The organism is Acidimicrobiales bacterium, from assembly GCA_041394185.1.
Classification (GTDB): Bacteria; Actinomycetota; Acidimicrobiia; order Acidimicrobiales; family Poriferisodalaceae; genus JAAETH01.
Window position 1 is genome coordinate 1 of record JAWKIQ010000004.1, and the last position, 461,373, is coordinate 461,373.

Here is a 461,373-nt window from a genome sequence, read left to right on the forward strand (position 1 = left end):
CATCACGCGGGCGGTAAACCCGCCGCGGGCGGCTTACCTGGACTATCCGCTCGGCCACACCGCTGGGCGGCCCCACCAGCCCCAGCTGAACAAGGCCATCATCCGCGGCGCCCTGCGAGCCTTCGAGCAGCTGAGCCGGCCGGGCACGATGGTGCACCTCTCACATCGATGGTCTGACGACGACCGCTGGAAAGACTGGGTCATGCGCCCTCGGCCACGCGACCAGGGGGGTACCGGCGAGATGGAAGACGACCGGGTGGAGCGCCACCCAGACCCGCAATACCAGTCGCAAGCCGACGAGGCCGCCGCCGCGCAAACGCACCAGGGGCAAGCCTGCCTGGTGTGCGCAGGTATCGACTACTAGGCCACGCGGGTGACCCTGCGGGTCAGCCCTCGTTCTGCTCGAGGCAGCCCTGCAGGATCTCGAGCACCTTCGCCGCCTCTTCGGGAGTGGCTTCCTGATCGCTGACCACACGATCCTCGCCGAACTCGTCGACCATGTCGTCGACGAAACACTCGGCCTGTGGTCGGGTGAGGTCGAACTGCTCCATCATGTCGTCGACCGATCCCTCGCGATCGAAGCGAGAGCACCCCGTCAGTGTTGCAACCGACAGAACCAAGGCGGCCAGCAACAGGGGTACTCGCTTCACGGATGACTCCAACTACGACACGACGCCCCGAGGGGCTACTTACAAAGCAGCCAATTTGGCAGCGCTTGCATTAGATCAGCGTAAGGGCTGGTTTGCGTTGCCGTGTTTCGCCAAAGCACACTTTGGTGGTCGAAGGGGTGTAAATGACACGAGGAATCCTGGCCTACGGCAGTTACGTGCCTTACAACCGGCTGCAGCGCTCGAAGATCTCATCGACGCTGGGCCAAGGGGGCGGCCGGGGCACCAGGTCGGTGGCCAGCTATGACGAGGACACCACGTCGATGGGTGTCGAGGCGGCACGCCAGGCGATGTCCTCGCCCGGCGCAGGCGACCCCGGAATGCTGACCTTCGCCACTACCGTTCCCGCATACCTGGACAAGACCAACGCCAACACCATCCACGCGGCGCTGGGCCTGGCCCCCACCGTGCTCACCAGCGACATGATCGGTGGGCCCCGTTCGGCCAGTGGCGCCGTCATCGGGGCCATCAGCTCCATGGCCTCCAGCCTGGTGGTTGCCTCAGACATCCGCACGGGCATGCCGGGCGGGGCCGACGAATCCAACGGTGGCGACGCAGCCGTGGCCCTGCTGATCGGCGACGACGACGATGGGCCACTGCTGGCCCAGTGCATCGGCGGTGGATTCTCGGCCGGTGAGTTCCTCGACAGATGGCGCAGCCCAGGCGACCGCTCGTCGAAGGTGTGGGAAGAACGATTTGGCGAGACCGCCTACTTGCCCCACGTCGAGACCGCTGTCGAGATGGCGCTGGGCGCCACGGGCACCAGCCCCGAGGCGGTCGACAAGGTGATCCTGACCGGAGTGCACCCCAGAGCAGTGCGCGCCTCATTGAAAGCGATCGCGGTGAACCCCGACAAGGTGGTCGACGACCTGTCGATGGAGGTCGGCTACACCGGGGCAGCACATGCCTGGCTGCTGCTGGCCAACGTGCTGGACACCGCCGAGCCCGGCGAGGTCATCATGGTCGTCGAACTGTCCGACGGGGCCACAGTCAGCCTCTTTCGAACGACCGAAGCCCTGGCCTCCGGTCGACCGTCGCGGTCGGTGAGGGCCCAGATCGACGCTGGAAACGACTCGCTCGAATACGCAGCATTCCTGACCTGGCGCGGGGAGATCGTCCGCGAACCGCCGCGCCGTCCCGACCCAGATCGTCCGGCCGGGCCACCGTCGAACCGCACCGCCGACTGGAAGTTCGCCTTTGTGGGAACCCAGTGCAACCAGTGCGGTGCCAGGCACCTGCCCCCAGCCCGGGTGTGCGTCAAGTGCCGCTCGGTCGACGACATGACCGAGGTCTCGCTCGCCGACTCGCAGGCCACCATCGCCACCTACACGGTCGATCGCCTCGCATATTCGCTGGCGCCGCCCGTGGTCGCAGCCGTGCTGGACTTCGACGGTGGGGGCCGCTTCACCAGCGAGATGACAGACGTCGACGCCGCCGATGTGAAGATCGGCAATCGGGTCGAGATGACGTTCCGCAGGCTCTATGTCGCCGACGGCGTGCACAATTACTTCTGGAAGGCTCGACCGGTCGTCTAACGCGACCCGATCGAACAAAGGGGGCCACCCATGGCATCAAACGGAATCAAGGACAAGGTCGCCATCGTCGGGATGGGGTGCACACCCTTCGGCGAGCGATGGGACAAGAGCGTCGACGATCTGCTGATCGACGCCTGCGAAGAAGCGTTCAACAACACCAACATCGACCGCAACGAAATCGACGCGTTCTGGCTGGGAACCATGGGCTCTGGCATCTCGGGCCTGACCCTGTCACGGCCGCTGAAGATCGACTACAAGCCGGTGACCCGCGTCGAGAACATGTGTGCCACGGGCTCCGAAGCGTTCCGCAACGCCTGCTACGCAGTGGCCTCGGGTGCATACGACACGGTCATGGCCGTCGGCGTTGAGAAGCTGAAAGACTCGGGCTTCTCGGGCCTGGTCGTGGCAGACATCGCCAACGACGGCACCAAAGCCCAGGTCACCGCGCCGGCCAGCTTCAGCTTCCTGGCGCCCGCCTACGCCAACAAGTACGGCGTCGACGACGGCACCATGAAAGAGGTGCTGTCGCGCATCGCGTGGAAGAACCACTACAACGGCGCCCGCAACCCCCGTGCCCAGTTCCAAAAGGAAGTGGGCATGGAGACCATCTGCAATGCGCCCCTCATCGCCGGTCAGCTGGGCATCTTCGACTGCTCTGGTGTGTCCGACGGTGCTGCGGCGGCCATCATCGTGCGCGCCGAAGACGCCTACAAGTACACCGACAAGCCCCTGTTCGTGAAGGCGCTGGCGTTCACCGCCGGCCCCGCAGCCGGCCCCATCGACCCCGACTACGACTACACGACGTTCAACGAGGTCGTTCGGTGCGCCGAAGACGCCTACCAGCAGGCCGGCGTCACCGACCCCCGCGGCGAGATCGCCATGGCCGAGGTACACGACTGCTTCACACCCACCGAGCTGGTGCTGATGGAAGACCTGGGGTTTGCCGAGCGGGGCACGGCCTGGAAGGAAGAACTCGCCGGCACCTTCGACCTCCACGGCGAGCTACCCGTGAACCCAGACGGCGGACTGAAGAGCTTCGGTCACCCCATCGGCGCGTCGGGCCTGCGCATGTTGTTCGAGACCTGGCTTCAGATGAGGGGCGAAGCACCCCCCGACCGTCAGATCGAGACCGACAAGAAACTGGCCCTCACCCACAACCTGGGCGGCGGCCCTGGCGCATGCGTAACCGTCGTGTGCATCGTGGGGCCTGAGAAGGGCTGACGGCCAGGCCCCGGTACGCGTCAACGATTACGCGGAGAAGGGCCGCCCGGTTTCCCGGACGGCCCTATCGCCGCACAGTTCACCCGGTGGGTGACCTGCTACCTCACCTGAGGGACGTCACGACCCGTTCTTGATCGTTCCGCAGTCGGTGAGGGGACCCTTGGTGCCGTCGTCGAACACGACCCGCACCTGGTAGCTGAGCGTGCCGTAGGTGTCGGCGCCAGTGTCCACGAACGACAGTGCCTTGGTCTGGTCGACCCACTCGCCATTTCGCCAGATGGCATAGCGCTTGGCATCATCGACCTGGTTCCACGACAGCATCGGAGCGCCGTTCTTGGTGCTCAGCTCGCAGCTGAAGGTCGGGGGCGTCGGCGGCTGGGGCGGTGGGGTCACCTCGCCACAGTCGACCTTGGGGCCCTTGGTTCCGTTGGTGAAGATCACACGCAGCTGGTAGCTGGCTTTCGCGTTGGCGGGTGCGTTGGTGTCGGTGAAGCTGGTGTCCTTCGTCTGGCCGATCCACTGGCCGTTGCGCCAGATGGCGTACTTGGCCGCACCGTCGACCTCGTTCCAGCTCAGCACCGGGGTGCCGTTGACCACGTCGAGGTCACAGACATCGACCGGGGGCTGAGGAGGCTCGGGGGCGGTCTTGGCGAAGTAGTTGACCGGGTCGGTGTCGCTGACGGGACGCTCGACCTCGACGAAGGTCTGACCGCAGGTCTTGTCGACCTTGCCGTTCTTGTACTTGTTGATCGTGTAGCTGGCGATCTGCCAGGCGGTGTCGACGCCTCGAACCGGTCCGTCCTTTTCGCCCCATCCACCCGGGAAGTCATCGGAGCACGAGATGTGCATCTCCATGCCGGTGGGGTTCTGGACGCTGGTGCCGCCCGCATTGGCGACGAACACCGTGTTCTTGGAGTTGGTGCCGCTGATGGTGACCCCGTTCACGAATGTGAACGAATAGCCATAACCCTTGTCGATGACGGGAGGATTGCCCACCGTCACCCGGGCCACTGCGGTGACATCGGCCGAGTTCTGGAACTGGCCGGCGTTGTCCACCTGGACCTGGCGGGGGCTGCACCACATGATCTCGTCAACAGCCAGCGTCGTCTTCGGACACTCGACATTGCCCAGAATCGAGTCGGTCACGTTTACGTTCTGCAGGGCGACCCCGCCGGTGTTCTGAACCCGGTAGGTGAACCGCGCCGGTGAGCCGATGGCGATTTGGGGTCCCTTGGGCTGGTCGGCATCGTCGCCGTTCACGTACTTCTCGATGTCGATCGCAGGCGGATCGGCCACCGGCTCTGGAACCGGGGGCGTGAACGCATCGCCGCAGGTCTTGTCGACCTTGTCGCCCTTCATCTTGGCGATGCTGTAGCTGGCGATCTGCCAGGCGGTGTCGACGCCTTGGACCGGACCGTCCTTTTCGCCCCATCCACCCGGGAAGTCGTCCGAGCACGACACGTGCACATCCATACCGGTGGGGTTGTCGACGCTCGACCCACCCGCTCCGGCCAAGAAGACCGTGTTGTCCGAGGCCGTACCGCTGATGGTCGTGCCGTTGACGAAGTTGAACGTGTATTGGATCGTCTTGTCGCCCTTCTTGGCCTGCGCCGGCTGGGCGACGGCTAAACCCGCTGCGATCACCACCGCAGTGAGCATCGTTGTCAGGAGTCGCTTCAAGACTCCCCTTGCTGTCTTGGACTTCATGGCTTCCTCGTTTCGTCCCTCATGACTGCGTGACGCATGGCCACGCTGTACAAGTGCGAAAGCGAGGTGCCCGAAATACGAAAGGCCGGAAGAAATCGAGTGATTTCCTCCGGCCCTACGTGGTGGCTCAGGTTCAGCGGGCGAACCGGTCGATGCTGGCCAGCAGGTCGATGACCCCCTTCTCGGGTTTGTTCTTGACCTTCTTGTCGAGTTTTCGACAGGTGTCCCTGATCGCCTTCTCGACGTCTTTGGGAGCGATACCGGGATCGAGGGCGATGATCAAAGCCGCCTGGCCGGTGACTATCGGCGCGGCCATCGAACTGCCGCTCCATGCCGCAACTCGGCCGTTGGGCAACACGCTGCCGACCCTGACACCCGGCGCGGCCACGTCGACCCACTTGCCGAAGTTGGCGAACCCGGCGAGGGCGTCGGCCTCGGGATCCCAGGCGGTCACGCCCAGCACGCCTCCTTCGGAAGCTGGGAACTGCTTCTTGTCGACGCCGTCGTTGCCGGCGGCAGCGATGACGACCACGCCCGCCTGCTCGGCGCGTTGCAGTGCCTGCTTGAAACGATCCGACTTGATCTTGGTTCCCCCGAAGCTGAGGTTGATGACGTCGGCGCCGGCGGCCACTGCGTCGTCGATCGCCTCGGCAACGGCGTAGAAGTTGCCTCGACCGTCGCCGTCGAGCACCCGATAGGCGAGGATCTTGGCTCCGGGTGCTACCTGGTTGACGATGCCCGCAACGTGGGTGCCGTGTCCGACGCTTTCGTCGATGTGGCCGTCGCCGTCGTCGTCGACACCGTTGCCCGTGTCGCGAGGGCTGGCGTCGTCGTCGACGAAGTCCCAGCCGTCGATCAACACGCCGGCCAGCCTAGGGTCGGCGGGGTCGACGCCGGTGTCGAGGATGGCAACGACCGTGCCCGAGCCGTCGGATATGCGGTGGGCCGATTCCAGGTTCAGCTGTTCGAGGCCATCGCCCAGGTGGGCCGCGTCACCCGCATCTGGCACACAGTCGAGCCTGTCGCCCTTGACGCCACCATGGAAGATCGGGCGCACCTGGTACAGGGCGCCGTCGGTGGCCTGGCCGTCGTTCCACGACGTCGCCTTGGTGCGGCCCAGCCACCTGCCGTCGGCCCACACGGCGTACTTCTTGGCCCCGTCTACCGCCATCCACTGGATCTGGGCCGAGGGACCGTCGAAGCGCACCCAGCACTCGGCGTCGGCGATCGCACCGGGGTGGTCGTCGTCCCACGCATGGAAACCATCGTCGTCGGCCTGGTCGAGTCGGTCGGCGTCGAGCCCCAACTCCTGAACCCACGCGTGAAACCCGTCGTCGTCGAGTTGGCCCATGTCCAGGGGCTCGGCCCACAGCACGCGGCCGTCTTTCTCGAGGTCCTTGGGGTTGGCTGCAGAAAAGACGGCAATCCCGCGGCTTTCGACCAGGACCTCCATCACCTGCAGGTCATGATCTCGACCGAACGCCTCGATTGCCGCGGTCGTGTGGACGTCGACTCGCACGACCACCGGCCCTGTGGCGTCTTTCTTTCCCTTCGCCATCGCTACCGAAGGCGTCAGACCCACCGCCAACGTGGCGGTTACCAGCAGTGCTACCAGCCGCTTCATGGTTGTTCCATTCGCTGATTGTGGGCTCCGATCAACGTCGGGTTAGCCCACTGGTGTACGTCGGGATGTGTTTGCCGCACAGCCCGGCGCGCCAGCGACAGAGCCAGCGCAGTCTCGTGACCCTCGGAGAGGTTCTGATGGAATGCCGACATCAACAGCGCGCTGCACGCGTCATCGGCCTCCCACATGTTGACCACCACCGCCGAAGCCCCAGCGGCCAACAGGGCATGGGGCAGCCCGATCAGTTCGCCTCGAGATCCGGGAGATGCCTGGGCGCCCGAGTGGCAGGCGCTCAGCACGACCAGCTGGCCGTCCAGGAACGCGTCGCCGAACTCGGCTGCGCTCAGCCACCGGTCGGCCAGCCTCAGGGACGAGAACCACGGGTTGTCGGCCCTGAACAAGCCGTGGCATGCCAGGTGGACCACATCGTGCTGGGCAACCGCGGCCAGCACGGCGTCGGCAGTGGCCGCATCGCCGACCAGCGAGGTGTGGTCTGGGCTGGTCGAAGCGATCGCACGCGCTTCGACTGAGGTCGCAGGAGCCATGGGATCGTCGGTGGCTACCACCAGGGTCTTGCGCAGCGGACGGGCTCGGGCCCGAAGAGTGTCGGCGGCTTCGAAGCCGGGCGACATCGAGATCGTGATCGCGTCCGACAGGGCAGCGAAGGGCACACCTGCAACCGAGGCGTCGGGAACGATCTGCATGTCGCTGGGCAGGCGTCCACCGAACAGCTCGACCAGCGGGTCGATGAGCATCTCGCTCAGCGAGGCCAACACCTCGGCGCCGATGGCCTGGTTGATTGGGCCGTGACGATCGGCGAGCTCGCTGTTCATGGCCCGGCGCCTGATGGCGCCCAATCGTTCTACCTCGCGCGCAATGTCGAGCACCCGTGCCAACCGAGCAGTGCGCACACCGGCTGCGCCGTCGACGAAAGCGAACAGATCGGCGCCAACGGTCTGCATGACCACCTGTGCCACCGCGGCGTTGCTTGCACTTCGGCGAGGCTTTGCCGTCGCCGGCCTGCTGAGTGGTGTTTCCAAGTGGCGGGCCCGACGAACCAGCGCTGCGGCTTCTGTCTGCGGGGCGGTCAACAGGCCCGAGTAGATGGCGTCCAGCTCGTGGCTGTGCATCGCTGTGACAGCGTCTATCCGTCCGTGGAGCCGGTCGGTGAGAGTCTGCGATCGATCGGTGCCGATGATCTCCAGAGCTCGATCGACCTCGCCGTTGTCGAGCAGGGTCGCCACCAGTTCCTCGACGACCTGCGCACGCGACGCCAGGAAGCCCACTCGGTGAAGTTCGAACGCCAGGTTCGAGCGCTGGGTGCTGGTTATCTCGTGTGCTGCTTCGAAATGCTCGAGTGCCGCCGCCAGGTCGCCGCCGGCGCGCGCCAGACGGCCCGCGCAGGTCCGGATTTGCCAGTCCAGAGCAGGCATGGCCAGCCCGGCAGCGACATCGCGGGCGCGGTCCAAAGCTGCGGCTGCCGACGTGGGGTCCAGCTCGCATTCGGCAGTGCGCACCAACGCCTCGGCGAGGTCGGCCGGGTGGGTGGTGTCCAGCAGCGCCAAGGCATGGCGTGCCGACGCCAGGGCCGTCACCCCTTCGCCGGCTCGGGACAAGGCCACCAGCGACCGCGCCTGACCGACCGGGTCTCCCAACTCGACGTATCCATCCGCAGCCTGCTGCAGATCGGGGGCCGCATCGCGGGGCCGCCCACCGGCCAGGCGGGTGATGCCACGGTTCAGCAGCGCTTGGATGCGCTCGGGGCTTCTGCTGTTGTCGGCGAACGACTCGATGACCGACGTCTGGGCCTCTTCGGCCTCGTCGAGCAGGCCGAGCGTGCAACAAGCCTCGGCCAGTTCGATCTGAAGTTGGGCCCAAGTCGGCGACTTCTGCAGGCCGGCGAGGGTGCGCTTGGCGAGATCGATCGTGGCACGCGCGGCCACGATGTGGCCTGACCTCAGCTCGGCTCGAGACAAGAAAGCCAGTGCCCGACCCTGCGAAAGCCGATCGTCAACCGCCTCGAAGTGTTCGGCGGCGGTCCTCAGAACCTGGGCCGCCTCGTCGACGCGGCCCAGCTCGAGCAGCTGCAGCCCCTGGTTGGCCCACGAGCGGGCGACGTCGTCCTTCAGGCCCAGTTCGGCATAGGCCGCCTCGGTGTCCAGGTGCGAGTGCAGCGCGGCAGCGTGTTCGCCCAAGTAGCCCAGGGCTACCGCCAAGTTCTCGCCCGCTGCTGCGCGCAACCATGTGGCCTCAGCGATGTCGTCGCCGAAGGTCTGCGGGTCGACAGCGTCGATCGTGGCCAACAGTTGACGGCCCACCGCGGCTGCCTGACGGTGCTGGCCAAGGTCGTCCAGCACGTTCATTCGGCCAAGGTCGCTTCGAAGGGCGCGCAACACCTGACCGCACGCCTGCCAGTTGTCTCTCGCCGCGTCGATGTGTCGCAGCGCGGCTCGTGGCTCGCCGGCGTTCACCAGCAGTCGCGCCTGCAGATAGTGGCGGCGCGCCTGGGTTGCCGGCTCTTGATCGCCGGTCATGTCAGAAATTGCTTCCAGCATGCTGAGAGCACTGTGAGGGTCTGACTGGGCCAGCGCTTCGGCCTGGGCCAATACGGTTTCGAGCTCGATCGCAGACGTGTCCATCGTCAGAGCTCCAGATCGATGCGCTTGGTGGAGGTGGGGGAGTTGCACACAAGGCGGTGGGTTCCGCGCGCCACCCCGTCGAAGCGGGCTCGGCCCATCGCGTCCAGCGTCTTCCAGGTGGCCGAGTCAATTCCCACAGCCACCCCGTCCAGGTCGGCGGCACCCGATGTGGGCACCACGGTCACTTCCAGATCGAAAGACTCGCGTGGTCGTGGGAACACGTCGACGACCACGTCGAAGGCCTCGGCGTCGAAGACAAGCGTCCAGCCGGTCGTGGGCTGGGTGGCGCCGCGAACGCCGGTCAACGCCGGCTGGCGCCGACTGTCGAAGTCGGCCTCCTGCACGATGTTGCCCGGCGTGGGGCCGTGGGCGGCGAACAGCGAGTCGAGCCTTTGAGTCAGCCCTGGCGGAGGAGGCATCAACGGGAGCCGTTCGCCTGCGTCGATCAGTTCTTCGATGAATGCCGGTTCGATACCCAGCAGGTCGAGTTCTGTTGCCAGCCGTTCGGCCTCGGCCATGTCGAATCGTCGCAAGAGCTGGGCGATCAGCTCGGGGCGTCTGTGGGTCATTGCGATGCCCCTGACTGCTGGTCGAACGTGTTTCTCAGCGCGGCCAGGCATCTAGCCCGCAGGGGTCCGATGCTTCCGACCGGGCGATCGAGGCGAGTTGCGACGGTGGCGTAGTCGGGCGTCGGCTGTTCCAGAAACAGGGCTCGTATGAGCGTGCGGCAGGGATCGTCGAGCTGTTCGACAGCGCGGTGTACGTCCAGACGGGTGGCCACGACCGCGATTTCGTCGGGGGCGATGTCGTGGTTCGACTCACTGGTGGTCAGAACCTCGAGGCGCCGACTGTTGCGGAACCTCCACGATGTTCGACGCGCTACCACCGCCAGCCAGGCGTCTATGCGGTCGACCTCGCGGAGCTGGTCGAGCTGGCGAAGCAGAGCCACGAACACCGACTGGGTGACGTCTGCTGCTTCCTCGGCCGACAGCCCTTCGCACCTGGCGATCGAGAACACCAGTCGCTCGTGCTTCGCGACCAGCTCACACCAAGCTTCCTCGTCGCCGGCACGGCAGGCGTCGACCAGCTGCTGAGTCGTCTTTTGTAGCGCTTCAGGCCGGTTGGGCATGGAGCAAGTGCACCACGCAGAGTGAACAATATCAAGAAAAAGTGCTCAACTGCCTACGGAGAGTGGCCGACGGCCCGGTTCCCTAGGGCTGCGATGTGGGGACGTCGGGTCGCTCGCAGCGGCCATTCAGCACCGCCACCGCGTCGTCTGGCAACTCGCCGGTCTGCTCGTACTGGTCGGTCAACTGTTCGATCGGCACGCTGAGGCCCTCGTTGGCCTCCTGGTCGATCAACACCAGGAACTGACACAGGCACTCGGCCGTGATTCCGCCGTCGGCGGTGCACCGGTCGGTATATCGGCTGGCCAGCGCCAGGGCGTCGCCTTCGAGAGCGGCGGCTGCATCGGTGGTGCTGGAAGCGACGGGCTCTGTCGACGAAGGTGACGTCGGCTCGGTCGTTGGCGTGGTCGAGGTGGTCGTGGCCGCGTTCTGGTCGTCGTCTCCTCCGGCCAACAGTCCGAAATACACGCCGGCGGCGATTGCGAGGGCCACCAACGCCGCACCGGCACCGATCAGCACCTTCTTCGGGCCGGCCGAGGCCAGCACGTCACCCAGGTCTTCTGGCTCGGCCTTGGCCGACTTGGACAATCTCAGAGGCCTGGGCGTGGGGCGGTTGGGGTCGTCGGGGGAGTCTGGCCTGATCGCCGGTCGCTGCTCGGCGACGCCAGATAGGGGAGCGGACGGCTCGGCCGGGAATGGCGGGATCGACTTTGGGGCGATGGTGGCCATTCGGTCGGGTTCGTCGACGGCAGCCTTGGCCTCGACTTCGGGTGCCTGAGCCGGAGACGAGTACGCCTCGACCTCGTCCTTCTTGGAGCCAGATGTGGGCTCCGAATCGATCTGTGTACCTGCGCGCATGTGGTCTCTGACCGCAGGCATGGACGTCGTGGGCGGACGCATAGCGGGCGGTTGGTCGCTGGGTCGGGCCAGGATCTCGGCGATCGGTCCCCAAGCCCGGAATCCGATACCCGTGTGATTCAGCCAGCGAAAACCGAACACCTTGTTGGCAGCGCGGGCGATGGCCTCGCCCAGCGCGCCACCGGAGCGGAACCGATCGGCCGGATCCTTCTCCAGGCACCGCATGACCACATCGGCGATCTCGGCCGGAACCTGGGGTGCGACCTCGCTGAGCGGTGGGGGAGGTTCGCTGACGTGCTTCAGCAGCATCGCCATGGGGTCGGGGGCGTCGGGAAACGGCAGCCGGCCGGACAATGCCTCGTACAGCAGAACGCCTGCGCTGTAGACGTCGGACTCGGGTGTGAGCTTGGTTCCCCTCGCCTGTTCCGGAGACATGTAGGCGGGCGTGCCGACGACCTCGCCGGCCGCCGTTCTGGCGCGTCCCAGGTCGAGCGCCTTGGCCACGCCGAAATCGCCAAGGCAAGGCGTCATGTCGTCGGTGAACAGCAGGTTCTCGGGTTTGACGTCGCGGTGAACGACCTCGCGCTCGTGGGCGGCCTCCAAAGCGGCGCACAGTCCCAGGGCAATCGCGCAGACCTCGTCGCTCATGAGGCCCTGGGCCGTGAACCGCTCCCACAGGGTTCCGCCGCCCAGACGGTCCATGACGATGAGCCAGAGCCCCTCGTGCTCGATCAGGTCGTAGACCTTCACGATGTGAGGATGATCGAGCATTGCGCCCAGTCGGGCCTCTTCGCGGAATCGGTCGCGCGTGACCTCGTCAACCCCGAACGCACGGGGCAGAACCTTCACCGCCACGTGGCGCTGAAGCGATGGGTGGTAGGCCCTGTAGACGATGCCCCAGCCGCCTCGTCCTATCTCCTCACCGAGTTCGTAGTTGGGCAAAGCTGCGGCGATCAGCTGCTGGTCCATTGGCGCCACTGTGCCACACGCTCCTCTTTCGCTGGCCCGGGTGCGGGGCCGGGGCCTCGTACACGACGGATCTGGCTTGCATCGGTTACACGATGCTGACGGCAGACTTGATGTTCGGTGTAACCATCGGCGGCTGGGTGCGTCTAGTCAAATGCGAGCCGACCGGAGAGGGGCCTCATGGAAACCGAACAGTCTGCGGCGTCTCGTCTGCTGGCCAAGCTCTCCCGGTTCGTAGCGACTCTCGACGATGACGAGCGCGAGATGCTGGCGGCGTTGCTGGCGCCAGGGGTGGCAAAGGTGTGGCAGGAAGAAGCCGAGGTCGAAGGCTTCGCCGTCGACTGGATGCCATCGTCCATGCCAGAGGCGCTCGAGGTCGCCGTCCGCGACAGGCATCTGCGAATCGAAGGACTCTAGAAGCGGCTCAGCCGCCCATTTGCCTTTGCATCTCCAGAGCGGTCTGCAGGCGGCGGCGGGCCCGATGCACCACGACCTTCGCGTTGTTGGGGCTGATGCCCAGGGCGGTTGCAACCTCGGCAGGCCCAAACCTCAGGTGCACGACCAGGTCCAGCGCGGTGGCGTCGCGGGGTGACAGGGTCGCCAGGGCCGCGTTCAACTGTCTTGCCGTGTCGGCCAGCTCGACATAGTCAAATGCTTCGGGCTCCAGGGCTTCGGGTTCGTTCTCGGGCTCGAGGGGTTCCCAACGGCGCCTGCTGCGGCTGCGCCCGAGATCGCGGGCGGTGTTGCGGGCGATCTGCAACAGCCATGGTCGAAACCTGGAGCTGTCCCTCAGCGACTCGAGGCTTCGCAGCGCCCTCAGGAAGGTCTCCTGAACACAGTCGAGCTGGGCTTCGGGCTCGTTGATCCAGTCGGCGATGGCAACCCTGGCAGCCCTGTGGTGAAGCTTGTACAGCTGGGCGAAGGCCTCTGAGTCGCCGCCCCTGGCGGCCTCGACCAGATCGGAGTCGTCGTCGAGGTTGTTGACCGAGCGCGTGTGTGCGGCGCTTGCCCCTGGCCTTGTTCCGGCCCTCGACCGCGTGCCTCCAGAGATGGGCAGAACCTAGCCGTTCGCGGTTGTGCACTCAAAGTGATGCTGTGTTCATTTTCGGTGGTTCAGAAATCGCCGCTGGACCTGTCACCGACCCAATCTCGTCATGGAGTATCGGTCGCGACCGTCGGCATTCGTAACTGGGATGTCTTGGGTGAAACCATCGGCGGCACACATCGTCTAGGACTGGCGGCGAGTGTGCGGTAGCAGGAGGCGAATATGGACGGTGGCTCAGGGCACCTCGTGAGGCTCGTGGATCATCGTGGCAACGCGACCGAGATCGAGCTCGTCGGGCGGGTAGAGGTGGGGCGTGAGGCCAGCGGCATCCAGGTCGACGACCCTGCGGTATCGCGCCGGCACCTCGAACTCGATGCCACTGGTCCGGTCCTCACGGTCACCGACCTCGGGTCGTCGTATGGCACCTACATCGACGGTAAACGCATCGAAGCACCCAGCGCCGCGCCCGTCGGCTCCGAGATCCAGATCGGCGACACCAGGCTGGTGGTACTCGCAGCGTCGTCGGCCCAATCGGCCACACTGCCTCCCGCTGCACCCGCCGCAGTCTCCCAGCCCGCCTCGCCGCTGCCCACCCATTATGCGTCGAAGGTCGACGACGGCATCGAGGTCAGGTACAGGCCCGGCAGCCACGGAGAGTCGCTCGCCGGCTCGTACCTGAAGGCGTGCCGCAAGGCGCGCCGCAACCTGGCGGGTATCGGGTCTGAATCGTGGGGCAACACGGTGGTGGTGTGGCTGGTAGACCCCTTCACCGACCCCGCCACCGGCGACACCGTGGTCGAGGGTTCGGTCATCGACGACTCTGCCAACGAGATCTGGATGGCGGTCAGCCCCGAAGCACCGCCCGAAGACCCCCACCGCCCGATGATCCTGTTGTTCGGGGCTGCACTGCCCGCCGGCGCCGACCTCGATCTGCTGCTGGAGGGGTTCGGCCTGCACCTGGCGGGCACCGAACAGGCGCCCGACGCTCTCGCCGGGCTGCAGATGCCGCCGCTCGAGCACGCGTCCGGCGATCTGCGCACAGCGATGGCTCTGTCCTGGGTGCGGTTCCTCTTGGCCCGCGAGAACGAGGAGACCTTTCGGCAACTGCTCGCCTCGCCGGCGGGCCAGGTCGAGTCCAGATTCCAGGAGCTGTACGGCACCACCAGCACCGCGCTCGAGATGCAGTGGCACTACGGCGCCATCGAAGAGCAGCACGACGTCAAGGCGGGTGAGTTCCTGCGCCTATCGCTGAAGTATCTGAAGCCCTACAAGGCCCGCCAGGCCGAGATCTTCGTCTACATGCTGTTGAGCCTTGCCTTCACGGCAGCCTTTCCATTCGTCAGCCGACGACTGTTCGACGATGCGCTCCCGTCCGGTGAGTTCGGCCAGGTGGCGACGCTGCTGGGGCTGCTGGGCGGAGCGTTCGTGGTTTCGCTGTTGGCCGGTCTGCGCCAGACCTATCAAAGCGCTTGGGTCAGCGGGGCGGTGGTGCGCGACATCCGGGCCCAGATGTTCGATCGCCTGCAGCGTCTGCCCGAGGCCTGGCACAGTCGCTATCAGCAAGGCGACGTGCTGTCTCGGATGTTCAACGACGTCGGTCAGGTAGAGAACGGTCTGACCACGGCGATCGGCACCGGCATCTTCCAGGGCCTGCAGCTCGTCGTCAGCGGCATCATCATGCTCACCGTCAACTTCTGGTTGGGTGTGCTGGTGTTGCTGGGCGCCCCCATCGTGGCCTTCGTATACAAGCGGATGGCCAAGGGCGCCCAGGCCAGAAGTGTTGCGGTCAGCGAAGCCTCCAGCGACCTTCTGGGCGTGGCTTCGGAGAACAACGCTGCTGGTCAGGTGGTTCGCATGTTCGGGCTGGCGGGTCGCGAGGGCGATCGCTTCGGGCGTGCCTCAGAGCGCCTGTTCGGTGCCGAGCGGCGCCTCAGCCTGTTCGGCGGGTTCTTCGGGCTGTCGGTGAACCTCATCGTCACCTTGCTGCGGCTGGCCGTGATGGGCATCGGTGCCTGGCTGATCATCGAGGGTCGATTCACCATCGGTGGCCTGGTTGCGTTCCTGGGGGTGATGGGCGATGTGCTTACACCCGTGACCTCGCTGACCACGCTCGGCCAGGGAATTCAGGCTTCGATGGGTTCGCTGGTGCGCATCAACGAGGTTCTCGACGCAACTCCCGAGGGAGCCGACGATTCGGGCAAGACCCAGCTGAAGCCGCTGGAACGCGACATCACGCTGACGGGTGTGGCGTTCTCGTATGGACCCGAGAAGCGGGTGCTGGACGGGGTCGATTGCACAATCGAGGCGGGCACCAAGGTGGCCTTCGTAGGGCCTTCGGGTTCGGGTAAGTCGACCGTTCTGCGTTTGCTGATGCGCCAGTGGGATCCAGAAGAAGGCGCCATCTTGTTCGACGGCACCGACATTCGCACCGCAACCCTCGCCTCGCTTCGCGACCAGATGGGGGTGGTGTTCCAGGACCCGTTCCTGTTCGACACCACCGTTCGCGAGAACATCGCCATGGGTCGGCCCGGCGCCACCGAGGCCGAGATCATCGCCGCAGCCGAAGCCGCCGAGATCGATTCGTTCATCGGCAACCTGCCTCGCGGCTACGACACCCTGGTGGGTCAGCGGGGCTCGAACCTGTCGGGCGGCCAGCGTCAGCGGGTCAGCATCGCCAGGGCCCTGGTGCGCAACCCCAGCATCTTGTTGCTCGACGAAGCCACGTCCGCGCTCGACCCCCAAACCGAGCGAGCCATCAACCAGACCCTCGACCGCGTCGCCCACAAACGCACTGTCATCAGCATCACCCACCGGCTCACGTCGGTCACCGGCTACGACAAGATCTTCGTCGTCGACAACGGGTCGATCGTCGAGTCCGGTAGCCACGAGCAGCTGGTCGCCATGGGCGGGTTGTACGCCCATCTGTGGTCCGAGCAGACGGGTGCACCGGTCGAGCGCGCGACGGCATTCGACGCGGTTTCCGCGCTGGCCAAGGTGTCGCTGTTCGCCGATCTGGGGCCTGAAGCGCTGGCGGGCGTGGCCGCTCGCCTGACCACCTTCGACCTGGCCGCGGGCGAGACGATCGCCGAGGGCGGCGGCCGTCTGCTGTTGATTGCAAGCGGCCACGGCGAGGCGCTCATCGAAGACGTCGCCGGCGAGCGGGTCGTCGACGCGATGCTGGGCCCCGGCGACAGCTTTGGCCTGAGGTCGATTCTCGGACATGCCAGCGGCGCCGTGCTGCGCGCTCGCGACCGCATGACCGTGATGGTGCTGGACGACCAGGCCATGTCGGCCCTGGCCCAGGTTTATCCCGAGGTTGGTCAACGGCTGGGCGGGCAGGGTCAGGCTCCCGTTCGCCCGACCGGCGGGCGCCGGTTGTCCAGGGCATCCATCGGCCCGCGCCATACGGCGGCGGTCAACGCGGTCGAGCCACGCCGAGCCGACGCCCCGTCCACCGCCGACCTGCGGCGCATGACGGGCACATTCGCGGGTCCCGTCGATCTGCAATCATGATCCGATGCGACCGGTTCTGGCATCCATAGTCCAGTCAGCCGTCGACGCCACCGGCGCCGAACGAGGCTGGCTGGTCACCATCGAGGGCGATACCGCCGTCGTCTCGGCCGCTGCGGGCGGCCCCGAGCCGGCCAGCAGGGTTGGCCAACCGGTGACACTTTCGGGCGCGGCGGGGTTGGCCCTGCAGGGCGGGCACGCGGTGGCGATCAACCCAGGCATCGGCGACACCAGCAACGTCGGCGCCGGCGGTCACGATTCGACCCCGTCCTCGATCCTGGCGGTTCCCTGCGGCGACGAAGAGGCCGTGGGCGTGCTCGAGGTGGTCGCCAAGGCCGGAGGCGCCCGCTTCAGCTTCGACGACGTCGAGTTGTGCACCCTGCTTGCGGGCATCGCAGGTGCCGCTCTCGACGACGACGGTGCGCGCACCGTGCCCAGTGCCGCTCAGCTGAGCAACGAGCTGAAGGCGCTCGAGTCTGCCGACCCGCAGCGCTATTCGCACGTCGCCGACGTGCTGGTCGCGTTGCTGGGGCTCTGATCATGACGTTGCGACCGGCGTGGAGCCGCGAATCTGCGGTGCTGAAGCTGCCTTTGGCGCCGATCGAACTGGGCGACATAGACCCCGAGTGGGGCTGGGGCGGTGCAGATGGCAGCGGGGCTCGTGTGGCGGTCATCGACAGCGGCATCGAGGCCGATCATCCGTTGCTGGAGGGGTGTGTAGACACCGACGCAGCGGTCGAGTTCACCGTCGACCCAGACGGCAACGTCGTACAGACCGACGGCCCTCACGACGACTCGTTCGGTCACGGCACCGCATGTGCGGGCATCATCCACAAGATCGCACCGGGTGCACGCATCACCAGCGTCAAGGTTCTGGGGCCGGGGCTTCGCGGCAAGGCCGCCGCTTTTGGTGCCGGGCTGTCGTGGGCGGTCGAGAACGGGTTCGACGTCATCAACCTGTCGCTGGGCACCCGCAAGCGAGACTGGGCGCTGGCGTTCCACGATCTGTGCGACCAGGCCTATTTCGGCGGGTCGTTCGTGGTGACGGCCGCCAACAACGTCGAGCGGCCCAGCTATCCGTCGCTGTTCGCGTCTGTCACCAGCGTGGCCTGCAACCTCAGCTCGGACCCCGACCGATTCCATTTCAACCCCGAGCCCCCGACCGAGTTCCTGGCGCCGGGCATCGACGTCGAGGTTCCGTGGCTGGGCGGGGGCACCACGGTCACCACCGGCAACTCGTTCGCCGCACCACACATCGCCGGGCGTGCTGCCCTGATCAAGTCGAAGCATCCCGAGCTGCGGCCGTTCCAGATCAAGACGGTCCTGTGGGCCACCGCCGCCAACGTCCGCGAGGCCGGCCGTCCAGAGGTGGCGGGCCGTCTCAGCCAGTTGATGAGCGGGGTCGTTCCCAGGGCTGCCACCAGATCGATGGTGGTGCGACCGGGCGTCTAGGCCCGGGGGCTGTCGATCAGCACGCTGTCGCCTCCGCGGCGTTTGGCGTCGTACATTGCCAGGTCGGCTTCGTGCAGCAGGTCTTCCAGCACGAACTCTCGTGCGTTGGATCCGTCGTGGATTGCAACGCCGACGCTGGATGTGACGGCGATGCCTTCCATCGTCGTGCGGACTGCGTTCCTGACCCTCTCGGCCACCTCCGACACGCGGTCGATGTCGCTGACGTCCAGCAACACGGCGATGAACTCGTCGCCGCCAAGCCGGGCCAGCAGGTCGTCGGTGCGCAGCGCCGAGCGCATCTTTGTGGCGGTTTCGCGAAGGATCCGGTCGCCGGCCTCGTGGCCCAGTTGGTCGTTCACCGCCTTGAAGCCGTCTAGGTCGACGAACAACACCGCGGCATGCCTCGACGCGCTCGATGCCAGCTTGCTGGCCAGGCCCTGGCGGTTCAACAGTCCGGTCAGAGAGTCGGTTTCGGCCAGGGTGCGTGCCATGTCGATCTCGAAGCGAGCCGCTGCCAGCTGCTGCTTTTTCGCATGACGCATGGCGACCAGCGCAGCGCTCAGCAGCGCAAGCAGCGACCCGATGACGACGATCATGGTTTCAGAAACGGCCGCCGACGAGCCGCCGTATCCCTGATCGGCGCCCACGGTCACCACCCATTCCAGGCCGGCCGCGGTCACCGTGTGCTGCAGTAGATGGTGACTGGCCATGGTGCCGTTGTCCGACTGAACGAACCTGCCGACCTCGCCCAGGTCGTCTCGGCCAGGCACGCTGAGGCTCATGTCCAGGGCTTGGGAGGTGGCGCCCACGGCCTGCTGCAACAACTCGCCCAGCCGGGTGGGCACAACTATGTAGGCCACCGTCTCGGCCCCGTCTCGCGACGGAACCGCCGCATAGATCAGGGCGTCGGTACCCACGATGTTCGACTCGTCGAGCGCCCCACCTTCAGCGATGATGCCCGTCAGCTGCTCGAGCATCGATGTGACTGTCTCGTTGTGGGCGAACACCACGCCCTGGTCGACATCGGGGAGTTCGATTCCCAGCATGCGCACAACCGTCGACAGTTCGAGCCCTTCGGGGCCCCGCTCGGAACCAGGAGCGGCGGGCGATCCGACCAACACCAGCTTGTCGCCTGCGGGCACCGGGCCCATCGTCCAGATCTTGAACTGGGGGTCGCCGTTGGCTCGGCGCCACTGCTCGAATTCGTCCGAGCTCTCGGCTGCCACGTTGGCGACTATCCCCGGCGGACTGAATGCGGGAAACCGCTCGTTGTCCCAGACCTGCTGGTTGTAGTCGACGATGACATCGGAGGGGGTGGGCCAGGTCAGTGAGATGAACTGCTCGAGATCGTCCACCCCAGCAAGGTGGCGGCCGATCTCGGCCTCGACCGCTGCCACCGCCTGCTCGGCGTCGGTCTGGAACCGGCTGGCAGCGTCGGCTTCGGCGCGATGCGAGACCATCGATGCCAGCGCAACGCTGACGGTTATGCCCAGTGCGACGATCGGGAAGGTGCGCCACAGCACGCGCCAACGCGCTCCTCGCCTCGTTGCCGCCTTGCCCATCGTCGCACCTCACCTGGTCCCGTCATGGACTTCGGACGACTAGGGCTTGGTCTTGAGATGTCTGATTGGCGGTCGGGCTGGCACTCGGTTCGGGCGATGCCCCAGCCGGCGGCGAAATTACGCACACCGGTCTTCAGCTTCTCTAGGCCGAGGAGCCCTTAGGGGTTCATCTTCGGGACCTCGGCGAGCTTGGCGAGGATCTCGAAGGTGGCGGGCCGGGTGCTGCTGACGATGTTCGAAAGGTTAGTTCGGGACTCGCCGATCTCGGCTGCGAGGTCAGTAACGCGCCACCTCTGGGTCTCCATCTCTCGGCGCAGAGTGGCGTGGCTAGCTCGCATGGTTCGGGAGAACACTGGAGGTCCCAGACCAACGCGACGATTCTGATGCCAAACGTGCGGGAGTTAGCAACGGTGTAACTGCAAGCGTCGGCGAGCTTGGTGTGTAGTTCTATTCCCTGACCTGGGGCAATGCTTGACGTTGCAGCATCTGTCGGCAACGGTTGCGTTCGTGGAAGATTCCGTGAAGCTGCGGAGATTGGCGGAAGCTGTCGAACGAAGGCGCCTGACCCTTGGGATGTCTCAGGAACAAGCGGCTGCTACCGGTGGCGTGAGCTCAAAGACCTGACGGATGGTCGAGACGCACGCGCAATCAGTGCGGAAGTCGACGCTTGTGGCTATCGACCGGGCGCTCGAGTGGCCGTTCGGCACGTCGCAGCGCATCCTCGAGGGCGACGAGCCGCCATCACCCGACGACGCCGGACCCGCGGCAGCGGTCGAACCGCCGGCGCTCGAGCTCGCAGCCCTGTCGGGGAAGATCGAGCAGCTCTCGGACGAAGATCGGAAGTATGTCGAGGACCTGGTGAACAGGCTCCTCGACCAGGGTTAGGAAGGAGCTGCCGCGGTGGGGAGCAACGAGGAGCTGCGCAAGACGGTACAGCTGGATGGCGGTCTTGAGTGGGGCAGTACCGCGGCTCAACCGCCTGAGGTGAAAGTCGTCGATTTTCGGGCGACCTTGCCGGGCATTCCTGAGCTTGTTGTGCGGTTCCAGGGAAACCAGGGCAGCGCAGAATTGCATATCGGGCATCGCTGTCAGCTGCTTCGGCTCACGGGTAAGGCTCCCGATCGAGTCACGATATCCGGCGGCGCAAAGGGTTCGGTCACCCTACTTGAGATGGTTGATCTAAGTGCGCGTAGCAACCCATCTGTCCATCTGAGCGTTGGCGGTCAGCTTGAGGTCGAATCGGCGACGGCCTTGCGGTCGAAGGTCAAAGTGAACCTTCATGTCCCGTCCCTCGTAGTTCAGGATTCGGAAGTCGAGCTCGTTTCCGTCGACGGGCCAACCCCGCCTCAAGTAGGTGTTGATGGGAAGAGCGTCTTGTCCGGTCATTCAACGGCAAGTGTGTTCGTCAATCCGTGCTCCAAGGTTGAGTGCTCCGCGACGCTTCGAGGCGAGATGTTGCTGGCAGCAGAGTCCACGGTCGTCTTGGCGGATGGCGCCAGCCTTGGAACTCTGAAAGCTGCCCCTGGTTCCGCCTACCCTCGAGTCATCGCGAGCGCTGTGGGCAACTCCAACGTCGGCCGGTCGGTGCGAGTTCTCGAGAATGTTCGCCTTTCCTCAGAGGGTCTGGGCCATGTGCACGTGGCCGAGAGGATTGAGTGAGTCGAGCTTGAGGTCCCGGGTCCAGTGAAGGTGGAACTCGGTCATGGCGCGGTCATGCGTTCGGTCTCGGGTCGGGTGAATCTCGGGTCGGCGCCGAACGCGACGGTTCAGGCCTTCGGGGCTGCTCCACTCGTGCTCGACGATCTTGGTGGCTCTGCCTGCCCCGGTGCGCGGATCTACGGGGTCAAGATCGATCCCCCGCTATCGTCGCGCGGGCTGCTCGACAGGCTGCGTGTCAGCGAAATGGACGTCTTTGAGCCAGCACTCGATGACCTCGTGAAATGGGTCGACGACGGCACGATCGACTTGAAGAACGTCGATCATCGCCAATGGACGCACGACCTTGCGCGACTCGTTCGGCGAACCACAGGAAGTGGCTCGCTGCGGACTGCTACCTCGTGGGCCTCGCATCGAGCACATCAATACGAGTGCACTGGACGGCTTGAGAAAGCCTTGGTCCTCGCTCACCGTTCGATGGGTTTCGGCCAGCGCGCCCGCCAGCCCGCTTCGGCTTGGGTGCTTTCCATGATCGCTGTCGCGTGCACATATCTGGCCTTCAGCGGGGACTACTCACTCGACATGTGCGACAGATCGGCGTGGGCGACCTTCGGTCGTCTGGTTGCCGAGACTCTCTTCCTTCCGACTGGGTGGGTTGGGATCGCTGGCCAGTCGACGAACACGGCTTTGCAGATTGAGGGTGTGTGGTTGAAGTTGGCTCGGCTGGTGGTTTCGGTGCCGTTTGCGTTTTTGGTGACGGCTCTCGTTCGGTTGGCTGGCGATCCGTTACGTTCGAGGTAGGGCCGAGTCTTGACCGACTCGCCAACACCGAATCCAACAATCGTTGTAAAATTTTTACGCTCGATGTAGTATCGCCTCATGGTGTCAAGGGAAGAACTTTCGCCGATCGGCGACCTCCTCGTTGATTGCTATCTGCGGACGCGTGACGAGTCGCTGAGATGGAGGTTCGAGTACGAACAGCCGCCTACGAACGATCTGCGTGGAGCGATGTTCCGGGCCCTCGTTCAGAAGAAGGTCCTAGACGACCCAGCTATGCGACTGGGTCAGGCGTACGCAGAATTCGGCAGAGTGCTGATTCAGCGCGCCGGCTCTCCAGACCTGTTGTTGCGCGCGAAGTCGACGGTTGCGATTGAGCGAGCTCTCAGGAACCCAGGTCGTTTGTTCGACCCCAACTCCTACCTTGAGAGTTCGACACTCATCGGAGCGTACGAGTTCAACCCGGAGGGTCTGGATCTGTACGTGGGAGATGCCCATCGACTTAGCGACCGGAAACGCCTCTACGTTGCCGGTGAGCTTGAGTTCGTCGGGACCTGGCAGTTCTTGGGTGATGACCCGACGCCCTTCGGCGGCGATGTCGCCGACGCTTTCGAAGAGCTTGGTGATGTGGACATCAACAGGGGTGAAGATCTGGGATGAACCGTCTTCGGGCGTACCGCCACTTGGAGGGTCTGAACCAAGAGGAGCTCGCTGAGATTCTTTCGGTTTCGACGCCGCTCGTCTCGAACATGGAGCGGGGAACCAGATCGGTAACCGTAGACCTGTCACCGATCGGCTACTCGGAGTCCCGCCTCAGACTTCCGTCGATGTCCAAGCCGCTGCATCGGCAGCGCGCCTCGACACCAGCGAAGGCCCGATACGAGGCCCATGAGCTGGTTCGCCTTGCCGGTGAAGTCTTCGGCGAACTGAGAGACGTAACACCTCGAACGCCGATCACGGCCATCGAGCGAGTGTCAGCGCCGAGCACCGTCGACGAGCTTGAGGAACTCGCCGTCGATACGCGGAGTCTGCTGCGGCACGAGGAGACCGGCCCGATTCACAAGCTCACTGCAGCGATCGAGAGGGCGGGTGTTTGCCTCGTGCCAATCGTCAGCGACGAGCGGATCTCGGGCTTGTCGTCTTGGGTCGACGGGGTGCCGGTGATCGGGGTCAACCCGAATCAACCCGGCGACCGATTCCGTTTGACGCTCGGCCACGAGCTAGCCCATCTGATGTTCCACACCAGGCCTACCGACCTGACCGAAAACGAAGCAAACCGGTTTGCTGCGGCGCTGCTCTTCCCTCTCGACGACTTCGAGGCAGCACTTCCTGATCGGCCAACGCTTCGAGACTTCGTCGAGCTCAAGTCGACGTGGGGGATCTCAGTTGCAGCGAGCGTTTACCGGGCTCACGAGATCGACCGGATCGATGACCAGCGTTACCGGGCCTTGCAGATCCAGATGTCAAAGTGGCGCAAGAATGAGCCGGCTCGATTCGACGCTACTCACGGAACCCTGTTCAACCGCCTTATCGAGGTCAACGGTGGCGTCAACGATGTCGCTCGGCGTCTCGGAGTCAACGCCAGCCATGTTCGACGGCTCACGAACTGGTCGCATTTGCGCGTCGTGTAACGCTGCTCGCTGCCACGCCCTTGGGTAAGACTGCGCCGCATGTCCAGGTGGAATCCGTGGCGGGCGTTGCGTGCTCGCGCGCATATCCGGTTTGCTCTCGATCATCTTCCGGGTGGTGCTGGCGGCGCGGTGTACGGCCGTTGGGTGATGACGCGGCGATCGTGATTGATCGTCGCACATCAACGAAGACCCACCGTGGTCGAACGGCGCGGCTAACGAAGTTCCTCGTGCGCCAACTGGACGAGCACCTCGTCGGCCACCCGGGCGGCCTGTTGTTCCGGGCCGAGCGCGGCGGGCCGCTCCGACATGTGACGTTCTACCGGCGCCAGTTCAAACCGGCTGTGCTCGAGGCGCGGTCGGTGCCTGACGGGTTGCGGTTCCACGATCTGCGGCACACGTGCGCGGCGATGCTGATCGCGTTGGGGGCGCATCCTCGGGCGGTGATGGAACGGCTCGGCCATAATTCGGTGACGGTGTCGCTCGATCGGTACGGGCATCTGTTCCATCCATCGATGACTCGCTCACCGATAGTCTCGACGAACTTCACCGTAGGAGCTCGTGAGCCTCGCGAGATCGAGCACAGCTGTCTCGACAATCTGCTCGCTGGTGCCTGAAGCGATCGTGCTGAGCCCGTTGCGCAGAGCGCTGAAGTCGTCATCGGACCGCTCGAAGAAGTCGATCGCTGCGGATGACAAAACTCGCCGGTCGAGGCTACGAGCCACAATCTGTTCGTGGTGCTGATCAAGAAGGCGGCGAACGACGAGCTTTGCAGCGTCTGAGCGAATCGCATTCGGGACAAAGTGTCTTGTCAGCGCTCCTTCAACAGCGAGAAGTATGAACAGGACAATTGTTGCCCCGCGGATAGGCATGTCGCCTCGAAGCAAGAGGGAGATTGCGACCGGTGCGGACCAGACGGCCAACGCGACTCTGAATGCGATGCCGGATTCGTAGGAGTCGCTGCGCTCCTCGATCGTGTCGACATTGAGCCCGAGGACTCGCGGCCATACGCCAAGATCCTCGCGCTCCTTCGGCCACTCTGTGCCGACTGCGAGCCTTGTCATGAAGTTGATGGGTATCTCGAACAGTCGGACGAGGAGCTGTCCGAAGAGCGCCGCAGTCGCGGCGACCAGAGCTAGTGTCGGACCGGACCCCAGCTGATCGATCCCGCTTGATAGCGTCAGCGGAACTCCACTGACTGGCTCGGCCTTTACTAGCCAGTCGCCCGCCCAAAGCCAGACGGTTATCACTACTGCAATTCCAGCGAGAGCGCGCGACTTAACCTCTTCGTGGTCACCTAGCAACCGCTCCACCGTTGGATCCCCCAGGGTCGGTCGCGGCCTGGCCGCGGTCTAGTGCTCAGCGTAATCCAGGCCAGCACCTGCGAACATGTGGTCTGACCTGGACTTTCGTTGGCGCCCCCGACAGGATTCGAACCTGCGACCTTGTCATTAGAAGTGACTTGCTCTATCCAGCTGAGCTACGGGGACGCAGCAATTGTAGTGATCGGCGCCGGGGCGAAGGTTCTCATTGAAGATGGCGATTCGAGAAGCACGCAGCCCGGTCCGAGAACCGGACCGGGCTGGTGGTGTGTCCCTGACGGCGGGCGGCATCCGTTGCAGGGACACGTACTGAGCTGGGCTGTCGAGCCCAGGTTTGGTCAGGCGCTGGCGCCTGACGCAGCGTCGGCCGGAGCTGCGCCGCCGGGCCCGAAGGCGCCCGGTCCGCCGCGGTGGCCGCCGGGGCCGCCGCGTTCGCCGCGGGCGGGCAGTTCGGCGTCGCCGTTGACGATGTCGGTGAGGCGCTGTTCCAGTTCGGCGGCGTCGAAGTTCTGGGCCCTGGGGCTGTCTGGGTTCTCGTCTGCCTTGGCTTGGGCGTCGGCGACGATCTGGTCGATGACGGTGTCGATGTCAACGCCTTGCTGGTCGGCCAGTTCGGCGATGGTGGCGCCTCCCTCGAGGGCCTCGCGGACCTCGGCTGGATCCATACCCAGCGCGTCTACCAGCGCTCGCAAGCCCTGGCCCGGCCCCCGGTGGCCCGGATGCTCGCGCACAGCGTCACCTGTGCCGGTGTCGTCGCCGGCGTCCTGGGCCCCGGCGACGGTGGTGCCGGCGAAGATCAGCCCGGGAAGAGCGATCGATGCGAGCAGTGCCTTCTTCTTGGTGGTGGTCTTCATTGCTGTCCCTTTCTGCGGGTCGACCGGTTTGTCGATGGGTTCATGGTCGAGGGCCAACATGAGTGATTCTTGAGATGAATATGAGAATCGCCTGAGAAACCTGAAATCATCGTGCGATGAGCAACCCACCACAGTTCGACACCATCGAGGTCGCAGCCGACGGGCGCCGCGGCTCGATCACCCTGAACCGTCCGCAGCACCTGAACCCGCTCTCCAGCCACACGCTTCGCGAGATCGCCGCTGCCGCTCTGTGGTTCAACACCCAGCCCGAGGTACGGGTGGTGGTGGTCACCGGCGCCGGACGGGCGTTCAGCGCCGGTGCCGACGTGTCGACCTTCGGCGGGTCCACCGCCGATGGGGTCGATCCGCGCGACGACGCAGACTCGGGCCGCATCATGGCCGAGGCCATGGAGGGCATGCGGGCGGTCAGCATCGCCCGCATCAACGGCGCATGCGTGGGCGGTGGCCTGGTGTTGGCCGCAGTATGCGACCTGCGCATCTGCGTCGACGACGCCTATCTGTCCATTCCCGAGATCGACCTGGGCATCCCGTTGGCCTGGGGAGGCATTCCGCGGCTGGTGCGCGAGATCGGGCCGGCGCTCACCAAGGAACTGGTCATGACCTGCCGGCCATTCTCAGCAGACGAGGCCAAGGCCGCAGGGTTCTTGAACCGTGTCGTCAGCCACGACGAACTGGACGACGTCGTCGAGGAGTTGGCATCCAGCCTGGCGGCCAAACCCCGCCACCCGGTGCTGTTGACCAAGGCCAGCGTCAACGCGGTCACCGAGGGCATGGTCGGCACCATGCGGCATTGGTCAGATGCCGACGGGCTGTTGATGGGCCTTCGCGACCCCGAAGGCAGGGCGTCGGCCCAGGCCTATCTCGAGAAGCTGCGGTCCAAGAACAAGTAGCTAGCTGGGCGACAGCCCCAGCTCCAGGGTGAACACGCCGGGCTCGTTCAGGCCCTGGGCCGTCACGAAGAACAGGGCGAAATCGGGTTCGCCGTCGGCGTCGGTTGGCGTGGCGAACCTCAGCCTGAAGCTGATGCGTTCGACGCCGTCGGCCAGCGCTTGTTCGACGGTGTCCAGCACATTGCAGCTGAGCTGCACGGCCGCGGGGTCGGCCTCGCAGGCAACCTCGTCGCCCAACGCAAGGCGCTCGTCTGGTGTCGGTGGGAACGATTCGTACTGCACCCGCACGGCGTTCAGCGGCCCCAGGTCTTCGAAGGGTGTTCCCTCGACTATCTGCATGGCGTGTGAGCGCAACTGGGCGCTGACCAGATCTGCACCGTCGAGCGACTGGACCTGGCTTAGGTCGAACGTGATGTAGATCTCGAGGCCCTCGCCCGGCGGCAGGTTGGGCGCCGATTCGTCGCCGACGATCAGTGTGGGTGCCGACGCCGTCGATTCGGTCAGGGTTGCACCCTCGAACACGCCGCCCTGGTTGGGCAGCACCACCCGATCTGCGGTGTCGAGCTGGGGTGCGGGGAACGGCGAGCGCACCTCGACCAGGTCGACGACGAAGATCAACGTTTCGTCCGGGCCGATCAGCTCGCCGGCGCCCGCCGGGCCATAGGCCAGGTCTGGGGGAATCACCAGCTCGCGCCGGCCACCCTCGCGCATCCCCTCGAACCCCAGGTGCCACCCCTGGATGACGCTGTCGTACCCCAGCACGAACTCGAATGGTTGGCCGCGGTCCCAAGATGCGTCGAACTGAACCCCGTCGGTGTAGCGGACTCCTACATATTGGGCGACGACCAGAGACCCAGCCTGGGCCTCGGCGCCATCGCCCAGGACGATGTCGTTGATGACCAGCTCGGCGGGCGCTGGTTCGGTGTGGACCGACACCACCGGCTTCGAGCCCAGGTCGACGTCGCCGATGATCGGTGCCGAAGAGGTAGTGGTGGTCACCACCGTTGTGGGGGGCACCGTCGTGGTGGTGGGCCCGGCCGACACGGTTGGGTCGGCGTCCTCGCCCGAACAGGCCGACGCCAGCAGCACCAGCGCCAGGGCCGCAGCGCCGCGGCCGATCAGAGTGCGTTTCATCCTGTGAGTACCTCGGCGGAAAGCGGACCCCCAAGGGTACGATTCATGCATGGCAACACAACGTTCAGCTGCAATTCTCGAGCGTCAGTCGTCCAACCCGATGTTGACGGGCAATGCCTTCAAAGAGCAGCTCGTCCAAGACCGACAGTCGGGCCCCATCACCGAGGGCACTTCCGTATCCGACACGTGGGCGGCGGTCGCTGCCACATTTGTCGTGTTCGCAGCCTCGTTCGGTGTGGGCTGGTGGCTTGCGGGCATCACCGCAGCCATGATCTTCGTCGGCATGATCGCCGGGCTCGGCATAGCGCTGTTCACGGTGTTCAAGCCCACCACCGCTGCCATCACCGCTCCGCTGTACGCGATTGCCGAAGGCCTGTTCGTCGGCGGTGTTTCGCGCTTCTATGAGGCCGAGTACAGCGGCATCGTGCTGCAGGCTGGTCTGTTGACCGCCGCCGTGTACTTCGGCATGTAGTTCATGTACGCGTCGGGCCGCCTGCGCCTCACGCCCAAGATGCAGAAGGTCATCATCACCGCCACGTTCGGCGTGTTCGCGGTGTACATGCTGAACCTGGTCATGCGGCTCTTCGGCGCCGAGGTGCCGTTCATCCACGACAGCGGCCCCGTGGGCATCGTCATCTCGCTGGTCATCGTCGGCATTGCGTCGCTGAACCTGCTGATCGACTTCGACTACATCGATCGGCTCAACCGCCAGCCCCACGAGCGTTGGCAAGACTGGTTCGCGGCCTTCGGCCTGCTGGTGACCGTGGTGTGGATCTACATCGAGATCCTGCGCCTGCTGTCCAAGCTTCGCGATTAGCCGAACGGGCCGGGCGGTCAGCCCGCCCGGCCTGCACACCTACAGGGTGAAGCGCATCCCGTTCACCAGCATCGCCGGCAGCCGGAACGACTCGGTCGAGCGGGCTCCGTAGCTGGAGGGGTCCAGCATCAACTCTGCGTCGCTGCCCAGCGCCTCGAGCTTGTCGCCCAACAGGGCAAACGCCGTGTCGTCGAAGCGCATCGGGGTAACCGGTGCCACGACCTCTCCGCCCTCGACCCAGAAGGTGGCGAAGCGGGTCATGCCCGTGAGGCGGCAGTTGCTGCGGTCGCTGAAATTCAGGTACCAGAGGTTCGGTACGTACAGGCCGGTGCCCAAGGCATCCATGGCGTCTGCGGTGTCGAGCGACCCAGGGTTCATGGCTATCGACGACGGTGCCTCGTAATCAGGCGCGCCGTTGGTGTCGACCTCGTATTCGCGCGCCGATCGAGGCGACACCAGGTGGTCTCGATATTGCCCTTCGACGATGAGCTGCACCTGGCTGGGCTTGGTGAAACCCTGCTCGCCGAAGTTGGGCGAGACCCCGTTGGCGACGTCCTCGATGATGGTGACAGCCGGCGACATCGTGCGGCCCTCGGTGGTCATCTTGATCAGGGGTGAGTCCATCGAACGGTGCGAACGCAGACCAAAGCCGCCCCACGACAGCATCGACATGATTTCGGATACTGCCGATGGGGCCAGGTAGGCGCGGTAATCGCCGGGCGCCAACTCGACCGGGGCGCGGCCCAAGGCCTCGAGTTGGCCGGTCTGCTGGGCGAGCTTGGCGGCGAACACGTCGGCCGACCAGTCGAAGCCCGCGTACTGCTGCTTGGTTGCCTTGTCGGCCCGCAGATAGACAGACCAGTCGAGGTTGAACGTGGTGCTCTCGAACCAGTTGCGCTGCCCCAGCGAACTGGCGAAGGCGCTGTACTGGCGACCCGCGGCCCAGATGCCCACCAGGTCGACGTCGGATGCGCTGGCCGTCACAAGGTCGACGATCTCTTTGCCGTCGGGAACACTGCCGGGGTTCGAGTGCGAGCTGGAGGCAGTGTCGGTTGCGTACATGAAGTACGGGTCGTCGGGCACCGTGGCCCTCTGGGCGCGCAGGGTGGCCACCGCACTGTCCAGCGCCGAGGTGTCGGTTTCGGCGTCGCCGCACAGCCCCAAAGTCATCGAGGTATGTCGCTGGCCCTCCGACAGGTCTATCGACGCGTACATCTGGCTGACAGAGCCGGCCTGGCGCACCTGCGAGTGGTTGAAGCGCACGAAGTCGCTTTCTTCACCCGACACCGAAACCAGCAACACCTCGCTGCTCGACAACTTCTGGGAAGCCTTGGAGACGAGCTGGTCCACGTAGTCGATGTTCACGACTCACCTCCGAAGACTTCGACGTCGGAGAACCGACAGGGGGGAGACGCGTGGCCCACCCATATGACCTGCGACGGTTCGCCCTTGCCGCAGTTGGGAACACCCATGACCTTGAACGTCGATGCGTCGCCGACACCGCTGAGACTGCGCCAAAACGTCGACGAAATGCCCCTGTAGCTGGGGTTGCGCACCACCGTGGTCAGCTGGCCGTCTTCGATCAGGGTTCCGCGCTCGCACGAGAACTGGAACTTGTTGCGGCTGTCGTCGATGGACCACGAGTTGTTCGTCTCGAGATAGATGCCCCGTTCGACGCTGCCGATCAGCTCGTCGAACGACGAGTCGCCCGGCTCGAGGTTGAGGTTGGCCATGCGGTCGATCGCCGGCCGGTTCCACGAGCAGGCCCGCGAGTTGGCCACGCCGTCCAGCCCGGCACGCTGCTGGCTGAGGCCACCGCCGAGGGGCCGTTCGAGGATGCCGTCGCGGATCAGGTGGGTGCGTTCGGCCGGGGTGCCGTCGTCGTCGAATTGATACGAGGCCAGCTCGCCACCAACCGTTGGATCGAACGTGACGTTCAGCAGCTCGGAGCCGTACTGGAAAGACCCGAACATGTCGACGGTGACGAAGCTCGTACCCGCAAAGTTGCGCTCGTCACCAAGAATGCGGTCGAGCTCGAGCGGGTGCCCGATCGACTCGTGGATCTGCAACACCATCTGGTCGGGGGCCAACACGACGTCTCTGACGTCGGTTGGGCAGTTGGGCGCCGACAGCAGCTCGAGGGCCTCCTCGACGATGCGCTGCGGTGCGTTGGCGAACCCGAACCGGTCCAGCACCTCGGCCCCGCCCTGGCCCATCAAGGAGAAGCCGCCCAGCGACCGAATCTGGGTTTGGCCGGCGTCGTGAGCCACCACCCGCATGTCTGGCATCAGCTGGTTCTGTGTCTGCTCGATGCGAGCGCCGGCGGTGTCGACGAACACGATCTCGATGATGCGGTCGGTGATCGACGTGTGAGCGTCGACGATGCGTTCGTCGTTGCGAAGCTGGCGGGTGGCATCGGCGACGATCTCGACCCGATCGGCCAGGCTCGACGCCTGCCACGGCTTGTCGACAGATGAGCGGTAGGTGCCGCTGGCGCCCGACGGGGCGGGTGTTGCGCCGGCGAAACGTCCGGCAGCGATGGCCGCCCAGCGCTTGGCGTTGTCGACCGCGGCCAGGATGGCGCTGTCGCTGGTGTCTGCGGTGGCTGCGTAGCCGCTGCCCCCGTTCATCCAAACCGTGACCATCACGCCCCGGTCATCGAACGAATGCACCGGCTCGACAACACCGTTTCGCACCATGACGCGTTCGTATCGCTCGGACATGGCACGTATCGAGCAATAGTCGACATCGGTGGGCAGCAGCGAGGCCAGCCGGTCCGTCAGCATCGGGTCTGTTGACATGGCTCAAGGCTAAGGGGTCGTGGCGGGCCTACGTAGACTGTCTGTGTGCAGCACGAGGTTCTCGAGGTCGAGGTCACCAGGGGTGGGCGAGTCGAATCGTTGCACCATGTTCACTGTGTGGTCGCCGATGCTTCGGGTGACGTGGTCGAGTCGTGGGGCGACGCCGACTTCGTGACCCTGCCGCGCAGCGCCGCCAAACCCATGCAGGCCGTTCCGCTGATCACCTCGGGTGCTGCCGACGAGCTTGGCCTCACCGACGTCGAGCTGGCCCTGGCGTGTTCCAGCCACAGCGGCGAGGTGGGCCACACCGATGCGGTCGAGGCGTGGTTGGGTGCGGTCGGCGCCGGCATCGAAGATCTCGAGTGTGGGCCCCACGCGCCCTACTACGGACCGGCCGCCGACGCCCTGGTTGCCGCCGGCCAGCCGTTCACCTCGCTTCACAACGACTGCTCGGGCAAGCACGCCGGGTTCATTCACACCGCGATCCATCTGGGCGAGCGGGTTCAGGGCTACATCGAACCAACACACCCTCAGCAGGTTCGCGTCACCAGGGCGCTGGCTGCCTTCACCGGGGTCGACCCCACCGTCAACGCGCCCGGCATAGACGGGTGCGGCATTCCCGTGTGGGCGTTCCCGCTGCGTGCGTTGGCGACGGGGTGGGCCCGAATGCAGGCAGGCGGGGTCGATCCAGCCTCTGACGCAGCCGCGTTGCGCCTGCTGGACGCAATGGTCAGCCAGCCGTGGTACGTGGCCGGAACGGACAGGCACTGCACCAAGGTGATGTTGTCTTATGGCCGCAGGGTCGCGGCCAAGACCGGCGCCGAGGGCGTGTTCTGCGCTGTCGACCGCGACACGGCGACCGGCGTGGCGGTAAAGGTGCTCGACGGTGCGAGCCGAGCCGCCGAGGTGGCCATCGATCACGTCCTTGCACGCGTAACCCAGCGCCAGGCGCCCAGACCGGCCGTCTTGAAGAACTGGGCCGGCGCCGAGGTCGGCGAAGTCCGCGTCAGGCCGCGCTGAACCCGTCGCTCAGATGGCGAGCGAGCGCTTGCCCGCCATGAACCGTTCGGCCATCACCATCAGAACGGTCCAGTAGCCGTCGCTGGGCACCAGGTGGTGCCGCTCGATGGTTCTGGTCTGGGGCCGGGCTTGCGGGTGGCCGGCGTCGAGCACCCCGTCGACCGTCAGCGTCGCCTGCTCGCCGTGCAGCAGGCCTAGCAGCCCCTCGATGGGGGCGTCGAACACACCCTCGACCTCCTCGGGCTGAACCCGATACTGCGACAGCGGCCTGTCGTCGCGAAGCAAGAACGCGTGAACCATCTCGCGGTTCAGACGCCCTTCTCCGCTGTCGTCGACCAGCCGCCTGACGCCCAGCTCTACCAGCGCCGAGACGTCGGGGCGCACTCCCAACTCCTCGTCCAGCTCGCGCAGGCCGTCTATCGGAGTTTCGCCCGCGGCCAGGTGACCGGCCGACGACACGTCGAGCAGCCCGGGAAATGCGGCCTTGTGTCGAGATCTGAGCTGCAGCACCGCGGTCGCAACGCCAGACCTGTCGGCCACGATCTGGCAGTGGAACACCGGGTGCCACAGGCCCTGCTGATGCACCTGGTCGCGAGGCAAAGAGCCCGTGCGGTTGCCCGCCTCGTCGTAGACGTCGAGGATCTCGACGCCCGCAGGCGTGTCGGTCATCTCGGCCGAGTCGTCAAACCGCGCCGACCAGTGGGGCGAGTTTGTCGAACGCTTCCTTGACCTCGTCGGGCGAGCCTTGGGGCAGGCCCAGAACGGCACGCTTGATGCCGAGCGCAGCCAGCTCCTCGAGATGTTCGACCGTCGGCTTGGCGAAGAACACGCCGAACTCGATCGAGTCTGGGTCGCGGCCGGCGTCTTCTGCGGCCTGGCGTATCTCGCCGACCTTGCCGGTGAAGTCGTGGCGGTTGCCGATGGGCATCCAGCCGTCGCAGTACTCGACGATGTCGCCGATGGTGCGAGGCCCGGCTGCGCCGCCCAGGATGATTGGCGGACCACCAGCCTGCTTGGGCTTGGGCCACGACCAAGACGGTTCGAAGCTGACCCAGGCTCCGTCGAACGAAGCCTCGTCCTCGGTCCAGAGCTGCTTCATCGCCAAGATGCGTTCGCGCATGATCTCGCGCCGGTCGGTGTACTTCACGCCGTGGTGGGCGAGCTCTTCTTTGTTCCAGCCGTAGCCGACACCCAAGAGCACCCGCCCGTTGGAGATGTAGTCGAGCGTCGCGACTTCCTTGGCCAGCCAGATCGGATCGCGCTGTGCCACCAGGGTTATGCCGGTTGCCAACTTCAGGTTCTCGGTGACAGCCGCAGCGGCAGCCAGCGCCACGAACTGGTGGTGAGAGCGCCAGTACTCCTGTGGCAGTGGCGGCGCACCCTCGCGACCGCCCCACGGCGTGCGCCGGCTGACAGGGATGTGGCTGTGTTCTGGAAACCAAAGGCTCTCGAACCCACGCTCCTCGGCGTGGCGCGCCAGATCGATCGGCTGCATGGTGAGGTCGGTCGGAAAGATCGAGACACCGATTTCCATTGCTGGTTCCCCCTGGGTGGACGTAACGCGTCGTTGGTCGCCGACGATAGCGACTCGTGGGCGTTCAGCCGGTTTTGGGGGTTCGTGCGGGCCCGCCGACCGCTATCGTGTCTGCGACCGGGATGTGGCGCAGCTTGGTAGCGCACCTGCTTTGGGAGCAGGGGGTCGGGAGTTCAAATCTCCCCATCCCGACGTATCGAAAACGTCCCCGCGGGGACGTTTTCGTCGTTTTCGCTTGCGTCCTTCCTGATCTGGAGGCCCGTTTGCGCCGGATTCCGGGGGAGAGTCGCCTCCAGATCTGAGGCGGGCGTCGTTATCGAGGGTTTGGGCAGGTCACCTGGGCGAAGGCCTGGTTGTCGGAGCCGATGAGGAGGACGTCGAAGCCTCGAATCCCGGGGTTCGATCGGCGTTCTCGCCGGCGTGCAGGTCGCCTGGAACTAGTTCGTGATCAGCACGGCGTGGTCGGGGGCGAACTCGATCATTGCGGGGCCGGTCAGCCCGTTGGCGCCCGGCGCAACAAAGGTGTCGACATATGCACCGGTGGTGCCGTCGTAGCGGAACACTCCGCCGCCACCATAGTTGGACACATACAGGAGTCCGTCTGGGCCAAACGCCAGACCTGACGGGTCGGTCAGCGCCGGCGACCCGCCGGCGGGAACGAAGGCATCGATGAAGGCTCCGGAAGACCCGTCGAACCGCAGTACCGCATCCGAGCCGAGCGAGGCGACGTAGAGGTTGCCGTCGGGGCCGAAGGCCATCTGCTCGGGCTTGTCGAGCCCGCCGGATCCGCTGGCGACGAAGGTGACCCCGGAAAGTGCATCTGCCGATGGGAAGCGTCTGACGAGATCGTCCGCGTAGCTGGCCACATAGGCATCGCCGTTGCCGTCGAACTCGATCGCATGGGGGTCGGTGGCGCTGGATGTGAAGTCGCCGATCCACGTCCCGGTGGTGTTGTACTGCTTGACCTCGTTGCTGCCGCCGCTTGCAACCCACAGGCTCCCGTCCGCAGCGATGGCGATGCCGCCCGGCTGGGACAGACCCCCCGAGCCTGCGGTTATGAACTCGCCCTGGGCGACATAGCCCGCGTCGAAATAGACCACGTTGTTCGAACCCTCGTTGCTGACGAGTGTGCGTCCCTGAGGTGCTGCCAGAGGCTGCACCGGCTTGTCGCCCGTCGGGAGGGCTTGGATGAAGTCGCCCGTGGTTCCGGCGAAGCGGAAGAGTTGGTCCTGGTCGTAGCCGGCGACCAGCAGATCGGCCTCGAACCATCGGCCGTCTTCGTCGGTTGCCGAGACGGCGATGGGCTGGAAGCCCTCCGTCTGGTAGGTGTGGCTGACCGCTCCGCCCATCCCCGAGTAGGTCGAAATGGTCCCGTCGCCCCAGTTGACGATCCATTGCGCGACCGAGTCATCGCCCGGGTCGCTTGCGGCGAGAGTGATCGAGTACGCCTGGCCAACGGTGCCGAAGCTGTCGCCCGACACGGTCAGCGTGGGTGCGGTGTTGTCGATGGTCAGTGACGCAGTCGACTCGAGCCCGCTGGCGGTCACGCTCACCGTGTAGACGCCGTCGTCGTCCAGGCCCAGCCCGGACAGGGTCGCCCAATCGACCGTGGGGTTCTGGCCCGACACGTCGGGGGTGTCGTCACCGTTCAGGTCCCACGACCACGAGGCTCCGGCAGAACCGCCCGAGGCGCTGAGAACCAGCGAGTCTCCCTCAGACATCAGGTACGGCCCGCCCGCGTCTGGCGGGAGGGCATTGTTGTCGCTGCCCGGGCTGGATGGGCGCCCGGCGACTACGCCGTTGCTGGTTGTGGCGACCCAGCCGGCGCACCGTCCGCTGGCTTCGTCAGAGCCGGTCGGCTCCCAGCAGGCGCTGTCGTCGCCGTCGACCCCATTGGGGGTCAGCGAAACCGAAGTGGTCCCTGGCGCCAACGAAGCCCGATGTGTGTCGTCCCACATGTCCAATCCCGCTGGCGGAAGGTCGATAGCCGAGCCGGTGCCGAACACGACGATGTCGACCAGGTGGTTGTCGGCCTCGAGCAGCCACACGTCGTCGCCCGTGGCGCTGAGCTTCGTGGATGTGGACCCGACCGTGTACTCGAGGACATCGTCCGAGTCGATCACCGGGCTGGCTGCCGTCAGGCGGTTCAGCCATATGACCGCGTACGAGCCCGGCGCCAGCGTCGATGGCTGACCGCGGCTGTCGGTGGCCGGGAAGGTCCAAGCCAGGTCGCCGTCGAAGCCACTTCGGTAGTCGTCGTCCCACAGTTTCCAACCGGTCAAGTCGATGCTGGCGCCGCTGGTGTTGTAGAGCTCGACGAATTCGTTGTTGTCGAGGATCTGGTGCGGCATCACCTCGTTGATGACGATCGAGCCGGCCAAGTTCGATTCTGCATACAGCCCCACGACCAGCTCGATCGTCACCGATCCCTGCATGGCGGGTTCGCCGTCGTCGGTGGCTGTGACCTCGACGTCGTAGGTGCCCTCGGCGCCGTCGGCCGGTGTGCCCGACAGAACGCCAGTAGGCGATACCACAACCCCGCTGGGAAGGCCCGACGCAGCGAAGGTGACGTTGTCGCCGTCGATGTCTTGCCATGTGAGGGTCAGCGGGGTCATCGGCGTCTGCTCGGCGCCGAAGACCTGGCCGGGGTCGTCGACTGTCGGAGCGTCGTTGCCGGCGAGCACCACCAGGGTCACGGTCGCCTCGTTGGAGGTCTGGCCGGCCGAGTCGTCGAACGTGTAGGTGAACCCGGTTGTTCCGTGCCAGTTGCTAGGAGGCAGGTACTAGAAAGTTCCGTCGCCGTTGTTGGTCAGGGTGCCTTGGGGAGGGGAGGCGACGACGACGATTGTCGACGGGTCGAATCCCCCGTCTTCGGGGTCGCTGTCGTTGTCGAGAACAGACCCGGTGGTCAGGGGCACGTCCTCGTCCGTGGTGAACGAGGGCCCCGAGTCGGAAGCCGCGGTGGGTACCTCGTCCACGTCGGTGACGGACACCGTTGCGTTCGTGGTGGTCGTCGCCGAGCCGTCCGAGGCGCTGATGGTGAGGGTGTAGCTGGGCTGGGCCTCGAAGTCGACCGAGCCCGCCACGACGATGCTGCTTCCGCCCGCAATGGCAAATACGCCACCGGTGTTGCCGCTGGCGATGGACACCACGACGTTGTCGCCATCGACATCGCTGGCCGACACGCTCGCCACCACGGTGCCCGGCGCGGCGTTCTCGGTGACGTTGGGCAATGCCGAAACCGTGACCGTCGGCGTGTCGTTGACAGGCGTGACCGTCACGCTCACCGTCGCCGACACGGGCGAGTTGACTCCGTCGCTGATCGAGTACGAGAACTGGTCGGTGCCGTTGAAGTTGGCCGACGGCGTGTAGACCACACGATTGTTGGTGACTGCAGTCGAGCCGTTCTGCGCCCCCGACGCAGCCGTGACCGTCAAGGTGTCGTCGTCTGCGTCTTCGTCGTTGGCGAGAACGTCGATGGTGATGTTGGAATCCTCGGCGGCCGTCGCGGTGTCGCCTGCCGCGCTGGGGCGCAGGTTGGGAGCGGTGGTGGTTGTCGCAGCTGTCGTGGTTGTGGTCGTCGGCGCCGCAGTGGTCGTAGTCGCTGGCCTGGTGGTGGTCGTGGTCGTTGGCGCCGTGGTGGTCGTGGTCGTTGGCGCCGTCGTGGTTGTCGTCGTGGTCGTGGTGGTTGTTGGCGGCTCGTCGGCGCGGGGCAGATTGGGGGCGACGATCTCGATGGTCACGACCGCCGTCGACCGTTCGCCTTCGGAATCGACGATGGTGTACTCGATCGAATCGGTACCCACGAAGCCGGGCTCTGGCTCATACACGATGCGCCCGTTGACCAGCCGCGCGGTGCCGTTGGCTGGGCGACCGACCGATTCGATGGCAACCTCGTCGCCGTCGGCGTCGAAGTCGTTTGCGACGACGTCCAGGGTCGTCGAGCGTTCGGCCTCGCCCCGTACCCGATCGGCGCTGGCCCGTGGGGCGTCGTTGACCGCTTCGATAGTCAGCTCGACCTGACCCGCCGAACACTGGCCCTCGGGCAGGCACGCCTCGACCCCGATCGCGTCGGTGCCGTAATAGTCGGGCTCGGGTGTGTATTCACCGCTGACCTGCCACAGGCCGTCTTCGCCGCGGGTCGGCGAAGCGACTGCGTTGAACGACCCGTGCTGTGGGGTTCCCCACACCAGCGAAGGTTCGCCGGTGGCGTCGATGTAGACGGTCAGCGCGGCCGACTCGTCCTCGGCGAGCGTGACCGCAGCCTGGTGGACCTCGACGATCACCGGTGCCGCGTCGGCCGCATCTATGGGCGCGGCGCTGGGTACCACGCCCGTGACCACAGATACAGCGACGCCGGTGGCCGCCGCAGCGGTGGAACCACCCGACACCAGACCCGTTGCCAGCGGTATGTGGGCCTCTGCCGTGCCGAAGAAGTTGGCCAGCCAGGCCAGCGGGCCGCCGACGGCCCTGACCCGCCCCAGGCTGAGGTTCAGGAAGGCTCGCACCATCGCCGGGTCGAACTGGGTTCCAGAGCACTCGGTCAGCTCGTGACGGGCTGCCTCGGCAGACAGGGGCTTCTTGTAGCTGCGGGCGCTGGTCATGACGTCGTACGCGTCGGCCACGGCAACGATTCGTCCGGCGAGGCTGATGTCCTGCCCGCCGATCTTGTAGGGGTATCCCTTGCCGTCGTAACGGCAGTGATGCTGGTCTGCGGCGTGCACCCAGTCGCCCAGCCAGCCCCGAAGCGGCTCCAGGAACCGCATCGAGTTGCCGGGGTGACCCTGCAGAATCGCCCACTCCTCATCGGTGGGCTTGCGATCTGCGTTCAGAATGTCGGAAGGAACCGTCAGCTTGCCGACGTCGTGCAGCAAGGCCGCCCACCGCAGCTTGTTCATGTCGTCGGCGGAGAGGCCGATCTCCTCGCCGATCAGCTCCGAATAGGCCCTGACACGTTCCGAGTGGCCTCTGGTCAGGCGGTCGTGCTGGTTCAGTTCCTTCAGCAGCTGCACCAGGTACTCGCCGTGCAGGGTCTCTGCTGTCTGCTCGCCCCTAGCCGCTGCTTCTTCTATCGAGCGCAGCATTGCTCTGGAGTTCGAGCTGCGAAGTGTGGCCTTCGAGCGAGATGGGGCCTGGTCGGGGAAGACCAGGGTGAGCTTCATGAGGGCGACCAGGGGAGCAAACCGGCGCAGGAACCTGGTCAGCGCGTGGACGATCAGGTTCGCCGCAACGAACATGACGGCTGTCCAGATCCAGCGGTTGATTCCCAGTCGGTACGGGGGGATCAGCCACCCGGCCAGATACACAAACGCGGCCGCGGCCACGATGGGCAGCAGGAAGATCGCCACGCGCAGAGCGCGCGCAACGTTTGGACGCGCCTTCCACTGCTCGACCTTTGCAGTGTGGCGTTCGGTTCCCTGTGTGGGCCCCTTGGACGACACACGTTCCCGATCGGCGAAACCGGCCTGGGTGCAAGGAAACCCGACGCTTTTTGAACGAATGTTCAATGGCCTGGATTCGTTAAGAACTCGGCAAGGAGTCTTGTCGAAGGGTTAACGATCGCCCGAAGCGGAACGATCACACCAGCAAGGGCATTTCCATGTCTCGAAACCGGCCTGATTGGGCCGGGCAGACAAGGAGAGACAGATGAGCTTGTTCAAGGCGTTCGCACTGGCGGTTGTGCTGGCCGTGGGTGCAGCTGCGTGCGGCGACTCGTCCGACGACGCGTCGACCACCACCGAGACCCCAACCAGCCTCGCCCCGGCCCAGGACTCGACGGCTGACGAGATGGCCGATGACATGGCCGATGAGATGTCTGATGACGAGATGGCCGATGACATGGCTGACGAGATGACGGCGACCACGTTCACCATCCACATCGAGAACGTGTCGGAAGGGGCCGATGTGCCGACTCCCTTCGCCCCGGTCGTGGCCTACGCGGGTCACGGGCCGAACCCGATCTTCGCAGTCGGTGAGACTCGCAAGGCGGCCGGGCTCGAGGCACTGGCCGAAGACGGCGACCCTGCATTGCTCGCCGAGACCATCGGCGGCGTTGTTGGTGCGGTGCCAGACAGCGGCACCGAGCCAGGCCCGGCCTTGCCCGGCGACGGCTATCGCCTGTCGATCGAAGGCCACGAGGGCGACTCACTGAGCCTGGCGTTCATGTTCGTACAGTCGAACGACTGGATCTTTGCCATCGATGCACTGTCGCTCTACGAGGACGGCATGCCCATGGATGGTGACATCACCGACTACGTGATGATCTACGACGCCGGCACCGAGGCAGATCAGCCCATCGGGGAAGGCGCCGATCAGGCACCCCGCCAGGCCGGCCCCAACACCGGCGATTCCGACCCTGACGAGACCGTGCGCCTCGTGGGACCCGCCACCGGCCTGGTCCAGGTGACCATCCACGCCGGAGACATGATGGAAGACATGTCAGAAGAGGGCTGAGACCCAAATCGGAACGATTTCGGAACTCCGCGGGTTTGGGTGGTGTCTGGACCCGCGGAGTCCGATGATCGTGATGGTGACGACGATGGCCGAGATTGAGACGATGACAGCGCACGTTCTGGTGGTCGACGACGAACCGACCGTTCGCGCGGTCGTGGCCGAGTACCTGAGGCGCGACGGTGCCAGGGTGACCGAAGTCGCCGACGGCCGAGAAGCCCTTGCGGTGCTGGGAGCCGACCGGCCCGATCTGGTGGTCCTCGACGTGATGCTTCCCGAGGTCGACGGGTTCACCGTGCTGGAGAAGATCCGCAGCACCGGCGACCTGCCCGTGATCATGTTGACCGCTCGCACAGCCGAGAGCGACCGGGTCGCCGGACTCGACCTGGGTGCAGACGACTATGTCGTCAAGCCGTTCTCGCCCAGGGAACTCGCCGCCAGGGTCAGGTCGGTCCTGCGCCGCGTGCGTTCCGACAGCGGGGGAGTGGTGCTCGATCTCGGACGCATCGTCATAGACGAACCGGCCAGAGAGGTCAGAATCGACGGCGCTGCGGTCGAAACAACCCCGCGCGAGTTCGAACTGTTGGCCTACATGGCCAAACACCCCGGCCGGGCCTTCTCCCGTGGAGAACTTCTCGAGTCGGTGTGGCAGTCGTCGCCCGACTGGCAAGACCCGTCGACGGTTACCGTGCACGTGCGTAGGTTGCGACGGATAGTCGAGCTGGACCCCGACTCGCCCAGACACCTCCTGACGGTTTGGGGTGTGGGGTACAGGTTCGATCCAGCCGGAGGTCAGTGATGAAATCGTCGAGCGTCAAGCGGCTGGTCCTGGCCGGGGCCCTCGCAGCAACCTCCACGGCTCTGGTGGCTGTGTTCGTCGCCGCCGAGGCGATGTGGTTGTCGGGCTCAGAACGCAACCTGATGCTGGTGGTGTTGGTCGCAGCCTTTGCGCTGGCCGTGTTGGTGGCGGTGCGTGTCAGCCGCCCCCTGGTAGATGATCTGGGTCAGCTGGCCGACGCCGCCAGGCGAGTCGCCACCGGTGACCTGTCGGCCCGATCGGGCGTCGATCGGCGCGACGAGGTCGGCGCCACAGCCCGATCGTTCGACGACATGGTGTCCAGGCTCGAGCTGGCAGAGCGGCGCCGCGAGGCCGAAGAGGCCGAGCGCCGGCTGCTGTTCGCCTCGGTGGGTCACGATCTTCGCACCCCGCTTGCGGCCATTCGTGCCGCCGTCGAGGCGCTGCAGGACGGCGTCGCTCCTGACCCGGCGCGCTATCTGTCGGCAATCGGCCGCGATGTCGAGCACCTGGGGCGCCTGACCGACGACCTGTTGCTGCTTGCTCAGATAGATGCCGGGCGATTCGAACCGGGCCGCGACCTGGTCGACCTGGCCGAGGTCGTCGACGAGTCGGCCGAGGCGCTGCTGCCCACCGCCGCCGCCCGCGGCGTCGCTCTTTCGGTGGTGGTCGATTTCGAGGACACCTCATCGGTGTTGATCAGGGGAACCTCCCACGACCTGGGCCGCGTTGTGCGCAACCTGCTGGACAACGCGATCCGTCACGCGGGCACACCCGGTTCGGTGACCGTGACCCTGTCTCGGTCGAACGACCCTCAGCGCCCTGTGGTCAGCGTGGTGGTCATGGACGACGGCCCCGGATTTCCAGACGCATTCATCGGTCGGGCCACCGAAGCCTTCTCCAGGGCCGACGACAGCCGCGACCGGGCCAGGGGAGGCGCCGGGCTGGGCCTGGCCATCGCCCGGGGTGTGACCGAGGCCCACGGCGGCACCATCAGCATCGGCAGCGGGCCAGGCGGACGGGTAGCCATCTCGCTTCCAACAGCGTGAGACCGGGCCCCTGGGCCACAACATCTGCACTATTGCGATCGCTTGCGTCAACTTGGCGCTACCATCGTGGCTCGCCGCGGGTGTAGCTCAATGGCTAGAGCCCCAGCCTTCCAAGCTGGTTATGCGGGTTCGATTCCCGTCACCCGCTCTGATTCCCCATCGGGGCCAGGGCATCCACAATCGATCCACCTTCTGACCACAGAAAGTGCAGATCGACCTGGTCGAGATAGGTGAGCCGACCACCCGCAGTAATAGTGCAGCTCATTTTTTGAATGATCGCTCAACTATGTAGCGGCCTCGTCGATTGATTCATTGGTCCGAGAGATCGGACCCAACGCATCAACTGCGATTGCCACACACACCGGATTCGGCCCTGCTTCGGCGGGGCCGAATCTGTTTTGTCGCTGCGGGCTCGCGCCCTTCGGGCCCTCGCCTCGCAGACTGGTCGGTCGCTCCTCGGCCCTGTTCTGTTGGTTCGACCCACGCCCTTCGGGCCCTCGCCTCGCAGACTGGTCTGTGCCCCTCAACACGGTCTTCGCCGCGTGATCGCGCCGAGTGGATAGACTCTCCCCCTTGTGAACATCCCTAGCGTGACCTCAAGAGTCGAGGACCTCGGCGACAACAAGGTCAAGATCAGTGTCGAAGTCGACGAGCAGACCTTCGAAGTAGCAGTTGACGCGGCCTTCAAGAAGATCGCCCGAGAAGTCCGTATCCCCGGATTCCGTCACGGACGTGTGCCCCGCAAGGTCCTCGAGGCCCGCATCGGTGTGGGCTATGCCCGAGCCGAAGCCATGGAAGAGGCCATGGGCGGCTACTACGCGGCCGCGGTCCGACAAGAGAAGGTCGACGTCGTCGGCCGTCCCGACATCGACATCACGGGCGGCGAAGAGTCGGGCCCACTCTCGTTCGATGCCACCGTCGAGACCCGCCCGGTGGTCGAGATATCGGGGCATGGTTCTCTGACGGTCGAGATCCCCTCGCCGCTGGTTCCCGAAGATGACATCCAGGAGCAGATCGATCGCATTCGTGCCCGGTCTGCCACCCTCGAGGACGTCGAGCGAGCTGCCACCAAGGGCGACTTCGTCACCATCGACATCGAGGGAACGGTCGACGGCGAGCCCCTGCCGGGTCTCAACGCCGAGGACTATTCCTATGAGGTCGGCAGCGGTGTCGTGGGCGACGAGCTCGACGACAACCTCGAAGGCGCCCAGGCCGGCGATGTCCTCGACTTCACCGCCGAGCACCCTGTGCAGGAAGACACCGTCATCGACTTCCACGTCGAGGTGAAGGTCGTCCAAGAGCGCGTCCTGCCCGAACTGACCGACGAGTGGGTCGACGAGAACACCGAGTGGGAGACCGTCGAGGAGATGACCTCGGCGCTGACCGAACGGCTCGAGAGCGCCGCGCTCACCCGCGCACAGCACGCTCTGCGCGAGAACGCAGCCGGCGCCGCTGGCGACCTGGTCGAGGGCGACATCTCCGAAACCCTCATCGAGGCCGAGATGTCAGAACAGCTCCAGCACCTCGGATACAGCCTCCAGGCCCAGGGTCTCAGCCTCGAGCACTGGCTGGCCTTCAACGGCAAGAGCCAGGAAGAGTTCTCCGACGATCTTCGTGAAGGCGCTGCCAAATCGGCTCGCGTCGATCTGGCACTGCGGGCGATCGCCACGGCCGAAGGCCTCGACCCCACCGACGATGATGTCGATGCCGAGATCGAGCGCATAGCGGCCCAGATCGGCGACAAGCCGGCCGTTGTCCGCCAGCGCCTCGACGAGGCCGACGGTCTCATGTCAGTGGTTGCAGACCTCAAGAAGCGGTCGGCCCTCGAGTGGTTGATCGAGCACGTCGCTATCGTCGACGAGGAGACCGGCGAGTCGATCGACAGATCACTCCTTGACGATCCCCAAGACGAGTCGACCGAACCTTCAGACGACACCTCCGACGAAGAGGGCGACGAGTCCAGCGAATGAGCCAGAAAGCCGAGTGAGAATGAGCTACATCATCCCCAGCGTCATCGAGCAGACCAACCGGGGCGAGCGCTCGTACGACCTCTACTCGAAGCTGCTGAAGGAGAACATCATCTTCCTCGGCACCCCGATCGACGACGGCGTTGCCAACGTCGTGTGCGCCCAGTTGATCCACCTCGAGTCCGAGAACCCCGACCGCGACGTCAACATCTACATCAACAGCCCCGGTGGCGACATCACCGCGTTGTTCGCGATCTACGACACGATGCAGTACATCAAGAACGACATCGCCACGATGTGCCTCGGCCAGGCTGCTTCCGCGGCTGCGGTGCTGCTGGCTGCCGGCACGCCGGGCAAGCGGCTCGCCCTGCCGCACGCTCGCATCCTGTTGCACCAGCCCTATGGCCAGGCGATGGGTCAGGCCACAGATGTCGAGCTGGCAGCCCGCGAGATCGAGCGCATGCGCAAGCTCCTCGAGGAGATCCTCGCCGAGCACACCGGTCAGCCGGTCGACCGCATCCACGGCGACACCGAGCGCGACTTCGTGATGGACGCCGCGCAGGCTCTCGAATATGGCGTCATCGACGAGGTCATCAGCCGCCGAGGCGTGGTCGACAACGACGGCCCCATCCGCGCCGCCTGACACGAACGCGACACACTCGGTCCAGCACCCGGTCGGCGAACGCGACATACTGGCCGATGCGGAGCTGACCAGTAACCACCATCGGAGGCAGGGACACCAACGTGGCGAAATTCGGAGAAGGCGGCGAGCTGCTCAAGTGCTCGTTCTGCGGCAAGTCGCAGAAGCAGGTCAAGAAGCTCATCGCGGGCCCTGGTGTCTACATCTGCGACGAGTGCATCGATCTGTGCAACGAGATCATCGAAGAGGAACTCTCCGAATCGACCGAGGTCAGCTTCGACGAGCTCCCCAAGCCGCGCGAGATCTTCGAGTTCCTGAACGAGTTCATCGTCGGTCAAGAACAGGCCAAGAAGGTTCTGTCGGTCGCCGTCTACAACCACTACAAGCGCATCCGCTTCGGCAACCAGTTGGGCGATGACGTCGAGCTGGCCAAGTCGAACATCCTGCTGGTCGGCCCCACGGGCTGCGGCAAGACCTACCTGGCGCAAACGCTTGCCCGCATGCTGAACGTTCCGTTCGCCATCGCCGACGCAACCGCCCTCACCGAGGCCGGCTATGTGGGCGAAGATGTCGAGAACATCTTGCTGAAGCTCATCCAGGCCGCCGACTACGACGTCAAGCGCGCCGAGATGGGCATCATCTACATCGATGAGATCGACAAGGTGGCCCGCAAGTCCGAGAACCCGTCGATAACCCGCGACGTGTCGGGCGAGGGTGTCCAGCAGGCCCTGCTGAAGATCCTCGAAGGAACCACGGCGTCGGTCCCGCCGCAGGGCGGTCGCAAGCACCCGCACCAGGAATTCATCCAGATCGACACCACCAACGTGTTGTTCATCTGTGGCGGCGCCTTCGACGGCCTCGAGAAGATCATCGCCAACAGGGTCGGGCGCAAGGGCATCGGGTTCGGTGCCGACGTTCGCGGCGCCAACGATTCGTCGCTGGCCGACCTGTTGCCTCAGGCCCTCCCCGAAGACTTGTTGAAGTTCGGCCTGATCCCCGAGTTCGTCGGTCGGCTTCCCGTAACGGGCATCGTGCGCGAACTCGACCGCGAAGCGTTGGTCGAGATTCTCGTCGAGCCCAAGAACGCGCTGGCCAAGCAGTACAAGAAGATCTTCGAGCTCGAGAACGTCGAACTCGAGTTCACCGCCGACGCTCTCGAAGCGGTTGCAGAGCAAGCCCTGCTGCGCAAGACGGGCGCCAGAGGCCTGCGAGCCATCCTCGAAGAGGTGCTGCTGGGCATCATGTACGAGCTGCCGGGTCGCGACGACGTCGAGCGCTGCATCGTCGACCGCAGCGTCGTGCTCGACAAGGTCAACCCCACACTGGTGCCTCGCCGCCAGCCCGAGTCGGGGCCGACCAGGCGCGCCGCGTCCTAGTTCGCCAGGCGACACGACCCACAACCCGTCTGGGGCACTAATGGACTACGCCGCCGCGCTCGAACACCTCGAGCAGCACTACAGCCTCGAGTTGAACCCGGCCACCCGCGCCACGGCTCCCGATCTGTCGCGCATGCGCGACCTGGTGCAGGCGATGGGCGACCCACACCTGGGTACCCCGACCATCCACGTGACGGGAACCAACGGCAAGGGCTCGACCATGCGGCTGATCACGTCGCTGCTGGTCAGCCACGGCCTGCATGTGGGCGGCTACACCTCGCCCCACCTCGAGCGCATCAACGAGCGCATCACCTCCAACGGAGATGCCCTGGGCGACGAGGCGTTCGCAGACGCCATCGCCGATGTTGCCGCCGCTGAAGTTGTTTGCCGTCATCGCTGGGATCGTGACGCCACGTTCTTCGAAGTGTTGGCGGCCGCGGCACTGGGCTGGATGGCCATGGCCCCGGTCGATGTGAGGGTCATCGAGGTCGGGATGGGCGGCCACTGGGATGCGACCAACGTCGTCGATGCCGACGTCGCCGTGGTCACCACGGTCGACTACGACCACATGGCGACCCTGGGCCCGACCTTGGCCGACATCGCCACCGAGAAGGCCGGCATCGTCAAGCCCGAATCCAGAGTCGTGGTCGGCGACCTGGACGACGACATCGCCGACATCATCTTCGGGCGGCCCCATCAAGGTGATGGCGTTCGCCTGGGGCACGGTCTCGTCGTCGAGCAGAATCGGCTGGCCGTCGGTGGCAGGATCATCACGGTCAGCACCCCCCGCGCCACCTACGACGATGTCTTCGTGGCCTTGCACGGCGAGCACCAGGCCCGCAACGCCGCCGTTGCTCTGGCGGCGGTCGAGGAGTTCTTCGAGCGGCCCATACCTCGTGCGATCGTCGACGAGGCCTTTGCCGAGGTCAAGGTTCCCGGGCGTTTCGAGGTCATGCGACGCCAGCCGTTGGTCGTTCTGGACGGTGCTCACAATCCCAGCGCCGCCACCGTTGCCGCTCGCACCTTGTACGACGACTTCGCCACCGACACCAAGCCGATCCTGGTCGCGGGGTTCAACGCTCCACGCAACCTCCAGGAGATGTTCGCGGCACTTCGCGCCGGCTCTGCTGCGGCCGTCGTCGCCACTGCCGCCGACTGGCCCAGGGCGTTTTCGGCCGACCGGGTCGCCGAGGAGGCGTCACAGGCCGGTGCCGAGAAGGTGGTTTGGGTGCCCCGGGTCGCCGACGCGGTCGACCGTGCCATCGAGTTGGCCGGATCGGACGGGATCGTCCTGGTGACGGGCTCGCTCTATGTGGTGGGTGAAGCCCGATCGCACCTCTCGCGCAGATAGAGTCTTGCCCTCCCCCGATACTGGTGCCACTCTAGGTGGTTGGCATGTGCGGTGAGTGGCATCGTTCGATGCCTTGAGATGACGCCTCCAACAAGCAGGCGCAAAGTCACGAACCCGGAGCCTTCCTTGTCTCAGCAGACCTTCGTCATGTGCAAGCCCGACGCCGTCGAACGCGGTCTCGTCGGTGAGATCATCGGCCGTTTCGAGGCCAAGGGCCTCACCCTGGCCCGTGCCGAGCTTCGCACCATCGACCGAGAGACCGCCACGCGCCACTATGCAGAACACGAGGGCAAGGGCTTCTTCGAAGATCTGCTGGCCTTCATCACCCGCGGACCCTCGATGCTGATGGTGCTCGAAGGGCCTGCCGACGCCGGCGACGACGTCTTCGCAATCGTGCGCAACATGATGGGCTCGACCAACCCGGCCACGGCAGCCCCTGGCACGATCCGTGGCGACTTCGGCCTGGTCGTCACCGAGAACCTCGTCCACGGCAGCGATTCCAACGAATCGGCCCAGCGCGAGATCGGCATTTTCTTCGGCTGATGACGGGCCAATTCCCGGCGGGGTACGAGCACCATCAAAGCGATAACCACGCCAGCGTCGACGCTGCCTTGAGCGGCCGTGTCCCAGCACCTAGGCTCCAACCGGCGGGTGCACCTCGGAGGGCACGCATGGCAGAGTCGATGTTCACGGGTTTCGTTGGGCGAGACATGGCTGTCGATTTGGGCACCGCCAACACGCTGGTCTATGTCAGAGGCCGCGGCATCGTCTTGAACGAACCCTCGGTTGTTGCGGTCAACGTCCTCGACGGCAGGCCCCTGGCCGTTGGCCTCGAGGCCAAGCGCATGATCGGCCGCACACCTGGCCACATCCAGGCAATTCGTCCTCTCAAGGACGGCGTCATCGCCGACTTCGACATCTGCGAGAAGATGCTGCGCTACTTCATCCAAAAGGTGCACAACCGGCGCTGGGCCAAACCTCGCATGGTCATCTGTGTGCCGTCGGGAATCACCGGCGTCGAGCAGCGCGCGGTGCAGGAAGCCGCCGAATACGCGGGGGCCAGGCGTCCCGCGTTCATCATCGAAGAACCCATGGCCGCAGCCATCGGGGTGGGCCTGCCTGTGCAGGAGCCCACGGGAAACATGATCGTCGACATCGGCGGCGGCACCACAGAGGTCGCTGTCATCAGCCTCGGTGGCATCGTGGCCAGCCAGTCGGCCCGCATCGGTGGCGACGAACTGGACGAAGCGATCATCCAGTTCGTCAAGAAGGAATACAACCTCGCGCTCGGCGAGCGCACCGCCGAAGAGATCAAGCTCCAGATCGGCTCCGCGCACCCCCTCGCCGAAGAGCTGTACGCCGAGATCAGGGGTCGAGACCTCATCAGCGGTCTGCCGAAGACCGTCGTGGTCAGCTCTCGCGAGATCGAAGAGGCCATGGCCGAGCCGGTGGCGGCGATCGTCGACGCGGTGAAGGTCACGCTCGACCAGACCCCGCCCGAGTTGGCCGCCGACATCATGGAGCAAGGCATCGTGCTCGCCGGTGGGGGAGCCCTGCTCAGGGGTCTGGATACACGCCTCCACGAAGAGACGGGTATGCCGATCATCATCGCCGAAGACCCGCTCAATGCGGTCGTTCGGGGCTCGGGTCAGTCGCTCGAGGAGTTCGAGACCCTGCGCGGTGTCTTGTTCTCCGCCTCGACTGACCGGTGACGTCTACCCTGAGTCGACGTGCTGCAGCAATCCCGTGAACCGCGTCGCCCGCGCAGCCGCACGCGGGTTCGGCTGTTGCTGCTGATCATCACCGCCTTGGCACTGATCACCCTCGACTACGGGGGCTCAGACGACAGTGCCGTGGGTACCGCACGAGATGGGGCGCTCGACGTGTTGGGCCCGATCCGCTCGGCTGTCGGCTGGGTGCTGTCGCCGTTCCAGAACGGGTGGCGGGGCATCACCGACTACGACGAACTCGAGGCCGAGAACGAACGCCTCCGGGCCCAGCTCGACGAGCTGCGCGGCGAAGACCTCGAGGTCGCCGAACTGCAGAGGCGTCTTCGTGCCTACGAACAGTTGCTCGACGTCCGCGACACCGAGTCGACCGCGGGTCGGGTGCTGGCTCGCGTCATCGATGCTCCGCTGTCCAACTTCGAACGCACCATAGAGATCGACGTCGGCAGCTCCGATGGGGTCGAGGTCGGAATGCCCGTCGAAGCCGGCTCGGGCTTGGTGGGCCGGGTGGTGCAGGTGGGCAACTCGCGGTCGCGCGTCGAGCTGCTGACCGACCCGGCCTTTGGTGCCGGCGTGCGTCTGGTGCGTTCTGGCGACGCCGGCGTAATCGAGGGCAACGGCCTCGGTGAGCTGCTGACCACCAAGTTCATCGACATAGAGACCGTGGTGATTCCCGGCGAAACGGTGGTTACGTCGGGCCTCGAGGGGTCGGCATTTCCGGCGGGCATCGTGGTGGGAACCGTGGTGGCCTCGCGGGCCGACCCAGTGACCGGCAGCCAGGAGGTCGACGTGGCACCCGCCGCCGACCTCGAGCGCCTCGACCTGGTGCAAGTGGTGCTGTACATACCGCCCGAGATAGACAACCGCGGCAACCCGCCCACCACCACCAGCACCTCGACGACCGTGGTGGTGACGATTCCTCGCAGCACCACCACTCAGGCCACAACTACCACCGCGGCACAACAGACGACCACCACGGCAACGACGACCACGACCACCACCATCGCCGAGTCGACCACCACCACGGCGACCACCACCCCTGCCAACACCGACCAGACGACCTCGTCGACCACCGCGGCCGACACCACATCGACAACCGCCCAACCCGCGTCGTCATCCACCACGGCTGCGGGCGCCACCAGCTCGACCGAGGGCTGAGCCGATGCTGGCAGGCTCGCGCCTGAGGCTGGCGCTGGTGCTGTTCGGCGGGCTGGTGCTGCAGACGGCGGTTGTGCCGCACTTCGCCGTCGCCGGCCGCATAGTCGACGTGATGCTGTTGCTGGCGGTGTGCGCCGGGATGCTGGCCGGCCCCGAGCGCGGTGCCACGGTGGGCTTCTTTGCCGGTGTAGGCACCGACCTGATCGTTCAGACCCCGTTTGGCATGTGGGCGCTGGCCGCCACGCTGACCGGCTATGGCGTCGGGGTGGTCTATGGCGGGTTCGTCGCTGGCGGCCGGCTGGTGCGCTGGGTCACCATCGCCGGGTCGCTGGCCATCGGCACCATCACCTTCGTGCTGATAGGTCGTCTGATCGGGCAAGAATTCCTGGGCGATGTCGCTTTGGTGCCCGTAGTGGCTACGGTTTCGCTGGGCGGAACCCTCCTGTCGCCGTGGGCCATGCGGGCCATGGCGTGGGGGCTGAACATGGACCGGCTCCCGTGGGACAGCGGGCGTCGCTGATAGCGCCGCCTCATGGCGGGGCGGCTGACGAACTGCGATGAACGACGAACCTACAAAGGCAGCGAATACGGGTCTTCGCCTGGCGTTCCTGGGCATCGTCGTAATAGGTCTGTTCTCGGCGCTGTTCGGTCGGATGTGGTTCTTGCAGGTGCTCGCCACCGAAGAGTTCCGCGTTCAGGCCGAGACCAACCAGGTCAGGCTGGTCACCGTGCCACCCACCCGAGGTCGCATCCTCGACCGCAACGGCGAGATCCTGGCCGACAACGTGTTCACCGGCGTGGTGAAGGTCGAGCCCAGCCAATACACCGACGATGATCGCGACTTCGTGGTAGCCGAGCTCGAGAAACTGACAGGAGTGCCGGCGACCGAGATCGTGGCCCGCATCGAAGACACATCCGAGGGGTTCTTTGCACCCAGGATCGTCGCCACGGGCATGAGCGAAGACATCCTCGAGATCATCACCGAACGGGCCCTGCCCGGCGTCACCGCCGACTGGGAAGCCGTTCGTGTCTACCCACAAAAGAGCATCGCGGCCCACGTGATCGGCTATGTCGGCGCCCAGCCAGACGGTTGGCTCGACGACCATGCTGACGAGCGCTATCTGCACAGCGACCGGGTTGGCAGGGCCGGCATCGAGCTGATCTACGAGGAGATTCTGCGCGGCACCGCCGGGGTGCGAAAGATCGAGGTCGACCGCCAGAACAACGTCGTGCGCGAGTTCGGTGAAGACCCGCCCGTCGACGGCGAAGACGTCGTGCTGACCATCGACATGGATCTGCAGCGAGCTGTCGAGTACTACCTAGACCAGGGCCTCAAAGAGGCCCAGGGCCGCAGCTCGGCCGACGATTCGCGCTACAACTACCCGGCCTATGCGGGCGCGGCCGTTGTGCTCGATGTGCGCAACGGCGATGTGTTGGCCATGGCTTCGTACCCAACCTATGACCCCAACTGGTTGGTTGGTGGTATCACCGATTCGGTCTACCGGGCGACGTTCAACGACCCGTTCATTCCCGGCCGGCTCAACAACCGCGCGATCCAAGGCCTGTATGCGCCCGGCTCGGTGTTCAAGCTGATCACCGCAATAGCGGCTACCAAGGTCGGTGCCATCAGCTCGCGCGACCTGTTCGTCGACACTGGCACATACACGGTTCCCGTTCCCGGCGGCAGCACCCACCAGAACGCGGGTGGTGCCAGCTATGGCCCGCTCGACCTGTCGCAGGCCATGACGGTGTCTTCTGACACCTACTTCTACTCGGCGGCCTACGAGACCTATGCGCTGGGCGGCGACGAGCGATGGATCATCCAGGATGTAGCGCGCGACTTCGGGTTCGGCAGCCCGACGGGTGTGCAGTTGCCTTTCGAACGCGGCGGTCGAGTACCCGATGCCGACATCAAACGAGCCCTCTTCGAGTCGGCTCCCGAGGTCTACCTGGCCGAAGACAACGCTGTCATCTGGGTGCCTGGCGACACCATCAACATGGCGATCGGTCAGGGCTTCTTGTCCGTCACGCCACTGCAGCTGGCCAATGCTTACGCGGCATTCGCCAACGGGGGCACGCTGTTTCAGCCCAACATCGTCGACAAGACGCTGTCGCGCGACCCGCTCACCGACGGCGAGGTGGTTCGCGAGTTCGACCCCAGGGTGTTCCACGAAGTCGACACCGTGGGGGCGCCGGTAGACATCATCCGCGAGGGTCTCGAAGGGGTCACCAGGGCCCGCAACACCATCTTCGGATACACCGAGGGCACAGCCTTCCGGGCCTTCTACGACGCGGGTTGGGACAGCCGGGCCTGGCCGGTCACGGGCAAGACGGGCACCGCCGAGAACGACGGAATCAACAAGACACTGGGCCGATCCAAGGAGGACACGGCGGTGTTCGTCGGCTACGGACCCAGCAACGACCCCCGCTATGCGGTGGTGGTGCTGATGGAGGAGGCCGGCTTCGGTGGCACCGCGGCCGCACCGGTCGCCGTCAACATCTTCGACGCCCTGCGACGCCTGGAACAGGACTGGGACGCACCCGAGGACCTTCCCCTGGAAACGGCCACACCGGCAGGCCCGCAGTGCGACGACATTCCCATCACCGTGCTGCGCGACCCCAGCATCGAGCTGAGGGTGCCAGAGGGGTGCCCATACGGCATCCCCACGCCGGTCGTGGGGGCGACTGAGCCCGAGGAAGGTGCGGCCCCGGCGCCTACTGGCGAAGCCGACGGTGCCGCGTCTGCGGCGCTGTCGGGCATCGTGCCGGTGGCCGGGCTGTTGGCGGCTTCGCGGAGGAGGCACCGTTGATCACCTCGCTTCCCGTCAGGCGCGACCTGCGCTCGCCCATTCGTTACGTCGACTGGTTGTTGCCCCTACTGTCGGTGGCCATCTCGGTGTTCGGCGTGTTCATGAACTACAGCGCAACCTGGCGCCTTCAGCAATTCAACGGAGACGACCCGTACCTGTACGCCCGTCGCCAGGCGATCTTCGTTGTGGTCGGTGTCATCGCCATGTTCGCCATAACGGCCGTCGACTACAGGGTGCTTCGCGAGTTTGCGCCCCAGATCTACCTGCTGACCCTGGTGGTGCTGGTTGCGGTGCTGTTCATGGGCAAGGAGGTCAACGGGGCAAAGGCCTGGTTCCAGCTTCCGGGTGGCATCCAGATCCAGCCCTCGGAATTCGGCAAGATCGCCGTCATCGCCGCCCTTGCCGCGTTTGCATCCACCAAGGCTCAGCACTTCGATCTTCACGCACTGCTGAACTCGCTGCTGATCATCGGTGTGCCCATGTCGTTGGTGTTCCTCGAGAACGACCTCGGAACGATGCTGGTGTACGTGTCGATCATGATGGGTGTGCTCTTTGTTGCGGGCACCCGCGTCCGCCACATCGTGGTCATGACGTTGCTAGGTGTGTTGGCGGCCACCGTGCTGTTCCAGTTCGACGATCTCACCGGAATCGAGCTGATCGGCCCGGCCCAGGAACAGCGACTCACCGCCTTCCTCGACCAGGAGAGCGACCTCGACGTCGCCAACTACAACCTCCAGCAGTCGCAGATCGCCATCGGTTCGGGCGGTTTGACCGGACGCGGATATCTGAACGGCATACAGACCAACCTCGATCTGGTGCCTGCCCAGGAAACCGACTTCATCTTCACTGCGGCGGGCGAGGAGTTGGGCTTCCTGTTCGGTTCGCTACCCCTTCTGGCCGCCTACCTGCTGCTGGTGTGGCGCATCCTGCGGGCGGCACAGTTGTCGGCCGACATGTTCGGAACCCTGCTGTGCGTGGGGGTCATGTCGATGCTGTTGTTCCAGGTGTTCCAGAACCTGGGGATGACGATGGGCATCATGCCCATCACCGGTATTCCATTGCCATTCATGAGCCATGGTGGGTCTTCGGTCATCACAGCGTTCATCGGCGTGGGTCTGGTCATCAACGTCAGGGCGCGCCGTTTCGCGGGCTGAACACCAAGCGCTGCGGTTGGCAGTGCCTAAAAAAGCGTTCAGTGCGGTTACCATGACGAAATCATGTCGTCATTGTGGCCGCGTCTCGAACCGTTGTTGATGCGCGTGCAGAAGCCTGCGCGCTACATCGGCTCCGAGGGCTTCATGACCGTGCCCCGCCATGCTCCCGGCAAGGTGTCCTGGCTGGTCGTCTACCCCGACACCTACGAGATCGGGCTGCCCAACCAGGGCATCCAGATCTTGGCCGAGATACTGAACGAACGCGACGACGCGGTCGCCGAGCGTTCGTACACGCCGTGGCCAGACATGGCCGCCGAACTCAGGGCTGCCAACATTCCGCTGTTCTCGCTCGAGACCCACCGCGCGGCCGGCGAGTTCGACGTCATCGGATTCAACCTCGCGGCCGAACTGGTCTACACCAACGTTCTCGAGACCCTCGATCTGGCCGGTGTGCCGATCCGCGCCGCGGCCCGAGCAGACGATGACCCCATCGTCGTCATCGGGGGCCACGCGGCGTTCAACCCCGAGCCCATGGCCGACTTCGTCGACGTGGTTGCACTGGGCGACGGCGAGGAGTTGGTTGGCGACATCACCGAGGTGGTTCGCCAGTGGAAGGCCGCCGGCAAGCCGCAGGGGTCGCGTCGGCAGTTGCTGCGCGAATTAGCTCAGATACAGGGCTGTTACATCCCGTCTCTGTACGACGTCACCTATGACGGCCACGACATCGTCGCCATCGAACCCAACGCTCCAGAAGCCCCCGAGCTGGTCCAGAAGCGCACCGTCGCCGACCTGGCCGATTGGCCCTATCCCAAGACGCCACTGGTTCCCCTGACCGAGGTCGTCCACGACCGCCTCAACGTCGAGATCTTCCGCGGGTGCACCAGGGGCTGTCGCTTCTGCCAGGCGGGCATGATCACCCGCCCGGTGCGCGAGCGGCCGGCCGACCAGGTTCGCACCATGGTGACCCAAGGCCTGTCTCGCACCGGCTACGACGAGGTCGCGCTGACATCTCTCAGCACCGCAGACTTCTCGGGCATCGAAGAGGTCGTCGACGCCATCGTCTCTGACCCCACCAGCTGCGGCCAGACCTCGATCTCGCTGCCCAGCCTCAGGGTCGACGCGTTCACCGTGGGCCTGGCGGCCCAGGTGTCCAACGCCAGACGCTCGGGCCTGACCTTCGCCCCCGAGGCCGGCACCTGGCGTATGCGCCAGATAATCAACAAACTGGTTCTCGACGAAGACCTCTACGGCGCTGTCGAGTCGGCATACAGCCAGGGTTGGCAGCGCATGAAGCTGTACTTCCTGACCGGCCTGCCCTCCGAGATGGACGAAGACACCCTGGGCATCTACGACCTGGCCGCCAACTGTGTAGAGCTTGGCCGCCAATACACCAACCGCGCTTCGGTGACGGTTTCGCTCGGCGGGTTCGTCCCCAAGGCCCACACGCCCTTCCAGTGGTTCGGGCAGAACTCGGTCGACGAGATGAGGCGCAAGATCGGCCTGCTGCGCGACGCCAGCCGCCGCAACGGCCGGGTCAACCTCAAGTGGCACGACGCCAAGGCATCGATGATCGAGGGCCTGGCGAGCCGCGGCGATCGCCGTCTGGGCGCGGTCATCGAGCGGGTTTGGCGCAACGGTGGCGTGTTCCAGGAGTGGGGCGAGTACTTCGACTACGACCTGTGGGTCGACAGCTGCGAGGCCGAGGGGGTATCGCTCGACCACGTCGTAACCCGGCATCGCCACGAAGACGAGATCTTGCCGTGGGAGCACATCCACGCCGGTCTGCACAAAGACTTCCTGTGGCAAGACTGGCAAGACGACCTGGCCGGCCACGGAATCCCCGACTGTAGGTGGACTCCCTGCTACGACTGTGGTGCATGCACCGAGTACGGAGTCGAACACGTCGTCGCTTCGCCGGTGCCGCCCGCCGGGGGCAGTCAGGGCACAGGCCAAGACCTTCCCGAGACCGGCTGGGTGCCGGTCAGCTTGTCGCGTGCCGAGGTTCGCACGTGACCACCAACAATTCGATTCTGCGTATCCGTTACTCGAAGCTGGGCAAGGTGCGATACACGAGCCATCGTGACACCGCCCGAATCTGGGAACGAACGCTTCGAAAGGTGGGGATGCCGGTCGCGTACAGCGAAGGCTTCTCCCCACGACCCAAGCTGGGCTTTGGCCTGGCGCTTCCTACCGGCTACGAATCCGCCGGTGAATACCTGGACATCACCGTCGCTGCGCCCGATGAACTCGATGGCGCCCTCGTCGGTGTGGGGTTGGCCGATGGCCGACGTTTCGACATCGAGTCGCTGTCCCAGTTGCTCTCGCAGGCACTGCCCGATGGGATCGACGTCCAGGCCGTTGAGGTGCTCGAGAACCGTGGCGAATCACTCCAGGAGCAGATCGTCATGTGCGGGTGGGAGTTCGAGATCTCCGATCTCGAACCCGAAGACGCCCGCGCCGCGGTGACCAGAGTCCTCGAATCGGTGTCGTTGCAGACGACACGAGAACACAAGGGTGCCGAACGCACCGAAGACATCAGGCCGTCAATTCACCGCCTGGAGGTCATCGGTCCGAGCGATTGGGGCACGTGGTTGCAGGCCGACTTGTCGGCCAAGCCACGTGTCGTTCGCCCCTCCGAACTCGTTCCGGTCCTGGCGCCGGGTTGCGAGCTGACGAGGGCCAAGCGCACCCACCAATGGAAAGAGCAGGCAGGTTCGCACCTGGAGCCACTGGCTCCGGTAGCGCCGCTCGCTCCGCACGCCATGGTGCGTGCGTCATGAGAAGGGAAACCAGGAGTGAACGACACTCCCGACACGGGACACGTCGTCGAGTCTCAGCCCGCATCAGGCGGGTCAGGGCCGACGATTCGTCGCCGTCGAATCGTCACACAGGACCAGAAGGAGTCATCGGCTGACACCGAGGCTCGGGCCGACAAACAGCCGCCCGAGCCCCAAGCGTCTCCAGACAACGAGGCAGCCCAGGCGGGCGACTCGGGCGAGGCTCCTCGCAAACGCACGCGCCGCATCTCGGGCGCGTCAAAACCACGAACCCCCAGGGGTGCTGGTGCAAAGCCTGCGCCCAACGCATCCGAGGCATCCGAGCCGGCGCCTCGAGACACCACAGACCAGGCACAACCGGGCGAGGATGCCAAAGAGGCTGCGGCCAAGCTTCCGCCGCTGCCCCCTGCTGCTACGCCCAAGCCGCGCATCGGCGACAGCAGGCCGGCACCCGCCGGTGCCGCCGATGGCGAGCAAGACCAGGCCAAGTCGGGCGAGGGATCGGGCCAGCGCCGTCGGCGTCGAGGGGGCCGGGGTCGCGGCCGTGGCAAGCCCTCGCAGGCAGCCGAGAACGGCCAGAAGCAGCCCCAGGGCGGCTCGTCAGGTCAACGTCAGGGCGGCCGCGGCGGTGCTTCGCGCAAGGACCTGGCACCGGTCGAGGCAACCCTCGTCGACGATGCGCCGGTCGAGCTGGACGAAGCCGAGCTGCAGCGCAGGCGCGGACGCGAGCGCAAGGGGCGCCCTGCGGGCCGTTATCAGATGGCGGTTCACGTCCACGGTGACGTCACCCACATCGCCGTCCTGGAAGGCCGCTCACTCATCGAGCACTACGTCAGCCGCCCGGCCGACGATGTTTCGCAGATCCACGGCAACATCTATCTGGGGCGAGTCCAGAACGTCCTGCCGGGTATGGAGGCCGCCTTCGTCGACATCGGCACACCCAAGAACGCGGTTCTCTACCGTGGCGATGTCACCTTCGACCAGGACGATCTCGACTCGGCCGGGCCATCACCGGCCAAGGGCCGCAAGTCGCGCAAGCGGCCCAAGGACGGCCCCCGAATCGAAGACCTGCTGAAGGCCAAGCAGGCGATCATCTGCCAGGTCACCAAGAACCCGATAGGGCACAAGGGCGCTCGCCTCACCACCGAGGTATCGTTGCCCGGCCGTTTTGTGGTGATGGTTCCCAACAGCGCCACCTACGGCATCTCCAAGCGCCTGCCCGACAAGGAGCGCAAGCGCCTGCGCTCGATCCTCGACCGCATCAAGCCCGAGGGCCACGGCCTGATCGTGCGAACAGCAGCCGAGGGTGTCACGGCCGAAGAGATCGAGCGCGATGTTGCCCGGCTGGCCCAGCAGTGGACCGAGATCGAGCGCCTGGCCGGTTCGGCCAAGGCCCCAGCCCTGTTGTTCCGCGAGCCCGACATGGCGGTGCGGGTCATCCGCGAAGAGTTCAGCAAGGAGTATCGCGGGGTCATCATCGATGACCGTGCCCTGTACGAGCAGGTCAAGGGATACATGGAGACGGTCACCCCTGCGTTGGCCGATCGCATCGAGTTCCACGATCCCAAGGTCGAGACCCTGCCATTGTTCGAGCGGTTCCACGTCGCCGAGCAGTTCAGGCGGGCGATCGATCGCAAGGTGTGGCTGCCCTCTGGTGGCTCGCTCATCATCGAACACACCGAGGCCCTCACGGTCATCGACGTCAACACCGGCAAGAACGTCGGTTCGTCGAACCTCGAGGAGACGGTGTTCTCGAACAACCTCGAGGCCGCCGAGGAGATCGCAAAGCAACTGAGGCTGCGAGACATCGGCGGAATCATCGTCATCGACTTCATCGACATGGAGGTCAAGAAGCATCGTGACGAGGTCATGCGGGTCTTCCGCGACGCCTTGGCGCGTGACAAGACCCGAACCCAGGCCTATGACATCACCGATCTGGGTCTGGTCGAGATGACCCGCAAGCGCATCGGCGAGGGCCTGCTCGAGTCCGTCACTTCGGCCTGCGAACAGTGCGAGGGCAGGGGCATCGTCTTCCAAGACAACGCCCTGCCCAAGTAGGTTTGGCGATAATGCAGAATTTCTTCGTGCGCGCCCGGCGACGGTGCCGTTAGAATGGTCGGCCGTATGTATGCAGTAATCTCAGCCGGCGGACGGCAAGAAAAGGTCGAGGTCGGCCAGACCGTTCGCGTCGACCTGCTGGGCGCTTCCGAGGGCGACGATGTCGCCTTCGATCTCGTCATGTTGGCCGACGGCGACACCGTCTTGGCGACCCCCGATGAACTCGTGGGCGCTTCGGTGACGGGTCGGGTGCTCGGCGAGGTCAAGGGCCCGAAGATCAACGGGTTCACCTACAAGAACAAGACCAACAACCGTCGTCGGTTCGGCCATCGCCAGCGCTACACCGACGTCGAGATCACCTCCATAACGAAGGGCTGATCCAATGTCGAAGACGAAGGGCGGCGGCTCCACACGCAACGGGCGCGACTCCAAGGCCAAGCGTCTTGGCGTCAAGGTGTTCGACGGCCAGACGGTGACTGCGGGCAGCATCATCGTTCGCCAGCGCGGCACCCGTATCCACGCGGGTGACAATGTCGGCCGCGGCAACGACGACACCCTCTTCGCCACCTCCGATGGCGTCGTCAAGTTCGGATCTCGTCGGGGCCGCAAGCTCGTCGACGTTCTTCCGGCCTGAACCCAGGCTTTCTGACAAACTCAGAAACGGGCCCGCCGACGCCAGCGGCGGGCTGTTTCGCGCTCTGAGCCCCGCGACTCCCAGCCTGGGGCTCGTATCCTCGTTCACATGTCCGAATTCGTCGACCAGTGCCAGCTTCACTCACGTGCAGGCGATGGTGGAGCGGGCTGTGTTTCGTTCCGTCGTGAGGCCCACACGCCCAAGGGAGGGCCAGACGGTGGCGATGGCGGCGACGGCGGCGACGTTTGGTTGGTAGCCGATCGCAACGTCTCTTCTCTGTTGGCGTTTCGCGACTTCCCATTTCGTCGTGCCGACAACGGTGTTCACGGTCAGGGCAAACGTATGCACGGCCGGCGGGGTGCAGACCTCGAGGTGCCGGTGCCCGAGGGCACCACGGTCAAGTCGTTCGACGGTGAGGTCTTGGCCGACCTGACTCAGCAGGGCGACCGTTGGCTGGCCGCCGAAGGTGGCAAGGGCGGGCGTGGCAATGCGCGGTTCTTGTCGAACCGGCGCCGGGCGCCGAGCTTTGCCGAGCAGGGCGAGGTGGGTCAGGAGACCTGGTACAACCTCGAGCTGCGTCTGCTGGCCGATGTGGCCCTGGTGGGTTTCCCCAATGCCGGCAAGAGCACGCTCATCTCCGTGATCTCGGCCGCGCGACCCAAGATCGCCGACTATCCGTTCACCACGCTGGTGCCCAATCTGGGCGTCGTGCGCAGGTCGGGTCGCGAGATGGTCGTGGCCGACATCCCCGGCCTCATCGAGGGCGCGGCCGAGGGCAGGGGATTGGGGCACCAGTTCCTTCGTCACGTCGAACGGGCCAGGGTTCTGTTGATAATGGTCGATCTGGCCCCCGTCGACGGTCGCTCGCCCGAAGATCAGGAGCTGGCTTTGCTGACCGAGTTGGGCGCCTACAAGCCCGAGCTGCTGGCCCGGCCTCGGCTGACCATCGGCACCAAGGCCGACATGGTGCCAAACCTGGACGAGATCGGGTTCGACGGTCCGGTCATTTCGGCGGTGACCCACGATGGGGTCGATCGTCTGGTCGAACGCCTGCTGACAATGGTCACGGAGGCCCGTCAGGCCGAGCCGACATCGGGTGAGGGGTTCGTGGTTCACCGCCCGGCTCCCGAGGGTGTAGAGGTCGTTCGCATCGACGATCAGACCCTCGAGGTCCTGGGGCGCGACGCAAGGCGAGCGGTTGCGCTTTCGGATCTGACCGACATCGACGCGCTTGCGTACGCCCAGAATCGCCTGGCGCAGTTGGGGGTCTATCGTTCGTTGGCGCGCGCTGGTGCCAAGGACGGCGACACCGTCATCATCGGCGACTTTGCATTCGACTACGAATCAGACGTCTGAGGTCACCTTGAGAGTCGTCGTCAAGATCGGGACATCCTCGGTCACCGCACAGGCGGGCGAGGTCGACACGCTGGCAATAGACAAGCTGTGCGGCGACATGGTCAACGCTCGCCGTTCGGGCCACGAGGTGGTGTTGGTGACCAGCGGTGCTGTCACCGCCGGGTTGCAGGTTCTGGGCTTGGACAGGCCTTCCGACATGCGGACGCTGCAGGCCGTGTCTGCGGTGGGCCAGATAGAGCTGATGCGCGTTTATCGCGAGACGTTGGCCCGTCATGGCGTGGTGGCCGGTCAGGCCCTGGTGGTTCCGCTCGATTTCATGGTGCGCCAGCAGTACGTACACACCAGGGGCACCATCGGGCGGCTGCTCGAGATGGGCGTGCTGCCGATAATCAACGAGAACGATGCCATCGCCGACGACGAGCTTCGTTATGGCGACAACGACCGAATCGCCGCACTGGTCGCGAACCTGATGGACGCTGATCTGCTGGTGCTGTTGACCGACGCTCCGGGGCTTCTGACCGCCGATCCGAGGATCTCCAGCGACGCTTCGCTGATCGAGGAGATCTCGACGATCGACCGCGAGCTCGAACGTCTTGCCGGTGGTGCCGGCGCCAGGGGCAGCGGTGGTATGTCGTCGAAGCTGGCTGCGGCCAAGATGGCCTCGTGGTCTGGGGTGCGCACGGTGATCGCTGCGGCAAAGCGGCCGGGTGTGGTCATCGACGCCATCGATGGGCGGCCCGGTGTGGGCACCACCGTGCTGGCCCACGAGAGGCGGCTGGCCGCCCGGAAGCTGTGGATAGCGTTCGCGGTGAATCCCGAGGGCGAGATCGTGGTCGACGCCGGGGCTCGCGAAGCGCTGGTGGCCAAGGGCACATCGCTGTTGCCAGCGGGTGTGCTCGAGGTCAGGGGAGAGTTCGGCCCCGATGCCGGGGTCGAGATTCTGGGGCCAGACGGCACGATGTTTGCCAAGGGTCTTGTCAGGGCCGATGCCAAGTCGTTGCGTTCGGTGGCTGGGTTGCGTACCAGGGACATGCCGGCGGGTCTGGTGAACGAAACCGTCCACCGAGATGACATGGTCGTGCTCGCCGGTTAGGCGAGCCGCCGTGGGTACTGGTCGTGCTCGCCGGTTAGTGGACGGGGTGTTTGGGCCTCGGGAACGGGTCTCCGAGCATCTCGCCGATGGCGATGAGGTCTTCCAGGCCGAGGTCTTCGAAGCGCACTCGCATCTCTGCAGGTCCGTCCGATGACACGAACAGTGATACGACGCGTCCGCTGACCGTGGCTTGTTCGGTGCGGATGGCAAGCCTTTGTCCCAGGGCGACGTCGCCCAGATCGGTCAGCAGCTTCGCTCCGCCAATTCCGATGTCGACGATTGTGCCTTTGGCGGTGGTTGCGCTGTCGACGGCGCACACACACGGCCATTGGCCGCTGGCGCGGGTGCGCACCCGCCGTTCTGGGCCGGTGCTCGGCAGTTCGACTACCAGCGATGGGGTGGTGGCCTGGCTGATCGACCGAAGGACCGCCCAAGCTGCGCAGGTGCCATCGCTGGTGTTCCAGCGCAGTAGTACCTGGTCGCCGGGCCCGAGATCTGTGCCGGCAAGAGAGTCGTCGCACGACAGACGCACTACGTCATCGAGCGATGCGACAGTGTTGCAGCGCAGCAGGCGTACGTCGGCTCCCCAGGCCACCTCGACTGTGAGCACCGTCCCAGGCGGGGGGGCGAGCATCAGATACCTCCGCCGTCTGCCAACATGTCCGACATGCCCTGTCCATCGGCAGCTACCAACCGTGTTTTGAGCATCGTGGCACTGGTTCTCGTCGCCCTCTTGTCGTCGTGCTCGAGCGACAGCGGCGACAGCACCGTCGCTTTCGACGACCAATCGACCTCCGAGCCGGCGCCGGCCCAGCCCGACGCCGACGCAGATTCCGCCGAGTCGACCGCTGTGGCCGATGACGATACGACCGCCGCCGCGGCTGAGGACACCGACCCCACCCAACCATCGACCACGGTCGAAGCAACGACATCGACCACACTTGCCCCGGCGCCCGAGCAACCCGACCTTCCGCAGGATTGTCTGGGGCTCGATGCGCCGCTGTTGTCGGTGCAAACGACCTTCTCGGCCGAGGAGCGGCTGTTTGGTATCGGGTTCGACGGGCAGCCGATGTGCCTGTTGTTCCTCGATTCGGGGTCGAGGGTCGTCGCCTGGAGCGCCCAGGCAGACAAGGTCGTGTTCAGCGACGGTCGCGTCGAGGCGCTCGACGCCGGCGTCGACGGCCAGGCCGCCGACGGCTTGGCGCGACAACACACCCAGTTCTCGCGCCCGACCGGGTTCAACCTGGTGTGGGTGGCCGATGGCGCCGTCGAGGTGTCGAATCTCGATGGGGGCTTCAGGCGGTCGCTGCCGATCGGATTTGCCGTGTCGGAGGTCGACTACCACCCCGACGGCAAGAATCTGCTGGTGGTGGGCGCCGACCCAGCTTTCGCCGGAGACTCGCTGTGGGTGACCAATATCGAGGGCGGGGAAGGTAGGCCCCTGCTGTATCCCCAGAACGGCGGTCGAATAGCCGAGGTGGCGCTGGGTTTCGACGGTGCCCAGATCTTGTTTGTCGTCGAGAGCCCCGAAGGTGCCACCACGCTGCACCGCTTCGATCTCGCCGGCGCGGCCAGGGAGGTGACCCTCGATGACGGGACGGTCGACGAGATCGTGCTCGACCCATCCGGTGGCTATGTCCCCGAACTGCTCCACGAGTCGGCGTCGCCCCTCACCGATCTGGTGGTCGGATCCGACGGCAAGCTGATGGCCTTCGCCGAAGGGACGTGCCAGGGCGGACGAGCCGTCGAGGTCATCGACCTGGCCGCCGGTGGCTACCCGTTGCCGGTGATGGCTGGGCGATCGGGCCGTCCGGTGGGCTTCATCTCGCCGTTCGAACTCCTGGTAGCCGTCGACCTGCCCGATTGCGGAGCCCAGTTCGATCTGTATGCCGTGGACGTCACTACGGGCGCGGAACGTCTGGTGCGAGCTCGTGTCGAGAGCGCGGCCGTGCGGCGGATAGATCCACCCCCCACCTTCGGTCTGAACAACGTATCGATCCTGACCTTTGCGGTGTAGGTGTTGGGGGCTGCCTAGGCGATCGCCGGCAGATCCTCTGGCAAGAGCTCGACCAGGTCGCGTTCGCTCGGATAGTCCATCTGGGCGACCCTCGACGCGTGTTCGATCATCATGTCTTCGAACAGCTGCCTGGCGGCTCGTCCGTTGCCGAACTGTCGATCTCGCGGTGTGCTGGCGAACCTGCGCCTGACCGTCTCCAGCACCATCCCCGATCCGTAGCCAGATGCCGCGGCCGTTCTGGCGAATATCGCCACCAGTTCCTCGTCGGTGTAGTCGGGGAACTCGATCACCCTGGCGATTCTCGATCTCAGCCCAGGGTTGCTGTCGAGCAGCGCGTTCAGCTCGTCGGGGTAGCCGGTCAAGATGATGACGACCCGGTCGCGGTGGTCTTCCATCCGTTTGACCAGGGCGTCGACGGCTTCAGCGCCGTACTCGTCGGTTCCGCGGACCAGCCCGTATGCCTCGTCTATCAAAAGCACCCCGTCGACGGCAGATGCGATCACCTCGTCGACCTTCGTAGCCGTCTGGCCCACATATCCGGCCACCAGGTCGGCCCGATCGACCTCGACGAGGTGGCCCTTCTCGAGCAGCCCCAACGCCCGGTAGATACGGCCGATCAGGCGCGCCACCGTGGTCTTGCCCGTTCCAGGATTGCCCACGAAGGCCAGGTGATGGGTCATCGCCGGCACCATCAAGCCTCGCTCGCGGCGCATCTGCATGATCGTCAGCAGGTCGCACAGCTGCCTCACCCGCTGCTTCACAGGTTCGAGCCCAATCAAGGAATCGAGCTCGGCGATCAGCTCGCGCAGGCTCTGCGGTTCCTCGGTGGTTCGCCCGGCATTGGTGCCATGGTCGTCGCTCAGTTGTGCCGGCACGCCCGCATCGTTGGCCGCCGTCGTCAGCACCTTGCGAAAGCCGTCGATCGCAGCCAACTCGACGTGAGATACGTGTGCGTCCAGCGATGCGATGGTGTGCATCAACTCGACCGCCCTGGTCAGGTAGGTGGCGGCGCGGCACCCATGGTCGGCTTGGTCTGACCCCACCAGGCGGTGGAACAGCGGTGACGGCTGCTGAAGGAAGGTCCTGGTCCGCGTGAAGAACTTCGAACGGCGCAGTTCGGCGGGAGTCTTGGTCTGCAGCCCGGGAATCTTGGGGGCGAACACCTCGACGAAGCGCAGCAGCTCCTCGTCGGTGAGCATGCCGTCGACGTCGATCATCGCCCTGCATATCTCGAACGCATCGCGGGTGGCGTCGACCTGCAGGTCGTCCAGGCTGGCGACGAACCCAACTATCGCCGACTCGAACGCGCTGGTGGTCGTCGAGGAAGTCATGGTTCTCGATCGGTCGAACCGGTTCGGAGATGAAGCGCGCGTTCGCATCTGGCAGGGGGCGTCAAATCCGATGGGGCCTGCCGCCGAGCCGATTAGTAGGCTGTCGGAATGGCCGAACCCTCGCCCATGCAACAGCTCGGAGCGCGCGCCAAGGCTGCGTCGCGTCAACTGGCCACGATCGGCTCGGCGACTAAGAACGACGCCCTCTTGGCCTGTGCCCAGCTTCTCGTCGAGCGCACCGACGATCTGTTGGCGGCCAATGCCCGGGATGTCGAGCGTGCAGAGGCCGAGGGAACCGCCCCCACCCTCATCGAGCGCCTGCGCCTCGACGAAAAGCGCGTCGCAGCCATGGCCGACGGGTTGCGCCAGGTCGCGTCGCTGGAAGACCCGGTCGGTTCGGTGCCGCGGGGCTGGGTGCGTCCCAACGGGCTGCGCATCGAGCAGGTCAGGGTGCCCCTGGGTGTCGTGGCGATCATCTACGAGAGCCGACCCAACGTCACCAGCGACGCTTTTGGTCTGTGCCTCAAGTCGGGCAATGTCGCATTCCTGCGCGGATCGGGCATGGCCATTTCTTCCAACACCGCCATCGCCGATGTCCTGCGGGAAGGGCTGGTCAAGGTCGGCCTGCCCGCCGATGCCCTGGTACTGGTCGAGGACGTCTCGCGCGAGGCCGCAGTCCAGTTCATGCAGCTCGACCAGTACGTCGACTGCCTCATCCCCCGGGGTGGCAGGTCGTTGATCCAGTCGATCCTCGACAACGCCACCGTGCCCTACATCATCGACGGAGACGGCAACTGCCACGTCTACGTCGACGCTGCGGCCGATTTGTCCATGGCCACCGACATTGTCGTCAACGCCAAGATGCAACGGCCATCGGTGTGCAACGCGGCCGAGTCCCTGGTGGTTCACTCTGCGGTTGCTGCCCAGTTCCTGCCAGCCGCGGTGTCGGCGCTGCAAGGCTGCGAGTTGGTCGGAGACGAGGCTTCGCGGGCCATCGTCGCCACCATCGGTGAGGCCACCGAGGAAGATTTCGCAACCGAGTTCCTCGACTACAAGATGTCGGTGAAGGTCGTCGATTCGCTCGACGAAGCCATCGAGCACATCAACCAGACCTCCAGCGGTCACAGCGAGGCCATCGTCACCAACGATCTGTCGGCCGCCGACCGTTTCGTCAACGAGGTCGACGCGGCAGCGTGTCTGGTCAACGCCTCGACACGGTTCGTCGACGGCGAAGAGTTCGGATTTGGTGCCGAAATCGGCATCTCCACCCAGAAGCTGCACGCCAGGGGTCCCATGGGGCTCGAGCAGCTGACCACCATCAAGTACGTCGTTCGTGGCCACGGCCATGTGCGAGGCTGATCTACCCGGCCATCCAGACCCAGTCCCCCATCAATATCAAGGAAGACCTTCCACATGACAGCTCCCGAGAACATCACGCGGTTTGCCGACGTCCCATCGGTTCGCGAGAAGCTGAAGGACGTCGAGTACCTCGCCGACGAGGGCATCGCCAGCGTGGTGTTCCTGGCCGACCGGCTCGACAAGCCGATTCTGGTCGAGGGTCCGGCCGGCACCGGCAAGACCCAGCTCGCCAAGTCGGTTGCCGAAATCCTGGGGGCCCGGCTGATCCGCCTGCAGTGCTACGAAGGAATCGACGAGGCCAAGGCCCTGTACGAGTGGAACTACAAGAAGCAGCTTCTTCGCATCCAGGCCGAGAGCGGCCAGGACCACAACTGGGAAGAGCTGCACGATGACCTGTTCAGCGACGAGTTCTTGCTGACCAGGCCGCTGCTCGAAGCGATCCGTGCCGACGACCCGGTTGTGCTGCTGATCGACGAGATCGACAGGGTCGAGGTCGAGACCGAGGCCCTGCTGCTCGAGATCCTGTCCGACTATCAGGTCTCGATCCCCGAGCTCGGCACCATGACCGCCAAGCAGATCCCGATGGTGTTCCTGACCTCCAACAACACCCGCGAGCTGTCAGAGGCCCTCAAGCGTCGGTGCCTGTTCCTGCACATCGATTACCCACAGATGGATCGCGAAAAGCAGATCGTGCTGACCAAGGTCGAGGGCATCAGCGAGAACCTGGCCGACCAGGTCGCCCGCATCGTGCGTTCGATCCGCCAGCTCGAGCTGAAGAAGTCGCCTTCTGTGTCGGAGACTCTCGACTGGGCTCGCACCCTGGTGTTGCTCGGCATCCAGAGCATCGACGCCGAACAGGCCAAGGAAACCCTGCACATCTTGCTGAAGTACCAGACCGACATCGAAAAGGCGTTCAAGGAACTGTCCGACTGAGTCTGGGTTCGGCCTTCGGCCGGGTACGCCTTTCGCCAGCCGGCGAAACGCTTACCTCGTAGGAGGACGGGTCCGAGGGAGAAACTCCATGCTAGATCTGCTATCGGGTTTCATCGTCGAGCTGAGACGTGCCGGGCTGCCGGTTTCGTTGACAGAGAACCTCGACGCGATGAACGCGGTCACCCACATTCCCATCGAAGACCGCGACGCGTTCAAGTATGCGCTCGCCGCGACGCTGGTCAAGAACGACAGCCACTGGCGGGCGTTCGAGACGGTGTTCGAGGTGTACTTCTCGCATCGCGGTCCGCAGTACAACGTCAACGAGGACCAGCTGGCCGAGGGCGACCTCGAACAGTGGCTCCAAGAGCAGCTGCAGCAGATGCAGGCCCAGCAACAAGACGGCGCCGGCGGTGGCGACATGTCGCCAGAAGAGCTGGCAGAGATGTTGTACAGGGCGATGATGCAAGGCGACGACGCCCTCATGCGTGCCATGGCCAGGGCCGCGGTGTCCAAATATGCGGGAATGGAACCGGGCCGACCGGTGGGCGGCACCTATTACCTGTATCGGACCCTGCGAAACCTCGACCTCGAGGGCATGCTCGACCGGCTCATGCAAGAGGCCGAGCAGCAGGCTCCTCAGGGCCTCACCGAGCTCGAGAAGCGACTCGAGCGAGAAGAGTTCCAGCATCGCATCGACGAGCTCAAGAAGGAGATCGAGGCCGAGATACGCCGACGCCTCGTGGCCGACCGTGGCGTCGAGGCGATGGCCAAGACGCTGCGCAAGCCGCTGCCAGAAGACGTCGACTTCATGCACGCCAGCCGTGACGAGATGGCGTCGATCCGCAAGGCCATTCAACCCCTGACCCGCAAGTTGGCAGCCAGGTTGGCCCGCAAGCGCAAGCACAAGCGGCGCGGTCCGCTGGACTTTCGCTCCACGGTTCGGGCCTCACTGTCATACGGCGGCGTTCCGGCCGAACCCAAGTTCAAGTATCCACGACCCAACAAACCAGAGCTGTTCGTCGTCGCCGACATCTCGGGCTCGGTTGCTGCTTTCGCACGGTTCACCTTGCACCTTGTCTATGCGTTGCAGGCCCAGTTCTCCAAGGTGCGCTCGTTCGTCTTCATCGACGGCATCGACGAGGTGACTCATCTGTTCCAGGGCGAAGAAGACATCACCCGGGCGGTTCATCGGGTCAACACCGAAGCCGACGTCATCTGGGTCGACGGGCACAGCGACTATGGCCACGCATTCCAGGTGTTCTGGGACAACTGGGGTCACGAGATCGGCCCCAAGAGCACCGTGCTGTTCCTCGGTGATGCGCGCAACAACTATCACGCCACCAACGCCTGGATCTTGAAAGAGGCGCGCAAGAAGGCTCGCAACGTCTTTTGGCTCAACCCCGAGCCCCGGTCCTATTGGGACACGGGCGATTCGGTCATCGGCGACTACGGCGCGCACTGTGATGGCGTGTTCGAGTGCCGCAATCTGCGTCAACTGGAGCGCTTCGTCGATCACCTGGCGTGACGCTCTGCGTTTGACCCCGAGCATTCTTACGATTCGGCGACGAATGCCGGGGGCGACGTGTGGCCGCTGGGCGCGGCGGGGCAGACTCTAGGCGTGGTGGGTCTGTCCCCGAGGTTGCGAACGCTGAGACCTGTCGCGCTGGCCGGCGCGGCACTCTTTGTGCTGGCCGGGTGCGAACTGGGCCAAAAGGTCGACGAGCGAATGCACCGCCCCGAAGTCGTCGATCGTTTCCTGGTCGCCGACGACGGCTCCGACACCACGGACGCCGCCAGCACAGATCCAGACACCACCACGACGACCCAGGTCGATGGTTCTGTGTCGGTCGATGGCTCGGCCGATGCCGACGACGGGCCGGCGCCCGCTCGCCCGACCACTTCGTCGGTGCCTGCGGGTGTCGAACTGCAGATCTCGGGCTGGTGGAAACTCGAGGAGGAACTGCCGGAAGGCACGCTCGACCTTCGGGCCGATATCGACGTCGACCTGTATCCCATCGACGACGAAGCCCTGGTCGACCTCGGACTGATCGACGAGGCCGACGCGGGCCGATTCAGGCTCACACGCTGGTATCGGGCCGCCGGCTCGGTTCGATTCGATCTGATCGAGAGCCAGTGCCGGCCGGCGCCACATGTAGATGACTGCAATCTCGTGCGGGCAACCGATGGTTCGATCGAGGGCATCGTGGCCGTCGACGGCGGTGTCGCCAGGCTGGGGCTCGAATGGCAGGGTCTGGGTGCGTACGGCTCTCAAAAGGCGCTGCCCGAGGTAACGGTCGAGATCACCGATTCGTCTGGGTTCCGCACCACTCGCAGCCTCACATCGATGGGCGATTCCATCGCCACCCGAGTTGTGGGAACACCCGTCGAGCTCATCATCGGCGACCCCGACAGGTTGTTGCGGGCGATCGGATTCTCGGCCGAGGGCGAGCTGCAGATCGGCTAGCGCGCTAATCCGGCCGGATGGAGGGCCGACGAACGATGAGTGAATCGTCGTCACCTGATCGCGGCCATGTTGTTGCTGGGCGCGTGTGCTCCGCCGGTGTCGGCGGCAGAGAGGTTCGACCGCTCGGAACCCGACGGCACAGTCCAGTCGGTGCCGACGAGGTCGGCGGTGCGCATCATCACCGATCCCTCCGAGCTGCCCAGCGGCGCCGCCAGGACCGATCTGGACATCGTGATGGTTCCGGACCCACAACAGCATCTGGGTGAAGACGACGAACCGCGGCTAGTGATGCGATGGCGCCAGGTTGCGGGTGACGACTGGTTCGACGCCGAGATGCACGCCGACGTCGAGTTGCGCCTCGTGCGGGTGGCGCCCGAGGACGGGACTGTGCCCGACGGCGAAGTCGAGCCCGGTGCGCCGGTCGAGTTCGTAATCGACGGACGCGTCAGGTTCGACCTGGCAGCCACCACTTGCGAGGCAACCGGGGCCCGTCAGGTGTGTAGAACGACCTCGGTGGTCGATGCCGCGATCGGCGGGTCGGCGGTGCTGGAGGGAGACAACCTTCGGATCGAAGCCGACTGGGGTCGCTTTGGCTTCGAGGCATCGCCAGGTGTGCCAGCGGCGACGTTTGGGCGCTGGGGAACCGACGCCCCTCACGGGTCGGACCCGTTCGCCGAGACCACGTCGATGGCGCTCGCCTATGGGCTCGAGATGTCTGGCCTGGTCGGCGGTGCGGTGACGCTGGAGGCCAAGAACGGCACGGAGCTGAACTTGGCTGCGTCGCTGGGCGTCGGCAATGGTGAGGGCCGCTTGGTGTTGGAGGGCTTCTGATAGCCCGACTGGGCTAAGCCGGGCCGCGTGAGTAGGTGAGCTCCTCGGCGGCACGAAATGCGAGGTCCAGCGACTGACGGCCGTTGAGACGCGGGTCGCACATGGTCTCGTAGCGCGACTCGAGGTCGGCCGTTTCCAGCGACTGGCTGCCGCCGAGACACTCGGTCACGTCGTCGCCGGTCAGCTCGATGTGGAGGCCGCCAGCCCAGGTGCCCGCCGCGCGATGGGCTTCGAAGAAGGCCTGCACCTCGCGCATGATGGCGTCGAAGTGGCGGGTCTTGGTGCCGGTTTCGGTGGAGAACGTGTTGCCGTGCATGGGGTCGCAGGCCCAGACCACGGGGTGGCCAGACTTCTTGACCGCCTCGAGCAGTGGTGGCAGGCGTTCGCCGAGCACGTCGGCACCCATGCGAGTGATCAGGGTCAACCGACCCTCGATGCGACCCGGGTTCAGGGCCTCGCACAGGGCCACCACCTCGTCGGGCTCCATGGTGGGCCCTACCTTGCAGCCGATCGGGTTGTGAACACCCGACAGGAACTTGATGTGGGCACCGTCGAGTTCGCGGGTGCGTTCACCGATCCACAACATGTGGGCCGAACAGTCGTACCAATCGCCAGTGATGGAGTCTTGGCGGGTGAGAGCCTGTTCGTATTCGAGAAGCAGCGCCTCGTGGCTGGTGTACAGGTTCACCTGGCGCATGGCAGCGTCGTCGAGGTCGATACCCGCCGACTGCATGAAGCGAAGGGCTCGATCGATCCCGTCGGCGATCTGTTCGTAGCGCCGGCCTGCTGGACTGTCGGCGACGAACTCCTGGTTCCAGCGGTGGACCTGGCGGAGGTCGGCGTAGCCACCCTTGGTGAATGCGCGCAACAGGTTGAGGGTCGAGGCCGACTGGTCGTAAGCCCTCAACAGGCGTGCTGGGTCGGGAATGCGAGCCTGTTCGTCGAAGTCGATGTCGTTGACGATGTGGCCGCGAAACGACGGCAACGAAACCCCGTCGCGGGTTTCGATGTCGGACGAGCGAGGTTTCGCGAACTGCCCTGCGATCCGGCCGACCTTCACCACCGGAACTCCGCCCGAATACTGCAGCACTGCGGCCATCTGCAGAATCACCTTGAGCTTGTCGCGAATGGCATCCGCGGTGCCCACGTCGAATGACTCGGCGCAGTCGCCGGCCTGAAGCAAGAAGGCCTCGCCCCGAGCGACCCTGGCCAACTCGTCGGTGAGGTAACGGGCCTCGCCGGCGAAGATCAGGGGTGGCCGCTTGGCTAGCTCAGAGGTCACCTGCCTGACAGCTTCGGCATCTGGCCACACAGGCTGCTGCTTGGCGGGACGGTCGGTCCAGCTTGATGGGGTCCAGGTCATCGTCATGGGACTCACATGGTGCTCTACGCGCAAGCGCCGCCGCCACTGAAATTCAGCAGACGACGGCGCTGGGCTGCGGGATGGGTCTGATCAGGCAGCGACGATGCGCTCGGCGTCCTGGCGCAGGTCGTTGACGGCACGCTTCACGAGCCTGCGGGCAGCTTCGGCGGTTACGCCGAGTTCCTCGCCGACCTCGCGGTAGCTGCGCTTCTCGCCGTCATTGAGCCCGAAGCGCTGCTCGACGGCACGGCGGGCCCGGGCGTCGAGGTTGTTCAGCAGGCCGACGACCAGGTCCTTTTCGGTGCGGTCGAGGATCTCGGCCTCGGGGCCGTCCTTGGCATCGGGAACCAGGTCCATCAGCGTCGAGTCGCCGTCGTCGCCAACCGTGCGGTCGAGCGAGGTCGGCGTCGAGATGCGCTGCAGCCAAGCGTGTTCGTCGTCGAGGGCTTCGGTGTCGCCCGAGTTGGCACGCAGGGCGGCCCGAAGGCTGGCCGAGCGGTCCGAAGGCAGGCGCACGAGGCTCGCCTTCTGGTCGAGGGCCCGGCCTATCGACTGGCGAATCCAGAAAGTCGCGTAGGTCGAGAACTTGAATCCCTTGCGCCAGTCGAACTTCTCGACGGCGTGCTCGAGCCCGAGGTTGCCTTCCTGGATCAGGTCCAGCAGTTCCATGGCCGGAGGCAGGGGGTAACGCCGGGCGATCGACACGACCAGGCGCAGGTTGGCCCGAATGAAACGGTCGCGGGCTGCCGCAGCGGTGCTCACATCCTTGCGGAGGCGGCGCTTGTCGGCGGCGCTGAGATCCTCGCCACTCTCGAGCCGTTCGCGGGCCTCGCGGCCGGCCTCGATCTGTTGCGCGAGCATGCGCTCGTCGTCGGCGGTGAGGAGGGCAACTGCGCCGATCTCGTTCAAATACTGTCCAACTGAATCGCTCATCGGATCCTTGACTTCTTGCTCACTGTCATCTGGGGGAGTTCGGTTGTTCGCCTAGTGGGCTGTAAGGCGAGCTTGTTATTTCGACTCCGTGCGTGGTTCAACGGTGCGCTAGCGCGAAAACTTCCCGTCAACACTGTGAAAGCTATCACACCACTGCCACTTCTTTGGTGTACCCGTTACTGGGCGGGTTCAAACCCGAGGCTGGACCGGCGCCGCTCGCAGTTGTGAGGCGATGGGCGCTCAAGCCGGCCGTCAATTGTCGCATGTTTTCTCCTGGAAATACAGGGGTTATTCGGCGATCGCGGCGGTCGACTTGAGACTCACCGGCGGCGTGAGGGAGTCGAAGCGGTGACCAACGATGGGGATATCTCGGGGCCTCCAGGCCTTTTTGATCAAGACGCCCACAGCGAGGGCGGATACCTGCGCGATGCTCAGGTTCGATTGCCTAGGCGCGGCAGCGCCGGGCGCCGCGCTGCGGGCCGGCCTTCGGTGCCGCTCGGCGCCACGCGGGTTACCAGCCGGGCGCGCTACACGTCCACAGCGAGACCTCAAAGGTCCACCCGGGGCATCGTCGCCCCACTGCTGATCCTGCTGGTGTCTTTGGGCGGGCTCGCCTATGTCGGGTATCACCAGTACCTGAGCTCGGAAGAAGGCTCCCAGGGTGCCGCCGCCCAAGCGGGTGAGGTTGTCGATGCGGGCACCAGTACCACTGCACTTCTGGTTCAAACCGACGGAGCCGGCGACAGCGTGGGGTTCACGATGATCTCGCTGCACGAATCGGGCGACGCCGTCGTGTTGTTCGCCCCCTCGACCCTGATGGTCGAGGTGCCTGGCATCGGGCTCGACACCTTGTCCGAAGCGACCCGAATCGGCGGTATCGAGTTGTCTTCGCTGGCGGTCGAGAACCTGCTGACGATCGGCTTCGACCACATCGTCGAGCTGACACCGGCCGATGTGACCGAGCTGGTGCGCTCCTTCGATCCGCTGCTGGTCGACAACCCGCGCCGTCTGGATCAGGCAACCGACCGCGATCGCATCGAGGTTCTGTATCCGGCCGGAGCCCTGCTGTTGGAAGCATCCGATGCCTCCGACTATCTGGCTCGCCGCGGAGTCGCCGAGACCGAACTGCAGCGCCTGGTGCGACACCAAGAGTTCTGGGTTTCGCTGCTGGAAGCCCGCTCTGCGGTGGTGGCCGACGAGCGCTCGTTCGGTACCGATTTCGACGACTTCCTCGACGAGTTGGCCGCCCGCCGCACCGAGGTCGAGTATCGGATACTCGACGTCGACCTCGTTGGCGGAGAAGGCGAGCTGTACAGCGTCGACCGTGCCAGTCTCGAGGACTCGATCGTCAGGCTCGACCCCAGCCGCGCAACCGGTTCGGCACGCACGAGGGTGCAGTTGCTGAACGGTGTCGGTCGGCCGGGGTTGTCTGCGCCTATCGCTCGGCTGATCAACCCGGCGTTCGCGTCGGTCGAGCTGGTCGACAACGCCGCTCGGTTCGATCATCGTGTTACCCAGGTCGTCTACTACCACGATGAACAGCGCGAGGCGGCGGTCGCCATCCGTGATGCCCTTGGGGTTGGCGAGGTCGTCAAACAGCTCGAGCCGATCGACGTCGTCGACATCACCATCGTGGTCGGTTCCGACCTGGCAGACCTGGTCGAGATCCAACCCGACGTGGCGCCGGTCGTCGACCAGGCCGGTACAAATGCCATCTCGGGACCATGATCGGCAACGCGGTGTTCGTGCCGATAGCGTTGTTCGAGTGCCCGACCCTGACGCCACGGATCTGACAGTCGAAGATCTTCCTGCGTTGGTCCGCGCCGCCATCGAGGGGGCGTCGGAGATCAAGGCCAACGACATCGTCGTTCTCGACGTCGGCGACATGTTGGGCGTGACCGATCACTTCGTCATCGCCAGCGCCCCGAACGTTCGTCAGGTTCGCCGCATCGCCGAAGAGGTCGAAGAGCAGGTGAAGAAGGCAGGCGGGGCCGGCCCGGTGCAGATCGAGGGCATGCGAGAAGGCATGTGGGTGCTGCTCGACTTCGGCGCCTTCGTGGTGCACGTCTTCCACGCCGACAGCCGCCGCTTTTATGACCTCGAACGGCTTTGGAGCGAGGCGCCCAGGCTGCGCTGGGTCGACGAGGAAGCGCTCAGCTAGAGCTGCGGGCGATCCAGTCCTCGATCAGCTTGCCCGCAATCGACATGCCACCTCGAGGGCACGGCGGCAGGTCGTCGTAGCTGTACCAACCGGCCTCGACGATCTCCTCCTCCTGAATCTGAAGCTCGCCGCCCGCATAACGTGCAGTGAACCCGATCATCAACGAGTGCGGGAACGGCCACGGCTGGCTTCCGAAGTAGCGGATCTGGTCGACATCGATGCCGACCTCTTCTTTGATCTCTCGTGCCACACACGTCTCGAGATCTTCGCCGGGTTCGACGAAACCGGCCAGGGTCGAAAAGAACCTGCCCGGAAACTGACGACCGTGTGCCAGCAGGGCTCGCCCGTCTTCGCGCTCGACCAGCACGATGACCGCCGGCGCCAACCTCGGGTATGCCAGTAGCCCGCAAGACGGGCACACGCGGGCCCTGTCCGAGGTGTGCAGTTCTGTTGCCTCACCGCAGCGGCCACAGAAGCGGTGGGTGCGATCCCATTGAACGATCTGTTCGGCCTTGCCCGCCAGGGCCCACTGGGTTTCGGGCACCCTCGAATAGAGGGTTCTCAGGTCGAGCAGTTCGTGCCAGTCGGGTGGTTCTTCCTCGTCGTCGAGGTCGACGGCCCACACCGGCCGCCCATCGAGCATTCCCAGGAAGTGTTGTGCCCGGTGGCGTTGGATGGCGGGCATCGGCCCGAACGGCAATGACTCGGCCCCGGCTTCCACCACCACACGGCTCGACCTGACGATTATCCAGTGCGCCTCAGATGGGTCGGCATCGTCTGGTGGGGTCACTCTTGGTTCGAAGGCCATGACGAATGACGCTACTCGCCTGGCGAGGGTGGTTGTAGTGTCGCCGCGCGTGGACGAGCAATCGAAGGCGGCCGACGTCTTGTCGCTCGAACAGATCGCCGACGGTCTGTTCGTGGGAACAAGCCCCGATTACGAGTGGGGCCGCATCTATGGCGGGTTGGTCGTGGCCCAAGCCCTGGTCGCAGCCGGCAACACGGTGCCAGAGGGCGTGCATCCACACTCGTTGCATGCCTACTTCATCCGCGGCGGCGATCCGGCGCAAAAGATCGTGTACGACGTAGAGCGGGTGCGCGACGGGCGCTCGTTCGTCACCAGGGCGGTGCATGCCAGGCAGGCCAACGGGAACATCTTGATGATGATCGCCTCGTTCCACCGAGACGAAGCCGGGTTCGAGCGGCAGAACACCGTGATGCCCCAAAGGCTGCCCGACCCCGACGAGCTCGAGAAGTCGGGATGGATGACCGAGATGGACACCCGCGAGCTTCCCGGTGACGGATCGGGCAGGTTCGCGATGTGGGGCCGTTGGAGCGGCGAGGAGCTGTCCAACCGCATGCAGCACGCCGCGGCGCTGGCGTTCATGTCCGATGCGATACCGATGGACTCCATCGTCGACGCCCATCCGGTCACCCCCGAACCAGGCGAGTGGGGCAACCATTTCATGTCGGCCAGCCTCGACCACGCCATCTGGTTTCGGGGTCCACTCCGGGCCGACCAGTGGCTTTTGTACGAATCGACCAGCCCGGGACTGCGCGGAAGCCGGGGCACCACGTTCGGAAATGTCTTCACCGCAGACGGTCAGCTGGTTGCATCGGTGGCCCAGGAGGGCCTTCTGCGCGAGATCGGAGGCAGCTAGCCGTGCCCGACGACCGCTACACCCACGGGCACCATGACGCCGTACTGCGATCGCATCGATGGCGCACCGCCGAGAACAGTGCCGCGTACCTGACGCCGTTGCTGGGGCCCGGAATGTCGCTCCTCGACGTCGGGTGCGGGCCCGGCAACCTCACCCTCGACCTGGCATCAGTGGTTGCCCCCGGCCCGGTGGTCGGGCTCGACCGTTCGGCCGACGTGCTCGCCGAGGCTTCGGCACGGTTGGGCGGTGACTCGACGGTCGAGTTTCGCACCGGCGACGTGTACGACCTTCCGTTCCCCGACGACAGCTTCGACGTCGTTCACGCACACCAGGTTCTGCAGCACCTGTCCGATCCGGTGGCGGCGCTGCGAGAGATGTACCGCGTCGCCCGCCCGGGCGGGTTGGTGGCGGCCCGCGACGCCGACTACGCGGCGATGACCTGGCACCCGTCCGACGCCCGACTCGACCGTTGGATGGAGATCTACCAGGCCGTCGCTCGCTCCAATGAAGCCGAGCCCAACGCCGGGCGACAGCTGCTGGCGTGGGCCCACGCCGCGGGTCTCGACGACGTAAGCGCTACGGCCAGCGTTTGGTGTTTCGCCGACAACGACTCGCGCCTGTGGTGGGGCGGTCTGTGGGCCGAGCGCAGCACATCGTCGGCGCTTGCAGCCCAGGCGATCGAGCTGGGCGTCGACGCAGCCGAGCTGGCCAGGATTGCCGGCGGTTTCGACGATTGGGCTGCCGACCGGGACGCGTGGTTCATCGTGCCGCACGGCGAGATCGTGGTACGCGTCACGTGACGTAGTGCCCTGCCCAGCGGCGGCCCGGCGCGGCCACCCTTTGATGGTGACCCGCGAACCCGCGGTGGCAACCGTCACCGTCAACCCCGCACTGGACGTAACGCTCACGGTCGATCGGCTCGTCGCCGACACCAAGCTGCCGGTGACCGCTCATCGTCGCGACCCCGGAGGCGGGGGGATCAATGTCTCGCGCATGCTCGCCCGGCTGGGGGTCGCTTCGAAGGCGGTGGTGCTGGCGGGCGGCCCGGTCGGCGACGAACTGCTGGCGGGCATCTCCGCCGACGACCCGACGCAACTGATTCAGGTCGCAGCCCTTCCCGCCAGTGACAACACGCGCGAGAACGTTTCGGTGATCGTCTCGTCGGCCTCGGACCAGTATCGGCTGGTGGTACCAGGGCCTCCGGTTGCCGATCCCGAGGCGCTCATCGACCTCGTCGTCGAGGCCGTCGGGCAGACGCGGTTCGTGGTGCTGTCGGGCGGTCTGGCGCCCGGCCTTGCACCCTCGTTCTATCGCCTGCTGGCCGGCCGACTCAGCGATCGAACGGTCGTGGTCGACGCCCTCGAACCAGCGACCGTGGCCCAGGCTTTTGCCGGTGGCGCCGAGGTGGTCAAGCCCAACGAGCACGAACTGGCCTCTCTGGTCGACACCGGTGCGGGCTCTGTCGTCGAGCTCGCTGCCGCGGCCCGCGCCGCGCTCGACCGAGGTCGGGTTGGCGTGGCCGTGGTGTCGCTTGGGCCGCGAGGGGCGCTGGTCGTTCCGCGCGTCGGGGGTGCTGTGTGGCTGGCTGCGCCGCCGGTGTGCGTGCGCAGCACCACAGGGGCCGGTGACTCGATGGTGGCGGGAATCGTTGCCGGTCTGGTCGCGGGCCAGTCGGTCGCGATGGCTGCCCGTCTGGGTGTTGCGGCAGGTGCTGCAACTGTCGAGATGGGCGGCACCCAACTGGGGGAGCGGGGCCGGATAGAGCAGTTGTTGTCGCTGATAGAGGAGACGACGATCGATGAATGACACCGCCACGCTCACCAAGGTGGCAGCGATTGCTGTCGGCAAGCCGACCTTCGATGTTCAGCTGGCGCAGGCCAACGTCCAGGCTGCCTTCGAGCTGCTTGGCGAAATGGTTCCCCAGCTTTCGGGACGCGCAGAGATGGTCACCGAGCCGCACGACGTCGAAGCCATCGTCGGGTCGTCAAGTCCTGTCGACGTGGCCGTGCTGATACAAGCGACCTTCACCGACGCACGATTCGCGGCGGCCCTCGCAGGCTGGGCGGGTCGAGTGATCGTGTGGAGCTTCCCCGAACAGCCCACGGGCGAGCGCCTGCGGTTGAACTCGTTGTGCGGTGCGATCTTGGCCGCCAACCAGCTGGCGATCGATCAGGTGCCCGCGTCGTTCGTCCACGGTGCCCCGGGCCCACAGGCACAAGCGCAGCTGGCCGCCGCTCTCGCCGGCGCTCCCGCCGACCGTCCCGCGATCAACTCTGCGCCGCGAGTGACCGAGGGCGAAGCCTCGGTTGCGGCCCGGCGTGTGGTCGCTGTGCTCAGGGCCGCCAGCGTTGGGGTGGTTGGCGACGGTCCCGACGGGTTCGGTCCGTGCGAGGTGGTCGAGCGGTTCGGCGATGTTGACCTTCGCGCCGACCGGCGACAGCTGGACGAGCTGTTCGCGGCCGCGGATGCCGTTTCGACCGACGAGCTCGAAGCTGCTCGCAACGTGGTTGCGGGTCGGCTCGATGGGCTCGACCAGATGCCTGCCGGCGAAACCGAACCCAGCTTGCGTCTATACGGCGCGCTGGGCGCCATGGTTGCGCAGCGCGGTTGGTCGGCGGTGGCGACGCGCTGCTGGCCCGAGTGTTTCACCGACAGGGGAGGGGCAATCTGCTCACCGTTGGGGATGCTGGCAGACGACGGCGTACCCGGCGCCTGCGAGGCCGACATGTTGGGCGCCACGACCATGTTGGCGCTGGGCCAGTTGGCGGGCACGCCAGCGGTGTTGCTCGACCTGGTGGCGGTCGACACTGATGCCGATTGGGCGGTGCTGTGGCACTGCGGGGTGGCGCCGACATCCACGGCCGACCCCGACCAGCCAGCCCTCGCCGGGCGTCACCCCAACCGCGAGCTGGCGCTGACACATCAGTTCTCGATGAGGCCCGGTCGCATCACGCTGGCCCGGTTCTCCAACAGCAGGGGAGTCGACAGGCTGGTGTACGCAACCGGTGAGGTGCTGGCGTCACCGCCGGCATTCAGGGGCACATCGGCAACGGTCCGGTTCGACCATGGGGCCGGAGATGTGCTGTCGACGGTGCTAGCTGAGGGGCTCGATCACCACCTGGCGCTGGTCTATGGCGAATTCGCCGACGAGCTCGAAGCGCTGGCTGCCGAGTTGGGTGTGGGTGTTGTCCGCCTCTAGTAGCTGCTAATCGACATGGGTTGCGGCGCCGGCCAAGGTCGCGTTGTACAGCAATATCAGCAGAAACGCCGTCACAGCCGACAGCGCCATGGTGGCGCCCGCAGCCGTGCCCGCATGGAAGCTGATCAGCAGCCCGGCCGTCACCGAAACGGCGCCGATGGCCACCGAGGTGACCATGATCACGGGCACTCGGTTCACCACCAGTGACGCGGCGGCGGGTGGCGCTATCAGGAACGAGAACACCAACAGGTTGCCGACGGCTTGGAACGAGGCGACGATCGAGATCGCCAGCAGCGCCAACAGCAGGGCGTGCGCCAGGCGGGGTTTCATTCCCAGAAGCCGGGCCAGGGTTTCGTCGAAGGTCAGCACCAGAAAGGCGCGGTAGAACACCACGACCACGATCACTGCCACCGCCGCAGCAATCGCCTGGCGGGTTATGTCGGGTCCGTCGACGGCGGTGATCGAGCCGAACAAGAAGCGGTTGAGGTCGCCCGTGTACGAGCCGCCGGCGCCCGACATGATTACCACCGCCAACGCCAGGAACCCTACGAATAGAACACCTATCGAGGTGTCGTCTGGCAGCGGCGACCGGGCGCTTATGGCTGCGATGCCGCCGACCATCACCAGAGCGGCCAGCAGTGCCCCCAGTGTGGTGTTGAACCCCAGAACGAACGCTATGGCGATGCCGGGCAGAACCCCGTGCGCCAGGGCGTCGCCCAAGAACGCCATACCTCGCAGCACAACCCAGGTTCCGACCACCGACGTGGTGACCACGGCCAGCAGGGCGGCCAGCAAGGTGTTTCGCATGAACGAGTGATCGATCAGCGGGTCGAGCCAGAACGCCTTGGCGCCGGTCACCGGGTTGGGCGACACCGGCAAAGCTGCCAACACGACCAGCAGGGCTAACAGCGAGCCCGCCAAGAGCAACCTTCGTGAGCCCGCATTCGACATCGCCACCAGACTACGGCCGAAGCCGTGGCCAGCCGACAGAGGGAGCGACCCGGCCCGCCCACCGTTGGACGGGCCGGGTCGGCGCCCTTACAGATTTGATCCAGGGGTTGTGAAGTCGGCGATGCCCGTGAGGTCGGTTGCGGTGCCATTGCTAGTGAAGTCGCTGCGAACGAGGCTCACCGTGCCCGAACCCGGCGACTCCTGCTCAGCCTGCAGACCCTTGTCGGCGTTGCTGGTCACCGCGCTCCGAACGATCCTTGCTCGCAGGTCGCCGTCCGATAGCTCCTCGACCTGGATGCCCTCATCGCGATTGCCTGTGATGGTCGAGCGGACGACGTTCAACGCGACGCTGCCGCCCTCCTCCTCGGTGACCTTGAGACCACGCCGTCGCCTGCCGACAGGGAGGTGCGGGAGATGCTGACGATGTTGTCGCCCTCGCCGAGTTCTTCGAATTCGGCGTTGTCCGCGGTTTCGGCCGAATCGATGGTCGAGTTGCGAATCTGGGCACGGATGTCTCCGCCGTCCTCCTCGGTGATCTTCACGCCCTCATCCAGGTTCGAGTTGGCAGTGACGTTGCGCGCATCGAGAATGGCCGAGCCCTCGCCGGCCTCGTCCAGGTCGATGCCCTCGTCGTTGTTGTCACTGAAGACCGAGTTGCGGATGAGCGCAACCATGTCGCCATCGTCTGCTTCGTCCATGTCGAACGCGTCGTCGAGGTCCTCGATCATCGATCCGGTGTCTCCGCCGCAGTAGGTGGCTTCAGAGCACAGGATCTCGGCGGTGGCCCCGTTGTCCACAAACGTCGACCCAGACACCTCGGCCCAGTTGGCCCCTTCACCGGTCTCGTCGAGTTCGACACCGTCAGCGAGGTTGCCGGCGAAGGTCGATCGTTCGATTTCGGCGCGAAGGTCGCCAGGTCCTCCCTGATCGACCCGCAGCCCGTCGAAGTCTTGAGGACAGCCGGTCGCCTGGGTGATGTCGAATCCGGCGACACGGCCACTGTTGGTGATGGTCGTGCGGTTGACTTCGATCTCGATCGTGGTGCCCGAGTCCACGGGATGAGGGTCGGTGCACAGCGGGTGAATGAAGTCGTCGGTGTTGTACCCGGTGGTCGACTGTCCATCGACCAGGATTCCGTGGAACTGCGAGTCAACCACCTCGACGTTTTCGAGTTCGATCTCGACCTCACCACCACCGGCGGGCAAGAAGACCGCCAGACCGTTGTTGAAGCTCGAGTTGAAGCTGAGCCGCTTGATCGAAAGGTCAGCGCCGCTTCGAGAAACGAACAGACCGCTGTCCCAGGTGTCGGTGTCGGGCGTGGCATCGGCGCCCGACAGGGTGCTGCCGCGGCCGTTGATACTCAAGTCCTGATCACCCGTATAGGTGATCTCGCTAGTCACCGCGACTGTGAAGGTGTCGGTGAAGACGATCCGGCCGACTCTCGGGTTTGAGTTCGCGTGTTCGACTGCGGCGGCGAACGAGCCCGGACCTGCGGGCGCGTCGTTTGTCACCAGGACGGTGTTCGAGCGTTCGTCGCGCTCGCTGTCTCGGTCGTCGTCGCGTTCGCGTCCCCCGGCCGATGCCGGCAACGCGGCCGAGGCGAGTGCCAGGGCAGCGACTCCGATCGACACAATCGAGCGAGCGGTTCTACGTTTCATTCTTCGAGCCAATCGTTAGCGTCTGATGGTTGGCTCGAACCTATGCAGGCAAGGTGAACACGAGTTGACCACTTCGTGGCTCTGCGGTGTCGTCTCCGAAGACGATGCGAGTCGCCCGAAGCAGCGGCTGGCCGTGTTCCGCCGCCGCCAACCCACTCAGCGTGGTTTCAGCCGCGACGGAAGGTGAGGAGACGCGTCCGCGGGCGCGGTTGATCGACTGACCTTCGGGGCTTGACGCTGTTGCCCTGCGGCCTTCAACTCATCGAGGAAGTCGGCATACCACCGCGGTGAGTTCCACTTCCGTTGCAGCGGCCAGCCGATGTCGACATCGCACAGATGGCTCCGGGCGAACGCCAGGTCGGTCTTGTACCAATCAACGGGCAGGATGCTCTCGAGGTCGATGAAGCACGGTGTGTTCCCCAGCAAGATGACGTTGTGGAACCGCAGGTCGTTCCAGTAAAAACCGGATCGCCGCGTCACCTCGCAGATCAGGTCCGCGTAGCTGGTCGCTCCGACCATCTGATCGAATTCGTAGGGTGTGAGCAGCCGGCCCGCCGTGATCGCATAGCCCCGAACCCGCTCATCGTCGTCGATTATCAGAAACCTCAGGCCAGGGGAGATGTCGCGGTACACGCCTGCATCGAGTGCATCCACCAGGAACCGGCCCTCACCGTTTACACAGAACGTGGGCTCGAAGACCTTCAAGTAGCTGTCGTCGGCCTTGTCGTAGTAGACCTCGCAGCCACGTGGACGCCAGGTTCCGTTTCTGCCGAATTCGTCGGTGTGGTGTCCGTTCGGCTCGACCACGAACCTCAGATGTACGTCGGCCTTCGCCAGTTCGAAGCGGCGCTTGTCGGCCAAGTCGAACTCGTGAATGGATCGGCGCCCTGTCGGTTCTGGATTCGGGAGGCGGTCGGATTGGATGATCTCGTTCAGGGCCCTGGCTCCGAACGCGTCCACGTCGAGGACCACTTCCTCGTCGAACCTGAAGCTAGTGGTCGCCTGCAGCGCGTAGTACGACCGCCGAGCCAGCCATGCTGGGGCGTTCTTTATCTTTCTGACTGTCCTCGGAACGCGGATTCCCACAAGTTCATCATCGGTAATTCGACCATCTTCTGTACCGAATCGTCGAGCTCTGCCTGACATCCATGTGCGTGAGTCAGGTCTAAGCCCTGCCGGCTTGACCAAGCGGCGCACTCAGGATCCAGCCGAGATCGCCCCGCGAGAGCGAGCCGATTGGAACTGACGCTGGGCCTCAGAGCGACGACGGCCGCCGTTCTCATTCGGCTGCCCGTGCTCGACGCAAGACGGGTGCGCTGCAACGCCCCCAACCGTGAACGAATCGTCTCGATCGTCGATCGAGAGCCCGCAGTACCTGCAACCCACCATGCCCATATGTTACCGAGGGACTGCCTCGGATGGTTGTGTGATCGCGAAAGCCCCACAGGGGTCGGCACTGGTTGTTCTTCTCGGCTTCTTCGAGTTCGGCGCCCGTAAGGCCTTCGCAGGGTGGGGCGGGATCACTATCCCACTCGGTGTGGTCTCATACGTTGCGGAAAGTGACCAAACGCGTCCACGGGCGCGTTTGGTTGACCTTGGGTGGCCTTGAGGTCACTCGCAGCGTCCGACGTGCGTTCCGCGGAACGCAAAAAGCGAAACGACCGGGGCGTGGGCCCTGGTCGATGACGTGCTACTTGCCCGGTGGGGAGTTCGGCGCTGCCGAACTCCGTAAGCGAACGAAGTGAGCGACGTGGAGCTGATGGGACTCGAACCCACGACCCCTTGCATGCCATGCAGCCCGTAACGTGTCCGACAGTGTTCGGGATCGTCCGCTCGTGTTCCGGCGAATCCGGATGTATCGGCGCATTTGCGCAGTTCAGCAAGGGTATTTGAGTCCAGTAAGTCCAGCCTGGTCCGTTCTCAAGCGCCGAACGACCCCGACCGAGCCTTGAACGAGGTCTGCATTTGGTGGCTGCGTTTCTGGCTGCGTCGCGGTCGTGTTTGCTGACCACTTAGTGCCGCGCCGGTTCCCCGCGTGTTCGATCGCCTACCCATCTTGAGCGCTGACTTCGCCGACGGTCAGGTGATCGGCAGATCACGGACACGAATCCGCTGCGGGCTCAGCGACACGATGGCGCCCGCCTCGAGGACGCCCTCGAGTCCGCCGAGGTTGTCGAGAAGGAGCCTTGCATGAACCTCGGGAGCTTGGTCGGCTGTGTCCCGCAGTAACACAACCGAGGGTGACGATGCTCGGCGCAGGGCCAACAGCATCGCGAAGTCCGTGTCGGCCGTGATCACAGTGAGTTGGTGAGCGACCGCGTAGTCGAAGATGCGTTCGTCGGGCGCGGTGAGCAGATCGTGGTCCGCGACGTGAGAGGCTTCGAACCCGACCTCCGTGAGAGAGGACGCGACCTTCGGTGAAAGGTTGGCGTCGAGCAGGTATCTCACGCGAAGCGTGCGACGGGCAGATCCCGCTCGGCGACGCGAGCCGCCCCGTACTCGAGCGCGGCAGTGATGTCCTCATCCTCGAGGTACGGATAGTCGTCGAGGACCTGCTGACGCGTCTGCCCCGCAGCGAGCTGCCCGAGAACCGTGGACACGGTCACCCTCAGCCCCCGTATGCATGGCAGGCCACCCATGACGTCAGGGTCGATGGTGATCCTGTCGAGATGCATAACGCCAATGTTACCCACGGGGCCTTCGCACTGGCTATCGATCCCGGTCGCGAAGCGATGCCCTCGCAGTCATGGTCCCGATGGCGGGCTCCACGTGGTGCGCCGCGTCTTCAGGGGCTTGGCTCCTGTCGATGTCCGACAATCAGGAACGGTGTCCTGCGAAACCCTATGTAGCTGCCTCCTGCGATGATCATCCCGTTGTAGTCGACCACCTCACTTGCCCAGACGTCGCTGATCCACGTGCCCGTGCGCCGCGACACGTCTACGTCGGAGATCCTCGTTGCGTTGTCCTCGTCCACGAGCCATACGATCAGCGAGTATTGATGGAAGATCTCGGGCGCGAGCGGAACCTCGGCAACCCCAGTAATCACGAAGAACCCGTCAGCGGTGAATGCTTCTTGGACCTGTTCCACCACACCGTCGGGCGATGGTGGTAGTTGCAGGCGCTGTGTTGTGTGATCGTCAGCCGTTACGTTCGCGTACGGGTGCTCGTGTGATCCCTACGATCGGGTGAGCGGACAAGCCCCGTCGGATGGCCGGTCTGCACGGTCGCGTCCGCGGCGTGCTCATCGATAATCCAGTGGAGGGCGTCAGAATCGTCGGAGAAGGGCCGGGGCACGATTGCGAGCCGGTCGCCAAATCGACGGATGTCTGCGAATGTGGCTGAGACATCGTTTCCGTCAAGTCCGCGTAGCGGCGAACCGTCCCACGTGCATGAGTCATCGGAGTGCAGGAGGTAGACCAGGCGGTCTTCGTCGCGTGCTACGACGAAGACCCGCTCACCCGACACAAACGCGTCCATGGCAGTCAGCCTCGGCATGCGCGTGAGTGGACACTCGATCCACTGCTCGGTGCCAGTTGGGAGTAGATGCATCGTCTCGTCGGATGTCAGCAACAGACCATCTTCGGTGCGAAGAGCCACGGCCACCCAGACATCCGGGGTCGCGACCTGCTCCCAGGTCCGCCCATCGCTCGACTCGAACACACGCTCGTAGTCCACTACAGCGGTGACGGCATGAGGCGAGGTGTCAATCCGGACGTACTCGCCAGCGCGAGAGCCAAGGTCGACAAGGAACCAGTTCTCAGCGACCGGTTCGTTACCCGGCCGACTTGCCGATGCGGCAGTAATCGACGCAAGAGCCCCGGTGGTTGGCTCGACCTGCCCGGCACCGTCAACCGAAGTCGGAGTCGACACCCCCTCCGAACTGGAACACCCAACGAAGCCCGAGGTAGCGGCAACCAGCGCAAGGGCGAACCGTCCCGCGTTCGCGAGTCGGGCAGCCGCTGACCTCCAAGACGCCAAGGTTTTCGGAGGCTCGGGTTCGGCCTTTGCTTCAGGCTTGCTCGATCGGTCGGCCCACACCCGACAACTGTACGCTCAGCTACACCGCGTAGCGGTTACGTCTTGCACGGCGCGGCACCGCGGCAGGGCCAACTCAGACCAGCGCAAATCGGGCCCAGATCCATCGACAGCGACGAGACGCTCTCTCGCGTTCTTCGTTCCTGCGATCATGCTCACCTACCCGCATGCCGTGGAAGCGGACAAAGAAACTCGTCGAAGGAATCGGCGATGAGGTGGACAGTTCGCGCGACAACGAACTCGATCACGGACCCTCCACGTGCTGGCCGTGCCAACAAGCGAAAAGCTACGTTCGAAATGGCTACGTCGGCAAAAACGAAAGAAACCCCAGAATCAGAATTGGTTCCTGACCTGGGGTTTTTCTTGTGGAGCTGATGGGACTCGAACCCCACGACCCCTTGCATGTCATGCAGCCCGTGGGACGTCCAACAGCGTTCGGGACCGTCCGCCCGTGTCCCATCTGGGCCGAACCTGTCGGGGCGTTGCCCAGGTCAGCAACGGGTTTGGAGTCCAGCGAGTCCGAGGCGGTCCGTTCTCGAGCGGCGAAGGGCGCAGATCGAGCCTAGATCGAGTTCCGCGTCAGGTGGCTACGTTTCCGGCTACGTCGCGGTCGTATCGGGCCAGAGATCGGACGCTGCGCCGAAGCCGAGCGTGAGTCCCGTGAAATGGTGTCGAAGGGCCGGTTTGCAGCTTACTTCGACGCTCATCGCGCGACGGCGACGAGGTTGCTGAAGCGTCACGGAGTGAGGTTCCAGTACGACCGAGTTGCCGAGGCGCAGATTTCTCAGTCTGTGCAGATGAGCCAGGGCGGTGTCCTACGAGCGCAGATCAGTCGGCGTCAGTGATTTGAAGCGGGCTGGTGGGTTGGCCTTGTTGAATGGCCTGTTTGATGTCGTCGGGCGTGACGTTGTCGGTGATGGCGAGTCGGATCTGGGTTCGGTCGGTGAGTTGTTCGGGGCCGATTTGTTGGATGGGTCCGATTGCTGTGTCGAGTCCTTGGTCGAGGTCGCCGAGGTAGAAGAGGAGGGGTTCTGTTGGGTTAATCCATGTGTTGATGACGGTTGGTGTGTCGGATTGGGCGATGGCTGGGGTGAAGCAGATGAGCCAGCCCAGTGATTGGCGGGGGCAGATGCCCCAGGTCTGGTCTGCCCATTGTTTGGGCATGGTGAGTTCGATCGTGACCGGCTTGAGCTTGTCCAGGACTTCTGGCGGTGTGCCGTCGAGTGGGTCAACGGTGCGGTTCTCAGGTGAGCGCTCTTCCCAGGTCTTGGGTCGTGACGCTTCGAGTTGTTCAGCGAAGAATTCCTGTTGGGCTGCTTCGATCGATTCGTCGCCTGAGACGAGCCCGATGGCGATGGTTGGACCATCAGAACCGACGGGATGGTCCCTGGAACGGAGCCAGTCGAGGAACTCGTCGAAACCCTTGGTCAGCGATTCGCCGCACTCACCGAGAAACAAGACCCGGCCATCAGGCCTCAACGACACAACAAAGTGATAGACGCCTTCCGGCTGCTGCGGCTCAAGACTGAGCACCGCCATGACTCTGGCGCCACTGACAATCTCGCCGATGACCAGGTCACCGTTCAGCTTTGGCCCAACAAGCCGTGTTGGTCCGCTTCGCCCCGGCTGGAGCTCGTCGCTGTAGGTGACGTCTTTGAGGATCAACAGTTCGCTCCCGTCCACAGTCAGGCCTTCGGTGTCACCCATTCCTTGGATGATCGCGGTCGTCCAGTCAGGGTGGCGCGGCGGGGCGAGGACCTGGACGTACGAGGGCGGCTCATCGGGGCAAGAGAGGAAAACCTCGGCTTCGGGTGCGAATCCGACCGGCGCGGGTGTCTCTGAGACGGTCTCTTGTGATGCCGGTTTTTCGGTTGCGTCTACTTCTGCCGTGTCGCCGCCGCACGCAGCACCTGCAACCGCAAGTCCGAGTGCCCAGGCCAGGGCTCGGAACGTCAAGTTGGTATTCATCGTTGCTTCCACCTTGTGCGGTTTGGTCTACGAGTGCCAGGCGTAGACGTCGTCCACTTTGACGTTTACGCGGCAGGCGTTGACTTACTCGTTGGTACAGTTGTTCATGCTCGAGTACAGGAGAAGACCGACGTCGATCGCGTCGTGGGCGGTGCTCGAGGTGACCGGGTTGATGCTGACGTAGTACCAGCTGTCGACTGTGATGGTCGCCGTTGCTGAACCGATGGTTCCCCACCAGCCGGCCTCGGTCACGTCGTTCATGTCGACGTTGCCGACTTAGCTGCAGTTCGTTCCGCTGCCAGGGCCGTAGTCGACGTTCTGGTAGACCACGGTGAGTGTCACCCTGCCCGTGTGAGATGAGTTCATCCGCTTGAAACTGGCCCTGGCGTCGAACGTACGGCCTCCGGCGTTCGCGACCCGAGTCACGGACTGGACTCGGCTCCCGCCAACGTCGTGTCTGAACCGCATGTGGAAAGACCCGACGAGGCTGTCGGTGACACCCAGGGAGGTGTGAACGGCAGCGCCGCCTGCTAAGTACTCCTCCCAGTAGTCGAGCTGGTTCTCGAAACTGGGGTTCGCGGTCACCCGATCGCTCGAAGTAGTGCTGTCGTGTCGGTCCGTCATGTGACCGGCATCATCGTTGCCGATCGCCCGGGTATCGGTGGCCCCCGAAGCAAGGCACGTGGCCATGGTGGGCGGAGCCTGAGACGAAATTCCGTCGTAGTTGTCGTCAAGGCCAGTGTGATCAAGCTCCAGAAGATGACCAGCCTCATGAGCAGCCACAGTCGGCACACGTCCGATGTCATTCACAACCAAGAATCGCTGCAAACGTAGATACAGCTCACCGCCAGCGCACCCAGCCTGACCATTAGCGTTGATGGAGCGCTGGTGCACGATCACTGTCCCAGGCCCAGGCGTAAAATCCACAACATCGGTCATGTCGACAAAGTTGACGAAGTTATTGCCGGAACGGTTCCGCAGCCCGTTCCACTCGGCTATCCCATCCATCGCCGCCTGAAATGGCTACGTCGGCAAAAACGAAATGAACCCCAGAATCAGAATTGGTTCCTGACCTGGGGTTTTTCTTGTGGAGCTGATGGGACTCGAACCCACGACCCCTTGCATGCCATGCAAGTGCTCTAGCCAGCTGAGCTACAGCCCCGAGATCGGTTCCGCCGTTTCCGGCGGAGTCACGAATCGTAGCAGAACCTCACGAGATTGCTACCCCATCATCGGGGATTGTCGGGGTCGCGCAGGAAGGCCTCGATCTCGAATGCCAACTCGTCGGCGTCGGGCACGGCCGAGTCTCTCGAGGCTTCCATCTGGTCGACGTGGGCCTCGAGCGCGGCGAGCATTTCGATGTGTTGGGGGTCGGCGGCGACCAGTTCGTCGATGTGTCGCTTGTTGGTGTCGCCGGCCCTCGCCAACAGCGACACGTCGAAGTCGACATCGACGAGGCCCGATAGGGCCGACACCAAGGCCCTGGCGCCTTCGGGATAGTCCATGGCGGCGACATAGTGGGGAACGGCTGCCCACAGCGTGGCCGCCGGCATCCTCCGGGCACCGGCCTCGACCTCGATGGCGGCGTGCACTCCGGCAGGCACCTCCATGCGAGTGTTGTTGTGTCCGATTGCCTCGATGAGGGCACGGTTTGTTGAAGTGCTGACCACATTGGTGGGGCGGGTGTGGGGGACCGGCGACGGAAACGCCCCGATACCGAGGATCTTGGTGACCCCGAACATGCGGGCGAGGTCGACCACCGCGGTGGCGAACTTGCGCCAGTGCCGGTCCGGTTCGGCCCCGCGCAGCACCAGGAAGTCGGCGTCGGCGAGGCGACCGTGGGCTATCTCGATGCGGGGCCAGACCAAGCCGTCGATGTGGCCGTCGTTCAGGTGCATCGTCGGACGCCGGCTGCGATAGTCGACCAGGGCGTCGTCGTCGAACTCGACGACGGTGGTCACGGGGGCCAACTGGCCCACGATCGAATCGGCAGCCAAAGCTGCGGCAGAACCGGCGTCGATCCAACCCTTGAGGTGCATCAACAGCACCGGGCTCTTCGCCTCGGGTTCGGCGACCAGTGAATACAGCGAGTCAGGCATCGGCCAACCACTGTACGTACTGGTGGGGTTGGGGTGTCGTGCAACGCATCAGGGCCGACTCACGATATACAGAACAGTTGGACCGAGCTTAGGAGCGTCCTATGACGATGATCGATGTCACCGACCAGACCTTTGAAGCCGAAGTGCTGCAAAAGTCCATGGAAGTGCCCGTCGTGGTCGACCTGTGGGCGCCCTGGTGTGGCCCGTGCCGCACATTGGGCCCGATCCTCGACAAGGTCATCGGCGAGACCGGTGGCAAGGTCATCGGAGTCAAGATCAACGTCGACGAGAACCCGGGTGTGTCGCAGGCGTTCCAGGTGCAGTCGATTCCCATGGTCGTTGCGTTCAAGGACGGCCAGGCCGTCGACGGGTTCCTGGGCGCCCAGGGCGAACCGGCTGTGCGCGACTTCATCGACAAGCTGGCGCCCACCGAGGACGAGCTCGAGATGCACGCCCTGATCGAAGCAGGCGACGAGGAATCGTTGCTGAAGGTCCTGGAGGTCGATCCTGGCAACGAGCAGGCCATCGTGAAGCTGGCCGACGCGTGGGTGAAGGACGGGCGCAACGAGGAAGCCCTCGACCTGCTCAGCCGCATTCCCGAAACCGCCGAAACCCGCCACATCGCGGCGATGGCCCGCACCGGCGTCGACGAGGCCCACGCCAACGTTCAGCGCCTGGCAGAACTGTTGCCGTCGGTCAAGGCCGACGACGCAGCTCGCCAGGAGTTCGTCGACCTGCTCGAGGTGATGGGCCCCGAGAACCCCGCCACGGCCGAGTGGCGAAAGAAGCTGTCGACCGCCCTGTTCTAGGCGTCGCTCTCGCTCATCGGAATCGCATCGGCGGCGCTAGGCTCGCCTGCACCTTCCCCCTGACGTAGTCCAACCGTCGGGAGTCCTCATGCCGGGCGAGATCAAGCCTGGTTCGGTGTTGGCCGCGGCGGCAGCCGTGGTTGTTGCTCTTCTGGTCCTCTGGCTTTGGCCATCTGATGCTGCGCGCCCCGAATCGAAGCTGCCAAGGGCGTCGACGACGCTGCCACAAGACCAGCCCTACATAACCCAACCCGAGGTGGTGGTACACCTCTCCGGAGCGGTCGCGAACCCGGGCGTATACCGCCTGGAACCGGGCCTGCGTCTCGTCGACCTCGTCGAGGCCGCCGGCGGTGCCGCAGACACCGCCGATCTCGACCGCCTGAACCTGGCCCAGGTACTCCACGACGGCGACCGGGTGCACGTGCCGGTGATCGGCGAGGCACCGGGGGCTGCTCCAAACCCTGCGCGATCCCAGGCCGAAGGCGGCGCTCCGGTCGACATCAACACCGCGACCGCCGCCGAGTTGGAAGCCCTTCCCGGCATCGGGCCCGCTCTGGCTGCAGCCATCGTCGACGAAAGACAGACTGGCGGACCCTTCGGTTCGGTCGACGATCTGGACCGGGTCAGCGGCATCGGGCCGGCCAAGATCGACGGCCTGCGAGACCACGCCCGTGTCTGAGCCCTTGCGCTTCGGGGCGTTGCGGCCCCTGCCCATCGCCGGTTTCACCGCCTCCGAGGCCGCAGCGGCCGCCGCCGGTGTGAGCGTGGGCGTGGCGTGGTCGACGCGGGTTCCGGTGGCGATGTTCGTCTGCGCGCTCGGCGTCGCGGCGTGGGCCGTCGCAGTCTTGATGGTGCCTTCGCCGAGGCGGCGCCGATTGCTGGCGACCAGCCTGCTGACCGTGGGGCTGTTCGTCTCGGCGGGCGACCTCTCGGCGAAGGCCATGCACGGCCTGAGTCCAGCCACAAAAGGCGAGTTCGACGGGCGCGTGCGACTGGTGTCCGACCCCGAACGCCGCGGCGCGGGCGTGTCGGCCGAAGTGCGATGGCAGGCCGGGCGCTACCAGGTGTGGGCGTTCGGTCGTGCGGCGAACGTTCTGCAGCAAGCCGCAGTGGGTGAAGAGGTAGGCATCCGCGGCTCGGTGGAGCCCCTCGACGGGCCATCGGGTTGGGCGCTGTCGCGCCATCTGGTCGGCCGGATAGACGCGACCGTGCTGTGGCGAACCGGCGACGAAATCGGCTGGTGGTGGCGTTCGACCAACGCTGTGCGCAGCCATTTGGCCCAGGGCGCATCGGGGCTGGGCCCGGTGGAACGTGCCCTGCTGCTCGGCTTCACGGTGGGCGACGACCGAGACCTGCCCGACGATGTGGTCGATGACTTCCGCGCCAGCGGCCTGTCGCACCTGACCGCTGTGTCTGGGCAGAACGTGGTGCTGGTGTTGGGGCTCGTGGCGCCCTTGCTGAAACGTGCGTCGCGCCACACCAGGTCGGTGGTTCTGCTTGCGGTGCTGGCCTGGTTCGGCCTGTTGACGAGGTGGGAACCATCGGTCGTCAGGGCTGTGGTCATGGCCGGCGTAGCTGTGGTCTCTCCGGTGCCGAATCGTCCCGGCAGCCGTTTCACCCTGCTGGCCCTGGTGGTCGGGGCGTTGTTGATGATCGATCCGCTGCTGGCGTGGTCGGTTGGGTTTCGCCTGTCGGTGGCAGCGACCCTGGGTTTGGTCCTGCTGGCCGGGCGGCTGGAGAAGGCGCTTCCCGGACCTGCGTCGGTGACCCAGCCCATTGCCGTTACAGCCGCGGCGCAGCTGGCCGTGGCGCCCGTGCAACTGGCGACGTTCGGTCCGGTGCCCATGGCAGCGCTTCCCGCCAACGTGGCGGCTGGTCCGGTGGCGGCGCCCCTGATGGTGTGGGGGTCGACCGCCGGCATGGTCGCCGGGTGGTTGCCGGTGCCCGCAGCCAATGCGTTGCACGTTCCAACCCGAATGATGGCGGGCTGGGTGGCGATGGTGGCTCGGCTGGGTGCCGATAGCGCAATGCCCCACATCGGTTGGCGTCAGCTGGTCGCCGCGCTGGTGGGTATTGGTGTGTTCTGGTTGTCGCGCCGAGTGTCGCACCGGCGAGGTAGGTTCGGCGCAGATGAAGTCGAAGCCGATCTACCTGCTGAACGGTGATGATCCGTCGCTGCTGTCCGAGTCGCTGACCAAGCTGGTCAACGAACTCGTAGGCGATGGTGATCGCACCCTGCTGGTCGACGAACTCGCCGGCGAGGAGTACACGGTTGAGCACGTCGTCGACGCAGCCCACACCATCGCGTTCTTGTCCGACAGGCGGATCGTGGTGGCTCGCGGATTCGAGAGGTTCTCCGCCGACGAGCTCGATCCGATGGTCAGATACCTGGGCGACCCGCTCGATACGTCGACCGTGGTTGTCGAATGGCGATCGGGCCGCATTCCCAAGCGCCTCACCGACGCCATCAAGTCCGCCGGCGGCGAGAAACGCTCGACGGCGGCACCAGCCCAGGCGCGGGCCCGGCAGGGGTGGCTCGACGAGCGCATGGCCAGCTCACCCGTGGCGCTCGAACCCAGGGCCAAGAAGCTCATAGCCGATCACCTCGGCGAAGACGTGGGCCGCCTCGGGGGCCTGTTGGCGACGCTCGAGTCGGCGTTTGGGCCTGGCGTGAAACTGGGCGTCGACGACGTGGCGCCGTTCTTGGGTGACGCCGGCTCGGTGCCGGTGTGGGACCTCACCGACGCGGTCGACAGGGGCGACATCGGTGGGTCGCTCGGCGTGCTGGCACGCATGCTCGATGCCGGCGGGATGCACCCGTTGCAGGTGATGGCCGTGCTGCACCGCCACTTCGAGCGGATGCTCATGCTCGACGGCAGTGGGGTGCGCGACGACAAGGCCGCCGCGGCACTGCTGGGCATGAAGGGTTCGACCTTCCCGGCCAAGAAGGCCTTGACGCAGACCCGACGGTTGGGGTCAGAACCCATCAGGTCGGCGATCGGCCTGTTGGCGCGCGCCGATCTGGATCTGAAGGGCAACTCCGCGCTCGAGGCGCGAACCGTGGTCGAGATCTTGACCGCTCGGCTGGCTCAGCTGGCGGCCCGGCGCTGACCGACGCCGGCAGGAGTGCTAGCCGGCCTGATTGACCTTGCGCGCCAGGCGGGCCTTGCGGCGAGCGGCCGTGTTCTTGTGCAGAACACCCTTGGACACCGCCATGTCGATGCGCTTTTGGGCCAGGCGGTAAGCGTCTTCGGCGCCTTCGCCGGCCTCGGCGGCGGTGACCACGTTCTTGGCGCGCGTCTTCAGCTCGCTGTTGACGGCCTTGTTGCGCTCGCGGCGGGTCTCGTTCTGGCGGTTGCGCTTGATCTGGCTCTTGATGTTGGCCACTGCGGTCTCTTCGTCTCGGAGTGCGGAGGTGGGCGCGCGGCTACGCGCACGGACCCGTCAAAGATAGCGGTTGCGAAAGCCTCAGGCAACGCCACCCTCACTTCGCCGCCCAGTCACTAGCATGGAGCTTCGCCCATGGAACTGTCGCGCATACGCAACTTCTCGATCATCGCCCACATCGACCACGGCAAGTCGACGCTCTCGGACCGCATCCTCGAGCTGACCCACGCCGTGGCCGACCGTGAGATGCGCGCCCAATACCTCGACACCATGGACATCGAGCGCGAGCGCGGCATCACCATCAAGGCCCAGAACGTCAGGGTCAACTGGAACGACCACGTATTGCACCTGATCGACACCCCCGGCCACGTCGACTTCGGGTACGAGGTCAGCCGCTCGCTGGCCGCGTGTGAGGGCGTGGTGCTGGTGGTCGACGCGGCCCAGGGCATCGAGGCCCAGACGCTGGCCAACTGCTACCAGGCCCTCGAACACGACCTCGAGATCGTCGCCTGCCTGAACAAGATCGATCTACCCGCCGCCGACCCCGACCTGTACGCCGGCGAGATCGAGCAGGTTCTGGGCATCCCCGCAGACGAGATCTTGCGCATCAGCGCCAAAACGGGCCAGGGTGTACCCGAGTTGCTCGATGCCATCGTCGAGCGAATCCCGCCGCCCGTGGGCGATGTCGACGCCCCGCTTCAGGCCCTGATCTTCGACAGCTACTTCGACCAGTACCGCGGTGTTGTGTCGTCGGTTCGGGTGATGAACGGCCAGATGCACTCGCGCGAGAAGGTGCGGTTCATGCAGGCTGGCGGGGTTCACGAAGCCGAGGAGATCGGCGTTCGGGTGCCCGCGCCGATGAAGGTCGACACCCTGGGCCCAGGCGAGGTCGGCTACCTGATCGCGGGTATCAAGGACGTCGGCGAGGCCAAGTCGGGCGAGACGGTGACAACGGCGTCGAAGGGCGCCGACAAACCACTGCCCGGCTATCTGGAACCCAAGCCGATGGTGTTCTGTGGTCTGTATCCGGTAGAGGGCGACGACTTCGCCGACCTGCGCGAGGCCCTCGAGAAGCTCAAGCTCAACGATGCGTCGATCACGTTCGAACCCGAGACCTCGGGCGCCCTCGGTTTCGGGTTTCGCACCGGCTTCCTCGGCCTGTTGCACATGGAGATCGTGCGCGAGCGGCTCGAGCGCGAGTTCGACCTGGCGCTGATCGCCACCGCACCCTCGGTCGAATACCGCATCACCACCAAGGGCGGCGACGTCATTGCGGTCGACAACCCCAGCGAACTGCCCGACATGTCCGACGTCGAAGTCATCTTAGAACCGATGCTGAAGATCAGCGTCTTGACGCCCACCGACTACACCGGCCAGGTCATGGAGCTGTGCCAGAGCCGTCGCGGCAACATGACCCGCATGGAGTACCTGTCGCCCGAGCGGGTCGAGCTGGCCTACGAGATTCCGCTGGCCGAGGTGGTCACCGACTTCTTCGACCAGCTGAAGAGCCGCACCCAGGGCTACGCGTCGCTCGACTACGAGCCGTCCGACTACCAGGCGGCCAAGCTGGTGAAGGTCGACATCTTGTTGAACGCCCAGCCGGTCGATGCTTTCAGCACCATCGTGCACACCGACAAGGCATACGACTATGGGCGGCGGATGGCCGAGAAGCTGCGCGAGCTGATTCCTCGCCAGCTGTTCGATGTGCCCATCCAGGCTGCCATCGGCGGCCGCATCATCGCCCGCGAGACGGTCAAGGCCAAGCGCAAGGACGTGCTGGCCAAGTGCTACGGCGGCGACATCACGCGCAAGCGCAAGCTCCTCGAGCGCCAGAAAGAGGGCAAGAAGCGCATGAAGTCGATCGGTCGTGTCGAGGTGCCTCAAGAAGCGTTCGTGTCGGCGCTGAAGCTCGACGACTAGCCAACAGCGCCTAACGAGCAGCGTTCAATCGCTCACCACTTGAGACCCAGCGAGCCGCCGAGTTTGGCAGAGTCGACCTTCCATCCGTCGCCGAGCTTGAGGGTCTCGCCCTCCTCGATCTTCCATCGCTGGGCGCCGCCGTCGGGTCGACCGCCCCAGCCCTTGCCGTCGAACGAGAACCCCGACACCTCGTCGTCGGCAGCAGCGGCCCGCTCGAGTATTCCGCCCAGCACCGCCTGTTCGGCCTCGGTCAGATCGAGGCTGTCGAGCTTTGCCGCCAGGCTCTCTACGTCTTCCTTGGTGAATTCGGTGCTCATGAGTCTCCGATCTGGGGGTTGGTTGCGTGCATGACGACCGTGCTGGTGGACGGTTACGCCTGCGGACGAGGCTTGTACGCTGTGACCACGAATCCGTCGACTGGTTGGCCACCTTCGTTGCGCAAGACGTCGGGCGACAACGCCACCAGGTCGAGCCCGGCTTTCGCGATCGAACCACGAAGGTGCTCGCGCGAATGGGCGAACCTGCCGTGGTGTTGCAGCGAGTAGGCGGCCTCAGGTGAGGGGTCGGCTTCGACGCTGAACACCAGCGTTCCTCCGCGCGCCAGCGCCAATGCCGCAGCACCGAGCACGGCCGTCAGATCTCCGAAGTAGATCAGCACGTCGGCCGACGCGATCACGTCGAATCGATCTGGGCCATCGCCGAGGTAACCGGTGAGCTCGTTTTGGATCAGCTCGTCATAACAACCCCGCTCGCGGGCGTGTTGCAACATGGCGCCCGACAGGTCGACCCCCGTGAGGGTCTGGGCGAAAGGCCGCAGGCCCGGGCCACACAGGCCTGTTCCGCATCCGGCGTCGAGCACGCGCAGGTCGGCCCGTGCATCCCCGACCGCCTCGCCAACAGCGTCGACCACGAGCTCTGGAGCGCGATAGCCCAGCCGGCCCAGCGACTGGTCGAACGAGGCTGCGTAGCCATCGAACAGAACGGTCACATAGTCGTCGTCGGCCCGCTCTGGTGTCGGCGCCGAGCCGCACGCTGCCAGCATGTGCCGCCCGATGGGGTCGTCTGGGTGCATTGCGACCCAGCGACTGACCACACCGATGGCCTCGTCTCGCTTGCCTGCGTGATGCAGCAGCCTGACCAGGATGTCGGCCTCACGAGGCGAGTACCCGCCCAGTTGGGCAGCGGTCGAGTAGGCGCTGAGCGCGTCGTCATGGCGTCCCAGGTCGGCGAGTACGTCGCCGAGGAAGTGATGCGCCGCGGTGTTGGCCGTGTCGAACGAGACCGCTTCGCGGTAGGTCTCCTCAGCTTCTGCGACTCGGCCCGAGTTGCGCAGGACGTGCCCGGCGGCCGTCATCAGGAGGCTCGTGCGCCTCGAATCTCGCGCCCGTGGGTTGTCGGCGGCTGTCACTGGGCTTCTCCTGTCCTTCGACCCTCGAGACGCCCCAACGCAGTCGCGGTTACGCGACCGAATCGGCCAGCGGCCAGGAGCGACATGGGTCACACCCACCTATGATCTGTGCATGAAGGAACTCGTCTATCCGCGCATCTTCTATCCGGCCATCGATAAGTACGGAGACAAGGAGGTGATGGTCTCGGGCGGGTATCGAGCCACGATGCGAGAACACGCAGATCGTGTTCTTCGCCTGTGCGATGTGCTCGCCAATCGCCTCGGTGTAGGCCCCACCGATCGGTTCGCCGTCATGGCGCTGAATGGTCACCAATACGAGGAGCTCTATCACGCGGCGTTCCTTGGCGCCGGCGTCATCAACCCGCTGAACCTGCGTCTTGCGGGCAAGGAACTCGACTACATCATCCGCGACTCTGGCACCGAGGTCATCTTCGTCGATGCGTTCTTCGCGGGTCTGATCGACCAGGCCATCACCCAATCGGGCGACAGCCCTTTGCGCCACGTTGTGCTGATCGGCGATGGCGACGTTCCTCACACGTCCAAGTACGAGGACCTGCTGTCCGACGCCACCCCCACGCGCCCCGAAGAGCCCGAGGAGGACTCGCCGGTGGTGTTGATGTACACGGGTGGCACGACCGGCCTGCCCAAGGGTGTGCTGCTGGACCAGCGTGCAGAGATGCTGAACGTGTATCACTCGGGTGTGGCCCTGGGCGGCATCGACGAGGATGCCGTGTATCTGATGCAGACGCCGATGTTCCACGCCGCATCGATGGTTGGCATCTTGGCCATAGCCCCGTTGGGGGGCCGCACGGTGTTCATCCCGCTGTTCGACCCGGCGGGGGTAATCGCCCTGACCCAGGCCGAGCAGATCACGCAGACGGTCATGGTGCCGACGATGATCGGCATGGTGCTGCAGCACCCCGACTATTCACCCGAGAAATTGGCCAGCTGGCAGAAGTTGACCTACGGGGCCTCGCCGATGCCCGCTGCCATCCTCGACCGCCTGCTCGCCGACCTTCCAGGAGTCGAGCTGACCCAGGGTTACGGCATGACCGAGGCATCTGCGGTGCTGACCTTCCTGAGCGGCAAAGACCACGTCGCCGGCAGCCCGCGCCTGCGCTCTGTGGGCCAGCCGGTCATCGGTGTCGAGCTGTCGATTCAGGACGAGGAGGGCAACGTGTTGCCCCAGGGCGAGATCGGCGAGGTCTGCGCCAAGGCCGGCAACTTCATGATCGAATACTGGAACAAGCCCGAAGCCACCGAGGAGGTGTTCCGCGGCGGCTGGTACCACACAGGCGACGCCGGCTATCTCGACGAGAACGGCTATCTGTTCCTGGTCGACAGGGTCAAGGACATGATCGTGTCGGGCGGCGAGAACGTCTATTCGGCCGAGGTCGAGTCGGCGATTTCGACCCACCCGGCCGTGGCCCAGGTTGCCGTCATCGGCATTCCTCACGAGCTGTGGGGCGAGCAGGTGCACGCCATCATCGTGCCCAACCCCGACACCGAGGTCACCGCCGAGGAGATCATCGCCTACGCCCGCGAGTCGATCGCCGGCTACAAGGTGCCCAAGAGCGTCGAGTTCCGCGCCGAGCCGCTGCCCCTGTCGGGTGCCATGAAGGTGCTCAAGCGCGAGCTGCGGGCGCCCTACTGGGAAGGTCACGACAAGGGCATCAACTGCGGGTGTTGGGTCCGGCTGCCACTGTGCGGCCGGACCCGCCGCCCGCGGCCCCGGCGGTTCGGGCCACGATCCTTCTATGATCACCGGGAGGGTAGGACAGTCATGGCAGCCGACGTTCACGATTCCGACGAGCTCGACGATCGCAAGGCCTCGGTGCTGCGCGCTGTGGTCGAGCAGTACATCGGCACCGCGCAACCCGTCGGTTCGGGCGCATTGGTGCGCGAAGCCGGGCTGGGGGTTTCGTCGGCCACCATTCGCAACGAGATGTCGGCGTTGGAGAACCTGGGGTTCCTCCACCAGCCCCACACCAGCGCCGGGCGGGTGCCCACAGAAAAGGGCTATCGCTACTTTGTCGACCAGATGGGCGGCGAGGGGTCTCTGGCCCCCACCGAGGTCCGCAAAGTACGCGACTTCTTCATGCTGGCCCAGGGTGCAATCGAAGACCGCCTGCGCAGCACGTCGAAGCTGCTTTCGTCGCTGACCCCCTATACCGGTGTGGTCGTAGGCCCCAGCCACGACCCGGCCACCATTCGGTCTGTACAGGTCGTGTTGCTTGCCCCTGGTCGGGCGCTGGTGGTTCTGGTCCTGTCCAGCGGCACGGTCGAACGTCACGACTTCGAGGTGGCCGAGACTGTCGACGACGCAGCGGCAGGGGCTGCCACCGTGGCGCTGTCCAAGCTGCTCATCGGCCAAACGCCGACCGCACGTCTCGACCGAATTCCAACGGGTCACGAGTCGACCGACGCCGTGGTCGACGCAGCCCTGATGGCCATCGGTGCGGTCTCAGACGGGTCGCAGGTGTTCGTGGGCAGCGCGGCCAACATGGCAGCCCAGTTCGAGGCCGTCGAGACGGTGCGCAGTGTTCTGACCATCCTCGAGCAGCAGCTCGTGGTGGTCACCATGATCAAGGACCTGCTCGATCGTGGCCTATCGGTTGCGATCGGGTCAGAGACCGGGCTGCCCTTCGCCGAGTGCTCGGTCGTGCTGGCACCGTTGGAGGTCGATGGTCAACGCGCCGGATCGGTTGGCGTCTTGGGTCCGACCCGTATGGACTATCCGCGGGCTCTGGCGGCGGTGAATGTGGTCAGCGAAACCCTTGGCGAGTCTCTGTCAGAGTCGTGAATCGCGGTTCGCGATCTGCCATTGGGTAGGGACTGGTTCGATTAGCTGTCACAATTGCTGGCGTGTCCGGTGACTACTACGAACTCCTCGGCGTATCGCGCAGCGCCACGTCCGAAGAGCTGAAGAAGGCGTACCGGAAGCTGGCCAGACAGCTGCACCCCGACGCCAACCCAGACGATCCAGAGGCCGAGGCCAAGTTCAAGGAGGTCTCGACCGCGTACGCGGTTCTGAGCGATCCTGACAAACGCGCCAACTACGACCGCTACGGTGAGGCTGGTGTAGGAGCGGGCTTCGACCCCTTCGGTGGCCAGGGATTCGGCAGCATCAACGACATCTTCGAGATGTTCTTCGGCGGTCAGAACCCCTTCGGTGGCGGCGCTGGTCGGGGTCGCCCCGCCGGCCCGCCGCGAGGCGCCGATCAAGAGGTCGTTGCGACGCTGACCTTCGAGCAAGCGGTGTTCGGCGCCGAGATGCCCATCTCTCTACGCACTGCCCTGCGCTGCGAGGTTTGTGATGGCTCAGGTGCGTCCGAGGGCAGTTCGGTCGCTACCTGTGGCACATGCAACGGCATGGGGCAGGTGCGCCAGGTTCGACAGTCGATCCTGGGCCAGATGGTCACCACCGGAATGTGCCCCGAATGCAACGGTCAGGGAACGGTGATACCCGACCCGTGCCGCGAATGTGGCGGCGAGGGGCGCATCATCAGCGACGAGGAACTAGAGGTGCGGGTGCCTGCGGGCGTCAACACCGGTTCGACCTTGCGCCTCACCGGCAGGGGAGCCGTAGGCCAGCGCGGTGGCCCACCGGGCGATCTCTACGTGCACGTCCAGGTTCAGGCGCACGAGCGCTTCGAACGCGACGGAGACCACCTGTTCTGCGAGGTCGACGTCTCCGTGGCACAAGCAATACTCGGCGCAGAGATCGAACTGGAGACCCTCGACGGTGTCGAGACCCTCGAGATCCGCCCCGGCACTCAGCCCGGCGAGGTCATCAGGCTGCGCGGGCTTGGCGTTCCGAGGCTGGAGGGCCGCGGTCGCGGCGACCTGCACGTGTCGCTTCGGGTGGTCGTGCCCACGAAGTTGCCTCACGAGCAGGAAGACCTGATCCGCAAACTGGCCGACCTGCGAAGCGAATCGGTCAAAGGCCCAGACGAGGGCTTCTTGTCGAAGATCAAGTCGGCGTTCCGGTAACACCACCAATGGCCAATCCGGGCGATCATCCCGACGGCTCGGGCGGACCTCACGTGTTCGTCGACGACGTCGAACAGCCGGTGCTGAGCGAGCAAGACCTTCATCATCTCGGCCGCGTGCGGCGCTTGCGCGAAGGCGATGCGATTACCGTCAGCGACGGATGCGGCCGGTGGCGTGCGGCGCGATTTGGCGCCGAACCGACGCCCGCTGGCGACGTGGTCACGGTCGCGAGACCGGCGCCCCTGATCACCATCGGCATCACCGCCGTGAAGGGTGACCGCACCTCCTGGGCCATCCAAAAGCTCACCGAGTTGGGCGTTGACCGCATAGCCATAATCGAGTCGTCACGCTCGGTGGTTCGGTGGCGCGAAGCCAAGGCCGACAAGGCCCTCGAGCGTCTCGATGCCGTCGCTCGAAGCGCTGCGTGTCAGTCGCGTCGGGTCTGGCTGCCAGAGGTGGTCGGGCCGATAGCTGCCGCAGAGGCTCTCGGATGGGCGGGTGCAGCCGTCGCTCAGAAGGGTGGAGAGGCTCCGTCCTCGATGAATCACACCCTGCTCATCGGACCCGAAGGAGGCTGGACCGAGGCCGAGTTGGAGGCTGCTGCCCACAGAGTGGATCTGGGTCCTGGCGTGCTTCGCGCCGAAACTGCAGCGGTGGCTGGTGCGACCCTCCTTTGCGGAATTCGTGGCCATTTGGTGCGCGGCCACGCAGAGTGAGCTAGGGTGCTGGTCGATTCATCAGCGGGCACATTGCCACTCGGCGCCAGAGCCGAGGGTTTGACGTAGGAAGTAACGACGATGTCAGACATCGATCTCACCTCTGAGAGCGAAGAAGACTCCGCCTATGGGAAGCGGGTCGGCGAGCGCTTGCGCGCCATCCGGCGCCAAAAGCGGATGTCGCTGCAAGATGTAGAGGCCGAATCGTCGCACGAGTTCAAGGCGTCGGTGCTAGGTGCCTACGAGCGGGGAGAGCGCGCCATCTCGGTTCCGCGCTTGCACCGCCTGGCTCGTTTCTACAACGTCCCGGTGTCGCAGCTGCTGCCGCGTTCCGACGACGACAACGACATCGAGGGCGTCGACAGTCGTGAAGACGCCAACGTCACCATCGATCTGACCCGTCTCGAGTCGATGCAAGGGCCCGACGCAGCGATGCTGACGCGTTACCTGTCGATGATTCAGATGCAGCGCCAAGACTTCAACGGTCGCATGCTGACGATCCGCCGGGACGATCTGCGGGCCATCGCCTGCATCCTCGATACCAGCGTCGATTCAGCCTCCACGCGGCTGTCCGACCTGGGTCTGCGCCTCGGCGGCTGAGGGCAACGCGCCTCGTGGGCGCTGGCATCTACATCCACGTTCCGTTCTGTGAGCGACGCTGCGACTATTGCGCGTTCGCGACCTGGACCGACCGCCACGAACTGACCGAGCGATACTTCGCGGCTCTCGTGACCGCGGCCCAAGCGGTCCCAGCCGATTTTGGACCCATAACCTCGGTCTTCGTCGGAGGCGGCACTCCCAACCTCGCTCCGCCCGAGCTGCTGATGGCTGTGATCGACGAGCTCGATCTTGCCCCCGGCGCCGAAGTCACCGTCGAGTGCAACCCTGACCTGGTCACGGTGGCACAGATGCAGACCTACGCAGCCCACGGTGTCGAGCGCATATCCATGGGCGTCCAGTCGATGGTGCCTCACGTGCTCCAGGCGCTTGGCCGCACCCACGATCCCGCCAACGTGCGCTCGGCCGTGGAGGCGGTCAGGGCTGCGGGCATCGCCCGCCTCAATCTCGACCTGATCTACGGCGCGGCGGGCGAGTCGCTCGAAGATTGGGGCCAGACGCTTCAGCGAGCGATCGCCCTGGAACCCGATCACGTCAGCGCCTACGGGCTGACAGTCGAGCCCGGCACCCCGCTGGCCGACGATCCGAGCCGACATCCAGACGACGACGATCAAGCCGACAAATATCGCATGGCAGATGCTGCGCTGACCGAGGCAGGCCTGGCCAACTACGAGATCTCGAACTGGGCGCGTCCAGGTCAAGAGTGTCGCCACAACCTGCTCTATTGGACCCAGGGCGACTATCTGGGCCTTGGCTGCGCCGCCCACTCACACGTCGGCGGTCGCCGTTTCTGGAGCGTTCGTACCCCCGAGCGATTCATTCGAGCCATCGAGCGGGGCGACGGCGTCGAGGCCGGCTCCGAAGTGCTCGACGGTGCCGAAAGAGCGGTCGAGGCTCTGCAGTTGGCGATCCGCCTCGCCGATGGTGTCGACGCCGAGGTGATTCCTCCCGAGGTCGAACACCTGGTGCAGGTGGGGGCTGACGGCCGAGCCAGGCTGACGTTGGAAGGGCGGCTCTTGGCCAACGAGGTCGCTGTTCGCCTGGAGCCCCGCCAGCGCAACTAGGTTCCCAGCCTCGGCGTTGTACGCACCAGCTCTAGTGCTTGCAGTCCGCGCCGTTCCCAGGCGTGCAGTCCCCAGGCGCTGTTTTGTTCGATGCCCCTCTCGATCGACTCGGCGGCGTCCGGTTCGCCAAGGGCGGCCTTGGCCAGGCCCAGGTGAACGTGAGCCGACCCGGCCAGCACCATGCCTGGGGCAGCGCAGCAGCGGTCGGCGTATTGAGACAAGTGCTCGACGGCGAGACGGGCCGACGTCGGGTCCGAGAGCGTCCACCCGAGACCCGCCAGTTGGGCGAGTTCGATGGTCCTGAACGACGAGCTGGGGAGGCTTTGGGCCGACGCGAGAGCGGCTGAGAGATGGTCTCGAGCCTTGTCGAGTCGACCGGCAGCGGCGAACACGTCTGCTCTGACCATGGACCACACATCCATGCTCTGTCGCGAAGCCGAGGCTTCGATTCCGCCTTCGACCAGTAGCTCCAACTCGGCCATGCGGTCGAGCGAGGAATGCGATGCGATCAGCACACCGCCGTATGCCTCCAGCGCGGCTGGGCCGTGCGCACCCTGCATCAACAGCAGAGACTCGCCGAGTAGCTGGTTGCCTAGTTCGGTGTTTCCGCGTGCCAGTTCGAGGCCGGCCCGATAGTGCGTTGCGTACCACTTGACAGCGACCCGCCCGCTGGCGGCGCCGAGTGTCTCGAGCTGGTCGATCATGTGCTCGGTCTCTTCGAAGCGGCCGAACTCGGCGAGGCAGTCGGCCTGATGGACCAGGCCCAGAGCCAGGGCGCGGTCGTCGCCATCGGCCGTTGCCGACTCGGTCATCTGCCTGGCGACGCTCAGCCGCTCACGGGCTCCGGCAGCGGTCATCGAAGCGACCAGCCGCACGCCCAGAGTCCACCTGAAGGTCTCTGCATCGGACTCTGCCTCGGCTCTTGCCGTCAGGGCCTTCGAGTCTTCGACGAGTGTCTCTTGTCGCCACTCGGCGATGAGAACTCGACTCTGGCATTTGATCTGGGCGGCCACGGCACGCGGGCTGGGGTCATCGAGGGAGGCCCCGGCCTTGACTATCGACAACTCGTCGTCGTCGAGATCCACGAAGACCAGCCCAAACCCCGCCATCGCCGCGGCAAGTTCTGCTTGCTCGATCGGATCGCCACCGTCGTTCATCGCCGCCCGAAAGTGCGATCGCGATTCGGCGACACGCCCGGCGCGAAAGTCGACGTCGCCGAGCATCTGATGCAGCTCAGAGCGCAGGTCCTGGTCTTGGGCCACATCCAGAGCCCTCGACCACCACATGGTGGCCTCGTCGTACGCGCCCGCGGCATGGGCGGCCTTGCCTGCCTCGGCCATCGTCGCGGCGGCTTCATCGTCAGACTTCAGCGGCCCGCAACCCCACAGGTGGCGTGCCACCGCTCTGGGGTTCGGGCTGGGTTGCGATCTCAGGTGTTGGAACAGCAACCTGTGCAACCGCGCCCTTTCGGCGGCGGTGACCGAGCGTTCAGCTGCTAGCCGCCAGGCGTCGTGGCCGTACTCGAGATGATGTCCATCGCTCGAGACCAGGCCGCTGAGGTTGGAGATATCGGTGACGGCCAAGATGTCGGTGGTTTCGAGGTTCAGGCACTCGGCCAGCAAACCCACTGGAGCAGAACCTCCGTGAATGGCCGCCAGCGCAAGCACCTCGAGTGTCTGCGCGCTCAGCGACCCGGGCAGGGTCAGATCGTGGGCGACGTCGATCCCGGCAAGCGATGCACCTTGGCGAAGCCTCATGAGGCAGCGATCGACCAGCAGCGGCAGGCCACCGCTGCGGCTCTCGACCTCGGCAACCATTCGCGCCGGTGGCCGTGACCCCAGCTCTCGGACGATCAGTGAGGTGATGTCGTCCCTGTTCAGCAGAGTCAGATCGTGAACGGCTCCGATCTGTGGAACTACACGCGTCGGCTCGAGGCGCCATCCCACCAGCACCGCAGGATCGGCGTCGCTTCGCTGGGTGGCGATGAACTCGAGCAGCTGCATGGCCGTGGTGTCGAAGAATTGGGCATCGTCGATGACGATGGCATCGGCCCCAGAGGCACGAAGTGCGTCTCTGACCGCCAAAGACTGGCGAAACGAACCGGCCTCCATGTCGTCGCCGACCAGGCGAAGCGCCGTCGTTATCGTCGAGTTCGAATTGGATCTCGCCGCCAGCTGGGTCAGCAGCTCGCGCCAAGGCCACAGGGCCGGCGTGTCGTCGTATCGCAGTCCTCGCGCTGTCGGAGCGTTCAGCTGAGCCAGCACTGTCGATTTGCCGATTCCCGATGGCCCGCAGATCACGCCCACGGCCCGTTTCTGGATGATCTCGCGGGCGAACTGTGTTGCGGCCGAACGCCCGATGAGCCTGTTGGAACGAGGAACCACCGGAAGCGGAGGCAACGAGTCCCAGATACGTCTCTTGACCGATGCGACGACGGCTTCGGGGACGCTCTGTTCCGTTGGTGGCGACCGCCGGACGGCCGTTCGGGGCGGGTCGAGTCTCGGGTCTTGTTGCAAGATCGCCAACTCGGTCTCGCGAAGTGCCGGCCCGGCATCGACTCCGAGGTCTTCCAGGAGCCGCAGCTTGGCCTGCTCGATGCATGCCAGCGCGTCGCGCTGACGTCCGGCCCGGTAGAGCACCACGGCCAGCTCGGCGCAGGTTTGCTCGCGATACGGATTGTCGTCGACGACTGTCTGTAGATCATCTATCGCCTGAGACCACCGGCTCAGCGAGCTGTTGGCCAGCGCCCGAAGCTCGAGCATCTGTGTGTGTAGCTCGCCGATTCTGGCCGCATCTGCGGCGAACGCAGGCAGCGCTTCGAGCCGGCCCAGCACCGGGGTTTCCCAGTGACCCAGACCCTCGTCCAGCACGGCTATCGCTTCTTCGCCCCCAGCAGTCGATAGCGGTCGTTCGGACGTGAGCTCTGTCGCCCTCGCAAGCGCCGAGGTCATATACCCGAGATCCGATGGCGGCGACGGTGTCAGCCGGTACCGGTCGGCGCTGCGTTCGACGTCGAGCGAGTAGCGCCGTAGCTCTCGTCTCAGCCTCGAAACATGAGGGTGAAGTGCGGTTCGATCCACATCGGAGTCCTGCGACCACATCGAGGAGATGAGGCTGTTGGCCGAACACCAGCCATCTTGACCCGGGGCCAGGGCCAGCCTCGCTATCAGCGCCTCCACCTTGGGTCCGCCGAGGCTGATCGTCGCTCCGGCAGAGCGCAGCTCGACCGCTCCGAGTAGCTTCAACCTCACCTCGGGTGGTTTCTGCATCGCCTCATGCTAGGTGTTTCGGCGGTCGAGGGTCACTCGGCGCCCACCGCAGGCTTTCTGCAAGCGTTCTGCAAGCGACGCTTGCGAGGCTTGTCTCATGACTGGATTGAAGCTTTCGATATCGCTGTTGGGAATGGTGCTGCTCGCCGGGGCTTGCAGCGCATCAGACGTTGCCGAAGAGGTGATCGAGAACCGAATCGAGGCCGAGACGGGTGGTGATGTCGAGTTCGATATCGACGACGATGCGCAGGTGCGCGTCAGCACAGACGATGGAGACCTCGAGATCAGCAGCACGGGAGATCGACCCGGCGGGTGGCCCGAGTACCTGAGCGAACCTGCAGGTTCGACGATCCTGACCTCGGTGTCGTTCGTCGACGAGACCTCCAACAACATGTCGATGACGATCGAGGCAAGCGCCGGCGTCGAGGAACTGGCCGAGCACTATCACTCCGCCCTGGCCGATTGGGACATGAGCGTCGATTCGAGGCTGGCCAGCGGAGAGGAGTTGTCGATCACGCGCCAGTATGAGAAGGGTGGGGCCGTGCTGACACTGTTCGTTTACCCGTCCGAGGGCGGCTCAGGCGCACAGATCACCTACACCGAAGAGGTCGACGATCAGGCCGCCGATTCCGGAGCCGGTGACGCGGCCGACTCGGGCACAGCGTCCTTCGATAGTGCAGAAAACGCCGCCCGGACGCTGGGTCTCGACGATGAGCAGGCGGCAGAGCTGGGCGATGCGATCGGCATGCTGTCGCCCGAGACGCGTTATCAGATCGTGTTCGATCAGCTCTCGCTCGATGGCGAAATCAAGGCCGACGGGAATCAGATCTCGCTGATACTCGACCTGCCCGAGGCCGAAGGCGACTTCTTGATGTGTGTCTACGCCGGCGCCGTGGCCGCCGAGGGCGAGCAGCTTCGGATCGTGTACAGCGACGCCGTCGTCGAGTGCTGATAGCGCCTGTGCTGATGTGGCCCGGCGCAAGCGCCGCGGCTGAATGACCGAAGCCGGGCCGCACCTCTCGGTGGCGGCCCGGCTCCTGTTCGTGTCCCCCAGATCTGCTACCGGGTGCACCCGGCGTGTTCGGCGAGCTTAGACCATCCGAATTCGACCTGTGACCAAGGGCACGGTCGGGTCGGTCAGAGCGCTGATGTGGCCTCGAAGCCCGTCACCAGGTCGGCGATGATGTCGTCGATGTGCTCGATGCCGACCGACAAGCGCACGAGGTTCGGCAAGACACCAGTGGCCTCTTGTTCCTCGGCGGTCAGCTGGCTGTGGGTGGTGCTGGCCGGATGTATGGCCAGGCTGCGCACATCGCCGATGTTGGCGACGTGGCTGTGCAACTCGAGGCTTTCCACGAACTTCTGGCCGGCCTTGGCACCGCCGGCGATGCCAAACGCCAGCACCGATCCGGGGCCCTTGGGCAGGTAGCGCTTGGCCCGTTCGTTCCACTTCGACGTCTCGAGGCCCGAGTACGACACCCACTCGACCTGGGGATGTTCGGCCAGGAAGCGGGCGACCTTGGCGGCGTTCTCGACGTGGCGCTCCATCCGCAGGTGCAGCGTCTCGACACCCTGAAGAAGCAAGAACGCGTTCATCGGCGAGATCGCCGGTCCGAGATCGCGCAGCATCTGGACGCGGGCCTTGATGATGAATGCGCCGGGCCCCAGAGCGGGCCAATAGGCAAGACCGTGGTAGCTGGGGTCGGGTTCGGTGAAGTTCGGGAACTTGTCGCCGGCGCCGAAGTCGAAGCTGCCGCCGTCGACGATGACGCCGCCGATGCTGTTGCCGTGGCCGCCGATGAACTTGGTGGCCGAGTGGATGACGATGTCGGCTCCGTGGGTGAGCGGGTTGCACAGGTACGGAGAAGCCACCGTGTTGTCGATGATCAGGGGCACGCCGACCTGCTTCGCGATGGTCGAAACACCCTCGAAGTCGAACACGTCGTTCTTGGGGTTGCCGATGGTCTCGCCGTAGAACGCCTTGGTGTTCGGCTGCACGGCCGCCTGCCACGCATCGAGGTCGTCGGGGTCTGCGACGAAGCTGACCTCGATGCCCATCTTCGGAAGTGTGTAGTTGAACAGGTTGTAGGTGCCGCCATACAGCGACGGGCTGGCGACGATGTGGTCGCCGACCTCGGCCAGGGTCAAGATCGCCAGCGTCTCGGCGGCCTGGCCCGACGCTACGGCAAGGCATCCTGGCAGGCCGACGGCGGTGCGCACGGCACCCTCCAGTGCAGCGATGCGCTCTTCGAGCACGTGCTGGGTGGGGTTCATGATGCGCGTGTAGATGTTGCCGATCTCGGCCAGCGCGAACAGGTTCTGGGCGTGTTCGGCGTTGTCGAACACATAGGACGTGGTCTGATAGATCGGAACGGCCCGGGCGCCGGTGGCGCTATCGGGCTGCTGTCCTGCGTGGACGGTGGCCGTCTCGAACTTCCAGTCGTTGCTCATGTCTGCTCCGGGTGGGGGGTCGGGCCCGCTTCAAGGGCGAGCCATACAATATAGGCTAAAAGTCTGGGTTGCTACCGAATCGGGGTCGGCCGCCGCCGATCTGCCAGACTGCGATCATGATCGAGCGCGAGATCGAAGTGGCAACCGGCGACGGTGAGATGAAGACCTTCATCTATCACCCCGAGCACGACGGACCGCACCCCGTTGTCCTTTACCTGATGGACGCACCCAGCATCAGGCCCGCCCTCAAAGACATGGCATCTCGACTGGCGACGGCGGGCTATTACGTGATGTTGCCCTACCTGTTCTACCGGGGCGGACCGTTTCGCGAGTTCGGTCAAAGCGATGAAGACATGCACGCCAGGCAGGAGATGATGGGCACGGTGAACCCCACCAACATCATCGGTGACGCCGAAGCGCTGCTGAAGATCGCCGAGGCCGATGTAGCCGCCAAGACCGATGGTCCCATCGGAGCGGTCGGTTTCTGCATGAGTGGGGGCCTGGTCATTTCACTGGCCCGCGCCATGGGCCAGCGTGTCGGCGCAGTTGCGTCGATCCACGGTGCCTGGTTGGTCCGCGACACCCCCGACTCGCCCCACCTCGGCCTCGAGCACGTCAGCGCCGAGGTCTACCTCGGCTGGGCCGACAACGACCCCACCGCTCCGGTCGAAGATCGCGACGTGCTGACGAACGCCCTCGACGAAGCCGGGGTCGAATACAACCTCGATTTCCTCAGCTATGCCGTTCACGGATATGCCCCGCCTGGTGGCGAGCGCTACAACCGGGCCGCCTCTGAGTTGCACTGGGAGCGGGTTCACTCGATGCTGCGCCGACGCGTCGGCTGACAACAGCCCGAAGAAGGTCCTCATGAAGGACCACTACCGCACAGTCGGGCCACGGCCTCTTGGTAGTGGTCGACGCTGAAGTTGTACGACCAGATGTTGTCCAGGTCGGGCGTGCGCTCCAGGCCCCTTTCGCACAGTGCGCGGGTTATCGCCGGCCACTGACCCGCTTCGAGGGCCTCGACCAGGGCCAGCCGCCCATCGGTGGACATCCCCAGCAGATAGTCGACGTCGAGGTCGGCGCCGCTCTGGGCTCGCTCGAGATTGCGTTCGACGACGATGGCCTCGGGGTTCACGATGTTCAGCACCAGCACGCCCGCAACGGCCGAACCCACCACAAAGGGAGCCAGCCAGCGCCTGCCACCAGCGCTTGCGGTCGCCGTCGCCGTGGCCAACAACACCGCGATCATCCAAGCAGCGAAGCCCATCACGTAGAGCCGCAGCATCGTCAGGCCGAACGCTTCTTCGTACAGGAACATGCGGCGCAGCGACACGATGACGAGGCCGATCGTCAGCGCCGCAATGACCCCGCTCAGGACAATGACGCGCCGGGGAGGGCGTCGATAATCTGCCGCCGTTCGAACTCGGGCAAAGGCCAGCACTGCGGCCACCACCACGGCCACCCACAACAGCTGGAAGAACCCTTGCCTGGCGTATTCGGCGAACGTCAGGCCGGTGCGCTCCAGCACCCACTGCCTGCCCTGCAGCACCGTGACCAACTGCGACAAGGTGAACAGGCCAAGCACCATCGACACAGTCGCCAGCAACAACGAGGCCGAGTCGTGCGAGGTGCGTATAGCCGTGGCCGCTCGCGCGGGTCGATCGTGATGATCCGAGGCCGTCGCCAGCCACAGGCCAACAAAGGTTGCAACCGACCAACCCAACAGATGAAGTCCCTGTGTGGTCACGTCCGGCATCGACAAGAACGACGCAAACACCGCGTCGCCCGAAGCCAACAGCACCAGCATCAACGCACCGGTGGCGGCGGCAAGCACGTAGTTTCCCAACCCCAGCGCGGCAGCCCTACCACCAGCCAGGGCGGCGGTGGCGCGGTGCACGATGCGCACGACCTTCACCAGTGCGGGCTGAATCGCCCTGAACGTTTTGGCCGAGCGCAAGGTCCACTCGTACCGGTCGTTGGCCAGAAGGCGACCCTGGCGGTCGATGGCCGGCCCAATCATCAGCAGCAGAGCTGCAGCCGCCAGATCGATGGTCAACAGCCACGGGCTGTACCGCACCGACAACCAAAGGGCCAGCGCGGTGATGGTCATCGGAACGACCAGGGTGGCTGGCCGGCGCAACGACGCCGAGCCGCTAGCGGCGCACCAACCCAGTGCGGCGACAGCACCCGAAGCGGCAAACCCGAACGCCGATGCGTGCATCGCCAGGTCGCCAACCACTCCTGCGACGGCAATCAACGCCAAGGTCGAGATCGTCTTCGAGTCGGGTGTTGGCACCGTGTCGGTGCGCGCGCGGTCAAGCGTGGTTGTCATGGGTGTCTCCGGGTTCGATCAGGTGATCGGCGGCTGTTGGGTCAGGTCGACAGGTCGATGGTGAATGCGGCACCACGGCCAGTGTCCTTGGCCTCGATGCGGCCGTGGTGGAGGTGAACGATTTCGCGCGCTATTGCCAGACCCAGCCCAGTGCCTGCGGTCGAAGGGCTGTTGCGCCGGAATGGGTCGAACACATCGGACGCGGTTCCGTTGAGGCCTGGGCCGTTGTCCTCGACCACCAGCACGGGGCCGGGGCCGACAGCGATCTTGACCTGGGGCGGTGTCAACGCGGTGCGGCCGTGCACCGCCGCGTTCTCGACGAGGTTGTCCACGGCCCTGCGCAGGTGACGTCGGTCGCCGGTGATCTCCTGCCTCGGCCCCGAAACCTCTATCTCAGCGTCGGGATGGCGCACCATCGCTTCATCTGCCGCGGCCCGCGCCAGGTCGAGCAGATCGAACTGTGACGGCCTCAGCTCGAGCACCCCGGCCTCCAGACGAGACAGATCCAGCAGATCGGCCGTCAGCGCCGACAGCCGGCGGCACTGGCGGTGCAGCTTTTCGAGCTCGTGGGCTGTGGGCTCGGTGACCCCATCTGCCATGTTCTCGACCGTGGCCAGAAGACCCGACACCGGGGTACGCAGCTCGTGGGCAGCGTCGGCCACGAAACGACGCCTGTGCCTTTCTGCCTCGGCCAACTGGTCGGCCATCGAGTTGAAGGTGCTGGCCAGGCGTCCGATCTCGTCAACGGTCGACACCGTGGCCCGAGCCGCCAGGTCGCCGCCGCCGAACCGGCGGGCCGCAGCATCGATGTTGCGCAGAGGAGACGTCAGGCCGCGGGCCAAGAACTGAACCATGATCAAGGACAGAGCCGCGGCCACAACCGGACGAACCCAGATCGGCCACCCGAGTCTGAGCCCCACGGTCGATGTGATTGCCGCAACGGCCACAGCAGCGACGATGACTATCGACAACTTCACCTTCAGGCTGGTGAGCGCGCCCAACGGCGACGACACGATGCTCTCGCCCTCAGATCCTGTCGCCCACCGAGAGGGCGTAGCCGATTCCGTGGATGGTGCGGATCAGATCGGCATCGAGCTTGCGTCGCAACGCTCGGATGTGTGAATCGATGGTGCGGGCCACCCCGGCGTCGCGATAACCCCATACCTGCTGCATCAGGTCGTCGCGGCTGCGCACGGCGCCTCGGGCCTTGGCCAGATCGACGAACAGGTCGAACTCGGTCACCGTCAGATGCACATCGCCGGTGGGGCCCCAAACCCGGCGCCGCATCACGTCGATCTCGAAAGTGCCGGCGCGCAAATGGTTCTCGTCGATGGCGGGGCGCGACGCCATGGTGCGCCTCAGCACAGCGGTGATACGAGCCGACAACTCCCTGGGCGAAAACGGCTTCACCACATAGTCGTCGGCGCCCACCCCCAGCCCGACCAGGATGTCGGTCTCGTCGTCTCGGGCGGTCAACATCACAACGGCCACGTCGTGATGAACACGGATCCGGCGGCACACCTCGATGCCATCTGCCCCCGGCAAGCCCAGATCGAGCACCACCAGATCGGGGGGAGCAACCAACGCCGTGGCGACCGCCACGTTGCCGTCATGCACTGTGTTGACCTCATGGCCGTCGGCGCGAAGACGTTGTGCCACGGCATCGGCGATGGCCAGGTCGTCGTCGACTACGAGAATTCGGCTGTTACCCACAAGGACACCGTAGGGAACCGGCCGTGCAGATGCCGGGCGCGAGATCTGGAGATTCTGTGCAGGCTGGGTCGCCGGCTCTGTGCAGGTCTGGTCGCCGGCTTCATGGCAGCTTCACAAAAGCGCGATCAAAGGCTTCATCGGACATCGAGAACATGACATCGAAGCCGAGCACTCGGCCCCGAAGAAGGGACAAGGTCATGAAGTTCGAAATCACCAACACCGTCAAGACCGGACGTGCGTTTCTGCTTGCTGCCGCACTCGCCGGATCTGGGCCGATCCTTGCCGCATGCGCCGGCGACTCGACCGATGCCGCCACCGAACCCGCAACGGCAGACCTGGTTCTCGCGGCCACGTCGCAGACCGTCGACCAGGCCGACATCGACAACCTGCTGTTCATGCGCCAGGAAGAGAAGCTCGCCGCCGACGTCTACAACGTGCTCTACGAACAATGGGGTCTGCGTCCCTTCGCCAACATCGAACAGGCAGAGCTGACACATCAGGCCGAGGTTTCTGCCGTGCTCGCTTCGCTGGGCATCGAAGACCCCATCGACGCGCTCGCGCCGGGCGAGTTCATCGACCCCGCCCTGCAGGACCTCTACCACGACTTGGTCGAGCGGGGCATGATCTCGGCCCAGGAAGCCTTGATGGTTGGCGCGTTGATCGAAGAGGTCGACATCGCCGATCTTCGTCAGCGGGCCTCTGAGGTTCCCGAAATCGATGCTCTCTATGCCCGCCTCGAAGCCGGATCGAACAACCACCTCCGGGCCTTCGTTCGCAGCCTCGAGGGGTTCGGCGTCGAATACGACGCCCAGGTACTCGAAACAGCTGACGTAGCCGCGATCGTGGCAGCCGATAACACGATGGGTCACGAGATGCAGGGCCAGGGCGTCCAGGGTCAGGGTGGCCACGGCCAGGGAGGCCTCGGCCAGGGCCAGGGAATGGGTCAGGGTCAGGGCGGCCAGGGAATGGGCCAGGGCCATGGCCGTGGGCGCAGCTAGCATCGCCCAGATGGCCGGCGGAGTCCCCTCGATCCTCGTGGTCGATGACGACCCCAAGATCCGCGACCTCGTGTCCTCGTATCTCGCTGCCGAGGGCTACGAGGTCGCCGGCGCGTCGGACGGGGCCCAGGCGATACAGCGGGTCAGAGCTCTCGAACCCGACCTGGTGGTGATGGACGTCGTGATGCCCGGCATCGACGGCATCGAGGCGCTGCGCCAGGTGCGCACCTTCTCCGACGTCTACGTCATCATGCTGACCGCTCGTTCGGAGGAGACCGACAAGCTGATCGGGCTGTCGGTGGGCGCCGATGACTATCTCACCAAGCCTTTCAGCCCTCGTGAGCTGGTGGCGCGGGTCAAAGCGGTGCTACGCCGCACACGATCTTCGGCCGCGGCCAGCGGTGCCGAGGAGACGCTCGTCTTTCCATCTCTGACCATCGATACCAGTCGACGTGATGTGGAGGTCGATGGTGAACCGGCAGAGCTGACAACCCTAGAGTTCGATCTGCTCAAGGCCATGGCTCTTCAGCCTCGTCGGGTCTTCTCGCGCCGCCAGCTGCTCGAGGCGGTGTGGGGGTGGGATTTCGTGGGCGACGATCGCGTTGTCGACGTGCACATCCGCAATCTGCGCAAGGCGCTGGGAGACAGCGCCACCGAGCCCCGGTTCATCGGCACCGTGCGCGGGGTGGGCTACCGGTTCGAGCTGGAGCCGTCGTGAGCGCCGCGACCGGGTCGCGGCGCAGTGTCGGCGGCGTGCTGATCTGGTCATATGTAGCGGTCATCGCCGTGGTGGCTGGTGTGGGCTTCGTCACCGTCAGATTCCTGACGCCACGGCTGTTCGAGCGCCGCCTCACAGGCATGGGTTTTGGGGCCGGCGGGCCCAGGCACAACCAGGATCCGTTCGCCGACCCGGCCATTTCGGACAGCCTCAACCGATCTCTGACCATCGCCGCCGGAGTCGCTGCGCTGGCGGGCGTGCTGCTTGCCGCCGGTGTCGCCTGGTGGGTGGTGCGTACCCTCTCGGCTCGGGTACATGCGATGCGCGATGCCACCCACCGGCTGGCGGCGGGCGATCACTCGGCCCGGGTTGCCGAACCGCCAGAAGCCGAGCTCGCCGATCTGGCTCTGTCGATCAACACTCTCGCTGAAACGCTCGAGGCCACCGAACAGAATCGGGCCCGGCTGATCTCGGACCTGGCTCACGAGCTGCGAAATCCCCTCACCACCATCGAGGGAACGATGGAGGCTCTGATCGACGGAGTCATGGAGCCAACACCGGAGACCTTTGCTTCGGTGATCGAGGAAGCCGACCGCCTGAGGCGCCTCACCGACGATCTCTCCCTGCTGGCCAAGGGGCAGGAGGGTGCCCTCCAGTTGTCGCAAGACCGGGTCGATGTGGGTGACGTGGTATCGGCTGTGGCAGATCGCCTGAGGTCGCAGTTCGAGTTGAAGGGCGTGACGTTGTCGGTGGATGTGCCGCCCGAGGCTGCGGTGGTGGGCGATGCCGACCGCCTTGCCCAGGTGTTCACCAACATCGTGGGCAACGCTTTGACCCACACACCTCAGGGCGGTTCGGTCGCGATCTGGGTTCGATCGGGCAGCGAGGTAGTGGTTCGGGTCACCGACAGCGGCTCGGGTATCCCTGCCGACCAGCTGGTCGCGGTGTTCGACCGGTACACCCGGCTCGACCACACCCGGCCGGGCACCGGCATTGGGCTGAACATTGCGCGCACCCTGGTCAACGCTCATGGCGGCACCATCGCTGCGCACTCGGACGGGCCCGGCGCCGGCACCACCTTCGAGGTCGTTCTGCCATCGGCCTGACCGGCCCGCAACTCCGACGCCCGATTCTGGGGTCACCTTCTGGATCTGGGGTCAGGTTCGGGTCGCCGGCGGGCCAAATTCGACCCCAGATTCCACGGCGGGGGTGTTGGGGTTTGGGACGAAGGGCCCGGGCGATGCGCCAGACGGTCGCCTAGCGTTTGGGGATGCGTACCGCCGACGACATCGACATCTCGAACCTCGTGTTCATGCGCCAGGAAGAGAAGCTCGCCGCCGATGTGTACCGGGCGCTGGGCGCAAAGTGGGACCATCCGGCGTTCTCGAACATCGAGGAGTCGGAGCTGTTTCACCAGGCCGAGGTAGTCGCCCAGCTGGCGCGCTTCGGGATCGAGGACCCGATCGCGCACCTGGGGCCTGGCGAGTTCGACGACCCGGCGATGGCCGAGATGTACCAGTCGTTCGTGGCCCGAGGGCTCGAGTCACTGGACGAGGCGATGAGGGTGGCCGGCCACATCGAGGAGCTCGACATCGCCGACCTGCGGGCCCGACGTTGTGGCGTGCCCGAGATCGACCAGCTCTATGACCTGCTCGAGTTGGGGTCGCACAACCATCTGCGGGCCTTTGTCATCAACCTGGCCTATATGGGGCACCCGTATAGACCGCAGGTGCTGACACCCCAGGAAGTGGTCGACATCCTCACCGCCGGTGCTAGCGGCTGCAACAGCCAGGCGTGCCACGGCGCTGCAGGTGCCGACCATCATGGCGGCGGACACTCGTGCGTGCCCACCGATGGCGGGTGTCACTAGCCCGGGTTATCGCTGCTCGGAATTGTGATGGTCATTCCGGGGTAGATCAGGTCGGGGTCGTCGGGGCGCGGCAGGCTGTCTCGGTTTGCGTCGATGATGCCCAACCAGTGCCTGGCGATGTCGTTCAGGTCAGAGCCCGAGGGTGCGGTGCGTTCGGCGATGCTCCATAGGTTGTCGCCCTCTTCGACCAGCCACGAGCCTTGTATACCCGGCCGCTGGGAAGAGGGTGTGCCGTCGCCCGGCGCCACATCGGCATCGCCGAGATCAGCGGGCGTAACCGGGTAGTCGTATCGGGGCCAGCCAACCTCGCCGACGTGGGTCAGGGTGGCAGTCGCCCGTGTGCCGATCTGGTCTGTTCCAGCGCTTGGTTCGGCCTGGGCGCCAGCCGTCACGGTGGCGCCCACGGTGAGCGTCGTAGCAAGCGCAACGCCCGCCACGGGTCGCATCGCTCGCCGCCCGACTTCGGGAAGTCTTTCGAAGAGCCTGGCCGCCGACGTTGCGGCGCCCACGGCGCGAAGTGCCAACCCGGTCACGGTGACCACGCTCAGCCACAGGGTCCAGGCCAACGCACCGAAGCGCACCAGGGTCGCGGCCATCTCGGTCGGGTCGGTTCGATCGAGCCAAGCTGCAACGTCGAAACCGGCCACCAGAGAACCGGGGGAGGGGCCTATGGGTATGGTCCAAAGCACTGCGGCGCTGCCGAGCAGCCCCACTACCCATGCGATGACCGCGAACGTCGACATGTGCGGAGCTGGTGTGCGTCGGTTCATCCTTGCTCCTGGGCGGTCAGCGGAGCCGTTGGCATCGAGTGCCTGGCACCGTCGGCGGTCTCGTAGTCGAGGGCGCCGCATGCGCTGGACCAGACCGACACCACTCCATCGATCTCGGTTGTGGCCTCGACCGTGACGCTTTGACCCCCCGAAGGCCACGCGTCGAACAGGAACACCCGCCCGGTCGAATCGACGAGGGCTGGGGTGGCGCTGCCGTCGCAGTTCCAGTCTCCGACGATCGCAAAGTCTTCTGGAGTGCCCAGTGTGAACCTCTGGGACCCAACGTCGATGCGACCGTTCGATGCGGTCCATCGCTCGGGGCATCCATCGCCGTCGATGTCGGCGAGGTTTGCGGCATCGGGTGGTGTCGGACAGGCTGGCTCGATCGCCATGACGAGCTCGGCGCCCTGTGGTGGGGGACCGTCAGTGGTGGGTGCCGGCATCGGCTGCGTGGTCGCGGCCGCATCGGCTGGTGGGCTGTCGGGTCTTGCGCCGTCGGGGACCAGATGTGCCGCTGCCAGGACAAGAAGGGCGCCGACGACCGCGGCCCCTGCCAGCACTGGCGTTCTGTGGACCTGCCACGCGGCCGAGATTCGGCCGGCAAGTGCGGTGGCCGTCTTGGCTAGATCGGTGGTGGGTTCTGCCGGATTGGAGGCGAGAGGTTCTGAGGGGGCGGTTTCGGCGTTGCTCAACTGATGAAGCCGGAGCGCCAACGAGCTTGCGGTCGCCTTCGTGACCTCGTGGGCATCGGCGACCTGAGCGATGTGGCGCAGGCTGTCGTTCAGTCGATCGCCCGGGTGCTCGGCTTCGGTTCGGTCGAGTTCGCGCTCTAGCAGCCGAGCTATCGCCGCAACGTCGAGTTGGGGTTCGAGCCCGTCGGGCCGGGCATCGGAGCGAACTGGGCTTGCGTTGCCGAACCCGCACAGGACCGCCCGGCCCTGCTGATCGACCAGAACATGCTCGGCGCCGAGGTTTCCGTGTACGAAGCCCGCGCTGTGAATCTCGCCCAAGGTCTGGCAGACCTGGCCGAACACCACCACCAGTTCGGAAGGCTCGAGAGCACGATGATGCAGAAGGTCGACCGCGTCGAGTTTGGCCAACTCGAGCGCAGTTCCCTCGGGGCCGTCTTTGAGGTTGAGCACCTCGACGGTTCCCGGATGGCGCAGCGTCTGAAGGACTTCGGCCTCAGACCGACGGCGCAGCGGATCGGAAGGTGGGGCCGGTTTGACGAACACGTCGGGCGCCTCGGGCTCGGGACTGGGCACGGCAGTCAGGTGGCCTGTGCTGCCGGAGGGGTGAGTGCCCCGACCTGCCGGATGTTCTCCCCTGGGATCGGTCGGTGTGCCTTTGAACATATTGAAACACTATGAAAAATACTAAAAGAGGTCAATGGTCTATCCGGGAGGAGACGCCGTGGCCATTGCCCTGGCCGAGACCGATCGGGTGCTTTCGCCTCCGGGCGTCCTCAGGAGCAATCGGACCTCGGCGGTCACAACCACCTCGACGGTCGTCGCGTCGACGCGGCTCACGGTTACCTCGACCGACCCCGGTATCAAGCCGCTGCGAGAGGCGCCTCTGGCGGCGTCGATGCGCCAGCCGACCGCCCCTGCCAGGTCGGCAACCAGCTGGTATTCGCCGGTGCGTCTGAAGTGTTGTTGGTCGAGGGCAAGGGTGGCGACGTCGTTGGCCACCTCCGATGCGAGGCTCGCAGCGCTGCGCTCGGCCATGTACGACACCGAAGCGTTCAGTGTCATGGCTCCCAGCGCCAGCACGATGACGATGCCAGCGGGAATCAGCAGCAGAGCGCTGCCCGTCTGGTCGGTCGTGCGCCGGGACGACCGCCCTTGATGGTGCGGCGTCACCTCGTCACCCACATCGGCCGCCGTCGAGTGCATCGCGGTAGGGGTCGACGATCTCGGTGTGCGAAGACGTCACCTCGAATCCGTTTCCCCAATCGACGAATCCCAGCCTCACCACCGGAACCGAGTAGGTCACCTCGAAAGTGACCGGTGCACAGCGATCGAGGACCAGCGGACCATTGGCCCGCACGGTTGCCCTGCCCGAGTCGCGCCCCGCGGCCGTCAAGACGTCGAGCGCCGCGGATCGTGCCCGCTGTTCGGCCGCGCCGGCATCTACCTGAGACTCGACAAATGTGCGGGTCGCTTCGCGTGCGGCCGACTCGGTTGCAGACTTCGCTTCGATGACTGCCCACAGCTGGCCGAAGAACAACACCCCGACCGCAAACACCAGCACCCCCAGTGGGAGCATCTCGATTCCGGCCAGCTGGCCGCGTTCGTCCGAGCGCCGTTGGGCCAGGCGGGTCGTCATCGTTGGGGCTCGATGGGACGTTCGACCCTGACACGGGTGGTTTCGGAGAGATCGTCGAGCCATGGCAGCCCCAGCGAAGGGCCAACCAGGGTGGGCGGGTTCGCTGTAACGGTCACCTGGACGACATCGTCGGTCGACCCTTCGAACGAAACCTGAACTCCGTCGGTGTTGGCGAGCAGCTGCTGCACATGTGCGGTTGCCCGCGCTCTTGCCGAGGGATCAGACGAAGATCCCGACTGAGCCACGATGCGCGCTGCGTCGTATGAGACGCCCTCAACGGACGACCCGAGATACATCGCGTACATGGTCTGTACGGCGGTGAACAGCATGATCAGGAACACCAACACCCCGAGTGTCACCGAGACGACGGCGGCACCACGCTGGTCTCGCAAACGCCGGCGACCGGAGATCGCCGGTCGCGCCGCGCTCACCCTCCGATCTCGGCAATCTTTGATCGTGTGGTCGCTTCGGCATCAGCCCAGATCGACTGGAAGCCAACCCACATCAGGGCCCCAAGAGCTGCGACGATCAGAACCGCGATGGCTGCCGAGATGACGCCTTCGCCGGCTTCGTCCCGGACGCGGTGGCGTCCGGTGGCGAGCGTGGCGCTGATGCAGCACCACACGTTCAGCACGGTGTTGTTGGCGGTGGTCATGGTGTGTCTCCTTCTGATTGTTTGTTGTCAGATCCCCGAGAACCCCGACAGGGCGCTCATGAACGGCACGGCCAGGAAGATCACTCCGGGCACCAGCGTCGCTACGGTCACCGGAATCCAGACCTGCTGGTTGCGGCGTTCGATGCGCTCGATCAGCTCGCGCTGCAATGCCCGACGCATGCTGCGCGACTCGCTCGATATCAAGGCGCCCAGATCGCTGGTGTCCTGGTGCAGGGTCAGCACCGAGACCAGCTGGTGAAGCGTGGGCACGTTGGCGACTCTGGCCCATTCCAGAAGCGCGAGGTTGGTGTCGAGTCCTTGGCGTATGCGGTTGGTGACGCGCCGCAGGTCCGTGGCGCAGACGCCGTTGCCTCGCGTCGCGATACGGCTCAGTGCGCCATTGATGGAATAGCCCGAGCTGAGCAGCATTCCGATCTGTTCTGCGACCACGGGCAGTTCGAGGAACAGCCGCCGCTGGTGCTGCTCGCTCTGGCGCGCCAAGCCCTGCTCGACGAGTAGGAACGCAAGCAGTGGGCCGCACAGCAGCCCAGCGAGGGCGACGGGGCCGGGCGGTCTGACAGCCAGCAGCACCAACACCGCCGCTGCCAGTCCGACGAGGCTCATGGTGAGCTGGCGGGTGCGAAACGAAGTCGTGTCGTGATGAGAGTGAACCCGCTCGAGGCGCAGCGCCAGTTCCTCCGACACGCCGAAGCCGCGCGACAGCCGCTCGCCCAACGTGTTGGCCAGCGGTGTGATGACCTCGTCGAGCGACCGCGAAGTGGCCAGCGGCCGCGACGACCTCGCCCCACCCGTTTCGAAGGGGCGCAGGCGTTCGGCCAGCGGGAGCCTTCTGAACCAACGCAGGTGGGACAACGCCATGGTGGTCCCAGCCCACAGGACCAATGTGGACAGCACCGCGAGCCGACTCACCTCTGCGCCTCCTGGTCGAGAGCGGTTCTGCGATCGGATCGATCTGCAAATACGCGCTGCTCGGGTGGGATGGCCATCACGCGTCCGGCCCAGAGCCAGCACGCAGCCATCATCGCCAGGCCGACGACGACGGCCAGCTGGCCGCTCGTGGTCCGGTAGGCCTCACGTCCGTCGCCGATCGTCAGGCCTACCAGGGCCATACCGATCGGCACGATGATCACGAACGCCCGCGCGAACCGGGCGCCGCTCTGCTTGGCGCGGGCATCCTTTCTGCCCTGAACGTCTGCGGTTCGGTCTTCGGCGAGGTCGGACAATCGTCGGTCGAGGTCGACGCCACCAACCTGGTGCGCCGTCAGCAGGGTCTCGCAGGCAGCGTCGGCTGTCGGGTCGGCGAGTTGGGCCTTCAGCACATCGAGCGCACGCTCGAAGTCGGTCGTCAGCAGCCATTCGCGATGGGATATGTCGAAGGCATCGGAGATCTCGCGAGGCGCGCGCCTGCCGACCTGGAAGAGCGCCTGGGGAATCGATGTGCCGGCCGAGCCGGTGAGGATGCGGATCTCCTCGATCATCCGGGGCCACGCCTCGCCCGCTGCCGCAATGCGGTTGATGCGTCGTTGCCGGTAGGCGACCAGTGGCCAGGTCGCAGCGAATGAACCACCGACTGCTGCGGCGAAGATCCCACCAAAGATCGCGTAGGTCACCAAGAACGTCAGGACGAACAGTGCAGCGCACACGGCTGCCACGTCCCTGATTCGCACTCCGGGAAGCCCAGCCTGCGCCAGCCATTGTTCCAGTCGCCGCGGCACGCCGGCGCGCCGCGTGCCCGGCCCGGTCAGCGTGCGGCGGCCGAACGCGAAACGTGTGTAGATCAGATGCACGCCGGTGGCGCCGGCGACCATGAAAAGGAACTCGATCATGTCGACCCCAGCCGCGTGTCGTCGAGCAGGTCGTTCAGGTCGTAGCCGTGGTCGGCGAGCTTGTGGCCCAGCCGGATCGGGCGGTCTCCGCTCCAGCGAGCCGGTTCGCCTCGCGTCGGCCTCGAGAACACATCGGTCGCTGTGAACTGCACACCGTCCATTCCCGCCACCAGATCTTCGACGGCGACGATTCCGGTCAGCTCAACGCCGTTCGCCGAGCGGTCGAGGTGAACCACGACGTCTATCGCCTCGCTGACCAGACTGTTCAGCGCCGACATGGGAAGTTCGTTCGACGTGTCGGCCAGCTGGCAGATGAAGCGCAGGCGGGTCAGAGCCTGTCGTGCCGAGCCGGCGTGGATGGTGGTGTATCCGGTGACTCCAGACGACAGGGTCAACAGCAGCGGAAGTGCTTCTCGATCGCGTACCTCGCCGACGATCGCGACGTCGGGTGCCATCCGCAGGAACCCTGCCACCAGACGCCGCAGGTCGACCGCGTCGCGCTCACTGCGGGCCGGCCTGGTCTGCATCGACGCAACGTTGGGCAACGGCACGTCGGCCTCGAACACCTCTTCTGCCACCACGACCCTGAGGCTGGGATCGAGTTCGGCGGCGCAGCACGACAGCAGCGTTGTCTTTCCCGTACCCGGCGAGCCCGCGAACAGAATCGAAGCCCGGCTGCGCACACATGCCCGAAGGAACCGCGCCACTGGCTCGGTCAGCGTGCCGGCGTCGACCAGTTCGTCGAGGCTGCGGTAGGCCACCCCGGTGAACTTGCGCACGTTGAACATCAGGTGCCCGCCGCGCGCCACGTCGGCGTGCACGATGTGCAGGCGAGCCCCGCTGTCGAGCTGAGCATCTTGAAGACCCTCGGTTGGGTCGAGCGTGCGGTGTGCTGCCGACGCGTCGTCGAGGATCTTCGTCAGAATTCGCCTGACGTGATCGTCGTCGTGAAAGACCTCGTCGTGATAGCCCGACGGACCGCTGTGACGTTTTACGAAGATGGCGTCTGGGGCGTTGACCATGATCTCCCACACGTCGGGGTCGTCCAGGAGCGGTTGCAGAGGCCCGTAGGCGGTGAGGTTGCGCACGACCCGCTCTGCCACCAGCGCCGGTTCGGCCAGGTCGAACTCGCGCTGACCGCGCTTGAAGTCGAGGTTCCACTGCCCGATCTGTTCGTCGACCAATCGGCTGAGGATCTCGGTTCCCTCGGCTGACGTCGGATCGACCTCGAGGGCCTTGGCCCTGTCTTGGACGCGCCGTTCGATCTCGGCGAGGGGGTTCACCTGCGCCATCACGATGCAGCCTCATCACGGCCCGAGCCCGTCGAGCCGGATGTGCCCAGCGAACCGATTGCGACCGGTTCGGGGGACACGCCCGACATCGGGCCTGATGGGTCGAGGGGCTCGACCTCGCTCAACGCCCGATCGACAGGTTGGGCGATGGCCCTGACCAGCGAGTGGGGCAGCAGGGTTCCGTTTCGGTGTACGTCGTCGAGGTTCTTGACCGTGCCGATGTGGATCGGGTCTCGAAGCGAGCTCTCGATGTCGACCAGCTCGGCCAGGGCTTGGGCGGCTTCGGCCCTGGTTCGTTTGGACTTGGGAGACCCGTTGAACACCGGCACGATGCGATCGGGTTCCACGCCAAGGCCGACGAGTGCGTCTATGACGCCGACAAGGCCGTGCACGCCTACCAGGTCCGGACGGCCGACCACCAACACCAGATCTGCTGCCAGCGCGGTGACCCGCGCCATGGTGTTGCGGTCTTCGATGTCGAGCGAGCCCGTCTCGAGCTCGCCCTCGAAGTCGGCGCTGATGTCGGCGACCACCCGGCGGTACGTTCGGTTCAGGCCGTCGAGGGCAGCTGCGAATGCTCGAGGGCGAACGGCCACCCAATCCTGGCGGCGCCGCAACCCGAGCAACAGGTCGTAGCGGCGGCCGGGAACCGAATAGGTCAGCCGCCGTATCTGCGCCGATGCCATGGCCGACGAGCGGTGCCCGTCGACCAACTCCTGGACACCGGGAACAATGTCGGTCGCGTCGTGCAGCATCGCCTGGTCGGCGTCGAGTGACAGGTCGGCCAGAACCGACTGGCCGGCGGTTGCCGCATCGGAGCCGAAGGCCTGAGCCAGCGCGATCGCCAACGTGGACACCCCGGAGCCACACCTTCCGGTTACGGCGATCGTGCGTCCTCTGAACGCAACCGGCCCCGCGTCGGCAAACACCTGCTGCGGGTCGGTCATGACCTCGCCGACCGCAACTGCGTGGGCCGAAAGCCGCTCGATCAGGTCCTGTCTGGAGAAGACCTCGTGCAGCCGGGCGTGTGCTCCGAGGGCGATCCAGTCGCGGTCGTCGCTGCCGACGACGATTGCTGCTGCGTCCGCTTCGGCGATAGCCGAGAAGAGATCTCGGTCGATGCCGAGAGCGGCCGAGTCGACAAGAACAGCTGAGTGCTTGCGTCCGCTGCGCAGCCGAGCCCTCACCTCTTCTACCGAGACACACTTGACGAACTCGATCGGCAGCGCTCCGGCCATGGCCCAGCCCGTTACTTCGCGGGGCCATACGGCTCGTACCGACGCCAGGCCGAGAACCAGGTAGCGCCCGGAGGTCATCGCCAAACGCTCGAGCGCACCAGGGTCAGCGTGCCGCGGTCGGCCGCCGACGTCAGAGCCAACACCTGGTCGGTGTTGTCCAGTGCAACCGTGACCACTTGGCGCGCCGTTGCAAGCCCCGAGTCGTTGCTGCGATTGACGCTGACGACGAGGACGTCAGCGTCGATCAACTCGGTCGACGCGCTGGGTCCGGTGCCGACGGTTGCGTAGACATCGATGCGCTCGCCCGCTCGCAGCGTGCCGTCCACCGCCCTGTCGGCTTCTATGCGAAAGCTCATCTCGTAGGGGGTCATCGCATCGGCGCCCTCGTCGAGGGGGCGGATGTCCGATGCTTGGATCAGCTCGCCGGCGCCGATCGCCTCGAGGGTCACGCTGCCCAACACGAGATCGTCGTCTGCTGTGGTGAACGCGACCGCGTCGAGCCCGGTTGGGAGATCCATACGCTGCCCGCCGACCAGGTCGGGGGACAGCACCGTGCCGGGGGCGATGGGTTCGCGTGCTACCAGGTACAGCGTGGTCGGGGCAGTGTTGGCCCGCTCGAAGGCCACGAACAACCCGAGTCCGCTGAGCGCCACCAACAGCCCGCCAACGGCAGCCCGGGTTCCGGGCCACGGTCGCCTTGGGCGGATTGCGCGCTGGGTGTGGTCTGGTCGTTCGGCGGCCTCTGCGGAAGCCCCCACCGGCGGAGCGACTGTAGTCATGCGTTCGGAAGCTATACAGAGTCACCAAGAGTGGTCAATAGTTCATCTGAAACTTTCTTCAAACGAGCTGAAAGGCATGGAACAGATCGAGAGACGCTACCCAGAGTGCTGTTTGTGTGTGTGAAAGGGCGAAAGGTTGGTTGCCGGTCGGCCGAAGAATGTCCCGGCAAGTCGAGCGCGGCCGGATGTGGCGGTACGTGGTGGCGCGCTTTCGAAATGTGGTGACAGATACCGAGAGGGACTAGCATGACCGCCGTGGCAGAAGACATCACCTGGCTCTCGACCGCAGCAGCGGCCCGCCGTTTGGGCATCACCCCGCGCACCCTCTACCGGTTCATCGACGAGGGTGATGTTCCGGCTTACCGATTCGGCCGGGTGATCAGGCTCAAGCAGTCAGACGTCGACACCTACATCGACTCGTGTCGCATCGAGCCCGGCTCGCTCGAGCACCTGTATCCCGAGGCGGCCGAGAAGGCCTGAGTTTCGTCGTTGAGTCCGCCGCAAATCGGCGGCCGACCTGTTTACTTTGCGTGTGCCAGAACCGACCTTCGGGTTCACTTTCGCCCGCGCAAACTCCGTAGTCGCCTGACATGCTCGTAGCGGTTCCGGTTCTGATTGCGGGTCTGGTCATGCTGGTGCAGGGCGCAGATCGCTTCGTCGAAAGCGCGGCCGCAATAGCGGTCAGGCACCGTCTGTCGCCCGTGTTGGTGGGCGCAGTGGTAATCGGCTTTGGTACCTCGGCGCCCGAGATGGTGGTGTCTGCCATTGCGTCGGCCCGCGGCGAAGTGGCCCTGGGCGTGGGCAACATCGTCGGCTCCAACGTCGCCAACGTGACGCTGGTCCTGGGGGTGGCCGCGCTGATAGCGCCCCTGGCGGTCGATCGCAGCATCCTGGTGCGCGAGGGACCCTTGGCCATCGCCGCCGTGGCCATGTCGGCGGCCTTCTTCTTCAACGGGGTTCTGGCGCGCTGGGAAGGCATCGCCTTTGTGGTGGCCATGGTGGTCGCTCTCGGTTTGATAATCCGTGGCGGCCTCGACGTCGAAGACCTGACGTTCGGCGACCAGGCCGACGAACGCTCGCAGCGCCGGCTGGTGTTCTTCACCGTCCTGGGTTTGGCGATGACCGTGGTCGGCGCCCAGGTGGTGGTGTGGGCTGCTACCGAAATCGCAGACGACTTCGGTCTGACCGGCGGTTTCGTCGGGTTCTCTCTGGTTGCATTGGGAACCTCGCTGCCCGAGCTGGGCACCACCGTCATCGCCTGCCGCAAGGGTCAGACCGGCCTGGTCGTCGGCAACCTGCTGGGCAGCAACATCTTCAACTCGTTGGCCGTGGGGGGCATCATGGGGCTGGTTGGGCCCGGGGTGATCACCGACGAGCTGTTGTCGGGGCGGGGTTCGGTGCTGATGGTGGTGGCCGTGGTGCTGGCGTATCTGTTCGCGTCGAACGGTCGGCGGCTCAACCGGGTCGAGGGGTTGGTGTTGGTGGCGCTGTATGTCGCCGCGCTGGTGCTGTTGGCCGGCGGCACAGAAGAGGTCGACGCCGCGCTGGCTCTGTAGCGGAGCCGTTCACGTCGAGGCCGACCGGTCGAGCAATGTGCGAAGGCCAGAGGTGAGCCCGTTGAGGTCGTTCTGCAGGCGCTGAACCTCGGCGACCAGGCGCAGGATGTCTTCTCGTCTGACGCTCGCGTTGCTGCCCGGCTGCAGCATCGCAACCGTCTGGCGAAGTTGGGCGATCTCGTGTTGTGCCATGCGATAGTTGGTCATCGGCGCATGATCGCGTCGAACACACGTTCGGTCAAGTGTGGACGTGGGAAACGCGGCCGGCGTCTGGGAGAATGATCGCCACCTACACGCCCTGGGGGACCCATGACCGACACCAAAAACGCCGAGGACACCCGCATTGCGTATCGGACCTGTCCGCTGTGCGAGGCCGGATGCGGTCTCGAGATCACCCTCGAGCGCGGTGATGATGGCGCCGAGACCGTCAAACGCATCAGGGGTGATCGCGACGACGTGTTCTCGCAGGGATTCATCTGCCCCAAGGGCTCGACGCTCGGGCATCTGCACGACGACCCCGACCGGCTCCGCAAGCCCGTGGTGAAGCGCGACGGGGTGTTTGTTGAGGTCGATTGGGACGACGCGTTCGCCGAGATCGATGCACGGATGATGCCGCTGCTGGCCGAGTACGGCCGCGATGCGTCTGCCATTTACATGGGCAACCCGTGCGCCCACTCGCTCGGGCCGATGCTGTACAACCGCGCGGTCATCGGGGCCCTGGGAACCCGCAACCGGTTCTCGGCATCGACCGTCGATCAGCGCCCCAAGGAGATCTCGGCCGCCATCATGTTCGGCTCGGTGAGTGTTCCGGTTCCGGACCTGAACCGCACCGACTACCTGATGATGCTCGGCGCCAACCCCTATGCGTCCAACGGGTCGCTGTGCACCGCGCCCGACTTTCCGGGGCGGCTCGAGCGCATTCAGGCACGCGGCGGCAAGGTCGTGGTGGTCGACCCCCGGCGCAGCGAGACAGCGGCAAGAGCCGACCGCCACGTGGCCATCCGGCCGGGCTCCGACGCCCACCTGCTGGCCGCAATGGCCAACCACATGATCAGCACCGGCCAGGCCGACGCCGGTGCCGTGGCCCAGCACTGCGCCGACCTCGACGAACTGCCGCAGTTGCTGGCCCCGTACACACCCGAGGTGGTTGCCACGATCTGTGGCATCAGCGCCGCCGACATCCGTTCCCTGGCCGACGATCTGTGTGCTGCCCCAACCGCAGCCGTGTACGGGCGTATCGGTACGGCCACCCAAGAGTTCGGCACCCTGGCCAGCTGGCTGGTGGACGTTGTCAACATCCTCAGCGGCAACCTCGACCGCGTCGGCGGCGCCATGTTCACCAAGGGTGCTGTCGGTCAGCCTTCCACCAAGGGTCAGCCCGGCTCGGGTCGGGGGTTCCGGATGGGCCGGGCGTTCTCGCGGGTCGGCAACCGACCAGAAGCATTCGGTGAGTTCCCTGTCACGGCGCTTCCCGAGGAGATCGAAACGCCAGGCGAGGGCCAGGTGCGAATGCTGGTGACCATCGGCGGCAACCCGGTGTCGTCGAATCCCAACTCGAACCGCCTCGACGCAGCCCTGGCCTCGCTCGAGTTCATGGTCTCGGTCGACATGTACATCAACGAGACCACGCGCCACGCCGACGTCATCTTGCCCCCGCCTTCACCGCTGCAGAAGAGCCACTACGACCTCGCCCTGCTGAACTTCGCGGTACACAACGTGGCCAACGCGTCCTTGCCGGTGCTCGATCTCGACGAGGGTCAGCCAGACGAGTGGGAGATCTTGTTGAGGCTGGCTGGCGTGTTCGCCGGCGAGGGCCCAGACGCCGACATCACCGCCATGGACGATGCGGCTGCGCTGGGTTTGCTGTCGTCGGTCACACGCGACCAGTGGTCGAGCGTGCACGGGCGCGACGTGGAAGAGCTGGTCGCCGAGTTGGGCGAGCGGCGCGGCCCGCTTCGTCTGCTGGACATCATGCTGCGCACCGGGCCCTACGGTGACGGATTCGGCGAAGACCCCGAAGGCATCGGGCTCGACACCCTCATCGACAACCCCCACGGCGTCGACCTGGGTCCGCTGGAGCCGGGTCGCATTCCCGACATCTTGCGCACCCCGTCGGGCAAGATCGAGCTGCTTCCACAGCAGATTCGAGACGATCTGCCTCGACTGGCTGCCTCGCTCGAGCGCGACTGGTCTCAGGCCATGGTGTTGGTCGGTCGGCGCCACGTGCGGTCGAACAACTCGTGGATGCACAACATCCGGGTGTTGATGAAGGGACGCAACCGCTGCACCCTGCAGATTCACCCCGACGACGCAGACCGGCTGGGCCTGGCCGACGGCTCGCCCGCCAGGGTCACCTCGCGGGTGGGTGAGGTGGTCGTCGACACCGAGGTCACCGACGGCATCAAGCCCGGCGTTGTGTCGATTCCTCACGGGTTCGGCCAGAACCTCCCCGGGGTCGAGATGCGGGTTGCCGCCGAATATCGCGGTGTCAACACCAACGTGTTGACCGACGAGCAGTTCTTTGACCAGATCAGCGGGAACATCGCCCTCAACGGTGTGCCCGTGACGGTCGTGCCCGCCTGACCCGGTTGCGCCTCAGGCGTTTGCCTTTGCTCGCGACAACGCCACCATGCGGTCGGTGATGTCGAAGCAGTCTTCGCAACCCCAGATGCGGTTGTAGATGATGCAGCCCAGGCATACGCCGGCGAAAGCCTCGAGGCTCGCAGCGCCGACCAACGCGGCGACCACCAGTTGGGCGGCACCGGGGTAACCGGCCACGAACAACACCGATGCAGTCGAAGCGAACGCCAGGCCGATGCCCTGGGCAAATCGCTTTGGCGCGCCCGGAACCATGCGGTGGCGACGGTCGAGGGCGGGGGTTGCGATGCGCGTGACCACCAACCCCAGTGGGCTGAACCGCGGCCCCGACAGCACGCGTGCCGCGAATCCATAGGCCAGGGGAACCAAGGCCCAGCCGCTGCCTGTGGCCAGGAAGGTGGCGCCCATAGCGACGACACCAGCGGCGACCAGCCGGGCCGACAGCTCGTTCACCTCCTGAGGAAAAGACACGATTCGACTCATGCAGCGAATGCTAACCAGATAAACCCGATCTGAATACTCATATTTAGGTACAAATCGTGGAATATGTCTGGATGTCGGAGGGTTCAGGTGCCGATCGATCCGGATGCTTCGACCAGGCTGGCTGCCAGCTCAGGAGCTGGTTGGGGCCGGCCCAGCAGGTAGCCCTGGGCGAAGTCGCAGCCCAACAACGCCAGGGCCTCGAGCTGCGCGGGTCGCTCTATGCCATGAGCAACCACGTGGAGCCCCAGCGATTTCGCCAGGTCGATGACGGTGGCCACCGCGTCCGGATCGTCGTCGACGTGATCCACCAGCTGGGCCGCCAGCTTCACCGTCTTGGCCGAGATCTGCTTCAGCACACTGAACGACGTGCCGCCGGTGCCGAAGCCGTCGATCGATGCCTGGAACCCCATTCGGGTGAGCGCCCGAAGCCTGCCGACGACCATTCCGGGCTGTTCGACGAGGGTGCGCTCGGAGATCTCGATCATCACCGAGCTGCGGTCGACGCCTGCCGCATCCGCCGCATGGGCCAGTCGCTCGGGCAGTGACTCGTCGGCCAGGGTCAGCGGCGACAGGTTCACCGCCACGAACCGGGCCCCGTCGGACGCGCCGCCGAGCAACCGCAGCTGGTCGTTGAGCACCTGGTCGAAGACCTTGCCGTCGACGACACCGATGACACCTTCGGCCTCTGCCTGTTCGATGAACGTGTGTTCGGGCGAGCGCGACGCCTCCGACCGCCATCGCGCCAACGCCTCGAAGCCTGCCACCGGTCCTACCGAGGTCGCCTGGTCATCGGACGTGCCCAGCGCGAAGATCGGCTGATAGACGACGCTGAGGGCGTTGTCGTCGGCGTCGAGCGCCCGGGCCAGCGAGGTGCGTACCGGCCCGCCGCCCATCTCGACCAGGTCGGATCCGAACACGGCCACGACGCCCTTGCCCCGTTCCTTGGCCTGGCGCATGGCCGAGTCGGCATGGGTCAACAGGTCGCCGGCGTCGGTATCGGAGTCGGAGCTCGAGATGCCGACACTCACCGCCACGCTGACGTTCTGGCCGGCGATGGTGATCGGCTGATGGACCTCTTCGACGATCCGGGTAGCCACCGCCACGGGATCGTTGGGCCCCACGAGCAACACACCGAACTCGTCGCCCTCGAAGCGTGCGGCGATGTCGTCTGGACCCAGGCATCGGCGAATCCTCACCGAGATGACCGACAAGATCGCGTCGCCCGCCGCGTGCCCCAGCGCATCGTTGACCACGGCAAAGTCGTCGAGGTCGATGCGCAAGGCGGCAACCGAGCCGTCGCCAGACATCGCGCTTCGCGTACGGTCGTCGAACACGTCCTGAGTCGGCAAGCCGGTCAAGGGGTCGCACGCGGCCTGCGTCTCGATCTGTTGCTTCACCAGTGCCGTCTGGATCCGGTGCCGGAAGCGGTCGAAGGTGGCAGCGGTATCGTTGCCGAACGCTCCGAAGCTGGAGATGCTGCCGGCCGCAACCATCAGCGCGATCGGTTCGCCGGCTTTTGTGATAGACCCGGCCAGAGCCGACACTGCGTTGGCGCCATGCAGGTTCACCAGGGTGCCGGTCTGCGACGCGCCCAAACGGTCTACGTCGCCGAGGCCTGTGCTCAGCCGACGCAGCACCACGGTGGTGGCACCGTCCAGCACCTCTTCCACCACGCCGCCGCCAATGCACCTGATGACACGCGAGCCCGAGCTCGAGTGGTCGAACAGCACCAGCTCGACCGACACCGCCCCCAGCTCTTGCTCGGCTCGGGTCATCAAGCTCAGCAACGGGTCTTGTCGAACCGCCACGGGCGACTGCCCGGGGACCTCGTTCAGGAACTTGATCTTGTCGTCGTTGGCGGCCTCGCGTGTCGCGAGCCAGCGGGCCAGGGCCGTGCCGATGACGGGTACCAGCAGGACCAACGCGGCCCAGGGGTCGACGCTGGCGATCACCGACGCGGCGACCGATGCCGACGACACCAGCGCTGCGGCAAACAAGCCCAGGCCTGCCCGCCCGGCCAGTAGGTTGGCCGAACGCCGGGTGCCGGCCGACCACCGGCCCACAGAGCCGACGACCTCGGCGGTGAGCTCTGCGGCCGAGGCCACTAGGGCGATCGCTGCCCAAGAGGCCGGGTTCGACACCGACCCCACGTCGATCAGCCATGAAGCGACAGCGACTGCGGCGGCGGCTCTGGCCAGGCGCTCGGCCACCCCCAGGGCGACCATCTCTGGGCGGAGCTTTCTCTCGGCGACCGCCGACACCAGACCGGCTGTCGCCGCAGCCATCGCAGCTGCCAGCGGACCCGAATACAGCGCTGCGATCACAACCGCGGCGCCCGAGAGGGTGAGGCAGGCACGCTCGCGCCTGAACCTGAAGCGCAGTGCGGCCGCCTCGGCGATCGCAGCAGCTGCGACCACCCAGACGGCTGCGATGAACACCCCATCGGCCGACGGCACGCCGGGGGCGATGGCCACGATGGCAACCGACCCAGCGCAAACCGCCGCGATCATCCCCCATGTCGCTGCTCTGTTCATTTCGTCATCCCGCTCGAAGCCACACCGTGAGGTTTCGGCATCGCCTCGGTATCGGCTTGAGGTCAATATTGCGGTTGTGTTACGGGCGTTGCCGACGTTGTCCTCTGTGTCGGCGGGCCGTGTTGCCGGAGACTGAGATTGATGTTCTCCGATCGAGTAGATGCAGGCGATCGCCTGGCGCGGCTCGTCAAGGGAAAGGTCGCGCCCGACTCGGTGGTTCTGGGGCTTCCCCGTGGTGGTGTACCCGTGGCCGCTCGAGTGTCAGCCGCGCTGGACCTCGACCTCGACGTGATCGTGGTTCGCAAGGTCGGCCTGGCCACCAACAGCGAGTTGGCCATGGGGGCCGTCGGCGAGGGCGGTGTGGTATGGGTCAACCACGAAGTGCTGGGTGCCTACGGCGTCGACGCGCGGTCATTTGAGTCTGCAGCCGAGCGCGAGCGCGCCGAGGTCGCACGCCGTGTCGAGGCGATCAGGCGCGTGAGGCCCCGCGTCGAACTGGCGGGCAGGACCGCGGTGATAGTCGACGACGGCCTGGCCACCGGGTCAACGGCCAGGGCGGCTTGCGGGGTGGCCCGAGCATCCGGCGCATCGATGGTGGTCCTGGCGGTTCCGGTGGCGCCCCGAGGGGCTCACACCGAGCTGCTCGGACCAGCTGACGAGGTCATAGTCGCCGAGACGCCAACGACCTTCTTCGGCGTAGGGCAGTTCTACGTGGATTTCTCGCCGACAACCGAGGCCGAGGTGTTCGAGCTCTTGAGCCGAACCGATACCTGAACGCCGTGATAGACGGGCCCGTCGCCGACATCGGTTCGGGCCTCGCCCATCACGTTGTTGACACCTTGGCGCCACCACCCCTTGTCGGTCGAAGCCAATCCCGGACGACTCGACGCATCGATGGCAACCACCGCATCGAAGGTGCCCGCGGCCGACTCGACCACGACGCGGTCGCCGTCAACCAGGCCATCACGAGCTGCATCCTCGCCGTTGAGGCGCAGCGGCGGGGTGCCCGTCTTCGACCGGGTCTTCTGGGTGCCGGCGAACGTCGAGTTGAGGTGCCAGTCGCTCGCAGCCGCTATCAGCTGGTATTCGCCGGCGCCGGTGGTCCACTGGGTAGGTTCGAACTCGGGAACCAGGCCCAAACCCTGGTTGGCCGCGGCCGTGCTGGCGAACTCGAAACGACCGGAAGGTGTGGGGAATCTCTGGCGGGTCGGAGCCCACGGTGTGGCGTAGGGCAGGCGGGCCCAGCCCGTGCTCCTGAGGCTCTGCGCATCGATCCCAGCCTCGGCGAAGGGTTGATGGTCGAGAAGCTCGTCCAGCAATTCGTCGTCCGACAGGTGCAGCACGGGTTCGTCGTAGCCCATCGCAGCCGCCAGACGCCTGCGGATCTCGCTGAATGGCAGGCACTGTCCCGGTGGTTCGACGGCCGGCAGGTTGAGGTTGGCGTAGAAGTGGGCGAACGAGTTGTTCAGCTCGAGCTGCTCGTGTTGCATCGCGGCGGGCAAGACGATGTCGGCATAGGCCACCGTCTCGGTGTCGAACACGTCGACAACGACAGTGAACAGGTCTTCGCGCGACAGCGCCTTGGCCACAGCGGCTGTATCGGGATTTGAAACCATCGGGTTTGCCGCCACCACGAACAGTGCTTCGACGGGCTGGGCCCTGTGTGGGTCGAGCTCTTCTGCCAGCAGGGTCATCGTCAGGGTGCGGGGACGCGTGCCCAGCTCGGTGTGGTGGTAGGCGGGGTTGAACTGGTAGTAACGCGACGTCGAATACACCAGTCCGCCGCCGGGCTGGTCGAAGGCCCCGATCACGGCCGGGATGCACGAGATGGCGCGGGCCGCCTGGCCGCCGCCATGGTGGCGCTGCATGCCCTGCCCGATCTTGATCGCCAGCGGAGCATTGGCGGCGATGGTGTCGATCAGCTCCTCGATCTGCGCGGCGCCGATGTCACAAACGTCGGCGGCGCGATCGGTTGTCCAGCCACGGATGCTTTCCGCGAACTGGTCGAATCCCGTCGTGCGGTGGCCGATGAAGTGCGGGTCGTGGGCTTCGCGCTCGATCAAGCCGTTGCACACCGCCAGCGCCAGGGCAGTGTCGGTGCCCGGCCTGATCGCGAGGTGCAGGTCGGCGCGTTTGGCGGTGCGCGTGGCCACAGGGTCGACTACCACCAACCTCGCGCCGTTGCGCCTTGCCGTTTCGACATAGGGCCACCAGTGCTGGTTGGCCACGAGGGTGATCGAACCCCAGATCACCACGGTTCGGGCGTCGACGACTTGCTCGGGGTCTAGTGACACCGAGATGCCCATGGTGAGCCTGAGGCCGGCGTGGCCCGCTGGTGAGCAGATCGAAAGGTGGTGTGCCGCAGCACCCATCCGGTTCCACAGTGCCTGGGTGCTGTTCGCGCCTTGCACATATCCCATCGAGCCGGTACCGTAGAAGGGCCAGATCGCGCCTCCGCCGCTGGTGTCTACGATGTCGCTGAACCGTTCGGCGATGGTGCCAATGGCTTCATCCCAACCGATGGGTTCGAACCGGGCCGCTCCTTTGGGCCCGATCCGCCTCAGCGGTTGAAGCAGTCGCGATGGGTCAGCGGCGTGCTCGAGCCATGGGTTCACCTTCTTACACAACCCACCCCTGGTGAACGGGTGGTCGGGGTTTCCGCGAACACGCACCGCCTTGCCGTCGTCGTCGATGGTGACCACCCACGAGCACCCGTCGGGGCAGTCGAGGGGGCACGCACCTGGAATATCTCGCATGATCGGCAACCTCCCGGCCAGTACCCTCACGGGCTGACACCGCCCTCGAAACACGGAGCTTCCGGTGCAGCTGTACGACACGATGACACGAACCAAGGCCGAGCTGCACACGCTCGTCCCCGGACGGGTCTCCATGTACGTCTGCGGACCCACCGTGTACGACCATCCACACCTGGGTCACGGACGCACGGCTCTCACCTACGACGTCCTGCGTCGCTACCTGCGCTGGACCGGTCACGAGGTGACGATGGTCGCCAACGTCACCGACATCGACGACAAGATCATCGGCAGAGCCGAGCGCGAAGGTCGCACCGAGGCCGAGGTCGCAACCGAGTTCCTCGACAGCTATGTCGCTCAGCTGGATCGGCTGGGGGTCGAGCACCCCGATCACCGACCCCAGGCCACCCAGTTCATCGACGGCATGATCGAGACCATCCGCGAGCTTGTCGATGCCGGCGCCGCATATGTGGTTGAAGGTCGCGGCGTGTACTTCGACGTCACGTCGGCAGTCGACTATGGCCGTCTGGCAGGTCGCAACCTCGAGCAGTTGCTCGAGGACGCAGGTCAGCGGGTGGAGGTCGACGAGGCCAAACGTTCGCCCCTCGACTTTGCGTTGTGGAAGGCGGCAAAGCCAGGCGAACCCAGCTGGGAAACGCCGTGGGGTCCGGGTCGGCCCGGCTGGCACACCGAGTGCGTGGCGATGTCGATGTCGATCCTGGGTGAATCATTCGATATCCACGGCGGGGGAGACGACCTGACCTTCCCACACCACCAGAACGAGCAGGCGCAGGCGTCGGCCTGCGGGCACGGGTTCGCGCGGTTCTGGGTGCACAGCGCCATGTTGAACGTCTCGGGCGAAAAGATGTCCAAGTCGCTGGGCAACTTCACGACCCTGGCCGAAGCGCTCGAAGCCTTTGGTCCGCGCGCCGTGCGCCTGGCTGTGTTGCAGACGCACTACCGCTCGACCATGGAGATGGGTCCAGAATCGCTTTCCCAAACGGCCGAGGCCGTCAAGCGCCTCGATGCGATGGTGCGCCGGGCGGTGGCAGCGGGGGTGACGCTGGCCTCGGCCAACCCGACGGTCGCCGCCGACGACGCCCAGCGTCTCGATGTCGACACCGTCGAGCGGTTCCGCTCGGCCATGGAAGACGACATGTCGACTCCGGCGGCGATGGATGCTGTGTTCGGTGCCGTGAGAGCGGCCAACTCGGCGCTGGACGAGGGGCGGCTCGACGACGCAGCACGGCTGGCCGGCACCGTTGTCTTGTTGTGCGCCGTCTTGGGTTTGGCTGTGGGCGAGGACGACCACGGCGATGATGACTCGAAGATCGACGACCTGGTGGCCCGGCGCCAGCAGGCCAGAGCCGACAGAGATTTCGCCGCAGCCGACGCGATCCGAGACGAGCTGACCTCGATGGGCGTGGTGGTGGAAGACACCGCCTCTGGCCCGATCTGGCATCGGGCCTGAGGCGAAGGGTGAGCGGGCGTCAGAGCCTGCGCATCACCGTGACGACCTTTCCGAACAGGTCGACCTCGTCTGAGCGGAAGACCATCGGCTTCATGGTGGGGTTGGCAGGCGTGAGGGTGACCTTGTTGCCATCCTTGGCGAACCGCTTGACCGTGGCCTCTTCACCCGGAATGCCGGCGACGACGATGTCGTTGCGGTAAGCGACCGACTGGCGACGCACGACCACATAGTCGCCGTCGAGGATCCCGTCGTCGATCATCGAGTCGCCCCTGACTCGAAGCATGAACAGTTCGCCCTCGCCCGTGATGTCGCCGGGCATGGGGACGAGCTCTTCGACGTTTTCCTGAGCCAGCACGTCGGTGCCGGCCGCGACCTCGCCCACGAGAGGCACGAGCCTGAAGGGGCGGCGTTCGGCGTGGGTGAACGAGCCGGCTTCGAAGGTGACCTCGAGGGCTCGCGGCTTGGAGGGATCGCGGCGAAGGTAGCCGAGTTCTTCGAGTTTGCGCAGGTGTGAGTGAACGGTCGAGGGTGAGGCCAGCCCGACCGCCTCGCCGATCTCGCGGACCGAGGGCGGATAGCCGCGCTCTCTCATGGCGTCGTCGATGAACTCGAGGATGCCGCGGTGACGATCTGTCAGATCGGGGTTGTTCATTGTGTGCTCCTGGCGCTCGTGCCTGCGACCCGGCGCCGAGTGTATCGATCAGGCGACGTCGAATCAAACATCTGTTCGACGAACGACAGTTCCGCGGCGGGTGTTGACAGCGAACGAATGTTCTGGTCACTTGGGTGCTCGAACAGAACGGGCGTTCGTGGAACGAGTGTTCCGGATCGGTCGATGGGCTTGCAGCTCGATCGGCCTGTCCGAAATGACTGTCCCACCCCCCGTGCACGATCTGACCGTACGCATCCACCGCAGTCCGAGGAGCTCGAATGGCCGCATTGCTCACCCACGATCCCATCGCCACCACGCCCCCGGGTGCACGCCCGCAGCTGCAGCTCGTGGTCGACAACGTTGGCAGGCGTGCCGTCGTGCCCGAGCCCCATGTGGTTCGCCGTCGCCAGCTCGTGGCCCTCGTCGTCGTCGCCGCGTTCGTCTGGTTGCTGGTAGCAGCGGCGACCACCACTGCGTCCTACCTGTTCGACGACGTACCTGCCGCGGCTGCGTCGTCGGGGCCGATCACCCACGTGGTCCAGCCGGGTGACACGGTGTGGTCGATCGCCCGCCAGCACTACCCGACGGGCGACATCAGGCCACTGGTTTCGCGGATGGTCGAGTCGTCTGGTCAGGTCTTGGTGCCGGGCCAGGTGGTGGTCGTCAATCCGTGATCGGTTCGGCGCGCAGGTAGTGCAGGAACAGATAGTGATCCTCGGTCAGCACCTGGCGCAGCTCCAGGTCGATCGGTTCGGCAAGGGCTGCACCGTGGACGATCCTCCTAGCGTCGCCGGCGACGACCATGGGTGCCAGCGACACACACATCTCGTCGATCAGGCCCTCTGCGGCGAGCTGGGCATTGAGGCTGGGCCCGCCCTCGGACAACACCACCCTGGCGCCCAGTTCGCCAAGCGCGGTCAGGGCGGCCGTCATGTCGACACGACCGGTGCCGGCGACTATGACGTCGGCCACCTCGGCCAGAGCATTGCGCCGATCGGCATCGGCGGCTTCGGAGGTGATGATTATCGGCCTCGAATCGCCTGCGCTGAACAGCCGGGCCGCCGGATCGACGCTCAACGAGTTCGACACAACCGCTATGCGGGCGACCGGCCACGCACCACACCCCAGCCGCCGGGCCCGCGTGCTGACCGACGTCGATGGCGGGCCGTAGTCCTCGGCTATCACAGTGCCGGCACCCGCCAGAATCACGTCCGGGATGGTTCTGATGGTGCCGAACACGTCCTTGTCGCCCGCACTGCCGAGGCCCCCGGACACTCCGTCCACTGTCACAGCTCCATCGGCCGACGCGATCATGTTGACCATCAACCAGGGCCGCCCGTCGTGGCGAACGCGCTCCATCCGGTAGGCGTCGTCGGTGTCGATCTCGATGGTCGGTGCCGGCAGGATCCGATGCATCAGGGGCCCTCCTCGGGGGTCGCCTCGACGCTATCAGCGGCTGTCGCGGCCGCTGTCGGCCGTGGATCACGCTCGGTGTTGATCCACAGGGGGTGTGGAGTCCTGTGGGTTGTAATCCACCGTTCACCTTCGCGTCATGTGAACAACCGGCGCTTCCTGTGGGTTTGCGCTGTCAAGCAAACTCGCAGGTCAGCGGCCGGTTTTTCCGATTCGGCGGCCAGTTGTCCACCAACCTGTGGACAAATCGGGTCATTTCGGCCCCGACACTGCCCGCGTTCTCCACCGGTTCGCGCCGAACCTGTGCACAACCGTCGCGGGGTTTGTCCACAGAATTTTCCCGTCTGTCCTCTAGGAGTCCACAGGCTCCGATCTCTAGCTTCTGAAGCCAGTGAGCAGCGGCCGGGACGGGCGGAACGAAGGGGTCGACTCGACTCGTTCGAGCAATCCCGGGACGTACGTCGTACTGGCGCCAGGCGCGGGTACGTTTGTCCATACCTGCCGGTCCCCGGCCGCGGCCACGGTCGTTTCTCGCACCGGCTGAACTCAATCGACGCAGCGCGCACAGCGCCATGAAGGGTCCAACAGACATGGCATTCGCCCAGAATCGTCAAGAACTCGGCTTTCGTCGCCACTTCACCATTGCGGGCATCTCGCCCTACGACGAGGTCAGCTGGGAGCTTCGAGACGCGCGCCTTACCGATTGGCGCACCGGCGAGACCTCATTCGAGCAGATCGACGTAGAGTTCCCGGCTGGTTGGTCGCTCAACGCGACCAACATCGTCGCCCAGAAGTATTTCCGTGGAACCATAGGCACCCCAGGTCGCGAGAGCAGCCTTCGCCAGGTCATCGACCGGGTTGCCGACACAATCACCGACTGGGGCGACGAAGACGGCTATTTCGCCGACGACGCCGAGCGCGACACATTCCGCGACGAGCTCAAATGGCTCTTGCTGCACCAGCGGGTCGCCTTCAACTCGCCTGTGTGGTTCAACATCGGAGTGGCCGGTGTGCCACAGCAGGCCTCTGCGTGTTTCATCCTCAGCGTCGACGACACGATGGAGGCGATCCTCAACTGGTACGTCGAAGAGGGCCGCATCTTCCAGGGCGGTTCGGGCTCGGGCGTCAACCTCAGCCGCATCCGCTCGTCAAAGGAGCTCATCAAGGGCGGCGGTGAGGCCTCGGGTCCTGTCAGCTTCATGCGCGGCGCCGATGCTTCGGCCGGCACAATCAAGTCGGGCGGCAAGACCCGGCGGGCCGCCAAGATGGTCGTTCTCGACGCCGATCACCCCGATATCGACGACTTCATCTGGTGCAAGGCACGCGAGGAGCGCAAGGCGCGCGTGCTCAAGGACGCGGGCTTCGACATGGACATCGACGGCGCCGACAGCGCGTCTGTCCAGTACCAGAACGCCAACAATTCGGTGCGCGTCACAGACGAGTTCATGATCGCTGTCGAGAATGACGACACGTGGGAGCTCACGGCACGAACCTCAGACGAGGTGATCGACACCGTCAGGGCCCGCGACATCTTCCGCTCCATCGCGGAGGCCGCCTGGGAGTGCGCCGATCCGGGCCTTCAGTACGACACCACGATCAACCGCTGGCACACCACCCCCAACGCCGGTCGCATCAATGCCAGCAACCCGTGCTCGGAATATGTGCATGTCGACAACTCGTCGTGCAACCTCGCCAGCCTGAACCTGCTGGCGTTCCTCGACGAGGTGGGCGACTTCGACGTGCCAGGGTTCCAGCAAGCCGTCGGTGTCACCTTCACTGCCATGGACATCCTGGTGGGTCATGCCGACTACCCGACCCAGGCCATCGGCGACAACTCGCGGCGGTTCCGTCAGCTGGGTCTGGGCTACACGAATCTCGGCGCCACGTTGATGGCACTGGGTCTGCCCTATGACTCCGACAAGGGGCGGGCCTTCGGTGCCGCTGTTACCGCCCTGATGGGCGGCGCTGCCTACGCCACGTCCGGTCTGATCGCCGCCCGCATGGGTGCATTCGATGCCTTTGCCGGCGACGCCGACAATGTCGTGAACGTGCTGCGTATGCACCGCGACGCGGTCAACGGCATCGACGAAGAGGCTGTCGACCTCGATCTGCTCGGGGCGGCACAAAAGGCCTGGGACGAGGCCGTCGAGCGGGTCGAAACCGTCGGTGTCCGCAACGCCCAAGCCACCGTGTTGGCACCCACCGGGACGATCTCGTTCATGATGGACTGCGACACCACCGGCATCGAGCCCGACCTCGGCCTGGTCAAGTACAAGAAGCTCGTAGGCGGCGGCACGATGTCCATCGTCAATCGCACCATCCCGCGGGCGCTTCGTCGTCTCGGCTACTCCGAGTCCCAGATCGCCGACATCGAGGAATACGTTCTCGAGAACTCCTCGATTCTCGGCGCACCCCATCTCGGCGAACAGCACCTTCCGGTGTTCGCCTGCTCGATGGGCGACAACGTCATCCATCACGGCGGCCACGTCAAGATGATGGCGGCGGTTCAGCCGTTCTTGTCGGGCGCCATTTCCAAGACCGTCAACCTCCCCGAAGAAGCGACGGTCGAAGACATCGAGCAGCTTCACCTCGACGCTTGGAAGCTGGGCCTCAAGGCGGTGGCGGTTTACCGCGACAACTGCAAGGTCGGCCAGCCGCTGTCGACCACCAAGGCCAAGAAGACCACCGAGGGGGTCGCCGTGGCCGAGGCCGTTTCGGTGGTGCCCGAACTGGCTCCGCGGGCACCAGAGCGCGAGCGTTTGCCGCGTCATCGCCGCAGCCGCACCTATTCGTTCCGCGTCGCCGACTGCCACGGCTACATGACCGTGGGCGAGTACGACGACGGTCGTCCTGGCGAGATCTTCCTGACCGTCGCCAAGCAGGGTTCGACCCTGGCCGGAATCATGGACGCCTTCGCCATATCGGTCAGCCATGGACTGCAGTACGGCGTTCCGCTTCGCTCGTACATAGAGGCCTATACCAACCTGCGTTTCGAGCCGGCGGGCATCACCGACGACCCCGACCTGCGCATCGCCACATCGCTGGTCGACTACATCTTCCGGCGTTTGGCACTGGAATACCTGCCCTTCGACGAGCGCAGCGAACTGGGAATCTTGACCACTGGCGAACGCACCGAGCCGACGTTGCCCGGTATGGAGACCGCGGCTGTGGCCAACGAGGTCGGCGCCGCGGTGGGCACCGGCATGGCTGTCGACCCCCGCGCGGTTGCGGCCGCGACGGCCCCCGAGGTGCCCTATCAGGCTGAGGCCGCCTCGTCGCCCGCGCGACGTGGAGGCGACGCACCGCTGTGCTTCACCTGTGGCGACGTGATGACTAGGGCCGGTTCGTGCTACACGTGCCGCTCGTGTGGCTCCACCAGCGGGTGCAGCTGATCGTCCGGCTTCATTTCGGCCACCCTCGGTGGTCGGCCGAACATATGACGTGCTTGTAGTTTGCGGCCCGACTAGATTGCCCGCTGCGCTGGCGGAAGGCGCTGAGGGAGATTCACGATGCAGCGAACGACACGCGCGCTTATCGGCGCAGCCGTCCTGCTCACGGTGTTGGTGGGGTTGGCGCCGGAGGTCGGCGCAGATGGTTTCATGACCCTTCACAAGACCGAGGCCGGCTGTGAGGTGGTCCACGACTATGGCGTGGGTCTGCAGGGCTCGGGCACGGGAACTATCGCAGTCGACGCGGGCCCGGGTCCGGTCGTGGCGGCGTTCGTCGAGTGGGCCGGGTACGACGATCCGACTCCCAACGACATCGCTCCTGGCGGGTCCAGGGCCGACAGCACACTGACGATCAACGGCGTCGAGGTCGTTGGTACCCAGCCGCCGGGTGAGGTCGGCTATGCGCCTTCGGGGCTGCCCCAGCCTTGGTACTCGTGGTACGCCGACGTTGGCCCCACCGGGCTCGGAATCATCACCAGTTCTGACGCCCAGACGGTCGATGTGAGCGGCTACGACACCAACGTGGGCCGCTACAACAACGGGCTCAGCCTGGTCATCGTCTACGACACGTCTCCGTGCCCGGTGCCCTCGTTCGTCGAGGTCCGCACCGGCATCGACTACTACTGGCGTGGGCTCCCCGACGGACAGGGCATCACCGCCCCGATCATCTACAACTTCGCACCGGCCGACTTCGAGCGTCAGGCCACCTTCTTCATCAACCACGCAGGTACCGACAGCCTTCAGACGGTGTGTCGAGGTGACGCGATCTGGATGTCTGCCGGTTCGGGTGACCACCCCGACTCGATAGTCGCCATCGACGCAGGCACCGGCGCGGCCTATGGAATCAACGGCGGCGTCGAAGCCCTCGACGATCCCTTCGGCGACGACCTGCCCTGTACGACCGAGATCAACCCGGCCCCAGACTTTCCCTACGAGGCTGGCCACCCCTACCCGGGCGGAGCCCAAGAGGCGCCGTTCAAGGTCCTGAACTTCCATCGAGACTTCCAGCCCGAGTGGACCTCCATGCGTTTCGACGTGTTGGTACCCGCCGGCGCGACCTGGTTCATGTTCCAGATGGAGTCCGAGGCCGATCAGGTAGGCGAGTCGGGGGCGTCGGTGGGTGGAGGTCCCTTCGTCCTGACCCCATCTGGTGATGTCGACGCAACACCGCGCATCGACGTTTCGCTCGTGAAGAACGTCTCGACCTCGGCGTCCGGGCCTTTCGGCGACGAGTTGGTCGTCGATGTCGGCGACACGGTGTTCTGGGAGATCATCGTGTCGGCTGCATCACAGGACGCCGACGGCAATGACCTCGACGATGTCACCGGCCTGGTCGTCGACGACGTGGCTCCGGGCGGCATCACCATCGTCGACGCGACAGGCGACGGCAGCTTCGACACCACCACCGGGGTGTGGACCATCGGCGATCTGGCGGCCGGCGACAGCGTCAGGTTGGTTCTGGAGAGCACGGTCGACGCGGTTGGCCGCCACATCAACCTGGCCGAGGTCGCCGACCATGTCGAAAGCGACATCGACTCGACGCCCGGCAATGGTCCGCAGCAACCGCCCGAGGACGACGACGACTCGGCCGCGGTGTCGGCGTCACTGATCGACGTCGAGCTCACCAAGCAGGTCGACGGAGTCGATGGGCCGGTCGACAGGGTTCCGGGAAACACCATCACCTACTCCCTGACGGTCGAGGCCAAGGCCTCGGGACCCAACGGTGAGGTGTTGTCCGACGTCACCGGTTTGACCGTTGCCGACACCTTGCCTGACGCCGTCACCTACGTTTCCAGCACAGGCGACGGAAGCTACGACCCGGCCACCGGAACGTGGACCATAGGTGACTTGGCGGCCGGATCCAGCGCCAGCATCGATCTGGTCGTGACGATCGATGCTGATGCGCCGGTCGAGTTCGACAACTTCGCCCAGGTCGACACACACGATCAGCCCGACATCGACTCGACTCCGGGCAATGGCCCACAGCAGCCGTCCGAAGACGACGAGGATGTCGTAACGGTCAAGCTGCCGTCGGTCAGTCCGACCACCGATGTCAACACCACCACAACAACCGTGTCCACGACCACCGCCCAGCCCGGTGGTGATGTGGGCGGAGACGACGAGTTGCCCAATACCGGTGCCGATTCGCTGCACCTCGGCTGGATGGGCCTGCTGGTTCTGGTGCTGGGCGTCGACCTCGTGATCTTGGCGACATCGATCGACAAGCTCGGACGTCGGCGGGTTCGCTGACGCGCTGGACAAGCCCGAATCACCGTGCTGTAGTTTGAGCCCTGACCGGGAGGGCTCGTGGCCAAACTGCGCTTCTACTTCGGAACCATGGGTGCTGGAAAGAGCACCATGGCGCTGCAGATCCATCACAACCTGAGTCAGGCCGCGCCCGGCTTGCTGCTGACCAAACACGACCGCGAGGGTGCCGCTGTCAGCTCGGCGCTGGGCGTGTCGGCGCGGGCCCACACCATCGGCGATCACGACGACGTGTGCGCCAAGATCGAGTCTGAGGCTCGGGCTTGCGGCGGTCTCGAGTTCGCCATCTGTGACGAAGCCCAGTTCTATTCGCGGCGCCAGATCGACCAACTGGTCGCGGTGGTGGACCGGCTGGGCATCGATGTCTATGCCTTTGGTCTGCTGACCGACTTTCGTGGCCAACTGTTCGAGGGCACCGCACGGTTGCTCGAGATGGCCGACGAGCGCAACGAACTGCAGGTCCAGTCACGGTGCTGGTGCGGAGAACTCGCCACCCACAACGCCCGCCTGGTCGATGGCACCCAGGTGTTCGAGGGCGATGTGGTGTTGGTGGACGACGGGCGCGAGGCCGCCGTCACCTACGAGCTCAAGTGCCGACGGCACTGGATGAGCGGCGAGAGCGCAGCCCGCCAGGCAATGGCCGAGGGGCTGCGGGCGGTTTAGTCCTGACCACCGGTGGGTCGAGGCCTCTGGGGCGCCGGGCAACAATCCGCCGGGCAGGTGTCTGGCCTGACCTGCAGCGGCCCCAGCTTGCGCACCGCGGCATCGGCCGAGATGCGCTCGGCTATCAGTTCGCGAATCATGGCCACGAAGTCGGGGTGCAGGCCAGGCGTTGCCGAGCGGACCATGGTGATCCCGAGCGACTCGGCCGCCTGGGCTGCCTGCGTGTCGAGGTCGAACATGACCTCCATGTGGTCGCTGATGAACCCGATGGGTACCACCACCACCCGCGAAACACCCTGCTGGGCCAGCGCCGCGAGGTGATCGCAGATATCGGGCTCCAGCCAAGGCACCTGCGGAGGGCCGCTGCGGCTCTGGAAGACGATGTCGTACGAGTCAACGGTGTCGTTCGGGGCTGAGCTCGGCGACAGCGACCGGACGACTAACTCGGCGGCGTCTGCCAGCTGTGCCTGATAGTCGCAGGTGGCAGCCATGGACACGGGTATCGAGTGGGCGACGAACACCAGCCTGGGCTCGGGCCCGTCGGCGAACGAGCGCAAAGCGGCCTCGACCCCCTCGGCCATGGGGCCTATGAACCCCGGGTGGTGCCAGAAGGCCCTGATCTTGTCGATCGAGAAGGCGGCGCCGTTGGCGTCGCATGCCCGCTGCATGTCTTCGCGGTATTGGCGGCAACCCGAGTAGGTGCTGTAGGCCGATGTCACGAACGCCAGCGGACGCTGGACGCCGTCGGCCACCATCTCGGCCACAGTGTCGGTGACGAACGGGTGCCAGTTGCGGTTGCCCCAGTAGATGGGAAGGTCGATCCCGTGGAGGTCGAGTTCGGACCTGACCGCCTGTATCAATGCCCGGTTCTGGTCGTTGATGGGGCTCTTGCCGCCGAACATCGCATATTGCTCGGCCACCTCTTCGAGGCGTTCGCGAGGCACACCGCGCCCGCGGGTGACGTTCTCGAGAAACTCGATGACGTCGTCTGGGCCCTCTGGGCCTCCAAAGGACATGAACAAGATGGCGTCGTAGGGCCGTTTCACGGCCAGCACGCTAGCGGCCCCCCGGCGACGTGCCCCCGGTATGATCGCCTGCGTGTCTGGGTCTGATGAGCTCGAACTCCGGGCGGCCGAGTTGGCAGCCACCGGCGGCCCGGTCTTCGACCTGGGTCCCGCCGCCGCCGACCTGGCGTCGCTGGTTCTGCACGAGTTCGACATGGCGGGTGTGCGGCACGTCGTTGCCGCAGACCAGCTGTTGGTGCATTACAACGACCGCGCCAGGGCCCGTTGGATGTTCGAAGAGTTGGTGGGGGCGGGCTACGAGGTCGAAGCGTCAGACGACACGCCTCGGGCCGAATGGGTTGACCCGTCCGAGCTCGAGGTCGTGTATTCGGCCGGCGACCTCGTACAGGGCGAGCTGATCAGGGCCCGCCTGAAGGCCGACGGGATCGACTCACGCCTGCGCTACGACCCCACTACGACGATGGGCAGGCACCTGGCCTACGACCGAACGGTCGACGTTCTGGTACACCGCTCCGAACGCCAGCGCGCCAGCGAGGTACTCGATGGGGTGGACACCGACGCCGGCAGCGTTCGAGCGTTCCGGTCGCGTGCGTGGGCCACCCCCATGAGACGGCTCGGCGCGTTGGCATTGCTGGCGACGGTGGCCGTTTGGTTCGCCGGCTTCGTGCTGCCGCTGGCCAGACTGGTGGGATTGTTCGAATGACCGCCCCGCCCGACCCTGCCCTACAACCCGAACAGCAGTGGGCGGTGGTGTTCACCGCGCCCGCAAGCGCCGGCGGGCACTCCCAGGCCATCGAGGTCGCCAAACGGCTCGAGGAGCTGGATCTCGACGTCAGGATGGTGCGCGAACGCGCCCAGGACGAGTCGGCCGACGTCGCGGCCGAGGAGTTGATCCATGTCGTCGTGCCACCCGAGCAGGCCGACCAGGCCAACGTAGAGGTGGGCCTGCATGTGGCGGTGACCCAGAGCCAGGCCGAGGCGGCCCCCAGCCACCTGTTCGAGGTGCTGGGCATCGACGGCGACGACCTGTCCATCGCCGAGGTGGCTGCCACCGGTGGTCCGGTGTACGACCTCGACGATTTCGACGACCTCGAGGATGTGCATGGGCTGTTGAGGGCCTTCGACAGCTCGGGTGTCCGATGGGCGTTGGATCGCCAGGGCAATCTGCTGGTTCACTACAACGACGAGGCCAAGGCCGATTCGATCATTGACACGATGTTCGGCGATGCGCCCGACGGAGCCATCGACATCGGCGCGCCGCAGGGTCACGATGGGGTTCTCGACGCCGAGGTCTACGACGTGCCCGGCGCCCCGGTCGTGGTCGATCCCGGTGTGCCGGACCCGCCCGTGACCACCCGACGATCCATCGGGTCGGTGGCCGACTTCGACGGCCGAGCCGCCGTCGACGACCTCACCGGGTCAGCCCCGGTGATCGAGACGAAGGGAACGCCTTGGTGGGCGGCCGCTGTCGTCGCGGTGGTGCTGCTGGCCTTGTTCATAGTTTTCGTGGTCTGATCGCTGGATGGATAACGATCGTATGTTCCGCCTGGTCGAGGAATACTCGGCCTTTGGCGACCACCGCACGGGCACCGCGCCCGACCTCGCCGCCTGCGGCTGGTTCTTCGAACAACTCGAGGCCATAGGAGCGACCTGCGAACGGCGCAACGTGGTGTTCGACCGCTTCGATGCGTCGGCCCGGCTGACCTCGGCCGCAGGAGAACCCATCGCGTGCGAACCGGTCTACTACTCGGCGCTGGGCAGTTTCGAGACCCGCGATTTCGCGGTCGCAGAAGTGACCTCGAACGCCGTGGGCAACCCGCACGCTCTGGATCAGGCGCTCGGTGGTGACCCGTCTGTACCCGTCGTGGTCGCCATAGACAGCCCGGCCGACATGGTGCGCATGCCCAACCGGCCCATCGCCGACTGCACCGGCCCTGCGGCGGTGGTGGTGCCCGCCGATCGCGCATCCGAGCTCGACGGAGCCGTGCTGGGCTTCGAGGCTCAGTTGGTGCCCGGCATCTGTGAAGCTTCGTCCGCGGTGCTCGGTCCGGCCGACGGCCGGCCGGTCGTGGTGACCACACCACTGTCGGGTTGGTATCAGTGCGCGGGCGAGCGCGGCACGGGTATTGCGGTTGCACTCGACCTCGTCGAGAGCCTGTCGGCCGACCACCGGGTCACGGTCGTCGCATGCTCGGGCCACGAACTGGCTCACACCGGCCTGGTCGTGTGGCTCGACGATGCCTCCGAACTTGGAACGGTGCCCGCCGGTCCGGTGATTCACCTGGGGGCGTCGGTGGCGTCGCTGGAACCCGATGGATCTGGCGGTCGAAGGTTTGCCCGTCGGCGCGCGGCCCACACCATCGAAGCCCTGCATCTGGACGATCTGGTCGAGCCCGCCGGCTTCGTCAGCACGTACGACCCGCGACCTTGGCTGGGCGAGGGTGGCACGTGGCGCAACTACACCCAATCGCCGGTGTTGTCGTTCGCCGGGCATAGCCACTGGTTTCACACCCCGGGCGATGTTCCGGCGAACTCGACCTCGGCCGAGGCCTTGGGCACCGCCTCGCGGGCCGTGCGCGACGCGGTGCATCGGTTCCTCGAGATGGTCGGCGAGGACTGAGTGTCGAGTCGCAAGATCATGGCCACAGCGCTGGTCACAGTGCTGGCGGTCGCAGCCGGTCTGGCGGGTTGCTCTTCTGATTCGCCCGAAACTGCGTCGACGTCGACCACCGACGCGGTGCCCCTGTCGCTGGACCCCGCCGCCGAGCCCGAAGAGATCGATGTGGTCATCGGCTCCGTCGAACTGAACCAGATGACCACCTTCGCTCCTGAGGGCTGGGTCTACGACGAACGATCCGACCTGTTCGAAGACAGCGCCAGCGAAGCCCGTTGGCAGGTAACCCGAGTTTGTCCCGAGCCGTGCACCGCTCGCAGCGACGCCCAGTGGATCAACGCGGCCGACGGTTTCATCTCCGAGCGGCTCGCGGCCGAGGACCTCGACCCAACCCGGTTGGACATCGACGATCTCGAGCCGGGACGGCGTTTCGTGGTGGCTTCTGACGACCAGCTTGTGGTGGCCGGCATGGCCCGCTGGGTCAGCGGCTCCAGCGAGATGATCTGGTGCTTGGTAACGGGTCCGCCCGGTGTTGCAACCGACTTGGTTCCGGTGCTGGAGTTCGCCTGTGACAACACCCAAGCGGCGCTCGAATAGGAGATCGAGGCGCGGCTAGGCCCAGCTGCGAGCGAAGTCTTCCACCCAGCGCCGCACCCGTTCGTCGTCGAGGCTGGCGTTGAACCCTCTGGGGTGACGCACCCTGAACCGGTGGTCGCCGTCGGATTCCAGCGGGCGGGGCCCATAGTCGGCCAGCAATTCGTCGAGGTGTATCAGGGCTGCGTGTCCGGCCGCGCGCGATAACTGTTCGTTGTGGTTGCGGCGGGTCATGTCGGTGCGGGCGTCCAGCAAGGGGTCGAGGACGCCTGCGGCCTTCACCCTCTGCCTGACGAAGTCGGGGGCGCTCGACAGGTTGCCGCCGGTCACGAAGGCACCGACACGGTTGGCCTCCAGACACACCAGCGCCAATTGCTCCTCGGATGCCTGGTTCACGTACACCCCCTGGTCGGGGTCTGCGCCGTCTGGCACACACCAGGTGCGCCACAGCGCCGAGGTCTGGTCTATTCGGATGAACCCGCCCTGAGCGTGATGCCTGATCGCCTCGTGGAAACTGTGGTGGGCGCGCCGCCGACTGCGCTGTGGGCGTGCCGCGGGGTGGCCCCAGTCGCTGCCGGCCGCAGTGCCGTCGGGTGGCTCGAACACCCTGGTGCGATTCATGTACAGCCTCTGGTCCGACCACACGTCGAACCCCATCGAGTGCACGCCCATGGTTATCTCGAGCTGAAGCCGTTGGCCCCTATCGCGCATGGTGTCGATGAGCGACTCGATCTGGGTGAACGCCAGCCACTGCCCGACCTGATGAGCGAGCTCGATGTCGGGGTCGACGGGGGCGCTCGACAGGTCGCCCTGGCGCCACGGTGCTGGCCACCTGCGCCAGTCGCGCGACATGGTTTCGCCCAGTGATCTGAAGCGGGCGTACTGCATGATGCGCGGATTCGACACCAGGAACCGGTCGAGCTGGGCGCGCAGTGCGGGGTGGTCGCGCACGACCCGCGAGTAGGCGATCAGCGAACTGCGGAACCGCTGGGCGACGTCGGGATAGTCGACCAGCCTGGGTGTGCGTTCGGGCGGGTCGACCACGACGTCGGCGATGGCCTCGGCGCCGGGTGCCAGGGCGAGGTCTATGTTCAGCATGTTCCAGCCCACGCGTGTGACGGGGGCGAAGGGAACGATCTCTTGAGGTGTGTCGAGGAACACGGGCAGCAACGGCAGCGTGGCGACGAACTCGCCACCCAGCTCGTGAACCGAATCGGCCAGTTGGCGAAGAGCGGTGAAGTTGCCGACTCCGTGATCGTCTGCCCCCCTGAGAGCGAAGGCCGAGGCGAAAACCCCCCAGAACCGTCGGGTCGGGGATGGCACTTGACGCGGAGTCGAGATCACCATGGTCAGGTGCTCGCGGCCCGAGATGCCGATGCTGAGCGTGTGAACGCCCATGGGTAGCGGCGCCTGGAAACACACCGTGCCGTCCGAGACGTCCGCGGCGAGCGAGTTGCCGACCTCGGTCACCAGGATGGCGCCCTGCAGCGCGGGGCCGACAGCGATCGGTTCGAACCTTCCGTCCCATGCGACGATCACCGGTTCGATCGCCGACTGTTGCAGCTCGTGAACCAGGGCGTCTGCGATGTCGGTGTCGGTGTTGAGCGGGTGGTCGAGCAGGTCTTCGAGAACGGCGCGGACTATGTCTTCTTCGGGGGCTGCAATTGCCGGGCAGCCGCCGCCCGGCGCGGTGCCGCCGATCTGTAGTCCCGACGCTGTCGCCAGTTTGCCGAGAGCGCTTGAGGGGTCTACCGGCGCCACGACCGAAACGGTAGGCGATGGCGGTGTTGCTACCCAATTGGGGGTCGGGCCCCGACGCGCTGTCACAGCCCATCGCTAGTGTGCCCGCCATGAAAGCGATCGAGGTCAGCGGGCTCGTGCGTAGGTTTGGCGAGTTCACCGCTGTGGGCGGGGTCAGCCTTGCCGTCGACAAGGGCGAGATCTACGGCTTCCTGGGCCCCAACGGCGCGGGCAAGTCGACCACCGTGCGCATGTTGTGCACCCTGTTGGCCATAACCGAGGGTCGGGCCAGTGTCGCCGGCTACGACGTCGCGTCCCAGGCCGACCAGGTCCGGCTGCGCATCGGTGTGGCTCTGCAAGAGTCGGCCATCGACGAGAAACAGACCGGGCGCGAGGTCATCGAGCTGTCGGCCCGCCTGTACGGCCTACGGGGTTCGGTTCTGCAGCGCCGGGTCGCCGAGGTCATCGACTTCGTCGACATCGGCGACGCCATGGACCGCTTCGTCAAGGAGTACTCGGGTGGCATGAAGCGGCGGTTGGACCTGGCCGCGTCGTTGGTGCACGACCCTCAGGTGCTGTTCCTCGACGAGCCCACCACCGGCCTCGACCCCGTCAGCCGTGCCCGGGTGTGGCAAGAGGTCGAGCGGCTTCGCAACGAGTTGGGCATGACGGTGTTCCTGACCACCCAGTACCTCGAGGAGGCAGACGCCCTCGCCGATCGGGTGGGCATCATCGACGGCGGGGTCCTGGTCGCCGAGGGAACCCCTGGCGCGCTCAAGCGGTCGGTGGGCAACGACCTGGTCACCGTCCACGTCGGCGACAGGGGAGAGCTGGCCAGCTCCACGGCCTCGGCCGTTCGCGGAGTCGAGTCGGTTCGCCTCGACGGCGAAACATTGACGGTCACCACCGCGGACGGCTCCAGCCTGGTCGGCCCGCTGGTAGTTGCGCTCAACGGCGCCCAGGTCGAGGTCGGCACCTTGTCGGTGCGCACGCCGACCCTCGACGACGTGTTCTTGGCCAAGACCGGCCACCACCTCGAGCCCGGCGAGGAGCCAGCCCGATGAACCCCAACACTGCGTCCGATACCGATTCGGCCACCCTCGCCAGGCCTTCGTCGTTCCTGTGGGACGTTGCCACGGTGGCTCGGCGAGCTGTTCGCTCGCTGGGCCGCGAACCCGAGTTCATCGTGCCTGCGCTGATCGTTCCGGTGTTCTTCTTCATCGTCAACGTAGGTGCCCTGCAAGATGTCGCCGAGCAGATTCCCGGCGTCGACTACAAGGCGTTCCAGCTGCCGGTGGCCATCGTGTTCGCGGTCACCGGTGTGTCGCGGGCCTCGACGCTGGTCGTCGACATCGAATCCGGCTACCTCGATCGGTTGTTGATAACACCGGTCAGGCGTTCGGCGTTGCTGTTGGGCCTCATGGTGGCCGACGTCGTGCTGGTCGCGGGCCTTGCCTTCGGAGTGACCTTGCTGGGGTTCGTCGCCGGCGTGAGCTTTGCCACCGGCATTGCCGGCTATCTGGTGTTCATGGTCATCGCATCGCTGTGGGGCCTGGCCTTCACCGGGTTCCCCTACACGGTCGCCCTGCGCACCGGCAACCCCGCTGCCGTCAACTCGTCGTTCATCCTGTTCTTCCCGTTCGCCTTCCTCACCACGTCGTTCGTGCCCCAGGAAGCGATGACAGGCTGGCTGGCCGCCATAGCCGACTACAACCCGGTGACATACCTGCTCGGCGGGCTTCGCAGCCTGCTCACCGACGGCTGGGACTGGAGCTCGATCGGGCAGGCCTTTGCCGCCACCGTCGGGCTGGGTCTGGTGACGTTCACGATGGCTTTCCGGGCGCTGGCCGCCCGAACCCGCACCGGCTGAACGCCCTCTAGCCTGTAGACCATGCAGACGTTCAGGGCGGCAACCGAACTCGAGACCGGCACCACCACGACGATCGAGCACGACACCGAGCATCACCTCGACGAGCCGGGCGACCACGACCGATTCGCCCACTACGTGCCCAAATCCGAGATAACCAAGGCCATGGTCACAGGCGAGCCGTGCACCGCGCTGTGCGGCAAGAAGTGGGTGCCATCGCGCGTCCCCGAGAACTATCCGGTCTGCCCCGACTGCAAGAAGATCTACGAGTTGCGGGCCAAGATGGGGCTCTAGCCAGTTGGCACCGATCTCAGGCAACACCCCGGGACTCGAACTGATCCGCGACCGCATCGGCGCCTCGGTCCGAAACGTGCTCAGCGGCGGACACAGTTCGTCACCAGACGAAGTCGACCTGGCCCCCTTCAGCGAGCCGCCAGGCGATCCGGGCCTGTTTGGCCCAGATTCGGTGGCCTGGCAGGTACACGCCGACCCGGCGATGCTGATCGGAGGCATCCGGTCGCTGCTGATGCAAACGACGCACCCGCTGGCCATGGCGGGAGTTGCCGAGCACTCGAACTATCGAAGCGACCCTTGGGGTCGGCTTCATCGCACCGCTCAATACGTCACCATCACCTCCTACGGCGGAACCGCCCAAGCCCAGCGTGCGATCCGCAACGTCAAGGCGATCCACAAGAGGGTCAAGGGCGTGGCCCCTGGCGGCAGGCCCTATTCGGCATCAGACCCCGATCTGGTGACCTGGGTGCACGTCACCGAGGTAGACAGCTTCTTGACCTCGGTGCAGCGGTTCGGCACCACACAGCTGTCGCCCGAGCAGGCCGATCGGTATGTCGACGAGATGGCCCAACTGGGGTTGGCCATGGGAGCCAAAGAGGTTCCCCGCTCGGTCGCAGACATCGCCGCCTACTACAAGTCGGTCGACTCGCAGCTCGAGGCCGGTCCTCAAGCCAGGTCTGCCATTCGGTTCTTGATGTGGCCGCCGGTGCCGTCGCGAATCCGCCCGGCCTATGCCGTGTTGGCGGCGGCCGCGGTGTCGACCATGCCCATGCGGCTGCGCAAGATGTTGTGGCTGCCCGAGACCCCTTCGATCGACAAGGCCTTGGTGGTGCCTGCGGGCGAGCTGTGCACAGCGGTGCTGGGTTGGGCGCTGGGCCCGAGCCCGGTGGTCGAGGCCGCATTGCGCCGCGCCGGGGCCACGGATGCCGCCGGCTGACCCACGGCGAGTTGTGAACGAACTCTGAAATCGGGGTTCTCGGGAAGTCGTGGTGGCTCTAGCGGGTTGTCTGGCGATGTCATGAGCGACTTCGAAACCGTCACGTTCTTCTCCTATCTGGTGGCTTTCGGCGCGGGAATCATCTCGTTCCTGTCTCCGTGCGTGCTGCCGATAGTTCCCGGGTACATCTCGATAGTCACGGGGCTGTCCGCGGCCGAGTTGCGCGAGGGCGGTCGAAAGCACACCCTGGCCATCAGCCGTGATACCGGCATGTTCGTCGGCGGCTTTACGGCCGTGTTCGTGTTGCTTGGCCTGTCGGCCAGCTCGGTTGGCAACTTCTTGTTCGACAACCAGGTGGTTCTGACGCGCCTGTCTGGCGCCCTGATGGTGCTGATGGCGCTGTTCATGGTGGGGTCGATCTTCTTGAAGGCTCCGTGGCTTTATCAGGAGGCCCGTTTCCACCCGCAGCTCGGCAAGTTCGGCCGGGGGGCTCCCGCCATCGCCGGAGCCGCGTTCGGATTCGGCTGGACACCGTGCATCGGGCCGGTGTTGGCTTCGATCCTCGGAGTGGCCGCGAGCTCGGGTCGCGCCACCCAGGGCGCAACCCTGCTGTTTGCCTATTCGATGGGTTTGGGAGTGCCGTTCCTGGCCACCGGCCTGGCGTTCGGCAAGCTGACCGGTGCCTTCGCCTGGGTCAAGCGCCACTTCACCTACATCGTCATCGGCTCTGCCGTGTTGCTGGGGGCATTCGGGGTGGTGTTGATGCTGAATCGCCTACCCTGGCTCACCGCCGAGCTGACCCGGCTGATGGACGCTGTCGGCCTCGACCGCCTCATCGAGCTGGGCTAGACACTCGTTGGTTGTGCGCCAAACGTTGGCGAGGAGAAACTGATGTCCGAAACACCGATCGACCTGTACTGGCGGCCCGGCTGTGGATTCTGCATGGCTCTCGAGCGGGGCCTGGGCAAGGTCGGCGACCTGCCGATCAGCCGCCACAACATCTGGGATGACCCCGAGGCCGCGGCCTTCGTCCGCCAGCACGCCAACGGCAACGAGACCGTGCCGACGGTGAGGGTTGGTTCGAAGGTGGTGGTGAACCCCACCGCCGCCGAGGTCATGCAGTTGTTGGCCCAGGAGCACCCCGAGGCTGTTCCCGAGGGCTACGAACCACCGCAGCCCGGCCCGGTCGGCCGAGCCGTCAATCGCCTTCTGGGAGGCTGACCTTGTAGATCACGGTCGCGTCGGCAACCCGTTTGCCGTCCGTGGTCTGAACAGCGGCCCGGCAGAACACCACACTTCTGCCTCGGCGCGTGACCCAGCCGATCGCCTCGACGTCTTGGTCGCGCACCGATCCGACGAACGACACGTGCATGTCTACGGTGACCATGGGTACCGGTTGGTCATAGGCCGCCGCCACCGCAGGCACCACCACTGTGTCCAGCAGAGCGCTCACCGTGCCGCCGTGAAGCACTCCGGGCAGGTTCAGATGTTCGGGGCGCAGCGGCATCACCAGCCGGCAATATCCGTTGCGAACCTCGGCGAGACTGATCGACAGGTGCTTCATCAGGTGGGTGCGCTCGGTATCGCCGAACCGCGACCAGCGCTGAAGCTGTTCCTCTGACAACTCGGCAAAGTGATCTGCAGGAGGAATGTCTGACCAGGCCATGGTCTGAGGACGATACCGTCCCACCTGTGAGCAAGACCGCACCAACAAGCGAGACCTTCCCGCGCCAGCACGCCCGCACCCGCCGCTTCACCCTCGGAGCACCGCGCAGCTTCGACGTCAGTTCCGACGGTCGCCGAGTGTTCTTCTGTCGTTCCAAGGGCGGCGACGACCCTCAGACCTGTCTGTGGGTGCTCGACGCAGCCACCGGTCAGCAGACCCTGCTGGTCGACCCGGGCTCGCTCGACATCGACGATTCGAACCTCACCGCAGCCGAACGCGCCAGGCGCGAGCGCCGCGAGCAGGCCGGGGAGTGGTGGCCTACACGCTCGATCAGGCGGGGCAGAAGGCCTCGTTCGTGCTGGGAGGCGTGCCCTTCGTCGCCGACGCGACCACCGGCGCTGTCGACGGGCTGGAGATAGAGGGCTCGGCCTTTGATGCCCGCATCTCACCCGACGGGTCGGTCGTGGCCTATGTCGACGGCCCGGCGCTGAGGGTGGTCGGCGCCGAGCGGAGCGACGCCCTGGTCGTGGGCGAAGACCAACCGACGGTGTCGTGGGGCAGCGCCGAGTTCGTAGCGGGCGAGGAGATGGGCCGCACCCGTGGGTTCTGGTGGGCGCCCGACAGCTTGCATCTGGTTGCGACGCGCGTCGACCTGGCGCCCGTCGACACCTGGCACCTCGCCGACCCGACCAACCCCGGCGTCGAACCGCGCTCCATGCCCTACCCGGCCGCCGGCACCGCCAACGCCGAGGTGACGCTGGCCGTATTCGATCTCGACGGAGGTCGGGTCGACGTCGACCTGACCCTGGCGGGCGACGGGTCGCCGTGGGAGTACCTGGCCGACGTGGTGTGGAATCAGCACGGTCTGTTCGCTGTGGTGCAGCCGCGCGACCAGCGCCGCACCGTGGTGTTGTCAATCGATCCCCAGACGGGTGCGGTGGCCACGGTCGCCGAGATCGAAGACCCGACGTGGGTCGAACTGGTCCCCGGGTCGCCTTCGTGGATCGCCGGAGCGATGGTCACCGTCGCAGAGGTCGACGACACCCGCCAGCTCGTGGTCGACGGCCAGGCGGTCAGCGGCACGGGCTTGTGGGTGCGCTCGGTCGTCGGCGAATTCCTGGGCGGCATCGTGTTCACCGCGTCTGCCGACCCCACCGAAGTGCACGTGTATCGGTGGACCCGGGCGGGCCTCGAGCAGCTCACGGTCGAACCCGGTGTCCACTCGGCGCATCTCGGCGGAGCCACGATGGTGGTCACCAGCCGCTCGCTCGAGCGGCCCGGCCTGAAGGTCGAGGTTCGGTCCGGTCCGGCGGTGTACGGCATCGCCGATCTGTCCGAGACCCCGGTGCTGAATCCTTCCGTCACGATTCTGCGCGCCGGAACCAGGCAGCTGGCGACAGCGGTGTTGTTCCCCAACGGTGTCGATCCGGCCGAAGCCGCTGCGCTGCCCGTGCTGCTCGATCCATACGGCGGGCCCCACGCCCAGAGGGTGCAACACAACCATGCCCTCTTCACGACCTCGCAGTGGTTCGCCGATCAGGGCTTCGTGGTTGTGGTGACCGACGGCAGGGGCACGCCGGGGCGCACCAGTTCGTTCGAACGCGCCGTGTGGGGCGACCTCGCGGCGCCGGTCCTGGAAGACCAGGTCGATGCGCTCCATGCCGTCGCCGAGCGATACCCGGGCGCACTCGATCTGCAACGTGTCGCCATCAGGGGATGGTCGTTTGGTGGTTACCTGGCGGCCCTTGCGGTGATGCGCAGGCCCGATGTGTTCCATGCCGCGGTCGCCGGAGCCCCTGTGACCGACTGGCGTCTGTACGACACCCACTACACCGAGCGCTACCTGGGCCACCCCGACGCCTATCCCGAGCACTATTCGGGCACCTCGCTGATGGCCGACGCCCACAAGCTGACCCGGCCGCTGATGCTGATACACGGCCTCGCAGACGACAACGTGGTGTCGGCCCACACGCTGCAGCTCAGCGGTCACCTGCTGGCGGCCGGCCGCCCGCACACGGTGTTGCCACTGTCTGGTGTGTCACACATGACGCCACAAGAGGTCGTCGCCGAGAACCTGCTGTTGTTGCAGCTCGAGTTCCTCAGAGAAGCACTGCGATGATCGCCGAGCTGGCGATCTGCACGGCCGGCTCGTTCGCACCACGCCACACCGTGACGAAGTCGAGGCCGACCGACCTCAGGGTGCCGCGATGTCTGCCCCTCGACCGCGTCACCACCGTCACCTCGGCGCGTTCGGCCATCTGATCGATCAGCAGCTCCTGCAGGGTCACGTCGAACGTAGGTCCGCGGTCGCTGGCCAGGTGAGGCTTGGCGGTACGTACCAACTCGATATCGTCGGTCGCCAGCAACACCAGGCCGTGTCCCTGGGGGTTCGCCAGCACCGCAACGTCGACTCCCACCCCACGAAGCCGGCCGTGATGTGTGCCCGACCCGGTGGTCTCGATGGCAACCACCTCTTCGCTTTCGGCCAGGTCGTGCAGGAGCCCGCGCAGGGTGGCGGCTTCGGCGGCCTGTTCTTCCAGCCAGCGCTGGCGCCTGCGGGCCATGGCGTCTGATCCGGCCCGCATCTCTGCGAGCCAGCGTTCCGGATCGTGGTCTGGCACGACAACCGAGGGTACGCCACACGACCCGGTTGGCCCGCCTGGGCAACATTTGAGTTCCCTGCCGATCTCGGTGGCACTAGCCTTTGATCAGTTCGCTCGCAACAGGAGTCGTGTGCCAAACCTCGTCAAGATAAGGGTTCCGGGTAACCATCTGATGACGCCGTTGCTCGGCCAGCACGACGAGCTTCTGCAGCTGGTCCGCGACGCTCATCCGCACGCGTCGATTCATGTTCGCGGCAACGAGATCAGCATCGAGGGCGAGGATGGTGACAGGGCCAGCAGCGTCTTCGAAGAGCTCGTGCTGCTGCTCGAGCAGGGCAACGGTGTCGACGAAGAGGTCGTCAGGCGCACCATCGACATGGTTCGCGCCGACGAACGTCCTTCGCAGGTGTTCGGCTCGACCATTCTTCGCGCCCCCAGCGGGCGCACGGTGCGCCCCAAGAGCGCCGGGCAGAAGGCCTACGCGGAAGCCATCCGGGCCAACATCATCACGTTCGGCATCGGCCCGGCGGGCACCGGCAAGACGTGGCTGGCGGTCGCCCTCGCTGTCGAGGCGCTGTTGGCCAAGCAGGTCAAGCGCATCGTGCTGACCCGGCCGGCGGTCGAGGCGGGCGAGCGTTTGGGCTTTCTCCCCGGTGACCTGATGGCCAAGGTCGACCCGTACCTGAGGCCCCTCTACGACGCCTTGCACGACATGTTCGACGCCGAAACCGCCGAGAAGTTGTTCGACCGCTCGACCGTAGAGGTCGCCCCGCTGGCCTTCATGCGCGGTCGCACGCTGAACGACAGCTTCATCATTCTCGACGAGGCCCAGAACACCACACCCGAGCAGATGAAGATGTTTCTCACCCGTGTCGGCTTCGGTTCCAAGGCCGTCGTCACCGGCGACGTCACCCAGACCGACGTCCCCGGGGGTCGCAGCGGCTTGCGCGACATCGACAAGATCCTGGGCGAAATCGACGGCATCGGGTTCTGTTATCTGTCGCGCCGCGACATCGTCAGGCACCGCATCGTGCAAGACATCGTCGATGCCTACGAACGAGACTCGACCCGATCGGCCCAACGGAGCGGCTCGTGACGGTCGAGCCACCGAGTTTCAGGTCTGGGCCCCAGCGTGCAGGGCGCCCTGGATCGCTCGAAGTGTTCGTTGCCGACGAGCAGTCTGAGGTCGACATACCGGTCGACCATTACGGGGCGCTCAGCCGATATGTGCTCGAAACCGAGGGCGTCACAGGCGATGTCGAGTTCGCACTGTTGTTCGTGGACGAGCCGGTGATGGCAGACCTGAACCAGACCCACATGGGCAAATCGGGCCCCACCGACGTGTTGGCGTTCCCCATCGACGACGATCTGGGTCAGGTGGGTCGATCGCCCGACGGCGGCAGCCGCCGCCCGGCTACCCGAGACCCGGTGGCCATGCCCGGCCCGCGGTTGTTGGGTGACGTGGTCGTGTGCCCAACCGTCGCATCGTCCAACGCCGCCGGCAACAAGGGGTCCTATCCCCACCACGACGGCTCGACCCGGGCCGAGATCGACCTGTTGGTGGTGCATGGCATCTTGCACGTTCTGGGTCACGATCACGCCGAGCCCGGCGAAGAGGCGGTCATGAAGGCGGCCGAGCGCAGGCTGCTTGACGGCTTCGCCCAGCGCTCCGGCGGTGATAGCCGATGAACCTGTTGTTGGTGTCGTTGGCCATCGCAGCCTTGCTGCTGATCGCGGGGGTCATGCGCCTGATCGAAGTCACCTTCACCCGTCTCAGCCGGGCGCGAGCCGCGGGCCTCGACGAGGTCGACGGTGCCGAGAATCGCCTTACGGTGCTGGTTGCCGACCGATCACGGGTGGTGGGACCCGCCGCATTGCTGCGACTGTCGTCTCAGGCGGGCATCGTGGCCATGCTGACCGTCGTGCTCACCGACCGCATGGGCCCCACCGGTGGTGTTGTAGCCGCGCTGGCGTTTGCGGGCATCGGGTTCGTGCTGGTCGAGTCGACCCCGCACCGGTGGGCCATCGACAACAACGACCGAGTGGCTCGCGCGCTCGCCAGGCCTGCCGCTGCCCTGGCCGCTTTCCCTCTGCTGGTGGTGTTGTGCCGACCGTTGCTGGCGGTGGTCAAGCTGCTGGTTCCCAAGTCGGCGCAGATCGACGACCCCGAGGTGGGCGAGGACGAACTGCTGGCGCTGACCGAAGCGGCGGCGGCCAGCGACGTCATCGACGACGACGAGGCCGAGATCATCGAGTCGATAATCGAGCTGGGCGACACGATCGCACGCGAGGTCATGGTTCCCCGCCCCGACATGGTCACGTTGCCGCACGGCTCCACCGTGCGCGACGCGGTTCGCCTGGTGCTCGACCACGGTTTCACCCGGGTGCCCGTGGCCGGCGAGGCCGTCGACGACATAGCAGGTGTCGTGCTCGCCAAAGACCTCATGCGGGTGCTGCTGTCGGGCCGCATCGACTCGCCTCTGCAAGCCGTCGGTGTGGTGCGTCCGATGAGGTTCGTTCCCGAGAGCAAGAGGGCCGGCGAGCTCATGCGAGAGATGCAGGCCGAACGTATGCACATGTGCATCGTGGTCGACGAATACGGCGGCATCGCCGGATTGATAACCCTCGAAGACATCATCGAAGAACTGGTCGGTGAGATCGTCGACGAATACGACGACGAGGTTCCGCTCATCGAAGAGTTGGGCGACGGCGCATACCGGGTCAGCGGCAGGGTTCACATCGACGACCTCGCCGACTTCATAGGCGACGACCTGCCAGACGGCGAATGGGACACCGTGGGTGGCCTGATGCTCGATCTGCTGGGTCGGGTGCCAGAGGAGGGCGACTCCGTCGCATCCAGCGGCCACGTGTTCACGGCCCTCAGGGTGGATCAGCGGCGCATCGACACGGTCGAGGTTCGCCCCGACCCTGCAACCCAGGTCGAGTCGGGCATGGGCGAGTTCGAGGCGGCGCCGTGAGATCAGGATTCGTGGCCCTGGTCGGCAGGCCCAACGCCGGCAAGTCGACCTTGCTCAACAAGATCCTGGGTCAAAAGGTCAGCATTGTCTCCAACAAACCCCAGACCACCCGCATTCGGGTGATGGGGGTTCTGCATCGCCCCGACGCCCAGCTGGTGTTCGTCGACACACCCGGCATACACAAGCCGGTCAGCGCTCTGGGCGAACACCTCAACCAGACCGCGGGTGGTGCCCTCGACGATGTCGACGCATCGGTGCTGGTGGTCGACGGTATGGCCCCGTTCGGCAAGGGCGACCGTTACGTCGCCGACAAGCTGCCCGATGGGTTCATCGTCGTCATCACCAAGGTCGACCGGGCGTCGCGCCAGCAGGTCGTCGATCAGCTGACGGCCACCTCGGGTTTGCCGGCATCCGAGTGGTTTCCGGTGTCGGGGCGCACGGGTGAAGGTGTTGACGCACTGGTCGAACATCTCGTCGGACGCATGCCAGAGGGCCCTCAGTACTTCCCCGAAGACATGGTCACCGACGTGCCCGAGGCCTTCCATGTCGCCGAACTGGTTCGCGAGCAGCTCATGCGCCGCTTCCGCGCCGAGCTTCCGTACTCGATCGCAACGCGGGTCGTCGAGTGGGATTGGCCCCACATCCGCTGCGAGATCCTGGTAGAGCGCGACAGTCAGAAGGGAATGGTCATCGGCAAGGGTGGCCAGGTGCTGAAAGAGGTCGGCATCGCCGTTCGCGAACAGCTGCCAGAGGGCGCATTCATCGAGCTGGCCGTGCGGGTCGAGAAAGACTGGCAGCGGCGTGCCGACATGGTCGGGCGCCTGCTGGACCCCAGCCAGGGCCTGTTCGACGACGACTTCTAGGCCGAGTGGCTCGAGTACTCGGGTGCGTTCAACACCCGAGGGGCGAGCAGCGCGACCATCACCGAGCACCACAGGGTCAGCTCGGGGCCGTGCAGCACACCCCATGCCGGGTCGAGCTCCCACACCCAGCCGGCCCACGACCAGGTGAGCCCGACGACCAGACCCGTGGCTATTGCAGGGCCCCGTTGGCGCACGATTGCCAGGGCCAGCAGATAGCCGCCGACGCTGGTGACGAACACCCAGGGGGCGAACCACACCGCCAACCCCATGGCGGGCGGCACGCCTGTGCCCCCTCTAAACCGGTTCCAAACCGGGGCTATGTGACCGAACACGGCTGCGGCACCAAACCACAGCGCGGTCGAGTCCCAAACCGCCAGCGCCTGGTTCGAGTGCAGAGCTATGGCCGACGAGCTCTCGAACACCCCGCGTCCCCCCGGTGCGATGGTTTGTATCCACCACTGCACGGCCACCGCTGCCAGCAGGGGAGTGGCCGCCTCGGCCAGCACGGCGGGTATCTCGTCGTCACGACCGTGGGCCCGCCTGGCGTTCAACACACGATCGAGGGTGAAGTCGCGCTTCAGCTGCATCCGTCTGTACAGGATCCGCCACGGAATGGTGCCCACCAGATAGCCCAGGCCCACCAGCGGCCCGGCCACCATCGCGACGGTGCGAACCGTCACCGCCCCGATCATCGGGGCTGATCCAACGAGCGCAGGAACTCGACCACATCCGACCGATGGCGGGTGCGTTTCATGGGCGGCAGTGCTTTGACAAGGTCCCACCGATAGCGGGCGGTGCCGAGCCGCTGGTCGAGAACCGCCACAACACCGCGGTCGTTGGCCGTGCGGATCAGGCGCCCGGCGCCCTGGGCCAGCATGGTGGCGGTGCGCGGCAGGTCGATGGTGCCAAAGGCCGCGGGGCCCGCCTTCTCGCGACGCGCCTCCAACAGCGGGTCGTCGGGTCGGGGGAACGGCAACCGGTCGATGGCCACCAGGCGCAGAGCGGCGCCAGGGATGTCGACGCCTTGCCAAAAGCCCATGGTGGCGCACAACACCGAGGTTTCGTCTGCCATGAACTCGCGCACCAGCGCGGGTTTGGGCAGGTCGCGTTGTGTCATCACGCGATACTCGACCTCGTCTGCAAGGCGGGCGGCGACGTGGTCCATCGCCTTCCAGCTGGTGAACAGCGCCAGCGTGCGGCCTCCGGCAGCCTCGATCAGGGTCACCAGTTCGTCGGAGATTGCGTCGAGCCAGTTCGGAGCCGTCGGCCGTGGCAGGTCCATCGCGCAATACAGCATGCTCTGGTGCTCGTAGTCGAAAGGGCTGCCCACATCGATGCGGTCGAAGCTGTCGGGCTCCAGCCCCAGCCGCGTGTCGAGCTCGTTGTCGAGGGTGGCGCTCGTCAGTATCACCGTGGGCGGTTTGGGAGGCTCGCGGTCGTCTTGTCGTTCTGGGGGCTCGGGGTTCCACAGGGTGGTGTCGAGGAACTCTGCGACGTCGATGGGGGCCAGGCGCAGGCTCGGGTTGTGGCCTGGCCCTTCGATCCAGGCCACGTGGGTCTTGGGGAGGTTGCGGATCATGTCGAGGTCGGCGACGAAGTGGCCTCCCTGAATCAGGATGCGTTCGCGCGCCGCCTTGTGTTGGTCGTCCTTGTTCGACCGAGCGGCCTGAATCACCTGGTTGGCCGTCTCGAACGCCACGTTGAGTTGGTTCATCAGGTCGTCGTCGATGCTGCGGAGCCGGTCGCCGACCCTGGTGCCCAGAAGGTCGGCCAGCTTGCCGCCCAGGTCTGCGAGCTTCCTGGACAGGTCGTCACCCACGACGGCTCGCGAGTTGCGGGCCAACGAGGCAAAGCGACCAGCGCCGAAGTCGAGGCCGGCGGCCGACGACAACACGTCCTCGAACTGGTGGGCCTCGTCGATCACGACCACATCGTGAGCGGGCAGGATGTAGCCGCCGCTTGCCAGGTTCAGGCCGTAGAGGTGCAGGTTCACCACGATGACGCTCGACGCGTGGGCGGCTTCGCGGGCTCGTTCGCTGAAGCAGTCGTCGCCCCGGGGGCACTTCGACTTGCCCGGGCACTCCATAGGGCCCACCGACACGGCGCTCCAGACGCGGGGCAGGGGCTCGAAGTCGAGTTCGGCGCGGTCGCCCGTCGTGGTCTCGTTCGACCATTTGACGATGCGTCTTATCTGCAGCCCGGAGCCGCCGGCGGCGCGTCCGTCGTCCAGTTCTAGCTGCTCGCCGTCGCGCTCCATCTCGTCGAGGCGCTGCTTGCACAGATAGTTCGAACGGCCCTTCAAAACCGACCACACCAGCGGTTCGTCCATGTGTTCGGACAAGAACGGCAGGTCCTTGCCCGCAAGCTGGTCTTGTAGGGCCTTGGTGGCGGTGGCCACCACGACCTTCTTGCCGCTGCGGATGGCCGGTACCAGGTACGCCAGCGATTTGCCGGTGCCGGTGCCTGCTTGTGCGATCAGATGGCGTTGCGACTCGATGGCTCGGGAAACGGCGACGGTCATGTTGCGCTGGCCGTCGCGAACCTCGCCTGCGGCCAGGTTGGAGACGACCAGTTCGAGCGCTTCGGCAGCGTCCGTTGTCAGCTCGTCGGTCATCTCCACCGTAGGCACGCTAGCCGCGCGACCGAACGCCCAAGCGTTGCGACCATCCCGTCGACGGCGCCGCGATCCGGTAGCGTCGCAGCTGATGGATCTCTCCGGTGTCGACCTAGACCGTGTGCCCCGCCACGTTGCCGCCGTCATGGATGGCAACGGCCGGTGGGCCACCCGTCAGGGTCTCAAACGAACCGACGGCCACGCTGCGGGCGAGCACGCCCTCTGGGACACCGTCTATGGCGCACTCGACCTGGGTGTCGAGTGGCTGACGGTGTACGCGTTCTCGACCGAGAACTGGAAGCGCAGCGCCGACGAGGTTCGTTTCCTCATGAACTTCAACCAGAAGCTGCTGATCGAACGGTCAGAAGAGCTGAACGATCTGGGCGTGCGTATCCGCTTTGCCGGGCGGCGCAACTGGCGGGTTCCCAAACGCCTCATCAAGCGCCAGGACGAGTCGATCGAGCTCACCAAGAACAACCGTCGCATGACCCTGACGATGGCGTTCAACTATGGCGGTCGGGCCGAGATCATCGACGCGATGAAGGCGATGATGGCCGACGGGGTGTCGCCAGACGATGTCAGCGAAAAGAAGCTGCGCCAGTACTTCTACGACCCCGAGATGCCCGACGTAGATCTGATGATCCGCACGTCGGGCGAGTTCCGCATCTCCAACTTCTTGCTGTGGGAGATCGCATACAGCGAGCTGGTCTTCACCGACACCCTGTGGCCCGACTTTCGGCGCGAGAACCTGCGCGACGCAATCATCGAGTTCCAGCGGCGCGAACGTCGCTTCGGCGGCGTCAACGAGGACTGACCGGGTCGGGCGGCATGGCGCTGTACCGCGACCGGGGCATCGTGCTTCGGACCTACAAGCTGGGCGAAGCCGACCGGATCGTGTCGATCATCACCGAAGAGCGCGGCAAGATCCGCGCCGTCGCCAAGGGTGTCCGCAAGACCAAGTCGCGTTTCGGGGGCCGGCTCGAGCCGACCGGCAACCTGGCGCTTCAGATGTACGAGGGCCGCGATCTCGACATCGTCACCCAGGCCGAATCGGTCGAGGCGTACCGCAACATCCGCGAAGACCTCGATCGCCTTTCCAAGGCGATCGTGTTGCTGGAGGCGGTCGACCATCTGTCGCACGAGCGCTCGCCGGCCCCGCACCTGTACCGCATGTTGGCCGGGGCCTTGCGCACGCTCGACGACCGCGATTCGCCCCTGCTGGTGCCCGCGTTCCTGTTGAAGCTGCTGGCCGCCGAGGGTATGGGGCCCGCTCTCGACCAGTGCGTCGTGGGCGGGGCTGCCGACGCCGATCTGGACCTGGTGGCCTTCGACATCGACCGCAACTCGGTGGTGTGTGTCGAGCACCGGCGTGGAGTGCCCGTCTCTTCAGAGGCCCTGGCCGTCATGCGCGCCGCACTGGGTGGCGGGTTGAAGGACGTGCTCGACGTGGTCGAAGGTCCGGTCACCCACGAGGTCGATTCGCTGGTGGCCCACATGTTCGAACATCATGTCGATCGTCGCCTCCGGTCGGCTCACGTGTTGGACCGTGCCTGACGCGGCTAGTTTCGAACCGTGAGCATCAAGGTCGAACTCGACAAGCTGGCCGACGAGATGGCATCTCGGTCCATCGGCTATCTCATCACCGTCGGACAAGACGGCCCCGCCCATCTCGGCGAGGCCGATTTCCGATGGGAAGGCGACACGCTGGTGGCGGGTGCCGGACGCACCACCAGGCGTCACGTCGCGGCGGGGCGTCCGGTGTCGATGATGTGGCCGCCAGCAGACCCAGACGGCTACACACTCATCGCTGATGGCACCGGTGTGATCGTCGGAGAAGACGACGAGGCCACGGTGCACATCACCCCGACATGGGCGGTGCTGCACCGCAGGGCCCGCCCCGATTCGCCGCCCAGCGTCACCGGTTGCGGCGACGATTGCGCACCGCTGGCATCAGACGCCGGCTAGCCAAATCGGGTCGGCGACCGGGCCTTGGCCTGTACGCTCGTCGGCCATGGTTGCAGCACCAGAACCCGAGCTATTCGACAAGATCGTCAATCTCTGCAAGCGGCGCGGCTTCGTCTACCCCAGCGCCGAGATCTACGGCGGCTTCCGGTCGACCTACGACTATGGGCCTCTCGGCGTGCTGATGCTTCGCAACGTCAAGGACGCTTGGTGGCGTTCGATGGTGCAGCTGCGCCACGACGTGGTGGGGCTGGACGCGGCCATCCTCAGCCCTCCGCAGGTGTGGGAGGCGTCGGGCCACCTCGCCAACTTCACCGATCCCCTGGTCGACTGCACCAACTGCAAGACCCGTCATCGCCAGGACAACCTCGACGACCCCAACACCTGCCCGTCGTGTGGCAAGTCGGGGACCTTCACCGAGGCCCGGGCCTTCAACCTGATGTTCAAGACCCACGCCGGCCCCGTCGAGGGCAAGGGCGCCGAGGTCTACCTGCGCCCCGAGACCGCGCAGGGCATGTTCATCAACTTCAAGAACATCATCAACACCACCCGCAAGCGGCCGCCGTTCGGCATCGCCCAGATCGGCAAGTCGTTCCGCAACGAGATCACCCCGGGCAACTTCGTGTTCCGAACCCGCGAGTTCGAACAGATGGAGCTCGAGTTCTTCGTGCCGCCTGACGAGTCGCAACAGTGGTACGAGTACTGGCTGGCCGAGCGCTTCAACTGGTACGTCGGCCTGGGCATCCCCGCCGACATGCTGCAGCTGAGGCCGCACGCCGACGACGAGCTGAGCCACTATTCGTCTGGCACGTCCGATGTCGAGTTCTTGTTCCCGTGGGGCTGGGGCGAGCTCGAGGGCATCGCAAACCGCGGCGACTATGACCTCACCCAGCACTCCGAGCACGCAGGCGAGAAGCTCGAGTACTTCGACCAGGCCACCAACGAGCGCTACACCCCCCACGTGATCGAGCCCGCTGCGGGGGCCACCCGGTCGATGATGGCGTTCCTGATGGCCGCCTACGACGAAGAGCAGGTCAACGACGACACTCGCACGGTTCTGCGTCTGCATCCGCGCCTCGCTCCCTACAAGGTCGCCGTGCTGCCCCTGTCGAAGAAGGACACCCTTCAGCCGCTCGCCCACGAGATCCTGGGCATGCTGCAGCCTCACTACATGACCGAGTACGACGAAACCCAGGCCATCGGTCGCCGTTATCGCCGCCAGGACGAGATCGGCACGCCCCTGTGTGTCACCGTCGATTTCGAGAGCCTCGAAGACGGCGCCGTCACGGTCCGCGACCGCGACACCATGGAACAAGACCGCGTTCCGGTCGCCGAGTTGCTCGATCACATCGCAGCCAAGCTGGGCTTTTGACATAGCCCCGGTGTCCGCGCCGCTGGCCGGGTTCTCAAGCCGCACCCCCGTGCGGTCGACCAGAGTTTCATGCGCTGGCGCCTTGAGTTTGTACCCCTGATCGTTGCTGCTGCCCTGTCGGCATGTGGCACGTCGTCTTCTACGGCGATCTCATCGACGTCTACTGCGGCGGCCGAGACCACGTCGACGACCAGCGCCGTCGCCAGTTCGACCACTGCTGCCCCGACCACTGCGGTTCCTGCGAGTGCGGCTCCGACCACAGGGGTTCCTGCCACTGCGGCGCCGGCGTCGTCGACCACCGCCGCCGTTCCGGTTGGTGCTGTCGACAGCTACATCGCCGCCACTTGGGGGTCGTCGGGGCCGTTCTACGACAACGGCGGCTCCGAGCCCGACGGCAGCGGCTGCTCGCCCGCTTCAGACGAGCTGCCCGACGGCATCTGGTATGTGCGCCTCGTGTCGCTAGAAGACCAGACCCTGGGCATCGATTTGATGTGTGTCTACTCCGACGAGGCGGCGTTCTCGCGGCCCGACTATGGCGGCGGCGATCGCCTCTATGTGAACGAGTCGACCAAGGTCAGGTTCGTGCCCCTCGGCGAGAATCCTTCGTTCTATTTCCTGACCGACTGGAACCTCCCCGATTCGCAGCAATACGTTCCCCTGACCGTGGTGGCCAACGCCATCAGCGACGGCCCCGCCGATGGGTGGCTGCTGGTCGAGGGAGGCCACGCAACCGAGTTCTGGCAACCCTGGGATTCCTAGCCCGGCTCGATCGAACGGGAGTTCGTAGCGGCTGATAGGTTCACGGCTGCCATGGCGATCAACCCCGACGACATCGAGAAGGTCAGGGAGGGTGCCGACATCGTCGGCGTCATAAGCCAGTTCGTCGCGCTCAAGAAGGCCGGCCACACCTGGAAGGGCCTGTGCCCGTTCCACAACGAAAAGACTCCCTCTTTCAGCGTCAACCCCGACCGTGGCTTCTATTACTGCTTCGGCTGCCAGGCCAGCGGCGATGTCATCACCTTCGTCCGAGAGATGGAAGGCCTCGACTTCCCGGGGGCCATGGAGTGGCTGGCGGCCAAGCAGAACATCAGTCTCCGCTATGAGGAGACCTCGGCAGACTCGGCCCGCCGCAGCCGGCGCAAGCATCTGACAGACATCGTCGACCGGGCGGTCGAGTTCTATCACCAACGTCTGCTTGCCTCGCCAGACGCCGGCCGGGCCAGGGCCTACCTGCGCAGCCGCGGCTACGACAAGGACGTCGTCGAGCGCTTCCAGTTGGGCTATTCACCAGACGACTGGGATGCGCTGGCCAAGCACCTGCGGGTGTCGGGCCGCGATCTCGAGGCCAGCGGCCTCGGTTTCACCAACAAGCGCCAGCGTCTGCAAGACTTCTTCCGCGATCGGGTCATGTTCCCAATCTTCGACACCAATGGGTCGCCGGTCGGCTTCGGCGGACGCCAGCTGCCCGAGGGGCAACCGCCCAAGTACAAGAACAGCGCCGAGACCGAGCTCTACAACAAGTCCAAGACGTTGTACGCCCTCAACTGGGCCAAGAAGGACGCAGTGGCGCGAAACGAGTTGATCGTCTGCGAGGGCTACACCGACGTCATCGGATACTTCAACGCCGGGCTGCCGCGGGCGGTTGCCACCTGTGGCACGGCGCTCACCGAAGAACACGTCAAGCTGATGCGCAAGTTCGCGTCGAAGGTCATCCTCAGCTTCGACGCCGACGGCGCGGGCCGGGCGGCGGCCGACAAGTTCTACGAGTGGGAGCGTCGATACGAGATCGAGGTCCACGTTGCGGCTCTGCCCGACGGAGCCGACCCCGGCGAACTCGCTCAGAGCCCCGACGGAGCCGCACAGCTGACCGCCGCCGTCGAGCAGGCGGTGCCGTTCCTGGCCTATCGAATCGATCGAGCGCTGTCGGCCGAGCGGCTCGACACCCCCGAGGGGCGGGCGCGGGGCGCCGAAAAGGCGATGGCCCTGGTTGCCGAGCACCCCAACGAGTTGCTGCGCGACCAGTACCTGATGGAGGTCGCGTCTCGCACCCGGGTAGAACCCGAACGCCTTCGAGCCATGCTGGGCCGCCCAAGACCGCGGCCGCAGGTTGTGCAAGAGCAACAGCCGGGCTGGTACGACGACGCTCCGCCCGCGTACGACGACGATCCGGCACTGGTTGGCACGGCGCCGGCCAGGGGAGCCAGGGGAGCGGCTGCTCAACAACGCCCTCAGCGCCCCGAGCGGGTCGAGCCCAAAGAGCGTGAGCTGCTGAGGTTGATGATCCACCGGCCCGTCGACGTGGCCGGGCGGGTGCACCCGGTGCTGTTCACGTCTCCGACGGCTCGCAGGGCCTTTGAGGTTCTCAGCGAGCCGGGGTGGGAAGGGCGCCTGCCCGACGAGGCTCCTGCCATCGGCGACCTGCTGCGGCGCCTGACCGTGGAGACCTTCGAGGGCGAGTCCGACCCCATCGAAGACCTCGGCTGGGTTGTGCGCGATGCTGCGCTTCGCGCCCGTCGAGATATCGCCGCCGAGGCTCGTGTCGACAAGGAATCATTGAGGCAACACCAACCATTGCTCCAATGGATCAGCGAACGCACCGAAGAACTACAACGATCCGATTCGCGGATTGCAGCCATCGATGCCTTGCTAGCTTGGCTGGTGTCCTACAGCGAGAGCCGAGGGGGGTGAGATGGGCGATCTGATCGACAGACGGCGAGCCCGTCGCGCCGCGCTCGGCGGCTCGGGTTCTCGCGACCCGGTCAAGCAGTATCTAGCCGAGATCGGCCAGGTGCCTCTGCTGAGCCGTGAGGAAGAGTTCGAGCTCTCCGAGCTGATCGAGAAGGGCACCATCGCGTCTCGCATCCTGGCCGAAATCGACGCGCCCGAGTCGTGCCCGCTCATCGACGAGGCCGAGATCGCCCGCCTGCGCGCTGACAAGGCCGCAGGCGACGAGGCGTTCGACACCATGTGCAGGGCGAACCTGCGCCTGGTGGTTTCGATCGCCAAGCGCTACAGCGGCCGGGGTATGGCCCTGCTGGACCTGGTTCAGGAGGGCAATCTGGGGCTCATGCGAGCGGTCGAGAAGTTCGACAGGCACAAGGGGTTCAAGTTCTCGACCTATGCGACGTGGTGGATCCGCCAGTCGATCACCCGCGCCATCGCCGACCAGTCGCGCACCATCCGAATTCCCGCTCACATGGTCGATCTGCTCAACAGAGTCACGCGCACCCAGCGAGAGCTGGTGCAGGGCCTGGGGCGCGAGCCAACCGTCGAGGAGGTTGCCGAGGCGGTCGAGATGGAGATCGACAAGGTCCGCGACCTGCTTCAGCTGGCTCAAGACCCGCTGTCACTCGACAGCCCCCGCGGCGACGAGGAAGACACCAGCCTGGGCGACTTCATCCGCGACGACCGCACGCCGCTGCCGGCCGACATCGCCACCCGCCACCTTCTGCAAAGCGAGGTGCGTCACGTGCTGAGCCAGCTGAACGAACGCGAGGCCGAGATCGTCGCAGATCGCTTCGGTCTCGACGGTCAAAAACCCCTCACGCTCGAAGAGGTGGGCAAGAAGTTTGGTGTCACCCGCGAGCGCGTGCGCCAGATCGAAGCCAAGACCCTGGCCAAGCTGCGACACCCCCAGAGATCTGCTCCGCTCAAGGAGTATCTGGAGAGCTGATCGTCTCAACGGCTGCTATATTCATCCTTCGTCATTCCGGGGTAGCTCAGTTGGCAGAGCAGCGGACTGTTAATCCGTTTGTCGTGGGTTCGAGCCCCACCCCCGGAGCCACCTAAAACCGCAGTTCAGGGGCAGTTTCTGATCCTCGTTTCTTGAATCCTAGGGCCGGGAATCCAACGGAGTATCCAACCAAATCCAACGTCGGACTGATGGGTGGGCAGGGTTCTCCTTTCCATGCCGCTACCGGGGACATCGGACGCGTCGCTGACGCGACAGAGGATGCGGAGGTCGTGCTGCGCGTGCGGGCCGGGAGTACGATTCGGTCTGGATTCGATTCATGCCCGGACCAGGGACCATCCGGCCCGTGCCGCCGCGACATGGGAATCCACTCGTGGGCTTCAGCTCGGGTTGCCCCTCGGTGGACGGCCCGACGCCGCCAGCCGCGGCGGTCCCGGCCTCGATGGCCGTCTCGATCGGAACACTGCTCGCAACCGTTGTTGTGGGCACGCACCCTGTCTGTGTTTGGCTCACCAGCCCGCCTCCCAGGCGTACCATCCACCGCCGAGACTCCAGAATTTCGGCGACTCGAAATCATCGTTCTCGAGGCTGTCGTCGGGTCCATGTGGGAGATAGGCAAAGCCGCCATCGTTTAGAAGCGTGCCACCGTTGCGTTCGTACAGGATGACGTTCGCTCCGGATCGGAAACCACCTGTGATTTCGTAGGTCCCAACTCGGTCCGGGAGTTCTAGTGGTGCCGCTGGCTCGAGGCCTTCCACGATCTCATCGAAATCCGAGCGGTTGAGTTCGAATCGGACTCGCAGGGGCACGTCGGATACAGCGAGCGTCGCTGAGGCGATGACCATGGCGGGAGCGATTCCCCAGCGCCATGCCTGTTGACGTGGGGTGTTCGCGCTCCAGATGATGAGCCACCCCAGCCACCCGACGCCCATTGGCAGCATGAGACCGATCCAGAATAACTCACCGCCGAAGACGGCCCCTGGGAGGGTGTATCTCCAGAGGACGTAGACGAGGGGGACCGCAAGCGCGAGATGAAATACCCAAGATGGCGGCTTCTCCCATGGGCTCTTGGCCGGCACGGTCGCGTCGTCAGCTGGGTGAGTCGGAGATTCGGCCGCCATCAACGCAATGTTCGGTCTTGTTCGCGAGCGGGTCAAGCGGCTGGGGTGGCAGCTGCGGCACGAATCTCGCCCTTCCGAAAGCCGGGTGTTCTCCAGTCGCGGGCGATGTGGGTGGCGTATGCCTCGTTGAGCCCGGGGAAGAAGATCGGTTGCCAGTGCAGACGCGGTGGAAAGCGCCGCAAGTTGCTGGCGGCGATCAGGCCTTGGTCCTTGCGTTAGCGCAAGGGAGATAGGTCGATCGCCGGCGTGATGCCGTTTCAGTCACCCACGCCTTCTAGTCCTTGCTGTCCGGGGGTTGAGGTTGCAGGTCCCTCAGTCGAGGGGTCTGGTGATGGACTCTGTGGTTCCTTCCAGAGAACACAGGAGTCACATCACCATGGCCACCCCGACCGACATCATCTTCGCTCGCCGCGTGCGTTTGTTGGAACTCGCCGACGAGTTCGGCAACGTCTCTGAGGCGTGCCGGACGATGGGGATCTCCCGGACCCGCTACTACCAGTGGAAGAGGATCGCCGACGCGTACGGGCTCGAGGCGTTGATGCCCAAACAGCGCCGCCGTCCCCAACAACCGAATGAGACACCGACCCATGTGGTCGCGGACTTGTTGGCGGTCGTGGTGGTCGAGCCCACCATCGGGTGCCGCCAGCTCGCAGACCGCCTCGACGAGCTGGGCTATGAGATCTCCAAGTCCACCGTCCAGCGGATCCTGGTGGCCCACGGACTCGGCCAACGCCACCAACGTGTTGCCCGAGCCGCAGCGGTCGCCACGTTGGCTGGGCTGATCACCGAACCCGTCACCGAGCAGGCCGCTGAGCCGTTCGGGTTCTGCCACTGGGCCGCCCAACCAGGCGATCTGGTTGCTGTGGACAGCTTCTACATCGGGAACCTCAAAGGCGTCGGCAAGGTCTACCAACTCACCGCTGTGGACACCTGCACCCGGTGGGCCATCGTGAAATTGATCATCGGACCGGTCACCGCAGCCCACACCATCGCCTTCATCGACCACCTCCGCAAGGTCATGCGCCGATTGGGCATCCCGCTACGGAACGTACTGAGCGATAACGGGCCCGAATACGTGGCCCGAGCCTTCCAGGACCACCTCGCCGAAGTAGGGATCGGCCATGTCCGGATCCCACCACGCTCACCCAACCACAACGCCGTCGTGGAACGCTTCCAAGGCACCATGCTCCAAGAATGCTGGCGCCCCGCCTTCCACCGCCGCCGATTCACCTCACTGCGCCAGCTCCAAGCCGAAGCCGACACCTGGCTCACCCGCTACAACACCCGCCGCCGCAACCACAGCCACTACATGGCCGGCCGACGCCCCATCGACATCCTCGACAACCACCGAACCAACCAGGCAGCATGACCACCAACCACAGAGCCCATCTGCCACCTCGAACCCCGGACCGGAAGTTCTAGTCCATCAGCGACAGGACCACGAGAACGATCAGCAGGGCCGGGGCCCCTATGACCAACGACCAAATGAGGCCCTTGGCATACAGAGCAGCCGGAGTCGGCGGGTCGCCGATGCCTTGGGCGGCGCTGCGGCGATCGCACCGAGCAGGCTCCGGTCGTCATCGTTCAGCGAGGGTCGGCCGACCTGGCGGCGTGGCGCGGTGAGTTGGTGGCGCAGCACCAGGATCTCGAGATTCTTGGAGGTCTCAGGCCGGGCGGTCTGAGGTGTCCGATTTGCCGCGCGGGATCAATCGGGGAAGTCGTCGAGCCAGATGTCGATGCCGTAGACGACGAGAGCGCCTGGCCGTGGATCAACCGGGTCCTCGGTGACGAACAGGTGGAACCCGGCGACGGTGCGCCCTTCGATCGTGAAGCGTTTCCCTGGACCGTGATCGACACCCACCTGATCCCAGACGGCTACGTCAGATAGCGCCTCGAGTACCGGTCTGAGGTCATGGCGGCGGAAGCCGTCGAGAAGATCGGGCGGAACCTGTGCTTCGATGTCGTCGACTGCCGGGTCGCCCAGCCGGATCGGCCTCACCGACGTCGCGTCGCCCGGTCTGCCGCTTCGTGGAGCTCTTCTGGGGTTCTCCGTCTTAGCGCCTCGGACGCGCCGGGCGGGAGCTGATCGTCAGGTCGGTAGAACCTTGGGCCCGTCTGAGGCTTGTCAGTTTCGGTCGTCGATTGCTCCATGGTGCGAGGTTACCCGAGCGGTGAGACACCATCACGGGGCCGCCGCCTTCATCCAACGGTTCATCCAACCAAATGAGCGGACTCGGCTGGACTGACCGGCACCTGCCGGACGTTCGCCCGGACACAACCGCACTACCTGGACTCGGGCGTAGTTTTCGGACCGTTGTCAAGTGTCTGTTAATCCGTTTGTCGTGGGTTCGAGCCCCACCCCCGGAGCCACGTAGATCCCCAGATTCAGGCCGTTTGTGGTTCTGGTCTGGGATAGAGCCCCGTTGGGTGGTGGGGTTTCGTAGGTCCGCCAGCCGGTGAGCCATCGGCGTGATCCTTGGTGTGTTCCTGCAAGAACTACCGAGGAGAACACACCGATGGCTCTCGATGAGTCTGCCCTGTCCGAACTTCTTGACGCGCTCGCTGACCGTGATCGCGGCGTGGACCTGGTCCGCGAGCTGGCCCAGTGGGTCGCCCAAGAACTGATCGAAGTCCAAGCCACCCAGGCGATCGGCGCCGGCCGTTACGAGCGTTCCGATGAGCGCGTGACCGAACGCAACGGCCACCGCCCACGCACGTTGACCACGAAGGCCGGCGACCTCGAGTTGGCGATCCCGAAGCTGCGCAAGGGCAGCTTCTTCCCGTCGATTCTCGAACCGCGACGCCGGATCGACCAGGCTCTCCACGCGGTCGTGATGGAGGCCTACGTGTCCGGTGTGTCGACCCGATCGGTCGACGCCCTGGTCGAGTCGATGGGTGCCTCCAGCGGGATCAAGAAGTCCGAGGTGTCACGGATCTGTGCCGGGCTGGACGAACGCGCCGGCGCGTTCCGGAACCGCACGCTCGGCCACACCGAGTTCCCATACGTCTACCTCGACGCGATCTACGTCCACGTCCGCGACGACTCCTTGGGCCAGGTCGTGTCCCGAGCGGTCGTGGTGGCGACCGGTGTCACCGCCGAGGGTGGCCGTGAGGTGCTCGGCGTCGATGTCGGCGACTCCGAGGCCGAGACGTTCTGGACGGCGTTCCTGCGCTCGCTCAAGGCCCGCGGGCTGTCCGGTGTGCGCCTCGTCATCTCCGACGCCCACGAGGGCCTGCGGGCCGCGATCCGCAAGACGTTGCAGGGCTCGAGCTGGCAGCGGTGCCGCGTTCACTACGTCCGCAACCTGTTGGCACCGGTGCCCAAAGCGCACCAGGAGATGGTCGCCGCCGCGTTCCGGTCGATCTTCGCGCTGACCACCCCCGACGACGTGGCCGCCCGCTGGGACGAAGTCGCCGAAACACTCGCGGAGCGGTTCCCAAGGCCGCTGCGCTGATGGACACCGCCAAGACCGACGTGTTGGCGTTCACCGCGTTCCCACGCGAGCACTGGCGACAGATCTGGTCGAACAACCCACTCGAGCGGCTCAACAAAGAGATCCGACGGCGCACCAACGTCGTGGGGATCTTCCCCAACGACCCGGCCGTGATCCGTCTCGTCGGCGCCGTGCTGTCCGACCAACACGACGAATGGGCCATCGCCCGCCGCTACTTCTCCGAAGCCTCGATGGCCAAGCTCTACGCCACGCGCGATACTGACCCCGCCGTCACCGCCGAGCTCCAGCCCGGCACCTGACGGCCACCAGGGATCGCGTCACGCGAACCCCACCACTCCGCGGGCTCATACTGGTCTGGGGTGTTTCGCGCCCGGGATCCAACGGTTCACCCAACAAGATCGAACGGCGGGTCGGCCGATGGGCGAAGTCCTTCTGTCCATGCCGTTACCAGTGACACGGCGAGGCTTTGAGCGCGACAAGCCCATGTTGAGGTTGTGATCCGGGCCGTGGATGCATCTCCGTCGGCCTTTGATTCATGCCCGAACCAGGGACCGCCCGATGAGCGCTGGCGCGACACGCAACGGCGTTTGGCGGAGGCTTGGTGACTCTCGCGGCCCCGCGCCGGGCAGGCGGTACTCCGTTTTCAGGTGGTGTTCAGCCGAGTTCAGCTGGGGTGAAGGGTGCGTTTGTCATGGTGCTGGTAGCCGCTCCGAGTGGGGTGGCGATTGGAACCCTTCAGAAAGGAAGAAGCGATGAATGTACGTAGGACGATCGTGACCTCGGCGGCGGCGCTGGGGGTGCTTGCTGGTTCTACCGGCATCGCAAGCGCGATGAGTTCGGGATCGGGCTCGGACCCGGCGCTACCAGCTGCCGAAGCTGACGAGATGCAAGGCTCGACAGTCGAGAACGACGGTATTCAGCACGAGTTCGAGGGCGAAGAAGTCGGCGAGAATGGCGACGGCGTCGCCGAAGCAAACGAAGCCGACGAGGCAGATGAGGCTGACGATGCCGAGGCAGATGAGGGTGACGATGCCGAGGACGATGAGGCTGACGACGCCGAGGTTGACGGTATCGATCACGAGTTCGAGGGCGAGGAAGTCGGCGAGAACGGGAACGGCATACCTGAGGCTGATGACGCCAACGAGGCTCCTGAGGTGGCGCCTTCGAACTGACGCGATTCGCATCCCATCCCTCTCCTGATGGCCGGGCGGGGCGCGACTGGGTCGAGCCCCGCCCGTGTCCCGGTTTCAGGCAGCCTTCAGGATTGATTGGTCAAGCTCGGAAGCAAGACCGAAGGATGTTGCGGTGCGAGTGCTGGTTGTCGAGGACGAGAAGAAGCTTGCGGCGACGCTCAAGCGGGGTCTGGAGATGGACGGCTTCGCTGTGGATGTGGCGCTCGACGGCGATGATGGTCTGTGGCTGGCGCGGGAGCAGGACTACGACGCGATCGTGCTCGACATCATGTTGCCGGGCATTAATGGCTTCAAGCTGTGTGGCATGTTGCGTGATGAGGGGAACTGGACGCCGATCCTGACCTTGACTGCGAAGGATGGTGAACTCGATGAGGCCGAGGCGCTCGATACTGGCGCTGATGACTTCCTGCGAAAGCCGTTCTCGCATCGGGTGTTGGTTTCGAGACTTCGGGCGCTGATGCGTCGAGGGGCGGGTGAACGGCCGGCACGTTTCGAGGTCGGCGACCTGACCGTCGATCCGAATCAGCGGCGTTGTTGGCGCGGCGATGTCGAGGTGGAGTTGACGGCCAGGGAGTTCAACGTGTTGGAGTATCTGGCCCGCAACGCGGGGTCGGTGGTGTCCAAGCAGGACATTCTGGATCACGTGTGGGACTACGACTTCGAGGGCGATCCGAACATCATCGAGGTGTATGTCCGGCACCTGCGCAAGAAGCTCGACCAACCGTTCGGGCGGGCGTCGTTGCAGACTTCGCGTGGAGCCGGGTATCGGCTGGTCGAGGACGGTTCGTGAGCCGTTGGTTCACCGTCCGGTCCCGTACGACGATGGCGGCGACGGTGTTGTTCGCGGTGGCGCTGGCTGCCAGTGGCATGGGATTGGTGAGCGTCCTGCGCAGCTCGATGATCGGCAGCGTCGACACTGCGTTGGAGCTGCGGGCGACTGATATCGGGTCGCTGTTGCAGGGTGGGGCTTCGTTTGGGGACGTTGCGATTGGCGACGAGGAGGATTCGTTCGTTCAGATCATCGCCGACGGCGCGGTGGTTGCATCGAGCGCGAACCTCGAGGGTGAGGAACCCTTTACCACAGGCGTGGCAGGGCGCGCTCGAACATTGGGTTCGAATCCGGTCGCTGACTCGAAATTCAGGGTTCTCACAACAGAGGTCGACGCAGCCGAAGGACGTGTACAGGTAGTCGTCGGGTCCACCCTCGAGGCCGTGGATCACACGGTCGCTAAGACCGCAGGAATCCTGGCTGTGGGTATACCGCTGTTGGTTGCGTTGGCCGGGGTGATGACTTGGGTGATGGTTGGCCGAGCGCTGCGTCCTGTCGAGGCGATCCGATCTGAAGTCTCCGAGATCGGGGCGACCGATCTACACCGCCGAGTGCCTCAGCCCGCTACCGGTGACGAGATCGGTCGGTTAGCGGTGACCATGAACGCCATGCTGGATCGAATCGAGTCGGGAGCGGTTCGCCAGCAACGTTTCGTTTCCGACGCTTCACATGAGCTGCGCACTCCGTTGGCGATCAGCCGCCACATGCTCGAGACGGCCCTGCGCGATCCGGAGTCGACCGACTGGTCGACTATTGCCGGCGATGTTCTGGACGAGGAGTTGCGGATGCAGCGGCTCGTCGATGACCTGTTGTGGCTGGCTCGACATGATCAACACCCGCACTTCCTCCAGCACGCACTGCTCGATCTCGACGAGGTGGTCATGCGCCAGGCCGTGCGGACGCCTGGACGTGTTGGGGTTGAACTGGACCTTTCCGCGGTCAGCGCGGGGCAGGTGAGGGGCAGCGAGGACGACCTGACCCGGGTGGTGCAGAATCTGTTGGACAATGCCCTCCGTCATGCGACGAGCCGGGTGGCGGTATCGCTGCACTCGGAGCCCTGCGGGCGGGTGGTGCTGGCTGTTGATGACGATGGTCCCGGCGTTCCACCGGAGATGCGCGACATGGTTTTCGAGCGCTTCTCCCGCGCCGACACCGCTCGCGGGCGCGATGACGGCGGCAGTGGCCTGGGTCTTGCGATCGCGCAGGAGATCATCGCCGATCACGACGGCGTTCTGGCCGTCGGCGCCAGCGGCATGGGTGGCGCCCGCTTCAGCGTCGAAATCCACGACGCCCGCGCTGACTGATCTCTGACCCACATCTGGTCACGGGTTGATTGCCACAGTGTCGAACTGGTTGTCGTTGTGGCCATGATGGCGAGTGCCCATGGGGCGTCGTTGGTGGCGAGTGTGTTCTCGAGCCAGGCGCGCTGGTCGGCGCGGGTGGAGTCGAGTGCCACGATGAGCACAGCGCCGAACCGGGCGACATACCAGCGGACCGGAACACCGATCGCTTCCGGCTTGGGCGTCGCCGTTGCCGTTCTGGATGTAGTGGCTTCCGATGACGGCCAGCAGTTGGATGTCGCCGTCGAGCACTTCGGCGAAGGGAGCGAACACTTCCGCTCGAGCTTGTCGGGATCGCCTCCGGGATTCACGCTGTCGCCCAGTAGTAGAAGGGTGGCGTAGTCGTCGGTCGATTCGAGGCGTCCATCGCGGCAGCCATCGCGGGTCGTCGGTCGGGAACGCCTTGACCGGGCTGGTCTAGGTGGGAGCACCGATCTGGTCGCGGAACCGGAAGCCGATCCACTGGCGAACGTGGGGCCGAGCAACAGCGGTCGTCGAGACCAGGACAACAAGAGCCAGCGCAATCCCCAGGGCCAGGTGGGTGGGTCGGCGGATTCTCACTGCAGCCGCGTCCGGCCATCTGTGGCAACCCGGCGGACCATGAACCAGCCCACGAATCCGGCTGCCCCAGTCAGCACGGCGAGGTTGCTCCAGTGGCTGACCGCCGATCCGAGCCCATAGAGGACGAGTGCGCCGGCGACACTTCCCAGCGTCGCTGCGATGAGGGTCGAAACGAATCCGACCTGGCCGATCCCAACCAGATTGCCGGCCGCGGGCAACACGGCTTCGCTCGGGATCGGTGGGAAGACATTCTCGGCCAGGATCACCAGTCCGACACCGATGGGGCCCAGCGCATCGATCAACGAGAGCATCCAGCCGGCCACGCCGGACAGTTCCGAGGCAGCCAACATTGTGGTTGCGTTGGGTAGCGATCCGCGATCCAGCCGCAACTGCTCCGATGGTCACGGCGTGTGTCAGTCGGCCGTCTCGGCGCCGCCGGCGTCCTTTTGCACCGTTGCGGTCTGGGGAGCGGCTCCGGTTGCGCTGACCTCGACCGTCACGTCGAGGCCGTTCGTGTCGGTGTAGTAAAGGCTGTAGCCGTTGGTCGGGAAGTGGTCGGTGGCGCCTGTGTCGTCGAAGTGGACGACCCTGGTCTGCCCGGCGGCGATGGTGAAGTCGGCTGGCAGCTTCAGGTAGTAGCTCTCGCTGATCCCGTCGGTGATGTCGTCATAGGTGTAGAAGACCTCGAATCCCGTCAGGTCGGCCGCGGATGTGTTCGTGAGGGTGATTTCGAGGTGGTCGGGGGCGTCCTTGCCGTCTGCGTCGACGTTGTTCTCGACGAGAACCTCGTCGATCGTCAGCGACAGCGCGGTGGCCGTGTTGGTGATGGGGTTCGAATCGACGGGCAGTACCTGACCTGTCGCTGCGGCGTTCGACTGAGTCGGGGCCGAGGCGCTGGCGGTCGTGGCCGTGGTTGCGGCTGTGGTTGTCGTCGAGCCGCCGCATGCGGCGAAAAGGCCTGCGCTGGCGGTCAAGGCGGTGGTTGCCAACAGGCCGGTGCCGAAGCGTCGACGAATGGTTCGCCGTGAGGTGTGTTCGTTGGTGGTCACTGGCTTGTTCCTTTGGTGGTTGTGGGTTGGTTTGTGAAAGTCCGGCGCACGCCGGTGACGATGACGGCTGCGGCCGCAATGAGCCAGACGATGTCGGCCCAGACGGTGCGCAGCAGTTGGCCGAGGCCGTATGGGCGGTAGCGATCCTTGACATCGGTCATGGCGAACGCGAAGCGCTCGAAGTGTTTGGAGAGCGAGAGGTTCTCGATGAAGGTGCGGGTTCGTTCGTAGCCGGTGAAGTGAGCGAGGATCGACACCTCGCCGTCATGTCCGAGGCCCAGGGCCGAGAACAGGCCGCCGGGTACCTGGTTGTCGGCGTCGAGGGTGTCGCCTATCTGGGGAAGGACGAGCACGACGACGAGCCAAACGCCGAGGGCGATCATGAGGCCGTTCGCCGCGACCTTCGATCTGGCGGTGGTGATTGCACCCAGTCCGTAGAAGGTGGTCATATAAAGCAGTGCCGCCAGGTAGGTGAGCAGTACTTGTACCCACTCGCCGGGGCTGATCCAGTCGTTGCCGATGGCGCCCACACACACGATGGCTGTGAGGGCGGTAGCGGCGACGAGCGTGGCGAACACGCCCAGCGCTCCGAGCAGGCTCCCGAGTGCGTGTTCGCTTCCGGTTATGGGCCGCGATCGAACAAGACCGAGTGTTCGCGCTGTTCGCTCTCTCGACACCGACAGGTACCCGAGCGCGATGGCGATGACAGCTCCGATGATCTCGAGGTACTCCATCGCTCCTCGCAACAGGGCGAGTGGGGCGAGGGGTGAAGGGGCGATGCGTCCGAGGCCGCTGGTGATTGCCGCGTCGCGGTAGGCGTTGTAGTCGGCGAGTTGGCTCGCGTAGTCGGCCGATCCGATGTACACCGACGCGATGGTGACGGCGACCATGATTGCCGAGAGGGTGACCAGCAGCTTGTTGCGGGCTGCGGCTCGATACTCGTGGGCGGCCACGGCAATGACTCGTGACCGGGAAGGTGAGCTATTCATTGGTGGCGCTCCTGGAGTAGTCGTGACGGCCGGCGAGTGCGATCAGGGCGACGGTGAGCAGGACCACAGCACCGGCGATCGGGGCGATGTGAAGAACCGTCTGCCAGGAGGTCTCGGCTGCGGCTGCGGTTGCGGTGTCGAGGATGTGGGTTGCGGCGTCTTTGTATTGTCCGGCGATCGAGAAGGGCCGGACGTGTGCAGTTGCCCGGAAGAACGCCTGGGAGGTACCGACCGGCTCGGTGATCGGGTTCAGTGACGAGGTCGGCCGCAAGCCCGAGGTGAACTGGGGCAGCACGAACGTGATGACCAGCCAGGCACCCATGGCCGACAACAGTCCGAGAGACCTGCGCCTGTTGAGCGCCACAGCGACCATGCCGACAAGTGCGAACACCAGCAGGTACAGCCATGACAGGGCGAAGAACCCGGCCAGTCGGACGAGGTCGCTGCCCGCGATTGCGTGGTTCACGATCAGGAGCGACACGGCGGTGATCAGAAGGCCGGCAGTCATGATCGCGGCGAGCACGCCGGCGATCGCGGCGATCTTGCCAGCCAGGTAGCTGTGCCGCGCGACGGGTCGTGAAAAGACCAGCCGGCCCACGCCGCCGGACTGATCGTCCGCGAAGGCGAGGTGGCCCACTACGAGGGCCAACAGCGCACCGATGAGCGGGATGTACACGACCATGTTCGACAGCAGCGACAGCGGCGGTTTCAGACCGAACGGGTTCGGAGGTGGAGGTTGTCCCTGGGAGTCGAGCAGGACCTTCGCCTGTTCGTACACTGAGACGATGGTGTGGTGGCTCGACCAGCCGAGCACGCCGGCCAACGCAGTCATGGCGCCCAGCACCCCGAGCATCGCCACGAAGGTGCCCTGCCTCGTGAGTGAGCGCACCTGATGTGTCGCGATTGTGGCGATCATGCCGGCTCTCCGACGGTGTTCTCGAAGCAGACGTAGATGTCTTCGAGCGAGGCCTCGTCGGGGAACCGTCGGATCGTTTCGGCGATCGAGTCCTTGTAGATCAGCTCGCCGTGGTTAAGCACTCCGATAGTGGTGCAGACCTTCGCTACCTCGGAGAGGAGGTGGGTGTTCATGAACACGGTCATGTCCAGATCGGCGTTCAGACGCTGGATCGTCTCGCGGAGCTGGCGCACACCTGCGGGGTCGAGGCCCGAGGTCGGCTCGTCGAGGAAGAGCACTTCGGGGCGGTGGGCGATCGCTTGAGCGATGCCGATGCGCTGGCGCATGCCGGTCGAGAAGGTCGACAAGCGCAGCGGGCCGAGCTCGGGGCACCCGAGATACTCGAGAGCCTCGGCTGCCGCCTGCTTCGGATCTTCGACGCCCGACAGGCGTGCGAAGAACTCGAGGTTCTCTGTTGCCGTGAGGTGGCCGTAGAGCCTTACCTCGGAAGGGAGGTATCCGATGCGTTCGGTGACCTCGCGGCGCTGTGTCGCGACGTCGAAACCGCACACCTTCGCCGAGCCCGACGTCGGCGTGATGAGGGTGGTGAGGATGTTCACCGTCGTGGTCTTCCCGGCACCGTTGTGGCCCAAGAAGCCGAACACCTCGCCCCGCTCGACCCGCAGGTCGACGTTGCGCAGCACCGGTTCGTTCTCGTAGGTGTGGCTCAGGTCCTCGATTTCGATTGCGGGCTCTGCCATGTTGTCTTCCTTTCATCCCGAGCCCGCGAGGGCTCACGGGATGAAGGTAAGGAGCGGCCGGTGAGCAGATCCCCAGATGACGGTTGGGTTATGCCAGATATCGCCGAGATCTAGCGCGACGACGTCGTGTCGGCCCGACGCAGGACGATCTCGACCGCACTTCCGGCTGTATCGGTCGGCAGGACAAGGCGCCCACCCATGGCCTCGACTAGGCGCCGGGCCAGCGGAAGCCCGAGACCGTGGGTCGAACCCGCCGTCTCGAGGTCGACCGACGCATCGAAACCATGTCCATCGTCTCGAACTGTGATTCGGATGGACTCGTTTACGGCTATCGCGTCTACCGCCACCGTCCCGGATCCGTGGACGAGGGCGTTATCCACCAGCACATCGAGGGCGTGGCGCAGCATGGCCGCGTTCGCCAGCGGTGTCGGAACAAACCGCGCATGCCCAACGGCCAGACCGCGCCCGAGCCGCCTTGTCCGTTTAGACCAGGCGGATTCGAGGTCACCCAGCACCACCGACACATCGACGGGTGCAACAGCTTCGGTGCTGCGTGCGATCGTCAACAGTTCGACCACGGTGGTCTCCATGCGGTCGATGTCGGCGAGGAGTTCGTCGAGGACGTCGTTGCGGCTGTCGCGAGGAAATGCGAGCTCGGTCTCGATCGCTGCGCGCATGCCGGCGAGCGGGGTCCGTAGCTGGTGCGACGCGTCGGAACTGAACGCACGCTCGCGTTCTACCAGGCTGCCCAGGTAACCAGCGGTCGCGTTCAACGCGGCGGCGGCTTCATCCAGCTCTGGTATAGCGCTGCTGGGCACCGAGATCGCAAAGTCGCCCTGACCCAGATCGCGTGCTGCGTCGCGCAAGCGCCCGACCGGTCGGCTCAATCTGCCGGCGAGGACCCACCCGATCGAAGCGCTAACCGCTACGACGCCGACTCCAAGGCCGAAGATCAGCAGCAGCATCTTCAAAGTTCGGTCATCGCTGAGGCTGGCCGGACGAGCCGCCCGGATCACTCCCACAACGTGCTCGTCCGCTGCGACGGGAACAGCGGCGACAAGTCGCCCGTCGACCTCGGCGTCGACCACGGCATTGGTGAGCGCGCCTCTGACGGCATCGTCCGCCAAGGCCGGCCCGACACCGGCCACCAGAACGCCGGCGGTGTCGTACAAGCCGAACTCGGTGCCCTGGTCGTCGACGGGTAGTTCGACCGGATCGTCGCTCGTCGCGAAGTCGAGCGACACATCCCGCGACGCGAGGACCGCAGCTCGCTCGAGGCTCACCGTGGCGTCCTCCTCGATGAATCGTTCGATGACGAAGCCCAGGGGTAACCCGAACCCGATGACTGCGAACGCGGACACCGAGACCATGGCAAAGAGGAGTCGGCGACGCATCAGACCTCGAAGCGGTAACCGACGCCACGCAGCGTCGTAACTCGACTGGGCTCGTCAGGATCGTCGATCTTGCGGCGCAACGAGGCGATGTGGAAATCGAGGGTCTTCGTCGACCCGAACCACTGCTCGTCCCAAACATCACTCATGAGCGTCTCTCGCGTCACAGCGGTACCGGCGTCGGCGATCAGCCGGGCGAGAAGGTCAAACTCCTTCGCTCTCAGCTCGATCTCGAGGCCACGCAAGAACACGCGGCGCGATTCGGTATCGAGGGTCAGGTCCCCGACACTGCCAGGGACGGGGCGTGCTTCGGTGCGGCGTAGTTGGGCTCGGATCCGCGCCGTCAACTCGGCCAGACGGAACGGCTTGGTGACGTAGTCGACGGCGCCGGCGTCGAGCCCGACCACGATGTCGAGCTCTTCGTCGCGGGCGGTCACCATGATGACATCGACCAGCGGGTCGATCCCGTGGATTCGACGACACACGTCGAGACCGTCGATGTCCGGCAGCCCCACATCGAGTAACACCAGATCGGGCTTGCGGTCTGACACTGCGTCGAGGGCGTCAACTCCGCAACGGACCCAGGTCGCGTCGTAACCCGAGCTCGACAACGCCCGGAGAAGTGTCGATCCGATGCGCTCGTCATCCTCGACGATCAGCAGATACTCACCCGACATGGACCCAAAGGTATGTGCGCGGTCGATAACGCGGAACCGGTCTTGCCGATTTCTGGTCCAGATCTTGCCATCCGCTCAAAGGAGCTCTCATGCTCTGTGCTGGGGTCCATGACCTCTCTCATCCAACGGCTCATCCAACGAACTGAACGGACTCTGCCGGATTCACAAGTTCTGGCTGGACGTTGCCCCGGACATAACGCCTGGTTGCTGGACTGGGGCGTAGTTTTTGGACGGTTGTCAAGTGTCTGTTAATCCGTTTGTCGTGGGTTCGAGCCCCACCCCCGGAGCCACCTAGATCCCCAGATTCAGGCCGTTTGCGGTTCTGGTCTGGGGTGTTTCGCGTCAGGGATCCAACGGTTCATCCAACCAAATCCAACGCGTCTTAGGTGGGTAGCGGTGAGTTCTGTGTTCACACTCGCAACCAGGGACGTCGGACGCGTTGCTGGCGCGACAGGGGATTCGGAGATTGTGATGCGCTGTGTGGGCGGTTGGCAGTCTGGTTTCGATTCATGTCGGGACCAGGGACCACCCGGCCTGCGCTAGCGCGACATGGGAATCTGCCCGGCTCACGGGCCGAGTTCGCCCTGGGCGCGCCGGTGTCCGTACGTCGGGTTCTCTTTGGCGAGTCGCGCGATGAGCTGACGCAGCTGCGCGTCGATCGGTGGTCGACCAGTGCGCGGTGTCGGCGGCAGTGTCCAGTGTCTGGTGATCCGTTGGTGGTGCCAGCGCAGCACTGTTTCTGGTGTGACGATCCAGCCGTGGCGAAGTCGGAGGGGGTAGCTGCGATAGCGCCGAGCAAGGTCCGGCCTTCGTCGTTGATCGCGGCCCGGTCGACCTGGCCGAGCAGCATGGTGAGCTGGTGGCGTAGGACGATGAGTTCGAGCGACCTGGTCAGACACCATGACCCTATTTCGGGCACCAACGGGTTCGTAGACTACGAAGATGGAACGCCCGCCTGCATCGTTGGAGCCCGACGAGTGGGCAGCGGGCTGCTCTCTTGAGTGGCCAGGCACATGGAATGCTCGAGACCTTGGCGGGATTCCGACCATCGCAGGCCGTTTGGCCGAACGGACGCTGATCAGATCTGACTCACTGCAACACGTCGATCGGTCCGGCTGGGACGTGGTGATGAGCCATGGGGTGCGGACGCTTGTCGATCTACGCAATCGCGATCAGGCAGTTTTGGAGCCACAGTTTCCGCCCGACGGAATCGAGACTCGGTCGGTGCCCTTGGAGCAGGACCTCGCTGGCGACCCCGAGTTCGACTCTTGGGCAAGACGGCAGTGGCTGGCGACACCTCTGTACTTCGAGCGGTTCGTCTCCCGGTGGCCTCAACGTTGTGCCGAGGCGGTGGAGGCAATTGTCGACGCCGAACCTGGCGGGGTTCTGGTGCACTGTGGACGGGGTACCGATCGCACAGGGCTGATCATCGCGCTCGTCCTCGAACTGGTCGGAGCCGACCGTCGCTTCATCGTCGAGGACTACCTGCTCAGCACCGTCCGGCTCCGTAGCGGCCGCGCCCGACGGCTCGGTCGTCGCGACGACGACGCCTTAATCCGATCGGTGTACCGGGACCAGAAGACAACGCCGTCAGAATCGTTGCTCGGATTCCTAGACCTGACCGCCGGTGGCGCGGTTGCGTCTGCGCTCGGAGGTGAAACGGTCGTTGAGCTCGGCCGGAGGCTCGTGGCAGCGTGATCGCACGAAACGAGCTGGGTCCACGTTCGGGACCGAGTAGGGCGCCGAGGTCGTGGTAGAAGTCGTCTGAAACGCGGACAACCCGTCGTGACGCCGACCGGCTTCAGCTGCGCTCTTATTGTGTGCTCGGATCCCGCCGTCCTGGGGCTGTTGGCACGTTGTTCAGCGCTTTGCTGGGTTCAGACAGCCATGTGTTGATCGACGGTTTCACGCATGCCGGCCGGTTCGGTGCCAACTGGCTAGGTATCAACGAAGTTCTGTTCACCGCACCTGTCAGAGGGGATATGACCGGTGCCCGGGTCCTCCAGTACGTCGGGCACTTCGGTGGGAGTGCAGCGTTCATTGCTGCGTTGTTGGTGGTGGCTAGTTCGGGACTGTTGAACGTTTGGTACGGCCAGCAGGCTGTGGCCGACGCACGAGCCTCCGATCTGAGCGGTCGTGAACGGTTCGTGTTCTGGGCGATGGTGGTGGCGTTCACTGCCCTGGCCGGTGTGTCGGCTGCGGTGACCGACCGGTCAGTGATATTCGTTCCGGTCACGACACTTGTGGTCGTGCTGCTGGTCGCAGGAGTCCTTCTGGGGCGCCCTGATCGAGAACCGAGCCCCTCCCTGCTGGGCAAGTTGAACCGCATCACGATCCGACAGACCCGAGGGTCAGCCACTCCCACCCCACCCACACTCACCGTTCAACCGTCCCGCCTATGGCCACAGCGCGCGGTCCGCGACCTTCTTGGGCTTCGTGGGTCATTCGGGGCCGTGGGTCTGTCCGACGCATATGTGCCGTTCTGAGCTAGCGGGCAGCGGGACGACCAGGGTCAGACGTGTCTCCAATTGTCCGATGAGGTCAGTCTCTGTCGGGCGTCGTCGTCAACGAAGTACCTCAGGAGGCCGCAATCGCCACAAACGACTGCACGCATCTTGGCCGAGGAGAACGCTCGGGGTGCCAGTTTGGGCAGCAGCTCCCCGCCGATCGTTGTCGTGTCGATGAGACGCTCGGATTCGAATACCTGGTCGGATCTGCAATGGGGGCACGGTGACATGCTGAGCTCCTTTTTGTCGAGGTCCTCCATGTCGACGTCGAGGGCAGAGGCCAGCGCTCGTTTCGATCGCAGCGAGGCGACGGCAGTCCCCTCGATCCTCTGAACCGTGCGGAGGTTGAGCCCCGAGGCCTCAGCGAGATCCGCTTGAGTCCAGCCTCGAGCCGTCCGCAGGTTCGCGACTTGTTCGGCGTCAACTCTCATCTGGTCCACTCTCGGCTTCGGCTTCGGCTTCGGCTTCGGCTTCGGCTTCGGCTTCGGCTTCGGCATCGGCATCGACACGATATTCAGCTTGAAGCACGGCAGATACCCATCACAACGGTGGTAGCACGACTTCTGCCCGCAAGCAGTACGACATTTCTACGACAGTTGAGAGGGGACACGGCGCTACATCGGCAAACCGCCCACAACCGGCATTGTCCGCCCCGGAGCCCAGGAGGCGGGGGACGCAAACGGTTGGTCACCTATCCGGCTCGAGATACCCCGAGCGCGGTCTGGGTTTCGCGAACGACGGTGATGATGAGGTAGTTGAGGAGCGCGACCGTATCGACGCGGAACTTACCGACGCGGTTTGGTCCGCTCGCTCGGAACGTCGTAGTTGGTCAGAGGTCGGGGTGACGCTGGGAGTTTCGAAGCTGGCCGTTCAACGCGAGTACGGACCGAAGGTGTCGGCCTAGAGGTAGGCGGCGCGAGGCTGATGCGGTCCGAGGGGGTCGGTGGAGTGGGTGGTCCTGCGAGCAGATCGCAGGGTGTTGAGGTGCTCAAGAATCGGACCACGCCAAGTCAAATTTTGTTCCACTGACGCCGGCGGCGACCAGTTCGTTCACGATCCATTCTCTGAGGAAGACGTCGCTGCGGAGCATATTTGTGAGCCTCAATGCACCTACCGCGTCGACGGCTTTGGCGTGGAACTCGTGCCGTCTGATCTGCATGAGCTTCCCAGGCGAGAAGCGTTTCACCTCGGACCGTACGGTGTCGAGGGCGTCTATCGCGATGTGAGTATTGAATAGAACGAGCTGATCTGAGATAGAGGTGACGGGTAGCAAGTCCCCGTGCGCCCTGAGCGAGTCACCTACTAGCTCAGCGAAAGTGGTGCGCAGTAGGAGACGTTGTTCCCGATCCACGGCATAGTCGCTCGCATAGGCTCCGGTCCTTCGAGCTCCGGAGCGGGTATCTCGGTCTCGAGCCTCACCCTGAGGGGTTCCCATGCGTGTCCACGCGGTTCTTCGCCAAGCCCCATGATGAGGTTCCATTTGTTGCGGTCGATCGGGTAGGCGTGTTCGCAGCCCTGTTGTGGGCTGGGTCTATAGATTCCCATTCCGGTCACGGCGTGTGATCTGTGGCCAACCAAACGATCGGACTCTCACGGACTCGCCAGAATATTCCGTGGAGTTCCCTCGCTGTGTGAGACACCGTTACTCGCGAGTGCGGCAGTCCCAAGAGATGATTTCGGCAGTCCTTGCTCCGGGCGGTCGAGAATCGCTGGTTATCCCACTAGATGGCTCGACATGACCTGTCTCGCCCGAAGTCGGCAGCGTTTCAGGTAAGGCTCATCACCTGTTCGTGGAGGACGTCGGGAGCGAGGTCGGCTCCGTTTGGCCACATGATCGTTCCGAGTTCGTCGTCCACTGCCACTGTCGCGAAGTAGGCGACATCGCGGAGTGGTTCGAACACTGGTCCAAGTGGACCTTCGAACTTGGTAGTGAGGTCGACGTCGCCTACGAGTCCGTCGGCGAAGGTCAGCCGAAGGCGGTATCCGCCGAGGTGTTCGACGGCACGGATCTCATAAGGTGCGCTCATGGGAGTGGTTCGATTGTATCGAGCGGTTCTTGGCGTTCGGCTCGTTCCCAGTCTTCCATCAGTTCGGCCCGGCGTAGCTCGGACCATTCGGCGACGAGTTGGCAGGCGCGTCGAGGGAGATCGCCGTTGATCACTTCTCCGGTGGCGATCGCCACCTGCGCCTGGTACTCGCCGTACTTGGCGTGGAAGTGTGGTGGAGGATGATCGTCGTAGTACATGGCGATGATGATCCCGTAGAACATGCTGATCCTCGGCACGAGCTCGACGTTATCTGTGTCGATCCTGCACAGACGTCCTGATGCTCGGATCCTCACGAACGGAGCAGACCCGACCCGACTTCCCCAATCCAACGGTTCATCCAACCAACTGAACGGACTCGGCTGGACTGGCCGGTTCTGGCTGGACGTTGCCCCGGACATAACGCCTGGTTGCTGGACTGGGGCGTAGTTTTCGGACGGTTGTCAAGTGTCTGTTAATCCGTTTGTCGTGGGTTCGAGCCCCACCCCCGGAGCCACCTAGATCCCCAGATTCAGGCCGTTTGTGGTTCTGGTCTGGGGCTTTTCGCGTGCGGGATCCAACCAGACCCAACGTCGGTCTCGCTCACCGGCCGGTCGCCGCCACCCGGGCGATCAAGACGACATTCGACGACACAAAGGCCTCGATGGGTTCGATCCGGGGAGCTTCGAAGCCGGCGGTGACCAGGAGATCACCGACCACACGCACCGAAGGTCGAATGGCATCTGGGAGATGCACCCCGAACAATGCTGCCCCAAGGGGCACGGCTCCACTTTCGTCGACGGTGAGCAGGTCGTGCAGTATCAGCAACCCTCCGGGTGCCAGCACCTGGCGGACTCGGTCGAGAAGCGCTGCCGCATCTTCGGGCGTTTCGCCTCGGATGATGTTCGACAGCAGAACGGCATCGTAGGAAGCTTTGGGAAGTGAAGTCCGGTAGTCGCCGGCGATGAAGGAAACCTCGGTGCCCGCAGCGTTGGCGAGTTCGACGACCGAAGCCTGTTCGAGGATGCTCGGGACACAACCGTCCCACCGAGCAGCGATCGCCTTCGAGTACTCACCCATCGATCCGCCGATGTCGAGAAGGGTGCATCCGCTCAGGTCGATACCGGCTCGATCGAGCGCGTCGACCAGGGCTATTGCCTGGCCCGCGTTCGCGATGGCTGACACGGCGTCGGCGAATCGGCTCGTTGGCCCGATGAACGGGTCGGTAACGCCTATGCCGCCCTCGGACCAACGCAAGAACAAGTCGTGTCTGGCGTCGTGCAACACCAGCGCGCAGAGGCTCGCGGGCGCATTCCATCGAAGGTATTCGTGGGCGATGGGCCGGTTGCGAATCGCGTGGTCGGAACCCAGGTCGATCAGCTTCAGACCGTCGAGTACGGCCAGGATCCGTTCGAGGTGTTGTGTGTCGACGCCGAGCCGACTTGCCAGTTCGTCGGCGGTGCCCGGCGTGTCGGCGATGATGTCGAAGAGGCGCGCCTGCACTGCGTGGCGCAACACAGCGCTCCATCGGTACGCCTGCGCCAAGCCGATGACTGCGTTGGCCGGCGACGAGCGGGCCTCGGGCACGATGTGGGCCAGGCCATTCGGCTGGGGCTCATGGACCTCGTAGACCTCGACATGGATGTCCACGTAGAAGCGCGACAGCCGGGTCTCGAGCTCTAGCGGGTCGTGCGCTGTTGCCATGAAGCGGTCGAGATCAGAGGCCGCCGCAAATGCGATCACGATCAGGATGCGGTCGTCGTCGGCGGCGTCGCATGCGACATAGGACCACAGGAATCCAGGCTGACGCTCCATGACCTCGTTCCAGCGCCGCTGCCCGTGCAGAAGCCGCTCGCGGCCGCCTGGCACGGCCCGCAACGCAATCTGTTTGATGATCATGAGGCTGGTCTAGCAGGCGCTCATGACATGAATGCTGCTGACTCACCGGAGGTCACACGAGCAGAAGATCAGAGGTCGACGACCCTGGGTGACTGTCCCATGGGGTCAGTAATGTCGAGCGGGTCGGCTGTGGCTCTGCCTGGCCGGCGGGTGTTCGATTGCCGCACCCTCGAACCGGCGGTCCTCCAGATGTTCACGATCTTCGAGGAACCGCTATGTCCGTTCTGCTTCATGCTCCGAGTCCGTCAGCCGTCGACGACTCGCACCGTTCGGTAGGCGACGAGTTGGTGGCGCTGGGGTGGCAAGTCCACGCCAATCAGCACCGGCTGGTCCACCTGGCCGCCCGTTTCGACGAAGAGCTCGAGTGGTTCTACCAGGGTGTCAAGAGCGCGGCCCAGTGGATTGCCGATCGCCTTGGGATCAGGTCATCGACGGCGCGTGAATGGATTCGTGTCGGTTACTCCCTGCGTGAACTGCCGTTGATCGACAAGGCATTGGCAGATCACGAGATCTCTTATGCCAAGGCCCGAATCCTCACCCGTTGGGCAGACCCCGACAACGAAGCACACCTGCTCGAGCTCGCAGTCGAGCGCTCAGCCGATCGGTTGAGCGTCGCCATCGCCCGGGCTCTGGCCGACGACGGCGAGACCGACGAAGAGCGCGATGTCAGGTTGCACGAAGCGCGTTCGGTCACCACGTGGACCGATGGCGACGGCATGACAGTCGTGCGGGTTGTCCTGCCGCCATCGGTGGGCAAGTGTGTGGTGGCAGCATTCGACGAGCTCGCTCGCCGCATCGCCGAGTTGCCCGCAGACCTTCCAGCCGATCCGCCTGCGGGCGCGTTTGGTGGACGGAGCGTGAGCGCTGACAACGCTGAGGGTGAACAAGATCCGCCTGCGGGCGGATCTGATAGACGGCACGTGAGTAATCGACCACAGAGAGCGCTACCAGCGGCGTTGCTGGAGATGCGGCGACGGTGGCAGCCTGCCGACGATGGGTGGGTCATCCCGAGTCTGGCCCAACAGCGTGCCGACGCCTTTGTTGCTCTCTTCCTGACACGCGACGTCCAGGTGAGCACCGAGGTCGTCTTCCACGTTCGAGGCGACGGAGCGACGTTCGACGACGGCACCCCGACCACGAACAGCTCGATCTTCAGGCTGTTGGACCACGCTTTCGTTCGCCTGCTGATTCATGACGCCCAGCGCAGACCGGTGAACGCGTCGAGCGCCCGACGTCTGCCGACAAAGCGGCAGCACAGGGTGGTCATGGAGGCCCACGGTCACGAATGCGTTCAGTGCCAGAGCACCGATCTGCTGGTGCTACACCACGAACCGCCCTTCGAGCAGACGCACCGTACGGTCACCCACGAACTCGAACCGCGATGTGCCCCGTGTCATCGCGCCCGCCATCGGTCGACCTGATCAGCTGTGCTGGTTGGCTAGATCGTCAGCGGCTATTCGAGGACCTGCTCGCCTGTGCCGAATGGGAATGGTTGGCCGTTGCCGTCGAACATGACGTAGCCGGTGAGGTCGTCGACGACGATCACGCTTCGTATCGGATCGGGGTTGAATCGGTCGCCGAGCGAGCCGTGAAAAACGGATTCTCCGAAGTTGAATACGCCGCCGTCGCCTCCGATCATCAGGTAGCCGCTGGGTGAGGCAACCATGCCTACGACCGGACTGGCCAGGGTTACGCCTGGTAGAACCTCGGGCACCGATCCGTAGTAGGCCGCATCGCCGAAGTTGAACATGCCTCCGTCGGCGGCGACCATGCGGTATCCGCTCCCGGAGTCTGTGACGGTGATCGCCGAAATCGGGGCGTCCAGGGTTACGCCCGGCAGCACCTCGGGCACCGATCCACGAAAGGTCGCATCGCCGAACGCAAACAGCCCGCCGTCTGCGCCGACCATGTAGTAGCCATTCCCCGAGGTCGTCGCAACTGTGTCGACGACTTCGCCAGCAAGGTCGAACTCGTCGAGATCACCAAAGTGGGCCGCCGCACCGCAGGCGAATACCCGACCGATGTTGGTGAATATCCAGTAGCCGTCCTCGGCAGGAGTTGGACTCAGGGACGTGGCTCGTTCGCCGCTACGTAGAGCGACACCCGCCGGGGATCCGTCCTTTTGAGCAACGCAGCTTGGGTAGGAGGTCGCATCCGACCGGGTCTCGACAGTGCCGTTCGCAAGAAGCAAGACATAGCCCTCGCCGACTTCGGCTGCATCTACGACCCCGCGCTCGAGGGGCTCGTCCAGCGCGGCTACGAGAAGTGGCCCGCCCCACCAAGAGCGGCTGTAGCGCCCAGATGGGTCCTCGCCCGCGTAAACGACAGTCGACCCGTCTGCAGACATGACGTACCCCGCCCGGGCCCCACCGCGCTGCACGCCGAGCTCTGGCATCGACACTCGACGGAAGATGTCGAGGCTGCGGTGCCAGACCATGACGTCGGAGTTGACGTCTGTGTCGTTGTGCACCAAAGGGTCCGGGTGCGCAAACAAGACCTTCTCGCCATCGTCGCTGACGAAGACGTCTGTCGCTGTATCCGGGAACCGATCCAGGAACAGGACTGTGGTCGAAGTCTCGACGTCGGTGAGGTGTCCGTCCCAGACGACGAACCTTCCCTGTCCCGAGATGGCGGTGTACATGTTGCGGAACGGCATGTCGACCGTTCCGATGTCAACACGTTCGCCGGTTTGCCAGTCGTGGCGCACGACCTTCTTCGTGGTTCCGTGGAGCTCGACGAACACTGTGTACCGACCAGTCCTGCTGGTCATCATCCTGCCGCCGATCACGGTTCCAGGGAAGGGCAGCGTCGTTGCGAGCAGCCCGGTGTCCATGTCCAGACGCCCGAGGCTGACGACGTTGGGCTCTTGGCCGGCAGAGACCGAGAGCAGCCCGATGTAGCGGCCGTCGGCGCTGATCGAGTAGGCCTGTGGTGAAGTCTCCTCCGAAAGGCTGCTGACTGTCCGCCGCAGCCCGGTCTGTCGATCCAGGCGTTCGAACCTGATCGGGGAGCCATCGGCGGGCACAACCGAAACGAGGATGTACCGACCGTCATCGGAAAGATCGTAGGGCCGGGCGACGTCGCTGCCGAACGCGGGTTGCAGTGCGACCACTTCGCCAGTGGATCGGTCGGTGAGCATCGGTGCGCTGCGCCCCCAGCGAGTCGCCTCATCTGCCCACAAGACGTACCGCCCATCGCTACTGATCGCAGTCGGTCCGCGGTCGACGGCCAACCGAGCGCCACCAGTCGGGTCGTCCATCGGAAGCAGTGCCGGGTTGGCGTCGACTCGACGAACTCCAGCAATAGTCGCTATCGCTAGCAAAGCGATTGCTACCAACCAGCGCACACCTGGCATCGACATCGACTCCCACCTTCTGTTCTTCCACGCCTTGGCGCCACACAAAGTACCCGCATCGGCGCGGCGTCACTGGTGAGCCGTCCCTCTCCCGAGAGCTGCGCTATTCGTCGATGGCTTGATACACGACCGAGCGGAAAGTGCGGTCGGGTAGTTCGGGACCGGTCATGTATTGGGCCATGAACAGTCCGACCAGGTCTTCGGTGGGATCGACCCAGTAGTACGTCTTCGCGGCTCCGGCCCAGCCGAACTCGCCTGTCGAGCCCGGTCCCTGGCTGGCGCCGACGTCCACCATCACGCGTGAACCGAGGCCAAAGCCGAGGCCCGGCGAGGGCATACCCATGATCTCGAACGGCAGAAGGTGGGCAGGCACCCGATTGGTGTGCATCAGCTCGAGCGTCTTGCGCCCGACTACGCGCACTCCGTCGAGGACTCCACCGTTGGCCAGCATCTGGGCAAAGCGGTAGTAGTCGTCGATCGTCGAGAACAGGCCGAGCCCGCCGCGCACGAACGTTTCGGGGGTCGAGGTGGGATAGGTCTCGTCGACGTCGATGCGCTCGTTGAAGCCGGCGAGGGCAGCCTCGACCAGGTTGCCGGCGTGGTAGCCGTTGCCGACGAGGTCGGGCAGGCCATACATGGCCGACAGCCTGTGTGCTTTGTCGTCGGGAACGCCGAATTCGGTGTCTGACATGCCGAGGGGTTGGAAGATCCGCTGGGCCAGGAAGTCGCCGAGCGGCTGGTCGGCTATCACCTCGATCAGGCGGGCGGCCACATCGATGCCCACCGAGTAGTGCCAGCGCTCACCCGGCTGGAAGGCCAAAGGCAGGGACGCGATGGTCTCGATCAGCTCGTCGAGAGGGCGCGAGGCATCGTTCATGACGCGGGCCTCGCGGTAGAGCTCGGCCACCGGATTGTCGAGCATGAAGTCGTAGGTGAGTCCGCTGGTGTGACCCAGCGCATCGCCGATGCTGAACGGCCGCACCGCATCGACCATCGAACCGTCGGCCTCCATGACCTTCTGCGCCGCAAACGACGGCAGGAATGCTGCGACGGGCTGCTCGAGCTGGAAGCGACCCTCCTCGTGCAACAGCATCAGCGCTGTCGACACGATGGGCTTGGTCATCGAGTAGATCCGAAAGATGGTGTCGTCGGCCATCGGCACACCCGCCTCGGCGTCCTGGTGACCGTGCAGGCTGCGGTGTACCACCTGGCCCCGCCGGGCGACGATGGTGCTGATTCCGCGAACCACCCCACGGTCGACGTATTCCTGCATGGCGGGGCCGATGCGTTCGAGCCGTTCGCCAGACACGCCCACAGCAGCCGGGTCTTGTGTAATCGAGATGGCGCTCATGGTGTGACACTAGTGCGCATGGGCCTAGAGCTCGCGTGGCGGGTCAGGTTGGTCTGCCCATCGCCGTCGCGTTGAGGCCCAGGTGATCGGTCCCAGCCACAACGGGCAGCACATGGTTTTGCGAGTCGTAGGTCAGGACCTTGACCAGCGGGGGTATGAAGCGGATCGATAGCCCACAGCGGGGCAACGCCGACCGGTTCGGGTCGGAGTGATGCAGCACCCGCTCATTGAACAAGATGAACTGTCCGGGCTCGAGTTCGATGTCGATCGCGGCGTCAACATCGACAGCCGCCGGATCGGCCATCTCGAGAAACGCCATGTCGGGGGTGGCCGGGATGTGGGGGACGAGTTTGCGGTGCGAACCGGGGATGATCTGTAGGCACGCGTTCTCGGTTGTGACCCGGTCGATCGCGAGCCAGGCCGAGATGATGACGGCCGGCTCGAGTGGCCAATAGTTGGCGTCTTGGTGCCAGGGGATCTCCTTGGAACCGGGGCCCTTGTCGAAGAAATGTGCTCTCCACAACAGCAGATCGGGGCCGTAGACGCTTGCCGCCCTTTCGACGATTCTCGGATGGGTAGAGAGGTCGAAGGCAAGGGCGTCGTCGAGGAACCGATTGTGGTGAAGTGGCACGTGCCTGGCGTGAAAGCCGCGCTCGGGATAGGGGTCGGGCGGGCGCTGGAGCAGGGCCGATATCGCCGGCCGCAGAGCTGCGACCTCGTCGGGTTCGAGAGCGGTGAACGGGCCCACCCACCCGTCTGTGTGAAAGCGATCGATTTCGTCTCGGCCCGTTGAACGCACCGGCGACCTCAGTGCTGCAGGCGCGGGTCGTCCAACTCGATCTGCGCGCCCGGGCCCAGATGCTGGGCCGCTTGCATCTCGAAGATGGGAATCAGGTGGGTCGCAGGCATGACGCACTCGGCGCACGCCTGGTCGGGGATGTGCAGCACCAGCCGCACCGTTCGAGCGTCGAGGTACGAGCCAGTCAGGTCGGCGCCGTCGGACCGAAGCCCGGCTGCGAGGTCTTCGATCAGCGCGTCCAGCGCGCCGTCGGGGTCGGTCTGTTTGTTGCCTGGCTGAATGGCGCCTTGGTCGGCATCGCTGGGCCATGGCACGCCGTCGACCAGCAGCGCCTCGACGTATGGGGCGGCCTGGCGAGCCCTGCTTCGCAGCTGGTCAAGGGTCAGGCTGGTGATCGGGTGATCGACCTGCACGAACCGGTAGCCGGGCATCGATTGCAGCTCGGCCAAGGCGTTGCACGTCGCTACGAACGGCTTGGTGACGATGGCTGCGGCGGGCACGCCGAGCTTTTCGAAGATGATCGAGTCGAGCACACTGCCCGACGAGCACGAACCTCAGTCGCCGATGGCCGAGATGATGGCCATTGCCTGCTCGGCGAACGGCCTGGCGGTTTCCATACTGCCCAGATACCCGGGGCCGGGGCTCAGCTTGATCACCTCGGCGATGTCGTATCGGTGCCGCAGCTCTTCGACCACCATCTCCATCAGCTCCATGCCGTGGGTCTTGGTGTTGTGAACCAAGCCGATGACCGCTCCGTCGAGCGTGGCCAGGCGAGGGGCGGGGTCTACCAGCGCGGTCGATGCCGGTGGGCGGGGGTCGTGGATGAGAACCGTCATGGCAACACGATCTCCTTGGTGACAGGGGCAACGATACGGGCGCGGCTCCACGATGGGAAAAAGGCCGAGTGGCCGCCGGCCGAACCCCCGCCGGCGAACAGCGAGATGTCGTCGGGTCCCCAGCCCCGGTGGATCATCCGCTGGTCGTCACCTGGGCCGATGGTCTGGCTGCCAGAAGGGCGCCAGTTGGGCGAACTCCAATCGGGGTCGGAGCCGGCAGCTTCGATCTTGCCCATGGCCTTCAGGTCGGCGAGCGACCGACAGGCGTGTTCGTACAGGAACTCTTGCACCCGCGTGCGGTCCCAGCCGGCCGCACCGATCTTGTGGGCGTGTTCGGGAGCAAAGACGACGATCGAGTAGCCAGGTGAGAAGCTGCCGCCGGCCGCCATCGTGTCGGCGAAGCAGCGCAACAAGATCTCGGGGTCTGCAGCGCCGTGATTGACGATGTTGTGGCCCGCCTCGGCCGGGAACACGGTGACGGTAGACGCCGACGGGTCGAAGCCGAGGGTGGTGTGAAACGGTTCCCAGGGGCTGGCGGCCTCGTCCTCTCCGAAACACATCGCGTACTTGCCAGGGTTGCCCTGGGTCGACTTGTCGAGCACTCCGGGAATTGCCGAAAGACAGTTGCGAAGCACCAGCCGGACGGTGCGCCCGATGGTGGCGTTGGCCCGGAAACCCGGCCCGAACAGGTTCTCGCGATAGTGCACGCCGATCTGATCTCGAATGGGGCCGTTGACCACAATCAGCATCGCCGCCCCACCGGTGCTGGTGGTCGGAAGGTGCAGGCGAAACCTCGGCTCTGACATGGCCTGCAACACAGCCCCGATCACGGGGAAGTAGTCGGGGGTTGCGCCGGCCATCACGGCGTTCACGGCTGCCAGGTGGGCGCTGACGGAGATATTGCGAGACGACTCGTGCAGCAGTACGTCCTCGGCCGCCCAGACCCCGCCGGCCAGCATGGCGCTAACCAGCTCGTCGGTGGGCGGCACGACTGGCAACCCGTCGGTGAGGCCCAGTTCGTAGAGCCGTTCGATCGCCTGCCACGGGTCGTCCACCTCGATGAGGGGACGCCTCTGACTGCCTGGACGGACGAGGTCCTCGGGCAGCATCGGATTCGCCTGTGGCCTAGAGCGAGTCGGCCAGCTTGATCGACACACCCCACAACATCGCGCCGAGCATGATCAACAGCCCAGCCAGCACACCCAACCAGTTGTTGGTGTCGGTGCCGGTTCGGGCCAGTTCGTCACCAGAGTTTGTGTCGCCGCCGGCGCTGACGTCGCCGCCAGAAGTCGTCGAGGTGACCTCACCCGTGGTCGACGTCGAAGCCTCTGTGGTGCTGGTTGTCTCCTGCGCGGCTTGGGTGGTTGTCGTGGTGGTCGAGTCGGCGATGGTTGTCGTGGTTGTGGTGGCGACGGTGGTGGTCGTCGTGTCGGCGATGGTGGTGGCGGGGACCGACGTCTCGGACCCGGTGCTGCCGGGGCCGCAGTCGAATGCCAGGTCGAAACCGCCGCTGAACACGCCGTCGGATCCCATCACCAGGGCGACCGTGACGGTTTCGCCGAGGGTCAACGTGGCGCTTCCGATTGTGTCGGCTCCGGATTCGCCCTCGACGTCGGCCAGTACCGCCGATGCCCCACCGCTGCGGATGACGAGGTCGTTGTTGGGGTGGACCGATTCCTGGTTGTGGGCGTCGACCCCGATCTGGCATGTGGCTCCGACGAGGTCGGCGTCTACATCGAGTTGGGCCAGCACGGTCTCAGCGCCGGGCTCGGACCGAACGACGGTGTCGATCGGCACGGTAAGCGACTCGGCAGCTCCAGCGACTGCTGCGAACCACCCAACCGTCAGACCCAGAGTCAACGCCACGGCCGAAGCGCGGCTGGCGAACCTCTTTCGAGAAACGGATGAAACGCTGCGAGAAGGCACTGTTGCGCCCATCATGATCGCTCCTGCGAGCTCTGGGGATTTCGCCCACCTGGTCAAACCGACAGGGCCGAACGCTAGTCGCGATCGGGTCAAAACGCTCGGCGGCCTGCCGAAAGGCCTCGGTGTCTGGGGTTTGTCAGCTGAACCGCTTGGTTTCGGCGAGCCTGACCGACACGCCCCACAACACGGCGCCGAGGGTGATGAGCGATCCGGCCAGCACTCCGAGCCAGTTGTTGGTGTCGGTGCCGGTTCGGGCCAGCTCGCCACCCGGGTTCGTCTGGCCCTCGCCGCTGACGTCGCCGGCGGCTGTCGTCGAGGTGACCTCGGTGGTGGTCGTGGTATCGGCGGCGGTTGTGGTGGTGGTGTCAGCCGGCTCGGTTGTGGTGGTGGTCTCGGCACCCGTGGTGGAGGTCGTCTCGGCTGCGGTGGTGGACACGGGGACCGACGTCTCGGATCCGGTGCCGCCTGGACCGCAGTCGAACGTCAGGTCGAATCCGCCGCTGAACACACCGTCGGACCCCATGATCAGCGAAACGCTCAGGGACTCGCCGAGGACGAGTTGGGCGCTGGTACCGGTGTCGGCGCCTGATTGGCCTTCGACGTTGGCCAGCAGCGCGGAGGACTCGCCGCTGCGAACCACGAGGTCGTTGCCCGGGTGTACAGACTCTTGATTGTGCGCGTCGATCGTGACGTCACACTTCGCGCCGACCAGTGAGGCATCGATCGGCATCGATGCCAGCACGGTTTCGACGCCGGGCTCGGTGCGAACGACCGTGTTGATTGGCACGGTCAGGCCCTCCTCGGCACCTGCAGCCCCCGCTGCCAGACCCACGGTCAATCCGAGGATGACAACGACAACAGAAGCGCGGCTCAACGGGCGCGTCCGGTTGCGGCAGGAACGGGTGCGCAAGAGATTGTTTGCGCCCAGCATGATCGGCTCCAAGAGCTCTAGGGACTCAGTCCACCTTGTTACAACTGAACACTAGCCGTTGGCGACGATCTACTGCAGCAGCAGACGAATCTGCCGGGTGCCTCTAGCCAAGCCCGGCCTCGATTTCGGCTCGGGCGGCTTCTTCTTGGGCGTACTTGGCCTCGGCTCGTTCGGCGATAGTCGCCGCGTTAGACAAGGGAATAACTGCCACGCCATCGGCGTCGGCCACCACGATGTCGCCTGGCTGCACGACCACCCCGCCTATGGCAACGGATACGCATGTAACGAATGGGCCGTCCTTGTACGGGCCGGCCGGGCTCTGGGCCCGGGCGAACACAGGCATGTCGTATTGCGCCAGGCCGTCCGCGTCGCGCACGGCACCGTCGATCACGAAACCCTCGGCTCCGGCGACCTTGGCCCTGCCGCCGATGAGTTCGCCGATGAGCGCCCGGTTCTCGTCGCCGCCACCGTTGACGACTATGACGTCGCCGGGCTGAACCGACTCGAGCGACCGGTGTATACCGAGGTTGTCGCCCGGGCGGGTCCAGATGGTGAACGCGCTGCCTGCCAACCTGGCGCCGGGCCAGACCGGCTTGATCGCCCTGTCGGCGGCTCCCAGTCGATCCATCACGTCGACGATGTTCGCCGTGGGGAGCTTGCGGAACCGTTCGATGAGCTCGGCGTCGGCGCGCGGAAACGTCGGCTCGCTGGTTCGGCCACCCGGTCCGATCTCGTGTGTTTGGTCGGTCACCGATGCCTCCTGGGTCCGTCAGCCGATGGCGTGGGTGGTGTGGCTGATGATCGCATCGAATATCAGCGGCCACAGCGGCTGTGGAAGGTCGTGGCCCATGTCGCTGAGCATCAGCAGGTTGGCACCCGGGATCAGTTCGGCGGTGCGCTCGCCGCCCTTGGGAAGAATCAACGCGTCGTCCTGGCCGTGGATGACCAGTGTGGGAGTGGTCAAGGCCTTCAGGCCCTCGGCGCGGTGGCCCGACGCACGAATGGCCGCCATCTGCCTTGTCAGACCCTCGGGGTAGAACATGCGGTCGTACGACTCGGCGATCTGTGTGGCGTAGGTTTGCTCGTCGAAGTAGCGCTTGCTGCCAGAGATGCGGCGCGACGCGATTCCTTGGGCGATGAAAGCGTCTCGGTCTTCGGGCCTGGGTTGCAAGAGCGCAGCACTGGCCTCGGGTGTCGACTCGAAATAGCCCGGCTCGCCCGTGGTCGACATGATCGAGGTCATCGTCAACACGCGATCGGGGTGGTCGATCGCCATCTGTTGAACGATCATCCCGCCCATCGACGATCCGGCGATGTGGGCCGCGTCGATACCCAGATGGTCGAGCAGGCCGATTCCATCGGCGGCCATCGTCGCCAGGGTGTATGGCACCGACGGCATCTCGCTGCCGCTGTGCGCTGCGGCGGTGACCGCGCGGACGTCGACCTCGACCCCGTCCAAGTGCGTAGACAGTCCGACGTCGCGGTTGTCGAAGCTGACGACATAGCGGCCTCGCTCGGCCAGGGCCTCACGAAAGCCGGGAAACCACCCGTTGATCTGGGACGAGAAGCCGTTCACCAACAACAGGGCTGGGTCGCTGGGGTCTCCGTGGGTCTCGTAGTAGAGCTCGATTCCGTTCGATGGTGCTATCGGCATTCGCACAGGGTCGTCGGTGGGCTCGTCGATCACCAAATCACCGGTTGCTGGGCTATAGCACTGTGGGACTTGTGTGCTCCCACGAGCACTGTGACCCAGGCGAGGGCCTACGCTGGCGTTGTGGCTCGAAAGACCGTCCTGTTCGCACTGGTCGCGGCGCTCGCCGTGGTCGGTACGAGCTGCGGTGACGGCGACGAGCGACCGTCGGATGCGGCGTGGCAGTCAGACTGGGCGACCGTGAGCGCCCTGGTGCCCACCGAGCAGGCGTTGATAGATGGCGGGCGCGAGCTGTGCGACGTGGTTCTCGCCGACCTGCACGAACAAACACCAGCGCTGTTGCCCACGCCCAGCGAACTGCTGGACGACCCTGTGCGGCAATGGATCGAACACGCCGAGGCCATCGCGTTCGAGTGCCCCATCGACAACACCGAGGCGCGCACGAGCCGCTATCACGAGCTGTCGATACTCTCGGCCGAGATCTCAGCCGGTCTAGCCGCCGACGCCGAGGTCTAGAACAGTAACGGTTCCAGTCGAACCGTCGACCTCTATCAACGCTCCGTCGGGTATGCGTCGTGTCGCGTTGGTGACCGAGACTGCGCACGGGATGCCCAGCTCGCGAGACACGATCACTGCGTGGCTCATGACCGCGCCGACGTCTACCACCACACCCTCGGCGGCAACGAACAGAGGCGTCCAAGACGGGTCGGTCAAGGGCGCGACCAGAATCTCGCCCGGGGGCCAAACCGCGCGGGTCGCCGGGATCTGTCACGACGCGGGCCCGACCTCGGGCCACGCCCAGACAGCCGGGCAGGCCGGTGATCGACTCGCCCACCTCGACCGGAGGCAACACGTTGGTGCGCAGCTCCCAGTCGCTCAGCGGAGGCTGCGAAAGGCTGAAGAAGAACGGGGGAATGCGTTCCTTCAACCTGGCGTGTGTGGCGCGCCGCTCGTCGATGGTCTGGCGAAACGACGCCGGGTTGGCCACGTAGGCGTCGAGTTCGTCGTTGACGAGGAACCACATGTCGCCCTTGGCTCCGCCGGCGCGCTCGGCCAGCCGACGGTCCAGTTCCATGGCCCGCAGCCGCACGCCGTGTATGGCCCTGACCACGGTCGTCTTCGTGCGCTCGCGGCTTTGTGAATAGAGCTGGGCCACCCTCAGTGCCTTGGCGAAGAATCCCCTCGAGATCCGGCCGAGCCGTTGCAGCGTCTCGGCCTCCAGGGCCGCGCGCTCGGCGCCCAGGCGCTGCAGCTGAGCCGTGGGGTCATGGCTGTCGTCGGTGCCGCGCATCCGGTCGACGAGGGTCAGCGCCAGACCTGGGTCGGTTTCCCACGTGTCGAAAGCGGTGTCCCACTCGTTTGGGCCCCGAGAACCAAACCGGTCGAGGAACGACCGGAACTCGCGCAAGAACTCGGCCGCGGCGGGCTGGGCCTCGAGACGCGACAGCAAGCCGGGTACGCCCGCATCGAAGGCGGCGCTGACCTCGGGCGAGGAGTTGGCAATGCGGCTCAGCTTCCACATCCCGACCGATGGCGCAGCACTGTCGACATCGCCCAGCCCGGCCAGCAAACGCACCGCCAGCCCGGGATCGTCGAAGTTGCGTTCGCACAGATTCGACAGCACGGCGATGGCTATGCCGGCGCCGAAGCTGACCTTCAGGTGGCGCTCGAACAGCTCCTCGAAGAACGCCATGAACTCGTCGCTGGTGGACTCGCGCAGTTGCTGGTCGGTGCCGTCGACGGGAGGCAGCCCCGCGACGTACTCGTCGACGCGGCGCTGATCTCGGGCCAGCTCGGGCAGCTCCTTGGTGCGGATCAGCTTCAGCACATAACGAACGCCGGCCAGCGAAGCGCGCCAGTTCTTCTCGCCGGGAATAGGGGTGTGGGGTGGCGGGTCGCCGACGCCCAGGAAGCTCATGTCGGCGTCTTCGGCCTTGCCGCCGGGCATGCGGGCCGAGGCGGTGCGCTGGATGCTGAGATTCAGGTACGCGTAGCCACCGAACACGCCGCTGCCCACAGCGGTGGTGATGGGCAGGCTGGCCAGCTCTTCTTCGCGGATCAGGCCGCTGTGCAGGATGGCGGCTCGCATCGCACGTTCGCCGGCCTCGGCGGCGATCGAGAAGCTCAGCGGTGTGAAGACCTCGGGATACACCTCGCCGGCGTTGCCGCGGGTGTACACGGGAAACAGGGTGCTGGTGTCGTGCCCGACCCACACGTCGTTGGGATCGGTGCTGCCACCGATTGGCTTCCAGATTCCCGTTGTCTTGTTCCCCATGTGGCGAGGTTAGGCGACGTCGTCAACTGCCACGGTTGTGTCATGCTGCGCGCGTGATCAATCGGCTGGCCGCTGCAGCGGCCTGTGCAGCGCTAATCGGCGTCCTCGGTGGGTGCGGACGTGTGGGCCTCGGCAGCGCCGGAGGCGACAACTCTGGTTGGGGCTGGGACGTGATGCTCGACGACTCGGTTCCGGTCGACGCGTTCCTCGACGACGAGGGCGCTCCCATAGCCGAAGGCGCCGCGGTCACCGTCGCCCGCCCCGTCGACGACTTCGCCCCCGTGTCCACCGATGGTCCCACCGGCAACATCGTCGGCATCGGCGAGGTAGACGGATGGGAGGTGGGCGAGTGGAGCCAACAGCCCCCGGGCGAGGCGGTGTGGCACTGCGTTGGGGTGAACGACCCCAACGGTGGCGGCGACGCGTCTTGCGGCCAGAACGGCAAGTCGAGCGAGCTGCGGTTCGGTCTGCTGGTGCGAACCTTCTGCCAGAGCGGCGACGATCCCAGGTGGGCGGTGCTGACGCTCGAGTCGGGGCTGGCCGGCTTGATGGTGACCACCACCGACGGCCGCCAACACATCGGAACCGACCCCGAGGGTCTGGGCCTGATCGGCATCGCGGGCACCGGCGAACTCGACTCCGGCGCCTTCCAGACGATCGGCGGGGCGGCCTATGCGGTCGACGTGGCCGGCTCCTGCGTAACCGGACCGGGCTGAAGGTCGCGCCTAGCTGAGGCCTTCGGCGGTCTTGGGCAGGGTCGCCCACTGATCGGCGTCGTGGCCGTACAGCAGCGTGCAGCCGTGGTCATCGCGCAGCGACTTCAGATGGCGCATCGACTCGAGCTGCTGGTCGGCGCTGTATCCGAACGGCGGCAGGGTCATGTCGTCCAGGGCCTGCTTCCAATAGACACAGTCGCCGGTCAGCACCACCGGTCCGCTTGCGAGGTTGACCCGTAGTGACTGATGGCCCGCGGTGTGCCCCGGGGTGGGTATGCACCACACCGAGCCGTCGCCGAACACATCGTGGCTGCCCTCGATCTGCAGGACGTCGTGGCCCAGCTCGAAGTCGTCTGGGTTATAGACGTCGTGTTCGATCAGCTTGGGGATGTGAGCCGCTTTCCACTCGGCGGCTTGGACCACGACCCTGGCGTTGGGTATCAGGCCGGTGCCGCCACAGTGGTCGAAGTGCAGGTGGCTGAAGACCATCATGTCGATCGACGCCGGGTCGATGTCGACACCTTCGAGCCTGGCGGCAACGTCCTCGCCGGCATTGAAGTGCACGTCGAACACGTCGTTCATGGAACGCATGCGAGAGGTGTCGGTCTGCAGTTCCTTGTGCAAGCCGGTGTCGAACACCAGCGACCGGCCCGACGGATGCACCACCAGCCAGCTCGGTATCGGCAGGCGGGCCTTGCCGGTTTCGCCTGAGACCAGGCCGCCCCGGTCGCTCGAGAGCTGACCACATTCCAGTGGTACGAGTCGCAGTGTGTCCATGAACCAATTTCGCGCTAGACCCCTCTCGTGAACAAGAATCTCGCCCCATTGATCACCTGGCTGCCGTCGCGGTCACAGGTCGACCTGAACGGCGCATGGCGCTCGATCATCGACGTCTACGACGTCGGCATCACCGGCCCGTTCGGGCGCGACGACGGCGAAACGGCGGGCAACCCCAACTGGGGGTTTGCCTACGACAGGGGCCGCAACTCGCCCGGGCGATCCGAGTACGACTTCGACACCTCGCCCGAGATCGAAGTGCCGGGCGACTGGAACACCCAGCACGAGCGGTTCCACTTCTACGAGGGGTCGATGTGGTTTCGCCGTCATTTCGACACCCCGGACGTGGCCACAGGCCGGCGTTTGTTCGTGCATTTCGGAGCGGTCAACCACCAGGCCGTCGTGTTCTTGAACGGCAAGCGCCTGGCCCAGCACGAGGGCGGGTTCGGGCCGTTCTGTGTCGAGGTGACCGACGCTTTGGCGCCGGCCGGTGCCAACAACGCCCTGATCGTGCGGGTGAACAACCGGCGTGAGCCTCACGGAATCCCCACCACCCGCACCGACTGGTTCAACTATGGCGGCCTGACGCGCGACGTGACACTGGTCGATGTGCCCTCGACGTTCGTGCGCGACGCCGTGGTGCAGCTGGTGCCCGACGACCCGACCCTCATCGAGGCGACCGTGTGGCTCGATGGCGACGACGCCTCACAAGATGTCGAGATACTCGTCGATGGCGTGACCATCGGGTCGGTGCGCACCGATGCCGATGGTCACGGTTCGGCCCGGTTCGCCGTGCCCGAGGGGCTGGTGTTGTGGACTCCGGCCGATCCGGTGCTGTACGACGTCGCCGTTCGATCGGCCACCGACGAGGTGCGCGACCGCATCGGCTTTCGCACCATCACTACCAGCGGGTCGACGATCTTGCTGAACGGTCAGCCGGTGTTCTTGGCCGGCATCGCGCTCCACGACGAAGCGATCGGTTCTAACACCCATCGCGTCCAGAACCGTCAGCAGGCGCTGGAGCTGCTGGGGCACGCGAAGGATCTGGGCTCGGTGTTCGTACGCCTGGCGCATTACCAACACAACGAACACACGGTGCGGGCCTGCGACGAGTTGGGCCTGCTGGCCTGGTGCGAGTTGCCCGTCTATTGGGGCATCGACTGGGACAACGAGTCGACGCTGGCCAACGGCAAGGACCAGTTGACCGAGCTGATCGTTCGCGACCGCAACCGGGCCGCCGTGGTGTTGTGGTCGGTGGCCAACGAGACTCGACCGGTCGAAAACCGCAACCGGTTCCTTCGGTCGTTGATAGCCCATGCGCGCACGCTCGACCCGACCCGCCTGATCTCGGCGGCACTGTTCGCCCGCCCGGTCGATGGTGACATGATGAGCGTGTTCAAGGGCGAGGTGACCTCGGACTGGATCATCGACGATCCGCTTGGCGAAGACCTCGACGTGCTCGGGGTCAATCAGTACCTGGGCTGGTACTACGGCAGCGTCGAGTCGATGGCGTCGATCGAGTGGACGACGCCGTTCGACAAGCCGCTGATCATCACCGAGTTCGGTGGGGGAGCCCGGCGCGGTTTGCGCGGCGAGGTCGACGAGTCGTGGACCGAGGACATGCAAGCCGAGATCTACCGCCACCAGTTCGAGATGCTCGGCCGTATCCCGTTCCTAGCTGGAACGTCACCGTGGATCCTCAAGGACTTCCGGGCACCGTTCCGGCTGTTGCCCCAGGTGCAAGACGGCTACAACCGCAAGGGCCTGATCGACCACGAGGGCAACCGCAAACTGGCCTTCGACGTGGTCGCCGAATGGAACAGAGACAGGTCAGGTTCGACCTGAGAGCCACGACTACCTCGCCGGACGGGTTACCCGTTGGGCATACAGCAGCAGCGCTCCTGCGGCGATCAAGACCAGGGCCAACCCGGCCAGGCGCAGCACCGTCGCGCCAGTTCGGGCCAGACTGGGGTCAGCGGCGATGATCGTGCCCGCGGCGCCGTCTTGCCCGTCGGGCTCGGTACCGGGGCTGATTCCCAGGTTGCCTGCGAGCGATCCGTCACCGTCGGCTATTTCTCTGTAGATGTCCTCGATCACCTGGGGCGGTAGCTGGCTACCGGCAACCAGGTTGCCGCCCTCTACCTCTGCGTTGTTGACCACCGACGCTCCGCCAGACCCCGAAACTGCGAGCGTCAAGTTGACGGTCCAGGTCTCGCCGACTGCCATCTCGTTGGGGTTGGTGCAGGTGACGACCCCGCCCGACTCGCTACACGACGCCCCTTCGGCGGTTGTGCTGTAGCTGCGATAGCTCAGCGCAGACGGCAGGTCATCTGTTGCGACCACATCGCCGCGCGTCGGCGAGGGTCCGAGGTTGGTGACCGTCAGGACATACGTCGAGTTGGTGCCCGCCTGAAGTGTGCCGTTGATCGACTTGTCGATGTCGAGGACGCTCAACGGAATCGACACCTCGTCGCTGTCGGTGTTGTCGGACTCGTCGGGGTCGGCGGTGTTCGACGAGACGGTCGCGGTGTTGGTCACGCCCGTCGCCGCCGCGGCCGCAACGTCGACCGACAGCTCGAATGTGCTGGCCGAACCCGAAGCCATGTCGATCGGGTCGCCGGTGGCGTCGTCCACGAAGGTGCAGGTGACGTTCTGGCCAGACGCTGCGCACTCCCAGTCGTCGCTGGAGGTCGACACGAACGTGATGCCCTCGGGCAGGGTGTCGGTGACCACCACCGGCGAGGCGGCCGGGGCTGGACCGTCGTTGGTGACCGCGATGGTCCAGGTGTTGGTCGCGCCGATGGCGAACTCGCCCGCCGACGTCTTCGAGATGGCCAGGTCGGCCTCGGGCCGATAGCCGAAATCGACATCGAGTTCTTCCTCGCCCGGCCCGAGCGTCAGGTCGACTGTGTTGGGCGAGTCGATGCCGTCGAGATCGTGAGTCGGTACCGAACCGGCGGGCAAGGTGCCCGTGTCGACCGTGACCGCGACCTCACCGGCCGGGATGTTGTAGAAGCCATAACCGCCGTCTGCGTCGGTGGTCACCTCGTCTGAGAAGGTGAGGCCCGAGGTGGGATCGGTGTAGACGATGGCCACCACAACGCCGTCGGTTCCGAACTCGGCCGCGTCCTTCGTTTCGTCGGCGTCTTCGTCTGTCCAGACCAGATCGCCGAGCGACCCGGTGCCGGTTACTGCGAAGTCTTGGGCTTGGTCGTCGGTGGTAATTGCATCGAGCGTCGTCGCCGACGTCAGCGCTGTGCCTGTGCCGTCGGCGTCGTAGGTGGCGATCGTGCCCGCAGGCAGCGTCGCCGGATCGACCGTCACGGAGTAGTCGCCGTAAGGGAGACCGTCTAGCGAGTAGCCACCGTTCGGGTCGGTCGTCACCACGAAGGCCAGGTCGTCTCCGCCGGTCGGGTTGGTCCAACCGATGGTGACGTCCACGTTCGGAATGCCCACGTCGTCGGCGCCCGGCACCCCATCGTCCTCGGCGCCGTCACGGTCGTAGAAGACGGTGTCGCCTATCGAGCCGTCGCCGTTGTAGCCGAAGTCCTCGTCCAGGTCTGTTGGCTGCGCGAGGGTCAGGGTCGCGACCGACACGTGGGCGCTGCTGACCCCGTCGCCGTCGTAGGTCGGCGTGAGGTCAGCAGGAAGGGCCGCGTCGTCGACCGTGACGGTGATCGGTGTGTCGAACGGCAACTGGCCGACCGCATAGACGCCACTGGTGTCGGTGGTCTCGACCACGGTCACGGTCGACCCGTCGGGGCCTACGTACTCGGCGGTTACCGTGATTGCGGCGAAACCGACCTCGCCGGTGTCGACCGTGCCGTCGGCGTCGAGGTCGAGCCAGACGGTGTCGCCCAGCGAGCCGGCGCCGGTATAGGAGAAGTCCTGGTCGAGGTTGTCGGGGGTCGTCAGGTCCAGCGTCACGATCGACGAGCCTGCGGTCGCGATTCCGTCGGCGTCGAAAGTCGCAACGGTGATTCCCGAAGGCAGGGTGCCGGCGTCTACGACGACCGTATAGGGGCCGTAGGGCAGGCTGGTGACCTGCCACTCGCCGTTGACGTCGGTGGTCACCGCGTGGACCACATCGTCGGACGTTTCCAGGACGCCGTCGCTGCCGCTCCAGGTGATGGTCAGGTCGACGCCGGCCAGCGGCTGGTCCTGGCCATCGAACACGCCGCTGCCGGCCGGGTCGGCGGCGCCGTCGTTGTCCTGGTCGAACCATACGGTGTCGCCCAGAGATCCGGTGCCGGTGTACGAGAAGTCCTGGTCGGCAACGTCTGGAGTCAGGGCGCTGAGCGTGGCCGTCGAGCTATGGGCGCTTCCCGTACCGTCAGCGTCGTAGGTCGGCGCCATGCCACCCGGCAGGTCGGTGTCGTCGACCGTTACCGAGTAGTTGCCATACGGGAGGTCGGGCACCGCCCAGGCGCCGAACGAGTCGGTCGTGGCCACGTAGGTCGCGTCCGAGCCCTGCGGGTTGGTCCACACCACGGTCACGTCGACGCCGGGTAGACCGGGCTCGCCCACGTCGGGGGTGGCCGTGCCCGATGCGTCGACGTCGTACCAGACCAGATCGCCCAGCGATCCCAGACCGGTGTAGCCGAAGTCCTGGTCGAGGCTCGAAGGGTTGCTCGGGCCGAGGTTCGTTGCCGATGTGTGGGCGGTTCCGATTCCGTCCGCGTCGACGGTCGGGGTGAGCCCGGCTGGCAGGTCGGTGTCGTCGACGGTGACCGAGTAGTTGCCGTCTGGCAGATTGTCGAACGAGTACGCACCGACCGCGTCGGTGGTGGTGGTCTGGGTGACGTCGTCGCCGCCCCCTGGCACGCCGTTGTCGCCGAACCACACGAGCGTCACGGTCACACCCGAGATGCCGACCTCGCCGGGGTCGTCGACCCCGTTGTTGTTCTGATCGAGCCACACGCGGTCGCCGATCAACCCGGTTACAACGCCTGTGTAGGCGAAGTCCTGGGCCAGGTCATCGGGCGTACCGCCGTCGAGTGTCGTGGCCGATGTGTGCAGCGAGCCGGTGCCGTCGGCGTCGTAGGTCGCGGTGATCAGGCCGGCGGGTAGGTCGGTCTCGTCGAGGACGATCGTGTAGTCGCCATGGGGGAGGTTCGACACCAGGTACGAGCCCGTGCCGTCGGTGACGTCGACGATCGAGAAGTCGTCGGGCGTGCTGAAGGTGTTGTCGGCTCCGGCCCAGGTCACGGTCATGGCGATGCCAGATACTCCGCTGTCGCCGGGATCCGGAACGCCGTCGGCCTCGGAAGCATCGATGTCGAAGAACACGGTGTCTCCGATCGAGCCGGTGCCCCTGTAGCCGAAGTCCTGATCAGCGTTCGACGGGGTCGACACGTTGAGAGTCGCATCCGAGGTGTGGGCGGTTCCGGTGCCGTCGCTGTCGAAGGTCTGAACCATCGCCCCCGGCAGCGTTGCGTCGTCGACCGTGATGGTGTGAACGCCGTATGGCAGGTTGTCGAACGCGTAGGTTCCGTCGGCAGCCGTCGTCGTGGTGAGCGTGGCGGTCATCCAGTCGAGGGTCACCGTTGCGCCGCCGATGCCGGGTTCGCCTGGGTCGACCGACCCGTCACCGTCGTGGTCGAACCAGACGGTGTCGCCGATGGTGCCCGCACCCGTGTACGAGAAGTCGACGTCGGCTTGGGTTTCGGCCGGGTCCAGCGTGATGTCCGCCTGGTGGGGTGAGCCGGTGCCGTCGAGGTCGTAGGTCGGGCTCATGCCCGCAGGAACGTCGGAGATCTCGATGGCCACCCGGTATTCACCGGGAGGCACCAGGTCGAACAGGTAGTTGCCAGACGCGTCGGTGGTGTCGGTGAACGTGAGGTCGTCGGCGTTGCCCAGCACGTCGTCCCAACCGGCCCATGTCGCGGTAACCCCGATGCCGGGCAGGCTCGGTTCGCCCGCGCCGTCTGTGGCATCGCCGGAGTTGTTCTGGTCCCACCAGACGATGTCGCCGATGGTCTGGTTGCCATCGGGCACATAGCCGAAGTCGAAGTCGAGGTCGGCCAGCACACCGCTGCCATCGGTACCGTCGACCGCGGTCACCTGCTCGGTGGCGGTGTTTGCCGAGCCGATGCCGTCGTGGTCGTGGCTGGGAGTCAGCCCGCTCAGGTTCGGCGATGCGCCGACGTTGATCGCCACCGTGATGTCGGTGTCGGCGGGCAACTCTTCGGCCGGTGGCACTGTGTATGAACCGTCGGATGCTGTGGTGGTCGAGTAGCTCTGGGGCGCCCCGACGGGGTCGGTCCACGTCAGGTCCAGCTGCACCCCCGGAATGCCCGGCTCGCCCGGGTCCTGCACGCCGTCGCCGTTGAGGTCGAGCCAGACGAAGTCGCCGAGTGTCACGGGGGTCGAGGTGATTGCCACCGAGTCCTGATCGTCCTCGGAGCCTTGGTCGTTGCCGGGAACCGAGTCTGAGTCGTACTGATCGCTCGTCTGGGCCTGTGCGACGTTGGTGATGCCGCCCAGCGCGGTGAGGCGAGTGCGAAGCACCAGCTGTGGCGCAGCTCCGTCGGCGATGGTGCCGATTGTCCAGATGTTGGTGCCGTCGTCGAAGGCACCCTGATCCGCCGACACCACAGAGTCGTAGGCCAGGCCGACTGCGTCGAGAACGTCGGCGACCGTCACGTTGGTTGCCTGGTCCGGGCCGTTGTTGGTGACGGTGATCGTGTATTCGACGTACGAGCCGTACCAGTAGGGGCCGTTGGTCGGGTCGGCGTCGACCTCGATCGGGTCGATGGTCTTGGTGACCTCGAGATCGGCGCGTGCGATGTGGACGTCGTCGGTGTTGGCGTCTGCGTAGTTCTCGGCGGGATTTGGGCCGCCGCCGTCGGGGTCGCAGCAGGTGGCCGAGGTGGTCACGTCTTCACCCGCGGTCGAGACGTTGTTTGTGTGGGCAAAGCCCGCTCCGCTGTCATAGCCGGTGTAGGTCTCGCCGGTGAGCTGGTCGGGCGTCAGCGCCGCCGACTGGGGAGTTGCGGTCAACACGATGGTGATCGTCTGCCCCGGGCCCAGCGGTTCGCCGATGCCCGACACGAGGTCGGCCCAGTCGAGGGTTTCGCTGTTCAGGGCGCCTGCATCGCCGCACGATCCAGAGTCGGGGGTACAGACCGGTTCTACCTGAACCGGCCCGCCGTTGTGGGGTGTGGTGACCTGGGCGCTCGACGCGTCGTATGTCCACCCTGCGGGCAGCGTGTCGCTGATGTCGACGTTGTATGCGGGTGCGCTGGGGTCTGCGTTCGTGACGGTGATCGTCCACGAGAACGGCTGGTCGAGCCTCACGTCGGTGGGGTCACCCGAGGTCGGGGCCTTGGCCACGTCGAGGTCGGGGAAGTGAACTTCCACGATCACCGAGTCGGTGGTGACAGCGCCGCGGGTGGCCGCGACGTCGTTGCCGTACGTGATGATGTCGTCGTTGGCGGGGTTGGTGGTCGTGATGGCGGTGCGTTCGGTGGTCGAGAACCCGAAGTAGGTGGTGACGTCTGCGGTGTTGGTGAGGTCGGCATTGCGCAGGATCGTGTCCGACGGGTCGACCTGCACGTCGTAGTCGACCGTTGCCGAAGCGGCTGGTGCGATCGGTCCGGCGAGCGACCAGGTGATGGTGCGCGAGCTCTCGCTCCAGGTTCCGGTGGAACCAGAGTTGCCGGTGATCGTCTGGCCATTGGTGGTCGCCGGCGCACCGCCCGGGTTCAGCAGCGGGGTGATACCTACCGGCACGGTGTCGACGACGGTGATGTCGTGGGCGTCGCTGGTTCCAACCGACGAGACCGTGACCGTGTATCTGATCTGCTGGCCCGCGGACGTGTCGCAACCGTTGCCACCAACGCCGTCTGCGTCGTTTCCACCGCTCGAGTTGTTGCCCGGCGTGGTGTCACATGTCGGCAGCGACAGAGCGGCACCCGACGTGGTGGAGACGTCCTTGTCGATGTTGATGGCGGGTTCGGTGACGGTGAACGTCTCGGAGGCCGGTCCGTCGGTGGTCGACCACGAGGGCGAACTGGGGTCGTCGTAGCTTGCGTCGAGCGATCCTGGGCTCTGGCTGGCCACAGCGTCACTGGTGTTCCAGCTGATGGTTGCATCGTTGGTGACGGTGTCCGTGTCGACAGCCGTGCCGTTGACATGGGTTGTGTATTCGACGGTGATGGTGCAGACGCCGTCGGCATAGACGTCGCCCACGAACCAGGCTGCGACCTGGGCGTTGCCTCCTGCCGGGTTGAAGGTCTCGATATCGCCGCCCACCAGCGACACGCCGGTCGTCACCCCGCCGACCGAGTCGAACACCTCGCACTCGGGGCTGGGTGTGATGGTGCCGAACGAGTCGAAGTCGAGGGTGGCCGGCAGCTGGTCGAAGATGGTGGTGTCGTATGCGACGGTGCCCGATGGAACCGTCACCTCCAGCTCGTAGTCGACCGGCTCGCCGACGGTGGCCGAGGCGATGTCGTCGCCAGCGTCACCGGGGTTGAACGGTTCGATGTCCTTGGTGATCGATGCCAGCGGCAGGTTGACGGTGTCACCGTCGGAGTCGCTGTAGGACCTGGCGCTGCCCTCGTTCGGGTCGTCGGTCGGGGTGAGCGTCTGGTCGAGTGTGTGGGCGGTCAGACCGGCCGTGTTGGTGAGGGTTGTGGATGCGACGGCGGGATCATCGACCTGGACGTCGTAGGTGAACTGGATCGTCCCGTCCGGAGCGACCGACTCGAGGCCGGTCCAGTCGGCCGATGTCCACGTGATCGTTCGGAAGTCTTCGCTCCAGGTGCCGTTGAACGAACCGACCGGCGTAACGCCCGTCGACGCAACCAGGTCGCCGTTGGTGGTCACCGGGCTGGAGCTGATGTCCAGCGGCGTAAGCCCCACCGGAACGGTGTCGACGATCTCGATGTCGTGTGCGGTCGAAACGTTGCCTGCCGCAGATGGGTTGGTGACGGTGACCCGGTAGGTGACGGTCTGTCCCGGAGTCACCGCCGCGCCGGCAGGAACCGTGTGGTCTTTCACCACGGCCGGGTCGGGCTCGACCACCTGGGTATCGACGCTGTTGGAAGTGATTGCCGGGCGCGGCGAGCCACCCTGGTCCTCCCACGCGTACGAGCCGGCATTGCTGAGTGTCGTCGGCGAGCCGCCACCGACGTTTCCTGGAACGTCGTCGACGATCGCGTAGAACGTGATGATCAACTCGTCGTCGCCCGAACCTGCTGCGTTGGTGTGCGATGCGGGCAGGTCGTAGGTGACCGTGCCGCTGCTGTGGACCACCGCACCGGCGGTGAGGGCGGCGGTGCCGCTGGGGCTCGTGACGGTCGGCTGCAGGTTCGACACGGTGCCGTCGAAGAGGCCCATCCCGGTGAAATAGGTGACCCCGGCGGGCAACACGTCGCTGATCGAGCTGTTGTAGATCGAGGTGCCGTGGGGAACGGTCAGGTGCAGTTGGTACTGCACGATCTCGCCGATGGTCGCTTGTTCGGCGCTGGCAGCGAACGACCCGTTGGTCGAGTTGCCCGCTTCTGCGATGCCAGACCATTGAGCCTTGGCGAGGCTGGGAGCGGGCGACACGATGTATGCAGGGTCGTCTGCGGCGTCGGTGTTCTCGAGGCCCGAGTTGGCGGGGTCGATGTTGGATGCCGGGTAGTAGTCGAACGTGCCGGTGTTGGTCTGTGCCTGATAGGTGGCGACACCCGCGTTGTCGACCCAGGTCTTCGAGGGGTCGATCGTGGTCGGCACGGTCAGGTCGTAGGTGAGGGTGACCGGTGCGGTGGTCTCGTCGTCGGGTGTCGTGTCGGCGCCGCCCACAGAAGCGGCCACGGTCAGACCGGTCCACGTGATGACGCCCGCCGAACATGTGCCGCTGCCCGAGATCGACGACACCATCGTGCAGTCGGCCTCGCTTGGCAGCACTTCTTGGACCTCGGTGTTGATGGCGTCGGCGGCACCCTCGTTCCACACGTCGATGCGGTAGGTGACGACGTCCCCGGCGCGCACCGTGACCGCCGTCGATCCGCCTGTGAGCGATCCGTCGAAGTCGGGTCCGTTCGATCCGCCTGCGTTGACCGTGTCGACACCCGTGGCGAGGCGCACCTGCGGTTCGGTCCACTCGACTGCGGCTTGGTCTCGGTACTGATAGACGAGGCCGCCGTTGTTGTTGTGGACGAGCTTCTCGAGGTTCGCGTTGATGTCGAGCGACTGGCCGAGGCTCGGGTCCAGCAGCTCGGCTGCAATCACCCACAGGAACTCGTTGCCCGCGTTGCCCACTGCTCCTGTGCCATCGACTGCGAAGGTCACCGAGGTGGCCGTATTGGTCACGCTCGTGCCCGGGAGGGTGTCGGTGGAGGCGATCCGTGCCGCCGAACCGGCGACGTAGCTGTACGACGGGGGAAGCAGGTCCTCGATCTGCACACCCTCGTAGTTCATGGAGATCGGAAAGCTGGCGCCGATCTCGAAGCACACGATGTCGCCCGGGCCGAAGCCGAGCTCGGCGGTCGGGTCGCCTTGGGTCCAGGTGATGCTGCCATGAGCCGACGCACAGGTCGCGCCGGTCGCTCCGGCGCCGTTGGCCAAAGGCCCGGCCTTGGCGCTGACCCTCTTGTCGATCGAAGGCAGGCTGTTCGCCAGTTCGCTCCAGGCGGTGTCGCCGTCGCGGCCACCGTCGGGGTCCACCGGGTCTGGGCTTAGGCTCACGTCGGCAACGGTGTCGGGGCCCGACACTTCGGCCTCGTTCGTCACGCGGTCGCCGGCGAGCACCGGCTCACCCAGCAGCTGCGCAAGGCTGCCGCGGTAATGGTCGCGAACCACCGCTGTGTAGGCGATGGTGATCGAACCGTCGGCGTCGAGGTTCGTCAGTGCGGCGTTCTCGGGGTCCGAGTAGTCCCACACGATCTCGAAGCGTCCGGTGCCGTACGGGCCGCCGTCTGGCAGCTCGCGCACCTCGGCAACGTCGACCGGCAGTCCGTCGATGGTCGACTGGACGGTGCCCGCGCCGGTGCAGTCGGTGCTGGCCCAATCCGATCCGCCCGAGGTGTTGTCTGTCGTGTAGGTGCCCAAGAAACACAGGGCAGAGGGCAGCAGGTCGCGAACGATCAGGTTCGAGAAGTCGCGGTACTCCGAAGTCGAGATGGTCAGCGTGGTGACGACCGTCGTTCCATGGCTGAGCGATCCAGCCATCGACTTGGTGATGATGATGTCTTCGGCCTCGATCGAGAACGTGTCGTCGTTGGTCTCGATCGACGAGGTCGGCGTGTACGTTCCAGAAGCGCTGGCGGCGGTCGTCAGGGCCTGTTCGTTGGCCGTCAGCAGTTCGGGGTCAGGGTTGGTGGACCGGTCGAGCTCGCCGGTCGACGGGCCGGTGTTGTTGTCGAGGTTGCGGCCCTGGCCGAGGCCGGCGGCCGATGGGGGAGAGCCGCCAAACGGTGCGTTTTCGAACAGGGCGATGCCGGCCCGGTAGGGGATCGACTCCGAAGCCCCTGCGGCCAGGTTGCCCAGGTCCCATGTGATGATCGTCTGACCGCTGCCGTCGGTGTCGACGGTTTCGGGCGTCTCGAGGGCCGAGGGGGCGCAACCGCTTCCGGTAGCGACCGCTCCCGATCCGGTCCATTCCTCGCCGACGGTCGTGTTGTCGGTGGGGTAGTAGTCGTCGCAGCCCAGGAACTCGAGAGCGGGGTCGAGCGTGTCTGTGAGGGTGACCGCATCGACTGCGTAGTCGGGGTTGTTCTCGACGGTGACGGTGTAGGTCGCCCCCGTTGTGCCGCTCGCCGAGTCGAAGCCGTTCTGGTGTACGCCTCTCAGCAGTTCGGTCGTGCCCGACTTGAGTACGCGAAACGCGACTATGTCGACGGCGTCGGTGGCGGTCGCCGAACCGTCGAAGTCTGCAGTGAAAGCCCCGGTACCGAGGTCGTAGTCGGGGATCGTGAAGGCGCTCAGGCTGGCGGCGGCCTCTGCGTCGAGGTTGATCGTCGACCCCACTGGTGCTGTGGCAGACCCGGTGATGCCGCCGGCGAAGTCGGGGTTGGTGTCGACGGTCAGCTCGACCGAAGCGATCGAGTTCGCGGGCAGATCGTTGGTGTTCGACCAGATGATCGTGGTCTCGCCGGGCGAGGGCACATCTACGAGGACTTCGGTCGCGGCGGGTGTAGCCGAGACGTGGCCAATGCCCGCCGGCAGGACCGCACGGAACGAGAGGTTGTACAGGGGCGATGCCGAGACGTGGTCGCCGGTGGCGGTGAGGGTGTAGGTGAACTGCTCGCCGATCAGCGCTTCGTCGTGAGGCTCGGGCAGGTCGGTTGTGATCGACAACGAGAAGTTGTCGCCTGGCCCTGCCTGCGCAGGGTCTGCGGGCAAGCCGGGCGCCACGACCAGAAGCGAAGCCAGGATGGCAACTGCGAACATGGCGCGAGCGGGGCGAGAACCGGCTGCGCGAGAGATTGGGTGTGATGTGACCACGTGCTTTCACTCGACACCCTCGGTAGGAGGTTAAGCGATTGCCCGGTCCGACACGTCGGGTGGTCGGATCGGTCGGGCAGCGGCGCGGTGAGGGTCGCTGAGAGTGAGATCGCTGAACTGTTCCTCGGAGGGGCCGACGCCTCACCTGTGAGAAATACGGCTCTGGTGTGTGCTCTGACAGCTGCTGTGCTGTTGTCGTCGTGCTCTGGCTCCGAACCTGACTCGAACCTGAACGTCAGCCTCACCAGCGAGCCTGACGCTGACGCCGCTGCAGCTACCTTCTACGCGTTCGTCTCCGCCGACGATGTCGGGTTCGAGTGCTCGTACGACGAAGCCGAGTGGACAGCCTGTACAAGTCCGGCGCTACACGTTCCTTCCGCGCCCGGAGCGCACGCCTTTGCCGTCCGGGCCATCGGTGCGGACGGGTCGTTGGGTGAACCGGTTAGCTCGGCATGGAATCAGCCAAGTGTGTTCGACGGTCACCCCGACCTGATTGCAACCCAGCAGTCGCCTGCCAAGGCAGACCCGCGCAGCTGGCGCGGGATTCTGCGCGTCAACTGCGACTTTGCCCACTCTTCCTACGACGATCCGATCGTGTTTCCCGGCCAGGAAGGGGCGGCTCACCTGCACCGCTTCTACGGAAACACGCTGACGGATCACTCATCGACGATGGCGTCGCTCTACCTGTACGGCGAGTCGACGTGCCAAGGCAACGTACTCAACAGATCTGCGTACTGGATTCCGACACTGCTTGCTCCCGCCTATGACGCCGCAGGAAGCCGGATGCTCGATGGCGCAGGTGAACCGGCCTTCGAGGCCGTGCCTGCGGTTGTGGGGAACGACGATGTCGCCCACGAGGTCATCTATTACTCGGCCGCCGTCGACGATTTGCAGTCGATCCAGGCCCCGCCTCCTGGGCTTCGGATCATTGCCGGTGATGCATCCAGCGGCCCCGACCAGCCTCAGCCATTTTCGGTTGCCAGATGGCACTGCCAATCGTGGGAATCGAGCGATGCTCTGAATCCGCGATGGAGCTCGACCATCCCCGAATGTGTCGCACCCGACCGCTTGCGGATGGACGTGTTCTTCCCCAGCTGCTGGAACGGCACCGATCTCGACTCGGCCGACCACAAGAGCCACATGGCCTACCCCATCGTGAGCAGCACGGGCGCAACCGAATGTCCAGCTTCGCACCCGGTGCCGATCGCCAGGGTGTCGTATCACTATGCATGGGGGGTCAAACCCGAGCACTTCGACCCGTCGACTCGGTCGACGCGTGGTTGGCGGCTGGCTTCCGATGGACATGCGGTGACCGCCGACCAGCCGGGAGGTGCCTCGCTTCACGGCGACTGGTTCAATGCATGGCACCCTGAGGTGCTGCAAGCGATAGTCGACGGCTGCATTGCGGGTGGGCTCGACTGCCACGACGGCAATCTCGGCAACGGCTATCGACTCAGCGGCACCCGGCCGGGAACGCAGACCGCACCTTCCTTCGTCGGCGGCTGAGCTCTAGCGGACCACGCCTGTTTCTGCAGCGGCCAGAAACGCGGCGCCCAACGCTCCGGCGGCTTCGCCTGCGGTGGCGGCCCTCACCCTTATCTGTGGGCGGTGCTCCGATGCCACCAACACATCGTCGAGATGGGCGACGACTCGTTCGCCGAACAGATCCCAGTCGCGCACCAAGCCACCGCCGACGACGATGAGTTCGGGGTCGAGGAGTGCGCAGCAGTTGGCCATGCCGATGGCAACCCAGCGGGCGAAGGTCTCGAGCACGGCTGCGGCATCGGAGTCGCCCAATCTGGCTGACCGCGTTACGTGTTCGCCCCTGATTGCCGCGACGCTTCCGACCTCTTCGACCACGGACGCAAGGGCTCCCGATTCGGCGGCGAGTCTTGCCAGGTGTGCGAGCCCTGCGCCACTGGCGTATCTCTCCCAACAGCCAATCTGGCCGCACACGCATCGAGGCCCTTGCGGGTCGACCATCATGTGGCCTGGCTCGCCCGCCATTCCGGCCGCGCCGCGGTCGATCTGGCCGTTGACGACGAGCGCTCCGCCGATGCCGGTGCCCAGCGTGATCAGCAGCGCGTGGCTGACCTCTCTGGCAACTCCTACGTGCAGCTCCGCTCTGGCCGCGCAGTTTGCGTCGTTGTCGACGAAGACCGGCATGGCCACAACCGGCTCGAGCAGGTCTCGGACGGCGAACTCGTCGGAGCCGATCAGGTTCGGGGCCCTCCGGAGTCGCCCCTCGTTGTCGACCAGACCCGCTATACCGACGCCGACGCCTCTGATGTGGTGGGTGTCGGCGACGCGTTCGACCAGCTCCTTCGTGAGACCGGCGAGTGTGTCGACGATCTCGGTTGCCCCCTTCGGCGTTGGCCACTTCTCCTGCAACACGACCTCGCCAGAAGAGTCGAGCACCAGACCGAGCGACTTGGTGCCGCCAACGTCGATGCCGACGACAGCAGGAACCTTGGAGACGGGTTGTGTGTCGGTCACCGACAAAGAATCGTGCACATGCCGTCGGCGGGCAAGGGATGGTGCTGCCGCACCGCACAAGCACCGCGTACACTCGGTTCGGTTGGGGCCTGTAGCTCAGTTGGTCAGAGCAGGCGACTCATAATCGCTTGGTCGCGGGTTCGAGCCCCGCCGGGCCCACCACCTCTGACCAGGACTTTTGTCCTGAGGGGTGACCACATAGCTCGCCAGAACCGGCGAAAATCCAACATTCATCCAACATTTTGCCCTTTGAAGGGCTAGTTTTTCGTGTCTATGGGGACCCGACGGAAGAAATATCCGGGGATGCGAGAGCGCTCTCCGGGTGTCTGGGAACTGATTGTCGAGGCGGGTCGCGACCCCCTCACCGGAAAGCGTCGCCAAGTCAGTCGCACCTTTCGCGGCAACCTCAGCGAGGCAAAGAAGGCCCGGCTCGAGCTGCTGCACGAGTCGACCCAGGGACGCCACGACGGCACCAACGCATCGCTCGACGACTTGTTCGGCGAGTGGATCCTCGAGCTTGAGCGCAAAGGTCGTTCGCCGAACACGATTCACAACTACGAGAAGACGTACCGGCGCAACATCGCCCCAACGATGGGGTTTCACATGGTGCGCAAGATCAACACGAAGATGCTCACTGACCTCTATGGCGAGCATCAGCGCCGTGGCCTGTCGGCGCGGTCGGTGTATCAGATCCACGCCACGATCTCGTCGATGATGACCCAGGCATGCCGGTGGGGCTGGCGCCGAGACAATCCGGCCCAGTTCGCCGAGCCGCCAGCGGCGGAGAACCATGTTCCCGTCGTGCCCACCCCTGACGAGATTCGCCAGTTGTTCCAGGGTGCTCTTGATTCGAGGCGACCCGAGTATGCCCGGGCGATCTTCATCGCGTCGACTACTGGTGTTCGGCGTGGCGAGTTGTGTGCGCTGCGGTTCTCGAGGATCGATGTCGAGCGCAAGACAGTGATCGTGGCTCGCAACATCATTGAGTTGAAGGGTCGTGATCTCGAGGAGGCGCCGACGAAGAACCGGCGCATCCGGCGGATCTCGGTCGACGACCGCACCCTGGCCCTGCTGGTCGAGCAGATGGACTTGGTTCGCCGACGTGCGGCCGAGGCCGAGGTCGAGCTCGTCCCGGACCCGTATGTTTTCACTGATGCGGTCGATGGATCCACGCCGTGGAGGCCGGGAGGGGTGACGCAGTACTTCACCCGGCTTCGCAAGCGGCTCGACCTCGACCATCTGAACTTCCACACGTTGCGCAAGTTCATGGAGACCTACGCCCAGGACCTCGGGTTCTCGCCGGTGCAGGTGGCGATGCGTGCCGGCCACGATCCGTCTGTTGCTGCCAAGCACTACACGGGTCACGTCGCCGAGGCCGATCAGGCTCTGGCGGAGGCGGTGTCGTCCCTCCTGGGAAGCGTGACGAGCGGGTCTCGGTAGAGGTGGCTTGGCGGTCGCTACTTGTCAAGTCACGTCGTCGCGTCTGTCGATTCTGAGCGCCTTAGCTATCAGCGCTCAACTGCTGATGCTCCCCTCGGCTTGGCGGGCCGATCGCATCGCAGTGGGTCACTTGCGCGGAGAGCTGTCCGGCCGTGCGATATCCGAAGCGACGAGGGCGTATGGGGAAGGAGCAACTCGCCGCGAGCCTGGGCGCCGCAGAGCAAACTGCTCGCCGACGATCCCTAGCCCGTCGCGCCCCGCGGCTGTCACATTTCAGGTCAAACGGCCCGAGGCTGGCGCCGCAGCCCTGCCTTGGGCCGTCGTTCATGTTCTGATCCGCCGAAAGGCCGGGCCTCGGCGTATCAACGAGTTGGCGCCGAACCCTCCGTCGGACGGGAATCTCGTTTCGGCGATCGACCGGCCGCACTCGAAGACCTCAAGTGACGGCGGCGCTGCCAGAGTGATCTGCTCGGTCTCGCCTTCGACCGGAACTCCATAGGCTGCGAGTCGGCCGCCCGTGACGAAGACGAAGAGCTGGCCGCCTTTATGGAAGATTCGGTTGAAGTCGTTGTTGCCCGACTGATTCTTCGCTGTTGGCTGGACATGGGCGCTGAGGAGCAGATCTGCGGGCTTGCAGCCTGTGCTGGCGATGCTTCTACGCCTGATGTGGCGAAAGTAGAGAAGGATCCCCACAACGGTGGGCGGGCCCACTACCAAAGCGGCGCTCAGGTGGGGTAACCTGTCGTTGAGTCGTGCACGTAGAAACACGCCTGCAAGACCGACGACCAATCCCACCAAGCCCGCAGCAAGAGGAAGAAGCCTGTGCTTCCACATTCGCCTGCACTGCTGGGCGTCTGCCGGCCGAAACTCGAATCTGGGGAATTGGGTGCGTCAGGCCCGGGTCGATCGAGGTGAGCGTGAAGGATTGACGACCAGCGAGCGTGAAGAACTCGCCGAGCTGCGCCGCGAGGTCAAGCGCCTGCGGATGGAACGCGAGCTGCTCAAACGAGCGACGGCCTTCTGGGTGAAGGAGTCGGGACAGTGACCCGCTATCGGTGGGTCGCTGCCCGGAAGGCCGAAGGCTTCCCGACCACGACAGCATGTGAGACCGCCGGCGTCAGCCGGCAGGCCTTCTATGACTGGCGCCAACGCGAGACTGTAGGGCCGACCGAAGCCGAGGAGGCCGAGGCCGCTCTGGTGCAGGAGATGCGCGAGATCGCCGATGAGTTCGACGAGTCCTACGGGTCACCGCGCATGACCGCTGAGCTACGCGATCGGGGCTGGCGGGTGAACCACAAGCGGGTGGAGCGGCTGATGCGTGCCCATGGCATCGTCGGGATCTACAAGCCCGCCAAGGTCCGCACCACGATCCCCGCCGAGGATGCCCCGCCGTTGCCGGACCTGGTGAAGCGCAACTTCGCCCCTGGTGTCCCAGATGTCGCGTGGGTTGGCGACATCTCCTACATCCCGACCGGGCAGGGCTGGCTCTATCTGGCGACGGTGATCGATCTCGGATCGCGGCGCCTGCTCGGGTATGCGATGGCCGAGCACATGCGCACCGAGCTCGTCTGTGACGCCTTGGCGATGGCCGCCGGCGTCCGGGGCGGGCGCACCGCCGGGATCATTTTCCATTCCGACCGCGGAGCGCAATACCTCGCGGGCGACTACCGGGCAGCCGTCGCGGAGCGCGGCATGATCCAGTCCGTCGGCCGCACCGGGGTGTGCTGGGACAACTCGGTCGCCGAATCGTTCTTCAGCTCACTCAAACGAGAGCTGATCCACCGCTACCGATTCGAAGACCGCGCCGGAGCCCGCCGAGCGATCTTCGCCTGGATCAACCGCTACAACACCCGAAGGCTGCACTCGAGCCTCGGATACCGTTCACCCACCACCTGGGAGAACCTGCACCGTCCACCAAAGGCCCCAAAGGCCGCATAAACCACGTGACCGGCCAACGGGGGGAAGCTCATGCTTCCACATTCGCCTGCACTGTTGGGTGTCTGCCGGCCGGAATTCAATCGAAGCATCAGCAATCCTGCCTAGCCGAGTCGACACCCGATATCCATTCCGTTCCCCGCAGCCGAATGCCCTAGATCCCCTAGATCGGTTCAAACCGAGACACTGCTAGGCAACAACAGCATCTTGGTGGCGAGCGACGCCTGCACCGCACCACGCCGAGCTTCCTGCCGCGATCCTAGCTTCCGGTCGACTGCGCGACCGATCCAGGCGCGAGCCGCTTTGGCCGCGAAGTCGCCCGACTGTTCGGCATCGAGGGGGTCTGCCGCGGGCTGGGGTGTCAAGCTCGGCGGGCTGGCTGCAGCGGGGCGGAGGGTTGCGGGCTGCCCGTGGGGGACGCTGCAGGAGCAGTGGCGTGAGGCGGGTTTCGATGCTGAGTTCGGCGGCCCGATGGTGTTCAAGGGTCGCTATCGGTGGCCGCAGCCAAGTGCGTCGGCCAGGCGGTCGCACGCTTCGTCGAGTCGTGAGGGGCGTAGCGTTGCGACGCGTCGGCGGAACGATGATCTGGCCAGCGTGTGCAGGTTGTCGAAGGAGACGACGCAGTCTCGTTGGAGGCCGTCGGCGGGGCCTAGCCGTAGCTCTGACGTCAGGCCGCGGATCGTGGTTGTCAAGTGGGCTACGACGATTGCGTCGATGCGGTCGGCGACGGGATCGCGCGTTAGGACGAGAACCGGACGATCGCCGCCTCGTCCGACGTCTGCGAACCATATCTCTCCGCGTTTCATTCGCCGAAGACCTCTGTCCAGTCTGTGTCGTCGTCTGGCCAGGCCTCGTTCGGCCAGGCTGTCGTTTCGGCTGGCGTGAGCGGTTGGTGGGCGTATCGTTCGGCGTCGCGCTCGCATCGGAGTCGGTAGAGGTACTCGCGGACGGCCTGGTTCAACAGGTCGCTGCGTGGAACGCCTGCTTCGGCTGCTGCGGCGTCGAGTTCCTCGGCGAGTGAGGTCTCGGCCCGGAAGCTCAGGGTCTGCGTCATACATTCAGTATACGAGCTGTATACGGCTCTCGGGCTGCCAATCCGAAAGCCCGGGCGGGGTAGCGCACCACACCGCATTCGACGGCACTGACCCGCACCCGACCGCACAGTGAGTAGGCGATTGGCGTCGGGGGCCGATTCCAACATTCTTTCCAACATAGGCAGGGCTACCAGAGGTCACTGGAGGCGACCAGACGGACGAGACGTTGGACGTAACCGCACGTCAGAGCACTGTGTGCCACCTGCTGGACGGTTGGAAGGTTGCTCATAATCGCTTGGTCGCGGGTTCGAGCCCCGCCGGGCCCACGTCGTTGCTCGCGTCGCGCGGTGAAGCGCCTTCGAGCCGAATGCACTTACGGAGTTCCAAAGGCGCCGAACTCTCCGCCATCCCGTCCGGGGGCCAACAGGGTGATGGCGGCGAGCATTCGGGCACCGTCAATCCACGCCGTAGCGATTGTGCAACATCGTGCATTGGCCCTGCCGTCCGGGGCGGCGCACTCGCGAGGATCTTTTCCATTCCGACCTGCGTCCGCATTTCGGCCGGTGGTCGCTGGTGGTCAACCGCTCGGCGGGCCGGCTGTCAGCGGGCTCGTTCGACGACGCCTTCACCGTGGGGGAGCGCTGTGATGTGACCCGTCCGGGCTGTCGAGTTGCCGATCCCGGTACGCACCCGAAGGCTGTTCGGTGGCTCGAACCGCCACTGCCGTCGACCAGGCTCCACGCGGCGTGACGTGAGCGGCCTACGAAGGGTTGCGGCTGCCCGTGGGGTCTGACGGCCGGATTCGATGAAGCATCAGCAATCCTGCCTAGCGAGGCCAGGCGATATGTTCAGTTCGTCGGCCCGAGCCCGGTTCGACGCTTCGGTTCGGAACCGAGCCTGCTCGGTTGAGGTTCCGGGTCGTAGCTCTGTCGATCGCACGCCATCCCGTCGTGATCGACGTTGGTCCTTGGGACGGGCGACGATGATCCAGGGAAGCGGTCGTGCGGTGCCCGACTGGGCATCGTCTGCCGGGACTGTTGGTGTCAACCGGCGGTGGGGCGGAGGGTTTCCGCTGCCCGACGTCTGCAGGAGCAGTGGGCGTGTGTTCACGGCGGGACACCGTTGTCCGTAGGTGATCGTGTGGGCGACCCGTTGCTGCGGTCGCTATCGGTGGGCGTCAGGCTTCGTCGATCGTCCGACGTTGAAGGCCTGATCTGGCCAGGTGTGCGTTGTCGGACGTTGGCGACGGTCTCGTTGGTGGCCGTCGGCTGGCCCTAGCCGTTCGGCGTCAGGCCGCGGATCGTGGTTGTCGACGAGCGTCGACGGTCCGGCGATGGGATCGGGTTAGGACAACCGGTCGATCGCCGTCGTCCGACCCTGCGAACCATGGCCGCGTTTCATTCGCCGAAGACCTCTGTCCAGTCTGTGTCGTCGTCTGGCCAGGCCTCGTTCGGCCAGGCTGTCGTTTGCGGCTGGCGTGAGCGGTTGGTGGGCGTATCGTTGTTGGCGCTCGCATCGGAGTCGGTGAGGTACTCGCGGACGGCCTGGCAATCAGGTCGCTGCGTGGAACGCCTGCTTGGGAGCTGCTGCAGCGTCGAGTTCCTCGGCGAGTGACGGTCTCGGCCCGGAGCTCAGGGTCTGCGTCATACGGAGAGTATACAGCTGTATCCGGCTCTCGGCTGCCAATCCGAGCCCGGGCGGGGTAGCGCACCACACCCAGACGGACCCTCAACTGATTGGCGTCGGGGGCCGATTTAACATTCTTTCCAACACGTCGAGGCAGGTGCTACCAGAGGTCACTGGAGGCGACCAGACGGACGAGACGTTGGACGTAACCGCACGTCAGAGCACTGTGTGCCACCTGCTGGACGGTTGGAAGGTTGCTCATAATCGCTTGGTCGCGGGTTCGAGCCCCGCCGGGCCCACGTCGTTCCTCGCTTCGCTCGTCACTTACGGAGTTCGGCGATCGCCGAACTCCCGGGTCGCGAAACGGGGGACAGGGTGGTGGCCAGTGGGGCTGGTCAATCCAACATTTTGTCCAACATCGGTGGTTGGTCGTTTGTCCTAGGTAGGCGCATCGGCGGGCAGGAACGCGACAACGCTTCTCCGATTTCGCTCGCTTTGTTCTTTGTTGTGACGCTGGGGCGTTAGTCCTCGCCAGTTCGGGACTTCTTCCTGCGCGGAGTGCCGCTGTGGTGTCGGCGTGGGGTGTTATGGTCGACTTGTCGCATCGTGGTGTGGAGGTGTTCGGTGTTGCGGTTGCGTCTGTTTGTCACCGTGTTGGCTGCGCTGGTTGGGGTTGTAGCGGTTCCTGGGGGGGGTGCTGGGTCGGTAGGTGATTCGGGTCAGCCCGGTGAGAGCAGAGGCGGTTCCGAGTCGTCGTGGGCGGTTCGGGCTTCTGGCGGTCGTGCGGCCTCCGAGGTTGAGGTTCCGGGCCGGTCGGAGCGGATGGCTGGTTGGGTGACGCCGGTTGATCCGGATCGGGCTGGTTTGGGTCGTGCGGTCGCGGGTTTGGCTCGTGGTGATGTGTTTGATGTGGAGTTGGTGGCTGGCGATCGTGTGTCGATCGAGGTGGGCTTCGTGTTGGTGGAGCGGGACATTGCGCGTGGTCCGTCTAGCGTTGTCGCTCCTGCTGATTCGGGTTGGTTGCCGCGGTTTGTTGATGGTGATGTGACGGTTGTTGGCCGCGAGGCTGGTATGGGGGTGTCGGGTCGGACGTTGCGGCTGACTACTTATGGGGATCTGGTTTCGGCGGAGTTGTGGGGACAGGATCTTGTTCAGGTCCTTGAGCCCGATGACAGGGGTGGGCATCGGGTTGTGGAACGCGCTACCGCTCGCGCGGTGAACCCTGATGTCGCTGAGCCTGGCCGTGGTGGTGAGGTTAGGGAGCGGTTTGCTGCGGGAGCGGGCTTGGTGTCGTCGTTGCAGGCCGGCGGTGGTGGGACCGAGATTGTTGACGTATTGGTGTCGTCTTCGGCCGATTCTGTTGCAATCAATGCGAATTCGGCGTTGCGGGCGCGTCAGATTGTGGCCGAGCTAAATCTGGTTACCTCTAACAACGGGATCAACACGGTGTTCCGGCTGGTCGGTGTATACGAGACCGGCGAAGTCCTCCCGGAGCGGACCCTCAACGGTGTGACCGCGGTCGACGCGCGGGAGCTGTTGCTGACACACCTGATAGGCGACCTCGATGACGGACACCTTGATGAGGTTCCTGAGGCTCGCAATTGGGTGAATGCCGATGTGGTTGTCCAGTTGACCGGAGAGATCTACAACTTCCAGACCGAGAGGTGGCTACGGGGGCGGGCGAACACGCCACTGGAGAATTGGCACGTGGGTGACGCGTATGCGTTGTTCAAGGTGAACAGTCCGTTGACGACTGCTGTTCATGAGGTGGGGCATCTGTTTGGTGCTCGTCATGACCTGTTCGTTGACCAGACTGTGACTCCGTTCGAGTATGGGCATGGGTTTGTGTGGCAGGTTCAGTCGCCGTTCCCTGGCGGTGATCCATTGGCGTTCAACACGATCATGGGCTATTCCGATGACCCTCTATGTGACACTGACGGCGACGGCGAGACCGACGATTGCACCCGTATGAGGTACTGGTCAGACCCCGACCTTGGCTTTGGTAACACGGCGACCGCTGACGTGGCCCGTGTGATCGATGAGGGGTCTGATGATGTGGCCGGGTTCGAGCCGGTGTTTGCCCAACGCTTGTACAGGCCGGTATCTGGCCTGTGGTTCGCTGATGGTGACGACAACGGAACTTGGGACGGCTGCACCATCGACGTGTGCTGGTTCTACGGCGCTGCAGGCCATCTCAAAGGTGTGATCCACCCCCACGGCCATCTCGGGTACTACGACCAGACAACCGGGATGTGGCGTTTCGATCGCAACGACAACCAAACCGATGACGGATGCACCGGACCAGATCCTGACCTGTGTCTGGGCCCTTTCGGCGGGCTCCAACACGAACCGTTCATCATCCCCAACAACGACGAGGGATACATCGGCACCTTCAATGACGGCGGCTGGTACATCGACAGCGGTAACGGAACCTGGGACGGATGCTCTATCGATTTCTGTGGCAGTTTCGGACAGGCCGGTGACGAGCCGATCCTCACTCCCGACGGTCACATTGGTGTGTATCGCCCTTCGACTGGCTACTGGTATCTCGACGCGAACAACAACCGGGTCTGGGACTCGGGTGTCGACACTGTTGTGGGCCCATTCGGTGGGCCAGGTGACAATCCGGTCATGACTGTCGACGGTCAGATTGCCCTGTGGCGTCCCAGCACCGGTGAGTGGTTCTTCGACGCGAACAACGACGGCACCTGGAACGGATGTGCTATCGACCGTTGCGCCGGCCCGGGCTTTGGAACCTACGGTGACTACCCGATCGACCGGACCGGAACTGCAAGCCAATGAAGCACCGCCTACGCGTCGGCGCTGTGGCACTGGTCGGTCTACTTGCGGCTGCCGGGTGTTCCGACGACAGTCAAGACGCGGCACCCACAACAGAACCAGTGGCCGAGTCGAGCAGCACGACCTCTCCATCGACCACTGCGCCCTACCAGTCCACCCAAGACGGCAACGTCAGAATGCTCACACCCGACACCATCAACGTCACCGACACCATCGTCATCGACATCGCAAACGCCTGCGATTCGAGGGGGGACGTAAGTACCGGAGTGAGTTTCACGCGACAGCCCGACAACGAGATTGCAGTTCCGGAAGATCAGCTGCGGCCAGAGCGCTTCAGAGTGAGCTTGCTGCTTGTTCCCCCTCACAACGCCGGAATCGTTCAGTTGCCGATGCCGACGGGGACACCACCGGGTCTCTACGTGTTAGAGGTCTGGTGTGACCAGGACGATGCGGGCGGCCGACTCTTTGAAGCCAACATCACCGTCACCGGAGAACGAATTAGGCCCACCAACCGACCGGCATCTATAGAGGCGGAAGGACGGACGATCACGGCCACCATCCACCAACTAGGTGCAGACCCCCCGAGTGTCGCGTCAGCGTCAGCAGTTTGGACTGGCGAGACGCGATTTGCCTTTTTCTATGACTTCCAGGCTGATCCGGATTTGGTCCCGCTCATCAACGCGACCATCATCGTTCCCGACTATTTCCCTACTGGCACCTACGATGCTTGGGTCACAGGAATCAACGCAACCCCACACGTCGAAGCAGACCCCGTCACGATCACCATCGGGTGAGACTGAATACGGCCTTGCCGACGACGGGACGGATGCTCTATCGATTTCTGTGGCAGTTTCGGACAGGCCGGTGACGAGCCGATCCTCACTCCCGACGGTCACATTGGTGTGTATCGCCCTTCGACTGGCTAGTGGTATCTCGACGCGAACAACAACCGGGTCTGGGACTCGGGTGTCGACACCGTTGTGGGCCCATTCGGCTGACGTGGACCCCGTTTTGGTTGTCGGTTTCAGGTCGCTGAGTTGTTGAGTGTCCGCCAGGTCTGGGCGACCTGGGCGGGGGTTTGGTATTTGAGCCCGCTGTGCGGGCGGTGGTGGTAGTCGGTGATGTAGGTGGTGATGTCTCTCCTTGCTTGATTGATGGATTCCCATTCGGCTCGCCAGGCGCAGCGCCGTTTGGACTGGCCGAACCAGGACTCGATGAACGCCCGGGACTCGGGATCGCGGTAGCCGCCACGACGATGCGTGATTCCACGCGCCGAGAGATGCCGGCGAAACCCGCGGGATGTGAATTGGGTGCCGTTGTCTGTGCCCAAAGTGAGCCGTCCTAGCCGGACGCGGCGTTCGAACACAGCCTGCTCGACACAGGCGACGGCTTCGTCGGTGCGGCCCCGAAGATCGAGCGTCCAGGCCACGAGTTCTCGGGTGCAGCAATCGACGATGGCATGGAGGTATACCCAGCCGTGCTGGGCGGTCCACACCTTGGTGGCGTCCATGTGCCACAGCTCGTCAGGTCGGGTGACGCGGAAGAACCCGGGCCGCCGTCTTCGTTCGAGCCCCCGAACCGGTTGCAGCAGCTTGTGGGCCCGCATGATCCGCTGCACTCGCTTGCGGTTCACCGCCACACCCAACTGCTGGCCGGCGATAGCCGCGACCATCCGAGTCCCATCGCTAGGATGTGCCTTCGCGACCTCGACAATCGCCGTGTCAGCCGCGGATTGCTGCCCCGGGCCTGCGGATGCTGGGCGGCGTTTCGGGGTCTTGTAGATCGCTTGGCGCGAGACCTGCGCGACGAGTGCCACAGCGGTTGGCTGATCGCCTTGGGCGACCAGTTCCCGGGCGGCACGCATCTTCACTCCCAGTCCCGCAACAGTTTTCCCGCAATCTCCAGCTCGTAGGTCTTGCGACCGAGCGCCCGCTCGAGATTGGCGACCCGCTTGCGAAGGTCCTTGATCTCCGCGTCCTCGGGACGTTGCTCGTTCGGGCGTCGCAGGGCTGCCTTGCCGCCCTCCAACAATCGGTCGCGCCACTGGCAGAACTGGGTTTCCGATATCTCGTGCTCGCGACACACATCGCGAACCGATCGGTCGCCGCGCAACCCGGCCAACACGATCTCGGCCTTCTCATCAGGCGTCCACGAACGCCTCTGCTTCTTCTCGCTCATCTTCCTCTCCTCGAGGACCAGAGCGACCATCATCCCAACCAAAACCGGTCAGGGAAACGGTCAACCACCCAACGGGGTCGGCGTCAATCTGTGACCCGGCCATGCCAACCCCCTTCGGCTCACCGGACCCGGCCACCCTAGCCCACCATCGAGGAGCGTCGTCGGGGCTGCCCTCGCGTCACCTCTGGCGGATGTCGTGGGTCCGAGCCCGTTGCTCTTCAGATTGTGAGCGTTTATGCTCACATGTGTGGATGTTGCTGGTTTGGTTCATGGGGCGAAGGAGTCGTCAGGCCGTAGTTATCGGTGGTTGGCGGCTGAGGCTGGTGTGGCGGTTTCGACGATTACTCGGATCGAGTCTGGTCGGATCCAGCCGACGGTGGAGGTGTTGGAGCGGATTTTGGGTGCGTGTGGGTACAGCCTTGAGCTATCGGCCCGGCCCATCGGAGCGGATCGAGGTCCGCGACTCGAGGATCTCGTCGATGCGTGGGAGTCCGATGGCGATCGTGGGCTGAAGTTGGAGTGGGTGAGGTGGCGTTCATGGATCGACTGGCTAACTTTGCACCCGGATCGGGTTCCTGCGGCGATCTACGCGCCTGCTCCGCCGTCGGGCAATCGCATTGTCGATGCGTTGCTCGCAGCGGTCGCGGAGAAGCTGGCTGACGATGCTGGGCTGCCACGACCTGGTTGGGTGGCGTCGGTTCCCGGAGCCGATCCTGTTTGGGAACCGCCTGCTCGTCGCCGTCCGACCGTCGATCGTAGGTTCGCGGAGCGCGGTCTGATCGTCGACGTGGAGAGTCTGTTCCGGCCAAGGGAAACCGTCGGTGCCTGAGTCGAACGATCCGATAGACGGGGCGACACTGTTGGCCTATGTGGAGGAGGTCGCCGACGATCTTCCTGACGATGGGGTGCGGCGCAGACTCGTGATCGTCGGTGGCGCACTATTGGCGTGGCAAGGTCTGCGCGACGCCACTCGTGACGTCGACAGTGTCGAGCGTCTCGACGAAGTCTTGAAGATCGCGGTCGAGCGGGTCGCCGCCCGTCATGATCTTGCTCCGCGCTGGATCAACGACGCAGCTGCCCAGTTCCTACCGGCCGGGTTCGATCTCGCCGACGCGACGGTGGTGCGCGACCATCCTCGGCTTCTGGTTCTCGGGCTGTCACTGGATCAGGTGTTCGTGATGAAGTTGTTCGCCGGACGTGCTGTGGACACCGACGACCTGCGGCAACTCTGGCCACACACCAGCTTCGGCACCGCAGCGGCAGCGGTCACCGCGTTCGAGGCTGCCTACCCCCACGAGGACCCCGACCCGAACCTCGCCGATTGGCTCGACAGCGTCGTTGGTGATTGAGCGACACGGGACGATCATCGAAGTCACCCGAACTCACCAGGCCGTACAAGATGTCACCAGACCGCACAGTGGACAGATGATTCCGGCGGCCGGGAATTCCAACATTCTTTCCAACATCGGCAGGGCTACCAGACGTCACTGGAGACCGCTCGACGGACGGGCCGTTGGACGTAACACCACGTCAGAGCACTGCCCTGCACGGGATGGACGGATGGAAGGTTGCTCATAATCGCTTGGTCGCGGGTTCGAGCCCCGCCGGGCCACGTCGTTCCTCGCTTCGCTCGTCACTTACGGAGTTCGGCGATCGCCGAACTCCCGGGTCTGAACGGGGGACGGGGTGGGTGGTGGCCAGTGGGGCTCGTCAATCCAAGATTTGTTCCAACATCGGTGGTTGGTCGTTTGTTGTAGGTAGGCGCATCGGCGAGGTGAAACGCGACAAGGTTTCTGGGATTTCGGGCATCGCCATGTGTTCGTGATGCTGGGTATGCGGTCCCAGGTTGGGGCGGTTGTTTGGAGTGTTCGGCTGAGTTGAAATGGTGGCTCATCGGGCGTAGGGTCCCGTTGGGTGTTGTTGTCTTTTGGTCTGTGACTTGGGGGAGCGGTGGGGAAGCGACTGTTTGTGGTGGCCGTCATATCCTTGTTCGCGGTGTCGGTTGGCGCTGGGTCGGCGGGCGGTGCAGGGTCGGAGGTTGTTCTGCCCGATCGTGCTGGGGATCGCTCGCCTGCTGCTGGGGTCAGTCTGATACCCCCCCGCATGTCAGAGGGCCTGGCGAGGCTTGGCTCGGTGCTCGGGGCGTTGATTGGGTGCCGGCGCAGCGTGAACGCGTTGTTGCGGTTCTTGATGCTGCGTTTGAGGGGGATCGGGCTGTGCTTGACGAGTATGGCGTCGTGTTTCCCGTTGGTGCTGAGCTGACGCGGCAGTGGGTTGAGGCAATTCTGGTTCAGCTGGATGTCGAGATCGTGGGCCGTCCGAGGGTCGGGGCGGATCGCGTCGAGACTCGGTCGGGCGTCGACATAACGGTTGCTGCTTTGGCAATGGCTGATGAGTTCGATATCGAGTTGGGTGAGGCTGCTGCGCGTCTGGAGCGTCAGACCCTGTATGAGCAGGTGTCGAAGTGGTTGCATGAATCGGGCAGTACGAGGTTCGATGGTTTCGGTGGTGTGTGGATTGACCACGATGCCGGAGGGGTGCTCACGTTTGGGGCAACCGCTGGCGCGGTCCCTCCGTCGGCCTATGAGGCGCTGCAGGCCTCGGGCGTGATCCAACGGCGACCGGTCAGGTACTCGCTTGATGAGTTGCGTCGGGTGGGACGGAGCATCGAGGAGCAGCTTCGCGGGTCTTCTCTCGGACGCTCGATTTCGGTAGATGTCAGTTCGAACGCGGTGGAGGTCGTATTGCCGGAAGCTTCACCGGTCGAGTTTGACCTTGCCCCTGGGCTTCGCGGCGCGGTGCAAGTGAGTTTCGCTGAGCCCACGCCGCGTCCCTTCGCCTGTCCTCTCACCGGATGCGACCAGGTGAACGGCGGGGTGATGGTGTCTCCAGGCTGCACGCTTGGGTACACGTTTACTCGCTCTTCGTTCTTCCCGGTGCCGAGCGTTTGGACTAACCAGGTCACAACCGCCGGGCATTGCGTTTCGACCGGCGAGGTCGCCTACCAGGCCTTCGGGTCGGGAGATCCGAGTCGTCGAATCGGAACGGTCGTTTGGCGTCGAGAGGGCGGCAATACGCTCTTGACGACCGATGCTGCGCTCATCGATGCTTCTGGTCGTCAGTTGCCGAGCAAGCCTGGAACGATCTGGCGGCCATCCAATCCGGAGTTCCCTATTTGGGCGCAGGCTGATAGTCACGCGATTCCCGAGGGTACGTATGTGTGCAGGGTCGGCATTCAAACGGAGATCATTGGCCCTGAGAAGTGCGGAATCTTTGTCCGAGAGGATCTGAACACATCTATTCCGAGCGTCGGTATCGACCTTGTGAATTCTCCTGTGTTCAATCTTTTTGCGTGTTTCGGGGACTCGGGGAGTCCGATTTTCACGCCGGGTTCTCATATGGCGGTCGCTACTACCGTTGGCGGTCAAACCGACGAGAACTTTTACAACGGGTCGTGCACTCCTGCGACATCCGAGCTATATGGCGCTTGGGTCGAGGACTCTGTCGCAGCGTTCGGGGAGGATCGCCCGAACGAGTCGATCAGTCTTGACACACTGTCTCCCAGCCTGCTGAGGGTCACCACGAATCCTCCGCTCCCCTCTCAGATCTCCATCGAACGAAACGGTGTGGCGTGGCCTGCCAATACTTGGGGCCTCGACTGGGTGAAGGTGACGCCGGGTCAGTACACGATCCGATTCTCCGACGTCGTTGGTTGGCAGACACCTGCTCCGATCGAGGTCACGGTGGTGTCGGGGCAAACGACAGCTGTCGCCGGGAATTTCACAAAGCTTGCCCAGTTGCGGGTAGAGACGTCTCCGTATGGCACCGACGGGCTGATCACCGTCGACGGGATACCGTACGACAACTTCGGGACTTGGACCCATATCAGTGGTGGGCAACACCAGATCTGTTTCGGGCCAGCACCCGGCTATGACCCCCCGCCATGCCAGACGGTCATGGTGCCCGCCGGGTTCAACCCTGACGGATCAGAGATACAGACGCACGTCATAGGCACCTACACACCAAACCCAAGCAGCCAAGGGCCCGCGAACCTCGGCAGGTTGCGGGTGGTCACTTCGCCCGCGGTCAACTCGTCAATCAGGATCGATGGCATAACGCGCGACAATTGGGGACTCGACTGGGTTCAACTTGCGCCTGGTACCTACGAGCTCTCGTTCTCCGACGTTGAAGGGTTTACGACGCCACTAACGCAAACCGTGACCATCGTGCCGGGCCAGATTTTCACAGCGTACGGAATCTTCGCCGAGCGCGGTGAGATCAGAGTTCAGACGAACGATCTCGATAACCTTGACCCGGGCATCCAGGGAGTCCCCGGGACGATCTACCTCAGCGATTCGACGGGAGCGCAGCACTACGAGTTTCCTCGAAACGACTGGGGACTCTGGACCTGGCTCGAACCGGGCCCGTACCGAATCTGCTGGGGCCCAGTCGCTGGGTACCTACCGCCGTCATGTCGCGACATCACCCTGGGACAAGGGCCTTTGGCTAACCCGAACGGTGAAGTTGGTGGCTACCTCAGGGGGTAGGGCGATGTTCGCGATTTGGCATAGATGGTCACGAGTTGGCCTGGTCCTTGGGTGTGTTGTCATCGGTGCCTGCGCTGGCAGCGGGGACGACGACGCGGGTCAGCGTTCCCAGGATGTGACTACTACCGAAGTCGCCGACCCGGATAACGAGATGGTTTCTAATGATCCTGAAGCAGCCTCTGATGAGCCAACGGGGCTGGAGTCAGAGGAGGCTTCGGGGGTCAGGGTTCGTTACCGCTGGGTGCAGTTGCGGCATTTCTTCGAGTCTGGTGAAACGGTGGTGTGTGTTACCTGGTGGGAGCCGTGGGCTGGTTGTGATGTGCTCGCCAGTGTTCGGGGTCTTGGCCCGTCCTCGTTTCACGAGGGTTTTTGGGAGGATCTGGCCGGTGATGGTGACTGGGTTCAGTTGGGCCGGGTGGACGTCGAGGGTGTTGTTTTCGATGGTGTTCTGTCGGATCCAGTTGTGTATCTGGAGTCGACAGGTCCATTGGAGCGGGAGTGCAACTACTCCGGCGGTGAGGTCCAGATGAGAGGCATTCCTCACGAAGCTATTGCGCTGTCATCGGGCCATCCAGTGTTCATCTGGAACAACTTTGGTGATCGCCTGGTGGTGTCACTGAACTATGGGACGGCAGCCGATTTCGACGAGATCTGCGATCTTGGCGCTCACGCCAGGATCCGATCCTGGGGCGAGGTTCTCGAGCCCTAGTTGTAGGGACCACTGAGGTTGTTGTCGCGGGTTGATGTCGTGAATGGGTGAGCCTCCGCGGCAGTGTGGGAGTCGCTGAACTGACCACACGAACCCCGGAGGCTCGATGTCTCACCGTAATGCCCGTCTCACCCCGACCGGCCGCAAGGTCATGATCGAACGAATCGTGGCCGGCACCCCGCAGGCCCATGTGGCCGAGCAGATGTGCGTGTCGCGTGCGACCGTGTCCAAGTGGTGGCGCCGCTGGCTCGCCGAAGGCGATGCCGGTCTGCAGGACCGATCGTCTCGTCCACATCGCTCGCCTGCCCGAGCGTCGAAGCGGGTCGAGGATCGTGTTTGTCGGCTGCGCAGGTCGAAGCGGTGGGGACCGAGGATGATCTCGATGCACACCGGTATCCCCGCGTCGACCGTGCACAAGATCCTCGTCCGCCGAGGGTTGAACCGGCTTGCTTGGATCGACCGTCCAACCGGCAGGGTGATACGCCGCTACGAACGAGCCCACCCTGGCGAGCTGATCCACTTGGACGTGAAGAAGGTCGGCAAGATCCCCCCAGGTGGCGGCTGGAGAGTCCGAGGACGAGGACAGACAAAGCAGCGTCGTGTCGGCTACACGTACCTGCACTGCGCCGTCGATGACCACAGCAGAGTCGCCTACGTCGAGGCCCACGACAACGAACAGGCCGAAACGCTCGTCGGGTTCTGGACACGCGCCCAGGACTGGTTCTGGGCCCGTGGCATGGCCGTTGATGAGGTCATGACCGACAACGGATCGAACTTCCGCTCACGGCTGTTCGCCGAAGTGCTGGCCACCCGGGCGATCAAACACCGACGCACACGCCCCTATCGGCCCCAGTCCAACGGGAAAGTCGAACGGTTCAACCGGACCATGGCCGACGAGTTCCTCTACGCCCACACGTTCAGATCAGAAAACGAACGACGCCGCCGACTTGACCGCTGGGTCCACGACTACAACCATCACCGCAACCACACCGCCCTCGGCGGACCACCCGCATCACGCGTCCACAACGTCTGTGGCTCCTACACCTAGTCGGCTAAGGCCGTCCCGCGCCCCCCAGGCGCTGGCGGGATGTTCCGATTCTGCCGCTCGACCTTGAGGGCGGCCTCGACGAACCATCGCAGACGGGGCCGACCACTCTCGCACGAGGGCGATGAAGACCGGACTCGTGATGCCTCGAACACACAAGACCGCACAGTGAGCAGATGATTCCCGGCAGGCCGTCGATTCCAACATTCTTTCCAACATAGGTGGGGCTACCTGAGGTCACTGGAGGCGACCAGACGGACGAGGCGTTGGACGAAACCGCACGTCAGAGCACTGTGTGCCACCTGCTGGACGGTTGGAATGTTGCTCATAATCGCTTGGTCGCGGGTTCGAGCCCCGCCGGGCCCACGTCGTTCCTCGCTTCGCTCGTCACTTACGGAGTTCGACTACGTCGAACTCCCAGTTCGCAGACGGGAGCCTGGGCGGTGGCCAGTGGGGCTGGTTGGCAGGGTTGATTGTCGAGGCGGGTCGCGACCCCCTCACCGGAAGGCGTCGACAGGTGAGTCGCCTGTTCCACGGGAACCTCCGCGATGCGAAGAAGGAACGCATCTGATTGTTGGGGGGATCAAGCTCTGGCCGAGGCGGTGTTGTCACTTCTGGGCGATGTCTGATGACCAGGTCTAGCTGTAGGAGCCACAGACGTTGTGGACGCGTGATGCGGGTGGTCCGCCGATGGCGGTGTGGTTGCGGTGATGGTTGTAGTCGTGGACCCAGCGGTCAAGTCGGCGGCGTCGTTCGTTCTCTGATCTGAACGTGAACGAGTAGAGGAACTCGTCGGCCATGGTCCGGTTGAATCTCTCCACTTTCCCGTTCGACTGGGGCCGATAGGGGCGTGTGCGTCGGTGTTTGATCGCCCGTTCGGCCAGGATCTGGGCGAACAGGTTCGATCGGAAGTTCGATCCGTTGTCGGTCATGACCTCGTCGACGGCCATGCCGCGGGCCCAGAACCAGTCCTGGGCGCGTGTCCAGAACCCGACGAGCGTGTCTGCCCGTTCGTTGTCGTGGGCTTCGACGTATGCGACGCGGGAGTGGTCGTCGACGGCGCAGTGCAGGTACTGTGTAGCCGACACGACGCTGCTTTGTCTGTCCTCGTCCTCGGACTCGCCAGCTCGCCACCCGGTGGGATCTTGCCGACCTTCTTCACGTCCAAGTGGATCAGCTCGCCAGGGTGGGCTCGTTCGTAGCGGCGGATCACCCTGCCGGTTGGCCGGTCGATCCAAGCGAGGCGGTTCAACCCTCGGCGGACGAGGATCTTGTGCACGGTCGACGCGGGGATACCGGTGTGCATCGAGATCATCCTCGGTCCCCACCGCTTCGACCGACCTGCGCAGCCGACAAAGCCGCACGATCCTCGACCCGCTTCGACGCTCGGGCAGAGCGAGCGATGTGGACGAGACGATCGGTCGACTGCAGACGCCGGCATCGCCTTCGGCGAGCTCATTCATTGCCGCTGACGCGGTCGCACGCGCGGTACACACGCACATCTGCTCGGCCACATGGGCCTGGGGTGTGCCAGCGACGATTCGTTCGATCATGATCCGACGGCCAGTCGGCGTCAGACGGGCATTACGGTGAGACATCGAGCCTCCGGGGTTCGTGTGGGTAAGTCAGCAACTTCCACACTGCCGCGGAAAGCTCACCCATTCACGACAACAACCTCAGTGGTCCCTACATCTAGCTCAGGGGGTGGCGGACGGCGGCGGCGATCTGCAATTCATGTCGTTGCGTCCGCCGATCGGGAGCGGTTTGGGCACCAGCCTCCGTGTCACTAGCCAGGTGCTCCGTTGGCGGTGATTCCAGATGCCAAGAGCGTGCAAGTGCACCTTGCCACTAGTGGTCTGTCGCGGATTTGGCCTGGCGGGTGAGGGAGGTGCGGCCTCGTTTGACCTTGGTGATGATGTCGTTGGCGGTCTTAGTCCAGGCGAAGGGTCTGGGGTCGTCGTTCCAGTGTGAGGCTCACACGTCGATCGCACCAACAACACATCGTGTTCACACGCGATACTCCGGCGAAAGCCGGGACGGCAACTGCCTATTCCCAGAACTTCTGACCCTCCGCTACGGCGAACATGTCTAGGAACTCTGCTAGCGAACTGCCAACTCGATACCAGTCGCTTCTGGGATAAATAGGTGGGGCCACAAGGATGCCGCCGTTTGTGACTATCAGGACATCAAGGTCACCTATGAACTCTCCGAGTACGAAATCATACGAACCGAACTCGTCGGGCCGGATCGAACGCTCAAGCTCGGTTCTCTCGCTTGCGGCGGCAGGTGTCAACAGCTGCAAGCCCCACTGACCGTATGTGGGCTCGTACATGAGTTTGGCGGATCTATGGAGCCTCCAGAGTGAGACTACTTCCTCACCGTTCAAATCCGGAGGCAGCACTCCAGACATTTCATCATCGGCCGCAGGAGCTTCGGCTATGTGGGCGAGGCCGAGTGTCGCCGCCTTAGCTTCCAGTCTAGAAAGGCTGTCATGAAGCGAGTTCACTACTGCACTCCGATCCACCACGGATTGAACTGTTGCTTGTGCACTTCACGCTTGACCGGTACCAGATTTTCAAACTCATTACCGCCCCCGTTCTCGCGAGGGGCGATGTGGCGAATGTCATACTCTGTCCACGGCACTGGCGGATCTTCGAATCCCCTATCGTGCCACTCCTTGATGAACTGACTTTTTTCCTTTGGCCCCCAGGTTGAGCGTTCATCACGGTCGATTCTCTCCAACGCGAGTTCTCGACCAGCAGGAGCTACGTCGCGATCGAGGCCGTTGGCGTGCACACCAGTGCACGGGACTCGGCGCTGTAGCTCATCGGGGCGAACTGTTGGCAGCCAGTGCTTCGTTGAGGTTGGAGACCGCTGACGTGACTTCCTCGAGCGAGGCGCAGGTGGCGATGTTGCTCCCGAATCGTTCGCGGTGCCAGATCGCTCGGCTTACTTGCTGATGGCCGGACTTGAACGAGATTCCTATCTTGTAGGTCGGCAGGAGCGGCATTCCTGGTGGTGACGTTACAAAGAAGCGATCAATCTCAGCGAGGGGGTACGAGCGAGGAAAGAGGTTGCGTATGAAGAGGCGATCTTCGGTCATGCGGAGTTTGGGCCAGAGCGCCCATGCAGCTCCGGTCAGGCCAAACACTCCCAGTACTAGGGCAGGCGGTACCCCGAAAGCGACATAGAACGCTATCGCTAGCAGACCCCAAACCGCGCCAAGCCACCGAGCCACTCGAACTCGAACTGGCATCTTGACTACGTAGCTCATCTATCGACGCTTCCGCTCACTAGCACCCGAGAACCCAAGAAGACCCTGTTGCGACACCGCCGCCGGCCGCTGGGCCGCAGACCGGATCGTCCAACACGCCGAACCATCGTCAGGGACTGCGGTGAGCGTGTCGTTCACGATCGCCTCCACAACCTCATCGCAAATCTGGCGTTTGCGACCACGCCCAGCCCGAACGGTCCCGATCTCAGCCGGACCGTCCTCGAGATAGCGGTCCCGCCACGCCATCATCGTGTTCGGCCAGGTCCCGAACTCCCGAGCCACACCACGAGCCGGCCCCCCATGAGCAAGCGCCAGCAACGCCCGAGCCTGGATGACAACCCGATGCGGTAGCGACGGCGACCTCGCCAACCGCTCCACCTCGACCCGATCAGCAACCGTCATCTCCAACACGCACCCACACTTCGCGACGTTGCCAATTCGCAGACGGACCACTAGATGTAGGGACCACTGAGGTTGTTGTCGTGAATGGGTGAGCCTCCGCGGCAGTGTGGAAGTTGCTGACTTACCCACACGAACCCCGGAGGCTCGATGTCTCACCGTAATGCCCGTCTGACGCCGACTGGCCGTCGGATCATGATCGAACGAATCGTCGCTGGCACACCCCAGGCCCATGTGGCCGAGCAGATGTGCGTGTCGCGTGCGACCGTGTCGAAGTGGTGGCGTCGTTGGCTCGCCGAAGGCGATGCCGGTCTGCAGGACCGATCGTCTCGTCCACATCGCTCGCCTGCCCGAGCGTCGAAGCGGGTCGAGGATCGTGTTTGTCGGCTGCGCAGGTCGAAGCGGTGGGGACCGAGGATGATCTCGATGCACACCGGTATCCCCGCGTCGACCGTGCACAAGATCCTCGTCCGCCGAGGGTTGAACCGCCTCGCTTGGATCGACCGGCCAACCGGCAGGGTGATCCGCCGCTACGAACGAGCCCACCCTGGCGAGCTGATCCACTTGGACGTGAAGAAGGTCGGCAAGATCCCACCGGGTGGCGGCTGGCGAGTCCGAGGACGAGGACAGACAAAGCAGCGTCGTGTCGGCTACACGTACCTGCACTGCGCCGTCGACGACCACTCCCGCGTCGCATACGTCGAAGCCCACGACAACGAACGGGCAGACACGCTCGTCGGGTTCTGGACACGCGCCCAGGACTGGTTCTGGGCCCGCGGCATGGCCGTCGACGAGGTCATGACCGACAACGGATCGAACTTCCGATCGAACCTGTTCGCCCAGATCCTGGCCGAACGGGCGATCAAACACCGACGCACACGCCCCTATCGGCCCCAGTCGAACGGGAAAGTGGAGAGATTCAACCGGACCATGGCCGACGAGTTCCTCTACTCGTTCACGTTCAGATCAGAGAACGAACGACGCCGCCGACTTGACCGCTGGGTCCACGACTACAACCATCACCGCAACCACACCGCCCTCGGCGGACCACCCGCATCACGCGTCCACAACGTCTGTGGCTCCTACAACTAGAGGTTCCAAGGACCGCCTAGCGGCGGCGTATCTCGACACCAGTCTTCTCGGCTATGCGTTCTATCCTGCGAAAGGTCGGGGCTCGATGATGCGGCCCGTCGCTACCAGCGCACTGAGTTCGAAGCCCTCGCTATCGCCTTCGCCGACGCGCGGACCTTTCCGGGCTCAAATAGGTTCGGCTTCGCGGGTAAGGCGATGAAGCTCGTCGGGCCAAGCTGATAGTCGAAGTGGTCGTTTCCTCGTCGCGCTGTCAGGACTCGGGTTGAAAGCTCGATCACGACGAAGTTAGTTCTGTACACGCGTAGCAGGAGCAGAAGACCAGCGCTCGTTAGCGCGAGTGGCACTACGAACCCAACCCGCCCGTCTGCCACCAGAAGCGACGTATAGAGCACCGACGAGCCCACGCACCAAACTGTCAGGATGAGTAGAAGCTGGTAGTACGCCCCGCACCGCATCTTCACCCGAGAACCCATTCCTGCACGGTAGCCCGATTCGAAACTTCCACTCTGAACTCAGACGCGAACAGCCACAAGAGCCCAATATCTGCGGGGGCTGCCGCGGGCGGAGGTTCCAATCTCGATGATTTGCCGGGAGGCGGTCTGAAAGGAGAGGCAGGCTCTCTAGCGCGAAGACCACCGGCTGGCGTCGGCTATCCGGCACGACGACCCCTCTACGTACCGGGCGGTCGTGTAGCCCGTCTCGGTCAAGGTTTCGTCGGAGGGCACACTCAGCAGGCCAGCCGAGCCGTCGCCAATTCGTTCTCCCGACGCGTCAAGCAGCTCAAACGCAACGACGAAGTCGGACTGCTTTGACGTCGTGTTGGTCGCCGTCACGGACACTGCGGCGTGGCCAGCTTCGTTCTCGCCGATCACCGCGCATGCAACCTGTTCAACTGCGTCCATGTCGATCCGCTGCGCCTCTTCGCGCACACGGTCGCTGGCGAGGCTCACCACTCGTGCCCCGCCAGCCGCCAATGCGACAAGCGTCACCGTGGCGACAACCCAGACCCAACGCTGCCTGCCCCCGAACCGCCCGAGCCGAGGGTTGCTGAAGAACGATCATTCAAGTTCAGGTGGGTACCACTTCCCGTCGGACGCTAGCCACCAACCATCACCTAGAGACGAATCAGACATCAAATCCTATGACCCGAGCGCTCGGGGTGAGCGACCCCTTTGATGAGCTGAATAGATCACTAAACCCGTGAAGCATAGCAAATTCCTTGACCAACATGGATCGAATATGGCTTCAATTCAGGCTGCAATTGCTCCTCGACAACTCTGGCTACTTTTGCCCGTCCACGTCGACTGTGCTCGCAGCCATTAGCAATGCTCGCTGCTGTAACGTCACCCATAGTTGCCAGCGCCTAGCATCGTCTGCGTTTGCCAGGAGGGTCGCCGGCCGGCCCGCTTCGTCACCGAGCATGAGGAAGCCGAATCCGGACGAACCTCCAACCACATTGAGGCTGCCGCTGACGACCTTTCAACTATCGCCTTTGGCGATCCCCTCGCCAACTTCGACGCCACCAACCGTTACCGGTCGGGCCTGCATAAGCGGAACGACCACAACACACGCCACCGGTCGCACCCACACAAAGGAGCCTTGTGCCGCAGGCCATGACCGAAGCGGTCGTTCCTTTGTTTTACCAGATCGCTCGGACGGGGTTGCCGCCGTCTTCGTCGGGGCCGTTGTGGTGCGTGGCAGGATCGAAGTAGGTGTCGTTGTCGCTTTCCCATAGCCAACATTTTTCCGCATAGCAAAACCCACCTGCTACGGGGTATTCTCGGCGCACTCGGGCTAGCTGATTCGTCCCGGCCTATTCAAATAAGTTCGAAGCCTTGCGTTCAACTCACTCAGTTCATGGTCTCGGTCTCCCGTTCTTGCCTGAAGGGTTATAACCGATCCAGGTCCAAGCACCAGAGAGAGCAGGCCAGATTCATCAGACGTCAGTCTGATCGCCTCGGAATCGAGTTCGCGAACTGGCAAACGAAGTGAAGCTGGCTTCTCGCCAAGAGGTGAAACTACCAGACGGTCTCCGTGGACTGCCAGGGCCCCAAACCGATAGTAGAGGTAGGAGCGTCCGAGCATGTAGGGGAGGAATCCTGCTCCAATTGCCGCGAAGAGTCGTGCCATCACCCTGAACTTGATCGAGGGGTCGTCCCACATCACCCCCGCCATCAACAATGCAAGCGGGCACGCGATCAGATGAAGGACGACTCCAACATTGCTGACTTTTACCAGTCTGTGACTGCTATGCGCCATCTCGTCCTCAAGAACTGGAATATGGAATAAACGTAGCATGTTGCACCGAACTGTGTTGACCAATGGCCTGAATAGTTCAGTAGCGATTTGCTCGTATTTTCGAATCACGGTGCCATTGAGCGCGGTCAGCAGAACTAGTCGACCTTCGTCGTCGGTTTCAATCTTGACATTAGGAAATTCAAGTCTGTTGATCGGAATGCGCACAGAGGCCAGGTTCTCTTTCCACGGTGTGACTACAACTTTGCCGTCCGAAACAAACAGACTTCCGCAGGTGTGGTATCGACGCTCTAGTAGGAGTGTGTAAGGAAAGAAGACCACTCCCAGGAAGGCGAACATTCGAGCCATCGAGCTGAACTTGGTGGACTCGTCATCCCACATCATCCATGCGCCGACAAGAAGGGCGGGACATACGAGGATATGGAGCGCAACCTGGAAAGGGCTGGAATCTGCGATCTTGACCGGATTCTTGAACATACTCGTGTGAGTCCTTAGCCAGTAGGCGCCCTGCGGTGAGCGAGGACTGATCGGTCGAGGTTTCCGGGCGCGGAGCAGGAGCAACTGCGAATCTGAGGGTGTCTAAACCGCTCGCATTCTGAGGTGCCCTTGCCGGGTTCAACCCTACGCGCGGCGTGCGAGCTGCTGGTCGGCTTCTTGACTACTTAGATCATTGAGCGCCAGCCCCCCGATGACCCGAACCGAGACCCCGACCTCCAAGTCACCGGGATCCACCTGACCAAGATCGTCCGAGCAGCCCAGGCTGATGCAACCCCCTTCCGGCGAGGGTCTCAGCGCCGGGGCAATTGGAAGAGAACAACTGATCGCTTAGATCTCAAAACCGCGAGGTGCCTGTAGTCGATCCGACTTCGACGCCGATGAGGTCTGGACGAGGCAGTGTCGTCGCTGCTCACGTGAGTCCCACAAGCCAGAGAGCGTCGGGCCCAGTTCGCAAGTGGGTGACAGAATAGTTCCGTGGGTATGCGCGTTCGGATGGTTGTGGTGAGTCCTCGACAGATCGGCGAGTTCGGGGAGTGGGACGAAGAGCGCTTCTTTGATGTGTTCGAGACGGGGTCTGTTGTTGATATCGACAAGTCTTGGGAGGCGGCGTTTTCTTTGGTTGGTTCGATCGCTGGTACTGGGAGTGTGATGCTCGATGACGAGGCTGCGCCGGTGGGTCCTGAGATCGGGTTCTCTCCGCCGATTTTGATCTTGCCTGAACGGGTTCGGGTTATCGCCGAAGCGCTTGGTGCTGCTGATGCGGCGACGGTTGAGGACCATTGGGCACGTCTTGACAGTCCGTTCATGGACAACGGCCGGTACGTGGACGAGGAGGGTAAGGAGTACGCGATGTGGGGCTTCCGCGAGACAGCGAAGCTCCTGGGGCGGGCTGCAGCCGCGTCGAGCGGGGTTCTGTTCGCCATCTTCTAGCGGGGCCCCTGAGAACCGGGCCGGCCAGGTCGGGTTGCGGGTGTTCACTGGTCGGGTTGGCCGTCCAGTTCCTTTTCCCAGCTTGCCACCAGCTTGGTCAGTACGCGATATGTGCGACCTGTTGGGGGGTCGGCTACGGCGAGGTGCTGTTTCGCTGCTTCGATTGCTTCTCGGACGTGGGTCGTGCCTAGGACCGCGGCTCTTGGCAAGGCGTCTCTGTGTGGCGTGTGGTCGGGCATGCGTCTGAGGAGTGGTTCGACGGTGCGGAACACCAGCTCGAGGGTCTTGTGGTCGGGGTGAAGGTCGCCGCAGTCGATGATGGTCGACCCGTCGGCGTTTGTGCTGGCGAGGCCCCCTTCGTGCAGTCTTGCCAGAGCCTCCTGGTTTAGGAGTTTGGTGAGGTGGGCTGAGTAGTAGGCGAGGGGACCGTACCGGTCCACCTCGTCGGGACCGAGACCCCGGAACTCGTAGCCGAGAGCGCTGAACGGAACCCGATCCCAGGCTTTGGTCCAGCAGACCCACTGCGTCTTCACGGTCGCCAGCAGATTGAACATCTCGCGTACGTGCTCATTCTCGGTTGCGGGGTCTATGTCTTTGAGATCCGGCATCGAGACCTCCACGTTGCGGGTGCCAGCGTCCGATATCGAGATCAGTGAGGTTGGGTCTTGTTCTACGGGGTAGGGGGAAAGGGAGAGTCCGTCTGGGTTCTGTCTCCAGATCTTGATCGCACGGTCGATTGCTCTGTCGGCTGATGCCGGTCGGCCCGTGCCGTGCGCGGGATACAGGTACACCTGTGGGTACCCAGCAGCGAACCGGCTCTGCAGCCAGAACTCGAGGATGCGGCGCATCTCCGAATCCGACAGCGATTCTGAGAACCTTGCTACGAGGGAAGACATACGACTCCTTTGCCCGAAACTGCTGTGTCTGGGGTGCCAGCCTGGGTTTGATCAGTCTGCGGTTCCGGGTGGGACGATCCAGCGGGTTGGTTGGCTGGCGAGGTTAGTGATGACTTCGAAGTCGGCGGCGGTGCCGGATCCGCCGGCGGACCGGGGTGCGAGAATCGGTGCTGTGTATTCGATCTGCGCCACCAAGAAGCTTCTCGATCGGGTGAAGCGCAAACCCGAGCCGGCGGTTGACGCTGGGTCGATGCTGGGGAACTGGTACGCAACGCTGATTGCGTGGCGACCACAGTTGGTGCTGCTGGTGAACGAGCACACCCTGTTCCCGGTGGTGATGCCGCTGGCGCCTGCGGCGACCCTGGCCGAGCGGTTCCCTGCGCATCTGGGTTCGGCCCTGTTGGACGCGGGTGCGCCCACTGAGTTCGTCGACGCCGAGTCGGCAGCTATGGGGGAAGGGTCGTTCGCGAAGACCGACAGCCGCAGCGTGGTCGGCGTCATGAACGACTTCGTTCGCCTTGCAGGGGCGTGGCGCGACCGTGGAGACGAGGGCGATCTGGCCGGTCTGTCCGGCTGGCTTGCCGAGGTGCCCTGCTCGCCGCTGTACGAGTCGCACGGTTCTCCCGATCGGGAACTGTTGGCCCTGGTCGACAGGTGGAAGGCAGGCGAACTGGTGCCCCGGCCCAGGCTGACACTCGTCAAGCCGTTGGAGGAGCAACCCGTCGCAGCGTCGGCGGCCAAGCTGGTCGCAGATCCCTGGAGGATCGTCAACCGTCGCACGCCAAACCAGCTGTCCAAACGCGACCTCGAGGACGCCTTGGAGCGGATGTACGAGCGCGATCCGGAAGGGGCACACAGGGCCGAGCAGGACTTCGACTCGATGTCGGGCGGCGAAGGGCCTTGGATGGTCCGCCAGTGGAATCTGCAGGAATGGCTGTGGGACCAGCTGACGACGAAGGTGCTGACCTACGAGCCGGACTACAAGACTCTGGCCGCCGCGGCCCTGGCAGAGCTGTTCGACGAGCTGGGTTTGGATCGCTACGCGGCGATCTGTCGCTCGGAAGCGACCGCCGAAGTGCACGCGGCGTTCGGCCGATCCAACAGGGCGGGGTATTCGGCGATGCGCAAGGCTCTCGCCGCCTCCGGCATCGAACCCACCGACACGGACACCTTCGCCTGGGGGTCGGTCATGGACACAGCAGAGTACGAAGCTCTGGCGGAGGTGCAGCTGGTACTCGAGGACGCGATTCAGAGCGGTCGGCTGCAGCCGGGAACCCGCGGATGGAAGAAGACGAAGGCCAAGATCATCGACGAGGCTCTCGACGGCAACCATCTGTACCAGCTCGGCCAGTCGTATCGGACTGCCGTGCTGACCGAACGGATTGCGGCCTGGGTCGACGAACCAGACGGTCGCAGCCGCGAGCTCGGCCGACGGCGTGCGACCATCGCGAACCGGTTGCTCAGCCCGATCAGTCCGCCTGCCGATGTTGCCGAAGCGATGCGGCCCCTCATGTGGCTGCTGTCGGTGTTCGGCAAACAGCAGGCACTGACCCAAGCCGGATATCTGAACCGGGCGTTCGTTCAGCAGGTGAGCGCGACGCGGCCGTGGAGTGACGCGCACGGGGCGGACCGGGTAGCCAACGCCGAGACCGACGATGTCGGCCTTCATCAGCTACGTGGGCTGCTTCAGGCTTGCGGTGCTCTGCGCAAGCGCGGGCAGATTCTCGAGCGAACGCGGCTGGGCGCCCGGATGGCCGATGACGCGGAGCTGGCATGGGCTCAGGTCGTTGCCCACTTCGGTGAGCGCCAGTGGGGCCGGTTCGTCACCGAGACGGCGGGGCTGATGCTGCTCGGCGCGGATCGCGGGCTGTCGGCTGACGACCTGATGGCCGAGGTCGCCGAGACGGCGGGTGAGATGGGATGGCGAATAGACCGAACCGAGCCCCCAGACCAGGGCGCTGCCAGTCGGGCCTTTCGGGGCTTCGCTCTAGAAGTGCTGGGTCTGACCGTCGAGGAGGGCGACTGGGGGTCGCGCACGCTGGCTCTGACGCCGGCCGGGGAGGTGACCGTGCTGGCGATGTTGCGCCACACCGCTGCCGGTCCGCGAGGTCACAGCTAGTGCTGCCGCGAGTCCAGTTGCGCGATCAGGCGTTTGCCTGCTGTGTTGCGGTACGACTCGTCGACCAGTTCGGCGACCTCGTCCCAGTTGGTGCCGTCGCCGAGGTCGAGGCCGATCCATCCGCCCGGCCCCAGATAGGCGGGCACCCAGAAGCGGTCATCGGCCAGCAGAGCGGTGCGCTCGTCGGGGTCGGGCAACACAAGCACGGCCTGCTCGTGTTGTACCCACTGGCCGTCGACCTTCATCGACCCACCGAAGAACGCGAAGATCTTCTTCGTGAAGAAGGCGGGGTGACCGTGCGAGATCTTCTCCTGCGCCCCTGGCATGGCCAGGCACAGCTGGCGTAGCCGAGCGAGGATGGGATCGTCGTCGGAGAACATCAGCGGATGGCTCATGATGCCGAAGGTATCGGCCTGACGTCGGCGGTGCGTCGCCGAGGCGCCGTCGCCGGCCAGCGCGTATAGTCGCCGCGGGAGGCTTCAAATGGGGGATACGAAGACAGACCGTCAGGCGTGGCTGGCCGCCAAGCCCTACCGCAATCCCGACGCCGAGCAGGCCGTGTTCGCCGGCGACGTGCCCGCGGCCGGCGACATGGCGCTGGACGAGCTGAACCCGCTGAACCCGCACCTGTTCCACGACGACCGCTGGCACGATCATTTCGCCAGGCTGCGCCGAGAAGATCCGGTTCACTTCAACGAGTTGGGCTCGGCGGGCCGGTACTGGTCGGTCACCCGGTGGGAAGACGTCAGGGCGGTCGACGGCGACTGGAAGACCTTCTCGTCGGCGCGCGGCATAACCATCGGCCCACCCGTGGCGATTGCGCCCGCGCTCGGCCCGCAGGCCGCCGCATTCATCTCCATGGATCCGCCCCAGCAGACCGAAGAGCGCAAGACGGTCCGCGAGATCTCTGCCCCCAGCAGCCTGCGCAACCTCGAAGGGCTGATTCGCGAGCGCACTGCCAGCGTGCTCGACTCGTTGCCAGTCGGCGAGACGTTCGACTGGGTCGAGACCGTCTCGATCGAGTTGACCACCCTGATGCTGGCCACGCTGTTCGACTTCCCGTTGGAGGATCGGCGCAAGCTGACCCGCTGGTCCGATGTGGTCACGTCCATCGCAGAGCCCGGCGGCAAGGTCGAGACGTCGCGCCAGCGCGACGAGGAGATCGCCGAGTGCGTGGCCTACTTCGACAGGCTGTTTGCCGAGCGTCGCCAGAACCCCGGCTATGACCTGGTGTCGATGCTGGCCCACGGCGAGGCCACCCACGACAAGACGACGGCCGATCACCTGGGCAACCTGATCCTGTTGATCGTCGGCGGCAACGACACGACCCGCAACACCATGTCGGGCAGCGTGTATGGGCTGAACAAGTTCCCCGAGCAATACGACAAGCTCACCGCCAACCCCGGCCTGATACCCAAGATGGTGCCCGAGATCATCCGCTGGCAGACGCCGCTGTCTTACATGCGCCGCACGGCCAACTTCGATGTCGAGTTCCGCGGCAAGCAGATCAAAAAAGACGACCAGATCTTGATGTGGTACGTCTCGGCGAACCGTGACGAGGAGATCTTCGGCGACGACGCCGACGTGATCGACATCGAACGCCCCAACGCCGACCGTCACCTGTCGTTCGGCTACGGAGTGCATTTCTGCATGGGTAGCCGGCTCGCCGAACTGCAACTCCGCGTCCTGTGGGAAGAGATCCTGCCCAGGTTCGAGCGCATCGAAGTGCAGGCCGAACCCGAACGCACCATGTCGTCGTTCGTGCACGGCTACACCAGCCTGCCCGTGAGGGTCAGGCGTAAGTAGGGCTCGTCAGTCGCCGGGGGTGCACACGGTGACGGGCAGGTGGGTCGAACGACGCAGCCTCGATTCGAGGTCCATCCGCAGCCACTTGGAGATTCCGGCGGGCAGCGTCGACACGATGATCTCGTCGAAACTGGAGCGGTCCATGGCCGTGCGCGCCGCGGTGTAGGGGTCGGAGCTTCCGATCTCGCTGGTGACGTCGATACCCATCTCGCGCATGGCGCCGACATGGGCCTCGAGTCGGGCTGCAGCCTCGGCCTGAGCCTCCTCCAGTTGCTGCATCACCAGGTTGGCGTCGGCAGCCAGCCCACCTACCGGATCACTGCCAGCCGCCACGCTGGCCCAGCGCGCGGCATCCGAAGTTGCAGGCACCACCAGGTGGAACTCGCACGGCCCGGCGGCCTGGCGCTCGCTGATGGCGTTGGCGAGGTCGGGGCTGGACAGTGTCTTGTTGGCGATCACCAGATAGCGCCGGACCTGCACGGTCTGGTGATCTGTGCCGGCGACATCGCGCTCGCGGTCGAGCCGGAACGACACCTCCAACTGCACCCGGTACAGCACGATCTGGCCGCCGTCTATCAGCGCGTCTCGTCGTGTGATGGTTGCCGAACCCAGGTCGCGGATGGTCTTGGCGGCCTCGGCCACACCTCGCGTGGTGGCGTCGGCCCACGAGTGGGGTGACGCAGCGACCAGCCGGATGACCTTGCGGACCTCCGAGTCAGTCATCGGACTCGTGCTTGAACGACAGCCTGATCTTGGTGTGGTAGCTGGCGACCGATCCGTCCTCGACCACCACGTCCTGCTCGACCACCTCGGCAACCCGCAGATCGCGAAGTGTCTTGGCCGCCTCGGCCACGGCGTTTTGTGTGGCCTGCTCCCACGAGTGTTCGCTGGTGCCGATCAACTCGATGACGTTGTAGATGCCCGTCATCTGGTACCTCCCCCTCGGGCGGCCACCCCAGCCGCACACCGGTCACTGTATGCGACTCGCCTAGCGCTGTGCCGGTACGGGCTCGCTCTCGTCGTGGGGGTCGTCCAGCCGGGGCAACCAGTTGGCGTTGCGGGTGACCACCAGGGTGAACAGCAACAAGATCGTGCCTGCGCCTCCGACCGTCATCCTGACACCGATGCGGTCGGCCACCCAGCCCTGTATCAGCGCGCCCAGCGGATAGGAGCCCGAGAACGCCATGATGCGCAGGGCCATCACGCGCCCCCGGATGTGGTCGGCGACGATTATCTGCAACGACGTGTTCGAGATGGAGATGACCGCCAAGAACCCGCCGCCGACGAACATCAGCGACACCAGGGCGGTCTCGAAGTTGGGTGACACGGCGAACGAGATGATCGCCAGCGCATAGACCAGCATCGACCAGCGCGTCATGGTGGCGCGCGACAGTCGATCGTCCCAGCCGCTGACGGCGAAGAACGCCGCCACCGCTCCGATGCCCAGGGTGACGTTCAGCATGGCCAGCCCCAATGCGCCAACGTCGAACTCGCTGACGGCGAACACCACGGTGAACTGCTGCACGGGGTTGCCGAGCGACGCCACCAGCACAGCGATCGCCATGCCGATGAGGATGCCGGGCTGGGTGCGCGAGTAGCGGATGGCCTCGGCGAAACCCTTCATGACGGCCATCCGCGGCGAGGCCTTCGGTCGGGTCGGTCGGGGTTTGACCACGGCCAGGGCGCCCAGCACGAACAGGAACGACAGCCCGTTGGCCATGAACGCCCAGCCGGGCCCCGCCCAGGCCAGGATCATTCCCGCGATTGCGGGCCCGATGGCTCTGGACGCGTTGAACTGGACCGAGTTCAACGTGATGGCCGAGATCAGGTCGTCGAGCGGCACGAGGTCGTTGACGAAGGCCTGCCAGCTCGGGATGTTGAGCCCGCCGATAGTGCCGCTGAGCGTCAAGAGCCCCAAGATCACAGGCAGTTGTCTGAACTCGAGCACCCACGCGCCCCACAGGGCGAACGCGGCGACCGCCATGGCGGCCTGGGTGATGATCAGCACCTTGCGGCGGTCGGAGCGATCGGCGATGGAACCCCCCAACGGTCCCAGCACCATCTGGGGAACGAACTGTGCGAAGGTGGCGAAACCCACCCAGAACGCGCTCTCGGTGATCTGGTAGAGCACATAGGGCACGGTCATGTTCTGGATCCACGTGCCCGTGTTCGAGGCCAGCGCACCGCTCCAGAAGATGGCGAACTCGCGGTGCTTCAAGGCGCGCAGCGCCCGCTTCAGCCCAGGACCCTTGCCGCCTGGGCCCTTGATCTCGCCGCGAATGCCAGTGCGGCCCTCAGAGGTCATGAGGTGCGATTCTTCACCATCGGGGAGCTAGCAACTAAGTCGAGTTACCAGTTGCGACCCGGTTGCGGCCTGTTGAGAGACCATGGGATCTCGAGGACCGGTGGGTTCCAAAGGTGGGCGGGTGCGGTGGGCACCCGTCCACCGCTCTACGCTCGCACCATCAGCCAACGGTGGGAGGTCGATGCGAGCGTGAACGCCAGATCCTTCGGTTCACGACCACGAATCCAGATGCTCGACTCGTGCGCTGTCTATGTCGACGGTCGCCCTGTCAAGCTGACGTCGCGAGCCATGGGACTCCTGTGTGCTCTTGTTGCCTCGGGTCCAGCGGGTGCAAGCGTTCTGGACCTGCTCGGCGAGCTGTACAACGATCCGCGCAGCCCGACAGCGCGCAGTCAGCTGCGCAACAACAAGTCGCAGATCCGCAAGGTCTTGGGGCGCGAGGCAATCGTCGACACGTCCGACGGATTTGCCGTCGACGGGTCGGTCGTAGACATCGACGTCTGGCACTTTCTCGACCGCGTCGACGATCCGAACGTCGACTGGTCTGACGCCGATGTGGCCCACCTGCTGGCCACCGGTGTGCCATACGACGGGGGAGAGGGGGGTCTGTTCGTCGAAACCTCGATCCGCCAGATCCAGACCTGTCGACGAGTGCTGGCGTCGCGGTTTGTGAAACAGCGCTGCGCGGGCCTGAGTGCCAGAAAGATCAGGTTCTTGATCTTCATGGCATTGGCCGACACGAACGAACGGTTGGCCGACGAAATCGTCGGTTGCCTAGCGGCAGCCCGAATAGATGCGGCGGTCGCTGAGATCATCGAAGCGGTCGACGCTGCCGCACAGCTGGACGAAGGGTTGGCATCGAGGGCGGCCGAGCTCGGCGAGGTGGCGTCCAAGGCTGCGCTTGTCGACGCAATCGCCGAACCAGTGCCGAGCGCCGGGGAGGCCGACGATGCACCCATGTTGCCCGAAGCTCTTCGGGTGGCCGCAACTCGGCCCATCGGGGCCAAACGGGCGGCCGATGCCGACAGCTTGGCAGCCGACCTGCTGGACGCAGCAACTCTGCGGCGCCACCCGGCCCCACCGGTCGCCCGAGTTGTCGAGGGCGCGGCCGGTTCGGGCAAGACGAGGTTCGTGGCCGAGGTCGCCGACCGGTTGATCGAACGAGGTGTTCGGGTTGCCTACATAGACGGGTCCCTCAGCGATGGCACACCCTTTGGTGCACTTCCGCTGGATGACCGTGATCTGGCCATCACATCAGAAGTCAGCCACTTCGAGACCGAGGAGTCGCTCAACCTCAGGATGTTCAGCTCGGCCGGCGCCGCCTTGGGGCTCGACTCCGAGGGCTCACCCCGGTGCGTGATCGTCGACGACCTCGACAAGCTCGACCCCGAGTCTCGTAGTTTCTTCCACCATCTGCAGTCGCGACCTCATCGGTTCCCGGTGATGCTGGTGTTGACCGGAGCCCCGAAGACTCTCGAATCTCAACTCGATCGGGCATCGGCTCACCCGGTTGCCCCGATGACCGTCGACGAGGCCCTGATGATGCTCGACGGGTCCGACATCGCGCTTGTCGGCACGCGGCGCAAGGCGCTGGCCGTCGATCTGTTGGAACGTTCGGGTGCAAACCCTTCGGTGTTCGGGTTCCTCTGCGGTTTCGTCGATGAAGCTGGTGCCTTGATGGTGCCGCCGGATCCCTCGGGAAACCCGCTGGTGTCTGCTGTGAGGGAGTTGGGTCGCGACGCCAGGGCGGTTGGCGTTGCCTTGGCCATCCTGGCGCGGCCTTGCAGCCTGGTGACGATCTCGGACGCCGCCGAACTCGATGACGAACGCTCCGGTGCCGCAGTCGAAGAACTGGTCGCGGCGGGCCTCCTGGCTCAGCAGCCGGGAACCGAGCTGTATGCGCTGCGCGACCAATCGACAGCGGAGGCCTTCCTCGCTGCTTCAAATCCGACCAGTCGCATCGGCCGCCACCTGAAGGCCCGACAGCTCTCATCAAGTGTGCATGACACGGCCCGCCATTCACTGGCGGCCGCGGCAGTGCTGGACACGAGTGAGGTCGTTACTGATCTGCTGGCGTCGGGCCGGCTCTATTTGGCAGAAGGGTCTTTGCGCGCCGCTCTGGAACGCTTCAGGGCCGCCGAGGCTCTGGCGGTCGGCCGCTTGCCATACCGGTCACTGATCGAATACGCCACGGTGCTGCATCGCGTCGGAGATGCGACTCACGCACGTCGCGTGCGGTCACTAGCCCACGAAGATGCGTTGGCCGCCGACGATCACACCGCAGCGATGGACGCTGCACTTGCAGGTTTGCCGGAGGCAGAGCAGACAGAGGGCGAGCCGGATCGGATCAGGCAGCTGTTGGCGATCGACCGCTCTCGATTACCGACGGAACGGCGGTCGAGCCTTGCGATGGCGATCTCCAGGCAGGCGGCTTTGTCCGGTCAACTGGAGTTGGCCCGCACCGAGGCCGACGTCGCGCTGCGCACCGCCACCAGCGACGACCAGATCGCCCACGCAGCACTCTGCAAGTGGTTGGCCGCCGGCCCGACCGTTCACCCGCTGGGCCGCTATCGCGAGTTCACCGATGTGCTGGCGCCCGAGCGGGTTCCCCCCTCGTGGCGGTCGCGGTTCAGCCAGCTGACCGCGATAAGCCGCCTCGAGATCGGCCGATTGAGAGCGGCGACCGAGGCGAATGCTGACGCCCGACTGGCGGCCGAACAAGACCACGACATCGTCAGACAGTGGCATTCGAAGCTCCTCGGTGCTTCGCTCCATCACGTGGCGGGTCGCGTCGATGAGGCTCGTGCGGCCGCGGGCGAAGCAGCCGAGTTCTCCGGCACTTGGGCGATCGGCGACGGTCTCGCTGCCTATGGCACTTTCGTGTTCGTCGACGCATGGATCGCCGAGGACTTTGCCCTCATGAAGGCGATTCGTGAGCAGACGGGCAAGGGCATGGAAGGTTCGCCGCTGATCAGAGCTGCGGCCATGTTGTCGGACGCCATCGAAGGTCGAAATGTCCGCCAGGCCGGACATGAACTGTTGAACGAGGTGCTCGAGGTGCCCGGCACCCAGTCGAGCATCGCCATCGCCTTGCTTGCAGCAGCGGTGGGCACCGATCTGCAGCCCCGCGACCGTCGGGCGGTGCTGGAGGTGATGACGTCTCGGCGCGACACCCACATCGTCTTGGGTGCGGGCGCTGTGTGCCTCGGGCCCGCCGAGCGCTACGCCTACTTCGTCACCAGGGACCCAACATATCTCGAATCGGCTCTGGCCTTTGCAGATCGCACCGGATCGGTGCTGTGGTCGACGGTCCTGCTGACCGACCTGGTCAGGCTCGAGAGCCGCACCGACCTCGCCGAGCGCTGTGACAGCCTCAGACGATTGATGGGCCTCGAGCCGCTCTAGCGCAGTTGGGGTATCACCTCGGTCGCCAGTCGTTCGAGGTTGGTGGCCATGTAATCGGGGTCGATACCTGGTGGCAGGCCGGAGGTGGCAATGTCTGTGATGCCGTATTCGTCGATGAAAGACCGAAGCGTCTCGACACATTCTTCGGCGGTGCCCACCACCACGTTCTGTGGAATCCGATCGGGGTCGCCCCAGCCGTAGTCGTCTGGGGTCTCGGCCATGAACTTGTCGTAGACCTTCATTCGGAAGCGCTCGGCTTCGCGGATCAGCGGCCAGTCGCGCTCGCGGTCGTCGGTGACGTACACCGATCGGATGATGCCCACCCGGTAGTCGCCGGGATCGCGTCCGTCGGCCAGCAGCGCTTGGCGCCACGGGTCGAGGACATCTTTGCGGGGCCCCTGCGGCAGCAGGTGGGTGTTCTTGCGCGCAGCGCGCAATGCGCCCGGCTCTTTCATCGCGGCCACCCATAGAGGAGGGCCGCCCGGTTGCACAGGCTTGGGAAACACCTCGACGTCGTCGAGTCGGTAGCGCTTGCCCTCATAGCTGAAGGGCCCATCGCCCCAAGCCAGGCGCAAGATGTCGATGCCCTCCTCGGTCAGCGACACACGGTTGCGCAGCGACCGGCCGAAGGCCTCGAACTCCTCTGGCACGTAGCCCATGCCGATGCCGAACTCCATCCGCCCGTTGGAGATGTTGTCGAGCACGGCCAACTCCTCGGCCAAACGCACCGGGTGGTACAGGGGCAGCAGCGCAATGTCGTTGGAAAGCCGGATCTGTTGGGTGCGGGCGGCGATGGCACCTGCAAGGGGTTGGAAGGCCGGCAGATAGCCGTCTTCGCAGAAGTGGTGCTCGGTGAACCACACGTGATCGAAACCCAACTGATCGGCGAAGGCGGCCTGCTCGATGGTGGCGCCGTAGACATCGGCCATCGTCTGTGGCCCACCGGGCACATAGCGGCAGTCGTACATGACACCGAATCGGAGAGGTTGGTTCATGAGACTGAACTAGCACGGCATTCGAATGTCACACCAACCCACGACCATGGAGGGCATGCCAGAACGAACCCGATATGGCGACAACGTGCCTCGCCCGGTTGACATTCGTGCCTTCATTACCCAACACATTCACGATCGAGCACCCGCTGAGGTAACGGTCGCAGAACTGGTCGGTGCGTTTCGGGCCACAGGCATCGGCACCGGTGGACGGCTCAGCAAGGACATCTCCGATGCGCTTCGCTGGGAGGTATCGCACGGCCGCGTGGTGCGGGTGGGCCGTGGGCGATACCGGGCCGGGCGAATCCCCAGAACCACGGCCGGTCGGGTGCGGATGCGGGCTCGTCGAGCTGCGTCGCTGGGTGATGAGGCCGGATGGGTTGGGTGAGTTCGTGTCCAGGTCTTAGCGACAACTAGGGGTGCCGGGAGGTGGATGCCCGTGCTTTCGCCAACATTGTCGCTAAGAGCTGGACACAGACTCGGTCGTCCCTCGCTGGCCCCTGGCCCCTGGTCGGTCAGCCGAGAAGGTCGGTGAGTCGGCCGGCGTGGGCTTCGATGTCGGCGGCAATTGCTGTCTGCTCGTACTCGAGGTCGAGCTCGCGCAGGAACGCCTGGGGTGAGCCCAGTGGGGCCGAGCAGCCTGCGGCGCCACCGGCTTCGGCCAGGGCGATTCCGGCCCGAACCGTCATCGACAGTGCAGACCCGCCCGAGTCGGCCGGCCGGACGTGATCGCGGATCGCCTCGCAGACCATCCGGGGCAGGCGCATGCGCTCGAGAACAGCAGCGCCAAGGGCCGCGTGGTCGAATCCGTTGGCGGCCACCTCGTCGGCCACAGACCGGGTCGCCAAGCCTGCGACGGCTTCAAGGCCGTGGGCCGACGACAGCAGCACCACACCCAGATCGTGCAGCAGCGCAACGCTCCAGGCGTCGCGTACCTTCAAGCCCACCCGTTCGGCAACGGCTGCTGCACCCGCCGCCGAGGCGACGGCGTGGTCCACGTAGCCACGCGGCAGGTGGGGGTTGGAGGCGCTGAGGTTCACCAGGTTGGCCATCGCCAGGTTGCGCACCATCGTGAACCCCAGAACCCTGATGGCATCCCACACGTTCGTCGACTCGGCCCTGGCACCGATCCAGGCGCTGTTGGCCAGCACCAGCAGCTTGCTGACCAGCACCGGATCGGCCGAGATCAGTTCGGAAACGCTCTGGCGATCTGCGTCGGGATCGTCCAGTAACTCGAGCAGCGCGAGTGTGTACGAGGATCGATCCGACACCAGGGCAGCACAGTTCAGGTACTGACCGACATCGAGGTCCGGTGTCTGTTCAGTCATGACCATGGCCTCCAATCGGAAAGCCACGCTCACTTTTGAGTAGCTCGTCAGAACTGAGTGGGCAAGTCGAGCCTGGGGAAGACGCGCCGGATGTTCGTGTCGAAGATCTGGTGGCGCTGTTGGTCGCTGAGCATCGGTGAGTTGTCTATGTAGATCTTCGTGTCGTCGTAGTAGTTGCCGCTGTCGGGGTCTATGCCGCGCACAGCACCGACCATCTCGGATGCAAACAAGATGTTGTCGGTTGGGACGACCTGCACCAGCAGGTCGATTCCGGGCTGGTGGTATACGCACGTGTCGAACCAGATGTGATCGAGCAGGCCCTCGAAGTCCCAGCCACGGTCTTCTGACATGCCCTTGAAACGACCCCAGTGATACGGAACCGCACCACCACCGTGGGGGATGATCCAGCGAAGGCCTTCAAAGTCGGCCATGAAACCCGAGGTCAGTGCCTGTGCGAACGCGGTGGTGTCGGCGCCGAGATAGTGCGATGTCGTGAAGTGCAGGTTCTCGTTGCACGAAGTCGACACGTGGATCATGCCCGGAACGTCGAGCTCACACATGGCCTCCCACAACGGCCACCAGTAGCGGTCCCACAGCGGAGGGCCATTCCAGTGGCCGCCCGAAGGATCGGGGTTGACGTTGCACCCGATGAACCCCATCTCCTCCACACAACGCCGCAGCTCGGCCACCGACCCTTCAATGGGCGCGCCGGGCGACTGCGGTAGCTGGCACACGGGCGCGAAGTTCTGGGGATACAGGTCGCATACCCGTCGGATCAGATCGTTCTGGTGTTGCGACCAGAACCGCGAGGTGTGTTCGTTGCCGACGTGGTGGCCCATCCAGCTGGCGCGAGGCGAAAAAATGGTCAGGTCGGCTCCGCGCTCTCGCTGCAGGCGCAGCTGCGCCGACTCGATCGACTCGCGGATCTCGTCGTCGGACACCGACATGACGCCCGGCTCGCCCACGTGGTGCGGATCGGCCTCGACTGCCGCCACCTGAGCGTCGCGCCACACCCCGACACCCGGCGGTGTCGTTGTGTAGTGGCCGTGGCAGTCGATGATCATGGCCCCTCGCTCCCCGCGGACTTGACCCCAACCCGCTCGTGGTCCATGTTGCCATCCTGACGACTGCAGCCACAGATCGACCGAAGAGGACCCGGCCCATGAACACACGTGTCGTGATCGTCGGTGCCGGGCCTGCGGGTATGACGCTGGCGTTGCTGCTGCGAACCCACGGCATCGAGTCGGTGGTGCTCGAGCGCAAAACCCGTGAATACGTTCTGGGCCGCATTCGTGCCGGGGTGCTCGAGTGGACCAGCGTCGAGATACTCGAACGTGCCGGCGCCGCAACGACCATGCATGCCGAAGGACACGTCCACGACTCGATCAAGCTGGGCTGGCGGGGCGAGTCGGTGCTCGAGATCGACATGGTCGAGCTGTCGGGGCGACCGATGATGGCCTACGGCCAGACCAACCTGCAGCACGACCTGTATCGCATCGCTGACGAGACCGGTCTGGACGTGCGATTCGAGGCGGCCGACGTAGCCATCCACGACATCGACACCGATCATCCCAGGGTGACGTTCACCCACGGCGGCGTCGCCGAAAGCATCAACTGCGACTTCGTCGCTGGCTGCGACGGGTTCCACGGTGTCAGTCGCCAGACCATCCCCGCGTCGGCCGTGACCGAGTTCGAGAAGTCGTACCCGTTCGGCTGGTTGGGGATATTGGCCGAGGTGCCTCCCTTGCCGACCCTGGTCTATGCCAACCACGAGCGCGGTTTTGCCCTGTGCTCGCAGCGCAACCCCATGCTCAGCCGCTACTACGTCCAGTGTTCGCTCGACGATTCGCTCGACGACTGGAGCGACGACCGGTTCTGGTCTGAGCTGCTTCGAAGGGCTCCGGCCAGCGAGGCATCGGCCATCGTCACCGGCCCATCGATAGAGAAGTCGATAGCCCCGCTGCGAAGCTACGTGGCCGAGCCGATGCAGTGGGCAAGGCTGTTCCTGGCAGGAGACGCTGCCCACATCGTTCCACCCACCGGTGCCAAGGGCCTCAACCTCGCGCTCAGCGACGTTCACTACCTGAGCCAAGCGATCGCAGCGCAATACGCGGGCGACCCGGCCCCCCTCGAGAACTATTCGGCCACGGCTCTGCGCAGGGTGTGGTCGGCCGTTCGGTTCTCGTGGTGGATGACAACGCTGATGCATCGCTTCCCCGACCAGAGCGCCTTCGATCAGCGCGCCCAGGAAGAAGACCTGCGCTACCTCGCCTCGTCGCGAGCGGCCCAGAGCGCCCTCGCCGAACAATACGTTGGACTACCACTCTGATGACTGCCGACAAGCCATACCTGGACATTCCAGGAACAACCATCTTCGATGCCGACCAGTCGCGGCACGGCCACTGGCTCAACCAGTTCTGTATGTCGCTGATGTCGGAGGCCAACCGGGCCCGGTTCAAGGCCGACGAGCGCGCGTATCTGGACGATTGGCCGATGACCGAAGAGCAGAAGCAAGGGGTGCTCGACCGCGACCTCAATCGCCTGATCGGCCTGGGCGGCAACATCTACTTCCTGGCCAAGATCGGCGCCACCGACGGCCTCAGCTTTCAGCAGATGGCCGGCTCGATGACGGGCATGTCCGAGCAGGAGTACCGCGACATGATGCTGTCGGGCGGGCGCAGACCCCAGCCCTTCGAGTCGGCGGCCGCGGCACCGGTGCCAGACACCGGCCAGACACACACGGCTCGCGTCACCGCCAGCGTCTACACCTCTCACGTGCCGGCGATGGGGGTGGCACTGGATCAAGGCAAGGTGGACGAGCCCTACTGGAGGGTGGTGTTCGACGGCTATGAGGCGTCGAAACGCTGGATCGCGGACAACCCGCCAGATGTCGTTGTGCTGGTCTACAACGATCACGCCAACGCCTTCAGCCTCGACCTGATTCCGACCTTCGCCATCGGAACCGCGCCAGTGTTCCCAACCGCAGACGAGGGCTGGGGTCCGCGCCCGGTGCCAGATGTCGAAGGCCACCCCGAGTTGGCCGCCCACATCGCCCAATCGGTAATCCAGCAGGACTTCGACCTCACCATCGCCAACCGACTGCCCGTCGACCACGGCCTCACCGTGCCGCTGTCGATGATGTTCGGCCAGCCAGACCGGTGGCCGTGCCGGGTAGTGCCCATTGCGGTCAACGTCGTTCAGTACCCCGTGCCTTCGGGCCGCCGGTGCCTGGCGCTGGGAAAGGCCATCAGGCGCGCCATCGATTCGTACCGAGGCCCCGACGACTTGAACGTGCAGGTGTGGGGGACCGGAGGCATGAGCCACCAACTGCAAGGGCCAAGGGCGGGCCTGATCAACCCCGAATTCGACAACACCTTCCTCGATCGCCTGATCGACGACCCCGAGGGTCTGGCCGACGTGCCCCACATCGACTATGTGACCGCTGCGGGCTCGGAGGGCATCGAGTTGGTGATGTGGCTGGTGGCCAGGGGTGCCATGGCCGACTTGCACGGCGGCGCCACCCCAACGGTCACTCACCGCTTCTACCACGTACCTGCCAGCAACACGGCCGTGGGGCACCTGGTCCTGGAGGAGGCCCGATGAGCGACACAGATCCGATGATCACCAGAATCGCGGTGGCCGGAGCCGGAGCGTTCGGCAACAAACACCTCGAGGGTCTGGCCGCCATCGACACCGCGCAGGTGGTAGCAGTGGTCGACCCGATAGGCGACAACGCCAAGGCCGCTGCCGAGAAACACGCGGTGCCGTCTTGGACCACCGACCTCGACGAGGTTCTCGGGCGCGACGATGTCGACGCAGTGATCCTGGCCACTCCCACACCCGACCACGCACGCCAGGCCATCGCGTGCCTGGAAGCAGGCAAGCACGTGGAGGTCGAGATACCGATGTGCGACGACATCGACCAGGGCAGGGCATTGGTCGAGACCCAGCAGCGCACCGGTCTGGTCGCCATGTGTGGCCACACCCGCAGGTTCAACCCGAGCCACCAGTGGGTACGGCACCGCATCAGCGCCGACGAGTTCCACATCCAACACATGGACGTTCAGACGTTTTTCTTCCGGCGCACCAACACCAATGCGCTGGGTCAGCCGCGCAGCTGGACCGACCACCTCCTGTGGCATCACTCCGCCCACACCATCGACCTGTTCCAGTACCAGACCGGCAGCCCGGTGGTGCAGGTCAACGCGTTGCAGGGCCCGATCCATCCCGAGCTGGGCATCGCCATGGACATGTCGATTCAGCTGAAGACCCGCTCGGGTGCTCTGTGCACCCTGGCCCTATCGTTCAACAACGACGGTCCGCTGGGCACGTTCTTTCGATACATCGGCGACACCGGTACCTACGTCGCCCGCTACGACGACCTCGTCGATGGCTACGACCAGCCCATCGACGTGTCGCAGGTCGATGTGTCGATGAACGGCATCGAGCTGCAAGACCGCGAGTTCCTGGCAGCCATCGCCGAGGGCCGCGAACCCAACGCCAGCGTTGGCGCGGTGTTGCCGTGTTATGAGGTGATCGCGCAGATCGCCCAACTGCTCGAGGGTCAAACGACATGACAGACCAGATCAAGCCGATTCCCGGCCCACACCCCAGCCCGCATCGCCCGCAGGCATTCGTGGCGCCCCCCAACGCCACCGACGCGCACTGTCACGTGTTCGGGCCTGCGGCCAGGTTCCCCTTCTCGCCCGACCGCACCTACACACCGCCAGACTCGGGCATCGACGACTTCGAGGCGCTGCAGCAGACCCTGGGGCTCAGCCGGGCCGTATTCGTGCAGGCCAGCTGCCACGGCACCGACAACTCGGCCATGGTCGATGCACTGGTGCGCGGCCAGGGCAGGTACGGCGGGGTGGCCATGGTCGATGCTTCGGTGACAGATGCCGAACTGGCCGATCTTCATGCCGTTGGGGTGCGCGGCACCCGGTTCAACTTCGTTGCCCATCTGGGCGGCGCGCCCGACATGGACGACTTCTGGAGCATCGTCGACCGCGTCGCAAAGCTCGACTGGCACATCGTGTTGCACTTCGACGCCAAGGACATCGCCTCACACATGGGCGTGCTCGATTCCATGCCTTGCCCCTACGTCATCGACCACATGGGTCGGGTGCCGGTGACAGACGGGCTCGAACAAGAGCCGTTTGCGGCCCTGCTCGAGCTGATGCGCGACGAACGCGCCTGGGTGAAGATCTCGGGTGCCGAACGCCTGACCGCCGGTGGCCCGCCGCCATACGACGATGTCGTGCCTTTCGCCCGGGCGATCATCGAGGCCGCTCCCGATCGGGTGCTGTGGGGCACCGATTGGCCCCACCCCAACGTGCGCCACAAGCCAGACGACGGCGACCTGGTCGACCTGCTGGCCGATTTCGCCCCTGACGAGACATTGCGAAACCAGATCTTGGTCTCGAACCCCGAAAGGCTCTACGACCTGCGCAGCTGAGCCATCGCTGGTTGGCTGCCACACAGAGTGGTAGCTTGTCGCCTCATGTCGGTGGTGTCTCCAAAGGTCCGCCGGCCGGTGTCGTCAACGGCTCTGGTCGGCTTCGTGGTCGCTTTGTTCGTCTCGGTGCTGGTGGCTGTGCCAACAGCACAGGCGGCCGAGACCGGGTCGGTCCGCTTCGAGGTGGTCGATGCGGTAACCGGGGCGCCGCTGGCCGCCACAGTGGTCGACGTGGTTCTCGGAAACCCTGGATTCGTGCAGGAAAGCTATTCGGACTTGTCGTCGCCGATCTCGGGCCTGGAAGCCGGGCAGCACACCTTCTTCGCCGTATTCGACTTCTATGGCAACGACGACTCGGGTCGGATCGACGGCGGAAACAACGTGCTCGGCGAGATGGTCACCGCGACGGTGGCTCCCAACGCAGAGACCGTGGTTCGAATCGAGATGACCCCACCCGCAGAGGTGCGCTTCAGGGCGGTGTCGGAAGCCGACGGAGGTGTCGTATCACCACTTTCAGTGACTGTTTCGCCGTCGCGGTTCGGCGGTTCGACCGGCAACGGCGTGGTCGCCGAGGGTGATGGTTGGTACAGGGCGAAGGTCTATCCGGCGCCGTTTCAACCCACCATCTCGCTGGCCGGATCGTCGAGCGCCACTCACCACACATTGCCTTCAGTGCCTTCTGGCACCAGCTACACCCACCCCGAGAGTCTGTTGGTGGCATCACGGCCGACCGTGCGCGGTCGGGTGGTCGACCCCAACGGAAACCCGGTGGCCGGGGCGACGGTGACCGTCGCTTCGTCTCTAGTGGGCTTCGATCTCGATTTCGTGGCAACCAACACTTCGGGCGAGTTCGTCGTCGAGTCACCGAGCGCAACCGGTTTGGTCGCTGTGTTCCCGCCATCGGAGCGCTCGGATCTCGCGGCTGGAAGCCACGCCGGGCGAGGACTGACGGGCGGCTATTGGCCCGCAGGCCAGAGGCACCCCGTCGTCGAAGTCGTTCTGCCCTACGGCCGCTGGTATGCGGCGACCGGGGCCCGGGTGGCGCCAACCGCGGCGCGGCCCGTTACCGGTTACGTGCCCGATGGTGCTGTTGGTGCCGGCGTGAACGTCGTGAACGGCGCGGGCGAGAACAAGGCCGGCTGGACCACGGCCGGTTCGGTGATCGAGGTCTTCAACCACGATGGAATGGCCATCATCGATCTGCATCGCTCGTTGCGTCCCTCATCCGAAGACATCGCCACCCTGGCACCGATCGGAGGCCCTGCGATCACCTGCTCCCTTGCGGTCGGATGTGATGTCTACCGATCCCAGGGGCCCAAGGGCGACCAACTCGTGGTCGACAGCACTTCCACGTTGTCTTCGTTCTCGCTGCTTTACGGCGCAGGTGCCGAGGCCCTTTATCTCGACCCGCCACTGGTGAGTGGCCGCGACTTCGGCAACATCTCCAGCACCGTCGCTGTATCGCCTGTCAACGGCTGCTCTACCGGGTTGACCGTTGACGAGGGGGCGCTGGCCGTGGCCTCGGCGGCCCCGACTGCGCCTGGGTCGGTAACGGTCAGTGCCGACGGCTCATGGGATCGGCAGTTTGCCGTTGGCCTCAGCGCGGGTGGTGCGTCGGCTGTGGTGGCCATCGACGCCGGTACTCCAGTGTTGCCAGAGAGGGCGGGTGTCGACTCGAACGCCTTCGGAGGTCTGTTGCCCGCGACGTGCACGCCCGTGACGACCACGACCACCACGGTGCCGGCGACCACGACGACAACAGCATCGACGACGTCGACAACAACCCCGACGACAACGGCCCCGACGACAACGGCCCCTACGACAACAACAACGACGACGACCACCACCACAACAACGGTCCCGACGACCACGACTACAACCACGACCACCACCACCGGCGTCACGGCACCTACCTCGTCGACCTCGACCACGGTTCCGGTGGTCGACCGTTCGGTGGGTTACGCCGTGGTCACCCGCGATGGCGAGGTCTATGTGTTCGGCGACACGGTCGACTTCGGCGACACGCCGATGGTCGACGCAACGGCGATAGTGCTGAAGCCAGGCGGCGGTGGCTATTGGGTTGTTCAGTCGAACGGTGTCGTCCATGCCTTCGGCGACGCCGAACACCTGGGCAATGCCGAGCAGTCGTGGCTGCTGCCCGGAGAGGCCATCACCACCATGGCCGCGTCCCCCGATGGTTCGGGCTACTGGCTCATCACAGACCGCGGAAGGGTCTCGCCTTTCGGTTCGGCGCGCTTCTTCGGAGACCTGTCCGCGTTCGTCCTGGACGGTCCGGTCATCGATGCCGCCGCCACCCCATCCGGCCTCGGCTACTACCTCGTTGGCAGCGATGGTGGGCTGTTCAGCTTCGGCGACGCTCGGTTCAAAGGGTCGATTCCCCAGGTGTTGCCCGGCGTGACGTTGGACGCGCCGGTGGTTGGTATGACGCCAGACCCCGACGGCACCGGCTATTGGTTCGTCGCTGCCGACGGCGGGGTGTTCGGGTTCGATGCGCCGTTCCGAGGCTCGCTGCCCGGTGTGCTGCCGCCAGGAACGTCGCTCGTCTCGCCGATCAATGGGATGGTGCCCTATGGCAACGGTTATCTTCTGGTGGCAGGCGATGGTGGCGTCTTCACCTTCAGCAACCTGCCGTTCCTCGGCAGCCTCGGCGACGTCGAGCTGACAAGCCCCATTGTCGGAATCAGCGCCGCCTGAAACACAGGAAACGCTCATGGCGACCATCGAGTTCTGGACCTCCGAACCGGCCATACCGCTGCAGCGGGTGCCAGAGGCGGCGGCGACGCTCGAGGCCGCGGGCTGGGATGGCCTGTCGATGGTCGACTCCCAGAATCTCGCCGCCGACCCCTACGTCTACCTGTCGCTGGCCGCTACCGGAACCACCACGCTGGGGTTGATGACCGGTGTCACCAATGTGGTCACCCGGCATCCGGCCGTGACCGCCAGCTCGGCGTTCACCGTGCAGAGCCTGTCGGGCGGACGTTTCGTGCTGGGCATCGGAAGGGGAGACTCGGCTCTGGCGCACATCGGCCGATCTCCGGCGCGGGTGGCGTGGTTCGACCGCTATCTGCGAACTGTCACCTCGTACCTGAACGGCCAGCCGGTCGACATGGACGACCTGGCGATGGACGACTCCATCGCAGCGCCCGTCGACCAGCTCGACCTCGCCCACGCCCCCGACGACAGTCAGATCCGCTGGGCCAAGAAGGTGGCGCGTGTGCCCGTCGAGGTGGCCGCCACCGGGCCCAGGGTCATCGCATCGGCCGCCCGGTACACAGACCGGGTGATGTTCGCCCTGGGCGCCGACCCAGAGCGAGTCGCTTGGGGCGTGGCCGCCGCGAGGGCCGCAGCAGAACAGTCGGGGCGCGACCCGCAGTCGGTAGCGTTCGGTGCCTACGTGACCGTCGTGTGCGACCCCGACGTTGCCAGTGCGCGCACGATGGGTCTCGGCTCGGCCAGCCTCTTCGCCCGCTTCTCGGCGATGCACGGAAAGGTGGCCGCTCCGGCCGACAAGACCCAAAGCGACGTGTTCACCGCGATCCATCAGGCCTACGACATGAACCGTCACGCCCGCGAAGACGGCGACCAGACCCGCCTGCTGACCGACGAGTTCCTGGACCGGTTCGCAATCATGGGCTCGCCGTCGTATTGCACCGACAGGCTGGGCGAACTGGTCGAGCTGGGGCTCACCAAGTTCGTGGTGACCGGCACCAGCGCGTCATCGAGAGACCCCCGGGTGGCCGAGGCGAGCGCCCGGTTCACCAGCGAGGTCGCACCCGCACTGCGCAGTTGATGTCACTGGGCGATTGATGTCACTGGGCGATTGATGTCACTGCTGGGCCAGCTCGCGGCGGATTCTCTGAGTGTCTTGAGCGACGATCTCGGCGGGGCTCAGGTCGTCGGTGATGTCGATGGTGAGCTGATGGAACAGCCCCTCGAACGCGAACGGCGCCTGGTACTCGCCAGACACCGCCGAGCATCCATCGCGGCCGATGTCCATACCCGACATGGCTATGAACCTCAGCACGAACGGGATGTGAACCGGTTCTGAGCTGCCGGCCGGTGTGGTCAACACGAGCTCGCCACCGTTGTCGTGGCGGTCGAGGCGGGCCTCGACCGTGACCGGTTCGTTTCCGCCGGGCATGGCGACCCTGGCCACGTGGTGGGTGCCGAACAGGTTGTAGTCGAACACCAGCTGGTCGTCCTTCAAATACCAGGTGAAGCCGGTGTTCGAGGTTCCGAAGGCGGTCAACACGCCCTGTTCGGTTCCGTTCGGACGTTCGATGTCGGCCTTCATCACCCAGCTGCGGCCACCCATTGCTGGCGCCGCTTCTGTCGACAGCCGATCGACCGGCGGGAAGAACCGGTAGTGGTTCGACGCGTGGGGCGTACCCGGGCGCCGGTCGCGAAATGCCAAGCCGGTGACGTCGTCGTCCAGTGGCAACACGCCCAGTCGCTCGGCCTCGGACCACCACAGCTCGATCATCTCGGCCAGCTTGTCGGGCTCGGACTGGGCGAGGTCGTTGCACTCGGAGAAGTCTTCGGCGAGGTTGTAGAGCTCCCAGCGGTCTTCGTCGAAGGGCTTGCCGCGGCGGTGCCAAGTGACCGCCTTCCAGCCGTCGTTGACGATGCCACGGTGGCCGAACATCTCGAAGTATTGGGGCCCTCGGTCGGAGGCGGCGTCGGCGTCGTCGAAGCTGTACGCCAGCGAGGTTCCGGCGACGGGTAGCTGCTGGCGACCGCGGAACACTGCGGGTTGCTCGACCCCGACCAGTTCGAGGATGGTCGGGGCAATGTCGACCACGTGGTGGAACTGTCGACGTATGCCGCCGGCGTCACGGATGCGCTCGGGCCAGTGGATCACGAGCGGGTCGCGAACCCCGCCACCGTGGGTGTTCTGCTTGTACCAACGCAGCGGGGTGTTACCCGCCTGGGCCCAACCCCACGGATAGTTGGTGTGCGAATGCGGGCCGCCGACCGTGTCGAGACGGTCGAGCAGGTTCTCGGCTGGCTCCTCGGGGTAGCCGTTGAAGAACCTCATCTCGTCGATGACGCCTGTGGCGAAGCCCTCCTGGCTGGCGCCGTTGTCAGACGTGACGATCAGGATGGTGTTGTCGAGTTCCCCGATGGCTTCGAGGAAGTCGACCAACCGTCCGATCTGGGCGTCGGTGTGGTCGAGGAACGCAGCAAATGCCTCCTGCAGCCTGGCGGCGACAGCCCTCTGGGCGTCGGTCATTTCGTCCCAGGCTTCGACACCTCGGTTGCGAGGTGCCAGCTCGGTGCCCTCGGGCACTATCCCCATGTCGAGCTGGCGCTGGAACCATGCCGCCCTGGCCTCGTCCCAGCCGTCGTCGAAGCGGCCCCGATACTTGTCGAGGTAGGCCTGTGGCGCCTGGTGAGGCGAATGCGTGGCGCCCCACGCCAGGTAGGTGAAGAACGGGCGATCGGGCCGGATCGACTTGGACTCGCGAATGAACTGGATTGCGTGATCGGTGAGGTCCTCGGAGAGGTGGTAGCCCTCTTCGGGAGTGGCCGGCGGATCGATGGCGTGGTTGTCGTAGGTCAGCTCGGGATAGAACTGGTCGGTCTCGCCCTGCAGGAACCCATAGAAGCGGTCGAACCCGCGACCGAGTGGCCAGTCGTCGAACGGGCCGGCCGGTGACGCTTCGGTCATCGGGCAGAGGTGCCACTTGCCAACAGCGAAGGTGGCGTAGCCGGCGTCGCCCAGCAGCTCTGCCATGGTGGCCGCGTTGTGGCTGATGCGGCCACGCATGTGTGGGAATCCGGTGTCGAAGTTCGAGATCGCCCTCATCCCCACGGTGTGGTGATTGCGACCTGTCAGCAGGGCGGCGCGTGTGGGCGAACACAGGGCGGTGGTGTGGAAGTTGGTGTATCGCAGGCCACCTGCGGCCAGGCGATCGATGTTGGGGGTGTCGATGGTCGAGCCGAAACAGCCGAAATGCGAGAAGCCGGCGTCGTCGAACAAGATCACGACGACGTTGGGCTTGCCCTCGAGGTCAGGGGCCTCGGGCCACCACGGTTGGGAGTCTTCGCGCAGCCGTCCTATGACCCCACCGAAGTCTTCGGCGCCCGGCATCGGGTTGGTGTCCTGGTGTCCAGAGTCGCTCATGGGCCGACCATAACCAGCCGCCCACTTCGGTCTTCAATCGAGCCTCGGCTACGCTGTTCGCTGTAGTGATCACTACAGAAACACGCCAACTCTGGAAGGACTTGGGATGGGGGCTAGGACAGGCGCGCAATACCTGGAAGGGCTGGCCGACCGAGGTCGCGAGATCTGGGTCGAGGGCGAACGCGTCGACGATGTGGCGGCCCACCCCAAGCTCAGCGGCGCAGCCCGGTCGCTGGCCGCCTACTTCGACAGGCAGAACGATCACGCCGACCTGTGCTTGGTGCACGACCCCGACCTCGACGAGCCGGTCAGCGTCAGCCACATGGTGCCCAGGTCGAAGGAAGACCTGTTCGTACGTCACCGCGGGCTGGTGAAGCTGACCGAGGGTTCCATGGGAATCATGGGGCGCACGCCCGACTACATGAACATGAAGTTCTCGGCGTTTTGTGCCGCACCGTGGGTGTGGGCCGGCGAAGACAACCGCAACGAACGGGGCGCCGCCAACATCGTCGATCTGCGGCGCCGACTGGCCGGCGACGACATCGCGTTGACCCACACGATCATCCAACCCAACAACGACAAGCGCACCGACGCCAAGATCCTCGACAACAAGGTGACGGTGCGAAAGGTCGGCGAGACACCCGACGGCATCATCGTTCGTGGTGCCAGGGTGTTGGCGACTCTGGCACCGTTCGCAGACGAGCAGGCTGTGTACCCCGCACTGCCGCTGCCTCCCGGGGCCGACGACTACGCCGTGTCGTTCGTCATTCCGCTGGACACGCCGGGGCTCAAGTTCTGGTGCCGCGACAGCTTCTCGGCGCCCTGGTCGCAGCGCCACGACAAGCCGATCTCGGCTCGCTACGACGAACAGGACGCGTTCTGCGTTTTCGACGATGTGCTGGTGCCGTGGGATCGGGTGCTGATCGACGGAGACGTCGACATCTACAACTCGATTCGCCAGACCCAGTACGCAATCCACATGACCACCCAGTCGACGATTCGCGCTCTCACCAAGCTCGAGTTCGCCTATGGGCTGGCCACACGCATGGCCGAGATCATCGGTGACCACTCGCCTGCGACCAACGACATGTTGGGCGAGATCGCCTGCTACGTGCAGACGACCCGCAATGCCGTCGAGCTGTCGATCGAGCAGGGTTGGGAGCGCGAGCGCGACGGCATGTGGTTTCCCAATGGGCGCTGCCTCGACCCCATGCGTGCCCTTCTGGCCACCTGGATGCCCCGCGTTCAAGAGATCATGACCCTGATAGGCAGCCACAATCTGTTGACCACACCCAGTGCGTCGCAGTTCGATAACCCGGGCGATCGCCCCCTTATCGACGAGACCCTGTTCGGCGCCAACGATGTGGCCGCCGACGAACGGTCGGCAGTGTTCCGCCTGGCCTGGGATTTCATCGGATCTGGCCTCGCCGGCCGCGGGTTCCTGTACGAGCGCTTCTATCTGACCTCGGCGACGCGCAACCGTCAGACGTTGCACCTGGCGCTGTCAGATCGCCAACGGCCGGCCGCCCTGGTCGACGAGATGCTTGCGCTGGCGCGAAGCTGAGCTGGTGAATTCCGACGAACAGTCCGAAACCGCCCCTGTCAGGCTGGACCCGCCCGCAGAGCTGTCCATGGCGTTGGGCGAGGCCATGTTCACCCAGAGGGCCATCCGCAGATTCGACCCGCAGCGACCCATCTCAGATCAACAGCTGAGGCTGGTGCTGGACGCGGCCACCAAGGCTCCGACGGGTGCCAACATCCAGCCGGTGCGGCCGCTGGTGATACGCGACCGCGAACTGATCAGACGATTCGGTGCGCTGTATCACGAGGCGTGGTGGGCAAAACGTGCCGACGCCTACGGGTGGGAGCCCGATCAAGAGCTGCCCGTCGACTCGCCCTATGTGATGCCGGCTCTGCTGGCCTCCGAGATGGTCGACGCGCCGGTTGTGGTGTTGTTCTGGTCGACGGGTGCCCCCGGCAACTCTGTGTTCCCGGCAGTGCAGAACATGATGCTGGCGGCCAGGGCCCTGGGCATCGGCTCGGTTCTGACCACGCTGCATCCGTCGGTGATGAGCCGGGTGCACGAGATGTTCGATGTGCCTGCCGATGTCAGGTTCCACTGCTGTGTGCCGCTGGGCTACCCGAGGGGAGCCTTTGGCACCACTCAGCGTTTGCCCAGCAGTGTCACCACCAACTGGAACCGGTGGGGCCAGAGCCCGCCCTGGTAGCGGCACACCCCTTGGTGTGGGGTCACGGGAACACCACCGTTTTGTCGGCGACGCGCATGATGCGGTCTTCGGCCCAGGCCTTGACCGCCCGCGACAACACCAGGCGCTCGATGTCTTGGCCCAGCTCGACCAGCTGACCGGCGGTATGGGTGTGGTTCACCCTTGCCACCTCTTGCTCGATGATGGGGCCCTCGTCGAGGTCGGCAGTGACGAAGTGGGCGGTGGCTCCGACCAGCTTGACCCCTCGAGCGTGGGCCTGGTGATAGGGCTTGGCGCCCTTGAACCCGGGCAGGAACGAGTGGTGGATGTTGATGGCTCGTCCGTCGAGAAACGCACACAGATCGTCGGAGAGAATCTGCATATAGCGCGCCAGCACCACCAGGTCGATGCGGTGGGCCTCGACCAGTTCGCGAATCTGGGCCTCTTGGGTCGGCTTCGTGTCGTTGGTGACCGGCAGGTGCACGAACTCGATGCCATAGCGGTCGACAGCGGGGCGGCAGTCGGGGTGGTTGGACACCACCAGCGGGATGTCTACGTCGAGCATCCCGGCACGCCAGCGATACAGCAGATCGACGAGGCAGTGGTCGAACTTGGACACCATGATGAGCACGCGCGGACGCTGGGCCCGCGGCCTGACCCGCAGCTGGGCTCCGTCGCCGGCAATGTCGCCGATGCGCCGATCGACGGCGGCGTGAATGGCTGCGGAGTCGTCTCCGGGCGTCGCGACGATGGTGCGCATGCAGAACGTGTTGGTGTCTGGGTCGGTGAATTGGGCGTTCTCGACGATGTTGCCGTGGACGTCGAGCAGCCCGCCGGTCACGGCATGCACCAGGCCCGGCTTGTCGTCGCAGATGAGGGTGAGGATGTGGTCGGTCATGGGTACGGGCGAGGGTAGTTGGCTCTAGCCGCCAGCAGCCGCGGGGGAGTACTGGGTCTGCGATTTAGTGGCACCCGAGGGCAGCGGGTTGGTCCATCGGTCGACGAGCCGGTTGGTGTGTCGCTGGACCAACATCCACTCGCCCGGCGCCTCGCCCACCTTCAATCGACAACCCATCTGGTGCAGACGCTGGTGATGGAACGGGCAGAGCAGGGCCAGGTTGGCCAGATCCGTGAGGCCACCGTCCTCCCACTCGATGAGGTGATGTGCGTCGCACCCTGCGGCCGAGCGGCCGCAGCCGTCCCAAATGCAGAATCCATCGCGAATCGCCAGAGCGAGCCGCTGGACCTCATTGGCATGGCGGCTGCTGCGTCCGAGATCGAGCCGATGGGTTTCGCAATCGACCATCCAGACGAACAGCTCGGCCTTGTTGGCCAGCAGCTCGAACCACCGAGCGACCGGAACCGGATCGCCGCCCGTCGTGCGTGCACCAGACGAATCGAGCACCAGGTGAGCTGCAGACTTCTTCGACTTACCCGGGTTGAGGAGCAGGTCGGCGAAGGCATCGGCCCGGCGCTGACCCGGACTTCGAGAATCGTTGTCGTGCATGCCGTAACGCTTGCGGCGCGCCCCTGGCGCCGACTGTGATTTGTCGTTCCGATGCCATTGGCTGCGGTTGGCGGCCTCGAGTTTGTCGGCTATCTGGCTGCCGGTGACCGGGTCGGTCTTCAGGTAGAACCAGTAGCACCCGTCGTCGTCGATGCCCCAGCCGGCGACTCGCAGGCGGCGCTGTCGTTCGTGGCGGGCCTCTGGCTCCAGCTCGTCGTGTTCGCGCTGGGCCCGGCGGATCAGCTGCCTTGTCGTATCGGCCGAACCGCAGGCGATTGCCTCGTCGAGCAGCCGAGCGACAACGGCCTCGGGCAGATCGCACTGGGTCAGCAGGTCGGCCTGTTCGATGTTGATCAGCCCCGCGTCGAGGGCGGCAGCGACGAACGGGAACCTGGACAGCAGCGCTGCACGCTTCTGGGTCTCGATGCGTTCGCGGGTTGAAGGCTCGGGCGCTGGCGGCTCGCTGTCGGCATCCGGCTTGCTGTCGGCATCGGGCTTGGTGTCGGGCTCGGTTGCAGGCGCGGGCGGCTCGCTGTCGGCATCTGGCTCGGGTTCGGGGTCGGAGAGGTCGGGCCCCTGGTGTTGGCGCAGACGTTCGACGACGCGAGTGAGTGTGGCCTCGTAGCCACCGAGCCTGGCCCGCGCCCTGCGGCACGCGCCGAGCCTCTGCTCGACCTCGCTCAACTGGAGCAACTCGAGGTCGCTCTCGGCCAGCACGTGGACTCCGACGAGTCTGGCCCCAGCCGCCTGTGCGTTTGTTCTCTCCACCACATCCGGCATTGTATCGAACATATGTTCGACCAACAACACCAGCTCAGGGTTCGTCGGGGATTTCTGGCTCGGGGTGGCGATCGATGGGTGTCCAGCGCAGGTCGGCGCCACCCTCGTTGACCGGCGCTGTGCCGCGCAGCCGAAGCCGTGCCAGCGCCACCAAACTCAGCGACGACACCCCGACGACGATCCAGGTCAGGTCTTCGCCGACCTCGCCATACAGGGCGGCCGCCGGGAACGAAGACAGGCCGGCACTCAAGACCTCGACGGCGCCCATGAGCCCCAGGGCGGCTGCCTGGCGAACCTCGGGGACCGAGCGCGACACGGCGATCTGGGCCGCCACGAACCCGAAGCCCTCGGCGAAACCGGCAACCGCCATGACCGCGGCCGGGCCGAACACCCCGGGGACGAATCCGTAGAACATCGTCGACACGGCCACCACGCTGATGCCGACCGTCGCCACCAGCGGTGGGCCAACTCGATCTGCGGTGCGACCAGCCATCGGGCTGACTATCGCTATGGGCGCCGCCAGCACCGTGAAGGCGATGCCGGTCTGGAAGGTCGTTCCGCCCCGGTCGCTGAACATCAGTGGGATGACGGACTCGAAGGCTCCGATGGTCAGGAAGTAGCTGGCGACGAACAGCAGAGCGCCCTGGAGGCGCCTGATCTTCAGCAGGTCGAACGATGATCGGCGCTGCTGGGTGTCGATGGCCCCGCGGTCGGCCGGGAGTCGCAGCGCCATCGGCGCCAGCCCTGCCACAGCCAGGCCGAACACCAGGAAGGGCAGTCTCAAGCCCCCGATCTCGGCCAGAGCCGCAGCCGCGATGGGGCCGACCATGAAGCCGACGATCTCGCCGACGACCAGCCGCCCCAGGTTCTCGCCGACCCGCTCGGGGTCGAGAACCGTCGCAGCCCGTCGGATGCCCGGAATCGCTATGCCTCCGCCGAACCCCAGTGCGGCGCGGGCCACCATCCACCAGCCGAGCTGGTCGACGAACACCATCGTCAACAGCGCCGCGGCAGTGATCGCCAACCCGACTGTTGCCATGGTTCTGGCATGGCCACGATCGGCGTGGTGGGCGAAGCCGACCTGGGCGCAGAACGAGGCGAGAAACCCCGCGGCAACGACGATTCCGACCCCGCCCTCCGAGAACCCGAGCTGGTCGCGCAGCTCGCCCATGACCGTGACGATGCCCGCGATGGACGCCGAGACCAGCCCGAAGATGATCTGGTAGGGCAGCAGTTCTCGGGCCGGCGACCGGTATGGCTGATCGGCCGGTGTCATCGACCGCCTATCCGTTGGATCAGGTGAGACGTGATCCGGTCGATGAAGTCCGAGACCGGTGGTGACAGCCGGGCTCCGGAGCGGGTGATGAGCGCAAACGTGTCGTGCAGTGGGGGGTCGAACGGCACGGCGCTCAGCCGGCTGTCCAGCGAAGAAACGAGCACCGACGGCGCGTAGGTGTCTCCGAGACCCCGGGCGGCGAGGGCCAGGGCGGTCTCGGCCGCGTCGACCTCGATTCGTGGTTCGATGCGAAGGCCGGCGGTCTGGGCCCTGGTGCTCAGCTGGGTTCTGGTCGGGTCTGCATTGCCCGAAGACGCCTCGTACAGAATGAACGCGCGCTCAGCCACGTCATCGATGGTGGCGGGCCTGGTGGTGTGAGCTGGCTCGGCCGAGACGTAGAACACCTCGCTGGTGGCGATGGGCGTCACCGTCAGGCCGACCTCGTTGATGGGTAGGGCCACCACCGCTGCATCGAGGTTGCCCGAGCGCACGGCCTGCGCGGTGGCCGAGCTGTTTCGGGCCTCTATGCGCAGGTTCGCCCCAGGGTGATCTTCGAAGAATCGGGCGATGAGCTCTTCGATGCCATATTGGTGCGGCCACCCGAAGGTGCCGAACGCAACCCTGGCCTGGTCCGGGTCGGACGAGGACGAGATGGCGGCTGCAGCGAGTTTGGACGAATCGATGACCCTGCGGGCGTGGGCCTCGAATTCGATGGCTGCAAGGGTTGGGCGCACTCCGCGTGCCTGGCGGATGAAAAGCTCTTGCCCGACCGCGCGCTCGAGCCGTTGTATCTGTTCGGCGACGGCGGGCTGAGAAACCCCCAGAGCCTCGGCTGCCGAGGTGAACGAACCCCTCTCGAAGGCCGCCAGGAAGTATTCGAGCTGGGACAACGTGAAGTTGATCGGCTGGAGATTCAAGGGATAACCAAACCCTGTATAACTTCGAAGAAACACAACCTAGCACGATGCATAGGTTGGGAATAATCTTCCGGAATGGTCAGGGTTGCGGTTGTCACCGGCGCGGCGCGGGGTCTGGGGCGAGCATGCACAGAGCGCTTTTGCCGCGATGGCATTGCGGTGTTGATGGTCGACAACGACACCGACGCCCTGGCCGCTGCCGTCGCCGAAATCGAAGCGATCGGCGGCACTGCGCGATCGGTAGCGGCCGACATCACGAGCCGCTCGGCTTGTGCAGAGGTCATCGGCGCCGCCGTCGCCGGGTGGGGCCGGGTGGACCTGTTGGTGAACTCGGCCGGTGTCTACCCCCGCAAGCCGGTGCTCGACATCGGGACCGACGATTGGCGCTTCGTCTTCGACGTCAACGTGCTTGGCACCTACTTCATGATGATCGAGGCGATCGCCGTCATGCGCGGGCAGGGTTCGGGACACATCGTCAACGTGTCGTCGATCGACGCATTCAAAGCCCATCCAGACAACGCCCACTATGCAGCGACGAAGGCGGCGGTTGTCAGCCTCACCCGATCGTTGGCGCTCGAGGTGGCCCCGATGGGCATCGTCGTGAACTCGGTGGCGCCCGGGCCTATGGCCACCGAGGCCGCCAAACAAACCGACTGGTACGAGCCGATGGTCGCCGGCCTCCCGACCCGCAAACCGATCGAGCCCGGTGAGGTCGCAGACCTGGTTGCGTACCTCGGCAGCGATGCCAATGTCAGCATCGTCGGCGAGAACGTCGTGATCAGCGGGGCGGGGGTGATCGTGTGAGTGTCGAACTGAGTACGGTCGAGAACGGGGACCATCCATGACAGAGCTGCAGGCCGAATACGACGTGGTCATAGTGGGCGGTGCGGTCATGGGCAGTTCGGTCGCCCATTTCCTGACCTCGAACCCAGACTTCGACGGGTCTGTGTTGGTCGTCGAACGCGACGCCAGCTATCAGCGTTCGTCCACCACCCTGTCCGGAAGCGCCATCAGGCATCAGTTCTCCAACGAGATCAACGTCAAGATCAGCCAGTTCGGAAGCGAGTTCATCAAGTCGTTCGCCGATCACTGTTCGGTCGATGGTGAGGCACCCGACTTGTCGTTCCACGAGAACGGGTATCTGTTCCTCATCGACGAGGAGCGCAAGGACACCTTGGTCGCCAACTGGAACACCCAGACCTCCCTGGGCTCGGATATCTCGCTGCTGACGCCAGAGCGCATCGCCCAACGCTGGCCGTGGATCAACACCGATGGAATCGCGGCGGGCTCGCTGGGCGAGACCGGCGAGGGCTGGTTCGACAGCTACGGCCTGATGCAGGGATTCAGGCAAAAGGCCCGTTCGAACGGCGCCGTCTACGCAACCGACGAGGTCGTGGGCCTGGTCCGCGATCACGACAGGATCGATGCCGTGCGGTTGGCGTCGGGCGCCACGGTTCGGTGCCGAACCCTGGTGAACGCCGCCGGTCCTCGGGCCAGGCTGGTTTGTGCCATGGCCGGTCTCGATGTGCCCGTGGTGCCCCGCAAGCGCTACATGTTCGTGTTCGACTCCCGCACCCGCCTGCCCGACCCGGCTCCGGCGGTGATCGACCCCACGGGTCTGTTCGTCAGACCAGAGGGCCAGTTCTACCTGTGCACCCTGGAACCCCAGCCAGACCCCGACGCCGACTTCGACGACTTCACCGTGTGGCGAGACCAGTTCGAAGAGATCATCTGGCCTCTGCTCGCGCAGCGAATTCCGGCCTTCGAAGCGGTGAAGGTGGTCAACTCGTGGTGTGGTCACTATGCCTTCAACACCCTTGACCACAACGCCGTGGTAGGCCCCCACACCGAGGTCGAGAACTTCTTGTTCTGCAACGGGTTCAGCGGTCACGGACTTCAGCAGAGCCCAGCGGTGGGGCGAGCCATATCGGAGCTGATCACCTACGGCCGTTATGAGACCCTCGACCTCGCCCCGCTGGGGTATCGACGCATCGAAACGGGCACCCCGTTCCTCGAGACCCTGGTGATCTGATGCCGGTGGTCGAGCCCCGAAGCGGCGGCCGCATCCTGGTCGACGCATTGGTCGCCAACCACGTCGATCGGGTCTTCTGCGTGCCTGGCGAGAGCTACCTCGACGCGCTCGACGCGATGTACGACACGCCGAGCATCGACGTCTGCGTCGCCCGCAACGAGGGTGGTGCTGCCTACATGGCAGACGCCCACGGCAAGCTGACCGGCCGCCCTGGTATCTGTTTCGTCACCCGCGGGCCCGGCGCCGCCAACGCCAGCGGTGGGTTGCACATGGCTCGCCAGGACTCGACTCCGCTGATCATGTTCGTCGGCCAGGTCGCGCGCGGACACCTCGGTCGCGAGGCGTTTCAGGAGATCGACTATCGCCAGATGTTCGGTCAGGTGACCAAGTGGGTGGCCCAGATAGACGATCCGTCGCGGATACCCGAGTTGGTCAACAGGGCCTTCGCAACCGCCACCTCGGGCCGCCCGGGCCCGGTGGTGCTGGCGGTGCCTGAGGACATGCTGGCCGACACGGCTGCGGTCGCCGACCTTCCCGCGTGGCAGCCGGTGGCCACCCACCCTGCTGCAGGCGACGTGGTACGCGCTGTCGAGGCCCTGTCTTCGTCGGCCAGGCCGCTGGTAGTGGTGGGCGGCAAGCCGTGGGGCGAACAGGCTCGGCTCGACCTGGAGAGGTTCGCTAGCGCTTGGGACGTGCCGGTGGCTACCTCGTTTCGGTGCCAGGACTACATCGACAACGACCATCCCAGCTATGCGGGCGACCTGGGCATAGCCATCAGCCCGGCGCTGACCCAGCGGGTGAAGGACGCCGATCTGTTGCTGGTGGTCGGTGCTCGCCTGGGCGAGTTCACCACGCGCGGCTATTCGCTTGTCGACATTCCCAGGCCCAGGCAACAGATCGTGCACGTGCACGCCGATGCCGAGGAGTTGGGCAGTGTGTACTTCCCGGCCCTGGCCATCAACGCGTCGCCGACAGCCTTCGTAGCGGAGCTGGCCCGGACCACCCCTGCAGGCCAGCCGAAATGGGCGGCCGAGACCCATCGGGCCCACGGCGAGTTCGTCGACTGGAACACCCCATTCGAGGTCGGGGGCGACGTGCAGCTGGGCGAGGTCTTCGGCTGGCTGGCCGGGCGCCTCGAACCCGATGCCATCGTGTGCAACGGGGCGGGCAACTACACGGGCTGGGTGCACAGGTTTCACCGGTTCCACCGATTCGGCACCCAGTTGGCACCCACCAACGGTGCCATGGGTTACGGCACCCCTGCGGCCGTTGCCGCAAAGCTGGCCCACCCCGAGCGCACCGTGGTGGCCGTGGCCGGCGATGGCTGTTTCATGATGAACGGTCAAGAGCTGGCCACCGCCGTGCAGTACAACGCCGCCATCGTGGTGATCGTGGTCAACAACTCGATGCTCGGCACCATCCGTATGCATCAAGAGCGCCGCTATCCCAACCGGGTGGTTGCGACCACATTGCACAACCCAGATTTCGCCATGCTGGCCACCGCCTACGGAGCCCACTCCGAGCTGGTCATGTCTACCCGTGAATTCGCGCCGGCTTTCGAGCGGGCGCTGGCGGCGAACCGTCCGGCGCTGATAGAGGTGCGGGTAGACCCCGACCTGATCGCCCACAACACGACCCTCAGTCAGATCCAAGGAGACAGCCAATGACCACACACCCATCGCTCGTCGACAAGGTCGTGCTAGTCACCGGTGCAGGCAAGGGGATAGGCCGCGCCATCGCCGAGAGGTTCGCCTCGGTCGGCTCCAAGCTGGCGGTCAACGATCTGTCCGAAGATCGCTTGGCCGACACGGTCGCGGCCATCGCCGAAGGCGGTGCGCCGGTGGTATCGACGCCGGCCGACGTGTCGGACTCGGCGTCGGTCGGCGCCATGATCGAAGCGGTCATGGACGCCTACGGGCGAATCGACGTGGTGGTCAACAACGCCGGCATCGTCGAGCCGATGCTGCACTTCTTCGAGGCCGACGAGGCTTGGTGGCGTCGCATCATCGACGTGAACCTCACAGGCCACTTCCTGGTCTCGCACCCCGCGGCTCGCATCATGGCCAAGCAGGGCGGGGGATGCATCATCAACATGAGTTCGGGTGGCGCAACCAGAGCCCATCGGGCTTTCACCGCATACGACGCCACCAAGGGCGGCATCGAGGCGCTCACCAGGGCCATGGCGCTCGACCTGGGGCCCTACAACATACGTGTGAACGCCCTGATGCCGGGCTCCATCGACACCAGCGGCCTGCCTCTGGAACAGCGCAAGCTGCGCGGCGAGAACGTGCCCCTGGAACGCATCGGCGAGCCCTTTGACATGACCGGCGCGGCGTTGTTCCTGGCGTCCGACGATGCGGCCTATATAACCGGCGACATCATCCGGGTCGATGGAGGGATGTTGGCCCAACAACGTTCGGCGACGGTCGACATCATGCCGCCGAAGGACTTCCCCGATGTGAGCACCCTGTGAGCCGCACGGAGGAGGCCGCAGGCCGACCAGAAGGCGAACCAGAGCACCCTGTGAGCCGCACGGAGGAGGCCGCAGGCCGACCAGAAGGCGAACCAGAACACCCTGTGAGCGCGGCGGCGTCGCGAATTGGGGTGGACGTTGGTGGGACGTTCACAGATGTGGTGGTCGAACGCGATGGTGTGTATCTGTCGACCAAGGTGCTGACCACTCATGACGCCCCCGAGAGGGGAATCCTGGCCGGTATCGAGGCGCTGGCAGCCCAGCACGGGGTCGACCTGACCTCGGTCGAGCAGGTGATCCACGGCACGACGCTTGCCACCAACGCTCTCATCGAGAGGCGAGGTGCGCGCACCGCGCTGGTTACCACCAAGGGCTTTCGTGACGTCATCGAGACGCGCACCGAGGGTCGGTTCGAGCAATACGACATCAACATCGTTCTGCCCAAGCCGCTGATAGAGCGGCGCGACCGGTTCGTGGTCGCCGAGCGGGTCAACGCACGCGGCGAGGTGCTGGTGCCCTTCGATGAGGTCGGGGCCGGACAGGTCGTCGCCGACATCGTCGCGGGTGGTTATGAGTCGGTCGCGGTCGGTTTCATCCACAGCTACCGAAACGGCGACAACGAGCGTCGGTTCCGAGAGATGTTGCAGCAGGCTGCGCCCGACATCTCGGTTTCGATCAGCTGCGAGGTCTCGCCCCAGATGCGCGAGTACGAGCGCTTCAACACCGTTTGCGCCAACGCCTACGTGCAGCCGCTGATGGCGTCGTACTTGAGGCGCCTCGAACTGGGTCTGCGCGACCGCGGCGTCCGGTGCCCTGTGTATCTGATCCATTCGGGCGGTGGGCTGATCAGCGTCGACACGGCCGCAGCCTTTCCGGTGCGCCTGGTCGAATCGGGCCCCGCCGGTGGTGCGATATTTGCCGCCCACCTGGCCGCCAAGCACGGACTCGACCGAATCGTTTCGTTCGACATGGGCGGCACCACCGCCAAGATCGCCCTGATCGAAGACTCGGTTCCCCAGACCGCCAAGTCGTTCGAGGTGGACCGCACCGCTCGTTTCAAGAAGGGCAGCGGCATGCCCATATCGATCCCGGTCATCGAGATGATCGAGATCGGGGCGGGCGGCGGGTCGATCGCCTCGGTAGACACCCTGGGCCAGATTCGGGTGGGGCCTCATTCGGCGGGGTCAGAGCCAGGGCCGGCAGCCTACGGCCTGGGCGGCAGGCGGCCGACCGTCACCGATGCCAACGTCGAACTCGGACGTCTGCACCCTTCGACGTTCGGTGCATCGGGCATCGACCTGTCACCTGCGGCTGCGGCAGATGCGCTGACGGCCGACGTCGCGGCGCCTCTGGGCATCGACTCGCGAACAGCGGCGGTGGGTGTCATAGAGATGGTCGACGAGAACATGACCAACGCGGCGCGTGTCCATGCGGTCGAGAACGGCAAGGACATGTCGCGCTATTCGATGATTGCGTTCGGTGGCGGAGCGCCTCTGCACGCGGCGAGGTTGATGGACAAGCTGGGCATCGACGAACTGCTGGTGCCCACCGGCGCTGGTGTGGGGTCGGCCATCGGGTTTCTGCTGGCGCCGTTCAGCTATGAGGCGGTGCGCAGCTTCTATACATCGAGCGACGATTTCGACGTGGCTTCGGCTGGGCGGGTGCTCGGCGAACTGGAGGCCGAGGCGCATTCGTTCGTGCGCAAGGGCACCGACGCCTCCGTGGTCGTCGAACGTCAGGTGTCGATGCGCTATCGCGGCCAGGGTTGGGAGATACCCGTGGCCGTGCCCGACGGCCGCTTCGATTCGGTGGCGGCCGACGCGTTGGTGACCGAGTTCGAGAAGACCTACGAGCGCTTCTTCGGCCGTGCCATAGACGGCTTGGCGGTAGAGGCGGTCAGCTGGGCGGTGAGGGTCGCGTCGGTGGTCGGTGCGGTCGAAGCAGCCCAAACCCACGACGCCGCCGAGCCGGTGGCGGTCGATAAGACCCGTCGGGTATACGACCCTGTGGCGGGACAGATGGTCGACGCGGCCGTGGTGCAAAGAGGCGACCTGCAGGCGGGCTCGACGGTGATCGGCCCCGCCATCGTCGTCGAGACACAGACCACCACCGTGCTGGCCGCCCACCACGTAGCCGTGGTGCAGGGCGACGGAACCCTGCGCGTCACCAGGCGCTCCGGAGTCCACGACGGCGCGCACGGGGCCAGCAGCCGATCGTCTGGGACCGACCTGATCGGCAGCCAGATCATGTGGAATCGCCTCATCGCCATAGTCGAGGAGCAGGCCAAGACACTGGTGCGCACCTCGTTCTCGACGTCGGTTCGTGAGGCGGGCGACCTGTCGGCCGGGGTGTTCGACGCCCAGGGCAGGCTCGTGGCCCAGGCGGTCACGGGCACCCCCGGACACGTCAACACCATGGCGGCCTCGGTGGGTCACTTCATCGACGACATCGGCCGCGACGCCATGTTCGACGGCGACGTGTACATAACCAACGACCCGTGGAAGGGCACCGGCCACCTGCACGACATCACCGTCACCACCCCGGTGTTCAGGGGCGACCGGTTGATCGGCTTCTTCGCTTCGACCTCACACGTGGTCGATGTCGGCGGGCGTGGGTACGGCCCCGACGCTGCCGAGGTGTACGAGGAGGGCATCCGCATCCCGATCATGAAGTGGGCGCATCGTGGGGAGCTGAACCGCGACCTGGTCAACATCGTTCGCAACAACGTGCGCGAGGCAGACCAGGTGGTGGGCGACATCCACGGTCTGGCCGCGTCGAACGAGACGGGCCGGCGGCGCCTGCTGGAGATGCTCGACGAGTTCGAAATGGCCGACCTCGCAGAGCTGACCGAGTTCATCTTCGACCGCACCCACCAGGCGGTGCGGGCCGCGTTGGCCGAGGTCCCCGCCGGAACCTGTCGCAACCAGATGACGGTGGATGGCTACGACGAACCGGTGCGCCTGGAGGTGACCCTCGACGTCGGGCCCGACGGAATGCACGCCGATTTCGCCGGCACTTCGCCCACCAGCCGCTACGGCATCAACGTCCCCCTCGTTTATGCGGAGGCCTATTTCACCTACGGCATGATCGTGGCCCTGGCGCCGGAATTGCCCAACAACCATGCGTCGCTGGCGCCATTCACCGTGTCGGCGCCCGACGGGGTCATCCTCAACGCAACCCACCCAGATCCGGTCGCTGTTCGCCACATCATCGGCCACTTCGTCACCGACTTGTGCCTGGGTGCGCTGGCCCAGGTGCTTCCTGAGCGGGTTCCCGCCGAGGGCGCCGGCGCACTGTGGAACTTCCAGGCCAGCGCCCGCGCCGCCGACCCCGAGGGTGCGCCGCGTCCCCCGGTCGAGTTGCTGATGTTCAACAGCGGGGGCAGCGGGGCCCGGCCCGGCCTCGACGGGCTCACGGCAACCGCGTTCCCGTCGGGGGTGATGACGATGAGCACCGAAGCCACCGAGCAGGTCGGGCCCATCATCATCTGGCGCAAGGAGATCCGCGAGAACAGTGGCGGAGCCGGACGCATGCGGGGCGGCCTGGGACAGGTCATCGAGATAGGGGCCACCGACGGTTACCAGCTCGTGTTCTCGGCGATGTTCGATCGGGTCGATCACCCGGCCAGGGGAAGACACGGTGGCGGCAACGGAGCACCCGGCCGTGTGTACCTGGACGATGGTTCGCCTTTCCGCTCAAAGGGCAAACAGCTGATTCCTGCCGAGCGTCGCGTCGTGCTCGAGCTGCCAGGCGGCGGCGGGTTCGGCGACCCGGCCCAGCGAGATCCGGCGCTGTCGGCCAACGACTCTCTGCAGGGTTATGTCGTCTGATTCGGACGCGATGGGGCTGTGGGGAGCGGTCTCCATCGGCGTTGGCGGCATGGTCGGAGGCGGCATCTTCGCGGTGCTCGGTTTGTCGGTCGAGCTGACTCAGAGCGCCGCGCCACTGGCGTTCCTGCTGGCTGGAGTGGTCGCCGGGCTGACCGCCACCTCTTACGCCAAGCTGGCGGTCAGGTTCCCCAGTAGGGGAGGCACCATCGTCTATCTCAACGAGGCATTCGGCGGTGGGCTTCTGAGCGGGGGCCTCAACGTCTTGTTGTGGCTCAGCTACGTGATCATGCTGTCGTTGTACGCGTCGGCGTTCGGCAGCTATTTCGTGACCCTGTTGCCGGGCAATCCGCCCGGCTGGGCCTTCAACGCGGCCCTCAGCGGCTCGGTCATCGGGCTCACCGCGCTGAACGCGGCCAGCGCCGCTGCGGTGGGACGCGCCGAGGAGTGGATCGTGCTCATCAAGATCACGATCCTGGTCGTGTTCGTCGCCGCGGGTCTCACGGTTGTGCAGCCCGGGCGTCTTGCGCCCAGCGAATGGGCTTCGCCGCTGGCCATCGTGGGTGGGGGAATGCTGATCTTCGTCGCCTACGAGGGTTTCGAGCTGATCGCCAACTCGGCCGAGGACATGTCCGACCCCGGCCAGGTGTTGCCGAAGGCCTTTGGTATCTCGGTCCTGAGTGTGACGGTGCTGTACGTGTTGGTCGCAGTGGTGACGGTGGGTGTGTTGTCGCTGTCGGAGATCCAGTCGGCGGCCGACTTCGCGCTGGCCGAGGCGGCCCGGCCCCGGTTCGGCCAGTTCGGTTTCACGGTCATAGGCGTGGCGGCGGTGTTGTCGACCGCATCCGCGATCAACGCCACCCTGTACGGCGCCACCCGCCTCACCTTCAGCGTCGCCAAGTCGGGCGAGCTGCCCGAACCGTTCTCGCAGCGGATGCGCGGTGGGGTCGCCGAAGGACTGCTGATAACCAGTGCCCTGACGCTGGTCATAGCCAACACGGTCGATCTCAGCAGCATCTCGACCGTGGGCAGCGTCGGGTTCCTGATCGTGTTCGGAGCTGTCAACCTGGCCCACATCCGCCTGCGCGACGGCGACGAGGCGCTGTGGTTTCCGATGCTCGGTGCCGTCGGTTGCGCCGTCGCCATCGTTGCGCTGCTGATTCAGGCCTCCCAAGACAGCATCGTGTCGGTGCTCTTGGCAGGCGGCCTGGTTGGCGTTTCGTTCCTGATCGAGGCCGCCTACCGCAGCTACTCGGGCAAGACGAAGACCCTCTTGCCCTGATCTCCTCACCTGCGAGCGCACACTGCCGACTGTTCAGATGGTGTGCGGTCGCCGGGACATCGAGGAGAACTCGTGCTCACAGTCAAGCGTCGTCTGATAGTCGGAACGATTGTCGTCGTCGGATTCATGAGCGTTCTGGCGGCGGTGGTGGTGACCCGATCCAACGCCACGATCAGCCGCATCGACGACGCTCAGGCAGCGATCGCCCAGATCGATTCGGGCGTCGCTGATGATGCTCTGGCCGAGGCCAGCAGCGCAGCCAACGCGTCGCGGGCCGCTGCCGTGGTCGGTGCCGGCGTGCTGGGGATCATGATGTTCGGATTCGGTGCCTCGGTGTTGCTCGGCTTGTTGGGCCAGCTGCGTCGCTTCACCCAGGCCGCCGAGACAATCGCCGCGGGCGAACTCGATGTCGAGCGAATGCCCGAGGACCAGGGAGATTTCATCGACGGCCTGGCCAGCGCCTTCAACTCGATGACGGATGTGCTTTCGGCGGTGGCGGCCGAAGCCGACGCAATCGCAAATGGCGACATCAACGTCGACCACGGAATACCGGGTGGGGTTGGACGTTCGTTCGACGCCATGGTCGCCTCATTGAGCGACATGGTCGGACACATGAACCGCTCGTCTCAGCGGCTGGCTGCGGCGGCGTCAGAGCTGACATCGGTGTCGATGGCTGTTGGCGAGGGTGCCGACCGCACCGCGGCCGAGGCCGGCGTGGCGTCGGCAGCCGGCGACGAGGTGTCGCACCGGGTTTCGACCATCGCTGCGGCGGTCGAGGAGATGAACGCAACGATCCGCGACGTCGCTTCGAACGCGTCGGAGGCGGCCACGGTCGCCAGCAATGCCGTCGCCGTTGCAGAGGAGACGTCGGCCACCATCGCCAAGCTGGGTGATTCGAGCCAGCAGATCGGTGATGTGATCTTGTTGATCAACTCGATCGCAGAGCAGACCAACCTGCTGGCTCTCAACGCGACGATCGAAGCGGCCCGGGCCGGTGCTGCGGGCAAGGGTTTCGCCGTGGTGGCCAGCGAGGTCAAGGAGTTGGCCAGCCAGACGGCCGAGGCCACCCAGGAGATCGCCGAACGCATCGAGGCGATCCAGGCCGACACGGCTGGGGCCGTTGCCGCCAGTCAGCGGGTGGGCGAGACCATCGCTCGCATCAACGAGATATCGATGTCGATCGCGGGTGCGGTCGAAGAGCAGTCGGTCACCACGTCGGAGATCGGTCGCAACATCGAAGAGACCGCCGACAAGACCAACGGCATCGCCAACAGCATCAGCGATCTGGCGCTGGCGGCATCCGACACGCAGCGCTCGACCGCCAGCACCCGCGCCGCGGCCGAGGAGCTGACATCGATGGCTGCCGAATTCGCCGAACTGGTCGGACGCTACCGCTGAGAATTCTGACCTGCCGCTGAGGGCTGTTGACTAGGCGGGTGTCACATAACGAGCTGTCAGCTCGCCCAGGACTTCGAGGCATTCGGTTGCGCACGAGCTGAGAACGTCGGCAACGGGCTCTATGGCGTCGATGCGGCCGGCCACCTGTCCGCACAGGGCCAGGCTGGCCTCCATGTCGCCCCCGAAGTACAGGTCGAGGGGACGCGCCGCCAGCGTGGCCATGGCGTTCGTCTCGGTGTCGAACTCGAGAGCTTCGGCCGTGGTGGTCCGCAGCGCTCGCAACGACGGTGATGTGTGGCGGTTCAGCATCACGGTGTCGGTGTCTTTGGCCGCCACGATGGCGTTCTTCCAGTTGTCGTGAATGGGAGACTCGGCCGCGGCGACCATGCGGGTTCCCATCTGCACCGCTTCGGCGCCCAGCGCAAACGCCGCAGCCATGGTGCGCCCGTCGACGATGCCGCCGGCGGCGATGATGGGCACCTCGACGCGCGACCTCACCAGCGGCAGCAACACCATCGTCGAAACGTCTCGCGGGTTCTTGAAGCCGCCACCTTCAGCGCCTTCGACCACCAGGCCGTCGACGCCGGCATCGACGGCCTTCAAGGCCGAGTCGAGCGTGGGCACCACGTGGAACACGGTGATGCCTGCGTCTTTCAGGGCCTGGGTGTACTTCATGGGGTTGCCGGCCGAAGTGGTCACGAATTCGACGCCGTTTTCGGCCACGAACTCGACGATGGCAGGGTCGCGAACGAACGCCTGGGCGATGTTGACGCCGAATGGCTTGTCGGTGAGATCACGCATCTTGGCGATCTCTTCTCGGATCGTTGGCAGGTCGCCAGAGCTGGTCTCGATGATGCCCATGCCCCCGGCCCGCGATACGGCCGAGGCGAGCTGCGAGCGAGCGATCCAGCCCATCGGTGCCTGAACGATCGGTATCTCGACCCCCAGCATGCGAGTAATCCGGTTGTCGAACATCTGTGTGCCTTTCAGCCTGGCCTGGGGAAGAACTGGTCGATGAGGATGGCGTTTCCGTCGGGGTCGGTCAAAGTGATGTGAGCGGGGCCGGTCTCTGCAGGGTCGAGGTCCTCGATCAACTCGATGCCAGACTCGACCAGCGCGGCCCTGATGTCGCGGATGTCCTGGAATTCCTGCAGCGGCCCTTCGACCGTGAGCCCCGGGTTGAAGGTCAAGATGTTGCCCTCGAACATGGCGTGAAACAGGCCGATCACCGACTTGCCGTTCACCATGATGACGTAACCCTCGCCGTCACCACCCGTGCGTTCGAAGCCCAGCTTTTCGTAGAACGCCTCCGACGCGGCCAGGTCTGCGACGTTCAGGCTGATCGAGAATGCGCCAAGGTCCATCCCACGATTGTGCCCGATCTGCACTGTCCCCATCCCTTCTGCCCGCATCTTTGCGACAACCCGGCAGGCGCTTCGCTGGTTGCCGCAAATATGCGGGCTCAACTGGACGCCCGCCTTCGAGGGCTCGTCGTCGAGCTTCATCCCCGGGCGCGACCCCAACTAACCTCGCCAAGTCCGAGGGGGTGAAGCCTGCAATGCCGGTCTTGAAGAGCAAGCTCGACACCAGCAGCGACGAATATCAGCAGAACCTGCGGGCCATGCAGGCGCTGTGGGACGACGTTGCGGCCGAGTTGGCCAAGGTGCCCTCGATCGGTGGTCAGCGCTACGTCGATCGTCACCGGGCCAGAGGCAAGATGTTGGTGCGCGAGCGCATCGAGCTGTTGGTCGATCCGGGCACGCCGTTCCTCGAGCTCAGCCCGCTGGCCGGCTGGGGCACCGAGTTTCCGGTCGGTACGGGCATCGCCATGGGCATAGGTGTCGTCGAGAACACCCTGGTCATGGTCTACGGCACAGACATGACCTACCGAGGCGGGTCGATGAACCCGGTGACCGTCGACAAGATGCAGCGCCTGGCCGAGATCGTGCGTCAGAACCGGCTGCCCCTCATCGTGTTGAACGAATCGGCCGGTGCAGACCTGCCACACCAGGTCGACATCTTCGTACGGGGCGGCGAGCAGTTCCGCAACATCACCCAGTGGTCGAAGATGGGCATTCCGACCATCACGGTGGCCTTCGGGCCCAACACCGCCGGTGGCGCCTACGTACCTGGCATGAGCGACTACACCGTGTTCGTCAAAGAGCGCGGAACGGCCTATCTGGGCGGCCCGCCGTTGGTCAAGATGGCCATCGACGAGATAGTCGACGAGGAAACCCTGGGCGGCGCCGAGATGCACTCGCGCACCTCGGGCCTGTCCGACTACATGGCGGTCGACGAACTCGATGCCTTGCGGATTGCGCGCGACATCGTTCGCAACCTCAGATTCCAACCGCTGGGGCCGGGGCCCAGCCTGCCGGCCGACCCTCCCATCTACGACCAGGCCGAGCTGTTGGGATGTGCGTCTGCCGACGTGCGCATTCCATTCGAGATGCGCGAGGTGTTCGCCCGGGTGCTCGACGGCAGCCGCTTCGACGAGTTCAAACCGATGTTCGGCGACAAGCTCGTGTGTGGCTGGGGGTCGATCCACGGCTACCCGGTGGGCGTTCTCGGCAACAACGGCATCTTGTTCTCCGAGGAGGCCAAGAAGGGTTCGCAGTTCATCCAGCTGTGTAACCGCACCAACACCCCGCTGGTGTTCATGCACAACATCACCGGCTTCATGGTGGGGTCGCGCGCCGAGCAGGGCGGCATCATCGTCAACGGCGCCAAGATGATCAACGCGGTCGCCAACTCGACGGTGCCCCACTTCAATCTGATGGTCGGTGCCTCGTACGGCGCAGGCAACTACGGCATGGCGGGCAAGGCTTACAACCCGAGGTTCATCTTCAGCTGGCCCAACCACCGCATCGCCGTGATGGGCCCCAAGCAGTTGGCCGGCGTGATGGAGATCGTCGCCCGCAACGCCGCCGCCGGCAGAGGGGTCGACGTCGACGAGGATGCACTGGCGGCCCAGACCGCGTCGCTCGAGAACCAGATCGAAACCGAGTCGACGGCTCTGTTCTCGACCGGGCGGGTCTGGGACGATGGCATCATCCACCCCGCCGACACCCGCACCGTGCTGGGCATCGCCCTGGCGGCAGCCCACAACAACGTCGTCGAAGGCGCCACCGAATACGGCGTCTGGAGGCACTAGATGATTGAGCGACTCCTCATCGCCAATAGGGGCGAGATCGCCGTTCGCGTCGCCCGCACCGCCCACCGCTTGGGTATCGACACCGTGGGCGTGTACTCCGAACCAGACGTCAACTCGCTGCATGCCGACGTCGTCGATGTGGCCGTAGCCCTGGGTGGGGCCACCCCAGCCCAGTCGTACCTGCGCGGCGAGGCGATCATCGCCGCCGCCCTGGCCACGGGTGCAGACGCCATCCACCCCGGCTATGGGTTCCTGGCCGAGAACGCCGATTTCGCGCAGGCGGTCATCGATGCCGGGCTCATCTGGGTGGGTCCAACCCCCGACCAGATCCGTCTGCTCGGCGACAAGGTCGCGGCCAAGAAGCGGGCCATCGAGGCCGGTGTACCGACCGCGGCGTTGTTCGAGATCGTCGACGGAGCCCTGCCCGACGACGTGCCGCTGCCGGCCCTGGTGAAGGCCGCTGCCGGTGGTGGCGGCCGCGGCATGCGCATAGTGCGCACCGCCGACGAGTTGGCCGATGCCGTGCAGGCAGGGTCGCGCGAGGCCCTTGCGGCTTTCGGTGACGGCACCGTGTTCGTCGAGCCCTACATCGAGCGGGCACGCCACGTCGAGGTCCAGATCATGGGCGACAAGCACGGCAACGTCGTGCACCTGGGCGAGCGAGAGTGTTCGATCCAGCGCCGCAACCAAAAGATCATCGAGGAATCTCCGTCGGCGGGCATCAGCGACGACACCAGGCGAGCGCTCTGCGAGGGTGCCGTCGCACTGGCGGCCGATGTCGGATATCACGGCGCTGGAACGGTCGAGTTCATGGTGGCCGACGACGGCACCATCAACTTTCTCGAGGTCAACACCAGACTCCAGGTCGAGCACCCGGTCACCGAAGCCGTCACCGGACTCGATCTCGTAGAGCTGCAGCTGATGGTCGCTTCGGGTCAGCCCTTGCCGATGAGCCAGGACGACATCGGCTTCGAAGGTCACGCCATCGAGGTGCGCGTCGTGGCCGAAGACCCAACACAGGGGTGGCTGCCCTCGACCGGTTTGATCAGCCATTTCGACATCGGTGATGGGGTCAGGGTCGACACCGGCGTGCGCGCCGGGGCAGAGATCTCACCCGACTACGACTCGCTGATCGCCAAGGTCATCGCTCACGGTCCGACGCGCCGGGCAGCTGCCAGGCGGATGCAGCGGGCGCTGCGGGCGTCCCTGGTGGCGGGTGTCTCCACCGACATCCAGGCGCTCGTCGCCATCATGGACGAACCCGACTATCTGGCCGCGGCGACACCCACCGCATACCTCGATGAGCACCCGGCGGTTGTCGCCGGCTCCGATGGCTCGCATCCCGACCAGGTGGCCCTGCTGGTGGCGGCGACACTGGCCGCCGATCGGGCCTCGAGGGCTGCCGACAGGGCTACGCCGTTCGCTCCTTCGGGTTGGCGCAACCTGGCCGCCCACGGTCAGCGTGTGGTGTGGGATGTGGGGTCGGTCGCTCGGCCCGTCGAATACAGGTTGTGCCCGGCCAATCCGGTGTCAGGCTCGCCCGAGTCGGCCGAGTTCGTTCTGGGCGCTTGGCCCGAGCCCGGCCCCGATGGCACCCTGCCCGAAGACACGCGACAGCGAATCAGCGTCAGGCGTCTGGCCTCGAACGAGGGTCGTGAGGTTGTCGAGGTCGAGGGCCGTCGCTGGGCTGTCGATGTGGAGGTATCGGGTCGGCGCGTCGTTGCACGGTCGCCGATGGCGGCCGCCGTGTTCGACCGAGCGCCACGCTTCGTCGACCACGACACCCAAGAGGGTGGCAGCGGCCCCATCTGCCCGCTGCCCGGAACCGTCATTGCGGTTCATGTCCAGGTGGGGGAACGGGTTCAAGACGGCCAACTGCTAATGGTTGTCGAGGCCATGAAGATGGAACACAAGATCACCGCGACCGGCTCGGCGCTGGTAACAGAGGTCCGGTTTGCCCAGGGCGACCGGGTAGATGCCGGCGACCTGCTGGTGGCCCTCGATCACGAAACCCCTAACTGAGGCCCAAGACGTGCATCTCTCATCACTGGTCGAAATGATCGAGTCGGGTTTCGCCGACCGCGTTCTGCTGGGCGACGACCAGCGTCGCATCAGCGGAGCCGCATTCGCTTCGATGTCCAAGGCTGCCGGCACCACCCTGACCGGCAGGCCCTCGGTGGTCTACGTAGGCGAGAACCATCCGCTGCTGCCCATAGCGCTGTTCGCCAGTGCTTGGGCCGGCGCACCGTTCGTGCCGGTCAACTATCGCCTCGAGGACGCCCACCTCAACCAGCTGGTCGATCGTCAACCCGGCGCCCTGGTGCTGGCTGACGCGGTGTCGGCCCCGCGCATCACAGGCGACCACGAGGTCGTGGTGCTCGACGACTGGTTGGCCGCAATCGACGAGACGGTCGAGGTTGCCGACGCGCCCTGGGACGACGACGAGGTGGCCGTGGTGTTGTTCACCAGCGGCACCACGTCTGAGCCCAAGTCGGCTCTGTTGCGTCACCGCCACCTCATGGCGTACCTGCTGGGTTCGGTCGAGTTCGGCTCGGCGGGCGAGGACGAGGCCGTGCTGGTTTCGGTGCCGCCGTACCACGTCGCAGGCGTGGCCAACATGCTGTCGAACCTGTTCGCAGGACGCCGGTTGGTTTACCTCGACCACTTCACTCCGCAGCGCTGGCTCGAGCTGGTGCGCAGCGAACGTGTCACCAACGCCATGGTGGTTCCGACGATGCTGGCTCGTGTCGTCGCCGCGCTGGACGGTGCTCCGGCCGACGTTCCCACCCTTCGCACCCTGTCTTACGGCGGTGCCAAGTTGTCCGAGCGGGTGTTGCGCGAGGCGCTCGACGTGTTCGCCGACACCGGCTTCGTCAACGCCTACGGGCTCACCGAGACAGCATCGACCATCGCCGTGCTGGGCCCAGACGATCACCGCGCCGCGGTGACCTCGGACGACCCCCAGGTACAGCGCCGCCTGGCATCGGCGGGCCAGGTGTTGCCCATGGTCGAAATCGAGATTCGCGACGACAACGACAACCCCGTGCCGCCGGGCCAAACCGGCACCATCTACCTGCGTGGCGAGCAGATATCGGGCGAGTACGCAACCGGCTCGCTGCTGGACGACCAGGGCTGGTTCTGCACCCGCGACCGCGGCTACGTCGATTCGGGCGGCTACCTGTTCATCGAGGGTCGTTCCGACGACACCATCATCCGCGGTGGCGAGAACATTGCCCCGGCCGAGATCGAAGAGGTCATCGCCGCGATTCCCTGGGTCGACGACGTGTGTGTCGTCGGGGTGACCGACGACGAGTGGGGCCAGGAGATCGCGGCCGCAGTGGTGGTCAAGCCCGGCGATCAGCACACCGCCGAGGAGATTCAGCAGGCGGTGCGCGACAATCTCCGTGGGTCGAAGACACCGCGGCTGGTCGTATTCGCCGACGAGTTGCCACGCACCGACACTGGCAAGCTGTTGCGCCGCGTGGTCAAGACCGACATTTTCCACGACTGAAGGGTCGACCAACACATGGAACTCAAGCCGGGTAGCCGGCTATTCAGTGCTGTCTGCACGACCGAGATGATCGTGGTGAAAGCGCCGGGCGGCGATGTCGACATCACCATCGGCGGGGCCGCACCCGTGGCTTCTGCCGCCGAGCGCGACGGCTCTGGTGCTGTTGCCGACGGCCACGGTGGCGGAACTGCGATGGGCAAGCGCTATGTCAACGCCGACGACTCGATCGAGATCTTGTGCACCAAAGCCGGCGACGGTGTCGCCGCGATCGCGGGCGAACCGATGGAACTCAAGGAGGCCAAGGCGCTTCCTTCGTCGGACTGACCTCGGCCCGCTTCCCCAGTGTCGTTCCACGTCTTGGCCAAACCGTCGGGTGCAATCTGCAACCTCGACTGCACCTACTGCTTCTACCTGTCCAAGGAGTTGCTGTATCCGGGCGACCGGTTCCGGATGGCCGACGAGACACTGCAGGCCTACATCTCCCAGCTCATCGACGCCGCCAGCGACAGCCCTCACGTGACCATCGCGTGGCAGGGCGGCGAGCCGACCCTGCTGGGCTTGGCGTTCTTCCAGCGCTCGGTCGAGATCACCAGGCAGCTGCTGCCGGCGGGCAAGTCGGTCGAGTTCACGATGCAGACCAACGGCACGTTGCTGGACGATGACTGGTGCCGCTTCCTGGCCGACAACAGCTTCCTGGTCGGCTTGTCGATAGATGGCCCCCCAGACGTGCACGACGCCTACAGGGTCGACAAACACGGGCGGCCCACGTCTCACAGGGTGCTCGAAGCGCTCGAGATGCTGCAGCGCCACGGCGTGGAGGTGAACGTCTTGTGCACTGTTCACGCCGCCAACCAGGATCGCCCCCTCGATGTCTATCGCTACTTCCGCGACGACCTGGGCATCGGGTTCATGCAGTTCATCCCCATCGTCGAGCGGGCCACAGAGGTGACCCTCGAGGTCGCCAACATGGGCTGGAGCTCCAGCCGCAAGGGCCGACCGCTGTATGTGAACGAGGGCTCGCTGGTCACCGAGCGCACCGTCGATTCGACCAAATGGGGTTTGTTCCTTGCGGCCATCTTCGACGAGTGGGTGCGCAACGACGTGGGCGACGTGTTCATCCAGTACTTCGACGCGGCCCTGGCCGCGTCGCTGGGCATGGGGTCGCCGATGTGCATCTTCGCCGAAACGTGCGGCGCGGTGCCCGTGGTCGAACACAACGGCGACCTCTACTCGTGCGATCACTTCGTCGAACCCAAGCACCTGCTGGGAAACATCAACCAGACCCACATGGTCGAGCTGATGGCCAAGCCCCAGCAGCGAAAGTTCGGCGACGACAAACGCGACACGCTTCCGCAGTACTGCCTCGATTGTGAGGTGCGTTTTGCCTGCAACGGCGAGTGTCCGGCGCACCGGTTCATCTCCACCCCAGACGGCGAGCCCGGCCTCAACTATCTGTGCGCCGGCTACAAGCACTTCTTCAACCACATAGACGAACCGATGCGCATCATGGCCGACCTGTTGCGACAGGGTCGCATGGCCCCCGAGATCATGGACATCCTGGCCGAACGAGACCGGGCTCGCTTCGCCGGGGTGGGACGCAACGATCTGTGCCCGTGCGGCAGCGGGGATAAGTTCAAGAGATGTCACGGCCGCTGAAAACCCTCCCTGCGGACAGCTCCTCTGACGAGATCGTCCAAGTCGTGCAGGCCGACGGAGCCTGCATCGTCGACCGGGCCCTCGACGTCGGCCGGCTCGACGCCATCAACGCCGAGCTCGAGCCGTGGATGGCCCGCACCCTTCACGGCAACGACGAGTTCGTCGGCCACCGAACCAGGCGCACCGGGGCCCTGGTGGCACGTTCGCCCCTGTGCCGCGAACTGGTCATGGATCCAACCGTGGTGGCGGCCGCCAACGGGTACCTCCAGCCGTTCTGCAATCGCATCCAAGTGCACCTCACCCAGACCATCGCCATCGATCCGGGCGAGACGGCCCAGCTGCTGCACCGAGATCGTCTGGCGTGGGGCGGCTACATTCCCCGCTCGATCGAGCCCCAGCTCAACACCATCTGGGCGCTCACCGATTTCACCACCGAGAACGGCGCGACCAACGTCATTCCCGGCAGCCACCTGTGGGACGACGAACGCAAGCCCGATCGCAGCGAGTGTGTGCAGGCCGAGATGTCGGCGGGATCGGTGCTGGTTTACTCGGGCTCGGTCGTGCACTCGGGCGGGGCCAACCTGTCGGACGCAACCCGGGTGGGTTTGAACATCACCTACTGCCTCAGCTGGCTGCGCCAGGAGGAGAACCAGTTCCTGTCGTGCCCGCCAGAAGTGGCTCGCGACCTCGACCCGGCGCTGACCGACCTGTTGGGCTACACCATGGCCAACTATGCGCTGGGCTACTACTCCGACCCGGTGGGGATACAGGGCCGCGGCGACATCCTGGGCCCCGAGACTGCGTTGGGTCGCTCGGCCACCGCGCCAGACGACAGTCTGGGCATCCTTCCCTGATCGGGTACCCAATCATCCCTGCGAAGGACGACGGGCAATCGGCCGTCTCGTAGATTCAACCCATGGCTGAGGTGTTCGAAGGTCGCTGGTCGGGGGTTGTCGAGGACGATTTTGTCGTGTTCCTGATCGGGATGCGGGTCAACAAACCCTGGAAGATCAACAAGTGGCTGCCCGTGGCCCGCTCGATGGGGCCCATGCAGCGAGAGCTCATGCAGAACCCCCAGCTGGGTTGTATGCACATCGAGAACTGGTTCGGGCGCACGACGATGTCGGTGCAGTATTGGACAGACACCGAGAGCCTCAACCGGTACGCGACCGGCGAGATCCACCTTCCGGCATGGAGGGCCTTCAACAAGGCGATCCGCAACTCGGGCGACGTGGGTATCTGGCACGAGACCTTCAAGGTGCACGCCGGCGAGTACGAAACCATCTACGGCAACATGCCCCGGTTCGGTTTGGCCGGGGCCGGCAAGCACATGCCCACCAGCGAGGTCGGGCAAAGCGCCAGGCGCCGTCTGGGCGACGACCAGGCCGAGCCTGCGGTCAATCCGTACTGAGTCACCTATCCTCCGGTCTAACGACAGGGGGAGGCTCTTCATGAAGGTCAGTTGGTCTCACACGGTCTTGAGGGTGCGCGACCTCGAGCCGATGATCGAGTTCTACCGGGACATGCTCGGGTTCCAGGTGTCCGATCGCGGTCCTCTGGGCCCCGATGGTCCCGAGATCGTCTTCATGTCGGGCGATCCCAGCGACCATCACCAGTTCGCTCTGCTTCCCGTGCGAACCGACAGCCCCGAAAGCAGCCTCGAGCACAACGCATTTCGGGTCGACACGGTCGCCGACGTCAAGACGATGTTCGACACGGTTTCGAACGATCCTCGGTGCAGCCGCATCATGCCGCTGACCCACGGCAACGCGGTGTCGGTCTACTTCAACGACCCCGAGGGCAACACCATCGAGGTGTTCGCCGACACCCCGTGGCACGTTCGCCAGCCTCAGGCGCGGGTATGGGACCCGTCGCTCGGCGCCGACGAGCTGTTGGCTTGGGTCGAGAGCGAGTTCCGCAACGAACCCGAGTTCGGTCCCATGGACGAATACCGGGCCCGCATGGCCCAGCGCCTCGAGGAGGTCTGAAAGTGAACCATCCCAACGAAACTCTCGAGCTGGTGTCGACCCTGACGGACGACGGAGCCGTCACCATCGCAATGCGCAAGGGTCAGGTTCCCGAGCCAGGCCCCACCCAGGTGGTGGTTCGCGTGGAGGCCGCGCCGATCAACCCGTCAGACATGGGCGCACTGTTTGCTCGCGGCGACGTCACCCAGGCCCAGGCCGTCGACGCCGACGGCATGCCTGGCGTGCGCATCCCGGTGCCGCAGGCCGCTTTGGCCGGTCAGAGGTCGCGCATCGGAATCGACGTGCCCGTCGGCAACGAGGGCGGGGGCACCGTGGTGGCGGCCGGATCGTCGCCCGAGGCTCAGGCGCTGGTGGGCCGTGTGGTCGGCTTCTTGTCGCGCACCGCTTACGCCCAGTATCGCACCCTCGACATCTCGCAGTGTGTGGTGATGGGCGAGGGAACCACCGCAGAGCAGGCCGCGGCTGCCTTCGTGAACCCCCTGACGGCGCTGGGCATGGTCGAGACCATGCGAGCCGAGGGCCACAAAGCCCTCATCCACACCGTCGGTGCGTCGAACCTGGGCCTCATGCTCAACCGCATCTGCCTGGCCGACGGTGTCGACCTGATCAACATCGTCAGGTCGACAGAGAACGTCGAGATGTTGCGCGCCCAGGGCGCTCGATGGGTGTGCAACTCCAGCTCCGACACCTTCCGCGACGACTTGGTAGAGGCAATCACCGCAACCGGCGCGACCATCGCCTTCGACGCCATCGGCGGAGGCGAACTGGCCGACACATTGCTGGCAGCCATGGAACGGTCGCTGTCGGCGGGTGCCACGGGCTACAACCCCTACGGCTCGGATGCGCTCAAGCAGGTCTACATCTATGGCGGTCTCGATCGCACAGCCACCACGCTCACCCGCGGCTATGGCATGCAGTGGTCGGTGGGCGGCTGGTTGCTGACCCCGTTCCTGGTCAAGATCGGCGCCGAAGCCGCCGCCCGGCTGCGCCAGCGCGTCGCCGACGAGATCACCACCACCTTCGCCAGCACCTACGGCATGAGGCTGTCGCTGACCGACGTCGTCGACCCCGACTACGTCAAGCGCTACGCCCGCACCGCCACCGGCGACAAGGCCCTGGTAGTGCCCAACTAGTCGGCTGTGCCTATTGGCCGCCGTCTATGCGCACGCTGGCCGATTGCGGATCGATCTCGATCATCTGCCCGCCTTGAATGCGGTCCATAGCGTCCCTCAGACCGATGACGGCCGGCAGCCCCAACTCGCGGGCCACTACGGCCGCGTGGCACGCCGGTCCGCCCTCGCTGGTGACCAAACCGCCACAGATCACCAAGATGGCGTTGAACGCCGGTGTTGTGGATGTAGTCACCAGAATGTCGCCGGGTTCGATCTTGTCGAACGCTTCGATCGCCGTCTTGGCGACAACAGCGCGGCCCTGCACCGGTTGACCACCCACTCCGGTGGGTTCGGCGGAGTCGAACTTGGCGTCTATGAACGCGCCCAATGCGGCCACCCAGTGGGCAACCGCGCCCGGAAACACCGACGGCTCTGGTGGTGGGCTCGGTTGTCCATTGAGCGAGCGTGGAGCCTCCATCCGAAGTTCTGACTCGCGTCGGCTTTCACGTTGCACGACCTCGTCGAACGTCGGGTCGCCCGAACCGTTCAACAGGGCCGCCGTCTCGGTGCCGGTCAGCGTCCAGATCGAACCGGGCGACGGAACGGCACCTTGGGCGGTAAGCCTTCGGGCCGCCTCGCGCATCGCCCGGCCGAGCAGACCCATCGGCCATGCGGCCAGTAGCCCCGAGTTGTCCTCGAGCATCGCGTGAGCGCGCTGGGCCCTTCGTGAAAGCCGGTCGAACTCCGACCGCTCGTCGGCGGGCGCCTGCGATCGAAGCCACTCGAGGGTCTGGGCGTGGTCGTCAGGAAGCGGCCGATGTGCCTTGATGGCCTTGAGTAACAGCGTGGGCTGCTCAGCCAGCGTCAGAGCGTCGACGTCGTCGCCCGTGGCCCACGTTCCGTGATAGCGCAGGTACTCGGCGAGTGCTTTGGCGGACTCGCCCTCGAGACTGGAGATCTCGTCGATCGTATGCAGGTTCGTGGTGCCGAGCGCGCGAACGAGGTCGTCCAGTCGCTTCCACGCTTCACGGTGCACCTCGACGCCATGCATGACGCTGCGGCGAACGGCGTCGGGGTCGAGGCCCCAACCTCGCGCAGCCAGTATGAACTCGCCGAACGCGGCACCGGCGCCGACGAGTTCGAAGTGTGTGCGCATGCCGTCTCTTGTCGCATCCGTAATCGCCGCGATGTGGTCGGCGAGTTCGCTGTCCTGGAGCTCGGCGGTCTGTACATCGGCGAGGGCCACCATCTTGTCGATCCAGTCGCGGCGCATCGCTGTCCATCGTTCGACGCTGTTCATCGGTTGGTCGATGGTCAGCGCTCTCTGGGCCACGGCCAGCCTCTTGCGCGCGGAGGGGGGAAGCCTCGTCAAGAGCTTCAGAACCACCCGCGGCGGTGGGCCACCCGCCTTTCGCGGAGCTCCGTGAACGAATGCGCTGGTGTAGGTGCGCCCGTTGACGAACTCGAGAGCCAAGTGCGACAGGGGCATTCCCAGCTCGGCGAACGCCCGGCGGAATCCGTCGGCGAACGCCGCGGGCATGAGCTCCTGCAAGGCCGCGGTCGCGACGCCTTCCTGGTGGGACGCGTCCAACTCCCAGACCCCACCATCTGGAGCGGTCCAGTTGCCTTCGAGGCTGCCGGTGTGGGCGGCGGTGGTCATCTCTTGTCCCCCTTGTTGTCCAGTGTTGCTGAAATGATCGACAACTCGACCAACTCGGTCGTCGTCAGATCGACGTCTGAGAAGCCTGCTCGTTCGAGCCATCGCGCGTAGTCGGCGAAGGTGTGCGCCTGGCGGCAGGCATCGCCGGGCGACGTGCCTGCGCTGGTGTCGAGGCCTCGCTTGCGCGCTGCGAAGGTGTCCACGGTGTCGGCGACGAACACCCGGCCGCCTGGCCGACACCAGCTGGCGGCACGCCGAATGGTCTCGGCGGGTTCCAGATTGCTGGCATCGGTGCGATCGATCACGACTCCGTCGAACGTCCCGAGAAGCGAGGGGTCGACGCCGTCGTCGAATCCTTGGTCTCCGGCGACTCTCAGCACGTGGTCGTCTGGTCGCAGCATCGCCGAGATCGCCCTCGAAACGACATCGCCTCTGGTCGGTTCGTGCATTGCTCCATTTCACTCGCAAGCCGGTTCGAGGTCATCGGCACCGAAGCGAATACGTAATTCGCCGACCCGGCTACGTAATGCAGCGTCGGCGGGCTCTGCGGGCTTGTCGGCCCGGTCGGTCGGCTGCTAGCCAGATGTCTAGTGGGACGCACTTCGACACGGTCTGCCGAGCTCTCGATGGTCGGGGACCTACTGGCGCGCCTGGATGAGGGCCGGGGCGGTGCTCTGCTGATTCGAGGGCCCGCAGGTATAGGCAAGACGACCCTCGTTCGAGCGGCGGTGTCGGGCATCGACGGCGTTGATGTCTTGGTGGGGCGTGCGTATCGGTTCCAGTCGCCGGTGCCGTTCGGGCCGATCATCGAGGCTCTGGCCCCGAGGCTCCGCTCGGCTTCGGATTCTGCCCAATTGGTCGAGAACCTCAGCTCGCTGGGGGTCTTGTTCGACGGTTTGGCAGTCGAACCGGTTGGACCGCTGACCGAACCGCTTCAGCGTTCCAAGCTGCTGCATGCGCTGCACACGCTCGTGCACCGAATGTCTGGGGTTCGCCCCGTCGTGGTCGCCATCGACGATGCCCAGTGGGCCGACGAGTCGACGATCGAGTTTCTCGCATTGCTATCCGACTCGCTCAGTGACGTGCCTGTCGTCTTGCTGCTGGTCGAGCGTGTATCCGACCCCGACGCGGGGACAGCAGCCTCGACCCTGTTCAACCGAATGAGGCGGGACGGGTCGCGCGTGCTGGATGTGGGCCCCCTCGACGTTCTCGGCGTCGAGGCGATGGTCAGCGAACTACTGGGCGGGGGAGCCGTCGAACCCGAGCTGGTCCGCCTGCTCCACGATCGAACCGCCGGTACCCCCCTGTACGTGAAGGAGGTCGCCACCCGGCTGGTCGACAGCGGCTACATCGAGCGACGCGGCCTGGTCTGGCAGTTCACCGGTACCAGCATCCCACCGTCGAGCCACGGCCCAGAGCTCATGGCCGGGCGCCTCGAGGGTTGTGAAGACGACGACTTGGAGATTCTCGAGCTCTTGGCGCTTCACGGCGCACCACTCGCCGAGTCGGACCTCATCGCCCTCGGAGCCAACACCAGCAGGTTGGGCCCGCTCGCCCGTCGCCGCTTGATCGTCGAAGACGTCGGGCTGGGAAGCCCCCGCTGGGCGCTCGATCATCCGGTCTTGGCCGACGTCATCGTCGACCACCTGATCACCAGCGACCGTCAGGTGAGACACGAACGCCTTGCCCGCCTGTTCGTCGGCTCTGATCCTGACCGGTTTGCTCATCACCTGATGCACTCGGGACCGCGCGCGGCCAGGGTCACCGGCTCCGACGACGACACGGCAACCGTGCTTCGTCAAGCCGGAGAGCGCGCGCTGGCGCGTCGTGAACTGAGCGACGCCACCGACTTGTTGACCGCCGCCGGTCGGCAGCTGCAGCGACCACGTCCCGATCCCGCTGCAGCCGGCATCAACCTGGCGCTCGCTCGGGCATGGTCGGCGCGGGGCCACCACCGCACCGCCTCGCTTCTGGCCGCCGACGCGTGCACCGAGTTTGCCGAACTGGGCGATTTCGACTCGGCGCTCGACGCCGTCGAGGTCCGAGCCGACGGGCGCTTTCTGGAAAGCGAGGACGACTGGGCCTGGCTCGAGGAGTTGGCCGAACAGATCGAGTCCCAAGGCACCGACGCCCAACGGTTCGCCATCCGGTTTCGGTGCTATTTCGAGCGTGCCCGCGCAGGTTTCCCTGCCGACCTGATTCAAGCACTGCAAGAACGAATTGCCGAAATGCGCACAGCTGACGACCCCACGGTTGCCCAATTGTCGGCACTGTGTGTCGAGTTGTTCGGACGCAGTGGCAGCCGAGACATCGATGTGACCGAAGCCAACTACGACAAGCTGTGCGAGCTGGCCGAACGCAACACCATGGTCGGCTCTCGTGGCTGGAACGGTCGCCTGGACGTCTGCCACGCCAAGGGCGCCTGGAGCCAGAGCGAGGAAGTCGAGCGCGAGTACCTGGCATGGGTCGAGGCCAATGAGTTGTCGACCTCATGGCGACTGGACCTGCTCCGCTGGGACCGCCTCATCGCTCGCGGAGACCTGACCGCAGCGTTGCAGACAGACTTCGACCACCGTTACGTTGCTGCCTCCAACTCGAGGGTGGCGATCTTGAGGGCCCTTCAAAGGGTCAGGACGTTCGCCGCGTCGGGTGATGTGGACGCCATTGAATCCGAGGTGATTCCCCAGCCCGAAGTTCTGCCCGACGGATCGCCCGACCGCAGCTCGCTGCAGTACTACCGGACAGCTCTGCTCTTGAAGGCCGCTCACTGCAATGACCAGGACGCGATAGCAGCTACGCAACGCCCGCTGCTGGCCACCCACCCTGGGGTTCCCTTGGCTGCAATAGAGGCCAACGCTCTCGCCGACATCGTGGTTGGCGACTCCGATGGTCTCAGGGCAGCGGTAGACCTACTGCGTACATTCGACCGCGACGCGCAGTACTTGCCAGGAGCCAAAGCAGACCTGTTCGAGGGTGAGTTCGCACTGCGCCACGGCGATTCTCGTCTGGGGGCCGAGCTGATTCGGCGAGCACACCTGTGGTTCACCAAGGCCGAAATGCCCATCGACGCGGCGCGAACCGCGCTGCTGCTCGAGGCCGTGTCGCCCGTCTCGGACGAACAGGCGACGGCGCTGCTCGACTGGCTGCGGAGTCTCGAGCTCGATCACTGGGCGACGAAGGTCGCCGACTTGCTCAGGCGTCGCGGTGTCTCACGCAACGGCCCGACCACTGGCGAGTCCGGTCGATTCGATCTGTCGCGCCGCGAGCGTGAGGTCGCCAAGTTGGTTATGGACGGCATGACAAACCGCGAGGTTGCCGATGCCCTGTTCATCTCGGTTCGCACGGTGACCAGTCATCTCGACCACATCTACACGAAGCTCGGCGTGTCATCGCGCCGAGACCTCGCTCCGCTGTTGCGAAGCGAGGTCTGACGGAACCGGCCCTCGATCAGCTCAGTCGACGACCTCGATCTCGCCCCACATTCCGTTCACGAAGTGAGGCGCACCCCCCTCGACCTCCACAGGACCACCTTGCGACGCCTGGGCGGCGGCCATGTACTCGGCCGGATCGGCACCCGTCGGGATACCGCACAAGATCAGATAGCGACCGGCCTGGGTGAGCTCACCCGTTCCCTCCACCGCAAATCCCTCGGTGTCAGGTGGCGCCACGATGACGGTCTCGACCCCGCCTGCAAAGGCCATCAGCTCGTTCATCGGAAGCGCCATCAGCTCACTGCCCGACCTGGTCTCGTCGTCTGGTAGCCGGATGGCAACCAGCTCGTGGACCTCCATCGACGAAGCGTTTGTCAGCGTCAGCGTCGACCCGACAGCAGCCTTGTCGGGCAGCCCTTCGAATCCGTAGTCAACCGCAGTGACGGCATAGGTGTCGGGCTCGAGACCGTCGTCGCCGCAAGCCGTCAAGCCGGCGAGCGCAAGGATCGACACGAGCACCAATATGAGTTTCTTGGAGTGTTGAAGCATGCCCCCAGCGTGTGGTGCCAGCGCTCGCTGCGAATCGGTACCAGGTACCTATCGGTCGGCGCTACGCACCGGCCGGCGCGGTACGTAACGGGCCTACTGGCCGATCGGCATGCCTCCGGCTGTGTCTATTGGCCGATCGGCATGCCTCCGTCGATGCGCAACAGGGCGCCGGTCATGAAGGTCGAGGCCGGGCTGGCCAGGCAAAGCGCCCCGGTCACGATCTCCTCGGGTTCCGCCGGGCGACCCAGGGCGTTGTTGGCCGTGCGGCGGCTCTGTTCGTCCCACGCCTCGGCGATGTCGGTCAGGAACGGCCCGGGCGACAGGGTGTTGATGCGCACCTTGGGCCCGTACTCGGCCGCCAGCGAGCGGGTCATGGCGTTCAGCGCGGCCTTGGCCGAGCTGTACGGCACCACCGCAGGCATGGGCAGCAGCGAACCGGACGATGTCACGTTGACGATGGCGCCGCCGTCGCCGTCGAACATGCGCTTGGCCACCTGAGACGCCAGGCGGAACGGGCCCTTGAAGTTCAGGTTCACGACCGCGTCGAACAAGCCCTCCTCGACCAGATGGCTTGGCGTCGCCGGGCCCATTCCGGCGTTGTTCACCAGGATGTCCACGCGGCCGAACTCGCCGTATGCGGCTTCGATCAGTGCGTCGATCGAGTCCCACTTGGCGGCGTGGACCTGGGCGGCCAGAGCCCGGCGGCCCAGCGAACGCACTTCGTCGGCGACCTTCTCGCAGTTGTCGACCTTGCGGCTGGCGATGATGCAGTCGGCGCCACGTTCGGCAAACGCCTTGACCATCTGATAGCCGAGACCCCGGCTGCCGCCGGTTACCAGCACCACCTTGTCGGTGAAGTCGAACAGCGGATCGGTCATGTGGTTCCTCCTGGCTCTATGCGATCGACCAACCCCCATCGAAGGGCAGTCTGGGCATCGATTGTGTCGGTGGCCAGCGCCAGTGCCGCGGTGCGCCATCGTCCGCACCGGCGCGTGATGCTGACCGTTCCACCAGCGCCCGGTATCAAACCCAGACCGGGCTCGGGCAGGCCTATCAACGTGTCGGGGTGGGCGACGACCTCGCCTGCGAAGGCGGCCATCTCGATGCCACCACCCAACGCATAGCCGTGTATCCGAGCCGTCGTCTTGGCACTCAGCAGATCGAGCAGGCGTGCGGGGCTGCGCATCAATCGGGTGACGTGGGCGGTGGCGGGGTCGGGTCTCGAGCCGAATTGGGCCAGGTCGCCGCCGCTGCAGAACGACGGGCCGATACCCCGCAGCTCGATGTGTTCGACCGTGTCGTCGACGATCGCCATGGCCAGAATCTCGTAGAGCTGGTCTCGCATGGCGACCGAGAATGCGTTGTGACGGCCCGGCCGGTCCAGGCAGATCTGCAGCGTTGTGCCGATTCGTTCGGCGCTGACCACGCACTCGGTGCCGAGATCGTCTGGGGTGGACGAGGGGTTCGCTTGGCGCCAGCGTTCGAACTCGGGCCCGGCCTGAAGGGTCGAGTACACGGCCGACTCGGCTGCAAGGCCGGACTCGGTATTGGATGGCGGGTTGCGCAACAACACGGCCAGCGATGTGCAGGCGACGGGGTTCTGGGCGACGGCCGACTGCAGGTGGGCCAGATCGTGCGGGCCGACGATCAGGTCTGCGCCGGCCGGCCCATCGCCGCCCAGATCCGATCCGACGAACGCCACGACGACGGGCAAGGCACCCGGAGACGGCAGCGAGCAGGTCGCGTCGCCCTCGACCACGAGCAGGGGCGTTGTGGCAGCGGCCTCGCCGGCATAGGGAGAGCCGACCCAATCGGCATAACTCTCGGGGGTGCAGAACATCGGTGTGATCGCCAGAGGCTAGGCCGCGCCATGATGTGCGTGTGAGTCGGCAGCCCACAGAACCGATCGTCGGCAGGCTGCTGAAGCTGTGCGAGGCGCTCGACTCGGCGGGTGCACGGGTGGGGGAGTGGTTCGGCGGAGATCCGCTGGCGGTGCTCGACCAGCGCATCGAGTTGCTGGGGCTTCAGGCGCCTGCTTCGCCCAGCGTCAGCTTTGGCGGTAAGGCCCGCATGGTTCGATGTTTCGATGGCTGGGCGGCAGTGTCGTTGCCGCGCCCCGAAGACGTCGAGGCCGTCGCTGCATGGCTCGAACTCGGGCACTCGACAGCGGCCGACCATGATCCTTGGCCCGTCGTCGTGCAGGGTTGTGCCAGCAGGTCGACAGCAGAAGTGATCGAGCGCGCCGCCCTTTTGGGTTTGGCGGTGTCAGCGGTCGGCGAGCGGCGCGCAGACACACAGGCGGTGCTGACCGAAAAGGTCGGCCAGGTGCCAGCGATCGAACCGGCCAACCTGGTCGTCGCCAACCTGGGTTCGTTGTGGGCCGCACCGCTGGCGGCGCAGGTGCTGCGCCGCATGGGCGCCAGGGTCATCACGGTCGAGAGCGCCGAGCGGCCCGACGGAGCGCGCGCCACCCCACGGTTCTTCCAAGCGCTGCATGAGGGCACCGAGTTCGTCAGCATGCCCTTTGGCACCCCAGCCGGGCGGCGCAGCCTGGCCGAGCTGCTCGGGTCTGTCGACGTGGTCATCGAGGGCTCTCGGCCCCGGGCGCTTCAACAGCTGGGAATCGACGCCCGGCAGATGGTGGAACACGGGCCTCGGTTGTGGGTGTCGATAACCGCTCATGGCCGCAGCGAGCCGTGGGCCAACCGGGCTGGTTTCGGCGACGACGCCGCAGCAGCGGGGGGCTTGGTCCGATGGGTCGACGGGTCGCCCGCCTTCGTCGCAGACGCCATCGCCGACCCGCTCAGCGGCCTCACCGCCGCCGAGGCGATCGCAACACTGGCGTCGGGCGGGGATCGCTGGATCGTTGACGTCGCGCTGGCCCGGGTGGCGGCCTCGTTCGCTGCCTAGGTCTTGGCCAACTCCAGAACAGCGGCGACGGTTCTGTGGTTGCGGGCCGTGGTCTGGGTGCGGGCGACGCGGTCGAATCGCTCGGCCAGCTTCGATCGGCCTATGCCCTCGGGCGCGTGCAGGTACACGACCCCTTCGCCGAGCTCGACGGCCTCCGACGGCTTGGCCAGTTCGGCCAGTTCGGCCAGCGCCGAGGGTGGGGGCGTAGATGCGACGAAGAAGTAGTGCACAGACTTGGGGTCGGCTTGTGCGTGCGCTTCGAACGGATTGTTTTCGACGGCGCCCTGGAGTTGGGCGAGGTCCATCACCCACACCGCAGGGCGAAAGCCGTGGTCGCGTTCGATGACATCGGCGATGCGGTCAGCCACCGAATCGGGTGAGGTGTCGTCGCAGTCGACGATGACGTTGCCGCTCTGGATGTAGGTCCTGGGATTGCTCAGGCCGGCCTCATCCAGCCCGGCCCGCAGCTGGGCCATGGGCAGCTTGTTGTGGCCGCCTACGTTCACACCCCTCAGCAACGCGATCCACGTGGTCAAGCGGTGGCCACGACCCGGCCGTGCACCCCACCGAACCCGTTGGGTTCGAGTTCGGCGTCGGGGTCGTCGTAGTACTCGCCGCCGTCGGCCAGGTACCGGAACCGCAGCTCGGTGCCTGCGGGCACCTTCACCACCGCCGACTTGCGGCCATTCGACCGCTTCTTCAGCGGTGTGGCCCACGGATCCCAGCCGTTGAAGTCTCCCACCACCGAGACCGGCCGGTTCTCGTCGAGGCTGAAGGTGACTGTGGTCTCCTCGTTTCGCGAGTCGGTCTTGAGCTTGATCATGTGTTGGGATGGTAAGGATCTTCGCCCAGAGCGCAAGTGAACTTCGGCACCGTTCACGCGGTGTTCACGGTCGCAGGCTCGGCTGTGGCAGTGTGCCTGCATGCCGTGGATTGACACCGTGCCAGACGACCAGTGGGATGACGACCTTGCCCCTCTTCACTCCCAGGTGGTCGATCGCGACCTGGGCCGCGTCGACAACATCATGGCGATTCACTCGCTCAACCCCCGCGGCTTGGCGGCCCACAACGCTCTGTACGGGTCGGCGATGGCGGGCACAGCGACACTCCGAAAGGTCGAGCGCGAGTTAGTCGCCTACGTGGTCAGCCTCGAGAACCACTGCCATTACTGAATGGTCCACCATCGGCGCGGTCTGCGCCGGCTGCTGAAGGACGACGCACTGCTGGTCGCCATCGAGGCCGACTGGCGCTCGGCCGACCTGGGGCCCAAGCGTCGGGCGATGTTGGACTACGCGGTCAAGTTGACGCTGGCGCCGGGCGAGATGGTCGCCGCCGATGTCGCAGCCCTTCGGGCGGTCGGCTTCGGCGACCGCGACATCCTCGACATCTGCGAGGTCACCGCCTATTACGCGTACGTCAACCGCATCGCCGATGGTCTGGGCGTCGACCTCGAAGACTGGTACCCACCCGAGCCCGACTGAAACCCCGGTGTTTCAAATTCTCAAGCGGAGAACACCACAGGGGTCCACACCAGGATGTCGTTGCCCACCTGGCCCTGGTCGTCGACCGTGGCAGCCCGTACCTCGAAGCGCAGCAGTCGGCCACCGTCGACGGGGCGTTCTTCGGTGAGGGTGTGGCGGAACTCCAGCAGGTCGCCCTCGAACGCCGGGCCGATGTGGTCGCAGCCATCCCACGACACGACGGTGGCGATGCCGGGCAGCACCCGCGACAGCGACGACTGCGCCAGCCCCTGAACGTGCCCGCCATAGACCAGCCGCTTGCCGTAGATGCTGGTGGTGGCGTCGCGGTGAACAAAGGCCTGGTTGAAGGTCATGCGGGCCAGCGATGGGGCCAGGTCGACGTGGTCGCGCATTGCGTCGGTGCGGGTTTCGCCGATGGGCCAGTCGGTCGAGGGAAGCGACCCCAGATCCCACGAAGGCACCAGCTGGGCGACCTCGTCGAATGGGGCCGGTTCGGAAGGGCCTGGAATGTCGGCCGAGTGGCCCGGCACAGGGCCGCGGCTGGCCACCAAGGCGCACCGTTCATAGCGCGCCACCGGCCCGTTGTCTGCGACCGTCTCGATGCCCAGCCAGACCTTGCCCCGGTGCTGTTCGCCCTTGGGCTTAGAGTCGCACAGGCCCAGAACGGTCGCGGTCGTCTGCAGCGTCTCGCCGACCTCGACCGGGCGAAGGATGCGCACCGAGCGGTAGTACAGGTTGGCGACCGCCCTGCGGGTTGCGTTGGTCGTCTGGCCGATCGAGTACTGCATCACCAGTGCCGGGTTCACCAGCGCACCATCAGAGCCGCTGACCGACTTGTAGGCACGACGATCAGACGACGGCAGGTGCTGGTCGCCGGTGATCATCCGGTAGGCGACGTTGTCGGCCTCGGTGACGGTGGCGGGCGGAAGCGGCGGGATCGTCATCCCCTGCTCGAACTCGTCGTAGTAGGGGCCGTCGTTGCTGCTCATCGAGTCTCTCCGGGGGGCGAATCGGCTGTCTCCAGAGACTAGGCGGCTAGTCGGGCGAGGGCGAGAATGAGGATCGCCCCCAGGATCGATCCGCCCAGGCCTGCGGCTGCGATGTCTGTGCCCCGGCCGGCGAGAGCGTTGGCCAGTGTGCCGCCAACCACAGAACCGGCCAGGCCCACGGCGATGGTGCCCAGGCATCCCAGGCTCTTGCCCGGCCGCACAACGATGCGGGCCAGGGCTCCGGCGATGAGTCCTATGGCGATCCAGGCGAAAATACCCACGCCGACCAGTCTTGCAGCCCTGCCGCCCGATCGGTCAGCACGCGGCGGGTTCGCCCAGTGTCCACATGGTCACCCTGCCGTTTACGACCTGCATGTCCTGTTCGAAGATGCACATCTCGACCCTGTCCTCGCCGGTCCATCTCGGCTGCCACGTTAGGGGGTGGCCGTCGATGGTGAGGGGCTGGCGGTCTGCGCTGACCGGCTCGGCACTGATGGATCTCAGGAAGCGCTCGATCGCCGGAAGCCCCGAGTAGAGCTCCATGTCGGCTCCGAATCGGATCTGGCCGGTCTCGCTGAACAACTCGAGCGCTGCCTGCACATCGCCCGAGGCCAATGCCACGCCGAGCGCCTTTGGAACGTGGTCGTCGCAGATTGAGTACGTGCCGAACGTGAACGACGTGATCAGCCCATCCGAAACGTGGGCGCTTGCGTTCGGGAAGCACCTGCGCTCGATGGGCGAGTCGACGACCAGGTCGAAGTGGATGGTGCCGACGAAGTCATAGTTCAGCACGGTCGCCTCGCTGAGGCCGAGTGGTACCTCGTAGGTTGCGCCCAGACTGGCATCACCTCTGAACGCGGCGTCGGCCAGGGGTCGCTCTGCCGTCCACCTTGCGGTGTTGGGGTGCCCGTACACAGCGGCGTCCGGTGCCAGCAGGCCTATCGCCGCCTCGCCGTCGCCCGCGTTGATGGCGTCGAAGAACAACTGCACGACCTCATAAGCGCGCGGTTCGGCTGGTTCGTCGACAGGCGGAGCGATCGACGTGGGCACCACCGAGGTGGCGGCCGAATCTGCGGGTGCGGTCGCATCGCGCGCCGGGCCGTTGTCGACCACTGTGATGGCCGCGCCGATCATCACCACCACGGCTGCAGCGGTGGCCAGCAGCCGCCATCGGGTGGCCGGCGCGCCGCTTGCGACCATCGTCTCTTCGACCACACCCGTGGCACCCAGCGCCAGATCGACACGCGGTTCGGGGGTTGCGCCACGGCGGTCTTCGATCGCCCGGTCCAGGTGGGCCCGATAGCCGCCGAGCTGTTCGATCAAGTCAGACATCTGTGACTCCAAGCGACTTGCGGAGACTGGCCAGCGCCCGCCTCACGTGGGTTTGAACCGTGGGCTTCGACACCTCTAGCAGTTCGGCGACCTCGGCCAGGCTGTAGCCGAATGTGTGAACCAGCAGAACGCAGGAGCGCTGCATCTCGGGCAGATTCTCCAGAGCGGCCGGCAGCCCGGGTTCGATCCACGGCATCTCGGACTGTTCCGGGCGCGGCAGACGAATGGGGTGTCGGGCTTGCTTCAAGGCGTGGTTGTGCCCAACCCGGTACAGGTAGCCGGCCGGGTTGGTGAATGCAGCGATCCGATCCCAATGCCTCCAGCCGTAGGCCATGGCTTCGGCTGCGGCCTCGACACCCCGATCTACGCCGAACGCGGCGCTCAGGGCGTGTTCGAGGCGGGGGCGAACCTCGGCGGCAAACGTCTCGAACGTCGACACCATTGCGACCCTGCCTCCGCGCCTCATCACTCTCTAAGACCCCACGGCGCCGTTTCGTATGACAGCTCTGCGCTCGTAAGCATGCATGGTCGCGCCCGCATCTTTGCGACAGTCCACGGTCTGGCTCGCCTGGGAGCGATCGATGCCGCAAAGATGCGGGCGCGCAGACATGGCCGCATGTCCGGGGTCAGCTGTAGCTGGCTCCCAAGCCGGCGCGGGCGTCGGTCTGGATGCCGTAGGGCGGAATCGGATAGCGCAAGCCGTTGCGAGCCAGCGCTTCCATGCCGGCCACAGCCTGGGCCAGATGGCCTGGCTTCAGCGCCATCAACATCTCTTCGTCGGGTACACCGCCATAGCGCCGTTCGGCGAAACACGGCAGCGACAGGCTCGGTTCGCCCGTCGCCAGTGCCCGCCCCCACGAGTCGGCGCAGGCCGATTCGCCGACCACGCCCCAGTCGAACTTGCGATATCCCGTCCACTGCAGCCCGTTGATGAGGATGATCATCTGTCCGGGTGTGGCGTAGATCATGCAGATGTCGGGCGGGTCGAGGCGACCGGTGCTGAGGGGAGACACGGCCATCGCCTGGTACGTGCCGATCGGAACGACATCCATGGCCGCCTGGTGCGCGGCCGAGTCCTCGACCGTTTCGAACCACACGCCGGCCATGTGTTTGCCCGAGTACCACTCGTCGTCTTGTCCGCCCAGGCCCAACACCGATGCGCACTGGGCCCCGACGAGATCGTCGACGGTGACGCCTACGGTCCAGTTGAGCCGCGATGCCATCGAGACGATCTGATCGGCGGTGTGCACGTCTTTGGGGCGGCGGATGCGATCGATCGCCTCCATCTCCTCGACGGTGCGGAACATCTTCATGCCGATAGGGGTGGTCTTCAGCCGCAACAGCTTGTCGAGACGCGGCAGCAGGTCGGCCCAGTCGACCTTGTCGTCTGATTGGCGCAGGTGCACGGGCTGTTGAGTCATCGTTCCCCCAAATTCGGCTGACGTGTTCGGTACCGACGCTACTCTGCGACGCATGATCATGGATCAGGTACGCACCGAACTGACCGCAGCGATGAAGGCTCGCGACTCGGTGACCGTCGACGCCTTGCGTTCGATCATGGCCGCCGTGAAGGAGGCCGAGGTGTCGGGGGCCACCGCGCGCACCCTGTCCGACGACGAGGTTCAGAAGGTCATCGCATCGCAGGCCAAGCGGCGGGTCGAGGCTGCCGAAGCCTTCGACGGTGGCGGTGCCACAGACCGGGCGGCCAAGGAGCGCGCCGAACTCGAGGTGCTCGAGCGGTTCTTGCCCAAGCAGCTGTCGGCCGCAGAGCTCGAGTCGATCGTCGAGTCGACTATGGCCGAGGGCGGCTTCTCCGATAAGTCGCAGATGGGCCAGGCGATGAAGGCCGTCAATGCCAAGGTCGCCGGTCGTGCCGACGGCCGCACCGTTGCCGAGCTCGTGAAGGCTCGCTTGGCCTAGAAGTCCCAGCCCAGGTGGGGCTGGGGCATCTGCAGGGCGCGATCCAGCGCGGCGGCAAGCTCGGCAGGGCAGCCGATGTGGTCCAGCGCAGCGAGCGTCGAGGTGGGCACCACCCCGAACAGCAAGCGCGACAGCGGCCCAACCGCAGTTGTCAGCGTGGGAAGCGCCGAGTCGGCGCCGGGCTCGGCGAGCGAATCGGCCGACAACTCGACCAGATAGTTGTCGCCGATGCCTGGCCAGCCGACGTCCAAGCGCTCGATGGGGTCGCTGACCGCCAGGTTGAAACGCACCGGTTCGCCTGGCCAGTCGATCGACGATACGACCGCGGCCAGGTCGTTTATCCGCAGCTGCCAGAACGCCTTGGCGCGGTGTGGTTGGACGTTGGTGTCGCGCGCCACCCCGATCTGTCGGATCGGTCCGCGGATCAGGTCCTGCAGCTGGATCTCGGGCGGCTCCATCATGGTGAAGCGGTACAGCTGGTCGCCCAATTCGCGGGCCAAACGCAGCAGTTCGAGCAGTTGCTCGATGGTTTCGTAGGCCACGAAGTAGGGCCGGAAGTGTCGATCGTCCTTGGCGGTGCCGGCCATGAAGTGGGTCAGACGGCCATCGGTGCGATAGCCGAGCGCCCACGCGTTCTTCATCCACCCCAACTCGGCGGCGACGTGGGCCGGCGAGTGCAGGGCGGCAGACCCGTGCGAGCGCAGTCTGCCGCTGAGCGCAGCGTGCATCTCTTCGGCATCATCGACACCCAGGCGCACCGGCCTGCGGTAGGTCACATGGTCCAGCGCCAGCGACGTGGGATCAAAGGTCAGCTCGTGTTCATAGCTGCCGGTGCCGAACCCCAGCCGTTCGTAGAAACCGGTCTCGAACACGCCCAGAACCGACACGGCCGCGCCCGACCGGGCCCCTTCTGCGATGGCTCGGGCCGTCAGTGTTGTGGCCAGGCCCATCTTGCGGCCCACCAAGCTGGTCAGCACGGCGGTGATCGCCGACATCGACAGCTTGGTGCCCGTGTGGAAGATGTCGCCGGGAACGTTTTGGGCCATGGCCTCGGCCGCGCCGTCGATCACCGCCACCTCGGTCATGCCGGTGCCCAACAGCGAGTCGAGCGCGGCGACTTCACCCTCGTCTGACGGGTCTGACCAACCGACTTCTTTCCAGAGACGACCGATCGATTCGCGGTCTTCGGGCTGGTACAGGCGGAACTCGACCATCGGTCCATCGTGGCATTCGCGGAGCCCGAAATGCCGGGAAATAGCCGCGACGGCCGCCGGAGGCTAGATCCGTTCCAGCGCGCCGCCGTCGAACAGGGGCGACACCGACTGGGCCGGATTCATCGCCTGCATCTGGTCGTCGCTGGGGGCTTCGACCGAGCCCTGGGCGGCGGCGATTGCAGCCGGCAACAGGGTGGCGTCGCTGGACGTGTTGAGGAACAGGTCGGGCTGGCCCAGCACATAGCGAACCGACAGGGCTATTGCGTCGGGGTCGGTCAGCGGCTCGTACCAGCTGTAGCGGCGGTCTTCGGGGCGGGGCCAACGGCCGCGTGCGATCGACTTGATGGTCTGCATGGCGACCTGGCGTTCGGTGCAGACCGTGCGCAGCTCGGCAACGTCCGAGCGATAGCCGGGCTCGCCCATCAGTGCGAAGTTGTACGGAAACAGCACGCTGTCGAAGTCGAATCGTTCCAGGCTGCGCAGGTGCATCCCGGCGATGCGCAGACCGTGGCCGGTCACGCCGATGAAGCGCACCAGGCCTTCGTCGCGGGCGGCCACCATGGCCTCGACGACTCCACCGGGTCCGTGAGCGACTTCGAACTCGTCGTCTTCGACCAGGTTGTGCAGCTGGATGAGGTCGATGTGGTCTACGCCCAGCCGTTGCAACGATTCCTCTAGCTGGCGGCGGGCCCCGTCGGCGGTGCGCTCGCCCGTCTTCGAGGCCAGGAACACCTCGTGGCGGTGATCGGCCAGCCACGGCGCCAGCCTCAACTCGGATTCGCCGTAGGAGCGGGCGGTGTCTATGTGGTTGATGCCCGCCTGCGATACCAGCTCGAGGGTGGCGTCGGCCCGGCCCTGGCTCATACCGCCCAGGGCGGCCGCGCCGAAGATGACCCGTGTGCTGTCGTGGCCGGTGCGGCCGAACGGCATGATCTCGATCATTGGTTCCCCCAGTGTCTTATGGCTAGATCTCGTCGAGCCAGATCGGCGCCCGGTCGAGCAGGTAGGTGCTGACGGTCTGGCACAGATCGAGCACCTCGCACAGGTCTTCGGTGCGCATGACGATCTGGCTCAGCGAAACCTGTATGCGGCCGACGATAGCCAGCGTGCGCTCGGACGGGTCGGTGATCGATGCGAACGAGTCGATCGCCGACACCTCGATGGGCAGGATGGTGCCGCCGATGCCGGCCAGATCGGTGGCCAGCACCAGCAGGTCGGGGCCCTTGGTCATGGGTGGCAGGGCCCAGTTGAACGACAGCGGCACGAAGAATTCGTCGCCGGGCAGCTCGTCGCCCAGATCGATGACGGCGTCCTCGAACGCCAACAGGGTGCGGGGTTCGGCCTCGAGCGCGAGGTGCAGGTCGAGCGGCCCACCGCAGGCCTCTTCGGGGTGCAGGTCGACCTCCCACGCCTGGCGCATCGAGTAGGTCTCTACGAAGTGCCGCTCGTCGTGGATGTGGAACCCGTGGTCGATTGCGTGTTCCTTCAGGTCGGATACGAATCCTGCGAGATCGATCATTGCCACGCCGAACAGCCTACGTCGATACGGTGGGGTCATGACCGACGAGGATTGGCTCGAGGTCCTGCTCGACGCCTCGCGCCGGGTGGCGGCCGAACTCGCCCAGTTCAAGGACCTGTTGGCCAAGGGCGAGCGCCCCGACCAATACGCGTTCGATCTGGCAGCCGACGCCGTGGTGCTCGATGCCGTGTCTGCGACCGGAGCCGGAACGTTCAGCGAAGAGTCGGGCGTTCGGCCGGGCCGCAACGGCCAGTGGGTGGTGATCGACCCTGTCGACGGCTCGACCAACGCCAGCAGAGGAATCCCTCACTACAACACCAGCCTGGCCGTGGTCGACGGCGATGGCGTGAGGGTGTCCGTGGTTGTCAATCAGGCAACGGGCGAGACGTTCCACGCCGTGCGGGCCGGCGGTGCGTTCCTGGACGGCCAGCCCATCGGGGCCTCGGGTTGTCGTTCGATGCGAGACGCGATCGTTGTTGTCAACGGGCTGCCGAAACGGCACCTCGGCTGGGCGCAATACCGGTGCTTCGGCGCCGCAGCGCTAGACATCGCCTACGTTGCCGCCGGACGTGTCGATGCCTTCACCGACATGCTGGGCCAACTGGGTATGTGGGACTACGCGGCGGCCCACCTGATCGCCGTCGAGGCGGGCGTGGCCGTGTCAGAGCGCAACGGGCGCGAGCTGTTTCATTTCGAGCACAGCGGCCGAAGGGGCCCGGTGTACGCCGCCAGCCCACAACTGCTCGCCGAGCTGACCGGCGCCTTGGCATCGGCGTGAAGCTGACCGCTGGTGGGCCCACTCGCTTGATGCTGCGCCTGTTCGGGCGTCTGCCTCTGCGAGCACGTCACATCATCGTTGGCTGGACATCGCCGGCCTATCGCATAGGCACCGTCGCCGTCATCCGCCACGAAGGGCGCATCTTGTTGGCCCGGCACTCGTACCGCAACGGTTGGGGTCTTCCCGGCGGCATGATCGGCTGGAGCGAGGAACCCGAAGACACCATCGTTCGCGAGATGGCCGAGGAGGTCTCGCTCTCGGTGACGATCGTCGGCAGGCCCGTTGCCATGCACCGCCGCGAACCTCGGCGCATCGAGTATTTCTATGACCTCAGGCTCGATGGGTGCACGCCCCAAGACGCGCACCCATCGAGCCCCGAGATCGAAGAGGTCCGCTGGTTCGAGGCAACAGAGCTTCCCCGCCTCGAGAGGGACGACTCGATCTCCTTCGATGCCCTGGACGAGATCTTCAGTCGGGACTGAACGCCGTTGCCTGCTAGTCCAGGCTGAAGGGCGGGTATTCGTCGGTCAGCAGGAACATGTAGGCGTTGACGCGGTGAGACAGTCTCATCGACTTCAGCACGAAGTCGCGCATGCCCTGGGGCCATGCGCCGGTGAACAGGATGGCGAAGAACGAGATCACCCACAGGATCGCCGCAACGATTCCAACCACCGCCACGAAGAGCAGTGCCGGAATGGCCAGGATGATCCTGAACGCCACCGTCAGGCGGTTGCGATTCTCGAAGGCGATGTCGAAGTTGGAGATGACCGGCGAGCCACCTGGGTCGGCGCCCTGCATGTCGAACCCAAACGGCGGATAGTCCTCGTAGAGATAGCCGGCGAACGTGTAGGCCCGCTCGCCATAGCGCACAGACATCGCCATGAAGTTGCCCAGCCCGACCGGCAGCTTGCCGGTGAACAGGATGGCGAACCAGGCGATCACGGCCACGAACTGGGTCGCGTAGTTGAGTGCTTGAGCGATGATCATGTGAGGTATCGCCATCAGCCAGTTGACCAGCGGACGCCATCTGGCGATTTGCAGCGGTGCTTCTAGCTCGAATGTTGCCGGATAGTTCATGGTGCCCCCAGGTGGATGTGACTACATGGTCGTGCCTGGAAGTTACTCCAGAGTTAACGGACAATGCCGCAGAGATGGATGGCACCGGGCTGTTCGGGGCCTTTTGGGCTAGGTTCTCCGCCTTGCCGCAGACTCCGCCCGCCGATCGCCTCGCAGCGAACCTACGTCTCATCGCGCTGCACGAGATGGTCGTCAGGGCCAACCCGTGGACAGCGGTGTTCGTGCTGTTCACGAGGTCGCGTTTCGACCTCGACGGAGCCGTGCAGCTTGCGGGCATCTACTACCTGTTCGTCGTGCTGTTCGAGGTTCCGAGCGGTTGGATGAGCGACCGCATCGGCAGGGTGCCGACCATCCGCATTGCGGCCGTCGCTTGGTTGGGGTCGTTCACCTGTTTCGCCGTTGGCGATGATCGGTTCGGCGTCATCGTGGCCGGCCAGGCGTTGCTGGCCGCCGGATACGCATGCTTGTCGGGCACCGACGTCACCTTCCATTTCGACACCCTCGAGGCGCTGGGTCGAGCCACTGAGTACGCAGATCGCCAGGCCAGGGTCGTCTCCAGAGGAATGGTGGTCGGCGCCACGGGCTTGCTCGCCGGTGGCCTGGTGGGCCTTGTCGACGTTCGGCTGGCTTTCGTGTTGTCGTTGAGCCTGGCGCTGGCCCAGACGGCCATCAGCTTTCGGTTCGTCGAGGCGCCTCACGGCGACCGGGCCGACGACATCTTGCGTCAGGTGGGTACGTGCGTTGGCTACCTCCGCAGCGCGCCGATTGCATGGATCTTCGGCTATGGCGTGGCGATGGTGGTGCTGGAGCATGTTGCCTTCGAGATGCTGCAGCCGTGGCTGACCGAGGCGCTGGGTCGCTCGCCGAACGACCTGGGCGTGGCTCCACTCTTGTCTGGTGCAACTCTGGCCGTCATGACCTTGGTGGGCGCGGCCGCGGCCCGATCCAGCGCGGTCCTGGGCCGGGCGCTGGGCGTCAGGTTCGCTCTGGTGGCGCTGGGTGCCCTGTCGGCGTGCATCGCCACGCTCATGGCCGCGTCCACGGGTCTGTGGGTGTTGGCACTGATTGCCTTCAGATCGGTGCAGGGTGCTGCGGCACCTGTGCTCATCAGCGCGTATGTCGCACCACGTATTGAACAGAGGCATCGGGCCACGTTCTTGAGTCTCGACTCGCTCGCTGGTCGGCTCACCTACGGCGCCTTGCTGTTGATGCTGTCGGTCGATGTCGGCGACGACGTGTCGAGGGTTCTGTGGAGGTTGTCGGCGGTCTCCTGGACGCTGGTCGCGTTGACGTTGTTGTCGGCGATGTGGGTGCGTCGAAGCCACGGTGCGGCAGGGCTCGACGACGGTCGGACGATGCAGTAGCCGTCGCCGGCACCGCGTAACGTTGCCACGGTGACAAACCCTGTTGAACAGGCCGACAACCGGTCGCGCATCTTCTACGGATGGTGGATCGTCGGCGCCTTGTTCATCGTGCTGGTGACCACGGCTGGTCTGGGCTTCTACAACGCCTCGGTCATTCTCTCCGCAGCCGAAAAGGAGCTGGGCCTGTCGACCACCGTGGTCTCGGCGGCCACGGCGATGTTCTTCGGCGTCAGCGGCATCACCGGCTACACCCTGGCCAAGCGGATGGACCAGGTCGACATCCGACTGTTCTATCTGGCCGGCGGCATCATGGGCGCCCTGACACTGTTCGGGCTCAAGTGGGTGCACAGCGGCCCGGCCTTGTTCTTGTTCTTCATCGTTTTTGGTGTGTCGTTCGCCATCGCCGGCCTGGTGCCGTCGACAACGCTGGTCGCCCGCTGGTTCGAAAAGAACCGCTCGGTGGCGTTGTCGGTGTCGTCAACGGGTCTCAGCGTTGGCGGTATTGCGATCACACCGTTTGTCGGGCGGGCTCTGGAAGATCACCAGCTCGCCGATGTCGGGCCGTGGCTGGCCTTGGCGTGGATCATCGGGGTCGTGCCGATCACGTGGCTGGTGCTGCGTTCGTGGCCCGCCGACAAGGGCATGAAACCCGACGGCGAGATGCTGGCCGTCGACGAGAAGGTCGACCTGTCGAAGGTGCCAGGGGCCACGTTCGCTCAGGCGAAGGCCAGCCGCTTCTATCGCCTGCTGTGCGCCGTCTACGCGCTGGTGTTCCTGGCTCAGGTCGGTGGCATCGCCCACCTGTACAACCTCACCAACGGGCGTGTTTCCTCGGCCGCCGCTGGTACGGCGCTGTCTGTTATGGCGGCGTCAAGCGTTGTGGGGCGCCTCATCGGGGGAGTGGTGGTCACCCGGATTCCCAGCCGCACCATGACGTTGGTGTTGGTGTTGGTGCAGTCGGCCGCGTTGGCGATCATCGGGCTGATGACCACCAAGGCGGGCATCGTCGCCGGCGCGGTGGTGTTCGGTCTCAGCGTCGGCAACCTGCTGATGCTGCAGCCCCTGCTGTTGGCCGAGACCTACGGGGTGCGCGAGTACAGCCGTATCTATTCGTTCAACCAGCTGTTCGGCACCATCGGAGTCGCTGGCGGGCCCTTCGTAATCGGTGCCATGAAAGACCTGTTCGACTACCGGGCGGCGTTTCTGATCGCCGCTTTGGCCAACGTCGTGGGTTTCGGTCTGATGATCATGGCCGGTTCGACCAAGACGCGCGCTCGACCTGGGAGGCCGAGAACGCCGCTCTGGTGTGTGATGCCCGGCCGGCCCTAGCAGTTGACCTCGACGGTTCCTTCCACGCCCTCGGCACCGAATTCACCAGCGGGAAGGAAGGTTCCGCTTCCGGTGATGGTCGAGCCGTCCTTGACCAGTTCGAGGGTGGCGCCCACCATCGAGTTGGCCTCCCACAGCGTGTCGAAAGTCTCGGCGTCGTAGATCGACACGGTCGCCGACCCGCCGAAGCTGTCGTCGCCGAACTGGGTCAGGTCGAAGTGGTAGGGCCTGTCGTAGGACGTGGCTGTGAACAGGATGGTCGACCCTGCAGCCTCCTGCGACTCGAGCACGCACAGCACCGAGAAGTCGAATGTCTCGCCGTTGGCCAGCACTACCCGAGCGCTGGCATTGGCCCCGGCGGTGGATGAGGCGTCGTCCGAGCCTGCATCGTCCTCGGCGGCGGCTCCGGCATCGTCGGCAGAGTCATCGGCGGCTGTCGTGTCGGTCGACTCGGCGGCCGTGGTGGTGGCGGTGTCGTCGCCTGCCGACCCCGAGCCGTTGTCGTCGGAGTCGCCACCACATCCGGCGGCCAAAACTTGCGACGAGGACTAGGGCGATGAAGGTTCTCATGGGAGCCACGAGACCGCGCGGACGACGGTAAGTCAAGTCACGTGGCGCGCACCGCCACGCAAGGCGCTACCGTATGCAGCCGCACGGGCGCATAGCTCAGTTGGCTAGAGCGCTGCCCTTACAAGGCAGATGTCGGGGGTTCGAGTCCCTCTGCGCCCACCATCCAGCTACTACCGGCGCTGATCCGGTCGCGGCCGGTTGCGTCTTTTGGGTTTGGGCGTACGACACGACCACGAGCTCACCGACGGTTGGGTTGTCGGGATCGTCTCGGGCTCGCAAGTCAGGTATTGGTGGTACAGGTGACGATGTTCGTATCGACCACACCTAGCACGCATTCGCCAATCCAGCGAGATCTCGTTCGCTACACCGAGTGGTTCCATCCAGACGGAACGACGTGGGCAGGAGCAGCCGGTGGGTGACAGTCGATGCCGGTACCTTGGCCTTCGTTTGTGCCTCGTGGTGTTGTTGGGGATCTCGTCCTGCAGTAGTAGCGAGGCTGAATTGTCGTGTGCTCGATGGGGGGAGCGCTTCGCAGGGGTATCGCCTGTGCTGAGGGTCGAAGATCATGTGCAGCTGCGAGATAGTGGTTTGCTGCTTGGTGGTGATTCAGCCTTGCCTTTGAACTCAGTCACTGGAGTTGAACTGGCTGAAGTTCGCTGCATTGCTTCGACACTGACGTCGACACACGTGCTTGCCGAGACCGCTGGCTCTTTCACAGGCCAAGGCTATGAGGTTTCCGGGAACGAGGGATCTACCGTCGGCCCGGCCGGGCCTGATCGGTGGAATCTGGAGTATGCCGGTTCGGCGTATTCCTTGATCGCAGACCGCGGGCCGGTGATGATCTCATTGTCAGGTGGGTTGGTTGAGGATGGGCCTGTAGTCGCTCTTGGTTTGGTGGGTTCTAGTGCTGATGAGCTGAGCCTTCTGGTGGGTTATGTTGGCCCTGAGGATCTTGTAACGAGTGAGTGGGTGCTCGGTCTCGTGGAGGCCGATGAGCGCGGGTTCCAGCCCGAGGAAGTCGAGGTACTTCGGGCCGATCCAGGGACGGTCCTGGTGCAAGTCCCGCTTGCGCCGGATCAGTTTTCGGTCATGTCGGATCTCGTGAACGGGTTCGGTATCGGTTGGGCATGGGAACTTTAGCAGTAGCGGAGCTGCCCGTCCGAGCTAAGACCTTGGTATCTGCAAGCCCGCTCGTTCCTGCTGAGGGAGGGGACGTTGCAGACCTTGTGGAGGTGAGTTGGCTCTGGTTGGAGGTCCATGTGCTATACGAGTTGTGACAGGTGCTGGCTAAGTCGATCGTGGTCAGATCGTTCGCTCTCAGTGGCCGCACGAACGGGACGGTAGATGTGGCCATGTGCAGATGTGGGCTCGTGTCTCTTCAGAATCAGCATTTGGAGCCTAAGGAGCCGAATGTCGGCCAAACATGACAGGGCGGATGCCAACAATCTCGCGGAAATTGAAGCACACTTCGGATTCGATGATGTGGCCGCTGCGCAGAACGTGCTCGCACTAATGGATGAGGCATGGCTCTGCACCTATGGCCTGGTCAAGACACCCCCAAAGATCAGGAGTAGGGTCATCCAGCTCGCTAGCGGGGATATCAAGGAGCTCGCACGCTACGCCCACACGGCAGTTTCTGACTGGCGTCTTCTCTTCGATCAAGCCTCCGATGATGACGAAGAGGCGGTCGATACGGGCCCAATATGGGAGCGGGTTGAAGAGGGTGGATACTGGGACAGGTTCTACTCGGAGTTCGAGTTCAGCCCAATGAACCGTGAGCCAGACGGTCGTTCGTTCATCGAGCCGAAGGGAAGTGTTGTCTACTCGCTCGAACCGATCTACTCCGGGCACCACTCAAATGAATGGCTATCCAACGCCGTCAACTTCGCCGTCATCTGGGGTATCTCGAACAGCCTGAAAGACAGTGAGCCCATTGTGGTTCTCGACTGGCAGCATCCTACTCATCTGCTTTGGCATAGCCGAGCCTCCGAGGTCAGCTATCAGAAGATGTTGGGCGAAGTTGCTCCGATTGCCTACTACGACTTCTACGCCTTCCTGAGCGCAGACATGACTTCTGGATCCATCGGCGATCCCTGGAGGAACACGCTATGCATTTTCGGGCGCCCGCTCGTCGATACCGTCGAGCCCGTACTGAGCCAGCTTCTGCCTGTACTCCGGGACGACAGGAGCCTTGATTGAAGTTAGGAGGCCTTCTCGCCCCTTCCGGATTCCACGTCAGCCTTCTTGGTGCCTGGGTCGTGTACATAGCCGAATGCGTCAAGCCAGACGTCGTCGGTCGATGGCAGTAAGGGCACGTGCCACCCTTTATCGACACTATTCGGTGCTTGATCTTGAGAACGCATGGCGATTCGAGCCAGCGACCGGGCTTTCGCGGTTGGATCGGTCGGACTTGGTTCTAGTGGTTGACAGCCTGGGCGTGGTGCGGTGGATTCGCCTGGAGTGCGGAGGCCTCTTTCGGATATCGGCCTATAGGTTGTGAGCCCTCGGTCAGAGAGGGCCGGTGGGTGCATCGATGGGCCGCTGCCGGAGCGGCGCCGACATTGGCGGTGTCCTCGATCGAGGTCATGGAGTCGGCTCGGTGCCAGCCTGGGATGGCGGGCGTTCGCACCGGTTAGGTTTGGTGAGCATGGGGCGGATCCGATCGACTGCAGGATGGGTGTTCGTCGCGATGCTGACGGCGGCGGTGTTGGCCGTAGGCGGTTGTGGAGACGACGACAGCGGCCAGGGCACCCAGGGTGAAGACCTCACCGAGGCGGGCCGCGGGTTCGTGGGGACGGTCGAAGGAACCGACGCCTTCGTCGCCCTGTTGTTGGGTGGCGGCGAAGCAGTCGTATATGTCTGCGACGGGTCGCAGGACATCTCCGAGTGGTTTGCAGGTCCAGCGGAAGGGTCGGGAATCGAGCTCAGCAACGAGGTCGGTGCCTCGGTCTCGGCGACTCTGTCCGACACTGGCTACCGCGGGTCGGTGACTCTCGGCGATGGGGAGCGCCACGAGTTCGAGGCCGTGGCGGCCGAGCCGGGAGCCGGGCTTCTGCGCATCACCGGACCGGAGGCAGAAGCCGACGGTGTTGTGGCCGGATGGATCGTCGACAACGATGGTGACTACCGCGGATCGCTGCGTGTGGGCGGATTTTCGAGAACACCGCCCGCGGCGCCAGGTGGATCGGTGAGTCTCGACAACACCAGCTACCCGGTGTCGGTCTTCCTGATTCCGCCTAAGACACCGGCTACGCCTCCGGGCGTTCCGATCCCTTATCCGAACATCGGGATGGCCGCTACCGCCACGCGCTAAGGCTCCGCCATGTGAACGAGGCCGCCCCGGCCGTGACCTACACCGGATCGGCCAGCGCCACCACGACCTGACGATTGCCGGTGTACGGATCTCGGCTGTGTGCCATGGCGATGTTGTCGACGAACAACAGATCGTTGGTGCGCAACGGTTCGCTGATCGCACACTTGTCATAGGCGGCGTTGATCGTTTCGACGACGTCGGGCCCGATCGGGTCGCCGTTGCCGAACCGGGTGGTGAACGGCAGCCCGTCCTCACCGTAGGTGTCGATCAAGAACTGGCGCACCTCGGGTTTCATGGTCCACTCGTTCAGGAACGCAATCTGGTTGAACCAGCTGCGTTCTCCGGTGACGGGGTGCTTGATCACTGCGTCGCGGCGTTGCCTTGTGATCAAGCTGCCGTCGGGTCGCCATTCGTGGTCGATGCCGTTGTCGCGGCAATAGCGCATGATCGCTGCCCGATCGTCGGTTCCGAACGCCTCGCCGACGGACAGGCCGATGTCTTCGCTGTAGCAACGGCACAGCATCCAGCCATGGCGTTCGAAGCGCTCGACCAGGTCGCCAGGAAGGTGGCCGAGCACCTCCGATGACCTTGCCAGCGAAATCGCGCCACCGCTCTCGCCGGCCTGCAAGCACCCGAAGATGATCTTCGATGGGAACCGGTGTACGTAGCTGAGCTCGTGGTGCATACACATCTGCTGGTTGGCCGGCCACTGCGATGAGGAGTAGATCCGTGGCGAATGCTCGATGCGTTCGGCGAAGGCCTCTGTGTCTCGGGCCAGTTCGTCTGCGATGCATCGAGCTGCCGCTGCGAACAGGTCTGGTCCGTTGATGGTCAACCCCCTGACCAGCACGGCACCATGTTCGGTAATAGCCGATCGGAGCGCGGCCTGATGGGCCGCAACCCATCGGTCGGCGGGTTGCTTGTCATCGACGACGACTAGCGGGGGTCGACCTTCGCCGAGCGACACCTCGAAGGGCTCGGCTTCGGCTCCTTCGGCGCCAACCCGAGCCGCGGACGTATGGCCCGATTCGGGTTCGCTCGCTTCGGCTGCGACGTCCTCGCCGAGCATCACCTGGCGAACGACTCCAGCTGCGAGCGACGGTTCGGTGCGGATGAAGAAGTGGCCGCCGCGTTCGAGTTGTATCAACCGGACTGTTTCGGCAAAGCGCTCCCACTCGCCGAGACGCGACGACGCATCGGCCGTCGCATCGTCGCCGGCGGCTGAGACGACGATGAGCGGTGTCGCCATCGGTTCGGCGGCCGAACTCTCGAGCTCGTTGATGAAGAAGCGACTGGCGTTGGAAACGTCGTGTCGATACGCAGCGCCGAGCTGTCCCAGCTGACCTGCGTCGAGGTGCTCGATTTCGGCGTAGCCCGTGGCTTCGAGAAGAGACGTCGCCATCTTGCGGTCACTCATGGCCGACAGGTCGTCCAGGAACGACCGCCGGAGGGCGACGTCGCCGGGCATCTGGGCGGCGACGAACACAGCCGCCAGTTCGACACCTTTGTTGCCCAGTCGTCGGGCTACCTCCAAGGCCAACGCAGTTCCAGCCGAGTGCCCCCAAAGCGCCACCGGGCGTTCGCTCAGGGCCGCGACCTCGGCAGCGACCCTGTCGGCCACCTCGCCAAGTGGCACGAAATCGTCGTCGTTCTCGCCCATGTCGTGGCCGGGCAACTCGACGGCATGTACCGCCAACCCTGATCCGCTCAGTGCTTGTGCGAGCGCCCGAAAGTTGATGGCATTCCCACCCGCGTACGGCATGCACACGAGAACACCGTTGCGTCCGTCGTCGCTGTCGGACAGTCGCTGCAACAAGCTGTCCGACGTGGCCTCGTCGCCGTCGAGTACGCAAGCCAGGTCGGCCAGCACGGGTGTGCCTGTGACGTCCTTCAGCGTCACGGCACCGTCGAGAGCCACGACCAGCTCGACCGCCGACAGCGAGCTGCCTCCGCGATCGAAGAAGTTGTCTCGCCGTCCGATCTCGTCGACGGGAACTGCGAGAATGCCCGACCATATGTCGGCCAGTCGCCGTTCGGTGTCGGTGCTGAGCGGCTCGTAGTCGTCGACGGGACTGTCGAGCTCGGCCGCCAGCGCTCTCAGCGCCTTCTTGTTGATCTTGCCGTTGTCGGTCAGCGGCAACGATTCCATCCAGTGGAACACGGTCGGCACCATGTACTCGGGCAACGAACGACCGAGGTGGTCTTGCAGATCGGCCGCAGAACAGTGGGCGCCCGAGTGGAAGGCGACGAGATGCTGCTCGCCATCTGATTTGTCGGTGACGACGACGGCCGCCTGTCGCACGCCATCGCGGGTCAGCAGGGTGTTCTCGATCTCGCCGATCTCGATTCGAAAACCGCGGATCTTCACCTGAGCGTCGCGGCGCCCGAGGTACTCGAGCTTCCCGTCGGGACGCCACCTGCCGAAGTCACCACTCCGATACAAGCGTTCACCCGGGCGGATGGGGTCGGCGAGGTATGCCTGGGCGGTGCGGTCTGGATCGTTGATGTAGCCCCGACCCACGCAGATACCCGAGAACACGATCTCGCCAGGTGCGCCAAGTGGAACGGGGGCGAGGAACTCGTCGACTACATAGACGTACACATTGTTGACCGACGGCCCAAGTGGCACGGTGCCGTAGGGCGCTTCGGTCATCACCTCGTGGTTGGTGTCGTCTGAAGTCTCCGTCAGACCGTACGCGTTGGCGAGCTTGATGCCGTCGAGCGACCGGAAGAACCGATGCGCCAGCTCGAGGCTGAGAGCCTCGCCGGTGACCGATACACAGTGCAGGTCGGACAGTTCGACCGGGTGTTGTTCGAGGTATGTCAGCAGCACTTCGAGGTACGAAGGCACCACCTGCATAACGCCGACCTTCGCTTCGACGATGAGCTCGGCGAACCGGTCGGGCTGCATGATGGTGTCCTGGTCGACGATGAGCGTCGAGCCACCAACCAGCAGCGACGACACGAGCTGCCACAGCGAGATGTCGAAGCACTGGGGCGCGATCTGGGCGACAATCTCACCCTCGCCGATGCCGAAGTCGTCGATCTTGGCGTAGAGGTGGTTGATCATTCCGGCGTGCTCGCACATTGCGCCCTTGGGTTCGCCCGTCGAACCCGAGGTGAAGTAGATGTAGGCCAGCTGATGCAGCCCGACAGCGATGTTCGGGTTCGTTACCGCCGCCGAACTCGCGAGCATGTCTTCGACATACAGCTGCCTGGAGGGTGGCAGCGAGCTCAGCGCCTCGGTCAACGTTTCGGTGCTGCCCCGCTCGGTCACGATCAAGGTGCAGCCCGCCCGGGCCAGGGTTCGCTCGATGCGGCCTGGAGGGAAGTGCGGTTCGATGGGCAGATACACCCCACCCGCCTTGAAGACGCCCAGCACCGACGCCATCCACCCGAGGTTTCGTTCGGTGACGACGGCTACCACCGTTTCGGTTGTGACACCGTTCTCGATCAGAGAATGGGCGATACGGTTCGCGTTCTCGTTCAGCTGGGCGTACGTCCACGCGTCGCCTCGACAGCGCGCTGCGATCGCGTCGGGATGACGTTCGGCTCGCTCTTCGAAAAGCTCATGCATGCGCTTGTCCGGCAGCTCGCGTTCAGGCCCGCTGAGCCCTTCGATCTGGAACTCGAGTTCGTCGGCTCCGACGACGCTGTGGCGAGCCACTATTGCCCCGGGTCGTCGCACAGCAGACGTAGCGCCCGAACGTGGTACCCGGCGATTCGCGTCGCGTATTCGGCGCTGAAGTGGCTGGTGTGATGCCGCACCCTCAGGTGTGAGCCGGCGATGCCCCCGTACACGCCGACACCCAGCCACACGGCGTCTGGGAGCGAGCCGGTGTTGTCCAGCGACCCCACCACCGTCTCGAACAATGGCGTTTCGAGGTTCAGGTCGGATCGCAGCGCGCCCAGGTCGAACCCGGCGTGCCTGGTCGCGTCCGCGGCGACCGAAGCCGCATCGCCAACCAGCTCACCGAAGGTCTTGTCGCCACCGATGCTGAGGTGGCACGGGAGCGCGACTTGGACCTCGTCGTCGGGAATCAGGCCCATGACGACGTCGCGTTCTCCGGTGAGCGACGCCACAACGTGCGTGTGCGCCGCCAACAGGACCGCTGTGACCGAGGTGTTGAATCGCTCCGACAGGTCGCGGACCCGAGCCATCAATTCTGTGTCGATGCCGACACTCGTGTCGGCGACGCGATCGGTGAGGTCGATCGTCCAACGCGGTAGCGGTGTGAAACCGCCAGACATCAAGACGTCGTGCCAATAGCGCCTGCTGTCCAGTGTCTCAATCGGTGCGTTGGTGGTTGTTGTTGCATCTGTCGTGGTCGACACGAGTTCCGCCCCCTGGTCTATATGTATGAGTGCTTCGAGCTCGCGGCTGGGGTTCTCGCCCCAGTGGCTGCCCGGCACGACGTCGCTTCCCTTCATCAGGAACGAGGCCGCATCGAGCGTCGCTCCGTCTCCCATCGTCACGCCGTAGTGCACGAGGCTCCCGACCCCGAGCGTGACTCCCGATCCGATGACGATGTCGTCGGACTTGAACGAGCCGTCTTCTTGCGAGTGCGGCTGGATGAGAGAACCTGCGTTGAATACGCAGTCATCGCCGATGGTGACCATGGTCTTTTAGATGAGTGCGCAGCCGTCGTCGAACAGGCGCTTGCCAACCCGAACCCCGTAAAGCCGCCACATGACGCTCTTGAACGGCGTGCCGTTGAACACCGCCGGCTGCGAGCTGAGCTTCCAGAACCGTTCGATGCGCCACGACCTCCGGTCGTAAATCGAGCAGTGCATCGGTTCGAGGTCGCGGAACCCGATGCTGGCGCGTTCGGCAACCGCCAGATAGACCGGAGCGACGATGGCTGTAGCGATGGCCGTCGCGAACAAGCCCAACGGGCCGAGCGCATCGAAAGCGTCTATGGCGCCTACAGCGACTGCAACAACCGTGGTGGTCAACAGATACCGATGCGACAGGCCCAAGATCATCGAAGCGATGTTGCTTCGGTTCTTCGCCCTCAGCAGGCGCGGGAACTGCTCGCTCTCACGAAGTTCGGCGAACTCTTGATCGCGAAAAACCGATCGAGGTATCTCGAACGCGGGCGATCCGAGGAATCCGACTCCGTCGCGTCGTTCGCCGGATGTGGGTACAACCGTCTTCGACGCCAGCAGGCAGTTGTCGCCGACGGTGCTGTGGGACGGGTAGAAGATGTTGTTGCCGAAGAAGCTGTCGGAACCAACCCGAACCTCGTTCACCCTAAACGACGTGCTCGAGTAGTCGTTGTTGAGTGCGTAGAAGCCGTCGGCGGCCATGGTGCCTGGACCGACCGAGACGTAGTACGGGTTCTCGTGGACGACGCTGGTTCCGAAGTTCGACCCTGTCTGCTTCTCGAACGACACGTCGTATCCGATCAGCTTCAGGTAGTGGACGATGTAAGAGGTGTCCCCGAGCAGCCAGGTCCAGAACTTCGAGTTCGTGAAACGCTCGATTCCGCGCTGAGCCATGTAGTGAAGGCCGTAAAGGCTGTACGTGGTGTTCGGCCGGACAAACACCGACAGGACTCGTCCCGCCGCCACCGCAAGTGCGAGGCGAACGACCATCAGGGTCACGAACACCAGCCCGGACAGGATCAGAACCGATACAAGGTCGAAGCCCGCCGAGATACCCAGGAAGCTGTCGGTCTCACTCATCGCCCAACGCCAGTCGGCGAGCGCTCCAAACGCCACCGTCGGGAGCGGGAGGGTGACGAGCAGGTGGAACGACAGCTGCAGTAGGCCGTAGCCGAACCGTCGACGGGTGGACGCGAGGCCCGCTTCGACGGCCATGTAGTCGACGTCGCTATCGGTCGTGGCGGGCACGCCGACCCGTCGCTGGCCCGCAGGGATCGACTGGCCGACCCCCAGCGAAGACGAATGGCCGAGTTGGGCGCCGTCGCCGACCTCGCTGTCGATCTCGAGGACGGTGGCTTCACCGACGAACGCGTTGTCGCCGATGCGCACCGTTCCGGTCTGGATGACCGAGCCGGTTGCCCTGTAGCCACTGAACACTGCCGAGCGCCGGATCACCGCGCCAGATCCGATAGAGATGAGGTCGGTGCAGACAGGCATTCCACGAGAGAAGATCACGGCGCCTTCGCCTATGCGGGCGCCGAGCAACCGCAGGTACACCGGGAAGACGGGTGTGCCGGCGAACAACACGACCGGATTTGCCCGAAGCGCTGTCTTGACGAGCCAGAAGCGGAAGTATCGGAGACTCCAGATGGGAATGGTCTCCACCTTGAAACGACCGACAAGGGTCCACTTGAGTGCAACTGGGAACAGGGCCAGGCCTACGAAGTGTCCGCTGCCCACGATGATCGCCCGCAGGTATGTCTGGACCGCTCCAGAACCGTTCGCCACCCACTCGTATCCAAACGACAGGGTGAGCGACAGTGCCAGGGCGGTGACGATGAACGTTGCGAGCTGCAGTGCTCCGCACAGCCAATACGAGGCCGTCGATGCTGGGGCCGCCGAGGAGTGCAGGGTCGTGCGCGGTCCGTCGGTATCGCGTTGTCCCGCTCGATTGTCGGAATGGGACGTCTGTGCGATCGCTATCTGGTGCTCGAGGTGATCGGCCAGCCGTGCCGCCGTGGGGTTCTGGTAGACGTCCTTTATTGCCACAGGCGGCAGGCCCGGAACGCTGCGCAGGCGAGCGCAGAGTTGGGCGATCAGCAACGAATCGGCCTCGAGCTCGTCGAAGAAGTCGGCGTCGGCGTCGATGCCGTCACGTTCGAGTACCGACTCGAGCGCGATTGTGAGCGCCAGCAGAATCGAAGACTGTTCCTTGCGGATCGCGACCTGTCCAGCTCGGGAAATGGCTCCTGCTCCACCCATTGGAAGCCCCTCAGAGTCGCGGCGCATGCCGTTGCGCCCGCTACTTCGACTATTCGCCACCTGCCGGCGGTGTCCAGGGCCCTTGGTCCCAGTTGCAGTTTGAGTAGCGTTGTTTTTGGGCTGATAACTCTCTTCGTGGTGATGGCATCGCTGCAAGTGTCGAATTGATAGGTGTAACCACACCGGCTCGCGACCGTCTAGAAGGACGTGGATCCCGATCTCTCACCAGACCAGACGGCGACGGTTGCGGCACTGGTCGAACGTCTCGTGGCGTTCCACGCTGAACTGGAACCAGCAGAGCAGGCCGAGTTGGAACGTATCGTCTGGGCGTCGCTGCCCGCCCCTGACCGTTTCGCCCTGAGCGGACGGGCTGAGCCATTCTCGGAGACCGAGAGCGCGCTCGTAGACCGACTCGCAGCGGAGATCTGATCGTGAGCGAATCGGTGACCCTCATCATGAAGGCCACGCGGTTGTGCAACCTTCGTTGTGACTACTGCTACGACTGGCGTGCCGAGAAGAACCAGATCATGTCATTCGAGGTTCTGGCGCACACGATCGCACGGGTCCTGCGCCACCAAGAACACCGGGTCGTTGAGTTCGTCTGGCACGGGGGCGAGCCGACACTGCTCGGCATGGAGTTCTTCGAACGGGCCATGCTGTTGCAGGCCCGCTTCCGCCGCACCGGACAGATCGTCCGCAACACCATCCAGACCAACGCGACACGCGTGGACGGCGAGTGGGCGGACTTCCTCGCCCGACACGACTTCGAGGTCGGCGTCTCCATCGACGGTCCGGAGGCCATTCACGATCGGACCCGCCTCTACGCGAACGGCAAACCGTCCTGGAGTGATGTGCGAACCGGGTTGCGGACACTCGTCGATCGCGGCGTAAACGTCGGAGTCTTGATGGTCGTCGACCGCCCCGTCCTCGACCTTGGCCCTCGCAGGGTCGTCGACTTCTTCATCGCCGAAGACATCAAGGCCTACGGCCTGCTGGCCGCCAAGCCGGCGAGCCAAGTGGAGCGAACCCCTGGCGAAGCGACGCCCCACTATGTGACGCCGCGCGAAATGAGCGAGTTCCTGATCGGTGTCGACGAATGCCTCGCGGCCCACGGCGACCCAGACATCCAGGTCCGCGAGCTCGAAGCCTTGCGCACCAAGATTCGTGGATCGGGACGGCGCCACTGCACCTTGTCGGGATTCTGTGTCGGCAAGTACTTCGTCGTCGAGCCCGATGGCGAGGTCGCCCATTGCGATCTGTTCGTCGGCGACCCCGACTACACGCTGGGCAACGTTCTGGAGGACACCTTCTCGGACTTCCGAGCCTCATCCAACGCCACAAACCTGCGCGGCCGCAACGAGCGCGAAGTGGCTGCGATGTCGAGCTGCTCGGGTTTCGACATCTGTGCAGGCTGGTGCCCTCATGAGCGCTACAGCGCGGTACGTCACGATCCCGAGTACGACCCGTCGTGCTGCGGCCAAAAGACCCTCATCGAGCACCTGATTGCACGCGAGGAGGCCGCACCATCTGTCACCAGAACCTCGGTGCAGATCGCGGAGCGCCGACCCGGCTCGATACCGACCCGAGATCGATTCGAAGACCTTTCCGGATCCAGCAATATCAACGAGGAGACACGAACATGAGCAACGACGAAACCACGGTCGGCGAGGAGCTGGTCGGGTCGCTCGCAGCGAAGCTAGAGGAGTTCGCAGCCGGGCTCGAAGGCGAAGAGCGCGCACTTCTGCAAGAGGTGCTCGCCCGGGGCGGGTCCGCTGATGACGATGAGGTCACGGGGTTCAGCAAGATGAACTTCCGCGACATCAGCATCAGGAGCATGGGAGACCTCATCGGTCGACCGATCAACGCCGCAACAGAAGGCTGGATGGAGATCGGCGAAGGCTGGTTCAAGAAGCCAATAATCGTGGGCTGACGCCTAGGTGGCTCTGGGTGTTGGGCCGAAGGGGTGGGCTAGCTTTCGCAGATGAGCGTTGAAATCACCGAGCACACTCTGAAGAGCGACCGGCACACCACCGGCTACCTGGCCGCCGGCCCTGTGGACGGGCCGCTGTTGGTCTTCGTGCACGGCTGGCCCGAGCTGTCGATCTCGTGGCGAAACCAGCTGCCGGTATTTGCCGGACTGGGATTCCGGGTGATTGCGCCGGACATGCGCGGATATGGCCGGTCGTCGACGTACGACCGGCTCGACGCGTTCTGCCAACTCGAGATCGTCGCCGACATGCTCGAATTGCACGACCATCTCGGCGGGCCCCAGCGGAGTGCGATTTGGGTAGGCCATGACTGGGGAGGCCCGGTTATGTGGAACATCGCCAGCCATCATCCCGATCGTTGCCGAGCGGTCGCGAGCTTGTGTGTTCCCTACGCCACGGTCGAGTGCGGCCTCGACGCTCTCGTCGAGCTGGTCGACCGCGACGTGTATCCCGAGGATCAGTATCCGGCCGGTCAGTGGGACTACATGCTGTATTACCGCGAGAGCTTCGAACGGGCCAGCCAAGTCTTCGGCGCCAACGCCTACAACATGGTCAGGGCTCTGTTTCGCAAGGGCGACCCGGGTGGTGTGGGAAAGCCGGCGTCGACCGCCAGCATCCGGGCTGGCGGCGGCTGGTTGGGAGGTGCCGACGAGTTCCCCGAGCTTGCGATGGACGCAGACGTCGTCACCGAAACCGACCTACGGTTCTACGCCGCCGCGCTCGACCGCAACGGCTTCTTCGGGCCAGACGCCTGGTACATGAACCACGAGGCAAACGCCGAGTACAGCCGCGAGGCCGTCAACGGCGGCCGGCTGGACATGCCGGTGCTGTTCCTCCACGGTCGATACGACTACACGTGCCAATCCGTCGAGTCGCGGCTGGCCGAACCGATGCGCGCCCTGTGCTCGAATCTGACCGAGCACATCGTCGACAGCGGACACTGGATGGCCCAGGAGCGCCCGGCCGACGTCAATCGCCACCTCGCCGACTGGCTCTTCCGCGTGGTCGGGGCTTAGCCGATAGCGTTGTCGGCTCGCCCGCAACCGACCGGAGGCAATTCCATGGCTAACCCCACGGCCACCTGTGAGACATCACTCGGCACGTTCACCATCGAGCTGTACGCCGACGAGATGCCGATAACTGCAGGCAACTTCATCGAGCTCGCCAAGAGCGGCTTTTACGACGGCCTGCACTTTCACCGGGTGATCAACAACTTCATGATCCAGTTCGGTTGCCCCCACTCGCGCGATCCGAAGAGCCCTCGCGCCGGCACCGGCAACAGCCCCAACGGCACCATCGCCGACGAGCACCCGCCCGAACACCAGCTGTCGAACGAGCCTGGCACGCTGTCGATGGCCAACACCGGCCGCCCCAACAGCGGTAGCTGCCAGTTCTTCATCAACACGGTCCACAACCACTACCTCGACTGGTTCACGCCCGGACAGTCGAAGCACCCCGTGTTCGGCCGGGTAACCGAAGGCATGGATGTCGTACACAAGATCGAGCAGACGCCGACCGGCCAGAACGATCGCCCGACCACCCCAGTCCAGATGGTGAAGATCACCATCCAGGACTGAGTTCGACGCCTGCCCGGCTTGGGTGGCCCTCACCCAGCCGTCGCGGCCAGGCCGATCTCTCCCAACAGGCCGATGCGGTCGACTATGTGGCCGTTGGCCGGCAGGTTCATCGTGATGCCGTCGATGCCGGTGTCCATACATGCCTGCAGCTTCTCGCCGACGGTGTCTGGGTCGCCGTAGATCAACACGCCCTTGGCCATTTCGATGATGGCGTCGTTCCAACCCTTGGCCTCGGCCACGCTGCGCAGGTCGGCCTCGGCCTGCTCCATCGTCGGCGCGACCAGCACCATCAACAGCTTGGTGACCTTGATCTGCGAGCGGTCGCGGCCCAGTCGTTCGCAGTGGGCGGCCAGGGCGTCGAGCTTGCGGGGGATCTCTTCGACGGTGCCGGTCAGGTTCGACTCGTCGGCGTACTGGGCCACCATGCGAAGTGTCTTCTGCTCGCCCGATCCGCCGATCATGACCGGGATGCGCGAGATCGGAGCCGGCGAGTTGACGGCGTTGTTCACCTGATAGTGCTTGCCCTGGAGGGTCACCGTCTCTCCGCGCAGCATCGGGACGATGATCTGCAACGCCTCCTCGAGCTTCTCGAAGCGGTCGGTGAAGGTGCCGAATTCGTAGCCGAGCGAGTTGTGCTCGAGCTCGAACCAGCCGGCGCCGATGCCCAGCGTGGCTCGCCCGCCCGACACGTGGTCGAGTGCGGTGATGGTCTTGGCCAGCAGGGTCGGGTGCCGGTAGGTGTTGCCCGTCACCAGGGCCGAGAGCCTGACCGACTGGGTGTGCTGGGCCAGCGCCGACAGCATCGAGTAGCACTCGAACATCGGCTCGTCGGGGGCGCCGATGCCGGGCAGTTGGTAGAAGTGGTCCATCAGGAACACACGGTCGAAACCTGCGGCCTCGGCTGCCTTTGCCTGCGCCACCACGTTGCCGAAGATCTCGGCCCCGTCGATGCCTGGATAGGTGAAGTTGGGAATCTGGTAGCCGAGCCTGGTCATCGGAGGAGCTCCTCGTTGGTGAGTACCTGACGCAAAGGCCAGATTTCGTCAGGTCGAAACCTGACACATACGGCGAGGTGTGTCAACATCTGGTCGTGGTGAATCATGAGCCCGGCTCAAGGAAGCCCATGGGTCGTGGACAAGCGAGACGCGCTGCGATCTTGGCCGCGGCCGTCGACCAGTTCTCTCGTCGCGGCGTGGCGGGCACATCGATGGCCCACATCGCCAAGGCAGCGGGAGTGTCTCGTCCGGCGCTGTACCAGTACTTCAGCGACAAGGACGAGATCTTCTCCTCGGCCTTTGTCGGGCTGTTCGAACAGCTGGTCGACAACGCGCTGGACGCGCTGGAGCAGCCCGGCACCACAGCAGAACGTCTCGACGGGTTTCTGCAACGCTACGAAGGCGACCTGTTCGAACGAATGTCGGCCTCACCTCACGTCGACGAGATAACCGGGGCTAAGAACGAACAACTGGCGTCTGCGACTGCCGCCGTGATCTCGAGGCTCGCGGACGGCCTCGCCGCGTACCTGGCGTCTGTTTCGACCAGCAGCGGCTCGAAGGCCCGCCGGCAGCGCGACTCGTGGCTGGAGATGTTGCGATTGGCGCCAAAGGGCCTTCGCTTCGACCAGCCGACAGTCGACGTGTTTCGACATCGACTGAGCACGTTGGCCGCCTTGGTCGCAACGGCGGTCGATGCGCAACGAGAGCGAGCATGAGCACCGTTTCTGCCAACCTCGCCTGGTATCGACGGCACCAACTCCTGGCAGGCGCCATGTTCTGGGTGCCGACGATGATGCTGTTCCTGATCGACGGGTTCGGCTTGGCCGCGGCGCTGCGACTGCAGGCCGTGTACTACGCCGCCGTGGTGGTCATGGAGGTTCCGTCAGGGTGGCTCAGCGACCGATTCGGGCGGGTGCTGACCTTGCGAGTGGTCGCCGTGGCGTGGGCGGGCGCGTACTCGATGTTCCTGCTGGGCGATCTTGCTGCAGTGGTGCTCGGACAGGTGCTGCTGGCTGCGGGCTACGCGTTCTTGTCGGGCACCGACGTTACGTTTCACCTCGAATCACTAGAGGCCGAGGGCCGGGCCGCAGAGTTCGCCCAACGAGAGGCGTCGAGCCGCCAAGGATTGCTGTACGTCAGCGCTGTCAGTGCGCTGCTGGGCGGCGCGCTGGCCATGGCAGACCTGAGGCTGCCCTTCGTCTTGTCGCTGGTGTTCGCCATCGCCCAGCTTGTGGTGGCGATGCAGTTCGTGGAGGTTCCGGCCGAACGCGACCAGTCGCCGAGTTTTCGGGCCGACATCGCAAGATCGGCCGCTCGGCTGAAAGACCCGCTGCTGGCCTGGGTGGGGCTGTACATGATCAGCCAGGTGGTTGCGGTTCACCTGGTGGCCGAGCTGACCCCCGCCTACCTGACCGACGTATTCGGCGCGACCACCGACGCGACCGAATGGGCGGCGTTGTCGACCGGCGTCATCGCCGCGGTGGTGGCCACCGTGGCGGCGCTGTCGTTGAAGGGCCTTCCGGCCACGGTTGGCCGCCTCGGTCTGGCCGCCGTGCTGTTGTTGCTGGCAGCTGTGCCGCTGGTGGTCATGGGCGCAATGGCCGTGGTGGCCGCCGGCTGGGTGCTGCCGTTGTTGACGCTGAGGCGGGTGCAGGCTGCCGCCTCTTCTGTGCTGGTGCCCGCTGTGGTTGCTGCCCATGTCGATGCGAAGAGCCGAGCGACGCTGCTTTCGATGCTGAGCCTGGCCGGTCGTCTCAGCTACATGGCCGTGCTGTTGTTGCTGGCCGGCTCTGCGGGCGACCAACTGGGGCGGTCTCTGTGGCTGGCGACCGCCGCCATCGGGGTGTTGTGGATTGCCGTGGTGGTCGGCCAGCGGCGGGTGCGCGACTTTCCCGACGATCTCGAACACGACCACGACCACGTGCACGACGAGATGGAACACGACCACCTGCACACCCACGGCGACGGTCATCACGATCACCACCACTATCCGCCCGTCGAAGGCCCGCATCGGCACCGGCATCACCACCCGCCGATGCGCCACAAACACCCTCACACCCGGGACGATCACCACCTACACGACCGCTGACCCTGGCGAACGCGACGGTGAAAAAGCGTCTCCGCGGGGACGTTTTCTGGCCTCTCGGGTAGCCAGGCAGTGTTCGGTCAGCACGGCTACGACAAAGCCGAAGTCGAGACGGTCGTTGGCCCACAGGCTTTGGATGGACTGTGAGGTAATGCGCCCGGGCGGGGCGACGTCGAGCACACCCTGGACGGATCCGCCGAGCGGTTCGATTGCCAGCTCGGTGCCATCGGGCGTGGCCCACCTGACCTGTCCGCCGTCGAGCGAAACCGACCAACCCCCTTCGTGGACCAGGTGGTGATGGAAGCCGCACAAGCTGATGAGGTTGTCGAGATCGGTCGGGCCGCCGTTGGCCCAGTGAACTATGTGGTGGGTATGGAGCCAGGTGGTGGCGCCACATCCGGGAAAACGGCACGTGCCGTCGTCGCGGCGGTGCACCGCGCGGCGCAGCCGGCGATTGGGGAGCTTCGTCTGGCGGCCCTCGTCGTGGACGTGGCCGCCGGCCTCGAGCATGACCGACGAACTGATGTCGCACGCCCACCTCTTGGCGACCTCGGGTGCAACACGTTTGCCCGACAGCGTCACCTCGCCGCCGCTGCCATCAGCTTGGGTGCCTTCGCTGTCGGCGAGTTCTTGCAGCCCGTCGGTGTCGACCACCAGAGTCAGTCGACCCACGTCGCCACGGTGGGCAGCGACCGGGTTGGCGGCCAGCACCTGCTCGGCGATACGCACCAAGGCGTCGAACCGCACGGCCCCTATGCCGCCGCGCTCGACCTGGGCCGAGTGGCGTGTTTGGTCGGTGCCGGCGATGGCATCGTCGAGCATCTGTGATGCGACCACGTCGAGCGCCGCCCAGATGGTCTCGACCAGATCCGCAGGCCCCACGGTCGTCAGCATGTCCAGGGCGTCTTCGCGTCGCGACCGCTTGACGTTGCGCCTGGCGAACGCCGAGGCCGCATCGGCGTTCTCGTCGCGGTCGAGGGCGGCCTTGACCGCTGCGACAGTGCGCTCGAGTTGGCCGCCGGTGGAGTGTTTGGCGCGGTCGACCCACTCGGCGTCGTCTTCTGGCAGTGCAACGCGGGTGATGGCCCTGACCTTCGAATACGACAGCTCGCCCGCGGCAAACGCCGCCGATATCGCCGGAAGATCGTCGAGCGCTCGGGCCGTGCGCACCTTCTCTCGTGCCGTGTGCAGGTCGTCGCCGCACTTCCAAGAAAGCCAGTGGGCGGCCGACTTGCACCCCCACGACCGCCACCCCTCGCGGCGGTCGTAGTCGGAGATCCAACGCAACAGCTGGGCCGAAGCCGCCGCGATGTGACCCGACAGCTGTGTGATGTTGTCCTCGAGACGCTCTAGTGGAATCAAGGAGTACCCCCGTTTCGATTGTGCCGACACAATCAACCTAGATAGGGGGTGGGACGCTCCCGATGCGAGGGCCGGGTGCTCGGTAGGCTCGCCGCATGGTCCAAATCCTCGCCGCAGCGGTGGCCCCATCCGACGGTGGTGGCTCCGGCTCGTTGACTCTGCTGGTCGTATACATCGTGGTTGCGATCGGGGTGTCGTTCCTGTGCTCGATCATGGAGGCGGTGCTGCTCAGCGTTTCGCCCGCCTACGTGGGTGCTCTCGAGGCTGAGAAGCCCGCAATCGCCCAGCGTCTCCGCGAGCTCAAGAGCGACGTCGACCGACCATTGGCCGCCATCCTCACCCTGAACACGGTCGCCCACACCATCGGCGCCGCGGGGGCCGGCGCCGAGGCCGCTGCATACTTCGGCAACGGGGCGATCGGCGTGTTCTCGGCGCTGTTGACTTTGGGAATCCTGGTGCTCAGCGAGATCATCCCCAAGACCCTGGGCGCCGTGTACTGGCGAGGGCTCGCACCCATGGTCGCACGCCTGCTGAAGCCTCTGATCTACCTCCTCTATCCGCTCGTGCTGATGTCGCAGTGGCTGGCCAAGGCGCTGACCCGCGGTGAAAAGGAGAGCGATGTCAGCCGTGGCGAGCTGGCGGCGCTGGCCGACATCGGCGCGGATGAGGGGGTGCTGCGAGAGGGCGAGGCTCGCCTGTTCAAGAACCTGCTGCGGTTCGAGGGCCTAAGCGTGTCGGATGTGATGACGCCCCGCACCGTTGTGGTCGCCTTCCCCCAGACCGCATCGGTCGACGAACTGGTCGACGCCAAGGGTCAGTTCTCGCGCTATCCGATCTATTCGGAGAACCGCGACGACATCACCGGCTATGTGTTGCTGGGAGACGCACTGGCGAAGGTCGCCGAAGACGCACACGACACCCGGCTCAGCGAGTTGCGCAGAGACCTGGTTGCCGTGCGGGCCGACACCCCCTTGCTGGAGGCGTTCGAGAACCTCATCGAAGACCACGCCCACATCGTGCTGGTGCTCGACGAATACGGAGGCACCGCCGGCATCGCGACGATGGAGGACATCATCGAGACGCTGATCGGCCTGGAGATAACCGACGAGACCGACACCACCGAAGACATGCAGGCCCTGGCCAAGGACCGTTGGCGCGCACGCGCGTCGCGTTATGGGCTGCTGGATGACGGCGAGCGCGACGCCGCCATCCGCCTGGGGCTCACCGGCAACCGACCCGACCATTCCGACAACTGATGCTGGGCGCACAGGAGCGGCCGTCGCGGTTGGCCGTGTTGACCAGCGGGGGCGACGCCGCGGGCATGAACCCCGCCGTGCGGGCCGTGGTTCGCACCGCGCTACACCTCGACCTCGAGGTGTTCACCGTGTCGGAGGGGCTGCGCGGCCTGGTCGAGGGAGGAGACCTGATCCGCCAGGTCGGCTCCAGTGATGTGGGCGGCATCTTGTATCGAGGCGGCACGGTGCTGGGCACAGCGCGCAGCGAGGCCTTCCGCACCAGGGACGGACGTCGCAGCGCCGCGCTGAATCTGGTGCAGCGAGGGATCGACGCGTTGGTCGTGATCGGCGGTGACGGCAGCCTCACCGGTGCAGACACCTTCCGTCGAGAGTGGCCCGAACTGCTGAGCGAGTTGGTCGAGCTCGGCGAAATCGAGCCTGCCCAGGCCCAAGCACATCAGCGCCTGTCGCTGGTGGGCATGGTCGGCTCGATCGACAACGACATGTTCGGCACCGACATGACCATCGGTGCCGACACGGCTCTGCATCGCATCACCGAGGCCATAGACGCAATCCAAAGCACGGCGTCGAGCCATCAGCGCACCTTCGTGGTCGAGGTCATGGGCCGCAACTGCGGTTACCTGGCGGTGATGAGCGCGCTGGCCACCGGTGCCAACTTCGTGCTCATCCCCGAGAGCCCGCCGGAAACCGACGACTGGCGCGAGTCTCTGGCGTGGGCAGTCAAGGGCAGCCGCGAGATCGGTCGCCGCTCGAACATCGTCATCGTGGCCGAAGGCGCTCACGACAAACACGGCAACCCCATCACCGCCCAACAGGTCAAGGAGGTGCTCGAGGACCTCCGCGGCGAAGACACCCGGGTCACCAGCCTGGGCCATGTGCAGCGCGGCGGTTCGCCCAGCGCCTTCGACCGTTTCCTCAGCACGGTGCTGGGTTACGCAGCCGTTCAGCAACTGGTGGCCGATCCGGCCAGCGAACCCCAGATGGTGGGTATCAAGGGCAACGAGATCGTCAGCTCGAACCTGATGGACAACGTCGCAAAGACGAAGTCCGTGGCTTCGGTCATCGCCGAGCGCGACTACGAGACAGCGATGGAGATGCGCGGTGGAAGCTTCCGCGACTCGTTCCACATGGTGCGCACGATGGTGCGGTCGCGGCCACACACCCCTGCGCCAGGGCAGCGCACCCTGAGGCTCGCCGTTGTGCACGGGGGCGGCCCGGCCCCGGGGATGAACACCGCGGTTCGCGCCGCGGTGAGAGCCGGGCTGGACATGGGCCACACGGTTATGGGTGTGCGCCGTGGGTTTCGCGGCCTGGCCCGCGGCGACGTCGAAGAGATGGACTGGATGAGCGTGTCCGGCTGGGTCGGCAGCGGTGGCGCCGAACTGGGTACCAGCCGCTCGGTCGCCACCGCCGACATGCTTGCCGAGGTCGCAGATCAGATCAGGGCTCACCGCATAGACGGACTGCTGATGGTGGGCGGATGGGCCGGCTATCAGTCGGTGTACGACATGGAGCAGTTGGCCAAGGTCGTGCCGGGGCTGGACGTTCCGGTGGTGTGCGTGCCGGCATCGATCAACAACGACCTTCCGGCATCAGAGCTGAGCATCGGCACCGACACCGCACTGAACAGCATCGTTTCGGACGTCGACAAGATCAAACAGTCGGCGGTGGCGTCGCGGCGGACGTTCATAGTCGAGGTGATGGGCCACGACTGTGGCTACCTGGCGCTGATGAGCGGGCTGGCCACAGGAGCCGAGCACGTCTACCTGCCAGAGGGTGGAATCTCGCTTCGCGACCTCGAGACCGACCTGGCCGAGCTGAAGCGGGGGTTCGAGCACGGCAAGCGTCTGGGCCTGGTGATTCGCAGCGAGCACGCCGACGAGGTGTACACGACCGCCTTCATCAAGGCGCTGTTCGAGCGCGAGGGAGAGGGCCTGTTCGACGTTCGCGGAGCGATCCTGGGGCACGTTCAACAGGGCGGCGACCCGTCGCCGTTCGACCGCATTCAGGCCACCAGGCTCACTTGGGCCAGCATCGAGCACGTCGTGCAACAGGCGCTGGCCGGCGACACCGCAAGTTCGATGGTGGGGCTCCAGGGCGGCAAGGTCGTCTTCACACCAATGGCCAAGTTCCCGTCGCTGGTGGCACCCGACGTGCATCGCCCTCGCCAGCAGGCGTGGATGGATCTGCTGCCCGTGGCCGAGGTGATGGGCGGCTCGGTCCACTAGCGATCCGGCATCGGTTGCCATACAAGTATGGCCTAACTACCATCTTTGTATGGCAAGCAAGACCACGATCAACTTCGACGACGAGATGGAAGAAGCTCTCGCCGAGCTCGTCGCCATCGATGGCACGAAGAAACTCGCCATCAAGCGGTCGCTGTTGGCCGAGGTGAAACGGCGGCGCCGCAGCCAGGCCATGCTGGACCTGATCGCTTCGTGGGAGTCGCAGGAAGGCCCAATCGATCAGGCGCATCTCGACTGGGCCGACGAGGTCCTCGATCGCCAGGGTGTCGGCCGTTGATCGTCGACGCCGGGCCGTTCATCGTCGATGGCCAAAAACTGAACTCGCGATTGTGGGCGCTCATCAAGCGGGCAGTCGAACGCGGTGAGGAGCTCCACACCACTCACCCGGTGCTGGCCCAGGTTTGGCGCGATCCCGCCAGGCAGGCCAACCTCGCCCGCGCTGTTCGGTACTTCGAGGTACATGCGCTGGACGAGGCTGTGTCGGTAGGACGCAAGCTGGCTCGTAGCGGCGCAAGCGACGTCGTCGATGCCCATCTGGTGGTTGTGGCCGAGCAGTTGGGCACGTTCATCTTGACCAGCGACCCCACCGATATGACTGCCCTTGGCGCACGCTTCGAGGCCTACTGATCAAGGTCGCGCCGATCGCTCTCGACGCCGTGAAGACCGTGTCGGTCTCGGGGTGAAAAACGTCCCCGCGGGGACGTTTTGGCGCCTCAATAGTCGGAGTCGGTGGCCTCTTGGTCGGGGTGCAGCACCGACCGCACCCGCTGGGCTGCGGTCTGGGCTCGCCACGATCGCACCTTGATGCCGTTGCGATAGCGGTCGCCCACCATGCGGTTGGTGGCGTCGCGGAACTTCTCGACGATGGCCCTGGTGTCGGCGCGGCTGTCGGTGACTCGAACCGGGTCGAACAGCTCGAACTGAAGATCGGCAGGCACCACCGACCCGTCGGGTTGGAAGGTCGGGCAGTCGATGCAGATCGGCACCACCTTGACGTTCGGGGCGACGTATCCCTCGAGGGTGCGACGGTTGGGCTCGTGTATGTAGAGCGTGCTGCCGTTCTTCGACGTCGTGTTGTGTCTGGCGACCAGGGACATCACCGTCACCGACCCCGGGGTGTCACGAACCGCCTCCAGCACCTTCAGGCCGGTGTTGTTCTTGCGGCGCCGGTATTCGCGCAGGGCCTCACTGGGCGATCCGTCCAGGCGGGGCACCGTCTGCACCACACCACTGATGTGGCTCAGCGTTCGGATGATCTCGTAGGGCCCGTAGCCGATGTCGAGGCTCATCAGGCTGATCATCTCGCTGACCACCTGGACGGTGGTGTGTCGGCTTCCGAAACCCATGCGGCCGATGGTCTCGGCCACCACGGGAACGTCGGTGAACTGCCCGTGATCGGTGACGATCAGCACCGACTCGCCACTGTCGACCCAGCCGCGCAGGCCGTGTTTGGAGGCGTAAGAGTCGAGCTGGTTCTGCAGGCGTTCATGGCTTTCGCGGGTCAAGATCACATCGACCAGGGTTTGGTCGACGCTGCGCGAGGGGTCGTGCTGGTGCAACGTCTGGGCCATGTCGAAACGGGCGTCGTCGAAATCGCGAACCTGGAACGCGGCGAACCGTTTGCCCAACGTGTCGCGGTAGATGTCGTACATCTCGCGTTCGGGCAGGCCGTCGAGCCAGTGTTTGGTGTGATCGATTTCCGGGGGGAGATTCATCGCCCGGACACGCTAATGGCCGCGCGCCGACGGGGGTTACGTGGCCGCCGCTCAGACGAACTCGGTGGGCGTGGTCGCCCTAGGACAGGTCGTTCTCGAGCCGCCGACGCAATTCGCGTTTGAGAACCTTGCCGTAGTTGCTGGTGGGCAGGCTGTCGACGAAGAAGTACTGCTTGGGTCGCTTGTAGCGGGCGATTCTGTCCAAGCAGATCTGATCCAGATCGTCGGTCGTAGGGGCCGATGCGGGATCCGTGGCCACAATGAACGCCACCACCGATTCTCCCCACTCGGGGTCGGGGCGACCCACCACGCAAGCTGCAGCGACGCCGTCGTGGCGCAGCAAGGCTTCCTCTACTTCGCGCGGGTAGATGTTCATCCCGCCGCTGATGATGAGATCTTTGGACCTGTCGCGCAGGGTCAGGTATCCCTCGACGTCGAAGCTTCCTACATCGCCGGTGTGCAACCATCCGTCGCGGAGGGTCTCGGCTGTTGCCTCGGGCTGCTGCCAATACCCGGCCATCACGACATCGCCTCGTACGACGATCTCACCGACTTCCCCAGCCGGCAGGGGAGTGCCGTCGTCGTCGACCACACGCACCTCGATATCGGTGCGGGCCACGCCAACGCTCTGCAGACGATCGCGCCAGCGGGGATCGTCTCGATCGGCGTGGTCGTCCTTCGACAGGGCCGTGATGGTCATCGGCGTCTCGCCTTGGCCGTAGATCTGGGCGAGTTTGGGCCCGAACACCTCGAGCGCGATTTCAAGGTCGGCCAGGTACATCGGCGCCCCGCCGTAGATGATGGTCTTCAGCCCCGTGAGGTCGGCGTCCAGGATCGCCGGGTCGGTCGTCAGTCGCTTGATCATCGTCGGCGCCGCGAAGAACGAGACGCCGGACCAACGTGCCAACACTGTTGCTATCTCGGCGCCGTCGACCCCGCCCGAGGCCGGCGTGATGCTGACCGCTCCGCGGGCGATGTGGGGCAACCCGTACAGGCCCGAGCCGTGGGAGATGGGGGCTGCATGAAGCACGGCATCTCGGTGGCTTATCGGATCGATGTCGGCGAAATAGCTGAGCGACATCATGAGCAGGTTGCGATGGGTCAACGTCGCGCCCTTGGGTCGGCCCGTGGTGCCGCTGGTGTAGAACAGCCAAGCGGCATCGGTGGGAAGACGCTCGACCAGCTCGATCGGTTCGGCACCGGCGAGGTCGTCCCACTGCGGGCCAGGGGCTACCACGCTCGACCCGTCGGCATGCTCCTCGTCGGCTACGGCCACGCGGGCACCGCTCTGTTCGAGAATGAAGGCGACCTCGTCGGGGTGCAGGCGGGCGTTCACGGGCACGGCAACCAGTCCGGCATGCCAGATGGCGAACAGCGCCTCGAGGTACTCGGGCCGGTTGCTCATGACGATGGCGACTCGATCGCCGGTCTGCAGACCGAGCTGGGTGCATAGACCGCCCGCGATGCGCGCGACGCGGGTCGCGAACTGAGCCCAGGTGGCGTGAACCTCCTCGCCGACGGCCAGTGCAGGCCCGTCGGGATAGCGCACACCATTGCGAATGACCCACGTGGCTAGATTCATGAGACGACCCTCGAAACTGTCGATTCCATGAGATGAACTTCTCCTCAGAACAGGCGCTCGACCGCCTCGCATCCAACGAACATGGCGTCTTGGCCACACTCCACCCGACCCGTGGGGTCGACCTGGTGCCGGTGGTCTATACCGTGGTCGACGGTCACGTATGCGTGCCAGTCGACCGGGTCAAGCCCAAGGCATCCGAGCGGCTGCAGCGCGAACGCAACCTCGAGCTCGATCCCGCCGCCACCCTGTTGATCGAACATTGGGACCGCACCGACTGGTCGGCGCTTTGGTGGGTGCGAGCCCAGCTGCGATGGATCGACCATTCGCAGCCGGGCTCTTGGGTCGAGGTTGCCAACCGGGCGGTCGAGCAGCTCGCCGACCGCTTCGCCCAATACCGCGAACCCCATCACAACGAACCACCGCTGGCCCGCATCCTGGTGTTCGACATCGAGGCAGCAGCCGGGTGGGCTGCCCAGTCCTGATCAGGCGGCGTTGACCGCAGGCAGGATCTCGTCGTTCAGCACCCTCAGATCGTCGAGAGTCTTGGCAGTCGGGACATCGGCGAACGGCGGCCAGATGAGCGGCATGGTCAGGCCGACCTTTTTCAACTCGATGAGGTTCTCGGTGATCTGTTCCTGGGTGCCCACCAGGATGTTGCTGACCTTGCCGTTGTCGGTCTGGTCGGACGGCTCGTCGGTGATGGCGAACCAGTACATGCTGCAGAGCTCGAGGTTGTCGAGGGCGTCGGGCTTGTCGAGCTTCTCGAGCTCGGCCTGAATCGGCCCGCGCCACTCGGCCAGCTCGCTCGGGGTGTCCTGGATGCCGATCCAGCCAGACAGGTTGTACTTGGCGATGCGGTTGGCCGACCGCTTTGGGTCGCGCAGGCCGCTGAAGAAGATGGGTGGGTGGGGATCTTGCAGCGGCTGGTGGCCAAACCCGCACGACTCGAAGTCGGCGAACTCGCCGTGATACTCGAACAACTCGTTGGTCCAGATGCCCTGGCAGATCTCGATGGTCTCTCGCACGTGGCTGTGGCGCCGCGGGAATATGTGGGCTGCGCTTGCGGCGGCGAACTCTTCGGGCATCCAGCCCGCGCCGATGCCCACGTTGACCCTTCCACCAGACAGGTGATCGACCGTGGCGATCTCGGCGGCGAATACGCCAGGCGAGCGGTAGGGCGTGTCGGTGATGCTCATGCCGATGCGGCACTTGGAAGTCTTGGCGGCCAGCCACGGAATGAGCGGCCACCCCTGGAACCACTTGCCCCTGGCCGAAACGGGAAGCTGCGGCGGGAACTCCTTCATCATGCCGAACGGGTACTGCAGCTGGCCGCGATCGGATGCCTCGGGCACGACGATGCGGTCGAGTGTCCAGATCGAGTCGAACTCGAGCTCTTCGGCCAGCTCGGTGAGGTCTTCCAGCTCCTTGACAGTGACGTGATCGCGGAAGTTCGGCAGGTACAGAGCCAGTTTCATGTCGGTCATGTGATTCCCCGGTGTTCTCCTCCAGGCCCCCTTGACCCGGATCGACGGTGTGCCAAAGGGCACATTTGCGACCGTACGGATCGAGACTCGGCGGTCGAACAACGGTTTCTCAACAGTTGCTCAACGGCTGGGCCGACTAGCCTTTTGCACGTGGGGGGATCGCACAACGACCTTGGTCGGCGGGTGTTGGTCGTCGACGACGACGAGGGCGTCCGCACCGGCGTCACCTGGGCTCTCGAGACCGAAGGTTTCACGGTCGAGGCCGTACAGGACGGCATCAGCGCCTTGGAGGCGATCCAGTCGAACGCGCCGTCCCTGGTGGTTCTCGACCTGTCGCTGCCGGGAATCGGGGGTCTCGACATCCTCCGGCGGGTGCGCCAGGGCGAAGAGCGCGACGGTGGTTACCGTCTGCCGATCATCGTGCTGTCAGGCCGAGACGGTGAGACCGACCGCATAGTGGGGCTCGACATGGGAGCCGACGACTATCTGGTGAAACCGTTCTCGCCAGGAGAGTTGGCCGCTCGGGCCCGGTCGGTGTTGAGGCGCAGCAGCGCCTACGGGCCCTCACGGTCTGCGCCGTTTGTGCCCAAGGGTACGGGGGTCGAGATCGACTCGGTGTCACGTGAAGTATGGGTCGATGGCCAACCCGTCGATCTCGCTGCCAAGGAGTTCGAGCTGCTGGCCTATTTTGTCCAGCACCCCCGACGGGCGTGCTCTCGCGAAGAGCTTTTGGCTGCCGTGTGGTCAAGCAGCGAGGGTTGGCAGACGCCTGCGACGATTACCGAGCACGTGTACCGCCTGCGCCAGAAGCTGGAAGCCGACCCCAGCAGGCCGCTGCGGCTACGGACGGTGCGCGCGGTGGGATACAGGTGGGAGGGATGACGGTGCTTTCGGGTGACGAGGCTGCGGCGGTGCTCGATCACCAGTCGTCGGTGATGGAACAGCTGGCGGCCGGCGCGTCGCTGGACGTCGTGCTCGAAGGCATCGTCGTGGCGCTCGAAGCGCTGATCGTCGGCAGCAGGTGCTCGGTGTTGCTCCTGGACGGACACGGCGTGCTGAGGCACGGCGCGGCGCCCACATTGCCGGCCGCCTACTCCGAGGCGATCGACGGACTGGCACCAGGCCCGCTTGCGGGTTCCTGTGGCACCGCCGTGCACTATGGCCGCCAGGTGGTTGCCAGCGACGTCGCAACCGATCCGCGCTGGCAACAGTTCCGCGACCTCGCGGTACAGCACGACATCGGCGCATGCTGGTCGAGCCCCATCCGGTCACAGTCGAGGATCGTCGGCACCTTCGCCGTGTACGACCGTAGGCCTCACGAACCCGACGACCGCGAGCGCGAGTTGGTGCGTCGCTTCACTCACCTGGCCTCGATCGCCGTTGCCCACGACGGTGCGATGCGCGAACGCGAGGCGCGTCACAGAGCCGAAGTGGCCCGCGAGTCTGCCGAGCGAGCGAACCACGCAAAATCGCAGTTTGTCACCGCGCTCAGCCACGAGCTGCGAACGCCGCTGCAGTCGATAACCGGATTCACCGAGAGTCTGAAGACCCTCGACCTGTCGCCCGACCGAAGGCACAAGGCGCTTGACGGCATCTCGAAGGCCTCGGCCCACATCTTGTCGATCGTCGACGATGTTCTCGACCTGGCCCGGGTCGAGGCCGGTGCTATGCCCTTGACGCTGGAGCCGCTGGACGCGGCATCTGTGGTCGCGACCACCGTCGAACTGACCCAGCCGCTTGCCGCCGAGCGGGGACTGGTCATAGAAGCGACCGGGCCTGTGCTGGCGGTATCGGCCGATCGTCGCCGCCTGCAGCAGGTGCTATTGAACCTGGTGTCGAACGCGCTGCGCTTTTCGGCCGCCGGCACCCGCGTAGTGGTCAGCACCGACGAGTCACAAGGTCGGGCGCAGGTGCACGTCGTCGACGAGGGCCCTGGCATTCCCGCCGAGCTACTGCAACGGCTATTCGTGCCTTTCGATCGGTTAGGGGCCGACGCCGGTCGCGAGGGCGGCGCCGGGCTGGGACTGGTGCTGTCGCGCCGTCTGGTCGAGGCGATGGGCGGTTCGCTCGACCTGCGCAGCGCGGTTGGGGTGGGAACCCACGTTACGGTCACCCTCGTGCCAGCCTGAACTGCGGCCGCCGCTCAGCGGTTCAGAGCTCTGAAGACCGGCTTGGTGCGGTTGAACGTTCGAACCAGCTGATCGGCCATCAGGTCGTATGTCTGGGTATGGGTCGGGTCGGGTTCGAAAACCCTGCTGGTGTGTACAGCGGCGGCGATGTCGTCGAAGTCGATGACACCCAGCCGTTCGAAGGCCAACAGAGCGGCCCCGATGCTGACGGTGTGGTTGCCGTGCTCGAGCTGATGCACCGGTGTGCCCATGACGTCGGCCATGATCTGGCACCACAGGGCAGACTGAGCCGCACCGCCGTAGAAAGCGAAGTGGTCGAATCGGCGCTTGGCGAACTTCTCGACGGGGCCTCGCAACCACCGCAGGTTCAGCGCCACACCTTCCAGAACCGCACGCGCCATGTCGCTGCGGGTAGTGGTGGCCGACATGTTCAGGAAGCCACCCCGCATGTGGTCGTTGGCCGAAGGAGCAATCGCGCCGCCCACCCACGGCAGGAACAGCAGCTTGTTGCTGCCCGCAGGTGCCGCGGCGGCCGCCGCCTCCAGCCGGTCGAAGCGGTCGTCTGGTGCGTCGGAAATGGCATCGTGAAACGCGTCGTCCGGGTACACGACATTGTCGAGGAAGCGATCCAACGCGGCGCCCGCCATGCCGTTCTCGGCCATCACGAAATAGGTGCCCGGAACCGTGCTTGGCATGCTCAAGATGGCGTGACGCACGTCTGTGTGCTTGCGGTCGACGTGGGTGATCATCACGCAGGTCGAACCCACCGACACGCCGGCGTGGTCGCCGGTGAAGGCGCCGCACCCTATGCCGCCGGCCTGCGTGTCGTTCAACCCGGTCACCACCTTGGTGTCGGTGCCCAGACCCAGCTGCTCGGCCGCAGCGGGTGTCAGGGTGCCGACGATGTCGTTCATGGCGACCAGCTCTGGCAGCTTGGCGCGGTCTATCAGCGACGCCTCGACCAGATCGTCGCTGTAGTCGGTGGCATCGAGCGTGCGGTTGTCGACCATCAGCGACATGAACGCGGTGGCCTGGTTGGCGGTGGCTCGGCCGGTGAGGCGCATGGTGAGAAAGTCCATGGGCTCGAGCAAGTAGGCGGTGCGGTCGTAAACGTCGGGCCTGGCGTATTTGAGGTATCGCATGTGGGTCAGCGAGATGCCTCCGGCGATGGGAGGCAGACCGTGCAGGCGCAGCCATTGCGCCAAGTGGATCGGCGAATCGACGATTCGCGGCGTGCCCGGCAGCTGCTTGAGGTTGGCGGTGGCGCCCCGGTGGTCTTGCCACAGGATCATGTCGGCGAGAGCGTTGCCGTTCGCGTCTACAGGCACGATCGACGAGTACTGGCTGGTGCAGATCACGGCGACTATCTGCTCTGGGTTCACGCCCGAGGCGGCGACCGCCTGCCTGGTCGCGTCGACGACGGCCGCCCAGATCTGCTGGGGGTCTTGTTCGACGGCGTCGCCCGAGCGGATCGTGTCGACATGGGTGCGGGCCGTCCCGACAGGTTGGCCCTGAGGTGTCACCACAGCGACCTTGGGGCCACTGGTACCGAGGTCGATTGCGACGACGTGGGGGTTTGACATGCTCTTGATCTTCGCAGATAGGGTCGCGACCGGCCGATGCGAGCCGCCGCGGGAGGCAGAGATGGGTCCCTATCCGTATGCAGACCGGTATCCGGTGCTTCGAGGGATGCCGGCCCAGGGCCGCCCCAGGGACGAGATATTGGCCGAGCTGGCCGAGATGGCTCACCTGGAGGACGCAGCCTGGGAGTCTGGCAAGGCGTCGGGCTCGTTCTATTGCGGCGACCACGACCACTATGCCTTCACCGGCGAGGCGTTCAAGATGTACAGCCACATGAACGTGCTGCAGCGCGACGTGTGCCCCAGCGCCACCCGGTTCGAGGGCGAGATCATCGCCATGGGGCTCGACCTGATGAACGCCCACGCGATCGACGGTTCGGACAACCCCGGCGAGCCGTGCGGGATGATCACCAGCGGAGGCAGCGGCAGCATCCTGCACGCGATGCTGGCCTATCGCGAGGCCGCCACGGCCAGGGGCATCACCCGGCCCAACATCGTCAAGCCCGAGACCGGCCACCCGGCATTCGACAAGGCCTGCCACCTGCTGGGCATCGAGATGCGCCGCGTGCCCGTAGACCCGTCGACCACCCAAGCCGACGTCGAGGCGATGGCCGCTGCGATCGACGACCAGACCGCCGCCATCGTCGGGTCGGCCTCCAACTATGGCTACGGAACCGTCGACCCGATCGAACAGCTGTCGGAGCTGGCCCTGGAACGACAGGTCGGGCTACATGTCGACGGTTGCCTCGGAGGGTTCATCCTGCCCTTCGGCGAGCAGTTGGGTCACGACATTCCGGTGTTCGACTTCCGGCATCCGGGGGTGACCACCATCTCCGCCGACACCCACAAGTACGGGTACGCGGTGAAGGGCACGTCGATCCTGATGTTTCGCGACAAGGCCCTGCGCAATGGCCAGTACTTCTACATGACCGACTGGTCTGGCGGTAAGTACGCCTCGCCTGGCATCGACGGATCGCGGTCTGGTGGTCTGCTGGCAGCCACATGGGCAGCAATGGTGTCGCTGGGGCGTGAGGGCTATTCGAGATACGCCCGAGACATCTTCGACACCGCGTTTGCCATGCAGCAGGCGGTTAGGTCGCATCCCGAGCTGCGGATAATGGGCGACCCCTACTTCTGCTTCTCGTTCACCTCCGACGAGTTCGACATCTACCACGTCAACGACGCCCTGCGGGCCAGTGGCTGGCGGCTGAACGGACAGCAGTATCCAAACGCCATCCACATGGCAGTGACACGACCACAAACCCAACCCGGGCTGGTCGACAAATGGTGGGCCGACCTGGACGCGGCGGTCGCTCACGCACACGAACACAAGGACGAGCCCGCTGTCAGTGGTTCGATCTATGGGGGCGTGCCCGACCTGACCCCCGAGGTCACCAGCTTCATCAACAGCGTGATCGAGTCGATGTTCGACGACCAGCAGGGCCTGCCCCCGAGCTGAGACGGCGACGGCCGGCTGAGTGCGCCTGCCTGGGTCGGCGACGAGAAGTCACGACTATTGTCCGCCGGGTGGCACCTGACAATGCGCGCGTAGCCGAGATCGGGCGGGTTCTCGCCGACATCGTGAAGCCGGCCCGGTGGACGAGGACCCATCCGGTCGATATCTCGGCCAACCACATCCACGGCGAACCGGTGCCCTACGAGGCCGCAGTCGCTGGGACATTCGAGCCTTTCGAGGAGGGCGATCGGTGGGGGCCGGCGTGGGACACGACCTGGTTCGAAGTGCGGGGTCGGGTGCCAGACGACTGGGCGGGTCAGCATGTCGTGCTGGTGGTGCACCTGGGATTCGGAGGGGGAGCCGGCTTCGGCGCCGAAGGCCAGGTCTGGGTAGACGGCAGGCCCATCCACGGCATCAGCCCGAACCACCGCGAGGTCGAGCTGGCCGCACCGGCCCAGGGAGGTGAACGCTTCGAGCTGTACATCGAGGCTGCTGCAAACCCGCCCGCCATCGCGGCCGACCCGGGTCCGATGCTGGCCGCCGAACCGTGGGGCGAGCCGCTGTTGGAGCTGCGCCGGTGTCATATGGCCACCGTCGATCGCGACGTGGTCGACCTGGTGCGCGACTGGCAGCTGGTCGCCGACCTCGCTGCCCACGCGAAGACGCAACGGGCGAGCGAGTGTGCCGAAGCCCTCGACCGTGCGTGCGCGGTCATCGAGACCGACGGAGTCGGCGCCGCCGCCGTTCGGCAGGCTCGGGCGTTGCTGGCCGAGGCGCTGTCGCGAGGCAACGACGACACCGGGCGAGTCAAGACCCACCTGGCCGTGGGCAACTCGCACCTCGACACCGCCTGGTTGTGGCCCCTGCGCGAGACCCACCGCAAGGCCGCCCGCACCTTCTCGACAGCGGCCACCATGCTCGATCGAAATCCCGACTATCGATTCGCCGCATCACAACCCCAGCAGCTGGCCTGGGTGCGCGACGAGTACCCCGATCTGTGGAACCGTCTACTCGATCATGTGCGCTCGGGTCGCTTCGAGGTCATGGGCGCCATGTGGATAGAGGCCGACTGCAACATCGCCTCGGGCGAGTCGCTGGTGCGCCAGATCGTGCACGGAAAGCGGTTCATGCGCGACGAACTCGGCACCGACACCGACGGGTTGTGGTTGCCAGATGTGTTCGGCTACTCGGCGGCGTTGCCCCAGATCCTGAAGTTGGCGGGCCTCCAGTGGTTCGTCACCCAGAAGATCTCGTGGAACGACACCAACCGCTTCCCACACCACACGTTCTGGTGGGAAGGAATCGACGGCTCCAGGGTGTTCACACACTTCCCGCCCGCCGACACCTATGTGGGCGACTTCTCGGTGGGTCAGCTGTTGCACGGCGAAGGCAACTTCGCTCAAGGCGATGTGCGGTCGAACATGTTGTACCTGTATGGCCACGGCGACGGGGGAGCGGGCCCCGACGACGACATGTTGCACCGGGCGCGGCGTCTGGCCGACCTCGACGGCGTGGGCCGTGTAGAGCTGGTTGGGGCCGCCGAGGCGATCGAGAGGTTGCAGGCCGAGGGCGAACCCGCCGACCTGCCCGTGTGGGTGGGCGAGCTGTACCTGGAGCTCCACCGGGGCACCTACACCACGATGGGCGCCATCAAGAAGGGCAACCGAGCCCTCGAATGGGCGCTTCGCGATGCCGAGCTGTGGGCTGTGGCGGCCGCAAAGGCGGGCGGTTCGCAGACGACCGGGCGCGACTTCGATCAGATCTGGCAGACGGTTCTGCTGCACCAGTTCCACGACATCTTGCCCGGCTCGTCCATCCATTGGGTCAACGACGACACCGTCGAAGCCCACGCCCTGGCCATCGCCCAGGTCGAGTCGCTGGTGCAAGGGGCGCTTTGTGAGCTGGTCGCGCGAATAGACACCGGCGATGCCGTCGAGCCGGTGGTGGTCTTCAACAGCTTGCCCTTCGATCGGCACGAGACGGTCGACATCGACGGCGTCGCAACCGTGGTGCATGCGCCCGCAATGGGTTGGGCGGTGAACGACCTGGCCGTGCAGGCCGACACCGCACCGCCCGTGACCGTGGGCGACGACTGGTTCGACAACGGCCTGGTGCGCGTCCGGTGGGACCACCTCGGGCTGCTGCGGTCGGTGGTGCACAAGGCCAGCGGTCGTGAAGCCATCGCCCCCGGCGAGGCCGCCAACGTGTTGCAGATCTTCGACGACCGCCCGCAGAACTACGACGCCTGGGACATCGACAGGCCCGCGCTCGATACCGGCGTCGACCTCACCACGGCCGACGTCGTCGAGGTGATCGAGGCAACCCCGCAGCGGGCGACACTGCGAGTCGTCAGGTCGTTTGGACGGTCGCGCATCGAACAACACGTCCGCATCAACAGGGGCTCGGCCAGGGTCGAGGTGCACTGCGAAGCCGACTGGCACGAAGACCACAAGCTGCTGAAGGTCGCCTTCCCGGTCGACGTGCGCGCTGTCAACGCCACCCACGAGATCCAGTTCGGGCACGTCGAGAGACCCACGCACGCCAACACCAGCTGGGACCAGGCGCGCTTCGAGACGTGCGCCCACACCTGGGTGGATCTGAGCGAGAGCGGCTTCGGAGTGGCGCTGCTGAACGACTGCAAGTACGGCCACGATGTCAAGGGCAACGTGATTCGCCTGTCTTTGTTGCGTGCGCCCACATGGCCCGACCCCGTTGCCGACAGGGGGCGGCACCAGTTCGCCTACGCGCTGTTCGCCCATGCGGGCAACGCCACCGAAGGGGGAGTGGTGGCCCAAGCGCACGCGTTCAACAATCCGCTGAGGGTGGTGCCTGCGGCTGGTTCGGCCGACGGCAGCGCGGCGGCTTCGTTGGCGGGCCGCCAGTCGTTGATGGGCATCGACGATGCGGGTGTGGTGGTCTCGGCGGTGAAGCCCGCCGACGATGGCCACGGTGTGATGGTGAGGCTGCACGAGGCGTTCGGCGGCCGCCGCCGGGTGAACCTCACCATCGCGGACATGACCTCGGCCAGCCGCACCAACCTGCTGGAAGAGCCGCTCGAAGATGGCTCGCTGGTGGTCGAGGGCAACACCCTGCAGCTCGACCTGGCCCCTTTCGAGATCGTGACCCTTCGCCTACAGCTCAGCTAGAGCTCCACACCACCGGGAACAGTGGGTGATCCATGGCAGCCCCGGCAGCCAGTTGGGTCTCCAGGCCAGGGAAGGGTGGCGATGTCTTCCAGGGCCGCGGGGCGTGCACCATGTCTTCGCCGAGGAACCGCAACGACAGCACCCGGCGCCTGTGCGGCCCCGGGTTGCCGGCGGCGGTGTGCAGGGTGTTCATGTGGAAACACACGGCATCACCCGGTTCGAGCTGCCATCCCAGAACGTTGTTCTGGTCGGCGGTGGCGTCGATGTCGGGCGCTTCGGCCAGAGAGCCCTCGGGAAACCAGGCGGCCCGCGCGTCCAGAAACGTTCGCGGCAGGTACATCGGGCCAAGATGTGACCCGGCAACGAACTCGAGGGTGACTTCCCTGGGCACCGGGTCGACCGGAATCCACATGCTGAGGTTCTGGAAGCCCTCGACGTTGTAGTACGGCAGGTCCTGATGCCACGGAGTGCGCTGCGCAGTTCCCGGCTCTTTCACCAGCACGTGGTCGTGGAAGAACCTCAGGGTGTGGGCGCCAAGCACCTCGGCAGCTACGCGGGCGGCCGATGACTGCCGAACGAAGCGCTCGAGTTGGGGGATTCGGGTCCACGAGCAGAAGTCTTCGACGAAGGCACCGTCGTGGTCTGTGCTGGCCCGCTTGGACAGCGGGGACAGGTCGGCCAGGTTGGCTTCGATGGCTTCGGTCGCCAACCGAATCTCGTCTGGCGAGAAGGCCTCCCTGACACACACGGCGCCGTCGCGGTTCCAGTCACCCTCGATTCGCATCGTGCCAGTCTTACCCAATCGGGCGCGCGGAGGGGCCGTCTGCCAGGATGAGGCCATGACACTCGATGCCGACGTCGCCGCGGCCCTCGAAGCCCTGCTGGCACTTGACGCCCCCGCCTTGTCGCAAGGAACCGTGGCCGAAGCCCGGGCCAACTACGACGCGGCCCCCAAACCCCGCGGAGACGACGTCTCGCGAGTCGAAGACCTCGTGGTGCCGGGGTCTGCGGGCGATGTTCCAGTGCGTGTTTATGCCGCCAGCGACGCCGAGAACCTGCCGATGGTGGCGTTCTTCCACGGCGGGGGATGGGTTCTGTCGTCGGTCGACGGGCACGACTCGCTGGCCCGCCGGATAGCGGTACGCACCGGAGCGCTCGTGGTTTCGGTGGACTATCGGCTGGCCCCCGAACACCCGTTTCCGGCGCCCCACGACGACTGCTGGGCGGTCACCTCGTGGCTGGCGCGGCACGGAGCCGAGATAGGTGGAGACCCGTCGCGCTTGGCGGTGTGCGGCGATTCGGCCGGCGGCAACCTGGCGGCCGGCGTGGCCCTGCGGGCCCGCGACGAGGGCATCGACCTGGCCTTGCAGGCCCTGATCTATCCGTGCATCGACGACCGCCAGGACCGTTACGAATCGATGGTCGAGAACGGCGAAGGGCTGTTCCTGACCGCCGACGACATGGTGTGGTTCTGGGACCACTTCGTCCCCAGCAACGAGCGGCTGAACCCGTACGCGGTGCCAGCCCGCGCCGCCGACCTGTCGGGCTGCGCGCCCGCGTACGTTCAGACCGCCCAATACGACCCGCTTCGAGACGAGGGCGAGCACTACGCGGCCAGGCTTCGGTCGGCCGGTGTAGAGGTCGACGTCACGCGCTATCCGGGTGTGGTTCACGGCTTCGTATCGCGCTGGCACGTGATGGCCCGAGCCGCCGATGCCCACCACGATCTGGCCAACGCACTGGTGGCCGCGTTCGAAGAGCGATCGGGCTGATCAGGCGCTGGGGTTGACCATCGGCATGTTGGGGTCGGCGGCCCACTCCATGAGGCTGCCGTCGTACACCGCAACGTCCTGGTGGCCCAGCAGGGCAAGGCAGAAGGCGTCGACCGTGGCGGCGATGGCGCCGCCGCAATAGGTGATGACCCGCGGGGCATCCAGCAGCCCGGCGTCGGCCAGCACCGCTCGCATTGTTACGGCGTCGACGAAACCGCAGGTCTCGGCCTCTATCAGCGACGCATACGGCACGTTGATCGCACCCTCGATGTGGCCGGCTCGCCCTCCGTAGACGTCGCTGGACCCGCCGTAGTTGTTGGCGCTGAGCGCGTCGACGATGCACACGCTGGCGTCGCCCGAGCCGATCGCTTGGACAGCGGCCAGCACATCGTCCTTTGTGGCGCGGGCCCGCTGCCATTCGCCTGACGGCTCGGCCGGCGTCGGCACCGGTCGTGCGGCGGGTTGATCTTCGCCGTGGGCCATGGGACGACCTTCGGCCTGCCACCGCTCGATGCCGCCGTGCAAGATGGCGCAGTCGACCCCGAAGTGGTGCATGGTCCACCACGCCCGGGTGCACCACATGGTGCCCGAGTCGACGCCGGGCCTCGGCGTGCGGCCCACCAGAACCACCTTGGTGTGGGGTCCCACGCCGATGTCGGCCATGGTCGCCCCGAACTGGTCGGCCGTGGGCCACATCCAGGGCAACGAAGCGTCTGGGTTCGACAAGCGCCCCTTTGCGGAGGCGACGTCGAAGAACACCGAACCGGGTATGTGCTGGTCGATCCAGCACTGCAGGCCCGGGGCGTTGTCGAGGCTGGAGGTCAGGCGGGCCGTCACGTCCAGCACCACCACGTCTGGGTCGTCCAGGTGGTCTGCCAGCCACTGGGTCGTTACGAGGTATTCGGGGTGAACCAAAGCCATGCGGGCGACACTATCTTCACGTCGCGGCCCGATACTGTTCTGCAATCCACTGCACGCACCGGGCGGGGCAGTACGGGATCGTCGAGGACGGTGCTCGTGTTACTCACGCTGCTGGCTTTGGTCGGCGGGGTAGTTCTGCTCGCTGTGGCGGCAGACCACTTTGTGCTGGGGGCTGCCAGGTTGGCGCTGATCCGCCGGGTGCCGCCTCTGACGGTGGGCGTTGTCATCATCGGCTTCGGAACAAGCCTGCCCGAGATGCTGGTTTCGGTGATCGCCGCTTCGAACGATCAGGTCGAGGTCGCGGTCGGCAACATCGCCGGCTCCAGCATCGCCAACCTTTCGTTGTTACTGGGCGTCGGCGGATGCATCGTGCCACTGGCGGTGACCTCTGCGACGGTCAGGCGCGAGGCGCCGCTGGCCTTGCTGGCCGCGGTGGCCTTCGCCGTGGCAGTTCAGGGCGACGGCATCGCCGTCTGGCAGGGCATCGTGTTGCTGGCGGCAATGGTCGCGACCCTGGTGGTGGTGTTTCGGTCGTCGAAACCAGACCCGCTGGGGCCCGAGGTCGTCGAGCTGGCCGACGTGCAACACTCGTTCGGGTTCGAGGTCGCCCGGACCCTTGCCGGGCTGACCGGCACCGTCGCCGGCGCCCAGCTGTTGTTGTGGGGGGCCGTCGACATCGCCGAACGCGCCGGGCTGTCGGAGGGATTCGTCGGCGCCACCCTGGTGGCTGTGGGCACCTCGTTGCCCGAACTGGTGACCGTGGTGCAGTCGGCGCGTCGCCGCGAGACCGACCTGATCGTGGGCAATCTGCTGGGTTCGAACATCTTCAACTGCCTGGCCGTCGGCGGGGCGGTGGGGTTGACAGGGGGTCGTGGGCTCGACTCGGTCGCGCTCGCCGTGGTGGCGCCGGTATCGGCGGTGGGCGTGTCGGCCCTGGCGTGGTTGGCCATGCGCACCCGCGGCGGTGTCGGGAGGCTCGAGGGGTTGGGCCTGGTGGTGCTGTACGCGGCGATAGTGCCGCTGCTCGCCTGAAGCCGAACGCGATTGTTGGCCTAGGGTCTCGCGCCATGAGCGCGCTCGAAGGTATCCGGGTGCTCGATCTCGGACAGCTGGTGCAGGGGCCACAGGCCGCCCAGATGCTGGCCGACCTCGGGGCCGATGTCATCAAGATCGAACTGCCAGGCGTCGGCGATTTGTCGCGCTATCTCCCGTCGGCGCCGGGGGATCGTCGTTCTGGGTTCTTCCACGGATGCAACCGCGGCAAGCGCAGCGTGGCGGTCGACCTGCGCACCGACGGCGGAAGGCAGGTGTTCTGGCGGTTGCTCGAAAGCGCAGACGTGGTCATAGCCAACTTCAAGGCCGGCACCCTCGAAGAGTGGGGGTTGAGCTATGACGAGGCGGCCAAGCGCAACCCCCGAATCGTCTATGGCCTGGGCAGCCTCTTTGGGCCGAAGGGTCCTGCGGCGACGAGGGAGGGGGCAGACCTCGCCGCCCAGGCGGCAGGTGGGCTCATCAGCACCACCAACACCGAGGGTGTCGAGCCCACACCGGTTGGGGCCACCGTCGCCGACCACATGGCGAGCCAGAACCTGGTTGCCGGAGTGTTGGCGGCGCTTGTGGCCAGAGAGCGCACCGGCGTGGGTCAAAGGGTCGACGTGTCGCTGCTGGGCGGACAGATCTGGGCCCAGGCCTCGGAATACTCGGCCTATTTCATCTCGGGGCGGGTGCCATCGAGGGCCGACGGTGGTCACCCGTTCGTGCGCAGCGGCTATGGCATCTTCCCCACCGCAGACGGCCACATCGCGATGGTGGGCATCCCGGCCAAACGCCGCGCCGAGTTCTTCGCCCTGGTCGGCATGCCAGAACTGGCCGACGACGAACGCTTCCTGGCGCCACAGATGACCGACGAAGTGCACCTGGCCTTGCGCCAGTCGTTGGCCAAGGTGCTGGTTAGGCGGACAACAGCCCAGTGGTGCGAGCTGTTCGAGGCCGGCAACTGGCGATTTGCTCCGGTCAACGACTACCAGGCCGCTGCGGCCGATCCGCACCTTGTCGAGAACGGCTATGTGTTCGAGACCGACCACCCCGATTGGGGGCGCATCCGCACGGTCGGGTCGCCCATAGCCATGTCGGCCACTCCGCCGGTGCCGGGCGCGGTGTCGCCCGAGCTCGGCGCTCACACCGACGAGGTGTTGATCGCAGCCGGTCTAAGCGCGCAAGACATCGCCGCGTTGCGCGAGTCTGGCGCCATAGGCTGAACCCCGATGTCGACAGTACAATCGGTCGAGCGCGCCTTTGCCGTGCTCCAGAGCTTGGCCAGTGGGCCGGCGGGCGTCTCCGAGGTCGCCGAGCGCTGCGGGCTGCCCAAGAGCACCGTGGCCCGCCTGCTGTCGACCCTGGTCGAGGTGGGCGCGGTCGAACAAAGTGACGCCCTGGGTGTCTACGGCCTTGGCTCGGTGCTCATCGACCTGGCTTCGGCTGCCAGCCCTGGCAACAGCCTCATCTCCATCACACATCCGCATCTCGTCGACCTGGTGGCCCAGACCGGCGAAGCCGCAGGGCTTTCGATGCTCGACGGGTTCGAGGTCTACTACTACGACCAGGTCGACGGCGATCACGAGGTGCAGGTCCGCGACTGGACCGGCGAGAGCGTCGATGCCCACGTGGTGTCGTCTGGCGTCGTGTTGCTGGCCTTCGCAGACCCAGACGTGCGAGATGAGTTCCTCGGCCAGGAACTGGCCAGGTGGACCGAAAAGACGATGACCGACCCGGTTCAGCTGGCCGCGCGGTTCGACGATGTTCGTGCCACGGGCTACGCCTGGACCCGCGAGGAGATGTCGGAAGGCCTCAACTCGGTGGCTGCCCCCATCTTCAACCCGGCGGGGCGGGCCGTGGCCGCCATCCACGTGCATGGTCCCTCATACCGCTTCCCACCCGAGGGCACCGACGACTCGATTGCCGCCGAGGTCGTGGCGGCTGCGCAACGGATATCAGCGCGCCTAGCTGGGGTGACATAGGGCTCGCCTTCGGTTACGATTCCGCTATACGGAATCGTTCCGCATCGTGGACTCAGCCTTTGCGATGCTGTCCGCCAAGGGGATTGGGGGCCGCGATGAGCGACCACGAAGACGTCGACATCGACCTCGCCGGCTTGTCCGACGACGATCTGGCATCACAGATGCACGACGATCTGTACGACGGGCTCGGCGACGAGATCGTCGAGGGCACCAACATCTTGCTCGAGCGGGGCTGGAGCGCCGACCGTGTGCTGCAGGAGGCACTGGTCGAGGGGATGCGCATCGTCGGCATCGATTTTCGAGACGGCATCTTGTTCGTGCCCGAGGTGCTGCTGGCCGCCAACGCCATGAAGGCAGGCATGGCCATCCTGCGACCCCTGCTGGCCGAGACCGGCGCCGAGCCCATAGGCAAGGCTGTCATCGGAACCGTCAAGGGCGACATCCACGACATCGGCAAGAACCTGGTGGCGATGATGCTGGAAGGTGCCGGGTTCGAGGTCGTCGATCTGGGAATCAACTGTGATGTCGACACCTATCTGGCCGCACTCGACGAGCATCGCCCCGACATCTTGGGCATGTCGGCGCTGCTGACCACGACCATGCCCTACATGAAGGTCGTCATCGACACCCTGATCGAAGCCGGGCGGCGCAACGACCAGATAGTGATGGTGGGCGGTGCGCCGCTGAACGAAGAGTTCGGCGCCGCCGTCGGTGCCGACGCCTACTGCCGCGACGCAGCCGTTGCCGCAGAGAAGGCCAAGGAGTTGATAGCCGCGCGACGAGCCAACGTGGTCGCGCTCGACACCGCAGGTTCACGCCCATGACCGACATTCACGACCCTGGCGCCCCGGAACGGCGGTCTCGTCGGGCCGGTGGCCGCGACGCGAGGCGCGCCCTCAGGTCGACGGCCACCAAGGCGTCGGCCGCCTTCCTGACCCGCAAGATAAAGCCCTACGAACTGGTCAGCGACGAGGGCCTCGAGCTGCTCGAATACAACGCCGACACCCTGCTCGAGCAGGTGGGGGTCGAGATCCGCGACTATCCGGCGGCGCTGGCCTATTTCGGCAACGCGGGGGCCGATGTCGACGGAACCCGCGTCAGGTTCCCCCGCGGACTGTGTCGCCAGTTGGTGCAGGGCAACGCCCCCTCCGTTTACACCCAGCATGCACGCAACCCGCTGCGCGACGTTCAAATCGGTGGCGATGCCATGGTGTTTGCCCCCAACTACGGGTCGCCGTTCGTACACGATCTCGACCGCGGTCGCCGCTATGCCACCATCACCGACTTCGAGAACTTCGTGAAGCTGGCGTATCTGTCGCCGTTCATGCATCACAGCGGTGGAACGGTGTGTGAACCGGTCGACATCTCGGTCGAGACCCGCCACCTCGACATGGTGTTCGCTCACCTGAGATGGAGCGACAAGCCGTTCATGGGCTCGGTGACCGCCCCCGAGCGGGCTGCCGACTCGGTCGAGATGGCCCGCATAGCGTTCGGCGGCGACCTGGCCGACCGCACGGTCATGACCAGCCTCATCAACGCCTCGTCGCCCATGGTCTGGGACGCCACCATGCTCGGCGCAGCCGAGGTCTATGCGGCCAACAACCAGGCGTGCGTGATCTCGCCGTTCATCCTGGCCGGCGCCATGGCGCCGGCGACCTCGGCCGGGGTAGCGGCCCAGACACTGGCCGAGGCCCTGGTGGGCATGGCGTTCACGCAGCTTGTCAGACCCGGTGCCCCGGTGGTGTTCGGCTCGTTTGCCAGCTCGATGTCGATGCAGACCGGAGCGCCCACCTTCGGCACGCCAGAACCCGCCATAGTTCTGTACACCATGGCCGCCCTCGCTCGCCGGTTGGGTGTTCCGTTCCGCTCGGGCGGCTCGTTGACGGCGTCGAAGGTGCCAGATGCCCAGGCTGCTTACGAGTCGCTCGCCACGCTCGAGCCGACGGTTCTGGCCGGGGTCAACTTCGTTCTTCACGCCGCGGGCTGGCTGGAGGGCGGCCTGACCATCGGCTACGAGAAGTTCGTGCTCGACTGCGACCAGTTGGGTGCCATGCACACCTTCGCCCAAGGCCTCGATCTAAGCGACGCGGGCCAAGCCCTGGACGCCTTGCTGGCCCACACCCCGGGCGAGCACCACTTGGGCACCCAGCACACCCTGGCCAACTTCGAGACCGCGTTCTACAGGGCGCTCACCGCAGACAACGCCAGCTACGAGCAATGGTCGGAAGAGGGCAGCAGAGACGCCGCCCAGCGTGCCAACGAGATGTGGCAACGCGAGCTGGCTGCCTATGAAGCGCCGCCCATAGACGACGCCATCGCCGACGAGCTGACAGAGTTCGTCGTGCGTCGACGCACAGAGCTGGCAGAAGCCCGGTGAGGCTCGCCGTGCGGGCACGAGCCCGGTCTTCGGCGCCCGATCGACACCACCAGGCCGTGGCCGACCTGGTGGCCCGACTGCACTATGAGCTGGTGCCGATGCGATCGATAGAGGCGGCCATCGCAGAGCTGCCTGCGGGCGCGCCGGTGTCGGTCACCTGCTCACCTGCGGCCGGAATACCAGCGACGCTCGACTATTGCAGCCGCCTGATCGACCTGGGTCACCAGCCCATCCCTCATCTGGCGGCCCGCACGGTCGCCGACGCCGACGCAGTAGAGCAGACAGCATCGTGGCTGCGTCAACACCAGATTCGAGAGGTGTTCGTCATTGCCGGCGACGCCCCAGAACCGGCGGGGCCATACGAGGGCGCGGCCCAGTTCATGGCCGACCTGATCGCTGCCGAACCCGGTGTCGAGCGCATCGGTATCGCCGGCTATCCCGACGGGCATCCGGCCATCGACGACCAAGCGCTCGAACAGCAGCTCTTCGCCAAACAGGCGCTGTTGCGCTCGGCTGGGCTCGACGGCTGGATCTCGACCCAGATGTGTTTCGACGCCACCCGCGTACGCGCCTGGCTGCAGGGCATTCGGGCCGCGGGCATGACCCTGCCCGTGAGGTTGGGTGTGCCCGGTGTGGTCGACAGGGCGCGCCTGTTGAAGGTGGGCACCCGCATCGGCATTGGGGCGTCTTTGCGTTATGTCAGCAAGAACCGCTCGACGGTGATGCGCCTGATGTCGCCCGGCGGTTATGACCCAACCGACCTGGTGGCCGAGTTCGCCGACGACGCCCAGCGCCTGGGTATAGAGGCGCTGCACTCGTTCACGTTCAACTCTGTGGCCGACACCGCACGGTGGCAGGCGGCCATTGCCGTGGCGGCCTGATCGCTCGCGTCGCGGGGCCGATCAGCCCCGGCGACGCCGGATCTCGGCCGTGATGGCAGGCACAACGTCGTGCAGGTCGCCGATCACCGCGTAGCCGGCCCTGGTGACCATGTTGGCCTGCGGGTCGGTGTTGACGGCGATGATGTTCTTGCTGGCAGCTGCACCAACCCAGTGCTGGATGGCGCCAGAGATGCCGCAGGCCAGATAGACGTCGGGCGCGATGCGGGTGCCGGTCTGGCCGACCTGATCGGTGTGGTTGCGCCAGCCGTTGTTGGTGACCGCCCTAGAGCAGCCCACAACACCTCCGAGCTCGGCTGCCAGTTCCTCGAGCGGCGCAAACGCCTCTTCGCTGCCCACACCGCGGCCGCCACCTACGACGACGGGGGCTGTCGCCAGGGTTACGCCCGCGGCCCGTTCGACTCGGCCGCTGACCATGGAACGGCCCAGGTGCGGGTCGAGGTCGACGGCAAGCTCGACCGGTTCGGCCGCACCGGGCTCGTCTGCGGGTGCCGCGTCGACGCTGTGGTGGGCCACCGTCAACAGCCCGACCTGGGCGTCGAGCCTTGCGTTCTCCAGCAACGAACCGCCCCAACGCACCCTGGTGATTTCGGCGCCATCGACGGAAGTGACGTTGGCGGCAAAGGGAAGGTCGAGCCGGGCCGCCGCATGGGCCAACACCTCGTTGCCGCGATCGGTGCCGGTGGCGACCACCACAGCAGGTGATGTGTGGGCTACGGCATGAGCGACCACTGCGCCCCACGCCTCTGGTCCATAGTCGGTGAGCATGTCGTGGTGGGCCTGCAGCACCCTGGTGACGCCGAAGGCTGCCAGGTGGGTTGCCAACCCGTCGGCGTTGGCGCCGATGGTGAGGGCCTCGACCGGTTGGCCGAGCGTGCGGGCGAACGTTAGGGCCTCCAGCGCAGCAGGCGACAGTGTGCCGCGGTCGTGTTCGATCAATACGAGGGTGTGGCTCACGACATGACCCCGATCTCTTCGAGCAGGTCGACCACGGCTGCTGCGGCCTCGGGCCCGTGACCGAGGACGACGGTTTGCGAGGCGCGCTCGGGTGGCCGCACCAGGGTCACCAGCGACAGGCCGCCCGGTTGGGCGCTGGGCTGCATGACCTTGACCTCGGCCTTCTTCGATGCGAGTCGGCCGCGCATGGTGGGGTAGCGGGGCAGGTTGATGCCCTCCTTGATGCCCACCACTGCGGGCAGCGGCAGGCTGTAGGTCTCGCGACCTGCATCGGCCTCGCGTTCGACGTGGACGCTGCCGTCGTCGACCGCCAGACCCTTGGCGCCGTTGACCATCGGGCGACCCAGCGCGTGCGCCACCCTGATGCCGACCTGGAAGCCGCCGCTGTCGGCCGACTCGTTGCCGAACAACACCAGATCGAAGGCGCCGCCTTCGGATTCGAGCTGTTCAATCGCCGCCGCAATGGCGGCTGCCGTGCGCTGAGGGTCCCATTCGGTGCCGTCGGTGACCAACAGCACGCCGCTGTGCATGCCCACGCTGGCGGCGTAGCGAAGCTGCTCTTCGGCCTCGGCGGGGCCCAAGGTCAGCACCATCGCCTCGCCACCGTGCTGGTCGATCAGCTGGGCCGCCGCCTCCACCGCACACTCTTCGTGTGGGCTGGTGGTGAAGCCGAGGTTGGTGGCGTCGACGGCCTGGCCGTCGGCGGTGATGTTGATCTTGGCGCCCGGCGCGGGCACCCGCTTGACGCAGACCAGAACCCTCACGACTTGAGCCGCGAATCGTCGGGGTCGAATGGGCCGTCCTGGCCCACGACCTTCACGGGGAACAGCTCGTTCATGTACATGACCTGCAGGTCGGTGCCTGGCACGGCCAGCTCGCGGGGCAGATACGCCATGACGATCTGCTTGCCAACCGACGGGCCATAGGTGGCCGAGGTGACGCGCGAGACCCTGCCGTGCGAATCGCGGATTGGCTGTCCGTCGAGGGTGAGGATCGGTTCGTTGCCGCCCTGAAGCCAGCGGGTGCGGCCCGAAGAGTCGGTTGCGTCCTCGACCGTCAGGCAGCTCATGAGCACCTCGGGCTCGCCGGCGGCGCGGGCGGCAAGATAGGCCTCCTTGCCGATGAAGTCCGCCGACTTGACCTTGGGCCGGGCCAGACCGGCCTCGAGCGGGTTGTACTCGCTCTCCAGTTCGGCACCCTGGAGGCGGTAGCCCTTCTCGATGCGGCCCGAGCTGCCATAGACACCGCCGCCGGTGGGGCGCAGGCCGTATTGGTCGCGGCCGTTGGCCATCAGCGCATCCCAGACCAGGGGGGCCTGATCCCAGGGCAGATAGATCTCCCAGCCGGTGTCGCCCACGTACGAGATACGGAAGAGATAACCGTCGACGTCGACATCGCCGCAGCGCAGCGTGCAGTCGACCATGGCTCCGTAGGGCGAGCCGGCGTGGCTGAGGTCTTGGTCGGTCAGGGTGGCCAGCACCGCCGGTGCGTTGGGCCCCCACAGGCCGATGGTCGACACCTGGTGGGTGCGGTCGGTGACCGTCACCGAGCCGTCGCGGGGCATGTACGTGCGAATCCAGTGCATGTCGCGCCCGCCGTCGAACACACCCGTGACGACCCGCACGGTGTCTTCGGCGATGCGCTGCATGGTGAGGTCGGAGTGGAAGCCGCCGTCTGGTGTCAGCCATGGGGTATAGGTGGCCCGCCCGACCGGGCCGATCTTGTTGACCGCCAGGCGGTCGGCGAACTCGACCGCGCCGGGCCCAGACAGGTCGATGATCTGGAACGCCGACAGATCGACCATGCCGCAGTTCTCGCGCATGTTCAGGTGTTCGCCCGCTGTGATGGGGCTCCACCAGCGGTTGTCCCACTCGACCTCGCGTTCGGTGATGCCGTAGCGCTCGGCCAGGTCGGCGTTGGACCCGTACCACTGGGGGCGCTCCCAGGTGCGGGCCTGGAAGAAGAACGCGTCCAACTCCTGCTGGCGGCTGTAGAAGGGCGATACCTCGAGGTTGCGCCTGCTGGCCCACTGCTCGGCCGGGTGGACGATGCCGTAGGTCTTGTTGAAGTGTTCCTCTGCTCGCGCCCAGATGTGATCGTCGCCGCGCTCTTGTGGGTAGAAGCGTGCGATGTCGGCGCCGTGGGCGTCGATGACGCGGGGATAGCCGTAGGTCATCCACTCGGCCACCACCTGGGCCATGCCCGGCCCTTCCTTCACCCACACCGCGGCCGCCGACCACAGGTTGGCGACCTCGACGGTTTCGCCCAGGCAGGGCATGGCGTCTGGGGTCAGCGACAGCAACCCGTTGATGGCGTACTTGATCTCGGCGTCGCCCAGCATGTCCATCAGCTCGATGGCCTGTTCCATCTGGGGGTCGAAGTCGTCCTGGGTGAACGGCATCTCGGTGGGCGACAGTGCGGCCTCATCGTTGGAGGGGATGGTGTCGGGGTGGTGCAGGATCGGCCGGTGGGCGTACGACCCGACCTCCATCGACCCCGCCGACTGGCGCTCGTAGCAGAACGTGTCCATGTCGCGGATGATCGGGTAGCCGATCTCGGAGTTGGTCTCGACCAGCACATCGATGGGGCCCACGTCGGCCATCTGGTGAACTGCGGGCACCAGTGGGATGGTGGCGCCTGCCATGTTGGCGACCCGGTTAGACCACACACCAGAGGCGATCACCACGTATTCGGCCTCGATGCGGCCCTTGTCGGTGACCACGGCCGACACCTTCTTGCGGCCGGTCGCGGGCTCGTCGACGGTTTCGATGTCGAGAACCTCGGTGTTGGCGAACACCTGCAAGCCGGCCTTCTCGATGGCCTCGTTGCGGAACAGGGTGCCGGTGTCGAGCGAGTCGACCACGGAAACCGAGGGGCAGTAGAACCCGCCCAAGATGACTTCCTCGTCGATGAACGGCACCAGCTCCTTGACCTCGGTGGGGGTCAGGAGCTTGGCCTCGACACCCCAGGCGGTGGCGCTGGTCATGCGGCGCCGAAGCTCGTTCATGCGCTCCTGGGTGCGGGCGACCTCGATGCCGCCGCAGTCGACCGAGCGATCGGCGTCGCGGTACTGGTTGGCCGACTGCACGCCCAGCAGCGCCATCTCCTTGTTGTGATCGACAGGGAAGATGAAGTTGGATGCGTGGCCGGTGGACCCGCCCGGGTTGGGCAGGGGACCCTTGTCGAGCAAGACCATGTCGGTCCAGCCCAGGCGGGCCAGGTGACCGGCCAGGCAGTTGCCGACGATGCCGGCGCCGATGATGACGCAGCGCGCCGAGGAAGGAACTTCGCTCATTGAGACCCCCGATTGGATGGGTGGTGGCTGATCCGTGATATATCATGAAGCTATCACATGACCTCCTTGAGCGAACAGGCCTACGACGGAATCCGCCGGATGATCGTCCGCCTCGAGTACGCGCCGGGCGACGTGCTCCGAGACGACACGCTCCAGCAGCAGTTGGGCATCGGCCGCACCCCTGTGCGCGAAGCCTTGCAGAGGCTGGCCCGCGACCAGTTCGTCACGGTCATTCCACGCCGTGGAATGCTGGTCAGCCGCGTCGACGTCGAAGACCTGTCCCTGTTGTACGAGACCCGAGCGGTCATGGAGCCCTACGCGGCGAGGCTGGCAGCTCTACGGGGTAAGCCCGAGCACTGGGAAGCCATGCAAGAGCTGATCACCTCGTCGGCGACGTCGGACGACGACGAGGAACTGCTTGCGGTCGACCGTCGCTGTCACGAGATCACGTGGGCTGCAGCAGGCAATCGGTTCCTCACCGACAGTCTCGACACTCTCTACGCCCACAGCGACCGCGTCTGGCACCTGTACCTGTCCGACGTCGCCGACACCCGCGAGGCGGTGGAAGAGCACGCCCAGATCCTCGACGCATTGCGGCGCGGCGACGGCGACGCAGCGGCCGACTTGATCGAGCGCCATGTTCGCAGTTTCGACGATCAGGTGCGTGCTGCTGTGTCGCGCCGCCTCGACTCGCCGCTGGTCACTCGATAATCGGGTTGGCGAGGTGCCAGGCGATAGTCGAGCGCAACCCATCGGCGATCGACGTCACCGGGCACCATTGCAGCTTCGACATGGCCCTGTCGGTGCGCGGGACGCGCCGGTGTGGCTCGACGAAGCGCCACCCGTGTATCTGCTGTGGGTCGGTTGCAACGACATCGACCGCTGGCGTACTGGTCAGATCGGCGACCAGCTCTGCGGTCAGAGTGGCCAGATCGGCGATGGTCGTCGGTTCGCGGTTGCCGGCGTTGAACACCTCGCCGACCGCGGCCGGTTGTGACCCTGCAAGGGCGGTGAGGCGGGCCAGATCGCCAACATGGGTGAACGACCGGACCTGCGAACCATCGCCATAGATGGTCACCGGACCTCCCGCCAGCGCCTGGTCGACGAAGCGGGCGACCACAGAAGCGCCAGGTCCCCGGTGGGCTCTGGGGCCGTAGCTGTTGAAATAGCGCAAGATCGTGGCAGGCATCCCTCGGGTGGCCGCGTCGAGAACGAACTGTTCGCCCAGAGCTTTGGCCAGGGCATAGCTCCATCGGGGCGAGGTGGGTGGACCTATGGCCAGGTCGTCTTCCTCGTCCATCGGTTTGCCGCGCGAGTTGCCGTAGACCTCGCTGCTCGAGGCAAACACGAGGCGAGTCTCGTTGCGGACGCAGGCGTCGACCACGGCACGTGTGCCGTCGAGAATGATTGCTGCCGCGCCGGTGGGGTCGTTCAGGACGCGCTGCACACCCACCGCAGACGCCAGGTGGAACACGACGTCGGCCCCTGCGGTGACGTGTGCCACCAGGTCGGCGTCGGCGACCGTACCCTTCGTGAACGTGACGTTGTCGCCATGGTGGGCGAGGTTGTCGAGCGACCCGTTCGACAGGTCGTCGACAACGGTCACCGAGTAGCCGGCGGCAACCAGCTCATCGACCACGTGCGAACCGATGTGGCCCGCGCCTCCCGTCACGACGGCCCGCATCATGGCGACGACTCCGAAGTGACGCGTCGATAGTCCTGGAGCCGAAACCCGAACACCCCACCGACCCATCCGATGGGTGCAACAGCGGTGGCAATGGCCTCGGCCTGTCGCTCGGCGCGCTGTTGCGGCGACTGCTTGGGGAGCAGTGAGGCGAAGGCGACAGCCACCCCACGAACGAAGCTTCGAGCCTGGCTCGGAAGCTGAGCCGCGAGGGCTCGGCGGCCCCGGTGGCGACGGGTCCACATCGCCTCGAATCCACCGAACGAGAGGTAGCGCTCGATGAACCACCTGAGCCTCAGCCTGGCCTGCGGCACCACCTCCCAGGCGATGGCGCGGTCGTTCCACTCGATGTCGTAGCCGGCCATGCGCAGGCGGCGTCCGAGGTCGGCATCGTCGGCGGTAGCCGTTGCCTGCGACTCGTCGTAGCGCTCGGAGCACTCGTCGAAGATGCTCGAGCGAAAGCAGACGTTGCCTCCGAGGAACGAAGGCATGTCTGTGCCGGTCGGGTGCCGAGGGATCTGCTGCCAGATGACCCGAGCCCATGCCGGCGCTGTGTCGGGGATCCGCACCAGCACGGGCCCGGTGAGGATCGGAGCCCTCGACTCTGCGGCGAGCTTCAGATGAGACTCGAGCCATGACGGCGTGACCACTTGGTCGTCATCGACGCACAGCAGATATTTGGCACACGGGTCGCGTTCGGCGATGACGGTGTTTCGCGCGAAAGCGACACCGGTGCGACCCTCCTCGACGACTCTGACCGGCCAGCCGCAGCGTCGGCTCAGTTCGGCCGCGTCGAGAGAGCTGCCGCCCGGCGTGTTGTCGACCACCAACACGTCGACGCTCGGCCGCTCGATCGACCGGAACTTGGAACGACCCACCGAGTCGAGCAGACGCGCCAACTCGGCTGGGCGCTCGCGTGTGCAAACAGCGAGCGTCAGGTCATTGTGAGGCATCCGGTCCAACCACGCCGAGGCATCCCAAGGCGGCCGGGTGTGAGCAAACCGCCGCTCAGGTCGAGAGGGTTGCCAAAGCTGCCTACCTTGCCGAACGAGAAGCCCGACACCTCGCCCTCCAGAGAGTGGGCATCGCCCACGAGCGCCTCCATGTCGTCGGCGTCGAGGCCATATTCGGTGGCCACGGCGTCGGGCGATTCGATCACCTTCGAGGCGAACTCTTCGTCTTCGAGCAGACGCTTGAACGCTCGACCCAGTGGTGTGGCGAGGGCCTTTTCCATGTCTTCGTCTTTGGCTGACATCGTGGCTCCTGGTTGTGGTGCGCTGTCATGATCCTGACGGCATCGAGGAGGCCAAGTTACATTCCGGAGTTGTCAGAGGTCACCTTGCGGTACACCTTCGGGCGGGGCAGGCCGACGGCACATGCCAGCCACCCCGAGATCCACGGCACTCTGTGCTCTGCGGCATACCTGAGTTCGCTATCGCGTCCCAGCACCGCCCGAATCCACACCAGCACGACGCGTCCGAGTTCCTTGAACGTGCTGCGCACGAGGTGGCTGCGTTTCGTACCTGCGTCGCGCGCTCGCTCGGCCTGACCGAAACCAACGCGGTAGCCGCGCTGCACCAGCCATCGAAGCGATGCTCGTTCCTCGCTCAGCCAGTGCCACGTGACGGCACGATCGGCGTGGATCAATCTGGCACCCTGCTCGACCGAGCGTGCCGTCCATTCGATGTCGGAGCCACCGGCGGTTCCGAACGACTCGTCCAACCAAGTCTCTTGTCGGTCGAGCCAGCTCGTGTTGATCAACAGGTTGCCGGTTGCCGCATGTTCGAGAACGGTGCCGTCGGCAGGTCGGGCACTGCGAAGTGTGCTCAGGATCGCCCTCGCTCTCGGCGAAGCCCCCGGCGGGATTCGCGGAAGCGATGGGCCAGAGACGAAGTCCGCGTCGTGCTGTTCCGCCGCGATGATGAGCTGCTCGAGCCACGAAGGCGTGGCGGTCACGTCATCGTCGATGAACACCACCGCGTCGGCCTCGCGGTTTCGGTTCCGAATGGCGGTATTTCGGGCGAAGGGAATGCCGGTGCGCGACTCGTGCACCACCCTCACGTCGAGCCCGCATAGCGACGACAACTCGTCGGAGTCGTAACCCTCGGGCGGGCTTGCGTTGTCGACGATGACCACAGCGGCGATGGCCCGGTCTTCGTCGAGCTGCCTGAACTTGAGCCTGGCGAGCGACTCCAACAGGCGTCTCAGCTCGGATGGCCGGCTTCTCGTGGCCACAAGGATCGACACCCGCACAGGCGCCGAGTATCGCGCACTCACTATCTTTGGTCACCGTGCGAGTCGTAGACCACATGTCCGCTGCCCTCGGAGTAGTGGCTGAGGGCGCCGACCTGCGTAGTCCTACCCCCGAGATGATCGATCAGTTGAGCGAACTGTTGGATCGCCACCTCGTCGTCGCAATACGCGGTCAGCGCCTGACCGAGTCCGAACACATGGCGGTCACCTCGGCGCTGGGTACGCCCTGGATACACCCGATCGACCGATTGCGAGGCAAGGCCAGTGCCGAACCAGTAACCGTGGAGGCGACCAGCGACGAGCCTCTCGGTACCGACAGTTGGCATGTCGACTTCCCGTACCTTCCTTCTCCGCCCTCGATCGGCATCCTGAACGCGATCGAGGTGCCCTCCTACGGCGGCGACACCATGTGGCTGAACCTCCAGCTCGCCTACGAAAGGCTTCCGGACCGGATTCGCGCAGATCTGGACGGAGTTGGGGTGAACCACTCGATCGGAGAGTTCTTCCTGGATCGCTATGCCGGCGGCGACCCGATGTTGAGGGCGCTCTGGAAACGAGTGTGTGTCGGAAACACCCACCCGGTCGTCAGAGCCCACCCCCGAACGGGCAAGCCCAGCGTGTACACGCTCGATGCCCAGGCCGAGTTGGTCGGCTTCGAGGGCTCTGACCCTGCCCGGCTGATGGCCGAGCTGGTCGAACGCTCGACCAGCCTGAATTTCACCTGCCGTTGGCGTTGGCACGAAGGCGACGTGGTGTTCTACGACCAGGCGGCGACATTCCACCGACTCATCATCGACCCTTGGCCGGGAGTGCGTCGGATGCGCAGGACACTGGTCGAGGGCCAACCACCGACCGCCTACGAACCAGCGATTGCGGTGTCGTCGGCCAAGGCCGAATAGTCGTCGATGCGCGCTCGCACGACGTCCAGCCCTGCCGACCAGAAGGCCTCGTCGCGCACGTCGATGCCGAACCGGGCGCCCAATTCGGCGGCGGGGGCCAACCCGGTAGACGACAACAGGTCGTCGTAGGCGCCGCGGAAGGCTTCGGGATCGTCCATGAAGCGGGCGTAAAGGCCCAGGCCGAACAGCAGGCCAAACGCGTAGGGCCAGTTGTAGAACACGCTGCCGTAGTAGTGCGGCTTGGCCGCCCACATCCATCGATGGCGCACGTCTTCGTGCAGGCCCTCGCCATAGGTCGCCTGCTGAGCGTCGGCCATCAGCTCGCACAGCTCGCCAACCGACAAGGTCGACTTGCGTCGCCGTTCGAACACCGACGACTCGAACAGGAACCGACTGTGAATGTCGACGATGACCTGGGTGGTGCCGGACAGATCGATGTCCAGCAGTGCCAGGCGCTGGGCGCCTTCGAGGGCTTCGAGGCCGTGGTGCACCATCAGGGTTTCGCAGAAGATCGACGCGGTCTCGGCCAGCGTCGACGGGGTGCCTCGCTGGATGGGTGTGCGTTCGCCCAACTGGACGTTGTGGTAGGCGTGGCCCAGCTCGTGTGCCAGGGTCATGACCCCGTCCGCGCTGCCGTCGAAGTTCAACAACACCCGGCTGTCGCCGTCGCCCATGGGCATGCAGAACGCCCCGCCCCGCTTGCCGGCGCGAGGTGCGACGTCGATCCACCGCTCGCCGACGGCACGCTCGGCCAAGCCCCGCAGCGAGGTCGAATACGAGCCGAAGGCGTCGTAGACCCGCTCGACGGCCTCTGACCAGTCCACCGCCGCGGCCTCACCCACGGGGGCGAACAGGTCGTACCACGGCAGGCCTCCATCGTGGCCGAGCAGCCCCGACTTGGTTCGCAGATATCGGCGGAAGTCGGGGAACGATGCGACCATGGCCGATTGCAGTGCCGCCAGCGTGTCCTGGTCGACGGCCTGCCCGAACACCTGGGCCGCCAGCACCGAGGGCCATCCCCTTCGCAGCGCCAGCTCCTGCTGTTCGCCCTTGATGGCGTTGAGCGCGGCCGCGATCGGAATCGAGTGTTGCTCCCAGGCTCCATGCTCGGCCACATAGGCGGCTTGGCGCACTGCGGTGTCGGGGTTGGTCGCCAGACCCCTGATGGCGAAGATGGGCAGCGACTGCGGCCCGTCGGGCAGGTCGACCACCGCGCGGATCGACGACGACACGTCGCCGTACAGCCGCGACCAGGCCGAAGATCCCGTGACCGACATCAGGGCGGCCAGTTCTTCTTCGGCCTCGCTCATCTGGTGTTCGGCGCGAACCAGACCCTTGCGCAAAGGCCACTCGTGGGCGGCCGCGGCGTCGCTGGCGGCGATCAGTTCGTCGACGTCTAGGCCCTCGGTCCATGCGTCGAAACGTGTGGTCAGGTTCGACAGGTCGACCATCACCCGTTCGAGGCGCGACATCGCCGCCTGGGCCACCGAGTCGGTGCTGTCGGTGCTGACGAATGCGTTCAGATAGGCGCGCATCTGTCCCAGCTGTCCGAGCACCTCGTTGGTGCCAGCCAGTACCTCGTCGATGGCGGTTGTCGGGTCGTCGGGCACCGATCCGCGCCTGACGTCGTGGCGGTCGTACAGCGCTGCCAGCCGACCCACCCGAGCCCCGATCTGCTCCTCGGCGTCGGTGTACTCGCGGCTGTCGACACCGGGGAAGTACTTGCTGACATCCCAGCGGGGCGCGTCGGGTGATGGTGCGTTCTCTGTGACCGTCATACGACCAGTGTCGCAGCTGACCAGACGTGCGACACTGGCAGCCTCGGGAGGGGGTCAGGTGCAATTCGCCGTTTTCGATCAGGTCGAACTGGACCGCGATGTGTCGCTGAGCCGGCAGTACCGCGACCGGATGGAATACATCCGAGCGCTCGACGAGGCCGGGTTCTGGTGTTACTTCAAGAGCGAACATCACGGCATCGGGCTGGACGCAGCCCCCGACTCTGGGACGTTCCTCGCGGCCGCTTCCCAGCACACCGAGCGGATGCGGCTGGGGTCGCTGGTGTATCTGCTGCCGTTCCACCACCCGCTACGTCTGGCAGAACACATCGCAATGCTCGACAACCTGTGCGACGGGCGCCTCGAGGTGGGCATCGGGAAGGGAATCAGCTCGCCCGAGCACGAGCTGTGGGGTCTCGACCCCGACCAGGGGGGTGCCAGGCGAGACGAGGCCTTCGAGGTGTTGGTCAAGGCTCTGACCAGCGACACGGTCGACCACCACGGTGTTCACTACCGGTTCGACGGCATGCCCGTGACCGTGCGCCCGGTTCAGCAGCCGCATCCACCGTTCTGGTATCCGGGCAACGTTCGTGCCGCAGCGCAGCGGGGCATGAACACGGTCACGGGCGGCCCGCCTTCACACGTGGCAAGCCAGGTCGAGCTGTACCGGTCGCTGTGCGACGAGGCGTCGGCAGGTCGGGGTCAGGTGGCCGGCACCTACACGTTTCTGGTGTGCGAGACAGACGACGAAGCGCTGAGCCGGGTGCGTTCGGCGTGGGCGCGGTTCACCGAGAACCTGACCCCGCTGTTTCGCAGGTGGGGTTTGGCCGTTCCCAACGATCCGACCTGTGGTGGCGATGTCGATGTCGCACTCCAGCGCAACTCGGTCATCGCCGGTTCGCCCGCAACCGTCGCCCGATTCGTCGAACGCTTCGAGGCCGAGTCGAACGCCGACCTGATGCTGTGCAAGTTCACCTGGGGCGACCTGTCGCACGCCGAGGCGATGCGCTCGATGAGCCTTTTCGTCGAAGCCACCCTGGCCTGAGCCCCTATAGGGGCGCTGGGGACAGACAGTTCGGTGGGGTGGGGAGACGCACGTCGGCCAGCAACTCGATGGAACGCAGCCTCTCGGCGAGGGTGGGCGACGGGTGCACGGTTATCAGCTCGTCGGCCTGGGCGCGCTGGGCGAAGTCGGCCAGGTACGAATCGACCTGGCCGGGGTCGCCCGCTGCGGTGAAGTGCATCATGTGTGCGATGTGTTGGCCCTGGGGCGAGGCCAACACCTGGTCGGCCTCTTCGTCGGTGAGCTCGCGGGGCACGCGCAGGAAGCGGGCCACCCGGCGGCGGCTGACATCCAGGCGCTGGCGCTCGGCATCGGCCTGGGTTTCGGCGGCTATCACGTTGACCCCCGCCAAGACATAGGGCTCGGCGAGCTGCTCTGACGGCTCGAAACGGTCTCGGTATAGCGCCACGGCCTCGAACAGCTGGCCGGGTGCGAAGTGCGACGCGAACCCGTAGGGCAGCCCCAGCTTTGCGGCCAGCTGCGCCCCGAACAGCGACGAGCCCAGTATGTACAGCGGAACGTTGGTGCCAGAGCCGGGAACGGCCTGCACCCCCGCCACCTTCGACCGGCCCTGAAGATAGGCCTGCAGCTCGAGCACGTCCTGGGGGAAGTGGTCTGAGGCGCGAGGATCGACCCGCATGGCCCGCATGGTGACCTGGTCGGTGCCAGGCGCCCGTCCCAGGCCCAGGTCGATGCGGCCCGGATGCAGCTCGGCCAGGGTTCCGAACTGCTCGGCTATGACCAGCGGAGAATGGTTGGGCAGCATCACCCCACCCGAACCAAGCGTGATGGTCGAGGTCCGCGAGGCCACATGGGCGATCAGCACGCTGGTGGCCGACGAAGCGATCGCCGACATGTTGTGGTGCTCGGCGTACCAGATTCGCCGGTATCCGCGCCGTTCGGCCAGCTGGGCAACCTCGACACAGTTGGCAAGGGCCTGCGCCACCGAGTCGTCGCGGTTGACGATGGCCAGGTCGAGTATCGACAGTGCGACGGGCTTGTCTTGGTGCGGGTCAGCCATGCCAACAGCATGCCACCGCGGCGTGCGTGACAGACTTTCCTGATGCCCGAAGACGATGTTGAGACATCCCCAGCGACCACAAACCACGAGGCGGCCACGCACGATGTGGTGGTCATCGGTGCCGGGGTGTCCGGCATCTATCAGATCAAGCGCCTCGTCGACATGGGGCTCGATGCCGTGGTGCTCGAAGCCGAAGCCGATCTGGGCGGCACCTGGTATCGCAATCGGTACCCGGGGTGCAGGTTCGACTCCGAGAGCTACACCTATGGCTACTCGTTCTCTCAGGAGTTGCTCGACGAGTGGCACTGGAAGGAGCGGTTCTCGCCCCAGCCCGAGAACTTGCGCTATCTCAACTATGTCGCCGACAAGTTCGACCTGCGCAAACACATGCGCTTCGGCGTGCGCATCGCATCCATGAAGTGGGACGAACAGCGGCGCGTCTGGCATCTCACCGACACCGAAGGGTCGGTCACCTCGGCCCGGTTCGTGGTGGCCAGCCTGGGCCCACTGTCGATACCGACCATGCCCGACTATCCGGGCCTCGACCGGTTCGAGGGGCAGGCGTTCCACACCTTTCACTGGCCCGAGGAACCCGTCGAGTTGGCGGGCCGTCGAGTCGGCGTCATCGGTACCGGTGCAACGGGCATCCAGGTTATTGCCGAGATCGCAGACAAGGTCGGCGAGCTGAAGGTGTTCCAGCGGCGCCCCAACTGGAGCTCGCCGCTGAACAACGGACCGATCTCAGACGACGAGATGTCGCAGATACGGGCCCGCTACGACGAGATCTTCGCCAACTGCGCAGCCTCGCCGGGTGGGTTCGAGCATGTGCCCAGATGGGGCTTCTGGGATGCCACCGCCGAAGAGCGCCGGGCGTTGTGGGACCAGCTCTATGCCGAGCCTGGCTTCGCGATTCTCGCTGCCAACTATGGCGAGATCTACTTCGACGAGGCCGCCAACGCCGAGCTGTCGGCCTACATCGCCGACCGCATTCGTGGCCGGGTCGACGACCCCGCCCTGGCCGAGAAGCTCATCCCCAGAGACCACGGTTTCGGGTTGCAGCGCCTGCCCCTCGAAACCCACTATTTCGAGGCTTACAACCGGCCCAACGTGCACCTGGTCGATCTCCAGGAGACACCGATCCAACACTTCACCGAGGGTGGCATCCAGACCAGCGACCAGCACCACGACCTCGATGTCATCGTGTTCGCAACCGGATTCGACGCCATCACCGGCGGCTACGACCGCATGGACATCGAAGGCGCCAACGGGGTTCGGTTGAGCGATCGGTGGAGCGACAGCCCACGCACCTTGCTTGGGGTGATGACACACGGGTTCCCCAACCTGATGATGGTCGCCGGCCCGCAGAGCGTGTCGGGTTCGACCAACTTCCCGCGGGCCATCGAAAAGGGTGTCGAGTTCGTCACCGGGCTGATCGAAACGACCCTCGACAACGGCAACACGCGCGTCGAGGCCCGCCTCGAGGCCGAGGATGCCTGGGTCAAAGAGGTCGTACGCGCCCACGAGAGGTTGCTGATTCGCAACAGCAAGGGCTGGTTCACCGGATACAACTCGAACGTGGCCGGTCACGCCGAGGGGCAGGTGCGATATCAGGCATACTTCGGCGGCGCGCCTCGATACGTCGCCCGTGTCGAGGCCGTGGTCGACGGTGGCTACCGCGAGTTCGAGTTCGACTAGGCCCTGTTCACAGAAGCTCGCGGTCGAACATCACCTTCACTCGCTCGTACGAGCGATCGGCCGCCGATTGGTGGTAGGCGCCGCTGCCGATTACGCCGAAGCCATGGTCGGCGCCGTCGTGGATCTCGGCTTCACCCTTTTCGAGGGCGTTCGTCGCGTCGATGAGGGCTTCGTTGGCCGACGCCGGTTGCATCTGGTCGGCCGAGCCGAATGCGATGTACAGCGACCCGGTATAGGTGGGCACTGCCAGGTGCGGTGAGTCGGGCGCGTCGGTGGTGCAAAACGACGGGTGCAAGCCGGCCGCAGCCCGAAACCGGTCACCCCTGTCGCGGATGGTGCACAGAGAGCTGCGGGCACCGATGCAGTATCCGATGCAGCCCATGGGTCCATCGGTGCGAGCGGCGGGGTCAGACGACAGCCAGTCGAGCACCGCCCCGACGTCTTCGCCGACCTGATCCTCCGAAGTCGCCATGATGAGGCCGAACATCTTCTTGACCTCTTCGTCGGTACGAGCTGCCATCTGGTACCAGGGCTCGCTGCGGTGATAGCGGTCGTGTGTGACGACGTAATAACCCCAACCGGCTATGCGAGCCATGGTGTCCTTCGACGGTTGGTCCAGGCCGGGGCCGTGGTGGAAGAACACCACCACCGGGAATGGTCCGTCGCCGTCGGGCCTGACCACATGGATGCCCAACGGGCCGCTGGCTGAGTCGATGCTCTCGGTGTAGGTCTGCACAGTTCCCCCTTTGTGTCGCAAGAAGCTAGCGGCACACGGTCGCGGACGAAATCTCCGAAAAATTCTGCGAGGCTGTCGAATCGGGCTCGAGCCGTTCGTCGTGATCACGAAACCAACCAATCCGAAAGGACATCCGATGCCTCTCTACGCAGCACTCATCTACTCCGAAGAGCCGACAACCGAGCCTGCACCCGACGAGTGGGCCCAGGTGATGGCCGACTACGGCGCCTTCGGCGAAGCGGCCGGCGCCGCTGGTGTACTGGCCGGCGGCGAAGCGCTGCAGCCGACCATGACTGCCACCACCGTCAGCGTCGCCGGTGGCAAGGGCGGCGACGTCACCACCACCGACGGACCTTTCGCCGAGACCAAGGAAGTGCTCGGCGGCTTCTACCTGCTGAACTGCTCCGATCTCGACGAGGCCCTGCACTGGGCCGCGCAGATCCCCGGCGCCTGGCACGGCCGGGTCGAGGTCCGGCCGTGTATCGATTTCAGCCAGGAAGGCTGATCAGCCAGGAAGGTTGACGCCGACCCCGTGAACCAGCAGCTGCTGGCCGATGTCATCCGCCGTGAGGGTGGCCGCGTCGTGGCCACCCTCACCCGGCGGCTCGGGTCTCTCGAGCTGGCCGAGGACGCGGTGCACGACGCCGTGGTCCGCGCGCTCGAGATCTGGCCCGACCGAGGGGTCCCCGACAATCCGGCGGCCTGGCTGACATCGGTGGCTCGCAACTCGGCGCTCGACAGGCTGCGACGCGAAACAAACCGGGGTCCCAAGGAGCAAGCCGCCATGGCTCACCTGCTGAACGACCCAGAACCGGTGCCAGAACCGTCGAGCGTTCGAGACGACATGTTGCGGCTGCTGTTCACGTGCTGCCATCCGGCGCTGGCCGAACCGGCCCGCATCGCCCTCAGCCTGAAGACGCTGGGCGGCCTCACAACCGAGGAGATTGCTCGAGCGTTCCTGGTGCCGGAGGCGACGATGGCCCAGCGCATCGTCAGGGCCAAGAAGAAGATCGCAGGCGCCAACATCCCCTATCGGGTGCCGTCCGACCACGAGCTACCCGATCGCCTCGAAGCGGTGTGTCGCGTGATCTACCTCATCTTCACCGAGGGCCACCATTCGGCAACCGGTGACAGCCCGGTGCGTATCGATCTGGCCGAGGAGGCGATGAGGCTGGGGCGGCTATTGACCGACCTGATGCCCGACGTTCCCGAGTGCACAGGCCTGCTGTCGTTGATGTTGGCCACACACGCCAGACGCGACGCAAGGCTCGACAACGCCGGCGAGCTGGTGCTGCTGAACGACCAGGATCGCACCAGGTGGCGCCACGACGAGATCGCCGAGGCTGCGGCGCTGATCGACTCAGCCATCCGCAGACGACAACCCGGCCCCATGCAAACCCAGGCGGCCATCGCGTGCCTGCACGGGTTGGCGCCGTCATACCAAGACACCGACTGGCCTCAGATCGCCGAGCTCTATGGGCTCCTCGAACGTCAGATGCCCACACCCGTGGTGCGCGTCAACCGGGCGGTGGCGGTCGACCAGGCCTTTGGTCCGGCTGCAGGGTTGGCGGTGATCGACGCAGTACAGGGCGTCGAGGGATGGCACCTGTTCCATGCCGCGCGGGCCGACATGCTGCGCCGCCTGCATCGCAACGACGAGGCCGAGGCGGCCTATCTGCTGGCCCTCGATTGCCATCCCAACCCGGCCGACAGGCGCTTCTTGACCGGAAGGCTCGAGTCGCTGTCGCAGGATCGGATGGGCAGCAAAGGCGACTAGCCGCGCAGCTGGTCCAACGGCACCCACGGGGCGAACAGGTGAGGTTCCAGCGTCTTGCGCAGATCGTCGAGCACCTCGGGTGTCATCTCTGCCCACGCGAACTCGACCACCTCGTAGCCCGGACCACCCTCCAGGTTGGTGCCGCGCTGGCCCGACTCGTCGTAGTGAGCCAGGCGGAACAGCGCCTTGGCGGTGATCGCGTTGCCCGCCATCGGATTGCCGAACAACGCCTGATCCATGACGCCCCAGTCTTCCTTCATGGACACCGTGGTCCACGACTCGAGGCGGGCGAGGTCGACCTGGCGTTGCCCGAAGACCAGCTTGCCGTCGGCCAGCTTGATGGTGCCGCCCATCTTTGCGTTGAGGTCTTTGAAGAAGACCATGCCGCCCACGAGCAGCCCGAACAACCCCACCAGGATCAGCACCCCGGCCGCCGGGCCTGGACCGCCGAGCACCAGGGCCAGGATCAGCGCGGCGAGGCTGGGCAGGCCGTAGTACAGGCCGAGGTTTCTGCGTCGCCTGGCGATCTTGTCGTGGTCGATCGGGCGGGTCCACAAGACCTGGTCGCCCCCGGGGTTGTCTCCTGCAGCCATGCCCACGAGCCTAGAACGCCGTGCTGGGCAGGTCGGCAGTGTCGCCGGTTATGGCGTCGCAGATGGTCTGGGCAACCGTCACCGGGTCGAGGCCCTGGGGCATTTTCGGAGCGGTTCCCCAGATGGGGCGATCGGCCAAACCGGTTTCGGTGTGGGGCGGTCTGGCGTCTATGACCCTGATCTTCTTGCGCCTGGCTTCGCGCGCCAGGGCCTGGTCGAACGACCGCACCGCGGCCTTCGAGGCGCCATAGGCAGCCATGCCGGGTAGGTTCTTCTCGGCGACGACTCCCGAGATGTTCACCAGGGTTCCGCCCTCGTCCAGCGAGCCGAGCGCCGCCTTGGCCAACATCATCGGGATGAACGTGTTGGTCATGAACAGCTCTTCCATGGCGTCGATCGACAGTTCCTCGACCGACCCGAACGCCACCACGCCAACCGCGTTGACTACCACGTCGAGCCTGCCCGCGTGTTCTACGGCGGCATGAACGGCCGCCGAGCACGAATCGGGGTATCTCAGATCGAGGGCCACCTTGTGCCCTGGCACGTCCAGTGCGCTCAGCCTGCCGGGTTGCCTTGCGACCAGGGTCAGGTTCGCACCCTGCGACGCCAGGATTCTGGCGATCTGCGATCCGAGACCTCCGGTGGCTCCGGCCACCAGGGCCGACTTTCCTGCAAGCATTCGGGACCTCCGAGCAGTGGGTGTCGAGTTGGTGCAACCTCGGGGTCAGGCCAGTGATTCCACAACGGCTTCGCCGCAGCGCCGGCCGGAGAACAAGGCGCCCTGTATCGAGGCCGTGTCGCGGTGATCACCACAAACGAACAGGCCTTCGCCCAGGTCGATCTTCTTCTTGGGGGCGAACGGCGGATACTGGCGAGGCTGGCCGTGCGCGATGGTGTCGGTGCGAAGGTGCCGCCACGACTCGACGGCCGATCCCCAGATGAGCGCCAGCTGTTTGCGAACCGGGGCCTCGGCGTGCGGGTTGTGGATACCCGGGCATGCGGCAGCGATCAGGGTCTTGCCGGCGGGCGCATATTCGGGGGCAACGTTCGACATCACTGCGATGTTCAGCGCAGGGCCGCTCGCGCTGCTGTCCAGTATCAGGTAGCGGTCGTCCACCGGAGCCTCGTCCGCGGCAAACCACACACAGGTCGCGGGGTTGGATTCGACCGCGTCCAGCCCCAGCAGCGAGGCCGCAGCAGGTCCCTCGGTGGCGACGATCACCCTCTGGGCCGCAACCACCCGGTCGCCGATCCGGACCTCGCCCGGCTTCACCGCGGAAACGGGCGCTTCGAGTCTGACCGCCTGGGGTGGCAGGTGCGAAGCCAGTTGGGTCGACATGGCGCCCATGCCACCCGCCGGCACCGCTGCGTCGCCGGTCAGCAGGCAGCGCATGATGACGTCGAACATCCGGCGGCTGGTCTGCAGGGTGGGGTCCAGCTGTATGCCGCCGACGAAGGGTCGGAAGAAGCCGTCGATCATCGACTCGCTGAACCCGTCCGACAACAGGGCGTGGTAGGTGGTGTCGTCGTCGTGGCGCAGGAGGTCGCCGACGTCGGCCCGGGCGAGCCTGATCCGCTGGCGCAGCAGCCTCGCTTTGTCGGCCACCGAGCCGATGGGTGCCAGCGCCCCCGAAACCAGGGTCTTGGGCCTGCGCAGCGGGTCGCCCAGAACCGACATGCGCTTGCCGTCCCACAGCATCGCACCCGGCTCGAACCTGCGCAGGTTCAGCGCATCGACGTCGAACTGTGTCTCCAATTCTGGGTATGCCGTCAGCAGAACCTGAAAGCCGCGGTCCAGGGTGAACCCCTCGACAACGTCGCTGCGTACACGGCCCCCAACACCGTCGGAGGCTTCCAGAACCAACACATCCAAGCCGGCCTCGTGAACAGCCCGCGCCGCGCTGAGGCCCGCCAGACCTGCTCCGACCACGACGACGTCTGCGCTGTCCGGCACGAAGTCGGGGGACTGATCCGATGGCATCGTCATGAATGCAACGCTAACGGCGAGCGCTCGTCTGGCATCGATCTGCCATGTCGGGAAGGATAGGAACCGGTCGGCGGCTGCAGCCGAGACGCCGGCCGGGGGAGGTAGTCAGATGCTCGATGTCGCGACGGCGGCCGGCGAGATAGTCGAACCGCTCAAGAGCACGTGCGACGGGTCAGAGTCGACCAGGCAACTGAGCCCCGAGGCGGCCGCGCTGATGCATCAGGCCGGACTCACCAAGATCGTCACACCCGCATCCCACGGCGGGTACCAGATGACGGTTCGCGACCTCGTCGAGGCCGAGCGCATCATCGCCCACGGCAGCTCGGCAGCGTCGTGGGTGCTGATGGTCACGGGCGCCCACACCTTCATCGCGGGCCGGCTGCCGAGCGCCGGGTTGGACGAGATCTTCGGCGCCGACCCCGGTGTGCTGATACCCGGCGTGCCGTCGACCAGGCCGGGGCGCGCAGTGCGGGTCGAGGGTGGTTATCGGCTGACCGGCCGATGGCCGTATGCGAGCGGGGCCGACGTGGGCCAGTGGTACATAGTCGGCGCCACCGGCACCGTCGACGAAACCGGCACGCGTTGCCCGACCATCCTCGCCTTCCTGCCCGCCGACGACATCAGCCTGGACGACACCTGGTTCACCACCGGCATGCGCGGCACCGGGTCCAAGGACATCGTTCTCGACGACGTGTTCGTGCCCGACCATCTCACGGTTCGTGCCTCGGCCGCGGTGTTGGGCACCGTCGAAGGCGTCGACGTGGGGCTGTACCGGCTGCCCGTCCAGGCGACGCTGGCGACCATGCTGTTGGGGTCGATCGTTGGCATGGCCGAGGCGTTTCGCGACATCGTCATCGAGCAGGCCAAGACCCGTCGTCACGCCTACACCGGCACACCCAAGGTCGAGAGCGCCGGCATGCAGCGCCGGGTTGCCGAGGCCAGCGGCGAGATCGCTGCCGCCTGGGCCTTGACCCAGCAGTCATGCGACATGCTCGATGCAGCCATGAACACCCAGCCGCCGATGCCCATCGGCTTGCGGTCGCAGGTTCGGTGGAACGCAGCCTTTGCCAACGAACTTTGCCTGCGCGCCACCAACCGTCTGCTGGGTGCCTCGGGCGCGGGTGCCGCCCACAAGACCAACCCTCTCGAACGGCTGTATCGCGACATCAGCACCGCCACCCGCCACGCCATGCTCGACTTCGACACCGCCGTCGAGATGCACGGCCAACACCTCTTGGGGCTCGAGCTCGAGGATGGGCTGGTCTGATCGGTGATGGCCAGCGAACAATTCGAATCCGTCAGAGCCCGGTTGGCGGCCAACAAGGCGCCCTTCGCCGGCCATCTGGCGTTGCGCAGCTTCCTCGAAGATGTCGGAGGCCCCCTGCCTGACGGGGTGGTCGCCCAGCCCGACAGCATCGGTGGCGTTCCGGCCGAATGGGCCAACCCGGTCTCAGCCACCTCGCAGTCGGTCATCCTTTACCTGCACGGGGGCGGCTATGTGGCCGGTTCTCCCTGGTCGCATCACAACATCACCGGCCACCTGGCCAAGGCGACCGGCCACATCGTTTTGGCCCTCGACTATCGCCTTGCGCCCGAGCATCCCCACCCAGCGGCCGTCGAAGACGCCCTGGCTGCTTATCGGTGGTTGCTGGAATCGGGCCGAGGGCCCCAGCAGCTGGCCGTGGCCGGTGATTCGGCCGGGGGCGGGCTGGCGGTCGCCCTGCTGATGGCCGTGCGCGACAGTGGTCTGCCCCAACCGGCTGCGGCGGTGGCGATCTCGCCGTTTGCCGACATGACCCTCTCCGGCGAAACCATCGACACATTGGCCGACCTCGACGTGATGGTCGGTCGCGATGTGCTCCAGGCCTGCGCCGATCTTTTTGTCGGAGCAGCCGGGTCGGCCCGCGATCCTCTGGCATCGCCGGTGTTCGGGCGGTTGGAATCGCTTGCGCCCCTGCTCATTCAGGTGGGTGATCACGAGGTGTTGCTGGCCGACTCGCAGCGCCTGGCCGCCGGCATCGCCGCCGCGGGTGGTGAGGTGCGACTCGACGTCTGGCCCCACATGTGTCACGTGTGGCATGACTTCGCCGGTTCGGTCCCCGAGGCCGACCAGGCGATCGAGGCCATCGCGTCCTACCTGACCGAACACCTCGATTGATCGGATCCTGCCTTGACCAGATATGAGCCACTCGACTCCCGCGAGCCCAACGAAGCCAGTTCCTTCACCCGCGAGCGCAACCGTGTGGCGGGCGAGAGCCTCGATCTGGGCGATCTCGACTTCGAGTTCGCTTCGCGTGGACTCGTCGCCACCCATCCCACCGGACGCATCGACGGCCCGTCTGCCGTGGCGTTCGACATCAACGACTACGACTTCGTGTCGCGCGACCAGTCTGCGCCCGACACCGTGCACCCCAGCCTGTGGCGCCAGGCCCAAGTCGACGTCAACCACGGCCTGTTCCAGGTCGATGACGGGCTCTGGCAGGTCCGCGGCTACGACATCTCGAACATCTCGTTCATCGAGGGCGACACCGGCTGGATCATCATCGATCCGCTGACCACCACCGTCACCGCGGCCGCGGCTCTGGCCCTGGCCAACGAACACCTCGGCGAGCGGCCGGTGAAGGCTGTCATCTACACCCACAGCCACACCGATCACTACGGCGGCGTGCTGGGCGTGACCTCCCAGGCGGCCGTCGACGCGGGCGAGGTCCAGATCATCGCACCCGAAGGTTTCCTGGCCGAGGTGACGTCCGAGTTCATCCTCGCGGGACCCGCCATGAGCCAGCGGGCCACCTACCAGTTCGGTATGCAGCTGCCGGCCGGGCCGAAGGGGCACGTCGAGGTGGGCTTGGGCATCTCGACGGCCAAGGCACCTTCGGGACTGATCGCTCCCACACTCGACATCTCCAGAACGGGCGAGGAGCACATCGTCGACGGCGTTCGCATCGTGTTCCAGAACACTCCCGATGCCGAAGCGCCCGCCGAGATGAACTTCTTCTTCCCCGACAAGGGCTGGCTGTGCACCGCCGAGAACTGCACCCACACCATGCACAACCTCATCCCGTTTCGTGGGGCGCAGGCGCGCAACACGCTGGCGTGGTCCAAGTACATCGGCGAGGCGCTGCACATGTGGGGCGCCGACGCCAAGCTGACCTTCGCTTCGCACCACTGGCCGCGTTGGGGCAACGACGAGGTGATCGACTATCTCGAGCGCCAGCGCGACCTCTATCGCTGGATGCACGATCAGACGCTGCGAATGGCGAACAAGGGCCTTGTCGCCTCGGAGATAGCCGAGGTTCTCGATCTGCCCGAGGACTTCCTCGAGTGCAGCCATACCCGCGGCTACTACGGATCGCTGGTTCACAACATCAAGGCGATATACCAGTTCTACCTGTCGTGGTACGACGCCAATCCTGCTCACCTCTGGTCCCATCCTCCCCAGGAGGCCGGCCGGCGCTATGTCGAGTTCATGGGCGGCGCCGACGAGTTGCTGGCCAAGGCCCGCCGCAGCTTCGACCAGGGCGACTATCGCTGGGTGGCCGAGGTGGTCAACCACCTGGTGTTCGCCGATCCGTCCAACCACGGCGCCCGCGAACTGCAGGCCGCCGCACTGGAGCAGCTGGGATATCAGTCAGAGGCGGCAACCTGGCGCAACGCCTACCTCACCGGCGCTGCCGAGCTGCGCAACGGTGGCTCCGAGCCGCGGCGGCGAAGGCGTGGGCTGATGGCTGCGATAACCCTCGAGCAGATGGTCGATGCGCTGGCGGTCTGCCTGTCTGCGGCCGACACCGCCGGCATGCGCAGCCGACTCAACGTCGAGTTGACCGACTCGGGCGAGAGGGGAGTGGTGGGGCTGTCGCACCAAGCCATTCACTTCGTCCCCGACCACCACGATGCCGAGGCCGACTGCACTGTCAGGGTTTCCAAGGCGATCTTCGCAGCCGCGGTGTCTGGCGAGGCCGACGCCGGCCAACTGATTGCCCAGGCCCAGGTCGATGGCGACGTGCAGGCACTGCGGGCTATCTTCGCCAACCTCGATCACAGCCAGACCGGCTTCAACATCGTGCTGCCGTGAGCTTTGCGCCGGGTCGGCCGCGCAAACGGGACTGGCGACCCTGGAGGCCCGGCGTCCGATGAACGACGATGGGCTTGCACGATCTCGAAGGGAGCAGTCGAAGTGTTGTGGATTTGGATACTGCTCGCGGTCGCTTCGGCTGCCGCTCTCGGTGCGGCGTTGTTCGCGGTACGCCACGGCGGCGATGGCAGCGTGGAAGAAGTGAGTCCGCTCTTCGTTGCCGGAATTGCCATCTGCGGTGCCAGCGTCGCTCTGGCCACCACGATCGGCCCGTTCATGTTCGCCATGTCCGGAGCCGGACTGGTGATGATGTTCGTTGGGGGCAGACACCAGCACACGGGCTAACCCGTCGGCGCCGGGTCAGCCGCAGATGTCGAAGTTGCCATCGAGTGGGCCCATGCCCGCATCGATGGCGCGGTCGCGAAATTCGCTGAGGCCGGGCTGGGCGTCTATCCAGTCGAGCTTGGCCTGCACCTCGTCGGTTGGTGCGGGCACGTCGAACACGTAGGCGGCGAACGACTCGGCGAAGTCTTCCTCTGGCGTGCTGGCGGCGTATGCACCCAGGAACTGTGGTTCGCGCTCGCAGCGGTCTTCGCCGTCGGCGGCGCTGGCGTCGGCGAACGGATCGACCTCGGCAGCCAACTCACCCCAGAATTCGTCGATCCATGCCCACATCAACGAGTCCTCGTAGTAACAAGCCTCGCCGTTGTAGTAGGTGTCGCAGTCGAACTCGGCTTCGGCCGAGCGGTCCATCTGGGTCACGGTCGACGTGAAGACGTGGGTGAACTCGTGTGCCATCGTCAGCAACAACTCGTCGGGGTCTTCGTCGGCGACGGGCAGGTTGATCGACATCTGGAACTGATTGCCGTCGTCGTCGAGCGCATTCACGAACGCCAGGGTCACCTCGTCGCCGGCGTCTGGCGATTCGAACCCGGCGAACAGACCCAGGTCGGTCAGCTGACCCTTGGGGCTCATCGCCGCCAGTGCTTCCCATGCGTCGACGAGTGTCTGATCGTCTTGGCCGAAGCACAGTTCGCCTAGTTCGCCGTCGACCACCCGGTAGGCACCGAGCCAGTAGAACTCGGCATCGTCGCCCAATTCTGTTTCGCAGTCCGAGCCCGCGACGTCGGCGACATCGCTCTGCGACTCGTCTTCCGCGAACTCGTCGTCAGCAAAGCCCTCTTCCTGGAACTCGTCCTGGAAGTCGTCGTCCGCGAAGCCCTCGTCGGTGTCGGCGCACGCGCCGGCCAGCAACAACCCGACCAGCACCACGGCCAGTGTTAGGCGGCGGGTGGCACGGTCAAATCTGGACGATGAACCCATGCCTGTGGTTGTCGGCAGAATCGACGGGCGAGATAGTCAAGCGGTCTCTGTGGCGGCCGCGGTGGCCAGCCCCAGATCGGCTATCGCCTTCTCGCGCATCTCGACCTTGCGGACCTTGCCCGTGACCGTCATTGGGAACTCGGTCACGAAGGCGACATAACGCGGGATCTTGAAGTGGGCGATCTTGCCGCGGCAATAGTCCTTGAGCTCGTCCTCGGTGAGGGTGGCACCCGGTGCGAGTTGCACCCAGGCCATGATCTCCTCGCCGTAGCGTTCGTCTGGCACACCGATCACCTGGGCGTCGGCCACTGCTGGGTGGGTGTACAGGAACTCTTCGATCTCGCGGGGGTACACGTTCTCGCCGCCGCGGATGATCATGTCCTTGATACGCCCGACGATGTTGACGTAGCCGTCTTCGTCCATGGTGGCCAGGTCGCCAGAGTGCATCCAGCCTTCGGCGTCGATGGCCTCGGCGGTCTTTTCTGGGTCGTTCCAGTAGCCGATCATCACGTGGAAGCCTCGGGTGCAGTACTCGCCGCTCTGGCCCCGCTCGACCGTCTCACCGGTCTCGGGGTCGACGATCTTGGCCTCGACGTGTGGCAACACCCGGCCCACGGTCGACACCCTGTGTTCCACCGAATCGGTGGTCGAGGTCTGGGTCGACACCGGCGACGTCTCGGTCATGCCGTACGCGATGGTGACCTCGCTCATGTTCATCTGGTCGATGACCTGACGCATGACCTCGATCGGACATGGCGACCCGGCCATGATTCCGGTGCGCAACGAGCTGAGGTCGAACCCGGCGCGATCGGGGTGGCCCAACTCGGCGATGAACATCGTGGGCACTCCGTAAAGCGACGTGCAGTGCTCGTCCTGCACGGTCTGCAACACCGCCCCGGGTCGAATGTGGGGCAGGGGATGACCATCGTGGCGCCGAAGGCCGAGCACGACAGGTTGCCCATCACCATGCCGAAGCAGTGGTAGAAGGGCACCGGGATACAAACGCGGTCGGTCTCGTCGTATCCGCAGGCGTCGCCGACCATCTTGGCGTCGTTCAAGATGTTGCGATGGCTGAGCGTTGCCCCCTTGGGGAAGCCGGTCGTGCCAGACGTGTACTGGATGTTGATGGCATCGGTTGGCGACAGCGAGGCACCGACCGCCGCGAGCTGTTCGTCGGAGATCGCGTCGCCGGCCGCCAACAACTGCGCCCAATCTTCGGTGTCGAAGTAGACGACCCGCTCGAGGTCGGTCAGCGCGGGCCTGACCGCTTCGACCATGTCCTGGTAGGCCGACGTCAGGTAGCTGGTGCGGGTGACCAGCATCTTGCACCCCGACTGCTTTAGTGCGTATTCGAGCTCGTTGGTTCGATACGCCGGGTTGATGTTGACCTGTATGGCGCCGATCTTCGCGGTTGCGTACTGGATGTACACCCACTCGGCGTAGTTGGGGCTCCACATTGCGACCCGATCGCCCACTTCGATACCCGACGCCATCAGGCCCTTGGCCACCGCGTTGACGGTGTCGTTGAATTCGCTCCACGTCTGGCGGATGCCCTGGTGGGCTACAACCAGCGCTTCCCGGTCACCGAAACGGGCCACCGTGGCCTCGAGGTTGGCACCGATGGTCTCTTCCAGCAGCGGTATGTCGGTGGGTCCGGTCGAGATCGCCTTGGTCATGGGCCGATCGTATTCGGTCATGCGCCGGCGACGCCTACCCGAACCATCCGCCCGACCTGTTGAGGGTCCAATGGCCCGTTGCCAGGGTCGCGCTCGGCCTTACGATCAGGTCAGGGCCAATGGAGTGGTTCTGGGAAAGCTGGTCGATCCGATGACCGGGCACCATCGACGGCGAGCCGTGGCTGCGGTGGCGGGAATCGTCCTGGTGGTCGGCGGCCTGGTGTCGATGTACGGAACGGCCGCACCCCTCACCGAGTTCAGGGGCGTGTACGGCTATCACATGACCGAGCCGTTCGCGCTCGAGACCTCGGGCCGTGCGATCGTCGTCGACGATGCGAGCTTCCTGAGGGGCGGTTATGGCGACATCGTCGGCGACTGGCCCATGAGCGCGGTCGTGGGATATCCGAACGAGGTTGCGATCCATGGGCGCGCGCTTGGCCCCAGCGGAATTTTCATCGGTATTGCAAGCACCGACCTGGTGAGGTCATATCTGGCTGGGGCGGCCTACGACTCGGTGGTCGACTGGGATGCCGCCGCCCACGCACTGACCGACATCGAATATCTGACACACCCCGGAACTGCCAGGCCGGCGCGACCGGCCGACGAACCGATCTGGGCCGTGATGGCCAGTGGCCGGGGCGGCCAGTCGATCGAGTGGGTCATCCAGCCGGGTCGGTGGTCGGTCGTCATCATGAGCGCGGACGCGTCGTCGGGGGTCGGGGCCGAGGTTGCGGTCGGTGCAATGGTGCACAAGGAACTCAAGACCGCTTTGCGGGTCGCATTCGCACTGGGCGCAGCAGCCGTGTTGGCCGGCGCACTCGTGCTTCAGGCGGTTGTTCGGCGGAAGGTGGCAGGCTCGGGAGCTACCGGCTCATGTGCTACTGGCTCATGTGATAGCCGCCGTTGGGCGACAGTACCTGGCCGGTCACGAACTTGGCCTCGTCGGAGGCCAGGTAGACGGCGGCCCACGCGATGTCGTCGGGTTCGCCGAAGCGGCGCATCGGCGTTGCGGCCTCGATGAAGGGCCGGGCGAAGGTCATGGGTGCTGTCATCGGAGTGTCGATGTACCCGGGGGCGATCGAGTTGACCCTGATGCCTCGCTCGACAACCTCTCGGGCCAACGACCTGGCGAAACCCATGATGCCCGCCTTTGCGGCGCAATAGTGCGGGGCGCCGGCACCGCCGGCAGTGCCCATGATCGAACCCATGCAGATGATCGATCCCGAGCGCTGCGGGGCCATTATCTTGAGCCCCTCGCGGGTGCAGTAGAACGTGCCGTCCAGGTGCACGGCCAACATTCGACGCCACCGTTCGTCCGGCATGTGCATGGTGACGTCTACGAACGACTCGACGGTTTCGCCAGCCTGGATCTCGGCAATCTGCTGCATCCTCAACCGGTCGCGTTCTGCGCGCTCTTCCTCGGGTGCGTCCTGGGCGAATCCGGCGTTGTTCACCAAGATGTCCAGTCGCCCGAATCGCTCGGCGACCTCTTTGAAGCCGGCCTCGACCGCGGCCGAGTCGGCGACGTCGAATCCCACCGCCATCGAGTCGCCACCCAACTCTTCTGCCATCGCCTCGGCGTCGGCTGCTCGAAGGTCGTTGATGACGACCGTCGCTCCTTCTTCGGTGAAGCGGCGTGCGATCTGGGCTCCCAGTCCCGATGCCGCGCCGGTTATCAGCGCCAGCTTGCCCTGCAGTCGATTCACGGGTTCTCCCCCTCGAACGGTCTTGTTTCGGTCTGACTCTTCTAGTTGCTGTGCCGACTGCGGACCAACAGTGTTAGCTTCGGCTCGAACCTACACAGAGAGACGAGGGGGGCAGCCATGAAGGGCCCAGCAGAGATCTGGCAGCAGGCAGCCGACTGCTTCGAACAGAAGCTGGCAGCCGTGGGCGACGACCAGTGGGATGTCGCGACCGGATGTGGAGACTGGACGGTCAAGGACCTCGTCGAGCACACCATCTTCTGGCAGGCCAACGTCGGGCGCATCCTCGGCGCCGACGCTTCGCCCGAGCAAGGGTGGGATTCGGTGAAGGCAGCCATCGCCGGTGCTCTGACCGATCCGTCCGCGTTGGAGGGCACCATCGAGGGCGGCCCGATGAACGGCATGCCCAAGCACCAGGCGATGGGGCTCGCCACCGGCGACGCCTTGCTGCACGCTTGGGATCTGGCCCGTGCCATCGGCGCAGACGACACGCTTCCTGCCGAAGCCGTCGAGTCGGTGCACATGGGCCTGGCCCGCGTGCCCGAGCAGATGCTGCGTTCGCCCAACATGTTCGGACCCGCGGTCGAGGTCGCCGACGACGCCAGCGCCCAGGACAAGCTGGTCGCCTTCGCCGGCCGCCAGCCCTGACCATCTCCGGCGGCGACGACGCCTTTGCGGTTATCCCGCTGGGCGAAGGCCGCTTCCGTGCGACCATCGACGATTCGTGGGTCGCCCTGCAGGGTGTTCACGGCGGCTGCGTGGCCGCCGTGGCCCTGCGCGCGTGCGAGGCCGTCGTCGTTCCGACCGACCCGCAGCAGCCGCCGCGATCGTTGCGGGCGGCCACCGTCGGTTTCGTCAGGGGAACCGAGGTCGGCGATCTGGTGATCGAGGTCGAGTCGGTCCGTGAAGGACGTCTCCTGACCACCAGTCACGTCACCACGATCCAGGGTGGGAAGGTGACCACGGTGTCGCGGTTTCACCACTCGGCACCGTCCACCGGCACCGAGTTCTCCGACGTGGCCCCTGCGTTGTCCCAGCCCAGCGAGGTCGTCGACGTCGCCGACTGGGAACGGCCACGCCACATCACCAAGGTCGACACCCTCATGTCGCCCTCGACCGTGCCCTTCGCCGGAGCCGACCGCGCCCAGTGGCTGGCTTGGAGCCGGCCCGTGGGCACCGGCAGCTTCGACGCGGCGTGGCTGTTGATGTACGGCGACTACTTTCCGCCAGCGGTGTTCGTCCGCTCGAGCGCTCCGTCGCGTGCGGTCACGGTCGAGTACTCGATGCAGATCCACGATGGCGCCGGATCGTGGACACTCGACGACGACGAGCGTCTGTCGGCCAGGGTTCACGCGTTTCATTCTCGGGATGGATATGCCGTCGAGGATGGCTGGATTCACCTGCCAGACGGACGGCTTCTGGCCACCACCAGGCAGACCAGACTGGCGGGCTAGCCGCGCACGCCGATGTGCACGTGATCCAGGTGCACATCGTCGGTGAACGAGCGGCCCCCGTAGCCGTCGAGGGCCCACGGGCTGCCGACCTCGCTGACCAATGGATGGTCGTAGATCCACTCCACGATGTCGTGGATGTCCGACGCCGCCCCGTCGTTGTCGATCACACGGGTTCCGTTCAGCAGGTAGATGTCGACGGCCATGCCGACCGTGTGCTTGCTGATGCGGTCGGTCTCGAACACGTGGTATGGGTGGCCGCTCTTCAGGACCACAGCGGCGAACGGGGTGCGCTGCGACAGGTCAGCCATGATCTTCAACAGATTCGGGGTGATGCGCCCCGCGTAGATGTCCCACACGGCAGAGTCGGCCAGCACGATGTCGGGGTTGTCCAGCACGGCAGCGGCCTCTGCGGACAGATCGTCGGGGCGTTCGACCGGCAGCCCTCCGATGTCGGGCAGGTCGACGAAGGTCCACTGCGCGGCGCGTAAATCGACTCGCAGGTCGACCGTCCTGGTCTGGGTTATGACCGCTTCGGACCCGACTCCCAGATCCTGACGCACGACGATCATGACCGACGCGCGGTTGTTGCGGTGCCCACCGAGCTGGGGGTAGACGATGGTCGATCTCGACCACATGCCCTGGTGGTGCAGGGGCGCTGCTTGTTCCAACAGGCGGGCGGTCAACACCGGGTCCGACGTCACCCGCGAGACGACGTCGTCCAGGGTGTCGGTGGCCTCATAGTTGGTGAGCGTCTCGAGGACGTCCACGGCCACGGCCTTGGCCTCGCGCAGCGACTCGTTTGCGGAGACCTCGTAGGTCACAGGCGGCGGGGGAGTGGGTGCCGCGGCGACCGTGGTTGTGGTCGTGGGCGCGGAGGTTGTTGTCGGCGCAACGACCGTGGTCGGTCTCGGTGCCGGTGCTGTGGTGGGCGGATCGGTCGTTGGTGGCGCAGTGGTGGGCGGAGCTGTGGTGGCGAAGATCCGTTCGCCAGCCCTGTTCTCGGGTTGTGAGGCCGCTGACCATGCGAAGGCGGCGGCCAGCGCCGTGAAGGCGGCCGCCAATGCGCCTATGCGCACTGCTCTCGAACTGATCCACCTCGGGTGCGCCACGCACAGCACCGTAGCGTGGCCGATCGATCACGGAAAGTGGCAGGAGGCTCAGAACTGGGATTTAGTTGCTTTTCTGGTCGTGACAGTTGTTAATCGAACAAACGTTCGATACAGTGCCCTCATGTCATCCGGTGGGGATATCCACGAACTGATCTCGCTGCGACTGGTCCCAGAGGCCCGGCTCGCCGAACTCGACCTCGTCGAGGTCAGGCGGTGCCTGTCCGACGCTCGGCGGGCCGCATCCAGGGTTGCGGGCTACGTGGCACGCCTCAACCGTGCCATCGAGGTACTCGAAGGACACTCTGGTTCGTCGGGGCCTGGGTCCTCGTCCGGCGCAGAGCCAGAGCCAGAGCCAGAGCCAGAGCCCGGGCCCGAGCCAGAGCCAGAGCTGCAGAGCGAGCCGTCGCCCGCTCCCAGACCGTCTGGTCGACAGGAGGCGGTCGAGCGGCGCCGTGCCGAACTCTTGTCGCGCTATCCCTTCGTCGATGCAGCACTGTCGGCCGGACTCATCAACCCCGAGCAGGCCGATCTGCTCATCGGGGCCGATCTGTCGATACAGGTGGTGGCCGGCCTCCTCAAAGAGGCCATCGAGTGTGCCGACACCGACCACACGGCGCTGCTGGTGCGCAAAGCGGTCGCCGAGAACGACCAGAGGTCCGCTGCAGAGCGGTTGGAGAGTCAGAAGGCGGCCCGCGCCTTCAGCTGGGGCATCGACGACGACGGGTGCTATTGGTTCTGGCTACGCACCGACCCACTGACCGGCAGTCGAATCGTCGAGCGATTCGAAAGAGCAGATCGTTCCGAATGGCATGGCGGTGACAAGGGGACTGCTCGCCGCAGGGCGCCCAACGCATCCAGACGATCTGCGGCTCAGCGTCGAGCCGACGCCTTTCTGCGACTTCTGACGGGTACAGGCGGCTCTGGGGGTGGGGCACACCTGGTCATCGATGCATCGACACTTCTCGACCTTGCAGATCCCAAGGCCGCCGCTCGCACCTTGTTTGGCGATCAGGTGCCAGCTGCCGAGTGGATCAATCTCCTCGACCGTCGGGCCGAGCTGTTTGCCTGGGTCATCTCGGCCGACGGCCATCAGTTGAACCTCGGGCGATCGGGGCGCCACGCCGACGAGGTGCAGCGCATTGCTCTGGCCATCCGCGACGGCAAATGCGTCTGGAAGGGCTGCGACCGTCACCCTGCTGCGTGCGACGCTCATCACCTCCGCGAGTGGGAGAGGTTCGGCCCAACCGACCTGGCGAATCTGGCCCTGTTGTGCCCACTCCACCACCACAAGCTGCACAAGATGGGCTGCTATCTCCAGGTCGGGCAGGCCGAGGGTGAGTGGATGGTCATCCAGCATCACACCCGACGCGAGATCGATCGCTGGCTCAACCCGAAGCGCTCAGGGTCCGGCGGTCAGGGCTCGACGATCACCTTTCCGGCTGCATGTCCCTCGCTGAGATGATCGAGCGCATCTTCGATCTCGGTCAGCGGATATACCGAGTCGATGGGCATGTGCAGCCGGCCCGAGGCCATCATCTCGGCCAACAGCGCGATATCTGCTCCGTTCTCGGAGGCCACAAACATCTTGGCCTTCTTGCCCGAGATGGTGAAGCGACCCAATGTTGCGATCATGCGGCCCACGGGCCCCCACACCCTGTTTCGTTTGGGGCCTCCCACCAAGAGGTAGGTGCCGCCGCTGGCGACCAGCCGCTTGCAGGCCCCGATTGGCTTGTTTCCCTGGTTGTCGAAGAACACGTCGTAGGTGCGGGAGGTGTCGACGAAGTCGGTGGTCGTGTAGTCGATGGCGACGTCGGCCCCCAATCGGGTGACCATCTCGATGTTCCGTCCACTGCACACCGCTGTCACGTGAGCTCCCAGATCCTTGGCGATCTGTATCGCCGCGGTGCCTACGCCGCCCGACGCCCCGTTTATCAGCACCGATTGTCCCGCTTGCAACTTGGCCTTGTCTCTCAGGCCCTGCAGCGCCGTCACCCCGGCGACGCCAACGGAGGCGGCTTGGTGCCAGTCGACATCGGCTGGCTTGGGTGTGATGCGGCCGACGTCTGCTATTGCGTATTGAGCGCAGGTTCCTTGCGCTACCCCCATCACCTCGTCGCCGGGTCGCAGCTTGCCGTCGGTGTCGCCGGTGGCCAAGACTTCGCCAGCGAAGTCCACACCGATTCGGCCGTCCTTCGGAGCTCTCAACCCGGCCTGGGGACGTACCAGCCAGGGAGTTCCGGTCATGAGGTGAACGTCGAGGGGGTTCAAGGCAGCTGCCGCCACGCGGACCAACACGTCGCCGGGCCCGAGGTCAGGAAGGTCTCGGTCCACAACCTCCACGACGTGGGGCAGGCCGTATCGCCTGAACGTCGCAGCCTTCGTCGTCTCGGGGATCTGGTTGGGGGTGCGGTTCTCGGGGATCATCGTCGCTTCGTCTGTCGCTTGTGCCCTAGGCATCGTAGGCCGGTACGTACGCTTCGACGGATCCTGACCCTGCCGGCCAGGGCGCCGCCCTCGTGCGCAGTTGGTTGCTCGACGGGCCCGATCGTGAGAACCTGCGTGCGGTCGGCGCCGACGGTGCCCAACAGGGGAGACAAATGAACGACTGGAACCGCCAGGTCATTGACGAGTTTCGAGCGAATCAGGGCAAGGTCGCTCAGTTCGGCGACGCTCCCTTGGTGATACTTCACACCATCGGAGCCAAGAGCGGCCAGCTGCGCGAGATCCCGCTGGTGGCGCTGGATGAGGACGGTGTGCTCACCGTGTTCGCGTCCAAGGCCGGAGCGCCCGATAATCCCGACTGGTACTACAACCTCAAGTCCACTCCAGAGATCACCGTCGAGTACGGAACCGATCGGTTCTCGGCTCGGCTCGACGAACTGGACCCCGCCGAGGCATCAGCGCGGATCGGCCGTCAGGCGCAGATCATGCCCCAGTTCGGCGAGTACGTGACCAAGGCTGCACCCAGGATCATCCCAGCGTTTGAGATAGTGCGTCTCGGCTAGAGCGCACCAGAGGGCATAGTGCGTCTCAGGCTTCGGCTATGACGACTGGGATGTCGCGGTCGGTCTTGGTCTGGTAGCCCGCATAACCCTTGTAGGCCGCGACGATCTGGGGCCATAGGTCGGCCTTCTCGTCGGGCGTTGCGGTGCGTGCCACCATCGCCAATGGTGCGCCTCCGTTTGCGGGCTCGATGGTGATTTCGGGGTTGGCCACCATGTTGCGATACCAGTCGGGGTCGCGGTCGTCGCCGCCCTTGGAGGCGACGAACACATAGCCGTCGCCGACCTGTAGCGGGCTGGTGAGCATCACCGAGCGAGGCTTACCGCTGGTGCGGCCGGTGGTGGTGACCTTGAACACCTGCATGTCGCCCAGTCGTGCACCGATGCGACCACCAGAGACACACAGCAGTGTGCGGTGAACCATGTTCATGGTCTTCAGCTGGGTGTCCTTGACGACGTCGGTGATGGTCATGCAGTCACCAACCTCAGCGGCAGCCGCTTTATGCCGTTGATGAAGCTCGACCACACGTGTTCGGGCTCGCCGGTGAGTTCGATCCGTTGCACTCGTGGCGCCAGGGCCAGCAACAGGGATCGCACCTGAAGGCGGGCCAGGTGGGCGCCCAGGCAGAAGTGGGCGCCGTGTCCGAAGGCCAGGTGGGGGTTGGGCGAGCGGGTGATGTCGAAGTTGAACGGATCGTCGAACACCGTTTCGTCACGGTTGGCCGAGAGGTACATCAGCGACACCTTCTTGCCGGGCTGAAGGGTGGTGCCATGCAACTCGACGGGGTTCTTGACCGTCCGCGACATGTAGTTGACGGGCGAAGCCCAACGGATGACCTCCTCGACCGTGGTGTCGATGAGGCCCGCTGGGTCGGAGCGGAACCTGGTCCACTGGTCTGGGTGTTCGGCGAACGCCTTCATTCCCCACGACATCGCGTTGCGAGTGGTTTCGTTGCCGGCCACGAACAGCAGAACCACATAGGTGACGTATTCGTCGGGTGTCAGCTCTCCGCGGGCTAGCGCCTGCACCAGCAGGCCCGATACGTCGTCTGAGGCGGAGGCGTCGCGTGCGGCCTTGAGCATCATTGCGTATTCGGTCATCTCGCCGAAGGCTTCCATTCGGGCTTCGGGGGTCGGCGAATAGTCGGGGTCGATGTTGGAGATGGTGGCGTTGCTCCAACGCAGGATGCGGTCCTGGTCTTCCACCGGTGCACCCATCAAGGCGACGATGGCCTTCATCGGAACCTCGACGGCGACTCGTTCTACGAAATCGAACGACTGCTCGTCGGCAACGGCCTGCACCGCATCGGAGGCGAGGTTCGCATAGGTGTCGCCCAGTTGGCGGACCACCCTGGGTGTGAACTCGCGGCTCATCACCGACCTCAGGTCGGTGTGTTTGGGTCGGTCGCTGTTCAGCAGGTGCCTGGTGTCGTCGTCGGAGTGGTCGTTTCGCAGGTTGTGGCCTTCGCCATTGCCGAAGTTCTCGAGGTCGACGCTGACCGCCTTGACGTCGGTATGGCGGGTCAGGACATACGACTCGCCGATCCAGATCGGGTCGTCGATCGTCTGGTGGTGCAGCGGTCGGTTGGCGCGCAGCCACGCCAACGCGTCGTGCGGTGGCCCATCGATGTAGGCGATGTTGGACAACACATCGATCTGCCCAGTGGTGGTGTCGAAGTTGGTTGTTGCCATCGGACTAGAGCTCGCTGTCTTCGTAGGCGCCCTCTTGCCACGCTGTGCGCAGGGCGAACTTCTGGATCTTGCCCGAGCCGGTCAGCGGGAACTGAGACATCGAGTACCAGCGGCTGGGTGTCTTCTGGGGTGACAGGCTGGCGCGCATGTGGTCGCGCAGTTCGGCCACCGACGGCGGGGTTGCGGCGTCGGCGGGTCGAATGAACGCCGCGACGATCTCGCCCCACTTGTCGTCTGGCAGGCCCACCACCGCGGCCTCTGCGACGCCGGGATGCTTGACCAAGACCTCCTCGATCTCGGCGGGGAACAGGTTCTCGCCGCCGCGGATGATCATGTCCTTCAGGCGTCCGACTATGCGGCAATAGCCGCGTTCGTCCATGGTGGCCAGGTCGCCGGTGCGCACCCAGCCGTCGGCCAGCAGTGTCTCGGCGGTCTCGGCCGGCTTGTCGAAGTACTCGAGCATCGTGAAATAGCCGCGTGCCCACAGCTCGCCCTGTTGCCCCAGGGGCACGGTTTCGAGCGTGTCGGGGTCGACGATCTTCAGCTCGGTGTGGGGTATCGGCGGGCCCACCGTGAGGCCCTTGTCCTCGGGTGTGTCCGACGGTTTGGTGTTGGTGAGCACCGGCGAGCATTCGGTCTGGCCATAGACGATGGTGAAATCGACCCCCAAGGTCGACTCGATCTTGCGAACCAACGCCTCGGGCACCTGTGCGCCTCCCGACACCACCGCCTTCCACGACGAAAGGTCACGGGTAGCAAACTGGGGGTGTTCCATGGCGGCGATGAGCATGGTGGGCACTGCCCCGGCCATCTCGATCTGCTCGGTCTCGATCAGCTCGAGGAACAGCCCCGGCTCGAACATGGGCATCAGCACCAACTTGGCGCGGCGATCGAGCGCTCCCAGCACCCCCATCACGCAGCCGCCGGTGTGGAACAGCGGCATCGGTGACAGCCACGACGCCCCGTCGGGCACCTCGACCCGATCGGCCCACAGCATGGCGTTGTCGACCACGTTGCGGTGGCGCAGCACCACGCCCTTGGGGAAGCCGGTGGTGCCGCTGGTGTATTGCACCTGCACCGGCTGTTCGCTGGACACCTCGGGCAGTTCGTCGCGAATGGTGACCGCGTCCATCATCTCGGCCAGCTGGTCGAGGCGCAGGATGGTTCTCAACTCGGGCAGGTCAGGCTGCAGCGCCTGGGCGTGGGCGGCTACCGGGTTGCCTCTGACGTCGGGAACCACCAGAACACCAGACGAGCGTGACTGACCGAGTACATAGGCGGCCTCGGACGGTTGCAGGCTGGGATTCAGAGTCACCAGTGTCAGCCCGGCCAGGGCGGCGCCGTATTCGACGATTACCCACTCGGGCAGGTTGTGGGCCCATATCCCGACGCGTTCGCCCGGTTGGAAGTGGTCGAGCAGCACGTTGGCGCAGCGCTCGGCGTCGGCCAGCAGTTGGGCGTAGGTCCACCGGCGCCCCCCGCCCGAAATGCCTTCGACGAGTGCCTCCCTGTCGGGAACCTCGGCTGCCACGTCTCGAAGGCGCTGGCCGATGGTCATGTCGGGCCGTAGCGCCGGGCCAGAGCCGTCGGGCACGAAATGTGATGTCTGTAGCGGTGTCCCCATGGCGCCCAGTCTTGCACCAGCTACGGTTGCCGTCGTGATCTTCCAGTCATCGACCGTCGACCAGGCCGAGTTCGCTGCTGTTACCGGATGGGTGCCCAAGCCCGAGGGTCTGTGCAAGGACGTGCGCTGTGTGCCCGCTGCCGATGCCGTTGGCGCCGACGGGCGCATCGACGTGCGAGTGGCCGCCCAGCGGCTGGCCATGGCGGTGGTAGAGGACGAACAGCACGGCCTCGTTGCCCTGGGCCCAGAAAGCGGCAGCGCCCTGGCCTCGGCCGTGGCCCCAGAGCTGACGCTGCCAGACGCACACGGCAACCCGTTCTCGTTGTCGGCCCTGCACGGGCGCAAGGTGCTGCTGGTGGCGTGGGCCAGTTGGTGAGGCTGCAGAACCAGCCTGCCCGGGTGGCAGGCATTGCACAGCCAGTTCGAGGCCGACGGGCTCACCGTGGTGACCGTGGCCCTCGACCTCGACCCGGCCCAGGCGCGCCCTTGGATCGAGGCCGCAACGCCGACGCATCCTTCGCTGATCGACAGCCAGCACCGGATCGACGAGTTGTTCGGCATCGTCAATGTGCCGATGGCGGTGTGGATCGACGAGTCGGGAACCATCGTGCGGCCCGCCGAGGTCGCCTCCATCGAGCCCTCGCCGCTGCGAGGCATGGAGGTGTCAGACGAGCTGCCCGAGCGTATGCGGGTGGCTTTGACCGAGATCAAGAAGTTCCCGGACGAGGCCGTGGCCTACCGCGCCGCTATCGGCGACTGGGTTGTCAACGGTGACGAAAGCCGCTTTGTGATGGCCCCCCACGAGGTGGTCGAAGCATCGGGTGCACGGCCGGTCGAGCACAGTGCGGCCGCGGCTCACTTCGCTCTGGGGTGCCACCTCGAAGAAACGGTCGGGCACGACGCAGCCGTCGAACATTGGAAGGCCGCTCATCGTCTGCATCCACAGAACTGGACCTACAAGCGGCAGGCCTGGACCCTCGAAACCACGGCCGCGGGCGAGCCCTCAGATCTCAGCCAAGAAGCCTTCGACACCTACGGCACGAGTTGGCTCGACGATGTGTTGGCGCTGGGAGGCGGCGACAGCTATTACCGTCCGCCATCCCTCTGACCGGAGCCGATCGAGGTGACCGCTGAGCCGGTGCCCCAGCACATAGTCGACGAGTATCGAGTTGCGCTCGAGGCCGACCTGAAGGGTCGACGCCGCCGCGTGTTGGCGTTCAACGCTGCGTTGGTGGTTGTTGCCGTGGTCTTGGGTGCGCTGCGCGGCCAGGCCGACTGGATCAGCCCGGTGTTCTTCCTGACCGTGGTGGCGGCGGTGTTGTCGGCCATCATCAGCGCGTTCGTCGTGGGGCTCGACCGGTCGAGCAACCGTGCGTTCTACGGCACCTTGTTGCCCTCGCTGTTCGCCAGGTCGGTGCCCGACGCCCGCTACGACCCGAAGCCGTCGGTGGCCCCGGTGATCGAGGCCGGGCTGTATCCGCGGTTGGCCACCACCCTGGTGCCTTGGCGGTTGTCGTTGGACATCGAGGGTTGCTCGGTCGACATGTACGGCGTCTACGTGTTCGACAACAAGCGTCGCAACGGCGGGGGATCGAACCTGTTCGACGGGGTGCACCTGATCGTGCACCGCGAAACCACCGAAGGTGCGGCGGTGCAGCAACTGCGCACATGGGGCAAACCCAGCCTGCGCGGGGTGTCGATGCGAGAACTCGGCGGCGACTCCGAGGTCAAGGCGTTCGTGTCAAAGGCTGGCCCCGACCGCGTCGATGCGGCATTGCTGGACATTTTCAACGCGGTGCGTGCCGAGCGGCCCGGGCAGTCTGTGTTGCTGTGTGCAGCGCACGACACGCTGCATCTTGCCGTCGGACAGGGCGCCAACGTGCGGTCGCTGCCCCAAGGTGACGTCTCGGCAGAGTCTGTCGGCCGGGTAGCCCGGCAACTGGCCGATCACGTCGAACTGGCGACCGCCCTGTGTAGGCGGCTCTAGAACATCAGCCAGCGAAACAGCAAGGCGATGGCCAGGAAGAAGACGAACACCGCCACCCCGGCCGCGCGGCCGTAGTTGCGGTAGAGCCACACGGTGAACGACCAGTCGTTCTGGTAGTCGGGGTCGTGCATACGCTTGAGGTGTCCGGTGAGGTAGATGACCGGACAGCCCAGCAGCGCAACCTGCAGAACCACCAGCACCGTGACCAGGGTGATGTAGATCTCGCCAGGGAACCAGCCCGCACCCAGGACCACGAACACGATCACGATGGGCATGTGGATCAGGTCGATGACGTGACCGAGCCACCACCAGAACTTGGTGTCTATGCGCCTGCGGGCCGCTGCGGTCATGCGGCAAGCCTAGGCCGAGGGCTGGGTCACCCAGTGTGGACACCCGAGCGCAAGACCGCGCCGGGGCGAGCGTCGGTGAACTCGCCATGTGACACGATCTCGACACCGTTGCACATGACCAGGTCGATGCCGTTGGCCTCGGCATAGAGGCGGGCCGCTCCGGCCGGCAGGTCGGCTCTCATCTCCATCGGGTTGGACGAGATGGTGTGCTCGTCGAACACGACCAGGTCGGCGTATGCGCCCTCGACCAGGCGGCCGCGGTCTTTCAGTCCATACAGGTCGGCGGGCACAGCGGTCAGCAGATTGATGGCTTCCTCGAGAGGCATCAGCTGACGCTTGACCACCGCCTCGCCCAGCATCTTGGTGGCATAGTCGGCGCTGAAGAACATGTCGAGATGGGCTCCGGCGTCGGACGCCCCGATGACCGCCCGCTTGTCGCGCCACACCTCGACCCTGGCCTTCCAGTTCTCGTCGGGTTCGTCCTCGGATGGGTGGCCGAACGAGGTCTCGAGCCTGTCGGCCAGGGCGATGTCGCAGATGGTGTCCCAGGGCGACTTGCCCAGTTCGGTTGCGATCTCACCGATGTTGCGCCCCAGGTACTGCTGGTTCTCGGGCGCCACCGTGTGGAAGATCGTCATCTGCTCCCAGTGCGTGAAGCGGCGCATGAGGTGCTTGGAGTCGGCCAGGTCGGCCAGCCGCTGGCGCTCGGCCGGGTCGGCGAACAGCGCCATCTTGTCCTCGATGGGCAGCAGCATCACCTCTTCCCAGCCCGGTATTGCGTCGAGCAGGAAGCCGCTGGCGAAGCTGACCCGAAAGTCCAGCGACATCGGGGCGGTCAGGCCGACCACCCGGTGACCACGGCTGGCGGCCGCATCGCACGCCCCCAGCTTGGCAAAGGCGTCGTCGAGGTTCTTGGCCGACACCGCCAGGACATTCCAGTTCAACGGTGCATCGGCGGCCTGGGCCATGTCTGCCATCAGCTCGGCATCTTCGTCGGTGAACGGCCCGACTCTGGGGATGAACTCCAGCGTTGTTCCCGGATAGTCGGCCAGGACACCACACAGCGCCAGCAGCTCGTCGCGGGTGGCGTAGCGGCTGGGCACCATGTTGCGGTCGGCGTCGTTGTGGGTGTTCGACCACGACGACGAGAATCCGATCGCTCCGGCTTCGACGCCTGCGCGCAACAGGTCGCACATCGCAGCGATCTCGTCCGCGGTGGCCTCGCGCCTGGTGCAGTCGGCGCCCATGACGACGCGGCGCAGCGCCGAGTGGCCGACCTTGAAGCCTGCGTTGATCGACAGCTTGTTCTCGAGCATCGCGAGGTAGTCCTCGGTGCTCTTCCAGTTCCAAGGCACGCCCTCTTCCAGCGACCGCAGCGGCATGCCCTCGACCCGGCTCAGCATTCTCATCAGGTATGCGCCGTCTTCTGGGTCGTCGCTGAGCGGCATGACGCTGAACCCGCAGTTGCCGCCGATGACGCTGGTGACACCGTGAAGAGGCGAAGGCGACAGGGTGGTGTCCCAGAACACCTGGGCATCGACATGGGTGTGAACGTCTATGAAACCGGGAGCCACGATGCGCCCCGATGCGTCGATGGTGCGGGCGGCTCGAGCGTCGCCGAGATCACCTATGGCCGCGATGCGCCCGCCTGTGATTCCCACGTCGGCTCGGCGCCTGGTCGCTCCGGTGCCGTCGATGATGGTTCCCCCGGTGATGATCGCGTCGTACATTCCGTCCCCCTGGCTGCGTTCCTCAATTGTGGTGCGTGGCGTCGCCGCGACGAAATCGCGACTCGGTGCATCCAAACGCGGCCCTGAGTGCGAAGAGATGTTGAAACACCCTCTCCCGCAAAGGACGTGTACCCCAATGAAGCGACTTCCACTTCGTATTGCAGCTGCCGTGTTCGCACTGGGCATCTTCGCCGCCGCCTGTGGCGATGACGCCGACGATTCGGCGCCGGCCACCACCGAGGCCGCTGCCACCGGCGACATCGTCGAGGTGGCTGTCGGCACCGGCGACTTCCCGACCCTGGTCGCCGCGGTCGAGGCCGCCGGCCTGGTCGAGACGCTGCAGGGCGACGGACCCTTCACCGTGTTCGCTCCCACCGAGGAAGCCTTTTCCGCTGCGCTCGACGCGCTGGGCATCACAGCAGAGGAGCTGCTGGCAGACACCGACACCCTCACCGCGATCCTCACTTACCACGTGGTGCCGGGTGAAGTGATGGCCGCCGACGTCGTTGGCCTCGACGGTGAGTCGGTCGCAACGGTCAACGGTGCCAACATCGTGGTCACCGTCGATGGCGACACGGTGATGATCAACGACGCAACGGTGGTTGCCACCGACGTGGCTGCCTCCAACGGTGTGATCCACGTGATCGACACCGTGCTGCTGCCTCCCGCAGGTTGAACCAGATAACCCCGACCACATCTGTCGTGTGTGACTGTGTGTGTCAGTAAGGGGTGGCGGCGCCGTAGGTATCTCGGATCGTTTGGGCCCAGAGGCAATTGCCTTCGAGGTCCGACGGTGGGTCGACCGAGATACCGCGGCGCCGCAGATCGTTTTGGAACAGCTCGACGATCTTGGTGGGGGTCAGGTTGTCCGAGCCTTCCGTGAACGCCGTGGCCTGGTCGTGGTCGGCGAAGCAGTAGGCCTTCCACAGAACCGATACACGCACTGCGCCGCGTTCGAACGACGCAATCGTCTGGCCCCCGTCTTCCACGAGCCACCGGTTGTCGTCGAGGCGCAGCTCGCTGCCGTAGGGCACGCTGTTGTCGGCTACGAACCGGTCGGGTGTGCCGACCTGGCAGACCCGGTGGTAGGTGTATTCGTTGTCGGCCATGATCGCCTGGTTCGAGCCCAGCTCGCCGTGGCGCACCGACGGCTGGTCTGGGCCGTCGGGCCAGAACTCGAACTCGCCGCCGGGCCCGTCGTAGAACCACGTGATAGCCGACGCCACGGGTATGGCCCACCGCTGAAACAGGCCCGAATAACCCATCGGCGCCAGCATCCAGCTGGGTACCTCACGCTTGTGCGCCCCACGAAAGAACGGCAGGTCGAGGTGGGGCGGCGAGTCGGGGCCGGGCAGGTTGAGGTTGGTCATCATCGCCAGCGGCGACACCACCGATGCACCGAACAGATCTTTGGCGGCCTCGATGTAGTTGGGGTTGTTGAACGCGGCCTCGGCACCCGGGAACACGACCTTGCCACCCAGGGCCCAGAAGTTGCGGAACCAGGGCGCAACCGGCAGGTGCGCCGGGTCTCGGTGAACGGCACCCAGGGTCCGGTAGGGCGAGCCGGCGTCGATCAACCGGGTCAACAGCTCGGGGTCGGTGAAAGCCTGGTCCAGCACCAGAGGCTCGACCAGTGCCTGGGCGGGCCTGGCGATCATCGCCCACCGTCGATCAGAGCGGCGCGGATCTCGGCGATCATCTCGCCGGGCAGTCCTGCGCTGTCGACCAGGTAGCCCACGGCAGAACCATGGACTTCGTCGATCCAGTCGATGGCCATCTCCATCGCCAGCTGAGGTGCCGACAAGGCCGGCCGGAACACCTCGACGTCCAGGCCGTGTTCGGCGAACATCGGCCGCAGCGCCTCGATGCGGCGTTCGGCCCGGTAGACGTTGGACAGGGTGAAGTCGGTGAGGATGTCTTGGCGGCTGACCCCCAGGGTGCCCAGAACCAGCATGGCGAACAGCCCGGTTCGGTCCTTGCCAGCCGTGCAATGGAACAGCGAGGGCGCCTGTCGCACGGCCAATGTGATGGCCCGGCCATAGTCGGCCGCGTGGGCTTGCAGGATCTGGATGTAGTCGTTGCCCACATCGGCGTCGGTGATGCCATCCAGATCACCTGCCAGGGCTCGCTCGATGAACGTGCGCTGGTCGGCCAGATCTCCGGCCAAGGCGATGTTCGCGTGGGTGGTCACCCCGGGCCACAGCCGCGAAACGTCGGCGGCGACCTCGCCGGCATGGCGCAGATCGATGACCGTGCCGACCCCCAGGCGGTCGAGCGTCTCCAGGTCGGCCGGGGTCAGTTCGGAGAGTCGATCGCACCGGTACAGCCGGCCCCAGCTCACCGTGCCACCGTCGGCCTTCCAGCCGCCGAGGTCGCGCAAGTTCAGGGCGCCTTCGAGTGGGATGAGAGATCCGGGTTCACGCACCCGGCCATTGTCGCGCGAGTCTCAGTCGCCCAGCCCGATTCCGAGGTCGCGGGCCGACTCGATCCAGGGATGGTCGAGCGGCACCACTGCCCTGCGACCGGCGACGTCCTCCAGCGGCACGGGCACCGACTGTCCATCGACCATCGCCACCATGACCCCCGTGGTGCCCTGCGCCGCCAGCTTGGCAGCCGCGGTTCCGAGCTGGGTGGCCAGCAGCCGGTCTTGTGCCGACGGGGTTCCGCCGCGCTGAACGTGGCCCAGAATCGTGACCCTCGCCTCCAGGCCCGTCATCTCCTCGAGGCGCCTCGAGAACCGGGCGGTGGCGTCTGCTTGGGCCGCCTCCAGTTCCTTCAGCGCGGTCTTGGCGGCTTTTCGTTCGGCACCTGTCGAACTGTCGACCAGCGCCTGCGCTGTGCTCAAACGGGCATGATCTTCGAGCGACCTGGCACCTTCGCTGACCGCCACGATGCTGAAGGTGCTGCCGCGAGCACGCCGTTGTGTGATGGTGTCGGCGATGGCGTTCATGTCGTACGGGATCTCGGGGATCAGGATCACATCTGCACCACCGGCTAGTCCCGCCCCCAGGGCCAACCATCCGGCGTTGTGGCCCATCAACTCGACCACGATGATCCGGTGGTGGCTGTGAGCGGTGCTGTGCAGCCGGTCGATCGCCTCGGTGGCGATACCGAGCGCCGTGTCGAAGCCGAACGTCGCGTCGGTGCCCCACACGTCCTTGTCGATGGTCTTGGGCAAGGTGATGACCGGGGCTCCGTGCTGGTGCAGGTGCAGGGCGTTCTTCTGGGTGCCGCCACCGCCGAGGCAGATCAGAGCGTCGAGACGGTGGGCCTCGATGTTCTCGATGATGGCGTCGGTCATGTCCAGCCTGGTGCCGCCCACCATCATCTTGTGTGGTTTCTCGCGGCTGGTTCCCAGGATGGTGCCGCCCTGGGTCAAGATGCCCGAGAGCATGCTGCGGTCGAGGGCCAGATGGCGGTTCTGCATCAGCCCCTTGAAGCCGTCGCGAAAGCCGATGACCGTCATGCCGTGGGTTCCCATCGCGGCCTTGCCGATGCCTCGGATTGCAGCGTTGAGACCTGGGGTGTCGCCACCGGAGGTCAAGATGCCAATGTGCTGTGACATGGTCGGCTCCTTCGAGTGTGTGCCGGCTCGTGGGTCCTCGTCGGCCGCAACCGGGCTCAGTCGAGTTCGGTCACGATGCGCAGGTCGCCTTCGAGGGTTCGATGCACCGGACACCGATCGGCGATGCGCAGCAGGCTGGCCCGGTCGTCTTCGGTGAGCTGATCGCCCTCTACCGAGATGACCCGGGTGATGCGATCTACCCGGCACGGGTTGCCGCGCTCGTCAAGGCAGTCGTCGGCGTGAATACGGTCGTGGCGCAGGTGAACGGCGACATGTTCGAGGGGCATGCCCTTGCGGTCGGCGTACATGCGCAGGGTCATCGACGTGCACGATCCGAGTGCGGCCAACAACAAGTCGTACGGGTTGGGCCCGGTGTCGTCGCCGACCCCTGGTGGCTCGTCGGCTGCGAAGGTGTGATTGCCGGCGACCACACGTTGGGCGAAGTGGTTGTCGCCGGTGTGGGTCTCCTCGACCAGCACGTATCCGTCGGGCAGCGGCTCGTCGTCGTGTGGCGCCGCGTCCACCTCGTCGAGATATCGGCTGGCCCACGCGGCCAACAGGTCGGCGACGTAGCGCGAGTCGTTTCGCTTGGACAGGAGGTGATCGGCGCCGTCTAGCGAGACGAAGCTCTTCGGGTGGCGCGCGGCCTGATAGATGCGTCGGGCGTGGTCGACGTCGACGATGTCGTCGGTGGGCGAGTGCATTATCAACACTGCAGCGTCGAGGTTGGCCAGGGCATCGGCCAACGACTGGGCGCACACATCGTCGATGAACTGGCGCCTGATCGTGAAGCTGCGGCCGGCGAGCCTGACCTCGGCCTCGCCCGTCTGGTCGATGAGGTCCCGTTCGGTCGGCCCGATGAGGCCGGCCACATGCCCGACGTCGGAGGGTGCCCCGATTGTGGCAACGGCGCGCACCTCGGGAATGTGGGCCGCCGCGGCCAGCACTGCGGCGCCGCCGAGGCTATGGCCCACCAGCAACTGGGGTGCGCCGACCGTGGTGCGCAGGTGGTCGGCGGCCGCGACCAGGTCGTCGACGTTGGACGAGAAGTTGGTGTTGGCGAAGTCGCCGTCGCTGGAACCCAGGCCGGTGAAGTCGAATCTCAACACCGCGTATCCGGCCTGCACCAGGCGGGAACCGATGCGGCTGGCTGCGGCTATGTCCTTGCCGCACGTGAAGCAGTGCGCGAAGAGGGCCACCCCGATGACCGGCCCGTCTGGCCGGTCGAGCCTGCAGGCAAGGGTGTCGCCCAGGGCGCTGGTGAACTCGCAACGTTCGTGTGAAGCCATGGGGTGGAAACTCCTGTGCTGGTGGCGAGATTCCCGAGGGTTGGAAGATCAGTGTGTCAACAGTCCCTCGGCGGCCAGGTAGCTGTCTTCGTTGAGGGTCTCGATGACGCGGCGTCCCTGCCCGAACAGCATTCGGTGGCTCGACGCGTGGTATGGCCGAAAGAACATGTCGGGCACCAGTCCCAGGACCTCTGCCAGGTAGGCGTTGATGACCCCGCCATGACATGCGATGACGATGGTTTCGCCCGGATGGTCGACGATGGCCGACTCGACTGCCCAACCCACGCGCCGGCGGAAATCGGCCGACGTCTCGGTGTATGGATACGAGTCCCATTTCTGGGTCTGCACGAAGCGCTCCCAGACTCCGCCCAGCGCCTTTTCTCCCAGTACGTCGACCGCACGTCGATCTTGGGGCAGTTCGCTGTACATGTGGATCTCGGCCAGCTCGTCGATGACCTGGACCTCGAGCCCGTGGTGTGAGGCGATGGCCTTGCCCGTGTCGTTGGCACGCTTGAGACGCGATGAATACACAGCGGTGATGGGGCGTTCGGCGAGCCACCGCCCCACACATTCGGCTTGGGCCTGACCCAGCTCTGACAGGGGAGGGTCTACCCAGTCGGCGGCGACCGAGGTCTTGGGATCTGGCCACTGTTGTTGGCCGTGGCGCACGAAGATGACCGTGCCGGTGCCCTCCTGGTTTGTCAGAAAGGCCCTGTCTATGGGGGATGGGGCGCGAACGTTTGCGGGGTTGGCCATCTCGTCATTACAGCACGGCGACTGGTCACGCCCGACCGCGTCACCGGGCCGCTAGCCTTCGGGACTCGCAGTTGGGAGGTCGCTCCAATGAAGATCGAGGTCTGCCTGTCGACCTTCAACGCCAGCTGGGGCCAGCTGGCCGACGCTGCGGGAACCGCGGAAGAGTTGGGCATCGGCGGGTTGTGGGCGATGGACCACCTCACAGGCATCGTTCACGAACGCGACCACGTGCTCGAGTGTTTCGCGGTGCTGGGTGGTCTGGCGGCCATCACATCACGTGCTCGCCTGGGCACACTGGTGGCGAACGCCGGCCTGCGCAATCCGGCCCTGCTGGCGCAAACGGCAGCGACGTTGCACGACCAGACCGACGGCCGTTTCGTGTTGGGTGTGGGCGCAGGTGGCGGAGCGGGCAGCCCGTACGCGGTCGAGCTCGAGCGGGTCGGCATAGACCATCGGCCCGACCCCATCAGGCGTCAGCGGGTCGAGGAGGTGATCGACGTCGTCAAGCACCTGTGGAACGGCAACGACGACACCTACGTCGGCAGCCACCACCGTGTGGGGCCCGCCGAGGGGTTCATGCAGCCCCAGGTTCACCCGCCCGTGCTGGTCGCCGGGTTTGGCCCCAAGATGGCTGCGCTGGCCGGTCGCAAGGCCGACATGTTCAACACCATCGCCACCCACCCCGATCTCGAGATGCTGTTCGCCGCTGTGCGCGACTCGGCCGAGCAGGCCCAGCGTGCAGAGCCCGAGCGCACCGTGTTCTCGGGCGACGAGCGCCACTGGCTCGACCCTTACAGCCCAGAGCGCAAGTCGCTGGACCAGGCGGCCGCCCAGACGCTGGTGATGATTCTGTATCAGCCCTTCGACCGCGACCTGCTGGCCGCCATTGCCGAGGCTTCCGAAGGCTGACCCTGCGGCCGGGCCACTAGCGGGGACGCGGCTCGCGCCACATCGGCCACATCGATGGGCTGTCGTCGACGGTGATCTCGCCGGTCACCTCGAAGCCATGTCGTTCGTACAGAGCGCGGCTGCGGGGCGAGGTCGCCTCCAGGTATGCAGGCTCGCCTCGCCGGTCGGCCTCGGCCAGGGTGTGGGCCAGCAGCAGGCTGCCCAGTCCGCGGCCCTGCGATGCGGATCGCACACCTATGGCCAACAGGTAGGCGTGCGGCTCTGTCGGATGGTGGGCTGCCATGGCCTCGCCCATCTTCGAGATGCGTTCGGTGTGCCCGGCCAGGGCTGCAGCAAACTCGGCGCCGTGCTTTTCGTAGAAGTCGTCGCGGGCGGTCTCGGTTGGGCGTGTCCACAGCGCCACCGCGTCGTCGCCGCACTTGGTCGACATTGCGGCCGGCAGATACCTATGCAGGGCGATCAGGCCGAACATCGATTCGAGTATTCGAGGTCGAGTCGCCGGGTCTGGGAACGCCCAAGACATCATCGGGTCGTTGCTGAATGCATCGCCCAGCACCACTGCGAAGGTGGCCGTATCGGCGGGCGACGCAATGGCTACGTCTGGTGTTGTGTCCATCCGGGCCGATTGTCGCAGATGCGCGCGCCGGTCGCCGATTCAGGGGCTCGTGCGCGTGCGGCGCGGACCCAGAGGGCCAAGCCGCACCGCCGATGCGGCCAGCAGGAAGGCCAGGGCGATGGCCGGAGCGTGTACCAGTTCGTTGCCGCCCGTCTCGGCGATGGTTTCGTCGGCGACCCCGGCCACCATCTGGGCGAACAGGGCCACGGTGGCGCTGACGGCGCAAGGCAACGACCACCGCGGCCTCCAGGCCGCGACCAGCCCCGACGAACCGATGACAACACCCAGGGCTCCGTCGCGGGCCAGGTGAACCGCAGACGAGTCGCCGAGCAGATCGAATGGGTCATAGCCGACCAGCCAAGGCAGGGCGATGGCAACCACCACGGCGCCCACAGCAGCGCATGCCCATCGGAGAGGCTTGGGAGTGCTGGGCAATGCTTCTGCCAGCATTTCCAGCAGGTGGTCCGAATCCGGTGCTTCGGGCGTGGCGCCAATTCGTTGCATCAGCTCGACCACCTCACCCCGGTCGCCCTCGTGCAGGTCGATGGGGTCGTCGCTTCGGTGTTCGGGTGTCATGACGCGCGTTCGTCCTGGGAGTTCGAGCCTGGTTCGAGCAGCTGTTCCAGTGCCTGTCGGGCTCGATGCAGCCGCGACCGAACGGTGCCGACGGGAATCTCCAGAATCTGAGCCGCTGTTTCGTAGTCGTATCCGAGCACACCGCACACGGTCAGCACCTCTCGGTGCGACCTTGGCAGCGAGTCGATCAGCTGGGTCACTTCGGATGTGTCGTCCATCGTCGTCGCCGTCGGCGGTCGCAGCAGGCGAAGTTGTCGGTCGACTGCGCTGCGCGCCCTGGCCTCGCGTCGCTCGATGTCTATTACACAATTCCGGCAGATGCGGATGAGCCAGCCTTCGAAGTTGCCATCGCCTCGAAACGAGTCGAGGTGGCGCCACGCCTTGATGAACGTCTCCTGTACGGCGTCGTCGACCACCGAGGGGTCGTTTGCGATCGAGCGGGCGTAGGTGTGCACGGCCCGGTGGTGGGCTCGCACCAGTTGTTCGAAGCGGCGGTCGTGCACGGCCCAATTCAACCCCGGACACACAATGGTGTCCACGACTGAAAGTCCCTAGTCCGTCACCAAGCTAGGATTGTGACTTGAGTCACTCGTGGAACCATTCACGGGTTGGCTCCGTCTACGGTTCGAAGGCGCACACCATTCACGCGCCCCGACCCGGGGAGATCCCTACCAATGACGACATCACGACGTTTGCTGGCGCTGGTTGCAGCCCTGTTGCTCGGCGGTTTTTCGCTGACCGCATGTGGCGACGATTCCGACGATGCCTCCGGCGCTCCAGACGGTCTCGAGGTGACGGGTGCGTGGGCTCGCAACAGCCCGATGATGGCCACCGCGGGCGCCGCATACATGCAGGTCACCAGCAGCGAGGACGACCGCATCGTCTCGGCGAGCGTGCCGGCCGACGTGGCGGGCACGGTCGAGATCCACGAAGTGGTGCCGGTCGAGATGTCCGACGGCGAGATGTCCGACGGCGACATGGCTGACCACGACATGGGCGACGACGAGATGGCCGACGGCGACATGGCTGACCACGACATGGGCGACGACGAGATGGCCGACGACGAGATGGCCGACGACGAACCCATGATGGACATGCCCATGACCATGCGCGAACTCGACGGTGGCCTCGAACTGCCTGCGGGTGAAACCGTCACCCTCCAGCCCGGTGGCTACCACATCATGCTTCTCGACCTGCCCGATGCGCTCGAGATCGGTGAGACGTTCGAACTGGAACTGACGCTCGAGAGCGGTGCCACCCACACCGTCAGCGTCGAGGTCCGCGAGAGCGCACCGTGATCTCGCTGAGGTCGGCCGCGTTGGCGGCGGTGGTCGCCGTATCCCTCGTACTGGCTGCCTGCGGGGGTGACGAACACACCTTCGCTGGCTACGAGCGCACCCCGACGCCCAACGTGGCCGACCTCAGCTTGCCTTCGGTCGAGGCCGACGGCTCGCAGACGCCGTTCAACTTCGTCGCCGAAGAAGGCGGCCTGCTGCTGGTCTACTTCGGATACACCCGTTGCCCCGATGTGTGCCCGACGACGCTGGCCGACGTGCGCCAGGCGCTGCGCGACATCGGTGACGACGCCGACCGCGTCGACTTGGCCATGGTGTCGATCGACCCGCTCGTCGACACACCCGAGATCCTCACCAACTACGTGCGCTCGTTCGTCGACGGTTCGGTGGCTCTGCGCAGCGAAGACGAGGCTGTGTTGCGTCCGGTGGCCAACGGATTCGGCGCAGACTACGGAACCACCGAGGTCGACGGCGACAGCGAGGTGTTTCACACAGCTTCGTTGTATGCCATCGACGATCGCGGAGACATGGTTCTGATCTGGTCGTTCGGCACGCCGGCGTCGGGCATCGCCGCCGACCTCGAACATCTCCTCGACCAGGTTGCCTGATGATCGACCGGCGTCTGCGGGCAATGCTCATGTTCGTCGCCGCGTTGTTGTCCTTGGCCATGGTCGGTTCGTGCGCAGACTCGTCCGACAACTCGAACGACGCCATGCCTCCTGCCGACTACAACTATCTGATACCCGCCGGCTACGGAGAGCTGCTGGAAACCGGTGAGGCCCCCGAGGTCTTCCCCGCCTCGCTCGATGTGGTGCTGGGCGAGGAGATCGAGATCGTCAACGAAGACGACAGGGGACACGTCATCGGACCGTTCTACGTCGGCGCCAACGAGCGAATCAGACACACCTTCTCGGTACCTGGCATCTACTCGGGCTCGTGCAGCGTGCACGAGAGCGGTCAGGTGGTGCTGACCGTTCACGAGACCTAGACGGGTTCCCAATGCTGGGCTAGACCCAGTCGTCCTCGGGTTCGTTCAATAGTTGCCCAGCACGCGCACTGGCTTCACGAACACGGCGGTGCGTCGTTCGTCGCGCATGACGCGGTCGTATTCGTCCCAGTTGTCGTGGGTGCCGCCCGCAGCGGTGAACACCTCTCGCAGCAACAGCCGCAGGGCCTCGGCATCGAACTGGTCGGCGGGATCGTCTGGGCCTATCAGGGTGGCGGGCCCGGTCACCGACCGCCAGCGCCACCCTCTGCGAACAGCGACGGTGACCTCGGATCCGTTGCGGATGTGGGTGAGCCTTGCGGCGCGGCCCGCCGACACGAATGCCACGCATGGGCCGAGTCCGGCCGTGTCGGTGACTCCGCAGTTGACGACGCTCGACAACACGCGGCCGTCGGCCTGAACGGTGCTGACGACGGCGAGGCCGTGTTCTTCGTGCAGGTACTGGGCGACTTCGTCGATCGATGGCATGCCGCCAATCTAGGTGAGCGCCGCCTCGAGGCCTTCGTAGGCCATCGGCTTGGCCATGAAGAACCCCTGCCCCAGATGGCAACCCACCGACAGCAACATGTCGAGCTGGTCTTGGTCGGCGATGCCTTCGGCGACGACGCTCATGCCGGTGCTCTGGGCCAGCCCCACCAGGGCCGCGATGACCGAGCGGCGCTGGGCGTCGTCGACCACCCCGGCCACGAACGAGCGGTCGATCTTGATGCGGTCTATCGGAAACGACACCAGGTGGGTCAAAGACGAATAGCCGGTGCCGAAGTCGTCGACGGCAATGCCCACGCCTTGCTCTGCGAGCGCGGCCAGGTTTGCCGGCACGACTCGGCCGGTGCGGCCACCGCGGCCCAGGATCGAACGTTCGGAGATCTCGATCGTGAACCTGTCCGGGCTGATGTCGCAGCCGTTCAGTGCGCTGGTGAGCGTGCTTGCGTAGTCGGGGTTGGTCACCTCGTCGGCCGAGGCGTTCACCGAGATCGACGGCTCGAGCCCGGTGCGGTCCCTCAGCCGCCCGAGATCCTGGCAGATGGTCTCGATGGTTGCAGCGCCCAGGCGCAGGCCCAGGCCGATGTCCTCGACGATGTCTATGAAGTCGGCCGGCAGCAACAGTCCCAGCTCGGGGTGGTTCCAACGGCTGAGCGCCTCGAACCCCACCCAGCGGTTGGTCTGCAGATCGATGATGGGCTGATAGTGAACGGTGAACTCGTCGCGTTCGAAAGCGTGCGTGACGCCGTCGGCGAGCCTGCGGCGGGTGGCGATGTTGCGCAGGCTCGGCGTGTGTTTGACGTCGTTCTTCACTGCGTACATGGCGTTGTCGGCCTCGGCCAGGACGGTGTCGGGGTCGTCGCCTGGTGTTGCCGCCACGACCCCGACACTGGCCGAGATCTGAACAACCCCGACCGAAAGTCGAAAGGGCGTCGACAAGGCACTGACGATGCGCTCGGCAAGATCGTCGGTGGAAATGCCGGCGTCGGGCATCACCGCTATGAACTCGTCACCCCCGAAGCGGGCAACGACGTCATCGTCGCGCAGCGCGTCGCGCAGCCGCGCTGCCACCATGGTCAACAGCTCGTCACCGGTTTCGTGCCCGTAGAGATCGTTCACCGGTTTGAACCGGTCGAGGTCGATGAACGCAACCGCCACCGGACCGGCCTCTCGACAGTTCGGGTCGAGCCGCCTCGCGAGTTCCTCCGAGAGTCGGCCGCGATTGGCCAAGCCGGTCAGCGGGTCGTGTCCGGCCATGTGTTCGAGTTCTGTGCGCGCTCGCCACAGCTCGCTGATGTCGTGGCCCGAAACGACCAGACCCCCCACGGTGGGGTCGTCGATCAGGTTCACTATCGACAGCTGGCACGGAATCGCATCGCGGTCGCGTCCGGCGAGCAGTACTTCGGTCGTCACCCGCCGCTGCGCTTCCGACTTGGCCTTGTCGATGGCTCGGACCATTCGCGGCTGGTCGGCTTCGATGACCAGGTCGACCAGGCTGCGTCCTATCGTCGCTTCCGGCCCGAAGCCCGTCAGGCGGATCATCGCTGCCGACACGGCGCTGATGGTGGCATCGGCGTCAGCCAGGATCGTGAGGCTCGCCGCGTGGTGCAGCACCGACCGAAACATGGCGGTGTCGTCACGTGCGATCTCCCAGCGGCGACGCTCGGTGAGGTCGCGCGCCGACATGAAGATCACCGGTTCGCCGTCGACCTCGGCGGCTCGGCCGACCAGCTCGACCAACAGCCAGCCCTCGGCGCTCTTGACCCTCATCTCGATAGGCGTTCCGAGTTCGCGTCCGGTCACCGTGGCCAGCGACGAGATGGCCCAGTCGACGTCATCGGGGTGAACCATCTCGAGGAGGTTGCGGCCGATCCATTCGTCGCGAGACCAGCCGAAGAGCCGCTCGGCAGACGAGTTGGCGGCGCGCAGGGTTGCGGTGGAGTCGATGATCCCCACCGCGTCGGGAAGCAGATCCAAGAGCGCGCCGAACCGGCTCGTATCCATCGAATACCCATCGTCAGGTGCTGCGGCGAATGTAGCCCGATACCGTCGTCGAGGTGACGGGGAAGGTTTCGGCGCTGTTTGCTGCACTGGCGGTGCTGGCGGCCTTGGTGGGCGCTTGTTCGTCCCCGACGCAGGACGAGTCTGCTCCGGTGACGACCGCCGCTGACACGACACCCAGCGACACAACACCCAGCGATGTTGCTCCGGTGTTCGACTTCTCCGCAGTCGACCCCATCGTGGGCGCCTACGTCGAAGACCAGGGTCTCGATGGTGCCGGTCTGGTGGTCGTCCACCGCGACCACGGCGTGGTCCATCATCAGCACTGGGGCCAGTTCGACGAAGACCGGGTTTCGCTGGTCGCTTCGTCTACCAAGATGGTCACCGCCACTGTTCTGCTGAATCTCCAAGACCGCGGCCTGCTCGACATAGACGCGCCGGTGGCCGAACAAACCGGGTGGGAACCCACGGGTTACGCCATCACACCCGCACAGCTTCTGTCGAACAGCTCGGGTCTGATCGGCCTGGTCGAGGGGCTGTTGTTCCCCGCCTATCTGTGCCAGTTCCGGACCGACGGCACCTTGAGCGAGTGTGGCCGGCAGATCTTCACCACCGAGGCCGACGACTCTGACGTGGTGGCCCCCGACACCGAGTTCCGATATGGCGGCGGCCAGTGGCAGGTTGCGGGTGCGGTCGCCGAGGTCGTGTCGGGGCAGCCCTGGAACGAGCTGGTCGATGAGGTGGTGTTCGGGCCGTGCGGGCTCGAATCGACGGGCTACAACAACCACTTCGGGCAGTTTGCGCCGGGCTTCGGCTACCCGGGCCGGTTCGACGGCGATCCGTCGGTTCTCGAACCAACCGACAACCCGAACATGGAAGGTGGCATGTACACCACCACGGGCGACTACGCCCAGCTGCTGCTGATGCAGCTTCGCGACGGTATGTGCGGCGACACCCGGGTGCTGTCGCCCGAATCTCTCGAGCTGATGCACTCCGACCGCATCGCACGCCAGTACGACGGAAGTGCTGCGCCGGGCCTCGGCTATGGGCTCGGCTGGTGGGTCGACCGCGACTCGGGCATTGTCAGCGATCCGGGCGCGTACGGCTCGGTGCCCTGGCTCGACCTCGACGACGGCTACGGCGCCTTCCTGGTGATCGAAGACTCGGGACCTGTGGGCCAGCGGCTCGCCGAGTTGCTGCAAGACCCGGTCGACGAGGCCATCGCCGCCGCGCTCGACTAGCTCTGAGGCCCGGTCGCTCCTGACATCGTGCGGTCGAGCTGCAACCACAGATCGTCCAACCATCGCAGTCGCGATGCGTGATCGCCAGGAATCGACGCTCGGGGTATGACCTCGATATCCACCCGTATCGGATCGTTCAGCGGGGCCAATGTGGCCAGGTCGGTCAGCGCGGCGATCTCGTCCAGACCGTGATGACGCAACACGATCACGTCGGCGTTGGGCAGTGCGTCGAGCAAGGCACTCAGGCCGCCGGCGCGGGGCGGCAGCACACCCTTCAGCTGCGATAGCCGGCCCGCCCGCTGTGGGTCAGTGTCGCGCAACCGTTCAAGGGCCTAGACGATGTCCATTCCGGCGTCGGCAAGCATTTCGGCCATCATCACGCCACGGATCTGTTCGGTTACCGGGCTCAGCACCAGAGCAGGCAGCGACGAGTCGAACACGCTGACGTGGCGCGACACGACTATCGCCGGGAACCGAACCGGCGGCAGGGGCCTATCCAGCTCGACCCGCAGGCCGAGCAGCTGAGACGCTCGCTTTTCGAGCACTCGCAACGACCAAGTTTGGAGTCGCTGGTGCCAGCGGATCGACGCGGGCGACTCGAGACGGGTGCCGAAGCCGGCGCAAGCCCACAGAGCGGGTGCCACCACGATCTCGAGTGAATCGTTCAGCAGGTACTGCAGGCCGAAGAGATACGTGCGTGTCAGCGGCAGCTTCGGCCGGCGCACCAGCAGGTCGTATGCGGCCAGCGCCGGCACCACGGCAGGTGCGGTAGCCAACGCGGCAGCGGTGACTCCCAGCATTGCAGGAATGGTCTTGACTCGGCGGGCGATTGTGGCGCTGCGGGCTTGGCGATCGGCTTTGGGCACGTCGATGCCAACCCCCGTCAACACCGCTCGATTCCACTCATCTGGGACGGGGGAGCGGCCGACAGGTACCCACGAGCGATTCCACGGACGGGATCGACGGATCGAGAGACCGAAGTTCATGGATGAACTGGAGCGTGCCCGGCGCGTGCTGGGTATCGACCGCGGCGCGACGCGCGCCGACGTGAATGCCGCCTTCAGGCGGGCAGCCAAGACCCACCATCCCGACGCCGGCGGAGACGCCGAGAAATTCGTCGAGCTCAGGTGGGCTTACGAGCGCGCCCTGGCTGCGGCCGCTGCCGAGCCGGTCGCCGCTGCGGCCCCGGCCTCGCGGCATCACTGGTATCTCGATCGTGTCGATCCCAACCCGGTGCTGCCGAGGGTGGTGCACGCCGAGTCGCGCACGGCCAGAAGCCGGCAGCGGTCGTCAGAGGCTCGGGTTCGGGTTGTTGCGGGCCCGTCGTTTGCGTCGGTGCTCGCCCGTCGCCTGCTGAACGACACGGCTGGGGTATAGACGCCAACGGGCGATCTAGCTGCCGGACCTATCGCTGTAGAAGTCGATTTCGAACGACACCTTGCCCGGCGGCGAAATGTGATGCCTGGCCTCGGGTGGGATCACCAGGCTGTCACCCGCCCCGATGGTCGTCGGGTTGTCGGGGTCGTCTTCCCATGTGAACTCGAGTTCGCCGCTGTCGACCCTGATCACCGCCCAGGTGCGCGCCGCCAGATGATGGCTCGACAGCAAGCCCACGGGGATCGTGTCGGCGTCGAAGCGTGGTGTGGTCCGGACGAACGTGGCGCTGTCGGGGACGCGATGGTGCCTCACGTTGCGACCATACCGCCTGTCCCAGATCCCCTTGACTGTTACGTCGGCTTTGTCAAACGTCGTTGTCGGTGTAACATCAACCCATGACCGCTGCGATGCCGACCCACGACGAACTCGTCGCCTCGATGACCGGGGGCATGGTGCCCGAGGTCGAACCCTTCGCCGGATCCGATCGGCTTCGCCCAGACGGACGGCCCCACCCCGAACTGATGGCAGAGCTGCGCCGCATTCCCAATCTGCTCAACGCCTGGACATGCGTCGCCGCAGTGGCAATGCCCGCCCTGGTTGTCGCCGCCGTGGTGGCGCTAGACCACTGGCTCGCCGTGGCGCTGGCAATTCCGGTCATGGCCGTGCTCCAGAACCGGATGTTCATCCTGCATCACGAGGGTTCGCACCGATCGTTGTTCAGCAATCGGCGAATCAACGACGTCGTCGGCATCAACTTCTTCGGGTGGGTGGCGTTCGGCACAGGCACTCACGGCTATCGCCGCGGCCACAGCAACCATCACCGCGATGAGTTCGGCCCCAAGGAACCCGACTTCTTGCTGTACTCGTTCTACCCGATCAAGGCCGAGTCGATGAGGCGCAAGCTGTTGCGCGACGCCACCGGAGTGTCGGCCTGGCGGGTGCTCAAGCCGCGCATCACGGGCGTGTTCAGCGCCAGGCACCGGGTCAACAGCCTCCGGTTCTACGCGGGCCAGGCGGTGATATTCGCCCTGTTTGCGCTGACCGGTCATCCGTGGCTCTACCTGTTCTTGTGGGTGGCGCCGTACGTGTTCGTGTACCAGGTGCTCAACCGCTTGCGCGCAGTGGCCGAGCACGGCGGCCTCACCCGCTCTGACGACCGCCGCAAGAGCTCGCACCACGTCCGCCAGTCGCTGGTGGCCAGGGCGATCTTCGTGCCCATCGGGGTGGGCCGTCACCTGGCCCATCACGTCGACTCGGGCATTCCGTTCCGCAACCTCGCTCGCTTCGAGCAGATCCTGACCGAAGACGGCTACATCACCCCCGAGATCACCTGGCCCTCGTACCGGGCGCTGTGGAAGGCGCTGGCGTCGGGGTGAACCCGACCGAGCTCGAGGTTCTCTTCAGGCCGTTGTCGGCGCGCAGCGTCATGGCCTCGGCGCTGTTGGGTTCCAGACCGCCCCGCCTTCGCGGCCGCCTCCTGATCGCGCTGGTCGAGCAGTTCGGCATCGCCCCGGGCACCGCTCGAGTGGCCCTCAGCCGCATGGTCGAGAAGGGCGAACTGGTCAACGACGACGGCATGTACGCATTGTCGGGCGAGCTGCTCAAGCGTCAGCGACGCCAGGACCTGGCCCGATCTTCGGCTTCGAGCCAACGTGATGGCCGCTGGGATGGCGCATGGGAGCAAGCCATCGTCGCCGAGAGCGGTCGCACGGCGGCCAAACGCCATGCGCTGCGACGCGATCTTGGCGCCGCCCGCCTGGGCGAGTTGCGTGAGGGTGTGTGGATGCGGCCCGGCAACCTCGACCGCGAGGTCGGCGACCTGCTCGACGGCGATGTCGCCAACCACGTGTTGTGGTTTCGGGTCTCGCCATCCGACACCGCCGCGGCTGGCGAGTTGGTGGGCCGCCTGTTCGCCCTCGATGCGTGGTCCGACACGGCTGCTGAGCTGCTAGGGCAACTGCAGGGCTCGGCCGGCGATCTGGCCGCCCGGTTCCGTTTGGCGGCCGCTGTGCTGCAGCACCTGACGCACGATCCGCTGCTGCCCATCGAGCTGTACCCGCCAGGTTGGCCCGCGGACCAATTGCGCCAGGCCTATGCGCGCTATGAGGCCGATCTGCAGGTCGAGTTGCGTTCGTTCTTCGCCGCCGTCGGCGCATAGGGTTCGGTCCATGACAATCGAACCCGTGAAAGTCGAGCTGGGGCCCGAGCCGGTTGCCATCGGCATCGTCATCAGCGACAGCGACGCATCTCTGGCCTTCTACCGCGACCTGCTCGGCATGACCCACGAAGGCGACATGCCCATGCCGGTAGGCGGTGGCGGCACCATGCATCGGCTGCGGTGCGGGCCGACACTCGTGAAGTTGGTCAGCTTCGACACCAACCCCGAGGCCAAGGCTCCTGGCGGCGGGTTCGCCGATGGCTTGGGCTACCGGTACATCACCATCAACGTCTCGAACGTCGCCGACACGGTCGCGGCATGCGACGAGGCTGGGCATCAGATCTTGATGAAGGCGGTCGAGCTGCGGCCAGGGGTTTCCATTGGCATGGTCGCCGACCCCGACGGCAACGTCGTCGAGTTCATCCAGTACGGGTGAGCCTCAGGGTCAGACGTGCGACGCCGGCCGACCGACCGTCGGTTGTGGCGATCGCCCGAGAGTTGGTCAGCGCAGCAGACACGTATGCCTTCGACCCCTTGGCGTCGGACGATCAGCTGTGGCAGTACTTCGCACCCGACTCGGGCGGGCTGGGTTACGTCGCCGAGGCCGATGGTCAGGTGGTTGGCTGCTTCGTCATCAGGCCCAACCATCCGGGGCCCGGTTCGCACGTCGCCAATGCCAGCTTCGCCGTGTCGTCCGCGGCGCGGGGTCAGGGCATCGGCCGGGCGATGGGCGAGGCCGCTCTGACCCTGGCCGCCGACTCGGGTTACAGGGCGATGCAGTTCAACATCGTCGTGTCTTCAAACCGTGCAGCGGTCGCCTTGTGGCGTTCGCTCGGGTTCCGTGTCATCGCCACGGTTCCCGAGGGGTTCAGGCTGCCCGACGGCACCCTGGTCGACCATCTGGTCATGCACCGCCCGCTCGAGCCTCGCAACGGGATCGACCCCGTCGACCCTGCCGGATTCGGCCAGCAGGTGACGTTCCTGCCGGTATCGGACCTGTCGACGTCGGCGGCCTTCTATGGCCAGGTGTTGGGCCTCGACCTGGTGCTCGATCAGGGCGACTGTCGCATCTATCGCGTGGCGGCCGACGCGTTCGTGGGCATCTGTGAACGCGACGCCCGCGCCACCGATGGTTTGATGCTGACCCTGGTGACTGGCGAGGTCGACCGTTGGCACGATCGCTTGGTGGCGGCGGGTGTGGTTTGCGACCGGCCGCCGGCCCACAACGCCAAGTACAACCTCTACCACGGCTTCTACCGCGACCCTGACGGACACGTGATCGAGGTTCAGACCTTCCTCGACCCAAACTGGAGATAGGAGGCTCGCCCATGGACGGCGACGATGAACGACGTGTGGTGACCGTCCTCGAACCACACGACGAGTACACCCACACCCCCGACCCGGTGCCCAACTACAACGAGTCGATGTATCTGAACGGTTTCGACCTCACCGCCGAGACGGGTGCATGGTTCCGCATAGGTAACCGCGTCAACGAGGGCCACGCCGAGATGACCGTCTGTGTCTATTTGCCAGACGGGCGCGTCGGCTTCATCTACAAGCGGCCCGAGATCGACAACAACGACCGCATGGACGCAGGCGGGCTGACCATCGAGGTGGTCGAGCCGTTCAAGCATCTCACCATCTCCTACGACGGAAAGGTGTGCTTGCTCGACCAGCCCCGAGACATGGCCGACCCGAGATCGGCGTTCAAGAACAACCCGATGGTCGACTGTGAGGTTCGCCTCGACGTCGCGGGAGTGTCGCCGATGTTTGGTGGGCTGCGACGCTACGCCGACGGTTCGCCCATCGAGACCGACGCCGAGAAGAGCTTCGCCAAGGCGCACTACGAGCAGCACACGGCGGTCAAGGGATCGATCGTCGTAGGTGACCAGACGATCTCGCTCGACGGGCTGGGCCTGCGCGACAAGTCGTGGGGTCCCAGGTATTGGCAGGCGATCGATTGGTATCGCTGGCTGCCGATGTCGTTCGGGCCCGATTTCGCCATGATGCTCAGCATCGTCGCCGGCGGTGGCGATCGGCGCGTCGGGGGCATGGTGCTGGAGGACGGCCGCTATCACCTGATCCGCGATGTCGAGATCGAGTCGGACTACGACGACGACAACTACCAGACGGCCATGCGATGTGTGGCCCGCACCGACCATTCCGAGTACCGCATCAGCGGTGAGGTCGTTTCGCTGATCCCGCTGCGCAATCGGCGCACCACTCCCCAGGGTGATGTTCTCCACACCCGCATAACCGAAGGCATGACCCGCTTCGAGTGCAACGGGCTCACCGGCATGGGCATGAGCGAATACCTCGACCAGGTCGTCGACGGAGTGCCCGTCGGACTCGAGCTGGCCTAGTCGGCAGTACCCGGGGCTATCAGCGGATGTTCTGTCACGCTGGCCCAGAACTCGTCTATCGCGGCTTGGCACGGCCGCTGCACCCATGTGTTCGAAGGCAAGAACACGTCGTGGCGTTCGCCCGGGTCTTCGTACAGGTTGAACGCCCTGGGAATGGTCAGCTGTACAGGCGGGTCGAGCATGTACTCCTGCCAGACGAAGTGCAGCTTCCAGTTGCGCCATTTCACCGCGTGCAAGCGGTCGCCGACGAAACACAAGATCGAATCGCGGCCCGACTTCGACGACCGGCCGTCGAGCAGGGGCATGATGTCGATGCCGTCGATGGGGCGATCGTCGGGCACCTGGGCGCCGGCGACCGTGGCCAGGGTGGTGAAGATGTCGACGGCGTGGGTTATCTCGTTGCTGGTGCTGTCGGCCGGAATTCGGCCGGGCCAGCGGGCGATGAATGGCACGCGCAGGCATCCCTCCATCGCTGTGAAATACGAACCGCCCCACGGGCCCGTCCAGCCCCGCCAGGGCAGGACGTCTTCGGCTCCGTTGTCGCTGGTGAAGACGAATAGGGTCTCATCGGCAATGCCCAGCTCGTCGAGCAGGTCGCACAGCTGCCCAACCCGCTGGTCGATCTCGTGGAACGAATCGGCAAAGTCGCCCAGCCCCGTGCTGCCTGCGTAGTCGGGGTGCGGCAGGGTGGGGAAGTGCGGGAAGGCCACAGGCATGTAGGCAAAGAACGGCCGGTCGGCGTCGACAGATCGGCGGATGAAGTCGTGGGTGCGCTCGAAACACTGCGCGTCGAACAGCGCCCGCTGGGTCAGGTCGTAATCGGCCACCACAGTGCTGGCCTGGCCGGCCACGCCTTCGAACAGCTGCTCCTGGGGCACCACTTCGGGGTCGTAGCCCGGCTGGCTCGACCACAACGACGAGTCATGGGTTTCGAGCAGCCCCCACCATTCGTCGAAGCCGCGGGCGTTGGGCTGGCGTTCGGGCAGGTCGCCCAGGTGCCATTTGCCGAAGTGGGCAGTGGCGTAGCCCTGGTCTGACAGCAGCTGGGCGAGGGTTACCTCCCAGCGGGTCAGTCCACTCGGTTGGCCCGGCAAAGGGATCTTGGTGGTACCCGATCTGATCGGCATTCTCCCGGTCAGCACCGCCGAACGCGACGGTGTGCACTGGGCCTCCATGTTCATGTTGGTCAGGCGCACGCCCTGGGCTGCGAGACGGTCGATGTTGGGCGTGGGCACGCCGCGCACCTCACCGCCGCCATAACAACCCAGCTCGCCATAGCCCAGGTTGTCGACGAACAGCAGAACGATGTTCGGCTTAGTGTCCCGTTCCGGATCGCCCATAGGGGCGCTGGGGACAGACACTTCGGGTCAGGTGGCGGGGGTTTTGATCGAGGCTATGGGGGCGCCGTTGAGCTTGGGGCCCGAGGTGTGAAGGTGGCAGGCCACCGTGCCTCCGGTTTGGGTAGGCACGAATTCGGGGAACGACTGGTGGCACACGTCCATGACGTGCGGGCAGCGTTCGGCGAACGGGCAACTGTTGGTGGGGGCCCGGCCCGACGCTCCGGCGACGCCCCTGGTGAGCTCGCGCCGACGGTCGGACTTTCGCGCTGCACCTCGGGGTCAGGGTCGGGAATCGACGCCAGCAACAGCTCGGTATAAGGGTGGGTGGGCCGCTCGCAAACGTCGTCGGCGGTGCCGGTCTCGACGATGCGGCTGTGGTACATCACCGCGATTCGAGTCGAGATGTGGCGCACAACCGCCAGGTCGTGGGCGATGAACAGATAGGCGGCGCCGGTCTCTTTCTGGAGGTCTTCCAGCAGGTTGATGACCTGGCTCTGGGTCGACACATCCAGTGCAGACACCGGTTCGTCCAGCACCAGCAGGTCGGGCTTGGTGGCAAGGGCGCGCGCTACGGCGATGCGCTGGCGCTGACCGCCCGAGAACTCGTAAGGGAAGCGGTTGAGATGGTGGCTCTGCAGACCCACCTGCTCGAGCAGCTCGCCGGCACGTTTGGTGCGAGACCGTTCGTCCATGTCGAAGTGGATCTTCAGCGGCTCGCCGATGATGTCGCCGACCAGCATCGATGGGTTCAGCGAACCGACCGGGTCCTGGAAGACCACCTGCACCGCCTTGCGGTATGGCTTGGGGATCGAGCGACCGAACCCGGTGACATCAAAATCGCCGAGGCGGATCGTGCCGCCTGAGGGCCGGATGAACTGCAGGATCGCTCGACCGATGGTGGTCTTGCCCGAGCCCGATTCGCCTACCAGGCCAACCGTCTCGCCACGGTCGACCGACAGGCTGACATGCTGCACGGCCCTGACGTCGGGCAGGCGCTGCCAGGGCAGGGCGCCACGACCACCCGGGAAGGTGATGCTGAGATCTTCGATCTCGAGGAGTGGTTTGTTCACGACTCACCTCCGTCGGTGGCCACGGCGACCACTCCTGCACGTTTCACTCCGATGAGCTTCAGTTCGTCGGCTCTGACGCACCGGGTTATCGAGTGCTTGCTCTCGCGCAACTCGACCGGCCCGGCCTTGCAGGCATCGGTGGCGTACTGGCAGCGAGCTGCGAAGTGGCAGTGGTCGGGCCACTCCCATGGCGGCGGCACCACACCGGCGATGGTGGGCAGAGAGCCGGTTCGTGACTCGTTGCGCGGGATGGCCGTGATGAGGCCCTCGGTGTAGGGGTGCTGCGGGTCGTTGAACACCTTGGCCAGATCGCCGGTCTCGACGATCTCGCCCGCGTACATGACCGCTACCTTGTCGGCGAGATCGGCCACCACACCCAGGTCGTGGGTGATCAGCAGCACCGACACCTCGCGGTCGCGGGCGAGGTCGGCGATGAGGTCGAGCATCTGGCCCTGCACCGTGACGTCGAGCGCCGTGGTGGGCTCGTCGGCGATCAGCAACTTGGGCTCGCAAGACAGTGCCATGGCGATCATGACCCGCTGGGCCATGCCACCAGAGAACTGGTGCGGGAATGCATCGATGCGCTTCTCGGGGTCGGGGATACCGACCTCGCGGAACAGCTCGATGACCCGCTCGCGGGCCTGCTCCTTGTTCATGCCCAGGTGAACGATCAGCGGCTCGGCCACCTGGCGACCGACCGTGTAGGCCGGGTTGAGGGCCGCTGAAGGTTCCTGGAAGATGATGCCGATCTCCTTGCCGCGGATCGAGCGGAGATCGTCGAAGTCCATGTTCACCAGCTCTTTGCCGTCGAGCACGATCGACGACGCCGAGGACCGGCCAGGGTCTGGCACCAGACCCATCAGCGACAGGGCGGTGATCGACTTACCAGAACCCGACTCGCCAACCAGCGCCAGTACCTGGCCGCGACCGATGTCGAGGTCGACGTCGCGTACCACCGAAACATCTTCACGGGTGCCGGGGCGGGGGAACCGTATCGACAGGTCGCGCAGGCTCAGCAGCGAACGCTCGGGCACCGGCTTGGTGTCGGGCTTCTTGGGAACGGCCTCGACGTCGCCGACGCCGACCTTGCCGCCGCGGGCTTCGCGCGAGAATGCGTCGCGCAGACCGTCGCCGAGCACGTTGAACGCCACGATGGTGAAGAACACCATCAGGCCCGGTGGAATGGCCGGCCAGATGGTGCGGTCGATGCTGTTCTGTGCGTCTCGAAGCATGCGGCCCCAACTGGCCTGGTTGGAGGTGGCGCCAAGGCCCAGGAAGCTCAGGGCCGCCTCGGCCAGTACCGCCTGAGCGAACAGAAGGGTGGTCTGCACGATCAGTGGGGGAGCGACGTTTGGCAGGATGTGGCGCCACATGATGCGGTTGCTGCCGGCTCCGGCGGCCCGGGCTCCGTCTACGTACAGCTCTTCGCGGGCTGCGAACACCTCGGCTCGGGTGAGCCTGGTGATGATCATCGAGTACACGATGCCGATGGCCAGCATGGCGTTGGTGAGGCCTGGGCCCAGGCCGGCGATGATGGCCATGGCCATGACAACCGCGGGGACGGCCACCACGGTCTCGACGCCTCGCATGATGATGCGGTCGACCCAGCCACGGAAATAGCCGATGGTGAGGCCAAGCGGCACGCCGATGACAAGCGCAACGGCCACGGCTTCGAGCCCTGCGATCAGGGCATAACGAGCACCGAACATGATGCGCGTCAGCAGGTCGCGACCCACGTGGTCGGTTCCCAGGATGTAGCCACCCTCGCCCGGGCTGAACAGAATGTCCTGGAAGCGGGTCGCGAAGATGGCGTCGTGTGACGTCAGGTATGGGGCGAAGATCGCCACCAGCGATATGAGGATCAGGTATGCAAGACCAGCCATGGCGATCTTGTTGCGGCGGATCCTGACCCAGAAACGGCCCGGCGTCTTGGGCGAATCGTCACCGGCGTCGTCGACGTCGTCGGTCGCGATCACCTGTTCTGGCTCTACGTGAGCTGTCATTCGGGCCTCACCTTCGGGTTGAGCCAGGCGTAGCTGAGGTCGAGCAGGATGTTGACCAACACCACCGTCAAAGCTGCGACCATGACGAAAGCCAGGATCACCGGGATGTTGGAACGCAAGATGGCATCGACGCCCCAGTTGCCGAGGCCCGGGATGTTGAAGACCAGCTCGACGAATATCGCGCCGCCGATCAGGGCCGACAGTTGGAAGCCGGCCAGCGTCACAACGGGAATGGCTGCGTTGCGCATGGCGTGCTTGAAGACCACTCGGCGCACAGGCATGCCCTTGGCCAAAGCGGTGCGGATGTAGTCGCGCTGCAGCACGCCGATCATCGAAGATCGAGACTGGCGGGCAATTGCTGCAGAAGAGGAAATGCCCAGCGCAATACAGGGCAGCACCAGCGGCCTGACCCATTCCATGATCGTGCCGGGGCGTTGGGTGGGCCAGATGGCGGGCAACCACCCCAGCTTCACGCCGAAGTAGTACGAGAACACCATCGAGATCCAGAAGTTGGGAACGGCCAGACCCAGCGAGGACACCACGGTGATAACGCGGTCGGGCCAGCGGCCGGCCTTGAGGGCGGCACTTATGCCCAGGGTGTTGCCCACGATGAGGGCGACGGTCAGCGCTCCGAACACCATCGACAGCGTCACCGGTATGCGGTCGCGCAGCTCGGTGGTGATGTCCTCGCCATTGAACCAGTTCTGGCCCAGATCGCCGGTGACGGCGCTGGAGATCCAGTCGCCGTACTGGACGATGAGCGGTCGGTCGATGCCCATCACTTCACGCTTGGCCGCAATGGCCTCGAGCGACGCATCGTCACCCAACAGTGTGGCGGCCGGGTCTACCGGGTTGAGCTGGGCCAAGAAGAACACCAGCGTCGCCACCAAGAACATCATCGGAATTGCGGCCATCAGGCGTGTGGCCAACAACTTCAGCACTCGCTACCCCCAAGGTAAGTGCGGCCCGGGACGCTTTTGATACGTCCCGGGCCGTCATCTTCGTGTGGTCAGCGCCTCAGCGCCAACCCGACTCGATCAGCCGTCGACGCGAACGCCGTAGGGCATCGGAGCCTGCATGTTGAGGCCCATCGTTACACCGGTGACGTTCGATGGGTACATGGCGTTCTGGCCGCCGTGTCCGAGTGGAACCATCACTCCGAGGTCGATGAGACCCTGTGTGACTTCGCCGTACATCGCCCGTGCCAGCTCCGGATCGGCCTCGGCGTTTGCCGCCTTGAAGTCTTCGCACAATTGCGCGACGTCTTCGAGACCGAACGGGTTGTAGGGGCTATCTGGGCATACGAGAAGGCCCAGGTCCTTGGCCGGGTGTACCAGCAGGATGCGGTTCCAGGTCAGGGCTGATTGCCCTCCTCGTGCCCGTGGTCCGAGCTCGCCGTTGTTGATCTGGTCGATCTCGACGGTGATGCCTACGGCGCCCAGCATCTGGACGACGATGTCCATGTGCGGGTTGATGGCGGGCATCATCGGCATGTGGATGGTCAGACCATCGCCGTAGCCCGCTTCCTCGAGCAGCGCCTTGGCGCCTTCAGGGTCGTAGGTATCGACGGCGAGTTCTGGAATGTAGAACTGGCTGAAAGCGGCCGGGTACATTCCGCCGAGACCGTCTCCTCGTCCTGCGTGGATCGAGTCGTTGTAGGCCGCGAGGTCCATGGCCTTGAGGATCGCTTGGCGAACCCTGACATCGGCCAGCGGTGGCTCCATCTCGCCGGCGCGGTCCATGATCATCAGCACCGGGAAGTAGTTCGGCACCGAGATCAGGTTCATGTCGCCGTCGAGACCGGTGTCGATCTGGGCGTCACGAGTGGTGGCCATGATGTCGGCTTCGCCGGTGAGCAGTGCGTTCATGCGGGCGTTGTTGTCGGCGACCAGGGTCACCGTCACACGCTCGACACCCTGGTCGGCGGGGTTCCAGTAGTTGGGGTTGAGGTCGAAGACCTCGGTCACGCCGGCCTCGGAATCGCCATCGTTCCAGATCCACGGGCCCGAACCCTGAGGGTTACGGGTGAGGTCAGTGCCGTCGAGGAAGTTCGGGCTGATCATCATGCCCATGACCATCGACATCTCCAGCGGGAACTGCGGAGCAGGGCCCGAGAACTCGACCTGGAAGGTCGTGTCGTCAATGACCCTGGCCTCGACCAGGCTCCCCCAAGTCGCAGAGTTGGGGTTGCCCTCGAAGTTGGCGTGGTAGTTGATGTTGTCGACCGCAACCTGGGCGTTGAACGCAGCGCCGTCGTGGAAGACCACGTCGTCACGAACCGTGAACTCCCAGGTGACGTCGTCTGGCCTGGTCCAGCTGGTGGCCAGCGCCGGAACCAGCGTCAGGTCGTTGGTCTGGCGGGTCAGAGTGTCGTAGACCGGGTACAGGTACGCGCTCTGAGCGGTCTGGGCGCCTGCCGGGTTGAACGTGGTCACCGGCGCGAACTCGACCATACGAAGCGTGCCCGATGCTTCCATCATCGCTTCGGTTGTAGTCGTGGCCTCTTCGCCCTCGGTGGTGGTGGTCTGCTCGGCTACGTCGGTGTTGATCTGTGCCTGAGTCGTTGTGGTGGTGGCGTCGCCATCGCCGCTGGACGATGAACTATCGCTGTCGGAATCGCCGCCACATGCGGCTGCGATCATGCTGAATGCGAACAGCAGTGCCAGTAGGCGCCACAGTCGCGACTTGGTGTTGGTCACCAAAACCCTCCCCTGTAAAAGAACGGTCGCTCGCCTCAACAGGATGCGACCTAGCCGTTTGGCTTCACGCACCATAGGCCGACCGTCTCAGACGATTCAAACCAGGCGCAAAATCAAGTCGGCTTCAGATGGGTCGGGGGGTGGCAGGTGCGCCGAACTCGGGCGTGCGCTTTTCCAGGAAGGCCCGCCTCGCCTCGGCCGCGTCTGCGGTATTGCGCACCATCACCTGATTGCGCGACTCCAGTGCCAAGGCCTGGTCCAGGCTGGCCGCGTGCACGTTGGCCCACATCACTTCCTTGGTGGTTGCAACGCCGGTGGGCGACATGGAAGCCAGCTGCGACGCCAACTCGAGGGCCACGTCCACGAGCTGTTCGGGGTCGACCACACGGGTCACCAACCCCGAGGCCAGTGCCTCGGGCGCCTCCATACGCCGGCCCGTCGACATCAACTCGAACGCCAGCGTCGTGCCGACGATCTTGGGCAGGAAGTACGACAGGCCCAGCTCGCAGCCCGAGATGCCCCGGCCGATGAAGCCGTCTGCGAACTTGGCGCCGCTGCTGGCGACACGAAGGTCGGCGGCCGCAGCCAGTGCGAAACCGGCGCCGATCGCATGGCCGTTCACCGCAGCGATCACGGGCAGCGGAGAACGGTGTATCGCCCGGATGGCGTTGCCCAGCACCACGTGGAGCCCCTCGAACTGCTCGACGATGGGGTCGACACGGTCGGCATGCTCGTGCGACGCGGTCGAGTCGCGGGCAGCTACCGACTTGACGTCGATGCCGGCGCAAAAGGCCCGGTCGCCGGCCCCCACCAACACCACCGCCCGGCAGCTGCGGTCGCGCGATGCGCTGTGGATGATCTCGGCGATCGTCGCGGCGTCGGCGTGGGTGATCGCGTTGAACGCTTCGGGGTTGTCGATGGTGATTACTTCGGCAGGTCCGTGCCGCTGCGACGAGATGCCCATCTCGGTTCCCCCAGGTTTGTGAGTACGGGCGTTTGGACTGGCCCGCTATGTGACCGGCTAGCTTAGCCATATGGCTACGGTGGCTTTCGATCCGGCTCACAGCACAGACTCGCGCCAGGCCCTGCTGGACGCGGCCGTGGTGATGTTGTCGCGAGGTGCACCGTCGTCGGTGTCGGGCCGCGAGGTGGCAGCGGCCGCCGGTGTCAGCTATGGGCAGATACACAGGTTGTTCGGCACCAAGGACGACCTCATGCGTGCGGGCCTTGCCGAGCTGACCGAGCGGCTCATGGCCGATGCGTTTCCCGACGGTGCTCTGGTGCCAACGCCCGGCATCCTCAGTCGTCACGAGACGTTTGTGCGGGCTCTGTCCAACGTCTTGGTCGACGGCTCGGCGATGCGACTCAGCACCGACAGCCCCGTGGTGCGGCGCTACAAGCGCGGGCTCGAGATCCTCCGGCCCGACCTCGACGTCGATCACCGCGACACCATCGTGGGGTTGTCGGTGAGCCTCCAATTCGGAATCGAACTACACGGTCGAGCTTTGACGGTCGGTTCGGGTTTGGGCCCAGACTTCGATTTCCGCAGTCCTGCCGTGTTGCTGGTGCATCAACTGCAGGGCGGTCTGGGGCCTTTCGCAGGCGACCTGCCCCGTCCCCGCAAAATCGTGTCGCACGGTCCCAGAGATCCGCAGGTGCCACAGGGCGAGGGCCGCGAAGCGGTCGAGCGTCGCCTGGTCGCAGCCGCGTGCCGCATGCTCGAAGACCGCGGCCCCACCGCCATCTCGGGTCGGCGCCTCGCCGACCGGGCCGGGGTCAACTATGGCCTGATCCACCACTACTTCGGGTCGGCAACCGACATCTTCGCCAAGGCATACGACCAGGTGAGGCGCGAGTTCTACGAGGCCGAGAGTCAGGGGCACAGCGCCCCCGACTTCTTCGCCGCCATGGCCCACCCCGGATACGTACGGGCCGTCACCAACATCGCCCTCGACGCGGGGCCCGTCGCCAGCTCGTTCTTCCCGGTGGTCGAGGCACTGGTCGAACAGCACCAGCGGCTCCACGGTATGACCCCCGACCGCACCAAGTTCATGTACGCGGCGTCGGTTTCGAGCCAACTGGCGTGGGCCCTGATGAAGTCGCTTCTGGACGCCGGGCTCGATCGCGACGTCAGCGAGCTGCAGCCACTGGCCGCCGGCTACCTGGCGCGGCTGTTCACTCCCTGACCGCCGCTGGCATCACTGGTCGGCCAGCGCATTCTCGGCCTCTGTGTCATTGGTCGGCCAGCGCATTCTCGGCCTCTGTGTCATTGGTCGGCCAGCGCATTCTCGGCCTCTGTGTCACTGGTCGGCCAGCGCATTCTCGGCCTCTATGGCCGCGGCCTTCATCAGATCGTCTCGGTCATTCTGCAGCCGAAACTCGACCCAATCGAGGGCGCCTGAGAAGTTGTTGGGTCCCGCGTAGGCCGCAGTGACCGTGGGGCCACAATCGCGGCCGACGTCCATTCCGTACAGCGACTGGCGGAACGGCATGGTGTCGAATTCGACCGAACCCAGCTCGTTGCGTCCCGAGCCATCATCGACGAACAGCGTGGCCACGCCGTGGTGCTCGGCCGTCTTCGCGAACGCCACCCCCAGCTCCTGGCGGCCCGGTGCTACGGCGACGTCAGCGACCAGCCTTATCGGATTGCCCAGATTGTTGTACGTGAACGCCAGATGCCCGCCGTCGACGTACAGGCTCAGGCCACCGGTGCGCGAACCGAACGCCACCAGTACACCGTTGTCGCCCTCGGCGAAATCGACCGAAGCGCCTATCTCCCACGAGCGGTTGCGTACGTCGGGAATCTTGGAGCGTTCGAGGTGAGGTACTCCCCGGGGAAAGCGCTGCACGGCAGCAGACGAGGTGGCTCCCGGCCGGTTCAACACGAACAACTCGACACCGCGGTCGTCCAGCGGCAACACGCCGTACTGCTCGGCCTGCGCCCACCACATGTCTATGAGCTCTCGGAGCTTCTCCGGTTGCTGCTCGGACAGGTCATGGATCTCGGCGAAGTCGGTCGTCGTGTCGTACAGCGCCCATTCGTCTTCCTCGAACGGCGTGCCTTGGCGGTGAAGGGTCACCGCCTTCCAGCCCTCGTGCCAGATTGCCCGGTGACCCAACATCTCGTAGTACTGGGTGGTGCGGGTGGGTGCGGCCTCGGCCGACTGCCATATCGAGCGGAACGATCGCCCCTCTATGGGCTGCTGGTCGATTCCGTTGAATACCGAGGGCGCGTCGATGCCCGCCACATCGAGCAGGGTCGGCATTATGTCGATGACGTGCAGGTACTGGTCTCGCACACCGCCGGCGTCGGAGATAGCGCGCGGCCAGTGGACGATGAGCGGATCGCGGATGCCGCCCTCGTAGGTGTTCTGCTTGTAGTACCGCAGCGGGGTGTTGCCGACCTGCGACCAGCCCCACGGGTAGTTGTTGTACAGCGTGGGTCCGCCGATCTCGTCGTAGTGATCGAGCAGGTCACCGATCGACTGCTTCTTGCGATTGAAATAGGCGTTCTCGTTGACGCTGCCGTGCTTGCCACCCTCCTGGCTGGCCCCGTTGTCGGACATCACCACGATCATGGTGTCGTCGAGCAGGTCGGCGCCTTCCAGGTAATCGACCAGCCGGCCGATCTGGTCGTCGGTGTGGTCGAGGAAGGCGGCGAATGCTTCCTGCATGCGGCAGTACAACTTCTTGGCGTCGTCGTCGAGGTCGTCCCAGGCCTCGACTCCGCGGTTGCGCGGCGACAGTTCGGCGTCGGCGGGTACAACCCCCAGCTGCTTCTGGCGTTCGAACCAGCGCTGCCTGGTTATGTCCCATCCGTCGTCATAACGGCCCTTGTACTTGTCGAGGTACGCCTGTGGGGCCTGATGCGGAGAGTGGGTCGCTCCGAAGGCCAGGTAGGTGCAGAACTTGCGGTTGGGCGCGGTGGCCTGCTGCGCCGAGATCATCGAGATCGCCTGATCGACGAGATCCTCCGACAGGTGATAGCCGTCGCCCGACGGAGGGTCGACCGGATGGTTGTCGATGACCAGCTCGGGAGCGAACTGATCGGTGGCCCCGCCCAGGAACCCGTGGAAGCGGTCGAAGCCACGGCGCAGCGGCCAGTGGTCCATGGGGCCGGCCGGTCCGCAGTCTTCGAGGTTGGCGAGGTGCCACTTGCCCAGGGCGAATGTGGCGTAGCCGTTGGCGTTGAGAATCTCCGCGAAGGTCGCGGCCGACTTCGAAATGACCCCTCGACAATTGGAGAAGCCGGTGTCGACGTTGGACAAGAAGCGCATACCCACCGAGTGGTGGTTGCGTCCGCTCAACAGGCATGCCCTGGTTGGCGAGCACAAAGCGGTGGTGTGGAAGTTGGTGAACCTGAGCCCGCCGGCGGCCAGGCGGTCGATGTTGGGTGTGTCGATGTCCGAGCCGAAGCAGCCGAAGTGCGAGAAGCCGGTGTCGTCGAAAACGATGACCACAACGTTGGGGGCATCATCGGGCGGCGCCGGTTTGGGTGTCCACTCGGGGGTCAACTCGGCGGCGGTGACGCCTGGCCGGTAGGTGTCTTTCATCGGTGGTCCAGTCTGTTCACGCGGTTGGTGGTTTGACGACGATGGGTATCTGCTTGGGCCCGCGTATCTGGCCCTCAGACCATCGCACCGTGGCGCCCGGCGCCAGCTCGAATTCGGGGATCAACCGCATCCAGGTGGTCAACGCCACCTCCATCTCGAGGCGGGCCAGGTTCGATCCGAGGCAGCGGTGTATCCCCACCCCGAACGCGATGTGGCGGTTGACCTCTCGGTCGATGATGACCTGGTCTGGGTTGTCGAACTTCTGCGGGTCGCGGCACGCGATCGGGTACGACATCATCACCGACTCGCCGGCCTTCATCTCCATGCCGTCGACGACGGTGTCGGCTGCGATGATCCTGGCCACGTTCACCGGTGCATAGGCGCGCAGGAACTCTTCTATCGCGGTGCTGATCAATTCGGGTTCGGCGGCCAGCCTCTGCCGGTCGTCGGCGTGTGTCGCCAGATGCCACATGGCCGCACCGATCGAACTCCAGGTGGTGTCGATACCGGCGACCAGCTGCAGCTGAAGGACGCGTCTGATGGTGTCGTCGTCGAGGGGTTCGCCTTCGAGCTCGGCCGACACCAGGAAGCTGATCAGATCGTCGCCCGGGTTGGCGCGGCGGTGGGCGATCTGGGTGTCCATGTAGGCGAGGATCTCGTTTTGGGCCGAGATGCGCAGGGCGGGGTCGACAGCACCGCGCTCGACGAAATCGACCACCCATTCGCGGAACTGGTCGCCCTGCTCGTGAGGAATGCCGAGGATGGCCGCTATCGCGAACACGGGGATGTGCTGCGCGTAGTCGATCGCCGCATCACCCTCGCCACGCCCGGCTATCGACTCGGCCAGTTCGACGCAGTGCTGTTCGATCGCTCCTCGCCAAGACTCGATGGCTCGCGGGGCGAAGAACGGCAGAATCAGACGCCGAATCGCGTGATGGTCTGGCGGGTCGCTGTTGATGGGCGGCATGTGCGACCGGTTGTAGTCGGTGCCTCCGGCGGTGATGCCGTAGTGCTTGTTCGAGAACGATTCGGTGTCGTGGGCGATGGCGTGCAACTGGTCGTAGGTCAGCGGCAACCAGGTGCCATCGTTGTAGCGGGCGGTACGTCCCATGGGGCACTCGCCGCGCATCTGGTTCCACACCCGGTAAGGGTCGGTGACCCAAGCTTCGTCGTGGTGGTCCCAATCGTGTGACCAATCGACCACCGGTTCTGCACCTGGTTGAGGCATCGTGTCCCCCTGTCGTGTCGCGTGGTTCCCACCTTGCCCCTTGGCGTGCCACGCTACATATATGCCCCCTCGTGTCCTAAACCGACGCACCGCCGCCACAGCGGTCGTCGCCATGGTCGCGGCCACAGCCACCCTGGTTCCGGCCGGCTCGGCCGCCACCCAGGGTGCCGTAGCCCTCAGCGAGTCCGGATGCTCTGCCCACCAGTTCCCTGCGTTGGCCGCCGACCCGTTCTCGGACAGGGTCGTAGCCGTCTTCGAGACCGACGGGTTCACGGGCGCAGCCGGAAACGAGGTTGCATCGAGCCTGGTCGGAGCGGGTTTCGCCGCGCCCCAGCCAGGCCCTGTGGTGCGCGTGAGCCAAACGGTCGAGCCAGGCGCCCCGACAGAGATCGTGGCCAATCCGGCCATCGCCTACAACGCCATGCGTGGCGCCGGATTGACCCGCGACAGCTACGTGGTGGTGTTCCCCTCAGGCGCGGACGATATCATCGGGTCGAGCATCGAGGCCCAGCTGGTTTCTTCGACAGGTCAGCCCATCGGCGCCTCCCACACCATCAGCGACGGGGCAGCCGCGCCGATGATCGGTCGCCTGCCCGACATTGCCTACGACGCCGCTCGCGAGGACGAGTTCGTGGCGGTGTGGGTCGACGCCAACTCGCGCCGTCTGTTGGGACGCAGGGTCGATCACCTGGGCCAGGCGAGCGGGCCGACGTTCGTGGTCGACACTGCGGTCGACATCGCCGAACAACCCGCCGTGGCGGTTGACCCGTTCACCGGTCGGATGCTGGTGGCAGGTGGCTCCACCGGACAGATCCAGGTGACCGTTCTGGAGGGCCGCGATCCGGTGGTGGTAAGCACCCGCTGGGCGGCATCGGAGGGTACGGCGTCGATAAACAACGACACCGGCGGCCCCGACATCGCCGTCGACACCAACCGCCCCGGCGGGCTGGTCGTGTGGGCGGGTTCGGGTGGCGACGCCACCACCGGTGCCGACGAGTGGGAGATCTGGGCTCGTCGGATAGGTGCCAACGGTTCACCGGTAGGTGAACCGATTCGTGTGTCTGACATGGGGCCCAGCGGGTCTGCGGCCTATGGTGCCTTCTCGCCTTCGGTGGCCTTCGACCCCGGCAACGACCGCTACATCGTGGTGTGGGATGGCGACGACCAAGCCCGCGGCGACGAGCGCTACGACATCTGGACCCGCTCGATAGGCGTTGATGGCACTGCGTTGGGTCCGGCTCGGCGAATAACCGACGTGCCTGCGGGCAGCGATGCTTTCGAGCCCGTCGTGGCAGTGTCTGGCTCGGGTCGAGCCGTGGTGGCTTGGCACACCACCGAGGGATGTGTTGGCGCCGGCACCCGCGTGATGGCGAGCTTCGTGCCGGCAGCGGTACCGGCGGCTCCTGCGGCTCCGTCGGTCAGCGCCGGCGACGCCAGCGCAGTCGTGTGGTGGAACCCACCGGCCGACGACGGTGGCGCCGAGCTCACGGGCTATCGCATCACCGCCAGCCCTTCGGGCGGCTCGCTCGACGTGGGCGCAGGCACGACGCTGGTGACCTTCGAGGGCTTGCAGAACGGCACCGCCTACACCTTCACCGTCGAGGCTCTGAACGACGTTGGTGCCTCTGCGCCATCGGCGGCATCGGCCGTGGTGGTGCCTGCCGGGCCGCCCGCGCGTCCGTCGGCTCCCCTCGCCTCGGCGGGCGATGGCTGGGTGCAGGTGTCGTGGACCGCTCCCGGCGACGGGGGTAGCGCGATCGAGCACTACGTCGTTCGCGCCAGCCCGGGCGGCGCCGAGCAGATCGTGCAGGCACCCGCCACCGAGGTGCTGTTCGGTGGGCTCACCAACGGCACCGCCTACCGCTTCTCGGTGACGGCCGTGAACGCCGTGGGAAACTCGGACGCCTCGGCCATGTCCGACAGGGCCACGCCGGTCGCCTCGGTGAGGGTGCCGGAAAGGCCCGGGCGTCCACAGGCTCTTGCCGGCGACGGCACCGCACAGCTGTGGTGGGCGCCTCCGGTCAACACGGTGTCGACCTACCGGGTCGAGGCCTGGGCGGGCCCGGTCGGGTCCGGCGACCCGATCGCCTCGCTGCAGGTTGCCACGAACGAGGCCGTGGTCGAAGGGTTGAACAACGCCAGCAGCTACACGTTCACCGTCGTGGGGGTGAACTCTGCCGGGGTCGGCGAGCGGTCGCCCGAATCGAGTGTGGTCGTCCCCAGGGTGGGCGCTGGATACTGGGTTCTGGGCAGCGATGGGCAGGTCTACCCGTTCGGCGATGCCGAGCTGTACGGCGACTTGTTGGACCAGATGGCCCCGCCCGTGCTGGCCTCGATCGACATCGAGCGCCTGCCGACCGGCGACGGCTACTGGATTCTCGACAGCCTGGGCCGGGTGTGGGCGTTTGGTAACGCGCGGCACCACGGCAACGTCGACCTGGCGCAGCTGCGGCCGGGGGAGGTGCCGGCAACGATGTCGTCCACACCCACCGGCGACGGCTACTGGGTGTTCACCGACGCCGGACGGGCGCTGGCGTTCGGCTCGGCCGGCTCCTTCGGCGATGTCTCCGATCTGGATCTGGATGGTCCGATCATCAGCTCGGTCGCCACCCCCACGGGTCGTGGCTACTACATGGTCGGCTCCGACGGCGGCATCTTCGCGTTGGGCGATGCGACCTTCCAGGGGTCGATTCCCCAGGTGCTACCAGGGGTTGCGCTCGACGGCCCGGTCGTTGGCATCGTTCCAACGCCCACCGGCCACGGCTATTGGCTGGTTGCGTCCGATGGGGGAGTGTTCGCGTTCGGCGACGCCTGGTTCAACAACTCGATACCCGGCGTGCTGGCAGAAGGCGAGAGCTTGGTGGCGCCCGTGAACGGGATGGTGGCTTTCGCCGATGGTTACGTGATGGTGGCCGGCGACGGTGGGGTGTTCAACTTCTCGAGTCGACCGTTCTTCGGCAGCCTCGGGGCCGACAGTCCGGCGAGCCCGATAGTGGGCATCAGCCCCCAAGAGCCCGTGCCCGCCCCCGGCCGATTCGTCGGCGATTGGACCGGCTCTGACCCCGGCGATGGCAGCACCCAGACCATCCAGATCTCGGCGACCGGCTGGGTCGACGAACCGGTGGGCGAGAGGTGGTCCTACCGGGTGCTTTGGGAAGACGATCGGGCCACGTCGTGTCGGCCATACGGCGACGACTATCCGGCGCGGTTGGTGGTGTCGGCGTCGGGCCCGGGCAACTCGCTGGTCGTCGCGGGTCGCTTCGCGTGTGCTGCGCCCGCAGGCGACATCGAACTCGATCCGTTCACCGCCACCCTGGTCTACAACCCGGCCACCGACACACTGTCGGACGGGGTCAGCGAGTTTCGTCGCCCCTGACCCGCCTGGCGGGCCGCCGCGCCAGCGCCTTGCGCGCTCCCTTGGCAACCGGGCGCACGGGGGCCTGCACCAGCGAGGCCACCAGCACCACTGGGGTGCGCGCCGCTTCGTATAGGCCACGGCCCAGGGCCTTGGTGGTTTCGCCTCCGCTGGGGCGCCGCATCCACCCGAGCGACACGAACATACCCAGGCTGAGGGTCATGATGATCACCATCAACGTGGCTGCCAGCACCCACCCGTGTTGGCGGCGCAGCAGGGGCAGGTTCTCGAAGTTCATGCCGTAGAAGCTGGTCACCACGGTCAGCGGCAGCATGATGGCGGCGTAGATCGTCAGCACTCGGCTGACGTCGGTGGCGAGCCTGGCCTCAGAACCCTGGTAGGCGTCGAGCGTTTCAGCCAGCGCGGTGCGGGCCGCGTCGAGGCCGTATGCGGCACGCGAGATGACGTCGAAGGCGTCGGAGAACCGCCTCGATCCGCCGACGGTTATGAGTGGGGAGTCGGCGCGGCGAGCCTGATCCAGCGCCTCGCGCTGGGGCAGAACTGCCCGCCTTATCTCGGCCAGATCCTGGCGAACGGCGGTGAGGTCGGCGATCAGGTCGGGGTCGGCGCGCAAGGCGGCATCGATCAACTCGTCGTTTCGTTCGTCGAACGACTCGACCACCAGGGCCATCCGCCTGCTCATCACGTCGGCAATGCGGGCCGCCAGTTCGTCTGGACCGCCCGACAGCAAGCCCGGTTGCAACCGACACTGTGTCCACATGGCGTTGATGGCGGGCGACTCGGTGTTGCGAACGGTCACCAGGTGGTTGGCGGTGATGAAGCAATCGACCTCGTAGGTGGTCATGTCGTCGGCCAGCCCGCGCAGCACCAGCAGAAGGTGGTCGCCGAAGTCGTCGAGCTTGGGAAGGTCGTCTTCGTTCACCGCGTCGGAGATGGCGATGGGGTCGAGGCCCAGCGCCTCGCCGACCTGCACCACCAGTGACGAGTTGGCCGAGGCCTCGCCGATGTCGATCCACAGCCAGTCGTCGTCGCCCATCTCGTGGAGGGCATGGTCGAGGTCGGTCATCTCGACCATCTTGTTGGCGTGGAGGATCTGCACCGTCACTGCTCTGACTCCTCCTCCGGGAGGGCCTCGTCGGGCAGGGCGTCGTCGGGCAACGGCTGGATACGAGGGCGGGCCCGTCGGCGCCGGCGCGCCGGCACCAGGCTGCGCATCTCGTCGAGCCGACCGAAGCACAGCAGCCGGTCGTCGGACTCGAGCACCCTGCTGCCCTTGGGGTTAGGGATCACCTTCGAGCCGCGGTTCAACGTCAGCACGGTGATGTCGCGCTCGCGCAGACCCGAGTCGACGATCGACTTGCCCACGATGTCTGACGCCTCGCCCACGTGCAGTTCGGCGACCCCATAACCGGTCGACACCGACAAGCGCTGGCGCACGTCCAGCTCAGGGAAGTCGACCTGGCTGGCGATGTAGTCGACGATTGCGCCCGCCACGTCCAGTCCCGTTGCGGTCTCGATGCCTTCGAGGCCTGGCGAGCTGTTGACCTCCATCACCAGGGGGCCGTCTGTGCTCTCCAGCATGTCGACACCTGCGACCTTCAGGCCCATGATCTGGGCGGCCTGAACCGCAACCCGCTGGTACTCGTCGTCCAGTTCGACGATCTGGGTCGAGCCGCCCCGGTGCACGTTCGAGCGGAACTCGCCAGGCTGCGCTGTGCGCCGCATCGCAGCCACGACGCGGTCTCCTACCACCAGGGCCCTGATGTCGCGTCCCTTGCTCTCGGCCACGAAGCGCTGGATCAACACGTTTTGTTTGGTCGACTGCAGCGTCTCGATGACGGCTTCGGCGACCTTGTTGTCCGGGGCCAGGATGACCCCGATTCCCTGGGTGCCTTCGAGCAGCTTGATCACCACCGGAGCGCCACCGACCCGTTCGATTGCGGGCAGCACGTCTTTGCGGTTGCGAACGAAGGTCGTTGCGGGGATGCCGATGTTGTGTCGCGACAGGATCTGGATCGACCTGAGTTTGTCGCGCGAGTTCGCGATGCCGTTGGCGGTGTTGGGCGTGTACACGTCCATCTGCTCGAACTGGCGCACCACGGCCAGTCCGTAGAACGTGATCGATGCGCCGATTCGGGGTATTACCGCGTCGTAATCCGACAACGGCTTGCCGCGGTACTGCAGGTCGGGCTCGTCGCTGGTCAGGTCGATCGCGAAACGAAGCGTGTTGAGAACTATTGCCTTGTGGCCGCGGTCGAGCGCTGCGGCCTTCAAACGCCTGGTGCTGTACGCATGAGGCGAGCGAGAGAGGATTCCTAGCTTCATTCGTCAGCCGTCCTGGGTTTGGTCTACGGGGGTGCCCAGGTGCACCAGGGCGTCTCCCTGATGCACCACCGGGCGCTCGTTCCTGCCTATCACCACCGCGTGAGAACGGGCCCTGATGGTCCACTCCCACGATCCGTACGCGTCGGTCACCGTCGCCACCGGTTGGCGCGGCACCAGGTGTTGGCCGAGTTCGACCTCGACTCTGGCGATGCCACTTCGCGGCGACCTGACCCAATGCGAGCGTCGCACGACGGTGGTCTCGGGCGGTTCGCTGGTCGACTGGTCGCCGGGTTGCAGTTGGCCTATTCGTTGCATCACCCTCAGCACCCCCGCCGTGCCCACCTCGACCGCCTGGCTGTCGAACCTGGAGGCGCCGCCGCCCTCGTACAGCAGGGTGGTGACTCCGGCGTTCACGGCCGCCTCGCGTAGCGACCCGTCTCGAACGCGCGCGTGTATCGACAGCGGCGCGCCAAAGGCATGGGCCAGGTCCGAGGTCGACTGGTCCGACAGATCGGCGCGAATCTGAGGGTGGTTTGCCCGGTGGTCGGAGCCGGTGTGGAAGTCGATGCCGACGTCGCCGCGACGAATGACCTGGTCCATCAAAACCCGTGCGAACCGCGAAGCCAGCGAGCCGCGATTGGACCCGGGGAACGAGCGGTTCAGGTCGCGCCTGTCGGGGAAGTAGCGCTCGGAATTGGCGAAGCCTGGCACGTTCACCACAGGGCACGCCAACACGGTGCCTGCCATCTTGGTGGGGTCGGCGGTGTTGAGGACCCGCCTGATTATCTCGACTCCGACGATCTCGTCGCCGTGGATGGCACCTGTCAGCCACATGGTGGGGCCTTCGGTCACGCCATGGAGTACCACCAGGGGTATCGACATCCAGCCGCCCGAGGGCAGCTGCGCCGGCCTGAGTTCCAGTTCGGAACGTGTGCCCGGATCGATGGTGGCGCCCGCTATCGAATACGGGTTCACGAACCTGCCGCCGTCTCGGAATCTTCGGCGGGCCTGCCCGTTACGTATGACCGGCCCGGATCGACCAGGAAGCGGCGCTTCAGGGCCGAGCGGCCCAACAGCATGCGAAAGCCCATCTCGTCGCGGTTGGTCAAGGTGAGATCGATCGAGAACCGGTGCTGGCCCATCTCGATCGGTGTGCGCACCACCAACCGTTCCTCGACGCTGCCATTCGAGCTGCGCACGTGGCGTCTGTCGACCACCGGTGCTTCGACCGCCAGCACCGGCCGCTTGCGCTTTTGAACCGGATGGATCTGGAACCTGGCGATGGTCAGGCCGTCGGACTCGTACGTGGAGATGCGGTAGGCGTGGATCGCAGACGTGCGGGCCCCGGTGTCGACCTTGGCCTTGACCACAGCACCGCCAAGCTCGGTCAGAGCGACCCATTCTCGCCAGCCGACGATGGCCTTGGGTTTTGGTGCTGATCGTCGGGCAACCATCGGCGCAGAGTGTATGCCCGATGGGTCGCTCGCCCAGCTAGGGGGTCAAGCAGCTGGTTCTAGCGTTCGTTCGAAGGGTGGCTGGCCGTGGCGGCATGGTGGCTGAGGCGTTCGAACAGACGCGTGGCAGGCACGGCGAACTGGTATCCGGGGCCCATGGTCTCGCGGACCATCGCCTGGATCGACTTGGGGGAGTTGGGTGCGGTGGTCTTCATGTCTTCAGTGTCGGCATACCAGCGACATGACACAACATCCAACATCTTCTACTTTTCATCAACTTTTGTCATAGTTGGCAGGTGAATCTGGATACCGAATCGCTGCGCACGTTTCTCGCTGTACTCGACCTTGGTGGGCCGTCCAGGGCGGCCGTGCACCTGGGCCTCAGCCAGTCGGCTGTCAGCTGGAAGATCAAGCGGCTCGAGGACAAGGTCGGCCGACCGCTGCTGGTGCGCACCGGGCATTCGTTGCGTCCCACCCGTGACGGCGCCCTGGTGATGGAGGAGGCGCGGCGCATCGTCGAGGCCCACGATGAGCTGGTCGATCGGCTGTCTCGGTCTGACCTAACCGGGCGCGTCAGGTTGGGGGCGACCGAGGAGGTGTCTTCGGTGTGTGTCAGCGCGGTGCTGGCGGGCTTCAACCGACGCCATCCCGAGGCCTGGGTCGAGTTCTTCGTCGACCGCAACCTCGACCTCGAAGACATGATGCGCAGGGGCGCACTCGACATCGCCGTGCTGCAATTGGGCGAGCAGGTTCCCAAGGGTGACGTCGTGTTGGTTCGCGACGAGCTGGTGTGGGTGTGCTCTCCCGATGCGCCCTACGCAACGGGCGACGTGCCGCTGATCACCTTTGGCCCGAGGGGGTTCTACGGGCCTATCGCCCGGGCATCGCTCGATGCCGCGGGCATCGACTACTGGACGGCCTTCTCTGGGCCCAGCTCGGCGGGCGTTTTGGCCGCGGTCGAAGCGGGCCTCGGTGTCGCCCTTCTCAGCCGCCGGGCGGTGGGGGGCAACGTCATCGAATGGCCCAGGTCGTCACGGTTGCCCGCGCTTGCCCAGGGCAACACGGTCGCCAGGGTGGCGCCGGGCCAGCCGTCGGAGGTCGCGTCCGAGCTGCTCGGCGACCTGGTCAGCGAGCTCGCCGCGGCGCTGGAAGCCGAAGCCGTGTCGTGGCCCGCCCAAAGGTGACCCCCTTACCCACCGACCCCCTAGCCCCGCCCCGCCCACTCGGAAGTGTCTGTCTCTGGCGCCCCTATCGGGGCGCCGAGACAGTGCGGTTGGTCCAAATCGGTACCGACCTTTGTTGGCCGAAACGCAACCCGGTGTTCATCGGGTTGTAGGCCGCGGCACCTAGCATCGCCCGGCGATGGCAGATCTCTTCATCGACCCAGGCATCGACCCGTTCATCGAAGTAGACGGCACCTTCAACTTTCGCGATGTCGGCGGTCGCCACACCCGCGACGGGGGCAAGACTCGCACCGGTGTCTTGTACCGCTCGGCTGCACTCGACCGTCTGACCGAACGGGGTCGCACGGTCCTCGATTCGCTGGGCATCGGCCTGGTGGTCGATGTGCGGTCGTTGGCCGAACTAGAGCGCCACGGTCGGTTTGCCTTCGAGGGTTCGAGCATCGAATGGCATCACGTCGACTCGGGCTTCGGGCCGCCGGTGGCCGCCGAACGGCCGGGCGACAACGAGGTATTCGAGGCCGACGATCCGATGAGTGTGGTGTTCAGGATGATCGTCGAGGTGGCCGACAGCCTCCTGGCCACCCCGCTTCAGCTGTTCGCCCGAACAGATCAGCCGATGGTGTTCCACTGCACATCGGGAAAGGATCGCACCGGTTTCATCGCGTTCCTGGTCCAGATGATCGCTGGCGTCGACCCAGAGGATGCCTTCGAGGATTTCGAGTTGAGCGCCGCGGCGATGGGAACCGTCCGGGCCGACATGGAGGCCCGGTTTCCGGAGATGGCCAAACTCGAGCCGCACAAGCTCGACCGCATGGCGGGCGCCGACCGCAGGTGGATCATCGACGCCCTCGATCCCGTCGGAGGTGTGGGCGATCTCGACCCCTGGCTCGACTCGATCGGTGTTGACAGGGCCACGCGCGACGCAATCCGTCGTCGGTTCGTGATGGTGTGACGAGGTGTGTCGTCCCGGCGCCCCGATAGGGGCGCCAGGGACAGACACTTGCGAGTCAGCGCGTTCGGGCTGGGGTCGGAGCTGCGGCGCGGTCGCGGCTGGAACCCGCGGGGAACGTGACGCCGACCACGGCGGCGGCAACGAAGTATGCGATCGCCACGAATCCATACGCCCGCTGGTAGCCGGTGAAGTCGAGCTCGCTGGTACCCGACGCCACCAGGGTGACGGTTATGGCGATTCCCAGCGCATACGAAGCCTGCCGCAGGGTGTTGAAGGTGGCGCCCGCAACGCCGAACTTCGAAGGCGGGATGTCGGCTACACCGGCGCTCGACCACGTGGCGACGGTGGTGCCGACGCCCAGGCCCGAGATCAGGCTGATGGGCACGAATCGGTTCCAAACCTGGGGATCGTCGCCCAGCAACAGCACGTACAGCAGGTAACACACGCCCAGCGAGGCTGTGCCGAAGGCCAAGACCCACCGGTGGCCGATGCGGTCGGCGACGCTGCCCGAGATCGGTGAGATGACCGCTGCGATCAGCGGACTGGGCATCAACGCCAGGCCGGTGGTGCGAATCGATTGGCCCCACAGGTCTTGCAGCACAAGCGAGTTGACTAGGAAGCCCGAGGTGAATGCCAGGCCATAGAAAACAACGCTGGTGTTGACGCTGCGGAACGAGGCGTACTGGAACAGGTCGAGGTTGATCAGCGGTTCGGGATGTGTGCGCGACCGCCTGACCAGCAGGGGCAACAACACCAGACCCAACACGATGGCCGCCACCGCTCTGGGGTCGTCGATGCCCCAGGTCTCGCTCTGCACGATGCCGAACATCACGAAGAACACGCCGCCGGTGCCGATCAGCACGCCAAGCAAGTCGATGCGCCCGGTGGCGTCGGGGTCGCTCGATTCGCTGAGCCAGCGGGGGCCCAGCACCAGCACCAGCAAGCACAGCGGCACGTTGATGAGGAAGATCGCGCGCCAGTTGAACGCGTCGATCAGCGCCGAGCCCAGTGCAGGCCCGGTTACCGCACCCAGAGATCCGGTGGCCCCCGCGATGCCGATGGCGGTGCTGCGCTTGGACGGAGCGAACTCGGGCAGCATCACGGCGAACGATGACGCCATGGTGACAGCGCCACCCACCGCCTGCAGCACCCGGGCCGCAATCAGCAACTGGTGGTTGGGGGCGATGCCGCACAGCGCGGAACCAAAACCGAACAGGGCAACGCCGGGCAGGAACACCTTGCGGCGGCCGACGCTGTCGGCGAGGCGGCCGGCGCTGAGCAGCAGAGCACCGACGACGATGTTGTACGACGACACGACCCAGCTGAGGGACGTGCGCGACACCTCGAAGTCGTCCTGAATCGACGGGAACGCAACGTTCACCGCCGAGATGTCGATGACGACCAGGAAGGTGGTCAGCGTGGCCACCGAAAGCGCAAGCCATGCCTGGCGACTGATCTTGTCGTCGGGGACTTGGGGCTGATGGGTGTCAGTGCGGTCGTTCGCCATAGTCCTGCCAGGGTTCGTCGCGTTCGCGGATCACTTGCCTGAACCCCTTGGTGTCGAACTCTTCGACCCAGCGGTAGGCCTCTTCGGTATGTCGGGTGATGCCGTCGAAGAAGGTGCCGAGCATCTGGGTCGTGCGAAGGCCCATGTTCTCGAACGCTTGGTTTATCAGCATCTTGTTGAGGGCGAGTTGATTCCCGGGAATGTTCGTGAAGCGCATCGCCTCGGCCTCGATCGCCTCGGCCAGATCTTCTGGGGGATGGACGTAGCTGACCAGCCCGATGCGCTGAGCGGTGGCAGCGTCGATGGCGCGTCCGGTCAGCAGGAACTGTTTGGCGTGTTCGAGACCCAGGCGATAGACCCACATCATCGTCGTGGGCGTGCCGAAGATTCGGCTGGGTGCGTATCCGATGTGGGCGTCTGATGCCATGAACAGCAGGTCGCAGCACAGCACCAGGTCGGTGGCGCCGCCGACCGCCCAGCCCTTGATCTCGCCCAGCACCGGCTTGGGACATTCCCAGATGCGCATGAAACGGCGCACGTTGTTGCCCATGAACTGATAGTCGCGGACCGGATCCCAGGCCCCTTCGCGCGGCTCGGGGCCCTCGGCGTCGTAAACCTGGGGCCAGCCCGATCTGTCGGTGAGGTCGTAGCCGGCGGTGAACGTGTCGCCCGCACCCCTCAGCACCACAGCCGCCACCGACCGCGATGCCGCCGCCTTGTCGACACCGTCTGCGACCCCTTGGATCACTGCGTCGGTGAGGGTGTTCTTCTTCTGGGGTCGGTTGATGGTGACGATCGCGATGCCGTTTCGTTCTTCGTACAAAACGACGTCGTCTGGCATCGGCGAAGCATCCCGCGCAACGCCGTCCGGCACCAAACCTGGCCCTTTGGGAATCGGGGTCAGCGCAGCAGATCGCGCAGGCGGCGGGCGATCTCGATGGTGGCCGCGGGTGTCAAGATCCACAGGTCTCGCCACGACCGATCGACATCGGCGACGAACACGCGGGCCTCGTCCGCGGGTTCTTGGGCCAGCCAGTAAGAGCGCACGCGGGCGGCGTGCAGCGGATCTGACACCAGCACCACGGCGTCACAATTGGCGACCAGGTCGCGGGTGTTGGCGGCGTTCTCCCAAGAGTTGGGTGACTCGCCCTCGATCTCCACCAGCGAGGGGTCGGCCCCGCCCGACACGGCCAGAGCCGCCATCGTCTCGGCCTCGACCCATCGATTGGCAACGGCGCCGCCCGAGCAGATCAGGCGAGCGCCGTCGAATTGTCGCAGCACTTCGAGCGCCCGGGCGACCCTCCATCGCTGCACGGGCGATGGTTGGCCGCTGGGCATGGTTGGAAACCCGAGCACCACGACTACCGGGTGCTTCGGATGGGGCGGCGGGGGAGCGGCCCGGCCGGCTCTGTAGTGCAGCCGGTCGACACCGATCGCCACCGCCGCCATCGCTGCTCCGAGGCGAAGCAGCGTCACGAGCTCACTTGCTGAAGCCGCCGATGGACGAGTAGTGAACAGCGCCCATGGGGCTGAGTGCCTTCTGGACCGTCTCGTCGGGGCTGCCGTAGAGGGTCCACGAATTGACGGTCAGGCAGGTCATGAACCGCTTGGCAAACGGTCCGAAGTTGGCCATGTGCGCCATTGCGGCCGCCGAGTCGGCGAAGCGCTCGAGGATGTGGATGGTGCCGTCTGGCCCCTCGCTCCACTCGTAGTTGAGGCAGCCTTCCTCGGTGGCCGTGGCCTCGATCAGCTCGTCTTTCACCGCGTCGAACTCGTCGCGCTGACCGTCCTTGACCGTGGCTGCGAGAATCCAATAGACGTGGTCGCTCATCTGGTCACTCCTTGATGTCGTGTGCACCGACACTACGCGCTCGACGGCGTATCAACCGCCATGATGGGCCCATGGTCAAGAAGATCCCCAGAGACGACCGCAGGGCCGCCCACATGTCGGGCGACCGCCGGGTTTCAGCAGCCGAGCTCGCCGACTTCGTGGCGGGCAAACACCGGTGGGTGCTGGCCACCACCCGCGCCGACGGCCGGCCGCAGCTGAGCCTGGTGACCGGTGGCATGACGGCAGACGGGCGCCTTGCCATAGCCAGCTACCCCGAACGGGCCAAGGTCAACAACGCCAGGCGAAATCCCCATGTGTCGGTGTTGGTGATGGGCCCAGAGTTCAACAGCGAGTGGGTGCAGATCGACGGTGAGGCAACGGTGCTGGACATGCCAGAAGCCGCCGACGGCCTGGTCGAGTACTTCCGCTGTATCTCGGGCGAGCACCCCGACTGGGACGAGTATCGCCAGGCGATGGCCGACCAGGGCAAGTCGGTGATCCTGGTCGACCCGACCCGCTGGGGCCCGGTCAGCAAGGGCGGCTTTCCGCCTTCGCTGTTCGAGCAGGACTGACCTGCCCGAGCAGGGAGGTCAGTCCTCGACTGTGCCTATTCAGTCCTCGACTGTGCCCATTCAGTCCTCGACTGTGCCCATTCAGTCCTCGACTGTGACGGTCAGCGATGCCGATCGGCCGAACGTCTCGGGTTCGTAGATCTGCTCGGCCCGCGCCGGTGGCACCACGAACGTTCCGGGTGTGGTTGCCCTGACGACGTAGGAATAGTCGTAGGTGCCCGCAGGCAGGTACGAGGTGATGGCCTCGGCCCTGTCGTCGCGCAGGTTCTGGTGCTCGAACCAGTTCCACCACCACCAGCTGCGGGCCGGCGCCAACTCACCGGTGCCGTCGTCGACGACCCCCGTCGTGGCCAGCGAGGGGTTCAGCGCCTCGAAGCCCGCGGGCATCGGATCTACCAGGGCTACCTGGGTTCGGCGGCTCTCGGCGGTCATCGTCAGCTTGACCCTGACGTCGGCTCCGGCCCTCACATGCCACACACCCGAGTCGTCGCGCCACACGTCGTCGGGGTCGTCGATGGCCTCGTAGGTGCGTGTAACCACGAAGCCCCTGTCGAGGGGTTCGAGCACGAAGTCGGCCGGGGCATACCTGAGACCGATGCGGTAGTACAGCCGGCCCTCGCCGTCCTTGGCCAAGGTCAGTCGGGCCGAGTCGGCGTCTGAACCGGTCAACAGGTCCATCGGCACCAGTGTCTTGGCCCCGTCGACCAATCGACCCGAATAGGCGTGTTCGGCCACGTACAGCTGGTCGAGCCATGCCCGGGCCACGAAGTCGGGCTCGGTCGACTCAAATGTGGCGAAGTAGTCGTTGAGCGCCAGCAGGATGAACGCGTTCTCTTGAACGTTGTTCCAGCGCCCGGCGGTGCGGCTGCCGAGCAGGCCGTTGACGACCTTGGGTATCAGGTCGCTGTCTGGCACCTCGCTGATCATCGACCCCAGGATCACACCGTCGGAGCGACGGTCGGAATGCAAGATGACGTAGGCGTCATCGCCATAGCTGGTGCTGAAGGTGGCCGCACCAGCGGTGTCGACCGCCGAGTTGACGATGCGGCGTTCGATGGCAGATCGGGTCTGAGTGTCGTCTATCGACGGCCACAGCTGTGCGACCGAGTCGAGCTGCAGCGAATCGCCGGCGCGCTGGTACAGCGCCAACGCCTTGCCGGGGTCGGGTTGTCCCGCCAGGCCACGGACGTAAAGCGCGTATGCACTCAACGAGTCCTTTACGTCTTGTGACCACTCGGGTTCGAAGTGCACTTCGACATCGACCAGATATCCGAGGGCTCGGTCGAGTGGGCCAGCAGCGACGTCGTAGCCGGCGTTCTTGGCTATGACCATTGCGTGTGTGGCCTGAATCGAGTGATAGACGCTGGAGCCCCACATGCGGCTCCACGACGCAAAGCCTCCGTCGCCGGTTTGCAGTGCCACAAGCTCGTCGAGATAGCGGTCGACGGCCGAGTCGATCTGACCGGACGGCGGCAGACCTTCGGCGTCGAATGCGTCGAGCACGTCGCGCAGTGCAGCGATCGCCATGATCTGGGAGGCCAGCGCGTCGGAGCTGGCATAGCGGTAGTCCCACAGGTACAGCACCGAGTCGGTCAGCGCTGACACTGCCGTGGACGACGTGGTGACCTCGAGCCCGCCGAACTGGTCGATGACGCCCGTCGGTGTCAAGACGTCCTGGGCCACGGCGCCTTCGTCGACTACCCCATAGGTGGCGAACGCTTCGCTGGTCGCCGGTGTGTACACGGGCAGGCTCACCTGTGCGGCATCGGCACAACCTTCGGGCAGTGCGCAGTCCGCGACTGCTGCCATGCGTATCTGGGCCTGCCCCGCAGACTGGGTGGTCATGTCGAACCTGACCTCGACGCGGTCGTTGGCCGGCACCTGCACCCGCTTGCCGGCAACGCCGGGAAGCGCCATGTTGGCGGCCTCGACCGCCACGTCGACCGTCATGGGCTGCGCGGTCTGGTTGGCGATGACGACCGGCAGCTCGAACCGGTCGCCGAAGTTGGCGAACCTGGGCGCGGACGGGCGTACCTGAAGGGGCAGGCGGGCCGTGATGTTCGATTCGCCGCTGCCGAAGCGGTTGTCGCCGTGGGCGGCTACGACCATCACGCGATATCGGGTCAGGTTGTCTGGCAGCGCCACGTCGACGGTTGCTGTGCCGTCGGCGGCGGTGACCACCTGGGGTGCGAAGATCGCAAGTGCGTCGAAGTTGGTGCGGACGTCGATGGGCGAGTCGCCCGTGACGACCGCCCCTGAGCGTGCGGCCCCGTCGCCACCGGCGTCGTCGGCATCAGCTTCTTCGCTGAACTCGGCCGACGTCAGGGTTTCGATCGTGGTGGTTGGCGACGCGCCCGAATCGCCACCCGCGGCCTGGTCGAATTGGTCTGGGTTCGCAAGCACCAGGCTGGCGCGGCCATACATGGTCCACATCAGCGATTGGATGTCGGCGTAGAACGTCGCCAGCGGGTCGGGCAGCTGATAGCCGGTGAGGGCCAGCACGGCCTCGTCGACCACCACAACCGCAAGTTCGGCACCCTCGACCGGGTTGCCGTCGGTATCGGTGACCAACACCGCAACGCTGGTGTCGGCGCCCGGAAGGGTGGCCTCGTCAGCAGGCGACACGTCGACCGTCAGCGTGCGGGCCGCCGGTGGAATCGAGAGGTTGATCTGAGCCGTCGCATAGGCGGGCCGCGCCGGTGCACCTTCGAGCGGGTTGCCCTGGTCGTCGGTGCGCTCGGCCGAACCGGCAACATCGATCTGCACACCCAGGTTGGGTATGTCGTCATCGGCTATGGGCACGGCAACGATCGCAGATCCGTCGGCCAACTCGAACGTGCTGGTGCTCTGGATTCCGTTGCGGGTGATGGTCAGCAGCCCGGTGCCTTCGCCAAACGGGGCCTGCACCATTATCTCGGCGGTGTCGCCGGGGGCGTAGGTCTCGGCATCGGGCACCAAGGTCAGCTCTTGACGCTCGAGCGTGCGTTGAGGCCGGGCGCTGACGCCGGAAACCCAGCGGGTCAGCTCGCTGCGGTTGGTTCGGCCCGCCTCGTCGGTGACGACGGCCTTCACCCGATAGGTGCCGCCCACCACAGGGGTGAAGCTGCACACGACCGGATCGCTCGACGAGACGACGTCGCACGTTTCGGGGTCTATCGCCACGTCGACCCATTCGCCGCCGACGTACCGGTTCTCGGTGCGGGCCAGCTCGATGCTGACACCAGCACCAGAGACCACGGCGCCGTCGATGTCGACGACCAGGGCCTCGATCTCGAGCGTTTCCCCAGGGCGCACGAAGTTGGCGGGCGACCTCAAGCCCACATACCACTGGGCCGGGTGCACCAGCAGGTCGGTGCTCGACGCCACCGACTGGCGGTTGACGTCATAGACCGTGGCCTGGGCCGAAACCGTCGATGGCAGGTCGTCGGTGCCGTCGAAGAAGTCGAGGCGCAGATAGTGCTGACCTGCGGCATTGGTGCGCCCCACGAAGGTCTCGACATCGGGCGAGCCGAAGCCGGGCCCGATGAAGTACTCGTCGCCGTAGATCCGTTCGTTGAAACCGCCACCCTCGGCGATGCCGCCGTACCACCACCAGGGTGTCCACACGCCGAAGTGGAACTCGTCGTGTCCGGGGGGCGAGTACGACGCGTCGCTGGTGGAAACCCGCCATTCGACCAACGAATCGCTCAGCGGTCCGCCCGAGTAGTACTCGGCTTCGACACCGACCGTGGCGGGCTGGGTCAGCAGGTACGGGCCGGGCGAGTCGGGCCACGTGCGCACCTCGAACTCGGGGCGGCGGAACTCCTCGATGCGGAACTGGGTGCCGTAGGAATCGCGGCCGGGGATCGACAGGTCGAGCCACGCGTAGCCCAGGTTCGAACCGGCCGGGATGTCGACGGCCAGGTCGAAGCCTCCGAGGCTCGACAACGCTGTGGTGCCGCTTGCCAGCTCGTTGCCCTGTGGGTCCCAGACGGTGTAGGCGACATTGCTGCCCGAATCGAACAGCTCGATCTGGGCGTTGCCGGACAGGGTCAGATTGCGAACCCATCCCTTGAGACGCATCGTTTCGCCCGGCCTGTAGATGCCCCGGTCGGTGAACGTGTGCCACACCAGGCGGTCGACCGCGGCGTTGCGATCCCAGCCCCAA

General features: G+C 65.3%; 407 protein-coding genes, 7 tRNA genes and 4 pseudogenes (1 of these 418 only partly in view). 214 read left to right on the top strand and 204 right to left on the bottom strand.

Annotated elements, in window-relative coordinates; all coding sequences use genetic code 11:
• Positions 1-364, top strand: a 364-nt coding sequence (locus R2770_17935) for a hypothetical protein (protein MEZ5282346.1), incomplete at its 5' end; no start/stop codon positions are given.
• A gap of 22 nt (positions 365-386) precedes the next feature.
• Here the strand turns inward: R2770_17935 and R2770_17940 are convergent.
• Positions 387-650, bottom strand: a complete 264-nt coding sequence (locus R2770_17940; GenBank protein ID MEZ5282347.1) for a hypothetical protein — start codon at positions 648-650, stop codon at positions 387-389.
• Between the two features lie 143 nt (positions 651-793).
• Between R2770_17940 and R2770_17945 the strand changes: the two genes are divergently transcribed.
• Together R2770_17945 and R2770_17950 are read left to right on the top strand one after the other, a co-directional pair.
• On the top strand, positions 794-2,203 hold the full coding sequence (locus tag R2770_17945; GenBank protein ID MEZ5282348.1) for an OB-fold domain-containing protein: 1,410 nt from the start codon (positions 794-796) through the stop codon (positions 2,201-2,203).
• 30 nt (positions 2,204-2,233) lie between these two features.
• Positions 2,234-3,424, top strand: a complete 1,191-nt coding sequence (locus R2770_17950; protein MEZ5282349.1) for an acetyl-CoA acetyltransferase — start codon at positions 2,234-2,236, stop codon at positions 3,422-3,424.
• A gap of 117 nt (positions 3,425-3,541) precedes the next feature.
• On the opposite strand, the gene R2770_17955 is transcribed toward R2770_17950, so the two are convergent.
• The 6 genes from R2770_17955 to R2770_17980 form a co-directional block, all read right to left on the bottom strand.
• The gene (locus R2770_17955) at positions 3,542-5,131 is read right to left on the bottom strand and encodes a hypothetical protein (protein ID MEZ5282350.1); all 1,590 of its coding nucleotides are present in this window, start codon (positions 5,129-5,131) and stop codon (positions 3,542-3,544) included.
• 133 nt (positions 5,132-5,264) lie between these two features.
• Positions 5,265-6,755, bottom strand: a complete 1,491-nt coding sequence (locus R2770_17960) for a S8 family serine peptidase (GenBank protein ID MEZ5282351.1) — start codon at positions 6,753-6,755, stop codon at positions 5,265-5,267.
• Positions 6,752-9,394, bottom strand: coding sequence for a CHAT domain-containing protein (locus tag R2770_17965; GenBank protein MEZ5282352.1), 2,643 nt, complete (start codon positions 9,392-9,394; stop codon positions 6,752-6,754). The genes R2770_17960 and R2770_17965 overlap by 4 nt, the downstream gene beginning before the upstream one ends.
• A 2-nt stretch (positions 9,395-9,396) precedes the next feature.
• Positions 9,397-9,963: a hypothetical protein gene (locus tag R2770_17970; protein MEZ5282353.1), complete on the bottom strand. Its 567-nt coding sequence runs from the start codon at positions 9,961-9,963 to the stop codon at positions 9,397-9,399.
• Positions 9,960-10,523 (bottom strand): sigma-70 family RNA polymerase sigma factor, encoded by a 564-nt coding sequence (locus R2770_17975; protein ID MEZ5282354.1) that lies wholly within the window; start codon positions 10,521-10,523, stop codon positions 9,960-9,962. The genes R2770_17970 and R2770_17975 overlap by 4 nt, the downstream gene beginning before the upstream one ends.
• A gap of 82 nt (positions 10,524-10,605) precedes the next feature.
• Complete coding sequence (locus R2770_17980) at positions 10,606-12,348, bottom strand: protein kinase (GenBank protein ID MEZ5282355.1); 1,743 nt, start codon at positions 12,346-12,348, stop codon at positions 10,606-10,608.
• A gap of 177 nt (positions 12,349-12,525) precedes the next feature.
• Between R2770_17980 and R2770_17985 the strand changes: the two genes are divergently transcribed.
• Positions 12,526-12,762 carry a hypothetical protein gene (locus R2770_17985; GenBank protein ID MEZ5282356.1) on the top strand — a complete coding sequence of 79 codons (237 nt, stop codon included), beginning with the start codon at positions 12,526-12,528 and terminating at the stop codon, positions 12,760-12,762.
• Positions 12,763-12,769: 7 nt separating this feature from the next.
• On the opposite strand, the gene R2770_17990 is transcribed toward R2770_17985, so the two are convergent.
• Positions 12,770-13,402: a sigma-70 family RNA polymerase sigma factor gene (locus tag R2770_17990; protein MEZ5282357.1), complete on the bottom strand. Its 633-nt coding sequence runs from the start codon at positions 13,400-13,402 to the stop codon at positions 12,770-12,772.
• Between the two features lie 210 nt (positions 13,403-13,612).
• On the opposite strand from R2770_17990, the gene R2770_17995 reads away from it, so the two are divergent.
• The 3 genes from R2770_17995 to R2770_18005 are packed head-to-tail and all read left to right on the top strand — an operon-like array spanning position 13,613 to position 18,352.
• Entirely contained in the window at positions 13,613-16,903 is a 3,291-nt protein-coding gene (locus R2770_17995; protein ID MEZ5282358.1) for an ATP-binding cassette domain-containing protein, read from the top strand.
• Positions 16,904-16,907: 4 nt separating this feature from the next.
• Positions 16,908-17,438 (top strand): GAF domain-containing protein, encoded by a 531-nt coding sequence (locus R2770_18000; GenBank protein MEZ5282359.1) that lies wholly within the window; start codon positions 16,908-16,910, stop codon positions 17,436-17,438.
• A gap of 2 nt (positions 17,439-17,440) precedes the next feature.
• The gene (locus tag R2770_18005) at positions 17,441-18,352 is read left to right on the top strand and encodes a S8 family serine peptidase (protein ID MEZ5282360.1); all 912 of its coding nucleotides are present in this window, start codon (positions 17,441-17,443) and stop codon (positions 18,350-18,352) included.
• Here the strand turns inward: R2770_18005 and R2770_18010 are convergent.
• Positions 18,349-19,914 (bottom strand): GGDEF domain-containing protein, encoded by a 1,566-nt coding sequence (locus R2770_18010; protein MEZ5282361.1) that lies wholly within the window; start codon positions 19,912-19,914, stop codon positions 18,349-18,351. The genes R2770_18005 and R2770_18010 overlap by 4 nt on opposite strands.
• Before the next feature lie 651 nt (positions 19,915-20,565).
• Between R2770_18010 and R2770_18015 the strand changes: the two genes are divergently transcribed.
• The 4 genes from R2770_18015 to R2770_18030 all read left to right on the top strand — a co-directional run bounded on the left by R2770_18015 (position 20,566) and on the right by R2770_18030 (position 23,978).
• Entirely contained in the window at positions 20,566-20,799 is a 234-nt protein-coding gene (locus R2770_18015; protein MEZ5282362.1) for a hypothetical protein, read from the top strand.
• 15 nt (positions 20,800-20,814) lie between these two features.
• On the top strand, positions 20,815-21,573 hold the full coding sequence (locus R2770_18020) for a hypothetical protein (GenBank protein ID MEZ5282363.1): 759 nt from the start codon (positions 20,815-20,817) through the stop codon (positions 21,571-21,573).
• 876 nt (positions 21,574-22,449) lie between these two features.
• On the top strand, positions 22,450-23,007 hold the full coding sequence (locus R2770_18025; protein ID MEZ5282364.1) for a hypothetical protein: 558 nt from the start codon (positions 22,450-22,452) through the stop codon (positions 23,005-23,007).
• Positions 23,008-23,174: 167 nt separating this feature from the next.
• A complete protein-coding gene (locus tag R2770_18030) occupies positions 23,175-23,978 on the top strand; it encodes an ImmA/IrrE family metallo-endopeptidase (GenBank protein MEZ5282365.1) in 804 nt (267 codons plus the stop codon).
• A gap of 212 nt (positions 23,979-24,190) precedes the next feature.
• Here R2770_18030 and R2770_18035 read toward each other — a convergent pair whose 3' ends face one another.
• The 4 genes from R2770_18035 to R2770_18050 all read right to left on the bottom strand — a co-directional run bounded on the left by R2770_18035 (position 24,191) and on the right by R2770_18050 (position 26,151).
• Positions 24,191-24,439, bottom strand: a complete 249-nt coding sequence (locus tag R2770_18035; protein ID MEZ5282366.1) for a hypothetical protein — start codon at positions 24,437-24,439, stop codon at positions 24,191-24,193.
• A gap of 60 nt (positions 24,440-24,499) precedes the next feature.
• Positions 24,500-25,288: a hypothetical protein gene (locus R2770_18040; GenBank protein MEZ5282367.1), complete on the bottom strand. Its 789-nt coding sequence runs from the start codon at positions 25,286-25,288 to the stop codon at positions 24,500-24,502.
• Positions 25,289-25,388: 100 nt separating this feature from the next.
• Positions 25,389-25,465 (bottom strand) — tRNA-Arg (locus R2770_18045).
• A 170-nt stretch (positions 25,466-25,635) separates the two neighbouring features.
• On the bottom strand, positions 25,636-26,151 hold the full coding sequence (locus R2770_18050) for a hypothetical protein (protein ID MEZ5282368.1): 516 nt from the start codon (positions 26,149-26,151) through the stop codon (positions 25,636-25,638).
• A 116-nt stretch (positions 26,152-26,267) separates the two neighbouring features.
• Between R2770_18050 and R2770_18055 the strand changes: the two genes are divergently transcribed.
• The gene (locus R2770_18055) at positions 26,268-27,062 is read left to right on the top strand and encodes an enoyl-CoA hydratase/isomerase family protein (GenBank protein MEZ5282369.1); all 795 of its coding nucleotides are present in this window, start codon (positions 26,268-26,270) and stop codon (positions 27,060-27,062) included.
• Here the strand turns inward: R2770_18055 and R2770_18060 are convergent, their stop codons facing one another.
• A complete protein-coding gene (locus R2770_18060; GenBank protein ID MEZ5282370.1) occupies positions 27,063-28,196 on the bottom strand; it encodes an FKBP-type peptidyl-prolyl cis-trans isomerase in 1,134 nt (377 codons plus the stop codon).
• A 100-nt stretch (positions 28,197-28,296) separates the two neighbouring features.
• Here R2770_18060 and R2770_18065 point away from each other — a divergent pair.
• Positions 28,297-29,013, top strand: a pseudogene (locus tag R2770_18065) (Bax inhibitor-1/YccA family protein).
• Positions 29,014-29,052: 39 nt separating this feature from the next.
• On the opposite strand, the gene R2770_18070 reads toward R2770_18065, so the two are convergent.
• Both R2770_18070 and R2770_18075 read right to left on the bottom strand, forming a co-directional pair.
• The gene (locus tag R2770_18070) at positions 29,053-30,378 is read right to left on the bottom strand and encodes a metallopeptidase TldD-related protein (GenBank protein MEZ5282371.1); all 1,326 of its coding nucleotides are present in this window, start codon (positions 30,376-30,378) and stop codon (positions 29,053-29,055) included.
• The gene (locus R2770_18075; GenBank protein MEZ5282372.1) at positions 30,375-31,814 is read right to left on the bottom strand and encodes a TldD/PmbA family protein; all 1,440 of its coding nucleotides are present in this window, start codon (positions 31,812-31,814) and stop codon (positions 30,375-30,377) included. Before R2770_18075 ends, R2770_18070 begins: the two co-directional genes overlap by 4 nt.
• A gap of 45 nt (positions 31,815-31,859) precedes the next feature.
• Between R2770_18075 and R2770_18080 the strand changes: the two genes are divergently transcribed.
• The gene (locus R2770_18080) at positions 31,860-32,834 is read left to right on the top strand and encodes an asparaginase (GenBank protein ID MEZ5282373.1); all 975 of its coding nucleotides are present in this window, start codon (positions 31,860-31,862) and stop codon (positions 32,832-32,834) included.
• 9 nt (positions 32,835-32,843) lie between these two features.
• Here R2770_18080 and R2770_18085 read toward each other — a convergent pair whose 3' ends face one another.
• Together R2770_18085 and R2770_18090 are read right to left on the bottom strand one after the other, a co-directional pair.
• On the bottom strand, positions 32,844-33,503 hold the full coding sequence (locus R2770_18085; GenBank protein ID MEZ5282374.1) for an NUDIX domain-containing protein: 660 nt from the start codon (positions 33,501-33,503) through the stop codon (positions 32,844-32,846).
• A 13-nt stretch (positions 33,504-33,516) separates the two neighbouring features.
• Positions 33,517-34,368 carry an LLM class F420-dependent oxidoreductase gene (locus tag R2770_18090; GenBank protein ID MEZ5282375.1) on the bottom strand — a complete coding sequence of 284 codons (852 nt, stop codon included), beginning with the start codon at positions 34,366-34,368 and terminating at the stop codon, positions 33,517-33,519.
• A 118-nt stretch (positions 34,369-34,486) separates the two neighbouring features.
• Here R2770_18090 and R2770_18095 point away from each other — a divergent pair.
• Positions 34,487-34,560: transfer RNA gene (locus R2770_18095), tRNA-Pro, on the top strand.
• A 245-nt stretch (positions 34,561-34,805) separates the two neighbouring features.
• On the opposite strand, the gene R2770_18100 is transcribed toward R2770_18095, so the two are convergent.
• Positions 34,806-37,064, bottom strand: a complete 2,259-nt coding sequence (locus R2770_18100; GenBank protein ID MEZ5282376.1) for a lamin tail domain-containing protein — start codon at positions 37,062-37,064, stop codon at positions 34,806-34,808.
• An 87-nt stretch (positions 37,065-37,151) separates the two neighbouring features.
• Positions 37,152-39,809, bottom strand: a complete 2,658-nt coding sequence (locus tag R2770_18105; GenBank protein MEZ5282377.1) for a tandem-95 repeat protein — start codon at positions 39,807-39,809, stop codon at positions 37,152-37,154.
• A gap of 205 nt (positions 39,810-40,014) precedes the next feature.
• Here R2770_18105 and R2770_18110 point away from each other — a divergent pair, with 205 nt between their 5' ends.
• The 21 genes from R2770_18110 to proB all read left to right on the top strand — a co-directional run bounded on the left by R2770_18110 (position 40,015) and on the right by proB (position 62,764).
• Positions 40,015-40,821, top strand: coding sequence for a spondin domain-containing protein (locus R2770_18110; protein MEZ5282378.1), 807 nt, complete (start codon positions 40,015-40,017; stop codon positions 40,819-40,821).
• An 85-nt stretch (positions 40,822-40,906) separates the two neighbouring features.
• Positions 40,907-41,617, top strand: coding sequence for a response regulator transcription factor (locus tag R2770_18115; protein ID MEZ5282379.1), 711 nt, complete (start codon positions 40,907-40,909; stop codon positions 41,615-41,617).
• The gene (locus tag R2770_18120) at positions 41,617-42,663 is read left to right on the top strand and encodes a HAMP domain-containing sensor histidine kinase (GenBank protein ID MEZ5282380.1); all 1,047 of its coding nucleotides are present in this window, start codon (positions 41,617-41,619) and stop codon (positions 42,661-42,663) included. The genes R2770_18115 and R2770_18120 overlap by 1 nt, the downstream gene beginning before the upstream one ends.
• Positions 42,664-42,739: 76 nt before the next feature.
• Positions 42,740-42,811 (top strand) — tRNA-Gly (locus R2770_18125).
• A 442-nt stretch (positions 42,812-43,253) separates the two neighbouring features.
• The gene (gene tig, locus R2770_18130) at positions 43,254-44,633 is read left to right on the top strand and encodes a trigger factor (GenBank protein ID MEZ5282381.1); all 1,380 of its coding nucleotides are present in this window, start codon (positions 43,254-43,256) and stop codon (positions 44,631-44,633) included.
• Positions 44,634-44,652: 19 nt separating this feature from the next.
• Positions 44,653-45,273 carry an ATP-dependent Clp protease proteolytic subunit gene (locus tag R2770_18135; GenBank protein MEZ5282382.1) on the top strand — a complete coding sequence of 207 codons (621 nt, stop codon included), beginning with the start codon at positions 44,653-44,655 and terminating at the stop codon, positions 45,271-45,273.
• 101 nt (positions 45,274-45,374) lie between these two features.
• Positions 45,375-46,646: an ATP-dependent Clp protease ATP-binding subunit ClpX gene (gene clpX, locus R2770_18140; protein ID MEZ5282383.1), complete on the top strand. Its 1,272-nt coding sequence runs from the start codon at positions 45,375-45,377 to the stop codon at positions 46,644-46,646.
• 40 nt (positions 46,647-46,686) lie between these two features.
• Positions 46,687-47,997 (top strand): Mur ligase family protein, encoded by a 1,311-nt coding sequence (locus R2770_18145; protein MEZ5282384.1) that lies wholly within the window; start codon positions 46,687-46,689, stop codon positions 47,995-47,997.
• Between the two features lie 126 nt (positions 47,998-48,123).
• Positions 48,124-48,540, top strand: coding sequence for a nucleoside-diphosphate kinase (gene ndk, locus R2770_18150; GenBank protein ID MEZ5282385.1), 417 nt, complete (start codon positions 48,124-48,126; stop codon positions 48,538-48,540).
• Positions 48,541-48,668: 128 nt separating this feature from the next.
• On the top strand, positions 48,669-49,709 hold the full coding sequence (locus R2770_18155) for a rod shape-determining protein (protein ID MEZ5282386.1): 1,041 nt from the start codon (positions 48,669-48,671) through the stop codon (positions 49,707-49,709).
• An 18-nt stretch (positions 49,710-49,727) separates the two neighbouring features.
• Positions 49,728-50,882, top strand: coding sequence for a rod shape-determining protein MreC (mreC, locus tag R2770_18160; GenBank protein MEZ5282387.1), 1,155 nt, complete (start codon positions 49,728-49,730; stop codon positions 50,880-50,882).
• A 4-nt stretch (positions 50,883-50,886) separates the two neighbouring features.
• The gene (gene mreD / locus R2770_18165) at positions 50,887-51,402 is read left to right on the top strand and encodes a rod shape-determining protein MreD (protein MEZ5282388.1); all 516 of its coding nucleotides are present in this window, start codon (positions 50,887-50,889) and stop codon (positions 51,400-51,402) included.
• 37 nt (positions 51,403-51,439) lie between these two features.
• Complete coding sequence (gene mrdA / locus R2770_18170; GenBank protein MEZ5282389.1) at positions 51,440-53,692, top strand: penicillin-binding protein 2; 2,253 nt, start codon at positions 51,440-51,442, stop codon at positions 53,690-53,692.
• Entirely contained in the window at positions 53,689-54,846 is a 1,158-nt protein-coding gene (gene rodA, locus R2770_18175; GenBank protein MEZ5282390.1) for a rod shape-determining protein RodA, read from the top strand. The genes mrdA and rodA overlap by 4 nt, the downstream gene beginning before the upstream one ends.
• A 63-nt stretch (positions 54,847-54,909) precedes the next feature.
• Entirely contained in the window at positions 54,910-56,859 is a 1,950-nt protein-coding gene (locus R2770_18180) for a TIGR03960 family B12-binding radical SAM protein (protein MEZ5282391.1), read from the top strand.
• Positions 56,856-57,626, top strand: a complete 771-nt coding sequence (locus tag R2770_18185) for a TIGR03936 family radical SAM-associated protein (GenBank protein ID MEZ5282392.1) — start codon at positions 56,856-56,858, stop codon at positions 57,624-57,626. Before R2770_18180 ends, R2770_18185 begins: the two co-directional genes overlap by 4 nt.
• A gap of 15 nt (positions 57,627-57,641) precedes the next feature.
• Complete coding sequence (locus R2770_18190) at positions 57,642-59,681, top strand: Rne/Rng family ribonuclease (GenBank protein MEZ5282393.1); 2,040 nt, start codon at positions 57,642-57,644, stop codon at positions 59,679-59,681.
• Between the two features lie 66 nt (positions 59,682-59,747).
• Positions 59,748-60,059, top strand: a complete 312-nt coding sequence (rplU, locus tag R2770_18195) for a 50S ribosomal protein L21 (protein ID MEZ5282394.1) — start codon at positions 59,748-59,750, stop codon at positions 60,057-60,059.
• Between the two features lie 4 nt (positions 60,060-60,063).
• A complete protein-coding gene (rpmA, locus tag R2770_18200) occupies positions 60,064-60,315 on the top strand; it encodes a 50S ribosomal protein L27 (protein MEZ5282395.1) in 252 nt (83 codons plus the stop codon).
• Between the two features lie 108 nt (positions 60,316-60,423).
• Positions 60,424-61,671 (top strand): GTPase ObgE, encoded by a 1,248-nt coding sequence (gene obgE, locus R2770_18205; protein ID MEZ5282396.1) that lies wholly within the window; start codon positions 60,424-60,426, stop codon positions 61,669-61,671.
• 7 nt (positions 61,672-61,678) lie between these two features.
• Positions 61,679-62,764 (top strand): glutamate 5-kinase, encoded by a 1,086-nt coding sequence (gene proB, locus R2770_18210; GenBank protein MEZ5282397.1) that lies wholly within the window; start codon positions 61,679-61,681, stop codon positions 62,762-62,764.
• 34 nt (positions 62,765-62,798) lie between these two features.
• On the opposite strand, the gene R2770_18215 is transcribed toward proB, so the two are convergent.
• Positions 62,799-63,398: a PilZ domain-containing protein gene (locus R2770_18215; protein MEZ5282398.1), complete on the bottom strand. Its 600-nt coding sequence runs from the start codon at positions 63,396-63,398 to the stop codon at positions 62,799-62,801.
• A gap of 66 nt (positions 63,399-63,464) precedes the next feature.
• Here R2770_18215 and R2770_18220 point away from each other — a divergent pair, with 66 nt between their 5' ends.
• A complete protein-coding gene (locus R2770_18220) occupies positions 63,465-64,781 on the top strand; it encodes a hypothetical protein (GenBank protein ID MEZ5282399.1) in 1,317 nt (438 codons plus the stop codon).
• A gap of 14 nt (positions 64,782-64,795) precedes the next feature.
• Here R2770_18220 and R2770_18225 read toward each other — a convergent pair whose 3' ends face one another.
• On the bottom strand, positions 64,796-66,112 hold the full coding sequence (locus tag R2770_18225; GenBank protein MEZ5282400.1) for an AAA family ATPase: 1,317 nt from the start codon (positions 66,110-66,112) through the stop codon (positions 64,796-64,798).
• 108 nt (positions 66,113-66,220) lie between these two features.
• Between R2770_18225 and R2770_18230 the strand changes: the two genes are divergently transcribed.
• From R2770_18230 to R2770_18250, 5 genes are all read left to right on the top strand, one after another.
• Positions 66,221-67,471 carry a glutamate-5-semialdehyde dehydrogenase gene (locus tag R2770_18230; protein MEZ5282401.1) on the top strand — a complete coding sequence of 417 codons (1,251 nt, stop codon included), beginning with the start codon at positions 66,221-66,223 and terminating at the stop codon, positions 67,469-67,471.
• 54 nt (positions 67,472-67,525) lie between these two features.
• Entirely contained in the window at positions 67,526-68,404 is an 879-nt protein-coding gene (locus tag R2770_18235; GenBank protein MEZ5282402.1) for a MoxR family ATPase, read from the top strand.
• Between the two features lie 88 nt (positions 68,405-68,492).
• Positions 68,493-69,929 (top strand): VWA domain-containing protein, encoded by a 1,437-nt coding sequence (locus R2770_18240; protein ID MEZ5282403.1) that lies wholly within the window; start codon positions 68,493-68,495, stop codon positions 69,927-69,929.
• Positions 69,930-70,022: 93 nt separating this feature from the next.
• A complete protein-coding gene (locus R2770_18245; protein ID MEZ5282404.1) occupies positions 70,023-70,868 on the top strand; it encodes a hypothetical protein in 846 nt (281 codons plus the stop codon).
• 39 nt (positions 70,869-70,907) lie between these two features.
• The gene (locus R2770_18250; protein MEZ5282405.1) at positions 70,908-71,699 is read left to right on the top strand and encodes a hypothetical protein; all 792 of its coding nucleotides are present in this window, start codon (positions 70,908-70,910) and stop codon (positions 71,697-71,699) included.
• 13 nt (positions 71,700-71,712) lie between these two features.
• Here R2770_18250 and R2770_18255 read toward each other — a convergent pair whose 3' ends face one another.
• Both R2770_18255 and R2770_18260 read right to left on the bottom strand, forming a co-directional pair.
• Positions 71,713-73,068: a 3-deoxy-7-phosphoheptulonate synthase class II gene (locus R2770_18255; GenBank protein ID MEZ5282406.1), complete on the bottom strand. Its 1,356-nt coding sequence runs from the start codon at positions 73,066-73,068 to the stop codon at positions 71,713-71,715.
• A gap of 84 nt (positions 73,069-73,152) precedes the next feature.
• A complete protein-coding gene (locus R2770_18260) occupies positions 73,153-73,995 on the bottom strand; it encodes a sigma-70 family RNA polymerase sigma factor (GenBank protein MEZ5282407.1) in 843 nt (280 codons plus the stop codon).
• Positions 73,996-74,343: 348 nt separating this feature from the next.
• On the opposite strand from R2770_18260, the gene R2770_18265 reads away from it, so the two are divergent.
• Positions 74,344-75,723, top strand: coding sequence for an LCP family protein (locus tag R2770_18265; GenBank protein ID MEZ5282408.1), 1,380 nt, complete (start codon positions 74,344-74,346; stop codon positions 75,721-75,723).
• A gap of 37 nt (positions 75,724-75,760) precedes the next feature.
• Positions 75,761-76,156, top strand: coding sequence for a ribosome silencing factor (gene rsfS, locus R2770_18270; protein MEZ5282409.1), 396 nt, complete (start codon positions 75,761-75,763; stop codon positions 76,154-76,156).
• Here rsfS and nudC read toward each other — a convergent pair.
• Positions 76,149-76,964, bottom strand: a complete 816-nt coding sequence (gene nudC / locus R2770_18275) for an NAD(+) diphosphatase (protein ID MEZ5282410.1) — start codon at positions 76,962-76,964, stop codon at positions 76,149-76,151. The genes rsfS and nudC overlap by 8 nt on opposite strands.
• Before the next feature lie 49 nt (positions 76,965-77,013).
• On the opposite strand from nudC, the gene R2770_18280 reads away from it, so the two are divergent.
• From R2770_18280 to R2770_18295, 4 genes are read left to right on the top strand one after another with little or no spacing between them, the layout of a single operon-like run.
• Positions 77,014-77,817 carry a thioesterase family protein gene (locus tag R2770_18280; GenBank protein MEZ5282411.1) on the top strand — a complete coding sequence of 268 codons (804 nt, stop codon included), beginning with the start codon at positions 77,014-77,016 and terminating at the stop codon, positions 77,815-77,817.
• A gap of 2 nt (positions 77,818-77,819) precedes the next feature.
• Complete coding sequence (locus R2770_18285) at positions 77,820-78,617, top strand: methyltransferase domain-containing protein (protein ID MEZ5282412.1); 798 nt, start codon at positions 77,820-77,822, stop codon at positions 78,615-78,617.
• A 46-nt stretch (positions 78,618-78,663) separates the two neighbouring features.
• A complete protein-coding gene (locus R2770_18290; protein MEZ5282413.1) occupies positions 78,664-79,623 on the top strand; it encodes a hexose kinase in 960 nt (319 codons plus the stop codon).
• Positions 79,616-81,016 (top strand): hypothetical protein, encoded by a 1,401-nt coding sequence (locus R2770_18295; protein ID MEZ5282414.1) that lies wholly within the window; start codon positions 79,616-79,618, stop codon positions 81,014-81,016. Before R2770_18290 ends, R2770_18295 begins: the two co-directional genes overlap by 8 nt.
• A gap of 6 nt (positions 81,017-81,022) precedes the next feature.
• On the opposite strand, the gene R2770_18300 is transcribed toward R2770_18295, so the two are convergent.
• The 12 genes from R2770_18300 to R2770_18355 form a co-directional block, all read right to left on the bottom strand.
• Positions 81,023-81,967, bottom strand: coding sequence for a metal ABC transporter permease (locus tag R2770_18300; protein MEZ5282415.1), 945 nt, complete (start codon positions 81,965-81,967; stop codon positions 81,023-81,025).
• An 87-nt stretch (positions 81,968-82,054) separates the two neighbouring features.
• On the bottom strand, positions 82,055-82,207 hold the full coding sequence (locus tag R2770_18305; GenBank protein ID MEZ5282416.1) for a hypothetical protein: 153 nt from the start codon (positions 82,205-82,207) through the stop codon (positions 82,055-82,057).
• 98 nt (positions 82,208-82,305) lie between these two features.
• Positions 82,306-83,625, bottom strand: coding sequence for a hypothetical protein (locus R2770_18310; protein MEZ5282417.1), 1,320 nt, complete (start codon positions 83,623-83,625; stop codon positions 82,306-82,308).
• Positions 83,626-83,781: 156 nt separating this feature from the next.
• Positions 83,782-84,597, bottom strand: coding sequence for a hypothetical protein (locus R2770_18315; protein MEZ5282418.1), 816 nt, complete (start codon positions 84,595-84,597; stop codon positions 83,782-83,784).
• A 1,107-nt stretch (positions 84,598-85,704) separates the two neighbouring features.
• A complete protein-coding gene (locus R2770_18320; GenBank protein MEZ5282419.1) occupies positions 85,705-86,073 on the bottom strand; it encodes a DUF5615 family PIN-like protein in 369 nt (122 codons plus the stop codon).
• Entirely contained in the window at positions 86,070-86,300 is a 231-nt protein-coding gene (locus tag R2770_18325; protein ID MEZ5282420.1) for a DUF433 domain-containing protein, read from the bottom strand. The genes R2770_18320 and R2770_18325 overlap by 4 nt, the downstream gene beginning before the upstream one ends.
• 110 nt (positions 86,301-86,410) lie before the next feature.
• Positions 86,411-86,713 carry a hypothetical protein gene (locus R2770_18330; protein MEZ5282421.1) on the bottom strand — a complete coding sequence of 101 codons (303 nt, stop codon included), beginning with the start codon at positions 86,711-86,713 and terminating at the stop codon, positions 86,411-86,413.
• 1,775 nt (positions 86,714-88,488) lie between these two features.
• On the bottom strand, positions 88,489-89,628 hold the full coding sequence (locus R2770_18335; protein ID MEZ5282422.1) for a hypothetical protein: 1,140 nt from the start codon (positions 89,626-89,628) through the stop codon (positions 88,489-88,491).
• 84 nt (positions 89,629-89,712) lie between these two features.
• Positions 89,713-89,889: a hypothetical protein gene (locus R2770_18340; protein ID MEZ5282423.1), complete on the bottom strand. Its 177-nt coding sequence runs from the start codon at positions 89,887-89,889 to the stop codon at positions 89,713-89,715.
• Positions 89,890-89,904: 15 nt separating this feature from the next.
• Positions 89,905-90,636: a hypothetical protein gene (locus R2770_18345; protein ID MEZ5282424.1), complete on the bottom strand. Its 732-nt coding sequence runs from the start codon at positions 90,634-90,636 to the stop codon at positions 89,905-89,907.
• Between the two features lie 80 nt (positions 90,637-90,716).
• A tRNA-Ala gene (locus tag R2770_18350) sits at positions 90,717-90,790 on the bottom strand.
• A gap of 67 nt (positions 90,791-90,857) precedes the next feature.
• The gene (locus R2770_18355; protein ID MEZ5282425.1) at positions 90,858-91,727 is read right to left on the bottom strand and encodes a PAC2 family protein; all 870 of its coding nucleotides are present in this window, start codon (positions 91,725-91,727) and stop codon (positions 90,858-90,860) included.
• Positions 91,728-91,828: 101 nt separating this feature from the next.
• Here R2770_18355 and R2770_18360 point away from each other — a divergent pair, with 101 nt between their 5' ends.
• The 4 genes from R2770_18360 (at position 91,829) to holA (ending at position 95,647) form a co-directional block, all read left to right on the top strand.
• Positions 91,829-92,536, top strand: coding sequence for a tetratricopeptide repeat protein (locus R2770_18360; protein ID MEZ5282426.1), 708 nt, complete (start codon positions 91,829-91,831; stop codon positions 92,534-92,536).
• An 88-nt stretch (positions 92,537-92,624) separates the two neighbouring features.
• Positions 92,625-93,215, top strand: coding sequence for a helix-hairpin-helix domain-containing protein (locus tag R2770_18365; GenBank protein ID MEZ5282427.1), 591 nt, complete (start codon positions 92,625-92,627; stop codon positions 93,213-93,215).
• Positions 93,208-94,701: a ComEC/Rec2 family competence protein gene (locus tag R2770_18370; GenBank protein ID MEZ5282428.1), complete on the top strand. Its 1,494-nt coding sequence runs from the start codon at positions 93,208-93,210 to the stop codon at positions 94,699-94,701. Before R2770_18365 ends, R2770_18370 begins: the two co-directional genes overlap by 8 nt.
• Positions 94,667-95,647, top strand: a complete 981-nt coding sequence (gene holA / locus R2770_18375; GenBank protein ID MEZ5282429.1) for a DNA polymerase III subunit delta — start codon at positions 94,667-94,669, stop codon at positions 95,645-95,647. Before R2770_18370 ends, holA begins: the two co-directional genes overlap by 35 nt.
• An 18-nt stretch (positions 95,648-95,665) precedes the next feature.
• Here holA and rpsT read toward each other — a convergent pair whose 3' ends face one another.
• Positions 95,666-95,923: a 30S ribosomal protein S20 gene (rpsT, locus tag R2770_18380; GenBank protein ID MEZ5282430.1), complete on the bottom strand. Its 258-nt coding sequence runs from the start codon at positions 95,921-95,923 to the stop codon at positions 95,666-95,668.
• A gap of 135 nt (positions 95,924-96,058) precedes the next feature.
• On the opposite strand from rpsT, the gene lepA reads away from it, so the two are divergent.
• Positions 96,059-97,843, top strand: coding sequence for a translation elongation factor 4 (gene lepA, locus R2770_18385; GenBank protein ID MEZ5282431.1), 1,785 nt, complete (start codon positions 96,059-96,061; stop codon positions 97,841-97,843).
• Positions 97,844-97,875: 32 nt separating this feature from the next.
• Here lepA and R2770_18390 read toward each other — a convergent pair whose 3' ends face one another.
• Entirely contained in the window at positions 97,876-98,160 is a 285-nt protein-coding gene (locus tag R2770_18390) for a hypothetical protein (GenBank protein ID MEZ5282432.1), read from the bottom strand.
• A gap of 53 nt (positions 98,161-98,213) precedes the next feature.
• Positions 98,214-99,197, bottom strand: coding sequence for a methyltransferase domain-containing protein (locus tag R2770_18395; GenBank protein ID MEZ5282433.1), 984 nt, complete (start codon positions 99,195-99,197; stop codon positions 98,214-98,216).
• Positions 99,198-99,363: 166 nt separating this feature from the next.
• Here R2770_18395 and hrcA point away from each other — a divergent pair, with 166 nt between their 5' ends.
• The 5 genes from hrcA (at position 99,364) to hemW (ending at position 105,642) form a co-directional block, all read left to right on the top strand.
• On the top strand, positions 99,364-102,054 hold the full coding sequence (hrcA, locus tag R2770_18400) for a heat-inducible transcriptional repressor HrcA (GenBank protein ID MEZ5282434.1): 2,691 nt from the start codon (positions 99,364-99,366) through the stop codon (positions 102,052-102,054).
• A 62-nt stretch (positions 102,055-102,116) separates the two neighbouring features.
• Entirely contained in the window at positions 102,117-103,244 is a 1,128-nt protein-coding gene (gene dnaJ, locus R2770_18405) for a molecular chaperone DnaJ (GenBank protein MEZ5282435.1), read from the top strand.
• A gap of 8 nt (positions 103,245-103,252) precedes the next feature.
• Entirely contained in the window at positions 103,253-103,960 is a 708-nt protein-coding gene (locus R2770_18410; GenBank protein MEZ5282436.1) for an RsmE family RNA methyltransferase, read from the top strand.
• A gap of 81 nt (positions 103,961-104,041) precedes the next feature.
• The gene (locus R2770_18415) at positions 104,042-104,560 is read left to right on the top strand and encodes a transcriptional regulator (GenBank protein MEZ5282437.1); all 519 of its coding nucleotides are present in this window, start codon (positions 104,042-104,044) and stop codon (positions 104,558-104,560) included.
• Between the two features lie 14 nt (positions 104,561-104,574).
• A complete protein-coding gene (hemW, locus tag R2770_18420) occupies positions 104,575-105,642 on the top strand; it encodes a radical SAM family heme chaperone HemW (protein ID MEZ5282438.1) in 1,068 nt (355 codons plus the stop codon).
• Here the strand turns inward: hemW and R2770_18425 are convergent.
• A complete protein-coding gene (locus R2770_18425) occupies positions 105,639-108,911 on the bottom strand; it encodes a BTAD domain-containing putative transcriptional regulator (GenBank protein MEZ5282439.1) in 3,273 nt (1,090 codons plus the stop codon). The two genes, hemW and R2770_18425, sit on opposite strands and share 4 nt — an antisense overlap.
• Before the next feature lie 97 nt (positions 108,912-109,008).
• Here R2770_18425 and R2770_18430 point away from each other — a divergent pair, with 97 nt between their 5' ends.
• Entirely contained in the window at positions 109,009-109,863 is an 855-nt protein-coding gene (locus R2770_18430; GenBank protein ID MEZ5282440.1) for a hypothetical protein, read from the top strand.
• Between the two features lie 185 nt (positions 109,864-110,048).
• Here R2770_18430 and R2770_18435 read toward each other — a convergent pair whose 3' ends face one another.
• The gene (locus tag R2770_18435) at positions 110,049-111,362 is read right to left on the bottom strand and encodes a bifunctional o-acetylhomoserine/o-acetylserine sulfhydrylase (GenBank protein MEZ5282441.1); all 1,314 of its coding nucleotides are present in this window, start codon (positions 111,360-111,362) and stop codon (positions 110,049-110,051) included.
• Positions 111,363-111,478: 116 nt separating this feature from the next.
• Between R2770_18435 and R2770_18440 the strand changes: the two genes are divergently transcribed.
• The gene (locus R2770_18440; protein ID MEZ5282442.1) at positions 111,479-112,207 is read left to right on the top strand and encodes a dienelactone hydrolase family protein; all 729 of its coding nucleotides are present in this window, start codon (positions 111,479-111,481) and stop codon (positions 112,205-112,207) included.
• A 20-nt stretch (positions 112,208-112,227) separates the two neighbouring features.
• Here the strand turns inward: R2770_18440 and R2770_18445 are convergent, their stop codons facing one another.
• The 3 genes from R2770_18445 to R2770_18455 are packed head-to-tail and all read right to left on the bottom strand — an operon-like array spanning position 112,228 to position 115,410.
• Positions 112,228-113,697, bottom strand: coding sequence for a DUF4173 domain-containing protein (locus R2770_18445; protein ID MEZ5282443.1), 1,470 nt, complete (start codon positions 113,695-113,697; stop codon positions 112,228-112,230).
• A 41-nt stretch (positions 113,698-113,738) separates the two neighbouring features.
• Positions 113,739-114,710: a HAMP domain-containing sensor histidine kinase gene (locus tag R2770_18450; GenBank protein ID MEZ5282444.1), complete on the bottom strand. Its 972-nt coding sequence runs from the start codon at positions 114,708-114,710 to the stop codon at positions 113,739-113,741.
• 13 nt (positions 114,711-114,723) lie between these two features.
• Positions 114,724-115,410 carry a response regulator transcription factor gene (locus tag R2770_18455; protein MEZ5282445.1) on the bottom strand — a complete coding sequence of 229 codons (687 nt, stop codon included), beginning with the start codon at positions 115,408-115,410 and terminating at the stop codon, positions 114,724-114,726.
• Positions 115,411-115,607: 197 nt separating this feature from the next.
• Here R2770_18455 and R2770_18460 point away from each other — a divergent pair, with 197 nt between their 5' ends.
• The 4 genes from R2770_18460 (at position 115,608) to R2770_18475 (ending at position 118,996) form a co-directional block, all read left to right on the top strand.
• Positions 115,608-116,408: a DUF2202 domain-containing protein gene (locus tag R2770_18460; protein ID MEZ5282446.1), complete on the top strand. Its 801-nt coding sequence runs from the start codon at positions 115,608-115,610 to the stop codon at positions 116,406-116,408.
• Positions 116,311-117,126, top strand: coding sequence for a response regulator transcription factor (locus R2770_18465; protein ID MEZ5282447.1), 816 nt, complete (start codon positions 116,311-116,313; stop codon positions 117,124-117,126). The genes R2770_18460 and R2770_18465 overlap by 98 nt, the downstream gene beginning before the upstream one ends.
• Entirely contained in the window at positions 117,123-118,232 is a 1,110-nt protein-coding gene (locus R2770_18470; protein ID MEZ5282448.1) for an ATP-binding protein, read from the top strand. The genes R2770_18465 and R2770_18470 overlap by 4 nt, the downstream gene beginning before the upstream one ends.
• Before the next feature lie 164 nt (positions 118,233-118,396).
• A complete protein-coding gene (locus tag R2770_18475) occupies positions 118,397-118,996 on the top strand; it encodes a DUF2202 domain-containing protein (protein ID MEZ5282449.1) in 600 nt (199 codons plus the stop codon).
• Here the strand turns inward: R2770_18475 and R2770_18480 are convergent.
• The 11 genes from R2770_18480 to R2770_18530 all read right to left on the bottom strand — a co-directional run bounded on the left by R2770_18480 (position 118,993) and on the right by R2770_18530 (position 127,905).
• Positions 118,993-119,766 carry a LysM peptidoglycan-binding domain-containing protein gene (locus R2770_18480; protein MEZ5282450.1) on the bottom strand — a complete coding sequence of 258 codons (774 nt, stop codon included), beginning with the start codon at positions 119,764-119,766 and terminating at the stop codon, positions 118,993-118,995. The genes R2770_18475 and R2770_18480 overlap by 4 nt on opposite strands.
• Positions 119,763-121,031 carry a protein kinase gene (locus R2770_18485; GenBank protein ID MEZ5282451.1) on the bottom strand — a complete coding sequence of 423 codons (1,269 nt, stop codon included), beginning with the start codon at positions 121,029-121,031 and terminating at the stop codon, positions 119,763-119,765. The genes R2770_18480 and R2770_18485 overlap by 4 nt, the downstream gene beginning before the upstream one ends.
• A gap of 129 nt (positions 121,032-121,160) precedes the next feature.
• Positions 121,161-121,661 carry a hypothetical protein gene (locus R2770_18490; protein ID MEZ5282452.1) on the bottom strand — a complete coding sequence of 167 codons (501 nt, stop codon included), beginning with the start codon at positions 121,659-121,661 and terminating at the stop codon, positions 121,161-121,163.
• On the bottom strand, positions 121,633-122,094 hold the full coding sequence (locus R2770_18495) for a hypothetical protein (GenBank protein MEZ5282453.1): 462 nt from the start codon (positions 122,092-122,094) through the stop codon (positions 121,633-121,635). The genes R2770_18490 and R2770_18495 overlap by 29 nt, the downstream gene beginning before the upstream one ends.
• Complete coding sequence (locus R2770_18500) at positions 122,091-122,525, bottom strand: hypothetical protein (protein ID MEZ5282454.1); 435 nt, start codon at positions 122,523-122,525, stop codon at positions 122,091-122,093. The genes R2770_18495 and R2770_18500 overlap by 4 nt, the downstream gene beginning before the upstream one ends.
• The gene (locus tag R2770_18505; GenBank protein ID MEZ5282455.1) at positions 122,522-122,749 is read right to left on the bottom strand and encodes a hypothetical protein; all 228 of its coding nucleotides are present in this window, start codon (positions 122,747-122,749) and stop codon (positions 122,522-122,524) included. Before R2770_18505 ends, R2770_18500 begins: the two co-directional genes overlap by 4 nt.
• Positions 122,750-122,776: 27 nt before the next feature.
• Positions 122,777-123,679: a type II secretion system F family protein gene (locus R2770_18510; GenBank protein MEZ5282456.1), complete on the bottom strand. Its 903-nt coding sequence runs from the start codon at positions 123,677-123,679 to the stop codon at positions 122,777-122,779.
• Positions 123,676-124,596 carry a hypothetical protein gene (locus R2770_18515; protein MEZ5282457.1) on the bottom strand — a complete coding sequence of 307 codons (921 nt, stop codon included), beginning with the start codon at positions 124,594-124,596 and terminating at the stop codon, positions 123,676-123,678. The genes R2770_18510 and R2770_18515 overlap by 4 nt, the downstream gene beginning before the upstream one ends.
• Positions 124,593-125,888 carry an ATPase, T2SS/T4P/T4SS family gene (locus tag R2770_18520; protein MEZ5282458.1) on the bottom strand — a complete coding sequence of 432 codons (1,296 nt, stop codon included), beginning with the start codon at positions 125,886-125,888 and terminating at the stop codon, positions 124,593-124,595. The genes R2770_18515 and R2770_18520 overlap by 4 nt, the downstream gene beginning before the upstream one ends.
• The gene (locus tag R2770_18525) at positions 125,888-127,204 is read right to left on the bottom strand and encodes a hypothetical protein (protein MEZ5282459.1); all 1,317 of its coding nucleotides are present in this window, start codon (positions 127,202-127,204) and stop codon (positions 125,888-125,890) included. The genes R2770_18520 and R2770_18525 overlap by 1 nt, the downstream gene beginning before the upstream one ends.
• Positions 127,201-127,905, bottom strand: coding sequence for an RcpC/CpaB family pilus assembly protein (locus R2770_18530; GenBank protein ID MEZ5282460.1), 705 nt, complete (start codon positions 127,903-127,905; stop codon positions 127,201-127,203). Before R2770_18530 ends, R2770_18525 begins: the two co-directional genes overlap by 4 nt.
• A gap of 255 nt (positions 127,906-128,160) precedes the next feature.
• Here R2770_18530 and R2770_18535 point away from each other — a divergent pair, with 255 nt between their 5' ends.
• Positions 128,161-128,385 carry a helix-turn-helix domain-containing protein gene (locus R2770_18535; GenBank protein MEZ5282461.1) on the top strand — a complete coding sequence of 75 codons (225 nt, stop codon included), beginning with the start codon at positions 128,161-128,163 and terminating at the stop codon, positions 128,383-128,385.
• A 110-nt stretch (positions 128,386-128,495) separates the two neighbouring features.
• The gene (locus R2770_18540) at positions 128,496-129,461 is read left to right on the top strand and encodes a calcium/sodium antiporter (protein MEZ5282462.1); all 966 of its coding nucleotides are present in this window, start codon (positions 128,496-128,498) and stop codon (positions 129,459-129,461) included.
• Between the two features lie 9 nt (positions 129,462-129,470).
• Here R2770_18540 and R2770_18545 read toward each other — a convergent pair whose 3' ends face one another.
• The gene (locus tag R2770_18545; GenBank protein MEZ5282463.1) at positions 129,471-129,668 is read right to left on the bottom strand and encodes a hypothetical protein; all 198 of its coding nucleotides are present in this window, start codon (positions 129,666-129,668) and stop codon (positions 129,471-129,473) included.
• 102 nt (positions 129,669-129,770) lie between these two features.
• On the opposite strand from R2770_18545, the gene R2770_18550 reads away from it, so the two are divergent.
• On the top strand, positions 129,771-132,044 hold the full coding sequence (locus R2770_18550; GenBank protein MEZ5282464.1) for a molybdopterin-dependent oxidoreductase: 2,274 nt from the start codon (positions 129,771-129,773) through the stop codon (positions 132,042-132,044).
• Positions 132,045-132,056: 12 nt separating this feature from the next.
• Here R2770_18550 and R2770_18555 read toward each other — a convergent pair whose 3' ends face one another.
• Together R2770_18555 and R2770_18560 are read right to left on the bottom strand one after the other, a co-directional pair.
• A complete protein-coding gene (locus tag R2770_18555) occupies positions 132,057-132,542 on the bottom strand; it encodes a DUF4395 domain-containing protein (protein ID MEZ5282465.1) in 486 nt (161 codons plus the stop codon).
• An 83-nt stretch (positions 132,543-132,625) separates the two neighbouring features.
• Positions 132,626-135,076, bottom strand: a complete 2,451-nt coding sequence (locus R2770_18560) for a bifunctional diguanylate cyclase/phosphodiesterase (GenBank protein ID MEZ5282466.1) — start codon at positions 135,074-135,076, stop codon at positions 132,626-132,628.
• A gap of 141 nt (positions 135,077-135,217) precedes the next feature.
• Here R2770_18560 and R2770_18565 point away from each other — a divergent pair, with 141 nt between their 5' ends.
• Positions 135,218-135,850 (top strand): phosphoribosyltransferase family protein, encoded by a 633-nt coding sequence (locus R2770_18565; protein ID MEZ5282467.1) that lies wholly within the window; start codon positions 135,218-135,220, stop codon positions 135,848-135,850.
• Here R2770_18565 and R2770_18570 read toward each other — a convergent pair.
• On the bottom strand, positions 135,784-137,832 hold the full coding sequence (locus R2770_18570; protein MEZ5282468.1) for a molybdopterin-dependent oxidoreductase: 2,049 nt from the start codon (positions 137,830-137,832) through the stop codon (positions 135,784-135,786). The genes R2770_18565 and R2770_18570 overlap by 67 nt on opposite strands.
• Before the next feature lie 64 nt (positions 137,833-137,896).
• Between R2770_18570 and cysS the strand changes: the two genes are divergently transcribed.
• Positions 137,897-139,300 (top strand): cysteine--tRNA ligase, encoded by a 1,404-nt coding sequence (gene cysS, locus R2770_18575; GenBank protein ID MEZ5282469.1) that lies wholly within the window; start codon positions 137,897-137,899, stop codon positions 139,298-139,300.
• Between the two features lie 19 nt (positions 139,301-139,319).
• Here cysS and lexA read toward each other — a convergent pair whose 3' ends face one another.
• Entirely contained in the window at positions 139,320-139,952 is a 633-nt protein-coding gene (gene lexA / locus R2770_18580) for a transcriptional repressor LexA (GenBank protein MEZ5282470.1), read from the bottom strand.
• A 278-nt stretch (positions 139,953-140,230) separates the two neighbouring features.
• On the opposite strand from lexA, the gene R2770_18585 reads away from it, so the two are divergent.
• Positions 140,231-140,626, top strand: coding sequence for a LysM domain-containing protein (locus tag R2770_18585; protein ID MEZ5282471.1), 396 nt, complete (start codon positions 140,231-140,233; stop codon positions 140,624-140,626).
• Here the strand turns inward: R2770_18585 and R2770_18590 are convergent.
• Positions 140,616-141,368 carry a pyrimidine reductase family protein gene (locus R2770_18590; protein MEZ5282472.1) on the bottom strand — a complete coding sequence of 251 codons (753 nt, stop codon included), beginning with the start codon at positions 141,366-141,368 and terminating at the stop codon, positions 140,616-140,618. The two genes, R2770_18585 and R2770_18590, sit on opposite strands and share 11 nt — an antisense overlap.
• A gap of 587 nt (positions 141,369-141,955) precedes the next feature.
• On the opposite strand from R2770_18590, the gene R2770_18595 reads away from it, so the two are divergent.
• The 3 genes from R2770_18595 to R2770_18605 all read left to right on the top strand — a co-directional run bounded on the left by R2770_18595 (position 141,956) and on the right by R2770_18605 (position 147,742).
• The gene (locus R2770_18595; GenBank protein ID MEZ5282473.1) at positions 141,956-144,757 is read left to right on the top strand and encodes a vitamin B12-dependent ribonucleotide reductase; all 2,802 of its coding nucleotides are present in this window, start codon (positions 141,956-141,958) and stop codon (positions 144,755-144,757) included.
• A gap of 117 nt (positions 144,758-144,874) precedes the next feature.
• Entirely contained in the window at positions 144,875-147,064 is a 2,190-nt protein-coding gene (locus tag R2770_18600; protein MEZ5282474.1) for a DUF11 domain-containing protein, read from the top strand.
• 57 nt (positions 147,065-147,121) lie between these two features.
• Positions 147,122-147,742 carry a thymidine kinase gene (locus R2770_18605; GenBank protein ID MEZ5282475.1) on the top strand — a complete coding sequence of 207 codons (621 nt, stop codon included), beginning with the start codon at positions 147,122-147,124 and terminating at the stop codon, positions 147,740-147,742.
• Here the strand turns inward: R2770_18605 and R2770_18610 are convergent.
• Entirely contained in the window at positions 147,739-148,788 is a 1,050-nt protein-coding gene (locus R2770_18610) for a ferrochelatase (GenBank protein ID MEZ5282476.1), read from the bottom strand. The genes R2770_18605 and R2770_18610 overlap by 4 nt on opposite strands.
• Before the next feature lie 52 nt (positions 148,789-148,840).
• Between R2770_18610 and R2770_18615 the strand changes: the two genes are divergently transcribed.
• From R2770_18615 to R2770_18630, 4 genes are read left to right on the top strand one after another with little or no spacing between them, the layout of a single operon-like run.
• Positions 148,841-149,470 (top strand): hypothetical protein, encoded by a 630-nt coding sequence (locus R2770_18615; protein MEZ5282477.1) that lies wholly within the window; start codon positions 148,841-148,843, stop codon positions 149,468-149,470.
• The gene (locus R2770_18620; GenBank protein MEZ5282478.1) at positions 149,467-150,282 is read left to right on the top strand and encodes a hypothetical protein; all 816 of its coding nucleotides are present in this window, start codon (positions 149,467-149,469) and stop codon (positions 150,280-150,282) included. The genes R2770_18615 and R2770_18620 overlap by 4 nt, the downstream gene beginning before the upstream one ends.
• Before the next feature lie 7 nt (positions 150,283-150,289).
• Positions 150,290-151,387, top strand: a complete 1,098-nt coding sequence (locus R2770_18625; GenBank protein MEZ5282479.1) for a hypothetical protein — start codon at positions 150,290-150,292, stop codon at positions 151,385-151,387.
• Entirely contained in the window at positions 151,388-151,978 is a 591-nt protein-coding gene (locus R2770_18630) for a hypothetical protein (GenBank protein ID MEZ5282480.1), read from the top strand.
• A 15-nt stretch (positions 151,979-151,993) separates the two neighbouring features.
• On the opposite strand, the gene R2770_18635 is transcribed toward R2770_18630, so the two are convergent.
• A complete protein-coding gene (locus R2770_18635) occupies positions 151,994-153,736 on the bottom strand; it encodes a 4-alpha-glucanotransferase (protein MEZ5282481.1) in 1,743 nt (580 codons plus the stop codon).
• A gap of 89 nt (positions 153,737-153,825) precedes the next feature.
• Here R2770_18635 and R2770_18640 point away from each other — a divergent pair, with 89 nt between their 5' ends.
• From R2770_18640 to R2770_18665, 6 genes are all read left to right on the top strand, one after another.
• Positions 153,826-154,779, top strand: coding sequence for an ATP-binding cassette domain-containing protein (locus R2770_18640; GenBank protein ID MEZ5282482.1), 954 nt, complete (start codon positions 153,826-153,828; stop codon positions 154,777-154,779).
• A complete protein-coding gene (locus R2770_18645) occupies positions 154,776-155,585 on the top strand; it encodes an ABC transporter permease (protein MEZ5282483.1) in 810 nt (269 codons plus the stop codon). Before R2770_18640 ends, R2770_18645 begins: the two co-directional genes overlap by 4 nt.
• A 21-nt stretch (positions 155,586-155,606) precedes the next feature.
• Positions 155,607-155,876 carry a DUF3039 domain-containing protein gene (locus tag R2770_18650; protein ID MEZ5282484.1) on the top strand — a complete coding sequence of 90 codons (270 nt, stop codon included), beginning with the start codon at positions 155,607-155,609 and terminating at the stop codon, positions 155,874-155,876.
• Between the two features lie 4 nt (positions 155,877-155,880).
• Positions 155,881-156,813 carry an oxygenase MpaB family protein gene (locus R2770_18655; protein ID MEZ5282485.1) on the top strand — a complete coding sequence of 311 codons (933 nt, stop codon included), beginning with the start codon at positions 155,881-155,883 and terminating at the stop codon, positions 156,811-156,813.
• An 81-nt stretch (positions 156,814-156,894) separates the two neighbouring features.
• Entirely contained in the window at positions 156,895-157,662 is a 768-nt protein-coding gene (locus R2770_18660; GenBank protein ID MEZ5282486.1) for a cytochrome c biogenesis protein CcdA, read from the top strand.
• 42 nt (positions 157,663-157,704) lie between these two features.
• Positions 157,705-158,034 carry a glutaredoxin domain-containing protein gene (locus tag R2770_18665; protein MEZ5282487.1) on the top strand — a complete coding sequence of 110 codons (330 nt, stop codon included), beginning with the start codon at positions 157,705-157,707 and terminating at the stop codon, positions 158,032-158,034.
• Here R2770_18665 and R2770_18670 read toward each other — a convergent pair.
• Complete coding sequence (locus R2770_18670) at positions 158,012-158,479, bottom strand: PaaI family thioesterase (GenBank protein MEZ5282488.1); 468 nt, start codon at positions 158,477-158,479, stop codon at positions 158,012-158,014. The two genes, R2770_18665 and R2770_18670, sit on opposite strands and share 23 nt — an antisense overlap.
• A gap of 26 nt (positions 158,480-158,505) precedes the next feature.
• Here R2770_18670 and R2770_18675 point away from each other — a divergent pair, with 26 nt between their 5' ends.
• Positions 158,506-158,898, top strand: coding sequence for a hypothetical protein (locus tag R2770_18675; GenBank protein MEZ5282489.1), 393 nt, complete (start codon positions 158,506-158,508; stop codon positions 158,896-158,898).
• Positions 158,793-160,598 (top strand): prolyl oligopeptidase family serine peptidase, encoded by a 1,806-nt coding sequence (locus R2770_18680; GenBank protein ID MEZ5282490.1) that lies wholly within the window; start codon positions 158,793-158,795, stop codon positions 160,596-160,598. The genes R2770_18675 and R2770_18680 overlap by 106 nt, the downstream gene beginning before the upstream one ends.
• On the opposite strand, the gene R2770_18685 is transcribed toward R2770_18680, so the two are convergent.
• The gene (locus tag R2770_18685) at positions 160,579-161,100 is read right to left on the bottom strand and encodes a hypothetical protein (GenBank protein MEZ5282491.1); all 522 of its coding nucleotides are present in this window, start codon (positions 161,098-161,100) and stop codon (positions 160,579-160,581) included. The genes R2770_18680 and R2770_18685 overlap by 20 nt on opposite strands.
• Before the next feature lie 112 nt (positions 161,101-161,212).
• Here R2770_18685 and R2770_18690 point away from each other — a divergent pair, with 112 nt between their 5' ends.
• Genes R2770_18690 through era form a run of 4 tightly spaced genes read left to right on the top strand, consistent with a single transcriptional unit; the run spans position 161,213 to position 164,923 of the window.
• A complete protein-coding gene (locus tag R2770_18690) occupies positions 161,213-162,178 on the top strand; it encodes a PhoH family protein (GenBank protein ID MEZ5282492.1) in 966 nt (321 codons plus the stop codon).
• The gene (gene ybeY, locus R2770_18695; GenBank protein MEZ5282493.1) at positions 162,175-162,771 is read left to right on the top strand and encodes an rRNA maturation RNase YbeY; all 597 of its coding nucleotides are present in this window, start codon (positions 162,175-162,177) and stop codon (positions 162,769-162,771) included. Before R2770_18690 ends, ybeY begins: the two co-directional genes overlap by 4 nt.
• On the top strand, positions 162,768-164,060 hold the full coding sequence (locus R2770_18700; protein ID MEZ5282494.1) for a hemolysin family protein: 1,293 nt from the start codon (positions 162,768-162,770) through the stop codon (positions 164,058-164,060). Before ybeY ends, R2770_18700 begins: the two co-directional genes overlap by 4 nt.
• Positions 164,057-164,923: a GTPase Era gene (era, locus tag R2770_18705; protein ID MEZ5282495.1), complete on the top strand. Its 867-nt coding sequence runs from the start codon at positions 164,057-164,059 to the stop codon at positions 164,921-164,923. The genes R2770_18700 and era overlap by 4 nt, the downstream gene beginning before the upstream one ends.
• Here era and R2770_18710 read toward each other — a convergent pair.
• Both R2770_18710 and R2770_18715 read right to left on the bottom strand, forming a co-directional pair.
• Positions 164,920-165,603: a glycerol-3-phosphate acyltransferase gene (locus R2770_18710; GenBank protein MEZ5282496.1), complete on the bottom strand. Its 684-nt coding sequence runs from the start codon at positions 165,601-165,603 to the stop codon at positions 164,920-164,922. The genes era and R2770_18710 overlap by 4 nt on opposite strands.
• Positions 165,604-165,611: 8 nt before the next feature.
• The gene (locus R2770_18715; GenBank protein ID MEZ5282497.1) at positions 165,612-167,537 is read right to left on the bottom strand and encodes an ATP-dependent DNA helicase; all 1,926 of its coding nucleotides are present in this window, start codon (positions 167,535-167,537) and stop codon (positions 165,612-165,614) included.
• Positions 167,538-167,628: 91 nt separating this feature from the next.
• On the opposite strand from R2770_18715, the gene uppS reads away from it, so the two are divergent.
• The 8 genes from uppS to R2770_18755 all read left to right on the top strand — a co-directional run bounded on the left by uppS (position 167,629) and on the right by R2770_18755 (position 174,655).
• A complete protein-coding gene (uppS, locus tag R2770_18720; protein ID MEZ5282498.1) occupies positions 167,629-168,351 on the top strand; it encodes a polyprenyl diphosphate synthase in 723 nt (240 codons plus the stop codon).
• A 14-nt stretch (positions 168,352-168,365) separates the two neighbouring features.
• Positions 168,366-169,091, top strand: a complete 726-nt coding sequence (gene recO / locus R2770_18725; protein MEZ5282499.1) for a DNA repair protein RecO — start codon at positions 168,366-168,368, stop codon at positions 169,089-169,091.
• An 18-nt stretch (positions 169,092-169,109) separates the two neighbouring features.
• Complete coding sequence (locus R2770_18730; GenBank protein MEZ5282500.1) at positions 169,110-169,502, top strand: hypothetical protein; 393 nt, start codon at positions 169,110-169,112, stop codon at positions 169,500-169,502.
• Between the two features lie 46 nt (positions 169,503-169,548).
• A complete protein-coding gene (locus R2770_18735; GenBank protein ID MEZ5282501.1) occupies positions 169,549-170,871 on the top strand; it encodes a glycine--tRNA ligase in 1,323 nt (440 codons plus the stop codon).
• A gap of 69 nt (positions 170,872-170,940) precedes the next feature.
• Positions 170,941-171,630 carry a hypothetical protein gene (locus R2770_18740; GenBank protein ID MEZ5282502.1) on the top strand — a complete coding sequence of 230 codons (690 nt, stop codon included), beginning with the start codon at positions 170,941-170,943 and terminating at the stop codon, positions 171,628-171,630.
• Between the two features lie 51 nt (positions 171,631-171,681).
• Positions 171,682-173,559 (top strand): DNA primase, encoded by a 1,878-nt coding sequence (dnaG, locus tag R2770_18745; protein ID MEZ5282503.1) that lies wholly within the window; start codon positions 171,682-171,684, stop codon positions 173,557-173,559.
• A 1-nt stretch (position 173,560) separates the two neighbouring features.
• Positions 173,561-174,544 (top strand): sigma-70 family RNA polymerase sigma factor, encoded by a 984-nt coding sequence (locus tag R2770_18750; protein MEZ5282504.1) that lies wholly within the window; start codon positions 173,561-173,563, stop codon positions 174,542-174,544.
• A gap of 35 nt (positions 174,545-174,579) precedes the next feature.
• A tRNA-Asn gene (locus R2770_18755) sits at positions 174,580-174,655 on the top strand.
• A 416-nt stretch (positions 174,656-175,071) separates the two neighbouring features.
• Here R2770_18755 and R2770_18760 read toward each other — a convergent pair.
• A complete protein-coding gene (locus R2770_18760; GenBank protein MEZ5282505.1) occupies positions 175,072-175,683 on the bottom strand; it encodes a hypothetical protein in 612 nt (203 codons plus the stop codon).
• 376 nt (positions 175,684-176,059) lie between these two features.
• On the opposite strand from R2770_18760, the gene R2770_18765 reads away from it, so the two are divergent.
• Positions 176,060-177,052: a DDE-type integrase/transposase/recombinase gene (locus tag R2770_18765; GenBank protein ID MEZ5282506.1), complete on the top strand. Its 993-nt coding sequence runs from the start codon at positions 176,060-176,062 to the stop codon at positions 177,050-177,052.
• Positions 177,053-177,388: 336 nt separating this feature from the next.
• Here R2770_18765 and R2770_18770 read toward each other — a convergent pair whose 3' ends face one another.
• Positions 177,389-177,682, bottom strand: a complete 294-nt coding sequence (locus tag R2770_18770) for a hypothetical protein (protein MEZ5282507.1) — start codon at positions 177,680-177,682, stop codon at positions 177,389-177,391.
• A gap of 517 nt (positions 177,683-178,199) precedes the next feature.
• On the opposite strand from R2770_18770, the pseudogene R2770_18775 reads away from it, so the two are divergent.
• Positions 178,200-179,437 (top strand): annotated as a pseudogene (locus tag R2770_18775) (IS256 family transposase).
• Between the two features lie 561 nt (positions 179,438-179,998).
• Here the strand turns inward: R2770_18775 and R2770_18780 are convergent.
• Positions 179,999-180,322, bottom strand: a complete 324-nt coding sequence (locus tag R2770_18780) for a hypothetical protein (GenBank protein MEZ5282508.1) — start codon at positions 180,320-180,322, stop codon at positions 179,999-180,001.
• A gap of 127 nt (positions 180,323-180,449) precedes the next feature.
• On the opposite strand from R2770_18780, the gene R2770_18785 reads away from it, so the two are divergent.
• Both R2770_18785 and R2770_18790 read left to right on the top strand, forming a co-directional pair.
• The gene (locus R2770_18785) at positions 180,450-181,121 is read left to right on the top strand and encodes a response regulator transcription factor (protein MEZ5282509.1); all 672 of its coding nucleotides are present in this window, start codon (positions 180,450-180,452) and stop codon (positions 181,119-181,121) included.
• A 509-nt stretch (positions 181,122-181,630) separates the two neighbouring features.
• Positions 181,631-182,464, top strand: coding sequence for a HAMP domain-containing sensor histidine kinase (locus R2770_18790; protein ID MEZ5282510.1), 834 nt, complete (start codon positions 181,631-181,633; stop codon positions 182,462-182,464).
• Between the two features lie 453 nt (positions 182,465-182,917).
• Here R2770_18790 and R2770_18795 read toward each other — a convergent pair whose 3' ends face one another.
• The 8 genes from R2770_18795 to R2770_18830 all read right to left on the bottom strand — a co-directional run bounded on the left by R2770_18795 (position 182,918) and on the right by R2770_18830 (position 188,823).
• Positions 182,918-183,061, bottom strand: coding sequence for a hypothetical protein (locus R2770_18795; protein MEZ5282511.1), 144 nt, complete (start codon positions 183,059-183,061; stop codon positions 182,918-182,920).
• A complete protein-coding gene (locus tag R2770_18800) occupies positions 183,058-183,411 on the bottom strand; it encodes a hypothetical protein (GenBank protein ID MEZ5282512.1) in 354 nt (117 codons plus the stop codon). Before R2770_18800 ends, R2770_18795 begins: the two co-directional genes overlap by 4 nt.
• 63 nt (positions 183,412-183,474) lie before the next feature.
• A complete protein-coding gene (locus R2770_18805) occupies positions 183,475-184,110 on the bottom strand; it encodes a hypothetical protein (protein MEZ5282513.1) in 636 nt (211 codons plus the stop codon).
• Positions 184,107-185,099 carry an ABC transporter permease subunit gene (locus R2770_18810; protein MEZ5282514.1) on the bottom strand — a complete coding sequence of 331 codons (993 nt, stop codon included), beginning with the start codon at positions 185,097-185,099 and terminating at the stop codon, positions 184,107-184,109. Before R2770_18810 ends, R2770_18805 begins: the two co-directional genes overlap by 4 nt.
• On the bottom strand, positions 185,092-186,015 hold the full coding sequence (locus R2770_18815; protein MEZ5282515.1) for an ABC transporter permease: 924 nt from the start codon (positions 186,013-186,015) through the stop codon (positions 185,092-185,094). Before R2770_18815 ends, R2770_18810 begins: the two co-directional genes overlap by 8 nt.
• On the bottom strand, positions 186,012-186,755 hold the full coding sequence (locus R2770_18820; protein MEZ5282516.1) for an ABC transporter ATP-binding protein: 744 nt from the start codon (positions 186,753-186,755) through the stop codon (positions 186,012-186,014). The genes R2770_18815 and R2770_18820 overlap by 4 nt, the downstream gene beginning before the upstream one ends.
• Before the next feature lie 110 nt (positions 186,756-186,865).
• Positions 186,866-188,116 (bottom strand): HAMP domain-containing sensor histidine kinase, encoded by a 1,251-nt coding sequence (locus R2770_18825; GenBank protein ID MEZ5282517.1) that lies wholly within the window; start codon positions 188,114-188,116, stop codon positions 186,866-186,868.
• A 32-nt stretch (positions 188,117-188,148) separates the two neighbouring features.
• A complete protein-coding gene (locus R2770_18830; protein MEZ5282518.1) occupies positions 188,149-188,823 on the bottom strand; it encodes a response regulator transcription factor in 675 nt (224 codons plus the stop codon).
• Positions 188,824-189,765: 942 nt separating this feature from the next.
• On the opposite strand from R2770_18830, the gene R2770_18835 reads away from it, so the two are divergent.
• The gene (locus tag R2770_18835; protein MEZ5282519.1) at positions 189,766-190,521 is read left to right on the top strand and encodes a tyrosine-protein phosphatase; all 756 of its coding nucleotides are present in this window, start codon (positions 189,766-189,768) and stop codon (positions 190,519-190,521) included.
• A 122-nt stretch (positions 190,522-190,643) separates the two neighbouring features.
• Positions 190,644-191,309, top strand: coding sequence for a DUF4184 family protein (locus R2770_18840; protein ID MEZ5282520.1), 666 nt, complete (start codon positions 190,644-190,646; stop codon positions 191,307-191,309).
• A 26-nt stretch (positions 191,310-191,335) separates the two neighbouring features.
• On the opposite strand, the gene R2770_18845 is transcribed toward R2770_18840, so the two are convergent.
• The 4 genes from R2770_18845 to R2770_18860 form a co-directional block, all read right to left on the bottom strand.
• A complete protein-coding gene (locus R2770_18845; GenBank protein ID MEZ5282521.1) occupies positions 191,336-191,827 on the bottom strand; it encodes a helix-turn-helix transcriptional regulator in 492 nt (163 codons plus the stop codon).
• A gap of 1,269 nt (positions 191,828-193,096) precedes the next feature.
• Entirely contained in the window at positions 193,097-193,357 is a 261-nt protein-coding gene (locus R2770_18850) for a DUF2442 domain-containing protein (GenBank protein MEZ5282522.1), read from the bottom strand.
• Positions 193,354-193,614, bottom strand: a complete 261-nt coding sequence (locus R2770_18855) for a DUF4160 domain-containing protein (GenBank protein ID MEZ5282523.1) — start codon at positions 193,612-193,614, stop codon at positions 193,354-193,356. Before R2770_18855 ends, R2770_18850 begins: the two co-directional genes overlap by 4 nt.
• Before the next feature lie 343 nt (positions 193,615-193,957).
• The gene (locus R2770_18860; GenBank protein ID MEZ5282524.1) at positions 193,958-195,253 is read right to left on the bottom strand and encodes a methyltransferase; all 1,296 of its coding nucleotides are present in this window, start codon (positions 195,251-195,253) and stop codon (positions 193,958-193,960) included.
• Between the two features lie 215 nt (positions 195,254-195,468).
• Between R2770_18860 and R2770_18865 the strand changes: the two genes are divergently transcribed.
• On the top strand, positions 195,469-196,674 hold the full coding sequence (locus R2770_18865; protein ID MEZ5282525.1) for a DUF222 domain-containing protein: 1,206 nt from the start codon (positions 195,469-195,471) through the stop codon (positions 196,672-196,674).
• 32 nt (positions 196,675-196,706) lie between these two features.
• On the opposite strand, the gene R2770_18870 is transcribed toward R2770_18865, so the two are convergent.
• The 11 genes from R2770_18870 to R2770_18920 all read right to left on the bottom strand — a co-directional run bounded on the left by R2770_18870 (position 196,707) and on the right by R2770_18920 (position 208,377).
• A complete protein-coding gene (locus R2770_18870) occupies positions 196,707-198,365 on the bottom strand; it encodes a hypothetical protein (GenBank protein ID MEZ5282526.1) in 1,659 nt (552 codons plus the stop codon).
• 346 nt (positions 198,366-198,711) lie between these two features.
• Positions 198,712-199,959, bottom strand: a complete 1,248-nt coding sequence (locus R2770_18875; GenBank protein ID MEZ5282527.1) for a serine hydrolase domain-containing protein — start codon at positions 199,957-199,959, stop codon at positions 198,712-198,714.
• 43 nt (positions 199,960-200,002) lie between these two features.
• Complete coding sequence (locus R2770_18880) at positions 200,003-200,758, bottom strand: phytanoyl-CoA dioxygenase family protein (protein ID MEZ5282528.1); 756 nt, start codon at positions 200,756-200,758, stop codon at positions 200,003-200,005.
• Between the two features lie 8 nt (positions 200,759-200,766).
• Positions 200,767-201,291 carry a hypothetical protein gene (locus R2770_18885; protein ID MEZ5282529.1) on the bottom strand — a complete coding sequence of 175 codons (525 nt, stop codon included), beginning with the start codon at positions 201,289-201,291 and terminating at the stop codon, positions 200,767-200,769.
• Between the two features lie 21 nt (positions 201,292-201,312).
• On the bottom strand, positions 201,313-201,594 hold the full coding sequence (locus R2770_18890) for a hypothetical protein (protein MEZ5282530.1): 282 nt from the start codon (positions 201,592-201,594) through the stop codon (positions 201,313-201,315).
• The gene (locus R2770_18895) at positions 201,591-202,649 is read right to left on the bottom strand and encodes a hypothetical protein (protein MEZ5282531.1); all 1,059 of its coding nucleotides are present in this window, start codon (positions 202,647-202,649) and stop codon (positions 201,591-201,593) included. Before R2770_18895 ends, R2770_18890 begins: the two co-directional genes overlap by 4 nt.
• 70 nt (positions 202,650-202,719) lie before the next feature.
• Positions 202,720-203,535, bottom strand: coding sequence for an LPXTG cell wall anchor domain-containing protein (locus tag R2770_18900; protein MEZ5282532.1), 816 nt, complete (start codon positions 203,533-203,535; stop codon positions 202,720-202,722).
• A gap of 121 nt (positions 203,536-203,656) precedes the next feature.
• Entirely contained in the window at positions 203,657-204,352 is a 696-nt protein-coding gene (locus tag R2770_18905; GenBank protein ID MEZ5282533.1) for a hypothetical protein, read from the bottom strand.
• A 202-nt stretch (positions 204,353-204,554) separates the two neighbouring features.
• Positions 204,555-205,202 carry a hypothetical protein gene (locus tag R2770_18910; GenBank protein ID MEZ5282534.1) on the bottom strand — a complete coding sequence of 216 codons (648 nt, stop codon included), beginning with the start codon at positions 205,200-205,202 and terminating at the stop codon, positions 204,555-204,557.
• Between the two features lie 18 nt (positions 205,203-205,220).
• Positions 205,221-206,105, bottom strand: a complete 885-nt coding sequence (locus R2770_18915; protein ID MEZ5282535.1) for an alpha/beta hydrolase — start codon at positions 206,103-206,105, stop codon at positions 205,221-205,223.
• A 52-nt stretch (positions 206,106-206,157) separates the two neighbouring features.
• Complete coding sequence (locus tag R2770_18920; protein MEZ5282536.1) at positions 206,158-208,377, bottom strand: hypothetical protein; 2,220 nt, start codon at positions 208,375-208,377, stop codon at positions 206,158-206,160.
• Positions 208,378-208,430: 53 nt separating this feature from the next.
• Between R2770_18920 and R2770_18925 the strand changes: the two genes are divergently transcribed.
• Positions 208,431-209,093, top strand: coding sequence for a hypothetical protein (locus R2770_18925; protein MEZ5282537.1), 663 nt, complete (start codon positions 208,431-208,433; stop codon positions 209,091-209,093).
• Positions 209,094-209,102: 9 nt separating this feature from the next.
• Here the strand turns inward: R2770_18925 and R2770_18930 are convergent, their stop codons facing one another.
• Positions 209,103-209,870 (bottom strand): N-acyl homoserine lactonase family protein, encoded by a 768-nt coding sequence (locus tag R2770_18930; GenBank protein ID MEZ5282538.1) that lies wholly within the window; start codon positions 209,868-209,870, stop codon positions 209,103-209,105.
• A 27-nt stretch (positions 209,871-209,897) separates the two neighbouring features.
• On the opposite strand from R2770_18930, the gene R2770_18935 reads away from it, so the two are divergent.
• The gene (locus R2770_18935) at positions 209,898-211,715 is read left to right on the top strand and encodes a glycoside hydrolase family 2 TIM barrel-domain containing protein (protein ID MEZ5282539.1); all 1,818 of its coding nucleotides are present in this window, start codon (positions 209,898-209,900) and stop codon (positions 211,713-211,715) included.
• Positions 211,716-211,724: 9 nt separating this feature from the next.
• Here R2770_18935 and R2770_18940 read toward each other — a convergent pair whose 3' ends face one another.
• Complete coding sequence (locus R2770_18940) at positions 211,725-222,254, bottom strand: SdrD B-like domain-containing protein (GenBank protein ID MEZ5282540.1); 10,530 nt, start codon at positions 222,252-222,254, stop codon at positions 211,725-211,727.
• Between the two features lie 141 nt (positions 222,255-222,395).
• Between R2770_18940 and R2770_18945 the strand changes: the two genes are divergently transcribed.
• The gene (locus tag R2770_18945; protein MEZ5282541.1) at positions 222,396-223,814 is read left to right on the top strand and encodes a DUF1996 domain-containing protein; all 1,419 of its coding nucleotides are present in this window, start codon (positions 222,396-222,398) and stop codon (positions 223,812-223,814) included.
• Between the two features lie 3 nt (positions 223,815-223,817).
• On the opposite strand, the gene R2770_18950 is transcribed toward R2770_18945, so the two are convergent.
• Positions 223,818-224,804 (bottom strand): ROK family protein, encoded by a 987-nt coding sequence (locus R2770_18950; protein ID MEZ5282542.1) that lies wholly within the window; start codon positions 224,802-224,804, stop codon positions 223,818-223,820.
• Positions 224,805-224,889: 85 nt separating this feature from the next.
• Here R2770_18950 and R2770_18955 point away from each other — a divergent pair.
• The 3 genes from R2770_18955 (at position 224,890) to R2770_18965 (ending at position 228,182) form a co-directional block, all read left to right on the top strand.
• Positions 224,890-224,966, top strand: a tRNA-Ile gene (locus tag R2770_18955).
• Positions 224,967-225,107: 141 nt separating this feature from the next.
• Positions 225,108-226,244, top strand: coding sequence for a tyrosine-type recombinase/integrase (locus R2770_18960; protein ID MEZ5282543.1), 1,137 nt, complete (start codon positions 225,108-225,110; stop codon positions 226,242-226,244).
• A gap of 1,041 nt (positions 226,245-227,285) precedes the next feature.
• Positions 227,286-228,182 (top strand): IS3 family transposase, encoded by an 897-nt coding sequence (locus R2770_18965; GenBank protein ID MEZ5282544.1) that lies wholly within the window; start codon positions 227,286-227,288, stop codon positions 228,180-228,182.
• Positions 228,183-228,667: 485 nt separating this feature from the next.
• Here R2770_18965 and R2770_18970 read toward each other — a convergent pair whose 3' ends face one another.
• Both R2770_18970 and R2770_18975 read right to left on the bottom strand, forming a co-directional pair.
• Complete coding sequence (locus tag R2770_18970; GenBank protein ID MEZ5282545.1) at positions 228,668-228,985, bottom strand: type II toxin-antitoxin system PemK/MazF family toxin; 318 nt, start codon at positions 228,983-228,985, stop codon at positions 228,668-228,670.
• On the bottom strand, positions 228,982-229,233 hold the full coding sequence (locus R2770_18975) for a ribbon-helix-helix protein, CopG family (protein ID MEZ5282546.1): 252 nt from the start codon (positions 229,231-229,233) through the stop codon (positions 228,982-228,984). The genes R2770_18970 and R2770_18975 overlap by 4 nt, the downstream gene beginning before the upstream one ends.
• Positions 229,234-232,348: 3,115 nt before the next feature.
• On the opposite strand from R2770_18975, the gene R2770_18980 reads away from it, so the two are divergent.
• The gene (locus R2770_18980) at positions 232,349-233,641 is read left to right on the top strand and encodes a hypothetical protein (GenBank protein MEZ5282547.1); all 1,293 of its coding nucleotides are present in this window, start codon (positions 232,349-232,351) and stop codon (positions 233,639-233,641) included.
• A gap of 98 nt (positions 233,642-233,739) precedes the next feature.
• Entirely contained in the window at positions 233,740-234,432 is a 693-nt protein-coding gene (locus tag R2770_18985) for a hypothetical protein (GenBank protein ID MEZ5282548.1), read from the top strand.
• 230 nt (positions 234,433-234,662) lie between these two features.
• Here the strand turns inward: R2770_18985 and R2770_18990 are convergent, their stop codons facing one another.
• On the bottom strand, positions 234,663-235,502 hold the full coding sequence (locus R2770_18990) for an IS3 family transposase (GenBank protein ID MEZ5282549.1): 840 nt from the start codon (positions 235,500-235,502) through the stop codon (positions 234,663-234,665).
• A gap of 2 nt (positions 235,503-235,504) precedes the next feature.
• A complete protein-coding gene (locus tag R2770_18995; protein ID MEZ5282550.1) occupies positions 235,505-235,816 on the bottom strand; it encodes a transposase in 312 nt (103 codons plus the stop codon).
• An 821-nt stretch (positions 235,817-236,637) separates the two neighbouring features.
• Between R2770_18995 and R2770_19000 the strand changes: the two genes are divergently transcribed.
• From R2770_19000 to R2770_19015, 4 genes are all read left to right on the top strand, one after another.
• Positions 236,638-237,165: a DUF6036 family nucleotidyltransferase gene (locus tag R2770_19000; protein ID MEZ5282551.1), complete on the top strand. Its 528-nt coding sequence runs from the start codon at positions 236,638-236,640 to the stop codon at positions 237,163-237,165.
• A gap of 867 nt (positions 237,166-238,032) precedes the next feature.
• Positions 238,033-240,363 (top strand): hypothetical protein, encoded by a 2,331-nt coding sequence (locus tag R2770_19005; protein ID MEZ5282552.1) that lies wholly within the window; start codon positions 238,033-238,035, stop codon positions 240,361-240,363.
• Positions 240,364-240,478: 115 nt separating this feature from the next.
• Positions 240,479-241,072, top strand: coding sequence for a hypothetical protein (locus R2770_19010; protein MEZ5282553.1), 594 nt, complete (start codon positions 240,479-240,481; stop codon positions 241,070-241,072).
• Between the two features lie 106 nt (positions 241,073-241,178).
• On the top strand, positions 241,179-242,120 hold the full coding sequence (locus R2770_19015) for an IS481 family transposase (GenBank protein ID MEZ5282554.1): 942 nt from the start codon (positions 241,179-241,181) through the stop codon (positions 242,118-242,120).
• A gap of 635 nt (positions 242,121-242,755) precedes the next feature.
• Here the strand turns inward: R2770_19015 and R2770_19020 are convergent.
• From R2770_19020 to R2770_19030, 3 genes and pseudogenes are all read right to left on the bottom strand, one after another.
• Positions 242,756-243,715, bottom strand: a pseudogene (locus R2770_19020) (IS481 family transposase).
• Between the two features lie 449 nt (positions 243,716-244,164).
• Positions 244,165-244,623 carry a hypothetical protein gene (locus R2770_19025; protein MEZ5282555.1) on the bottom strand — a complete coding sequence of 153 codons (459 nt, stop codon included), beginning with the start codon at positions 244,621-244,623 and terminating at the stop codon, positions 244,165-244,167.
• Positions 244,623-244,913, bottom strand: a complete 291-nt coding sequence (locus tag R2770_19030; GenBank protein MEZ5282556.1) for a hypothetical protein — start codon at positions 244,911-244,913, stop codon at positions 244,623-244,625. Before R2770_19030 ends, R2770_19025 begins: the two co-directional genes overlap by 1 nt.
• A 1,027-nt stretch (positions 244,914-245,940) precedes the next feature.
• Between R2770_19030 and R2770_19035 the strand changes: the two genes are divergently transcribed.
• Complete coding sequence (locus R2770_19035; protein ID MEZ5282557.1) at positions 245,941-246,882, top strand: IS481 family transposase; 942 nt, start codon at positions 245,941-245,943, stop codon at positions 246,880-246,882.
• Positions 246,883-247,502: 620 nt separating this feature from the next.
• Here the strand turns inward: R2770_19035 and R2770_19040 are convergent.
• Together R2770_19040 and R2770_19045 are read right to left on the bottom strand one after the other, a co-directional pair.
• On the bottom strand, positions 247,503-247,832 hold the full coding sequence (locus R2770_19040) for a hypothetical protein (GenBank protein MEZ5282558.1): 330 nt from the start codon (positions 247,830-247,832) through the stop codon (positions 247,503-247,505).
• A gap of 844 nt (positions 247,833-248,676) precedes the next feature.
• Complete coding sequence (locus R2770_19045) at positions 248,677-249,615, bottom strand: hypothetical protein (protein ID MEZ5282559.1); 939 nt, start codon at positions 249,613-249,615, stop codon at positions 248,677-248,679.
• 501 nt (positions 249,616-250,116) lie between these two features.
• On the opposite strand from R2770_19045, the gene R2770_19050 reads away from it, so the two are divergent.
• A complete protein-coding gene (locus tag R2770_19050; protein ID MEZ5282560.1) occupies positions 250,117-250,566 on the top strand; it encodes a DUF1877 family protein in 450 nt (149 codons plus the stop codon).
• Positions 250,567-250,610: 44 nt separating this feature from the next.
• Here the strand turns inward: R2770_19050 and R2770_19055 are convergent, their stop codons facing one another.
• Entirely contained in the window at positions 250,611-251,462 is an 852-nt protein-coding gene (locus tag R2770_19055; protein MEZ5282561.1) for a hypothetical protein, read from the bottom strand.
• Between the two features lie 109 nt (positions 251,463-251,571).
• Here R2770_19055 and R2770_19060 point away from each other — a divergent pair, with 109 nt between their 5' ends.
• Positions 251,572-253,581: a hypothetical protein gene (locus R2770_19060; GenBank protein MEZ5282562.1), complete on the top strand. Its 2,010-nt coding sequence runs from the start codon at positions 251,572-251,574 to the stop codon at positions 253,579-253,581.
• On the opposite strand, the gene R2770_19065 is transcribed toward R2770_19060, so the two are convergent.
• Positions 253,578-253,976 carry an MmcQ/YjbR family DNA-binding protein gene (locus R2770_19065; GenBank protein ID MEZ5282563.1) on the bottom strand — a complete coding sequence of 133 codons (399 nt, stop codon included), beginning with the start codon at positions 253,974-253,976 and terminating at the stop codon, positions 253,578-253,580. The genes R2770_19060 and R2770_19065 overlap by 4 nt on opposite strands.
• An 88-nt stretch (positions 253,977-254,064) precedes the next feature.
• Between R2770_19065 and R2770_19070 the strand changes: the two genes are divergently transcribed.
• Positions 254,065-255,387: a cytochrome P450 gene (locus R2770_19070; GenBank protein MEZ5282564.1), complete on the top strand. Its 1,323-nt coding sequence runs from the start codon at positions 254,065-254,067 to the stop codon at positions 255,385-255,387.
• Between the two features lie 6 nt (positions 255,388-255,393).
• Here the strand turns inward: R2770_19070 and R2770_19075 are convergent, their stop codons facing one another.
• From R2770_19075 to R2770_19085, 3 genes are read right to left on the bottom strand one after another with little or no spacing between them, the layout of a single operon-like run.
• Complete coding sequence (locus R2770_19075; GenBank protein ID MEZ5282565.1) at positions 255,394-256,110, bottom strand: dodecin family protein; 717 nt, start codon at positions 256,108-256,110, stop codon at positions 255,394-255,396.
• Positions 256,103-256,315: a dodecin family protein gene (locus R2770_19080; GenBank protein MEZ5282566.1), complete on the bottom strand. Its 213-nt coding sequence runs from the start codon at positions 256,313-256,315 to the stop codon at positions 256,103-256,105. The genes R2770_19075 and R2770_19080 overlap by 8 nt, the downstream gene beginning before the upstream one ends.
• Before the next feature lie 60 nt (positions 256,316-256,375).
• Positions 256,376-257,692, bottom strand: a complete 1,317-nt coding sequence (locus R2770_19085; GenBank protein MEZ5282567.1) for an MFS transporter — start codon at positions 257,690-257,692, stop codon at positions 256,376-256,378.
• Positions 257,693-257,881: 189 nt separating this feature from the next.
• Between R2770_19085 and R2770_19090 the strand changes: the two genes are divergently transcribed.
• A complete protein-coding gene (locus R2770_19090; GenBank protein ID MEZ5282568.1) occupies positions 257,882-261,097 on the top strand; it encodes a hypothetical protein in 3,216 nt (1,071 codons plus the stop codon).
• On the opposite strand, the gene R2770_19095 is transcribed toward R2770_19090, so the two are convergent.
• Positions 261,094-262,092, bottom strand: a complete 999-nt coding sequence (locus tag R2770_19095; GenBank protein ID MEZ5282569.1) for an LLM class flavin-dependent oxidoreductase — start codon at positions 262,090-262,092, stop codon at positions 261,094-261,096. The genes R2770_19090 and R2770_19095 overlap by 4 nt on opposite strands.
• Positions 262,093-262,147: 55 nt before the next feature.
• On the opposite strand from R2770_19095, the gene R2770_19100 reads away from it, so the two are divergent.
• Positions 262,148-262,477: a hypothetical protein gene (locus tag R2770_19100; GenBank protein ID MEZ5282570.1), complete on the top strand. Its 330-nt coding sequence runs from the start codon at positions 262,148-262,150 to the stop codon at positions 262,475-262,477.
• 127 nt (positions 262,478-262,604) lie between these two features.
• On the opposite strand, the gene R2770_19105 is transcribed toward R2770_19100, so the two are convergent.
• Positions 262,605-263,417 carry an HDOD domain-containing protein gene (locus R2770_19105; protein MEZ5282571.1) on the bottom strand — a complete coding sequence of 271 codons (813 nt, stop codon included), beginning with the start codon at positions 263,415-263,417 and terminating at the stop codon, positions 262,605-262,607.
• Between the two features lie 47 nt (positions 263,418-263,464).
• Positions 263,465-264,481 carry an amidohydrolase family protein gene (locus R2770_19110; GenBank protein ID MEZ5282572.1) on the bottom strand — a complete coding sequence of 339 codons (1,017 nt, stop codon included), beginning with the start codon at positions 264,479-264,481 and terminating at the stop codon, positions 263,465-263,467.
• A gap of 98 nt (positions 264,482-264,579) precedes the next feature.
• Here R2770_19110 and pobA point away from each other — a divergent pair, with 98 nt between their 5' ends.
• Genes pobA through R2770_19140 form a run of 6 tightly spaced genes read left to right on the top strand, consistent with a single transcriptional unit; the run spans position 264,580 to position 272,686 of the window.
• The gene (pobA, locus tag R2770_19115) at positions 264,580-265,746 is read left to right on the top strand and encodes a 4-hydroxybenzoate 3-monooxygenase (protein MEZ5282573.1); all 1,167 of its coding nucleotides are present in this window, start codon (positions 264,580-264,582) and stop codon (positions 265,744-265,746) included.
• A complete protein-coding gene (ligA, locus tag R2770_19120) occupies positions 265,746-267,020 on the top strand; it encodes a protocatechuate 4,5-dioxygenase subunit alpha (protein ID MEZ5282574.1) in 1,275 nt (424 codons plus the stop codon). Before pobA ends, ligA begins: the two co-directional genes overlap by 1 nt.
• A complete protein-coding gene (locus tag R2770_19125) occupies positions 267,017-267,994 on the top strand; it encodes a Gfo/Idh/MocA family oxidoreductase (protein ID MEZ5282575.1) in 978 nt (325 codons plus the stop codon). Before ligA ends, R2770_19125 begins: the two co-directional genes overlap by 4 nt.
• Entirely contained in the window at positions 267,991-268,875 is an 885-nt protein-coding gene (locus R2770_19130; protein ID MEZ5282576.1) for an amidohydrolase family protein, read from the top strand. The genes R2770_19125 and R2770_19130 overlap by 4 nt, the downstream gene beginning before the upstream one ends.
• A 45-nt stretch (positions 268,876-268,920) precedes the next feature.
• On the top strand, positions 268,921-271,590 hold the full coding sequence (locus R2770_19135; protein ID MEZ5282577.1) for a carboxypeptidase-like regulatory domain-containing protein: 2,670 nt from the start codon (positions 268,921-268,923) through the stop codon (positions 271,588-271,590).
• Positions 271,591-271,606: 16 nt separating this feature from the next.
• A complete protein-coding gene (locus R2770_19140; protein MEZ5282578.1) occupies positions 271,607-272,686 on the top strand; it encodes an LLM class flavin-dependent oxidoreductase in 1,080 nt (359 codons plus the stop codon).
• 36 nt (positions 272,687-272,722) lie between these two features.
• On the opposite strand, the gene R2770_19145 is transcribed toward R2770_19140, so the two are convergent.
• Entirely contained in the window at positions 272,723-275,023 is a 2,301-nt protein-coding gene (locus tag R2770_19145; GenBank protein ID MEZ5282579.1) for an arylsulfatase, read from the bottom strand.
• A 106-nt stretch (positions 275,024-275,129) separates the two neighbouring features.
• On the opposite strand from R2770_19145, the gene R2770_19150 reads away from it, so the two are divergent.
• Both R2770_19150 and R2770_19155 read left to right on the top strand, forming a co-directional pair.
• Positions 275,130-276,587 (top strand): 4-hydroxyphenylacetate 3-hydroxylase N-terminal domain-containing protein, encoded by a 1,458-nt coding sequence (locus R2770_19150; protein MEZ5282580.1) that lies wholly within the window; start codon positions 275,130-275,132, stop codon positions 276,585-276,587.
• Positions 276,588-276,591: 4 nt separating this feature from the next.
• A complete protein-coding gene (locus R2770_19155; protein ID MEZ5282581.1) occupies positions 276,592-277,251 on the top strand; it encodes a nitroreductase family protein in 660 nt (219 codons plus the stop codon).
• A gap of 22 nt (positions 277,252-277,273) precedes the next feature.
• Here R2770_19155 and purU read toward each other — a convergent pair whose 3' ends face one another.
• The 4 genes from purU to R2770_19175 are packed head-to-tail and all read right to left on the bottom strand — an operon-like array spanning position 277,274 to position 281,710.
• Positions 277,274-278,128, bottom strand: a complete 855-nt coding sequence (purU, locus tag R2770_19160) for a formyltetrahydrofolate deformylase (protein MEZ5282582.1) — start codon at positions 278,126-278,128, stop codon at positions 277,274-277,276.
• Between the two features lie 24 nt (positions 278,129-278,152).
• Positions 278,153-279,508 (bottom strand): DUF222 domain-containing protein, encoded by a 1,356-nt coding sequence (locus tag R2770_19165; protein MEZ5282583.1) that lies wholly within the window; start codon positions 279,506-279,508, stop codon positions 278,153-278,155.
• A gap of 43 nt (positions 279,509-279,551) precedes the next feature.
• Complete coding sequence (locus R2770_19170; protein ID MEZ5282584.1) at positions 279,552-280,793, bottom strand: MFS transporter; 1,242 nt, start codon at positions 280,791-280,793, stop codon at positions 279,552-279,554.
• Entirely contained in the window at positions 280,790-281,710 is a 921-nt protein-coding gene (locus R2770_19175; GenBank protein ID MEZ5282585.1) for a LysR family transcriptional regulator, read from the bottom strand. Before R2770_19175 ends, R2770_19170 begins: the two co-directional genes overlap by 4 nt.
• Before the next feature lie 75 nt (positions 281,711-281,785).
• On the opposite strand from R2770_19175, the gene R2770_19180 reads away from it, so the two are divergent.
• The 7 genes from R2770_19180 (at position 281,786) to R2770_19210 (ending at position 292,722) form a co-directional block, all read left to right on the top strand.
• The gene (locus R2770_19180; protein ID MEZ5282586.1) at positions 281,786-282,514 is read left to right on the top strand and encodes an SDR family oxidoreductase; all 729 of its coding nucleotides are present in this window, start codon (positions 281,786-281,788) and stop codon (positions 282,512-282,514) included.
• Between the two features lie 37 nt (positions 282,515-282,551).
• Positions 282,552-283,742, top strand: coding sequence for an FAD-binding oxidoreductase (locus R2770_19185; GenBank protein ID MEZ5282587.1), 1,191 nt, complete (start codon positions 282,552-282,554; stop codon positions 283,740-283,742).
• Positions 283,742-285,409, top strand: a complete 1,668-nt coding sequence (locus R2770_19190; protein MEZ5282588.1) for a thiamine pyrophosphate-binding protein — start codon at positions 283,742-283,744, stop codon at positions 285,407-285,409. Before R2770_19185 ends, R2770_19190 begins: the two co-directional genes overlap by 1 nt.
• Positions 285,406-286,215 carry an SDR family NAD(P)-dependent oxidoreductase gene (locus R2770_19195; protein ID MEZ5282589.1) on the top strand — a complete coding sequence of 270 codons (810 nt, stop codon included), beginning with the start codon at positions 285,406-285,408 and terminating at the stop codon, positions 286,213-286,215. Before R2770_19190 ends, R2770_19195 begins: the two co-directional genes overlap by 4 nt.
• Positions 286,216-286,265: 50 nt before the next feature.
• Complete coding sequence (locus tag R2770_19200; GenBank protein MEZ5282590.1) at positions 286,266-290,045, top strand: hydantoinase B/oxoprolinase family protein; 3,780 nt, start codon at positions 286,266-286,268, stop codon at positions 290,043-290,045.
• The gene (locus tag R2770_19205; protein MEZ5282591.1) at positions 290,035-291,324 is read left to right on the top strand and encodes an APC family permease; all 1,290 of its coding nucleotides are present in this window, start codon (positions 290,035-290,037) and stop codon (positions 291,322-291,324) included. Before R2770_19200 ends, R2770_19205 begins: the two co-directional genes overlap by 11 nt.
• A 72-nt stretch (positions 291,325-291,396) precedes the next feature.
• On the top strand, positions 291,397-292,722 hold the full coding sequence (locus R2770_19210) for a methyl-accepting chemotaxis protein (protein MEZ5282592.1): 1,326 nt from the start codon (positions 291,397-291,399) through the stop codon (positions 292,720-292,722).
• 30 nt (positions 292,723-292,752) lie between these two features.
• Here the strand turns inward: R2770_19210 and R2770_19215 are convergent, their stop codons facing one another.
• Positions 292,753-293,697, bottom strand: coding sequence for a nitronate monooxygenase (locus R2770_19215; GenBank protein MEZ5282593.1), 945 nt, complete (start codon positions 293,695-293,697; stop codon positions 292,753-292,755).
• Positions 293,698-293,708: 11 nt separating this feature from the next.
• Positions 293,709-294,086: a VOC family protein gene (locus tag R2770_19220; protein MEZ5282594.1), complete on the bottom strand. Its 378-nt coding sequence runs from the start codon at positions 294,084-294,086 to the stop codon at positions 293,709-293,711.
• A 194-nt stretch (positions 294,087-294,280) separates the two neighbouring features.
• On the opposite strand from R2770_19220, the gene R2770_19225 reads away from it, so the two are divergent.
• From R2770_19225 to R2770_19265, 9 genes are all read left to right on the top strand, one after another.
• Positions 294,281-295,876, top strand: a complete 1,596-nt coding sequence (locus R2770_19225; protein ID MEZ5282595.1) for a carboxyl transferase domain-containing protein — start codon at positions 294,281-294,283, stop codon at positions 295,874-295,876.
• Positions 295,877-297,898: a biotin carboxylase N-terminal domain-containing protein gene (locus tag R2770_19230; GenBank protein MEZ5282596.1), complete on the top strand. Its 2,022-nt coding sequence runs from the start codon at positions 295,877-295,879 to the stop codon at positions 297,896-297,898.
• A gap of 10 nt (positions 297,899-297,908) precedes the next feature.
• A complete protein-coding gene (locus R2770_19235; protein ID MEZ5282597.1) occupies positions 297,909-299,387 on the top strand; it encodes an AMP-binding protein in 1,479 nt (492 codons plus the stop codon).
• Positions 299,388-299,402: 15 nt separating this feature from the next.
• Positions 299,403-299,711, top strand: coding sequence for a hypothetical protein (locus R2770_19240; protein ID MEZ5282598.1), 309 nt, complete (start codon positions 299,403-299,405; stop codon positions 299,709-299,711).
• A gap of 18 nt (positions 299,712-299,729) precedes the next feature.
• Positions 299,730-301,043: an anaerobic sulfatase maturase gene (locus R2770_19245; GenBank protein MEZ5282599.1), complete on the top strand. Its 1,314-nt coding sequence runs from the start codon at positions 299,730-299,732 to the stop codon at positions 301,041-301,043.
• 44 nt (positions 301,044-301,087) lie between these two features.
• Positions 301,088-301,897, top strand: a complete 810-nt coding sequence (locus R2770_19250) for a phytanoyl-CoA dioxygenase family protein (GenBank protein ID MEZ5282600.1) — start codon at positions 301,088-301,090, stop codon at positions 301,895-301,897.
• 62 nt (positions 301,898-301,959) lie between these two features.
• Positions 301,960-302,454 (top strand): DUF4188 domain-containing protein, encoded by a 495-nt coding sequence (locus R2770_19255; protein ID MEZ5282601.1) that lies wholly within the window; start codon positions 301,960-301,962, stop codon positions 302,452-302,454.
• A gap of 40 nt (positions 302,455-302,494) precedes the next feature.
• A complete protein-coding gene (locus tag R2770_19260) occupies positions 302,495-303,031 on the top strand; it encodes a VOC family protein (protein ID MEZ5282602.1) in 537 nt (178 codons plus the stop codon).
• Between the two features lie 2 nt (positions 303,032-303,033).
• Positions 303,034-304,164 carry a zinc-binding dehydrogenase gene (locus R2770_19265; GenBank protein MEZ5282603.1) on the top strand — a complete coding sequence of 377 codons (1,131 nt, stop codon included), beginning with the start codon at positions 303,034-303,036 and terminating at the stop codon, positions 304,162-304,164.
• A gap of 10 nt (positions 304,165-304,174) precedes the next feature.
• Here R2770_19265 and R2770_19270 read toward each other — a convergent pair whose 3' ends face one another.
• On the bottom strand, positions 304,175-305,803 hold the full coding sequence (locus R2770_19270) for a PEP-utilizing enzyme (protein MEZ5282604.1): 1,629 nt from the start codon (positions 305,801-305,803) through the stop codon (positions 304,175-304,177).
• The gene (locus R2770_19275) at positions 305,800-306,252 is read right to left on the bottom strand and encodes a hypothetical protein (GenBank protein ID MEZ5282605.1); all 453 of its coding nucleotides are present in this window, start codon (positions 306,250-306,252) and stop codon (positions 305,800-305,802) included. The genes R2770_19270 and R2770_19275 overlap by 4 nt, the downstream gene beginning before the upstream one ends.
• A gap of 141 nt (positions 306,253-306,393) precedes the next feature.
• Here R2770_19275 and R2770_19280 point away from each other — a divergent pair, with 141 nt between their 5' ends.
• Positions 306,394-309,234, top strand: coding sequence for an AAA family ATPase (locus R2770_19280; GenBank protein MEZ5282606.1), 2,841 nt, complete (start codon positions 306,394-306,396; stop codon positions 309,232-309,234).
• A gap of 21 nt (positions 309,235-309,255) precedes the next feature.
• On the opposite strand, the gene R2770_19285 is transcribed toward R2770_19280, so the two are convergent.
• From R2770_19285 to R2770_19295, 3 genes are all read right to left on the bottom strand, one after another.
• On the bottom strand, positions 309,256-309,783 hold the full coding sequence (locus tag R2770_19285; protein MEZ5282607.1) for a hypothetical protein: 528 nt from the start codon (positions 309,781-309,783) through the stop codon (positions 309,256-309,258).
• Positions 309,784-309,908: 125 nt separating this feature from the next.
• The gene (locus R2770_19290; protein ID MEZ5282608.1) at positions 309,909-310,661 is read right to left on the bottom strand and encodes an SDR family oxidoreductase; all 753 of its coding nucleotides are present in this window, start codon (positions 310,659-310,661) and stop codon (positions 309,909-309,911) included.
• Positions 310,658-311,623 (bottom strand): enoyl-CoA hydratase/isomerase family protein, encoded by a 966-nt coding sequence (locus R2770_19295; protein ID MEZ5282609.1) that lies wholly within the window; start codon positions 311,621-311,623, stop codon positions 310,658-310,660. The genes R2770_19290 and R2770_19295 overlap by 4 nt, the downstream gene beginning before the upstream one ends.
• A gap of 41 nt (positions 311,624-311,664) precedes the next feature.
• On the opposite strand from R2770_19295, the gene R2770_19300 reads away from it, so the two are divergent.
• On the top strand, positions 311,665-312,693 hold the full coding sequence (locus tag R2770_19300; protein MEZ5282610.1) for a CoA transferase: 1,029 nt from the start codon (positions 311,665-311,667) through the stop codon (positions 312,691-312,693).
• Here R2770_19300 and R2770_19305 read toward each other — a convergent pair.
• Both R2770_19305 and R2770_19310 read right to left on the bottom strand, forming a co-directional pair.
• The gene (locus tag R2770_19305; GenBank protein MEZ5282611.1) at positions 312,690-313,229 is read right to left on the bottom strand and encodes a DUF1697 domain-containing protein; all 540 of its coding nucleotides are present in this window, start codon (positions 313,227-313,229) and stop codon (positions 312,690-312,692) included. The genes R2770_19300 and R2770_19305 overlap by 4 nt on opposite strands.
• Complete coding sequence (locus R2770_19310) at positions 313,226-313,516, bottom strand: isoamylase early set domain-containing protein (protein ID MEZ5282612.1); 291 nt, start codon at positions 313,514-313,516, stop codon at positions 313,226-313,228. The genes R2770_19305 and R2770_19310 overlap by 4 nt, the downstream gene beginning before the upstream one ends.
• 100 nt (positions 313,517-313,616) lie before the next feature.
• Between R2770_19310 and R2770_19315 the strand changes: the two genes are divergently transcribed.
• Complete coding sequence (locus R2770_19315; GenBank protein ID MEZ5282613.1) at positions 313,617-314,174, top strand: peroxidase-related enzyme; 558 nt, start codon at positions 313,617-313,619, stop codon at positions 314,172-314,174.
• A 20-nt stretch (positions 314,175-314,194) separates the two neighbouring features.
• On the opposite strand, the gene R2770_19320 is transcribed toward R2770_19315, so the two are convergent.
• The 5 genes from R2770_19320 to R2770_19340 form a co-directional block, all read right to left on the bottom strand.
• Entirely contained in the window at positions 314,195-315,163 is a 969-nt protein-coding gene (locus tag R2770_19320) for a hypothetical protein (GenBank protein ID MEZ5282614.1), read from the bottom strand.
• 38 nt (positions 315,164-315,201) lie between these two features.
• Complete coding sequence (locus R2770_19325; GenBank protein MEZ5282615.1) at positions 315,202-315,444, bottom strand: GlsB/YeaQ/YmgE family stress response membrane protein; 243 nt, start codon at positions 315,442-315,444, stop codon at positions 315,202-315,204.
• 34 nt (positions 315,445-315,478) lie between these two features.
• Positions 315,479-316,495: a hypothetical protein gene (locus R2770_19330; GenBank protein MEZ5282616.1), complete on the bottom strand. Its 1,017-nt coding sequence runs from the start codon at positions 316,493-316,495 to the stop codon at positions 315,479-315,481.
• On the bottom strand, positions 316,488-316,937 hold the full coding sequence (locus R2770_19335; GenBank protein MEZ5282617.1) for an RNA polymerase sigma factor: 450 nt from the start codon (positions 316,935-316,937) through the stop codon (positions 316,488-316,490). Before R2770_19335 ends, R2770_19330 begins: the two co-directional genes overlap by 8 nt.
• Positions 316,938-317,121: 184 nt before the next feature.
• The gene (locus R2770_19340; protein ID MEZ5282618.1) at positions 317,122-317,916 is read right to left on the bottom strand and encodes a DUF169 domain-containing protein; all 795 of its coding nucleotides are present in this window, start codon (positions 317,914-317,916) and stop codon (positions 317,122-317,124) included.
• A 52-nt stretch (positions 317,917-317,968) separates the two neighbouring features.
• Between R2770_19340 and R2770_19345 the strand changes: the two genes are divergently transcribed.
• Complete coding sequence (locus R2770_19345; GenBank protein MEZ5282619.1) at positions 317,969-318,415, top strand: GatB/YqeY domain-containing protein; 447 nt, start codon at positions 317,969-317,971, stop codon at positions 318,413-318,415.
• On the opposite strand, the gene R2770_19350 is transcribed toward R2770_19345, so the two are convergent.
• The 3 genes from R2770_19350 to R2770_19360 form a co-directional block, all read right to left on the bottom strand.
• Positions 318,412-319,629, bottom strand: a complete 1,218-nt coding sequence (locus tag R2770_19350) for a GNAT family N-acetyltransferase (protein MEZ5282620.1) — start codon at positions 319,627-319,629, stop codon at positions 318,412-318,414. The two genes, R2770_19345 and R2770_19350, sit on opposite strands and share 4 nt — an antisense overlap.
• 63 nt (positions 319,630-319,692) lie before the next feature.
• Entirely contained in the window at positions 319,693-320,571 is an 879-nt protein-coding gene (locus R2770_19355) for an aldo/keto reductase (protein MEZ5282621.1), read from the bottom strand.
• Between the two features lie 22 nt (positions 320,572-320,593).
• Positions 320,594-321,148 (bottom strand): hypothetical protein, encoded by a 555-nt coding sequence (locus R2770_19360; GenBank protein ID MEZ5282622.1) that lies wholly within the window; start codon positions 321,146-321,148, stop codon positions 320,594-320,596.
• A gap of 37 nt (positions 321,149-321,185) precedes the next feature.
• Here R2770_19360 and R2770_19365 point away from each other — a divergent pair, with 37 nt between their 5' ends.
• Both R2770_19365 and R2770_19370 read left to right on the top strand, forming a co-directional pair.
• On the top strand, positions 321,186-321,926 hold the full coding sequence (locus R2770_19365) for an inositol monophosphatase (GenBank protein ID MEZ5282623.1): 741 nt from the start codon (positions 321,186-321,188) through the stop codon (positions 321,924-321,926).
• On the top strand, positions 321,923-322,408 hold the full coding sequence (locus R2770_19370; protein ID MEZ5282624.1) for an NUDIX domain-containing protein: 486 nt from the start codon (positions 321,923-321,925) through the stop codon (positions 322,406-322,408). The genes R2770_19365 and R2770_19370 overlap by 4 nt, the downstream gene beginning before the upstream one ends.
• Positions 322,409-322,421: 13 nt before the next feature.
• On the opposite strand, the gene R2770_19375 is transcribed toward R2770_19370, so the two are convergent.
• Entirely contained in the window at positions 322,422-323,003 is a 582-nt protein-coding gene (locus R2770_19375) for a DUF4389 domain-containing protein (protein ID MEZ5282625.1), read from the bottom strand.
• Between the two features lie 122 nt (positions 323,004-323,125).
• Between R2770_19375 and R2770_19380 the strand changes: the two genes are divergently transcribed.
• Both R2770_19380 and R2770_19385 read left to right on the top strand, forming a co-directional pair.
• Entirely contained in the window at positions 323,126-324,367 is a 1,242-nt protein-coding gene (locus tag R2770_19380; protein ID MEZ5282626.1) for an MFS transporter, read from the top strand.
• 30 nt (positions 324,368-324,397) lie between these two features.
• The gene (locus R2770_19385; protein ID MEZ5282627.1) at positions 324,398-325,696 is read left to right on the top strand and encodes an MFS transporter; all 1,299 of its coding nucleotides are present in this window, start codon (positions 324,398-324,400) and stop codon (positions 325,694-325,696) included.
• Here the strand turns inward: R2770_19385 and R2770_19390 are convergent.
• Positions 325,693-326,229, bottom strand: coding sequence for a hypothetical protein (locus R2770_19390; protein MEZ5282628.1), 537 nt, complete (start codon positions 326,227-326,229; stop codon positions 325,693-325,695). The genes R2770_19385 and R2770_19390 overlap by 4 nt on opposite strands.
• A 122-nt stretch (positions 326,230-326,351) precedes the next feature.
• Between R2770_19390 and R2770_19395 the strand changes: the two genes are divergently transcribed.
• From R2770_19395 to R2770_19410, 4 genes are all read left to right on the top strand, one after another.
• A tRNA-Val gene (locus R2770_19395) sits at positions 326,352-326,428 on the top strand.
• Positions 326,429-326,812: 384 nt separating this feature from the next.
• The gene (locus tag R2770_19400) at positions 326,813-327,406 is read left to right on the top strand and encodes a hypothetical protein (GenBank protein ID MEZ5282629.1); all 594 of its coding nucleotides are present in this window, start codon (positions 326,813-326,815) and stop codon (positions 327,404-327,406) included.
• Positions 327,407-327,676: 270 nt separating this feature from the next.
• Positions 327,677-328,465, top strand: coding sequence for a DUF2716 domain-containing protein (locus tag R2770_19405; GenBank protein ID MEZ5282630.1), 789 nt, complete (start codon positions 327,677-327,679; stop codon positions 328,463-328,465).
• 448 nt (positions 328,466-328,913) lie between these two features.
• Positions 328,914-329,579 carry a hypothetical protein gene (locus R2770_19410; protein ID MEZ5282631.1) on the top strand — a complete coding sequence of 222 codons (666 nt, stop codon included), beginning with the start codon at positions 328,914-328,916 and terminating at the stop codon, positions 329,577-329,579.
• Positions 329,580-329,616: 37 nt separating this feature from the next.
• Here R2770_19410 and R2770_19415 read toward each other — a convergent pair whose 3' ends face one another.
• The 3 genes from R2770_19415 to R2770_19425 are packed head-to-tail and all read right to left on the bottom strand — an operon-like array spanning position 329,617 to position 336,449.
• Entirely contained in the window at positions 329,617-333,246 is a 3,630-nt protein-coding gene (locus R2770_19415) for an amino acid adenylation domain-containing protein (protein ID MEZ5282632.1), read from the bottom strand.
• Positions 333,246-334,199, bottom strand: a complete 954-nt coding sequence (locus R2770_19420) for a DapH/DapD/GlmU-related protein (GenBank protein ID MEZ5282633.1) — start codon at positions 334,197-334,199, stop codon at positions 333,246-333,248. Before R2770_19420 ends, R2770_19415 begins: the two co-directional genes overlap by 1 nt.
• 6 nt (positions 334,200-334,205) lie before the next feature.
• On the bottom strand, positions 334,206-336,449 hold the full coding sequence (locus tag R2770_19425) for a Pls/PosA family non-ribosomal peptide synthetase (protein MEZ5282634.1): 2,244 nt from the start codon (positions 336,447-336,449) through the stop codon (positions 334,206-334,208).
• 207 nt (positions 336,450-336,656) lie between these two features.
• Between R2770_19425 and R2770_19430 the strand changes: the two genes are divergently transcribed.
• Genes R2770_19430 through R2770_19450 form a run of 5 tightly spaced genes read left to right on the top strand, consistent with a single transcriptional unit; the run spans position 336,657 to position 340,014 of the window.
• Complete coding sequence (locus R2770_19430) at positions 336,657-336,878, top strand: hypothetical protein (protein ID MEZ5282635.1); 222 nt, start codon at positions 336,657-336,659, stop codon at positions 336,876-336,878.
• 2 nt (positions 336,879-336,880) lie between these two features.
• On the top strand, positions 336,881-338,092 hold the full coding sequence (locus R2770_19435; protein MEZ5282636.1) for a radical SAM protein: 1,212 nt from the start codon (positions 336,881-336,883) through the stop codon (positions 338,090-338,092).
• Complete coding sequence (locus R2770_19440) at positions 338,089-338,379, top strand: hypothetical protein (protein ID MEZ5282637.1); 291 nt, start codon at positions 338,089-338,091, stop codon at positions 338,377-338,379. Before R2770_19435 ends, R2770_19440 begins: the two co-directional genes overlap by 4 nt.
• A gap of 51 nt (positions 338,380-338,430) precedes the next feature.
• Positions 338,431-339,453, top strand: coding sequence for an alpha/beta hydrolase (locus R2770_19445; protein ID MEZ5282638.1), 1,023 nt, complete (start codon positions 338,431-338,433; stop codon positions 339,451-339,453).
• A gap of 45 nt (positions 339,454-339,498) precedes the next feature.
• On the top strand, positions 339,499-340,014 hold the full coding sequence (locus tag R2770_19450; protein ID MEZ5282639.1) for a peptidylprolyl isomerase: 516 nt from the start codon (positions 339,499-339,501) through the stop codon (positions 340,012-340,014).
• A gap of 29 nt (positions 340,015-340,043) precedes the next feature.
• On the opposite strand, the gene R2770_19455 is transcribed toward R2770_19450, so the two are convergent.
• Entirely contained in the window at positions 340,044-341,009 is a 966-nt protein-coding gene (locus tag R2770_19455; protein ID MEZ5282640.1) for an LLM class F420-dependent oxidoreductase, read from the bottom strand.
• A 128-nt stretch (positions 341,010-341,137) separates the two neighbouring features.
• Between R2770_19455 and R2770_19460 the strand changes: the two genes are divergently transcribed.
• Together R2770_19460 and R2770_19465 are read left to right on the top strand one after the other, a co-directional pair.
• Entirely contained in the window at positions 341,138-341,725 is a 588-nt protein-coding gene (locus R2770_19460) for a helix-turn-helix domain-containing protein (protein MEZ5282641.1), read from the top strand.
• Positions 341,722-343,098 carry an MFS transporter gene (locus tag R2770_19465; GenBank protein ID MEZ5282642.1) on the top strand — a complete coding sequence of 459 codons (1,377 nt, stop codon included), beginning with the start codon at positions 341,722-341,724 and terminating at the stop codon, positions 343,096-343,098. The genes R2770_19460 and R2770_19465 overlap by 4 nt, the downstream gene beginning before the upstream one ends.
• Here the strand turns inward: R2770_19465 and R2770_19470 are convergent.
• Positions 343,084-344,457, bottom strand: coding sequence for a DUF222 domain-containing protein (locus tag R2770_19470; GenBank protein MEZ5282643.1), 1,374 nt, complete (start codon positions 344,455-344,457; stop codon positions 343,084-343,086). The two genes, R2770_19465 and R2770_19470, sit on opposite strands and share 15 nt — an antisense overlap.
• A gap of 95 nt (positions 344,458-344,552) precedes the next feature.
• On the opposite strand from R2770_19470, the gene R2770_19475 reads away from it, so the two are divergent.
• Genes R2770_19475 through R2770_19490 form a run of 4 tightly spaced genes read left to right on the top strand, consistent with a single transcriptional unit; the run spans position 344,553 to position 348,586 of the window.
• Positions 344,553-345,713, top strand: coding sequence for a hemolysin family protein (locus tag R2770_19475; GenBank protein MEZ5282644.1), 1,161 nt, complete (start codon positions 344,553-344,555; stop codon positions 345,711-345,713).
• On the top strand, positions 345,713-347,941 hold the full coding sequence (locus R2770_19480; protein ID MEZ5282645.1) for a 6-phosphofructokinase: 2,229 nt from the start codon (positions 345,713-345,715) through the stop codon (positions 347,939-347,941). The genes R2770_19475 and R2770_19480 overlap by 1 nt, the downstream gene beginning before the upstream one ends.
• A 49-nt stretch (positions 347,942-347,990) precedes the next feature.
• Entirely contained in the window at positions 347,991-348,236 is a 246-nt protein-coding gene (locus R2770_19485; protein ID MEZ5282646.1) for a hypothetical protein, read from the top strand.
• Positions 348,233-348,586, top strand: a complete 354-nt coding sequence (locus R2770_19490; protein ID MEZ5282647.1) for a hypothetical protein — start codon at positions 348,233-348,235, stop codon at positions 348,584-348,586. The genes R2770_19485 and R2770_19490 overlap by 4 nt, the downstream gene beginning before the upstream one ends.
• 86 nt (positions 348,587-348,672) lie before the next feature.
• On the opposite strand, the gene R2770_19495 is transcribed toward R2770_19490, so the two are convergent.
• Both R2770_19495 and R2770_19500 read right to left on the bottom strand, forming a co-directional pair.
• A complete protein-coding gene (locus R2770_19495; protein ID MEZ5282648.1) occupies positions 348,673-349,674 on the bottom strand; it encodes a hypothetical protein in 1,002 nt (333 codons plus the stop codon).
• A gap of 79 nt (positions 349,675-349,753) precedes the next feature.
• Positions 349,754-351,256: an AMP-binding protein gene (locus R2770_19500; protein MEZ5282649.1), complete on the bottom strand. Its 1,503-nt coding sequence runs from the start codon at positions 351,254-351,256 to the stop codon at positions 349,754-349,756.
• A gap of 32 nt (positions 351,257-351,288) precedes the next feature.
• On the opposite strand from R2770_19500, the gene R2770_19505 reads away from it, so the two are divergent.
• Entirely contained in the window at positions 351,289-351,738 is a 450-nt protein-coding gene (locus R2770_19505; protein ID MEZ5282650.1) for a pyridoxamine 5'-phosphate oxidase family protein, read from the top strand.
• Here R2770_19505 and R2770_19510 read toward each other — a convergent pair whose 3' ends face one another.
• Positions 351,739-352,740 carry an LLM class flavin-dependent oxidoreductase gene (locus R2770_19510; protein MEZ5282651.1) on the bottom strand — a complete coding sequence of 334 codons (1,002 nt, stop codon included), beginning with the start codon at positions 352,738-352,740 and terminating at the stop codon, positions 351,739-351,741.
• Between the two features lie 150 nt (positions 352,741-352,890).
• On the opposite strand from R2770_19510, the gene R2770_19515 reads away from it, so the two are divergent.
• Positions 352,891-353,622, top strand: a complete 732-nt coding sequence (locus R2770_19515) for a response regulator transcription factor (GenBank protein MEZ5282652.1) — start codon at positions 352,891-352,893, stop codon at positions 353,620-353,622.
• The gene (locus R2770_19520; protein ID MEZ5282653.1) at positions 353,619-354,869 is read left to right on the top strand and encodes a GAF domain-containing sensor histidine kinase; all 1,251 of its coding nucleotides are present in this window, start codon (positions 353,619-353,621) and stop codon (positions 354,867-354,869) included. The genes R2770_19515 and R2770_19520 overlap by 4 nt, the downstream gene beginning before the upstream one ends.
• Positions 354,870-354,883: 14 nt before the next feature.
• Here the strand turns inward: R2770_19520 and R2770_19525 are convergent, their stop codons facing one another.
• Positions 354,884-356,452 (bottom strand): FGGY-family carbohydrate kinase, encoded by a 1,569-nt coding sequence (locus R2770_19525; GenBank protein ID MEZ5282654.1) that lies wholly within the window; start codon positions 356,450-356,452, stop codon positions 354,884-354,886.
• A gap of 61 nt (positions 356,453-356,513) precedes the next feature.
• Here R2770_19525 and R2770_19530 point away from each other — a divergent pair, with 61 nt between their 5' ends.
• Positions 356,514-357,908, top strand: coding sequence for an aspartate aminotransferase family protein (locus R2770_19530; GenBank protein MEZ5282655.1), 1,395 nt, complete (start codon positions 356,514-356,516; stop codon positions 357,906-357,908).
• Between the two features lie 68 nt (positions 357,909-357,976).
• Positions 357,977-361,051, top strand: a complete 3,075-nt coding sequence (locus R2770_19535) for a glycoside hydrolase family 38 C-terminal domain-containing protein (GenBank protein ID MEZ5282656.1) — start codon at positions 357,977-357,979, stop codon at positions 361,049-361,051.
• On the opposite strand, the gene R2770_19540 is transcribed toward R2770_19535, so the two are convergent.
• On the bottom strand, positions 361,044-361,835 hold the full coding sequence (locus R2770_19540) for a phytanoyl-CoA dioxygenase family protein (protein MEZ5282657.1): 792 nt from the start codon (positions 361,833-361,835) through the stop codon (positions 361,044-361,046). The two genes, R2770_19535 and R2770_19540, sit on opposite strands and share 8 nt — an antisense overlap.
• 55 nt (positions 361,836-361,890) lie before the next feature.
• Here R2770_19540 and R2770_19545 point away from each other — a divergent pair, with 55 nt between their 5' ends.
• A complete protein-coding gene (locus R2770_19545) occupies positions 361,891-362,823 on the top strand; it encodes an alpha/beta hydrolase (GenBank protein MEZ5282658.1) in 933 nt (310 codons plus the stop codon).
• On the opposite strand, the gene R2770_19550 is transcribed toward R2770_19545, so the two are convergent.
• Positions 362,824-363,744 (bottom strand): rhodanese-like domain-containing protein, encoded by a 921-nt coding sequence (locus tag R2770_19550; GenBank protein ID MEZ5282659.1) that lies wholly within the window; start codon positions 363,742-363,744, stop codon positions 362,824-362,826.
• 90 nt (positions 363,745-363,834) lie between these two features.
• Here R2770_19550 and R2770_19555 point away from each other — a divergent pair, with 90 nt between their 5' ends.
• The 6 genes from R2770_19555 to R2770_19580 all read left to right on the top strand — a co-directional run bounded on the left by R2770_19555 (position 363,835) and on the right by R2770_19580 (position 370,019).
• A complete protein-coding gene (locus tag R2770_19555) occupies positions 363,835-364,776 on the top strand; it encodes a sodium:calcium antiporter (protein ID MEZ5282660.1) in 942 nt (313 codons plus the stop codon).
• Positions 364,777-364,811: 35 nt separating this feature from the next.
• Positions 364,812-366,002: a CoA transferase gene (locus R2770_19560; protein ID MEZ5282661.1), complete on the top strand. Its 1,191-nt coding sequence runs from the start codon at positions 364,812-364,814 to the stop codon at positions 366,000-366,002.
• Between the two features lie 6 nt (positions 366,003-366,008).
• On the top strand, positions 366,009-366,761 hold the full coding sequence (locus R2770_19565; protein MEZ5282662.1) for an IclR family transcriptional regulator: 753 nt from the start codon (positions 366,009-366,011) through the stop codon (positions 366,759-366,761).
• Positions 366,762-366,856: 95 nt separating this feature from the next.
• Positions 366,857-367,585 (top strand): corrinoid protein, encoded by a 729-nt coding sequence (locus R2770_19570; protein ID MEZ5282663.1) that lies wholly within the window; start codon positions 366,857-366,859, stop codon positions 367,583-367,585.
• On the top strand, positions 367,582-369,138 hold the full coding sequence (locus R2770_19575; protein ID MEZ5282664.1) for a trimethylamine methyltransferase family protein: 1,557 nt from the start codon (positions 367,582-367,584) through the stop codon (positions 369,136-369,138). The genes R2770_19570 and R2770_19575 overlap by 4 nt, the downstream gene beginning before the upstream one ends.
• Positions 369,139-369,146: 8 nt before the next feature.
• Positions 369,147-370,019, top strand: a complete 873-nt coding sequence (locus R2770_19580; protein ID MEZ5282665.1) for a methylenetetrahydrofolate reductase — start codon at positions 369,147-369,149, stop codon at positions 370,017-370,019.
• A 21-nt stretch (positions 370,020-370,040) separates the two neighbouring features.
• Here the strand turns inward: R2770_19580 and R2770_19585 are convergent, their stop codons facing one another.
• The 3 genes from R2770_19585 to R2770_19595 are packed head-to-tail and all read right to left on the bottom strand — an operon-like array spanning position 370,041 to position 374,289.
• Positions 370,041-370,994, bottom strand: coding sequence for an electron transfer flavoprotein subunit alpha/FixB family protein (locus R2770_19585; GenBank protein ID MEZ5282666.1), 954 nt, complete (start codon positions 370,992-370,994; stop codon positions 370,041-370,043).
• Positions 370,991-371,758 carry an electron transfer flavoprotein subunit beta/FixA family protein gene (locus R2770_19590; protein ID MEZ5282667.1) on the bottom strand — a complete coding sequence of 256 codons (768 nt, stop codon included), beginning with the start codon at positions 371,756-371,758 and terminating at the stop codon, positions 370,991-370,993. Before R2770_19590 ends, R2770_19585 begins: the two co-directional genes overlap by 4 nt.
• Positions 371,755-374,289, bottom strand: a complete 2,535-nt coding sequence (locus R2770_19595; GenBank protein ID MEZ5282668.1) for an FAD-dependent oxidoreductase — start codon at positions 374,287-374,289, stop codon at positions 371,755-371,757. Before R2770_19595 ends, R2770_19590 begins: the two co-directional genes overlap by 4 nt.
• Before the next feature lie 57 nt (positions 374,290-374,346).
• On the opposite strand from R2770_19595, the gene R2770_19600 reads away from it, so the two are divergent.
• A complete protein-coding gene (locus R2770_19600) occupies positions 374,347-375,000 on the top strand; it encodes a GntR family transcriptional regulator (protein MEZ5282669.1) in 654 nt (217 codons plus the stop codon).
• On the opposite strand, the gene R2770_19605 is transcribed toward R2770_19600, so the two are convergent.
• From R2770_19605 to R2770_19620, 4 genes are read right to left on the bottom strand one after another with little or no spacing between them, the layout of a single operon-like run.
• Complete coding sequence (locus R2770_19605) at positions 374,990-375,976, bottom strand: NAD-dependent epimerase/dehydratase family protein (GenBank protein MEZ5282670.1); 987 nt, start codon at positions 375,974-375,976, stop codon at positions 374,990-374,992. The two genes, R2770_19600 and R2770_19605, sit on opposite strands and share 11 nt — an antisense overlap.
• On the bottom strand, positions 375,973-376,926 hold the full coding sequence (locus R2770_19610; protein ID MEZ5282671.1) for a glycosyltransferase: 954 nt from the start codon (positions 376,924-376,926) through the stop codon (positions 375,973-375,975). The genes R2770_19605 and R2770_19610 overlap by 4 nt, the downstream gene beginning before the upstream one ends.
• Positions 376,908-377,228 (bottom strand): hypothetical protein, encoded by a 321-nt coding sequence (locus R2770_19615; GenBank protein ID MEZ5282672.1) that lies wholly within the window; start codon positions 377,226-377,228, stop codon positions 376,908-376,910. Before R2770_19615 ends, R2770_19610 begins: the two co-directional genes overlap by 19 nt.
• Positions 377,229-377,284: 56 nt before the next feature.
• Positions 377,285-378,226 carry a glycosyltransferase gene (locus R2770_19620; protein ID MEZ5282673.1) on the bottom strand — a complete coding sequence of 314 codons (942 nt, stop codon included), beginning with the start codon at positions 378,224-378,226 and terminating at the stop codon, positions 377,285-377,287.
• Between the two features lie 38 nt (positions 378,227-378,264).
• On the opposite strand from R2770_19620, the gene R2770_19625 reads away from it, so the two are divergent.
• Positions 378,265-379,125: a TauD/TfdA family dioxygenase gene (locus R2770_19625; protein MEZ5282674.1), complete on the top strand. Its 861-nt coding sequence runs from the start codon at positions 378,265-378,267 to the stop codon at positions 379,123-379,125.
• On the opposite strand, the gene R2770_19630 is transcribed toward R2770_19625, so the two are convergent.
• Positions 379,083-380,903: a M3 family oligoendopeptidase gene (locus R2770_19630; protein ID MEZ5282675.1), complete on the bottom strand. Its 1,821-nt coding sequence runs from the start codon at positions 380,901-380,903 to the stop codon at positions 379,083-379,085. The two genes, R2770_19625 and R2770_19630, sit on opposite strands and share 43 nt — an antisense overlap.
• Before the next feature lie 58 nt (positions 380,904-380,961).
• On the opposite strand from R2770_19630, the gene R2770_19635 reads away from it, so the two are divergent.
• Positions 380,962-381,945, top strand: a complete 984-nt coding sequence (locus tag R2770_19635) for an LLM class flavin-dependent oxidoreductase (GenBank protein MEZ5282676.1) — start codon at positions 380,962-380,964, stop codon at positions 381,943-381,945.
• Positions 381,946-381,949: 4 nt separating this feature from the next.
• On the opposite strand, the gene R2770_19640 is transcribed toward R2770_19635, so the two are convergent.
• Entirely contained in the window at positions 381,950-382,984 is a 1,035-nt protein-coding gene (locus R2770_19640) for an LLM class flavin-dependent oxidoreductase (protein MEZ5282677.1), read from the bottom strand.
• A gap of 42 nt (positions 382,985-383,026) precedes the next feature.
• Between R2770_19640 and R2770_19645 the strand changes: the two genes are divergently transcribed.
• The gene (locus tag R2770_19645) at positions 383,027-384,679 is read left to right on the top strand and encodes an NAD(P)/FAD-dependent oxidoreductase (protein MEZ5282678.1); all 1,653 of its coding nucleotides are present in this window, start codon (positions 383,027-383,029) and stop codon (positions 384,677-384,679) included.
• A 7-nt stretch (positions 384,680-384,686) separates the two neighbouring features.
• Here R2770_19645 and R2770_19650 read toward each other — a convergent pair whose 3' ends face one another.
• Entirely contained in the window at positions 384,687-385,415 is a 729-nt protein-coding gene (locus R2770_19650; GenBank protein MEZ5282679.1) for a dienelactone hydrolase family protein, read from the bottom strand.
• 136 nt (positions 385,416-385,551) lie between these two features.
• Between R2770_19650 and R2770_19655 the strand changes: the two genes are divergently transcribed.
• Both R2770_19655 and R2770_19660 read left to right on the top strand, forming a co-directional pair.
• Complete coding sequence (locus R2770_19655) at positions 385,552-385,920, top strand: YciI family protein (GenBank protein ID MEZ5282680.1); 369 nt, start codon at positions 385,552-385,554, stop codon at positions 385,918-385,920.
• Positions 385,921-385,947: 27 nt separating this feature from the next.
• Positions 385,948-387,192, top strand: coding sequence for an RNA polymerase sigma factor (locus R2770_19660; GenBank protein ID MEZ5282681.1), 1,245 nt, complete (start codon positions 385,948-385,950; stop codon positions 387,190-387,192).
• Here R2770_19660 and R2770_19665 read toward each other — a convergent pair.
• Genes R2770_19665 through R2770_19675 form a run of 3 tightly spaced genes read right to left on the bottom strand, consistent with a single transcriptional unit; the run spans position 387,189 to position 389,772 of the window.
• Entirely contained in the window at positions 387,189-387,785 is a 597-nt protein-coding gene (locus R2770_19665; protein ID MEZ5282682.1) for a hypothetical protein, read from the bottom strand. The two genes, R2770_19660 and R2770_19665, sit on opposite strands and share 4 nt — an antisense overlap.
• 10 nt (positions 387,786-387,795) lie before the next feature.
• On the bottom strand, positions 387,796-388,464 hold the full coding sequence (locus R2770_19670; protein MEZ5282683.1) for an SDR family oxidoreductase: 669 nt from the start codon (positions 388,462-388,464) through the stop codon (positions 387,796-387,798).
• Between the two features lie 45 nt (positions 388,465-388,509).
• Positions 388,510-389,772 (bottom strand): NAD(P)/FAD-dependent oxidoreductase, encoded by a 1,263-nt coding sequence (locus tag R2770_19675; protein MEZ5282684.1) that lies wholly within the window; start codon positions 389,770-389,772, stop codon positions 388,510-388,512.
• 109 nt (positions 389,773-389,881) lie between these two features.
• Between R2770_19675 and R2770_19680 the strand changes: the two genes are divergently transcribed.
• The 4 genes from R2770_19680 (at position 389,882) to R2770_19695 (ending at position 394,192) form a co-directional block, all read left to right on the top strand.
• On the top strand, positions 389,882-391,039 hold the full coding sequence (locus tag R2770_19680; protein ID MEZ5282685.1) for an acyl-CoA dehydrogenase family protein: 1,158 nt from the start codon (positions 389,882-389,884) through the stop codon (positions 391,037-391,039).
• A 6-nt stretch (positions 391,040-391,045) separates the two neighbouring features.
• Positions 391,046-391,930, top strand: coding sequence for an alpha/beta hydrolase (locus tag R2770_19685; protein MEZ5282686.1), 885 nt, complete (start codon positions 391,046-391,048; stop codon positions 391,928-391,930).
• A 12-nt stretch (positions 391,931-391,942) separates the two neighbouring features.
• Positions 391,943-393,847, top strand: coding sequence for an alkyl sulfatase dimerization domain-containing protein (locus tag R2770_19690; protein ID MEZ5282687.1), 1,905 nt, complete (start codon positions 391,943-391,945; stop codon positions 393,845-393,847).
• Positions 393,848-394,048: 201 nt separating this feature from the next.
• Positions 394,049-394,192, top strand: coding sequence for a hypothetical protein (locus R2770_19695; protein MEZ5282688.1), 144 nt, complete (start codon positions 394,049-394,051; stop codon positions 394,190-394,192).
• Positions 394,193-394,207: 15 nt separating this feature from the next.
• Here the strand turns inward: R2770_19695 and R2770_19700 are convergent, their stop codons facing one another.
• From R2770_19700 to R2770_19715, 4 genes and pseudogenes are all read right to left on the bottom strand, one after another.
• A complete protein-coding gene (locus R2770_19700; GenBank protein ID MEZ5282689.1) occupies positions 394,208-395,170 on the bottom strand; it encodes a putative zinc-binding metallopeptidase in 963 nt (320 codons plus the stop codon).
• A gap of 36 nt (positions 395,171-395,206) precedes the next feature.
• Complete coding sequence (locus tag R2770_19705; GenBank protein ID MEZ5282690.1) at positions 395,207-396,118, bottom strand: AMP-binding protein; 912 nt, start codon at positions 396,116-396,118, stop codon at positions 395,207-395,209.
• Positions 396,112-396,867, bottom strand: a pseudogene (locus tag R2770_19710) (AMP-binding protein). Before R2770_19710 ends, R2770_19705 begins: the two are co-directional and overlap by 7 nt.
• 857 nt (positions 396,868-397,724) lie before the next feature.
• Positions 397,725-398,552: an SDR family NAD(P)-dependent oxidoreductase gene (locus R2770_19715; protein MEZ5282691.1), complete on the bottom strand. Its 828-nt coding sequence runs from the start codon at positions 398,550-398,552 to the stop codon at positions 397,725-397,727.
• A gap of 117 nt (positions 398,553-398,669) precedes the next feature.
• Between R2770_19715 and R2770_19720 the strand changes: the two genes are divergently transcribed.
• Together R2770_19720 and R2770_19725 are read left to right on the top strand one after the other, a co-directional pair.
• The gene (locus R2770_19720; protein MEZ5282692.1) at positions 398,670-399,197 is read left to right on the top strand and encodes a TIGR03086 family metal-binding protein; all 528 of its coding nucleotides are present in this window, start codon (positions 398,670-398,672) and stop codon (positions 399,195-399,197) included.
• Between the two features lie 65 nt (positions 399,198-399,262).
• Positions 399,263-400,003, top strand: coding sequence for a thioesterase family protein (locus R2770_19725; protein ID MEZ5282693.1), 741 nt, complete (start codon positions 399,263-399,265; stop codon positions 400,001-400,003).
• Here the strand turns inward: R2770_19725 and R2770_19730 are convergent.
• On the bottom strand, positions 400,000-401,112 hold the full coding sequence (locus R2770_19730; GenBank protein ID MEZ5282694.1) for a hypothetical protein: 1,113 nt from the start codon (positions 401,110-401,112) through the stop codon (positions 400,000-400,002). The two genes, R2770_19725 and R2770_19730, sit on opposite strands and share 4 nt — an antisense overlap.
• Before the next feature lie 121 nt (positions 401,113-401,233).
• Between R2770_19730 and R2770_19735 the strand changes: the two genes are divergently transcribed.
• Positions 401,234-402,574 carry a hypothetical protein gene (locus R2770_19735; protein ID MEZ5282695.1) on the top strand — a complete coding sequence of 447 codons (1,341 nt, stop codon included), beginning with the start codon at positions 401,234-401,236 and terminating at the stop codon, positions 402,572-402,574.
• On the opposite strand, the gene R2770_19740 is transcribed toward R2770_19735, so the two are convergent.
• A complete protein-coding gene (locus R2770_19740; protein MEZ5282696.1) occupies positions 402,526-403,569 on the bottom strand; it encodes an NAD(P)-dependent alcohol dehydrogenase in 1,044 nt (347 codons plus the stop codon). The two genes, R2770_19735 and R2770_19740, sit on opposite strands and share 49 nt — an antisense overlap.
• A 140-nt stretch (positions 403,570-403,709) precedes the next feature.
• Between R2770_19740 and R2770_19745 the strand changes: the two genes are divergently transcribed.
• A complete protein-coding gene (locus R2770_19745; protein ID MEZ5282697.1) occupies positions 403,710-404,117 on the top strand; it encodes a nitroreductase/quinone reductase family protein in 408 nt (135 codons plus the stop codon).
• Positions 404,118-404,142: 25 nt separating this feature from the next.
• Here R2770_19745 and R2770_19750 read toward each other — a convergent pair whose 3' ends face one another.
• The 3 genes from R2770_19750 to R2770_19760 are packed head-to-tail and all read right to left on the bottom strand — an operon-like array spanning position 404,143 to position 407,430.
• Positions 404,143-404,586 (bottom strand): nitroreductase/quinone reductase family protein, encoded by a 444-nt coding sequence (locus R2770_19750; protein MEZ5282698.1) that lies wholly within the window; start codon positions 404,584-404,586, stop codon positions 404,143-404,145.
• Positions 404,583-405,806 carry a cytochrome P450 gene (locus R2770_19755; GenBank protein MEZ5282699.1) on the bottom strand — a complete coding sequence of 408 codons (1,224 nt, stop codon included), beginning with the start codon at positions 405,804-405,806 and terminating at the stop codon, positions 404,583-404,585. Before R2770_19755 ends, R2770_19750 begins: the two co-directional genes overlap by 4 nt.
• A 4-nt stretch (positions 405,807-405,810) precedes the next feature.
• Complete coding sequence (locus tag R2770_19760; GenBank protein ID MEZ5282700.1) at positions 405,811-407,430, bottom strand: AMP-binding protein; 1,620 nt, start codon at positions 407,428-407,430, stop codon at positions 405,811-405,813.
• Here R2770_19760 and R2770_19765 point away from each other — a divergent pair.
• Both R2770_19765 and R2770_19770 read left to right on the top strand, forming a co-directional pair.
• On the top strand, positions 407,429-408,538 hold the full coding sequence (locus R2770_19765) for a ResA-like WAxxUGC motif-containing protein (GenBank protein ID MEZ5282701.1): 1,110 nt from the start codon (positions 407,429-407,431) through the stop codon (positions 408,536-408,538). The two genes, R2770_19760 and R2770_19765, sit on opposite strands and share 2 nt — an antisense overlap.
• A gap of 15 nt (positions 408,539-408,553) precedes the next feature.
• A complete protein-coding gene (locus R2770_19770) occupies positions 408,554-409,417 on the top strand; it encodes a hypothetical protein (protein ID MEZ5282702.1) in 864 nt (287 codons plus the stop codon).
• On the opposite strand, the gene R2770_19775 is transcribed toward R2770_19770, so the two are convergent.
• Complete coding sequence (locus R2770_19775; GenBank protein ID MEZ5282703.1) at positions 409,414-409,767, bottom strand: hypothetical protein; 354 nt, start codon at positions 409,765-409,767, stop codon at positions 409,414-409,416. The genes R2770_19770 and R2770_19775 overlap by 4 nt on opposite strands.
• Positions 409,768-409,793: 26 nt before the next feature.
• Positions 409,794-411,497 carry an amidohydrolase family protein gene (locus R2770_19780; protein MEZ5282704.1) on the bottom strand — a complete coding sequence of 568 codons (1,704 nt, stop codon included), beginning with the start codon at positions 411,495-411,497 and terminating at the stop codon, positions 409,794-409,796.
• Between the two features lie 136 nt (positions 411,498-411,633).
• Here R2770_19780 and R2770_19785 point away from each other — a divergent pair, with 136 nt between their 5' ends.
• Positions 411,634-412,173, top strand: coding sequence for a fasciclin domain-containing protein (locus R2770_19785; GenBank protein ID MEZ5282705.1), 540 nt, complete (start codon positions 411,634-411,636; stop codon positions 412,171-412,173).
• 43 nt (positions 412,174-412,216) lie between these two features.
• Here R2770_19785 and R2770_19790 read toward each other — a convergent pair whose 3' ends face one another.
• The 5 genes from R2770_19790 to R2770_19810 are packed head-to-tail and all read right to left on the bottom strand — an operon-like array spanning position 412,217 to position 417,107.
• Positions 412,217-413,155, bottom strand: a complete 939-nt coding sequence (locus R2770_19790; protein MEZ5282706.1) for a hypothetical protein — start codon at positions 413,153-413,155, stop codon at positions 412,217-412,219.
• Positions 413,152-413,922, bottom strand: coding sequence for a tyrosine-protein phosphatase (locus tag R2770_19795; GenBank protein ID MEZ5282707.1), 771 nt, complete (start codon positions 413,920-413,922; stop codon positions 413,152-413,154). Before R2770_19795 ends, R2770_19790 begins: the two co-directional genes overlap by 4 nt.
• 21 nt (positions 413,923-413,943) lie before the next feature.
• On the bottom strand, positions 413,944-415,062 hold the full coding sequence (locus R2770_19800) for an ATP-dependent 6-phosphofructokinase (protein MEZ5282708.1): 1,119 nt from the start codon (positions 415,060-415,062) through the stop codon (positions 413,944-413,946).
• Positions 415,063-415,118: 56 nt separating this feature from the next.
• Positions 415,119-416,351, bottom strand: a complete 1,233-nt coding sequence (locus R2770_19805; protein MEZ5282709.1) for a bifunctional alpha/beta hydrolase/OsmC family protein — start codon at positions 416,349-416,351, stop codon at positions 415,119-415,121.
• 48 nt (positions 416,352-416,399) lie between these two features.
• Complete coding sequence (locus tag R2770_19810) at positions 416,400-417,107, bottom strand: histidine phosphatase family protein (protein ID MEZ5282710.1); 708 nt, start codon at positions 417,105-417,107, stop codon at positions 416,400-416,402.
• Between the two features lie 87 nt (positions 417,108-417,194).
• Here R2770_19810 and R2770_19815 point away from each other — a divergent pair, with 87 nt between their 5' ends.
• Positions 417,195-418,016, top strand: a complete 822-nt coding sequence (locus tag R2770_19815) for an LLM class flavin-dependent oxidoreductase (protein ID MEZ5282711.1) — start codon at positions 417,195-417,197, stop codon at positions 418,014-418,016.
• A gap of 16 nt (positions 418,017-418,032) precedes the next feature.
• On the opposite strand, the gene R2770_19820 is transcribed toward R2770_19815, so the two are convergent.
• Genes R2770_19820 through R2770_19830 form a run of 3 tightly spaced genes read right to left on the bottom strand, consistent with a single transcriptional unit; the run spans position 418,033 to position 419,711 of the window.
• Positions 418,033-418,632 (bottom strand): GNAT family N-acetyltransferase, encoded by a 600-nt coding sequence (locus R2770_19820; GenBank protein MEZ5282712.1) that lies wholly within the window; start codon positions 418,630-418,632, stop codon positions 418,033-418,035.
• A gap of 39 nt (positions 418,633-418,671) precedes the next feature.
• Positions 418,672-419,208: a hypothetical protein gene (locus R2770_19825; GenBank protein ID MEZ5282713.1), complete on the bottom strand. Its 537-nt coding sequence runs from the start codon at positions 419,206-419,208 to the stop codon at positions 418,672-418,674.
• Positions 419,205-419,711: a sigma-70 family RNA polymerase sigma factor gene (locus R2770_19830; GenBank protein ID MEZ5282714.1), complete on the bottom strand. Its 507-nt coding sequence runs from the start codon at positions 419,709-419,711 to the stop codon at positions 419,205-419,207. Before R2770_19830 ends, R2770_19825 begins: the two co-directional genes overlap by 4 nt.
• A 171-nt stretch (positions 419,712-419,882) precedes the next feature.
• Between R2770_19830 and R2770_19835 the strand changes: the two genes are divergently transcribed.
• The 3 genes from R2770_19835 to R2770_19845 are packed head-to-tail and all read left to right on the top strand — an operon-like array spanning position 419,883 to position 421,491.
• Positions 419,883-420,506, top strand: a complete 624-nt coding sequence (locus tag R2770_19835) for a copper chaperone PCu(A)C (protein MEZ5282715.1) — start codon at positions 419,883-419,885, stop codon at positions 420,504-420,506.
• Positions 420,503-421,111, top strand: a complete 609-nt coding sequence (locus R2770_19840) for an SCO family protein (GenBank protein ID MEZ5282716.1) — start codon at positions 420,503-420,505, stop codon at positions 421,109-421,111. Before R2770_19835 ends, R2770_19840 begins: the two co-directional genes overlap by 4 nt.
• A complete protein-coding gene (locus R2770_19845) occupies positions 421,111-421,491 on the top strand; it encodes a hypothetical protein (GenBank protein MEZ5282717.1) in 381 nt (126 codons plus the stop codon). The genes R2770_19840 and R2770_19845 overlap by 1 nt, the downstream gene beginning before the upstream one ends.
• 45 nt (positions 421,492-421,536) lie before the next feature.
• Here R2770_19845 and R2770_19850 read toward each other — a convergent pair whose 3' ends face one another.
• Positions 421,537-421,977, bottom strand: a complete 441-nt coding sequence (locus R2770_19850) for a hypothetical protein (GenBank protein MEZ5282718.1) — start codon at positions 421,975-421,977, stop codon at positions 421,537-421,539.
• Positions 421,978-421,986: 9 nt separating this feature from the next.
• Positions 421,987-423,996 (bottom strand): EAL domain-containing protein, encoded by a 2,010-nt coding sequence (locus R2770_19855; GenBank protein ID MEZ5282719.1) that lies wholly within the window; start codon positions 423,994-423,996, stop codon positions 421,987-421,989.
• A 53-nt stretch (positions 423,997-424,049) separates the two neighbouring features.
• Here R2770_19855 and R2770_19860 point away from each other — a divergent pair, with 53 nt between their 5' ends.
• Positions 424,050-425,234 carry a serine hydrolase gene (locus R2770_19860; GenBank protein ID MEZ5282720.1) on the top strand — a complete coding sequence of 395 codons (1,185 nt, stop codon included), beginning with the start codon at positions 424,050-424,052 and terminating at the stop codon, positions 425,232-425,234.
• On the opposite strand, the gene R2770_19865 is transcribed toward R2770_19860, so the two are convergent.
• Entirely contained in the window at positions 425,231-425,554 is a 324-nt protein-coding gene (locus R2770_19865; GenBank protein ID MEZ5282721.1) for a hypothetical protein, read from the bottom strand. The two genes, R2770_19860 and R2770_19865, sit on opposite strands and share 4 nt — an antisense overlap.
• Positions 425,555-425,566: 12 nt before the next feature.
• Positions 425,567-426,124: a hypothetical protein gene (locus tag R2770_19870; protein MEZ5282722.1), complete on the bottom strand. Its 558-nt coding sequence runs from the start codon at positions 426,122-426,124 to the stop codon at positions 425,567-425,569.
• 94 nt (positions 426,125-426,218) lie between these two features.
• On the opposite strand from R2770_19870, the gene R2770_19875 reads away from it, so the two are divergent.
• A complete protein-coding gene (locus tag R2770_19875; protein ID MEZ5282723.1) occupies positions 426,219-426,611 on the top strand; it encodes a DnaJ domain-containing protein in 393 nt (130 codons plus the stop codon).
• Between the two features lie 15 nt (positions 426,612-426,626).
• Here R2770_19875 and R2770_19880 read toward each other — a convergent pair whose 3' ends face one another.
• A complete protein-coding gene (locus R2770_19880; GenBank protein MEZ5282724.1) occupies positions 426,627-426,923 on the bottom strand; it encodes a DUF1971 domain-containing protein in 297 nt (98 codons plus the stop codon).
• Positions 426,924-427,006: 83 nt separating this feature from the next.
• Here R2770_19880 and R2770_19885 point away from each other — a divergent pair, with 83 nt between their 5' ends.
• The 5 genes from R2770_19885 to R2770_19905 are packed head-to-tail and all read left to right on the top strand — an operon-like array spanning position 427,007 to position 431,132.
• A complete protein-coding gene (locus R2770_19885; protein ID MEZ5282725.1) occupies positions 427,007-427,987 on the top strand; it encodes a fatty acid desaturase in 981 nt (326 codons plus the stop codon).
• Positions 427,984-428,769 carry a hypothetical protein gene (locus R2770_19890; protein MEZ5282726.1) on the top strand — a complete coding sequence of 262 codons (786 nt, stop codon included), beginning with the start codon at positions 427,984-427,986 and terminating at the stop codon, positions 428,767-428,769. The genes R2770_19885 and R2770_19890 overlap by 4 nt, the downstream gene beginning before the upstream one ends.
• 10 nt (positions 428,770-428,779) lie before the next feature.
• The gene (locus tag R2770_19895) at positions 428,780-429,205 is read left to right on the top strand and encodes a VOC family protein (GenBank protein MEZ5282727.1); all 426 of its coding nucleotides are present in this window, start codon (positions 428,780-428,782) and stop codon (positions 429,203-429,205) included.
• Complete coding sequence (locus R2770_19900) at positions 429,202-430,086, top strand: GNAT family N-acetyltransferase (protein ID MEZ5282728.1); 885 nt, start codon at positions 429,202-429,204, stop codon at positions 430,084-430,086. The genes R2770_19895 and R2770_19900 overlap by 4 nt, the downstream gene beginning before the upstream one ends.
• A gap of 11 nt (positions 430,087-430,097) precedes the next feature.
• Positions 430,098-431,132 (top strand): hypothetical protein, encoded by a 1,035-nt coding sequence (locus R2770_19905; protein MEZ5282729.1) that lies wholly within the window; start codon positions 430,098-430,100, stop codon positions 431,130-431,132.
• Here the strand turns inward: R2770_19905 and R2770_19910 are convergent.
• From R2770_19910 to R2770_19935, 6 genes are all read right to left on the bottom strand, one after another.
• Entirely contained in the window at positions 431,129-432,472 is a 1,344-nt protein-coding gene (locus R2770_19910; protein ID MEZ5282730.1) for an arylsulfatase, read from the bottom strand. The genes R2770_19905 and R2770_19910 overlap by 4 nt on opposite strands.
• A 53-nt stretch (positions 432,473-432,525) precedes the next feature.
• Positions 432,526-433,542: an ATP-binding cassette domain-containing protein gene (locus tag R2770_19915; protein MEZ5282731.1), complete on the bottom strand. Its 1,017-nt coding sequence runs from the start codon at positions 433,540-433,542 to the stop codon at positions 432,526-432,528.
• Entirely contained in the window at positions 433,539-435,545 is a 2,007-nt protein-coding gene (locus R2770_19920; GenBank protein MEZ5282732.1) for a dipeptide/oligopeptide/nickel ABC transporter permease/ATP-binding protein, read from the bottom strand. Before R2770_19920 ends, R2770_19915 begins: the two co-directional genes overlap by 4 nt.
• The gene (locus R2770_19925; GenBank protein MEZ5282733.1) at positions 435,542-436,486 is read right to left on the bottom strand and encodes an ABC transporter permease; all 945 of its coding nucleotides are present in this window, start codon (positions 436,484-436,486) and stop codon (positions 435,542-435,544) included. Before R2770_19925 ends, R2770_19920 begins: the two co-directional genes overlap by 4 nt.
• 96 nt (positions 436,487-436,582) lie before the next feature.
• Entirely contained in the window at positions 436,583-438,244 is a 1,662-nt protein-coding gene (locus tag R2770_19930; protein ID MEZ5282734.1) for an ABC transporter substrate-binding protein, read from the bottom strand.
• A 124-nt stretch (positions 438,245-438,368) separates the two neighbouring features.
• A complete protein-coding gene (locus R2770_19935) occupies positions 438,369-439,208 on the bottom strand; it encodes an enoyl-CoA hydratase/isomerase family protein (protein MEZ5282735.1) in 840 nt (279 codons plus the stop codon).
• 70 nt (positions 439,209-439,278) lie between these two features.
• Here R2770_19935 and R2770_19940 point away from each other — a divergent pair, with 70 nt between their 5' ends.
• Positions 439,279-440,430, top strand: coding sequence for a helix-turn-helix domain-containing protein (locus R2770_19940; GenBank protein MEZ5282736.1), 1,152 nt, complete (start codon positions 439,279-439,281; stop codon positions 440,428-440,430).
• A gap of 114 nt (positions 440,431-440,544) precedes the next feature.
• Here the strand turns inward: R2770_19940 and R2770_19945 are convergent, their stop codons facing one another.
• Entirely contained in the window at positions 440,545-442,797 is a 2,253-nt protein-coding gene (locus tag R2770_19945) for an arylsulfatase (protein MEZ5282737.1), read from the bottom strand.
• Positions 442,798-442,813: 16 nt separating this feature from the next.
• Complete coding sequence (locus R2770_19950; protein ID MEZ5282738.1) at positions 442,814-444,025, bottom strand: cytochrome P450; 1,212 nt, start codon at positions 444,023-444,025, stop codon at positions 442,814-442,816.
• 61 nt (positions 444,026-444,086) lie between these two features.
• Between R2770_19950 and R2770_19955 the strand changes: the two genes are divergently transcribed.
• Positions 444,087-447,401, top strand: coding sequence for a fibronectin type III domain-containing protein (locus R2770_19955; protein ID MEZ5282739.1), 3,315 nt, complete (start codon positions 444,087-444,089; stop codon positions 447,399-447,401).
• Here R2770_19955 and R2770_19960 read toward each other — a convergent pair.
• Genes R2770_19960 through R2770_19980 form a run of 5 tightly spaced genes read right to left on the bottom strand, consistent with a single transcriptional unit; the run spans position 447,379 to position 451,395 of the window.
• Positions 447,379-448,506, bottom strand: a complete 1,128-nt coding sequence (locus R2770_19960) for a magnesium transporter CorA family protein (protein ID MEZ5282740.1) — start codon at positions 448,504-448,506, stop codon at positions 447,379-447,381. The genes R2770_19955 and R2770_19960 overlap by 23 nt on opposite strands.
• On the bottom strand, positions 448,503-449,726 hold the full coding sequence (gene rimK, locus R2770_19965) for a 30S ribosomal protein S6--L-glutamate ligase (GenBank protein ID MEZ5282741.1): 1,224 nt from the start codon (positions 449,724-449,726) through the stop codon (positions 448,503-448,505). The genes R2770_19960 and rimK overlap by 4 nt, the downstream gene beginning before the upstream one ends.
• 3 nt (positions 449,727-449,729) lie before the next feature.
• Complete coding sequence (locus tag R2770_19970) at positions 449,730-450,701, bottom strand: succinylglutamate desuccinylase/aspartoacylase family protein (protein ID MEZ5282742.1); 972 nt, start codon at positions 450,699-450,701, stop codon at positions 449,730-449,732.
• A complete protein-coding gene (locus R2770_19975; protein ID MEZ5282743.1) occupies positions 450,698-451,180 on the bottom strand; it encodes a RimK/LysX family protein in 483 nt (160 codons plus the stop codon). Before R2770_19975 ends, R2770_19970 begins: the two co-directional genes overlap by 4 nt.
• A gap of 59 nt (positions 451,181-451,239) precedes the next feature.
• Positions 451,240-451,395 carry a hypothetical protein gene (locus tag R2770_19980; GenBank protein MEZ5282744.1) on the bottom strand — a complete coding sequence of 52 codons (156 nt, stop codon included), beginning with the start codon at positions 451,393-451,395 and terminating at the stop codon, positions 451,240-451,242.
• 81 nt (positions 451,396-451,476) lie between these two features.
• Here R2770_19980 and R2770_19985 point away from each other — a divergent pair, with 81 nt between their 5' ends.
• Both R2770_19985 and R2770_19990 read left to right on the top strand, forming a co-directional pair.
• Positions 451,477-452,364 (top strand): LysR family transcriptional regulator, encoded by an 888-nt coding sequence (locus R2770_19985; protein ID MEZ5282745.1) that lies wholly within the window; start codon positions 451,477-451,479, stop codon positions 452,362-452,364.
• 178 nt (positions 452,365-452,542) lie between these two features.
• Complete coding sequence (locus R2770_19990) at positions 452,543-453,316, top strand: tyrosine-protein phosphatase (protein ID MEZ5282746.1); 774 nt, start codon at positions 452,543-452,545, stop codon at positions 453,314-453,316.
• 55 nt (positions 453,317-453,371) lie between these two features.
• Here the strand turns inward: R2770_19990 and R2770_19995 are convergent, their stop codons facing one another.
• The 4 genes from R2770_19995 to R2770_20010 are packed head-to-tail and all read right to left on the bottom strand — an operon-like array spanning position 453,372 to position 456,654.
• On the bottom strand, positions 453,372-454,823 hold the full coding sequence (locus R2770_19995) for an MFS transporter (protein MEZ5282747.1): 1,452 nt from the start codon (positions 454,821-454,823) through the stop codon (positions 453,372-453,374).
• Complete coding sequence (locus tag R2770_20000) at positions 454,804-455,664, bottom strand: crotonase/enoyl-CoA hydratase family protein (GenBank protein ID MEZ5282748.1); 861 nt, start codon at positions 455,662-455,664, stop codon at positions 454,804-454,806. Before R2770_20000 ends, R2770_19995 begins: the two co-directional genes overlap by 20 nt.
• Positions 455,665-455,723: 59 nt before the next feature.
• Complete coding sequence (locus R2770_20005; GenBank protein ID MEZ5282749.1) at positions 455,724-456,299, bottom strand: YdcF family protein; 576 nt, start codon at positions 456,297-456,299, stop codon at positions 455,724-455,726.
• 4 nt (positions 456,300-456,303) lie between these two features.
• Complete coding sequence (locus tag R2770_20010) at positions 456,304-456,654, bottom strand: antibiotic biosynthesis monooxygenase (protein MEZ5282750.1); 351 nt, start codon at positions 456,652-456,654, stop codon at positions 456,304-456,306.
• Between the two features lie 71 nt (positions 456,655-456,725).
• Here R2770_20010 and R2770_20015 point away from each other — a divergent pair, with 71 nt between their 5' ends.
• Positions 456,726-457,226: a PPOX class F420-dependent oxidoreductase gene (locus R2770_20015; GenBank protein ID MEZ5282751.1), complete on the top strand. Its 501-nt coding sequence runs from the start codon at positions 456,726-456,728 to the stop codon at positions 457,224-457,226.
• 81 nt (positions 457,227-457,307) lie between these two features.
• Here the strand turns inward: R2770_20015 and R2770_20020 are convergent, their stop codons facing one another.
• Positions 457,308-461,373, bottom strand: the 3' portion of a protein-coding gene (locus R2770_20020) for an alpha-2-macroglobulin family protein (GenBank protein MEZ5282752.1). Its footprint extends 2,003 nt past the window's final position; the window shows 4,066 of its 6,069 coding nt (coding positions 2,004-6,069); the start codon falls outside the window, past its right edge — the gene reads right to left on this strand; the stop codon is at positions 457,308-457,310.

Bases quoted from the DNA above. Each gene is read 5' to 3' on its own strand.
- R2770_19110 (MEZ5282572.1), bottom strand. From the start codon at position 264,481: ATGATCATCGACTGCCACGGCCACTACACAACGACACCGCCGGGTGTC.
- R2770_18235 (MEZ5282402.1), top strand. From the start codon at position 67,526: ATGACAGCTCCCGAGAACATCACGCGGTTTGCCGACGTCCCATCGGTT.
- R2770_18295 (MEZ5282414.1), top strand. From the start codon at position 79,616: ATGAATGACACCGCCACGCTCACCAAGGTGGCAGCGATTGCTGTCGGC.
- R2770_18560 (MEZ5282466.1), bottom strand. From the start codon at position 135,076: ATGAACAGAGCAGCGACATGGGGGATGATCGCGGCGGTTTGCGCTGGG.
- R2770_18670 (MEZ5282488.1), bottom strand. From the start codon at position 158,479: ATGGCCTGGTCAGACATTCCTCCTGCAGATCACTTTGCCGAGTTGTCA.
- hrcA (MEZ5282434.1), top strand. From the start codon at position 99,364: ATGAAGGAACTCGTCTATCCGCGCATCTTCTATCCGGCCATCGATAAG.
- R2770_18650 (MEZ5282484.1), top strand. From the start codon at position 155,607: ATGCAGACGTTCAGGGCGGCAACCGAACTCGAGACCGGCACCACCACG.
- R2770_19035 (MEZ5282557.1), top strand. From the start codon at position 245,941: ATGTCTCACCGTAATGCCCGTCTGACGCCGACTGGCCGTCGGATCATG.
- R2770_18390 (MEZ5282432.1), bottom strand. From the start codon at position 98,160: ATGAGCACCGAATTCACCAAGGAAGACGTAGAGAGCCTGGCGGCAAAG.
- R2770_18970 (MEZ5282545.1), bottom strand. From the start codon at position 228,985: ATGAAACGCGGAGAGATATGGTTCGCAGACGTCGGACGAGGCGGCGAT.
- R2770_19240 (MEZ5282598.1), top strand. From the start codon at position 299,403: ATGGAACTCAAGCCGGGTAGCCGGCTATTCAGTGCTGTCTGCACGACC.
- R2770_19855 (MEZ5282719.1), bottom strand. From the start codon at position 423,996: ATGGATACGAGCCGGTTCGGCGCGCTCTTGGATCTGCTTCCCGACGCG.
- R2770_19895 (MEZ5282727.1), top strand. From the start codon at position 428,780: ATGACAATCGAACCCGTGAAAGTCGAGCTGGGGCCCGAGCCGGTTGCC.
- R2770_19255 (MEZ5282601.1), top strand. From the start codon at position 301,960: ATGGCTGAGGTGTTCGAAGGTCGCTGGTCGGGGGTTGTCGAGGACGAT.
- R2770_19455 (MEZ5282640.1), bottom strand. From the start codon at position 341,009: ATGACCAGGCTCGGCTACCAGATTCCCAACTTCACCTATCCAGGCATC.
- R2770_18665 (MEZ5282487.1), top strand. From the start codon at position 157,705: ATGTCCGAAACACCGATCGACCTGTACTGGCGGCCCGGCTGTGGATTC.
- R2770_18075 (MEZ5282372.1), bottom strand. From the start codon at position 31,814: ATGTCAACAGACCCGATGCTGACGGACCGGCTGGCCTCGCTGCTGCCC.
- R2770_19995 (MEZ5282747.1), bottom strand. From the start codon at position 454,823: ATGGCGAACGACCGCACTGACACCCATCAGCCCCAAGTCCCCGACGAC.
- R2770_18890 (MEZ5282530.1), bottom strand. From the start codon at position 201,594: ATGACGGTTCTCATCCACGACCCCCGCCCACCGGCATCGACCGCGCTG.
- R2770_19980 (MEZ5282744.1), bottom strand. From the start codon at position 451,395: ATGAAGACCACCGCACCCAACTCCCCCAAGTCGATCCAGGCGATGGTC.
- R2770_19790 (MEZ5282706.1), bottom strand. From the start codon at position 413,155: ATGATCGCCAGGCCCGCCCAGGCACTGGTCGAGCCTCTGGTGCTGGAC.
- R2770_19065 (MEZ5282563.1), bottom strand. From the start codon at position 253,976: ATGAGCCATCCGCTGATGTTCTCCGACGACGATCCCATCCTCGCTCGG.
- R2770_19360 (MEZ5282622.1), bottom strand. From the start codon at position 321,148: ATGATCGATCTCGCAGGATTCGTATCCGACCTGAAGGAACACGCAATC.
- R2770_18475 (MEZ5282449.1), top strand. From the start codon at position 118,397: ATGCGTACCGCCGACGACATCGACATCTCGAACCTCGTGTTCATGCGC.
- R2770_19630 (MEZ5282675.1), bottom strand. From the start codon at position 380,903: ATGACGGTCACAGAGAACGCACCATCACCCGACGCGCCCCGCTGGGAT.
- R2770_18765 (MEZ5282506.1), top strand. From the start codon at position 176,060: ATGGCCACCCCGACCGACATCATCTTCGCTCGCCGCGTGCGTTTGTTG.
- R2770_18570 (MEZ5282468.1), bottom strand. From the start codon at position 137,832: ATGCGAGATATTCCAGGTGCGTGCCCCCTCGACTGCCCCGACGGGTGC.
- R2770_18640 (MEZ5282482.1), top strand. From the start codon at position 153,826: ATGAAAGCGATCGAGGTCAGCGGGCTCGTGCGTAGGTTTGGCGAGTTC.
- R2770_19130 (MEZ5282576.1), top strand. From the start codon at position 267,991: ATGACAGACCAGATCAAGCCGATTCCCGGCCCACACCCCAGCCCGCAT.
- R2770_19355 (MEZ5282621.1), bottom strand. From the start codon at position 320,571: ATGATCGAGATCATGCCGTTCGGCCGCACCGGCCACGACAGCACACGG.
- R2770_18060 (MEZ5282370.1), bottom strand. From the start codon at position 28,196: ATGAAACGCACTCTGATCGGCCGCGGCGCTGCGGCCCTGGCGCTGGTG.
- R2770_19095 (MEZ5282569.1), bottom strand. From the start codon at position 262,092: ATGAACCAACCTCTCCGATTCGGTGTCATGTACGACTGCCGCTATGTG.
- R2770_19595 (MEZ5282668.1), bottom strand. From the start codon at position 374,289: ATGAGCGAAGTTCCTTCCTCGGCGCGCTGCGTCATCATCGGCGCCGGC.
- R2770_18120 (MEZ5282380.1), top strand. From the start codon at position 41,617: ATGAAATCGTCGAGCGTCAAGCGGCTGGTCCTGGCCGGGGCCCTCGCA.
- R2770_19780 (MEZ5282704.1), bottom strand. From the start codon at position 411,497: ATGTACGACGCGATCATCACCGGGGGAACCATCATCGACGGCACCGGA.
- R2770_19750 (MEZ5282698.1), bottom strand. From the start codon at position 404,586: ATGACCATCACCGACGTCGTCAAGGACACCCAGCTGAAGACCATGAAC.
- R2770_18395 (MEZ5282433.1), bottom strand. From the start codon at position 99,197: ATGACGGCCGCCGGGCACGTCCTGCGCAACTCGGGCCGAGTCGCAGAA.
- R2770_19665 (MEZ5282682.1), bottom strand. From the start codon at position 387,785: ATGGCTGCAGGAGACAACCCCGGGGGCGACCAGGTCTTGTGGACCCGC.
- R2770_18920 (MEZ5282536.1), bottom strand. From the start codon at position 208,377: ATGGGGAACAAGACAACGGGAATCTGGAAGCCAATCGGTGGCAGCACC.
- R2770_18300 (MEZ5282415.1), bottom strand. From the start codon at position 81,967: ATGTCGAATGCGGGCTCACGAAGGTTGCTCTTGGCGGGCTCGCTGTTA.
- R2770_19180 (MEZ5282586.1), top strand. From the start codon at position 281,786: ATGGTCAGGGTTGCGGTTGTCACCGGCGCGGCGCGGGGTCTGGGGCGA.
- R2770_18240 (MEZ5282403.1), top strand. From the start codon at position 68,493: ATGCTAGATCTGCTATCGGGTTTCATCGTCGAGCTGAGACGTGCCGGG.
- R2770_19410 (MEZ5282631.1), top strand. From the start codon at position 328,914: ATGGGGCGGATCCGATCGACTGCAGGATGGGTGTTCGTCGCGATGCTG.
- R2770_18800 (MEZ5282512.1), bottom strand. From the start codon at position 183,411: ATGTTGGCTGCCTCGGAACTGTCCGGCGTGGCCGGCTGGATGCTCTCG.
- R2770_18815 (MEZ5282515.1), bottom strand. From the start codon at position 186,015: ATGATCGCCACAATCGCGACACATCAGGTGCGCTCACTCACGAGGCAG.
- R2770_18030 (MEZ5282365.1), top strand. From the start codon at position 23,175: ATGTCCAAGCCGCTGCATCGGCAGCGCGCCTCGACACCAGCGAAGGCC.
- R2770_19070 (MEZ5282564.1), top strand. From the start codon at position 254,065: ATGGGGGATACGAAGACAGACCGTCAGGCGTGGCTGGCCGCCAAGCCC.
- R2770_19670 (MEZ5282683.1), bottom strand. From the start codon at position 388,464: ATGCTTGCAGGAAAGTCGGCCCTGGTGGCCGGAGCCACCGGAGGTCTC.
- nudC (MEZ5282410.1), bottom strand. From the start codon at position 76,964: ATGGCCTTCGAACCAAGAGTGACCCCACCAGACGATGCCGACCCATCT.
- R2770_19645 (MEZ5282678.1), top strand. From the start codon at position 383,027: ATGCCCGAAGACGATGTTGAGACATCCCCAGCGACCACAAACCACGAG.
- R2770_19465 (MEZ5282642.1), top strand. From the start codon at position 341,722: ATGAGCACCGTTTCTGCCAACCTCGCCTGGTATCGACGGCACCAACTC.
- R2770_17980 (MEZ5282355.1), bottom strand. From the start codon at position 12,348: ATGGACCAGCAGCTGATCGCCGCAGCTTTGCCCAACTACGAACTCGGT.
- R2770_18440 (MEZ5282442.1), top strand. From the start codon at position 111,479: ATGATCGAGCGCGAGATCGAAGTGGCAACCGGCGACGGTGAGATGAAG.
- R2770_18005 (MEZ5282360.1), top strand. From the start codon at position 17,441: ATGACGTTGCGACCGGCGTGGAGCCGCGAATCTGCGGTGCTGAAGCTG.
- R2770_19375 (MEZ5282625.1), bottom strand. From the start codon at position 323,003: ATGAACTATCCGGCAACATTCGAGCTAGAAGCACCGCTGCAAATCGCC.
- R2770_19850 (MEZ5282718.1), bottom strand. From the start codon at position 421,977: ATGCCATCGATCGACGAAGTCGCCCAGTACCTGCACGAAGAACACGGC.
- R2770_19835 (MEZ5282715.1), top strand. From the start codon at position 419,883: ATGACGACATCACGACGTTTGCTGGCGCTGGTTGCAGCCCTGTTGCTC.
- R2770_19140 (MEZ5282578.1), top strand. From the start codon at position 271,607: ATGGCGACCATCGAGTTCTGGACCTCCGAACCGGCCATACCGCTGCAG.
- R2770_18355 (MEZ5282425.1), bottom strand. From the start codon at position 91,727: ATGCCTGACTCGCTGTATTCACTGGTCGCCGAACCCGAGGCGAAGAGC.
- R2770_19340 (MEZ5282618.1), bottom strand. From the start codon at position 317,916: ATGACTCAACAGCCCGTGCACCTGCGCCAATCAGACGACAAGGTCGAC.
- R2770_18435 (MEZ5282441.1), bottom strand. From the start codon at position 111,362: ATGAGCAACGACTGGAAGTTCGAGACGGCCACCGTCCACGCAGGACAG.
- R2770_19260 (MEZ5282602.1), top strand. From the start codon at position 302,495: ATGAAGGTCAGTTGGTCTCACACGGTCTTGAGGGTGCGCGACCTCGAG.
- R2770_19845 (MEZ5282717.1), top strand. From the start codon at position 421,111: ATGATCGACCGGCGTCTGCGGGCAATGCTCATGTTCGTCGCCGCGTTG.
- R2770_18930 (MEZ5282538.1), bottom strand. From the start codon at position 209,870: ATGGACACACTGCGACTCGTACCACTGGAATGTGGTCAGCTCTCGAGC.
- R2770_18490 (MEZ5282452.1), bottom strand. From the start codon at position 121,661: ATGCACTCGACGGCGGCCGATGTGGGTGACGAGGTGACGCCGCACCAT.
- R2770_18215 (MEZ5282398.1), bottom strand. From the start codon at position 63,398: ATGCTCGCCCCCCCGCCTGGGACGGTGCTCACAGTCGAGGTGGCCTGG.
- R2770_18180 (MEZ5282391.1), top strand. From the start codon at position 54,910: ATGTCGTCATTGTGGCCGCGTCTCGAACCGTTGTTGATGCGCGTGCAG.
- R2770_19745 (MEZ5282697.1), top strand. From the start codon at position 403,710: ATGAACGACTGGAACCGCCAGGTCATTGACGAGTTTCGAGCGAATCAG.
- R2770_19290 (MEZ5282608.1), bottom strand. From the start codon at position 310,661: ATGACCGATCCGCTGTTCGACTTCACCGACAAGGTGGTGCTGGTAACC.
- R2770_19615 (MEZ5282672.1), bottom strand. From the start codon at position 377,228: ATGTCAGCCAAAGACGAAGACATGGAAAAGGCCCTCGCCACACCACTG.
- R2770_18430 (MEZ5282440.1), top strand. From the start codon at position 109,009: ATGACTGGATTGAAGCTTTCGATATCGCTGTTGGGAATGGTGCTGCTC.
- R2770_19550 (MEZ5282659.1), bottom strand. From the start codon at position 363,744: ATGGCTTTGGTTCACCCCGAATACCTCGTAACGACCCAGTGGCTGGCA.
- R2770_19125 (MEZ5282575.1), top strand. From the start codon at position 267,017: ATGAGCGACACAGATCCGATGATCACCAGAATCGCGGTGGCCGGAGCC.
- purU (MEZ5282582.1), bottom strand. From the start codon at position 278,128: ATGACCGACCACATCCTCACCCTCATCTGCGACGACAAGCCGGGCCTG.
- R2770_19685 (MEZ5282686.1), top strand. From the start codon at position 391,046: ATGGCCAGCGAACAATTCGAATCCGTCAGAGCCCGGTTGGCGGCCAAC.
- R2770_19740 (MEZ5282696.1), bottom strand. From the start codon at position 403,569: ATGCCTAGGGCACAAGCGACAGACGAAGCGACGATGATCCCCGAGAAC.
- R2770_19015 (MEZ5282554.1), top strand. From the start codon at position 241,179: ATGTCTCACCGTAATGCCCGTCTCACCCCGACCGGCCGCAAGGTCATG.
- R2770_19700 (MEZ5282689.1), bottom strand. From the start codon at position 395,170: ATGGGTTCATCGTCCAGATTTGACCGTGCCACCCGCCGCCTAACACTG.
- R2770_19910 (MEZ5282730.1), bottom strand. From the start codon at position 432,472: ATGGGCGATCCGGAACGGGACACTAAGCCGAACATCGTTCTGCTGTTC.
- uppS (MEZ5282498.1), top strand. From the start codon at position 167,629: ATGGATCTCTCCGGTGTCGACCTAGACCGTGTGCCCCGCCACGTTGCC.
- R2770_19350 (MEZ5282620.1), bottom strand. From the start codon at position 319,629: ATGGTCGAGTTCCGCCTGTACCAGCCCGAAGACCGCGAATCGATCGGT.
- R2770_18010 (MEZ5282361.1), bottom strand. From the start codon at position 19,914: ATGGGCAAGGCGGCAACGAGGCGAGGAGCGCGTTGGCGCGTGCTGTGG.
- ligA (MEZ5282574.1), top strand. From the start codon at position 265,746: ATGACTGCCGACAAGCCATACCTGGACATTCCAGGAACAACCATCTTC.
- R2770_19310 (MEZ5282612.1), bottom strand. From the start codon at position 313,516: ATGATCAAGCTCAAGACCGACTCGCGAAACGAGGAGACCACAGTCACC.
- R2770_18110 (MEZ5282378.1), top strand. From the start codon at position 40,015: ATGAGCTTGTTCAAGGCGTTCGCACTGGCGGTTGTGCTGGCCGTGGGT.
- R2770_19420 (MEZ5282633.1), bottom strand. From the start codon at position 334,199: ATGGTCACCATCGGCGATGACTGCGTATTCAACGCAGGTTCTCTCATC.
- R2770_18515 (MEZ5282457.1), bottom strand. From the start codon at position 124,596: ATGATCGAGTTCCTTTTCATGGTCGCCGGCGCCACCGGCGTGCATCTG.
- R2770_19640 (MEZ5282677.1), bottom strand. From the start codon at position 382,984: ATGGCTGACCCGCACCAAGACAAGCCCGTCGCACTGTCGATACTCGAC.
- R2770_18940 (MEZ5282540.1), bottom strand. From the start codon at position 222,254: ATGTTCGCAGTTGCCATCCTGGCTTCGCTTCTGGTCGTGGCGCCCGGC.
- R2770_19185 (MEZ5282587.1), top strand. From the start codon at position 282,552: ATGACAGAGCTGCAGGCCGAATACGACGTGGTCATAGTGGGCGGTGCG.
- R2770_19080 (MEZ5282566.1), bottom strand. From the start codon at position 256,315: ATGACGGGCATCTACAACGTCATCGAGTTGATCGGCACCAGCGAACAC.
- lepA (MEZ5282431.1), top strand. From the start codon at position 96,059: ATGGAACTGTCGCGCATACGCAACTTCTCGATCATCGCCCACATCGAC.
- R2770_19170 (MEZ5282584.1), bottom strand. From the start codon at position 280,793: ATGACACCGGCCGATCAGCCATACCGGTCGCCGGCCCGAGAACTGCTG.
- R2770_18505 (MEZ5282455.1), bottom strand. From the start codon at position 122,749: ATGACCACCGCCAACAACACCGTGCTGAACGTGTGGTGCTGCATCAGC.
- R2770_19530 (MEZ5282655.1), top strand. From the start codon at position 356,514: ATGGGTCCCTATCCGTATGCAGACCGGTATCCGGTGCTTCGAGGGATG.
- dnaG (MEZ5282503.1), top strand. From the start codon at position 171,682: ATGGCGATCAACCCCGACGACATCGAGAAGGTCAGGGAGGGTGCCGAC.
- R2770_19820 (MEZ5282712.1), bottom strand. From the start codon at position 418,632: ATGGACACAACACCAGACGTAGCCATTGCGTCGCCCGCCGATACGGCC.
- R2770_19330 (MEZ5282616.1), bottom strand. From the start codon at position 316,495: ATGTCTGACTTGATCGAACAGCTCGGCGGCTATCGGGCCCACCTGGAC.
- R2770_19150 (MEZ5282580.1), top strand. From the start codon at position 275,130: ATGGGGGCTAGGACAGGCGCGCAATACCTGGAAGGGCTGGCCGACCGA.
- R2770_19755 (MEZ5282699.1), bottom strand. From the start codon at position 405,806: ATGGCAACAACCAACTTCGACACCACCACTGGGCAGATCGATGTGTTG.
- R2770_18255 (MEZ5282406.1), bottom strand. From the start codon at position 73,068: ATGACGATGACCTGGACCCCATCAAGCTGGACCGACCGTCCCGCCAAG.
- R2770_19500 (MEZ5282649.1), bottom strand. From the start codon at position 351,256: ATGAATCTAGCCACGTGGGTCATTCGCAATGGTGTGCGCTATCCCGAC.
- R2770_19605 (MEZ5282670.1), bottom strand. From the start codon at position 375,976: ATGATGCGGGCCGTCGTGACGGGAGGCGCGGGCCACATCGGTTCGCAC.
- R2770_19055 (MEZ5282561.1), bottom strand. From the start codon at position 251,462: ATGTCTTCCCTCGTAGCAAGGTTCTCAGAATCGCTGTCGGATTCGGAG.
- R2770_18025 (MEZ5282364.1), top strand. From the start codon at position 22,450: ATGGTGTCAAGGGAAGAACTTTCGCCGATCGGCGACCTCCTCGTTGAT.
- mreD (MEZ5282388.1), top strand. From the start codon at position 50,887: ATGCTGGCAGGCTCGCGCCTGAGGCTGGCGCTGGTGCTGTTCGGCGGG.
- R2770_19950 (MEZ5282738.1), bottom strand. From the start codon at position 444,025: ATGCCTCAACCAGGTGCAGAACCGGTGGTCGATTGGTCACACGATTGG.
- R2770_19800 (MEZ5282708.1), bottom strand. From the start codon at position 415,062: ATGTCACAGCACATTGGCATCTTGACCTCCGGTGGCGACACCCCAGGT.
- R2770_18620 (MEZ5282478.1), top strand. From the start codon at position 149,467: ATGACCGCCCCGCCCGACCCTGCCCTACAACCCGAACAGCAGTGGGCG.
- R2770_18055 (MEZ5282369.1), top strand. From the start codon at position 26,268: ATGAGCAACCCACCACAGTTCGACACCATCGAGGTCGCAGCCGACGGG.
- R2770_18975 (MEZ5282546.1), bottom strand. From the start codon at position 229,233: ATGACGCAGACCCTGAGCTTCCGGGCCGAGACCTCACTCGCCGAGGAA.
- R2770_18115 (MEZ5282379.1), top strand. From the start codon at position 40,907: ATGGCCGAGATTGAGACGATGACAGCGCACGTTCTGGTGGTCGACGAC.
- rplU (MEZ5282394.1), top strand. From the start codon at position 59,748: ATGTATGCAGTAATCTCAGCCGGCGGACGGCAAGAAAAGGTCGAGGTC.
- R2770_19575 (MEZ5282664.1), top strand. From the start codon at position 367,582: ATGACCGACATTCACGACCCTGGCGCCCCGGAACGGCGGTCTCGTCGG.
- R2770_19475 (MEZ5282644.1), top strand. From the start codon at position 344,553: ATGGTCCAAATCCTCGCCGCAGCGGTGGCCCCATCCGACGGTGGTGGC.
- R2770_18360 (MEZ5282426.1), top strand. From the start codon at position 91,829: ATGACGATGATCGATGTCACCGACCAGACCTTTGAAGCCGAAGTGCTG.
- R2770_18555 (MEZ5282465.1), bottom strand. From the start codon at position 132,542: ATGAGTCGAATCGTGTCTTTTCCTCAGGAGGTGAACGAGCTGTCGGCC.
- R2770_19940 (MEZ5282736.1), top strand. From the start codon at position 439,279: ATGGCTACGGTGGCTTTCGATCCGGCTCACAGCACAGACTCGCGCCAG.
- R2770_19510 (MEZ5282651.1), bottom strand. From the start codon at position 352,740: ATGACCGACATGAAACTGGCTCTGTACCTGCCGAACTTCCGCGATCAC.
- R2770_18780 (MEZ5282508.1), bottom strand. From the start codon at position 180,322: ATGCGAATCGCGTCAGTTCGAAGGCGCCACCTCAGGAGCCTCGTTGGC.
- R2770_19045 (MEZ5282559.1), bottom strand. From the start codon at position 249,615: ATGTTCAAGAATCCGGTCAAGATCGCAGATTCCAGCCCTTTCCAGGTT.
- R2770_19680 (MEZ5282685.1), top strand. From the start codon at position 389,882: ATGCTCGATGTCGCGACGGCGGCCGGCGAGATAGTCGAACCGCTCAAG.
- R2770_19565 (MEZ5282662.1), top strand. From the start codon at position 366,009: ATGTCGACAGTACAATCGGTCGAGCGCGCCTTTGCCGTGCTCCAGAGC.
- R2770_18415 (MEZ5282437.1), top strand. From the start codon at position 104,042: ATGTCAGACATCGATCTCACCTCTGAGAGCGAAGAAGACTCCGCCTAT.
- R2770_18000 (MEZ5282359.1), top strand. From the start codon at position 16,908: ATGCGACCGGTTCTGGCATCCATAGTCCAGTCAGCCGTCGACGCCACC.
- R2770_20000 (MEZ5282748.1), bottom strand. From the start codon at position 455,664: ATGCCAGACGACGTCGTTTTGTACGAAGAACGAAACGGCATCGCGATC.
- R2770_19100 (MEZ5282570.1), top strand. From the start codon at position 262,148: ATGCCAGAACGAACCCGATATGGCGACAACGTGCCTCGCCCGGTTGAC.
- R2770_19270 (MEZ5282604.1), bottom strand. From the start codon at position 305,803: ATGACCACCGCCGCCCACACCGGCAGCCTCGAAGGCAACTGGACCGCT.
- R2770_17970 (MEZ5282353.1), bottom strand. From the start codon at position 9,963: ATGACCCACAGACGCCCCGAGCTGATCGCCCAGCTCTTGCGACGATTC.
- R2770_18525 (MEZ5282459.1), bottom strand. From the start codon at position 127,204: ATGACCTCCGGGCGCTACCTGGTTCTCGGCCTGGCGTCGGTACGAGCC.
- R2770_17955 (MEZ5282350.1), bottom strand. From the start codon at position 5,131: ATGAAGTCCAAGACAGCAAGGGGAGTCTTGAAGCGACTCCTGACAACG.
- R2770_18750 (MEZ5282504.1), top strand. From the start codon at position 173,561: ATGGGCGATCTGATCGACAGACGGCGAGCCCGTCGCGCCGCGCTCGGC.
- R2770_19445 (MEZ5282638.1), top strand. From the start codon at position 338,431: ATGAGCGTTGAAATCACCGAGCACACTCTGAAGAGCGACCGGCACACC.
- R2770_18085 (MEZ5282374.1), bottom strand. From the start codon at position 33,503: ATGACCGACACGCCTGCGGGCGTCGAGATCCTCGACGTCTACGACGAG.
- R2770_18735 (MEZ5282501.1), top strand. From the start codon at position 169,549: ATGGTTGCAGCACCAGAACCCGAGCTATTCGACAAGATCGTCAATCTC.
- R2770_19230 (MEZ5282596.1), top strand. From the start codon at position 295,877: ATGATTGAGCGACTCCTCATCGCCAATAGGGGCGAGATCGCCGTTCGC.
- R2770_19485 (MEZ5282646.1), top strand. From the start codon at position 347,991: ATGGCAAGCAAGACCACGATCAACTTCGACGACGAGATGGAAGAAGCT.
- R2770_18585 (MEZ5282471.1), top strand. From the start codon at position 140,231: ATGGCCGCATTGCTCACCCACGATCCCATCGCCACCACGCCCCCGGGT.
- R2770_19060 (MEZ5282562.1), top strand. From the start codon at position 251,572: ATGACTTCGAAGTCGGCGGCGGTGCCGGATCCGCCGGCGGACCGGGGT.
- R2770_18520 (MEZ5282458.1), bottom strand. From the start codon at position 125,888: ATGGCGCAGGTGAACCCCCTCGCCGAGATCGAACGGCGCGTCCAAGAC.
- R2770_19600 (MEZ5282669.1), top strand. From the start codon at position 374,347: ATGACCTCCTTGAGCGAACAGGCCTACGACGGAATCCGCCGGATGATC.
- R2770_17950 (MEZ5282349.1), top strand. From the start codon at position 2,234: ATGGCATCAAACGGAATCAAGGACAAGGTCGCCATCGTCGGGATGGGG.
- R2770_19345 (MEZ5282619.1), top strand. From the start codon at position 317,969: ATGATCATGGATCAGGTACGCACCGAACTGACCGCAGCGATGAAGGCT.
- R2770_19735 (MEZ5282695.1), top strand. From the start codon at position 401,234: ATGTCATCCGGTGGGGATATCCACGAACTGATCTCGCTGCGACTGGTC.
- R2770_19570 (MEZ5282663.1), top strand. From the start codon at position 366,857: ATGAGCGACCACGAAGACGTCGACATCGACCTCGCCGGCTTGTCCGAC.
- R2770_18340 (MEZ5282423.1), bottom strand. From the start codon at position 89,889: ATGAACGACGTGACCGAGGCCGGCTGGTGGGGAACCATCGGTTCAGCA.
- R2770_19275 (MEZ5282605.1), bottom strand. From the start codon at position 306,252: ATGCACGAACCGACCAGAGGCGATGTCGTTTCGAGGGCGATCTCGGCG.
- R2770_17965 (MEZ5282352.1), bottom strand. From the start codon at position 9,394: ATGGACACGTCTGCGATCGAGCTCGAAACCGTATTGGCCCAGGCCGAA.
- R2770_19520 (MEZ5282653.1), top strand. From the start codon at position 353,619: ATGACGGTGCTTTCGGGTGACGAGGCTGCGGCGGTGCTCGATCACCAG.
- R2770_18625 (MEZ5282479.1), top strand. From the start codon at position 150,290: ATGGATAACGATCGTATGTTCCGCCTGGTCGAGGAATACTCGGCCTTT.
- R2770_19145 (MEZ5282579.1), bottom strand. From the start codon at position 275,023: ATGAGCGACTCTGGACACCAGGACACCAACCCGATGCCGGGCGCCGAA.
- recO (MEZ5282499.1), top strand. From the start codon at position 168,366: ATGGCGCTGTACCGCGACCGGGGCATCGTGCTTCGGACCTACAAGCTG.
- obgE (MEZ5282396.1), top strand. From the start codon at position 60,424: ATGTCCGAATTCGTCGACCAGTGCCAGCTTCACTCACGTGCAGGCGAT.
- R2770_17985 (MEZ5282356.1), top strand. From the start codon at position 12,526: ATGGAAACCGAACAGTCTGCGGCGTCTCGTCTGCTGGCCAAGCTCTCC.
- R2770_18865 (MEZ5282525.1), top strand. From the start codon at position 195,469: ATGTCCGTTCTGCTTCATGCTCCGAGTCCGTCAGCCGTCGACGACTCG.
- R2770_19335 (MEZ5282617.1), bottom strand. From the start codon at position 316,937: ATGGTGTCGACGTTCGAGACGTTTGCCGCCGAGGTTCGCCCCCGCCTC.
- mrdA (MEZ5282389.1), top strand. From the start codon at position 51,440: ATGAACGACGAACCTACAAAGGCAGCGAATACGGGTCTTCGCCTGGCG.
- R2770_18900 (MEZ5282532.1), bottom strand. From the start codon at position 203,535: ATGATGGGCGCAACAGTGCCTTCTCGCAGCGTTTCATCCGTTTCTCGA.
- R2770_18565 (MEZ5282467.1), top strand. From the start codon at position 135,218: ATGTTCTCCGATCGAGTAGATGCAGGCGATCGCCTGGCGCGGCTCGTC.
- R2770_18480 (MEZ5282450.1), bottom strand. From the start codon at position 119,766: ATGAACCGACGCACACCAGCTCCGCACATGTCGACGTTCGCGGTCATC.
- R2770_19760 (MEZ5282700.1), bottom strand. From the start codon at position 407,430: ATGGGGACACCGCTACAGACATCACATTTCGTGCCCGACGGCTCTGGC.
- R2770_18495 (MEZ5282453.1), bottom strand. From the start codon at position 122,094: ATGACGACCCGCCTGGCCCAACGGCGCTCGGACGAACGCGGCCAGCTG.
- R2770_18810 (MEZ5282514.1), bottom strand. From the start codon at position 185,099: ATGAATAGCTCACCTTCCCGGTCACGAGTCATTGCCGTGGCCGCCCAC.
- R2770_19190 (MEZ5282588.1), top strand. From the start codon at position 283,742: ATGCCGGTGGTCGAGCCCCGAAGCGGCGGCCGCATCCTGGTCGACGCA.
- R2770_19560 (MEZ5282661.1), top strand. From the start codon at position 364,812: ATGAGCGCGCTCGAAGGTATCCGGGTGCTCGATCTCGGACAGCTGGTG.
- R2770_18540 (MEZ5282462.1), top strand. From the start codon at position 128,496: ATGCTCGTAGCGGTTCCGGTTCTGATTGCGGGTCTGGTCATGCTGGTG.
- R2770_18820 (MEZ5282516.1), bottom strand. From the start codon at position 186,755: ATGGCAGAGCCCGCAATCGAAATCGAGGACCTGAGCCACACCTACGAG.
- R2770_18590 (MEZ5282472.1), bottom strand. From the start codon at position 141,368: ATGCATCGGATCCTGCCGGCACCGACCATCGAGATCGACACCGACGAC.
- pobA (MEZ5282573.1), top strand. From the start codon at position 264,580: ATGAACACACGTGTCGTGATCGTCGGTGCCGGGCCTGCGGGTATGACG.
- R2770_19815 (MEZ5282711.1), top strand. From the start codon at position 417,195: ATGAAGATCGAGGTCTGCCTGTCGACCTTCAACGCCAGCTGGGGCCAG.
- R2770_19225 (MEZ5282595.1), top strand. From the start codon at position 294,281: ATGCCGGTCTTGAAGAGCAAGCTCGACACCAGCAGCGACGAATATCAG.
- rimK (MEZ5282741.1), bottom strand. From the start codon at position 449,726: ATGAAGCTAGGAATCCTCTCTCGCTCGCCTCATGCGTACAGCACCAGG.
- R2770_19085 (MEZ5282567.1), bottom strand. From the start codon at position 257,692: ATGACCTCTGAGGGCCGCACTGGCATTCGCGGCGAGATCAAGGGCCCA.
- R2770_18345 (MEZ5282424.1), bottom strand. From the start codon at position 90,636: ATGGATGGGATAGCCGAGTGGAACGGGCTGCGGAACCGTTCCGGCAAT.
- R2770_19480 (MEZ5282645.1), top strand. From the start codon at position 345,713: ATGCTGGGCGCACAGGAGCGGCCGTCGCGGTTGGCCGTGTTGACCAGC.
- R2770_19945 (MEZ5282737.1), bottom strand. From the start codon at position 442,797: ATGAAAGACACCTACCGGCCAGGCGTCACCGCCGCCGAGTTGACCCCC.
- R2770_18600 (MEZ5282474.1), top strand. From the start codon at position 144,875: ATGCAGCGAACGACACGCGCGCTTATCGGCGCAGCCGTCCTGCTCACG.
- R2770_18760 (MEZ5282505.1), bottom strand. From the start codon at position 175,683: ATGGCGGCCGAATCTCCGACTCACCCAGCTGACGACGCGACCGTGCCG.
- R2770_19875 (MEZ5282723.1), top strand. From the start codon at position 426,219: ATGGATGAACTGGAGCGTGCCCGGCGCGTGCTGGGTATCGACCGCGGC.
- R2770_20015 (MEZ5282751.1), top strand. From the start codon at position 456,726: ATGGTCAAGAAGATCCCCAGAGACGACCGCAGGGCCGCCCACATGTCG.
- R2770_18915 (MEZ5282535.1), bottom strand. From the start codon at position 206,105: ATGCCGATAGCACCATCGAACGGAATCGAGCTCTACTACGAGACCCAC.
- R2770_19050 (MEZ5282560.1), top strand. From the start codon at position 250,117: ATGCGCGTTCGGATGGTTGTGGTGAGTCCTCGACAGATCGGCGAGTTC.
- R2770_18790 (MEZ5282510.1), top strand. From the start codon at position 181,631: ATGGTTGGCCGAGCGCTGCGTCCTGTCGAGGCGATCCGATCTGAAGTC.
- R2770_18875 (MEZ5282527.1), bottom strand. From the start codon at position 199,959: ATGAGCGCCATCTCGATTACACAAGACCCGGCTGCTGTGGGCGTGTCT.
- lexA (MEZ5282470.1), bottom strand. From the start codon at position 139,952: ATGAACAACCCCGATCTGACAGATCGTCACCGCGGCATCCTCGAGTTC.
- R2770_19525 (MEZ5282654.1), bottom strand. From the start codon at position 356,452: ATGTCAAACCCCCACGTCGTCGCAATCGACCTCGGTACCAGTGGCCCC.
- R2770_19655 (MEZ5282680.1), top strand. From the start codon at position 385,552: ATGCCTCTCTACGCAGCACTCATCTACTCCGAAGAGCCGACAACCGAG.
- R2770_18830 (MEZ5282518.1), bottom strand. From the start codon at position 188,823: ATGTCGGGTGAGTATCTGCTGATCGTCGAGGATGACGAGCGCATCGGA.
- R2770_19935 (MEZ5282735.1), bottom strand. From the start codon at position 439,208: ATGGGCATCTCGTCGCAGCGGCACGGACCTGCCGAAGTAATCACCATC.
- R2770_17960 (MEZ5282351.1), bottom strand. From the start codon at position 6,755: ATGAAGCGGCTGGTAGCACTGCTGGTAACCGCCACGTTGGCGGTGGGT.
- R2770_18155 (MEZ5282386.1), top strand. From the start codon at position 48,669: ATGGCAGAGTCGATGTTCACGGGTTTCGTTGGGCGAGACATGGCTGTC.
- R2770_18145 (MEZ5282384.1), top strand. From the start codon at position 46,687: ATGGACTACGCCGCCGCGCTCGAACACCTCGAGCAGCACTACAGCCTC.
- R2770_19975 (MEZ5282743.1), bottom strand. From the start codon at position 451,180: ATGGTTGCCCGACGATCAGCACCAAAACCCAAGGCCATCGTCGGCTGG.
- R2770_18530 (MEZ5282460.1), bottom strand. From the start codon at position 127,905: ATGACTACAGTCGCTCCGCCGGTGGGGGCTTCCGCAGAGGCCGCCGAA.
- R2770_19220 (MEZ5282594.1), bottom strand. From the start codon at position 294,086: ATGGACCTTGGCGCATTCTCGATCAGCCTGAACGTCGCAGACCTGGCC.
- R2770_18050 (MEZ5282368.1), bottom strand. From the start codon at position 26,151: ATGAAGACCACCACCAAGAAGAAGGCACTGCTCGCATCGATCGCTCTT.
- R2770_19460 (MEZ5282641.1), top strand. From the start codon at position 341,138: ATGGGTCGTGGACAAGCGAGACGCGCTGCGATCTTGGCCGCGGCCGTC.
- R2770_19495 (MEZ5282648.1), bottom strand. From the start codon at position 349,674: ATGAATCTCCCCCCGGAAATCGATCACACCAAACACTGGCTCGACGGC.
- R2770_19295 (MEZ5282609.1), bottom strand. From the start codon at position 311,623: ATGTTCTGCACCCCCGAGAGTTATGCCGATTGGGTCGGCTCTCCCTAT.
- R2770_18545 (MEZ5282463.1), bottom strand. From the start codon at position 129,668: ATGACCAACTATCGCATGGCACAACACGAGATCGCCCAACTTCGCCAG.
- R2770_19285 (MEZ5282607.1), bottom strand. From the start codon at position 309,783: ATGCTTCAACACTCCAAGAAACTCATATTGGTGCTCGTGTCGATCCTT.
- R2770_18990 (MEZ5282549.1), bottom strand. From the start codon at position 235,502: ATGCGTGCCGCCCGGGAACTGGTCGCCCAAGGCGATCAGCCAACCGCT.
- R2770_18135 (MEZ5282382.1), top strand. From the start codon at position 44,653: ATGAGCTACATCATCCCCAGCGTCATCGAGCAGACCAACCGGGGCGAG.
- R2770_19610 (MEZ5282671.1), bottom strand. From the start codon at position 376,926: ATGCCTCACAATGACCTGACGCTCGCTGTTTGCACACGCGAGCGCCCA.
- R2770_19215 (MEZ5282593.1), bottom strand. From the start codon at position 293,697: ATGTTCGACAACCGGATTACTCGCATGCTGGGGGTCGAGATACCGATC.
- R2770_18595 (MEZ5282473.1), top strand. From the start codon at position 141,956: ATGGCATTCGCCCAGAATCGTCAAGAACTCGGCTTTCGTCGCCACTTC.
- R2770_18845 (MEZ5282521.1), bottom strand. From the start codon at position 191,827: ATGCCGAAGCCGAAGCCGAAGCCGAAGCCGAAGCCGAAGCCGAAGCCG.
- R2770_18365 (MEZ5282427.1), top strand. From the start codon at position 92,625: ATGCCGGGCGAGATCAAGCCTGGTTCGGTGTTGGCCGCGGCGGCAGCC.
- R2770_19105 (MEZ5282571.1), bottom strand. From the start codon at position 263,417: ATGACTGAACAGACACCGGACCTCGATGTCGGTCAGTACCTGAACTGT.
- R2770_18715 (MEZ5282497.1), bottom strand. From the start codon at position 167,537: ATGACCGACGAGCTGACAACGGACGCTGCCGAAGCGCTCGAACTGGTC.
- R2770_18700 (MEZ5282494.1), top strand. From the start codon at position 162,768: ATGAACCTGTTGTTGGTGTCGTTGGCCATCGCAGCCTTGCTGCTGATC.
- R2770_19805 (MEZ5282709.1), bottom strand. From the start codon at position 416,351: ATGGCTTCACACGAACGTTGCGAGTTCACCAGCGCCCTGGGCGACACC.
- R2770_18230 (MEZ5282401.1), top strand. From the start codon at position 66,221: ATGGCCGAACCCTCGCCCATGCAACAGCTCGGAGCGCGCGCCAAGGCT.
- R2770_18835 (MEZ5282519.1), top strand. From the start codon at position 189,766: ATGGAACGCCCGCCTGCATCGTTGGAGCCCGACGAGTGGGCAGCGGGC.
- R2770_18325 (MEZ5282420.1), bottom strand. From the start codon at position 86,300: ATGCATCTCGACAGGATCACCATCGACCCTGACGTCATGGGTGGCCTG.
- R2770_18310 (MEZ5282417.1), bottom strand. From the start codon at position 83,625: ATGAAACGTAGAACCGCTCGCTCGATTGTGTCGATCGGAGTCGCTGCC.
- R2770_17975 (MEZ5282354.1), bottom strand. From the start codon at position 10,523: ATGCCCAACCGGCCTGAAGCGCTACAAAAGACGACTCAGCAGCTGGTC.
- R2770_17945 (MEZ5282348.1), top strand. From the start codon at position 794: ATGACACGAGGAATCCTGGCCTACGGCAGTTACGTGCCTTACAACCGG.
- R2770_19720 (MEZ5282692.1), top strand. From the start codon at position 398,670: ATGAAGGGCCCAGCAGAGATCTGGCAGCAGGCAGCCGACTGCTTCGAA.
- R2770_19195 (MEZ5282589.1), top strand. From the start codon at position 285,406: ATGACCACACACCCATCGCTCGTCGACAAGGTCGTGCTAGTCACCGGT.
- R2770_18035 (MEZ5282366.1), bottom strand. From the start codon at position 24,439: ATGGCCGAGCCGTTCCATCACCGCCCGAGGATGCGCCCCCAACGCGAT.
- R2770_19810 (MEZ5282710.1), bottom strand. From the start codon at position 417,107: ATGGCCAACCCCGCAAACGTTCGCGCCCCATCCCCCATAGACAGGGCC.
- R2770_18410 (MEZ5282436.1), top strand. From the start codon at position 103,253: ATGGCCAATCCGGGCGATCATCCCGACGGCTCGGGCGGACCTCACGTG.
- R2770_18460 (MEZ5282446.1), top strand. From the start codon at position 115,608: ATGAAGTTCGAAATCACCAACACCGTCAAGACCGGACGTGCGTTTCTG.
- R2770_19990 (MEZ5282746.1), top strand. From the start codon at position 452,543: ATGGCAGATCTCTTCATCGACCCAGGCATCGACCCGTTCATCGAAGTA.
- R2770_19540 (MEZ5282657.1), bottom strand. From the start codon at position 361,835: ATGCGAATCGAGGGTGACTGGAACCGCGACGGCGCCGTGTGTGTCAGG.
- R2770_18740 (MEZ5282502.1), top strand. From the start codon at position 170,941: ATGCGCTGGCGCCTTGAGTTTGTACCCCTGATCGTTGCTGCTGCCCTG.
- R2770_19450 (MEZ5282639.1), top strand. From the start codon at position 339,499: ATGGCTAACCCCACGGCCACCTGTGAGACATCACTCGGCACGTTCACC.
- R2770_19675 (MEZ5282684.1), bottom strand. From the start codon at position 389,772: ATGACGATGCCATCGGATCAGTCCCCCGACTTCGTGCCGGACAGCGCA.
- R2770_18225 (MEZ5282400.1), bottom strand. From the start codon at position 66,112: ATGACTTCCTCGACGACCACCAGCGCGTTCGAGTCGGCGATAGTTGGG.
- R2770_19425 (MEZ5282634.1), bottom strand. From the start codon at position 336,449: ATGGGTGGAGCAGGAGCCATTTCCCGAGCTGGACAGGTCGCGATCCGC.
- R2770_19505 (MEZ5282650.1), top strand. From the start codon at position 351,289: ATGAACTTCTCCTCAGAACAGGCGCTCGACCGCCTCGCATCCAACGAA.
- R2770_19955 (MEZ5282739.1), top strand. From the start codon at position 444,087: ATGCCCCCTCGTGTCCTAAACCGACGCACCGCCGCCACAGCGGTCGTC.
- R2770_19135 (MEZ5282577.1), top strand. From the start codon at position 268,921: ATGTCGGTGGTGTCTCCAAAGGTCCGCCGGCCGGTGTCGTCAACGGCT.
- R2770_17995 (MEZ5282358.1), top strand. From the start codon at position 13,613: ATGGACGGTGGCTCAGGGCACCTCGTGAGGCTCGTGGATCATCGTGGC.
- rpmA (MEZ5282395.1), top strand. From the start codon at position 60,064: ATGTCGAAGACGAAGGGCGGCGGCTCCACACGCAACGGGCGCGACTCC.
- R2770_19775 (MEZ5282703.1), bottom strand. From the start codon at position 409,767: ATGACCGCAGCGGCCCGCAGGCGCATAGACACCAAGTTCTGGTGGTGG.
- R2770_18960 (MEZ5282543.1), top strand. From the start codon at position 225,108: ATGCGAGAGCGCTCTCCGGGTGTCTGGGAACTGATTGTCGAGGCGGGT.
- R2770_19920 (MEZ5282732.1), bottom strand. From the start codon at position 435,545: ATGACAGCTCACGTAGAGCCAGAACAGGTGATCGCGACCGACGACGTC.
- R2770_19885 (MEZ5282725.1), top strand. From the start codon at position 427,007: ATGACCGCTGCGATGCCGACCCACGACGAACTCGTCGCCTCGATGACC.
- R2770_19405 (MEZ5282630.1), top strand. From the start codon at position 327,677: ATGTCGGCCAAACATGACAGGGCGGATGCCAACAATCTCGCGGAAATT.
- R2770_19785 (MEZ5282705.1), top strand. From the start codon at position 411,634: ATGAAGCGACTTCCACTTCGTATTGCAGCTGCCGTGTTCGCACTGGGC.
- R2770_18850 (MEZ5282522.1), bottom strand. From the start codon at position 193,357: ATGAGCGCACCTTATGAGATCCGTGCCGTCGAACACCTCGGCGGATAC.
- R2770_19905 (MEZ5282729.1), top strand. From the start codon at position 430,098: ATGGACGGCGACGATGAACGACGTGTGGTGACCGTCCTCGAACCACAC.
- R2770_18550 (MEZ5282464.1), top strand. From the start codon at position 129,771: ATGACCGACACCAAAAACGCCGAGGACACCCGCATTGCGTATCGGACC.
- holA (MEZ5282429.1), top strand. From the start codon at position 94,667: ATGAAGTCGAAGCCGATCTACCTGCTGAACGGTGATGATCCGTCGCTG.
- R2770_18260 (MEZ5282407.1), bottom strand. From the start codon at position 73,995: ATGAGCGATTCAGTTGGACAGTATTTGAACGAGATCGGCGCAGTTGCC.
- R2770_18995 (MEZ5282550.1), bottom strand. From the start codon at position 235,816: ATGAGCGAGAAGAAGCAGAGGCGTTCGTGGACGCCTGATGAGAAGGCC.
- R2770_19205 (MEZ5282591.1), top strand. From the start codon at position 290,035: ATGTCGTCTGATTCGGACGCGATGGGGCTGTGGGGAGCGGTCTCCATC.
- R2770_18335 (MEZ5282422.1), bottom strand. From the start codon at position 89,628: ATGAATACCAACTTGACGTTCCGAGCCCTGGCCTGGGCACTCGGACTT.
- R2770_19320 (MEZ5282614.1), bottom strand. From the start codon at position 315,163: ATGAGCAGCAACGACGGCCCCTACTACGACGAGTTCGAGCAGGGGATG.
- R2770_18090 (MEZ5282375.1), bottom strand. From the start codon at position 34,368: ATGGAAATCGGTGTCTCGATCTTTCCGACCGACCTCACCATGCAGCCG.
- R2770_19440 (MEZ5282637.1), top strand. From the start codon at position 338,089: ATGAGCAACGACGAAACCACGGTCGGCGAGGAGCTGGTCGGGTCGCTC.
- R2770_18660 (MEZ5282486.1), top strand. From the start codon at position 156,895: ATGAGCGACTTCGAAACCGTCACGTTCTTCTCCTATCTGGTGGCTTTC.
- R2770_18860 (MEZ5282524.1), bottom strand. From the start codon at position 195,253: ATGATCATCAAACAGATTGCGTTGCGGGCCGTGCCAGGCGGCCGCGAG.
- R2770_18645 (MEZ5282483.1), top strand. From the start codon at position 154,776: ATGAACCCCAACACTGCGTCCGATACCGATTCGGCCACCCTCGCCAGG.
- R2770_19075 (MEZ5282565.1), bottom strand. From the start codon at position 256,110: ATGACTGACTCGGAGGTCCGCAAGGTCATCCGGCTGGTCGCTGCGTCA.
- R2770_18425 (MEZ5282439.1), bottom strand. From the start codon at position 108,911: ATGCAGAAACCACCCGAGGTGAGGTTGAAGCTACTCGGAGCGGTCGAG.
- R2770_19365 (MEZ5282623.1), top strand. From the start codon at position 321,186: ATGACCGACGAGGATTGGCTCGAGGTCCTGCTCGACGCCTCGCGCCGG.
- R2770_19825 (MEZ5282713.1), bottom strand. From the start codon at position 419,208: ATGACACCCGAACACCGAAGCGACGACCCCATCGACCTGCACGAGGGC.
- R2770_19545 (MEZ5282658.1), top strand. From the start codon at position 361,891: ATGACACTCGATGCCGACGTCGCCGCGGCCCTCGAAGCCCTGCTGGCA.
- R2770_20010 (MEZ5282750.1), bottom strand. From the start codon at position 456,654: ATGAGCGACCACGTCTATTGGATTCTCGCAGCCACGGTCAAGGACGGT.
- R2770_18445 (MEZ5282443.1), bottom strand. From the start codon at position 113,697: ATGACAACCACGCTTGACCGCGCGCGCACCGACACGGTGCCAACACCC.